This window comes from Nocardia sp. NPDC004654 (assembly GCF_040609595.1).
Lineage (GTDB): Bacteria > Actinomycetota > Actinomycetes > Mycobacteriales > Mycobacteriaceae > Nocardia.
The window spans coordinates 474,559-935,931 of the sequence record NZ_JBEXKI010000003.1 but is presented as its reverse complement, the minus strand read 5'-3'; the positions used below and the strand labels follow the sequence as shown (position 1 = coordinate 935,931).

General features: G+C 68.8%; 403 protein-coding genes, 8 tRNA genes, 4 pseudogenes and 2 riboswitches (2 of these 417 cut by a window edge). Of the genes and pseudogenes, 243 read left to right on the top strand and 172 right to left on the bottom strand.

Annotated elements, in window-relative coordinates; genetic code table 11:
* The 3 genes from ABZV58_RS14170 to ABZV58_RS14160 all read left to right on the top strand — a co-directional run.
* On the top strand, positions 1-1,106 hold the 3' portion of the coding sequence (locus tag ABZV58_RS14170) for a DNA polymerase III subunit delta' (RefSeq protein WP_355000505.1). The gene continues 100 nt to the left of window position 1, outside the view; 1,106 of the gene's 1,206 nt are visible here — the last part of the coding sequence; its start codon lies off the left edge, out of view; the stop codon is at positions 1,104-1,106.
* A 73-nt stretch (positions 1,107-1,179) separates the two neighbouring features.
* Positions 1,180-1,255: transfer RNA gene (locus ABZV58_RS14165), tRNA-Thr, on the top strand.
* 225 nt (positions 1,256-1,480) lie between these two features.
* Positions 1,481-2,170, top strand: a complete 690-nt coding sequence (locus tag ABZV58_RS14160) for a triacylglycerol lipase (protein WP_355000504.1) — start codon at positions 1,481-1,483, stop codon at positions 2,168-2,170.
* Between the two features lie 116 nt (positions 2,171-2,286).
* Here ABZV58_RS14160 and ABZV58_RS14155 read toward each other — a convergent pair whose 3' ends face one another.
* Positions 2,287-2,640 carry a DoxX family protein gene (locus tag ABZV58_RS14155; RefSeq protein ID WP_355000503.1) on the bottom strand — a complete coding sequence of 118 codons (354 nt, stop codon included), beginning with the start codon at positions 2,638-2,640 and terminating at the stop codon, positions 2,287-2,289.
* Positions 2,641-2,731: 91 nt separating this feature from the next.
* Between ABZV58_RS14155 and ABZV58_RS14150 the strand changes: the two genes are divergently transcribed.
* Positions 2,732-3,625, top strand: coding sequence for a LysR family transcriptional regulator (locus tag ABZV58_RS14150; protein WP_355000502.1), 894 nt, complete (start codon positions 2,732-2,734; stop codon positions 3,623-3,625).
* Between the two features lie 51 nt (positions 3,626-3,676).
* On the opposite strand, the gene ABZV58_RS14145 is transcribed toward ABZV58_RS14150, so the two are convergent.
* Positions 3,677-4,732: an alpha/beta hydrolase gene (locus ABZV58_RS14145; RefSeq protein WP_355000501.1), complete on the bottom strand. Its 1,056-nt coding sequence runs from the start codon at positions 4,730-4,732 to the stop codon at positions 3,677-3,679.
* Between the two features lie 444 nt (positions 4,733-5,176).
* Between ABZV58_RS14145 and ABZV58_RS14140 the strand changes: the two genes are divergently transcribed.
* From ABZV58_RS14140 to ABZV58_RS14130, 3 genes are all read left to right on the top strand, one after another.
* The gene (locus tag ABZV58_RS14140) at positions 5,177-5,554 is read left to right on the top strand and encodes a glyoxalase superfamily protein (RefSeq protein WP_355000500.1); all 378 of its coding nucleotides are present in this window, start codon (positions 5,177-5,179) and stop codon (positions 5,552-5,554) included.
* Positions 5,555-5,663: 109 nt separating this feature from the next.
* Positions 5,664-6,125, top strand: a complete 462-nt coding sequence (locus tag ABZV58_RS14135; RefSeq protein ID WP_355000499.1) for a DUF2752 domain-containing protein — start codon at positions 5,664-5,666, stop codon at positions 6,123-6,125.
* Between the two features lie 65 nt (positions 6,126-6,190).
* Complete coding sequence (locus tag ABZV58_RS14130; RefSeq protein ID WP_355000498.1) at positions 6,191-6,376, top strand: hypothetical protein; 186 nt, start codon at positions 6,191-6,193, stop codon at positions 6,374-6,376.
* Between the two features lie 6 nt (positions 6,377-6,382).
* Here the strand turns inward: ABZV58_RS14130 and ABZV58_RS14125 are convergent, their stop codons facing one another.
* The 3 genes from ABZV58_RS14125 to ABZV58_RS14115 all read right to left on the bottom strand — a co-directional run bounded on the left by ABZV58_RS14125 (position 6,383) and on the right by ABZV58_RS14115 (position 12,522).
* Positions 6,383-7,732 (bottom strand): M1 family metallopeptidase, encoded by a 1,350-nt coding sequence (locus ABZV58_RS14125; RefSeq protein ID WP_355000497.1) that lies wholly within the window; start codon positions 7,730-7,732, stop codon positions 6,383-6,385.
* Positions 7,732-11,670, bottom strand: coding sequence for a Pls/PosA family non-ribosomal peptide synthetase (locus ABZV58_RS14120; protein WP_355000496.1), 3,939 nt, complete (start codon positions 11,668-11,670; stop codon positions 7,732-7,734). Before ABZV58_RS14120 ends, ABZV58_RS14125 begins: the two co-directional genes overlap by 1 nt.
* A 222-nt stretch (positions 11,671-11,892) precedes the next feature.
* Positions 11,893-12,522: a LysE family translocator gene (locus ABZV58_RS14115; protein WP_355000495.1), complete on the bottom strand. Its 630-nt coding sequence runs from the start codon at positions 12,520-12,522 to the stop codon at positions 11,893-11,895.
* Positions 12,523-12,622: 100 nt separating this feature from the next.
* Positions 12,623-12,736: riboswitch (SAM riboswitch) on the top strand.
* 46 nt (positions 12,737-12,782) lie between these two features.
* Between ABZV58_RS14115 and ABZV58_RS14110 the strand changes: the two genes are divergently transcribed.
* Positions 12,783-14,102, top strand: coding sequence for an aminotransferase class V-fold PLP-dependent enzyme (locus ABZV58_RS14110; protein WP_355000494.1), 1,320 nt, complete (start codon positions 12,783-12,785; stop codon positions 14,100-14,102).
* Between the two features lie 189 nt (positions 14,103-14,291).
* Positions 14,292-14,585: a helix-turn-helix transcriptional regulator gene (locus ABZV58_RS14105; protein ID WP_355000493.1), complete on the top strand. Its 294-nt coding sequence runs from the start codon at positions 14,292-14,294 to the stop codon at positions 14,583-14,585.
* Positions 14,586-14,591: 6 nt separating this feature from the next.
* Here ABZV58_RS14105 and ABZV58_RS14100 read toward each other — a convergent pair whose 3' ends face one another.
* Both ABZV58_RS14100 and ABZV58_RS14095 read right to left on the bottom strand, forming a co-directional pair.
* Positions 14,592-15,143: a flavin reductase family protein gene (locus tag ABZV58_RS14100; RefSeq protein ID WP_355000492.1), complete on the bottom strand. Its 552-nt coding sequence runs from the start codon at positions 15,141-15,143 to the stop codon at positions 14,592-14,594.
* Between the two features lie 99 nt (positions 15,144-15,242).
* Positions 15,243-15,719 carry a YbaK/EbsC family protein gene (locus ABZV58_RS14095; RefSeq protein ID WP_355000491.1) on the bottom strand — a complete coding sequence of 159 codons (477 nt, stop codon included), beginning with the start codon at positions 15,717-15,719 and terminating at the stop codon, positions 15,243-15,245.
* Between the two features lie 110 nt (positions 15,720-15,829).
* On the opposite strand from ABZV58_RS14095, the gene ABZV58_RS14090 reads away from it, so the two are divergent.
* From ABZV58_RS14090 to ABZV58_RS14075, 4 genes are all read left to right on the top strand, one after another.
* Positions 15,830-16,651 (top strand): crotonase/enoyl-CoA hydratase family protein, encoded by an 822-nt coding sequence (locus ABZV58_RS14090; protein ID WP_355000490.1) that lies wholly within the window; start codon positions 15,830-15,832, stop codon positions 16,649-16,651.
* A 78-nt stretch (positions 16,652-16,729) separates the two neighbouring features.
* Positions 16,730-17,227 carry a MarR family transcriptional regulator gene (locus ABZV58_RS14085; RefSeq protein ID WP_355000489.1) on the top strand — a complete coding sequence of 166 codons (498 nt, stop codon included), beginning with the start codon at positions 16,730-16,732 and terminating at the stop codon, positions 17,225-17,227.
* Complete coding sequence (locus ABZV58_RS14080) at positions 17,224-19,017, top strand: MDR family MFS transporter (protein ID WP_355000488.1); 1,794 nt, start codon at positions 17,224-17,226, stop codon at positions 19,015-19,017. Before ABZV58_RS14085 ends, ABZV58_RS14080 begins: the two co-directional genes overlap by 4 nt.
* Before the next feature lie 221 nt (positions 19,018-19,238).
* A complete protein-coding gene (locus ABZV58_RS14075) occupies positions 19,239-19,481 on the top strand; it encodes a hypothetical protein (protein WP_067789945.1) in 243 nt (80 codons plus the stop codon).
* 158 nt (positions 19,482-19,639) lie between these two features.
* Here the strand turns inward: ABZV58_RS14075 and ABZV58_RS14070 are convergent, their stop codons facing one another.
* Positions 19,640-20,131 (bottom strand): inorganic diphosphatase, encoded by a 492-nt coding sequence (locus ABZV58_RS14070; RefSeq protein WP_067789948.1) that lies wholly within the window; start codon positions 20,129-20,131, stop codon positions 19,640-19,642.
* Between the two features lie 231 nt (positions 20,132-20,362).
* On the opposite strand from ABZV58_RS14070, the gene ABZV58_RS14065 reads away from it, so the two are divergent.
* From ABZV58_RS14065 to hpt, 4 genes are all read left to right on the top strand, one after another.
* Positions 20,363-21,769 (top strand): D-alanyl-D-alanine carboxypeptidase, encoded by a 1,407-nt coding sequence (locus ABZV58_RS14065; RefSeq protein WP_355000572.1) that lies wholly within the window; start codon positions 20,363-20,365, stop codon positions 21,767-21,769.
* 13 nt (positions 21,770-21,782) lie between these two features.
* Positions 21,783-22,898 (top strand): zinc-dependent metalloprotease, encoded by a 1,116-nt coding sequence (locus ABZV58_RS14060; protein WP_355000487.1) that lies wholly within the window; start codon positions 21,783-21,785, stop codon positions 22,896-22,898.
* Between the two features lie 475 nt (positions 22,899-23,373).
* A complete protein-coding gene (gene tilS, locus ABZV58_RS14055) occupies positions 23,374-24,375 on the top strand; it encodes a tRNA lysidine(34) synthetase TilS (RefSeq protein ID WP_355000486.1) in 1,002 nt (333 codons plus the stop codon).
* A gap of 54 nt (positions 24,376-24,429) precedes the next feature.
* Complete coding sequence (gene hpt, locus ABZV58_RS14050; protein ID WP_355000485.1) at positions 24,430-24,987, top strand: hypoxanthine phosphoribosyltransferase; 558 nt, start codon at positions 24,430-24,432, stop codon at positions 24,985-24,987.
* A 65-nt stretch (positions 24,988-25,052) separates the two neighbouring features.
* Here hpt and ABZV58_RS14045 read toward each other — a convergent pair whose 3' ends face one another.
* From ABZV58_RS14045 to ABZV58_RS14035, 3 genes are read right to left on the bottom strand one after another with little or no spacing between them, the layout of a single operon-like run.
* Entirely contained in the window at positions 25,053-25,760 is a 708-nt protein-coding gene (locus ABZV58_RS14045) for a cyclase family protein (protein ID WP_355000484.1), read from the bottom strand.
* 54 nt (positions 25,761-25,814) lie between these two features.
* A complete protein-coding gene (locus ABZV58_RS14040; RefSeq protein WP_355000483.1) occupies positions 25,815-28,004 on the bottom strand; it encodes a serine/threonine-protein kinase in 2,190 nt (729 codons plus the stop codon).
* The gene (locus tag ABZV58_RS14035; protein ID WP_355000482.1) at positions 28,001-30,700 is read right to left on the bottom strand and encodes a protein kinase; all 2,700 of its coding nucleotides are present in this window, start codon (positions 30,698-30,700) and stop codon (positions 28,001-28,003) included. The genes ABZV58_RS14040 and ABZV58_RS14035 overlap by 4 nt, the downstream gene beginning before the upstream one ends.
* A gap of 337 nt (positions 30,701-31,037) precedes the next feature.
* Here ABZV58_RS14035 and ABZV58_RS14030 point away from each other — a divergent pair, with 337 nt between their 5' ends.
* Positions 31,038-32,357, top strand: coding sequence for an amidase family protein (locus ABZV58_RS14030; RefSeq protein WP_355000481.1), 1,320 nt, complete (start codon positions 31,038-31,040; stop codon positions 32,355-32,357).
* A 19-nt stretch (positions 32,358-32,376) separates the two neighbouring features.
* Here ABZV58_RS14030 and ABZV58_RS14025 read toward each other — a convergent pair whose 3' ends face one another.
* Positions 32,377-33,267: a LysR substrate-binding domain-containing protein gene (locus tag ABZV58_RS14025; protein WP_355000480.1), complete on the bottom strand. Its 891-nt coding sequence runs from the start codon at positions 33,265-33,267 to the stop codon at positions 32,377-32,379.
* A gap of 784 nt (positions 33,268-34,051) precedes the next feature.
* Between ABZV58_RS14025 and ABZV58_RS14020 the strand changes: the two genes are divergently transcribed.
* The 3 genes and pseudogenes from ABZV58_RS14020 (at position 34,052) to ABZV58_RS14010 (ending at position 36,323) form a co-directional block, all read left to right on the top strand.
* Entirely contained in the window at positions 34,052-34,933 is an 882-nt protein-coding gene (locus tag ABZV58_RS14020; protein WP_355000479.1) for a diiron oxygenase, read from the top strand.
* A 13-nt stretch (positions 34,934-34,946) separates the two neighbouring features.
* A pseudogene (locus ABZV58_RS14015) lies at positions 34,947-35,126 on the top strand (ferredoxin family protein); the annotation flags it as partial.
* A gap of 153 nt (positions 35,127-35,279) precedes the next feature.
* Complete coding sequence (locus tag ABZV58_RS14010) at positions 35,280-36,323, top strand: FAD-dependent oxidoreductase (protein ID WP_355000571.1); 1,044 nt, start codon at positions 35,280-35,282, stop codon at positions 36,321-36,323.
* Between the two features lies 1 nt (position 36,324).
* Here the strand turns inward: ABZV58_RS14010 and ABZV58_RS14005 are convergent, their stop codons facing one another.
* Positions 36,325-37,158, bottom strand: coding sequence for an SDR family oxidoreductase (locus ABZV58_RS14005; RefSeq protein ID WP_355000478.1), 834 nt, complete (start codon positions 37,156-37,158; stop codon positions 36,325-36,327).
* Positions 37,155-38,762, bottom strand: a complete 1,608-nt coding sequence (locus ABZV58_RS14000) for an aldehyde dehydrogenase family protein (protein ID WP_355000477.1) — start codon at positions 38,760-38,762, stop codon at positions 37,155-37,157. Before ABZV58_RS14000 ends, ABZV58_RS14005 begins: the two co-directional genes overlap by 4 nt.
* A gap of 145 nt (positions 38,763-38,907) precedes the next feature.
* Here ABZV58_RS14000 and ABZV58_RS13995 point away from each other — a divergent pair, with 145 nt between their 5' ends.
* A complete protein-coding gene (locus ABZV58_RS13995; RefSeq protein ID WP_355000476.1) occupies positions 38,908-40,206 on the top strand; it encodes a helix-turn-helix domain-containing protein in 1,299 nt (432 codons plus the stop codon).
* Positions 40,207-40,212: 6 nt separating this feature from the next.
* Here the strand turns inward: ABZV58_RS13995 and ABZV58_RS13990 are convergent, their stop codons facing one another.
* Positions 40,213-40,461, bottom strand: a complete 249-nt coding sequence (locus tag ABZV58_RS13990; RefSeq protein WP_355000475.1) for a DUF2277 domain-containing protein — start codon at positions 40,459-40,461, stop codon at positions 40,213-40,215.
* A 132-nt stretch (positions 40,462-40,593) separates the two neighbouring features.
* On the opposite strand from ABZV58_RS13990, the gene ABZV58_RS13985 reads away from it, so the two are divergent.
* The gene (locus ABZV58_RS13985) at positions 40,594-41,430 is read left to right on the top strand and encodes a DUF1266 domain-containing protein (RefSeq protein WP_355000474.1); all 837 of its coding nucleotides are present in this window, start codon (positions 40,594-40,596) and stop codon (positions 41,428-41,430) included.
* A gap of 37 nt (positions 41,431-41,467) precedes the next feature.
* Here the strand turns inward: ABZV58_RS13985 and ABZV58_RS13980 are convergent, their stop codons facing one another.
* Complete coding sequence (locus ABZV58_RS13980) at positions 41,468-42,385, bottom strand: hypothetical protein (protein ID WP_355000473.1); 918 nt, start codon at positions 42,383-42,385, stop codon at positions 41,468-41,470.
* A gap of 556 nt (positions 42,386-42,941) precedes the next feature.
* Between ABZV58_RS13980 and ftsH the strand changes: the two genes are divergently transcribed.
* The 19 genes from ftsH to ABZV58_RS13885 all read left to right on the top strand — a co-directional run bounded on the left by ftsH (position 42,942) and on the right by ABZV58_RS13885 (position 62,246).
* Positions 42,942-45,350 carry an ATP-dependent zinc metalloprotease FtsH gene (gene ftsH, locus ABZV58_RS13975; RefSeq protein WP_355000472.1) on the top strand — a complete coding sequence of 803 codons (2,409 nt, stop codon included), beginning with the start codon at positions 42,942-42,944 and terminating at the stop codon, positions 45,348-45,350.
* A gap of 143 nt (positions 45,351-45,493) precedes the next feature.
* Entirely contained in the window at positions 45,494-46,108 is a 615-nt protein-coding gene (folE, locus tag ABZV58_RS13970) for a GTP cyclohydrolase I FolE (RefSeq protein ID WP_355000570.1), read from the top strand.
* A gap of 56 nt (positions 46,109-46,164) precedes the next feature.
* On the top strand, positions 46,165-46,992 hold the full coding sequence (gene folP, locus ABZV58_RS13965; RefSeq protein ID WP_355000569.1) for a dihydropteroate synthase: 828 nt from the start codon (positions 46,165-46,167) through the stop codon (positions 46,990-46,992).
* Positions 46,989-47,426 (top strand): dihydroneopterin aldolase, encoded by a 438-nt coding sequence (folB, locus tag ABZV58_RS13960; RefSeq protein WP_355000471.1) that lies wholly within the window; start codon positions 46,989-46,991, stop codon positions 47,424-47,426. Before folP ends, folB begins: the two co-directional genes overlap by 4 nt.
* Positions 47,423-47,971 (top strand): 2-amino-4-hydroxy-6-hydroxymethyldihydropteridine diphosphokinase, encoded by a 549-nt coding sequence (folK, locus tag ABZV58_RS13955; RefSeq protein WP_355000470.1) that lies wholly within the window; start codon positions 47,423-47,425, stop codon positions 47,969-47,971. Before folB ends, folK begins: the two co-directional genes overlap by 4 nt.
* A gap of 17 nt (positions 47,972-47,988) precedes the next feature.
* The gene (locus ABZV58_RS13950; RefSeq protein ID WP_355000568.1) at positions 47,989-48,444 is read left to right on the top strand and encodes a DUF3180 domain-containing protein; all 456 of its coding nucleotides are present in this window, start codon (positions 47,989-47,991) and stop codon (positions 48,442-48,444) included.
* A 70-nt stretch (positions 48,445-48,514) separates the two neighbouring features.
* Positions 48,515-49,540, top strand: coding sequence for a DUF6779 domain-containing protein (locus ABZV58_RS13945; RefSeq protein ID WP_355000469.1), 1,026 nt, complete (start codon positions 48,515-48,517; stop codon positions 49,538-49,540).
* Between the two features lie 309 nt (positions 49,541-49,849).
* Positions 49,850-50,782, top strand: coding sequence for a DUF2520 domain-containing protein (locus tag ABZV58_RS13940; protein WP_355000468.1), 933 nt, complete (start codon positions 49,850-49,852; stop codon positions 50,780-50,782).
* A complete protein-coding gene (panC, locus tag ABZV58_RS13935; protein WP_355000467.1) occupies positions 50,782-51,708 on the top strand; it encodes a pantoate--beta-alanine ligase in 927 nt (308 codons plus the stop codon). Before ABZV58_RS13940 ends, panC begins: the two co-directional genes overlap by 1 nt.
* A 16-nt stretch (positions 51,709-51,724) precedes the next feature.
* Entirely contained in the window at positions 51,725-52,144 is a 420-nt protein-coding gene (panD, locus tag ABZV58_RS13930) for an aspartate 1-decarboxylase (RefSeq protein WP_355000466.1), read from the top strand.
* A 29-nt stretch (positions 52,145-52,173) separates the two neighbouring features.
* Positions 52,174-52,968, top strand: a complete 795-nt coding sequence (locus ABZV58_RS13925; RefSeq protein ID WP_067790002.1) for a type III pantothenate kinase — start codon at positions 52,174-52,176, stop codon at positions 52,966-52,968.
* A 189-nt stretch (positions 52,969-53,157) separates the two neighbouring features.
* Positions 53,158-53,754: a cysteine dioxygenase family protein gene (locus tag ABZV58_RS13920; protein ID WP_355000465.1), complete on the top strand. Its 597-nt coding sequence runs from the start codon at positions 53,158-53,160 to the stop codon at positions 53,752-53,754.
* 8 nt (positions 53,755-53,762) lie between these two features.
* Positions 53,763-54,185 (top strand): rhodanese-like domain-containing protein, encoded by a 423-nt coding sequence (locus ABZV58_RS13915; RefSeq protein ID WP_141811520.1) that lies wholly within the window; start codon positions 53,763-53,765, stop codon positions 54,183-54,185.
* Positions 54,186-54,600: 415 nt separating this feature from the next.
* A complete protein-coding gene (lysS, locus tag ABZV58_RS13910; RefSeq protein ID WP_355000567.1) occupies positions 54,601-56,106 on the top strand; it encodes a lysine--tRNA ligase in 1,506 nt (501 codons plus the stop codon).
* A 155-nt stretch (positions 56,107-56,261) separates the two neighbouring features.
* Entirely contained in the window at positions 56,262-56,621 is a 360-nt protein-coding gene (locus ABZV58_RS13905) for an Lsr2 family protein (protein ID WP_355000464.1), read from the top strand.
* Between the two features lie 316 nt (positions 56,622-56,937).
* On the top strand, positions 56,938-57,498 hold the full coding sequence (locus tag ABZV58_RS13900; protein ID WP_245910550.1) for an FHA domain-containing protein: 561 nt from the start codon (positions 56,938-56,940) through the stop codon (positions 57,496-57,498).
* A gap of 130 nt (positions 57,499-57,628) precedes the next feature.
* A complete protein-coding gene (locus tag ABZV58_RS13895) occupies positions 57,629-58,243 on the top strand; it encodes an anthrone oxygenase family protein (protein WP_355000463.1) in 615 nt (204 codons plus the stop codon).
* Positions 58,244-58,350: 107 nt separating this feature from the next.
* A complete protein-coding gene (locus ABZV58_RS13890) occupies positions 58,351-59,295 on the top strand; it encodes an alpha/beta fold hydrolase (protein ID WP_355000462.1) in 945 nt (314 codons plus the stop codon).
* 392 nt (positions 59,296-59,687) lie between these two features.
* On the top strand, positions 59,688-62,246 hold the full coding sequence (locus ABZV58_RS13885) for an ATP-dependent Clp protease ATP-binding subunit (RefSeq protein WP_355000461.1): 2,559 nt from the start codon (positions 59,688-59,690) through the stop codon (positions 62,244-62,246).
* Between the two features lie 61 nt (positions 62,247-62,307).
* Here ABZV58_RS13885 and ABZV58_RS13880 read toward each other — a convergent pair whose 3' ends face one another.
* The 3 genes from ABZV58_RS13880 to ABZV58_RS13870 all read right to left on the bottom strand — a co-directional run bounded on the left by ABZV58_RS13880 (position 62,308) and on the right by ABZV58_RS13870 (position 65,967).
* The gene (locus ABZV58_RS13880) at positions 62,308-62,769 is read right to left on the bottom strand and encodes a YfbM family protein (protein WP_355000460.1); all 462 of its coding nucleotides are present in this window, start codon (positions 62,767-62,769) and stop codon (positions 62,308-62,310) included.
* A 197-nt stretch (positions 62,770-62,966) separates the two neighbouring features.
* Positions 62,967-64,973 (bottom strand): histidine kinase, encoded by a 2,007-nt coding sequence (locus ABZV58_RS13875; protein ID WP_355000459.1) that lies wholly within the window; start codon positions 64,971-64,973, stop codon positions 62,967-62,969.
* 385 nt (positions 64,974-65,358) lie between these two features.
* On the bottom strand, positions 65,359-65,967 hold the full coding sequence (locus tag ABZV58_RS13870; protein ID WP_355000458.1) for a helix-turn-helix domain-containing protein: 609 nt from the start codon (positions 65,965-65,967) through the stop codon (positions 65,359-65,361).
* Positions 65,968-66,144: 177 nt separating this feature from the next.
* On the opposite strand from ABZV58_RS13870, the gene ABZV58_RS13865 reads away from it, so the two are divergent.
* From ABZV58_RS13865 to ABZV58_RS13850, 4 genes are all read left to right on the top strand, one after another.
* On the top strand, positions 66,145-66,792 hold the full coding sequence (locus ABZV58_RS13865; RefSeq protein WP_355000457.1) for an NAD(P)H-dependent oxidoreductase: 648 nt from the start codon (positions 66,145-66,147) through the stop codon (positions 66,790-66,792).
* A gap of 258 nt (positions 66,793-67,050) precedes the next feature.
* Positions 67,051-67,371 carry a multidrug efflux SMR transporter gene (locus ABZV58_RS13860; protein ID WP_355000456.1) on the top strand — a complete coding sequence of 107 codons (321 nt, stop codon included), beginning with the start codon at positions 67,051-67,053 and terminating at the stop codon, positions 67,369-67,371.
* 60 nt (positions 67,372-67,431) lie between these two features.
* The gene (locus ABZV58_RS13855; protein WP_355000455.1) at positions 67,432-67,887 is read left to right on the top strand and encodes an SRPBCC domain-containing protein; all 456 of its coding nucleotides are present in this window, start codon (positions 67,432-67,434) and stop codon (positions 67,885-67,887) included.
* A gap of 90 nt (positions 67,888-67,977) precedes the next feature.
* Positions 67,978-68,418, top strand: coding sequence for an OsmC family peroxiredoxin (locus ABZV58_RS13850; RefSeq protein ID WP_355000454.1), 441 nt, complete (start codon positions 67,978-67,980; stop codon positions 68,416-68,418).
* Between the two features lie 67 nt (positions 68,419-68,485).
* Here ABZV58_RS13850 and ABZV58_RS13845 read toward each other — a convergent pair whose 3' ends face one another.
* The 3 genes from ABZV58_RS13845 to mhuD form a co-directional block, all read right to left on the bottom strand.
* Entirely contained in the window at positions 68,486-69,298 is an 813-nt protein-coding gene (locus tag ABZV58_RS13845; RefSeq protein WP_355000566.1) for a CbtA family protein, read from the bottom strand.
* A gap of 38 nt (positions 69,299-69,336) precedes the next feature.
* Positions 69,337-69,531 (bottom strand): CbtB-domain containing protein, encoded by a 195-nt coding sequence (locus ABZV58_RS13840; RefSeq protein WP_067790036.1) that lies wholly within the window; start codon positions 69,529-69,531, stop codon positions 69,337-69,339.
* A 68-nt stretch (positions 69,532-69,599) separates the two neighbouring features.
* A riboswitch (cobalamin riboswitch) is annotated at positions 69,600-69,783 on the bottom strand.
* A gap of 55 nt (positions 69,784-69,838) precedes the next feature.
* Positions 69,839-70,156, bottom strand: coding sequence for a mycobilin-forming heme oxygenase MhuD (gene mhuD / locus ABZV58_RS13835; protein ID WP_141807677.1), 318 nt, complete (start codon positions 70,154-70,156; stop codon positions 69,839-69,841).
* A 71-nt stretch (positions 70,157-70,227) separates the two neighbouring features.
* On the opposite strand from mhuD, the gene ABZV58_RS13830 reads away from it, so the two are divergent.
* Positions 70,228-70,971, top strand: coding sequence for an alpha/beta hydrolase (locus tag ABZV58_RS13830; RefSeq protein ID WP_355000453.1), 744 nt, complete (start codon positions 70,228-70,230; stop codon positions 70,969-70,971).
* Positions 70,972-70,999: 28 nt separating this feature from the next.
* On the opposite strand, the gene ABZV58_RS13825 is transcribed toward ABZV58_RS13830, so the two are convergent.
* A complete protein-coding gene (locus ABZV58_RS13825; protein ID WP_355000452.1) occupies positions 71,000-71,926 on the bottom strand; it encodes an A/G-specific adenine glycosylase in 927 nt (308 codons plus the stop codon).
* Between the two features lie 99 nt (positions 71,927-72,025).
* Here ABZV58_RS13825 and ABZV58_RS13820 point away from each other — a divergent pair, with 99 nt between their 5' ends.
* Both ABZV58_RS13820 and ABZV58_RS13815 read left to right on the top strand, forming a co-directional pair.
* Positions 72,026-72,649, top strand: a complete 624-nt coding sequence (locus ABZV58_RS13820) for a carbonic anhydrase (RefSeq protein ID WP_355000451.1) — start codon at positions 72,026-72,028, stop codon at positions 72,647-72,649.
* Between the two features lie 124 nt (positions 72,650-72,773).
* Positions 72,774-73,436: a hypothetical protein gene (locus ABZV58_RS13815; RefSeq protein ID WP_355000450.1), complete on the top strand. Its 663-nt coding sequence runs from the start codon at positions 72,774-72,776 to the stop codon at positions 73,434-73,436.
* Between the two features lie 9 nt (positions 73,437-73,445).
* Here ABZV58_RS13815 and disA read toward each other — a convergent pair whose 3' ends face one another.
* From disA to ABZV58_RS13800, 3 genes are all read right to left on the bottom strand, one after another.
* Positions 73,446-74,720, bottom strand: coding sequence for a DNA integrity scanning diadenylate cyclase DisA (gene disA, locus ABZV58_RS13810; protein ID WP_355000565.1), 1,275 nt, complete (start codon positions 74,718-74,720; stop codon positions 73,446-73,448).
* 89 nt (positions 74,721-74,809) lie between these two features.
* A complete protein-coding gene (gene radA, locus ABZV58_RS13805; RefSeq protein ID WP_355000449.1) occupies positions 74,810-76,210 on the bottom strand; it encodes a DNA repair protein RadA in 1,401 nt (466 codons plus the stop codon).
* A 101-nt stretch (positions 76,211-76,311) separates the two neighbouring features.
* Complete coding sequence (locus ABZV58_RS13800) at positions 76,312-76,953, bottom strand: hypothetical protein (RefSeq protein WP_355000448.1); 642 nt, start codon at positions 76,951-76,953, stop codon at positions 76,312-76,314.
* A gap of 421 nt (positions 76,954-77,374) precedes the next feature.
* Between ABZV58_RS13800 and carD the strand changes: the two genes are divergently transcribed.
* The 6 genes from carD to ABZV58_RS13770 all read left to right on the top strand — a co-directional run bounded on the left by carD (position 77,375) and on the right by ABZV58_RS13770 (position 81,989).
* The gene (gene carD, locus ABZV58_RS13795; RefSeq protein WP_011206964.1) at positions 77,375-77,863 is read left to right on the top strand and encodes an RNA polymerase-binding transcription factor CarD; all 489 of its coding nucleotides are present in this window, start codon (positions 77,375-77,377) and stop codon (positions 77,861-77,863) included.
* Between the two features lie 2 nt (positions 77,864-77,865).
* Complete coding sequence (ispD, locus tag ABZV58_RS13790; RefSeq protein WP_355000447.1) at positions 77,866-78,558, top strand: 2-C-methyl-D-erythritol 4-phosphate cytidylyltransferase; 693 nt, start codon at positions 77,866-77,868, stop codon at positions 78,556-78,558.
* Between the two features lie 13 nt (positions 78,559-78,571).
* On the top strand, positions 78,572-79,039 hold the full coding sequence (ispF, locus tag ABZV58_RS13785) for a 2-C-methyl-D-erythritol 2,4-cyclodiphosphate synthase (RefSeq protein WP_355000564.1): 468 nt from the start codon (positions 78,572-78,574) through the stop codon (positions 79,037-79,039).
* A gap of 134 nt (positions 79,040-79,173) precedes the next feature.
* Entirely contained in the window at positions 79,174-80,577 is a 1,404-nt protein-coding gene (cysS, locus tag ABZV58_RS13780; protein ID WP_355000446.1) for a cysteine--tRNA ligase, read from the top strand.
* Positions 80,577-81,557 (top strand): 23S rRNA (guanosine(2251)-2'-O)-methyltransferase RlmB, encoded by a 981-nt coding sequence (gene rlmB / locus ABZV58_RS13775; protein ID WP_355000445.1) that lies wholly within the window; start codon positions 80,577-80,579, stop codon positions 81,555-81,557. Before cysS ends, rlmB begins: the two co-directional genes overlap by 1 nt.
* Positions 81,558-81,710: 153 nt before the next feature.
* Positions 81,711-81,989 (top strand): DUF4190 domain-containing protein, encoded by a 279-nt coding sequence (locus ABZV58_RS13770; protein WP_067790064.1) that lies wholly within the window; start codon positions 81,711-81,713, stop codon positions 81,987-81,989.
* Between the two features lie 11 nt (positions 81,990-82,000).
* Here ABZV58_RS13770 and ABZV58_RS13765 read toward each other — a convergent pair whose 3' ends face one another.
* Both ABZV58_RS13765 and ABZV58_RS13760 read right to left on the bottom strand, forming a co-directional pair.
* A complete protein-coding gene (locus tag ABZV58_RS13765) occupies positions 82,001-82,810 on the bottom strand; it encodes an enoyl-CoA hydratase-related protein (protein WP_355000444.1) in 810 nt (269 codons plus the stop codon).
* Positions 82,811-82,829: 19 nt separating this feature from the next.
* Complete coding sequence (locus ABZV58_RS13760) at positions 82,830-83,999, bottom strand: acyl-CoA dehydrogenase family protein (protein WP_141807664.1); 1,170 nt, start codon at positions 83,997-83,999, stop codon at positions 82,830-82,832.
* Positions 84,000-84,241: 242 nt separating this feature from the next.
* Between ABZV58_RS13760 and ABZV58_RS13755 the strand changes: the two genes are divergently transcribed.
* Positions 84,242-84,760 carry a hypothetical protein gene (locus ABZV58_RS13755; RefSeq protein WP_355000443.1) on the top strand — a complete coding sequence of 173 codons (519 nt, stop codon included), beginning with the start codon at positions 84,242-84,244 and terminating at the stop codon, positions 84,758-84,760.
* 200 nt (positions 84,761-84,960) lie between these two features.
* Positions 84,961-88,125, top strand: a complete 3,165-nt coding sequence (locus ABZV58_RS13750; protein WP_355000442.1) for a BTAD domain-containing putative transcriptional regulator — start codon at positions 84,961-84,963, stop codon at positions 88,123-88,125.
* A gap of 217 nt (positions 88,126-88,342) precedes the next feature.
* Here the strand turns inward: ABZV58_RS13750 and ABZV58_RS13745 are convergent, their stop codons facing one another.
* The 5 genes from ABZV58_RS13745 to kstR all read right to left on the bottom strand — a co-directional run bounded on the left by ABZV58_RS13745 (position 88,343) and on the right by kstR (position 94,824).
* Positions 88,343-89,212 (bottom strand): metal ABC transporter permease, encoded by an 870-nt coding sequence (locus tag ABZV58_RS13745; RefSeq protein ID WP_355000441.1) that lies wholly within the window; start codon positions 89,210-89,212, stop codon positions 88,343-88,345.
* The gene (locus ABZV58_RS13740) at positions 89,209-90,102 is read right to left on the bottom strand and encodes an ATP-binding cassette domain-containing protein (protein WP_355000440.1); all 894 of its coding nucleotides are present in this window, start codon (positions 90,100-90,102) and stop codon (positions 89,209-89,211) included. Before ABZV58_RS13740 ends, ABZV58_RS13745 begins: the two co-directional genes overlap by 4 nt.
* A 26-nt stretch (positions 90,103-90,128) precedes the next feature.
* Positions 90,129-90,965 (bottom strand): zinc ABC transporter substrate-binding protein, encoded by an 837-nt coding sequence (locus ABZV58_RS13735; RefSeq protein WP_355000563.1) that lies wholly within the window; start codon positions 90,963-90,965, stop codon positions 90,129-90,131.
* Between the two features lie 245 nt (positions 90,966-91,210).
* On the bottom strand, positions 91,211-93,781 hold the full coding sequence (gene otsB, locus ABZV58_RS13730; RefSeq protein WP_355000439.1) for a trehalose-phosphatase: 2,571 nt from the start codon (positions 93,779-93,781) through the stop codon (positions 91,211-91,213).
* 392 nt (positions 93,782-94,173) lie between these two features.
* Positions 94,174-94,824 (bottom strand): cholesterol catabolism transcriptional regulator KstR, encoded by a 651-nt coding sequence (gene kstR / locus ABZV58_RS13725; protein ID WP_067790127.1) that lies wholly within the window; start codon positions 94,822-94,824, stop codon positions 94,174-94,176.
* 147 nt (positions 94,825-94,971) lie between these two features.
* Between kstR and ABZV58_RS13720 the strand changes: the two genes are divergently transcribed.
* The 6 genes from ABZV58_RS13720 to ABZV58_RS13695 all read left to right on the top strand — a co-directional run bounded on the left by ABZV58_RS13720 (position 94,972) and on the right by ABZV58_RS13695 (position 101,995).
* Positions 94,972-97,140, top strand: coding sequence for an acyl-CoA dehydrogenase (locus ABZV58_RS13720; RefSeq protein ID WP_355000438.1), 2,169 nt, complete (start codon positions 94,972-94,974; stop codon positions 97,138-97,140).
* A 58-nt stretch (positions 97,141-97,198) separates the two neighbouring features.
* Positions 97,199-98,263: an acyl-CoA dehydrogenase family protein gene (locus ABZV58_RS13715; RefSeq protein ID WP_355000437.1), complete on the top strand. Its 1,065-nt coding sequence runs from the start codon at positions 97,199-97,201 to the stop codon at positions 98,261-98,263.
* Entirely contained in the window at positions 98,248-99,408 is a 1,161-nt protein-coding gene (locus tag ABZV58_RS13710) for an acyl-CoA dehydrogenase family protein (protein ID WP_355000436.1), read from the top strand. Before ABZV58_RS13715 ends, ABZV58_RS13710 begins: the two co-directional genes overlap by 16 nt.
* A 16-nt stretch (positions 99,409-99,424) precedes the next feature.
* The gene (locus tag ABZV58_RS13705) at positions 99,425-100,363 is read left to right on the top strand and encodes an OB-fold domain-containing protein (protein WP_355000435.1); all 939 of its coding nucleotides are present in this window, start codon (positions 99,425-99,427) and stop codon (positions 100,361-100,363) included.
* 68 nt (positions 100,364-100,431) lie between these two features.
* Complete coding sequence (locus ABZV58_RS13700; RefSeq protein WP_355000562.1) at positions 100,432-100,824, top strand: MaoC family dehydratase; 393 nt, start codon at positions 100,432-100,434, stop codon at positions 100,822-100,824.
* Positions 100,817-101,995 (top strand): lipid-transfer protein, encoded by a 1,179-nt coding sequence (locus tag ABZV58_RS13695; RefSeq protein WP_355000434.1) that lies wholly within the window; start codon positions 100,817-100,819, stop codon positions 101,993-101,995. The genes ABZV58_RS13700 and ABZV58_RS13695 overlap by 8 nt, the downstream gene beginning before the upstream one ends.
* 104 nt (positions 101,996-102,099) lie before the next feature.
* Here ABZV58_RS13695 and ABZV58_RS13690 read toward each other — a convergent pair whose 3' ends face one another.
* Positions 102,100-102,882, bottom strand: a complete 783-nt coding sequence (locus ABZV58_RS13690) for an alpha/beta hydrolase (protein WP_355000433.1) — start codon at positions 102,880-102,882, stop codon at positions 102,100-102,102.
* A 317-nt stretch (positions 102,883-103,199) separates the two neighbouring features.
* Between ABZV58_RS13690 and ABZV58_RS13685 the strand changes: the two genes are divergently transcribed.
* On the top strand, positions 103,200-104,537 hold the full coding sequence (locus ABZV58_RS13685) for an alpha/beta fold hydrolase (RefSeq protein WP_355000432.1): 1,338 nt from the start codon (positions 103,200-103,202) through the stop codon (positions 104,535-104,537).
* A 32-nt stretch (positions 104,538-104,569) separates the two neighbouring features.
* Here ABZV58_RS13685 and ABZV58_RS13680 read toward each other — a convergent pair whose 3' ends face one another.
* Complete coding sequence (locus tag ABZV58_RS13680; protein WP_355000431.1) at positions 104,570-105,148, bottom strand: TetR family transcriptional regulator; 579 nt, start codon at positions 105,146-105,148, stop codon at positions 104,570-104,572.
* 78 nt (positions 105,149-105,226) lie between these two features.
* On the opposite strand from ABZV58_RS13680, the gene zapE reads away from it, so the two are divergent.
* The 6 genes from zapE to ABZV58_RS13650 all read left to right on the top strand — a co-directional run bounded on the left by zapE (position 105,227) and on the right by ABZV58_RS13650 (position 110,626).
* Positions 105,227-106,303 carry a cell division protein ZapE gene (gene zapE, locus ABZV58_RS13675; protein WP_355000430.1) on the top strand — a complete coding sequence of 359 codons (1,077 nt, stop codon included), beginning with the start codon at positions 105,227-105,229 and terminating at the stop codon, positions 106,301-106,303.
* Positions 106,304-106,455: 152 nt separating this feature from the next.
* The gene (locus ABZV58_RS13670) at positions 106,456-107,406 is read left to right on the top strand and encodes a DUF4129 domain-containing protein (RefSeq protein ID WP_355000429.1); all 951 of its coding nucleotides are present in this window, start codon (positions 106,456-106,458) and stop codon (positions 107,404-107,406) included.
* Complete coding sequence (locus tag ABZV58_RS13665) at positions 107,403-107,900, top strand: hypothetical protein (RefSeq protein ID WP_355000428.1); 498 nt, start codon at positions 107,403-107,405, stop codon at positions 107,898-107,900. The genes ABZV58_RS13670 and ABZV58_RS13665 overlap by 4 nt, the downstream gene beginning before the upstream one ends.
* 28 nt (positions 107,901-107,928) lie before the next feature.
* Positions 107,929-108,891 carry a MoxR family ATPase gene (locus ABZV58_RS13660; protein WP_355000427.1) on the top strand — a complete coding sequence of 321 codons (963 nt, stop codon included), beginning with the start codon at positions 107,929-107,931 and terminating at the stop codon, positions 108,889-108,891.
* Complete coding sequence (locus ABZV58_RS13655) at positions 108,888-110,171, top strand: DUF58 domain-containing protein (RefSeq protein ID WP_355000426.1); 1,284 nt, start codon at positions 108,888-108,890, stop codon at positions 110,169-110,171. The genes ABZV58_RS13660 and ABZV58_RS13655 overlap by 4 nt, the downstream gene beginning before the upstream one ends.
* A complete protein-coding gene (locus ABZV58_RS13650) occupies positions 110,168-110,626 on the top strand; it encodes a hypothetical protein (protein WP_355000425.1) in 459 nt (152 codons plus the stop codon). Before ABZV58_RS13655 ends, ABZV58_RS13650 begins: the two co-directional genes overlap by 4 nt.
* Before the next feature lie 346 nt (positions 110,627-110,972).
* Here ABZV58_RS13650 and ABZV58_RS13645 read toward each other — a convergent pair whose 3' ends face one another.
* Together ABZV58_RS13645 and kstD are read right to left on the bottom strand one after the other, a co-directional pair.
* Complete coding sequence (locus ABZV58_RS13645; protein WP_355000424.1) at positions 110,973-111,833, bottom strand: MaoC/PaaZ C-terminal domain-containing protein; 861 nt, start codon at positions 111,831-111,833, stop codon at positions 110,973-110,975.
* A gap of 188 nt (positions 111,834-112,021) precedes the next feature.
* Positions 112,022-113,737: a 3-oxosteroid 1-dehydrogenase gene (kstD, locus tag ABZV58_RS13640; protein WP_355000423.1), complete on the bottom strand. Its 1,716-nt coding sequence runs from the start codon at positions 113,735-113,737 to the stop codon at positions 112,022-112,024.
* Positions 113,738-113,851: 114 nt separating this feature from the next.
* Here kstD and ABZV58_RS13635 point away from each other — a divergent pair, with 114 nt between their 5' ends.
* From ABZV58_RS13635 to ABZV58_RS13605, 7 genes are all read left to right on the top strand, one after another.
* Complete coding sequence (locus tag ABZV58_RS13635) at positions 113,852-115,516, top strand: FAD-binding protein (RefSeq protein ID WP_355000561.1); 1,665 nt, start codon at positions 113,852-113,854, stop codon at positions 115,514-115,516.
* Between the two features lie 39 nt (positions 115,517-115,555).
* Positions 115,556-116,341 (top strand): 2-keto-4-pentenoate hydratase, encoded by a 786-nt coding sequence (locus ABZV58_RS13630; RefSeq protein ID WP_355000422.1) that lies wholly within the window; start codon positions 115,556-115,558, stop codon positions 116,339-116,341.
* Between the two features lie 10 nt (positions 116,342-116,351).
* Positions 116,352-117,260, top strand: a complete 909-nt coding sequence (locus ABZV58_RS13625; RefSeq protein WP_355000421.1) for an acetaldehyde dehydrogenase (acetylating) — start codon at positions 116,352-116,354, stop codon at positions 117,258-117,260.
* Between the two features lie 12 nt (positions 117,261-117,272).
* A complete protein-coding gene (gene dmpG / locus ABZV58_RS13620; protein ID WP_141807640.1) occupies positions 117,273-118,310 on the top strand; it encodes a 4-hydroxy-2-oxovalerate aldolase in 1,038 nt (345 codons plus the stop codon).
* Positions 118,311-118,480: 170 nt separating this feature from the next.
* Complete coding sequence (locus ABZV58_RS13615) at positions 118,481-119,287, top strand: SAM-dependent methyltransferase (RefSeq protein ID WP_355000420.1); 807 nt, start codon at positions 118,481-118,483, stop codon at positions 119,285-119,287.
* A 51-nt stretch (positions 119,288-119,338) separates the two neighbouring features.
* Positions 119,339-119,485: a DUF1059 domain-containing protein gene (locus ABZV58_RS13610; protein ID WP_141807638.1), complete on the top strand. Its 147-nt coding sequence runs from the start codon at positions 119,339-119,341 to the stop codon at positions 119,483-119,485.
* 51 nt (positions 119,486-119,536) lie between these two features.
* Positions 119,537-119,923: a hypothetical protein gene (locus tag ABZV58_RS13605; protein WP_355000419.1), complete on the top strand. Its 387-nt coding sequence runs from the start codon at positions 119,537-119,539 to the stop codon at positions 119,921-119,923.
* A gap of 111 nt (positions 119,924-120,034) precedes the next feature.
* Here the strand turns inward: ABZV58_RS13605 and ABZV58_RS13600 are convergent, their stop codons facing one another.
* The 4 genes from ABZV58_RS13600 to ABZV58_RS13585 all read right to left on the bottom strand — a co-directional run bounded on the left by ABZV58_RS13600 (position 120,035) and on the right by ABZV58_RS13585 (position 122,713).
* A complete protein-coding gene (locus tag ABZV58_RS13600; protein ID WP_355000418.1) occupies positions 120,035-120,433 on the bottom strand; it encodes a metalloregulator ArsR/SmtB family transcription factor in 399 nt (132 codons plus the stop codon).
* Positions 120,433-121,089 carry an SRPBCC family protein gene (locus tag ABZV58_RS13595; protein WP_355000417.1) on the bottom strand — a complete coding sequence of 219 codons (657 nt, stop codon included), beginning with the start codon at positions 121,087-121,089 and terminating at the stop codon, positions 120,433-120,435. The genes ABZV58_RS13600 and ABZV58_RS13595 overlap by 1 nt, the downstream gene beginning before the upstream one ends.
* A gap of 117 nt (positions 121,090-121,206) precedes the next feature.
* Positions 121,207-121,977 carry a glucose 1-dehydrogenase gene (locus ABZV58_RS13590; RefSeq protein ID WP_355000416.1) on the bottom strand — a complete coding sequence of 257 codons (771 nt, stop codon included), beginning with the start codon at positions 121,975-121,977 and terminating at the stop codon, positions 121,207-121,209.
* Positions 121,978-122,095: 118 nt separating this feature from the next.
* The gene (locus ABZV58_RS13585; RefSeq protein WP_355000415.1) at positions 122,096-122,713 is read right to left on the bottom strand and encodes a DUF2867 domain-containing protein; all 618 of its coding nucleotides are present in this window, start codon (positions 122,711-122,713) and stop codon (positions 122,096-122,098) included.
* A gap of 133 nt (positions 122,714-122,846) precedes the next feature.
* On the opposite strand from ABZV58_RS13585, the gene ABZV58_RS13580 reads away from it, so the two are divergent.
* Positions 122,847-123,407 (top strand): TetR/AcrR family transcriptional regulator, encoded by a 561-nt coding sequence (locus tag ABZV58_RS13580; RefSeq protein WP_355000414.1) that lies wholly within the window; start codon positions 122,847-122,849, stop codon positions 123,405-123,407.
* A gap of 51 nt (positions 123,408-123,458) precedes the next feature.
* Here ABZV58_RS13580 and ABZV58_RS13575 read toward each other — a convergent pair whose 3' ends face one another.
* Positions 123,459-124,031: a YdeI/OmpD-associated family protein gene (locus ABZV58_RS13575; RefSeq protein ID WP_355000413.1), complete on the bottom strand. Its 573-nt coding sequence runs from the start codon at positions 124,029-124,031 to the stop codon at positions 123,459-123,461.
* 138 nt (positions 124,032-124,169) lie between these two features.
* On the opposite strand from ABZV58_RS13575, the gene ABZV58_RS13570 reads away from it, so the two are divergent.
* A complete protein-coding gene (locus ABZV58_RS13570; protein WP_355000412.1) occupies positions 124,170-124,928 on the top strand; it encodes an NAD(P)H-binding protein in 759 nt (252 codons plus the stop codon).
* A gap of 59 nt (positions 124,929-124,987) precedes the next feature.
* Here ABZV58_RS13570 and hsaB read toward each other — a convergent pair whose 3' ends face one another.
* The 4 genes from hsaB to hsaA are packed head-to-tail and all read right to left on the bottom strand — an operon-like array spanning position 124,988 to position 128,551.
* On the bottom strand, positions 124,988-125,575 hold the full coding sequence (gene hsaB, locus ABZV58_RS13565) for a 3-hydroxy-9,10-secoandrosta-1,3,5(10)-triene-9,17-dione monooxygenase reductase subunit (RefSeq protein WP_355000411.1): 588 nt from the start codon (positions 125,573-125,575) through the stop codon (positions 124,988-124,990).
* A 23-nt stretch (positions 125,576-125,598) separates the two neighbouring features.
* Complete coding sequence (gene hsaC, locus ABZV58_RS13560) at positions 125,599-126,504, bottom strand: iron-dependent extradiol dioxygenase HsaC (RefSeq protein ID WP_355000410.1); 906 nt, start codon at positions 126,502-126,504, stop codon at positions 125,599-125,601.
* A 2-nt stretch (positions 126,505-126,506) separates the two neighbouring features.
* Positions 126,507-127,388: a 4,5:9,10-diseco-3-hydroxy-5,9,17-trioxoandrosta-1(10),2-diene-4-oate hydrolase gene (hsaD, locus tag ABZV58_RS13555; protein WP_355000409.1), complete on the bottom strand. Its 882-nt coding sequence runs from the start codon at positions 127,386-127,388 to the stop codon at positions 126,507-126,509.
* Positions 127,388-128,551 carry a 3-hydroxy-9,10-secoandrosta-1,3,5(10)-triene-9,17-dione monooxygenase oxygenase subunit gene (gene hsaA, locus ABZV58_RS13550; RefSeq protein WP_355000408.1) on the bottom strand — a complete coding sequence of 388 codons (1,164 nt, stop codon included), beginning with the start codon at positions 128,549-128,551 and terminating at the stop codon, positions 127,388-127,390. The genes hsaD and hsaA overlap by 1 nt, the downstream gene beginning before the upstream one ends.
* 263 nt (positions 128,552-128,814) lie before the next feature.
* Here hsaA and ABZV58_RS13545 point away from each other — a divergent pair, with 263 nt between their 5' ends.
* Both ABZV58_RS13545 and ABZV58_RS13540 read left to right on the top strand, forming a co-directional pair.
* On the top strand, positions 128,815-130,011 hold the full coding sequence (locus tag ABZV58_RS13545; protein ID WP_355000407.1) for a Rieske 2Fe-2S domain-containing protein: 1,197 nt from the start codon (positions 128,815-128,817) through the stop codon (positions 130,009-130,011).
* The gene (locus ABZV58_RS13540) at positions 130,011-130,343 is read left to right on the top strand and encodes a hypothetical protein (protein ID WP_355000406.1); all 333 of its coding nucleotides are present in this window, start codon (positions 130,011-130,013) and stop codon (positions 130,341-130,343) included. The genes ABZV58_RS13545 and ABZV58_RS13540 overlap by 1 nt, the downstream gene beginning before the upstream one ends.
* 44 nt (positions 130,344-130,387) lie before the next feature.
* Here ABZV58_RS13540 and ABZV58_RS13535 read toward each other — a convergent pair whose 3' ends face one another.
* Both ABZV58_RS13535 and ABZV58_RS13530 read right to left on the bottom strand, forming a co-directional pair.
* Positions 130,388-130,798, bottom strand: a complete 411-nt coding sequence (locus tag ABZV58_RS13535; RefSeq protein WP_355000405.1) for a cupin domain-containing protein — start codon at positions 130,796-130,798, stop codon at positions 130,388-130,390.
* Positions 130,799-131,002: 204 nt separating this feature from the next.
* On the bottom strand, positions 131,003-132,046 hold the full coding sequence (locus ABZV58_RS13530) for a saccharopine dehydrogenase NADP-binding domain-containing protein (RefSeq protein ID WP_355000404.1): 1,044 nt from the start codon (positions 132,044-132,046) through the stop codon (positions 131,003-131,005).
* A 96-nt stretch (positions 132,047-132,142) separates the two neighbouring features.
* Between ABZV58_RS13530 and ABZV58_RS13525 the strand changes: the two genes are divergently transcribed.
* Together ABZV58_RS13525 and ABZV58_RS13520 are read left to right on the top strand one after the other, a co-directional pair.
* Complete coding sequence (locus tag ABZV58_RS13525) at positions 132,143-133,057, top strand: AraC family transcriptional regulator (RefSeq protein ID WP_355000403.1); 915 nt, start codon at positions 132,143-132,145, stop codon at positions 133,055-133,057.
* A gap of 235 nt (positions 133,058-133,292) precedes the next feature.
* The gene (locus tag ABZV58_RS13520) at positions 133,293-133,847 is read left to right on the top strand and encodes a hypothetical protein (RefSeq protein ID WP_355000402.1); all 555 of its coding nucleotides are present in this window, start codon (positions 133,293-133,295) and stop codon (positions 133,845-133,847) included.
* 24 nt (positions 133,848-133,871) lie between these two features.
* On the opposite strand, the gene ABZV58_RS13515 is transcribed toward ABZV58_RS13520, so the two are convergent.
* From ABZV58_RS13515 to ABZV58_RS13470, 10 genes are all read right to left on the bottom strand, one after another.
* Complete coding sequence (locus ABZV58_RS13515) at positions 133,872-134,300, bottom strand: PIN domain nuclease (protein ID WP_355000401.1); 429 nt, start codon at positions 134,298-134,300, stop codon at positions 133,872-133,874.
* Complete coding sequence (locus ABZV58_RS13510; protein WP_355000400.1) at positions 134,297-134,512, bottom strand: type II toxin-antitoxin system VapB family antitoxin; 216 nt, start codon at positions 134,510-134,512, stop codon at positions 134,297-134,299. Before ABZV58_RS13510 ends, ABZV58_RS13515 begins: the two co-directional genes overlap by 4 nt.
* 67 nt (positions 134,513-134,579) lie before the next feature.
* Positions 134,580-135,332: a DUF427 domain-containing protein gene (locus tag ABZV58_RS13505; protein WP_355000399.1), complete on the bottom strand. Its 753-nt coding sequence runs from the start codon at positions 135,330-135,332 to the stop codon at positions 134,580-134,582.
* 82 nt (positions 135,333-135,414) lie between these two features.
* Positions 135,415-136,656, bottom strand: coding sequence for an MFS transporter (locus ABZV58_RS13500; protein ID WP_355000398.1), 1,242 nt, complete (start codon positions 136,654-136,656; stop codon positions 135,415-135,417).
* 26 nt (positions 136,657-136,682) lie between these two features.
* Complete coding sequence (locus tag ABZV58_RS13495) at positions 136,683-137,135, bottom strand: MarR family transcriptional regulator (protein WP_355000397.1); 453 nt, start codon at positions 137,133-137,135, stop codon at positions 136,683-136,685.
* Between the two features lie 223 nt (positions 137,136-137,358).
* Positions 137,359-138,405 (bottom strand): acyl-CoA dehydrogenase family protein, encoded by a 1,047-nt coding sequence (locus tag ABZV58_RS13490; RefSeq protein ID WP_355000396.1) that lies wholly within the window; start codon positions 138,403-138,405, stop codon positions 137,359-137,361.
* A 73-nt stretch (positions 138,406-138,478) separates the two neighbouring features.
* On the bottom strand, positions 138,479-139,510 hold the full coding sequence (locus tag ABZV58_RS13485; RefSeq protein ID WP_355000395.1) for an acyl-CoA dehydrogenase family protein: 1,032 nt from the start codon (positions 139,508-139,510) through the stop codon (positions 138,479-138,481).
* Complete coding sequence (locus tag ABZV58_RS13480) at positions 139,507-140,649, bottom strand: acyl-CoA dehydrogenase family protein (RefSeq protein WP_355000394.1); 1,143 nt, start codon at positions 140,647-140,649, stop codon at positions 139,507-139,509. The genes ABZV58_RS13485 and ABZV58_RS13480 overlap by 4 nt, the downstream gene beginning before the upstream one ends.
* Entirely contained in the window at positions 140,649-141,569 is a 921-nt protein-coding gene (locus ABZV58_RS13475; RefSeq protein ID WP_355000393.1) for an enoyl-CoA hydratase, read from the bottom strand. The genes ABZV58_RS13480 and ABZV58_RS13475 overlap by 1 nt, the downstream gene beginning before the upstream one ends.
* Positions 141,569-143,128, bottom strand: a complete 1,560-nt coding sequence (locus tag ABZV58_RS13470; RefSeq protein ID WP_355000392.1) for a FadD3 family acyl-CoA ligase — start codon at positions 143,126-143,128, stop codon at positions 141,569-141,571. Before ABZV58_RS13470 ends, ABZV58_RS13475 begins: the two co-directional genes overlap by 1 nt.
* Before the next feature lie 77 nt (positions 143,129-143,205).
* On the opposite strand from ABZV58_RS13470, the gene ABZV58_RS13465 reads away from it, so the two are divergent.
* The 3 genes from ABZV58_RS13465 (at position 143,206) to ABZV58_RS13455 (ending at position 146,074) form a co-directional block, all read left to right on the top strand.
* The gene (locus ABZV58_RS13465) at positions 143,206-144,399 is read left to right on the top strand and encodes an acyl-CoA dehydrogenase family protein (RefSeq protein ID WP_355000391.1); all 1,194 of its coding nucleotides are present in this window, start codon (positions 143,206-143,208) and stop codon (positions 144,397-144,399) included.
* Positions 144,396-145,196, top strand: coding sequence for an SDR family oxidoreductase (locus ABZV58_RS13460; protein ID WP_068055666.1), 801 nt, complete (start codon positions 144,396-144,398; stop codon positions 145,194-145,196). Before ABZV58_RS13465 ends, ABZV58_RS13460 begins: the two co-directional genes overlap by 4 nt.
* A 146-nt stretch (positions 145,197-145,342) precedes the next feature.
* Positions 145,343-146,074 (top strand): hypothetical protein, encoded by a 732-nt coding sequence (locus ABZV58_RS13455; protein WP_355000390.1) that lies wholly within the window; start codon positions 145,343-145,345, stop codon positions 146,072-146,074.
* A gap of 151 nt (positions 146,075-146,225) precedes the next feature.
* Here ABZV58_RS13455 and ABZV58_RS13450 read toward each other — a convergent pair whose 3' ends face one another.
* From ABZV58_RS13450 to ABZV58_RS13435, 4 genes are read right to left on the bottom strand one after another with little or no spacing between them, the layout of a single operon-like run.
* On the bottom strand, positions 146,226-146,813 hold the full coding sequence (locus tag ABZV58_RS13450) for a hypothetical protein (protein WP_355000389.1): 588 nt from the start codon (positions 146,811-146,813) through the stop codon (positions 146,226-146,228).
* A 41-nt stretch (positions 146,814-146,854) separates the two neighbouring features.
* Entirely contained in the window at positions 146,855-147,394 is a 540-nt protein-coding gene (locus ABZV58_RS13445; protein WP_355000388.1) for a hypothetical protein, read from the bottom strand.
* Positions 147,394-148,137: a hypothetical protein gene (locus tag ABZV58_RS13440; RefSeq protein ID WP_355000387.1), complete on the bottom strand. Its 744-nt coding sequence runs from the start codon at positions 148,135-148,137 to the stop codon at positions 147,394-147,396. Before ABZV58_RS13440 ends, ABZV58_RS13445 begins: the two co-directional genes overlap by 1 nt.
* Positions 148,134-148,454, bottom strand: a complete 321-nt coding sequence (locus tag ABZV58_RS13435) for a type VII secretion target (RefSeq protein ID WP_355000386.1) — start codon at positions 148,452-148,454, stop codon at positions 148,134-148,136. The genes ABZV58_RS13440 and ABZV58_RS13435 overlap by 4 nt, the downstream gene beginning before the upstream one ends.
* A 310-nt stretch (positions 148,455-148,764) precedes the next feature.
* On the opposite strand from ABZV58_RS13435, the gene ABZV58_RS13430 reads away from it, so the two are divergent.
* Both ABZV58_RS13430 and ABZV58_RS13425 read left to right on the top strand, forming a co-directional pair.
* A complete protein-coding gene (locus ABZV58_RS13430; RefSeq protein WP_355000385.1) occupies positions 148,765-149,382 on the top strand; it encodes a TetR/AcrR family transcriptional regulator in 618 nt (205 codons plus the stop codon).
* 86 nt (positions 149,383-149,468) lie between these two features.
* Entirely contained in the window at positions 149,469-150,617 is a 1,149-nt protein-coding gene (locus tag ABZV58_RS13425; RefSeq protein ID WP_355000560.1) for an acetyl-CoA C-acetyltransferase, read from the top strand.
* A 166-nt stretch (positions 150,618-150,783) separates the two neighbouring features.
* Here ABZV58_RS13425 and ABZV58_RS13420 read toward each other — a convergent pair whose 3' ends face one another.
* The 6 genes from ABZV58_RS13420 to ABZV58_RS13395 form a co-directional block, all read right to left on the bottom strand.
* Complete coding sequence (locus tag ABZV58_RS13420; RefSeq protein ID WP_355000384.1) at positions 150,784-151,179, bottom strand: type II toxin-antitoxin system VapC family toxin; 396 nt, start codon at positions 151,177-151,179, stop codon at positions 150,784-150,786.
* Positions 151,176-151,430 carry a type II toxin-antitoxin system prevent-host-death family antitoxin gene (locus tag ABZV58_RS13415; RefSeq protein WP_355000383.1) on the bottom strand — a complete coding sequence of 85 codons (255 nt, stop codon included), beginning with the start codon at positions 151,428-151,430 and terminating at the stop codon, positions 151,176-151,178. Before ABZV58_RS13415 ends, ABZV58_RS13420 begins: the two co-directional genes overlap by 4 nt.
* A gap of 286 nt (positions 151,431-151,716) precedes the next feature.
* Positions 151,717-152,802 (bottom strand): nitronate monooxygenase, encoded by a 1,086-nt coding sequence (locus ABZV58_RS13410; protein ID WP_355000382.1) that lies wholly within the window; start codon positions 152,800-152,802, stop codon positions 151,717-151,719.
* Positions 152,803-152,860: 58 nt separating this feature from the next.
* Positions 152,861-153,619 (bottom strand): CoA-transferase, encoded by a 759-nt coding sequence (locus tag ABZV58_RS13405; protein WP_355000381.1) that lies wholly within the window; start codon positions 153,617-153,619, stop codon positions 152,861-152,863.
* Between the two features lie 4 nt (positions 153,620-153,623).
* The gene (locus ABZV58_RS13400) at positions 153,624-154,502 is read right to left on the bottom strand and encodes a CoA-transferase (protein WP_355000380.1); all 879 of its coding nucleotides are present in this window, start codon (positions 154,500-154,502) and stop codon (positions 153,624-153,626) included.
* Between the two features lie 26 nt (positions 154,503-154,528).
* Positions 154,529-155,293, bottom strand: coding sequence for an enoyl-CoA hydratase family protein (locus ABZV58_RS13395; protein ID WP_067792642.1), 765 nt, complete (start codon positions 155,291-155,293; stop codon positions 154,529-154,531).
* An 86-nt stretch (positions 155,294-155,379) separates the two neighbouring features.
* On the opposite strand from ABZV58_RS13395, the gene ABZV58_RS13390 reads away from it, so the two are divergent.
* The 5 genes from ABZV58_RS13390 (at position 155,380) to ABZV58_RS13370 (ending at position 160,895) form a co-directional block, all read left to right on the top strand.
* Positions 155,380-156,171 (top strand): SDR family oxidoreductase, encoded by a 792-nt coding sequence (locus tag ABZV58_RS13390; protein ID WP_355000379.1) that lies wholly within the window; start codon positions 155,380-155,382, stop codon positions 156,169-156,171.
* A 106-nt stretch (positions 156,172-156,277) separates the two neighbouring features.
* Positions 156,278-157,186: an SDR family oxidoreductase gene (locus ABZV58_RS13385; protein WP_355000378.1), complete on the top strand. Its 909-nt coding sequence runs from the start codon at positions 156,278-156,280 to the stop codon at positions 157,184-157,186.
* A 420-nt stretch (positions 157,187-157,606) separates the two neighbouring features.
* Complete coding sequence (locus ABZV58_RS13380; RefSeq protein WP_355000559.1) at positions 157,607-159,364, top strand: pentapeptide repeat-containing protein; 1,758 nt, start codon at positions 157,607-157,609, stop codon at positions 159,362-159,364.
* Positions 159,361-159,876: an ImmA/IrrE family metallo-endopeptidase gene (locus tag ABZV58_RS13375; RefSeq protein ID WP_355000377.1), complete on the top strand. Its 516-nt coding sequence runs from the start codon at positions 159,361-159,363 to the stop codon at positions 159,874-159,876. The genes ABZV58_RS13380 and ABZV58_RS13375 overlap by 4 nt, the downstream gene beginning before the upstream one ends.
* Positions 159,873-160,895, top strand: a complete 1,023-nt coding sequence (locus ABZV58_RS13370; protein ID WP_355000376.1) for a hypothetical protein — start codon at positions 159,873-159,875, stop codon at positions 160,893-160,895. The genes ABZV58_RS13375 and ABZV58_RS13370 overlap by 4 nt, the downstream gene beginning before the upstream one ends.
* Positions 160,896-161,323: 428 nt before the next feature.
* Here ABZV58_RS13370 and ABZV58_RS13365 read toward each other — a convergent pair whose 3' ends face one another.
* Complete coding sequence (locus ABZV58_RS13365; protein ID WP_011207048.1) at positions 161,324-161,740, bottom strand: helix-turn-helix domain-containing protein; 417 nt, start codon at positions 161,738-161,740, stop codon at positions 161,324-161,326.
* A gap of 363 nt (positions 161,741-162,103) precedes the next feature.
* Positions 162,104-163,267 carry a steroid 3-ketoacyl-CoA thiolase gene (locus ABZV58_RS13360; protein ID WP_355000375.1) on the bottom strand — a complete coding sequence of 388 codons (1,164 nt, stop codon included), beginning with the start codon at positions 163,265-163,267 and terminating at the stop codon, positions 162,104-162,106.
* Positions 163,268-163,398: 131 nt separating this feature from the next.
* On the opposite strand from ABZV58_RS13360, the gene ABZV58_RS13355 reads away from it, so the two are divergent.
* The gene (locus tag ABZV58_RS13355) at positions 163,399-164,664 is read left to right on the top strand and encodes a cytochrome P450 (RefSeq protein ID WP_355000374.1); all 1,266 of its coding nucleotides are present in this window, start codon (positions 163,399-163,401) and stop codon (positions 164,662-164,664) included.
* 79 nt (positions 164,665-164,743) lie between these two features.
* Here the strand turns inward: ABZV58_RS13355 and ABZV58_RS13350 are convergent, their stop codons facing one another.
* From ABZV58_RS13350 to ABZV58_RS13335, 4 genes are read right to left on the bottom strand one after another with little or no spacing between them, the layout of a single operon-like run.
* Complete coding sequence (locus ABZV58_RS13350) at positions 164,744-165,160, bottom strand: nuclear transport factor 2 family protein (protein ID WP_355000373.1); 417 nt, start codon at positions 165,158-165,160, stop codon at positions 164,744-164,746.
* On the bottom strand, positions 165,157-166,326 hold the full coding sequence (locus ABZV58_RS13345; protein WP_355000372.1) for a thiolase domain-containing protein: 1,170 nt from the start codon (positions 166,324-166,326) through the stop codon (positions 165,157-165,159). Before ABZV58_RS13345 ends, ABZV58_RS13350 begins: the two co-directional genes overlap by 4 nt.
* On the bottom strand, positions 166,323-167,357 hold the full coding sequence (locus tag ABZV58_RS13340) for a thiolase domain-containing protein (protein WP_355000371.1): 1,035 nt from the start codon (positions 167,355-167,357) through the stop codon (positions 166,323-166,325). The genes ABZV58_RS13345 and ABZV58_RS13340 overlap by 4 nt, the downstream gene beginning before the upstream one ends.
* 12 nt (positions 167,358-167,369) lie before the next feature.
* Entirely contained in the window at positions 167,370-168,335 is a 966-nt protein-coding gene (locus ABZV58_RS13335; protein ID WP_355000370.1) for an OB-fold domain-containing protein, read from the bottom strand.
* 219 nt (positions 168,336-168,554) lie between these two features.
* On the opposite strand from ABZV58_RS13335, the gene ABZV58_RS13330 reads away from it, so the two are divergent.
* Both ABZV58_RS13330 and ABZV58_RS13325 read left to right on the top strand, forming a co-directional pair.
* Positions 168,555-169,592 (top strand): LLM class F420-dependent oxidoreductase, encoded by a 1,038-nt coding sequence (locus ABZV58_RS13330; protein ID WP_355000369.1) that lies wholly within the window; start codon positions 168,555-168,557, stop codon positions 169,590-169,592.
* A gap of 70 nt (positions 169,593-169,662) precedes the next feature.
* Complete coding sequence (locus ABZV58_RS13325; RefSeq protein WP_355000368.1) at positions 169,663-171,213, top strand: acyl-CoA synthetase; 1,551 nt, start codon at positions 169,663-169,665, stop codon at positions 171,211-171,213.
* Between the two features lie 243 nt (positions 171,214-171,456).
* Here ABZV58_RS13325 and ABZV58_RS13320 read toward each other — a convergent pair whose 3' ends face one another.
* A complete protein-coding gene (locus ABZV58_RS13320; protein ID WP_355000367.1) occupies positions 171,457-172,449 on the bottom strand; it encodes a sigma-70 family RNA polymerase sigma factor in 993 nt (330 codons plus the stop codon).
* Between the two features lie 178 nt (positions 172,450-172,627).
* Here ABZV58_RS13320 and ABZV58_RS13315 point away from each other — a divergent pair, with 178 nt between their 5' ends.
* Positions 172,628-173,047, top strand: a complete 420-nt coding sequence (locus tag ABZV58_RS13315; RefSeq protein WP_355000366.1) for a VOC family protein — start codon at positions 172,628-172,630, stop codon at positions 173,045-173,047.
* Between the two features lie 61 nt (positions 173,048-173,108).
* Here the strand turns inward: ABZV58_RS13315 and ABZV58_RS13310 are convergent, their stop codons facing one another.
* Positions 173,109-173,891 carry a crotonase/enoyl-CoA hydratase family protein gene (locus ABZV58_RS13310; protein WP_355000365.1) on the bottom strand — a complete coding sequence of 261 codons (783 nt, stop codon included), beginning with the start codon at positions 173,889-173,891 and terminating at the stop codon, positions 173,109-173,111.
* Positions 173,892-173,951: 60 nt separating this feature from the next.
* On the opposite strand from ABZV58_RS13310, the gene ABZV58_RS13305 reads away from it, so the two are divergent.
* Positions 173,952-175,601 carry an acyl-CoA synthetase gene (locus ABZV58_RS13305; RefSeq protein ID WP_355000364.1) on the top strand — a complete coding sequence of 550 codons (1,650 nt, stop codon included), beginning with the start codon at positions 173,952-173,954 and terminating at the stop codon, positions 175,599-175,601.
* A gap of 118 nt (positions 175,602-175,719) precedes the next feature.
* Here the strand turns inward: ABZV58_RS13305 and ABZV58_RS13300 are convergent, their stop codons facing one another.
* Positions 175,720-176,901 (bottom strand): FAD-dependent monooxygenase, encoded by a 1,182-nt coding sequence (locus ABZV58_RS13300; RefSeq protein ID WP_355000363.1) that lies wholly within the window; start codon positions 176,899-176,901, stop codon positions 175,720-175,722.
* A 101-nt stretch (positions 176,902-177,002) separates the two neighbouring features.
* On the opposite strand from ABZV58_RS13300, the gene ABZV58_RS13295 reads away from it, so the two are divergent.
* Positions 177,003-177,590: a TetR family transcriptional regulator gene (locus tag ABZV58_RS13295; RefSeq protein WP_355000362.1), complete on the top strand. Its 588-nt coding sequence runs from the start codon at positions 177,003-177,005 to the stop codon at positions 177,588-177,590.
* A 30-nt stretch (positions 177,591-177,620) separates the two neighbouring features.
* Here ABZV58_RS13295 and ABZV58_RS13290 read toward each other — a convergent pair whose 3' ends face one another.
* From ABZV58_RS13290 to ABZV58_RS13280, 3 genes are all read right to left on the bottom strand, one after another.
* Positions 177,621-177,764: a hypothetical protein gene (locus ABZV58_RS13290; protein WP_355000361.1), complete on the bottom strand. Its 144-nt coding sequence runs from the start codon at positions 177,762-177,764 to the stop codon at positions 177,621-177,623.
* An 88-nt stretch (positions 177,765-177,852) separates the two neighbouring features.
* Positions 177,853-178,956: an acyl-CoA dehydrogenase family protein gene (locus ABZV58_RS13285; RefSeq protein ID WP_355000360.1), complete on the bottom strand. Its 1,104-nt coding sequence runs from the start codon at positions 178,954-178,956 to the stop codon at positions 177,853-177,855.
* A 19-nt stretch (positions 178,957-178,975) separates the two neighbouring features.
* The gene (locus ABZV58_RS13280; RefSeq protein WP_355000359.1) at positions 178,976-180,169 is read right to left on the bottom strand and encodes an acyl-CoA dehydrogenase family protein; all 1,194 of its coding nucleotides are present in this window, start codon (positions 180,167-180,169) and stop codon (positions 178,976-178,978) included.
* Positions 180,170-180,320: 151 nt separating this feature from the next.
* Between ABZV58_RS13280 and ABZV58_RS13275 the strand changes: the two genes are divergently transcribed.
* The 12 genes from ABZV58_RS13275 to ABZV58_RS13220 all read left to right on the top strand — a co-directional run bounded on the left by ABZV58_RS13275 (position 180,321) and on the right by ABZV58_RS13220 (position 191,930).
* Entirely contained in the window at positions 180,321-180,509 is a 189-nt protein-coding gene (locus tag ABZV58_RS13275) for a ferredoxin (RefSeq protein ID WP_141807579.1), read from the top strand.
* Between the two features lie 44 nt (positions 180,510-180,553).
* Complete coding sequence (locus tag ABZV58_RS13270; RefSeq protein ID WP_355000358.1) at positions 180,554-181,459, top strand: 3-oxoacyl-ACP reductase; 906 nt, start codon at positions 180,554-180,556, stop codon at positions 181,457-181,459.
* A 296-nt stretch (positions 181,460-181,755) separates the two neighbouring features.
* Complete coding sequence (locus ABZV58_RS13265; protein WP_067791272.1) at positions 181,756-182,520, top strand: ABC transporter permease; 765 nt, start codon at positions 181,756-181,758, stop codon at positions 182,518-182,520.
* A 4-nt stretch (positions 182,521-182,524) separates the two neighbouring features.
* Positions 182,525-183,376, top strand: coding sequence for an ABC transporter permease (locus tag ABZV58_RS13260; RefSeq protein ID WP_355000357.1), 852 nt, complete (start codon positions 182,525-182,527; stop codon positions 183,374-183,376).
* Positions 183,377-183,381: 5 nt separating this feature from the next.
* Positions 183,382-184,551: an MCE family protein gene (locus ABZV58_RS13255; RefSeq protein ID WP_355000356.1), complete on the top strand. Its 1,170-nt coding sequence runs from the start codon at positions 183,382-183,384 to the stop codon at positions 184,549-184,551.
* Complete coding sequence (locus ABZV58_RS13250) at positions 184,548-185,573, top strand: MCE family protein (RefSeq protein ID WP_355000355.1); 1,026 nt, start codon at positions 184,548-184,550, stop codon at positions 185,571-185,573. Before ABZV58_RS13255 ends, ABZV58_RS13250 begins: the two co-directional genes overlap by 4 nt.
* Complete coding sequence (locus tag ABZV58_RS13245; RefSeq protein WP_355000354.1) at positions 185,570-186,634, top strand: MCE family protein; 1,065 nt, start codon at positions 185,570-185,572, stop codon at positions 186,632-186,634. The genes ABZV58_RS13250 and ABZV58_RS13245 overlap by 4 nt, the downstream gene beginning before the upstream one ends.
* A complete protein-coding gene (locus tag ABZV58_RS13240; RefSeq protein ID WP_355000353.1) occupies positions 186,631-187,893 on the top strand; it encodes an MCE family protein in 1,263 nt (420 codons plus the stop codon). The genes ABZV58_RS13245 and ABZV58_RS13240 overlap by 4 nt, the downstream gene beginning before the upstream one ends.
* Positions 187,893-189,137, top strand: a complete 1,245-nt coding sequence (locus ABZV58_RS13235) for an MCE family protein (protein WP_355000352.1) — start codon at positions 187,893-187,895, stop codon at positions 189,135-189,137. The genes ABZV58_RS13240 and ABZV58_RS13235 overlap by 1 nt, the downstream gene beginning before the upstream one ends.
* Positions 189,134-190,552 (top strand): MlaD family protein, encoded by a 1,419-nt coding sequence (locus tag ABZV58_RS13230; RefSeq protein WP_355000351.1) that lies wholly within the window; start codon positions 189,134-189,136, stop codon positions 190,550-190,552. Before ABZV58_RS13235 ends, ABZV58_RS13230 begins: the two co-directional genes overlap by 4 nt.
* An 80-nt stretch (positions 190,553-190,632) precedes the next feature.
* Complete coding sequence (locus ABZV58_RS13225) at positions 190,633-191,445, top strand: hypothetical protein (protein ID WP_355000350.1); 813 nt, start codon at positions 190,633-190,635, stop codon at positions 191,443-191,445.
* Positions 191,442-191,930 (top strand): h domain protein, encoded by a 489-nt coding sequence (locus tag ABZV58_RS13220; RefSeq protein WP_355000349.1) that lies wholly within the window; start codon positions 191,442-191,444, stop codon positions 191,928-191,930. Before ABZV58_RS13225 ends, ABZV58_RS13220 begins: the two co-directional genes overlap by 4 nt.
* On the opposite strand, the gene ABZV58_RS13215 is transcribed toward ABZV58_RS13220, so the two are convergent.
* The 4 genes from ABZV58_RS13215 to ABZV58_RS13200 all read right to left on the bottom strand — a co-directional run bounded on the left by ABZV58_RS13215 (position 191,927) and on the right by ABZV58_RS13200 (position 196,246).
* On the bottom strand, positions 191,927-193,363 hold the full coding sequence (locus tag ABZV58_RS13215) for a HAMP domain-containing sensor histidine kinase (RefSeq protein WP_355000558.1): 1,437 nt from the start codon (positions 193,361-193,363) through the stop codon (positions 191,927-191,929). The two genes, ABZV58_RS13220 and ABZV58_RS13215, sit on opposite strands and share 4 nt — an antisense overlap.
* A 140-nt stretch (positions 193,364-193,503) precedes the next feature.
* Positions 193,504-194,238 (bottom strand): response regulator transcription factor, encoded by a 735-nt coding sequence (locus tag ABZV58_RS13210; RefSeq protein WP_355000348.1) that lies wholly within the window; start codon positions 194,236-194,238, stop codon positions 193,504-193,506.
* Positions 194,239-194,302: 64 nt separating this feature from the next.
* Positions 194,303-195,892, bottom strand: a complete 1,590-nt coding sequence (locus ABZV58_RS13205; protein WP_355000347.1) for a trehalose-6-phosphate synthase — start codon at positions 195,890-195,892, stop codon at positions 194,303-194,305.
* 162 nt (positions 195,893-196,054) lie between these two features.
* Positions 196,055-196,246, bottom strand: coding sequence for a hypothetical protein (locus ABZV58_RS13200; protein ID WP_067791289.1), 192 nt, complete (start codon positions 196,244-196,246; stop codon positions 196,055-196,057).
* A 183-nt stretch (positions 196,247-196,429) separates the two neighbouring features.
* Here ABZV58_RS13200 and ABZV58_RS13195 point away from each other — a divergent pair, with 183 nt between their 5' ends.
* From ABZV58_RS13195 to ABZV58_RS13185, 3 genes are all read left to right on the top strand, one after another.
* The gene (locus tag ABZV58_RS13195; protein ID WP_355000346.1) at positions 196,430-197,263 is read left to right on the top strand and encodes an alpha/beta hydrolase; all 834 of its coding nucleotides are present in this window, start codon (positions 196,430-196,432) and stop codon (positions 197,261-197,263) included.
* Between the two features lie 152 nt (positions 197,264-197,415).
* Positions 197,416-197,658, top strand: a complete 243-nt coding sequence (locus tag ABZV58_RS13190; RefSeq protein ID WP_011207082.1) for an MbtH family protein — start codon at positions 197,416-197,418, stop codon at positions 197,656-197,658.
* Positions 197,659-197,769: 111 nt separating this feature from the next.
* Positions 197,770-197,841: transfer RNA gene (locus ABZV58_RS13185), tRNA-Thr, on the top strand.
* A gap of 270 nt (positions 197,842-198,111) precedes the next feature.
* Here ABZV58_RS13185 and ABZV58_RS13180 read toward each other — a convergent pair.
* From ABZV58_RS13180 to ABZV58_RS13170, 3 genes are all read right to left on the bottom strand, one after another.
* Positions 198,112-199,863, bottom strand: a complete 1,752-nt coding sequence (locus ABZV58_RS13180) for a glycoside hydrolase domain-containing protein (protein WP_355000345.1) — start codon at positions 199,861-199,863, stop codon at positions 198,112-198,114.
* Positions 199,864-200,549: 686 nt separating this feature from the next.
* A complete protein-coding gene (locus ABZV58_RS13175) occupies positions 200,550-200,975 on the bottom strand; it encodes an HIT family protein (RefSeq protein ID WP_097247837.1) in 426 nt (141 codons plus the stop codon).
* A gap of 31 nt (positions 200,976-201,006) precedes the next feature.
* Positions 201,007-201,384 (bottom strand): PH domain-containing protein, encoded by a 378-nt coding sequence (locus tag ABZV58_RS13170; protein ID WP_355000557.1) that lies wholly within the window; start codon positions 201,382-201,384, stop codon positions 201,007-201,009.
* A 224-nt stretch (positions 201,385-201,608) separates the two neighbouring features.
* On the opposite strand from ABZV58_RS13170, the gene purD reads away from it, so the two are divergent.
* Positions 201,609-202,889: a phosphoribosylamine--glycine ligase gene (gene purD / locus ABZV58_RS13165; RefSeq protein ID WP_355000344.1), complete on the top strand. Its 1,281-nt coding sequence runs from the start codon at positions 201,609-201,611 to the stop codon at positions 202,887-202,889.
* 34 nt (positions 202,890-202,923) lie between these two features.
* On the opposite strand, the gene ABZV58_RS13160 is transcribed toward purD, so the two are convergent.
* Positions 202,924-203,883, bottom strand: coding sequence for a M23 family metallopeptidase (locus ABZV58_RS13160; protein WP_355000343.1), 960 nt, complete (start codon positions 203,881-203,883; stop codon positions 202,924-202,926).
* A 128-nt stretch (positions 203,884-204,011) separates the two neighbouring features.
* Here ABZV58_RS13160 and ABZV58_RS13155 point away from each other — a divergent pair, with 128 nt between their 5' ends.
* From ABZV58_RS13155 to ABZV58_RS13130, 6 genes are all read left to right on the top strand, one after another.
* Positions 204,012-205,181 (top strand): pyridoxal phosphate-dependent aminotransferase, encoded by a 1,170-nt coding sequence (locus ABZV58_RS13155; protein ID WP_355000342.1) that lies wholly within the window; start codon positions 204,012-204,014, stop codon positions 205,179-205,181.
* 129 nt (positions 205,182-205,310) lie between these two features.
* Complete coding sequence (locus ABZV58_RS13150; RefSeq protein ID WP_355000341.1) at positions 205,311-205,949, top strand: TetR family transcriptional regulator; 639 nt, start codon at positions 205,311-205,313, stop codon at positions 205,947-205,949.
* A 6-nt stretch (positions 205,950-205,955) separates the two neighbouring features.
* Positions 205,956-207,377 (top strand): adenylosuccinate lyase, encoded by a 1,422-nt coding sequence (gene purB, locus ABZV58_RS13145; RefSeq protein ID WP_355000340.1) that lies wholly within the window; start codon positions 205,956-205,958, stop codon positions 207,375-207,377.
* 254 nt (positions 207,378-207,631) lie between these two features.
* Entirely contained in the window at positions 207,632-208,168 is a 537-nt protein-coding gene (locus tag ABZV58_RS13140) for a hypothetical protein (protein ID WP_355000339.1), read from the top strand.
* 209 nt (positions 208,169-208,377) lie between these two features.
* Entirely contained in the window at positions 208,378-208,812 is a 435-nt protein-coding gene (locus ABZV58_RS13135) for an HIT domain-containing protein (protein WP_355000338.1), read from the top strand.
* A gap of 135 nt (positions 208,813-208,947) precedes the next feature.
* Entirely contained in the window at positions 208,948-209,904 is a 957-nt protein-coding gene (locus tag ABZV58_RS13130) for an alpha/beta hydrolase family protein (RefSeq protein WP_355000337.1), read from the top strand.
* Between the two features lie 15 nt (positions 209,905-209,919).
* On the opposite strand, the gene ABZV58_RS13125 is transcribed toward ABZV58_RS13130, so the two are convergent.
* Complete coding sequence (locus ABZV58_RS13125; RefSeq protein ID WP_355000336.1) at positions 209,920-211,008, bottom strand: alkene reductase; 1,089 nt, start codon at positions 211,006-211,008, stop codon at positions 209,920-209,922.
* 54 nt (positions 211,009-211,062) lie between these two features.
* Between ABZV58_RS13125 and ABZV58_RS13120 the strand changes: the two genes are divergently transcribed.
* From ABZV58_RS13120 to ABZV58_RS13110, 3 genes are all read left to right on the top strand, one after another.
* Entirely contained in the window at positions 211,063-211,470 is a 408-nt protein-coding gene (locus ABZV58_RS13120; protein WP_355000335.1) for a MerR family transcriptional regulator, read from the top strand.
* Positions 211,471-211,480: 10 nt separating this feature from the next.
* Positions 211,481-213,634, top strand: a complete 2,154-nt coding sequence (locus tag ABZV58_RS13115) for a S9 family peptidase (RefSeq protein WP_355000334.1) — start codon at positions 211,481-211,483, stop codon at positions 213,632-213,634.
* 108 nt (positions 213,635-213,742) lie between these two features.
* Positions 213,743-214,444 (top strand): DUF2334 domain-containing protein, encoded by a 702-nt coding sequence (locus tag ABZV58_RS13110; protein ID WP_355000333.1) that lies wholly within the window; start codon positions 213,743-213,745, stop codon positions 214,442-214,444.
* Between the two features lie 81 nt (positions 214,445-214,525).
* On the opposite strand, the gene ABZV58_RS13105 is transcribed toward ABZV58_RS13110, so the two are convergent.
* Positions 214,526-215,935 carry a glutamate decarboxylase gene (locus tag ABZV58_RS13105; protein ID WP_355000332.1) on the bottom strand — a complete coding sequence of 470 codons (1,410 nt, stop codon included), beginning with the start codon at positions 215,933-215,935 and terminating at the stop codon, positions 214,526-214,528.
* Between the two features lie 332 nt (positions 215,936-216,267).
* Between ABZV58_RS13105 and ABZV58_RS13100 the strand changes: the two genes are divergently transcribed.
* Positions 216,268-217,629 (top strand): dipeptidase, encoded by a 1,362-nt coding sequence (locus ABZV58_RS13100; protein WP_355000331.1) that lies wholly within the window; start codon positions 216,268-216,270, stop codon positions 217,627-217,629.
* Positions 217,630-217,668: 39 nt separating this feature from the next.
* Here ABZV58_RS13100 and ABZV58_RS13095 read toward each other — a convergent pair whose 3' ends face one another.
* Positions 217,669-218,313, bottom strand: a complete 645-nt coding sequence (locus tag ABZV58_RS13095) for an MBL fold metallo-hydrolase (RefSeq protein ID WP_355000330.1) — start codon at positions 218,311-218,313, stop codon at positions 217,669-217,671.
* 112 nt (positions 218,314-218,425) lie between these two features.
* Here ABZV58_RS13095 and purS point away from each other — a divergent pair, with 112 nt between their 5' ends.
* Positions 218,426-218,662, top strand: a complete 237-nt coding sequence (gene purS, locus ABZV58_RS13090) for a phosphoribosylformylglycinamidine synthase subunit PurS (RefSeq protein WP_067791321.1) — start codon at positions 218,426-218,428, stop codon at positions 218,660-218,662.
* The gene (purQ, locus tag ABZV58_RS13085; protein WP_355000329.1) at positions 218,659-219,336 is read left to right on the top strand and encodes a phosphoribosylformylglycinamidine synthase subunit PurQ; all 678 of its coding nucleotides are present in this window, start codon (positions 218,659-218,661) and stop codon (positions 219,334-219,336) included. The genes purS and purQ overlap by 4 nt, the downstream gene beginning before the upstream one ends.
* 76 nt (positions 219,337-219,412) lie before the next feature.
* On the opposite strand, the gene ABZV58_RS13080 is transcribed toward purQ, so the two are convergent.
* Positions 219,413-220,489 (bottom strand): substrate-binding domain-containing protein, encoded by a 1,077-nt coding sequence (locus ABZV58_RS13080; RefSeq protein WP_355000328.1) that lies wholly within the window; start codon positions 220,487-220,489, stop codon positions 219,413-219,415.
* Positions 220,490-220,542: 53 nt separating this feature from the next.
* On the opposite strand from ABZV58_RS13080, the gene ABZV58_RS13075 reads away from it, so the two are divergent.
* Positions 220,543-220,968, top strand: a complete 426-nt coding sequence (locus ABZV58_RS13075; protein ID WP_355000327.1) for a MarR family transcriptional regulator — start codon at positions 220,543-220,545, stop codon at positions 220,966-220,968.
* A 62-nt stretch (positions 220,969-221,030) separates the two neighbouring features.
* On the opposite strand, the gene ABZV58_RS13070 is transcribed toward ABZV58_RS13075, so the two are convergent.
* A complete protein-coding gene (locus ABZV58_RS13070; RefSeq protein WP_355000326.1) occupies positions 221,031-222,104 on the bottom strand; it encodes an ABC transporter substrate-binding protein in 1,074 nt (357 codons plus the stop codon).
* A gap of 133 nt (positions 222,105-222,237) precedes the next feature.
* Here ABZV58_RS13070 and ABZV58_RS13065 point away from each other — a divergent pair, with 133 nt between their 5' ends.
* Positions 222,238-223,521 (top strand): M18 family aminopeptidase, encoded by a 1,284-nt coding sequence (locus tag ABZV58_RS13065; RefSeq protein WP_355000325.1) that lies wholly within the window; start codon positions 222,238-222,240, stop codon positions 223,519-223,521.
* Positions 223,522-223,561: 40 nt separating this feature from the next.
* Here ABZV58_RS13065 and ABZV58_RS13060 read toward each other — a convergent pair whose 3' ends face one another.
* Complete coding sequence (locus tag ABZV58_RS13060; protein WP_355000324.1) at positions 223,562-224,890, bottom strand: glycosyltransferase 87 family protein; 1,329 nt, start codon at positions 224,888-224,890, stop codon at positions 223,562-223,564.
* A gap of 359 nt (positions 224,891-225,249) precedes the next feature.
* Here ABZV58_RS13060 and purL point away from each other — a divergent pair, with 359 nt between their 5' ends.
* Together purL and ABZV58_RS13050 are read left to right on the top strand one after the other, a co-directional pair.
* A complete protein-coding gene (purL, locus tag ABZV58_RS13055; protein WP_355000323.1) occupies positions 225,250-227,544 on the top strand; it encodes a phosphoribosylformylglycinamidine synthase subunit PurL in 2,295 nt (764 codons plus the stop codon).
* An 18-nt stretch (positions 227,545-227,562) separates the two neighbouring features.
* The gene (locus ABZV58_RS13050; RefSeq protein ID WP_355000322.1) at positions 227,563-229,290 is read left to right on the top strand and encodes an alpha/beta-hydrolase family protein; all 1,728 of its coding nucleotides are present in this window, start codon (positions 227,563-227,565) and stop codon (positions 229,288-229,290) included.
* 72 nt (positions 229,291-229,362) lie between these two features.
* On the opposite strand, the gene ABZV58_RS13045 is transcribed toward ABZV58_RS13050, so the two are convergent.
* Positions 229,363-229,650, bottom strand: coding sequence for a YiaA/YiaB family inner membrane protein (locus ABZV58_RS13045; RefSeq protein WP_355000321.1), 288 nt, complete (start codon positions 229,648-229,650; stop codon positions 229,363-229,365).
* A 160-nt stretch (positions 229,651-229,810) separates the two neighbouring features.
* On the opposite strand from ABZV58_RS13045, the gene ABZV58_RS13040 reads away from it, so the two are divergent.
* The 3 genes from ABZV58_RS13040 to ABZV58_RS13030 all read left to right on the top strand — a co-directional run bounded on the left by ABZV58_RS13040 (position 229,811) and on the right by ABZV58_RS13030 (position 232,714).
* Entirely contained in the window at positions 229,811-231,544 is a 1,734-nt protein-coding gene (locus tag ABZV58_RS13040) for an alpha/beta hydrolase (RefSeq protein ID WP_355000320.1), read from the top strand.
* The gene (locus ABZV58_RS13035) at positions 231,541-232,224 is read left to right on the top strand and encodes a CPBP family intramembrane glutamic endopeptidase (RefSeq protein WP_355000319.1); all 684 of its coding nucleotides are present in this window, start codon (positions 231,541-231,543) and stop codon (positions 232,222-232,224) included. Before ABZV58_RS13040 ends, ABZV58_RS13035 begins: the two co-directional genes overlap by 4 nt.
* A 91-nt stretch (positions 232,225-232,315) precedes the next feature.
* Positions 232,316-232,714 carry a sterol carrier family protein gene (locus tag ABZV58_RS13030; RefSeq protein WP_355000318.1) on the top strand — a complete coding sequence of 133 codons (399 nt, stop codon included), beginning with the start codon at positions 232,316-232,318 and terminating at the stop codon, positions 232,712-232,714.
* A 121-nt stretch (positions 232,715-232,835) separates the two neighbouring features.
* On the opposite strand, the gene ABZV58_RS13025 is transcribed toward ABZV58_RS13030, so the two are convergent.
* Entirely contained in the window at positions 232,836-234,107 is a 1,272-nt protein-coding gene (locus tag ABZV58_RS13025; protein ID WP_355000556.1) for an ABC transporter permease, read from the bottom strand.
* Between the two features lie 213 nt (positions 234,108-234,320).
* Here ABZV58_RS13025 and purF point away from each other — a divergent pair, with 213 nt between their 5' ends.
* Positions 234,321-235,901 carry an amidophosphoribosyltransferase gene (gene purF, locus ABZV58_RS13020; RefSeq protein WP_355000317.1) on the top strand — a complete coding sequence of 527 codons (1,581 nt, stop codon included), beginning with the start codon at positions 234,321-234,323 and terminating at the stop codon, positions 235,899-235,901.
* Here purF and ABZV58_RS13015 read toward each other — a convergent pair.
* The gene (locus ABZV58_RS13015) at positions 235,841-235,993 is read right to left on the bottom strand and encodes a hypothetical protein (protein ID WP_355000316.1); all 153 of its coding nucleotides are present in this window, start codon (positions 235,991-235,993) and stop codon (positions 235,841-235,843) included. The two genes, purF and ABZV58_RS13015, sit on opposite strands and share 61 nt — an antisense overlap.
* Positions 235,994-236,706: 713 nt before the next feature.
* On the opposite strand from ABZV58_RS13015, the gene ABZV58_RS13010 reads away from it, so the two are divergent.
* The 5 genes from ABZV58_RS13010 (at position 236,707) to purM (ending at position 243,629) form a co-directional block, all read left to right on the top strand.
* Positions 236,707-238,260, top strand: coding sequence for an ABC transporter substrate-binding protein (locus tag ABZV58_RS13010; RefSeq protein WP_355000315.1), 1,554 nt, complete (start codon positions 236,707-236,709; stop codon positions 238,258-238,260).
* 95 nt (positions 238,261-238,355) lie between these two features.
* A complete protein-coding gene (locus ABZV58_RS13005; protein WP_355000555.1) occupies positions 238,356-239,366 on the top strand; it encodes an ABC transporter permease in 1,011 nt (336 codons plus the stop codon).
* An 83-nt stretch (positions 239,367-239,449) separates the two neighbouring features.
* Positions 239,450-240,448 carry an ABC transporter permease gene (locus tag ABZV58_RS13000; RefSeq protein WP_355000554.1) on the top strand — a complete coding sequence of 333 codons (999 nt, stop codon included), beginning with the start codon at positions 239,450-239,452 and terminating at the stop codon, positions 240,446-240,448.
* On the top strand, positions 240,441-242,123 hold the full coding sequence (locus ABZV58_RS12995) for an ABC transporter ATP-binding protein (RefSeq protein WP_355000314.1): 1,683 nt from the start codon (positions 240,441-240,443) through the stop codon (positions 242,121-242,123). The genes ABZV58_RS13000 and ABZV58_RS12995 overlap by 8 nt, the downstream gene beginning before the upstream one ends.
* 429 nt (positions 242,124-242,552) lie before the next feature.
* Positions 242,553-243,629 carry a phosphoribosylformylglycinamidine cyclo-ligase gene (gene purM, locus ABZV58_RS12990; protein WP_355000313.1) on the top strand — a complete coding sequence of 359 codons (1,077 nt, stop codon included), beginning with the start codon at positions 242,553-242,555 and terminating at the stop codon, positions 243,627-243,629.
* 287 nt (positions 243,630-243,916) lie between these two features.
* Here the strand turns inward: purM and ABZV58_RS12985 are convergent, their stop codons facing one another.
* From ABZV58_RS12985 to ABZV58_RS12970, 4 genes are all read right to left on the bottom strand, one after another.
* A complete protein-coding gene (locus ABZV58_RS12985; RefSeq protein ID WP_068055885.1) occupies positions 243,917-244,129 on the bottom strand; it encodes a DUF3073 domain-containing protein in 213 nt (70 codons plus the stop codon).
* A 175-nt stretch (positions 244,130-244,304) separates the two neighbouring features.
* A complete protein-coding gene (locus tag ABZV58_RS12980; protein WP_355000312.1) occupies positions 244,305-245,255 on the bottom strand; it encodes an asparaginase in 951 nt (316 codons plus the stop codon).
* A 150-nt stretch (positions 245,256-245,405) separates the two neighbouring features.
* Positions 245,406-246,104, bottom strand: a complete 699-nt coding sequence (locus ABZV58_RS12975; RefSeq protein ID WP_355000311.1) for an MOSC domain-containing protein — start codon at positions 246,102-246,104, stop codon at positions 245,406-245,408.
* 66 nt (positions 246,105-246,170) lie between these two features.
* Positions 246,171-247,286 (bottom strand): folate-binding protein, encoded by a 1,116-nt coding sequence (locus tag ABZV58_RS12970; protein ID WP_355000310.1) that lies wholly within the window; start codon positions 247,284-247,286, stop codon positions 246,171-246,173.
* Positions 247,287-247,443: 157 nt separating this feature from the next.
* Between ABZV58_RS12970 and ABZV58_RS12965 the strand changes: the two genes are divergently transcribed.
* From ABZV58_RS12965 to ABZV58_RS12940, 6 genes are all read left to right on the top strand, one after another.
* Positions 247,444-248,364 (top strand): aminodeoxychorismate lyase, encoded by a 921-nt coding sequence (locus ABZV58_RS12965; protein ID WP_355000309.1) that lies wholly within the window; start codon positions 247,444-247,446, stop codon positions 248,362-248,364.
* Positions 248,365-248,494: 130 nt separating this feature from the next.
* Positions 248,495-249,991: a cytochrome ubiquinol oxidase subunit I gene (locus tag ABZV58_RS12960; RefSeq protein WP_355000308.1), complete on the top strand. Its 1,497-nt coding sequence runs from the start codon at positions 248,495-248,497 to the stop codon at positions 249,989-249,991.
* A gap of 11 nt (positions 249,992-250,002) precedes the next feature.
* Positions 250,003-251,034, top strand: a complete 1,032-nt coding sequence (gene cydB, locus ABZV58_RS12955) for a cytochrome d ubiquinol oxidase subunit II (protein WP_355000307.1) — start codon at positions 250,003-250,005, stop codon at positions 251,032-251,034.
* Positions 251,035-251,039: 5 nt separating this feature from the next.
* Positions 251,040-253,061 carry an ATP-binding cassette domain-containing protein gene (locus tag ABZV58_RS12950; RefSeq protein WP_355000306.1) on the top strand — a complete coding sequence of 674 codons (2,022 nt, stop codon included), beginning with the start codon at positions 251,040-251,042 and terminating at the stop codon, positions 253,059-253,061.
* A gap of 101 nt (positions 253,062-253,162) precedes the next feature.
* Entirely contained in the window at positions 253,163-254,827 is a 1,665-nt protein-coding gene (locus tag ABZV58_RS12945) for an ATP-binding cassette domain-containing protein (protein WP_355000553.1), read from the top strand.
* A 216-nt stretch (positions 254,828-255,043) separates the two neighbouring features.
* Entirely contained in the window at positions 255,044-255,628 is a 585-nt protein-coding gene (locus ABZV58_RS12940; RefSeq protein ID WP_355000305.1) for a Uma2 family endonuclease, read from the top strand.
* A 137-nt stretch (positions 255,629-255,765) separates the two neighbouring features.
* Here the strand turns inward: ABZV58_RS12940 and ABZV58_RS12935 are convergent, their stop codons facing one another.
* From ABZV58_RS12935 to ABZV58_RS12910, 6 genes are all read right to left on the bottom strand, one after another.
* Positions 255,766-256,491, bottom strand: a complete 726-nt coding sequence (locus ABZV58_RS12935; protein ID WP_355000304.1) for an FABP family protein — start codon at positions 256,489-256,491, stop codon at positions 255,766-255,768.
* A gap of 186 nt (positions 256,492-256,677) precedes the next feature.
* Positions 256,678-256,983, bottom strand: coding sequence for a DUF1416 domain-containing protein (locus tag ABZV58_RS12930; protein ID WP_063023277.1), 306 nt, complete (start codon positions 256,981-256,983; stop codon positions 256,678-256,680).
* A 5-nt stretch (positions 256,984-256,988) separates the two neighbouring features.
* A complete protein-coding gene (locus tag ABZV58_RS12925; RefSeq protein ID WP_355000303.1) occupies positions 256,989-257,822 on the bottom strand; it encodes a sulfurtransferase in 834 nt (277 codons plus the stop codon).
* 29 nt (positions 257,823-257,851) lie between these two features.
* Positions 257,852-258,424: a DUF4395 domain-containing protein gene (locus ABZV58_RS12920; protein WP_355000302.1), complete on the bottom strand. Its 573-nt coding sequence runs from the start codon at positions 258,422-258,424 to the stop codon at positions 257,852-257,854.
* 278 nt (positions 258,425-258,702) lie between these two features.
* The gene (locus ABZV58_RS12915) at positions 258,703-259,152 is read right to left on the bottom strand and encodes a thioredoxin family protein (protein ID WP_355000301.1); all 450 of its coding nucleotides are present in this window, start codon (positions 259,150-259,152) and stop codon (positions 258,703-258,705) included.
* Entirely contained in the window at positions 259,149-259,961 is an 813-nt protein-coding gene (locus ABZV58_RS12910; RefSeq protein ID WP_355000300.1) for an LmeA family phospholipid-binding protein, read from the bottom strand. Before ABZV58_RS12910 ends, ABZV58_RS12915 begins: the two co-directional genes overlap by 4 nt.
* 175 nt (positions 259,962-260,136) lie before the next feature.
* Here ABZV58_RS12910 and ABZV58_RS12905 point away from each other — a divergent pair, with 175 nt between their 5' ends.
* From ABZV58_RS12905 to pstB, 6 genes are all read left to right on the top strand, one after another.
* On the top strand, positions 260,137-260,898 hold the full coding sequence (locus ABZV58_RS12905) for a response regulator transcription factor (RefSeq protein ID WP_355000299.1): 762 nt from the start codon (positions 260,137-260,139) through the stop codon (positions 260,896-260,898).
* Between the two features lie 90 nt (positions 260,899-260,988).
* Positions 260,989-261,942, top strand: a complete 954-nt coding sequence (mshD, locus tag ABZV58_RS12900; RefSeq protein ID WP_355000552.1) for a mycothiol synthase — start codon at positions 260,989-260,991, stop codon at positions 261,940-261,942.
* A 325-nt stretch (positions 261,943-262,267) separates the two neighbouring features.
* Positions 262,268-263,380, top strand: coding sequence for a phosphate ABC transporter substrate-binding protein PstS (pstS, locus tag ABZV58_RS12895; protein WP_355000298.1), 1,113 nt, complete (start codon positions 262,268-262,270; stop codon positions 263,378-263,380).
* A gap of 88 nt (positions 263,381-263,468) precedes the next feature.
* Positions 263,469-264,443 (top strand): phosphate ABC transporter permease subunit PstC, encoded by a 975-nt coding sequence (gene pstC, locus ABZV58_RS12890; protein WP_355000297.1) that lies wholly within the window; start codon positions 263,469-263,471, stop codon positions 264,441-264,443.
* The gene (gene pstA, locus ABZV58_RS12885) at positions 264,443-265,348 is read left to right on the top strand and encodes a phosphate ABC transporter permease PstA (protein ID WP_355000296.1); all 906 of its coding nucleotides are present in this window, start codon (positions 264,443-264,445) and stop codon (positions 265,346-265,348) included. Before pstC ends, pstA begins: the two co-directional genes overlap by 1 nt.
* An 18-nt stretch (positions 265,349-265,366) precedes the next feature.
* A complete protein-coding gene (gene pstB / locus ABZV58_RS12880; protein ID WP_067790438.1) occupies positions 265,367-266,143 on the top strand; it encodes a phosphate ABC transporter ATP-binding protein PstB in 777 nt (258 codons plus the stop codon).
* Positions 266,144-266,446: 303 nt separating this feature from the next.
* Here pstB and phoU read toward each other — a convergent pair whose 3' ends face one another.
* From phoU to ABZV58_RS12860, 4 genes are all read right to left on the bottom strand, one after another.
* Positions 266,447-267,109 (bottom strand): phosphate signaling complex protein PhoU, encoded by a 663-nt coding sequence (gene phoU / locus ABZV58_RS12875; RefSeq protein ID WP_355000295.1) that lies wholly within the window; start codon positions 267,107-267,109, stop codon positions 266,447-266,449.
* Positions 267,110-267,274: 165 nt separating this feature from the next.
* The gene (locus ABZV58_RS12870; protein WP_355000294.1) at positions 267,275-269,839 is read right to left on the bottom strand and encodes an LCP family protein; all 2,565 of its coding nucleotides are present in this window, start codon (positions 269,837-269,839) and stop codon (positions 267,275-267,277) included.
* Positions 269,840-270,091: 252 nt separating this feature from the next.
* The gene (gene dusB / locus ABZV58_RS12865; RefSeq protein ID WP_067790445.1) at positions 270,092-271,234 is read right to left on the bottom strand and encodes a tRNA dihydrouridine synthase DusB; all 1,143 of its coding nucleotides are present in this window, start codon (positions 271,232-271,234) and stop codon (positions 270,092-270,094) included.
* A gap of 69 nt (positions 271,235-271,303) precedes the next feature.
* On the bottom strand, positions 271,304-272,146 hold the full coding sequence (locus ABZV58_RS12860; protein ID WP_355000551.1) for an SDR family oxidoreductase: 843 nt from the start codon (positions 272,144-272,146) through the stop codon (positions 271,304-271,306).
* 286 nt (positions 272,147-272,432) lie between these two features.
* Between ABZV58_RS12860 and ABZV58_RS12855 the strand changes: the two genes are divergently transcribed.
* Positions 272,433-273,002, top strand: coding sequence for a hypothetical protein (locus ABZV58_RS12855; protein ID WP_355000550.1), 570 nt, complete (start codon positions 272,433-272,435; stop codon positions 273,000-273,002).
* A gap of 69 nt (positions 273,003-273,071) precedes the next feature.
* Here the strand turns inward: ABZV58_RS12855 and ABZV58_RS12850 are convergent, their stop codons facing one another.
* Entirely contained in the window at positions 273,072-274,037 is a 966-nt protein-coding gene (locus tag ABZV58_RS12850) for an acyl-ACP desaturase (protein WP_355000293.1), read from the bottom strand.
* A gap of 535 nt (positions 274,038-274,572) precedes the next feature.
* On the opposite strand from ABZV58_RS12850, the gene ABZV58_RS12845 reads away from it, so the two are divergent.
* Positions 274,573-274,977 carry a hypothetical protein gene (locus ABZV58_RS12845; protein ID WP_355000292.1) on the top strand — a complete coding sequence of 135 codons (405 nt, stop codon included), beginning with the start codon at positions 274,573-274,575 and terminating at the stop codon, positions 274,975-274,977.
* 126 nt (positions 274,978-275,103) lie between these two features.
* On the opposite strand, the gene ABZV58_RS12840 is transcribed toward ABZV58_RS12845, so the two are convergent.
* Positions 275,104-275,176, bottom strand: a tRNA-Lys gene (locus ABZV58_RS12840).
* An 838-nt stretch (positions 275,177-276,014) separates the two neighbouring features.
* On the opposite strand from ABZV58_RS12840, the gene ABZV58_RS12835 reads away from it, so the two are divergent.
* The 6 genes from ABZV58_RS12835 to ABZV58_RS12810 all read left to right on the top strand — a co-directional run bounded on the left by ABZV58_RS12835 (position 276,015) and on the right by ABZV58_RS12810 (position 278,341).
* Positions 276,015-276,680, top strand: coding sequence for a TetR/AcrR family transcriptional regulator (locus ABZV58_RS12835; protein ID WP_355000291.1), 666 nt, complete (start codon positions 276,015-276,017; stop codon positions 276,678-276,680).
* Positions 276,681-276,775: 95 nt separating this feature from the next.
* Positions 276,776-276,848 (top strand) — tRNA-Glu (locus tag ABZV58_RS12830).
* A gap of 29 nt (positions 276,849-276,877) precedes the next feature.
* A tRNA-Asp gene (locus ABZV58_RS12825) sits at positions 276,878-276,951 on the top strand.
* Between the two features lie 58 nt (positions 276,952-277,009).
* Positions 277,010-277,086: transfer RNA gene (locus ABZV58_RS12820), tRNA-Phe, on the top strand.
* Between the two features lie 111 nt (positions 277,087-277,197).
* A complete protein-coding gene (locus ABZV58_RS12815; protein ID WP_355000290.1) occupies positions 277,198-277,380 on the top strand; it encodes a hypothetical protein in 183 nt (60 codons plus the stop codon).
* Positions 277,381-277,621: 241 nt separating this feature from the next.
* The gene (locus ABZV58_RS12810; protein ID WP_355000289.1) at positions 277,622-278,341 is read left to right on the top strand and encodes a polyprenol monophosphomannose synthase; all 720 of its coding nucleotides are present in this window, start codon (positions 277,622-277,624) and stop codon (positions 278,339-278,341) included.
* 72 nt (positions 278,342-278,413) lie between these two features.
* Here the strand turns inward: ABZV58_RS12810 and ABZV58_RS12805 are convergent, their stop codons facing one another.
* The 3 genes from ABZV58_RS12805 to ABZV58_RS12795 form a co-directional block, all read right to left on the bottom strand.
* Positions 278,414-278,854: a DUF6069 family protein gene (locus tag ABZV58_RS12805; RefSeq protein WP_355000288.1), complete on the bottom strand. Its 441-nt coding sequence runs from the start codon at positions 278,852-278,854 to the stop codon at positions 278,414-278,416.
* 72 nt (positions 278,855-278,926) lie between these two features.
* A complete protein-coding gene (locus tag ABZV58_RS12800) occupies positions 278,927-280,450 on the bottom strand; it encodes an HAD-IB family hydrolase (protein WP_355000287.1) in 1,524 nt (507 codons plus the stop codon).
* Entirely contained in the window at positions 280,447-282,897 is a 2,451-nt protein-coding gene (locus ABZV58_RS12795) for a glycerol-3-phosphate 1-O-acyltransferase (protein WP_355000286.1), read from the bottom strand. The genes ABZV58_RS12800 and ABZV58_RS12795 overlap by 4 nt, the downstream gene beginning before the upstream one ends.
* A 332-nt stretch (positions 282,898-283,229) precedes the next feature.
* On the opposite strand from ABZV58_RS12795, the gene nbtS reads away from it, so the two are divergent.
* Positions 283,230-284,543: a nocobactin biosynthesis salicylate synthase NbtS gene (nbtS, locus tag ABZV58_RS12790; RefSeq protein WP_355000285.1), complete on the top strand. Its 1,314-nt coding sequence runs from the start codon at positions 283,230-283,232 to the stop codon at positions 284,541-284,543.
* A 124-nt stretch (positions 284,544-284,667) separates the two neighbouring features.
* Here the strand turns inward: nbtS and ABZV58_RS12785 are convergent, their stop codons facing one another.
* Positions 284,668-286,296, bottom strand: coding sequence for an AMP-binding protein (locus ABZV58_RS12785; RefSeq protein WP_355000284.1), 1,629 nt, complete (start codon positions 286,294-286,296; stop codon positions 284,668-284,670).
* A 152-nt stretch (positions 286,297-286,448) separates the two neighbouring features.
* Between ABZV58_RS12785 and ABZV58_RS12780 the strand changes: the two genes are divergently transcribed.
* From ABZV58_RS12780 to ABZV58_RS12765, 4 genes are all read left to right on the top strand, one after another.
* Positions 286,449-290,039, top strand: coding sequence for an amino acid adenylation domain-containing protein (locus tag ABZV58_RS12780; protein ID WP_355000283.1), 3,591 nt, complete (start codon positions 286,449-286,451; stop codon positions 290,037-290,039).
* A 67-nt stretch (positions 290,040-290,106) separates the two neighbouring features.
* The gene (locus tag ABZV58_RS12775) at positions 290,107-290,985 is read left to right on the top strand and encodes an oxidoreductase (RefSeq protein ID WP_355000282.1); all 879 of its coding nucleotides are present in this window, start codon (positions 290,107-290,109) and stop codon (positions 290,983-290,985) included.
* 152 nt (positions 290,986-291,137) lie between these two features.
* Positions 291,138-291,287, top strand: a complete 150-nt coding sequence (locus tag ABZV58_RS12770) for a hypothetical protein (RefSeq protein WP_355000281.1) — start codon at positions 291,138-291,140, stop codon at positions 291,285-291,287.
* Between the two features lie 85 nt (positions 291,288-291,372).
* Positions 291,373-292,464, top strand: coding sequence for a 3-deoxy-7-phosphoheptulonate synthase (locus ABZV58_RS12765; protein WP_355000280.1), 1,092 nt, complete (start codon positions 291,373-291,375; stop codon positions 292,462-292,464).
* A gap of 122 nt (positions 292,465-292,586) precedes the next feature.
* Here the strand turns inward: ABZV58_RS12765 and ABZV58_RS12760 are convergent, their stop codons facing one another.
* Together ABZV58_RS12760 and ABZV58_RS12755 are read right to left on the bottom strand one after the other, a co-directional pair.
* The gene (locus ABZV58_RS12760; RefSeq protein ID WP_355000279.1) at positions 292,587-293,222 is read right to left on the bottom strand and encodes a class I SAM-dependent methyltransferase; all 636 of its coding nucleotides are present in this window, start codon (positions 293,220-293,222) and stop codon (positions 292,587-292,589) included.
* Between the two features lie 86 nt (positions 293,223-293,308).
* Positions 293,309-293,909 (bottom strand): annotated as a pseudogene (locus ABZV58_RS12755) (GNAT family N-acetyltransferase).
* A gap of 104 nt (positions 293,910-294,013) precedes the next feature.
* On the opposite strand from ABZV58_RS12755, the gene ABZV58_RS12750 reads away from it, so the two are divergent.
* A complete protein-coding gene (locus ABZV58_RS12750) occupies positions 294,014-294,934 on the top strand; it encodes a sigma-70 family RNA polymerase sigma factor (protein WP_355000278.1) in 921 nt (306 codons plus the stop codon).
* Positions 294,935-294,980: 46 nt separating this feature from the next.
* On the opposite strand, the gene ABZV58_RS12745 is transcribed toward ABZV58_RS12750, so the two are convergent.
* Entirely contained in the window at positions 294,981-295,199 is a 219-nt protein-coding gene (locus ABZV58_RS12745; protein ID WP_355000277.1) for a hypothetical protein, read from the bottom strand.
* 177 nt (positions 295,200-295,376) lie between these two features.
* Between ABZV58_RS12745 and ABZV58_RS12740 the strand changes: the two genes are divergently transcribed.
* Positions 295,377-296,564, top strand: a complete 1,188-nt coding sequence (locus ABZV58_RS12740; RefSeq protein ID WP_355000276.1) for a pyridoxal phosphate-dependent aminotransferase — start codon at positions 295,377-295,379, stop codon at positions 296,562-296,564.
* A 21-nt stretch (positions 296,565-296,585) separates the two neighbouring features.
* Positions 296,586-297,143 (top strand): dihydrofolate reductase family protein, encoded by a 558-nt coding sequence (locus ABZV58_RS12735; RefSeq protein WP_355000275.1) that lies wholly within the window; start codon positions 296,586-296,588, stop codon positions 297,141-297,143.
* 11 nt (positions 297,144-297,154) lie between these two features.
* Here the strand turns inward: ABZV58_RS12735 and ABZV58_RS12730 are convergent, their stop codons facing one another.
* Both ABZV58_RS12730 and ABZV58_RS12725 read right to left on the bottom strand, forming a co-directional pair.
* A complete protein-coding gene (locus ABZV58_RS12730; RefSeq protein ID WP_355000274.1) occupies positions 297,155-297,832 on the bottom strand; it encodes a CPBP family intramembrane glutamic endopeptidase in 678 nt (225 codons plus the stop codon).
* A 173-nt stretch (positions 297,833-298,005) separates the two neighbouring features.
* Entirely contained in the window at positions 298,006-298,692 is a 687-nt protein-coding gene (locus tag ABZV58_RS12725; RefSeq protein ID WP_355000273.1) for a trimeric intracellular cation channel family protein, read from the bottom strand.
* A gap of 111 nt (positions 298,693-298,803) precedes the next feature.
* Between ABZV58_RS12725 and ABZV58_RS12720 the strand changes: the two are divergent.
* A pseudogene (locus tag ABZV58_RS12720) lies at positions 298,804-298,911 on the top strand (SAM-dependent methyltransferase); the annotation flags it as partial.
* A 260-nt stretch (positions 298,912-299,171) separates the two neighbouring features.
* Here ABZV58_RS12720 and ABZV58_RS12715 read toward each other — a convergent pair.
* On the bottom strand, positions 299,172-299,816 hold the full coding sequence (locus ABZV58_RS12715; RefSeq protein ID WP_355000272.1) for a LysE family translocator: 645 nt from the start codon (positions 299,814-299,816) through the stop codon (positions 299,172-299,174).
* A 351-nt stretch (positions 299,817-300,167) separates the two neighbouring features.
* On the opposite strand from ABZV58_RS12715, the gene ABZV58_RS12710 reads away from it, so the two are divergent.
* From ABZV58_RS12710 to ABZV58_RS12695, 4 genes are all read left to right on the top strand, one after another.
* Positions 300,168-301,826, top strand: a complete 1,659-nt coding sequence (locus ABZV58_RS12710) for a DNA repair helicase XPB (protein ID WP_355000271.1) — start codon at positions 300,168-300,170, stop codon at positions 301,824-301,826.
* A gap of 40 nt (positions 301,827-301,866) precedes the next feature.
* Positions 301,867-302,535 carry a DUF3239 domain-containing protein gene (locus ABZV58_RS12705; protein ID WP_355000270.1) on the top strand — a complete coding sequence of 223 codons (669 nt, stop codon included), beginning with the start codon at positions 301,867-301,869 and terminating at the stop codon, positions 302,533-302,535.
* Between the two features lie 57 nt (positions 302,536-302,592).
* Positions 302,593-303,231 (top strand): LysE family translocator, encoded by a 639-nt coding sequence (locus ABZV58_RS12700; protein ID WP_355000269.1) that lies wholly within the window; start codon positions 302,593-302,595, stop codon positions 303,229-303,231.
* Positions 303,232-303,300: 69 nt separating this feature from the next.
* Entirely contained in the window at positions 303,301-304,692 is a 1,392-nt protein-coding gene (locus ABZV58_RS12695; protein WP_355000268.1) for a M1 family metallopeptidase, read from the top strand.
* Positions 304,693-304,694: 2 nt separating this feature from the next.
* Here the strand turns inward: ABZV58_RS12695 and ABZV58_RS12690 are convergent, their stop codons facing one another.
* Complete coding sequence (locus tag ABZV58_RS12690) at positions 304,695-305,546, bottom strand: hypothetical protein (protein ID WP_355000267.1); 852 nt, start codon at positions 305,544-305,546, stop codon at positions 304,695-304,697.
* Positions 305,547-305,838: 292 nt separating this feature from the next.
* On the opposite strand from ABZV58_RS12690, the gene ABZV58_RS12685 reads away from it, so the two are divergent.
* The gene (locus ABZV58_RS12685) at positions 305,839-306,366 is read left to right on the top strand and encodes a hypothetical protein (RefSeq protein WP_355000266.1); all 528 of its coding nucleotides are present in this window, start codon (positions 305,839-305,841) and stop codon (positions 306,364-306,366) included.
* On the opposite strand, the gene ABZV58_RS12680 is transcribed toward ABZV58_RS12685, so the two are convergent.
* Positions 306,367-308,664 carry a helicase-associated domain-containing protein gene (locus ABZV58_RS12680; RefSeq protein WP_355000265.1) on the bottom strand — a complete coding sequence of 766 codons (2,298 nt, stop codon included), beginning with the start codon at positions 308,662-308,664 and terminating at the stop codon, positions 306,367-306,369.
* A 226-nt stretch (positions 308,665-308,890) separates the two neighbouring features.
* Here ABZV58_RS12680 and ABZV58_RS12675 point away from each other — a divergent pair, with 226 nt between their 5' ends.
* Positions 308,891-309,079: a hypothetical protein gene (locus ABZV58_RS12675; RefSeq protein WP_067840224.1), complete on the top strand. Its 189-nt coding sequence runs from the start codon at positions 308,891-308,893 to the stop codon at positions 309,077-309,079.
* Positions 309,080-309,159: 80 nt separating this feature from the next.
* On the opposite strand, the gene ABZV58_RS12670 is transcribed toward ABZV58_RS12675, so the two are convergent.
* Together ABZV58_RS12670 and ABZV58_RS12665 are read right to left on the bottom strand one after the other, a co-directional pair.
* Entirely contained in the window at positions 309,160-309,789 is a 630-nt protein-coding gene (locus ABZV58_RS12670) for a resuscitation-promoting factor Rpf1 domain-containing protein (protein ID WP_355000264.1), read from the bottom strand.
* A 378-nt stretch (positions 309,790-310,167) separates the two neighbouring features.
* Positions 310,168-310,410 carry a hypothetical protein gene (locus ABZV58_RS12665; RefSeq protein ID WP_355000263.1) on the bottom strand — a complete coding sequence of 81 codons (243 nt, stop codon included), beginning with the start codon at positions 310,408-310,410 and terminating at the stop codon, positions 310,168-310,170.
* A 202-nt stretch (positions 310,411-310,612) separates the two neighbouring features.
* Between ABZV58_RS12665 and ABZV58_RS12660 the strand changes: the two genes are divergently transcribed.
* The gene (locus ABZV58_RS12660) at positions 310,613-311,038 is read left to right on the top strand and encodes a cold-shock protein (RefSeq protein WP_355000549.1); all 426 of its coding nucleotides are present in this window, start codon (positions 310,613-310,615) and stop codon (positions 311,036-311,038) included.
* 101 nt (positions 311,039-311,139) lie between these two features.
* On the opposite strand, the gene ABZV58_RS12655 is transcribed toward ABZV58_RS12660, so the two are convergent.
* The 3 genes from ABZV58_RS12655 to ABZV58_RS12645 form a co-directional block, all read right to left on the bottom strand.
* The gene (locus ABZV58_RS12655) at positions 311,140-311,670 is read right to left on the bottom strand and encodes a DUF2771 domain-containing protein (protein ID WP_355000262.1); all 531 of its coding nucleotides are present in this window, start codon (positions 311,668-311,670) and stop codon (positions 311,140-311,142) included.
* Positions 311,667-313,496, bottom strand: a complete 1,830-nt coding sequence (locus tag ABZV58_RS12650; RefSeq protein ID WP_355000261.1) for an MFS transporter — start codon at positions 313,494-313,496, stop codon at positions 311,667-311,669. Before ABZV58_RS12650 ends, ABZV58_RS12655 begins: the two co-directional genes overlap by 4 nt.
* An 89-nt stretch (positions 313,497-313,585) precedes the next feature.
* Positions 313,586-314,359 (bottom strand): glutaminyl-peptide cyclotransferase, encoded by a 774-nt coding sequence (locus ABZV58_RS12645; protein WP_355000260.1) that lies wholly within the window; start codon positions 314,357-314,359, stop codon positions 313,586-313,588.
* Positions 314,360-314,376: 17 nt separating this feature from the next.
* Here ABZV58_RS12645 and ABZV58_RS12640 point away from each other — a divergent pair.
* A pseudogene (locus tag ABZV58_RS12640) lies at positions 314,377-315,093 on the top strand (DUF3027 domain-containing protein); the annotation flags it as partial.
* Between the two features lie 1,205 nt (positions 315,094-316,298).
* Positions 316,299-319,637 carry an ATP-binding protein gene (locus ABZV58_RS12635; RefSeq protein ID WP_355000548.1) on the top strand — a complete coding sequence of 1,113 codons (3,339 nt, stop codon included), beginning with the start codon at positions 316,299-316,301 and terminating at the stop codon, positions 319,635-319,637.
* Between the two features lie 21 nt (positions 319,638-319,658).
* Here the strand turns inward: ABZV58_RS12635 and ABZV58_RS12630 are convergent, their stop codons facing one another.
* On the bottom strand, positions 319,659-320,273 hold the full coding sequence (locus tag ABZV58_RS12630) for a TetR/AcrR family transcriptional regulator (protein ID WP_355000259.1): 615 nt from the start codon (positions 320,271-320,273) through the stop codon (positions 319,659-319,661).
* A 126-nt stretch (positions 320,274-320,399) separates the two neighbouring features.
* Between ABZV58_RS12630 and ABZV58_RS12625 the strand changes: the two genes are divergently transcribed.
* Positions 320,400-322,442, top strand: a complete 2,043-nt coding sequence (locus tag ABZV58_RS12625) for a neutral/alkaline ceramidase (protein ID WP_355000258.1) — start codon at positions 320,400-320,402, stop codon at positions 322,440-322,442.
* Here ABZV58_RS12625 and ABZV58_RS12620 read toward each other — a convergent pair whose 3' ends face one another.
* Entirely contained in the window at positions 322,443-322,685 is a 243-nt protein-coding gene (locus tag ABZV58_RS12620) for a DUF2530 domain-containing protein (protein ID WP_355000257.1), read from the bottom strand. It lies immediately after the preceding gene.
* A 27-nt stretch (positions 322,686-322,712) separates the two neighbouring features.
* On the opposite strand from ABZV58_RS12620, the gene ABZV58_RS12615 reads away from it, so the two are divergent.
* Positions 322,713-323,186 (top strand): MarR family transcriptional regulator, encoded by a 474-nt coding sequence (locus ABZV58_RS12615; RefSeq protein WP_355000256.1) that lies wholly within the window; start codon positions 322,713-322,715, stop codon positions 323,184-323,186.
* A gap of 33 nt (positions 323,187-323,219) precedes the next feature.
* On the opposite strand, the gene ABZV58_RS12610 is transcribed toward ABZV58_RS12615, so the two are convergent.
* Positions 323,220-323,621 carry a YccF domain-containing protein gene (locus tag ABZV58_RS12610; RefSeq protein WP_355000255.1) on the bottom strand — a complete coding sequence of 134 codons (402 nt, stop codon included), beginning with the start codon at positions 323,619-323,621 and terminating at the stop codon, positions 323,220-323,222.
* Between the two features lie 79 nt (positions 323,622-323,700).
* Positions 323,701-324,906 carry a GNAT family N-acetyltransferase gene (locus tag ABZV58_RS12605; RefSeq protein ID WP_355000254.1) on the bottom strand — a complete coding sequence of 402 codons (1,206 nt, stop codon included), beginning with the start codon at positions 324,904-324,906 and terminating at the stop codon, positions 323,701-323,703.
* Between the two features lie 142 nt (positions 324,907-325,048).
* Here ABZV58_RS12605 and ABZV58_RS12600 point away from each other — a divergent pair, with 142 nt between their 5' ends.
* Together ABZV58_RS12600 and ABZV58_RS12595 are read left to right on the top strand one after the other, a co-directional pair.
* Positions 325,049-325,852 (top strand): RNA methyltransferase, encoded by an 804-nt coding sequence (locus ABZV58_RS12600; protein ID WP_355000253.1) that lies wholly within the window; start codon positions 325,049-325,051, stop codon positions 325,850-325,852.
* 11 nt (positions 325,853-325,863) lie between these two features.
* Positions 325,864-326,181 (top strand): DUF2537 domain-containing protein, encoded by a 318-nt coding sequence (locus ABZV58_RS12595; protein WP_355000547.1) that lies wholly within the window; start codon positions 325,864-325,866, stop codon positions 326,179-326,181.
* A gap of 85 nt (positions 326,182-326,266) precedes the next feature.
* Here ABZV58_RS12595 and ABZV58_RS12590 read toward each other — a convergent pair whose 3' ends face one another.
* The 3 genes from ABZV58_RS12590 to serC all read right to left on the bottom strand — a co-directional run bounded on the left by ABZV58_RS12590 (position 326,267) and on the right by serC (position 329,866).
* Entirely contained in the window at positions 326,267-327,010 is a 744-nt protein-coding gene (locus ABZV58_RS12590; RefSeq protein ID WP_355000252.1) for a hypothetical protein, read from the bottom strand.
* A 264-nt stretch (positions 327,011-327,274) separates the two neighbouring features.
* Positions 327,275-328,390: a septation protein SepH gene (gene sepH / locus ABZV58_RS12585; protein WP_355000251.1), complete on the bottom strand. Its 1,116-nt coding sequence runs from the start codon at positions 328,388-328,390 to the stop codon at positions 327,275-327,277.
* Between the two features lie 351 nt (positions 328,391-328,741).
* Positions 328,742-329,866 carry a phosphoserine transaminase gene (gene serC, locus ABZV58_RS12580; protein WP_355000250.1) on the bottom strand — a complete coding sequence of 375 codons (1,125 nt, stop codon included), beginning with the start codon at positions 329,864-329,866 and terminating at the stop codon, positions 328,742-328,744.
* 155 nt (positions 329,867-330,021) lie between these two features.
* Between serC and ABZV58_RS12575 the strand changes: the two genes are divergently transcribed.
* The 3 genes from ABZV58_RS12575 to ABZV58_RS12565 all read left to right on the top strand — a co-directional run bounded on the left by ABZV58_RS12575 (position 330,022) and on the right by ABZV58_RS12565 (position 332,963).
* Positions 330,022-330,711, top strand: a complete 690-nt coding sequence (locus ABZV58_RS12575) for a hypothetical protein (RefSeq protein WP_355000249.1) — start codon at positions 330,022-330,024, stop codon at positions 330,709-330,711.
* Between the two features lie 76 nt (positions 330,712-330,787).
* A complete protein-coding gene (locus ABZV58_RS12570; protein ID WP_355000248.1) occupies positions 330,788-331,429 on the top strand; it encodes a TetR/AcrR family transcriptional regulator in 642 nt (213 codons plus the stop codon).
* Between the two features lie 85 nt (positions 331,430-331,514).
* On the top strand, positions 331,515-332,963 hold the full coding sequence (locus tag ABZV58_RS12565; protein WP_355000247.1) for a lipase family protein: 1,449 nt from the start codon (positions 331,515-331,517) through the stop codon (positions 332,961-332,963).
* Between the two features lie 109 nt (positions 332,964-333,072).
* On the opposite strand, the gene ABZV58_RS12560 is transcribed toward ABZV58_RS12565, so the two are convergent.
* Positions 333,073-334,221, bottom strand: a complete 1,149-nt coding sequence (locus ABZV58_RS12560) for a citrate synthase 2 (protein WP_355000246.1) — start codon at positions 334,219-334,221, stop codon at positions 333,073-333,075.
* 257 nt (positions 334,222-334,478) lie between these two features.
* Between ABZV58_RS12560 and pdxH the strand changes: the two genes are divergently transcribed.
* From pdxH to ABZV58_RS12520, 8 genes are all read left to right on the top strand, one after another.
* On the top strand, positions 334,479-335,168 hold the full coding sequence (gene pdxH / locus ABZV58_RS12555) for a pyridoxamine 5'-phosphate oxidase (protein ID WP_355000546.1): 690 nt from the start codon (positions 334,479-334,481) through the stop codon (positions 335,166-335,168).
* 67 nt (positions 335,169-335,235) lie between these two features.
* Complete coding sequence (locus ABZV58_RS12550) at positions 335,236-336,519, top strand: MFS transporter (protein ID WP_355000245.1); 1,284 nt, start codon at positions 335,236-335,238, stop codon at positions 336,517-336,519.
* Positions 336,520-336,676: 157 nt separating this feature from the next.
* On the top strand, positions 336,677-337,978 hold the full coding sequence (locus tag ABZV58_RS12545) for a citrate synthase (protein ID WP_355000244.1): 1,302 nt from the start codon (positions 336,677-336,679) through the stop codon (positions 337,976-337,978).
* 33 nt (positions 337,979-338,011) lie between these two features.
* Positions 338,012-338,374: an FKBP-type peptidyl-prolyl cis-trans isomerase gene (locus tag ABZV58_RS12540; RefSeq protein WP_355000243.1), complete on the top strand. Its 363-nt coding sequence runs from the start codon at positions 338,012-338,014 to the stop codon at positions 338,372-338,374.
* A gap of 251 nt (positions 338,375-338,625) precedes the next feature.
* The gene (locus ABZV58_RS12535) at positions 338,626-339,204 is read left to right on the top strand and encodes a DUF3558 domain-containing protein (protein WP_355000242.1); all 579 of its coding nucleotides are present in this window, start codon (positions 338,626-338,628) and stop codon (positions 339,202-339,204) included.
* A gap of 31 nt (positions 339,205-339,235) precedes the next feature.
* Positions 339,236-339,733, top strand: a complete 498-nt coding sequence (locus tag ABZV58_RS12530; RefSeq protein WP_355000241.1) for a hypothetical protein — start codon at positions 339,236-339,238, stop codon at positions 339,731-339,733.
* On the top strand, positions 339,730-340,896 hold the full coding sequence (locus ABZV58_RS12525; protein WP_355000240.1) for a WXG100 family type VII secretion target: 1,167 nt from the start codon (positions 339,730-339,732) through the stop codon (positions 340,894-340,896). Before ABZV58_RS12530 ends, ABZV58_RS12525 begins: the two co-directional genes overlap by 4 nt.
* A gap of 181 nt (positions 340,897-341,077) precedes the next feature.
* Complete coding sequence (locus tag ABZV58_RS12520; RefSeq protein WP_355000239.1) at positions 341,078-341,872, top strand: ESX secretion-associated protein EspG; 795 nt, start codon at positions 341,078-341,080, stop codon at positions 341,870-341,872.
* 36 nt (positions 341,873-341,908) lie between these two features.
* On the opposite strand, the gene ABZV58_RS12515 is transcribed toward ABZV58_RS12520, so the two are convergent.
* The 5 genes from ABZV58_RS12515 to ABZV58_RS12495 form a co-directional block, all read right to left on the bottom strand.
* Entirely contained in the window at positions 341,909-343,081 is a 1,173-nt protein-coding gene (locus ABZV58_RS12515; RefSeq protein ID WP_355000238.1) for a hypothetical protein, read from the bottom strand.
* Between the two features lie 173 nt (positions 343,082-343,254).
* The gene (locus ABZV58_RS12510) at positions 343,255-344,640 is read right to left on the bottom strand and encodes a HAMP domain-containing sensor histidine kinase (RefSeq protein ID WP_355000237.1); all 1,386 of its coding nucleotides are present in this window, start codon (positions 344,638-344,640) and stop codon (positions 343,255-343,257) included.
* A gap of 13 nt (positions 344,641-344,653) precedes the next feature.
* Positions 344,654-345,364 (bottom strand): response regulator transcription factor, encoded by a 711-nt coding sequence (locus ABZV58_RS12505; protein WP_355000236.1) that lies wholly within the window; start codon positions 345,362-345,364, stop codon positions 344,654-344,656.
* 38 nt (positions 345,365-345,402) lie between these two features.
* The gene (locus ABZV58_RS12500; RefSeq protein ID WP_355000235.1) at positions 345,403-345,789 is read right to left on the bottom strand and encodes a hemophore-related protein; all 387 of its coding nucleotides are present in this window, start codon (positions 345,787-345,789) and stop codon (positions 345,403-345,405) included.
* Positions 345,790-345,988: 199 nt separating this feature from the next.
* Positions 345,989-348,064 (bottom strand): AMP-binding protein, encoded by a 2,076-nt coding sequence (locus ABZV58_RS12495; RefSeq protein ID WP_355000545.1) that lies wholly within the window; start codon positions 348,062-348,064, stop codon positions 345,989-345,991.
* Between the two features lie 344 nt (positions 348,065-348,408).
* Here ABZV58_RS12495 and ABZV58_RS12490 point away from each other — a divergent pair, with 344 nt between their 5' ends.
* The 6 genes from ABZV58_RS12490 to ABZV58_RS12465 all read left to right on the top strand — a co-directional run bounded on the left by ABZV58_RS12490 (position 348,409) and on the right by ABZV58_RS12465 (position 356,219).
* Entirely contained in the window at positions 348,409-352,227 is a 3,819-nt protein-coding gene (locus ABZV58_RS12490) for an ATP-binding protein (RefSeq protein WP_355000234.1), read from the top strand.
* Entirely contained in the window at positions 352,224-352,637 is a 414-nt protein-coding gene (locus ABZV58_RS12485) for a roadblock/LC7 domain-containing protein (protein ID WP_011207200.1), read from the top strand. Before ABZV58_RS12490 ends, ABZV58_RS12485 begins: the two co-directional genes overlap by 4 nt.
* Before the next feature lie 7 nt (positions 352,638-352,644).
* Positions 352,645-353,019, top strand: a complete 375-nt coding sequence (locus ABZV58_RS12480; RefSeq protein WP_067785475.1) for a DUF742 domain-containing protein — start codon at positions 352,645-352,647, stop codon at positions 353,017-353,019.
* Positions 353,000-353,602 carry an ATP/GTP-binding protein gene (locus ABZV58_RS12475; protein WP_174414979.1) on the top strand — a complete coding sequence of 201 codons (603 nt, stop codon included), beginning with the start codon at positions 353,000-353,002 and terminating at the stop codon, positions 353,600-353,602. Before ABZV58_RS12480 ends, ABZV58_RS12475 begins: the two co-directional genes overlap by 20 nt.
* Positions 353,603-353,696: 94 nt before the next feature.
* Positions 353,697-355,226, top strand: a complete 1,530-nt coding sequence (locus ABZV58_RS12470; RefSeq protein WP_355000233.1) for a carboxyl transferase domain-containing protein — start codon at positions 353,697-353,699, stop codon at positions 355,224-355,226.
* Between the two features lie 141 nt (positions 355,227-355,367).
* Entirely contained in the window at positions 355,368-356,219 is an 852-nt protein-coding gene (locus ABZV58_RS12465; RefSeq protein WP_355000232.1) for an aldo/keto reductase, read from the top strand.
* Here the strand turns inward: ABZV58_RS12465 and ABZV58_RS12460 are convergent.
* Positions 356,203-357,315, bottom strand: a complete 1,113-nt coding sequence (locus ABZV58_RS12460) for an NAD(P)-binding domain-containing protein (protein WP_355000231.1) — start codon at positions 357,313-357,315, stop codon at positions 356,203-356,205. The genes ABZV58_RS12465 and ABZV58_RS12460 overlap by 17 nt on opposite strands.
* A 90-nt stretch (positions 357,316-357,405) precedes the next feature.
* Here ABZV58_RS12460 and ABZV58_RS12455 point away from each other — a divergent pair, with 90 nt between their 5' ends.
* Genes ABZV58_RS12455 through ABZV58_RS12440 form a run of 4 tightly spaced genes read left to right on the top strand, consistent with a single transcriptional unit; the run spans position 357,406 to position 361,991 of the window.
* Positions 357,406-358,134, top strand: coding sequence for an enoyl-CoA hydratase (locus tag ABZV58_RS12455; protein ID WP_355000230.1), 729 nt, complete (start codon positions 357,406-357,408; stop codon positions 358,132-358,134).
* Positions 358,134-359,276 (top strand): MBL fold metallo-hydrolase, encoded by a 1,143-nt coding sequence (locus ABZV58_RS12450; protein WP_355000229.1) that lies wholly within the window; start codon positions 358,134-358,136, stop codon positions 359,274-359,276. Before ABZV58_RS12455 ends, ABZV58_RS12450 begins: the two co-directional genes overlap by 1 nt.
* 51 nt (positions 359,277-359,327) lie before the next feature.
* A complete protein-coding gene (locus ABZV58_RS12445) occupies positions 359,328-359,567 on the top strand; it encodes an antitoxin (RefSeq protein ID WP_355000228.1) in 240 nt (79 codons plus the stop codon).
* A 54-nt stretch (positions 359,568-359,621) separates the two neighbouring features.
* On the top strand, positions 359,622-361,991 hold the full coding sequence (locus ABZV58_RS12440) for an ATP-dependent DNA ligase (protein ID WP_355000227.1): 2,370 nt from the start codon (positions 359,622-359,624) through the stop codon (positions 361,989-361,991).
* 139 nt (positions 361,992-362,130) lie between these two features.
* Here the strand turns inward: ABZV58_RS12440 and ABZV58_RS12435 are convergent, their stop codons facing one another.
* The gene (locus tag ABZV58_RS12435; protein WP_355000226.1) at positions 362,131-362,778 is read right to left on the bottom strand and encodes an isochorismatase family cysteine hydrolase; all 648 of its coding nucleotides are present in this window, start codon (positions 362,776-362,778) and stop codon (positions 362,131-362,133) included.
* 186 nt (positions 362,779-362,964) lie between these two features.
* Between ABZV58_RS12435 and ABZV58_RS12430 the strand changes: the two genes are divergently transcribed.
* Positions 362,965-364,209 carry a lipase family protein gene (locus ABZV58_RS12430; protein WP_355000225.1) on the top strand — a complete coding sequence of 415 codons (1,245 nt, stop codon included), beginning with the start codon at positions 362,965-362,967 and terminating at the stop codon, positions 364,207-364,209.
* Positions 364,210-364,281: 72 nt separating this feature from the next.
* Here the strand turns inward: ABZV58_RS12430 and ABZV58_RS12425 are convergent, their stop codons facing one another.
* From ABZV58_RS12425 to ABZV58_RS12400, 6 genes are all read right to left on the bottom strand, one after another.
* Entirely contained in the window at positions 364,282-364,959 is a 678-nt protein-coding gene (locus tag ABZV58_RS12425; RefSeq protein ID WP_355000224.1) for an ammonium transporter, read from the bottom strand.
* Between the two features lie 357 nt (positions 364,960-365,316).
* Positions 365,317-365,640: a hypothetical protein gene (locus tag ABZV58_RS12420; protein ID WP_355000223.1), complete on the bottom strand. Its 324-nt coding sequence runs from the start codon at positions 365,638-365,640 to the stop codon at positions 365,317-365,319.
* Complete coding sequence (locus tag ABZV58_RS12415) at positions 365,637-366,152, bottom strand: YbaB/EbfC family nucleoid-associated protein (RefSeq protein ID WP_355000222.1); 516 nt, start codon at positions 366,150-366,152, stop codon at positions 365,637-365,639. Before ABZV58_RS12415 ends, ABZV58_RS12420 begins: the two co-directional genes overlap by 4 nt.
* 121 nt (positions 366,153-366,273) lie before the next feature.
* Entirely contained in the window at positions 366,274-367,011 is a 738-nt protein-coding gene (locus ABZV58_RS12410; protein ID WP_355000221.1) for an energy-coupling factor transporter transmembrane protein EcfT, read from the bottom strand.
* Positions 367,012-367,084: 73 nt separating this feature from the next.
* A complete protein-coding gene (locus ABZV58_RS12405; protein WP_355000220.1) occupies positions 367,085-369,211 on the bottom strand; it encodes an ATP-binding cassette domain-containing protein in 2,127 nt (708 codons plus the stop codon).
* A gap of 45 nt (positions 369,212-369,256) precedes the next feature.
* Positions 369,257-370,723, bottom strand: coding sequence for an NAD(P)/FAD-dependent oxidoreductase (locus ABZV58_RS12400; protein ID WP_355000219.1), 1,467 nt, complete (start codon positions 370,721-370,723; stop codon positions 369,257-369,259).
* A gap of 85 nt (positions 370,724-370,808) precedes the next feature.
* Here ABZV58_RS12400 and ABZV58_RS12395 point away from each other — a divergent pair, with 85 nt between their 5' ends.
* Positions 370,809-371,864, top strand: coding sequence for an AraC family transcriptional regulator (locus ABZV58_RS12395; protein ID WP_355000218.1), 1,056 nt, complete (start codon positions 370,809-370,811; stop codon positions 371,862-371,864).
* A 21-nt stretch (positions 371,865-371,885) separates the two neighbouring features.
* Here the strand turns inward: ABZV58_RS12395 and ABZV58_RS12390 are convergent, their stop codons facing one another.
* A complete protein-coding gene (locus ABZV58_RS12390) occupies positions 371,886-372,665 on the bottom strand; it encodes a metallophosphoesterase (protein ID WP_355000217.1) in 780 nt (259 codons plus the stop codon).
* A gap of 302 nt (positions 372,666-372,967) precedes the next feature.
* Complete coding sequence (locus ABZV58_RS12385) at positions 372,968-373,408, bottom strand: MarR family winged helix-turn-helix transcriptional regulator (RefSeq protein WP_355000216.1); 441 nt, start codon at positions 373,406-373,408, stop codon at positions 372,968-372,970.
* 51 nt (positions 373,409-373,459) lie between these two features.
* Between ABZV58_RS12385 and ABZV58_RS12380 the strand changes: the two genes are divergently transcribed.
* On the top strand, positions 373,460-374,104 hold the full coding sequence (locus ABZV58_RS12380; protein ID WP_355000215.1) for a TIGR03086 family metal-binding protein: 645 nt from the start codon (positions 373,460-373,462) through the stop codon (positions 374,102-374,104).
* 167 nt (positions 374,105-374,271) lie between these two features.
* On the opposite strand, the gene ABZV58_RS12375 is transcribed toward ABZV58_RS12380, so the two are convergent.
* From ABZV58_RS12375 to ABZV58_RS12365, 3 genes are all read right to left on the bottom strand, one after another.
* A complete protein-coding gene (locus ABZV58_RS12375) occupies positions 374,272-375,039 on the bottom strand; it encodes an RNA pseudouridine synthase (RefSeq protein WP_355000214.1) in 768 nt (255 codons plus the stop codon).
* A 693-nt stretch (positions 375,040-375,732) separates the two neighbouring features.
* Positions 375,733-376,734 carry an adenylate/guanylate cyclase domain-containing protein gene (locus ABZV58_RS12370; protein WP_355000544.1) on the bottom strand — a complete coding sequence of 334 codons (1,002 nt, stop codon included), beginning with the start codon at positions 376,732-376,734 and terminating at the stop codon, positions 375,733-375,735.
* A gap of 136 nt (positions 376,735-376,870) precedes the next feature.
* Complete coding sequence (locus ABZV58_RS12365) at positions 376,871-378,331, bottom strand: ornithine decarboxylase (RefSeq protein ID WP_355000213.1); 1,461 nt, start codon at positions 378,329-378,331, stop codon at positions 376,871-376,873.
* A gap of 269 nt (positions 378,332-378,600) precedes the next feature.
* Between ABZV58_RS12365 and ABZV58_RS12360 the strand changes: the two genes are divergently transcribed.
* From ABZV58_RS12360 to ABZV58_RS12325, 8 genes are all read left to right on the top strand, one after another.
* Positions 378,601-379,326, top strand: coding sequence for a ParA family protein (locus ABZV58_RS12360; protein WP_355000212.1), 726 nt, complete (start codon positions 378,601-378,603; stop codon positions 379,324-379,326).
* Positions 379,326-380,345 (top strand): hypothetical protein, encoded by a 1,020-nt coding sequence (locus ABZV58_RS12355; RefSeq protein WP_355000211.1) that lies wholly within the window; start codon positions 379,326-379,328, stop codon positions 380,343-380,345. Before ABZV58_RS12360 ends, ABZV58_RS12355 begins: the two co-directional genes overlap by 1 nt.
* Before the next feature lie 706 nt (positions 380,346-381,051).
* On the top strand, positions 381,052-381,573 hold the full coding sequence (locus tag ABZV58_RS12350; protein WP_355000543.1) for a C40 family peptidase: 522 nt from the start codon (positions 381,052-381,054) through the stop codon (positions 381,571-381,573).
* Between the two features lie 117 nt (positions 381,574-381,690).
* Positions 381,691-382,497, top strand: coding sequence for a DUF1542 domain-containing protein (locus ABZV58_RS12345; protein WP_355000210.1), 807 nt, complete (start codon positions 381,691-381,693; stop codon positions 382,495-382,497).
* 69 nt (positions 382,498-382,566) lie between these two features.
* Positions 382,567-382,639, top strand: a tRNA-Arg gene (locus ABZV58_RS12340).
* Positions 382,640-383,092: 453 nt separating this feature from the next.
* Positions 383,093-398,509: an amino acid adenylation domain-containing protein gene (locus ABZV58_RS12335; RefSeq protein WP_355000209.1), complete on the top strand. Its 15,417-nt coding sequence runs from the start codon at positions 383,093-383,095 to the stop codon at positions 398,507-398,509.
* A gap of 187 nt (positions 398,510-398,696) precedes the next feature.
* A tRNA-Arg gene (locus tag ABZV58_RS12330) sits at positions 398,697-398,769 on the top strand.
* Between the two features lie 252 nt (positions 398,770-399,021).
* Positions 399,022-399,375, top strand: coding sequence for a DUF6086 family protein (locus ABZV58_RS12325; protein WP_355000208.1), 354 nt, complete (start codon positions 399,022-399,024; stop codon positions 399,373-399,375).
* Positions 399,376-399,836: 461 nt separating this feature from the next.
* On the opposite strand, the gene ABZV58_RS12320 is transcribed toward ABZV58_RS12325, so the two are convergent.
* A complete protein-coding gene (locus tag ABZV58_RS12320; protein ID WP_355000207.1) occupies positions 399,837-400,448 on the bottom strand; it encodes a TetR/AcrR family transcriptional regulator in 612 nt (203 codons plus the stop codon).
* 53 nt (positions 400,449-400,501) lie between these two features.
* On the opposite strand from ABZV58_RS12320, the gene ABZV58_RS12315 reads away from it, so the two are divergent.
* Positions 400,502-401,347 carry an alpha/beta hydrolase gene (locus ABZV58_RS12315; RefSeq protein WP_355000206.1) on the top strand — a complete coding sequence of 282 codons (846 nt, stop codon included), beginning with the start codon at positions 400,502-400,504 and terminating at the stop codon, positions 401,345-401,347.
* Between the two features lie 89 nt (positions 401,348-401,436).
* A complete protein-coding gene (locus ABZV58_RS12310; protein WP_355000205.1) occupies positions 401,437-402,660 on the top strand; it encodes an AI-2E family transporter in 1,224 nt (407 codons plus the stop codon).
* 346 nt (positions 402,661-403,006) lie between these two features.
* Here the strand turns inward: ABZV58_RS12310 and ABZV58_RS12305 are convergent, their stop codons facing one another.
* From ABZV58_RS12305 to ABZV58_RS12295, 3 genes are all read right to left on the bottom strand, one after another.
* Positions 403,007-404,644, bottom strand: a complete 1,638-nt coding sequence (locus tag ABZV58_RS12305; protein ID WP_355000204.1) for a long-chain fatty acid--CoA ligase — start codon at positions 404,642-404,644, stop codon at positions 403,007-403,009.
* A gap of 157 nt (positions 404,645-404,801) precedes the next feature.
* A complete protein-coding gene (locus tag ABZV58_RS12300; RefSeq protein WP_355000203.1) occupies positions 404,802-406,037 on the bottom strand; it encodes a cation diffusion facilitator family transporter in 1,236 nt (411 codons plus the stop codon).
* Positions 406,034-406,426, bottom strand: coding sequence for a metalloregulator ArsR/SmtB family transcription factor (locus tag ABZV58_RS12295; protein WP_355000202.1), 393 nt, complete (start codon positions 406,424-406,426; stop codon positions 406,034-406,036). The genes ABZV58_RS12300 and ABZV58_RS12295 overlap by 4 nt, the downstream gene beginning before the upstream one ends.
* 114 nt (positions 406,427-406,540) lie before the next feature.
* On the opposite strand from ABZV58_RS12295, the gene ABZV58_RS12290 reads away from it, so the two are divergent.
* The gene (locus ABZV58_RS12290) at positions 406,541-408,004 is read left to right on the top strand and encodes an NAD(P)/FAD-dependent oxidoreductase (RefSeq protein WP_355000201.1); all 1,464 of its coding nucleotides are present in this window, start codon (positions 406,541-406,543) and stop codon (positions 408,002-408,004) included.
* A 164-nt stretch (positions 408,005-408,168) separates the two neighbouring features.
* Here the strand turns inward: ABZV58_RS12290 and ABZV58_RS12285 are convergent, their stop codons facing one another.
* Together ABZV58_RS12285 and ABZV58_RS12280 are read right to left on the bottom strand one after the other, a co-directional pair.
* A complete protein-coding gene (locus ABZV58_RS12285) occupies positions 408,169-408,561 on the bottom strand; it encodes an SCO5389 family protein (RefSeq protein WP_355000200.1) in 393 nt (130 codons plus the stop codon).
* A 68-nt stretch (positions 408,562-408,629) separates the two neighbouring features.
* A complete protein-coding gene (locus ABZV58_RS12280) occupies positions 408,630-409,694 on the bottom strand; it encodes a nitronate monooxygenase (protein WP_355000199.1) in 1,065 nt (354 codons plus the stop codon).
* A 274-nt stretch (positions 409,695-409,968) separates the two neighbouring features.
* On the opposite strand from ABZV58_RS12280, the gene ABZV58_RS12275 reads away from it, so the two are divergent.
* From ABZV58_RS12275 to ABZV58_RS12260, 4 genes are all read left to right on the top strand, one after another.
* On the top strand, positions 409,969-410,772 hold the full coding sequence (locus ABZV58_RS12275) for a M23 family metallopeptidase (protein ID WP_355000198.1): 804 nt from the start codon (positions 409,969-409,971) through the stop codon (positions 410,770-410,772).
* A 236-nt stretch (positions 410,773-411,008) separates the two neighbouring features.
* Positions 411,009-411,992, top strand: coding sequence for a LuxR C-terminal-related transcriptional regulator (locus tag ABZV58_RS12270; protein ID WP_355000197.1), 984 nt, complete (start codon positions 411,009-411,011; stop codon positions 411,990-411,992).
* A 297-nt stretch (positions 411,993-412,289) separates the two neighbouring features.
* Positions 412,290-428,981, top strand: a complete 16,692-nt coding sequence (locus ABZV58_RS12265) for an amino acid adenylation domain-containing protein (RefSeq protein ID WP_355000196.1) — start codon at positions 412,290-412,292, stop codon at positions 428,979-428,981.
* A gap of 184 nt (positions 428,982-429,165) precedes the next feature.
* On the top strand, positions 429,166-430,188 hold the full coding sequence (locus tag ABZV58_RS12260; RefSeq protein WP_355000195.1) for an alpha/beta hydrolase family protein: 1,023 nt from the start codon (positions 429,166-429,168) through the stop codon (positions 430,186-430,188).
* A gap of 67 nt (positions 430,189-430,255) precedes the next feature.
* Here ABZV58_RS12260 and ABZV58_RS12255 read toward each other — a convergent pair whose 3' ends face one another.
* Positions 430,256-431,281 carry an SDR family oxidoreductase gene (locus ABZV58_RS12255; protein ID WP_355000194.1) on the bottom strand — a complete coding sequence of 342 codons (1,026 nt, stop codon included), beginning with the start codon at positions 431,279-431,281 and terminating at the stop codon, positions 430,256-430,258.
* A gap of 337 nt (positions 431,282-431,618) precedes the next feature.
* Positions 431,619-432,431 carry an enoyl-CoA hydratase-related protein gene (locus tag ABZV58_RS12250; protein WP_355000193.1) on the bottom strand — a complete coding sequence of 271 codons (813 nt, stop codon included), beginning with the start codon at positions 432,429-432,431 and terminating at the stop codon, positions 431,619-431,621.
* Between the two features lie 132 nt (positions 432,432-432,563).
* On the opposite strand from ABZV58_RS12250, the gene ABZV58_RS12245 reads away from it, so the two are divergent.
* Positions 432,564-433,802 carry a TetR family transcriptional regulator gene (locus ABZV58_RS12245; protein ID WP_355000192.1) on the top strand — a complete coding sequence of 413 codons (1,239 nt, stop codon included), beginning with the start codon at positions 432,564-432,566 and terminating at the stop codon, positions 433,800-433,802.
* Between the two features lie 111 nt (positions 433,803-433,913).
* Here the strand turns inward: ABZV58_RS12245 and ABZV58_RS12240 are convergent, their stop codons facing one another.
* On the bottom strand, positions 433,914-435,380 hold the full coding sequence (locus ABZV58_RS12240; protein WP_355000191.1) for an aldehyde dehydrogenase family protein: 1,467 nt from the start codon (positions 435,378-435,380) through the stop codon (positions 433,914-433,916).
* A 459-nt stretch (positions 435,381-435,839) separates the two neighbouring features.
* Between ABZV58_RS12240 and ABZV58_RS12235 the strand changes: the two genes are divergently transcribed.
* The 4 genes from ABZV58_RS12235 to ABZV58_RS12220 all read left to right on the top strand — a co-directional run bounded on the left by ABZV58_RS12235 (position 435,840) and on the right by ABZV58_RS12220 (position 439,172).
* Positions 435,840-436,844 carry an ATP-binding cassette domain-containing protein gene (locus tag ABZV58_RS12235; RefSeq protein WP_355000190.1) on the top strand — a complete coding sequence of 335 codons (1,005 nt, stop codon included), beginning with the start codon at positions 435,840-435,842 and terminating at the stop codon, positions 436,842-436,844.
* A gap of 53 nt (positions 436,845-436,897) precedes the next feature.
* Entirely contained in the window at positions 436,898-437,659 is a 762-nt protein-coding gene (locus ABZV58_RS12230) for an ABC transporter permease (RefSeq protein WP_355000542.1), read from the top strand.
* Positions 437,656-438,507: an ABC transporter permease gene (locus tag ABZV58_RS12225; protein ID WP_355000189.1), complete on the top strand. Its 852-nt coding sequence runs from the start codon at positions 437,656-437,658 to the stop codon at positions 438,505-438,507. Before ABZV58_RS12230 ends, ABZV58_RS12225 begins: the two co-directional genes overlap by 4 nt.
* 74 nt (positions 438,508-438,581) lie before the next feature.
* Positions 438,582-439,172 carry a Uma2 family endonuclease gene (locus ABZV58_RS12220; protein WP_355000188.1) on the top strand — a complete coding sequence of 197 codons (591 nt, stop codon included), beginning with the start codon at positions 438,582-438,584 and terminating at the stop codon, positions 439,170-439,172.
* A 1-nt stretch (position 439,173) separates the two neighbouring features.
* Here ABZV58_RS12220 and ABZV58_RS12215 read toward each other — a convergent pair whose 3' ends face one another.
* Together ABZV58_RS12215 and ABZV58_RS12210 are read right to left on the bottom strand one after the other, a co-directional pair.
* Positions 439,174-440,370 carry a lycopene cyclase family protein gene (locus tag ABZV58_RS12215; RefSeq protein ID WP_355000187.1) on the bottom strand — a complete coding sequence of 399 codons (1,197 nt, stop codon included), beginning with the start codon at positions 440,368-440,370 and terminating at the stop codon, positions 439,174-439,176.
* Positions 440,371-440,524: 154 nt separating this feature from the next.
* Positions 440,525-441,001 (bottom strand): hotdog fold domain-containing protein, encoded by a 477-nt coding sequence (locus ABZV58_RS12210; protein ID WP_355000186.1) that lies wholly within the window; start codon positions 440,999-441,001, stop codon positions 440,525-440,527.
* A 536-nt stretch (positions 441,002-441,537) separates the two neighbouring features.
* Between ABZV58_RS12210 and rpsJ the strand changes: the two genes are divergently transcribed.
* The 15 genes from rpsJ (at position 441,538) to ABZV58_RS12135 (ending at position 454,377) form a co-directional block, all read left to right on the top strand.
* Positions 441,538-441,843, top strand: a complete 306-nt coding sequence (gene rpsJ, locus ABZV58_RS12205; protein ID WP_003938093.1) for a 30S ribosomal protein S10 — start codon at positions 441,538-441,540, stop codon at positions 441,841-441,843.
* Positions 441,844-441,857: 14 nt separating this feature from the next.
* A complete protein-coding gene (gene rplC, locus ABZV58_RS12200; protein WP_355000185.1) occupies positions 441,858-442,523 on the top strand; it encodes a 50S ribosomal protein L3 in 666 nt (221 codons plus the stop codon).
* Positions 442,520-443,194: a 50S ribosomal protein L4 gene (rplD, locus tag ABZV58_RS12195; RefSeq protein WP_355000184.1), complete on the top strand. Its 675-nt coding sequence runs from the start codon at positions 442,520-442,522 to the stop codon at positions 443,192-443,194. Before rplC ends, rplD begins: the two co-directional genes overlap by 4 nt.
* Positions 443,191-443,496, top strand: a complete 306-nt coding sequence (gene rplW / locus ABZV58_RS12190; protein WP_014981657.1) for a 50S ribosomal protein L23 — start codon at positions 443,191-443,193, stop codon at positions 443,494-443,496. The genes rplD and rplW overlap by 4 nt, the downstream gene beginning before the upstream one ends.
* A 33-nt stretch (positions 443,497-443,529) precedes the next feature.
* Positions 443,530-444,366: a 50S ribosomal protein L2 gene (rplB, locus tag ABZV58_RS12185; protein ID WP_067785345.1), complete on the top strand. Its 837-nt coding sequence runs from the start codon at positions 443,530-443,532 to the stop codon at positions 444,364-444,366.
* A 15-nt stretch (positions 444,367-444,381) separates the two neighbouring features.
* Complete coding sequence (gene rpsS / locus ABZV58_RS12180) at positions 444,382-444,663, top strand: 30S ribosomal protein S19 (protein ID WP_067785343.1); 282 nt, start codon at positions 444,382-444,384, stop codon at positions 444,661-444,663.
* Positions 444,660-445,061, top strand: coding sequence for a 50S ribosomal protein L22 (gene rplV / locus ABZV58_RS12175; protein ID WP_141807402.1), 402 nt, complete (start codon positions 444,660-444,662; stop codon positions 445,059-445,061). Before rpsS ends, rplV begins: the two co-directional genes overlap by 4 nt.
* Complete coding sequence (gene rpsC / locus ABZV58_RS12170; protein WP_355000183.1) at positions 445,062-445,868, top strand: 30S ribosomal protein S3; 807 nt, start codon at positions 445,062-445,064, stop codon at positions 445,866-445,868.
* Positions 445,869-445,871: 3 nt separating this feature from the next.
* Positions 445,872-446,288, top strand: coding sequence for a 50S ribosomal protein L16 (gene rplP / locus ABZV58_RS12165; protein ID WP_355000182.1), 417 nt, complete (start codon positions 445,872-445,874; stop codon positions 446,286-446,288).
* Positions 446,288-446,527 carry a 50S ribosomal protein L29 gene (gene rpmC / locus ABZV58_RS12160; RefSeq protein ID WP_011207272.1) on the top strand — a complete coding sequence of 80 codons (240 nt, stop codon included), beginning with the start codon at positions 446,288-446,290 and terminating at the stop codon, positions 446,525-446,527. The genes rplP and rpmC overlap by 1 nt, the downstream gene beginning before the upstream one ends.
* Complete coding sequence (gene rpsQ, locus ABZV58_RS12155; protein ID WP_355000181.1) at positions 446,524-446,793, top strand: 30S ribosomal protein S17; 270 nt, start codon at positions 446,524-446,526, stop codon at positions 446,791-446,793. Before rpmC ends, rpsQ begins: the two co-directional genes overlap by 4 nt.
* A gap of 634 nt (positions 446,794-447,427) precedes the next feature.
* The gene (locus tag ABZV58_RS12150) at positions 447,428-450,166 is read left to right on the top strand and encodes an AAA family ATPase (protein ID WP_355000180.1); all 2,739 of its coding nucleotides are present in this window, start codon (positions 447,428-447,430) and stop codon (positions 450,164-450,166) included.
* A gap of 467 nt (positions 450,167-450,633) precedes the next feature.
* On the top strand, positions 450,634-451,428 hold the full coding sequence (locus ABZV58_RS12145; RefSeq protein WP_355000179.1) for a phosphatase: 795 nt from the start codon (positions 450,634-450,636) through the stop codon (positions 451,426-451,428).
* Positions 451,429-451,667: 239 nt separating this feature from the next.
* On the top strand, positions 451,668-452,156 hold the full coding sequence (locus tag ABZV58_RS12140) for an EXLDI protein (RefSeq protein WP_355000178.1): 489 nt from the start codon (positions 451,668-451,670) through the stop codon (positions 452,154-452,156).
* A 31-nt stretch (positions 452,157-452,187) separates the two neighbouring features.
* Positions 452,188-454,377 (top strand): MMPL family transporter, encoded by a 2,190-nt coding sequence (locus ABZV58_RS12135; RefSeq protein ID WP_355000177.1) that lies wholly within the window; start codon positions 452,188-452,190, stop codon positions 454,375-454,377.
* Between the two features lie 108 nt (positions 454,378-454,485).
* On the opposite strand, the gene ABZV58_RS12130 is transcribed toward ABZV58_RS12135, so the two are convergent.
* The 3 genes from ABZV58_RS12130 to ABZV58_RS12120 form a co-directional block, all read right to left on the bottom strand.
* Positions 454,486-456,552: a hypothetical protein gene (locus ABZV58_RS12130; protein WP_355000176.1), complete on the bottom strand. Its 2,067-nt coding sequence runs from the start codon at positions 456,550-456,552 to the stop codon at positions 454,486-454,488.
* Positions 456,553-456,965: 413 nt separating this feature from the next.
* Positions 456,966-457,295: a DUF6247 family protein gene (locus tag ABZV58_RS12125; protein ID WP_355000175.1), complete on the bottom strand. Its 330-nt coding sequence runs from the start codon at positions 457,293-457,295 to the stop codon at positions 456,966-456,968.
* A 42-nt stretch (positions 457,296-457,337) separates the two neighbouring features.
* Positions 457,338-458,081, bottom strand: a complete 744-nt coding sequence (locus ABZV58_RS12120) for a type II CAAX endopeptidase family protein (RefSeq protein WP_355000174.1) — start codon at positions 458,079-458,081, stop codon at positions 457,338-457,340.
* 214 nt (positions 458,082-458,295) lie between these two features.
* On the opposite strand from ABZV58_RS12120, the gene ABZV58_RS12115 reads away from it, so the two are divergent.
* Positions 458,296-458,703, top strand: a complete 408-nt coding sequence (locus ABZV58_RS12115) for a hypothetical protein (protein ID WP_355000173.1) — start codon at positions 458,296-458,298, stop codon at positions 458,701-458,703.
* 88 nt (positions 458,704-458,791) lie between these two features.
* Here ABZV58_RS12115 and ABZV58_RS12110 read toward each other — a convergent pair whose 3' ends face one another.
* Both ABZV58_RS12110 and ABZV58_RS12105 read right to left on the bottom strand, forming a co-directional pair.
* Positions 458,792-459,721: an RluA family pseudouridine synthase gene (locus ABZV58_RS12110; RefSeq protein ID WP_355000172.1), complete on the bottom strand. Its 930-nt coding sequence runs from the start codon at positions 459,719-459,721 to the stop codon at positions 458,792-458,794.
* 193 nt (positions 459,722-459,914) lie between these two features.
* Positions 459,915-460,367: a TIGR03667 family PPOX class F420-dependent oxidoreductase gene (locus ABZV58_RS12105; RefSeq protein WP_355000171.1), complete on the bottom strand. Its 453-nt coding sequence runs from the start codon at positions 460,365-460,367 to the stop codon at positions 459,915-459,917.
* A gap of 355 nt (positions 460,368-460,722) precedes the next feature.
* Here ABZV58_RS12105 and ABZV58_RS12100 point away from each other — a divergent pair, with 355 nt between their 5' ends.
* On the top strand, positions 460,723-461,373 hold the 5' end (the start) of the coding sequence (locus ABZV58_RS12100) for an ABC transporter ATP-binding protein (protein WP_355000170.1). 1,203 nt of this gene lie beyond the right edge of the window; 651 of the gene's 1,854 nt are visible here — the first part of the coding sequence; it begins with the start codon at positions 460,723-460,725; the stop codon falls past the right edge of the window.

Below are 461,373 nucleotides of genomic sequence, written 5' to 3'. Positions count from 1 at the left end.
TGACGCACTCCTGGTTGTTCACCGGTCCGCCCGGATCGGGGAGATCCATTGCGGCGCTGTGCTTCGCGGCGGCATTGCAGTGCACCGATCCCGGCGTGCCCGGCTGCGGAAAGTGTCACGCCTGCACCACGACCATGGCGGGCACCCACGGCGACGTGCGGCGGGTCGTGCCCGAGGGACTGAGCATCAGCACCAAGGAGATGCGCGAGATCGTCCAGATCGCCGCGCGCCGTCCGAGCACCGGACGCTGGCAGGTGGTGGTCATCGAGGATGCCGATCGTTTGACAGAGGCGGCGGGAAACGTGCTGCTCAAGGTGGTCGAGGAGCCGCCGGACCGCACGGTGTTCCTGCTGTGCGCCCCTTCGGTGGATCCTGAGGACATCTCGATCACGCTGCGCTCGCGGTGCAGGCACGTGCACCTGGTGACCCCGTCGGTGCCGGCCATCGCCAAGGTGCTGAAGGAGCGGGACCAGCTCGACGAGAAGACCGCGAACTGGGCGGCCTCGATCAGCGGCGGCCACGTCGGGCGGGCCCGGCGGCTGGCCACCGACGAAGAGGCGAGGGCGCGCAGGCAGCGGGCGCTCGCCCTGGTGACGGCCGTCGGACGTCCCGGCGCGGCCTACGCCGCCGCCGACGAACTGGTGAAGGCCGCCGACGACGAGGCCAAGCAGATGAGCGCGGCCCGCGACGAACGCGAACGCGAGGAGCTGGCCACCGCGCTCGGTGCGGGCGGCACCGGCAAGGGGGCGGCGAGTGCGACCCGCGGTTCCGCGGGCGTGCTCAAGGATCTCGAGCGCCGCCAGAAGTCCCGCGCCACCCGCACCGGTCGCGACGCACTGGACCGCGCGTTGATCGACGTGGCCGGTGTGTACCGCGACGCGCTCGCCGTCCGCTTCGGCGCGGCGCGCAACGGCTCGGGCGTGGCCCTCACCCACCCCGACCTGTCCGACCAGATCCACGACCTCGCCGATCGCGTGCGCCCCGAAGGCCTGCTGCGCTCCATCGAGGCCGTCCTCGACTGCCGCGAAGCCCTCGACCTCAACGTCAAGCCCCGCTTCGCCCTCGCCGCCATGGTCGCGGCGATCATGGCCGCCCAATCCGCCTGACGTTCACCCTGCTGAACCACCCGTTTTCGCGATCAGGGGGCGGAGACGATAGACTCGCGTGGCCGAGAGGCACGCCGCCTTAGCTCAGTCGGTAGAGCGCTTCACTCGTAATGAAAAGGTCGGGGGTTCGATTCCCCCAGGCGGCTCCAGGTCAGAGGCCCTTTCCGGTTCGCCGGGGAGGGCTTTTCTCGTTCCAGCGTGCCAACAGTGTGTGAACCGGCGGGAAGACCGCCCCCGCAGCGCGGCGGCCAATCGCGATATCCAGGGACTCTACGGCAAGTTGAAATAGCCAAGTTCCACAGTGAGCGAGATTAACCTTGCGGCGCTAGTTTCTGTCTGCTCGCAATGAAGCGAGCGGATCGGAGTCGACACCCATGCACATCACATCGACCGCGCGCCGCCTCGGGATGGCCGCAATCACCCTGGTCGCGACGGCCACCGCTGCACTCGGCATCGCCACGCCGCAGGCCGCTGCGGCGCCGGCGCGAGATCCGATACTTTTCGTCCACGGTTGGCAGGGATCGGCGTCGAACTGGGATTACATGTGGGGCCGATTCTTGGGCGCGGGGTACTCCGTGAGAGAGATCGCACGATTCAGCTACGACAGCTCCCAGTCGAACGAGGACATCGCGCTGGAGATGAAGTCGCAGGTCGATGCGCTGCGCGCGAAAACCGGCGCCGCCAAGGTCGACATCATCACTCACTCGATGGGCGGCCTCAACAGTCGCTGGTACCTGAAGAACCTCGGCGGCCTGGGTTCCGTCGACGACTGGGTCTCCATCGGCGGCCCCAACCACGGCACCGAAGTCGCCAACGGATGCCTCGACGTCTCCTGTGTGGAGATGCGGCCCGGCTCGGCCTTCTTGACCGACCTGAACAGCACCGACGAAACCCCCGGTCAAGTGAACTACGGCACCTGGTGGTCACCGTGCGACGAGATCATCAACCCCGATGAGAGCACTATTCTCAGCGGTGCCGCCAACACCCGGACGCTGTGCCTCGGCCATCTGTCGCTGCTGGCGTCGGCGACGGTTTTCGAGGGTGTGCGCAACTTCGTGAAGTAGGCTGCTGAGCCCCAGCCCGGCCCGTCTCGCACCCGCGAGGCGGGCCGAGTCTCTTGGTCCGGTTCTCGGCGACGGCACCTACCTCGATTGCCATACCTCGTGAAAAGCGCGGTGGCTCAGCCGATTTGGTAGAGCAGGGTGATGGTGAGGGTGGCTGCGGTAAGGGTGAGGGCTGTGGATACTCGAGCGAGATGGAAGTCCGCGACTCGTAAGTGAGCGATTACCGCGCCGACGAAGTACAGGACCAAGCCCGTCGCCGCGGCTATGCCGATGATCGGTATGGCGAAACCTGCCACGAGGCCGAGCGCTCCGGCGGCGAGCAGCGAGCCCAGCGGGAGCATCCACGATTGCGGGACCCGCACCTCTTTCGCGGCGGCTACGGGGATGGGGTGGCGGACGAAGTTCATCCACGCCCCGGTCGCGGCGCCGAGCGCGGTGAGTGTGGTCAGGGTGGCGTAGAGGGCGAACACAATCAGGCCTTCCGATGGTGACTAGCGTGCGCAACCAGTCTCAATTCGGTGGTCGTTGTGGCACCAATACCTGTATCCATAACCTGGGGGCATGGATGTCGACACTCGGCTGCTGCGCTACTTCGCCGCCGTGGCCGAGGAAGGGAATCTGACCCGCGCGGCCGAGCGGTTGTACGTCTCGCAACCGGCGCTCACGAAGCAGATCAAGCAGCTCGAAACCCTGCTGGGGGCGACGCTTTTCACTCGTTCACGAGCGGGAATGGGGCTCACCGAGGCGGGGCGCGCGCTAGCGCGGCGGGCACCCGCTTTGCTCGACGACTGGAATCGCGCGGTGGCCGAGACCAACGCAGCGGCCGCGCGGGAGACGCGCGTCCTGCGGGTGGGTTTCCTGGCCAGCGCCGCCAACGAGGCCACCACGGAGATCATCGCCGAATTCACTGCGCGCAGGCCGGGCTGGCGGGTGGATATGCGCCAGAGTGCCTGGTCGGATCCGACCGCGGGATTGGCCGACGGCCAGGTCGACGTAGCGATACTGCGGCTGCCGATCCCCGGTCAGGAGAAGTGGCGAGTGGAGGTGCTGCTCACTGAGCCGCGCTGCGTCGTCCTGCCGAGTACGCACCGGTTCGCCGATCGCGACGAGATCCCGTTCGCGGAGTTGTACGACGAGCCGTTCGTGGCCGCACCGCAGGCGACCGGTCCGTGGCGCGACTATTGGCTCGCGGTCGACGAGCGGGGAGGCGTGCCGCCGCGCATCGGCGCCGTCACCCAGCACCCGGACGACTGGCTGAACGCCATCGCGAACGGGTACGGGATCGCCTTGGCACCGGAATCCGCGGCTCGCTTCTATCAGCGGCCCGGTGTCGTTTTCCGGTCGGTGGTCGGCATCGCCGCCAGCCGGGTCGGTGTCGCGTGGAATCCGATCGATGACGCCAACGCGCCGGTCCAGGACTTCGTCCGCAGTTGTCTGCGCTTCGAGCAGGCGTGAACGTCGCTCCCGGGCCGAGCGTCGTCGACCGGCCCGGGAGAACGATCGGGGTCAGACCGCGGTGGCGCGCTGGTCGCTCGCGCCCTGGGCGATCCGATCGATTTCGGCGTTGAAGCGGTCGGCCGCCTCGATGTTGCCGAGGTGGCCGGTGGGCCAGACCTGGTAGTCGGCGAGGGAGCCCGCGGCGCCGAGGGCGTCGACGATGGGGCGGTTCATCCTGGCGGGCAGCAGGTAGTCGTGCGCGCCCGCGATGACGGTGGTGGGGACGGTCAGGTGCTTGGCCGCGTCGCCCAGGTCGAGGATGGCGAGCGCCGCGGCGTGCAGGCCGCGGGTGAGCGGGCGGCAGGACCGGACGATGCCGAGCGAGAAGGCGACCTCGTCGGCGGTCGCGTTCTTCGTCATCAGCCGGGCTTTGATGATGGCGGTCACCAGCGGGCCGCCGGGCAGCGGCACCGGTGCGCTCAGCAGCGTCTCGGCGAAGACCAGCGGCATGCGCACACCCGCGCCGAAGAAGGTGACCGGACGTCGCGCCATCGTCAGCGGCTTGTTCAGCAGCGGAAGGAGGTCGGTCTCGTGGCGGATCTCGCGGGAGGCGGTGTTGGCGAGCACCACCGCGTTGGCGCGGGCGGGCACCTGCTCGGGATAGCGGGCGGCCCATGCCTGCAAGGTGATGCCGCCCATGCTGTGGCCGACGAGGGTGGCGCGCTTGCCGCGCGGGAGGGTGGCGTCGAGGACGGTGGCCAAGTCGTCGGCGAGAGTTTCGCCGGACGGGGTGGTGCGGCCCAATGTGCTCTCGCCGTGTCCGCGCTGGTCGTAAGCGATCACACGGTAGCGGTCCGCGAGTGCGTTGATCTGCGGGTTCCAGTACTCGATGCAGCAGCTCCAGCCGTGGATGAGCACGATGACGTCACCGTCGGCGGGTCCGTACGCGTGGACTCGGAGCTGGGCGCCGTCGACGGTCGTGACCGGGATGATCTCGCAGGGTGCGGTCGGCTTGTTCAGCGAAGCTGTCGCGAAAGTGCGGGACCGAAGTCCGGCACGGTAAGCCGCGGTGAGCGGCTCGGCGCCGCGCACCCCCGCCAGTGTCTTCATCGACGTCACCAGCATTGTGCACTCCTTTGTGTCATCCGCCACAGTACGATGCGAACAAAGTGCTTGCAACTGCAAGCGGTCGATGGCGGAAATCCTGGCGCATATCTGTGGTACCCAATATTCGGTCCGGTGAACTCTGCCCGGAAGGAGAAACATCGCGCACGAGCGAAGTTCCCCTGGAGTGCAGACGGCTCGAACAGTCACATCCGGTACATCGCCGCCTGAGCCCGCGCCGCTATCGGAGGTACCCGATCGTTATCAGCCCGAGAGTCACGGACCCGCTCGCTCTCGGCGATATCAGGCCGCTGACCTGGCCGGGACCTCCCGATAGGCTGCGCGACGCCAACGTATTCGTCGATCGGACGGTCGGCAGCTTCTCTTCGGGGTGCTGGCGTAAGTCGCGCGCCTTCCGCGTCTCGAGCGAAGAGCGCTGTCGGTGCGTGGTGCGATGATCGGCCGATGACCTCCGAGGACATCCGTTTCGCCGCGCCGATCCCCGTGCTGCGCATGTTCGACACCGCGAAGGCCTATGAATTCTATTGTGATTACCTGGGATTCACCGTCGACTGGGAGCACCGGTTCGGTGCGGACTTCCCGCTCTACGCCCAGGTGTCCCGGTCGGACGCGAAACTGCATCTGAGCGAACACCACGGGGACGGCACCCCCGGATCGGTGGTGTGGATCGCGGTGGGCGACATCCACGCGCTGCACGCCGAGCTCGCCGCCAAGGACTATCGGTACGCCAAGCCGGGCTGCCCCGAGGACGGTCCCGGCGGTCCCGGTTTCGACCTGACCGATCCCTCGGGCAACGTCCTGCGCCTCGCACAACCGGATTAGCCCCATCCGCAGGCACTTTCGAGCCGGGAGCAGCACGGCCGGACAGTCGCGCGCCAACCGCCCGACGGCTGTAGCGCCGACCGGCTCGCCCCCGCTACCGTGGTTTCTCGTGGAGACCACGCACCTCGCAGGCCAGCCCCCGTTCCCGCCACCGCAGCGGGTACGGCGTACCGGTTGGCGCGCGCTCGGTCTGCCCGCGCTCGCGGCGGGCGCCGCGGTCGGGGCCGTGGTCCTGCTGCACTTCCGCGACCCGCACGTGGAGGGCTCCTACGGGATCTGCCCGATCTACGGCCTGACCGGGTTGTACTGCCCCGGCTGCGGCGGCATGCGCGCCGTGCACAACCTCACCGACGGCCGCCTGCTGGACTCGCTGCACAGCAACCTGCTGGCGATTCCGCTGCTCCTCGCCTTCGCGTTGTTCCTCGGCGACTGGGCGGTGCGCGCCTGGCGCGGCGAACGCCCCCGCGTCCCCGACCTCCCGCGCCCGTTCATGTGGACGGTGCTCGCGCTGTTCGTCGTCTACTCGGTGCTGCGCAACACGCCTTGGGGTACGTGGCTGGCGCCGGTCTAGGTGAGCCGCCGCCTCCGCTCCGGCCATGGGAGATTCCCGCGCCCCGAACCGGGCAAGCTCTCGGTATGACGGATTCACTCAAGGCGCGGGTGCGTGAAAAGCTGCTGCGCCAGCTGGCCGAGGACGCGCCCGACAACGAACACGACGACCCGAGGCAGATCTCGGTGGCCGCCGACCTGGACACCCTGGACAGCGTCGCCGAGGACGACCCGATCGTCGAGGAACTCGCCACCCGCTATCTGGTGTTCTGAGCGAACTCAGCGCGCGCCGGCCTGCCCGCCGTAGGGTGGCAGCTGCGGCAGCGGCTCGTCGCGCAGCCAGCTGTCCCACAGCGGACGCAGCGGAACCAGGCTGTAGTGCCCGGCCAGATCGGTGAACTCCTCGGTGCTCACCGAGGAATGCCGGTAGCGCAGCACCCATTCGCGCAGCAGGTCGAAGAAGCCGGGCTCGCCGAGTTCGAGGCGCAGCGCGTGCAGGGTGAGCGCGCCGCGTTTGTACACCCGATCGTCGAACATGCGCTTGGGACCGGGGTCCCCGATGACGATGTCCTGCGGCTGTCGCGCCAGGTTGTGCCGGACGGCGCGGGCCAGCTGATCGGCGGTCGGCCCGCCCGAGGCCTCGGACCAGATCCACTCCGCGTAGCAGGCGAAGCCCTCGTGCAGCCAGATGTCGCGCCACTGGCGCAGGGTCAGGCTGTTGCCGAACCACTGGTGCGCGAGTTCGTGCGCGACGAGCCGTTCGGAGCCGCGGCGACCGTCGCAGTGGTTGGCGCCGAACACCGAGATGCCCTGGGCCTCGATCGGGATCTCCAGGTCGTCGTCGGTGACCACCACCGTGTACCCGCCGAATGGATAGGGGCCGAACCGTTCGGTGAAGACCTCCATCATCCGCGGCTGGCGCGCGAAGTCGTGTTCGAACTCGGCCCGCAGCCGTGGCGGCACGACCGCCTGCATGGGCACCGATCCGTGCGCCGGGCCGACGCGATGCTTGCGGTAGTGCCCGATCTGGATGGTGGCCAGGTAGCTGGACATCGGCTCCGGCTGCTCGTACACCCAGGTGGTCTGGCTCGCCTTGGTCTGCTTGCGCATCAGGGTGCCGTTCGCGACGGCGTAGTAGGGGCTGTCGGTGGTGATCGAGATCCGGTAGCTCGCTTTGGAACTCGGGTGGTCGTCGCAGGGAAACCAGGACGCGGCCCCGTTGGGCTGGCTGGCGACCAGTGCGCCCTCGGACAGCTCCTCCCAGCCGACCTCGCCCCACTGCCCGCGCACCGGCTTCGGCACGCCCGCGTACTGGATCACCATCGAGAGCACGCCGCCCGCCGGAATCCGCTGCTGCGGCGTGACGACCAATTTGCCGTGCTGGTGACCGTACTTCGCGGCCTTGGCGCCGTTCACGAACACCTTCGACACCGTCAGCGCCTGCGCGAGGTCGAGGCTGAACCGGGGCTGGACGGCGGTGGTGACCGCGGTGATCTCCGCGCGCCCGCTCAGCCGGTTGCTCGCCACCCGGTAGACCAGGTCGAGCTCGTACCGCGAGACCCGATAGCCGCGATTGCCGTTCTGCGGCAGGTAGTCATCGATGGGTTTCTCGTAGAACTTCTCACCCATCAGCCCTCCTCGCCCGGTTCGTGCCACGGTGCGATGGGGTTGCCCCACCACCTGGTCGACGGCGGCACGGTGTCGCCGCGCATGACGAGCGAGGCAGGCCCGACGGTCGCGCCCGCGCCCAGACCCGCCGCGGGCAGGGCGACGCAGTGCGGGCCGAGGGTGGCGCCCGCGCCGAGGGTGACGGTGTCCATGGCCATGATCCGATCGTGGAACAGATGGGTCTGCACCACGCAGCCTCGCTCCACCGTCGCGCCGTCGCCGAGTGTCACCAGATCCGCCTCCGGTAGCCAGTAGGACTCGCACCATACCCCGCGGCCGATGCGCGCGCCGAGCGCGCGAAGCCACAGATTCAGCACCGGTGTTCCGGTCGCGGCGCGGGCGAACCAGGGCGCGGCGACGGTCTCGACGAAGGTGTCCGAGACCTCGTTGCGCCAGACGAACGAGCTCCACAACGGATGCTCCTCGGCCCGGATCCGGCCGACCAGCAACCACTTCGCGGCCACTGCGCTGCCGCACGCGATCGCGCCCGCGACCAACAGCACGACGCCGCTGAGCAGGGCGGTCGGCAGGTGACCGATCCGCTGGGCCAGCCAGGCCAGCGCGAAGAGCACGCCGAGGCCGATGGCGAAGGTGACCAGCACCGGAATCAGCCTGCACGTCTCCACGATCGCCCGCGCGACGCGCAGCCGCCGCGGCGGATCGAAAGTGCGACTGGCGTCGGCGGTTTCGGAGGCGCGGCGCAGGCGCACGGGCGGGCTGCCGAGCCACGAGGACCCCGCCTTGGCCTTGGACGGCGCGGCCGAGAGCACGGCGACCAGCCCGTTCTTCGGTACCCGGCGGCCGGGCGCGGTCATCCCCGAGTTGCCGAGGAACGCTCGCTTGCCGACCTTGGCCTCGCCGATGCGCAGCCAGCCGCCGCCGAGTTCGTAACCGGCGACCATGGTGTCGTCGGCCAGGAAGGCGCCGTCGGCGACGGTGGTGAACTTCGGCAGCAGCAGCACGGTCGACGCCTCGACGTGCTTGCCGACCTTCGCGCCGAGCAGGCGTAGCCACAACGGCGTCAACAGGCTGGCGTAGAGCGGGAACAGGAAGGTGCGCGCCGAGTCGAGCAGGCGTTCGGTGGCCCAGGCCTGCCAGCCGACGCGGCTGCGCACCGGATGGTGGCCCTCCGTCAGCCCGATGGCGAACAGACGCACGAGGACGACGGTCGCCGCGGCGTACACGCCGAGCACGAGCAGCACGGCCACCGGCAGCACGGCGAAGGCGCGGCCGAGCGCGGCGGTGAGCGTCGTGGTGTCCCGGACCCACCAGGCCAGGAACGCGCCGCCCGCGCCGAGGCCGAGGATCGGGAGGGCGGCGAGCGCCATCGAGGTGATGCCGAAGATCGGAACCCAATGCCGGGCGCGCGGCGGCGTGTGCGCGGGCCACCGGTGCCGGGCGCGGCCGACCTTCACGGCGGGCGAGCCCGCCCATTCCTGTTCGGCCTTGACCTTCCCAGAAACGGCGGAACCTGGAGCGATCTCGGCGTTCTTCCCGATCCTCGTGCCAGGCAGCAGGATCGAGCGAGCGCCGACCACCGCGCCGGGGCCGATGCTGATCGGGCCGATGTGCACGAGGTCGCCGTCGATCCAGTAGCCGGACAGATCGACCTCGGGTTCCACGCTGCACCCGTCGCCCAGTTCGAGCATCCCGGTCACCGGCGGCAGTGTGTGCAGGTCGACACCCTTGCCTATGCGCGCGCCGAGCGCCCGCGCGAAGGGCACCATCCAGGGTGCGCCGGAGAGGTTCTCGGCGCCGCTCGCCTCGGACAATCGCACCGCGGCCCACAGGCGCAGGTGCACCGAGCCGCCGCGCGGATAGCTGCCGGGCGCGATGCCGCGCAACAGCACGCGCGAACCGGCCACGCACAGCGCCATCCGGCCGGGCGGGGAGATGAAGAGCAGGAACGCGATCAGCGCCCACCACCAGGACAGCCGAGGCAGCCAGGGCAGCGATCCCGACCACGCCGCGATATTGCCGACGATGGCCAGCCAGGTGAGCCACTGCAATCCGGTCAGGGTGGTCAGCGGCACCGTGGCGAGTACCTGCACCCACTGCGCGGTGCGGGGAGTGGGACGCACGGCGCGTTCCGCGACCGCGGCGGCGGGGGCGCTGGCGTCGAGCAGGTCGGCGAGCGCGCCGAGGCGCGGATGGTCGTAGAGATCGGCGACGGCGACCCGCGGATAGCGTTCGCGCAGCGCGGTGACCAGCTGGGCGGCGGCGAGCGAGCCGCCGCCGAGGTCGAAGAAGTCGGCGTCGGGGCCGGTCGCCTCGGCGCCGAGGATGGCGTCCCAGAGTCCGGCGACCCAGCGCGCGGTGGGGGACATGTCGGCGTCGGCGGGCTTGGCCTTGGACAGCGGCCAGGGCAGCGCGTCGCGATCGACCTTGCCCGAGGTGCGGGTGGGTAGCTCGTCGACCACCGCGAGGCGCGGCACCAGCGGTGCGGGCAGTTGGTCGGCGAGCAGTTCGCGCGCCGCGCGCGCGTCGAAGTCGCCGTCGGGGCCGGTGAGGTAGCCGACCAGGATCTTGTTGCCAGCCTTGGTCGTTCGGATCGCGGCGGCCGCTCCCGTGACGCCGGGCAGATGCTGGAGCGCGTTGTCGATCTCGCCGAGCTCGATGCGACGGCCGCCGAGTTTGATCTGATCGTCGGCGCGGCCGAGGAAGACGAGCCCGGCGCTCTCGTTGCGGACCAGATCGCCGCTGCGATAGGCGCGTTCCCAGCCGAGCCCGGGCAGTGGAGCGTACTTCTCGGCGTCCTTGGCCGGATCGAGGTAGCGGCCGAGTCCGACACCGCCGATGACGAGTTCGCCCGATTCGCCCTCGCCGACCGGGTTGCCCTGCGCGTCGACCACGGCCAGATCCCAGCCGTCCAAAGGCAATCCGATGCGAATCGGCGGCTCCCCGGTGAGCAGGGCCGCGCACGCCACAACGGTGGCCTCGGTGGGGCCGTAAGTGTTCCACAGCTCGCGTCCCGAATCCTCGTCCCCAGCAAGGCGTTCGGCGAGTTCGGGCGGCACGGCCTCGCCGCCGAAGATCAGCAGCCGGACCGGTTCCAGCGCCTCGGCGGGCCAGGTCGCGGCCAGCGTCGGCACCGTCGAGACGATGCTGATCTCGCGGCGGACGAGCCAGGGGCCGAGGTCCGCGCCGGTGCGCACCAGCGCGCGCGGCGCGGGCACCAGGCAGGCGCCGTGCCGCCAGGCCAACCACATCTCCTCGCAGGAGGCGTCGAAGGCGACCGAGAGACCGGCGAGGACACGGTCACCGGGGCCGATGGGCGCGTCCCGCAGGAACAGTCGCGCCTCGGCGTCGACGAAGGCGGCGGCGTTGCGGTGGGTGACCGCGACGCCCTTCGGGGTGCCGGTGGAGCCGGAGGTGAAGATGATCCAGGCGTCGTCGTCGGGTGCGGGGAACGTGTGGTCCGTGTCCTCACCGGCCGTGAGAGAGGTTGGGGCGGTGGATGTTTCGACGGCACGGATGCCCTCGGCGGTGACGACGGCGCTCACCCGCGCCTCACCGAAGACCAGCCGGGCCCGCTCGTCGGGATCGTCGGCGTCGACCGGGACGTACGCGGCGCCCGCCCACAGCACGGCGAGGATCGTGACGTACAGATCGCCGCTGCCGGAGGGCATTCGGACGCCGACCCGGTCGCCAGCGCGGACTCCGGCCTCGACCAGCTCGGCCGCTCGTGCCTCGACCGCGATGAGCAGCTCGCGGTATGTGATCAGAATCTCGCCGTCATCGATGGCGTGCGCGTCCGGACGGGCACGCGCGGTGGCGGTCAGGATGTCGACGAGGGTGCGCGGCGGAGGCGCCGCAGCGCCGCGTAGCAGGGGGTCGGACAACGACTGCCCGGTCGTCGGGCTAGTGCCCACCGCGGTGTCGACCTGCGGCTGGAGCATCACGTCCGGCCCACCTCTCATAGACCTGCCTTGCGTTTCCCGATGGTTGTTTCACATGAGGGTTACCGATTGGCAAACGCCACGGTGACCAACTGACCACGGTACCCGCGGTACCAGCGATATCTCCGGGGCTGCGGTGTGACGTCGATCGGCGAGCCGAGGCGGGTGGATGGGGCCGTCAGGCGCACTTCCGCATTCGCTCCGTTTGGGTGGCGGCGCCTATCAGGTCGCCGAGGCCGCGGTACCTAGACCCAGCGCGGTGAGAATCCCGGCGCTCGCTTGCTCGAGCCGATCGCGGACCCTCGGGCTGCGCAGGAACGCCACCGCGCGGGCGGCGAGCAGGGCGAGCAGGATCATCTCGACGGCGGCGACGGTGCATTCGATCGCGCCGAGCGCGAGGGTGTTCAGGAAGGTGACCTCGGTCAGGAACTGGGGAAGCACGGCGAGGTAGAACAGGCCGACCTTCGGGTTGAACAGACACGAGACGACGCCCGCCGTGAACGCCGAGCGAACCGAGGGCGCTTTCCCGCTGCCGGAATGGAACTCGGCATCGGCCTGGGACCGCCGCTTGCGCAACTCGATGAGCGTACGAATTCCCAGGTACACCAAATAGATTCCGCCGACGATCTTCAGCGCGCGATACGCGGTCGCGGATTGCTCCAGCAGCGCGGCGACGCCAGCGGCCACCACCACCGCCCACACCAGGCCGCCGAGCGCCGAGCCCACCGCCGCGGCGATGCCGGGACGGGCGTCCACGATCGAAAAGCGCAGCACCAGAAACGAATCCGGCCCCGGCGTCAGGGAGAGCAGGACGCACAGTCCGACGAAGCTGAGCAGCAGCGAGGGCGTCACCCAACGAGTGCAGCGCAGTTCCCGCGGCGGCGCAACCGACTTTCGGCCGCGCGAATCCAGAGGTTGACAGAGCCGCGTGCGGTCTGCCAATCTCGGGACAGGTCACGAGTACCAGCGCTAAGCCCCGGCTAGCTGGTCGGCAACCCTCCTCCGCGGTGGGGTGCTCCGGGTGACGACCGGGCCGCCGTCCGACCGGGCGCGGCAAGCGCGGACTCGACGAATCCCTCGATCGCGGGTCCCAGAGCCGACGGGATTACGTGATGACCGCTGTTGTGGACCAGACCTGTGCCGCCTTCGCCCGCGTTTCGGGTGACGATCTGCCGGTGCCGCTCGTGCAGGGCGGAACCCGCACCTACGCCAACTTCGACTACGCCGCGAGCGCGCCGGCGCTGGCCCAGGTCACCGACCGGATCCAGCGGCTGCTGCCGTACTACGCCAGCGTGCACCGCGGCGCGGGCTACGCCTCGCGCATCTCCACCGAGTGCTACGAGGCCGCGCGCGGTTCGGTCGCCCGTTTCCTCGACGCCGCCGACGACCAGGTGGTGGCGTTCACCCGCAATACCACCGATTCGCTGAACCTGCTGGCGTCCTGTGTGCCGGGCGACACCGTGGTGCTCGACATCGAGCATCACGCCAATTTCCTGCCGTGGACGCGGCACGGACGCCGCGTGGTGCGCGCCGCCGACACCGTCGCCGAGACCATCCGGTTGCTGGTGGCGGAGCTGTGCAGCAAGCCCGCCGCACTGCTGGCGGTGACGGGGGCGTCGAATGTCACGGGGGAGGTGCTGCCGTTGGAGCGGCTCGCCGACATCGCGCACCAATGCGGGGCGCGCATTCTGGTCGACGCGGCCCAGCTCGCTCCGCACCGGCGAATCAGCCTGCGGGAGAGTGGGATCGACTACCTCGCCTTCTCGGGTCACAAGCTGTACGCGCCGTTCGGTGCGGGTGTGCTTGTCGGCCGCCGCGACTGGCTGGATCAGGCCGAGCCCTATCTCGCGGGCGGCGGTGCGGTGCGCGCGGTGAGCACCGAGCGCGCCGAATGGGCGCCCGCGCCGCAGCGGCACGAGGCAGGGTCGCCGAACGTGCTGGGCGCGGCCGCGATCGCCGCCGCCTGTGACGCGCTCGCCGCCATCGATCCGGACGCGTTGGCCACGCACGAGCGCCTGCTCGCCGACCGCCTGCGCGACGGGCTCTGCGCCATCCCGGGCGTCGAGACGCTGCGCATCTGGTCCGACAGTCCCGATTTCGTCGGCATCGTGGCGTTCACCGTCGCGGGCTTCGCGCCCGGCCACGTCGCCGCCTACCTCTCCGCCGAACACGCCATCGGTGTGCGCGACGGCCGCTTCTGCGCCCACCCGCTGCTCGCCCGCCTCGGCCTCGACGGCGCACTGCGCGCCAGCATCGGCCTCGGCACCACCTCCGCCGACATCGACCGCCTCGTCGACGCCGTCGCCACCCTGGTCCACCGCGGCCCCTCCTGGAACTACGCCGAAACCGACGGCCTCTGGAACCCCACCCCCGAAACCCGCCCCTTCACCGCCGACCCGTCCACCGGCGCCACCCCCTGCCTGATCGCATAAGCCGCTGCAAGATCCGTCGAAAAGCGACGACATAGCGACGGCGCTATATAGCATCTGCGCTATGGGATGGGGTGCAGTCGAGTTGGTTTGCCAAGAAGCGAATGCGGGAGCGGGCTGAGATCGAGCGAGCACGGCGCGCTATGGAGCGCTGTATGGCCGAGCGGCATACGGCCGAGGAGGTTGAGATCCATGGGTGAGCGATCGGACTGGGCGGAGATCAGGGACCGGCGCATGCGAGAGCCGGGGGCGGAAGAGGCTTACGCCGCTGCGAAATTGGCCTATCAGCTCGGTCGCACCATCCGGCAGATGCGGGAGGGCAGGGGCTGGAGCCAGACCACGCTCGCTCAGGCCGCCGGGATGACCCAGTCGGCGGTAGCTCGTTTCGAGGCGGGCGGGACGATTCCGAGCCTGCCCGTGCTGGAGCGCTTGGCGGGCGCGCTGGACGCGGATCTCGTCGTCGAGGTGAAGCCGCGAGTCGCCTGAACTCGCTCAGCCCTCCAGGGAGGACGGGCGGTGGTAGCGGCCGTTGTAGTACAACAGCGGTGCGGCGGCCGGCTTTTCGTCGGTGTTGTCGTGGACGCGGGTGACCAGGCCGACGACGAAGGTGTGGTCGCCGATGGGGATGAGTTGCTGGACGACGGCGCGGACCCAGATGGGGGTGCCGTGCAGGACGGGTTCGCCGGTGTCCAGCGTGGTCCACAGGGAGCGGTCGGTGAAGCGTTCCTCGGCGGAGCGGGAGAAGCGCTTGGCGATGTGCTGTTGGTGTTCGCCGAGAAAGTGGATGACCACGGAATCGGCGTCGAGCATCGCGGCCATGCTGGACGAGGTGTGCGCGATGTTGAACGACACCAGCGGCGGTTCCAGCGAGAGCGAGGCGAAGGAGGTCGCGGTGAAGCCGACCGGTCCCTTCGGGCAGGAGAGCGTGACCACGGTGACGCCCGCCGGATAGTGACGCATGGACGCGCGGTACTGCTCGGCGGTGATGCCGCTCAGGTCGTCGGGGATCCGGACGCCGGTGTGCGGCTGCGGTGCTTCGGTCACATGACGAACGTACGCCCGATTCGCCCGCTCCGGGCCGGGCGATTGTTGTTCGATTGCCGTTCGCCCCGGAAACCCGCAGCTCATGCGGCGGTGTGAGATTCAGTCCACATCGATCGGAAGCCCGGCGGTGATCCGCACCAACTCCCGGAAGGACGTACGGAACAGCGTGTTCGGGTGCCCGCCCGCCGCCCACAGCTCCTGGTGCCTGGCCAGCGCGTTGTCCACCCAGGTCGGCAGGTTGGTGGGGTGTCCGACCGGCGCGACCCCGCCGATCGGCTGACCGGTCACCTCGCGCACCAGCGCCGCGGGCGCGCGGGTGAGCGTGCCTTCCAATCGTGCGCCGGTCTGCGTCAGGTCCACGTTGTGCGCGCCGGAGACCAGCAGCAGCACCGGGTCCTGATCGAGCAGGAACACAAGCGATTTGGTGATCGCTCCCACCTCGACGCCGAGGGCGCGTGCCGCGTCGGCGGCAGTGCGGGTGGGTGTGGGTTGGCGGAGGATGACACCGTGATGGCCGCGCGCGATCAGCGTGTCGGCGACCCGGCAGGCGACCGGAGGTAGCTGGGCCCTGCTCATGGATCCAGGGTAAGCAAAACCGCGCATTTGCTCCTGCCGAGAACAGACCGCGTTCCTGCCTCGGTGCCTTCCCCCTGCCGGCCCGCGCAAGCGGCGTATACGCTGTACAAATGACTGACTGGCAGGCTTTCACCGTCGAGACAAAGGACCACGTCGCGCAGGTGACGTTGACCGGCCCCGGCAAGGGCAACGCGATGGGCCCGGACTTCTGGCGCGAACTTCCCGAGATCTTCCGCGGTCTCGACGCCGATCCCGAGGTGCGCGCCATCGTGCTCACCGGCGCGGGCAAGCACTTCTCCTACGGCCTCGACCTCCCGGCCATGGCGGGCACCTTCGGTCCGCTGCTCGCCGACAAGGCGCTGGCCGCGCCGCGCACCGACTTCCTCAAGGAGATCCGGCGGATGCAGGACTCGGTCACCGCGGTGGCCGAGTGCACCAAGCCGGTGATCGCGGCCATCTCCGGCTGGTGCATCGGCGGCGGCCTCGACCTGATCGCGGCCGTCGACGTGCGGCTGGCCAGCGCGGAAGCCAAGTTCAGCCTGCGCGAGGCCAAGGTCGCGATCGTCGCCGACATCGGTTCGCTGCACCGGCTGCCCGGCATCATCGGCGAGGGCCACCTGCGCGAGCTCGCCTACACCGGCAAGGACATCGACGCCGCGCGCGCCGAGAGGATCGGCCTGGTCAACGACGTGTATCCGGACCAGGAAGCGGTGCTGGACGCGGCGCACGCGATGGCGCGCGAGATCGCCGCGAACCCGCCGCTGGTGGTGCAGGGCGTGAAGGACGTGCTGGACCAGAAGCGCGCGTCGGAGGTGGCCGAGGGGCTGCGCTACGTCTCGGCGTGGAACGCGGCCTTCCTGCCGTCGGAGGACCTGACCGAGGCCATCCAGGCCGTCTTCGAGAAGCGCGAGCCGCAGTTCAAGGGTCGATAGGCGTTTGCTCCGGCGTCCACGCACCGACATACTTGCGACGAACAACTAATTGATTGGCGCAAGTAAAGGTGGCGGGGCGTGGACGCGGACGACCTTTCGATCGACACCATCGCGGTGCAACTGACCCGGCTCCAGCGCATCCGCGACCGGACCGCCTTGCAGATCCGCACCACGGACGGCGTGGACCCGGCTGTGTTCGCCGTGCTGTTCCGGCTGCTGTGCGACGGCCCGATGCGCTCGGGCGCGCTGGCCGAGGCGGTGTTCTCCGACGCGTCGACGGTCAGCCGTCAGGTCGCCCAGCTGGTCGAGCGTGAGCTGGTCCGGCGGACGGCCGACCCCGCCGACGGACGCGCGACGGTGCTCGAGGTGACCAAGCGGGGGCGGGAGGTGGCCGAGCGTATCCGCAGGCGCCGCCACGACAACCTCACCCTGGTGATGGCCGACTGGACGCCGGACGACCGCGCGCTCTTCGCGGACCTGCTGCGCCAGTTCGTCGACGATTTCGAACGCGCGCGACCCGCGATGGTCGCCGGGCCGCGGCTCACGAATCCGGATGAAGCGGAGCGGCGTTCGTGACCACTCCGACCGCTGTGACGCCGCAGGCGGGATTCACCCACCGGCAGATCCTGACCATCCTCAGCGGGCTCATGCTCGGCATGCTGCTCTCCTCGCTGGACCAGACCATCGTCTCGACGGCGATCCGCACCATCGCCGACGATCTCGACGGCTACGCGCTGCAAGCCTGGGCCACCACCGCCTACCTGATCACCGCCACTCTCACCACGCCGCTCTACGGCAAGTTGTCGGACATGTTCGGCCGCAAGCCGTTCTTCATGGCGGCCATCAGCATCTTCGTCGTCGGCTCGCTGCTGTGCACGCTCGCCCAGTCGATGTACCAGCTGGCCGCCTTCCGCGCCGTCCAGGGCATGGGCGCGGGCGGGCTGATGTCGCTGGCCCTCGCCATCCTCGGCGACATCGTCGGCCCCCGCGAACGCGCCCGCTACCAGGGCTATTTCCTCGCGGTGTTCGGCACGTCCAGCGTGATCGGCCCGGTGCTCGGCGGCATTCTCGCCGGGCAGGACACCATCCTCGGCGTCAGCGGCTGGCGCTGGGTCTTCCTGGTCAACGTGCCGGTGGGGCTGGTGGCGCTCGCGGTGGTCTCGCGGGTGCTGCGCCTGCCGAAGAAGCCGCACTCCACCGATCGGGTCGACTGGTGGGGTGTGCTCGTGCTGGCCGTCGGACTGGTGCCGCTGCTCGTCGTCGCCGAACAGGGCCGCGAATGGGGTTGGGGCAGCGTGCCTTCGGTGGTCTGCTACGTGATCGGCGCGCTCGGCGTCGCCGGGTTCGTCGTGGTCGAGAAGGGGCTGAAGGACGCGGCGCTGATCCCGCTGCGAATCTTCGGCAACCGGACATTCGCGCTCGGCGTCGTCATCTCGTTCGTGGTCGGCGCGGCCATGTTCGGCGGCATCTCGCTGCTGCCGCAGTACCTCCAGGTCGTTCGCGGGGCGAGCCCGACGATGGCCGGTCTGCAAATGCTGCCGATGGTGCTGGGGTTGATGCTCGGCTCGATCCTGTCCGGCCAGTTGATCTCGCGAACCGGCCGCTACCGGATCTTCCCGATCATCGGCGCGACCACGCTGACGCTCGGCCTGTTCCTGCTGCATTTCCTGGACGCGGACAGCCCGCTGTGGCTGGCCATGCTCTTCATGGCCTGCACCGGTTTCGGTCTCGGCAACCTCATGCAGCCGCTCACCCTCGCCTTGCAGAACGCGTTGCCGCCCAAGGACATGGGCGTTTCCACCGCGGCCGCCACCTTCTTCCGGCAGATCGGCGGCACGCTGGGCGTCGCGGTGTTCCTGTCCATCCTGTTCGCGCGAATGACGCCGAACATCACCGACGAACTGCGCGCCGCCGCACGCGATCCGGAGTTCGCACAGGCCGTCCTCGCCGGTGCGCAGAGCGGCAAGCCCGCCGACGCCGCATTGGCCAAAGGTTTGCTCGCCCAAGACACTTCGGCCGCGGGCGAGGTGCTGAAGGACAGCTCGATCGTCCAGCAGCTGAGCCCGGAGCTGGCCAGGCCCTTCCAGGTCGGTTTCGCCGACTCCATGTCGACGGTGTTCCTCGCCGTCACCTGCCTCGCGCTGCTCGCGCTGGTGCTCGTGCTGTTCTGGAAGGAAGTGCCGCTGCGCATGGTCAGCGGCATCCAGGCGGCGAACGACAAAGCCGAATCGGTGGTGGATGTCGAGGCGCGGGTCATCGAGCAGACCGGCCTGCCGCTGCCGGGCGGTGCGACGGTGGAGCCGCCGCTGGACAAGAGCGCGGATCGGGAGAGCGCGCGGCGCGGTGCGGACGGCCCCGGTTCCTGACTCGCGGCACAAAACCTCCGATCGCCGTGTGGCTTTCGACGTCGAGTCGGGGCCGAGTCTTGCGAATTGCGAGTGTGCGATTCGAATGCCGCTGCCGTGGTGGAGAAGGTGGAATCTCCTGAGGGCTTGGGTGTTCGAGCCCTAGGGGTGGCTGTTTCGCGGCGTTTCGCTCCCTACCTTGAGAGAGGTCAACATCAACCTCGCTTTCCAGGAGCAGTGAAATGCGAATCAAGTCCTTCCTCGCCGCGGGCCTTCTTGCCACCGCAGCCGTCGCCGGGGTGTCGACGGCTGCGACGGCCAACGCCGCGCCGACCTACCAGGCCACCGGCTACGGGGCCACCTACATCGGCACCTACGCCACCTTCGAGGCCTGCCGCGCCGACGGCGTCTCGCCCAGCACCGGCGGCTACTACTGGGAGTGCGTCGAGGCCTGGGACGGCTGGGACCTCTACATCTACTACTGATCCCGCGAAACCACCCGTAATCGGCGCTCTCGCACCGTGATCGGATCCCCAGGGACGTCCGGCGCAGGCCGGGCGTCCCTTTCGCGTACGGGGACAACCCATTCGGGAAACGAAAAAGGCGGGAGGTCCGTACGGACCTCCCGCCTTCGTCGGGTGACTCAGTGGCCGCCCTTCTCCTGCAGACGCTTGAAGGAGGCTTCCACCTCGGCCTCGGCCTCGGCGCGACCGACCCACTCCGAGCCCTTGACGTACTTGCCCGGCTCCAGGTCCTTGTAGCGCTCGAAGAAGTGCTTGATCGCGGCGAGCTCGAACTCCGGCACGTCGGCCAGGTCCTGGATGTGGTCCCAGCGCGGATCGCCCGCGGGCACGCACAGCACCTTGGCGTCGCCGCCCGCCTCGTCCTCCATCTTGTACATCGCGACCGGGCGCGCCTCGACGATCACGCCGGGGAACACCGAGTCGGGCAGCAGGACCAGCGCGTCCAGCGGGTCGCCGTCCTCGCCGAGCGAGTTCTCGATGAAGCCGTAGTCGGCCGGGTAGGCCATGGAGGTGTAGAGGAAGCGATCGAGCCGAACACGGCCGGTCTCGTGATCGACCTCGTACTTGTTGCGGGAACCCTTGGGGATCTCGATGGTGACGTCGAACTCCACGCCATCTCCTTCTGTGCTGCATCCGGTGGCTCGAGCGGGCACGACCGCCGACTCGCCAGGTTGTTCGGGGGAACGGTAGCGGAACGAGGATAGTGTGATCGGTGGGGCCGAGGTTCAAAAGGGCATGGGTGCGCCGGTGGTGCGTGGCAGCCGAGTCAGGGAGACGACGGGTACGTGGTTGGTGGGAAGAAGAGAAATATCGGTGACTTGGCCGCGCGGCGGCGGCGCAGGATGTGGATCGGATTCGGGGCGACCTTCGGGGTGCTGCTGATCGCCGCCGGCGGTGCGTTGGTCGTCGTCCAGCCGTGGACCCCGGAATTCCGGCACGGCGGGCTCACCATCGCCGCGCCGCCCGCCCTGGTCAAACCTTTTCCGCAGGTGGCTCCCGCGCCGTCGAACGCGCCCGCGCCGAGCCCGGCCGGTGTCGCGGCGGCGCTCGGCGGGGCGCTTGCCAATCCGGATCTCGGCACGTTCGCCGGTGTGGTCACCGACGCCGAGAGCGGAACCACGCTGTGGAGCCAGGATCCGGGCACGCCGATGATCCCGTCGTCCACCGCCAAGATCCTCACCACCGCGGCCGCGCTGCTCGCGCTGCCGCCGGACCAGCGGGTCGTCACCAAGGTGGTCGCCGGGGCGGCGCCGAACGAACTGGTGCTGGTCGGCGGCGGAGATCCGACGCTCACCGCGCAGGCCGACGGCAAGGGCTACTACCCGAAGGGCCCGCGCCTCGCGGACCTGGTCGCGCAGATCAGGCTGGCCGGGAGCGCGGCGGACACCATCGTGGTCGACACCACCGCCTTCGCCGGGCCGACCATGGCGAAGGGCTGGGAGGACGCCGACATCCCCGGCGGCTCGATCGCGCCGATCGAAGCAGTGATGATCGACGGCGGACGCGTCGAACCGCTCATCGAATACTCCCCGCGCAGCTCGACCCCCGCGCTGGACGCTGGACGCAGGCTGGCCATCGAACTCGGGCTCGACCCGTCTCGGGTGCGCGCGGGCAAGGCGGCGCCGGGTGCGGCCGAGGTGGCGAGCGTGCAGTCCGCGCCGCTGCGCGACCGGCTGCGCGACATGATGGTCTACTCCGACAACGTGCTCGCCGAGACCATCGGCCGGGAGATCGCGGTGGCGACCGGACACGAACCGTCGTTCGCCGGCGCGGTGGCCGCCGTGGCCGCCACACTGGAGAAGACGGGTTTCGATCTGAACGGGGTGGTGATGCACGACACCAGCGGACTCTCCACCGACGACCGCATCCCCGCGCGCCTGCTGGACAAGATCGTCGCCACCGCCGCCCAGTCGACCGACGACTCGCTGACCCGGCCGACCGGCACCAAGGCTCGGCCCGCGGGCGGGAAGCTGGCGGCCACCCTCGCGCCGATGCTGGACGATCTGCCGGTCGCGGGCGCGACGGGCTCGCTGGCCAGCCGGTATGTCACCCAGAACCGCGGTGGCGCCGGATGGGTGCGCGCCAAGACCGGAACTCTCTCGGTGGCCAGCACGTTGGTCGGATATGTGCTCGACCGGGATGGCCGGGTGCTGACCTTCGCGTTGATGTCGAACGATCGGCCGCCGGAGGTGAGCAGGCCCGCGTTGGACGCCATCGCAGGCACGCTGCGCAACTGTGGATGCTCGTGACGGGTGGTTGACCATGATCGAAGGCGCTGACAAGACACGCGAATCCGCCGTCGCCGATTCGGCATCGAACGGCAAGGCGCGACGTCGCTCCGGCCTGTCCGGCGCCGTCGACTGGCGTTTGGCCGCGCGTACCGGATCGGCGTTGGTGCCGCCGGGTCCGCGCACCTCGCGGTACTCGGCCGAGCAGGTGGTCGCCGAGCTGGCCGAGGCGTCGGTGCGGGCCGAGGGACCGGTTCGCGAGGTGAGCGGACTGCTCGACGATCAGCCCGTGCCCGCGGCGCGCATCGTCGACCGGCCCGGCTGGATCGGCGCGGCCGCCGACTCCATGGCCCAGCTCACCGGTACCGGCGGCGATCCGCACGGCCGCGGCACGTTCGCGGGCAAGCCCGCGGGTGTGCAGGCGGGCGCCATGCTGGCGTTCCTCTCCACCGCCATCCTCGGCCAGTACGACCCGTTCACCGGGCCGGACGGCACACTGCTGCTCGTCGCGCCGAACATCATGGCCGTCGAGCGCGCGCTCGGCGTCCCGGCCGGTGACTTCCGGTTCTGGGTGTGCCTGCACGAGGTGACCCACCGGGTGCAGTTCTCCTCCGCGCCCTGGCTGGCCGACTACATGCGCAACAACGTCGACATCCTTTCCGAGGTCGGCGACGAACCGCTGACCGACATGCTCACCCGTTTGGTCGACGAACTGCGCGACCGCCGCCGCGGCACCGCATCCGACGATCCGGCCACCCGCGGCGTCGTCGGTCTGCTGCGCGCCACCCAGGCGCCGCCGCAACGCGAGGCCCTGGACCGGCTGCTCATGCTCGGCACCCTGCTCGAAGGCCACGCCGACCACGTGATGGACGCCGTCGGCCCCACTGTCATCCCGACGGTGGAGCAGATCCGCGCGGCCTTCGACAAGCGCCGCAAGCGCCCGACCAACCCGCTACAGCGCATTCTGCGGGCCCTGCTCGGCGTGGACGCGAAGGTCGCGCAGTACGTCCGCGGCAAGGCGTTCGTCGACCACGTCGTCGGCCGCGTCGGCATGGAGCGGTTCAACGTGGTGTGGTCGAATCCCGAGACGCTGCCCCGGCCGGACGAGATCGAGAACCCGGACCGCTGGATCGCCCGCGTACTGGGCTGAGCGAACTTCGGCGACGGGCCGCGGATCGCCGCGCGGCCCCGGCATGTGGACGATCCGCACCGACGGAGCGGCGAGACACGAAGCGTCCGGTGCGGCCGACGGCTCGGCTCGCGGCGCTGCCCGAGCACGGTGGTCGTCGGCTCGCCGAGCGGCGCGCCGAATCCGCGATTTCCGTGAACCCGTCACGGCCTCGGAGGCGGCGGGACTCGGTAGTGTCCTCCCCATGGGCCGTGCGGTACGAGTGACGCCCGGGCAGCTCGAGGCGACCGGGTCGACCGCTGGCAGCGCTGGTTCGAGTGTGGGCCGTGCTGGTTCGGTTGCGGGCAGCGCTGGTTCGAGTGCGGGCCGTGCTGGTTCGACTCCGGGCAGCGTTGGTTCGGCTGCGGGCCGTACTGGTTCGAGTGCGGGTAGCGCTGGCTCGGGCGCGGGCGGCGCTGGTTCGAGTGGCCCGCGCAAATTGCCGGAGACTGCGGCGGTGCTCGAGGTCCGGCGCGCGGTGCGGTCCTGGGCCGGGGAGTATCTGGCGCAGGGCGCTTCCGTCGCGGTCGGGCTGTCCGGCGGGGCGGATTCACTGGCTCTGACGGCCGCGGCGGTCGTCGAGATCCGGCACGTCGACGCGCTGATCGTCGACCATCGCCTGCAAGAAGGCTCGGGACAGGTGGCGGCGGACGCGGCCGCCGCGGCCCTCGCGCTCGGCTGCCGATCGGCCCGCGTGCTCGCGGTGGAGGTCGGCGCCGAAGGCGGCTTGGAAGCGGCGGCGCGCACGGCCAGATACGGCGCGATGGACGCCGCCCGCCACGGCGCGCCCGTTCTGCTCGGCCACACCCTCGACGATCAGGCCGAGACCGTGCTGCTCGGACTCGCCCGCGGTTCCGGCGGACGCTCGATCCAGGGCATGGCCGCCTACGCCGAACCGTGGGGCAGGCCTCTGCTCGGTGTCCGGCGGGCCACGACCCGCCAGATGTGCGCCGACCTCGGCCGCACCCCGCACGAGGACCCGCACAACCTGTCGCCCGAATTCACCAGGGTCCGGCTGCGCACCGAGGCGTTGCCGCTGCTCGAGGACGTACTAGGCGGCGGCGTCGCGGCCGCGCTGGCCCGCACCGCCGAACAGCTGCGCGAGGACGGCGCGCTGCTCGACGTGCTTGCCGACGAGTTGCTGGAGGCCGCGAAGGTACCCGGCCCCGCCGTCGAGGGTTCCGGCGCCGCCGATGATGAGGTGGCGCTGTCGATCGAGACGCTCGCCACTGCGCCCGCCGCGCTGCGCCGCAGGGCGATCCGCTCCTGGCTGCTGCACGGCGGAGCGAAAGCGCTGACCGACAAGCATTTACGGGCGGTGGACGCCCTGGTCACGGCGTGGCGCGGGCAGGGAGGGGTGGCAGTCGGCGGCGGGTCACCGGACACGAGGTTGGTTGCCGCGCGCGAACATGGCAGGCTGACACTGCGCGAACAAGACCGATGTCTGCGCAGTGACTGATGCCGAGCGGGATCGATCGAAACCAGCGGCGCACAGGAAGGGAAACCAACTGACGTGTACGGGGACGACATCGCGTCGGTGCTGATCACCGAGGAACAGATCGCCGCCAAGACGCAGGAGCTTGCCGAGCTGATCGCCAAGCGCTACCCGGCCGACGCTCCCGAGGGCGACCTGCTGCTGGTCGGCGTGCTCAAGGGCGCGATCTTCTTCATGACCGATCTGGCCAAGGCGCTGCCCATCCCGACCCAGATGGAATTCATGGCCGTCTCCTCCTACGGCTCGTCCACCTCCTCCTCGGGCGTGGTGCGGATCATGAAGGACCTGGACAAGGACATCGCGGGCCGCAACGTGCTGATCGTCGAGGACATCATCGACTCCGGTCTGACCCTGTCCTGGCTCAAGCGCAACCTGTCCACCCGCAACCCGGCCTCGCTCGAGGTGGTCACCCTGCTGCGCAAGCCGGACGCGCTGCGCACCCACGTCGACGTGGCCCACGTGGGCTTCGACATCCCGAACGAGTTCGTCGTCGGCTACGGCCTCGACTACGCCGAGCGCTACCGCGACCTGCCCTACATCGGCACCCTCGACCCGAAGGTCTACGGCGGGGCCTAGGACACCCAGCCCGAACAGCTCGGGGCACTCGCCCACAACAGCCCAGGGCAGCAGCCCACGACGACTCAGGGCAGCAACGCGAAAATCGTTGCGGGCGAGCCCGACCCACCGCGATAGAGCGGCCCGCCGACCAGGATCCACGCGCCGGTCGCGGGTAGCTCACCGAGATTCGCCAGGCACTCCAGGCTGATCCGGTGCTCACGGTAGAGCAGCTTGGACACCGCGTAGGTGTCGTCGGTGCCCACATCGGGTCCGAAGGTGTCGATGCCCAGCGCGCCGCGCCTGCCGAGCCGTCCCGTCCGCAACAGCCACTCCACCGTCTCCACCGCGAATCCGGGCTGGCGACCGGCCGATTCATCGACGCCGATGAAGTCGGGGCCGCCCCACTTGGCGTCCCACCCGGTCCACGCGATCACGGCCGCGCCGTCCGGGATGCGGCCGTGCCGCGACTCCCAGCGCCGCAGATCGTCCACGGTAACGGCGTAATCGCGGTCCGCCGCGCACCGCTCGCGGACGTCGATCTTCACCGCGGGCAGCAGCAGATCGGCCAGGTCCAGTTCGTCGGCCGCCAGCCCGTCGGCGTGGAAGTGGATCGGTGCGCCCCAATGCGTTCCGGTGTGCTCGCCCTGCTGGATGTACCGCAGGTAGTACCCGTCGTTGGCGACGGTGGCGACGATATCGGTGCGGAATTCCGGGTCGCCGGGAAAGATCGGCGTCGTCGCCGGATCGTGCACATGCGACAGGCTCACCAGCCTGCCGAACGGTGGCTTCATCGTGCTCCTGGGTTGATGCCTACGAACCCGCCACTCACGCGGAGAGCTACGCCATCATGGGTACACCTGCCTCCGCCGCAGCGCGTACAGATCCTGTTCCATGGCCCGGAACAGCAGATAGACCGCGACGAAGGCGACGATGCTCGCGATGCACATTATCCGCAGTGCGACGATGATTTTGGCCAGGTCCGGGGGATGCAACAGGGTCGATCCTGCGACCGCGATGAGCGGAATGGACGCGGCGAGCACCAGATACACGCCGCTGCGGCGGCGCAGCGCGCGTAGGTCGTTCGCCTCGGAGCGCTCGATTCCGCCCTGTCCCAAGAACATCGGGTAAATGCACCGGATGAGGTAGAAGTTCGTCAGCAGGAACGGATACGTCATCGCGATGACGCCGGAGACGGTGTGCAGGATCATGAAATGCGCGTAGTCGCTGGCGGATACGACGTCGGGGGTGCCGCGCAGCGCGAGCGGATAGACCAGACCGGAGACCAGCCACATGGTGAAGATGATCAGCGCGGCCCAGTCGCCGAGCCGCACGGCCGAGGCACGCGCCTTGTGCAGCACGTCTTCGTCGTAGCGGACGCCCGCGGCCAATCCGTGCGGCACCGTGATCAGGTATCTGGCCAGGTAGACCAGCAGCACCGTGCCGATGGCGAAGCCGAAGCCGTTGACGATGATCGAGTAGATCTCGAACTGCCGCTGCGTCTGCGCGGACTGCCTGCTGTGCATCAGCATGTTGTTGTGGTCGATGTTGTAGATCGAGGCCAAGATGTTGGGCACCCCGATGGCCAGGGCGATCAGCACCACCCGCCAGGGGCGCAGTCGCACCCGCCAGCTGTGCTCGGGCGGGTCGACCAGGTCGCGGGCGCGCGGGTCGAGACACAGGTCCAATTGCTCGGCCAGCACCGCGCCGTTCCGCCAGCGCCGCAGCGGGTCGGGCTCCAGGCAGGTCAACAGGACGCGGCGCAGCGCGGGCGGGCAGTCGGCGGGCAGCGTCGCGAGCGCCGCCGCGGGCACGCCCGCTCGGCGGGCCCGCAGCGCCGCCTCGACGGTGGGCGGGTCGTCGGCGAATGGCCTCGTCCCGGTCAGCAATTCCCACAGCAGGATGCCGAGCGCGTAGAGATCGCTGCGGCTGTCCGGGGCCGGTGTGTCGGAGTCGAGCGCGGCGGCGAGCTGTTCGGGGGAGCGGTAGGCGAGCCACTCGCGAAGCGCCGCGGGTGAATCGGGTGGCGTTGTCGTGCCGTCGCCGGGCGCGAAGTCGGCCAGCTTGGGGGTGCCTTCGCTGGTGAACAACACGTTGGCGGGGTCGATGGCGTGGTGGGCGATGCCGTGGCGATCCGCGTAACCGAGTGCGTCGGCGAGGCGGCGGCCGATCCACGCCACCGTCTCCGGCCAGCTGAGCTCGGCGAGCTCGGCGCGCACCAGGGAGTCCGCGGGCCGGATCTCGCCCTTGGCCTCGATGGCGGCGTCCAGCGCGTCGAGTAGGAGCGCTCCGCCCATGGCCTCGTCCTGGCCGCGGCGGCGTTGTGCCGATTCCGCCGCGCGGCGACGCTCGAGCACCTCCGCCGCGGTGCCGCCCGGCAGGTACTGCATGTAGACCAGCCTGCCGATCTCACCGTCGAACGCGAGCACCCGCTGGTCGAAGACGCGGACGATGTTCGGGTGGTCGAGCTGGACCATCGGTTGCGGGTCCGCACCGCCCGCCGCCGCGATCCGTACCGCGACCACCCGCTGCATGGACAACTGCTTGGCCAGGAACACCCGCCCGGCGCGGCCGCTGCCGAGTTCGGTCCGCAGGTCGAAGTCGTCGACCCGCTGGCCGGGGGCGAGGTCGGCGGGATCGCGGTCGACGTGCACAACCCCGGCGTGGCCCTGCTCGCCGGTGAGCCGGGCGCGCACGGTGTCGGCCAGTTCGGGGTACTCCGCGAGGAATTCCTCCAGCGGCAGTGGGCCGCGTCCGCGCCGGGCGGTGAACTCCTCGCAGATCAGGTCGGCCAGCTGCGGGCTGGCGTCGACCTCGGGAAACTCCTCGCGATACTCCGCGATGCGCTTGACCGGCCCGCGTCCGCTCCAGCGGTGCCGCAGGTCGATGCGGACCAGGTCGGTGAGCACGGCGGTCCGTACCTCGGTGCCGTCGGGCACGTAGTCGGCCAGGTGCGGCGGGCTTTCGCTGGCGGCATGCAGGCAGTGCCGCCAAGCGGCGGTGAAGCGTCCGACCGGATCGACGTGCGTGACGGTCATGGACGCTCCGCGGCCGCGCGCGGGCGGTTGTCGTGCCGGGCGGAGCCGCCTTGCGCGGTCGCCGCGCCGGGCTCCCCGCTCGGCGCCACCACTCGCTCCAGCGCGCGCAGGTCGGCCTCGAGCGCGCGGAACAGCAAATACGACCCGACGAACGCGATGATGGCGCCCACGCAGAGCACGCGAACCGCGACGATCACCATGGGGATGTCCTCGGGCGGGAGGAAGGTTACCCCGGCTACCGCGAGTAGTGGCACCGAGGCCGCGATCGCGAGGTACAGGTTGCAGCGCCGGTCGAGCGCGCGCAATCTGCCAGCGTCCTCGGCGCTGATGTTCCCGTGCCGCAAGAAGATCGGATAGATGCAGCGGATCAGGTAGAAGGTCGCCAGGAAGAACGGATACGACCCGGCGATGGCGCCGCAGACCACAAGCGAGGCCATGAAGTGCACGACGTCGCGCCCGGTGACGTCGCCGGTGGACAGCTGCATCACGGCGGGGAAGGTCAGCGCGGCGAGCACCCACAACATGAACGGGATGGCCACCGCCCGCTCGCCGAGCAGCAGCGTGTCGGTTCTGGCGCGGGTCAGCGTGTCAGGGTCGTACCGTCTGCCCTTGCGCAGTCCCTTGGTCACCCGCAGCATGTAGCGCATCGAGTAGATGATCGTGAAGAACCCGATCGGGAAGAACACCGCGTTCACCGCGCCGGTGAGGATCAGGAACGTGTGTTGTGCGTCCTCGGGCATTCGGTCGACGATGAGGTTCTGGTTGTGCTGGATGTTGTAGAGCGAGGCGAGCATGTTCGGCACGGCGATGGCCACCACCATCACCGGGAGGATGTAGGGCTGCAGCCGCTCCCGCCAGCTGCCCGGTGTCGGGTCGACCAACCCGCGCGCTCGCTCGTCCAGGCAGAGGTCGAGCTGTTTGGCCAGCGTCGCGCCGTTGGACCAGCGCTCGTCGCGCTCCGGTCGCAGGCAGGTCAGCAGCACGCGGCGCAGCGCGGCGGGGCAGTCCTTCGGTACCCGGGCCAGCGCAGCGGCGTCGACGCCGACGCAGCGCCGCTCCAGCATGGCTTCCAGCGTGGTGTCGTCGCCGCGCTGGCCCGCGCCCGCGGTGCTGTCGTCGTAGGGCTTCGCGCCGGTGAGCAGCTCCCACAGCACCACGCCGAGCGAGAAGATGTCCGAGCGGGTGTCGAGGTCGGCGGCGGAGCGGGTGCGGCCGGGGTGGCAGGCCTCCAGCTGTTCGGGCGACATGTAGGCCAGCGAGCCGCCGAAGTAGGCGACCGGGCTCGTGCCCTCGACATTGCGGCTGAAGCTGATGTTGAAATCGGCCAGCTTCGGCACGGCCTCCGCGGTGAGCAGCACGTTGGCTGGTTTCACGTCGCGGTGCAGCACGCCGTGCGCGGAGGCGTAGTCGAGCGCCTCGGCCAGCCTGCGGCCCAGCCAGGCGACGGTCTCCGGCCAGCTCAGCGCGGCGATCTCGGCGCGCACGCTGGAATCGGTCGGCCGGATCTCGCCCTTCTCCTCCATCGCCGCGTCCACCGCGTCGAGCAGCAGCTGGCCGCTGCGTTCCTCCGGCGGGGTGGCGCGCACCCAACGCAGCACGCCGAGCAGCGTGCCGCCGGGCAGGAACTGCATGTAGAGCAGGCGCAACCGCCGCGCGGTCTCGCCCGCCTCGCCCGCGTCGAGCAGGCGCTGATCGAAGACCCGCACGATGTAGTCGTGATCCAGCTGGGCCAAGGTCTGCGGCTCGGTGCCGTGGTCGGCGGAGATCTTCACCGCGACCAGTCGCTGCATGGACCGCTGCCTGGCCAGGAAGACCCGGGCGAAGGCGCCGCTGCCGAGACCGGTCAGCAGGTCGAAGTCGTCGACGCGCTGACCGACCTCGATGCGGTCCAGCGGGTCGAGACGACCCGGTCCGGTACCCATCGTGGTGCCGATCGCGGTTTCTGTTCCGCCCAGATCGGCGGCCCTCGTAGCCTCCGCCGTGTGGTTCACCCCCGTACCACGAACGGACGTGGTGGTTCGGTTCAGCGCGGAGCTCTGGTCGGGGCCGGTCGCGGGCATGGTTCCGTCGAACGCGGCGCGGGTGGATTCGTCGATCGGGGACTGGCGCGTCTCGTCGAGTGCGGCCGTGTCGGTCTCGTCGATCGGCGGTCGGGTGGAGTCGTCGAGGGCCTCCGGCGGGGTTCGGCGGGTGCTCTGGTCGACGTCGTCGGCATTCAGCAGACCGCGTAACTCGGCCGCCTGGTTCGGATATTCGCGCAAGCATTCCCGCGGGTCGACGCGCTCGCCGCTCTGGCGCCGGACGACGAATTCCTCGTACACCAAACTGGCCGGTATGTTCTTGCGTTCGAGCTCGGGGAAATCGGCGCAGTATTCGGCCAGTCGTTTGCGCCGCGGCGCGGGCGGCGGCGTTTCCTGGCGGCGCGCTCCGAGCGCGGGCTTTCGCAGCCACCGGTGCCGCATATCCACCCGGATCAGTGCGATGAGCGCCTCACGGCGCAGGGTGCGCGCGTCGGGCAGGAACGCGGTGATCTCCGGTAGTGGTCCGGGGCCCTCATCTGGGGCGATGTTGATCGCGGCGGCCCACGCCGCGGTGAAGGCCTGCACCGCGACGAGCTCGGATCGGAGCAACTGGCCGCCGGACTCGGAGTCGGAAGCCGTATCCGGACGGGTATTTCTATCGGAGTCGGCACTCATTCTCGGACCTACTAGCTGTGGCGGAGTTCGGGAAATCCGCACTGGTCGGTGGGTGGCTGCACCGGATAAAATCCGCCACACCCGACGTCATCGTCCCCCGAGCAGTATCGGGAATGATAACTTGCGCCACAACAGCGGATCACCCGATTTCGACAACGATGCGACGGGGGCGAATCAGCACATGCACAACAAGGCTACGGCGGTGGCCGAAGGCTTGGCCGCGATCACCGAAACCACGAGCACCGAACCATTGTCCGCCCGGGAGGCACCCGTGGGCGATAGCGAGCGAGGGGGGCCGTACGCCGAGGGGCAAAGGGAGTCGCCGCGGGGTCCCGCGGTGACCATCGCCGCAGGCGTCCGCGAGGGCTCGCTGACACCGACCGAGGTCGTCGACGCGACCCTCGCACTCATCGCCGCCGAGGACGCGACGACCAACGCGTTCAGCGTGGTGCGCGTCGAGCGCGCGGTCGCCGAGGCCATCGCGCTGGAACAGCGGTCGGATCTGGACGTGCTGCCGATGGCGGGTGTGCCGGTGGCGATCAAGCACAACATCCCGGTGACCGGCGAGACCGTGCTGTGCGGTTCGGCGGCGACCGACACCGGCCAGGCCACGGCCGACCACCCGGTGGTGCGCAGGCTGCGCGACGCGGGCGCGGTCGTCGTCGGGCTCACCACCGTGCCGGAGCTGGGACTCTGGGCGATGACCGACGATCAGCACCGCATCACCAGGAATCCGTGGAACGTCAAGCGCAGCGCGGGCGGCTCCTCCGGCGGCGCCGCCGCGGCGGTCGCGGCCGGGTTGGTCCCCGTGGCGCACGGCAACGACGGACTCGGCTCGGTGCGCATTCCGGCGGCCGCCTGCGGCGTCTACGGCATCAAACCCGGCAGGCACACCGTGCCCTCGGAGGTCGGCCTGGACTCCTGGGGCGGCATGGTGGAGAACGGCGTGCTGGCGACGACCGTCGGCGACGCCGCGCTCGCGCTATCGGTCATGGCCGCCCGCCCCGACCTAGCCGAGCTGGAACCGCCGGGCCGACTACGCATCGCGGTGGCCATCGCCCCGCCTTCCCGGTTCGTCCGCGTCGACCCGCACTGGGCCGAAGCCGCGAACAAGGCGGCGGCCGTCGCCGCCGCGGCCGGTCACCAGGTGGAGACGACCGCGCTGCCCTACGGCAACGCCGTCCTCGCACTCCTGCTCCGTTGGCTGACGGTGGCGCTGCCCGAGGCCGCCACCCTCGCTCGTCCCGAACGTCTGCAACCGCGTACCCGCCGTCATCTGGCGCTGGGCCGCTTCGTCCAGCGGCTCGAGCTGGTCCGCGCCGCACAGGTCGACCGGATCGAAGCCCGGTTGCTCGAATTCTTCGAAAGCTACGACGTGGTGATCACGCCCACGTTGGCCACTCCGCCGCCGCGGGCGCGCGCCTGGCACCGCAGGGGCTGGTTCGCCAATGTGCTGACCGGCTTCCGGTTCTCCCCGTTCACGCCGATCTGGAACCTGGTCGGCTGGCCCGCCGCCTCCGTGCCGATGGGCACGCACCCCCACTCCGGCACTCCGGTCGCCGCTCAGCTGGCAGGCCTGCCCGGCAGCGAAACCACCCTGCTGCGGCTTTCCGCGCAACTCGAACAGCTGCACCCCTGGCGGCGCACCGTGCGCTGACGGTGCGCCGGGAAACCGCTCAGCTGGCCAGCGGCTGCTGCTGGGTGGAGGAGAAGCCACCCTCGACGGCGCGGGCCGCGAACTCCAGGATTGTCGGTCGGGTGTCGTCGGCCCGCCACGCGACGGCGAGCTCGCACGGCGCGAGTCCGGTCAGTGGCCGCGCGGTGAGACCGGGCCAGCGGTACATCGGCACATTGTTCTCGGCGAGCAGGCAGACACCGAGGCCGAGGCTCACGGCCTCCAGCTTGTCCTCGGGCGTCGCCGCTTCCGCGCCGATCTTGGGCTGACGGCCGTTGCGCGCGTCGTTGCCGAGCCAGAAGTCGCGCACCGCGCCCGCTTCCGAGGGCAGCGCGATGAACGGCTCGTCGAGCAGATCGGCGAAATCGATGCTGTCCTGATCGGCCAGCGGGTGGTTCTCGGGTAGCAGCACCCAGCGCGGCTCGGTGCGCAGGACCTCCCAGCGGTACCGGTTCGGGTCCGGCAGCGGCAGCCACACCAGCGCCAGATCGGCCTGCCTGCCCGCGAGACCGCTGGACGGGTCGGTCCAGGAGGCGGCGTGCAGAGCCAAGCGGTGGCCGCTCGCGCTCTCCAGATCGTTGAGCAGTCCGCGGCCGAGCGCGGACTGGATGCCGACGCGCAGCACCTCGCCCGCCTCCTGCAGGGAGACGTTGGTGACCTCCCAGAGCTCCAGGATCTTGCGGGCGCCTTCGAGCAACTCCTTGCCCGCGACGGTCAGCGCGACGCTGCGCTGGTTGCGGTCGAACAGGACCACGTCGAGCTGGCGTTCCAGCTGGCGGATCTGACGCGACAGGGTGGGTTGTGCGATGTGCAGCCGCTGAGCGGCGTTGGTGAAATGCAGTTCCTCAGCGACGGCGACGAAATACCGCAGGTCGCGCAAATGCGGGTCCATAGCCCCTTGCTATCAGAATCAGTCTTCAATTTCCAGCCTTATCAGGCCGAAAAGTTTGGATACGGGCACCGAAACAGTCGGCAGGTTTGTTAGGGACAGCATATTGCCTGACATGGTCATCTGCACCACCGGCTCGGCGAATTTCCGGCACGCGCCGCGGCTAGGCTGCGTCGCACATTCTTTGGTCGTTTGACCAGCGCTTATGTTACAGACTCGTGATCTGCGGACCGGGCTCGCGGTGTGCTCCGCGAACTCAGTGACCGGACAGAAACCCCTCGCTGAGCGGCCGGACCCTGTTACGGCCGAAAAGAGTGATATTGATCACAAATTGCTGGGTTGTTGGTATAGCCGGAGTGACGGCGGTTGCCACCAGGCGCTCGCGCGGTGCGACATCCGGCACATACGGCGGAGGCGCTGTGATCGACGGCAAACCGCGATCACAGCGCGTCTCCGGACCGCCCGGGGGTTCCGGAGCAGTGGGAGTGTGCCCGTGGAGTCGACGGTGACTAACGCGGCATCGCCGTCCAGCGATGCGGTGTAGTGAGCCTCCGAGTGATCGGACATCACGGATCGGCGGAGCCGGTCCCGCTTTGCTGGCGGCCGCGGTGAAAGCGGCCGTCAGCACACGTTTTTTGGAGCTTGCGCCCGGCGGGCGCGGGCTCGAGCGATCCGGAGGCCCCCCGTGCCGCGAATTCTCTGACAAGCAACATGATTCGAGGAGAACAATGAAGTGCATCCTCTCCAGGGCGCAACAGTCGCTGCGACGGCGACTGGCACCGACCGCATGACCGGTCCCGACCATCCTGCCGCCGTCTACGACCGCCTTCTCGACTCGGCGCGACGTCTGTCGTTCGATCTGCGGGAGGCCGAAGTCGATGCCGCCGATCAGGATCGCTACGGGATGAGTCCGGAGTGGTCTCCGCTCTTCGGTACGCCGTCCTGGACGGACCTGACCGAATCGGCCAGAAAACATCTGACCAGGTGCGAGGCCTCGCACTTTCTCGGCGTCGCGATCTGGCTGGAGGTCGCGTTGCAGATCGTGCTGCTGCGGCGCGTCCACAACGTGGACCCGACAAGAGCCGATGTGAAATTCCTGTTCAACGAATGCGCCGACGAGAACCTGCACTCGCTGATGTTCGCCGAGGCCATCGAGCGGCTGGGGACCGGCCACTATCGCCTGGACCGTTCGATGGTCCTCGCCGGGTGGCTGTTTCGCACCTTCGCCTGGGACGAGATCGCCTATGCGATCGTGCTGGCGGGTGAGGAGGTCTTCGATGTCATGCAGCGTGATTGGATGCGCGACGACAGAGTCGCCGATACGGTGCGCCGGACGTCGTACGTGCACGTCGTCGAAGAGTCACGGCATATGTCGTTCGCGCGTCAGAAGATTCGCGACCATCTGGTGCGGGTGTCGCGGCCGAGACGCTTTGTCGGCACGATCGTCATCGCGATCGGCGCCCACGTCATCGCCAAAGGCATGATCAACAAGCGGATCTACCGCAGTGTCGGCCTGGACTGGTCGACCGTGCGCGCCGAGATCAGCCGGAACGAACACCACCGGATGATGTTCCGCCGCGCGGCGTCGCCACTGGTCGCGTTCCTCGACCGAGAGAAGTTGCTGAACGGACCCGCGCGATGGATCTATCGCAAATCCCACCTCCTGTGATCGGCGGGCACGGATGAGCCATGTCATTCTGGGACACTGTTGCAAGGACGCGTCCTGCGTCGAGGTGTGCCCTCGCGACTGCATCCGTCCCGTACCGGGGGACCCGCAGTTCGAATCGGTCGAACACCTCTATATCGACCCGAACAGCTGCATCGACTGTTCGGCGTGCGTCCCGGCCTGTCCGGCGGGGGCGATCAAAAGCGAAGGCGCGCTGAGTGATTCGGAACGCCGCTACGCCCGTCTGGCAGCCGAGTCCTTCGCGGCGATCGGCCCCGCGGGGCGCTTCGCAGGGCTCGGACTCCCGCAGGCTTTCCCGCGAACCGCGACGCCGTTGCGGATCGCCGTCGTGGGTGCCGGTGCCGCCGCCATGTACACCGTGCGTGAGCTGCTGCAACGATCCAGCACAATACGGATCACCGTCTTCGAGCAACGTGCGGAGATCGGCGGGTTGTTGCGTACCGCGGTGTCGCGGCAGCACGACGGGATCCGAGACATGGTCCGACTCTTCGACATCCCGTTCGGCGACGACAGGGTGACCGTACGGTTGAACGTCCGTGTGGGTGTCGACATCTCGATTCCCACGCTTCGACGCCAGTTCGACGCGGTGGTCCTGGCCGTCGGGGCGTCGCGGCCGCGGGAGATCGGAGCCGGGCGAATCCCGGACGTACACCAGGCGCTGTCGCTGCTGTCGGCGGTCAACAGCGCCCGGCCAGGCACACCGGTGTTGCCGCTCCGCGGTCCGGCGACGGTTGTCGTAGGTGGCGGCAACGTCGCGTTGGACGTCGTGGCGGCCATCGCGAGGGGGCGCGTTCTCACTCGTTCCGGCGGGCCGGTCACCCAGGTAACGGTCGTCGCGCGGTCCCCGGTCGGACGCCCGTCGTTCACGTTGTCCGCGCTCTACGAACTGGCCGAGCTGGACGCCACCATGACCGTCGCGCCCGCCTCGGAACTCGGCGACGCCTCCGACCCGGTCCAGCGCCTGCTGGCCGATCTGGCGCACCGTCCCGCCAGGTCGGCGGAGGGGCGACGGGCACGGTCGATCGTCCTGTCGTTCGGTCACGAGGTCACCTCCGTTCGCGCCGACGGTGACCGCATTCGGGTGGCGACCAGGGCGGGACGAACCTTCACCGCCGACTCGGTCGTGTGCGCCACCGGCTTCACCGTCGACCCGCCCGCCGGTATCCGGCTCGGTGATGGCGGCGTGGTCGCCAACCGGCACGGCAGAGTCGTCGCACCCGATACCGATGCGCCGATCGAGGGTTTGTACGTAGTCGGCTGGGCGAAACGTGGCGCCCGCGGCGGTGTCGGGGACAACCGGCGATGTGCCGCCGAGACCGTCGACCGGCTCGTCGCCGACTTGCTCGGCGCGGAAGCTGCGCAGGCCCCGTGATCTACACGCTTCTGGCGCGCTCCTCGTAGGCCTTGCGCTTCTCCGCGTCGACGTCGTCGAGGAACGCGTGGCTCGCGCCCAGCGCCCGCGCGATGCCGTCGCCGATCGCCTGCGGAAGCAGGCCGACGACCTGGGAGACGATCCCGGCCACCGCGGTGACCCTGACCTTCGAGCGCGGCGTCTCGATCAGCCCGACGATCGCGTCGGCGATCTCCTCCGGCTCGGCGGGACGCAGCAGCTTCGGCGCCGTCACGCCGGAGCCGAGCTCGGTGTTGGTCAGCGTCGGCAGCACCGAGGAGAAGCGCACGCCGGAGTCGCGGTACTCCTCGCGCAGGGTGTCGGTGAAGCCGAGCACCGCGTGCTTGCTCGCGTTGTAGGTGGCCAGCCCGGGGATGTGCGTCTCACCGGCGAGCGAGGCGATGTTGATGACGTGCCCGCTGCGGCGCGGCAGCATCCTGGCCAGTGCCAGCTTGGAGCCGAGGATCACGCCGTAGACGTTGATGTCCAGGATCCGGCGGGTGATCTGATCCGGCTCGTCGACCAGCCTGCCGGTCGGCATGATGCCCGCGTTGTTGATCAGCACGTCGATCGGGCCGACGGTGCGCTCGACCTCGTCGAGGAAGGACTCGAACGAGGTCGCGTCGGTGACGTCGAGCTTGCCGTACAGCTCGAAGTCGCGGGCCGATCCGGACTCCTTGACGGTGGTCTCGTCGACATCGCCGATCGCGATCTTGGCGCCGAGCGCCTGCAACGCGGTGGCGGTGGCCAGGCCGATGCCGCGGGCGCCGCCGGTGATGACGACGACTTTGCCTCGGATCTTCGCCGGGTCGGTCACTTGTTGTCTCCCTTGAGTTTCAGCAGTGCGGGGATGTCGATACGACGCAGGCCGCGCGCACCCGCGGCGCGCATGGCGCCGAGCGCGGTGAGCAGTTTGGAGTTCTGGTACGGGTACCAGAACAGTTCCTTCTGCAGGGTCGGCACCATCGGCTTGGTGATCGCCTGCTGGCGGCAGTACTTGCGCACGCCGTTGGCGCCGCCCCAGCGCGCGCCGACACCGGAAAGGCCCCAGCCGCCCATCGGCAGCGCGTAGCTGAACAGGTTGGCGAAGACGTCGTTGATGTTGACCGCGCCCGCGTTCAACTGGCGGGCGATGCGCTCGCCGCGGTCCTTGTCGCCGGTCCACACCGAGGCCGAGAGACCGTATACGGAGTCGTTGGCCAGCCGGATCGCCTCGGCCTCGTCGGCCACCTTCATCACGGGCAGCGTCGGGCCGAAGGTCTCCTCGGCGACGCACGACATGCTGTGGTCCACGTCGACGAGCACCGTCGGCTCGAAGAACGTGCCCTGGCCGGTGCGCTTGCCGCCGGTGAGCACCTTGGCGCCCGCCGCGACCGCCTCCTCGACGTGGCGCTGCACGATGTTGACCTGGTTCTCGTTGGCCAGCGCGCCCACGTCGTGCTTCAGCTCGCGGCCGTCGATGCCCTGGCGCAGCGCCTTGACATTGGCCGTGAGCTTGGCGACGAACTCGTCGTAGACCGGCGCCTCGACGTACACCCGCTCCACCGAGATGCAGACCTGACCCGCGTTGAACATGCCGCCGAACGCGATGCCGTGCGCCGCGCGATCGATGTCGGCGTCGGCGAGCACGATGGCCGGATCCTTGCCGCCGAGCTCGAGGCTGTACGGGATCATCCGCTCCACGCACGCCGCCGCGATCTTGCGGCCGGTGGCGGTGGACCCGGTGAACTGGATGTAATCGGCATTGCCGACCACCGCCGCGCCGGTCTCACCCGCGCCGGTGACGACGGCGAACACCGGCGGCGCGCCGATTTCCCGCCAGCCCCTTGCCAATTCGAGCGCGGACAACGGGGTCACCTCGGACGGCTTGAGAACCACCGCCGCGCCCGCGGCCAGCGCCGGGATCACGTCCATCACCGGCATGGCCAGCGGGAAGTTCCACGGGGTGATCACGCCGACCACCGGGTACGGGCGGTACGCCGTCGTGAGCTTCTTGACCCGAGCCAGCGGGCTGTGCGGCGAGGGGTGGTCGTCGGCGAGGAACTTGGCCGCGCGGCGGGCGTAGTAGCCGATCAGGTCGGCGCCGAAGGACGGATCGATGAGGGCGTCGGCGCGCGGCTTGGAGGTCTCCGACTGGAGCACGTCGGCGAGGTGCTCGGTGTTGTCGATCAGCCAGTCCTGCAGTTTCAGCAGCCATTCCTTACGGCCGTCGGGGCCGATGGCCTCCCACTCCGGCTGGTAGAGCCGCAATTCGCGCACCGTGGCCGCGACCTCGTCGGCGCTCTGCCCCGGCACCGTGCCGACGATCTGGCCGGTGCCGGGATTGCGCACCTCGATGACGGTCGGCGCGTCCTTCTTGGCGGCTGGTTTGCGCGCGGACGCCTTCTTCGCCGCGCTCGGCGCGGACTCGGTGTTGGTCACTGCTGTTCTCCCACTGCCCTCGTGCGCGTCGCGGTGCTCGCTGCCGAGTCGCGTCGGCGCTGTGAATCAGCTCACTGAACTATGATCGTGACACAATGACCGGGGAGTTTCTTGGCCAATTTTGTCAACTGGATCGGGTCTGATTGTGTCGAAAGTACAAAGCGGCGCGGCCGAATCGGCGGTCCGCATCGGACCGAACAGCGCGGTGGTGCGCGACTGGCTGGCCGACTACGTCTTCGAGACGATGCGCACCGAGACGCTGGAGCAGGTGGTGGAGCGGCTCGACAACGCGATCGTCGCGCGCGTGCCCGAATTGGCCGATCGCGACATGAGCCGCGACCTCGCCGCCAGCACCCGCGCCCACGCCAGGACCATGCTGAGCGGATTGACCAGCGACACCTTCGAACTGGCGCTACCCGAGGAGGCGCACGCCTTCGCGCGCACCATCGCGCGCCGCGGCTTCGACCTGCGCCTGCTGCTGCGCACCTACCACGTGGGCATGGAGGCGGTGCTCGACTACATGACCGACGCCGTCGAGCAGCGCGACGTGCCGCAGGAGATCGAGCGCGCCGTCATGCTCCGGCTGTTCGATCGGTCGACGAAATGGGTCAGCATGTCGGTGGAACTGCTCACCGACACCTATATGGAAGAGCGCGAGCGAGTGCTGCGCGCCGCGCTGAACCGCCGCACCGAGACGGTGCACGCGCTGCTGTCCGGCGAGGAGATGGACGGCGACCAGGCCTCGATCCGGCTCGGCTACCGGCTCGCGCAGCAGCACCTCGCCTTCGTGCTGTGGACCGACGCGTCCGAACCCGGCGGCGACGGCGAGTCGACCGGGCTGCTCGACCGCGCGGCCGCGCGGGTGGCCGCCGAACTCGGCGGCGCCAGGCTGCTCACCGTGCCGTCCGGAGCGAGCGGGATGTGGGCGTGGCTCGGCCTCGAGGACGCGGCGCAGGCCGCCGACCTCGCCGTGCCCGGCAGGCTGGAGCGATTGCTCGCCGCGCACGTCGACGCGCCGGTGCGGGTCGCTTTCGGGGTGCCCGCGGCGCGGGCGGGCGGCTTTCGCGCGAGCCACCGCGAGGCGGTCGCGGCGCGGCACGTCGCCGAGCTCGCCCCCGGCGGCGGTTCGCGCGTCACCGCCTATCGCGATGTCGAGATCGCCTATCTCGCCGGAACCGACGAGACGGCCATGCGCGGCCTGATCCGCCGCGAACTGCGCGAGCTGGCCGGCGCCGACGCCAACGCCGTCCGATTACGCCGGACTCTGCACGCCTACCTGGCAAGCCACCGCAGCCCGGAGGCCACGGCGAAACTGCTCGGCGTGCACAAGAACACCGTCCGCTACCGGATCCAGCGGATCGAGGAACTGCTCGGCCATCCGATCGAGCAGCGCAGTCTGCCGCTGGAGGTGGCCCTGGCCTGCGTCGAGGCCTACGGGGTCTGAATCCGCTCAGTCCACCTCGGCGCGCCGCACCGCGGGTTCGGTGGACGGCGCGATCGTGGTGTCCGGCAGCTCGTCGAGCAGGGTCGTCGTCGCCGCCGCGATGGTCGCCACGGCCTTGTCGACGGCCGCTTTGGTCGTGCTGCTGAGGCCGGACACCCCACCGACCTTGCGCACGTACTGCAGTGCGGCAGCATAGATTTCCTGCTCGGTAGCGGCAGGCTCCAGGCCACGCAGGACGGTGATGCTCTTACACATGCGTGCACATTAGCCCTCCACCCGCCGATGCGGCAGGCCAAGAAACAAGGGAACTGAAAATCGCCCGTCTACTCGTGGGCGCGTCGGCGATAAGCACGGCCGCGGGTCGCTCCATGGGGAACAATCGGAGGCATGCCTGCCCGCGGTATACCAACGTTGACGACCTTCCCCTACGAAGAGCTCGACAAGCGGGAAGAGGACCACTGGTCCGGGGCCGCGATATCCGACGACGAGCTGCGCGCTCTCGCGCTCGGCGGCTTCTACTCGGCCCGCTGGGACGCTTTCCACGACGCCCTGCTGCTCGGGCCCGAGCGGGAACATCCGCTCGGCGACCGCAGGGAGCTGGCCATCGACACCCTGACCGGAGCGTGGGGCATCACCGACGGCACCGAGGCGCAGGCCTCGATGGAGCAGTTGCTAAACGGCATGCACGCCCCCCTCTACGCGATGGTGCACCCGCTCGTCATGGCCTCGATCAACGCCAGCGAGCGCGACCGCTTCGGCGAGCGCGCCGACCGGCACCGCGCGTTCCTGCGCCAGGTCGGCGCGTTCCGCGGCATGGACAACCCGGAGGCGCTGGTCCGCGACTACGACATCTGGTCGCAGGCCATCAAGATCGGCTTCACCGACCACCTGGCCCGCCCGCTGCCGACCGATATCCACGCCTGGGACCTGGCCCGCGTCGTCGCGGTCGCCAGGATGGCCTTCACTGCCGGTTATCTGGAAGCCGAAGTGGCCTGGGGTTATCTCATGCGCGCGCTGCCGCTGGCCCAGCGCAAGTACCGGAACTGGCGTCAGTTCGGCGACGCCTACCTCGCCGGCTGGACCTACTGGCAGGCCTGCGAAGACCTCGCCGAACTCAAGAACGGCGGCGTCGACCGGCGCATGGAACTGCTCCGCCTCTGGACCCGTCCCACCAGCCCGTGGCGCCGCATCGCGCTGAACGAGAAGGCCCCGGATCAGGGCTGACCGATCCGACTCCTCGGCCTCCCGCCGCCGCGCGAGGCTAGGGAGTCGCGACGGAATCCGGCAGCGAGCGCAGAATCCCGCGCCCGTAGCGCTGGAACTGGCCGTCGTCGACCATGCCGAGCGAATGTCGCTCGACGAGCAGCTCCCACTCCGAATACAGCTGTGCCACACCGGGATCCGCGGGTCCGGCCGCGCCGTCCGCGGAATCGCGGCGGACCGCGAAGTTCACCGCGCAGGCGACCCGCTCGATGTCGGCGCGATCGGTGCCGGTGAAACGCAGGGTGATGTTGCCGTCGTGCACTTCCACGCTGGTCTCGCCGCGCGCGCCGATCTCGCCGGGCGCGGTCGGCGCGCCCTCGGTGGACCTGGCCCACAGCACCGCGGGGATCGGCAGCTCGTGCGCGTACCGCTCGCCGGGGCCGATCGAGACGAACAGCAGGCGACCGGTGGTGACGGCGAGCAGTCCGGGCCCGGTGCCCGCGGGCGGGTGCGCCACGGTGACCGCGGTCTCCAGGACGTATTCGTCGGCCGTCACGTAACGATGCAGAGCGGCTATCGCCGACCTGGCCTCGCGGCGCGGCGCCATCCTGCGCACCGCTCGCTCCACGTCCGCGCGCGTCGGGCCGGTCTTCGTCCAGGTCGGCGCGGGCGGGTTCAGATCGGGCGCCGCGACATCGATGCGCTGGGCCGCCATGATCTGGTCGTTGATCCGCTCCACGATCTCGCTCGCCGCGGGCACGTCGTGCTCGGCGATCAGCACCGGAAGCGGGGTGCGGTCGGCGGGCACGCCGGTCAGCACCGGGGTGGGATAACGCAAGTAGATCTCGATGACGACGGCGTCGTCCGCTCGCCGGCTGAGCCGGACCTTGAGCAGATCGGTGACCGGCACGTCGAGAACGCGCTCGCCCTCGCTGCCCGGACGCAAGACGATCAGCCGTCCGCGACCGTGGCGCACAATCGCTGTGGGTGTCCGTAGCTCGACTATGTCCATACCCCCTGCGCTCTGTCCGATGTGCGGGTTACCCACGGGTCCGAAGTGCGGCTTTCCCGTGATCCTTCTCGGTTTCGCGAGCCGTCACCTCGGTGCCGTGAGCTCGCGCGCCGCGTTCGTGTCGTGGTGACGCGAGCCACTGCCTCGTTGCCTGTCGGCTCGCGTTGTCTTGCCCAGTTGTCCGGTGCTCGCGAGGGCTCGCCTCCGCGGCCTCTCGTTCGCGCCGGATGTTGTGTCGTCGCTCACGATAGGCCGAACATGCCATGATTGTGACCACTCGAGGGAAACCGGAGCGAGGAATCGGGAACCACCGTGGTCCTCCGACCGTTTACTTGTCGAACTGCACCAACTGCCGAACTGCGCGATGTATCGAGTAGACCGTACGCGGTAACGTGGCTTGTCCGCATCCGAACCCTCCCGGAATCGGGTAGGACCGGGCGGAATGCAACACGACGCGCCCGACGTTTCGCTAGGCAGAACCGGAGACACCGGAAAGGACTGGCCGCCCGGCCTACGCTCTATGAACCGCAAGACAGTGTTCCGCACCCTGGCCATAGTCTCGGGCATCTTGCTCGTGATCTATGCGTTCAGCTATTTCGGCAATGACACGCGCGGCTGGAAGAGCGTCGACACCTCGGTGGCGTTGAGCCAGCTGGACGACAAGGGCAACGTCAAGAACGTCCAGATCGACGACCGCGAGCAGCAGCTGCGGATCGAGCTGAACAACGGTAACGACGCGACCGACGGCCAGAACAAGATCCTCGCGAAGTACCCGGGCGGCAGTGAGACCTCGGCGCAGATCTTCGCCGCCGTGCAGAAGTCGGGCGCTCCGTACAACACGGTGGTCAAGCAGGAGAGCTGGTTCACCCAGATCCTGCTGTTCGTGCTGCCGATGGTGATCCTGCTCGGCCTGTTCATCTTCGTGATGGCCCGTATGCAGGGCGGTGGCCGCGGCGGCATGATGGGCTTCGGCAAATCGAAGGCCAAGCAGCTGTCCAAGGACATGCCCAAGACCACGTTCGCGGACGTCGCGGGCGCCGACGAGGCCGTCGAAGAGCTCTACGAGATCAAGGACTTCCTGCAGAACCCGGTGCGCTACCAGACGCTGGGCGCGAAGATCCCCAAGGGCGTTCTGCTCTACGGTCCGCCCGGCACCGGTAAGACGCTGCTCGCGCGCGCAGTCGCGGGCGAGGCGGGTGTGCCCTTCTTCACCATTTCCGGCTCGGACTTCGTCGAGATGTTCGTCGGCGTCGGCGCCTCCCGCGTGCGCGACCTGTTCGAGCAGGCCAAGCAGAACAGCCCCTGCATCATCTTCGTCGACGAGATCGACGCGGTCGGCCGCCAGCGCGGCGCGGGCCTCGGCGGCGGTCACGACGAGCGCGAGCAGACGCTGAACCAGCTGCTCGTCGAGATGGACGGCTTCGGCGACCGCACCGGCATCATCCTGATCGCCGCGACCAACCGCCCCGACATCCTCGACCCCGCGCTGCTGCGCCCCGGCCGCTTCGACCGGCAGATCCCGGTCGGCAACCCCGACCTGGCGGGCCGCCGCGCGATCCTGCGGGTGCACTCGCAGGGCAAGCCGATCTCCACCGAGGCCGATCTGGACGGTCTCGCCAAGCGCACCGTCGGCATGTCCGGCGCGGATCTGGCGAACGTCATCAACGAGGCCGCGCTGCTCACCGCGCGCGAGAACGGCGCGGTCATCACGGGTGAGGCGCTGGAAGAGTCGGTCGATCGCGTGATCGGCGGCCCGCGCCGCAAGAGCCGCGTCATCAGCGAGCACGAGAAGAAGATCACCGCCTACCACGAGGGCGGCCACACCCTCGCGGCCTGGGCGATGCCCGACATCGAGCCGGTCTACAAGGTCACCATCTTGGCCCGCGGTCGCACCGGCGGCCACGCCATGACGGTGCCCGAGGACGACAAGGGCCTGATGACCCGCTCGGAGATGATCGCCCGCCTGGTCATGGCGATGGGCGGCCGCGCGGCCGAGGAGCTGGTTTTCCACGAGCCGACCACCGGCGCGTCCTCCGATATCGACCAGGCCACCAAGATCGCTCGCGCGATGGTCACCGAGTACGGCATGAGCGCGCGCCTCGGCGCGGTCCGCTACGGCCAGGAGCAGGGCGACCCGTTCCTCGGCCGGTCCATGGGCATGGGCTCGGACTACTCGCACGAGGTCGCCCGCGAGATCGACGAGGAGGTGCGCAACCTCATCGAGGCCGCGCACACCGAGGCGTGGGCGATTCTGAACGAGTACCGCGACGTGCTCGACGTGCTGGCCACCGCGCTCCTGGAGCGCGAGACCCTGCACCGCAAGGATCTCGAGGAGCTCCTGGCCGCGGTGGAGAAGCGCCCGAGGATCACCGCGTTCAACGACTTCGGCGAGCGCGTCCCCTCGGACAAGCCACCGGTGAAGACGCCGGGCGAGCTGGCCGCCGAGCGCGGCGAGGCCTGGCCGCCGGAGCCGGTGCAGCCCTCGCTGGCCGCCGCCACGCGAGAGGCCGTGCCCGCCAACGGTTATCCGCAACAGGGTGACCGCCAGGCCGAGCCGCAGTACGGCTACCCCAGCCAGCCCGCGACCGGCGGCTACCCGAGTCCGCACGCGCCGACCCAGGCGTACCCGCGCCAGGGCGGCACGCACGGCTCGCGCCCGGACTACGGCGCCCCGGCCGGTTGGTCGGCGCCGGGCTGGCCGCCGCGGGAGGAACCGCAGCAGCCCGCCGGACAGTCCGGCTACGGCGGCGGTTGGAGCGGCCAGGGTGAGTCCCGGCACGGCTACCAGCCGTGGAGCAGCCCGCAGCAGGGCGGTTCCGGCCAGGAGCACGGCGGCTACGACAACGGCGGCTACGAGGAGCCGGGTCGTCCGAGCCAGCGCGGCGAGGGCGAGAACCACGAGTGGGATGGACCGAACGGACGGCGCTGAGCGGGCGCCGATTACGCTCGACCATCGGGGTGCCGAGTGATTGCCGGCGCCCGAGATTTTGGAGGTGTCCTCGATTGTCGGCCAATCATCATGCCGTCGGCTCGGCGCTCAATGGTCGCGACGAGGTCGAGCGCAACGGTTCCGTGCCTGCGTCGACTCGGCCTGAACTGCGCGCGCTGGAGACGGGTCGGCCGTTCGACCAGGATCGGGCCGAAGCCGCGGTCCGGGAATTGCTGATAGCGATCGGCGAGGACCCGGACCGCCCCGGCCTGATCGAGACGCCCGCCCGCGTGGCCCGGGCCTACCGGGAGACCTTCGCCGGGCTCTACCAGGAGCCGGACGCGGTGCTGAACACCACGTTCGACGAGGGGCACCAGGAACTCGTGCTGGTGCGCGACATCCCGATGTACTCCACCTGCGAGCATCACCTGGTGTCCTTCCACGGCGTCGCCCACGTCGGGTACATCCCCGGCGAGCACGGCCGGGTCACCGGGTTGTCCAAGCTAGCCAGACTGGTCGACCTCTACGCCAAGCGCCCGCAGGTACAGGAGCGACTGACCAGCCAGATCGCCGACGCGATCATGCGCAAACTGGAACCGCGCGGCGCGATCGTCGTGGTGGAGGCCGAGCACCTGTGCATGGCGATGCGCGGCATCCGCAAGCCGGGCGCGAGCACCACCACCTCGGCCGTGCGCGGACTGTTGCAGACCAACGCCGCCTCGCGCGCCGAGGCACTCGATCTGATCCTGCGCGGGTGAGGGAGGACGCGGTGTCCGGTCACGTCATCGCACGCGACGGTCGTCGCTGCGTGGTGATGGGCGTCGTGAACGTCACCAGCGATTCGTTCTCCGACGGCGGCCGCTACCTCGATCCCGGGCTTGCCATCGAGCACGGGGTCCAGCTGTACCGGGCCGGCGCCGACATCATCGACGTCGGCGGCGAGTCGACCAGGCCCGGCGCGGATCGCGTCGATCCGGAGACCGAGGCGGCCAGGGTCGCGCCGGTCATCCGCGGGCTGGTCGCGGCCGGCGTGCCGACCAGCGTGGACACCATGCGAGCGAGCGTCGCCGAGGCCGCGCTCGGCGCCGGCGTGTCGGTGATCAACGACGTATCCGGCGGGCGTGCCGATCCCGATATGGTGAAAGTCGTTGCCGCAGCGCAAGTTCCGTGGATTCTCATGCACTGGCGGGCGGGCGCCGACTACCGGCACACCGGTCCGGCCGATCACTACGACGACGTCGTCACCGAGGTGCGCGCCGAACTGAACGCGCAAGTCGAGACCGCCGTCGCCGCGGGCGTCGACCCGTCCCGGCTGATCCTGGACCCCGGCCTCGGCTTCGCCAAGAACGCCGACCACAACTGGGCGCTGCTCGCCGCGCTGCCCGACTTCGTCGCCGACGGCCTTCCGGTGCTGATCGGCGCCTCGCGCAAACGCTTCCTCGGCGCCCTGCTCGCCGACACCGACGGTCCGCGGCCGCCGGACGGCAGGGAGGTCGCCACCGCCACGGTCTCCGCGTTGGCCGCATTGCACGGCGCCTGGGGTGTTCGCGTGCACGACGTGCGCGCCTCCTTGGACGCGATCGCCGTCACCGACGCCTGGCAGCGCGCCGCCCGGCCGAATTCGCGAGGAGCGCAGGAATGAATCCGTCCACGGCGCCGGTGACCCACGAGGGCCGACCGGGGGAGCACCGCGGCCTGCCGTCCGGTCCCGACCGGATCGAACTACGCGGGCTGCGCGCCTTCGGGAACCACGGGGTCTTCGAGCACGAGCGCCGCGACGGCCAGGAGTTCGTCGTCGATCTCACTGTCTGGGTGGATTTCGCGACGGCCGCGGCCTCCGACGACTTGGCCGCGACGGTGGACTACGGCGCGCTGGCCGAACGCGCGGTGCGGATCGTGCAGGGCCCGCCGCGCAATCTGATCGAGACGGTGGTCTCCGAGATCGCCGACGACGTGATGACCGATCCGCGCATCCGCGCTGTGGAAGTGGTGGTGCACAAGCCGTCCGCGCCGATTCCGCACACCTTCGCCGATGTCCGCGTGGTGACCGCACGCGTGCGCGAGGGCGCCGAATGAGTCGCGCCGTCCTGTCGATCGGCTCGAACATCGGGGATCGTCTGGCGCACCTGCGCAGCGTCGTGGACGGGCTCGAGCAGCGGGTCGTCGCGGTGTCGGCGGTGTACTCGACCGCGCCGTGGGGCGGTGTCGATCAGGACGATTTCCTCAATGCCGTTGTGCTGGTGGACGATCCGGAGCTGGATTGTCGCGGCTGGTTGCGCACGGGCCAGGAATTCGAGCGGGCCGCGCACCGGGTCCGCGAAGTGCGCTGGGGCGCACGAACACTCGATGTGGACGTGGTGTGGTGCGCCGAACCCGGTCCGTCGGGGCTCGTCCCGTGCGTCAGCGCTGATCCGGAGCTGACGCTGCCGCACCCGCAGGCGCACAACCGGGCCTTCGTGCTGATCCCGTGGCTGGACGTGGAACCCGAGGCGCGACTGTCGGTCGCGGGGGACGACCGGCCGATCCGGGAATGGCTCGCCGCGCTCGACGCCGACGAGCGGGCCGGTGTGCACCGGACCGAGCTGTCGCTGCACCGGACCGCAGGGGGAGCCACATCGTGAAGCTCAAACCGACCCGGATGCTCGACCTCGGGGCCAACGTGCTGATCGCGGCGGTCGTCGCGTGGATCGCCACCAGGATCGCCTACGCGAATTTTCCCCCGATCTCGATCTACGCGGGCGCCTCCCTGTATCCGGTGGCCGCCATCGAGGTGGTGCTCGCCTTCCTCATCCGGGCCAGGGTCAGCGACCACCAGATCGGCGACGGAAGCAATCAGCTGCATCCGATCACCGCCGCCCGCGCGGTCGCTTTGGCGAAGGCCTCGCTGCAAGTGGGCTCGATCGCCGCCGGCGTCTGGCTCGGCTTCCTGTGCTGGGTCTTCCCACAGCGCGGCACCCTGCGGGCGGCCGCCGCCGATTCGCCGGGCGCGGTCGTCGGCATGTTCGCGGGGGTGGCGCTGGTCGCCGCCGCGCTGTGGCTCGAGTATTGCTGCAGGGCTCCCGAGGAGCCGCCGGACGAATCAGCTACTACATAGCAAATCTTCTGAATGGAAGCAGCGGACCGTTTTCTGGGCGTACCGCGCCAACCCCGCTACCCTGGCGTGCATGGTTTCACCCTCCCGTAGCAGCACTTCCCGTCCACGGCGGGATCAGGCGGGAAAATTGTTCGTCGGCGCTTTGATTCTGCTCGGTCTGATTGCCAGTGTTTTCCTGGTCTTCAGCAACAGCTTGCAGTTCACCAGGATCGGTCTGATCGCCGCACTGTGGGCCGCCGCGATCGGCGCGCTCGCCGCGACGAAGTACCGCAAAGACGCCGATGTCGACAAAGCGAAGGTGCGTGACCTGCAAACGGTCTACGAACTTCAGCTCGAGCGGGAGATCACCGCGCGCCGCGAATACGAGCTCGGCGTCGAGTCGAGGGTGCGCGAGGAAGTCGGCGCCGACGCCGCGGAACTGGCCGCGCTGCGCGCCGAGCTGACGGTGTTGCGGCAGAGTCTGCAGCGCCTCTTCGACGGCGATCTGCCGATGGATCGGCCCGCGCTGCGCGCCGACGCCACCCGAATCCAGGAGTTGCCGAGCGCGTACGGCGATCCGGCGAACGATAGCTCCGCGAATGCCGACGGGTGGGTCGGTCCGCTTGGACAGCAACCGCGCAGCGCGGTCACCCCGGTCTTCGTTCCCGATCATCCGGAGCCCCCGGTCTTCGCGAGCCCGTTCGACGAGCCCGTCACCGCGGAGACCGCGATCGTCTCGCCCGACGACTTCCCCGAGGACGACGACTACGCGGACGCCGAGTACGCGAACTCCGGGTACGCCGACGGCGACTACCCGACCGACCCGCCGACCGCCCCCGCGGGCTGGTCGGACGCCTTCACCGACCCCGCCGAACGTGAAGAACCGCAAGCCGAGCCGTCCGTCCCGCTCCGCCTTCCGCCGTTGGAAGAGGACGCCGCCCCGCGCCCGATGATCCCGCCCCTACCCACCCCGCACGCGACACCGACCGTCGGCACCGCCAGCTCCCGCCGTCGCCGCCGCGTCGATCCCGACACCGACTCCGTCAATGCCTCCCGCCGACTATCGGTCGCCGAGATCATGGCCAACCTGCAATCCGAACAGAACGGCCGCGGCTAGCCCGGCCCAAACGCACGTCTCAGACGCTAGCCACCACCTCCAGGCGAGTCTTACGAGCCGTTCGCGGCCGTCTCGCTTCCGAGCGGTCGAGACGCATGCGCCCCGCGCGAGTCTCGACCGCTCGGAAGCGAGACATAAGGGGCCGCGAACCCCGCGCGCGCCAGCGCGCCGAAAACACTGTTCGTTAAATCACGTCCCGGGGCCATGGCATCGGCAAACTTCGGGCCGATATCCTCGACCTCGTAACGTCTGGTACCCGCGGTGCGGGACTGGAACGACATCGAGAGGACAGTGTTGACCTCGAGAAGCGTGACTTCTGACAACGCGGCTTCGGGCTTCGACCCTGCGCCCGCACGCCTGACGGTGGGAATCGTCTCGGCGGGACGCGTGGGTTCCGCGCTCGGCGCCGCGCTCGAGCGAGCCGGGCACGTGGTGTTCGGCGTCGCCGCCATTTCCGACGCCTCCAAGCATCGGGCTCGGCTCCGGCTGCCCGATTCCGAGATCCTGCCGACCGAGGAGGTCGCAGCGCGCAGCGAGTTGTTGCTGCTCGCGGTGCCCGACAGCGAGTTGGCCGGACTGGTGCGCGGCTTGGCGAGCGCGGGCGTGGTCCGCCCGGGCACCATCGTGGTGCACACCTCGGGCGCCAACGGCGTCGGCGTGCTCGCGCCGCTGGTCGAGGTCGGCGCGCTGCCGCTGGCCATCCACCCCGCGATGACCTTCACCGGCCACGACGAGGACGTCAGCAGGCTGGGCAACGCCTGCTTCGGCATCACCGCCGCCGACGACATCGGCTACGCGATCGCGCAGTCGCTGGTGATCGAGATGGGCGGCGAACCGGTGCGGGTCTCCGAGGAGAACCGCGCGCTGTACCACGCGGCGCTCGCGCACGGCAGCAACCATCTGGTGACCGTGGTTCTGGACGCGGTGGAAGCGTTGCGCGAGGCGCTGTCCGGTCCGGGGCTGCTCGGTCAGCAGATCGTGGACGACCAGCCCAACGGACTCGCCGAGCGCCTGCTCGCCCCGCTCGCGTCGGCCGCGCTGGACAACGCGCTGCGCCGCGGCCAGTCCGCGCTGACCGGCCCCGTCGCCCGCGGCGACGCCGACGCCGTCGCGACGCATCTCGCGGCGCTCGAGGCCACCGACGAGCGGCTCGCCGCCGGCTATCGAGCCATGTCGCTGCGCACCGCCGAGCGCGCCAAGACCAACCCCGCCCTGATCGAGCTTCTGGAAGGACGCCGTTGATGGATCCGAAATTGCGCGGCGCCTACAAGCCGGGCGAACTCACCGTGCACCACGATCCGACCGTGGTCGCCGCCGTCGCGAAGGCCTTGCGCGGCGTCGGCCGCACCATCGGCCTGGTGCCGACCATGGGCGCGCTGCACGAGGGTCACCTGGAGATCGTGCGCCGCGCGAAGCGGACCAACCAGGTGGTCGTCGTCTCGATCTTCGTGAACCCGCTGCAGTTCGGCGCGAACGAGGATCTGGACAAGTACCCGCGCACCTTGGACGCCGACGTGGAGCTGCTGCGCGCCGAGGGCGTCGACCTGGTGTTCGCCCCGAGCGTGTCCGACATGTACCCCGACGGTCCGCGCACCACGGTGCATCCCGGGCCGATCGGCGCGGAGCTGGAGGGCGCGAGCCGTCCGACGCATTTCGCGGGCATGCTGACCGTGGTGGCCAAGCTGCTCCAGATCGCCCGTCCCAGCGAGGCGTTCTTCGGCGAGAAGGACTACCAGCAGCTCACGCTGATCCGGCAGATGGTGCGCGACTTGAACTTCGACGTGAAGATCGTCGCGGTGCCGACCGTGCGCGAGCAGGATGGTCTCGCGCTCTCCTCGCGCAACCGCTACCTGGATCCGGCGCAGCGGGAGGCCGCGCTCGCCCTCTCCGCGGCGCTGTCGGCGGGCAGGCATGCGGGCGGTCTCGGCGCCGATGGCGTGCTCGCCGCCGCCCGCGCCGTGCTCGATGCCGCGACCGGCGTCGATGTCGATTACCTCGAACTGCGCTCCTCGACCCTCGGCCCGGTCCCGGCCTCCGGCAACGCCCGGTTGCTCGTGGCCGCGAAGGTCGGCGCCACCCGGCTCATCGACAACATCGCCGTCACCCTCGGCGCTCCGATCGACGGCCACCCGAATCTCGAATCCCAGCCGGCACCGGCAGCTTTCTAGAAAGGCGACGACGAAGATGTTGCGCACCATGATGAAGTCCAAGATCCACCGCGCCACCGTGACCCACGCCGACCTGCACTACGTCGGTTCGGTGACGGTGGACCAGGATCTGCTGGACGCGGCCGATCTGCTCGAGGGCGAGCAGGTCTGCATCGTCGACATCGACAACGGCGCCCGCCTGGAGACCTACGTGATCGCGGGCGAGCGGGGTTCCGGCGTCATCGGCATCAACGGCGCCGCCGCGCACCTGGTGCATCCCGGCGACCTGGTCATCCTGATCGCCTACGGGATGATGAACGAGCAGGAAATCGCCGAATACGACCCCAAGGTCGTCTTCGTCGACGAGCGCAACCGCCCGATCGAGCTCGGCTCCGACCCGGCGCACGCCCCCGAGGGTTCCGGCCTGACCTCCCCGCGCTCGCTCACTTTCGCCTGACGGCCACTGATTCGAAAGTCGGGTGAGCAATGCTGCTGACCATCGACGTCCGCAACACCAGCATCGAGCTCGGCCTGTTCTCCGGCAGCGGCTCGCACGCCAAGCTGGTGCGGCACTGGCGGATGCACACCAATCCGCTGCTGACCGCCGACGAGTTCGCCATGCAGGTGCGCGGCCTCGTCGGGGCCCAGCTGGACGAGGTGATGGGCGTCGCGGCCCTGTCCACGGTGCCGCCGGTGCTGCACGAGCTGCGCGCCATGCTGGAGCGGTACTGGTCGCACGTGCCGCACGTGGTGGTGGAACCCGGTGTGCGGACCGGCATTCCGCTGCTCGTCGACAATCCGAAGGAGATCGGCGCGGACCGGATCGTGAACGCGCTCGCCGCCCAGCAGCGCTTCGGCTCGGCCGCGATCGTCGTCGACTTCGGCACCGCGACCACCGTGGACCTGGTCTCGTCCAAGGGCGAGTTCCTCGGCGGCGTCATCGCGCCGGGCGTCGCCATCTCCAGTGAGGCGCTCATCGAGCGAGCGGCGCTGCGCCGCGTCGAGCTGGCGCGCCCGCGTTCGGTGGTCGGCAAGAACACCGTCGAGGCGATTCAGTCCGGGGCTGTCTTCGGTTTCGCCGGGCTGGTGGACGGTCTGATCGACCGCATCCGCGACGAGTTCGACGCGTTCGCGGGCGACGACGTCGCCGTGGTCGCCACCGGCATCAGCGCGCCGCTGATCGTGCCGGAGTCGGAGACCATCGACCATCACGAGCCGCACCTGACCCTGACCGGCCTGCGCCTGGTCTACGAACGCAACCAGCAGCGCCGCAAATCCTGACCGTGCGCCCGGGGTGGGGCGTGAATCACCCCGGGTGGGTCTGTTCTTCTGTCGAAGAGCGCTGCTAGACTCGCCGACGTGTCTTTCCGCGTGAGCACCCAGGAGTGTTGTCGAGGCTGATTCCGGCCTCGACCGATCGAGGCCGACCGCGAGTCCCTCGACCGATCCCCACCTCCTGGAGTTTCGCTCATGCGTTCCTCTGTTCTTTCCCTTTCCTCCGCACGTGACAGCCTGTCGGCCAAGCCGCCGGTGGACCGTGCCGTCGCGCCCGCGCTCCCGACCAGGCTGCGTCCCGCCGATCTGCTGCGGCTGACCGACGAAGGCGCCGAGGACGTGCTCGCGGGACGCTACGACCACCTGCTTCCCGCGGGCGGCGTCTGGCCCGTCGAGGAGCGCTGGGCTACCCGGCTGCTCTCCGACGACGAGGTCGACGTCTGGCTGATCAGCTGGACGCCGGGCAAAGCCACCGAGCTGCACGACCACGCCGGATCGCTGGGCGCGCTCACCGTGCTCAGCGGGGCGCTCTCGGAATTCCGTTGGAACGGCACGGAATTGCGCAGGCGGACGCTGACCGCGGGCGATCAGGCTTCCTTCCCCATCGGCTGGGTGCACGACGTGATGCGCGCACCGGCCGCCGCCGAATCCGCGGGCCCGCTCGATCCGACGTTGAGCGTGCACGCCTATTCACCGCCGCTGACCGCCATGTCCTACTACGAGGTGACCGGCCACGGCACCCTGCGGCGTACCCGAACCGTTCTCACCGACCAGCCCGAAGGTGATATGTGATGGCCCCCTTGACCATCGACCAGATGCTCGACAACGCGCGCGAGCAACTCGACCGGATCTACGCGTTCGAATTGCCCGCCGCGCTCGCCAGGGGCGCCATTCTGGTGGACATCCGCCCGCAGGCGCAGCGCGATCGGGAGGGCACATTGCCGGGCGCCCTGGTGATCGAGCGGAATGTGCTGGAATGGCGGCTCGACCCGACCAGTTCCGCGCGTTTGGCGCTGGCCGCCGATCACGACGTGGAATGGATCGTCGTCTGCTCCGAGGGCTACACCTCCAGCTTGGCCGCCGCCTCGTTGCAACAACTCGGGCTGCACCGGGCCACCGATCTGATCGGTGGTTACCAAGCGCTCAAGGCGGCGGGCCTGCTCACCATCGCGAGCCGGGCGCCGCACTTCGCCCGCGAGGTCACCGCGCTCGCCTCGTTGTAATTCGGTACGAGATGCTTCTATCTCGAAATAGTAGGTAGGGCAATCGATTTCGGTATTCCAGCGGGGGCGGGTGTACCTGCTGGTGGTGCGGTTCTCCGGGTGAGTACCTGCCAACGGAAAAGGCAGGGCCTGGTCGTGTGCCGTCTCCGCACAAGAACACCTGTCAGGGGCGGTGAAACCCGCTCGCGTTTCGGCAGACGGCCTTCGGAACGAAAGACCATCAGGCGCCGGAAGCCGATGCCGATTCGTTACTATCGGGCGGAGCCCGGGCGGCCCGCAAAAGGATTTCCGGTGCACGCTAGGGTTGTCCGATGTGAGCACCCCGAACACGCCCTCGTCCGGTCGCTCCGCGGGTTCGGTTCCTGCGGCGCAATCCCGCCGACCCGCCCCGGAAGTCGACGACGTCCCGGAGCAGATGCGGATTCGCCGGGAGAAGCGTGAGCGGCTGCTAGCGCAGGGCGCCGAGGCGTATCCCGTTGTGGTGCCGCGCACGCACTCGCTGGCCGAAATCCGGGCCGCCTTTCCGGATCTTGCCGCCGATACCCAGACCGGGCAACTGGCCGGCGTCGTCGGCCGCGTCATTTTTCTGCGCAATACCGGCAAGCTCTGCTTCGCCACGCTCCAGGAGGGCGATGGCACCAAGCTGCAGGCCATGATCAGCCTCAACGGCGTCGGAGCGGACGCGCTGGCGGCCTGGAAGTCCGACGTGGACCTCGGTGACTTCGTTTTCGTGCACGGTGAGGTCATCGCCTCGCGCACCGGGGAATTGAGCGTCATGGCCGATTCCTGGTCCATGTCGGCCAAGGCGCTGCGGCCGCTTCCGGTGGCGCACAAGGAGATGAACGAGGAGTCCAGGGTCCGGCAGCGCTATGTCGACCTGATCGTGCGTCCCGAGGCCAGGGAAATGGCGCGGACCAGGGTCGCGGTGGTTCGTGCGCTGCGCGCCGCGCTGGAGCGCCGCGGCTTCCTCGAGGTGGAGACGCCGATGCTGCAGACGCTGCACGGCGGCGCGGCGGCCCGGCCGTTCGTCACCCGTTCCAACGCCCTCGATATGGACCTCTACCTGCGCATTGCGCCGGAACTGTTCCTGAAGCGGTGCGTGGTCGGCGGTTTGGAGAAGGTCTTCGAGATCAACCGGAACTTCCGGAACGAAGGCGCCGACTCGACCCATTCGCCCGAGTTCGCAATGTTGGAAACGTATGAGGCCTATGGCACGTACGACGACTCCGCGAAGATGATCCGGGAATTGGTGCAGGAAGTCGCGCAAGAGGCTTTCGGCACCCAGGTGGTGACCCTCGCGGACGGTACCGAATACGATCTTCGGGGCGAGTGGGCAACCGTCGAGATGTACCCTTCGTTGTCCGATGCGCTCGGTGTCTCGGTCACCCCGGAAACATCGGTCGAGGAATTGCTGGCACTCGCCGATCGGGTCGGACTGGAAATTCCGGAGGGCAAGGGCTACGGCCACGGCAAACTGGTCGAAGAACTGTGGGAGCACGAGTACGGCGACAAGCTCTATGCGCCGACATTCGTGCGCGACTTCCCGATCGAGACCTCACCGCTGACTCGTCAGCACCGCAGCAAGCCCGGAGTTACCGAGAAGTGGGATCTGTATGTCCGCGGCTTCGAGTTGGCCACCGGCTATTCGGAGTTGGTGGATCCGGTGATCCAGCGCGAGCGTTTCGTGGACCAGGCTCGGCTCGCCGCGCAGGGCGATGACGAGGCAATGGCGCTGGACGAGGACTTCCTTGCCGCGATGGAGCACGGCATGCCGCCGACAACTGGAACCGGTATGGGAATCGATCGGTTGTTGATGGCACTCACGGGATTGGGAATCCGCGAAACGATACTGTTCCCAATTGTGCGTCCGGTCACTCAGCGAGCCTCGGGCGACCGGTCCGCAGGCGGCGCCGGAGCGTAACCAGACACCGGTCGGCGAACATCGCAAATCAAACAGAGTCGGGTGCGTTTCGATAGCCGAAGTCTCGTCTTGGAATTTTCTGAATTCGAGGTATTCTTGCCTCGGGTAATCGGCCTAGTATGCGGGTCGCACGATTTCGAGAGGACGTTCATCTCATGGCAAAGAAGGTCACCGTTAGCCTGATCGACGATGTCGACGGTGAGTCCATCGCGGACGAGACCATCGAGTTTGCGATCGACGGTGTGTCGTACGAGATCGACCTGTCGTCGGCAAATGCCGCGAAGCTGCGTGACGGGCTGGAGCAGTGGGTTTCCAGTGCGCGCCGGGTGAGCGGCCGTCGCCGCGTGAAGGCCGCCGCCGGTGCCGCCGCCACCCCGAAGAGCCGGGTCTCCATCGACCGGGAACAAAGTGCGGCAATTCGCGAGTGGGCACGGCGGAATGGCCACAAGGTCTCCGCTCGCGGACGTATCTCCGCCGACATCACCGACGCGTACAACAAGGCCGCGAAGGGCTAGTACTTTTCCACCGCTGCCGCCTGGGCGAATCGTGCGACGCCCGGGCGGCAGCAGCATTTGTGACCTGTGCACGTTCGCCTCCACTTCGGGCGTGCGGGACATGGAAGGACTTCGTTCGACCGCGTCGGGCTTCGGACTCGACGCCGACCATCGACCGGACCGGCACGATCTTGCTCGTGGTACCCCGAAGCGGCACCATGGAAACTGTGCGAAGGTCGTCACTGGCGGTATGGAGAGATGAGGTATCGGCGCAGTGACTGGATTCGTCGGATCATTGTTGCGATTCACCGATGACTCGGGCCGCCAGCAGGAGCTGATGCTGAGCCCGGATCAGCAGCGAGTCACGATCGGCCGTTCGCCCCATGCCGATCTCGCGTTGCGCTGGGACGCGGAGGTCTCGCGCCTGCACGCGGCCGTCGAATATCTGGGCGCGCACTGGACGATCGTCGACGACGGACTCTCCCGCAACGGCACCTTCGTCAACGGCGAGCGACTGGTCGGCAGGCGCCGCCTGATGGCGGGGGACAAGATCCGGGTCGGCACCTCGCTGGTCTCCTTCCACGATTTCGGCGCGGTCGCCGATGACGCCACCCGCACCTCCACCGGCTCGATTCCCACCCTGCGTTCGCTCACCGAGACCCAGCGCGCGGTGCTCGTCGCGCTGTGCCGCCCGTACAAGAACGGCGCGGGCTTCGCGACCCCGGCCTCCAACCAGCAGATCGCGGAGGAGCTGTTCCTCAGCGTCGACGCCATCAAGACCCACCTGCGCGCGCTGTTCGCCAAGTTCGGCGTGGAAAGCCTGCCGCAGAACCAGAAGCGGGTGCGCCTGGCGGCACTGGCCATGCAGAGCGGCATCATCTCCGACCGGGATCTCTGACCCGCGTGTGGACGCCCGCTTAAGCGGGCGAGCGTCTCGACCATGGAAGCGCGGGCCCGTTCACGATTGACTTGTACTCGTCGCCGGACCGAGACGATTCGGACCGGGACTGTGAGGCAGGAGAAATCGAATGTTCGCGCTGAGAATCGCCGCGCTGGTGGCGGCCGTGCTGGCTACGGGTCTGACCGCCGGTGTGTTCTACGCCTACGCCATCTCGGTGATGCCCGCGCTGAACCGCAGCGACGACCGGACCATCGTCGACGTGATGCAGAAGATCAACGTGGTCATCATCAATCCCTGGTTCATGATCGCCTTCATGGGCACCGTCGCGTTCGGCATTCTCGCCGCGGTGCTGCACCTGGGCAGGGAGCACCGCGCGACGCTGGTCTGGATCGCGATCGCCGTGGCGCTCAACGTGATCGCGTTCGCGGTGACCGCGGGATTCAACGTCCCGCTCAACGATCAACTGGCCGCCGCGGGCGATCCAGGGCAGATCGCGGATATGGCGGCGGTTCGCGCGAACTACGAGGCCGACTGGGTGCGCTACAACGTGATCCGCGCGGTGGTGCACACCCTGGCCTTCCTGGTGCTGTGCGGCGCGCTGTTCGCGGCGGGCGTCCAGCAGGGCAAGAGCGAAGCCGCGGGTCCCGCCCAGGGCGCCACGGGTTCCGCGCAGGGCGTGACGGCCTACGCCGCGCCCGCCGGATACGGTCCGCAGTACCCGGCAGCGCCCCGGCTCGGCTGATTCGCCGACGGTAGAACGGGTTACATAAGTTACTCGCCGGTATCGGCACTATCTGGGACACGTCCTCGGTAGCTTCTTCTGGAACAAGTTCCAGAATTGGAGGCTCCATGCGACGTGTCCCAGTTCCGTTCGTGGTGGCCTTCGTGCTCGCCGCGCTGTGGATCGGCGCGGCGGGTTCCGCGCACGCGCAGCGCTACCCGGTCGTCTACAACTTCTTCTCCGGCATCCCGTCCGAGCTGGTCGAGCCCGGCGGCTCGCTGCCAGGCTCCAACGACTGGTCCTGCCGGCCGAGCGCGGAGCATCCCAACCCGGTGGTCCTCGCGCACGGCACCGGCGGTGGCGCACAGACCAATTGGGGCGTGTACGTGCCGCTGCTGGCCAACGAGGGCTACTGCGTCTACGCGCTGACCTACGGCGCCCACGCGCTGCCCTGGCCGCTGTCCGCGATCGGCGGCATGCGGCCGATGGAGCAGAGCGGCTCGGAGCTCGCCGCCTTCGTCGACCGCGTGCTCGCCGCGACCGGCGCCGCGAAGGTGGACATCGTCGGGCACTCGCAGGGCAATTTCATCGGCAACTACTACGTCAAGCGGCTCGGCGGCGCGGACAAGGTGGACAAGCTCGTCGGCATCGCCCCGCCCTGGCTCGGCACCAACGCGGGGGGCCTCGGCGCCGCCGCCGCCTTCGCCGCTCGCCTCGGCGCGGGACCCGCCTTCGACATGGCGGTCGGCGCCACGATGTGCCACGCCTGCCGCCAGCTCATCGCGGGCTCGCCGTTCCTCGAGGCGCTCAACGCCGACGGCGTCTATCACCCCGACATCACCTATACGAACATCGCCACCCGGCTCGACGAGGCCGTCATCCCGTATACCGCGGGCCTGGTGCCCGGCCCGAACGTCACCAATGTCGTGGTTCAGGACGGTTGCGCGCAGGATTACTCCGAGCACGCGGGCATCGCGGGCACCGCGCGGGCGGCGGGATTCGTCATGAACGCACTGGACCCGGCCCATCCGCGGCCGGTACCGTGCCAGTTCGCCGCACCGTTCACGGGCTGAGCGCGGGAGTGGCGGCCGCCCGGCCGCCGCAACGATTCGAAAATCGGGGGTTGCCGGGAACACCGGGAGCGATTCGGTCGTTTGCACTGGCAGGGGCGTCAACGGGGCGACGATGGCCCGTGGATCGGGGCGAGATCGCCCGATCAGAGGGTGTTCGCTGTCGGCAAAACCGCATCGGAAACGAAACCCGAAACGCTCACGTTATGAGTGAATGACCGTGCTGTCGCTGGTCCCCAATAGGGTGGACTGGAGGCGGCCCGGACCCCCGCCAACTAGAGTGGATGGCGGGGGCCGCAACCCCCGGGCTTCATGGCAGGCTGACGACCGAAGGTTGACCACAGCACTGAAGCGTCGGACGCCTATGAAGGTCTGAGCAGGAGAGTGAGGGAGCGATGTTCGAGAGGTTCACCGACCGCGCGAGGCGTGTCGTTGTCCTGGCCCAGGAAGAGGCCCGGATGCTCAACCACAACTACATCGGCACCGAGCACATCCTGCTTGGCCTCATCCACGAGGGTGAGGGTGTAGCGGCGAAGTCGCTGGAGTCTCTTGGCATTTCGCTGGAGGGTGTGCGCAGCCAGGTGGAGGAGATCATCGGCCAGGGCCAGCAGGCCCCGTCCGGGCACATCCCGTTCACCCCGCGCGCCAAGAAGGTGCTGGAGCTGAGCTTGCGCGAGGCGCTGCAGCTCGGCCACAACTACATCGGCACCGAGCACATCCTGCTCGGCCTCATTCGCGAGGGCGAGGGCGTTGCGGCGCAGGTGTTGGTCAAGCTCGGCGCCGACCTCAACCGGGTCCGCCAGCAGGTCATCCAGCTGCTGTCCGGGTACCAGGGCAAGGAGCCGGTGGAATCCGGCGCCCGCGGCGAGGCCGGGACCCCGTCCACCTCGCTGGTGCTCGACCAGTTCGGTCGCAATCTGACCCAGGCCGCGCTCGAGGGCAAGCTCGACCCGGTCATCGGCCGCTCGAAGGAGATCGAGCGGGTCATGCAGGTGCTCAGCCGCCGCACCAAGAACAACCCGGTGCTGATCGGCGAGCCCGGTGTCGGTAAGACCGCCGTCGTCGAGGGTCTGGCGCAGGCCATCGTCAACGGCGAGGTCCCCGAGACGCTGAAGGACAAGCAGCTCTACACCCTCGACCTCGGTTCGCTGGTCGCGGGCAGCCGCTACCGCGGTGACTTCGAAGAGCGCCTGAAGAAGGTGCTCAAGGAGATCAACACCCGCGGCGACATCATCCTGTTCATCGACGAGCTGCACACGCTGGTCGGTGCGGGCGCGGCCGAAGGCGCCATCGACGCGGCCTCGATCCTGAAGCCGAAGCTGGCCCGCGGCGAGCTGCAGACCATCGGCGCGACCACCCTCGACGAGTACCGCAAGTACATCGAGAAGGACGCCGCCCTGGAGCGCCGCTTCCAGCCGGTCCAGGTGGGCGAGCCGACCGTCGAGCACACCATCAACATCCTCAAGGGGCTGCGCGACCGCTACGAGGCGCACCACCGGGTGTCCATCACCGACGGCGCGCTGGTCGCCGCCGCGACGCTGGCCGACCGCTACATCAACGACCGGTTCCTGCCGGACAAGGCGATCGACCTGATCGACGAGGCGGGCGCGCGCATGCGCATCCGTCGCATGACGGCTCCGCCGGACCTGCGCGAATTCGACGACAAGATCGCCGACGCGCGCCGGGAGAAGGAGTCCGCGATCGACGCGCAGGACTTCGAGAAGGCCGCGCGGCTGCGCGACAAGGAGAAGCAGCTCGTCGCCAAGCGCGCCGAGCGGGAGAAGCAGTGGCGGTCCGGTGATCTGGACGTCGTGGCCGAGGTCGACGACGAGCAGATCGCGGAGGTGCTGGCCAACTGGACCGGTATCCCGGTGTTCAAGCTCACCGAGGAGGAGACCACCCGTCTGCTCCGCATGGAGGACGAGCTGCACAAGCGGATCATCGGCCAGGAGGACGCGGTCAAGGCCGTCTCCAAGGCGATCCGCCGTACTCGCGCCGGTCTGAAGGATCCGAAGCGTCCGTCCGGTTCGTTCATCTTCGCCGGTCCGTCCGGCGTCGGTAAGACCGAGCTGTCCAAGGCGCTGGCGAACTTCCTGTTCGGCGACGACGACGCGCTCATCCAGATCGACATGGGCGAGTTCCACGACCGCTTCACCGCCTCGCGGCTCTTCGGCGCCCCTCCGGGCTACGTCGGCTACGAGGAGGGCGGCCAGCTCACCGAGAAGGTGCGCCGCAAGCCGTTCTCGGTCGTGCTGTTCGACGAGATCGAGAAGGCCCACCAGGAGATCTACAACACCCTGTTGCAGGTTCTCGAGGACGGCCGCCTGACCGACGGCCAGGGCCGGACCGTGGACTTCAAGAACACGGTGCTGATCTTCACCTCGAACCTCGGCACCTCGGACATCTCGAAGGCCGTCGGCCTGGGCTTCTCGCAGTCCAACAGCGAGGGCTCGAACTACGAGCGGATGAAGCTCAAGGTCAACGACGAGCTGAAGAAGCACTTCCGGCCCGAGTTCCTCAACCGCATCGACGACGTGATCGTCTTCCACCAGCTCACGACCGAACAGATCGTGCAGATGGTGGACCTGATGATCGGCCGCGTCGCCAAGCAGCTGAAGAACAAGGACATGGAGATCGAGCTGTCCGAGCAGGGCAAGGCGCTGCTGGCCAAGCGCGGCTTCGACCCGGTGCTCGGCGCCCGGCCGCTGCGCCGCACCATCCAGCGCGAGATCGAGGACCAGCTGTCGGAGAAGATCCTCTTCGGCGAGATCGGCCCCGGCCAGACGATCTTCGTGGATGTGGAAGGCTGGGACGGCGAGGGCTCCGGCGAGGACGCCAAGTTCACCTTCACCGGCAAGGCGAAGCTGACCAAGACGCCCGTCGAGGAGAAGCCCGAGGTCGTGCTGACCGGCGCGGGCGAGGGCTCCACCACGGAGGCCGCGTCCGGCGAGTAAGCCGCAACGAAAGGGCCCGCCCCCAACAGATCCGTTGGGGGCGGGCCTTTTTCGTATGCGCTCAGCCGAAGTGCATGACCGCCGCGGAGCCGGTCTTCGCGGCGTCGGCGAAGAACGCCACGAGGATCTCGTAGTGGTAGCGCAGGTAGTCGAGTGCTTGGTCGCCGTTCCTGGTCCAAATGCCCGGATAGACGTTCGCCTCGTCCATGGCGCCGGGGTCGTAGTGGGCGGCGAGCGCGGCGAACGGTGTGGCGCGCAGCTGCTCCGCCGTCGTCTGGACGAGATCGACCGGCCACGCGTAGTACTCGTCGTCGATGAGCTCGCCGCCGAAGAACAGGTCCACACCCGACCGGGCCGCTTCGAGCAGATAGCGCAGCCCGTCCCACGACTTGTCGAGGTAACCCTCGGGATCGCCCTTCGCGCGCTCGATATTCCAAAGGTCTTCTTGCGCTTGCGCTCCGGCGGCCACCAACCCCGCCAACCGCTCGCTCGTGACCTTTTTGAACGACAGGATCACGCCCATTGGTTTCCCCGCTCCCTCGAAATCCGGATGTCGGCGCCGAATTCCGATCCGACTGTGTGCCTTTGTTGATCGAGACGGAATGTAGCCGGGCCTACTGACAGAGTCGTGACCGTGGCTCGGTGATCTCGCTGCCTACGAAACGTCGGCGCCGGGCGTGGAGTCGGTGGGTTGACGGAAGTGGTTGCGATCCAGACCAATTACGGCGACGAAGGCGAGCCGGAGGCGGTGCCGTTGCGGACTTGGTGATCACCGGTCGCGGGAACCAGGCCGTTGGTGTCGGACGAGGCACCGCTGTGCGTTTTCGAGTCGGCTGTCGTGGTGCTGGAGTCGCCGGGTGGTGCGGCCGCGGAGCTGTCGTTTGGGCCGACGGTGTCCGGGCTGCCGGTGGATGTCGACGCGCTCCCGTTGCGGGGCTGACGATCGCCGGTCTCGGCGTCCGAGCTGCCGGTGTTGGGCGGGATGTCGCCGTGCGTATTCCGGTTGGCTGTCGCGGCGTCCGAGTCGCCGGAAGGTGTGGATGCGGAGCTGTCGTGCGAGCTGACGGTGTCCGGGCCGCCGTTAGATGTCGACGCGGTGCCTTTGCGATCGTCGCTCGCGGCGTCCGGGGTAGTGGTGAACGCCGACACCGTGCCGCTGTGTGCGTTCGGCTCGGCCGACTCGGTCGCCAGGGCGGTGTGCGTTCCCGGTGCGGTCGAGTTGACGGAGAGATCCGCTGCGGACCCGTTTCGCCCCTCCGTCACATCGTTCGGCTCGGCGCCGACCTCCTTCCCGACCTCGTTGCCGTTCTTCGGCGCGGGTTCGGTGGGACGGGCCGCCGGGCGTTGTCGCACCGGGACTATCTCGCTGGGTAGCCGGGCCGCGACGCGGAACCCGCCGCTCGGTCGTGGACCGGCGGTCAGGGCTCCGCCGAGGGCGTGTGCCCGCTCGCGCATCCCGATGATGCCGTTGCGGGCGCCGGAACCGGACCGGGCCGCGGGGGCGGTGGGGCGGGAGTTGTCGATGGTCAGGTCGACGGAGCCGGTCGCGTAGCGGACGGTGATCGTGGCGCTCGCGCCAGGAGCGTGGCGCGCCACGTTGGTCAGGGATTCGTGGATGATCCGGGCCGCCGCCGCGTCGATCTCGCCGGGCAGTTTCCGCGGTTCGCCGATGACGCGTGTCTCGACAGTCAGTCCCGCCTCGCGCGGCCGCTGCAACAGCGAGTCCAGATCGCCGATGCTCGGCGCGGGCGCGCGCGGCGCCTCCTGCTTCTTCGGCGGCTCGGCCGGGCGCGGTTCGGTGCGCGGCTCCCGATCGGCGCGCAACTCCTCCGGCCGCTTGTCCGGCTCGGCCGCACCGGATGCCCGCCGCTGGCTCGGTGTGGCCCGCCGCAGACCACGGAGGCCGCGGGTGGGGCGAGACCTCTCGGTCGAATCACGCTGCACCGGCGCGGTTTCGGGGTCGGCCAGGGTCGCGCCCATGCGGATGGTCTGGAGCAGGGTGTGCACCTCGGCCAGTGATTCCTTGCTCGCCGCCTTGATCGCGGCGAGCGCCGTCCTGGCCTGCTGCGGCCGCTTGTCGAACAGCTCCAGCGCTACCGAGGACTGCACGTTGATCAGCGAAAGACTGTGGGCGAGAACGTCGTGCAGCTCCCTGGCGATGGCCAGCCGCTCCTCGGTCGCGCGGCGTTCCCGCTGCGCCTGCTCATCGCGGCGGGCAGCCTCCGCGCGCTGCTCGCGGGCCTCCAGCGTCGCCTGGCGCTGGCGCAACCCTTCGGCCGCGCAGATGAGCACGGCCGACCACGCCATCAGCGCGACGATCTGCCAGCCATTCACCGATTCACCGAGCAACGCGGGCAGCGGCCACACGAAGAGCAGGTAGCCGATCGGCACGAGTGGGTATGTCCACCAGCGAGATCCGATCGTCCCCGCGGTGAGGAAGGCGATCACCAGCGAGAGGAAGATGGGGCCGTACCCGTAGTCGAGCGCCAGGTAGATGCCGCACGCGGCGAGCGCGATCACCAGCACCGGCAGCGGCTGAACGCGCCGGAAAGCCAGCGCGACCGGCCCCGCGAGCAGCAGCAGATAACCGAGCACATCCAGTGACTGCGTGCCGGTCTGGTGCATATCGGCGCCGCGACCCCCGGCCACCTGGACTACCGCGACGATCAACGCGAGGCCCCAGTCCCATACGACCGAGCCACGATTCGCTATGCCTGGCGCACTCACCCTTGCAGCCTAAGGCGTACCTCCGCCTTCGCTCCGGCCATGCGCGGTTTTCGGGCGGACTGCGTCCGGCTGTGTCTCTGGTGCGTACCTTCGCCTTCGCTCCGGCCAGCGCGGACTTTGGGCGGATTGCGCCCGGCAGTGCCCCACGAGGCCGACCGTCGATCGACCTTCGTAAGCGCAGGTATTCGGCGGCCGACCAAACGCCGATGCCGAGCCCGGCCCGCGTCTTCGACGGATTCATCACCGGCACAGTCATTCTCGGCATCTGGACGCGCGCGAGCTCGTTGGTGGGCGCCGCTCGCGGTCCGGCGCTCGCATGGGGCCTCGGCATGGTCTGCTTCGTCAGGCGTGTGAACGGCGTGTGGAACGGTGATAGGGCGGGTGCCTATCGGGGTTTGCCGAGCAGGGCGTGGGCGATCCGATCCAGTCCTCGGGTGATGGTCGATGGGCTGAGCCCGCGTTCGCGTTGTGCGGTGTAGACCTCCGCGGCCAACGGTGCGAGCAGGGAATCGACCAGCGCGTCCGGGTCACGGATGTCCGCCGCCACCAGCAACGCTCGGACGTGGGCGTACCAGAACCCGTATGCCCCGGTCGTGAAGCGGGCGCCGCCGGTCTCCGCGCCGAGTGCCAGGTGCGCGTGGCTGTCGAGGAGTTCGACCATCGCCTCGTAGAAGGCGGCCAGCCGGTCTGCCGGGGACGCGCCTGGGCCGAGGGGTGGTTCGCCGTGCAGCAGGCGCTCTTGGAGGGCGCGTTCGTGCTCGTCGAGGAGCGCGACGGCGATCGAATTCGTGTCCGGGTAGCGGCGGTACAGCGTGCCGCGGCCGACGCCCGCTGCCTTGGCGATGTCGTCCATGGTCACCGCGCGTGGATCCCGCTCGGCGAAGAGTTCCGCCGCGGCCGCGAGGACCTTGGCGCGGTTGCGTGCCGCGTCCGCGCGTTCGCTCGGCGGTCGATCGAGCGGTGCGCCGGTGAGCAGATCCGAGCGGGCATCCATGACAGCGACTCTAGCGGAGTTCGGGATAAGTGGACAGAGTGTCCGATTTGCTGTTAACGTCGAACCGGACAATATGTCCGCTTAATTGAAGGGTTGAATCATGAGCGAACGCAGTGAGCGAATCACTTGCCAGCGCGCGGTGCGCGTGCTGGAGCCGAGCATTGGCGAGGCGCAGGCATGAGCACCTTGTTGCACCTCGACGCGAGCGCCCGGCGCCGCTCCATCAGCCGGGAACTGAGCGCGGAGTTCGCCGCCGCCTGGCGCGCCGGGAATCCGAACGGCGAGTACCTGTACCGAGACCTTGCGACGCGGCCCGTGCCCTTCGTGGGCGAGCCGTGGACCGAGCTGTGCGACGCGGTCCTCGCGCGCGGCGCCTTCGACCCGGCTGACCTCGACGGCCTGGCGACGACTCCGGCCCAGACCGCGGCGCTGGCCGTCCTGCGCCCCCTGTTGGACGAGGTGCTCGCCGCCGACGTGATCCTGATCGGCACCCCGATGTACAACTACTCGATTCCGGCCGTGCTGAAGGCCTGGCTGGACCAGATCACCTTTCCCCGAATGTCGTTGGGGCACCGCCGTTTCGTCGTCGCCTCCGCGCGGGGCGGCAGCTATTCGCCCGGCGCGCCCAAGGCGGCCTTCGACTACCAGGAGCGCTACCTGCGCGACTTCTTCGCGGGCCACTTCGCCGTCACCGACACGGTTTTCGTGCACGCCGAACTGGCCAACTCCCGCCAGGATCCGGCGCTCGCCGATCGCCGAGCCGAACACGACGACTCCTACGCCAAGGCCATCGAAACCGCCCGCTCCCTCGCGGCGCAGTACTGAACGAGAACGGACGAACCCGAACGACTCGGGCACGCGAATGCCCCGAGCACCCGAACGACTCGAGCGCGAACGGCTAGGCCCTGTCTCGAAGTCCGGGCTGAGGCGCCGGATGGAACTTCGAGACAGGGCCTAGGGCACGTGAACGGCTCGAGCACCCAACGAACGCGCACGCAAACGACTCTCGCCCCTGAACGACTCGCGCTCCTGAATGAGCGGAGCCCCTGAACGAGTGGAGCCCTGAATGAGCGGAGCACCGAAATGAACTGGCTCGTACTAGGTCTCGCGGGCCTCGTCGAGATCGTCTGGTCGCAGAGCATCAAACCGACCGAGAACTTCACCCGCCCGCTGCCCACCCTCGTGTGCTTCGTGCTGGGCAGCCTCGCGGTATACCTGCTGTCCAGAGCCATGCAGACGCTGCCCGTCGGCACCGCCTACGCCGTCTTCACCGGCATCGGCGCGGTGGGCGCGATCGCCCTCGGGATCGTGGTGCACCGGGATCCGTTCAGCGCGGGGCGGTTGCTCGCGCTCGCGCTGATCCTCGGCGGCATCGTGCTCGCCCGGGTGACCAATCCCGAGTGACAGCCGATCACGTCGGGGCAAATGCTGTGGGGGCTTCGGGCGCGCGGGTATGGTCCGGTGATGGTCGACCAGTCAGTTCGTCTCCCGGATCTGTCCGCACGGCCCTACGACCTCACCGTGGAGCGGGTGATGAAAGCACCGCCCAGCTTGCTCTACGCCGCATGGACACAGGGGTTCGACATCTGGTTAGCCGCCCCGGATTCGGTGCGGATGAAGCCCGCGGTGAACGAGCCGTTCTTCTTCGAGACCGAGTTCGAGGGCAAGCGCAACCCGCACTACGGCCGGTTCCTGCGGCTGGAGCCGGAGCGCCTCGTCGAGCTCACCTGGGTCACCGGCGAGAGCGGCACCGAGGGCGCCGAGACGGTGGTGAGCGTGCAGTTCGTCAAACAGCCGCGCGGCATCCGGCTTCGCCTGCGGCACTCGGGGTTCGCGAGCGAGGCGGCCAGAGACCGGCACCGTGCGGCGTGGCCCCGGATACTCGAGCAGCTCGACGGGAAGCTCGGCGCGGCGAGCTGACGGCTCGCCCGCGGAAGCGGTGCGCACGGTTCGGCTGTGCGGGTAGGTTCTAGCCTGCACGAGTTCGGCTCACTTCGTGAAAGGACAATGATGCCAACACGTACCGCGCGCACCGCTTGGACCGGAGGTCTGCAGGACGGCTCCGGCCAGGTCGAGCTGACCAGTTCGGGCGTCGGCAAGTACGACGTGTCGTTCCCCAAGCGTTCCGCGGAGGAAGCCGACGGCACCACCAGTCCCGAGGAACTGATCGCGGCCGCGCACTCCTCCTGCTACGCCATGGCGCTCTCGGCGCAGATCGGCAACGCGGGCGCCACACCCGAAAGCCTGGACGTCACCGCCGACGTCACCCTCGGCCCGGACCCGGCGGGCGGCTTCCGCATCACTGCGGTCGCACTGACCGTCCGCGGCCGGGTGTCCGGCATGGACGCCGACGGCTTCCTCGCCGCCGCCGAGGCCGCCAAGGCCGGCTGCCCGGTCTCCAAGGCGCTGGCCGGTGTCGACATCATCAGCCTGGACGCCGCGCTGGCCTGACCGCTCGACCGAAAAGGGGCAGTGCCGGTCATGAGACCGACACTGCCCCTGATCTTTCGAACGCGAGTCACCCCGCGGTAGCGACCTCGCTCCGCGCCTGGGTGTTACGCCCCGCGAACTCGGTGAGCGCCGCGAAGCCGAGACCGAGCGCCGCCCACAGCGTGGCGGAGACGGCGAGCGACGCGACACGGAACTGCCACAGCAGGCTCGGCGGGAAGTCGGCGGACACCTCGTCGACGCCGGGCAGCAGGACGTAGCCCAGCGTGGTGATCAGCACGAACACCGCGACGCCCGCGATCAGCCGGACGGTGTCCAGCTGCCCGCGCAGCAGTTTGTACACGTACACCCCCGCGCCGACGGCCGCGAGGCCGAGCAGCACCGAGGCCACCCAGAGCAGGGTGCGATCGTTGATGGTCTCCGGATCACCCACCGCCGGTGGGTTCGCCGGGTACTTGAAGAACGGCACCGCGACTATCGCGGCCCACCCTGCGACACCGAGCCCGATCGCCAGCTTGGGACCGGACAGTGCGGTGTGGCGCCGCGCGAAATGCGCGACCGAGGCGAAGATCGCGCCGAAGGCGAGACCGCTGAGGCCGAGAGCCAGGAACTGCCCGAACTTCTGTCCGGGCCTGCTGACCAGCGGCTCTTCCTCGTCGCCGTGGGAGTGACCCGTGGCGGGTTCCTCCGGCGTGTGGTGCGACTCTTCGGTGGCCGCGTTCGCCTCTTCGATGGCGATCGCCGCGTCGACCTTCGGTTCGCCGACGAAATAGCCCACCGTGGCGGCCAGCAGACCGGCGATCAAACCGGCGAGCAGGCCGCGCAACAGCAGGGTTTTCAAGGTTCCGGCCAGGGGGACCGGAGTCGTCGTGGGTGGGTTCAGGGGGACGGCAGCCGACGGAGTCGGCGGGGTGGGTGGGTTCAGTGGCACGGAACACCCAGCAGATGACGTCCGTCATGCATGAGCTCGTGCATGAACATCCCGCTGCGCGAGATGGCGCCCTGATCGAAGCCGACCAGGTACAGCGTGAGCAGTGCGAGAAGAACGACACCTACCGTGACGAGCACGGTCGCCAGGGAATCGGTCGCCTGGCTCGGTGAATGCGCGATGGCCATTCGAGTCCTCCTAGGGATACGTCCCGACCGGATTCTCGGTCCCGGCAGGGCGTTGTCGCGTCCCGTGAGATGGGTGGTGCGGAGGGTGCCGGTGTCTGGCTTTCCGGCACCTCGCCTGGCCCCCGCCTGCTCGGCGGAGATCGGACTCGATGCTTGGAACACAGTGGCGCGACCGCTCCGGAATCACACCGGAATTACCGCATCACCCTCGCTTGGTCACCTCGAACTGTGACACCACGGCGCGCCCGTCGTCAACACGGTCGACACCTGTTGACCACGGTGTGGGCGAGTCGTTACCCGCCGGATGCTAGGACGCGGGCTTGGCCGCGACGTCGAGCACGACCTCGAATTCGAGCAGCGACGCCCCGGTCGAGACCGGCTTCTTGTCCCCGCTGCCGGCGTGCGCGGCACGGGCGGGACCGTCCCGCCAAGCGGCGAAGGATTCCTCGGAATCCCATTGGGTCACCACGAAGTAGCGGTTCTCGCCCGCGACCGGACGCAGCAGCTGGAAGCCGAGGAAGCCGGGCGAGTTCTCCACCGCGTGCGCGCGGTGCGCGAACCGCTTCTCCAGCTCGGGCCCTGCGCCCTCGGGGACCTCGATCGCGTTGATCTTCACGACAGCCATGAACTCGACAATACGTCGCCCGCGCGCGGGCGGGCGCGCGCCCGGACGAGCCCGGGGGCACAATCGTCCCGATGTGGTACGACGAAGGCGGAGCAGGCGTGCCGATCCTGCTGCTGCACGGTTTGATGGGCAGCGCGCGCACCTGGGGCGACCAGCTGGACTGGCTGCGGGCGCACGGGCACGTCTACACCTACGACGCCGCGGGCCACGGCCGCCCGGCCCCGCCGGAGTTGACCACCGAGGCCTTCGTCGCCGATCTCGCCGAGGCCACCGCGCACCTCACCGAGCCGATGGTCGTGATCGGCCATTCCATGGGGGCGCTGCACGGCTGGGTCTTCGCCGCGCAGTATCCGGAGCGGGTGCGCGCGCTGGTGGTGGAGGACATCGCCCCCGACTTCACCGGACGCACCGCCGCGGACTGGGCGGCCATGATCGAGTCGTGGCCGCAGCCGTTCCCCGACGCCGACTCGGTGCTCGAGTACTTCGGCCCCGTCGCGGGTCGCTACTTCCTGAACTCCTTCGAGCACGGCCCGGACGGCTATCGGCTGCACGGCTCGGTCGCGACCTTCCGCGACATCTCCGAGGAGTGGGGCACCCGCCATTTCTGGGAGCAGTGGCGGGCGGTGCGCGTCCCGGTGCTGCTCATCGAGGGCGAGCACACCATCACCCCGGCCGGGCAGATGCGGGAAATGGCCGAGACCAACGCGAATGCGGAGTACGTGCTGATCCCGGACGCGGGACATCTGGTGCACGACGATCAGCCCGAGCGCTATCGCGCCGAAGTGGAACGATTTCTGCACCGGGTCCTCGCCTGACCGACTGAAGGCCCCCTTCATCCGGCTGTCAGCGATCGCCCTCACCCGCGAGGGCGAACAATCCGTCCGCCGTCTGCTCGATCAGCCCGTCGACCAGCAGCGAGTCCAGCGCCCGATCGCGCTGGCCGGGATCGCGGGTCCAGGCCAGGTCCAGGCGCACCCGCTCCACCGGCCCGGTCGCGGCGCGCAGCACGTCGAGCAGGCGGCCGCGGGCCTGGCGGTCGGTGCCCTCGTACTTCTGGGTGCGGCGCACCACCTCGGACACCGGACGACCCGCGGTCACCCAGGCGCAGGCGGGCAGCGGGCAGCGCGCGCAGTCGGGCGTGCGCGCGGTGCAGACCGTCGCGCCGAGCTCCATCAGCGCGGCGGAAAACCGCGCCGCGCGGTCGATCTTCGCGGGCAGTAGCGCCTCGGTCTCGGCGAGGTCGCGCGCGGCCGGATTGCCCGCTTCGGCGCGACCGTGCACGGCGCGCGCGACGACCCGGCGCACGTTGGTGTCCACCACCGGCACGCGTTGGCCGTAGGCGAAGCAGGCGACCGCACGCGCGGTGTAAGCGCCGATGCCGGGCAGGCCGAGCAGCACGTCCACGTCGGTGGGGACCTCGTCGCCGTGCTCCTCGGCGAGCACCCGCGCGCACTCGTGCAGCCGCAGCGCGCGCCGCGGATAGCCGAGTTTGCCCCACGCCCGCAGCACCTCGGCCTGGGAGGACGCGGCCATCGCCGAGGGCACCGGCCAGCGCGCCACCCACTCCAGCCAGACAGGCTGCACCCGAACGACAGGGGTCTGCTGGAGCATGATCTCGCTCATCAGGATCTGCCACGCGGTCACGCCGGGGTGCCGCCACGGCAGGTCGCGGGCGGTCTCGGCGTACCAGTCCAGCAACACATCGGCGTCGATGCCGCGATCACCGATCTGTGGCAGGGCCGGTGTGATCCGACCTGTCCCGCTACGCATTACCCTCACCGTCCCCGCCACCCGGCGGCCAGTCGATATTTGCCGACACGTAACGAACCTGACTCGCTGGTAGCGAATGCCTTGTGCACAATGGTCGGTATGTCTGATTCCAACCCGATCAGCGCGTGGAAATCTCTCCGCCAAGGCAACGAGCGTTTCGTCAACGGCACCCTCATGCATCCTAATCAGGGCGCCGCCGACCGGGCGAAGCTCGTCGGCGGTCAGCATCCTTCGGCCATCCTCTTCGGCTGCGGCGACTCGCGCGTGGCCGCGGAGTTGATCTTCGATCAGGGTCTCGGCGACATGTTCGTCGTGCGCACCGCGGGCCACGTGGTGGACAGCTCGGTGCTCGGTTCGATCGAGTACGGCGTGCACGTGCTGAACGTGCCGCTGATCGTGGTGCTCGGACACGACAGCTGCGGCGCGGTGAAGGCCACCGTCGACGCGCTCGACGGCGGCGAGGTGCCCGGCGGATTCATCCGCAGCGTGGTGGAGAAGGTGTCGCCGTCCATCCTGATCGGCCGCAGGGAGGGCCTGTCCGACGTGGACGAGCTGGAGGCCAGGCACGTGGTCGAGACCAGCAAGCTGCTCATGGAGCGTTCGTCGATCATCGCCGAGCGGGTGAAGGCGGGCGAACTCGCCATCGCGTGCGTCACCTACAAGCTGGCCGAGGGCCAGATGAAACTGCACAGTGCCATCGGCAACATCGGCGAGGTCGCCTGACCCGTTCTCGGAGCGGAGTTTCCCCAGCGTGCCGGGTGCGATGCACCCGGCACCATGGCGTCGTCCAGTTCGACACGCCGAGGTCCTGAGACACCGCGCCCGGTGCTGCCCGTAAGTTTGAATCGTGCTGGAACCGACTGGACCGCTGCCTCCGGAGATCTACTGGCGTCGTCGCGTTTTCGCCGTCGGAATCCTGGTCTTGGCGCTCGCGCTGGTGATTTGGCTCGTGGTGATGGTCGTGCGCGGTGGCGGCTCGCCCGGTGACGCCAAGGTGGCCGCGTCGAGTTCGACCTCGTCGGTGAAGAAGTCGGGTGACACACCGAAGTCCTCTGCCAGCTCAGACGCGCCCAAACCGTCGGTGACCCCGGCGGCAAGTCCGGCTCCGGTGGCGTCCGGGCAGTGCCCCGATCAGTCGCTGGCGGTGAAGGTGACCGTCGAGCAACCCACCTACAAGGCGGGCGAGCAGCCGGTGTTCGGCATCGTGATCACCAACATCTCCTCGGTGACCTGCGCCCGCGACGTCGGCTCCGGATTGCAGCAGATCTCGGTCTACACCCTCGACGGCACCCGCAAGCTGTGGTCGAGCACCGACTGCTATCCGGACGGTCAGCCCGATGTGCGCAATCTGAATCGCGGTGAGCAGGCCGCTTTCCAGGTCACCTGGTCCGGCTCGACATCTCAGCCGAATTGCGCGGGCGAGCGCGTCCCGGTCCCGCCCGGCGCGTATTCGGTTGTCGCGCAACTCGGTTCGGTGCGCAGCGCGGCCGAGCCGTTCAACATCGCCTGAGCCGCCGCTTCATCGATCCCGTTCGAACGGGTTGTCCGCGCCCGCTTCGGCGAGGCGGGTCAGCCCGTCGCGGATCTGCCGTGCCGTCGGCACGCCGATCCCGTCGACGGCCTGTAGCTCGCTCGTTGTCGCGACCAGCAGTCCTTGTAGCGAGCCGAACGAGTCGACCAGCGATTCGATGTGGGTGAAGCGCAGCCGGGGTATCCGGGTGAGCACCCGGTAGCCGCGCGGGCGCATCGGCAGGTCCAGCGCCTCGATGGTGCCCGGATAACCGAGCGGCGCGGCCAGATTGGTGAGGTCGAGCAGTTCGGCATCGGTGACCAGGTCCAGCCCCGCCATAGCGCGCTCGACCTCTGAACCATCCACATGTCGGCGGTCGGCGCACGAGCAGGCCGTGTTCTCCCGTTGCCTGGTACCCGTGCGGAGAACCACCCCATGATCAGCCACACCCGCCCCCGCCGCCTCTGACCCATTCACATGTCGGCGGTCGGCGCACGAGCAGGCCGTGTTCTCCCGTTGCCTGGTACCCGTGCGGAGAACCACACCATGACCAGGCACACCTGCCTCCGCCCCCGCCGGCTCGCAGGCGAGGTAGTCGCGGACGAGCAACTCGCGCAGCCAGGCGCTGTCGCCGACCAGATCCTCCAGTTGCAGCGCGAGCTGGCGACCGTCGGCGCCGAGTTCCAGCACGCTCTGCTCGATCTCCTTGGCCAGACGCCGCACCAGCTCCAGGCGCTGGGCCGCCGATAAAGCGTCACGCAGGGTGACGACGCCCTCGAGCTCGCTCTCCGACAACTGCTCGCACACCTGATCCAACCGCGCCTTGTAGCGTTCCAACGTGCCCAGCGCCTGGTTCGCCCTGGCCAGGATGGTGGCCGACGGCTCGACCAGGTGGCGGACCTCATCGATGTACAGCGTCATCGTGCGCATCGACTTGCTCACCGCGATCACCGGGTAGCCGGTCTGGGCGGCGGTCCGTTCGGCGGCGCGGTGCCTGGTGCCGGATTCCGCGCTGGGCAGGTTCGGATCGGGCACCAGGTGCACGTTGGCGCGCAGGATGCGGGCGCCGTCGGTGGAGAGCACCACCGCGCCGTCCATCTTCGACAGCTCGCGCAGCCGGGTCGGCGCGAATTCGACGTCCAGCTCGAATCCACCGTCGCAGATCCGCTCGACGTCCGCGTCGTAGCCGAGCACGATCAGGCCGCCGGTGCGACCGCGCTGGATGCGTTCCAGCCCGTCTCGTAGCGGCGTGCCGGGAGCCAGCCGGGTGACGATCTCGGGCAGCCTGTTCCGCGCGGTCGTCGACGGGGCGGGCGTACTCGGCGCGACGGGGGCCGGTCTGCCTAGCAGATACGCCGCCCACCGCCCGGGTATCACTCGGCCGCCTCGCTCCGCGCCGCCCGCCGCGCGCGCAGGCCGCTGATCCGCAGCGCGGAACCGACGTCGGTCACCTCGTGAATCTTCATGCCCCCGCCCTTCACTCGATCCAGCCCCGGCGGCACCAGCGCGGTGGTGAAGCCGAGCCGCTGCGCTTCGGCCAGCCTACGTGCCACGCCGGTCACCTTCCGCACTTCGCCCGCGAGGCCGACCTCGCCGAGGATCACCCAGCCCGGCGGCAGCGCGGTATCGGATTCGGCGCTGGCGATGGCGAGCGCGATGGCCAGGTCCGCCGCGGGTTCGACGAGGCGCATGCCGCCGACCGTCGCCGCGTAGACGTCGTGCTTGCCGAGGAAGACGCGGCCGCGGCTCTGCAACACCGCGAGCACCATGGCGACCCGGTTGTAGTCGAGCCCGCTGACCGCGCGGCGCGGCGCGGGGATCTCGGTCTTCACCGTCAGGCCCTGCACCTCGCCGACCAGCGGCCGTTTGCCGTCCATCGCGACGGTGACCGCGGTGCCGGGCACCGAATCGGTGCGGTGGTGCAGGAACAGCCCGGACGGGTCGTCGACGCCCGCGATGCCTTCCTCGTGCAGCTCGAAACAGCCCACCTCGTCGGCACTGCCGAACCGGTTCTTGATGCCGCGCACCATGCGCAGCGTGGAGTTCTTGTCGCCCTCGAACTGCAGCACCACGTCCACCAAGTGTTCGAGGGTGCGCGGCCCCGCCACGTTGCCGTCCTTGGTGACATGGCCGACCAGCAGCACGGCGATCCCGCTCGCCTTGGCCAGCGAGGTGAGCGCCGCCGTCACCGCGCGGACTTGGGTGACGCCGCCGATCACGCCGTCCACGTCCGGCGCGAGCATGGTCTGCACCGAGTCGACGACGAGCAGCGTCGGCCGCACCTGCTCGACGTGCCCGAGCACGATCGACAGATCCGACTCCGCCGCCAGGTACACCCGCTCGTGCACCGCGCCGGTGCGGTCCGCGCGCAGCCGGACCTGACCCGCCGACTCCTCGGCGGTCACATAGAGCGCTTTCTCGTCGCGCTGCTTGGCCCACCGGTGCGCGACCTCGAGCAGCAGCGTCGACTTGCCAACGCCCGGCTCACCGGAGAGCAGCACCACCGAGCCCGCGACCACGCCGCCGCCCAGCACCCGGTCCAGCTCGCCGACACCGGTCGGCCTGGCCTTGGTGACCTGCGAATCGATCGTGGAGATCGGGGCCGCCGCCGTGCTCGGCAGCATCGCGCGCCTACCCGGCGCGGCGGCCGACACGGCCGAGACGGCCACCTCGTCGACCGTGCCCCACGCCCCGCAGTCCGGGCACTTGCCCACCCACTTCGCGACCTCGTGCGAGCAGGCGGAGCACCGGAAGATCGGCTTGTTCTTTGCCACAGGCGCACCTTACGTACCGGGCCCGACAGAACCCCGCATATGGAAAAGGCTGCCGCACCGAGTGCGACAGCCTTCGTTCTCGGTCCGCGACGGACTCGGGCTCAGTGGCCGCCGCCGTGACCGCCACCGGCGGCCGGGCCCGACAGATCGGACTCGTGGCGCTCGGCCTCGGTGCCCGCGTCGACCGGCACCTGGACCTGCACGGTGCCGTTCTCCTTGAAGTTGAACGAGACGGTGTAGGTCAGGCCGGGGGTGATGTCCTTGGTGAGGCCGGTGATCTCGAGGGTGGCCGGCTTTGCCTCCGGATCGGCGGTCTGCTGCTTGGTCGGCTGTGAGCTGTGGCTGTCGTCGCCGTGGCTGTCGCCGCCGTGCGAGTCGGTCGAGCCGCCGCCCTGCTTGCCCGCCGCGACGACGGTCTGCTGCGGCGCGAGCTTCACCGAGGACGCGCCGGACGGCGGGGTGATCTTCACCTGGCCGAGGTCGGTGGTGACGCTGGTGAGCTCGTCGGTGACGGTCTCGCTGTTGTTCACGATGGACAGCGCGATCAGCGCCTTGCCGCCCTGCACATTGGTGTAGCCCTCGGACGGGTACACGATGTGCACGTTGCGCAGCGAGATGTCCTCGACCTCGGCGTTGTTGCCGTTGATGGCCGGAGCCTGGTTCGCGGTCTGGGAGACCTGCCCCGCGCTGCAGCCGGACAGCGCGAGCGCGGCGCCCGCGGCGAGTGCGGCAACAGTCACCATGAGACGTGGCTTCCGCGCCCCCGACGAGGCGGTCACAGCATTCAGGGCAGTCACGGGTTGTCCTCCATGTCGACCGGGATCACTCCGCTACGGAGAGTAGTAACTAGGCAGCGTAGTAGTCGACACCGGGGACCCGTCGGTCGGGCCGGGGTGTCCGCCCCGCGACACCGCTGTCGGTCGGCAACCGTTGCATAACGGTTCGGTGGCCCCGGGGTGCGGTTGCGGGCCGAGTGCCGCGGTACCTCGCGGGACACGGGCGAGGTGGCGCCGTCGGATAACTCGTTCTGGCACAACGTAATGCACACCGTCCGGGTTCTGTCAACCCCCTCGGTCCGCTCGTTGTGGCCCTGACCTGCACAGTTGATCGCGCCGTTACCGAGTCGCATGTTAAACTGTGAACATCGAAAGGGGCACGGGACACATGATTTTTAAGGTCGGAGACACCGTCGTTTACCCCCACCACGGAGCGGCGCTGATCGAAGCAATCGAGACTCGCACCATCAAGGGTGAGCAAAAAGAGTATCTGGTCCTGAAGGTCGCCCAAGGCGATCTGACCGTTCGCGTACCCGCGGAAAACGCCGAATACGTCGGCGTGCGCGACGTCGTGGGCCAGGAGGGTCTCGACCGGGTCTTTCAGGTGCTGCGCGCGCCGCACACCGAGGAGCCGACCAACTGGTCTCGCCGCTACAAGGCCAACCTGGAGAAGCTCGCCTCCGGCGATGTGAACAAGGTTGCCGAGGTCGTCCGCGACCTGTGGCGTCGGGAGCAGGATCGTGGGCTGTCCGCCGGTGAGAAGCGCATGCTGGCCAAGGCTCGCCAGATCCTGGTCGGTGAACTCGCGCTCGCCGAGGGTACCGACGACGGCAAGGCCGAGACGCTGCTCGACGAGGTCCTCGCAGCGGCTTCCTGACCGTGAACAACTCTGACAGCGACAGTCCTGTCGTTGCCTTGGTTCCTGCCGCCGGTCGCGGCGTCCGTTTGGGTGAGAACACGCCCAAGGCGTTCGTCGCGGTCGGCGGCACACCCATGGTCCGGCTGGCCGTGGACGGCCTGCTGGCCTCCGGGGCGGTCGACCGCATCATCGTGATGGTCCCCGTCGAACTGGTCGAGAGCGCAGTCGCCCTGCTGCCGCCCTCGGACGCGGTGCGCGTGGTCGTCGGCGGCGCCGAACGCACCGATTCGGTGCGCGCGGGTATCGCCGCCGCGCCGGACGCGGGCTATTACCTGGTGCACGACGCCGCCCGCGCGCTCACCCCGCCCGCGTTGATCGCCCGGGTCGCGGCCGAGTTGCGGGCAGGTCATCGCGCGGTGGTTCCCGCCCTCCCGGTGGTCGACACCGTCAAGTCCGTCGACGCGCACGGCGTGGTGACCGGCACCCCAGACCGGGCGGCGCTTCGCGCGATCCAGACACCGCAAGGCTTCGCGGCCGATCTCCTGCGCGCCGCCTACGAGACGAACGTGCTCGCCACCGACGACGCCGGACTCGTCGAGCGGCTCGGCGCCGAGGTGCACACCATTCCCGGCGACCCGATGGCCTTCAAGATCACCACTCCGCTGGACCTGATGCTCGCCGAGACGGTGTGCAACGCGGCGCGGAGCGTATGAGAACGTCGTGACCATGCGAGTTGGTATCGGCAGCGACGTGCATCCCATCGAACCCGGTCGTCCGTGCTGGATGGCGGGACTGCTGTTCGACGGTGACGACGGCTGCTCCGGCCACTCCGACGGCGACGTGGCCGCGCACGCACTGTGCGACGCGCTGCTGTCGGCGGCCGGGCTCGGCGATGTCGGCGCGGTGTTCGGCACCGGCCGCCCCGAGTGGAAGGACGTCTCGGGCGCCGCGATGCTGACCGAGGTCCGCCGGTTGCTCGACGAGGCCGGATTCGACATCGTCAACGCCGCGGTGCAGGTCATCGGCAATCGACCCAAGATCGGACCGCGCCGCGCGGAGGCGCAGAAGGTGCTCGGCGAGCTGCTCGGAGCGCCGGTCTCGGTGTCCGGAACCACCACCGACGGACTGGGTCTCACGGGTCGCGGGGAGGGCGTCGCGTCGATCGCCACCGCGTTGCTGCAAGCCCGCACATAGCACCCGGGCGCCCCTCGGTCGAGCCGAGGTGCGAACGCCCTGCTCCGACCGGCCGGACCAACCTCAGAGTTCCCGCCGGTCGTGTGTGAGCCTGGACGGAAGTCCCTCGACGGCGCCGACTAGGATCGACTGCCGTGACACTGCGCCTCTTTGACACCGAACGCCGAACCATGCGCGATTTCGCGCCGCTGGTTCCCGGCCGCGCTTCGGTGTACCTCTGTGGCGCCACCGTCCAGGGGGAACCCCATATCGGTCACGTCCGCAGCGGCGTCGCGTTCGACGTGCTGCGCCGCTGGTTGCAGGCGCACGACTACGACGTGCACTTCATCCGCAACGTCACCGACATCGACGACAAGATTCTGAACAAGGCCGCCGAGGCGGGCCGCCCGTGGTGGGAGTGGGCGGCCACCTACGAGCGGGCCTTCGACCGCGCCTACGAAGCGCTCGGTGTGCAGCCGCCTTCCGCGGAGCCGCGGGCCACCGGCCACATCACCCAGATGGTCGATCTGATGCGGCGGCTCATCGACCGCGGGCACGCCTACGCCTCCGAGGGCAACGTCTACTTCGACGTGCAGAGCTACCCGGATTACGGAAACCTGTCCGGCCACAAGCTCGACGACGTGCACCAAGGCGAGAGCGCGGGCGAGGGCAAGCGCGACCCGCGCGATTTCACGCTGTGGAAGGCGGCAAAGCCCGGCGAGCCGAACTGGCCGTCGCCGTGGGGTCCCGGCCGCCCCGGCTGGCATTTGGAATGCTCCGCGATGGCCGAGTTCTATCTGGGTGCGGAATTCGATATCCATTGCGGCGGTATGGATCTGGTGTTCCCGCACCACGAGAACGAGATCGCCCAGTCCAAGGCCGCCGGCGACGGGTTCGCGCAGTACTGGCTGCACAACGGCTGGGTGACCATGGGCGGCGAGAAGATGTCCAAGTCGCTCGGCAACGTGCTGTCGGTGCCCAACGTGCTGAAAAAGGTTCGCGCCGTGGAGCTTCGGTTCTATCTCGGCAGCGCGCACTACGGATCGATGCTGGAGTACTCGGACAAGGCGCTCTACGACGCCGCGGCCTCCTATCAGCGGATCGAGGCGTTCATCCACCGGGTCGCCGAGCGGGCCGGTGAGATCCCGGTCGGCAAGTGGACCGACGCGTTCGCCGAGGCGATGGACGACAACCTGGCCGTGCCGCGCGCGCTCGCCGAGGTGCACCGCGTGGTGCACGAAGGCAACAAGGCGCTGGAATCGGGCGCGGTGGACACCGCGCGGGAGCTGGCCGGGCAGGTGCGGGCCATGCTGAACATCCTCGGCGTCTGCCCGTACGACCCGAAGTGGTACGCGCCGGAGGACACCTCCGCGGCGCAGGATGCGCTCGACGTGCTGGTGCGCGCCGAACTCGACCGCCGCCAGCAGGCCCGCGCCGACAAGGACTGGGGCACCGCAGACGCCGTGCGCGACCGTTTGGCCGCCGCGGGCATCGAGGTGACCGACACCGCCCGAGGACCCGAGTGGTCGTTGGGCGCCGCGCGCGGAAAGGCGAACTGATGGCAGGGAATTCGCAGCGTCGCGGCGCTGTGCGCAAGACGGGTAGTAAGAAGGGCGCGGTCGTCGGTTCCGGCGGCAAGCGCAGGCGCGCACTCGAGGGGCGCGGCGCGACGCCGCCCGCCGAGATGCGGACCAAGCACCCCGCGGCCAAGCGCGCCGCGGCCAAGGCCAAGGCGGAGGCGAAGGGTCGTCCGACCGGCCGCGCCGCCGGTGGCCGCCCCGCGGGTCGCAAGACCGAGGACGGTCCCGAATTGGTGCTCGGCCGCAACCCGGTCGTCGAGTGTCTGCGCGCGGGCGTCCCGGCCACCGCGCTCTACGTCGCGGTCGGCACCGAGAACGACGACCGGCTCACCGAGAGCGTGCAGACCGCGGCCGACGCGGGCATCTCCATCCTCGAGGTGCCGCGCACCGATCTGGACCGGATGAGCAACAACGGTCTGCACCAGGGTCTCGCGCTCCAGGTGCCGCCGTACCGCTACGCACACCCGGACGATCTGCTCGACCGGCTGCGCGGTACGGCCGAACCCGCGCTGCTCGTCGCGCTGGACAACATCTCCGATCCGCGCAACCTCGGCGCGGTGATCCGCTCCGTCGCGGCGTTCGGCGGCCACGGCGTGCTCATCCCGCAACGGCGCAGCGCGAGCGTCACCGCCGTCGCGTGGCGGACCAGCGCGGGCGCCGCGGCCCGGCTTCCGGTCGCGCGCGCCACGAATCTGACTCGCACGCTGAAGGATTGGGCCAACCAGGGCTTCCAGATCGTCGGCCTGGACATGGACGGCGACACCACGCTGGACGAGTTCGACGGCACCGCACCGACGGTCATCGTGGTCGGCTCGGAGGGCAAGGGTCTCTCGCGCCTGGTCCGGGAGAATTGCGACAGCATCCTCAGCATCCCGATGGCCGGTCCGGTGGAGTCGCTGAACGCGTCGGTGGCGGCGGGCGTGGTGCTCGCCGAGATCGCCCGTCAGCGCCGGGTCTGACGGATTCGACCGCCGGGCCGAATGTTCGTACGCGCCAACCGTTTCGGCGACGGCGCAGGTGAACGGCGTTTCCCGGCCGACACGAAACGCCCCGAGTCACGCGCGATCCGCAAAATACGCGGAGTTCCCCGGTAGCCCCGTAGAATTCGGCTGGTGGTGATACCCAACCAGCCCATCGGTGCGACGGTCGAGCATCCGAATGCCACGGCCGTGTTGTTTCTCGGCGCGGCGAGCATCTTCTGCTGCGGAGCGCTCGGCCCGGTGGCGTGGGCGTTGGGCAAGCGCGCCCTCGACCAGATCGAGGACTCCGGCGGCGCCCTCGGCGGCCGAGCACAGGTACTGGTCGGCTACATCCTCGGTGTCATCGGAACCGTCCTCATGGTTCTGATGGCGATCCTCTTTCTGCTCATCGTGCTGGGCGGCAACGCGTAAGAGGTCGCGATTCAGTCGAGCACCGGTCGGTCGGCGTCGGCCTTGTTGTCCCACGCGGGCCATTCGGAGCTGATGCTGCCGGTCCAGTTGGGCTGCCTGCGGTCACGGAACGCCGCCATCGCCTCGCCGCCGTCGACGCTCTTGGCGACGTGGGCGTTGAGTTCGGACTCCAGCTGACCAACCATGGACGGGCTCATGCCGAGGCCCTCCCAGAGCAGTCGCTTGGACAGCGCCACCGGTAGCGGCGCGGAACCGTTGACCAGATCGTGCGCCACCGAGAGCGCGGTCGGCAGCACTTCGCCGCCCGCGAGGCAGGCGTTGGCCAGGCCCATCGCCTTGGCCTCCTCGCCGTCGAAGGTGCGGCCGGTGAGCATGATGTCGGCGGCGTTGGCCATGCCGACCAGCCGGGGCAGCGTCCAGTGCGCGTAGCCGTCGGCGAGCACGCCGCGGCGCACCTGGGTCAGTCCGTAGACCGCGTCGCGCGCCATGTACCGCAGGTCGCATTGCAGGGCCAGCGCCAGCCCCATGCCGACCGCGTGCCCGTTGACCGCGGCGATCACCGGCTTGCGCACCCGCCACGGGGCGGGCTCGATGGTGGCGCTGACCTCGCCCACCCGGCTGGACAGATCCGCGCCCGCGCAGAACGCGGGCGGCGTCCCGGTGATCACCACCGCGCGGATGGCGTCCTCGCTGTCACAGCGTTGCAGCGCTGCGCCGAGTTCCGCGGCCATAGCCGGGGTGAACGCGTTCTGCTGGGCGGGCCGGTTGAGCGTGAGCACGGCGATGCCCGCGGAGACATCGACGAGCAGTTCCGAACTCATGCCACAGGATCGTAGTGGCTCAGCGCAGAATCTTGCGTCCGATGGCGTACTTGTGGACCTCGGTGGGGCCGTCGTAGAGGCGGAAGGCGCGCATGTCGCGGAAGATCATCTCGACTACCGTCTCGTCGCTGATGCCGATCCCGCCGAGCACCTGCACGCAGCGGTCGGCGACCTTGAACAGCTCCTCGGAGACGTAGGACTTGGCGATCGAGCTCTCGTGCCTCGCCTTCTCGCCCTGGTCCATCAGCCAGCAGGCGTGCCAGATGGTCAGTCGGCACTGGTGCAGCGCGATCTCGTTGTCCGCCAACATGAACGACACGCCCTCGTGTTCGCCGATCGGCTTGCCGAACGCGGTGCGGGTCTTGGCGTGCTGCACCGCGATGCTCTGGGCCCGTTCGGCCGCGCCGAGCCAGCGCATGCAGTGCGTGAGCCGGGCCGGGGCCAGCCGCAGCTGGGCGTAGCGCAGCGCCTGCCCGGCCTCCCCGAGCAGCGCCGACTTCGGCAGCACCAGGTTGTCGAAGCGGACGACGCCGTGCCCGGCGACGTAGTTGCGGTCCATCGTGTTCATGGTCCGCTCGATGACGATGCCCGGCTGGTCGCCGTCGGTCAGGAACAGGGTCGGTCCCTCGGGCAGGTGCGGGTTGGCGGCGAGGCGGGCCATGATGATCCAGGTCTTGGCGCCGTTCGCGCCGGTGATCAGCCATTTGCGTCCGTTGACGGTGAAGTTCTCGCCGTCGAAGACCGCCTCGGTGGCCAGCTGCGCCGGGTCCGAGCCCGCGCCGTCGGGTTCGGTCATCGCGAAGACCGAGCGCTGGTGTCCGTTGATCACCGGCATCAGGTAGCGGTCGGTCTGCTCCTGGTTCGCGACCTTGGACAGCAGGAACATGTTGCCCTCGTCGGGCGCCGCGCAGTTCATCGCGATCGGGCCGAGGGTGGACCATCCCGCCGCCTCGTAGATGACGGCCTGCTCGACGTGGCTGAGCCCGCGCCCGCCGAGCGCCTCGGGCGCCTGCACCGTCAGCAGCTTCTCGGCGCGCGCGAGTTCCACCAGTTCCTGGCGCAGTTCGTCGGTCGGACCGTGCGCGGTCAGGCGCGGGTCGCGCTCGAACGGAACGATTTTGTCGATGACGAACTGGCGGACGCGGTCGCGTTCGGCGGCGAGTTCGGCGGGAATCGAGAAGTCGATCATCGTTGGTCACCATTCGTTCGGCGGCGGGTGAGTCCGAGCATACGAAACCCGCCAGGACAGACTGAAGGCGGCTGCCATCACTGAGCCTCCAGCGGGGTGTCGATACCGTCGAATGATGCTTCTACCTGCACTGACAGGCGCTGTCAGCGCACTGTGACCGGCCTGTCAGCGCGGCCGGACATCTTTGGTTCATCGAGAGCGGGCCACACCGGCCCCGCCAGACCAAGGATTCGGAGAAGACCATGACCGTCGCCGCCATCGCCCAGCTGCTCATCGCCCTCGCCTTCGTGAGCATCCCGCTGGTTCGCCACCGCTACGGCGCCGCGGCCAAGGCCGCCGCCGAGGCGGAACTGAACCGCCAGGGCGTCCGGCCCGGTGTGCTCGCCGAGCACGGCATGCGGTTCGACGCGGGCGGCCACGAGACCTGGGCGCCGCTGTCCATCGCCCTGGCCATGACCGGCCTGGCCGTCCTCAACCTGGCGGGCAACCTGTGGGGTCAGACGCTGACCTGGATCGGTCAGGTGCTGGTCGTGCTCGTCAACATCGTCATCCTCTACAGCAACCTGACCGCCGCCAAGGGTGTCGAGGCGGCCTTCGCCAAGACCGGCGACCCTGAGCTCGCCCGCATCGACGCCGGCCGCTTCCTGGCCGCGGCCGAGGGCGCCTTCCCCCGCTGGGTCATGCCCTACCTGCAGAACTCCCGCCACGCGATCGTCTTCGGCGGCTCGATCCTGGTCTTCATCGCCCTGCTCGCCGCCTGACACCTCAAAGCCTGAAACCCGGTTTCGCACTGCGAAACCGGGTTCTTCGCGCTCGAGCAGCCCCACTCCGCGCGCACCGCCACCGCGTGCACACCCCGGGAAGGCGGCGTGGTCGACATCCATCCCGCACGCCCAACCGAACCTGGGCGGACTCAGCTCCCCACGCACGCGACTCCCACCCCTTCTGACAGGCTGAACCAGTGCGTGTTGCTCTACTCGGCCCGGTCGCCGCCTACACCGACGACGGCGCCCCTCTCGATCTCGGCGGTGTCCGGCTCCGAATGCTCCTGGCCAGGCTCGCATTGGAGGCAGGCCGACCGGTCTCGGTCGACGCGCTCGTCGACGGACTGTGGGGCGAGCAGCCGCCCGCCGAAGCGGCCGGAGCATTGCAGGCGCTGGTCTCCCGCCTGCGCAAGGTGATACGCGGCGCGGGCACCCTCGAACTCGGCCCCGGCGGCTACCGGCTCTCGGTGCGCCCCGAGGACGTGGACACCCACCGCTTCGAAACAGCGGCCGCCGAAGGACGCCGCGAACTGGCCGCGGGCAAGGTCGACGCGGCGGCGGCCACCCTCGCGGACGCCCTCGCGCTGTGGCGCGGCCCCGCACTCGCCGACGTGCGGGACGCCCCGTTCGCCGATCTCTCGGTCGCGCGGCTGGAGGAACTGAAAGCCGCTGTCGCCGAGGACAATTACGATGTCGAGCTGCGGCTCGGCAGGCATGCCGAGGTTCTCGCCGATCTGGAAACCGCCGCCGCCGAACGCCCGCTCGCCGAGCGGCTCGCCGGTCTACGCATGCGCGCCTTGTCCGCCGCTGGTCGCCAATCCGACGCGCTCGCCGTCTACGAACAGATCCGCGAGCGCCTCGGCGACGAACTGGGCGTCGACCCCTCCGCCGAACTCCGGGATACCCACCTGGCACTGCTGCGCGGTGAACTGGATAGACCCGCCCCGCGCCAGGAGCCTTCCGCGAGCCGAATTCCGCTGCCGCTCACCAACTTCGTCGGTCGCGACCGCGAGCTGGCCCGCGTCTCGGAGCTGCTCGCCGCGGGTCGTCTGGTCACGCTGGTCGGTCCGGGTGGTGCCGGCAAGTCCCGGCTGGCGGTTGAAACCGTCACCCGCCATCGGGCTTACGAACGCGGCAGGGTCTGGTTCGTGCCGCTGGCCGGGGTGAGCACCGCGGAACAGCTCACCGACGCCGTGCTCGGCGCGCTGGCCTCCTGGGACATGAGCGTCTCCGACACTCGCCAGCCGCTCACCGGCCACGACCGCATCGCCGAACTGCTCGACGTCGGCCCCGTCGTCCTCGTGCTCGACAACTGTGAGCACCTGATCGAATCCGCCGCCGAACTGGCCGACGGTCTACTCGAAAGACTGCCGCAGCTACGGATTCTCGCGACCAGCAGGGAGCCCCTCGCCATCGCCGGGGAGACCCTGTACCAGCTCGGCCCGCTCGAATTGCCCGGGGAGGCAGCCGAATTCACCGATGCGGTCGATGCTCCCGCCGTACGGCTCTTCTTGGATCGCGCGGTCGCGGCACGCCCCGATTTCGTCCTCGACGCCGAGACCGTCGGCCCGGTCGTGGACATCTGCCGACAGCTCGACGGCCTGCCGCTCGCGCTCGAATTGGCCGCCGCCAAGCTGCGTTCGATGAGCGTCGAGCAGATCGCGCGCCGACTCGACGACCGCTTCCGTCTGCTGACCTCCGGCAGCCGAACCGCACTGCCGCGCCAGCGCACGCTGCTGGCCCTGGTGGCGTGGAGCTGGGACCTGCTCACCGAACCGGAAAGGGTACTGGCCCGCAGGCTTTCGCTGTTCCCCGGCGGCGCGACACTCGACGCGCTGGAGGCCATCTGCTCCGACGCGGCACTGCCCGCCGCGGACGTGCTGTACGTGGCGGACGCGCTCGTGGAGAAGTCCGTCGTCACGGTTTCCGACGAGCGCTACAGCATGCTGGCGACGATCCGCGCCTACGCGGCCGACAGGCTGGCGGAATCCGGCGACGATGTGGCCGACCGCTTCGCCGAGCACTACCTGGCGCTGGCCGAACACAACGAACCACTGCTGCGCACGCGAGAACAACTGCGCGCCATCGGTGTCTTCGACGCCGAACACGAAAACTTCGTAACCGCACTACGTTCGACACTCGACGCGGGCGACGCCGTGCGCGCCGCACGCTTCGTCGGCGCGCTGTTCTGGTACTGGGGCATCCGCGGCATGGGCACCCAGTTCGACACCTTCCTCGCCGCCGTGCTGCGCCTGGACGCCGCCCTGCCCGCCCGCGAGCGGTCCGCGCTGCGACTCGTGCAGTTGCTCGCGGGCGCGCCGATCGCGGAAGACGTTCCGGTGCGGACGCTCATCGAGGACTGCGCGGCCGCCGACGCACTCGACTTCCACCCCACGCTGATGCTGTGGATTCCGCTGCTCGCCGTCTCGGTGGGGGCCGACGAACTCGGCGACCGCGTCCTCGATCAGGCGCGGACGAACCCAGATCCCTGGGTCCGGGCCAGCGCGCACTGGGCGCGGGATTACGTGTGGACGGAACGGGGCGACCGTGCCGCGGGCGCCGAGGCCCGTGCCGCGGCGTTGCACGGTTTCGAGGAGGTCGGCGACCGCTGGGGTCTCGGCATGGCGCTACTCGCCGTCGGCCGCGATCACTCGCTGCGCGGCGAACACGACCGCGCCATCGCCGTATTCGAACGCGGCGTCGCGGTCAGCAGCGAGCTGGGCGGCCAGGACGACCTGTTCCACTGCCGCGCCCGGCTCACCGTCGAACGCATGCGCGCTGGCGATCTCGTCGGCGCGCTCCGCGATATCGAGGCCATGCGTCGACAGGCCACCGCACGGGGCCACCGCCGCAGCGCCGCCGAGACCCTCTTCGAACTCGCCGAATGGCACCGGCGCGCGGGCGACGTGCCCGCCGCCGACCAGACCATCGACGAACTCGACACGATCGCGGACCGTCTCGGCCTCCCGGAGAGCATGGCCGCCGATCTCATCGCCGCCGCCCGCCTGGCCAACCGCCTCGCCGACGGCGCACCGGTCGAGGCCCGCGCCCACCTCCCGCGCGCCGCCGCGGGCCTGTTCTCGCTGGGAGACGCCGCGAACACCGCCCACGTCGCCGAACTCCTCGCCGAACTGCGCACCCTCGAGGACGCCCCTGAATCCGCCGCCGAAGCCCTCGGCCTCAGCGAAGCCATCCGCGGCGACTTCGACGCGGGCGAACCCCGCCTCACCGCGTTGGTAACCACCCTCACCGACCGCCTTGGCGCCGAAACCTACAAGGCCGCCTACCACCGCACCGCGACCTTGCCGAGGTCGGAAGCCCTGACGCGCCTCCGCACCGCGGTAGGCCTCGCCGACCAGTGACGCACACCCGCGCTCCCCAGCGTGCCGAGGGCGAACGGCTTGCGCCACACACCTTTCGCACGGTCTACATAGGCACCGGCTGTGTGGGGCGTGCGGAAACTGTGTGGGACTAGACGGACCAGGCGCGGTGGCGCGGTGGAGGCGGGGATGTTTGTCGGGCTCGCGGTTGACCGGCTCGTCGGACCGATTACGTCCGCGAGGACTCCCGCGAATCCACTCAGCGCACGCGCGCGAGTTGGCGGCGGCGGTTGCCGATGACCCGGCATACCACGTAGATCACGAACGAGATCGCCGTGACGAACGTCGACACCGGAACGCCCGGAGCCAGCGACAGCAGGATTCCGCCCACCGCGGCGAGTTCCGCGAAGACGATCGCCAACACCGTCGCGCGGGCCGGATTGGCGGTGAGCTGGGCGGCCGCGGCGGCGGGGGTGATGAGCAGGGCGAGGACGAGCAGCGCGCCGACGATCTGGACGCCGAACGCCGCCGTGATGCCGAGCAGCACGGCGAAGACCACCGCGAGGGCGCGCACCGGAACACCGCGCGCGACCGCGACCTCCGGGTCCGAGCTGGCGAACAGCAGCGGCCGGTAGATCACCGCGAGCACGGCGAGCACAAGCACGGTGCAGGTGATGAGCAGCGCCAGTCCGCTGTAGCCGACGCTGACCACCTGGCCGGTCAGCAGCGAGAACTTGGAGCCGGCGCGCTCCGGCCCGAGCCAGAGGAAGAGCACGGAGAGCCCGAGGCCGAACGAGAGCACCACCGCGATCACGGAATCGCGCTCCCGCGCACGGGTCCCGAGCACGCCGAAGAGCACGGCGGCCACCACCGACCCGATGATCGCCCCGAGCCCGACACCGATTCCGGCGAGCAGCGCCGCGGCCGCGCCGGTCAACGAGAGTTCGCTGGTGCCGTGCACCGCGAACGACATCTGCCTGCTGATGATCAGCGGCCCGATCGCCCCGGCGAGCAGGCCGAGCAGGGCGGCGGCGAGCACCGCCTGCTGCACGAAGTCGTAGGAGAGCAGGTCGACCGTGGTGGACAGGTCGAACATCTTGGAGAACACATCGGCGAGCTTGTCGTTCACGCGCGGACCCCGCTCGTGTCCGGCTCGGCGTGGCAGTGCTGCGCCCCCGCCGCGCCGAGCGCGTCCATGGTGTCACCGGTGCCGACCACCACCAGTCGCCCGCGCACGCGCAGCACGTCGACCTCGGTCTGGTACAGCTCGGAAAGCACCTCGGAGGTCATCACCTCGTCGGGCGTGCCGATCCGGAACTTGCCGTCCACCAGGTACAGCACCCGATCCACCAGCGGCAGAATCGGATTGATCTCGTGGGTCACGAAGAGCACCGCGGTGTCGTGGCCGCGCCTGCGCCGGTCGATGAGCTCGGCGACCAGCCGCTGGTTGGCCAGGTCCAGGCTGAGCAGCGGTTCGTCGCAGAGCAGCACTTTCGGATCGCCGACCAGCGCCTGGGCCACCCGCAGCCGCTGCTGTTCGCCGCCGGACATGGATTCCAGCGGCGCGTGCGCGAACTTCTCCGCGCCGACGGCCGCGATGGCGGCGGCCACCTTCCGGTTGCGTTCGGCCCGCCCGCGCAGCCCGAGGCCCCACCGGTGCCCGTCCACGCCGAGACCGACCAGGTCGACACCGCGCAGCTGCACGCCCGTGTCGATCGTCTTCTGTTGCGGCACATAGCCGATATCCGGATTGCCCGCCCGCGCGGGCGAACCGGCTACGAACGCCCGCCCGGAACCCAGCGTGAGCTGGCCGAGCAGCACCTTCAACAGCGAGGTCTTGCCGGAGCCGTTGGGCCCGAGCACGGCGATGAACTCGCCGGGCGCCACGTCGAGATCGAGGCCCTGCCAGAGGGTGCGGTCGCCGAACGAGAGCCGGGCGTCATCGAGCCGAACGGCGGCCGCGCCGTCGGTGTCCGCGCGTCGCCGCACCTGTTCGGTAAGCGGAACTCTCTCGCTCATGACCATCTCGACCAACTGCTCTTCGATCAGCCCAGCGCCTTGGCCAGCGCTTCGGTGTTCTGGGTCTGCCACTGGACGTAATCCATTCCCTCGGGCAGGGTTTCGGTCACCTCGACGACGGCGACGCCGTTGGTTTCGGCGAGGCCGCGCAGGTCTCGGGTGATCTTGTCCTGTGTCTGCACGTTGTAGACGAGCGCGCGAACCTGCTTGCCGGTCAGCAGATCCCGGGTCTGCGCGACGGCCGCGGGCGCGGGATCGGTCTCCTGCTCGATCGCTTCCTGGAACTCGTGCGGAGTGCGATCTTCCGCGCCAGCGGCGCGCAGCAGGTAGTGCGCGAGCGGTTCGGTCTGCAGCACAGGCGCTTTCGGGTGCGCGGCGGCGATCGTGCCGGTGGCCGCGGTGATTCCGGCCAGCTGCGTCTTGAAGGTCGCGGCGCGGGCGGTGTAGTCCGCGGCGTGCGCCGAATCGATCTCGCCGAGCGCGGCGGCGATCTGTTCGGCGACCGCGCCGACGGTGCTCACGTCGTACCAGACGTGCTCGTTCTCGTCGGCCTTGTCGGTCCGGGACTCGAAGGCGTCGATCGTGCGCTTGTCCCTGCCGGAGACGGCCTTCTCGATGAACTCGTCGTAGCCGCCACCGTTGTAGACGACCAGATCGGCGTCGCTGATCTTCGCCGATTCCACCGCGGAGGTCTCGTGCGAGTGCGGGTCGGCGGCCGGATCGGTGATGATCGAGGTCACGGTCGCGTCCGGCCCGGCGACGGCGGCGGCGATATTGCCCCACACGTTGGTGGAGGCGACCACCTCGGGCTTGTCCGAGGCGTCGGAGCTGCCGCACGCGGTCAGCGCGAGAAGGGTCGCCATCCCCACGGCGGCGCCGACGAACTTCAGGGCTATACGACTACTCACGCGGGGAAACTCCTGGCAATGCGGACAGAGCAGGGTGAGTGCTCCAAATCATAATGGAAACCGTTACCGTTTTACTTTATCAGCAACCCGCAACCCGACCACCGCCCGGCCACCGCCACACCGCTGCCGAATCCGGCCCGGACACGCGAAGGCCCGCGAACCACCCGGTCCGCGGGCCTCGAAGGCCGGTCAGCGACCGCTCAGACGAGCACTTCCACCGGCTGCGCGAGCAGCTGCGCGCACCGCAGCAGACCGAGGTGGCTGTAGGCCTGCGGGTGGTTGCCCAGCGACCGCTCGGCCACCGGGTCGTACTCCTCGCTGAGCAGCCCCGTCGGACCGGCCACGTCCACCAGCTGGGCGAACAGCGCCTCGGCGTCCGAACGCTTGCCGATCAACAGGTACGCCTCGACCAGCCAGGCCGCGCACAGGTGGAACCCGCCCTCGCCGCCGGGCAGGCCGTCGTCGTGGTGGTACCGGTACACGGTCGAACCGCTGCGCAGCTCGGCCTCGGTGGCCACCACCGTCGCGGCGAAGCGCGGGTCGGAGGGGTCGATCAGCCCGCTCAGGCCGATGTGCAGGGTGGCCGCGTCCAGGTCGGTGCCGTCGTAGGCCGCGGTGAACGACTGGACCTCGTCGTTCCAGCCCTTGGTCTTGACCTCCTCGGCGATGGTCTCGCGCAGTTCGAGCCATTCCGGGTCGATCTCACGGTCGAACTTCTGCGCCAGCGTCAGCGCCCGGTCGACCGTCAGCCAACCCATCACCTTCGAGTACACGTGGTGACGCGGGTTGCCGCGGATCTCCCAGATGCCGTGGTCCGGCTCGGTCCAGCGCCGCTGCACCGCGGAGACCATGGCGTGCACGAGCTGCCAGTCGGCGTCCGGCAGCGCACGGGCCGGATCGGTGATGCCCTTGCGCTCGCGTGCGTGCGCGAGGGTCGCGATCAGGTCGACGATCGGGCCGAAGACGTCCAGCTGCACCTGCATGTTCGCCGCGTTGCCGACGCGCACCGGCCGCGATCCGGCGTAGCCGGGCAGCTGGTCGATGACGGCCTCGGGCGGCAGCGTCTCGCCGTAGATGGTGTACAGCGGGTGCAGGCGCTCCGGTCCGGGCAGGGTCTCCAGCACGCGGTGCACCCAGCCGAGGAACTCGTCCGCCTCGGTGAGCGAACCGAGGTTGACCAGCGCCTGCGCGGTGAGCGCGGCGTCGCGCAGCCAGCAGTAGCGGTAGTCCCAGTTGCGCACGCCGCCGATGTCCTCGGGCAGCGAGGTGGTCGCCGCGGCGAGGATCGAGCCGGACGGCGCGTGCACCAGTCCGCGCAGGGTGAGCGCCGAGCGCTTCATCAGGTCGGGCTTCAGCGGCGGCAGCTCCAGCGCGCTCGACCACTCCGACCAGTACCGCTGCGCCTCCCTGCGGCGCTCCGGCTCGCCGGTCATGGCGGGCGCGAGATCCTGTGTGCCGCAGCGCAGTTCCAGCACGATCGGGCCACTCGACGGATCCACCACGGCGCGCGCGACATCGTGCGTGCCGTCGCTCTCGATCGTCCAGTGGACGCCGGGGGAGCGCAGCACCATCGGGTCGTTCGTGCCGAGCACCCGCAGACCGGACGGCTCCGATTCGAGGGTGACCGGCACCTGGCCGAACTCCGGTCGCGGCGCGAAGGTGACGACCGCCTTGGCCACACCGGTGATCACCCGGGTCAGATCGGTGCGGTTGGGCGCCACGTCGTGCGGCAGGTAGTCGACGACCTGCAAGCTGGCCCAACGGGTTTCGACGGTCATGGTGCCGTCCACGTAGCGCTGCGAGAGCGGCAGCCCCGGCCGCTCCGGCGCGATCGTGAAGTGGCCCGCCTGCGGCCCGCCGAGCAGGTGCGCGAACACCGCGGCCGAGTCCGGCTCCGGGTGGCAGAACCAGGTGACCGTGGCGTCGGGGGTGAGCAGCGCCACCGAGCGCGGGCTGGCCAGCATGGTCAGTCGCTCGATGCGCGGCGCGCTCGCGCCCGCCAGCCAGGTGCGTCGTTCCTCCAGCAGGAAGGCCAGCGCGCAGGAGACCTCCTCGGTGGTGCCCACGCGATACTTGGCCAGGCTGTCGCCCTCGCCGACCTTGATGCCGACATCCGGGCCGGAGAGCACGCGGAAGGCCTTCTCGTCGGTGACGTCGTCGCCGAAGAACACCGCCGCCGTCGCGCCCTCCTGGTGACGGATGGTGTCCAGCGCGGTGCCCTTGTCGGTGGGGACGACGGCGAGCTCGATGACGGCCTTGCCCTCGGTGACCTGAACGCCGACCCAGCAGGCGGGCCCCTGGCGCACCGAGGTCAGCGCCCGTCGCCCGATCTCGGGGCTGGCGTTACGGACGTGCAGTGCGACGCTCGCCGGTTTGATCTCGACGGCGACGCCGGGATTGCCCGCGGCGATCTGCGTCAGCGCGGTCTGTACTTCTTGCAGTAGCTGCTTGGCGTCGTTGTCGATCGCGTGCACGAAACCGACGTCGAACTCCGAGCCGTGGCTACCGATCAGTTGCACCTCGACCGGAAGCCGGGAGAGTGCCGCGAGATCGCGCAGCGCGCGGCCGGAGATGACGGCCGCCGTAGTTCCGGTGAGACCGGCGAGGGCGCGTAGCGCGCTCACCGATTCTCGGTGCGGATACGCCTTAGCCGGGTCGGAGACGATCGGGGCCAAAGTCCCGTCGTAGTCCGACGCGACCAAGAGTCTCGGCTCGCGCGCGACCGTCGACAAAGCTCGTCGAAGTTCTTGTGGCAGATCCTGTGCGCTCACGCATCCAACCTAGTGATCGGAGGAGTTGTTTCAGGGGCGGGCAAAACAATACTGTGTTGAATTCATCGCACCGCAGCGCGCCGGTATGCGTGCGCACGATTGCAACCCGGTTATCGGGATTTGCCCAGTTAACGCACAGGTAACCAGCAAGTAACTTTCCGCGGACGCGAGCGAAGTCGGGTCGCGCGGCGATCGCGAGAATCGGCACGCCAGTACCGATTCGCTCCGGCGGGCGAGCCGGATGCGAGTCGCTTTGTCGGACATGGCGGTTCGCGGTCTGCTCCGCGTGCAGTGGCAAGCGCGGCATAACACCACGGTAGCCCGGTCGCGGGCGGTGTGCCCGTCGACCGGGCTCGCCGATCCGTTTCAGTTGGGGCGGTAATCGCCTCCGGCTATTTCGCCGCTTGATCTCCGAGGAGGAGATCCACGGTCAGTTCGAGACGATCTGTGACATCCGTCGCGGAAGCCCGTCGAGTGAGCCACGCCACCAGATTGGAAAGCCACACGTCACTGATGACGCGCGCAATCGCGAGTTGCCGTTCGGTCGGTTCTCCGTCGTTCATGGCGCGGGCGAAAACCCGGTCCATCACCTTGCCGACTCGGTCCACCTCGGCGGCCGCCGAGGCGTCGGCGAACATGAACGCGCGCGTCATGGCCTCGGTGAGCAGCGGGTCGCGCTGCATCATCCTGGTGATCTGAGTGAGCAGCAGGTGCATACGTTCGCGCGGCGTCGTACCGGCAAGCGGCTTGCGTTTGCCCTCGATCTGCTCGAATTCCCTGGCCAGCGCCGAGACGAGCAGGTGCACCTTGGACGGGAAGTACCGGTAGAGAGTGCCGACGGCCACATCCGCGCGCTCCGCGACGGCGCGCATCTGCACCGCGTCGTATCCGCCCTTGGAGGCGAGCGCCAGCGTCGCGTCCAGGATGCGCTTACGCCGCTCGCGCTGCGCGGCCGAGCTCAGATCGTCCTCGCTGAGCGTCGTCACGGTCGCTGGGCGGGCAGCGCTCGTGTCGGCGGGCTGCGATCGGGAGGGGCTGGCCATCGAAAAGGGTCCTTTCCTCGAACGTCGTACGGCGGCCTGGCGCGCGGTGCTCACCGATGCGGACTGGCCGTCTCTTGACTTCCGCCCGGCCATGATATTAGAACATGTTCTAGGTGTGGGAGTCACGCCGGAAAGGCGGGTTGGAGTGTGACCATCGCCACCACTGACGAGCATAAAGCCGTTCAGGAGTCGATGCGGGGCTGGGCGGGATCGGTCCGGCCGATTGCAACAATGCGAGCCGAGCCGGTCGGCTTCTGGCACGCGTACTGGCCCGCGCTGGCCGAACTCGGGATCTTCCGTGTCGCGGTGGCCGAGGACGCGGGTGGCGACGGCGGGTCGGTCGCCGATCTCGCCGTCCTGCTGGAGCAGGCGGCGCACGACCTGGTGGGCGGCCCGGTGCTCAGCACCGCCCTCGCCAACCTGGTCACCGCGGGCGCTCTTGCCGATGACCTCCCGTGCGGTGTCGCGCTCGACGTCGTTGTCGGTCCGGATGTTTCGTCCGAGACGGGTGTGAGCGTACCCGCCGCCGACGGGGACGTGTTGCTCACCGGTGTCTGGGACCTCGTGCTCGGGGCCGCTTCCGGCACCGCCGTGCTACTTCCCGTGACCAGCCCGGACGGACCGCGCTGGTGCCTGGTGCCGCCGGACGCCGCCGGTCTGCGCGTCGAGGAGCTGACCTCGGCCGACCCGAGCACCCCGCTGGCCCGCGTGCACTGCGCCGATGTCGCGGTGCCCGCCGAGCGGGTGTTCACCGCCGCGCACCGCGTCGAAGACGTGCTCGTCGCGCTCGTGGCCGCCGAGCTCGCCGGTCTCGCGGGCTGGTGTCTGGAGACCGCGGTCGAATACGCGAAGGTGCGTGAGCAATTCGGCCGCAAGATCGGTTCGTTCCAGGCGGTGAAGCACATCTGCGCGTGGATGCTGTGCCGCACCGAGCTGATCCGCTCGGTCGCGCTGGACGCCGCCGCCGCCGTCGACGAGGGCGGCGCCGAGCTGCCGATCGCGGCCGCCATCGCCGCGGCCATCTCGCTGGACGCCGCGGTGGAGACCGCCAAGGACTGCATCCAGGTGCTCGGCGGCATCGGCTTCACCTGGGAACACGACGCCCACTTCTACCTGCGCAGGGCGACGGCGCTGCGCCAGCTGCTCGGCGGCTCGGCGCGCTGGCGGGCCAGGGTCACCGAACTGACCCGCGACGGAATGCGCCGGACCACCGGCGCGGACCGGGTCTTCGCCGCCGAGGGCGTCGACGTGGACGGCGCTGCCCCCAACGACTTGGCCGCCGAGGTGGCCGCGATCGCCGCGCTGCCCGCGGACCGGCAGCGCGACGCGCTGGTGGACGCGGGCCTGGCCATGCCGCACTGGCCGGCGCCTTACGGCCGCGGCGCCGACCCCATGACCGGACTGGTGATCTCCGAGGAGTTGCGCCGCGCGGGCGTGACCGCACCCGACCTGGCCATCGGCGGGTGGGCGATCCCGACCCTGTTGCAGCACGGCACCCCCGAGCAGATCGACCGGTTCGCCTGGCCGACCCTGCGCGGCGAGGTGGTGTGGTGCCAGCTGTTCAGCGAGCCCGGCGCGGGTTCCGATCTCGCCGCGCTGCGCACCACCGCCAAACGGGTCGAGGGCGGTTGGGTGCTGAACGGCCAGAAGGTCTGGACTTCGTTGGGCGACAAGGCGAACTGGGGCATCTGCCTGGCGCGCACCGATGCCGACGCGCCCAAGCACCGCGGCATCTCCTACTTCCTCGTCGACATGCGCGGCAAGGGTGTGGAGATCCGCCCGCTGGTGCAGATCACCGGCGAGGCGCGGTTCAGCGAGGTGTTCCTCGACGACGTCTTCGTCCCCGACGACTGCCTGGTGGGTGCGCTGAACAACGGCTGGAAGATCGCCCGCTCCACGCTGTCCACCGAGCGAGTCGCCATGGGCGGCAACGGAATCGGGCCGGTGCTGGAGGAGCTGATCGCCAAGCTGCCCGCCACCGGTCCCGGCGCGGAGCTGCGCAACGACCGGCTCGGCGGCTTCGTCGCCGAGGCCATCGCCGGGTTGCTGCTCGAACAGCGGGCCGCGGTCGCGATGCTGGCGGGCGCCGACTCCGGCGCGCAGAGCAGCGTGCGCAAGCTGGTCGGTGTGCGGCACCGCCAGGCGGTCGCGGAGTTCGCCGTCGAGGCGGCGGGACCGAACGGTGCGCAGGAGTCGGACGAGGTGACCGAATTCCTGCTCACGCGCTGTCTTTCCATCGCGGGCGGCACCGAGCAGATCCTGCTCACCGTGGCGGGTGAGCGGATTCTCGGGCTGCCGCGCGACGCGGACAGCTGAGCCCACCCGTCGCCCGGCCAATCGCTGCGCGATACGAAGCTATAACTGGGAGAACAGCGTGGACTTCACCAGGGACGAGCGCCAAGACGCCGTCGCCGAAGTAGTAGTGAGTTTGCTGGAGCGCGAATCCGCGCGGGATATGGAGCTGTGGCCGGCGCTCGTCGATTCGGGTCTGCTCTCGGTCGCGCTACCGGAGCAGTTCGGCGGCGACGGCATGGGCCTGCCGGAGATCTCGGTGCTGCTCACCGAGCTGGCCACCGACGCGGTCGCCGTGCCCGCCCTGCCGACACTGGGTATCGGCCTGCTAGCGCTGCTACCCGTCCTGCCCGACGCGCTCGCGGAAAGCATCTGTCCCGAGCTGGCCAAGGGCGCGGTGCTCACCGCGGCGCTCAGCGAGCCGGGTGCGCCCTTCGCCGCGACGCCGAAGACGACCGCGGTCGCCGAGGGGGCCGTCGTGCGCGTCAGCGGGCACAAGGTCGCGGTGCCCTACGCCGAGCAGGCGCGCTGGCTGCTGATCCCGACCGATTCCGGCATCGCGCTCGTCGAGGGCGACGCCGCGGGCCTGACCGTCACGCCGTCACCGACCTCGGGCGGTCTGCCCGAGGGCAGCGTCCTGCTGGACAACGTGGAGATCCCCGCCGAGCGGCTGCTTCCCGGTGATCTGGCGCAGCTGCACCGGCTGGCCGTCGCGAGCATCGGCTCGGTCGCCGACGGACTGCTGAAAGGCGCGCTCGTGCTCACCGCCGAGCACCTGCGGGTGCGCAAGCAGTTCGGCAGGCCGCTCGCCGAATTCCAAGCGGTGGCCCAGCAGATCGCCGATCTGTACGTGGTATCCCGCACCCTGCACGCCGCGGCGGTCTCGGCGAACTGGGCGCTCTCGCTGTCCGACGCCGATTCCGCGCACCTCGAGCGCGTCGACGACGACCTCGACGTACTCGCCTATACCGTGACCTCCGAGCTGCCCGCCGCCATGCAGAAGTGTCACCACCTGCACGGAGGCCTCGGCGTCGACGTGACCCATCCGATGCACCGCTACTACTCCCAGGCCAAGGACATCGCCCGCTGGCTCGGCGGCGCGTCGTTCCGCCTGGATCGTCTAGGAGCAAGATGTTCATCGATCTGACCGCCGAGCAGCGCGCGCTGCGCGACGAACTCCGCGCCTACTTCGCCGATCTCGTCACTCCCGAAGAGGAGGCCGAGATGGCGGTGAACCGGCACGGCGACGCCTACCGCGCCGTCGTGCGGCGCATGGGCCGCGACGGCCGGCTCGGGGTCGGCTGGCCGAAGGAATACGGCGGGCAGGGTTTCGGGCCCGTCGAACAGCAGATCTTCTTCAACGAGGCGGTGCGGGCCGATGTGCCGCTGCCGCTGGTGACGCTGCTGACCGTCGGCCCGACCTTGCAGTCCTTCGGCACCGAGGCGCAGAAGAAGAAGTTCCTGCCCGGAATCCTCTCCGGCGACATCCATTTCGCGATCGGCTACTCCGAGCCGGAGGCTGGCACCGACCTGGCCTCGCTGCGCACCAGCGCGGTCCGCGACGCCTCCGGCGACTGGATCGTCAACGGGCAGAAGATCTTCACCACCGGCGCGCACGAGGCCGACTACGTCTGGCTGGCGTGCCGCACCGGTTCCGTGGAATCGCGCCATCGCGGCATCACGATCCTGATCGTGGACACCAAGGACCCCGGCTATTCGTGGACGCCGATCATCACCTGCGACGGCGCCCACCACACCAACGCCACCTATTTCGACAACGTCCGGGTCCCCGCCGACATGCTGGTCGGCGAGGAGAACCGGGGCTGGCGCCTGATCACCACCCAGCTCAATCACGAGCGGGTCAGCCTCGGGCCGTCGGGCAAGATCGAACAGCTCTACGACCGGGTGCGTGACTGGGCGCGTCCGCGCGGGCTGCTCGTCGAGCCCGACGTGCGGCGCTCACTGGGGCGCATGCACGCCATGGTCCGGCTCAACGAACTGCTGAACTGGCAGGTCGCCGCGACCGTAGACGGCGATCAGTCGCAGGTCATCGCCGACGCCTCGGCCACCAAGGTGTTCTCCACCGAATCGCTCCAGGAAGCGGGCCGTCTCGCCGAGGAGCTCGTCGGCCGCCACGGCGATCCGGCCGAGCCCGCCACCGCCGAACTGCTCACCTGGCTGGACCGGCGCACCAAACAGAACCTCGTGGTGACCTTCGGCGGTGGCGTCAACGAGATCATGCGCGAGCTCGTCGCCACCGCCGGATTGAACCTGCCGCGAGTACCCCGATAAAAGAAGGAGCCGCGTCGTGCCGGACACGTCAACGCCGGAAGCGATCGTCGCCGCCGCCGAGAAGATCATCGCGGCGGGCGAGTGCGCGCCGCGCCTCGCGCGCGACCCGGTGAACCAGCCGATGATCAACAACTGGGTCGAGGCCATCGGCGACACCAACCCGATCTACGTCGACGAGGCCGCCGCCCGCGCCGCGGGCCACCCTGGCGTCGTCGCACCGCCCGCCATGGCGCAGGTGTGGACCATGTTCGGGCTCAACGGTGTTCGCCCGTCCGACGACCCGATGGGCGCCACCACCGAACTGCTCGACGAGGCGGGCTTCACCTCGGTGGTCGGCACCAACTGCGAGCAGATATACCACCGCTACCTGGTGCCCGGGGAACAGGTGAGCGTCACCAGTCGCCTGGAGAGCATCACCGGACCCAAGCGAACCGGTCTCGGCGACGGCTGGTTCGTCACCTTCCGCACTTCGTGGCGGGTGGGTGACGAGCTCGTCACCGAAATGCTGTTCCGCATACTGAAGTTCGCGCCGGGCACGGCCGCCGCCCCGGCGAAGCCGGCGGGGGACCGGGTCAAGCCGCTGGTCTCGTGGGACACCGAATTCTTCTGGGAGGGCACGAAACTCGGCGAACTGCGGATCCAGAAGCTGCCGGACGGCACGCTGCGGCACCCGCCGATCCCCGCCCTGTGGAAGGACAAATCCGAGCCGACCGACTACTTGGTCGCCTCGGGTCACGGCACGGTGTTCAGCTACGTCGTGCATCACGCGCCGAAAGTGCCTGGGCGGCAACTGCCGTTCGTGGTCGCGCTGGTCGAATTGGAGGAGGGCGTGCGCATGCTCGGTGAACTGCGCGGCATCGACCCGGCCGAGGTCGAGGTCGGCCTGCCGGTGCGGGTGGAGTTCGAGAAGCTCGACGACGAGGCCGTGCTGCCGTATTGGACGGTGAACAAATGACAACCGCATCGCGGAGCGATTCAGTGAGGGGTGGTGGCCGGGCGGCGGGTGGACCCGAGCCCACCTCCGTGCAGGTCGGCACGACGCTGCCGGAGTTGGCCGTGCACGCCGACCCGACCTTCGTCATCAGCACGGCCCTCGCCACCCGCGATTTCCAGGACGTGCACCACGACAGGGACAAGGCCGTCGCGCGCGGGTCGAAGGACATCTTCGTCAACATCCTCACCGACACCGGCCTGGTGCAGCGCTTCGTCACCGACTGGGCGGGCCCGCGCGCCATCGTGAAGTCGATCGCGCTGCGCCTCGGCGTGCCGCTGTACGCGGGCGACACGCTCATCCTCACCGGCACGGTGAGCGCGGTCGACGGCGACGACATCCACATCGACGTCGTCGGGCGCGACAGCCTGGGCGACCACATCACGGCGAAAGTCGTCATCGCGCTGCGGGGTACCAATGACTGAGCAGAAACTGTCGGGCCGCGCCGCCATCGTCGGCATCGGCGCCACCGACTTCTCCAAGGACTCCGGCCGCAGCGAGCTGCGCTTGGCGGCCGAGGCGGTGACGGCCGCGCTGGCCGACGCGGGCCTCACGCCCGCCGACGTGGACGGCCTGACCACCTTCACCATGGACACCAACACCCAGGCCGCGGTCGCCAGGGCGACGGGGATACCGCAGCTGAAGTTCTTCAGCCACATCGGTTACGGCGGCGGCGCGGCCTGCGCGACCGTGCAGCAGGCGGCCATGGCGGTGGCCACCGGCGTCGCCGACGTGGTTGTCGCCTACCGCGCGTTCAACGAGCGCTCGGTGTCGCGGTTCGGCCAGTTCTCCACGGCGCTGGCCACCGCGCCGACCTCCTCGGGCATCGACGCGGGCTGGTCCTATCCGCACGGGCTCGGCACGCCAGCCGCGCAGGTCGCCATGGTGGCGCGACGCTACATGCACGTCTACGGCGCGACCAGCGAGGACTTCGGCCGAATCGCCGTCGCCGACCGCAAGCACGCCGCGGTGAACCCGGACGCCTTCTTCTACGGCAAGCCGATCACCTTGGAGGACCACCAGAATTCACGCTGGATCGCCGAGCCGCTGCACCTGCTCGACTGCTGCCAGGAGTCCGACGGCGGTGTCGCCCTCGTGGTGACCAGCGTCGAGCGGGCCCGCGACCTCCCGCAGCGGCCCGCGGTGATCGTCGGCGCCGCACAGGGTTCCGGCGCGGACCAGTACGTGATGACCAGCTACTACCGCGACGCCATGACCGGGCTGCCGGAAATGGGTCTCGTCGGCGAACAGCTCTGGGCGCAAAGCGGTTTGGGTCCGCAGGACATGCAGGCCGCGATCCTCTACGACCACTTCACCCCGTTCGTGCTGATGCAGCTCGAGGAGCTCGGGTTCTGCGGTCGCGGCGAGGCCAAGGAGTTCATCGAGGACGGCGCGATCGAACTCGGCGGCAGGCTTCCGCTCAACACGCACGGCGGCCAGCTCGGCGAGGCGTACATCCACGGCATGAACGGCATCGCCGAAGCGGTGCGCCAGATTCGCGGGACCTCGGTCAACCAGGTCGACTCGCTGCGCAACGTGCTGGTCACCGCGGGGACCGGCGTGCCGACCTCCGGTCTGGTATTGAGCGTCAACTGATTTCCGCCGAAAGTGCCCGCGGGCGTCGGCCGTTCGGTCGGCGCCCGCCTCGGCCGGTGCGCGCGGGTGTCGCCCGCCGAGATACCGGTCCCGGGGCGCGTCGATCAGCTGTGGTCGGCGCGTTCCTGTTCGGTGAGCCCGGCAGCCGTGCGGATGGTCGCCGCGCACAGGGCCGGGTCATCGATCATCGGGACGTGCCCGACGGCGGGAAGTTCCACATACCGCGCTGCGGGAATTCGGCGCCGTGCGACCGCTCCGTTCACCGAGGGCGGGAAGATGCGGTCCTTCGCCGACCAGGCGAGTGTGATGGGGCATGGCAGCGTGCCCAGGGGCGTGACGCTTTCGGTGGTGCTCAGAATGTCGTAGGCGGCGGAGCAGTCGACGAGATCCTGTACCGCGCCGAGCGCTTGGGTCGCGGTGAGGCGATCACCGTGTACGGCAACATCATTGAAGATCAGTCGGCGGACGACAGCCGAGCGCAGCGGCAGCGGGGCGATCCGGTGTACGGCGTCGGCGAGTCGTTTCGTGCGGCGGAGCTTGCCGGTGGGCGCGGTTTCGTCGGCGGCGCCGGTTGTCCAGAATCCCGCCGGGGAGAGTGCGCAGACCGAGCGGGCGCGTCCACGGCGGGCGAGTTCGATGCCCATCCACCCGCCCAGCGAGTTTCCGGCGATGTGCGCCGTGCGTATGCCGCGTTCGTCGAGCAGTTGTTCGGTGACGTCGACGAGATGCTCGATCGTCGCCACGCCCTCGATGCGCGGACCGCCGCGGTGCCCGGCAGCGGTCGGCACGATGAGATCGAACTCGTCGGCGAGCAGCGGAACGATGCTGTCCCAGGCGGCGGCCGACATAGTCACGCCGTGCAACAGCAGCAAGGGATCTTTGTTCACAGGCAGTTTCTCCGACCGCATCGAGGACTCCGGAAAGAGGCCGACACAGCTCTTCGATGCCAGACCACCCGCGAAGTCTGCGGACTGGCAGCGTTCGCTGTCAACAGGTCGGAGCTACCGGTGCGCCTCGTTCGCCGCGGCGCTCGGGCGAGTGCGGGTGCGGCAGTCGTCGGCGCTCGCGCCGGCGTTCGTCTGGGTTGCCGCGGGCCGCGGCGTCGGTGTCCTGCACGCGGTGTCCGGTTGTGCCGCCGCGGTATCGAGCGGCGGTGGCCGCGCGTAGGTTGGAGCGGCATCGTCGCCGCGACGGGAGGAGTCTCATGACCGACCGGCACCTTGTCGACGTCCACATCATGCTCGTCCGCGGCGGCGAGGTGCTGTTGAGCAGGCGACGCAGCGCCGACGAATTCGACGGGCGCTGGCACCTACCGGCGGGGAAGCTGGAAGCGGGCGAGTCGGCCACGGCGGGCGCGGCCCGCGAGGCGCTGGAGGAGATCGGCGTGGTCGTCGATCCCGCCGACCTCCGCCACATCCACACAGCGCACGTCGTCGGCTCCGGGCGCGAAGCCCGTCTCGGGCTCTTCTTCGAGGCCGTGAATTGGTCCGGCGAACCGGTCAACCGCGAGCCCGACAAGTGCTACGAGCTGGCCTGGTTCGCCTTGACGGCGTTGCCGGGGGATGTCATCGAGTACCCCGCCGCAGGCATCCGCGCCTACTTCACCGGCGCGACTTACTCCCAGCGCGGTTGGCCGGTCTCTCGGCCCTCCGGTCAGCGCGTCGAGCGGACGTCCGCGATCGACGGATTCCGGTTGGCCTACGACCGAGCCGGGGCCGGGACCCCGGTCGTCTTGCTGCACGGGTGGCCGAGCGACAGGACCGAATACCGCGACGTGGTTTCGCTGTTGCCGACGCTGGATGTCGTCGTGCCGGACCTTCGCGGCTTCGGTGCGTCCGACAAGCATCTCGCGGACCCTTCGACCCAGTACAGCGTCGACGCGCAAGCACGCAGCGTCATCGGACTGATCCAAGAACTACAGCTGGACCGGCCGGTGCTGGGCGGGCACGATATCGGCAGCAGGATCGCGGTCGCGGTGGCGCGCTTACGACCGGATCTGATCCGGGAATTGGTGCTGACGCCGCCTCTGCCGGGCATCGGGGAACGGATCCTCTCGGCCGAAGCGCAACGAGAGTTCTGGTACGTGCCGTTCAACCAACTCCGGCTCCCCGACGAACTCATCGATGGCAAGCCCGAGGCCGTACGTGCCTTTCTGCGCCACTTCTGGTCGCACTGGTCCGGACCTGGCTTCGCGCTCGCCGACGATCATCTCGATCACCTCGTCTCGGTGTACTCCCCGCCGGGTGCGTTCACGGCATCGCTGGCTTGGTACCGGGTCGGCACGGGCGGAGTCGCCCGCATCGCCGCCGAACGGGCGCCCGCCCCCGACGAGCGCCTTGCGGTTCCCACCACGGTGCTCTGGCCGGACGACGACGTGTTGTTCCCCAGCGGTTGGGCCGACCGGCTGCCCGATTACTTCGCCGAGCTACAGGTCCGCCACGTGCACGCGGGGCACTTCATTCCACTGGAGAATCCCCGAGCCTTCGCCACTGCCATCACCGACGCCGCGAATCGAGGCACCGCCGCTCGACATTCGCCGTGAAGAACTACCGAGTGGCCCCTTCGAGGAGGGCTTCAGCGGCGGAGGTAGGCCGACAGGAGAGTGGTCAGCTGGGTGAGGCTGGCGGGCGTGCCCGCGGGCAGAGTGCTGCGGTTGCCCGCGAAGCGATCGAAGACCGCGCCTTCCAGGACCGCGACGAAGTCGGCGGCGGCGGTATTCGGGTCGGGGAAGCCGTTGGCGCGGAACAGTTCTCGGGCACGTTCGACCGAGAAGAGGCTGTTGGCCAGCCGGGCGTGCAGCTCCGGGTCGCCGATGAGGTCGACGATCAGTGCGTGCCGGGCTATCAGGTGGTCGCGGCGTTCGAGAAGCAGCCGGTCCAACCAGATCGCGATGCCGCGTGCGATGGATGAAAGGTCGGCCGTCTCGGGCGCGTCGAACTTCGCCGAGACGAAATCGCTTCGGGAACGGGCGGATATCCGGTCGGCGATCGCCTCGATCAGCGCGCGCTTGGTGCGGAAGTAGTAAGAGGACGACCCCGGCGGCAGTTCCAGCTCTGTGTCCAGCGCGCGGTGTGTCAGCCCGCGCAGGCCGCGCCGGGCAATGAGCTCGATGGCCGCGTCGACGATCAGAGTGCGCCGGTCGGTTGTGGACATCATCACCTTCTCTGGTCGCCTGCCGGGCTGTGCTCTACAACTGTAGAGGACTCTACATCTGTAGAGCGAGGAGGCTGGATGACGATCGAACTCGCTCGAGATCAGCGCGCGGCGGCCGAGCGGCTGGCGCGTCTGGTGGACCGGCGTGGACGCCCGGTCAAGGGTGCGCGCGGCGTCTACCTGCACGGTCGACCCGGCCGCGGCAAGACCATGCTGATGGACCGCTTCCTCGCCACCGTCGACGCCGACCGCGCGAAGCGATACCACTTCCATTGGTTCTTCGCCGAATTGCACAGCACCGCACACGAAACCGGCTCGATCCACACCGCCATCGAGCGTCTGCTCGGCGCCGCGCGGCTGGTCTGCTTCGACGAGTTCCACGTGCACGACATCGGCGACGCCATGCTCGTCGCCCGCATGCTCGATGCCCTCTTCGCCCGCCGCATCGCGCTGGTGCTCACCTCGAACTACCCGCCCGAGCTGCTGCTGCCGAATCCGCTGTTCCACGACCGGTTCGTGCCGACCATCGCGCGCGTCGTCGAGCACCTGGACGTGATCTCGGTGGACGGACCCACCGACTACCGCACACTGCGCAAGCGCGACGCCACAAGTGGTTTCGCGGCGGGCCGCTATCTGGTCGTGCCGGCCGAGACCGAAGAAGAGAGTCTCGGCGGCCCCGCAAGCGGCGCGGCCGCCGATGCGATCACGGTCTCGGTCGACCATTGCGCTGCCCGCACGGCCGACGCGATTTCGGTTCCGGTCGGTGACCGCACCGCCCCTGCAGCCGACGCCGTCACCGTACCCATCGGCGACCGCGCACTTCGAGCCCGCGCCGTCGACGGCGACGCGATCACCCTCGACTTCACGGCACTTTGCGGCACCCCCACCTCGGCCGCCGACTACGTAAACCTGACCCGGCGCTTCCGGTGCTGGACGATCCGAAACGTCCCCCGGTTGCGCGAGGTTCCGCAGGACTGGGCAGTGCGTCTGGTGAACCTTGTCGACGTCCTCTACGACGCGAATCTGGAACTCACGCTCTTCGCCGCGGCGCCGCTTCCGGAGCTGGTCGACGGCGTGGTCGGCGTTCCGGATATTTCGCGCACCGCCAGCCGCCTCTGTGAGATCTCACAAGCGGTGAACGCCGCGGCTGGGTAGCCGCACTTTGCCCGCCCTACCTGCGACGACTCGTCGGTGACCCGAGTTAAAACGGACATGATCCGAAGTATTCGATTCCCTCCCGAGCGGACCGTTCGGCATGTAACTATGTGGCTGATTCGAGCAGTTCTCAGGTTTGGTGGTAAACGCTGGTGGTCAGGGCGCGAGCGGCGATATCGCGCGTGATCGTGCTGATCACGCTGCTGGCCGTTGCCGCCATCGCGTTGCGCGGGCACATTCCCGGCGCGGTCGAGACCGCCGATCGTCGCTCCGGTCCCTCCGCGCTCGCCTTGGCGCTGATGCCGGTGCTGCTCACGGTCTCGGTGGTGATCCTGCTCGCGGGCGTGATCGCCAGTCAGCACCGGCTGCCGCTCGCCATGCCCGAACCCGATCGCGAGGAGGAGCGCCGCCAATGGCGACTCGGCCGGGTCGGTCTGCTGGTGCTCGCGGCGCTGGCCGGGCTCGCGCTGGTCTTGGCCGCGGCCTCCGCCGTGTTCTTCGTCGGCGTCGGCAGGGAAGTGCAGCCGTCCGAGCCGACGCCCGCCACCGGCGAGGGCGCGCCGCCCGAATATCTCCCGACCACGCCGCCGCCTCAGCCGGGCGGAGCCGAGAGCCTGACCGGAACCAGCTTGGTTCTGACGATCGTGGGCGCGGGCGCCCTGGTCGGTGTCGCGTTGGTCGGTCTGGTGGTGGTGGCCGCGACAGCCCGCCGCAAGCCGGTCGCCGCGCCGCCGCCGGAGACGCCCGCGCCGCCGACCGTCGTCGACTCGCTCGCCAGGGCCGCCGAAATGGGTTTGGCCGCGATGAACGCGCCGGGCCAGGAGCCGCGCACGGCGATCATCGCCTGCTATGTCGCCATGGAGCGTGGCCTCGCCGTCGACCGCGCGGCCGCGCCGCTGGCCTCCGACACCCCGATGGAAGTGCTGGCCCGCGCGTTCGAGCGCGGCGCGCTGCACGACGCGTCCGCCCGCGAGCTGGTCGCGCTCTTCGAGGAGGCCAGGTTCAGCCCGCACTCGATGCTGGAGTGGCAGCGCATGCGCGCCGAGCAGCTGCTGCGCATCGTGCTCGCCGACCTGCAAGGAGAGGTGGTGGTGGCCGGATGAACAGGGCCGGGATCGTGGCCGCCGCGATCGTCGCGGTGGTGGTGCTGGAGCTGGTCGCGTTCGGCAGGGCGCGCGGTGCGATGCTGCTGCTCGCTGCCGTCCCGGTCGCCCTCGCGCTGTTCCAGTTGATTTTGACGTTGCGCGAGCGCGGGAACTCCGACGACGACGACCGCGCCGACGACATCGAGAACGGCCCGCTGGAAATGCTGAACCGCTGGCAGGCGCGGGCCCAGATGCTGGCCGAGCGCGCCGACGGCAGCCGGGCCGACTGGGATCGGCACCTGCGACCGTTGCTCGCCAAAGAATTCGAGTTGTCCACGGGCATGCGGGTAGCCAAGAACCGCAGGGCGACCGAAGCGGCCGGGATTCTGCAGTTCGGACCGGAACTGTGGCGCTGGGTGGATCCGGCGAACTCGGCACTGCGCGATCAGACGACGCGCGCACCGGGCCGGGCGGCGCTGGACGAGATCCTGCGCCGCCTGCAGAGAATGTGAAATGGGTTGAGCGAGTGCGAGTAGACAAATGACGATGCCACTGGACGCGACCGTCCAGCGAACCGAGGCGGTGCTGCGGGAGCTGGGCCGCGTCGTCGTGGGCAAGCGCGACGAATTGCAGCTGATCATGATCGCCGTGCTGTCCGGTGGGCACGTCCTCATCGAGGACCTGCCGGGACTCGGCAAGACGCTGATCGCCAGATCCTTCGCCGCCGCGCTCGGCCTGGACTTCACCCGGGTGCAGTTCACCCCCGACCTGCTGCCCGCCGACCTGCTCGGCTCCACCATCTACGACATGAACTCGGGCCGGTTCAACTTCCGGCGCGGCCCGGTCTTCACCAATGTGCTGCTGGCCGACGAGGTGAACCGCACCCCGCCGAAGACCCAGGCCGCGCTGCTGGAGGCGATGGCGGAGGGACAGGTCAGCATCGACGGCGAGACCTTCCCGCTGCCGCAGCCGTTCATCGTGCTCGCCACCGACAACCCCATCGAATACGAGGGCACCTACCCGCTGCCCGAGGCCCAGCTGGACCGCTTCGCCATCCAGCTGCGACTGGGCTACCTCTCCGAGCACGACGAGACCCAGATGATCCGCAGACGCCTCGAGCGCGGCGCGACGCCGCCGCAGATCAGTCAGGTGGTGGACGCCAACGGGCTGCTGGAGATGCGGCAGTCGGTCGAGTACGTGACGGTGCATCCCGACGTGGTGGGTTACGTCGTGGCACTGGCGGGCGCGACCCGCGGCCACCCGCAGGTCGAGGTCGGCGCGAGTCCGCGCGCCGAACTGGATCTGGTGCAGATGTCGCGCGCCCGCGCGCTCCTGCTCGGCCGGGACTACGTCATCCCGGAAGACGTGAAGGCGCTGGCGATTCCGGCCATGGCGCACCGGATCACGCTGCGCCCGGAGATGTGGGTGCGCCGGATCCGCGGCGAGGACGTCATCGCCGAACTGCTGCGCCGCCTGCCGGTCCCGCGCGCCACCGTGACATGACCCGGTCAAGGCACCGCGACGCCAGCGCCACCGTCGAGGCCGAATTGCGGTGGCGTCCAGCGCCGTTGGTGTACATGCTGGCCTGCTGCGCGGCGGTGGCGTTGGTGGTCGCGGTCGTCTTCGCGCGGTGGCAGTTGGTGGTCTTCGCCGCGCCGCTGCTCGGCGTGCTCGCGACGGCGCCGTGGCAGCAGTCGCGGACCAGGATCCAGGTCGACGGTGGCGGCACGCTGCGCTGCTTCGAGACCGAGGAGGTGGTGCTCACCGTCGCCGCCTTCGTGGAGGCGGGGCACGCGCTGCTGCGCCTGAAGCCGCAGACGGTGCACGGACTCGGGGTCGAGATCGAGGAGGCGAGCGACTCCGGGGCGGCGCCCGCCGGGCTGCGGCTGGCGCTCTCGGCCGGGCGCTGGGGTCGCTACCCGGTGTCGGTGCGGGTGTCCGCGCTCAGCCCGGCGGGGCTCGCCGTCGCGACGGCGACGCTGCCCGCGGGACAGTTGTTCGTCTACCCGGTGACCGATCCGCAGCGAATGCGCTTGCCGCGCACCGACCTTCCGGAACGGCTCGGCACCCACCTGACCCGCAGGCACGGCCCCGGCGTGGAATACGCCGACATCCGCGCCTACGCGCCGGGCGATCAGCTGCGGATCGTGAACTGGCCGGTCAGCGCGCGGCGCGGGCGGCTCTACGTCACCGAGCGGCTGACCAACCGGTCCGCCGACGTCGTCGTACTCGTCGACACCTCGCAGCAAGCGCCGGGCCCGGCGACCGATTCGCTCGAGCTGTCGGTGCGCGGCGCGGCCCAGGTCGTGCAGTCGACATTGCAGGCGGGCGACCGGACCGCGGTGGTCTGCCTCGGCCAGGGCCCGCGCTGGTTGCGGCCCGACATCGGGCGGCGCCAGTTCTACCGGATCGTCGACACCGTGCTCGACGTGGGCGACGAACACATCCCCACCACCGGCACCCTGGCGCCGCACGCCGCGGTGCCGCTCGGCGCGATCGTGGTGGCGTTCTCCACGCTGCTCGACACCCAGTTCGCGCTGGCGCTGATCGATCTGCGCAAGCGCGGGCACGTCGTCGTGGTGGTGGACGTGTTGCGCGGCACGCCGTTTCGGGACGGACTCGACCAGACGCTCGCGCGCATGTGGCAGCTGGAACGCGCCTCCATGTACCGCGACATGGGCACCGTCGGCGTCGACATCGTGCCGTGGGCGCAGGACGCCAGGCTCGACCAGATCATGCGCCTGCTGCCCGAGCACCGCAGGACAGTGCGGGTGCGCCGATGACCAGATTCCTCGCCGTCCTCGCCGGCGTCCTGCTCGTCACGTCGGTTCTGCTGATGTCGCCGCTCGCGGCCCTGCCCGCGCTGATCTTGACGGCGGCGGGCTGGTGGTTCCGTCCCGCCGCGGTCGCCGCCGTGCTCGTCGCGATCGGCGCGCTCGCCTGGGCCGACACCGGTGTACTCGCCGCGGCCGCAACGGGTTTGGTGGCCACCACCTACCTGCTGAACGCCGCGACCGTGACCGCGCCGATCGGCGTCGTGCCGACCACGCTGCCCTCGGTCGTCGGCGCGGTCGGTTTCGCGGCCTGCGCGGTAGGCGCGGCGCTGCTGCCGCTACGTCTGGCCTGGGCTCCCGCGATCGCGCCGGTCGTCGTAATCGTGTTGTACGCCTTGGTGATCCAAGGACTCGGCCCGCGCCGCAGCCGCCAGGAGGCAATGGTCGGGCCACCGTCTGGCTAGACCACACCGGTAACCGCGCGGTCGTCGGCAGGCCGCATGCGGCTCGATCGACGGACTCGGTGGCCGCGGCAGGTACGGGCTGGCAGCGGTCCTGAGCGGTGGCGCGCGTAGCCACCGTGCGTGGGCGGGGTCGGAGTGCCGTGAGTTGGCGGGGCCAGAATGCCGCGAGTGGGCGGGGTTGGGGTTCCGCCCGGCCGCCGTCCTACTGGGTCGTGCGCACCCGGTGCGACGGCAGCCGGGAGATCCGGCCCGAACCGATGGCGGCCCGAATCGGAGAAGATGACCGTCTCCCTCCGAACGAGCGACGGTCACCTCCGGTCTAGCTGAACTCCAGGCTTACGTCCGCCTAGCTGAACTTCAGGCTGACGTCCGCGAGCACCGGCGCGTCCTCGCGCTCGACCACGGTCGCGGCGATGACGAGTTCGCCGTCGGTGCGCCAGATCCGGGTGCGGATGGTCTCGCCCGGGTAGAGCACCCCCGCGAAGCGCGCGCGGAAACCGGTGACGCGGCTCGCGTCGGCGTCCAGCGCGGTGTCCGTCGCGGTCTTGCAGACGATTCCGTATGTGCACAGGCCGTGCAGGATCGGGTTGGGGAAGCCTGCGGCGCGGGCGAATTCGGGGTCGGAGTGCAGCGGATTGCGGTCGCCGAGCATCCGGTACAGCAGCGCCTGCTGCGGCAGCGTGCGCGTGGTGACGTCGAAATCCGGTGCGCGGTCGGGCAGCTCCGACTGCGTGCTCGGGCCGCGCTCACCGCCGAAGCCGCCCTCGCCCTTGGCGAAGATGGACGAGCGGGTGGTCCACAGCGGCGCGCCGTCGGAGCCGGTGATGGTGTGCTCCTGCACGACCACCGCGGCCGAGCCCTTGTCCCAGAGCTCGCTGATCCGACCGGTGCTGGTCGCCTTGCCCGCGGCGGGGATCGGGCGGTGCACCTCCACTTCCTGGTGTCCGTGCACCACCTTCGCCAGGTCGATGTCGATCCCCGGGAAGCTCACCTTGGGCGGCTCCGTCTCGTGCAGAGTCTGCGCGACGGTCGCGAAGGTCGGCAGCACCTGTGGCTCCCGATCGTCGAGGTAGCGCAGCTCTGCGGCGTCGGTCCACCGCGCCCCCGCGCCGAGCCCGAGCTGATAGAGCTGCACATCCGACGGCGTCCACGCGAACTCCCTGCTCGGCAGTTCCGCGCCGAGCGCGATCTTCGGGTCGATGGGCATCAGTTCTCCTTGTGCATGGTTGTGGACGGATTCGATCGCGGCCCACGAATCGATCCTGCGGGCGAGCGCGCCCCGCTGACAACGCCGTACCCACTCGCCGGGACAGCGGTTGCCACACACTTTTCACACGGTTCACATAGGCATCGCCTGTGCGAACCGTGTGGTGGCTCTGTGGCAACGGCATGCGGTCACGCCTCGGAGGCGGCCGCCTCGGGCTGCTCCTGCTTGCGCTTGGCGATGTCGAGGACCGCCAGGTAGCCGAAGGTGATGGCGGGTCCGATGGTCGCGCCGGGCCCGGCGTAGGTGTGGCCCATGACCGGCGTCGAGCAGTTGCCCGAGGCGTAGAGGCCCTCGACGGTGCTGCCGTCTTCGCGCAGCACCCGGCCCGCCGAATCGGCGACCAGACCGCCCTTGGTGCCGAGATCGCCGGGCACGATCTTGGCCGCGTAGAACGGGCCCTGCACCAGTCCGGCGAGGCAGGGATTCGGCTTCACCGTGGGGTCGCCGTAGTAGCGGTCGTAGTGACTGTTGCCGCGGCCGAAGTCCTCGTCGGTGCCGGTCTCGGCGAACTTGTTGAACCGCTCGACGGTCGCGGCCAGATTTTCCGCGGGCACGCCGATCGCGGTCGCCAGCTCTTCCAGGCTGTCGGCCTTGACGATGTTGTCGTTTTCCATCCAGCGGGACGGAAAGCGCAGACCAGGCTGCAATCCGGCGAAGATGTAGCGGTTGCGATAGCGCTGGTCGAACACCAGCCACGCCGGGATGTTCTCGCCCGGACCCTCGCCCTGCCCGTATTCGCCGCCGTACATGGTGTGCCCAGCCTCGACGTAAGGAGCGGACTCATTACCGAATCGCTTGCCGTCGCGGTTGACGATGACGCAGCCGGGCAGATTGCGCTCGGCGAGGGCGAACCACGGGCGACCGCCTTTGAAGACGGTCGGCCCCCACCAGGCGTCTTCCATGAAGTCGACCGCGCCGCCCGCCTCGATGCCCGCGCGGATGCCGTCGCCGGTGTTGGCCGCCGCGCCCGTCGTCCACTCGGTGGTGATGGGCTGGCGCTGGTACTTCGCGCGCATCTCCGCGTTGTGCTCGAAACCGCCGCTGCCCAGCACGACGCCGTGGCGCGCGGTGAACACGACGGGCTTGCCGTCCACCAGCGCCCGCACGCCCGTGACCACGCCGTTCTCCACGACGAGTTCCGTCATCGGCGTGTTCAGCAGCACCGGCACGTTCGCGTCCAGCAGCCCCTTGCGCATGGCGGCGATGATGGCCTGACCCATGCCGACGATGTGCTTGCCGGTGAACTTCGCCCAGTAGGTGCGCGCGCCGACGCGCATGGCGCGCATCATGCCCTTGGGGTGGCGGCGGATGAGGTTGAGGCGAACGAAATCCGCCTGCATGACGACCACGTTCAGCGGCGCCTTCGCATACGGAGGCTCCAGCTTGTCCTTCTCCGCACCCAGCACTTTGATGTCGAACGGCTTGGGCTCGCAGGAGCGTCCCTCGCCGAGACCGCCGGGCGCCTCCGGGTAGTAGTCCGAGTACCCGGGCACCCACTTCATCTTCAGCGGGGTGTGGTCGAGGACGAAGTCGAAGGCCTCGGCGCCGCGGTCGATGTAGGTGTCGATCCGGTCCTTGGGCACCACGTCGCCGACGATGCTGTGCAGGTAGGTGCGCGCGTCTTCCCGGTCGTCGGGACGACCCGACGCGCGCAGCGCCTTGTTGCCGGGGATCCACACGCCGCCACCGGAGCGCGCGGTCGACCCGCCGTAGTGCGCGGCCTTTTCGATGATGACCGCGCTGAGGCCGTGGTGAGCCGCGGTGAGGGCGGCGGTCATGCCCGCGGCGCCGCTGCCGACCACCACCACGTCGTAGCTGTGTGGCTCGAGAACCGGATCTGTCATGTAGAACACGTTATAGAATGGACGCGCCATTGGTCTATGTTGTGTGGCAGAAGACTTGCTCGGCGTTCCATTTGTCGAGGAAACTTGTTTCAGTTTCGGACCGGAGTGAAGTACATGGGCCTCGAATGGGACCTCACCGCTGACGTGGTCGTCGTCGGCTACGGCGCCGCGGGTGCGTCCGCCGCGTTGGCAGCGACGGAGGCGGGCGCGCAGGTAGTGGTGTTGGAGCGGTTCAACGGAGGCGGCGCGTCGGCGCTGTCCGGCGGCATCATCTACGCCGGTGGCGGCACGTCGGTGCAGCGCGAGGCGGGGGTGCGCGATACGCCGGAGCAGATGCTCGCCTATCTGGAACGCGAGGTCGGCACGGCCGTCACACCGGCGACGCTGCGCCGTTTCGTGGACGAGAGCCCGGCCATGATCGAGTGGCTGAAGGGGCACGGCGTGCCGTTCGAGGCCTCGCTCTGCCCGTACAAGACCTCGTACCCGAACGACAGCTACTACCTGTACTACTCCGGCAGCGAGGTCTCCGGTTACGGCCGCGAGGTCGCCGAGCCCGCGCAGCGCGGCCACCGCGTCAAGGGCAAGGGCACCTCGGGCAAGCAGCTCACCGGTCCGCTCGCCGCCTCCGCCGCGCGTCGCGGTGTGCGCGTCGAAACCCTCACCACCGCAACGCGATTGATCACCGACGACAACGGCGAGGTGATCGGCGTCGAGTGCCGATCGCTGCGCGACGCCCCCGGCCGGGTCCGCGACCGCTACAGCCGCATGGCCAAGGCCGCCGCCAAACCGGGCATCTACTATCCGCCGCTGCGCAAGTCGCTGGAGAAGCGCCTCGACCTGCTCGATCGCCGCTACGGCACGACGATCCGGGTGCGGGCCAGTCGCGGCGTCGTGGTCAGCGCGGGCGGCTTCATCGCCAATCGCGCCATGCTCGCGGAGTACGGTCCGCAGTACCGCGCCGGTCTCGCGCTCGGCACCACCGGCGACGATGGCAGCGGCATCCTGATGGCGCGGCAGGTCGGCGCGGCGACCGACCACATGGGCAACGTCTCGGCCTGGCGATTCATCCTGCCGCCCAGCGCTTTCACCGGCTCGGTGCTGGTCGACGCGCACGGCCGCCGCGTCATCGACGAGACCCGCTACGGAGCCGCGGTCGGCAACAAGCTGATCAACGAGCACGAAGGCAAAGGCTGGCTGCTCGCCGACGCGCGACTGATGCGCACCGCGATCGAGCAGATCCGCACCCAGGCGACCTGGTTCCAACGCGCCCAGTTCGAGGTGATGCGCCGCAACGCGGTGCGCGGCGCGACGCTGGAAGCCGTTGCGGCCAAAGCGGGTATCGATCCGGCCGGACTGCGCGCGACCGTCGACGCGCACAACGCCGCCATCGAGCACGGCACGCCCGACCCGGTCGGCAAGCCCGCCGAATTCACCGAACCCGTGCGCAGCGGCCCGTACTGGTTGTTGGATGTGGGGATCAAGCCGAGCCTGACCAACCCGTGCCCGATGCTCACCCTCGGCGGCGTTGTCGTCGACGAGCAGACCGGTGCGGTGAAGAACGCCGAGGGCGACGACATTCCGGGCCTGTTCGCCGCGGGACGGACCGCGGTCGGCATCTGCTCGGATTCCTACGTCAGCGGTCTGTCGCTGGCCGACTGCGTCTTCTCCGGTCGACGCGCGGGACGGTCCGCGGCGGGCGAACAGGTGGCGGCGCGAGCGACGGCCACGGAGGCGGTAGCCAGCGTGACCACGAAGGGGACCGGGAGCGGCGCGAGTTGAACACAGTCCTCGAAAAAGCAACAGCGGAAGGAAATTAGCGTGCTGTCCGACGCGGTACGAACCGAACTCGCCGACGAACTCGCGCGGGCCGAGAACGATCGGGTCGCCATCGACCCGCTGGTCGCGCGATACCCCGACATCGACGTGGTCGACGCCTACGAGATCCAGCTGATCAACATCCGCCGCCGCCTCGACAGCGGCGCGCGCGTGGTCGGCCACAAGGTCGGCCTCTCGTCCAAGGCCATGCAGCAGATGATGGGCGTGGACGAGCCCGACTACGGGCACCTGCTCGCGGAAATGCAAGTGTTCGAAGATATTCCGGTAGAGGCGAACCGCTACCTCTTCCCGCGCGTCGAGGTCGAGGTCGGGTTCGTGCTCGGCGCCGACCTGCCCGGCGCGGACTGCACCGAGGAGGACGTGCTCGCCGCGACCGTCGCTTTCGCGCCGTCGATCGAGCTGATCGATTCCAGGATCAAGGACTGGAACATCGGCCTGTGCGACACCATCTCGGACAATGCGTCCTCGGCCGGTTACGTGCTCGGACCCGAACGGGTCGCGCCGAAGGACATCGACATCAAGGCCATCGACGCGGTGCTCACCCGCAACGACGAGGTGGTCGCCGAGGGCCGCAGCGACGCGGTGCTCGGCGATCCGGTCATCGCGGTGGCCTGGCTGGCGCGCAAGGTCGCCTCGTTCGGCGTGCGGCTGAAGAAGGGCGACGTCGTGCTGCCAGGCTCCTGCACCCGCGCCATCGACGCCCGTCCTGGCGACAAGTTCCACGCCGAGTTCGCCGGACTCGGTTCCGTCCGTTTGCAATTCATTTAGGAGGCCTGTCGTGTCCAACGGGACCGTCACCGCCGCGATCGTCGGGTCCGGCAACATCAGCACCGATCTGCTCTACAAGCTGCTGCGCTCGGAGGTCATCGAGCCGCGCTGGATGATCGGCATCGATCCGGAGAGCGAGGGCCTGAAGCGGGCCCGCGGGCTCGGGCTGGAGACCTCGCACGAGGGCGTCGACTGGTTGCTCGGCCAGTCCGAGCTGCCGGACCTGGTCTTCGAGGCCACCTCGGCCTACGTGCACCGCGCCGCCGCGCCGAAGTACGCCGAGGCGGGTATCCGCGCGGTGGACCTCACCCCGGCCGCGGTGGGTCCCGCCGTGGTGCCGCCGGTGAACCTCGGCGCCAACCTGGACGCGCCGAACGTCAACATGATCACCTGCGGCGGCCAGGCCACCATCCCGATCGTCGCGGCGGTGTCGCGCGTCGTGCCGGTGCCGTACGCCGAGATCGTCGCCTCGGTGTCGTCGGTGTCCGCCGGTCCGGGCACCCGCGCCAACATCGACGAGTTCACCAAGACCACCAGCCGCGGCGTGGAGACCATCGGCGGCGCCGAGCGCGGCAAGGCGATCATCATCCTGAACCCGGCCGAGCCGCCGATGATCATGCGCGACACCATTTTCTGCGCCATCCCGGAGGACGCCGACACCGACGCGATCGCGGACTCCGTCCACCGGATGGTCGCCGACATCCAGCAGTACGTGCCCGGCTACCGCCTGCTCAACGAACCGCAGTTCGACGAGCCGTCGGTGGTTTCCGGTGGCCTGGCGAAGGTTTCGGTCTTCGTCGAGGTCGAGGGCGCGGGCGACTTCCTGCCCCCGTACGCGGGCAACCTCGACATCATGACCGCCGCGGCCACGAAGGTCGGCGAGGTCATGGCACAGCAAATCGCTACGAGCCGGGTGTAAGGAGCAGTCCCCATGGCTTACTCAGCAGAACTCGACATCCGCGTCACCGACACCTCGCTGCGCGACGGCTCGCACCACAAGCGCCACCAGTTCACCGCCACCGAGGTGCGCGACATCGTCGCCGCACTCGACGGCGCGGGCGTTCCGGTCATCGAGGTGACCCACGGCGACGGACTCGGCGGTTCCTCGTTCAACTACGGTTTTTCCAAAACTCCTGAGCAGGAATTGGTCACGATCGCCGCGCAGACGGCCAAGCAGGCCAAGATCGCGGTGCTCATGCTGCCCGGCGTCGGCGTCAAGGAAGACATCAAGGTCTCCCAGGACAACGGCGCGTCCATCTGCCGCATCGCCACCCACTGCACCGAGGCCGACGTCTCCATCCAGCACTTCGGACTGGCTCGCGAGCTCGGGCTGGAAACCGTTGGCTTCCTGATGATGTCGCACACCCAGCCGCCGGAGGTGCTCGCCAAGCAGGCACGCATCATGGCCGACGCCGGATGCCAGTGTGTCTACATCGTCGACTCGGCGGGTGCGCTTGTCCTGGAACAGGTTTCCGATCGCGTCGCGGCCGTGGTCGCCGAGCTCGGCAACGACGCGCAGGTGGGGTTCCACGGTCACGAGAACCTCGATCTCGCGGTGGCCAACTCCATCTACGCCATTCGCGCGGGCGCGACCCAGATCGACGGCAGCGCACGCCGTTTCGGCGCCGGCGCGGGTAACACGCCGGTCGAGGCACTGGTCGGCGTCTGCGACAAGCTGGGCATCAAGACCGGCATCGATTTCTTCGCCATCGCCGACGCCGCGGAAGACGTCGTCCGCCCGGCCATGCCGCAGGAGTGCCTGCTGGACCGCCAGGCCCTGATGATGGGCTACGCGGGCGTGTACTCGAGCTTCCTCAAGCACGCCGAGCGCCAGGCCGAACGCTACGGCGTCTCCGCCGCCGAGATGCTCGTCCGCGCGGGCAAGCGCAAGCTCGTCGGCGGTCAAGAGGACCAGCTCATCGACATCGCGCTGGAGTTGCAGCGGGAGCAGGCCGCGGTTTCCGCCTGAAACGGGGTTTCGAGAATCCCGGTCCGCGAGCGGATTGCCACCGCTCGCGGGCCGGTGCCGAGGCGAATTCGGCTGCGGTCGTTGACAGTCGGAGGCCGACGGCCTGCCGCGGCCGAGCGTGATCTCCTACTATTGGCGGGGACAATGTCCGGCGAGTCGGGGGTGCGAATGTGTCCGATAGCTCGAACGTGATAGATCAGTCCAAGCCGAGCATCGCTCGGGTTTACGACTACCTGCTCGGCGGTAAGGACTATTACCCCGTCGATCAGGAGATCGGCGACCACTTCAAGAACAACCTTCCCGGTTCGGTGGTCATCGCGACCTCCAATCGCGAGGTGCTGGTTCGCGCCGTCGGCGAGCTCGCCAAGGCGGGCCTGCGGCAGTTCATCGACCTCGGCAGCGGCCTGCCGACCGCCGACAACGTGCACCAGGTCGCGCAGCGGCACGTGCCGGACGCCAAAGTCGTTTACGTCGACAACGATCCGATCGTCCTCGCGCACGGGCGCGCGCTGCTGGAGGCCGACGATCGGACGGTCGTCATCCAGGCCGACGTCCGCGACGCGAAGGGAATTCGCGAGCATCCCGACGTCATCCGGCTGATCGATTTCGAGCAGCCGGTCGCCGTCGTCTTCAGCGCGATCCTGCACCACCTCAACGACGACGAGAACCCGGCGGAGATCGTCCGCTTCTGGACCGACCAGATCCCCTCCGGCAGCGCGGTCTTCATCTCGCACTTCCGCTCCGGGAACAACGCCGAGACCGAAGCGGTAGAGCAGAAGTTGCAGTCCACCTTCGGCCGCGGCCGGTGGCGCACCGACGAGGAGATCGCCGAACTCTTCGGTGATCTCGAGATCGTGGAACCGGGTATCGTCCCGGTCCCGCACTGGCGGCCCGGCCCCGTCACCGGCCCGACCCCCGTTCGCGAGCTCACCGTGTGGGAGCAGCTGATCGTCGCCGGTCTGGCCCGAAAGCCCTGATATCACTTTCCATTCGGTCGGCGACCCGCCGACCGCGACCTAGGACGAACAATGAAGCGAAACCTGAACTGCCCCTGCGGTGAGTCCATCGTCGGCGCCGACGAAGACGATCTCGTCGCCAAGACCCAGGCGCATCTCGCGGAGAAGCACCCCGGGCACGAGTACTCGCGCGACGAGATCCTTTTCATCGCTTTCTGATTAGGAGCATTTCTTAAGGAGCCCGCGAGCCGTGGCAGCCATGGTCTGTTCATGAGAACTTTCGTGGCACTGGCGGCTCTGGGACTCGCGCTCTGCGGCGGCGCAGGTACGGCGTCGGCCGGAGCGGGAGCGCACGCCGACTCTTGCGCGGGCGCGGTCGCCGGATGGGGAACCTTCACCGCCGTCATCAACCAGACGGCCATCGTGCAGAACGGTGTCGTCACCAGCGAGACGCACACCATGGTCTACAGCGGGTTCCTTGCGGGCATGGAAGACGCGCCCATCGTCGCAGCCGATGACCTCCACATCATCTACCGGAGCGGGAAGATCGACCTCGCGGTGCCCTACAAGGATGGCGCGAATCTGTACTTCCGCAACAACTCCGCCGTCGCGACTCCCGGGCGTTCCGGTGGTTGGTACCGGCTGTGTGAAATGTGAGCGCCGCGCGAAGAGGCTCGGCTCGGCGGCCGGCGCGCCTGTCGCTCACGCGGCGCTCCGTAGCCCGCGGCTGATTCGGGCGCTGCCTGGTTCCCGGCGGTGCGGCTCCGTTCACGCCTGCCGCGCGCTCCTGCTCGCCTCCTCGACGGGCGGCTCGGCGGTGCGGCGGGCCCGTTTGCCACGGGCGATTTCGGTGGCGAGGGCGTCGAGGGGCTGGCTGAACCGGTGCAGCGGTTCGGTCAATTCGGTGAGCCAGGCGCGGGCCGCGTCCAGACCGGCGGGGTCGAGCGCGTACAGGCGGCGCGTGCCCTCGGCGCGCACGCTCACCAACCCGGCGTCGCGCAGCACCTTGAGATGCTGGGAGACGCCGGGCTGGGAGATGGAGGCGCGCTGCTGCACGGCCGCGACAAGCGCGCCCGCGGGCTGCTCCTCGGCCGCCACCAGCTCGAGGATGTAGCGGCGGATCGGATCGCCGAGCGCCTCGAAGATCTTCGCCGGAGACGCGACCATCAGGACTCGGCGCCGTCCTCGGGCTCGGTGGTGTAGAAGGTCACCGTCTGGTCCGCCGCCGTGATCGCCTCGGTCGGGTCGTCGCCGTCGGCGACCGCCGCGTCCGCCCACCCGTTGGCGGCCCTCCTGATGAACTCCACACCCTCGGGAGTGGTGTGGAAAGTCAGCACCTCGGCGGCGTCCAACGCCGCCGCGGACTCTACGTGCAGACCGAGTCCCAGCAGCGCGAGATCCCAGCCGACGCCCACAGCCCCCGGACCGTACTGCGCCCAGAACTCCGGATCGACCGGCGCTTCGTGCTCGAGCTCCAGAACGGTCCCGTCCTCGCTCGCGCTCAGCGTCACCGTCAGCCACGACACCTGCGGGCCCATCTCCCACGTCACCGCGAACCGCCGCGGCGCCTCGCACTCCTCGATCACCCCGTTCGCGTTCCCCTCGAGCTGGTACTTCCCACCCAGCTCCAGATCCCCGCTCACCGGCAGAAACCACCGCGGAATCCGCTCCCCATTCGTCAACGCGTCCCACAGATCCGCCTGATCCGTCGGATAACTCCGCCGAGCCACCGCGATCCGCGTAACCTCCCCACCCCGCTCCCCGGTCCGAACCTCCCGAGCCACCAGCCCGGCGATCCCCACGGGATCCGTCAACAAGGCCATACCAACCTCCTTCAATAAGTTGATACTTATATTAACCCACGCGCGAACCCCTGACCACTGATCCAGCTGGACTGCACGCCAACGCCCGGCCCGCACCGGGCGCTGACCCATCTGCTGCTACAGCATGCGGTCGGGGATGGCGGTGATGAGGCCGCCGTCGACGAGGAGGTCTTGGCCGTTGATGTAGGAGGCTTCGGGGGAGGCGAGGAAGGCTACGGCGTCGGCGATGTCCTCGGGGGTGCCGAGGCGGCCCGCGGCGACGGCGGCGATGGCGGCGGCTTTGGCTTCGGCGGAGACGTTCTCGCGGTAGGAGGGGGTTTCGATGTAGCCGGGGCTGACGGAGTTGACTCGGATACTCCTCGGGGCCAGTTCGGCGGCGAGGGTGCGGGTGAGGCTGTGCACGGCGGCTTTGGTGGCGGAGTAGAGGGAGGCGCCGGGGACGCCGCGGTGCAAAGCCCAGGAGGCGTTGACGACGATGGCCGCCTCGTCGGCGAGCAGGGGGAGGGTCTTCTGGATGGTGAAGAAGACGCCCTTGAAATTGATGTCGATGACGCGGTCGAACTCGGCTTCGGTGATGTCGGCGGTCGGCAGGAAGGCGGCGATGCCCGCATTGGCGAAGAGTACGTCGAGGCGACCGTGGCGCTCGCGGATCGTGTCCGCCAGCGCGTCGATGTCGCCGAGTTCCGCTACATCGCTGCGGATTCCGAGCAGCCGCTCGCCGCCGCCCAGTTCTTCGACGGCCGCGTCCAGTCGGCTCTTGTCGCGGCCGGTGACGATCACCCGCGCGCCCTCGTCGAGGAGGCGGCGTGCGGCCGCGAGTCCTATCCCGCTGGTGCCGCCCGTGACGAGGGCGATCTTGTCGTCGAAACGAGAGCTGTTGGCGCGCATGGCCAGAACCTCCGAAGTGCTGTTTGCCGGTACAAACCATCACGAACAGCAGACGGTGCGCCGCGATTCCGTCGGGGCCGCAGAGACCGCCGGTTCTCGGCCGACGTCGACGCGCGCGCTACGTGCCCTGCCGCTGCCAGCCGCGCTCGAAGATGCGCATCAACGCGGGGTACACGAGCACGTACCGAAACGGTTTGATCGCCGCCATGTACATCTTGCCGAACAACCCGTTCGGCTTGACGAGCACAGCCATCTGCCCTCGGTAACCCCCGGATCCGTCGGGCACCCAGCCGATGTGCATCACCCCGTGCATGGTGCGGTTGGCCATCTCCGCCGCCCATTCGGTGTCCGTGAGGTAGACCGACGTGAACGGATGATTCTCGGTATCGGGGCCGCGTGGTCCCGCGCGCAGATCGTCGGGCAACCGCTCGCGCAACGAGGTGACTCGGGTGCCTACTTTCGTGTCCGCGTCGTCCCAGCCGAGCAGCGCGCCGAGTTTCCAGCGAATATCGAACAGGACACGGAAGATCAGGGGTTGTGGTGTGTCGTCGTCCTTCGCGATGAACCGCACCAAGCGGGGCAGATCGTCGGGACCGCCGGGCGTCGGCAGCGCCCAGACATCCTCTAGCACGAAATCGTGGGCGATCTCGTGGATTCGCCACGGACGTTCGGTGTGCTCGGTGTCGGGGAGTCTCGTCTCGGCTCGTGTGCTCGGCACCGGGAACGGAGTCGTCACGTCGGCCTCCTCTGTCGTCCAATGGAACATGAACATCCTTATGCAGCAACAGCTTTCAAATATACGTCGCCGTATAACATCGATCGTAGACCGCTCCACCCCCGCTGTCGACACCCTCGGCGATACTGGTGGCATGGTCGCCGTCACACGCACACCCCGCAGCCGGTGGGTCGAGCAGGGACTTGTCGCCTTGGCCGCGGGCGGCCCCGACGCCGTGCGCGTCGAGAGCATCGCCGCGGCGCTCGGCGTCACCAAGGGCGGGTTCTACGGGCACTTCGCCGACCGCAACGCCCTGCTGGAGGAAATGCTCGACACCTGGGAGCAGGAGAGCACCCGCGCGGTGGTCGAGCGGGTCGAGCAGGAGGGCGGCGACGCGCGCACCAAGATCCAGCGCGCCGGTCTGCTCACCTTTTCCGACGATCGCCTCCGGCCGATCGACCTGGCCGTACGCGACTGGGCGCGCCGCGACGAGGCGGTCGCCGAGCGACTGCGCCGGGTGGACAACGAGCGCATGGCGTATCTGCGCGAACTGTTCGGCACCTACTGCACCGACCCCGACGAGATCGAGGCCCGCAGCATGCTGGCCTTCAGCCTCGCGGTCGGCAAACATCTGCTCGCCGCCGACCACGGCCATCGCACCCGTCGCGAGGTGGTCGCCCTGGCGTCGGCGTTCCTGCTCGAACCCAGGCGATGAGGGCTGAGTATTGGGCGTAGCCGCGTGTAGCAATGGAGCTACGTTGGTGGATCAGCTTGCGCTGCGATCGAGTTCTTCGACGATCTGCCGCAGTCGCGCGGCGCGTTCGCTCTCGCCACGAGTCTTCATCAACCGCAGGAACAGCGCGTACTGCCCGGTGCGGTCGAGTTGATCGAATCGCCCGCGCGCCCGCAGGTTCCCTTCCAGCGCCGCCCTCAAATCGTCCGGGATGGTCGCGGTGCGCTGCCGTTCGTAGGCCGCGTCCCAGCGCCCGTCCGCTCGCGCCGCGCGAACGGCGGCCAAGCCGGGTTCGCGCATCCGCCCCGCGGCGGTCAACGCCTCCACCTTGTCGACATTGACCTGCGACCACGGGCTTTTCGGGCGGCGCGGCGAGTAGCGCTGTAGGTAGTGGTCGTCGTCGAGGGCCCGGCGGTGGCTGTCGATCCAGCCGTAGCACAGTGCGCCGTCGAGCGCCTCGGCGATGCTGAGCGTCGCGCTCGTCGCGTTCTTCTTGGCGATCTTCAACCAGACGCCGGTCGACCGGTCGTGGTTGGCCGCGAGCCACGCCTCCCAGTGCGCGGAGTCCGCGAAGGTGTGGACATCGGTGCCGTCGAGCTGGTTCATGGTGGTCTCCGAGGTGCTGGGATGGTCTCTCCCTCTGATTCTCCGCAGATAAGTGCTCACCAATTGAGCAGTTTTGTCATCCGACTCGCGGGCACGCCGCACTTGTGGTGCGGGACGACGGAGGAGTACTAGTTACTCATGGGTAACATTCTTGTCGCCGGAGGAACCGGAGCGCTGGGCAGGCACATCGTCGCGCTGCTTCGCCGGGAGGGGCATGCGGTGCGAGTCCTCTCGCGCCGACCGGGCGCGGGCACGCACGTGGGCGATCTGCGGACGGGCGAAGGCGTCGCGGAAGCGGTGGAAGGCGTGGACGCCGTCGTGCACGCGGCCTCGGACTTCCGTAAGTTCGGCGGGCCCGACATCGAGCAGACCCGCAATCTGCTCGCCGCCGCGACGGGTGTCGATCACCTGCTGTACGTCTCGATCGTCGGCATCGACCGCATCCCGTTCCGTTACTACCGCAACAAGCTCGCCTGCGAACAACTCGTCACTGAAAGCGGTGTGCCGCATACGATTCTGCGCGCGACGCAATTCCACGAGCTGATCGCGTCGATCCTATACGGCGTGGAACGGCTGCCGATCGCGCCGCTGCCCACCGACTTTCGGTTCCAGCCGGTCGCCGCGACGGACGTGGCGGCACGCGCCGCCGAACTGATCCAGGGCCCGCCCCTCGGCCGCGCGCCGGATTTCGGCGGTCCCGAAGTGCTGAGCCTGGGCGAACTCGCCGAAACATGGCGCACGATCAGATCGCGACCGCGCCGGGTCGTCCGCGTGCCCGCGCCGGGCGAGGTGGCGCGAGCGTTCCGCGAAGGTCGGAACACCTGCCCCGACCACACCGACGGCACGCAGAAGTGGGCGCAGTTCGTCAGCGCCGACCAGGGGAACGCTTACTTCTGACGCTGCGGAAGCGGTGCGTCTCCAGCCCGCGCCCGGAGCGAAGGCGGAGGTACGGTCTCCTACAACCAGGTGTCCAGCGTCGTCGTGGTCAGGAAGTGGTCGAGATCGGCCCGCCACGGCGCGGGCACCGTCTTCTCCGGCTCGATGGCGGTGTACTGACCGCGATAGAACAGCAGGGGCCTGCCGGAGTCCGTGGACTCCGACAGGACCTGCACGCGGCCGATCACGATGTAGTGATCGCCGCCGTCGACGACGCTGTCCACCGTGCACTGGATCGTGGCCAGCGCGTCGTCCAATACCGGGAGATCCAGATCCGAAGTGTGCCAATCGGTTCCGGCGAACTTGTCGGGTTCGCGGGAACCGAATCGGGCACACAGCTGCTGTTGATCCTCGGCGAGGATGTTGACGCAGAAGCGTCCGGTCTTCTCGATCGCCGCCCAGGAGCGTGACGCCTTGGTGGGGCAGAACAGCACAAGCGGCGGTTCGAGGGACAGGGCGGCGAACGATTGACAGGCGAAGCCGATCGGCGCCGCGTCGTCACCGAAGGCGGTGATGACGGTGATACCGGTACAGAACTGCCCCAACACGTTTCGGAATTGGCGCGGATCGATCACCGGTTGTCCGTCGGTGGTCGGTTTCGTCTCCATCACAGGCTCGCTCACCCCGTCGGTCATTGCTGGCGCTGGCCCACCGTGAAGTCGTGGCCCCACAGGCTCACGGCGGTGGACTCCCTGGCGATCCAGTCGTGGTCGTCGACTTCCAGTCCCTCGCAGCCGAATTCGACGTCGAAGCCGCCGGGCGTCTTCATGTAGAAGGACAGCATCTTGTCGTTGACGTGCCTGCCGAGGGTGGCCGACATCTTGACCTTCTTGCGCAGCGCGCGATCGAGGGCCAGTCCGACGTCGTCGGCGTTCTCCACCTCGAGCATGAGGTGGACGATGCCGCTCGGGGTCGGCATCGGCAGGAAGGCCAGCGAGTGGTGGCGCGGATTGCAGCCGAAGAACCGCAGCCAGGCCGGTTCGCCGTCGGCGGGACGGCCGACCATCTGCGGTGGCAGCCGCATCGAGTCGCGCAGGCGGAAGCCGAGCACGTCGCGGTAGAACTCCAGCGCGGCCTTGTCGTCGGAGGTGCTGAGCACCACGTGGCCGAGACCCTGCTCCTCGGTGACGAACCGGTGCCCGTACGGGCTGACGACCCGCCGGTGCTCCAACGCGACGCCGTGGAACGCCTCGAGCACGTTGCCGGACGGGTCCTCGAAACTGATCAGCTCGTAGACGCGCCGGTCGGCCTTCTCCGCCGCGGTGCCCTCCTTGTAGGGCACGCCAGCGGCCTCCAACCGATTCCGGATGTCTTGCAGCTCTTCGGCATTGGCCGTCTCCCAGCCGGAGACCTGCAGCCGGTCCTTCTCGCCGGGGACGATGACCAGCCGGGCCGGGAATTCGTCCATTCGCAGGTAGAGCGCGTCCGGGACGCTGCCCTTGCCCTCCACCATGCCGAGCACCTTGAGGCCGTATTCGCGCCAGGCCGCCATGTCGGTGGCCTCGATGCGCAGATAGCCGAGCGATCGAATGCCCATGTCTACTTCTCCTTGCCGGATCCGGACAGGAAGTCCGTTGCCAGCCGGTTGAATTCGTGGAACTTCTCCAGTTGCGCCCAGTGGCCGCAGCCGCCGAACACGTGCAACTGCACCCGCGGGATCATCTTGGTCGCGATGATGGCGCCGTCGAGCGGGTTGACCCGATCCTCGCGGCCCCAGATCAGCAGCACCGGTTGGCGCAGCTTGTAGGCGTCGCGCCAGAGCATGCCGAGCTCGAAATCGGGTCCGGAGAACGACTTGCCCATGGCGCGGGTCGCGGCCAGCGCCTCGGGAGTCTTGGCCGATTCGAAGCGCTCGTCGATCAGTTCCTCGGTGATCAGCTTCTGGTCGAAGACCATGATCCGCAGGAACGCTTCGAGATTCGCCCTCGTCGGCTCGAAGTTGAAGCGGGAGAGCAGCTTCACGCCCTCGGTCGGGTCCGGCGCGAAGGCGTTGAGGCTGAGTCCGCCGGGGCCCATCAGCACCAGCTTGCCCGCGCGCTCGGGGTAGTCCAGCGCGAACCGGACCGCCGCGCCGCCGCCGAGCGAATTGCCGAGGATGTGCACCCGGTCGGTGATCTCCAGGTGGTCGAGCAGATCCTTCAGCGCCGACGCGGAGTGCGCGAAGTACTGCGGATGCTCGACCGGCTTGTCCGACTTGCCGAAACCCGGCTGATCCACCGCGAGCACATGGAAATTCTGCGCCAGCACCGGGATGTTGCGTGCGAAATTCGACCAGGACGACGCACCGGGGCCGCCGCCGTGCAGCAGCACGATCGTCGGACCGTTGCCGGTGCCCGCCTCGTGGTAGTGCAGCCGCAGATCCGGCCGCACCTGCGCGTAGCGCGAGGTCGATTCGTAGGTGAGCTCCACCGTCGAGGTCATCACACCATCCCGTCGGTCACCGGAAGGCCGAACTCGTGGGTGCCGTACATGACGTACGCGCGCTCGGGATCGTTGGCCGCGTGCACCCGGCCCGCGTGCGCGTCGCGCCAGAAGCGCTGCAGCGGAGTGCCATTGGCCAGCGCCGTGGCGCCCGAGGCCTCGAAGAGCTTGTCGATCGAGGCGATCGCCCGCCCGGTCGCGCGCACCTGGTCGCGGCGGGCCCGGACCCGCAGGTCGAACGGAATCTCCTTGCCCGCCACCAGCAGTGCGTATTCGTCGGCGACGTTGCCGGAGAGCTGGCGCCACGCCGCGTCGATATCGCTGGACGCCTCGGCGACGCGGACCTTGGTGAACGGGTCGTCCTTGGCCTTCTCGCCGGCGAAGGCCGCGCGCACCCGCTTGCCCTGGTGCTCGACGTGCGCGGCGTAGGCGCCGTAGGCCATGCCGACGATCGGCGCGGAGATCGTGGTGGGATGGATGGTGCCCCACGGCATCTTGTAGACCGGGTCCGGGTTCTGCGCCAGGCCGGGCGATTTCAGCTCGCTCATGGCGCGGAAGCTCAGGAACCGGTGCTTGGGCACGAAAACGTCCTCCACCACAACGGTGTTGGAGCCGGTGCCGCGCAGGCCGACCACGTTCCACACGTCGTCGATGCGGTAGTCGGTGCGCGGGATGAGGAAGCTGCCGAAGTCGACCGGCTTGCCGTCCTTGATGACCGGACCACCGAGCACCGCCCAGGTGGCGTGGTCGGAGCCGGAGGACCAGGCCCACGCGCCCTTGACGATGTAGCCGCCGTCCACCACGGTGCCCGCGCCCATCGGGGCGTAGGACGAGGAGATCCGCACCTCGGTGTCCTCGCCCCATACGTCCTCTTGCGCCTGCTGGTCGAACAGCGCGAGGTGCCAGTTGTGCACGCCGACGATGCCCGCCACCCAACCGGTGGAACCGCACGCGCTGGCCAGCTTGCGGACGGTGTCGTAGAAGACGACCGGGTCGGCGGCGTGTCCGCCCCACTGCTTGGGCTGCAGCAGTCGGAAGAAGCCGGTCTCTTGGAGCGCCTTGATCGATTCGTCGGGGATGCGCCGCAGGTCCTCGGCCTCCTGCGCGCGCTCACGCAGTGTCGGCAACAGCGCTTCGACCCGCTCGGTCACTTCTTGCGTCATCTCGGGACCTGCTCCTGCCTGGTCGGATTGGTAACCGGTACTCATTTGCCTCTGAGACTAGAACAGGTTCTTATTTCTGTCGAGAACCGGCGTTCATCGCAGGTCGTGAATGCACATGCGCAGGAAGTGAGCCGAATCGCTGGCATGAAGCGGGACATTTTTGTAACGTGTTCTAGTACAGAAGGAGGAGAATCGCGATGGCAGTTACCCCCAAGGGGAGCGGTGCAAGGGCCTCGGGGTCGGCAGCCGGCGGAGCCGGCGGGGTGGGTAAGCACAGGGAGCTGGATGTCGGCTCGGCGCCTACCCGCTATGCGCGGGGATGGCATTGCCTCGGCCTGGCCAAGACGTTCCGGGACGGTAAGCCGCACGCGGTGAACGTGTTCGGTACCAAGCTGGTGGTCTGGGTCGACAGCGCGGGCGAACTGCGGGTGCTCGACGCCTACTGCAGGCACATGGGCGGCGACCTGAGCATGGGCGAGGTCAAGGGCGACGACATCGCCTGCCCGTTCCACGACTGGCGCTGGTCCGGTGTCAACGGCAAGTGCAGCTCCATCCCTTACGCGCGGCGCGTGCCGCCGCTGGCGCGCACCAGGAAGTGGACGACGCTGGAGCGCAACGGTCAGCTGTTCGTCTGGCACGACCACGAGGGCAACGAGCCGCCGCCGGAGATCACCATCCCGCACATCGAGGGGCCGTACACCGACGCGGACGGCAACCCGACCGACCAGCTCGACAGCGGCTGGACGGACTGGACGTGGAACTCGATGCTCATCGAGGGCGCGAACTGCCGCGAGATCATCGACAACGTGGTCGACATGGCCCACTTCTTCTACATCCACTTCGCCTTCCCGACGTACTTCAAGAACGTCTTCGAGGGACACATCGCCACCCAGTTCCTGGAGACCAAGGGCAGGCCCGACATCGGTATGGCCTCCAAGTACGGCGGCGACACGTTGCTGAAGTCCGAGGCCTCGTACTTCGGCCCCTCGTACATGATCAACCCGCTGATCAACATCTACAGCGGTTACGAGGTCAAGAGCGTCCTGATCAACTGCCACTACCCGGTCACGCAGGACTCGTTCATGCTGCAGTGGGGCATCACGCTGGAGAAGCCGAAGGGCGTCGACGGCGAGATGGCCGACAAGCTGGCCGAGAAGATGACCGAGGGCATCAGCGTCGGCTTCCTGCAGGATGTCGAGATCTGGAAGCACAAGTCCAAGGTCGAGAACCCGCTGCTGTGCGAGGAGGACGGCCCGGTGTACCAGCTGCGCCGCTGGTACGACCAGTTCTACGTGGACGCCGCCGACGTCACCGAGAAGATGACCCAGCGCTTCGAGTTCGAGGTGGACACCACCAAGGCGAACGAGGCGTGGGAAGCCGAGGTCGCGGAGAACCTGCGTCGCAAGCGCGAAGCCGAAGAGGCCGAGCAGGCGACGAAGGAAGCAGAGGCCGGGGTCTGATGGCCGCCACCTGGGCCAAGGCGCCGGACTTCGCCGATCAGCCCGCGCGGCGGGCGGCGGTGCAGGCCCAGACCGTGGTCGACAAACAGCGCTACCTGGAGGAGGGCCTGACGCCGTTGCGGTGTCAGGCCTGCCGGAGCGAGGTGCTGGTGCGCAAATCCAGCTCGCACCAGACCTCCGTGCAGTGGACGGAGCCGCCCGAAACGCACTGCCCGGTCTTCGCCGAGCTCGCCGCGTCGGGCGGCCGCCCGGGTCGTCCCGAGAGCTGCCCGCAGTTGGAGAAGACCATCAAGTGGGCGGTCGACGAGGGTGTGATCGAGGTTCCGAAGTAGGCCTACCTTTGCGTTCGCCCCGGCCGTGCGCGGCGGGCGACGGCTCAGTCGAGCCGGAAGTCGTCGAAATCGAAGCCCGGAGCGACGATGCAGCTCACCAGCACGTACTCGTCGCCGAGCGGCCGCGCGGCCTGGCTGACACCGCCGGGAACCACGGCGTGCAACAGCTGACCGCGCTCGACATCGGGACCGAGGACGATTTCCTCGCCGCCGATGTCGAGCGCGAGCGGTCCGCCGCGGTGCCAGAGCCACAGCTCGTCGGAGCGCACCGTGTGCGGGGCCGAGCGCTCACCCGGCATCAGCAGGAAATGGATCGCCGTCGCCGCGGCGCGCGATCCCGGATAGCCGTCGGGCGTGAATTCCACCGGGCTGCGCCATGTTTGGCGATACCAGCCGCCCTCGGGGTGCGGCGTCAAGTCGAGTGCGATGGCCAGCGCGGGCCGGTCGTCGGTCATCTCTCGACTCTATGCCTCGTCGCCGTGCTCGACCGGCTCGGCGCGGAGGAGGAGGTCGCGCGCGGTCCTCACCCGATGCCGGGCTCGGCTGGCTAGTTCCGCTCGGGGCCGGCCTGGTGGCGGAGGACTCGCAGCGCGCTGACTTCGTCCAGCTTGTTCCACTCGGGGCGACCCAGTGGCGGCGAAACTCGCCACTCGCTGAGCTCAGGACTCCTCGATGCGCCACGTGATACCGAAACGGGCGAGGGCGTCGAGGAATTCGGCGGGCTCGAACGCTTCGGCCGGTGCCAGCGCGCCCGGCTTGGCGGACCCGGCGGCCAATCGGGTCGCGATCTCGACGGCCAGCAGGGCGGAATCACGGTAGGAGTCCACACCGTCGACCACGCCGCGCACCACCTGGCCGTCGCTGTGCGCGTCCACGATCACCTGGTAGCGCAGGTCCGAACTCGGCTCGTCGGGAATCTGCTCGATGAGCTCCTCGGTGAAAGAGCCCAGCGTGCTGAGGATCTCGGCGGCGAGGACGCCCTCCACCGACGCGACCTCGGTGTGCCGCGGGACGGTGAGCACCGGCGGCTGCGGGAACTTCCCGACGGCGGTGGGCGCGGAGTCTCCCGGGAAGGTCACCTCCGGATGCCGCGCGGGACCGGTGCGCAGCTCGCCGTCCGCGAAATGCCAACCGCCGCTGCTGAACCAGTCGAGGCTGGCGAACACCGTCTTGGCGCTGCCCTTCGAGCCGTTGCCCCCGCTCTTGCTCAGGTGGCTGATGACGATCTCCGCCGGGCCGTTCACCCGGCGCGCGACGAGATTGGCGAGCAGGTCGCCCGCGATATTGTTGTCCGTGATACCGGAAACGACTGTGACACCCGCTGTTTCGGCCTCGGTGGCGTAATCGTCGAAGACCTTCTTCAGGAACAGCTGTTCGCCGGAGATGTCGGTGTAGTGCGCGCCCGCGGCGATGGCGGCGGCCAGGACCGGTTCGCCGTTGCGCACGTAGGCGGAGAGGCTGCTGATCACCGCGTCGGCGCCGGTGAACGCGGCGACAAGGGCGGCGTGGTCGGTGAGGTCGGCGACACGGATCTCGGCGTTCGTCAGGTCCGCGGCTTCGGCGGCGGCACGCATGCGATCGGCGTTGCGGCCCACCAGGATCGGGGTGAGGCCGCGGCGGTGGAGTTCGGCGAGCAGGTGGCCGCCGGTGTGGCCGGTGGCACCGTAGACGGCGATGGTGGGGGAGGTCGTCCGCTGTGTCATGCAAATGACCTTATGGGCACGATGCGAGCAAATGAATGGCTTACAAGCTCACATTCATGTCTGAAACGCTCAACGACTGAGCGTATTGTTGCTGCCGTGGACATCCTCAGCGAGACCATAGCGGCCATTCGCACCGGCTATCCGGCGTCCGGCTTGTTCATCAGGCACGCGCCGTGGGGTCGCCGCTATCCGGTGGTGCCCGGCGCGGGGTTCCATGTCGTGCTGCGCGGATCCTGCTGGGCGGTCCCGCCCGGCGGTGAACCGATCGCGCTCGGTGTCGGCGACGTGCTGTTCATGCCGCGCGGCGCCGATCACGATCTGGTCGACGATCTCGAGAGCCCGGTCACCGAAACCGCTCGGCCTGGCGAGCCGCGCGAGATCCCCGGGCCGGGGTTGCGGGCCGAACTACTCTGCGGCGCATACGAACTCGGTAGAGCCCGGTCGCACCCGCTGCTCGACGAACTGCCCGAGTTCATCCACCTGCCCGCCCGCCCCGGCCGTCATCCCGCGCTGCGCGGTGCGGTGGATCTGCTCGCCGCCGAGATCGCCGAACCGCGCCAGGGCAGCGATGCCGCGGTGCCCGCACTGCTGGAGACCATGCTGCTGTTCATCCTGCGCGCTTGGTTCGACGAACAGGCCGACGCCCACCCCACCGGTTGGGCGGCCGCCTTCGCCGACCCCGCCGTCGCCGCCGCCCTGCGCGCCGTCCATGAAGACCCGGCCCGCGCCTGGACCGTCCCCGACCTCAGCGACATCGCCGGTGTCTCCCGCGCCACCCTGGCCCGCCGCTTCACCGCCACCGTCGGCGAACCCCCACTCTCCTACGTCACCCGCTGGCGCCTCCTCACCGCCGCCCGCCTCCTCCGCGACACCGACGCCCCCTTGCACACCATCGCCCGAAAAGTCGGCTACACCTCCGAATTCGCCTTCGCCAAGGCCTTCAAACGCGCCTACGGCGAGGCCCCAGGCCACTACCGCCGCACCCCCACCCAAACCCCGATCGCCGTGTGACGCCCAGCCGCGCGCTGCCGAGGCGCTGCGGCCGGTCCGACCTCGCCGACTGGGTCGGGTGTCCGGTGAAGTTCCGGTGCGGGCGGCGGAAAGAGGCAGTCTCGTCTTGGAAGGTGAACGTAGGGGAATCTGGAAGTTTCGTCTAGAAACCGACGTTCGGCGGGGGAGCCATCCGGCATCATGAATATCAGCGGTGCGCATGAGCTATCGCCGTTCGCTCGGGAGGGGAGGTCCCGTGAGCACGACCGCTGACGAGTCGGCGCGGCGGGTATTGGACGCGGCCTTGGCGGAGTTCGTCGCGTTGCGCAACGAGCTGGACGAGATCGGCCGTGGGCAGCGGACCGTCATGAATCTGAACATCTCGGTCACCACAGCGATCGCCGCTTTCGTGCTGTCGCAGCGGGTGGCGCCCCAACTGCTCCTCGTAATCCCCTACGTCTCGGTGGCTCTCGGCCTGCTCTATCAGACCTACACGATCCACGCCCAGCACATGGGTGAGTACATCAACGGCCGCCTGCGCCCGGTGATCACCGAAAAATGCGAAGACGCCCGCGTTTTCGGCTGGGAGAACTACATCCGGACGACCGTCTACCAGACCGGATGGAGCCAAGCGCCGATGCGCATGGCCTTCGCATTGATCATCCCCATCGTGCCGTTGGTAGGCCTCATCTGGGCGATTCCATCCATGAATTTCGCCTGGCACTGGTTGGCCTGGTCGGGCGGCGCCCTCCTGTACCTCGGGCAACTGGTCAGCTGGGTTTTGCTGTCGCGCAAGTTCTTGTGGGTTTAGACCCCAAAAGCGAGGCGCCGCCGACTAATCCAAGTCGTTGTCGCCTTTGCCGAGCCAGCGGTGGGGCTGGCCGGTGATGGCGACGATCTGGTCGAAGTCGTGGTCGCGGTGGAGGAGGCTGAGGCCGCGGAGTTCGGCGGTGGCGGCGAGGACGAGGTCGACCGGGCCCGCGCTGCGGTGCTTGCCGCGTTTCGTCAGTTCGCCCTGGACTTCCCAGGCTCGGGCGTAGGCGCGGTCGTCGATCGGTTCCCAGCCGAATAGCACGCGCATGTCGTCGATAGTGCGTTCGCGGTCGGCGGCGGAGCGGGCGGTGTAGAAGAACTCGAGTTCCACGATCGGGCAGATCGCGACCAGTCCCGCGGCGACCGCGCGTTGCCAAGCAAAGGAATCCGGATCCTGGCGCATGATCGGAACCAGCGCGCTGGTGTCGATCAGGAACCGCGCCGCACTCACCGCCGGTAGTCCCGCTTGTTCTCGAGGATGTCCAGGTCGAAAGCGCCCTCGGCGACGGCATCCTGCAAACGGGTGAGCGCCAGCGCCCGGCGGCGGGTCTCCAGGACTTCCCGCAGCGCCGCGTTGACGGTGTCCTTCTTGGTGCCGGTGCCGAGTTCCTTGGCGACATCGGCGACGAGTTCGTCATCGAGGTCGATCACCGTCCGAGCCATGGCGCACCTCCTGATATCTCCGCGTATATCGAAGATATCAGCGCGTATATCCGGCGTCGAGGGGTTTTCAGCTGAAGGGAGAGCGGGGGCGTTCCTCGAGCACGCCGTCGATCCAGACGTCGACCTTCTCGTTGTAGAAGCACGCCATGCCCGCGATCTTCTGGCTCTCGGGTAGCGGGGTGCGGTAGACCCAGGCGATGTCGGGGTATTCCTTGTCGCCGATGCGGACGGTCCAGTAGTCGGCGGTGCCCTTGTAGGGGCAGCGGGAGTGGGTGTCGGAGGGATGTAGGAGGTCGAGGCGCACGTCGGTGAGGGGGAGGTAATAGCGTGCGGGAAGGCCGGTTTCGAAGAGGATGCGCGGGCTGTGGGAGTCCGCGACGGCGACGCCGCCGATCTCGATCCGGATGTGCCGGGAGCTGCCGAGGATGTCGACGCGTGAATACGGATCGCGCGGATGGACGTAGACCGGCTCGTCCTCCTCGAACCAGTCGCCCATGGCGTCCCAGTCCAGCCGGACCAGCTCGTTCAGTTCCGGCAGCGGGGAATCGTGGTAGCGCAGCGCGCCTCCCGGCGCGGTGACGCCGTCGACGATCACGTCGTACACCGTGGCCTCGCCACGGCTGGGGGAATGGGTGGTCTCGCCGTTCGGCTCGATTTTGGCGCGCAGATCGGCGACGGGGATGTAGTAGGTCGGGTAGTAGGGGATCTCCCATACCAGCACCGGGCGGTCCGTATCGGCCACCAGGTGCCCGCCGAGATAAACCCGGACTCGCTTCTGGCTGGTCGCGACCTTGACGCGGCCTCGCTGCTCTTCGGTCATATTCTCGACGGTACGCCGAACGGGTGACAGGTTCCGGACCCCGAAACGGGCCCCGCCGCGACAGCGGGGCCCGCGAAAAATCTCAGTCGCCGACGGTGATCGCCTGCGCCTCTTCCACCGAATGCGGCGCGGGATCGTGCTCGTCGATGTGGGCGAGCGCGGCACGTCCCACCACCAGGACGAGCACGGCGGCGGCGGTGCAAGCCGCGCCCACCCAGAACGGCAGCGCGATGCTGTGCTCGCCGAGCTTGCCCGCCAGCCACGGCGCGGCGGCGCCACCGGCGAATCGGACGAAGCTGTAGGCCGCCGACGCGGTGGAACGCTCCACCGGCGCGGAGATCATCACGGCCTCGGTGATGAGGGTGTTGTTCACGCCGAGGAACAGACCGGCGAGCACCGTGCCGACGATCAGCACCGTCTTGTGCTCCGCGAACAGCGCCATCACCGCGAGGTCCGCGGCGAACAACCCGAGCGCGAGACCCATCATCGGCAGCGTTCCGAACCGGCGCTGCAAGCCGGGAGCCAGGAAGACCGAGGCGATCGCGAGCAGAATGCCCCAGCCGCAGAAGATGAAGCCGATCGCGTAGGTGCCCATGTCCAGCGGGAACGGGGTGTAGGCGAGCAGGGTGAAGAAGCCGAAGTTGTAGAGCAGCGCGGTGATGCTGACGGTGAGCAGTCCGCGGTGGCGCAGCGCCTGGAACGGTGCGGCGAGCGAGGTGCGATGTTCCGGCTTCGGGCCCTCGGGCAGCAGCACGACGATGCAGACGAACGCGATCGCCATCAGCACCGAGACGCCGAAGAACGGTCCGCGCCAACTGATTCCGCCGAGCACGCCGCCGACCAGCGGGCCGGTCGCGATGCCGATGCCGAGCGCCGCCTCGTACAGGATGATGGCGCGCGCGACGCCGCCGCTCGCCGCGCCGACGATGGTGGCCAACGCGGTCGCGATGAACAGCGCGTTGCCGAGACCCCAGCCCGCGCGGAAACCGACGATCTCCCCGACGGTGCCGGACATGCCCGCCAGCGCCGCGAACACGACGATGATGGCCAAACCGGCGAGCAACGTCTTCTTCGCGCCGAAGCGGCTGGACACCACGCCCGTTACCAGCATCGCAACGCCCGTCACCAGCATGTAGCTGGTGAACAGCAGCGAGACCTGCGACGGCGAGGCGTGCAGTTGCTCGCCGATCGGCTTCAGGATCGGGTCGACCAAGCCGATGCCCATGAAGGCGATGACGCTGGCGAAGGCAACCGCCCAGACCGCCTTCGGCTGTTTGGTCGACGTGGGCGCGCTGGTATCGGCGCGGGTGATCACGGTGCTCATGCCTGCGCCTCGCTCACTTCGTTCGCTCATAGGTGTTCCCTCGACGGATCGTGCTGGGGAGCCGCCTTTTTCAGCGCTTCCAGCAGTTCATTCAGATCGGTTTCCATTCGCTCGAGTCGTTCGACGTCGAATTCGGCGAGCCGGGCGGCCATGGCCGTGCCGTAGGCGGCGCGGGCTCGGGCCAGTCGCTCGCGTCCGGCCGGGGTGAGGTCGACGACGACCGCCCGCGAGTCCTCGGGGTCCTTGGTCCTCGTCGCGAATCCGTCTTCGACGAGCCGCCCGAGCAGCGCCGTTGCCGCCGGTTGGGAGCATCGATCGATCCTGGCGAATTCGCTGACCCGCACCGCGCCGTGCTCGTCCAGGACGGCAAGGGCCCGCAGCACGGCTCGCGGCAGATCGTCGTCGCCGATCGCCCCGGCCAGCCGGGTAAGCCTGCCCGCGATGACGAGGAGATCGACCACGATGTCTGCTGTCGTCAAGGGAGCACGCTGCACCCAAATATTATTACATAAGCTAACTATCTATTTACCGTGAGACAGCCCACCACAGATCGCCGTGCACTGCGCACCGCCAACTCGCTTCCACACACCTTTCACACTCCTCACATAGGCGGTGCCTATGTGAACCGTGTGGAAGGTGTGTGGAAGAACGGCGAAGGCCCCGGCGAGTCGAGGACTCACCGGGGCCCGCGAAGCGCTGGCGCTAGGTATGCGCCAGCGGCCGGTGCGGCGTGCCGAAGAGCTGGGCGTCGCCGTGCGCGCGCTTGAAGAACAGGTGCGCGTCGTGCTCCCAGGTGATCGCGATGCCACCGTGCAGCTGCACGGTCTCGGAGACGATCTCGGTCAGCGCCTCGGAGCACTGCGTCCGCGCGACCCACACGTCCTCGGCGGCCGACGGAAGCCCCTCGGCGACCGCGGCGGTGGCGGCGTAGGACGCCGACTTGGCCGACTCCAGCAGCACGTACATATCGGCCATCCGATGCTTGAGCGCTTGGAAACTGCCGATCACGCGCCCGAACTGCACCCGGGACTTGGCGTATTCGACCGTCATCTCCAGGCACTGCTCGGCCGCCCCGACCTGCTCGGCGGCCACTGCGGCCCAAGCGATCTCGCGCAGCCGCGTGGTCAGCGCGACCGGATCGCCGGTGCCGAGCTTGCGCGCGGCGACGCCGTCGAAGCCGATCTCGGCGAGCTTGCGCGTCGGGTCCATGGTCGCGACCGGACGCCGGGTGATCCCGGCGGCGCCCGCCTCTACCTCGAACAGCCCGCTCGCGGTGACCACGAGCAACGTATCGGCCTGCACGCCGTCCAGCACGTAATGAGCTGTGCCGCAGAGCTTCTCGCCATCGGCGTGCACACCGGGCACGTCCCAGCCGGTCGCGCTCGCCCAGCACACCGCGAGCGTCGTCGTGCCTTCCGCGACGCCGGGCAGCAGTCGCGCGCAGGCGTCCTCGTCGCCGGAGAGCAAAACGGCCTGCGCGCCGAGCACGGCCGAACCGAGCATCGGCACACCCGCCAGCGTCCGGCCCAGTTCGGTTACCACCAGCAGGGATTCGACCAGCGAAGCGCCGAAGCCGCCGTACTCCTCGGGCACGGCGAGCGCCGCGACGCCGATCTGCTCGCAGAGCAGCCGCCACAGCTTCGGGTCGTAGCCGAGTTCGGTGTCCATCGCGGCGCGCACGGCGTCGCGGCCCGCGTGCTTGGTGAGCAGCGCGCGTACCGAGGCGGCGAATTCCTCGTGCTCACTCATGCCTGCACCTCGCTGACGGTCGGCTCCGACATGCGCGAGGCGCGCTGGCGCATGATTCGCTCACTGCCTTCACTCATGCGGTACCCCTGATCGCTCGGTCCCGGACGGCCTCGTCGCGCAATGCGCGGGCGATCCTGGCGCGGTGCAGATCCGGCGTACCCCATGCGGCGCGCAGCGCGGTGACCTTGGTCAGCCACAGCGACAGGTCGTACTCGGCGGTGTAGCCGATCGCGCCGTGCACCTGCAACGCGGCTCGCGCGGCGGTGTGCGCGGCGTCGCCGCAGGCCAGCACCGCGGCCGACACGTCGCGGCTGCGGGTCGGCTCGCCCATGGTGAGCGCGGCGCGGTAGAGCAGCGGCTCGGCCAGATCGAGCGCGATGAGCACGTCGGCGAGTTTCTGCTTCACGGCCTGGAATTCACCGATCGGCTTGCCGAACTGCTTGCGCTGCTTGGCGTATTCGGTGGCGGCGTGCAGCAGCGCCCGACCGGCGCCGAGCAGCTGGGCGGCGGCGGCCAGCGCGCCGGTGTCGAACGCGACCGCGCCCGCCTCCAGCACCCGGTCGTCGTTGGCGACGAGTTCGGCGGCCGTCACCGCGAACAGCTTCCGCGCGGGGTCCACCGAGCGGATCGCCGCGCCACGCTCGGCCGAGAACACCTGTGCGCCGTCGACGAGCAGCGTCACGTCGGCGACATCGGCGTCCAGCGCGACCGGATCGGTGCCAGGGGTGGCGAAGGCGACAGTGCCGAGCGCGGTGCCCTCGGCGAGCCCGGGCAGCCAGCGCTCGGCCGCCGCGGAATCCGAGAGCGATTGCAGCAGAACGGGAATCGCGGCGGCGGTCTCGACCAACGGTCCCGGGGCTGCGGACCGGCCGATCTCGACGAACGCGACGACGAGGTCGATCGGATCCGCGCCGACGCCACCGTGCGCCTCGTCGACCGCGAGGCCGAGCACGCCCGCACCGGCCAGCTGCCGGATCAGCGCACGGCCCGGCCGCTGGTCACCGGTTGCCCAGGCGCGGACCGTGGTCGGCGTGCGTCCGGCGTCCAGCAGCTTGCGCACACTGGCGGCGAAATCGATCTGTTCCGGACTCAGCGCGAATCTCATCGGCCGTTCCCTCTCGGTAGGCCGAGGATGCGCTCGGCGATGATATTGCGCTGGATCTCGTTGGTACCGGCGTAGATCGGGCCGGACAGCGAGAACAGGTAGCCGTCGGTCCACGGCCCGGACCGTTCGCCCGCCGCGCCGAGCACGTCCAGCGCGGTCTCGTGCATGGCGATGTCGAGTTCGGACCAGAACACCTTGGTGATCGAGGATTCCGCGCCGAGCTTGCCGCCCTCGTTCAACCGGGTGACGGTGCCGAAGGTGTGCAGGCGGTAGGCCTCGCTGCCGATCCACGCGTCGACGACGGCGTCGCGCTGGGCGGTGTTGGTGCGGTCGCCACTGTCCAGCCACAGGTCGACCAGCCGTCGCGCGGTGGCGCTGAACCGGCCGGGGCTGCGCAGCGAGAGACCGCGCTCGTTGCTCGAGGTGCTCATGGCGACCCGCCAGCCCTCGCCCGGCGCGCCGATGACGTCGCGGTCCGGCACGAAGACGTCGTCGAGGAAGATCTCGGCGAAGCCGGGTTCACCGTCCAGCTGCGGGATCGGCCGCACCGAGACGCCGTCGGCGGTGAGCGGGAACATCACATAGGTGAGTCCCTTGTGCCGCTCCGCCTCCGGATCGCTGCGGAACAGGCCGAAGGCCCAGTCCGCGAACGCCGCCCGCGAGCTCCACGTCTTCTGACCGCTGAGCAGCCAGCCGCCCTCGGTGCGCCGCGCCGTCGACCGGATGCCCGCCAGGTCGCTGCCCGCCTCGGGCTCCGACCATGCCTGCGCCCAGATGTCGTCGCCGCGCGCCATGCGCGGCATGATGCGGTCGAGCTGCTCGGGGGTGCCGTGCTCGAACAATGTCGGCGCGAGCAGGAAGATGCCGTTCTGGCTGACCCGCCCCGGCGCGCCCGCGGCGTAGTACTCCTGCTCGAACAGCACCCATTCCAGCAGCGAGGCGTCGCGCCCGCCGTACTCCTTCGGCCAGGAGACCACCGACAACCGCGCGTCGGCCAGTGTGCGCTCCCAGTCGCGGTGCGCCTCGAAACCGGCCTTCGTGTCCATCGAAGGCAATGGCGTCGAGGGTTTTTCGGCGGCGAGGAATTCGCGGACTTCCCGCTGGAATTCCTGCGTCGCCTGGTCCAGATCCAGATCCACTACGTCGTCCCGTTCTGTTCGGCCGTGCTCGCACTGGCCTTCATCGTCTTGGCGTTCATGCCGCCCAGTGAGTCCGCGCCGACCTCGGCGTTGTGCGCGTGCGCGAAGTGATGCAGCCCGAAGACCGAATCCATGCCGGTGCGCATGCCCATCAGGTCCTCGGCCTGGTTGACCGCCTTCTTGGTGAGCGCGAGGCCGAAACGCGGCATGGCGGCGATCTTCTCGGCCAGCGCCATGGTCTCGGCCTCCAGTTCGGCGCGCGGGACCACCCGGTTGACCATGCCCCATTCCTTGGCCTGCGCCGCGCCGAAGCGGTCGCCGGTGAACAGGAACTCCTTGGCCGCGCGCGGTCCCATCACCCACGGGTGGGCGAAGTACTCCACACCCGGAATGCCCATGCGCACCACGGGATCGGAGAAGAACGCGTCCTCGGAGGCGACGATCAGATCGCAGACCCAGGCCAGCATGAGCCCGCCCGCGATGCAGGCGCCCTGCACCATCGCGATGGTCGGCTTGGGCATCTCCCGCCAGCGGCGGCACATGCCGAGGTAGACCTCGGACTCCCTGGCGAATCTCTGGTCGCCGCCCTGCTTGTCGACGTGGTCCCACCAGAGCGTCGCCTTGTTCTCGTAGTGCACGTGGTGGTCGCGGCCCGGCGTGCCGATGTCGTGCCCGGCGCTGAAGTGTTTGCCGTTGCCCGCCAACACGATCACGCCGACCTCGTCGTCCTCGACGGCCCGTTGGAAGGCGGCGTCGAGCGCGTAGGTCATCACCGAGTTCTGCGCGTTGCGGTAGTCGGGCCGGTTCATCGTGACGATCGCGACCCGGCCGCGCCGCTCGTAGGTGACGACCTCGCCTTCGTCCGGCACCGAGCCGTGCGGTGGTTCGTCCGAGCGCTCCGCAGCGGGTTGGTCTGACATTACGACTTCTCCTCACGTAATTGACGCTTGAGCACTTTCCCGGCGGCGCTGTAGGGCAGCTGGTCGCGGAATTCGATGAAGCGCGGCACCTTGAAATTCGCCAGCACGGTGGTGGCGTGCGAGAGCACCTGGTCCTCGGTCAGCGCCGAGCCGGGCTTGCGCACCACGTAGGCCTTGCCGACTTCGCCCATCCTGGTATCGGGCACGCCGACGACCGCCGATTCGGCCACACCGTCGAGCCGCGCCAGCGCCTGCTCGATCTCGGCCGGATAGACGTTGAAGCCGCCGGAGATGTACATGTCCTTGAGCCGGTCGGTGATCCGGAGGTAGCCGCGCTCGTCGAGCGTGCCGATGTCGCCGGTGTGCAGCCAGCCGTCCGCGTCGATCGTCTCGGCGGTGCTCTTCGGATCGTCCAGGTAGCCGAGCATGACGTTGGGGCCGCGCAGCAGCACCTCGCCCGCGTCGCTGAGCTTCAGCTCGAAGTCGGCGATCGGCCTGCCGCAGGTGGTCGCGATGGTCTCGGCGTCGTCGTCGGCGCGGCACATGGTGCCGAACCCGGCCGCCTCGGAGAGGCCGTAACCCGTGATGACGACGCCGAATTCGAGCTCCGACCGCATCCGCTCGACCAGCACCACCGGCACCGTCGCCGCACCGGTGACCGCCACCCGCAGGGTGCTCAGGTCGTAGGAGTCGCGGTCCGGGAAGTCCAGGATCGTCTGGTAGATCGTCGGCGGCCCGGGCAGCACGGTGATCTTCTCCTGGCCGACCAGTCGCATCGTCTGCGGCACGTCGAAGGTGGCCTGCGGGATGATCGTCGCGCCGGTGACCAGGCAGGACAGGATGCCCGCCTTGTAACCGAAATTGTGGAAGAACGGGCTGACGACGAGATAGCGGTCGTCGCTGTTCAGCGTGGTGCACTCGGCCCAGGCCCGGACCACCGACAGCGCCTGCCGGTGCGCGACCAGCGTGCCCTTGCTGCGGCCGGTGGTGCCGGAGGTGAACAGGATGTCGGAGATGTCCTCGGCGTCCACCGCGACGGCGCGCTTCTCGGCGTCCTCGACCGGGACGGTCTCGGCGATCACCGCGAGATCGGACCAGTTCAGCACGGCCGGATCGGTGCTCGTTGTCTCGCCGCCCGGCTCGACGGGAATCACCACGATGGTGGGGATGGCCAATTCGGGTGCGGCGGCCTGTAGTTCCGCGAGGCGGTCCCGGCCGAGGAAGGTCCCCGCGATGAACAGCGCCTTCGCCTCGACCCTGGACAGCACGTCCGCGGCCTCGTCGGCGACGTAGCGGGTGTTCAGCGGCACCAAGGCGGCGCCGGCGTAGTGCGCGGCCAGCGCGGCGACCACCCAGTGATAGGTGTTCGGCGCCCACATCGCCACCCGGTCGCCGGACTGCACGCCGCGCGCGATGAGCGCGCGCGCCGCCTCCTGGACCGCGGCGAGTAGCTGGGTCCAGTCGAGACGGACGTCGCCGTCGGCCAGTGCGGGGGCGGCGCCGAAGGTCCGCGCGGCGTCTTGCAGGGCCAGCGGTGTCGTTTGTGCAGGGGTTGTCACGGGTGTTCCTCACCGTTCACGCGAGTACTTATGCACGCACTCTACAAAGCAAGTGCTTGGTAGGTTATCCTACCGGCGTGGTTGCGATCCAGACCTCAGATTCCGACACTGCCGCGCAGGACGCGCGGTTTTCCGCCGAAGTGCGGGAATGGCTTGCCGAGAATCTCAACGGAGAATTCCGCGAACTGCGCGGACTAGGCGGTCCAGGCCGCGAACACGAGGCGTTCGACGAGCGCCTGGCCTGGGACCGGCATCTGGCCGCGTCGGGGTGGACCTGCCTCGGCTGGCCCAAGGAGTACGGCGGTCGCGAGGCCAGCGTGCGCCAGCAGGTGATCTTCCACGAGGAGTACGCCAAGGCCAACGCGCCCGCGCGGGTCTCGCACGTGGGTGAGGAACTGCTCGGTCCGACCGTGCTGGCATTCGGCACCCAGGCGCAGAAAGACCGCTTCCTGCCCGGCATCCGCAATGTCACCGAACTGTGGTGCCAGGGCTACTCGGAACCGGGCGCAGGCTCGGACCTCGCGGCGATCAGCACGGCCGCGCACCTCGACGGCGACGAGTGGTCGATCAACGGCCAGAAGATCTGGACCTCGCTGGCCCACGTGGCCGACTGGTGCTTCGTCGTCGCCCGCACCGAGAAGGGCTCGTCCCGGCACAAGGGCCTGTCCTACCTGCTCGTTCCCATGAAGCAGCCCGGTATCGAGGTGCGCCCGATCATCCAGCTCACCGGGACCTCGGAATTCAACGAGGTCTTCTTCGACAACGCCCGCACCGCGGCAGACCTGGTCGTCGGCGCGCCGGGCGACGGCTGGCGCATCGCGATGGGCACACTGACCTTCGAGCGCGGCATCTCGACCCTCGGCCAGCAGATCCGCTTCGCGCGTGAGTTAGCCGACGTCGAAGCGCTGGCCCGCCGCATCGGCGCGGCCGACGACCCGCTCATCGCCGACCGGATCGACCGGGCCTGGGTCGGCCTGCGCGTGTTGCGCGCGCACGCGCTGCGCACCATGGAAGGCACCGGCGTGGACGACGGCGGTCAGGCGTCGGTCGCCAAACTGCTCTGGGCCAATTGGCACCGCGGCCTCGGTGAGCTGGCCATGGCCGTGCTCGGCGCGCGCGGCTTGGTGGCCGACGAGGACGACGATCTCAACGAATGGCAGCGGCTGTATCTGTTCACCCGCGCCGACACCATCTACGGAGGTTCGAACGAAGTGCAGCGCAACATCATCTCCGAGCGCGTGCTCGGTCTTCCGCGCGAGGCACGGCCGTGACCGCGCGGCCCCTTTCGGTCGCCCCCGAGCCCGTCGCCGGGCACGGCCTGCTGACCGGACGCGTCGCCGTGGTCACCGCGGCCGCGGGGACGGGCATCGGCTCGGCCACCGCGCGCAGACTGCTCGCCGAGGGCGCCGACGTGGTCGTCTCCGACTGGCACGAGCGTCGGCTCGCGGAGACCGAGGTCGAGCTGAAGGGCGAGTTCCCGGATCGCCGGGTCGCCGCGATCGCCTGCGACGTGCAGAGCACCGAACAGGTGGACGCGCTGGTCCGCGGCGCGGCCGAAGCGCTCGGCCGCATCGACATCATGGTCAACAACGCGGGCCTCGGCGGCGAGACGCCGGTCGTCGACATGACCGACGAGCAGTGGGACCGCGTCCTCGACATCACCCTCAACGGCACCTTCCGCTGCACCCGCGCCGCGCTGGCCTACTTCCGTTCGGCAGGGCACGGCGGCGTCATCGTGAACAACGCCAGCGTCCTCGGCTGGCGCGCGCAGTACGGTCAGGCGCACTACGCGGCCGCCAAGGCGGGCGTGATGGCGCTGACCAGGTGCAGCGCGATCGAGGCCGCCGAGCTCGGCGTGCGGATCAACGCGGTCGCGCCGAGCATCGCCAGGCACGCCTTCCTCGACAAGGTCAGCTCGACGGAACTGCTCGATCAGCTCTCCGAGCGGGAGGCCTTCGGCCGCGCGGCCGAGCCGTGGGAGGTCGCCGCGACCATCGCGATGCTGGCCAGCGATTACACCAGCTACCTCACCGGCGAGGTGGTTTCGGTGAGCAGCCAGCGGGCCTGAGGCGCCTGATTGAGATCGCCTTCGGGCGTCCGCTTCCCTCCGTGGAAATGGGCGCCCGATCAGGTGAAAAAGGGTGGCGCGCAGCTGGCCGGGGTGTGCCATGCTGGGGATGGACGGATCCCGCAATTTCGTAAGGGGCGTTGGCTATGGGCCTGGATCGCCCACCTGCCCGCGAACAACTGGAACTCGACGTCGTGCGCGAGGTCGTGCTTGCCAGACGACGGCTCGACAGTATGGTTCTAGCCGCCTTGACACTCGGCGCCGAACTCATGAACCACGAATCCGCGCGGGCGACAGCGTGCCGCGCCGCCCAGATCCTCGAGATGTACGCGGTCGACGAGAACGAGGTCGAGCGCGATCCGAGGGCCGCGTTGCGCGCCGACATGCTCCGCGACAACGCCCGCGCCCGGCGAATCGGCTTGAAGTCTCCGGCCGGGGTTCCCTCCGAGCAGGACCGGCGGCGACAGCGCCAGACCGCCCTGTTGCGCGAGGTCCGCGCCGACCTGATCGAGGTGCTACGCCGCTGCCGCAGACACCACTACGACCGCGGCGCCGTCGCCGACGAGATCGCCCAGGGTCTGTGCGCCGCCACCGATAAGCTGGTGGTCGGCGCCGACATGGACGCCTACCACGCTTGGCAGCGCGGGATGGTCCTCAAGCTGATCGAAGAACCCGTCCCGTACGGTCCGCCCCGAGTGATGGCGACCGTCGACGCGGGCCCGGGCCGCGGGCCGCTGACAGTCGAATGGGATACGCCCGAACGAAGATTGGCGCTCGTCGCCCGCATGGCGCGGGCGGGCGTCTCCCCGGTCATCATCTGCGACCGCCTCCTCGCCGACCTCTCCGTGTCCTCCCCGATCCGCTACTCCCTGCGTTAGTACGCCGACGTCTCTCTGCGACGAACACGGAGGGTTTAACGGTGTGCCTGTGATGCCACTGGCTATGTGGCACGAACCAGCCGTGCCAGAGGCGATTGCCGATCCCGACCTCAGCAGCACGGCGGCCACGGTCGATCTCGGCGTTGGGACGTTAGGCGATACCACCATTCGTCGAACCGGCCATCGCAGCGGCAAATCTCGGGTGCGCCTCGACCACAACAGTATCCTCGGCAATTATCGGACGACACCGAAGGAAGGTATTTGCTCGACGATGGAGCATAGAGGCCACCAAGAGCCCTGCGGGAAACCAGATCGGAAATAGCCCGACCGCCAAGAATGCAATAACTACTTGATGCACCTGTAGGATTTTTGCAATCACCAGTCCGGCGATGCAAAATAGCCCGAAGAAGACAATGCTTCGACCAAGCCGCTTATATCTGCGCGACGACTGGAGGCAACGGTGGCATACCGGCCACTCGCCGCGGAATCTGGTATCGATCTCGAGGGCGTTGAACCCGAAGCTGAGTATCTTGTATGCCAAGGCGCGAAACATCGATCCCGGCGTGAGTTGTTCCCGTCCGCGGGTACCTTCGTGGAAAGCAATCGTCTCGGAGCGACGATCGACCGCGGGGAGACCATGCTCGCTGCATATATCCGGCAGGGGCTCGCGAAGCTCGATCTCGAATCGGATTCCCGTATCTCGCGTCCACTTCGATGGAGGTCGAACTGTGGTAACCACGGGAACTTCTACAGGCACCACAGCATCCGGATATCGCGCCATCATTCCAACCAGCCCCGCTGTCGACGCTCACCGAAGTACAGATCGTCGTCATCGGGTTCTTCCGGGATGACGACCCGTTCACGGTTGGGCTTTCGGGTGCCTGGGTATACCGTTGCGGAAGAGACCGAAGCAGAGTTATTCGTCGATTGCTCAGCCGATGATGTTTTCGGTTCGTGGCCGGGGGGAGTTACTTCCGCGCGAATTTCTTGTGTACTCTCGTCGGATGCCTGAGTGCGTAGGTCGTCGAGGAATGTTTCCCCGTCTGCGGCCAGCCTCTCTCGTTCCTCATCCGAGACGGACGAAATAAGCTTGTCGATTCGATCCATCGAGCCCTGATCGAGTAGTTTGGCAAACATCTCGGATCTGCCGAATTCTCGCATGCCCATCCGACCGGCGAGTACGTCGTCCAGACTGCTTCTGATCTGCTGGTCCGAAATCGATGACCTGATTGTTTCGAGTGATTTGCGCAGTGCGCGTGATATGCCGACGTCACCTTTCGCAACATCGAGGATCAGCTCCTGCCGCGGCCAGTTGCTCATCACGCTCCCGGGTGATCGTATGCCTCGATAGGGGTTCCGTACCGCTTGCTGTCTTCGGTCCTGCTTACGACGACTCCAAGTTCGGGGAAGGCAGACGGATCTGTGTCCGCATTCAGGCTGCGAATGGCGGCACTGCCAGTTGTGAAGGTTGTCCAGGCCAAACCCAGCCATGAGAACGCCTGGTTCACCTTGACCAGCATCCTCACGACGACTGCCCATAAAGCCGGATTCTCCGGTGCGGTCCACGACATCGCAAGTGCGACGACAGCCAGGTCTATGATCTCCTGAAGTAGATCACCCAGCCCTCGACACAAATCGGCCATCGCGTCAGCCAGGTTGTTCAGTTCCTGTGCGATTCCTTTGAGCTGCCCAACTTGGCCATCCAGTGCCCATGCCAACTTATCGAAATACTGCTTGGCACTTTCTGCGGCATTTCCATCCCAGGACTGGTCCAACCGCTTGTTCCAGTCGGTTTTGATCGACTGGCTGAACGCGGAATTGAACTCCGCTAGATTTTGAACCGCTATCGACGCTCGTTTTACTGCTTGCCAATCGCCGGCAACCTGTGATGCCACCCACTCGAGGATGTCGACGCCGGTGAATTTCTGTATCACCCATTTGACCCCATATGCTGGTGAGACGAAGTTCGCTCCCAGCCAGAATGCTACATCGTTGGAGATGTGATCTTCGGCGTTCGGCTCTCGCAACGCGTCTTGGGGCCGCCCAAGGTCTTGGTTCGTCATCGCTCAGCGCCTGGGTAAAGGGCATCTTGACGCTTGGCTGCATCGAGATCTGTTGTGCGGTACATCTGCGCGCTCTTTGTCAATTCCAAGGCAGCCGAATCGCAAAGCGTTGCCAACTTTTCGTAGTTGGCTGTCAGATTTGCTTGAATTTCGTCGACCAGTTCGTTTGTGCTGAGATATATTCGCCCTTGTTCGGCGTCGATGTTCAGATAGCTGCTGGCGTAGCTTCTCGCCCTGCTCGCTTGGGCGGACAAATCTTTCATCGTGCCGGCGAAATTGTCCAGGTCATCCGGCGTTACCTTGAATTCTTCGGACACCTGCCCCCCTTCTGGTCATAACTCAGACACTTCTGTGATGGCCACGGCCGTAGCCCGGTGTAGGCGACCGACCGAATCCCGAGGCTACATCGCGGATCAGACGACATCAACGGCTGACGAATCCGACGGGACGATCGGCATCCCTTCGCGGCGAAGCAATTTGGAGGCTCTCGAGGTCGATGGAGTGCCTTGGCCGAGCCGGTGGCCGCATACGTGACGGGAACCTGGCCGACGGACAGCGCCGATGACGAGCGGTGAGCTCGCCCGTTCGTACGCGCCCACTACCACCAAGCAAACGCTTGGTTGTATTATGTCCCTCGTGACCGCACCAGACGCCTCGAAATCCGCCCGGCGCAACGAACTGCTCGCGCTGGCGGCCGAACTGTTCGCCGAGCGCGGCTTGCGCGCGACCACGGTGCGCGATATCGCCGACGCGGCCGGAATCCTATCGGGCAGCCTCTACCACCACTTCGATTCCAAGGAGTCGATGGTGGACGAGATCCTGCGCGGCTTCCTCGACGACCTGTTCGGACGCTACCGCGAGATCGTCGGCTCAGGCCTCAGTTCGCGAGACACCTTGGAAGCCTTGGTGATCGCGTCCTACGAGTCGTTCGACCGCTTCCACGCCGCCGTCGCGATCTACCAGGCCGAGGCCAAGCGGCTGCGCGACGCCGAGCGGTTCGCCTACATCGAGGAATACAACCGCGAGTTCCGCGAGCTCTGGCACCAGGTGCTGACCAACGGTGTCGAGGACGGCAGCTTCCGTCCCGAGCTCGACGTCGAACTGGCCTACCGATTCCTGCGCGACACCGTGTGGGTCGCCGTGCGCTGGTACCAGCCGGGCGGACCCATCACCGTCCAAAACCTCGCCAAGCAGTACCTCACCATCGTTCTCGACGGTCTCACCGTCTCGCGGCACACCGACTAGGAGTCTTCATGTCTGCACCTTCCGCCCGCCGCGCTGGGTCTACCCGCCCCGCCGTCTCCGCCGGCGACCGTCCCCCTTACACTCCCCTGCGGGACGCCTACGTTGTCGACGCGGTGCGCACCCCGGTCGGCAAGCGCGGCGGCGCGCTGGCCGGTGTGCACCCGGCCGATCTGGGTGCGGCCGCGCTGAAAGGTCTGCTGGACCGCAACCCGATCGACCCGATCAACGTCGACGACGTGATCGTCGGCTGTGTCGACAATGTCGGTCCGCAGGCGGGCAATATCGGCCGCACCATGTGGTTGGCCGCGGGCTACCCGGAGGAAGTCCCCGGCGTCACCGTCGACCGGCAGTGCGGATCCTCTCAGCAGGCCATCAATTTCGGCGCGCAGGCCATCATGAGCGGCACCGCCGAGGTGATCGTCGCCGGCGGCGTGCAGAACATGAGCGCCATCCCGATCTCGGCGGCCATGCTGGCGGGCAAGGAGTACGGCTTCGAGTCGCCGTTCGTCGGCGCGCAGGGCTGGGACCACCGGTACGGCACCGACGAGGTCTCGCAGTTCCGCGGCGCGCAGCTGATCGCCGAGAAGTGGGGCATCACCCGTCAGGACATGGAGCAATGGGCGCTGCGCAGCCACGAGCGCGCCCGCCAGGCCATCAAGGAAGGCAAGTTCGACAACGAGATCGTCCCCGTCGGCGACTTCTGGATCGACCAGGGCCCGCGCGAGACCTCGCTGGAGAAGATGGCCTCGCTGCCCGCCCTTGCCGAGGGCAGCCCGCTGACCGCCGCGGTGGCCAGCCAGATCTCCGACGGTGCCAGCGCCACCCTGCTCGCCTCCGAGTGGGCGGTGCAGGAATACGGCCTGAAGCCGCGCGCCCGCATCCACCACGTCAGCGCCCGCGGCGCCGACCCGATCTTCATGCTCACCGCCCCCATCCCGGCGACCAAGTGGGCGCTGGCGAAGACCGGCCTCACCATCGATGACATCGACGTGGTCGAAATCAACGAGGCCTTCGCGCCCGTGGTCCTCGCCTGGCTGAAGGAGACCGGCGCCGACCCGGAGAAGGTCAACGTCAACGGCGGCGCCATCGCCCTCGGCCACCCCCTCGGCGCCACCGGAGCCAAGCTCTTCGCCACCCTGCTCAACGAGCTGGAGCGTCGCAACGGGCGCTACGGTCTGCTGACCATCTGCGAAGGCGGCGGCACCGCCAACGCCACCATCATCGAGCGGTTGTAAACGCTAGCGGAGTCCGCGCCGGGTGAATGTCGTTCGCCCGGCGCGGTTTTCGTTGTCCGCACCTGTCCGCCGCACGCTCCGTTCGCCCGCGCGTACCCAGTTCCGCCGCGCACGTGGACCGCTCTTCGAGTGCAGGAAGAACACACGCACAGGTGCGCGGGTGAAGTCAGAGCCTGATGACCTGCAAGTCCTGCATCGGGGTGTAGTCGCCGTCCTGTGTCACGATCGGGATGCCGTGGGCTATCGCGGTGGCGGCGATCCAGCTGTCGTTGATCGGCACTTTCCGTCCGGCAGCCCGCAGCCGGGACACCAGCAGCGCCCATGCGTCGGCAACAGCGCTGTCGATATCGAGAGGCTCGAATCGTTGCGCGAGCTGATAAGTCGACAGCCGTCGAGACGCGGACTCGGGCCCAGCCGCGTGCAGGACGCCCAGTCGTAGTTCGCCCAGTGTCACGACCGACACGCCCCACTCGAAGCCCTCGAACTCGCTCGGGTCGAATCGCTGCGCCTCCAAGCCGATGAAGATGGAGGTGTCAGCCAGCGCCCGTCGGGTTTCTTTCACCACGGCAGGTCGTCCGTCGTCTCGCTGAGCGTCTGCCGCAATTCGGCGCGCAATCCGGTGGGATCCGGCCCTAGGCGTGCCAGCTCGGCGAGTATCTCACCGGCCGGAATCCACTGGCGACGCGTCGGAAAGGGGATGATCTTCGCGACGGGACGGTTGTCCCGCAGAATATCGATCTCCTCGCCTGTCTCGACACGCCGGAGGATCTCGGCTGCGTGATTGCGCAGGTCGCGGGCGGGTATCGCGGTCATGCTACGAGCGTAGCAGTGTGCTACATGCGTTGCATTGCTTCGCGCCAAGGGGCTCGACTGAACCATTGCAAGGCGCGCCCGGTCGGATCGTCCTGCGCGGGCCGGAGGCCACACGTACGGGTTGATCGACGGTAGTCATATGGTGGCGTTTCAAGATCGAAAAGCGACCATATGACTACCGTGGAAACCATTTCTCTGTCGACGGTAGAGAAATGGTGGTTGGAGGGTTGACAGGCCGCTCGACCCGGGCGGATCGAGCGGCCTTTGCGTCAGTGAAGACAGGGGATCAGGGCTTGGTGGCAGTCGACTGACCGGCGAGCGCCGACATCGCCTCGATCCGCTCCACCGCGTCGGTGACCACCCGCTCGATCAACTCCTTGCAGGTCGGCAGGTCCTCGATGATCCCCGTGACCTGCCCCGCGGCCAGCACGCCCGCCTGGGTGTTGCCCTCGACGAGCCCGGCGCGCAACAGCATCGGGGTGTTGGCGGCCATGACGACCTGGGACCAGCTGAGGTCTTTGGTCTTTCGCATGGTGAGCCCGTCGCGGACCATGGTCGACCACTTCATGCCGGTCATGCTCTTGAACCGCGCCGCGTTCGACACCGCCGCGGCGAATCCGCGCCAACGGCCCGAATTCTCCAGCTTCTGAACGAGTTCGGTGTTCAGCACTCGGTGCGGCATGCCGTCGACCTTCAGCGAGACCACGGTGTCCTGCAACTGCCTGCGCAGGTACTCCTGCTTCACCGCGTCGGGCACCGAGCTTTCTCGGGTGAGCAGGAAGCGGGTGCCCATCGCGACGCCCGCAGCGCCGTAGGCGAGGGCGGCGGCCAGGCCGCGTCCGTCGAAGAAGCCGCCAGCCGCGACGACCGGGATGTCGACCGCGTCCAGCACCGAGGGGAGCAGCAGGGTGGTCGCCACCGGACCGGTGTGCCCGCCGCCTTCGCCGCCCTGCACGATGACGGCGTCGGCGCCCCAGGAGGCCACCTTGACCGCGTGCTTGGCCGCGCCGATCGACGGAATCACCACCACGCCAGCGTCTTTCAACTTGGCGATGAGGTCCTGCTTGGGCGCGAGCGCGAACGACGCGACCTTCACCTTTTCGCGGATCAGCAGGTCGATGCGCTCGTTGGCGTCGCTGGCGTCGGCGCGGATGTTCACGCCGAACGGCTTGTCGGTCTGCGCCTTGGTCTTCGCGATCGCCGCTTCCAGCTCCGCGAAGGTCATGGTCGCCGAGGCGAGAATGCCGAGACCGCCCGCGTTGGCGGTGGCCGAGACCAGGCTCGGGCCCGCCACCCAGCCCATGCCGGTCTGCACGACGGGATGCTCGATGCCGACCAGTTCGGTCAGCGGGGTGTGCAGGCGCGTGGTCATGCCGTGTCCTTTCTCGCATGTCCGAGGGGCAAGCTGCCTCCTCCGGGCCCTGGCCCGGTCATGCGGCTACCTCCTTGTCGCGAATGCCCTTGGGATCCAGCACGGTTCGAATGATCCGCAGCTCCTCCTCGGTCGGCAGGCGGGTCTCGCGCGCCTCGGCGAGCCCGGCGATCTCGAACGCGGTGTTCTCCGCGACCTCGTCCCCGTCGACGCCCGGGTGCAGCGAGAGTGCCCGCATCGTGTGGCCTGGCCCGCCGAAATCGAAGACGCCCAGATTGCTCACGACACGATGCAGGTGGTGGAAGCGGAAAGCCGGGTTGGTGCGATCGATCTTGTCGTAGCCGATGCCCGAGACGATGTCGACCTGCTCGCAGAACACCCGCTTGTTGTGCTTGGGCACCCAGTAGCTGGTGGCGTGGTTGATGGTGTTGCCCGGCGCGCCGCGGACACCGAACATCTGCCTGGTCGGCTGCTGCAACGGGCCGAAGGCGGACAGGTTCTGGTTGCCGTACTTGTCGATCTGGTTGGCGCCCATGACCACGTGCCGCCGTCCGGAGGCGACGACATCGAACACCTTGGAGAACGGAATCCAGCCCTCGATAGGCGCTTTCGCGCCGAGCGCGGGAGTCTCGGCCAGGTACAGCGCCTCGCCGTCGGAGAGCAGCAGGTCCGGTTCGAAGGTCAGCCGGGCCAGGCGCGCGCCGATCGTGGTGACCGGCGACATCGGGCTCGCCATGATCTCGCCCGCGCCGCGGAAGATCTCCGCGCAGGCGACGACGCAGACTTCGGCGCGTGTGCTGGTGGTGGTCTCGGTCATCGAATCAGCCCTCCTGCGTGGCGAAAGCGCGGACGGCCGCCTGGTATTCGTCCTCGGAGACGTCCAAATAAGTGGCCTTGAACTCGGCCCACGACTCGGGCGTCTTGGCGGCCGCCACGTAGTGGCGCTGGAATTTCTCGTCCCGGCCGTAGCTGCCGGAGAAGGTGAAGTGCGCGCCGTCGGGGGCCTCGACGACGCCGTCGACCATCATGCGGTTGAGGATGATCGCCTGCTGCGGAACGGCTTTCACCAGTTCCTCGGTCTCGACCAGTCGATCCACCGACAGGTAGCGGCGCTCGGCGGACAGGCAGTACAGATCGTCGAAGTAGGGGTCGACGCCGGTGTAGGCGGCGTTGCCGTGCCGGTCGCCGAGATCCAGATGCACAAGCGCCGCATCGAGATTCAGCGCGGGCATGGCGACGAGCGTTTCGGTGCGGCCGTCGGCGGCGGGGTAGGGGGAGGCGACGGTCTTCAGCTCGCCCTCCCAGAAGTCCATGACCGCGGAACCGAGCCCAGCGCGGATCGGCAGGAACGGCAGCCGCGCGGCAGCGGCCTGCAGACCGCACTTGACCATGCCCTCGTCCATCTCGCGGACCGTGATCGCGCCCTCGGTGCGCGCCTTGGCGAACCACGGATCGTAGAACGGCGCCGAATCCAGCGACACGAAGCCGTAGTACGCCTTGCGCACCTTGCCCGCCGAGCAGAGCAGACCCAGATCCGGTCCGCCGTAGCTGACCACCGTCAGATCGGTGATATCCGAGCGCAGGATGGCGCGCACCAGCGCCATCGGCTTGCGCCGGGAACCCCAGCCGCCGATGCCGATGGTCATTCCGCTGCGCAGCTCGCCGACCACGTCGTCGAGCGACATTCGCTTGTCCCGCATGTGTTCTCCTGTTTCCGGTGGGCGGGCTACTTGTCGGCCTTGCGCGCCGCGAGGTCGTCGTCGAACCTGGCGCGGATCTCGTCGGCGACGCCCGCGAGGTTCAGTTCGAAGGTGAAACCCTGCTCGTAGCGGTAGCTGCGGTGCACGTCCTGCACGTCGATGCCGTTGAGCGCGCGCTTGGCGGCCCGGATCACCCGGCCGTCCTTGGCCGCGATGTTCTTGGCGACTTCCATTGCGGCGGCGTCGAGTTCGGCGCGCGGCACCACCTGGTACACCGAGCCGTAGTGCTGCAACTGCTGGGCGGTGATGGTGCTCGCGGTGTAGAACAGCGCGCGCATCAGGTGCTGGGGGACGAGTCGCGAGAGGTGGGTGGCCGCGCCGAGCGCGCCGCGATCCACCTCGGGCAGGCCGAAGGTGGCGTCGTCGGAGGCGACGACGACATCGGCGTTGCCGACCAGGCCGATCCCGCCGCCGAGGCAGAAGCCCTGCACCACCGCGATGACCGGCACCGGGCAGTCGTAGACCGCGGCGAACGCCTCGAAGCACCCGTGGTTGGCGTCGATCAGCGCCTGGTGGCCTGGCTTGCTCTGGATCTCCTTGATGTCGACGCCCGCGTTGAAGCCGCGGTTCTCCGCCCGCAGCACCACGACCTTGGTCTCCGGGTCGCGCCCCGCCGCGCGCACGGCGTCGGCGATGGCGAACCAGCCGTCGGTCGGGATGGCGTTGACCGGCGGGTAGTCGACCGTGACCACGGTGATGCCGGTTGATTCGGAGTGACGGTTGATCCCCATCGCATGTCCTTCGTTTCTGAGCTCGTGGTGCGTGCCGAAGTATGTCGGCATTGGCAAAGCAAGCAGTTGCTTGGTAGGTTAGCACGGTGGGACTCGAAATCGATCTGGCCGATCGCGTCGTTCTGGTCACCGGCGGCGTGCGCGGCGTCGGCGCGGGCATCAGCAAGACCTTTCTTGCCGCGGGCGCGACCGTGATCGCCTGCGCGCGGCGTCCGGCCGACGCCCCGGTGGCGTACGACGGCCGGGAGATCGAATACCTGCCCTGCGACGTCCGCGACGGCGACGCGGTCCAAGGCATGATCGACGCCGTGCTCGCGCGGCACGGTCGGCTGGACACGTTGGTGAACAATGCGGGCGGCGCCCCCTTCGCACTCGCCGCGGAGGCGAGCAAGAACTTCCACGCCAAGATCGTGGAGCTCAACCTGCTTGCGCCGCTGCTGGTTTCGCAGGCCGCGAACGCGGTGATGCAGAAGCAGGCTGACGGCGGATCGATCGTGATGATCTCCAGCGTCAGCGGCCACCGACCCTCGCCCGGCACCGCGGCCTACGGCGCGGCCAAGGCGGGCATCGACAACCTGACGCAGTCGCTCGCCGTCGAGTGGGCGCCGAAGGTCCGGGTGAACTCGCTGGTGGTCGGCTTGGTCGAGACCGAGCTGAGCGAGATGCACTACGGCGATCGCGACGGTGTCGACGCCGTGGCCGCGACGGTTCCGCTCGGCCGCATGGCCCGCCCCGAGGACATCGGCCGCGCGGCCGCCTTCCTCGCCTCGCCGCTGGCCGCCTATGTCACCGGCGCCTCGCTGCCGGTGCACGGCGGCGGCGAGCGCCCCGCCTTCCTCGCCGCGTCCACCGCGGCGCACGACCAGCAGCGGGCCTGATCCCGAACAACGAAAGAGGACAACAAGTAATGAGCGAACGGAGTCAGCGAATCATGGGCACAGCGCCCTCGGGCATGCCGGAGCCGAGCGCTAACGAGGTGCAGGCATGAGTGAGCAGATCTGCGCCGGGCGCACCGTCATCGTCACCGGTGCGGGCCGCGGCATCGGCCGGGCGCACGCGCTGGCCTTCGCGGCCGCGGGCGCGCGCGTGGTGGTCAACGACCTCGGCTCCGCACTCGACGGCGAGGCCACCGCCGAAACCCCGGCCCAGCAGGTGGTCGGCGAGATCGAGGCAATGGGCGGGCAGGCCGTCGCCAACGGTGACGATGTCGCGGACTGGGACGGCGCGCGCAACCTGATCCGCCAAGCGGTCGACACCTTCGGCGGCCTCGACGTGCTCGTCAACAACGCCGGATTCGTGCGCGACCGGATGCTGGTCAACCTGAGCGAGGACGAGTGGGACGCGGTGGTGCGCGTCCACCTCAAGGGCCATTTCGCCACCATGCGCCACGCCATCGAGTACTGGCGCGGCGAGAGCAAGGCGGGCCGCCCGGTCGACGCCCGCATCATCAACACCAGCTCCGGCGCGGGCCTCCAGGGCAGCGTCGGCCAGGGCAACTACGGCGCCGCGAAGGCGGGTATCGCCGGTCTGACCCTCACCGCGGCCGCCGAGTTCGCCCGCTACGGCGTGACCGTCAACGCGATCGCGCCCGCCGCGCGCACCAGGATGACCGAGACCGTGTTCGCCGAGACGATGGCCGCGCCGGAGAACGGGTTCGACGCCATGGCGCCGGAGAACATCTCGCCGCTGGTGGTCTGGCTCGGCAGCCCGCAGTCCGCCGGGGTCACCGGCCGCATGTTCGAGGTGGAGGGTGGCAAGGTCGCGCTCGCCGAAGGCTGGCGGCACGGTGTCGCGGTGGATCGCGGTGCGCGGTGGGAACCGGCCGAACTCGGGCCGGTCGTCGCCGATCTCATCGCGAAAGGCGCTGCGCCGGAGCCGGTCTACGGTGCCTGAGGTGTAGCTCCGCCGTCGCTCCAGCGGGGCGCGGGCTGCGGGCGGACTCCGTCGGTCCCGCCCGCCGGGCATATCTGGCTTTCGCTTCGGCCGTGCCGGGCTGAGGGCGGACCGCGTCCGTCCCGGGCCTGCCGGGCGCCCCCCGCTGTCGCTTCAGCCCTGCGCGAGCGATCGACGCAGTTGTCCGGCAGTGCCGTCGGGCGTCCCCGCCGTCGCCCCGGCCGTACGCCACTGCCGACGGCCGTGTCCGCTGGCATCGGCTGGCGTCCTTTCGTCTTCACTTCGGCCGTGTTCGGCTGAGGAGACTCCATCCGTCGCGTCTGCTGGGCGTACCTCCGCTCTGGCTCCGGTCGACCACGAGCTGAGGGCGGACGCCGCCCAGAGGCGTCATATGGACTTACTTTCACCGTCGCGGCCCGCGTGGCGGTTGTCGGTGAATACCGTCTGGCTGCGTGCGCTGGGCCTACTTCGCCGTCGCTCCAGCCACGCGCGGGTGGTCGAGAAGCTCTCTCCGGCGGCGTTGGTCGTCCCTTCGTCGTTGCTCCGGCCCTGCGCGGACTATCGACGGGATTGTTCCGGCGATGTCGGTTGGGCCTCCCCCTGGCGCTCCGGCCGCCTTGCCGTGGTCGACGGATTCCCTCCTTCTGTTTGCTGGGCGGCCCTCGACGTCATCCAGTGAAGTTGTGGCTAACCCGAGTGATTCGCGCCGCGAGTCGCTCGGGGTGTCGCTGTGCGCGCCGATCCTTTTCCTGCGAGGTTCGGAACGGGGGTTTACTATGGGCACCCGTCCGTCAAAAAGTCCCGGATGAGGTGTTGCGACCGGGCACAGATCTGCGCTGTACGAAGAGGGGAAGGCTGGCGCATGGCCGTTGGTCGCACTGCCCGTGCGTTGGCTCTAGCCGGAGCTGTGGCCGGTTTCGCGCTACTCGGCTCCGTCGCGGCGATCGCGCAACCGGGTGGCATACCGCTCGAGGGACCGGCACAACCGAGCATCCCCGCGGGCCCTGGATTGCCCCTCCTCCCTATGGTTCCCGAACCCGCCGCCGGGGAAATCGGTTCGTCCGGCGCGGGTTCGATTGGTGCCGCAGGTTCCACCGGATTGGGTTCGGCTGGTGCCGCTGGCTCCGCCGGGTTGGGTTCGGCTGGTGCTGCGGGCTCGGCTGGGTTGGGTTCGGCTGGCGCTGCGGGTTCGGTCGGATTGGGTTCGGCTGGGCTGGGTTCGGCTGGTGCTGCGGGCTCGGCTGGGCTGGGTTCGGCTGGTGCTGCGGGTTCCGCTGGGCTGGGTTCGGCTGGCGCTGCGGGTTCGGCCGGGCTGGGTTCGGCTGGCGCTGCGGGTTCCGCCGCGCTGGGTTCGGCCGGTGCCGCCGGTTCCGCTGGTTTGGGTGCTGTCCTTGGAACGGGTTCGGCCGGATTGGGCGCGCTGCTCGGTACCGGTTCTGCCGGGTTGGGCGCTGTGCTCGGTACAGGGTCGGCTGGGTTGGGCGCGCTGGTCGGCACCGGCTCCGCCGGGTTGGGCGCACTTGTCGGTACTGGGTCGGCTGGACTGGGCGTCGTGCTCGGAACCGGTTCGGCCGCTATCGGTTCCGCGGCCGTGGGTTCGGCGGGCGTCGGCTCGGCGGGAGTTGGCTCCGCCGCCGTCGGTTCGGCGGGAGTCGGTTCCGCCGGTGTCGGTTCGGCGGGTGTCGGTTCGGCGGGTGTCGGTTCGGCGGGTGTCGGTTCGGCGGGAGTTGGCTCGGCGGGAGTTGGCTCCGCCGCCGTCGGTTCGGCCGCGGTCGGTTCCGCCTCGCCCTTGTTGCTTTTGCTGATCCCCACCCCGCCCGCACCCACGATTCCTCCAGCGCCCCTGGTCATTCCGCCAGTGCCCGCCATCCCGACTCCGCCACTCGCGCCCGTTCCCGTCGCCGCGCCGCACGCTCCCGAGGCCGTCCCCGAACAGGCGCCCCCGCCGCCCGCGCCGCAAGCGCCCGCCAAGCCGGACCACGACGTGCGCCCGACGAGCGCCGACGACGGACTGCCCGAACCGAACATGCTCTCGGTCGTCGGCGGCCTCATCGCGCTCGCGCTGGCCGGAACCGGTTCCGGCGCGGTGAGTTTCCAGAGCGCCGCCGCCGCGCAGGCCAGGGTGGACGCCGCCCGCGCACAGTTCTTCGGCCCGAGGTCGTGAGGGAGCGGCGATGAGTGAGAGCAGGACCCAGAGCAGCTCCCGTTCCTACCGCAGGGTGGCGGCGGCGGTCGACGCGGTGTGCGCCGTCGCGGCCGACTTCGACGCGACCACGCTGGACGAAGTCGTCGCCGCCGTCGCCGACGAGCGCCAGCGGGCGATCGAAATCGCCAGTGCCCAACTGGGTCCCGGCGTCTGCGGCCAGCGCAGGTTCTATCCCGATCGCGACGTCATCGTGCTGGCGACCGCGCTGCCCAGCCGCGAGCACACGCTGGCCCACGAACTCGGTCACATCGTCTTCGATCACGAGGGTGCGCCCGCGCCCGAGGTGACGCTGGAGGCGAGCGACGACCTGATCGCCTACATGCTGAGTCAGCGGGCCCACCAGCAGATCGTCGACGACGGCGCCGACGAACTCGCCGAGTGGGAGGCCGAGACCTTCGCCGCCATGCTGATGACCCGGTTGCGCGTCTTCAACAGTCGAGGCGCAGGCGTCTCGGTCCTACGATTCGATGAGGCACTCGGATGACGCTCTGGTTGACGGCCATGCTGGTGTGGGTCGCCGCGGGCGCGCGCGTGGGACGCGTGCTGGTGAAGCCCGCGACGACGGCACGCGTGGCGATCGTCGTCGCGGTGGCCGCGGTCGCGCTGGGCGCGACGGTCGCGGTACCCGAGATCGCCCTCGCCATAGACAATCTGCGCCCGCACGGCTTGCGCTCAGGACTGGTCTCCGACGGTGTCGTGGTGTCGGCCTGGCTCGCGTTCGTCACCGCCACCTCGGTGGTGGCGGCCGCGGCGTGGCCGGTGGTCTCCCGGCGTAACCTGCGCCAGATCGCCATGGTGATCTACGCGGCGGGCGCCACCGCGGTGGCCGTCGCGCTGGCCCTGTCGTACACGTTCGGCTGGGTGCTCGTGGTGCTCGGCGCGATCTTCATCGTCGTGACCGGTCTGCGGAATCTGGATTGGACGACGCTCGGCCGCGGCATCGCCATCTACACCGCGGGCACCGCGCTGGTCGGCGTGCTCGCGGCCCTTCATGTTCAGCGCGCCTCGGCCGACGAACCGCGTGCGCCCGCGGGTGAACCGACGTGGGGCTGGCCCGCGTGGGAAATCGCCGCTCTGCTCATCGCTTTCGGCGCGGTGTGGATCGTGGTGGAACTGTGGGTGCGAGCGCGGATGCTGCTGCACCGGATTCGGCCGCTGCACCGTTTGATGGTCGGCCGGTTCCCCGAGGTGATCGCACACGACCAGACCGGAACCTCCACGCAGCTGCGGGCTTCGGACCAGGTCGCCCAGATCATGGACGCGCTCTACCTGCAATCGGGCGGCGGTGTCGAGCTGGCCGCCGCGGGCGCACCGCCCGCGGCCGTGCACGAGCGCGCCGATCGGGTGGCGCATTGGGCGCGAAATCCCTTGGGCGACACAGTGATAGACGCGCGCTGGATCGCTCCGCCGGCGGGCGTCAGCCCGCGTGGCTGGGTGCAGGCGATCGCCCGCGCCTACGAATCCACAGCGGACGCGCACGCGGAGCGCCCCGCCCCCCGATGACCTTGCCCAACCGCTCACAGCGCTGACGCCCGGACGGTGATGGCATCGTCACCGTGACGACAGCGATGCGTACTCTGAGTTGGACCGGTGTCCATGGAGGGAAAGGGAATGCCCCTGGAAATAGGGGCGACCGAAAAGAGACAGAACTGTCTCGGCTCCGATGACGTTGCGTGGCACGCGTTTGCGCAATGACGATCCCGCCCGCCGCAGTATCGATCGCGGATGCACTTTCAAACGTTCTTGCGCAGCGCGGATTGCGAATCGTTGCGAACGCAATCGGCAGAACTACGGAATGCGACTACGCCGCCGAATTGACTTCGGCGGAAACGTCTGCGCCGCGAACGGTCTCGGCGCGGTCACAGGCTGGCTCGCGCACAACGCAGCACAGTGCGACCGAGGGCCGCACTGTGCTGCGCTGTGGGAGAACCCTATTCGGTTCCATCCGGAGGAATTTCGGGCAAGCCCTCACTCGCCCGCAACTTCTCCGCCATGGAGGTGAGGAGGTTCTGCGATTCTTCGGAAAGATCGAACGCCCTACTCGACAGCCGACGCAGTCCGTAGCCCTGCAGCTGGGACAGCAGCTCTAGATCGTGATCGATCTTGGCGGCATAGATGTCGTTGAAGAAGTAGTCCGGCTTGACCTTGAAGAACTTGGCCAGTGCAGCCACCGTTTCGTCCGACGGGTTGGTCCGCTGGCCCGACCGCAACTGCGAGAGATACGGTTTCGAGATCGGATGCCCGGAGGCCGTCAGCGCAGCCGCAACCTCCGCGTTGGTGTGCGGCTTGCGCCCCGGGGGATGCACGGTTTCGAACAGCTTGTTCAGCCGCGCCGCGAAATCAGCCATTGTGAGCCGCCCAATTCCCTTCGCTGTACTAACAGTCGTTATCTCGGATACGTATCATTGATATTAGCGGCTCAGTAACTGAAAACCTACGCCTGATTCAGGATTTCCTTGAAGCTTCTAGGCGCGCCGTCGGCGAAGTCACTGAGACGGTTGCGTTTGCGGGTCGCGCCAACGTCTCTAGTCCAAGGGCGGTACGACCCGGTTCTGGCCCGTCGCGGGGTTCTTCCCGGACCAGGCGATGATAGCGAAAAGATAGCTGACATCTCATCTAGTCGGCTGTACTGGCCATTGTGTGGCGTACGACACGTTTTGCGGCTTCTGGGATGAACGTTCAACAAATGGGTGCGAAATTAGTTGAAGTTGCTACAACCTCTCGATGATCGTACCTGTCGCCAGTGCGCCACCGGCACACATGAGCACCATCGCGGTGCTGCCACCGGTGCGTTCCAGTTCGTGCAAAGCCGTTGTGATGAGCCGGGATCCGGTCGACCCGACGGGGTGGCCGATCGCAATAGCCCCGCCGTTGACATTCACCCGGTCCATGTCCGGCTGATGTACAGAAGCCCAAGAAAGTGCGACCGAAGCGAATGCCTCGTTGATCTCGAAAAGGTCGATGTCGCCGATATTCATCCCGGAGCGCTCGAGCAGGCGGGTGCAAGCCTGCACCGGACCGTCCAGGTGGAACTCCGGTTCGGCGCCGACGAGCACCTGCGTCACGATCCGCGCCCGCGGACGCAAACCCGCTCGCTGCGCGGCCTTTTCGTCCATCAGCAGCACTGCGGCCGCGCCGTCGGAGATCTGCGACGAGCTGCCCGCCGTGTGAACTCCGCCCTCCAGCACCGGCTTCAGTTTGGCGAGGCCCTCCACTGTCGTCTCGCGCAGCCCCTGATCCCGCGTGACGTCCAGTTTCTCGCCGGTGAGGTTGCCTTCTTTGTCCACCGCGGGCGCGGTGATCGGCAGCACCTCGCGGTCGAAGCGACCCTCGGCCCACGCCTGAGCGGCCAGCCGCTGCGAGCGCGCGCCGAACGCGTCGACGTCGTCGCGAGAGATGCCGCGCCGCTTGGCAATACGCTCCGCGGCTTCGAACTGGTTGGGCAAGTCGATGCTCCATGACGCGGGCCTGCGCGGCCCCGCGTGCTCGCCGACGTTGGCGCCCAATGGAACTCGGCTCATCGCCTCGACGCCACATGCCATGCCGATGTCGATAGCGCCCGCGGCGATCAGGCCGGCCACCAGGTGATTGGCCTGCTGGGCCGAACCGCACTGCGCGTCGATCGTGGTCGCGCCCGCCTGCCATGGCAGCCCGGCGTGCAGCCACGCGACCCGGGTGACGTTGTTGGACTGCTCGCCCGCCTGGGTGACGCAGCCGCCGATCACCTGTTCCACCTGGGCCGGGTCCAGGTGGGCGCGCTCGAGCAGTCCGCGCTGGGTCAGGCCGAGGAGTTCGGCGGCGTGCAGACCGGAAAGCCAGCCGCCGCGCTTGCCGATCGGGGTGCGAGCGGCCTCGACGATGACGGGTGTGCCCATCTTTGAACCTTCCACTAGGGGACAAAACTGAAACGTGTGCCAGCCGGATGGGCCGCGCTTATTTACTAGTCCTTCCGGCTGTGCTGCAATTGATTGTAGAACGTGTTTCAGTTTGTCGAAGGAGACATCTGGTGGTTGAGACTCGGAACGCCCGCCCGAATCTGCCGGAAGGGTTCGACGTCACGGACCCGGACATCTACGCCGAGCGAATTCCGGTCGAAGAGTTCGCCGAGCTGCGCAAGACCGCGCCGATCTGGTGGAACCCGCAGTCACCCGAAACCGGTGGCTTCCACGACGACGGCTTCTGGGTGGTGAGCAAGCACGCCGACGTCAAGGAGATCTCGCGGCGCAGCGATGTGTTCTCCAGCTTCGAGAACACCGCGATCCCACGCTTCAACGACGACATCACCCGCGAGCAGATCGAGCTGCAGCGCATCGTGCTGCTCAACATGGACGCGCCCGAGCACACCAAGCTCCGCAAGATCATCTCGCGCGGCTTCACCCCGCGCGCCATCAACGGCCTGCGCGCCGAGCTCTCGGCCCGGGCCGAGGACATCGTGAAGAGGGCGGCCGCGTCGGGGGCGGGCGACTTCGTCACCCAGGTCGCGTGCGAGCTGCCGCTGCAGGCGATCGCCGAGCTGATCGGCGTGCCGCAGGAAGACCGGATGAAGGTGTTCGCCTGGTCGAACCAGATGACGGGCTACGACGACCCGGACAACGACGCCGACCCGGTGGCCGCCTCCGCCGAGGTGCTCGGCTACGCCTATCAGATGGCCCTCGCGCGCAAGGCCTGCCCCGCCGACGACATCGTCACCACGCTGATCGAGGCCGATGTCGACGGCGACAAGCTCAGCGAGGAGGAGTTCGGCTTCTTCGTCATCCTGCTGGCCGTCGCGGGCAACGAGACCACCCGCAACGCGATCACCCAGGGCATGATGGCCTTCCTGGACAACCCCGATCAGTGGGAGCTTTTCAAGAAGGAGCGCCCGGCGACCGCCGCCGACGAGATCATCCGGTGGGCCAGCCCGATCACCTCCTTCCAGCGCACCGCGTTGGAGGACACCGAACTCAGCGGCGTGCAGATCAAGAAGGGCCAGCGGCTGGTGATGCTCTACCGGTCGGCCAACTTCGACGAGGACGTCTTCGAGAACCCGATGAAGTTCGACATCACCCGCAAGGACAACCAGCACCTGTCCTTCGGCGGCACCGGCGCGCACTTCTGCATCGGCGCGAACCTGGCCCGCCTGGAGATCGACCTGATCTTCAACGCCATCGCCGACCACCTGCCCGACATCACCAAGCTCGGCGACCCGAAGCGGCTGCGTTCCGGCTGGCTGAACGGAATCAAGGAATTCCAGGTCGACTACAAGACGGGCGGCTGTCCCGTCGCGCACTGACGGACGAGAAAGCCCTCGAACCGGAGTACCCAGCCGGTTCGAGGGCCTTTTCGTGTGCTGCCGGGGAGGGCAGCAGGTATCAGTCGACGCGCCGGGTGGTCGACATGGCCCGGTCGACTTCCCAGAACGCGCGCAGAGCGGCGATCTTGCCCGCGTCGTCGACCTTGTAGGTGAACACGCCCTCGGCGTCGATCTCATGACCGCCGATGCGGGTGCGGATGGTGCCCGTGAAGGCCACTTCCTTGCCGCAGGCGAAGGAATCGTCGAACAGGAACTCGATCGATTCGGTCTGCGCGATCGCCTTGTCCCAGAACGCCGCGATCGCGTCGCGCCCGCGGTGCCCCTTGCCCTCCGGATCGAAACCCGAAGGGCCGATGGGGTCTTCGACGATCCCGTCGGCCGCGAAGAGATCGAGCCAGGCGTCTTTGTCTCGCGCCCGCACCGCCGTCTGCGAGGCGAGTCCGGCGGCGCGCGCGGGGTGCTCGGTGGCGGTCATTCCGGCTTCTCCGAACCGACAACCCACATCGAGAAGTATTGCGACCCACCGCCGTACGCGTGACCCATGGCCTTGCGCGCGCCATCGACCTGGTAGTCGCCCGCCCGTTCCATCACCTGCTTGGCGGCCTCAGCGAACCGGATGAGGCCGGACGCGCCGATCGGGTTGGAGGAGAGCACGCCGCCCGAGGGGTTCACCGGGATGCGTCCGCCGATCTCGGTCTCGCCCTTCTCGGTGAGCTTCCAGCCGTCGCCCTGCGCCGCGAAACCGAGGTTCTCCAGCCACATCGGTTCGAACCAGGAGAACGGAACGTAGATCTCGGCCGCGTCGATCTCCTCGAGCGGATCGGTGATGCCCGCCGCCTTCCAGAGCGCGGCGGCCGCGTCCCGGCCCGCCTGCGGGTTGACCTGGTCGCGCCCGGCGTAGGTGGTCGGCTCGGTGCGCATCGCCGTGCCGTGCACCCAGGCGACCTTCTTGCCTTCGGCCTCGACCGCCGCGGCCGCCTCCGCGTCGCCGATGACGATCGCGCAGGCGCCGTCCGAGGACGGGCAGGTCTCGTCGAAGCGGATCGGATCCCACAGCATCTGCGAGGCGAGCACCGATTCCAGCGTGATGTCGGGCTGCCGGAGGTGGGCCAGCGGGTTCTTGGCGCCGTTGCGCCGGTCCTTCACCGCGACCATCGCGCCGATGTGGGTCGGGGCGTTCGACCTGCGGATGTAGGAACGCACGTGCGGCGCGAAGTAGCCGCCCGCGCCCGCGCCGACCGGCATGGTGAACGGCACCGGAATCGACAACGCCCACATGGCATTCGACTCCGACTGCTTCTCCCAGGCCACCGCGAGCACCCGCTTGTGCACACCCGCCTGCACCAGGTTGGCGGCCACCACACCCGTGGAACCGCCGACCGAACCGGCGGTGTGCACGCGCAGCAGCGGCTTTCCTGAAGCGCCCAGCGCATCGGCCATGTGCAGTTCGGGCATCATGACGCCCTCGAACAGGTCCGGCGCCTTGCCGACCACGACCGCGTCGATATCGGCGATGGTGAGCCCGGCGTCGGCGAGCGCGCGATCGATTGCCTCGCGGCACATGCCCGCCATCGACACGTCGGTTCGTTTCGTCACGTGATGGGTCTGTCCGGTGCCGAGCACCGCGGCCGGAACGGTCATGCCTGCGCCTCCAAAACGGTCACAAGATTCTGCTGCAGCGCGGGGCCGCTGGTGGCGTGGGCGAGTGCGCGGTTGGCGTTGCCCGCCATGATGGCTTCGGCCGCGAAACCGATGCGCTCCAGTCCCGCCGCGAACATCGGGTTGGCGGCCAGCGCGCCGCCCGACGGATTCACCGTGGTCTCCGGCTTCAATCCGATTGCCTCGGTGAGGATCAGCTGCTGGTGGCTGAACTGCGCGTGCAATTCGGCGATATCGAAGCCGCTCAGGTCGCCGCCGGTAACCGCCTGCGCCGCAGCCGAAGTCGAGGGGGAGACGGTGAGATCGCGGGCGCCGAGCACGGGGGTGTCGATGCGGTGGGCCATGCCGGTGATCCAGGCGGGCCGTTCGCACAATTCGCGGGCGCGATCGCCGACCGCGAGCACGACGGCGGCCGCGCCGTCGGTGATCGGCGCGCAGTCGTGCGCGCGCAGTGGATCGGCCACATACGGTGTGGCGAGCAGGCTTTCGACGTCACCCGAGTCGCCCGCCGCGACCGCGGCCATGTCGCGCTCGGTCCAGCGGCCCGCGTCGAGACCGGCCCGGGCCTGGAGGCCCGCGATGGACAGCGCGTCCGGCCACAGGGGAGTGACCAGGTACGGATCGAGCTGCATGGTGAGCACCTGGCGCAGCGTGCCCGCCGAGGACTTGCCGAAGCCGTAGACCAGCGCGGTGCGGGCCTGCCCGGACTTCAGCTTCACGAACGCCTCGTACAGCGCCCACGCGGCATCCATCTCGACGTGCGACTCGTTGATCGGCGGGACGGCGCCGATGGCGTCGACGGCCGAGATGAACGAGAAGGCGCGTCCGGCAAGGTAATCGGAGGAGCCCGAGCACCAGAAGTCGATGTCGGACTTGGTGATGCCCAGGTCGGCGTAGAGCTGCTGGAAGCAGGGCACCAGCATCTCGACACCGTTGGTGGTGCCGAAGGTCTCCGGCACGTGCGGCGCGTGGGCGAAGCCCACGACCGCGATGTCGGTGGCGTTGTCAGTCAACGTAAGCGCCTCTCACAGGTGGTGCTTGTAGGTCTCGTAATCGGCGTCCGGCTCGCCGCTCGGCTCGAAGTGGTCGACGTTCTCCAGACCGTGACCCCACTCCTCGCGCGGCTTCCACACCGCCTTCACGCGCATGCCCATCCGTACTTCGCTTGCCTCGCAACCGAGTACGAGGTGCAGAACCGGGATGTCGGCGCCGTCCAGCAGCACGTAGGCCGCGACGTACGGCGGTTTGATGCGCTGCCCGAGGAACGGCACGTTCACGATGCAGAACGTGGTGATCGTGCCGTGATCGGACAGCTCGATGAAGTCGTCGGTCGGCCTGCCGTCGGTCGGGTTGGCCCCGCGCGGCGGGAAGTACACCTTGCCATCGGCGTCGGTGCGCGCGCCGATCAGCTTGCCTTCGGCGAGTCCGCGCAGGTAGACGGTCTCCTGCGGGGAAGCGGTGTGCTTGTAGGAAAGGTCGACCGGCGTGACGATCATCGTCACCGGTTCGCCGCTCTCGGTGACGGGCTCGGCGGTGGACTGCTCGCCCGGCTCGAAGCAGACGATGTCCTTGATGGTGCCCTCGGTCTGTTCGGCCCACCGCGCGCGCACCCGCATGCCGGTCCGCATCTGGTCTGGTCCGGCGACATCGACGGCATGCAGCATGCTGCTGTCCGCGCCGTCCAGCTGGATCAGCGCCCAGGCGAAGGGCCCGTCGAAGGGCTGGCCGGGGAGCGGCTCGCGCACCCAGGTCCAGGAGGTGACGACGCCGGTGTCGGCGACGTCGACGAACTCCGTCAGCGGCAGGCTGGTGACCGGGTCGTATTCGGGCGGCGGCACCAGAACCCGGCCGTCCGTCCCGCGCACGCCGACCACCTTGCGGCTCCGCAGACCGGTCAGGAATCGGCCGATGGTCGGTCCCACCGACCGTGTGTAGTCGAATCGCGCCCGCAGCGGGGCGCTCAGCACATCGGGTGCCGTGCTGGTGTCCAATTCCGACCCTCTCTCAGCTGTTCATCACCCGCCGCTGTTCCGGCGGCCGTCGTCGCGCCGCGCGCCAGGGCGGGTTCGTCCCGCCAGCTCGCGGCGGTGCTCATCCCGTCGGGCCCCCACCCGTGAATACGCTGGACGCGGTATTCCCCTTGGTCACGCTATCGAGTAGAACAGGTTCTTATTCTGGTGGCAAGGGACGTTGCTCGGAAAGGGACGATCATGAAGTTCGGATTGCAGCTCGGCTATTGGATGGCGCAGCCGCCGCAGAATGCGGGGGAGTTGGTCGTCGCGGCCGAGAAAGCCGGATTCGACGCTGTGTTCGCCGCGGAATCGTGGGGCTCGGACGCCTTCGGTCCGCTCACCTGGTGGGGGTCGTCCACCGAACGGGTGCGGCTGGGCACCTCGGTGGTGCAGATGTCGGCACGCACGCCCGCGGCGACCGCGATGCACGCGCTGACCCTCGACCATCTCAGCGGCGGCCGGGCGATCCTCGGGCTCGGGGTTTCCGGTCCGCAGGTGGTGGAGGGGTGGTACGGGCAGCCGTTCGCCAAGCCCTTGCAGCGCACCCGCGAGTACGTCGGCATCATCCGCCGCATCCTCGCCAGGGAGGCGCCGGTGACCAGCGACGGCCCGCACTACCCGCTGCCCTACACCGGGCCGGGTTCGGTCGGGCTCGGTAAGCCGCTCAAGCCGATCGTGCACCCGCTACGTGCGGATTTGCCGATCTGGCTCGGCGCGGAGGGGCCGAAGAACGTGGCGCTCACCGCCGAGATCGCCGACGGCTGGCTGGCGATCTACTACGCGCCGCGCCTGGCGAACATGTACAACGACTGGCTCGACGAGGGGTTTGCCAGGGCGGGCGCTCGCCGGTCGCGCGAGGACTTCGAGATCGCGGCCAGCTGCCAGGTGGTGATCACCGACGACCCCGCCGCGGAGCTGGAGAAGATGCGCTGGATCATGGCGCTCTACATCGGCGGCATGGGCGCGCCGGAGCTGAACTTCCACGCCCAGGTCTACCGCCGGATGGGCTACGACCGCGAGGTCGACGAGATCGGCAAGCTGTTCCAGGCGGGCAAGAAGGCCGAGGCGGCGGCCGTCGTCCCGGACGAGCTGATTCTGGACACCGCCATCATCGGCGACGAGGAGCATGTGCGGAAGCAATTGAAGGTCTGGGAGGCCGCGGGCGTCACCATGATGCTGGTGTCGGTTCCGGATCTGGCGCAATTGGACCGACTCGCACCCCTTGTCGATCAGTAGAACGCGTTCTAGATTCAATGAGGTGACTGCCTCACCCACCCCCTCGGCTCCGCCTCCGCACCGTCCCCCTGTGCAAGAGTCAGTGCAAATTCTCGGTCTGTGGAACATCGCGAACGCCGAACCCGACCGGATCGCCATGGTCGATCCCTCGGGCCGGGAGGTGACCTATCGCGAACTGGCCACACTCGCCAACCGTTACGCCAACGGGCTGCGCGCCCTCGGCCTGCGGACCGGCGACGTGCTGGTCGGCATGGTGCACAACTGCGTCGAGGCGGTCGCCGCCTACTTCGCGGCCTACCAGTCGGGCCTGTACATCGTGGCGGTGAACTGGCACCTCACCGGTCCCGAGGTGGCCTACATCCTGCAGGACAGCGAGGCCAAGGCGTTCATCGCGAGCGACCGGTTCGCCGCCGCGGCCAAGGCGGCGGCCGACGAGGCCGGTTTGCCTGCGTCGGCGCGCTTTTCGGTCGGCGAGATCGAGGGCTTCAAGTCGGTGGCCTGGCTCGGCGCGGCCGACACCGGTCGTCCGTCCGAGCGCGCCACCGGCGCGCCGATGCTCTACACCTCGGGAACCACGGGCCGGCCCAAGGGAGTTCGGCGTCCGCTCACCGGCGCCGACCCCGACGTCGTCCCGCCGCACACCGCCGCCTTCTTCGGCCTGTTCGAGCTCGCGCCCTACGACGATCACGTGCACATCTGCGGTTCGCCGCTGTACCACACCGCGGTGCTGAACTTCGCGACAATCTCGATCCAGTTGGGGCACACGCTCGTTCTCATGGACAAGTGGGAACCCGAGGAGATGCTGCGCCTGATCGACAAGTACCGGGTCACCCACAGCCACATGGTGCCCACCCAGTTCCACCGGCTGCTCGCGCTGCCCGCGCAGGTGCGCGCGAAGTACGACGTCACCTCGCTGCGCAGCATGGTGCACGGCGCGGCGCCGTGCCCGCAGGAGACCAAGCGCCAGATGCTGGAGTGGTGGGGACCGACGGTCACCGAGTACTACGCGGCGACCGAAGGCGGCGGCACGGTGATCAACGGCGCCGACTGGCTGCGCAAGCCCGGCTCGGTCGGCAAGGCGTGGCCGTGGTCGGTGATCAAGGTGCTCAGCGAGGAGGACGGCAGCGAGGTCGCCGCCGGCGAAACGGGCTTGGTGTACATGAAGATGGGCGCCTCCAGCTTCGAATACCACCACGACAAGGCCAAGACCGAGGACGCGCGAGTCGGCGACCTGTTCACCGTCGGCGACATCGGCTACCTCGACGAGGACGGCTACCTCTACCTCTGCGACCGGCGCTCGGATCTGATCCTCTCCGGCGGGGTGAACATCTACCCGGCCGAGATCGAGAGCGTCCTCGTCACGCATCCGAAGGTCGCGGACGTGGCGGTTTTCGGTATCCCGCATCCCGATTGGGGGCAGGAGGTGAAGGCGGTGGTCCAGCCCGCGGACGGGGTGGAGGTCGGCGACGGGCTTACCGAGGAACTACTCGCTTTCGCCGCAACGCAGTTGGCGAAGTACAAGATGCCGCGGTCGATCGACTACCTCGCGGAGCTCCCCCGGGACCCCAACGGGAAGTTGTACAAGCGCAAACTCCGAGAGCGCTACGTGCCCGCGTCGTGAATTGCGGAGCCGCCGCTGATTCGCGTCGGCGGCGACAGTCCTTGCGCTGAAGCCTTCCCCATGCGCCTGCATCCGGGTTGTTCGGAGTCTGGCTGGTCCCACACACCTTGTACACGCGTCGCATAGGCGGTGCCTATGTGAGGCGTTCGGCGGGTGTGTGGGAGCGTCGGGGCCCTGGGTCGCGGTTCTCGGGTGCGGGGCCTGTGGTTGGGGAGACAGTTGCAATGTTGCGGGGGTCGATAGTCAGTCCCGCAACTCCATCGGCAGCCCGAACAGCGGGAACAACCGCTCCGTATCCAAGAAGAAGTTCAGCCCCGCGATGGTCTCCCCATCCAACTCCAACACCGTGATCGACCACGGCACGAAGACCCCCGGCTCCTCGCTCGGCTTGTAATGCCCGAACGCGGGATGACCGTTCGCCCCTTCCAACCGCACCATTCGCGAGCCCGCGCAAGCGCTACCGGTGCCGAGCATGAACTCGGCCACGTTCTCCGGCCCGGAGATCCAGAGATCGAAGGGCGGCATGGACAGTGCCACATCGGCTTTCAGCAGTGTGGTCAGCGCGTCCATGTCGTAGGCCTCGAACGCGGCGACGAAGTCGTCGACGAGTTTGCGCTGGTCGTCGTCGGATTCGTCGTAGCCGTCGGTGCTGGTGGGCTGCACCTTGGACATGGTGGCGCGGGCGCGCTGGAGGGCGCTGTTCACCGAGGCGGGCGACATGGTCAGCGCCTCGGCGGTCTCGCTCGCCGAGAAGCGCAGCACCTCGCGCATGATCAGGATGGCGCGCTGGGTCGCGGGCAGATGCTGACAGGCCGCGACGAAAGCGAGGCGCAGGGTGTCCTTGGTCGCCGCGTGTTCGGCCGGATCCGCCCCGAAGGCAAGGGCGTTGGGGATCGGCTCGATCCAGACGTAGTCGGGCTGCGGCGGGGGCAGCGGCGAATCCGGCGTGCCGGGGCCGGAGAGGTCCATCGGCCTGGCGCGGCGCTGCGGGCCGTCGAGCATGTCGAGGCAGACGTTGGTGGCGATGCGGTACAGCCAGGATCGCAGGCTGGCCCGGCCCTCGAAGGAGGCGTAGGACTTCCACGCCCGCGTGAAGGTCTCCTGCACCGCGTCCTCGGCCTCGAAGGACGAGCCGAGCATGCGGTACGCGTAGGCGCACAGCTCCCGCCGGTGACCCTCGAACGACGCGAGAACGTCGGGGGAGAGGGTGGTGGACGGGCTGGACGAGTCGCTCATGGGTGCCACCATGCCACAGCCCACCGACACAAAACAGGCCCGAAAACCCGCTGGTACCCGGACCAAGATCGGCCGAAAACGGCGTGACCGCGATCACAGGCGCTCGTAGCGATTAGTTCCTGCCGCGGGCTCCGTCTCTACCTGTGAACACGCCGACGCGCCCCGAGAGGACGAGAACATGAGCAGCAAGATGATCTTCATCAACCTTCCGGTCACCGATCTGGACCGGTCGAAGGCCTTCTACGAGGCACTGGGCTGGAAGGTCAACCAGGACTTCACCGACGAGAACGCCTCCTGCATCGTCGTCGACGACAACATCTGCCTGATGCTGCTGACCAGAGGATACTTCACCACCTTCAGCAAGCGCCCGATCGCCGACACCGTCTCGGCCACGGCCGCCGCCTACGCGCTCTCGCTGTCCAGCGCGCAGGAGGTCGACCAGCTGACCGACGCCGCCGTCGCCGCGGGCGCCACCGAGGAAGTGAACGAGGAGAAGCGCGCGCAGGAGGCTCAGGTCGGCATGCACGGCCGTACCTTCATCGACCCCGACGGCCACCAGTGGGAGCCGTTCTGGATGGACTACCCCGGCGCCAACTGACGCCCGGACGCGACGCGGCCCCCGAGCGCGAACGCGCCGGGGGCCGAGTCGTATTCGGCGCTCAGTTGCCGGTGAAAGTGGGCTTGCGCTTCTCCGCGAACGCCTTCGGCCCCTCCTTGGCGTCCGCCGACTTGAAGACCGCTGTCCCGAGTTCGGCGTCGATCTTGAAGGCCTCTTCCTCGTGCATGCCCTCGGTGTCGCGGATGGTGCGCAGAATGGCCTGCACCGCGAGCGGGCCGTTGGCCGCGATCAGGTCGGCCAGTTCGAGCGCCTTGTCCAGCGCGGTGCCGTCCGGGACGACGTGCCCGATCAGACCGATCTCCTTGGCCTCCGCCGCGGTGACGTGCCTGCCGGTGAGCAGGATGTCGGCCGCGACGGTGTAGGGAATCTGGCGCACCAGGCGCACCGCGGAGCCGCCGAGCGGGAACAGGCCCCAGCGCGCCTCGGACACACCGAACTTCGCGCTCTCGCCGGCCACGCGGATGTCGGTGCCCTGCAGGATCTCGGTGCCGCCCGCGATGGCCGGGCCCTCGACCGCCGCGATCAGCGGCTTGGTGAGCCTGCGGCCCTTGAGCAGCGCCTCGATCTTGGACAGATCCCAGCCGCCGCCCTTGAACGAATCGCCGGGGTGCTGTGCGGTCATCGCCTTGAGGTCCGCGCCCGCGCAGAAGGCGCCGCCCGCGCCGGTCAGGATCGCCACCCGGATCTCCGGATCGCTGTCCACCTGGTCCCAGGCGTCGCGCATGATCGCCATCATTTCGGCCGACAGCGCGTTGCGGGCCTCGGGCCGGTTCATGGTGACGATGAGAACGTGATCGCGCTTCTCGACGAGGCAGTGCGGCATTGCTGATTCTCCTGACTTTCGAGCCTTGTCAAGAACAGTAACACGTTCTATTTTTAGCGTGTGAGCCACAACATAGCCGACCTCGTCGAACATGCCATCGACCTCATGCCCGATCGCGTCGCGCTGGCCGACGACGGCCGTGAGGTGACCTACGCCCAGCTGGAGGAGCGCGCCAACAAACTGGCCCACTACCTGCTGGAACACGGTGTTCAGCCGGGCGACAAGGTGGGCATCTACTCGCGCAACACCATCGAGGCCGTCGAGGCCATGGTCGCGGTGTTCAAAGCCCGCGCCGTGATGATCAACGTGAACTACCGATACGTCGAGAACGAGTTGCAATACATCTTCGACAATTCGGACATGGTCGCGTTGATTCACGAGCGCCGCTACAGCGACAAAGTGGCCGCGGTTCGGGCCGCGTCCTCGCAGCTGCGCACCGTCATCGTCGTGGACGACGATACGACCGGCACGATCCCCACCGCAGCGGATTCGGTGGAATACGAGGCGGCCCTCGCGCAGTCCTCCGGCGCGCGCGACTTCGGCGAACGTTCCCCCGACGACCTGTACATGCTCTACACCGGCGGCACCACCGGCATGCCCAAGGGCGTGATGTGGCGGCAGGAGGACGTGTGGCGCGTGCTCGGTGGCGGCATCAACTTCCTCACCGGTGAATACGTCCCCGACGAATGGGATCTCGCCAAGCTCGGCGCGGCCAACCCGCCGATGACCCGGTTCCCGATTCCGCCGATGATCCACGGCGGCTCGCAGTGGGCCACCTTCCAGAGCCTGTTCGGCGGCGGCAAGACCGTGATGATCCCGGAGTTCACCGGGCACGGCGTGTGGCAGCACATCGACCGCCACGGCATCAACCTCATCTTCATCACCGGCGACGCCATGGCGCGGCCGATGCTGGACGCGCTGATCGAGGGCAACCCGGAAACCGGAAAGCCGTACGACCTTTCGACGCTGTTCGCGATCGCCAGCAGCGCGGCGCTCTTCTCGCCCGCCATCAAGGAGAAGCTGCTCGATCTGCTGCCGAACCGGATGATCACCGACTCGATCGGGTCCTCCGAGACCGGGTTCGGCGGGCTCAGCATGGTCACGAAGGGCGAGGCGCACACCGGCGGCCCGCGGGTCAAGATCGACGCTTCCACCGAGGTGCTCGACGAGGCGGGCAATCCGGTGGTGCCGGGATCCGGCCAGATCGGCATCCTCGCGCGCAAGGGGCACATTCCGCTCGGCTACTACAAGGACGAGGCGAAGACCGCCGCGACCTTCAAGGAGTTCAACGGGATTCGCTACTCGATCCCCGGTGATTACGCGCGGGTCGAGGAGGACGGCACCGTCACGATGCTCGGCCGCGGTTCGGTCAGCATCAACAGCGGCGGCGAGAAGATCTTCCCCGAGGAGGTCGAGGGCGCGCTCAAGTCGCACCCCGAGATCTTCGACGCCCTGGTGGTCGGCGTCGACGACGATCGCTGGGGCCAGCGCGTCGTCGCGGTCGTCCAGTGTCGCGGCGACAACCGCCCGACCCTGGAGGATCTGCGCCCCGTGCTGACCAAGGAGATCGCCCCCTACAAACTCCCGCGCAGCCTCTGGTACGTCGAGGAGATCAAGCGTTCCCCCGCGGGCAAGCCGGACTACCGGTGGGCCAAGGCTCAAACCGAGGCGCGTCCGGCGGACGAGCACGCCGAGGCGAGCGCCAAGTAGTCGGTAATACGGGAAGGGCCGCCGCGTAGAAGATCGCGGCGGCCCTTCGTCGTGTCCGGTTGTTCCGCTGCCCGATCCCGGCAGCCCATCGAAGTCGCTGATCGACAGTTTCTTTCGATCAGCGGGTCGTCAGCTCGGCCAAGCGGAAGGCGAGGTGATCGCGGAACGCGGGAATTCGAGTCAGCGCCGCGAGCGCGGTGTTGCGCGCGAGCCGCGCGACGCGCGGGCGCAGGGTGGCCATCTTCGTCATGCGGTCGGTGAACGCCACCACCTCCACGGCGACCGGGCGGCGGGTGGCTTCGTACTCGTCCAGGAGCGCCTGCGGCTCACCCGCCAGTACCCGCGCGAGCAACGGACCGAGGGCGGCCGCGTCCTGGATGCCGGTGTTCATGCCCTGACCGCCCGCCGGGCTGTGCACGTGAGCGGCGTCGCCCACCAGCAGGATCCGGTCCGCGCGGTAACGGTCGGCCACCCGGTGGTGCACACGGAAGCGCGACGACCACAGCACTTCCCGCACTCGAATGTCGCCACCGGGGCCGCGCGCGTCCAGGATCGCCTGAATGTCGTCGGCGGTGGAGTGTTCGGGCGCCTCGTCCAGCGTGGCGACCACCCGGTAGCGGTCGGGTTCCGCGGCGTCGGGCAGCGGCGCTACGACAGTCACGCCCTCCGGCGAAAGGTGCAGCGCTACTTCGTCTCTGGCGATCGGCCACGTCATCCGCACGTCGGCAAGGACGAACGACGCCGGGTAGGTGTCGCCGGTGAAGCCGATGCCCGCGTGCTCGCGCACGGTGCTGTGCATGCCGTCGGCGCCGATGACGTAGTCGGCGCGAATGACACCCGCGTCGCCCGCCGCATCGGTGTATTCGACCGTGACACCGTCCTTTTCGTTCACGACACGGGTGACCACGTACGGCCGGTGCACCCGGCCGCCCGCCTTGTGCAGGCGCTCGAGCAGTACCGCCTCCGTGGTGTCCTGCGGGGTCATCAGGGTGTACGGGTACGGGGTCGGGAGGTCGCCGAACGCGATGGTCGCGAGGGTGTGCGCGCCGTCGCGCACGGTGAAACGCGGAACCTGGATTCCGCGCAGGATCAGTTCGTCGGCGATACCGAGTTCGGCGAGGACCTCGAGGGTGCGCGCGTGCACCACGGCCGCGCGAGAAGTGTTGGCGCCCTCGGTGAGCCGGTCCAGGACGACGACGTCGACGCCCGCGTCCGCGAGGGTGATGGCGGCGGTGAGTCCGGCGGGTCCGGCGCCGACGACGAGTACCGAGGTGGTGCTGGGGAGCGGGGTGGCGTTCATGACTGGCTCCTATGTCAACAACTGTAGGCCAACGCTTGTTGGCATAACGATAGAGCCAGGCTCGCATGGAAGTCAACAGTTGTTGGCCTACAATCGTTGGCATGACAGAGTCGTCCGATCAGCCCCCCGCCCGTCGCTCCGACGCGACCCGCGCCGCGATTCTCGAGGCGGCGCGGGCGCGTTTCGCCGCCGAAGGATTCCGCAAAGCCACGATCCGCGCCATCGCTGCCGACGCCGCCATCGATCCGTCCATGGTGATGCGCTATTTCGGCAGCAAGGACGGGCTGTTCGCGGCGGCCGTCGACATCGATCTCGAACTGCCGGATCTGGCCGCCGCCGAGCCGGACACGTTGGGCGAGTTGCTGATCCGTCGCTTTCTCGCGATCTGGGAGGATCAGCAGAACACCGTCCTGCTGATTCTGCTGCGCTCGTCCATCACCGACGACGCAGTCTCCGACCGCTTCCGCGCGGTCTTCGCCGAACAGGTGCTCCCCGCGGTCCTCCGCTTCGGCGATCCGGCCGACGCTCCCCGCCGCAGCGGCCTCGTCGTCACCCAACTACTCGGCCTGGCCCTGTGCCGCTACGTCCTCCAGCTTCCCCCGGTCGTCGCCATGACCCCACCCCAACTCATCGCCGACATCGCCCCCACCCTCCAGCGCTACCTGACCTCCACCCCACCCACCGCCTAGCGATGGGTCAGTGGCTGAAGCTCCTGAGCTTCATTCCGCGGATCCGGGTCGGGGCACCTCACCGAAGTCCGACAGCTCGAAGGGACCTGCGAGTTGCCGCGCCAATTCCGGCTGCGCGTAGATCTCGGCCGTGTGCTGCCAGGCGATCAAGTCGCGTGCGAACGGTGTGAACAATCCGGTGTCTCCGGGGGTCCCCGGAACGACGATCGGCCCGTCGGTTGTGCCGACGGGCCGATGTCCGGGAGCGGTTGTGCCGCTGGGATCAGGAAGGGGTGGCGAGGAGGGCGCCGAGGGCGCGGAGGTGGTCGGTGGCGGCGCCGAGGGCGAATTCGTTGTGCTTGGCGGCGGTGAAGTAGTTGTGCACGATGTGGTCGCGGTCGATGCCGACGCCGCCGTGCACGTGCACGACGGTGTGGGCGACGCGGTGGCCCGCGTCGGCGGCCCAGAACTTGGCGGTGTGCACGGCCTCGGCGGCGGGCAGGTCCTCGGCGAGTCGCCATGCGGCCTGGGTGACCGCGAGGCGCAAGCCCTGCACGTCGATGTAGGCGTCGGCCAAACGCTGCGCGACCGCCTGGAAGCTGCCGACGGCCTTGCCGAACTGCTCGCGTTCGCGCGCGTAGTCGGCGACCAGTTCCAGCGCCTTCTCGACGGTGCCCAACTGCTGGGCGCTGAGCCCGAGCCAGGCGCGGGTGAGGATCCAGTCGAGCAGCTCCGCGCCGCCGTCCACGGTGCCGACCAATTCGGCAGGGGTGTCGGTGAATTCGACGCCGAACTCCGCGCTGAGATCCACTACGTGCTGCGCGGTGACCGACACCGAAGCGTCGGCGGGATCGACGAGGAAGACCGCGGGCACGCCGGAAACCGTGGCGGGCACCAGGATTCGGGCCGCGCGATCGGCGTGGGGCACCGTGGTCTTGGCGCCGGTCAGCCGCCACCCGCCGTCGCTCTCCCGCGCGACGGTGGTCGGCTTGGCCGGTTCGTAGTTGTGCTCTTCGGCCAGCGCCGCGGTCAAGATCGCCGAACCCTCGCCCGCCTGAGCGGCAAGCGCCTGCTGGCTCTCGGACCCGAACCGCGCCAGCGCGCCCGCGCCGACCACGATCGACCAGAGGTAGGGAACGGCGGCGACCGACTTGCCGAGTTCGCGAAGCACCGCGGTCTGCTCCAGCGCGCCGAGTCCGCTGCCACCGACGTTCTCCGGCAGCGCCGCGGCCAGAATCCCGGTCTCGGCCAACGACTTCCACAGCGGCTCGTCGAACCGGCCCGCCACGTCGAGCGCGCGCAGCCGGTCGGCGGTGACGAGCTTGCCGCACACCTCGCCGGTCAGACGGGCCAGGTCGAGCTGAGCTTCGGTGGGGGTGAAATCCATGGTGGTCTCTGCTTTCTGCTCAGCGCGCGGCGGCGGGCTGGCGGAGGGCGGTCATGGCGATGATGTCGCGTTGCACCTCGTTGGTGCCGCCGCCGAAGGTCAGGATCAGCGCGGCACGGTGGAAGCGCTCGAGGCGTCCGCGCAGTTCGGCGCCGGGGGAGTCCTGGCGCAGGTAGGCCTGCGGGCCGAGGACCTCCATCAGCAGCCGGTACGCCTCGGTGGCCAGCTCGGTGCCGTATACCTTGCAGGTCGAGGCGTCCCACGGGCGCGGCGCCGCGTCGCCGCCCGCGTCGGCGCGGCTGGCGATCTCCCAGTTGAGCAGCTTCAGGTACTCGACCTTGGCGTGCACCTTGGCCAGGTTCAGCTGCACCCATTCCTGGTCGATGACGCGCGAGCCGTCGCCCGCCTTGGTGTTGCGCGCCCATTCGAGGGTCTGGTTCAGCGCGACGGTCAGCGGCCCCGCCGAGGTGAGCGCGACGCGTTCGTGGTTGAGCTGGTTGGTGATCAGCGCCCAGCCGCCGTTCTCCTGGCCGACCAGCGAGCTGACCGGAACGCGCACGTCCTGGTAGTAGGTGGCGCTGGTGTCGGGGCCCGCCATGGTGTGCACTGGCGTCCAGGAGAAGCCCTCGGCCGTGGTCGGCACGATGAGCATGCTGATGCCCTTGTGCTTCTTGGCGCTCGGATCGGTGCGCACCGCGAGCCAGACATAGTCGGCGTAGGCGATCAGGCTCGTCCACATCTTCTGGCCGTTGATCACGTACTCGTCGCCGTCGCGCACCGCCGAGGTGCGCAGGCTGGCCAAGTCGGTGCCCGCGCCCGGCTCGGAGTAGCCGATGGAGAAGTGCAGCTCGCCCGCGGCGATCTTGGGCAGGAAGAACTTCTTCTGTTCCTCGCTGCCGTAGTGCATGATCGTGGGCGCCACCGAGTTGATGGTGAGGAACGGAACCGGGGCGCCCGCGATGGCGGCCTCGTCGGTGAAGATCAGCTGGTCCATGGTCGGCCGGTCCTGGCCGCCGTATTCTTTGGGCCAGGCCAGCGTCAGCCAGCCGTCGCGGCCCATCTCCTGGACGACCTCGCGGTAGACATTGCCGTGCCCGTACTCACCGGTCGTCGCGCTCAGCGCGGCCCGGCGCTCCGGTGTGATCAGCCGCGCGAAGTAGTCGCGCAACTCGGCGCGGAGCTCTTCTTGCTGCGGCGTGTACGCAATGCGCATGGCAAAACCTCGTGTCCTTCGATTCGCTTGTCCCGATGATTGCATATCGACTGAAACATGTTCCAGTATTGCCGAGGAATCCGGCAGATGGCGGCGCGCGTGGCAGCGCGGGCTTGTAGGCTTCGAGAAGAGTCGCAGTAAAGGAGTTTCCATGAAGGTCAGCGTCGATCTGGATCTGTGCGAGGCGAACGGAATCTGTGTTGGAATCGCCCCCGACGTGTTCGAACTCGATGACGAGGACCAGCTGCACATCCTGACGGCCGACGTGGCGGAGGACCGCCTCGGCGATGTCGAGGACGCGGTGGCGCAGTGCCCGAAAGCCGCGCTGAAACTTCAGTGAAAGTTTCTTGCCAGTAGGTTGGAACACGTTCTAAAGTCGGGCCGGTGAACGAAACTGATCTGAGTTTGGCGGGCCGTGTGGCGATCGTGACCGGCGCGGGCGCGGGACTCGGCAAGGCCGAGGCGCTCGCACTGGCGGGCGCGGGCGCGTCGGTGGTGGTCAACGACCTCGCGGAATCCGAGGCGGTCGCCGAGACGCTCGCCGAGATCCGGGCGCTCGGCGCCAAGGCGGAGTTCGTCGCGGGCAGCATCGCGGAACGCTCGACGGCCGACGCGTTGATCGGCACCGCGAACGAGGCGTTCGGCAGCGTGGACATCGTGGTCAACAACGCGGGCATCACTCGTGACCGGATGCTGTTCAACATGTCCGACGAGGACTTCGACGCCGTGCTCGCGGTCCACCTGCGCGGCCATTTCCTCTTGTCCCGCAACGCCGCCGCCTACTGGCGCGCGAAGTCGAAGGAGGCGGGCGCGCCGGTCTACGGCCGCCTGATCAACACCTCCTCCGAGGCGGGCCTGCTCGGCCCCGAGGGTCAGGCCAACTACGGCGCGGCCAAGGCGGGCATCACCGCCCTCACTCTCTCGGCCGCCCGGGCGCTGTCGCGCTACGGCGTGCGAGCCAACGCGATCGCGCCCCGCGCGCGCACGGCGATGACCGAGGCGGTGTTCAGCGCGGCTCCCGAGGCCGGTGTCGATCCGCTCTCGCCCGATCACGTCGCGCGGCTCGTCGCCTATCTCGCCTCGCCCGCGGCCGATTCGGTCAACGGGCAGTTGTTCGTGGTCTACGGACCGATGGTGGCGCTGATGGCCGCGCCCGTCGTGGAGCGGCGCTTCGATGCCGCGGGCGACGCTTGGGACTCCGGCGATCTCGCCGACACGCTCTCCGGCTACTTCGCCGAGCGACCGGCGGGCCAGACCTTCTCGGCCTCTTCGCTGACCGAACTCGGCTGAGCGCCTGGGCGATCGCCGCGATCGGCGAGGAAACAACTGATCAACTGTCCAGCTGTTGATCATGAGTCCGGCACTTGGTAGACATGGTGATGGTGTGTGACTCCTCACAACGGGGTCACCGCCTTCGTATGACACACGTTTCATATTCGAGGGCCGTCATCTAGAAAACGTGCAGTTCAAATGTGAAGAAAACGCACGACGACCATGTGAACATGTTCTAATCAATCCGGCGACGCGGCCATGGTGCCGTGTCGCGCCATGCAGCAGTACGTGCAGTTGAGCTAGGAGGATCGCGGATGAACGAGGTCCTTGCTGTCCCGTTGCGGGCCGTCGGTGGGTTCTTCGAACTCACCGCGGAAGTCGCCCGCGCGAGCGTCCGCAGGCCCTTTCAAGCGCGTGAGTTCATCGATCAGTCCTGGTTCATCGCGCGCGTGTCCATCGTGCCGACCCTGCTGGTCGCGATCCCGTTCACCGTCCTGGTGAGCTTCACGCTGAACATTCTTTTGCGCGAGATCGGCGCGGCCGACCTGAGCGGGGCGGGCGCGGCGTTCGGCACGGTCACCCAGGTCGGACCGATCGTCACCGTGCTCATCGTGGCGGGCGCGGGCGCCACCGCGATCTGCGCGGATCTCGGCGCTCGAACCATCAGGGAAGAGATCGACGCGATGCGCGTTCTCGGCATCGACCCGGTCCAGCGGCTGGTGGTGCCGAGAGTGCTGGCCTCGATGTTCGTCGCGCTCTTGCTCAACGCCCTGGTGTGCACGATCGGCATCGTCGGCGGATTCTTGTTCTCCGTCTATCTGCAGGACGTGAACCCCGGCGCGTTCGTCAACGGCATCACGCTGCTCACCAAATTGCCCGAGCTGATCATCTCCGAAGTGAAGGCCGGATTGTTCGGGCTGATCGCCGGACTGGTGGCCTGTTACCTCGGCCTGAACGTCAAAGGCGGTCCCAAGAGTGTCGGTGATGCGGTGAATCAGACCGTCGTCTTCGCCTTCATGGCCCTGTTCGTGGTGAACGTGGTGGTCACCGCCGTCGGCATCAAGTTCACGGTGCGGTGACGCGATGGCCTTCGTGATCCAGTCCCGCTTCCCCCGAGCGGTGCGGCGGGTGCGCCGGATATCGGATTCGCTGGACTCGGTGGGCAAGCACGCCGTGTTCTACGGGCAGGCGCTGGCCTCCATGCCGCGCGCCCTCATCCACTACCGAACCGAGACGATCCGGCTGATCGCCGAGATCAGCATGGGCACCGGCGCGCTCGCCGTCATCGGCGGCACGGTGGTGATCGTCGGGTTCCTGACACTGTTCGCGGGCGGCACCATCGCGGTGCAGGGCTACAGCTCGCTGGGCAATATCGGCGTCGAGGCGCTGACCGGCTTCTTCTCCGCGTTCATCAACGTGCGCATCGCCGCGCCGGTGATCTCGGGCATCGGCCTCGCGGCCACCATCGGCGCGGGTTCGACCGCGCAGCTCGGCGCCATGCGGGTCTCCGAGGAGATCGACGCACTGGAAGTCATGGCGATCCGTCCGGTGCCGTATCTGGTGGGGACGCGGGTGCTGGCCGGGATGATCGCGATCGTGCCGCTCTACGCGCTGGCGGTGATCGCCTCGTTCGTGGCGGCCCGGTTCGCCACGGTGGTGATCTACGGGCAGTCGGCGGGCGTCTACGACCACTACTTCTCGACGTTCCTCATCCCGAGCGACATCCTCTGGTCCTTCGCCCAGGCGATCTTCATGGCACTGGCGGTCATGATGATCCACACCTACTACGGCTATTACGCCGCGGGCGGCCCGGTCGGCGTGGGTGTGGCGGTCGGCAACGCGGTGCGGGCCTCGCTGGTCGCGGTGGTCACGGTGACCCTGCTGATCTCGCTGGCCATCTACGGCACCTCCGGCAACTTCCATCTTTCCGGGTAGGCGGTATGGAGAAGTTCAAGTACAAACTCGCCGGCCTCGCCATGGTGCTCGTGCTGGTCGCGGTGGTCGCGATCGCGCTGACCATGTTCGTCGGCGGGTTCACCAAGACCGCCACGGTGCTGGTCGAAGCGCCGCGCAGCGGCCTGGTGCTCGACCCCGACGCCAAAGTGAAGGTGCGTGGCGTCGAGATCGGCCGGGTCGCCGATGTCACCCAGCAGGCCGACGGCGCGCGGCTGAAGCTGGCGCTCGATCCCGAGATGCTGAAGCTGGTGCCCGCCAACGCGGGCGTCGACATCAGGTCGACCACCGTGTTCGGCGCGAAGTACGTCAACTTCGTTGTGCCGGAAGAGCCTTCGTCGAGTTCGCTGAAGCCCGGCGCGACCGTCGTCGCCGAGAAGGTGACCGTCGAGTTCAACACGCTGTTCCAGCACCTGTCCGACGTGCTGGCCAAGGTGGAGCCGGAGAAGCTGAACGCGACACTCTCCGCGCTGGGCACCGCGCTGCAGGGCCGCGGCGAGACGCTCGGCGAGCTGCTGGTGAATCTCGACGTCTACCTGCGCGAGATGAACCCGACGCTGCCGACGTTGCAGCAGGATTTCGCGGCCACCGCCGAAGTGTCGAACATCTACGCGGACACCGTTGGTGATTTGCTGCGAACCGTGGACAACGCGGTCACCACCAGCCAGACGCTGGTCGACGAGCGGCAGGGCCTCGACGACGTGCTCGCCAACGTGGTCGGCCTCGCCGACACGACGGGTTCGGTGCTGCGCGAGAACGAGAACAACCTCGGCACCGCGCTCGATCTGCTGCGCCCGACCACCGGGCTGCTCGAGGAGTACGTCCCCGGTCTGCACTGCATGATCAACGCGATCGGACGGCTGATGCCGGTCGCCGACGCGATGTTCGGCGGCATGCAACCCGGCGTCACGATGAACACCAACTTCATGTTCGGCGCCGAGCCGTACAAGTATCCGGAGGACCTGCCGAAGGTGAACGCGACCGGCGGCCCGCGCTGCGAGGGGCTCGAAGACCGGGTGCCGGGCAGCCACGCGAACTACGTCGTCACCGACACCAACGAGGGCGCACCCTACGTGCCGTCGATGAAGATCGAATTCAACGGCCCCAAGGTGTTCCAGCTGCTGTTCGCCGGGCTGCCGGGGGTGAGCGCGCCGTGAGAAATACCGCGACGACGGTGAAGCTGACCATCTTCACCCTGGTGATGACGCTGGTCTTCGCCGGACTTGTCATCGTGTTCAGCCAGATGCGTTTCGCGCGGGAGTACGGGTACCACGCCGTATTCACCAGCTCCTCGGGCATGCTGCCCGGCGCCAAAGTGCGCATCGCCGGCGTGCCGGTCGGCTCGGTCACCTCGGTGAAGGTGGGCAAGGACAACCTGGCGCACGTCGAGTTCGACGTCGACCGCAAGTACCAGCTGCTGACCAGCACCCGCGCGACGATCAAGTACGAGAACCTGGTCGGCGACCGGTACATGGAACTCCTCGACGGGCCGGGCTCGGCCCAAAAGCTGCACGAGGGCGGCACCATCGGCAAGGACAAGACCTCGCCCGCGCTGGATCTGGACATGCTGCTCGGCGGCTTCAAACCGCTGCTGCGCGGGCTGGACCCCGGTCAGGTGAACGATCTCACCAACGCGCTCTTGCAGATCTTCCAGGGCCAGGGCGGCACGCTGGTCTCCTTGCTCAACAGCGGCGGCTCGTTCGCCAAGACGCTCGGCGAGCGCGACGCGCTGATCGGCAGCGTCATCGACAACCTGAACGCGGTGCTGGCCACCATCGACGAGCGCGGCGAGCAGTTCGACACCACGCTCACCGAATTGCAGCGGTTGGTCAGCGGGCTGGCCGCCGACCGGGATCCGATCGGTGACGCGCTGCCGAGGATCGCGGGCGCCACCGGCGATCTCACCGACCTGCTCGCGCAGGCCCGGCCGGATCTGCGCGGCACCATCGAGCAGACCGGTCGACTGGCCACCAACCTGGACAACGGTTCCGACACCGTCCAGTGGGTGCTGGAACGGTTGCCGGAGACCTACCGGAAGTTGATCCGCATCGGTTCCTACGGTTCGTTCCTCGCGCTCTACGTATGCAGCACGAACTTCATCATCGACGGGCCGAACGGACAGCCGCTGCACATCAACATGCCGGGCGGGCAGGAGACGGGAAGGTGTGCCCCCGAATGAACGAGCAGCGATCTCCGGCCGTGACGATCGGCATCGTCGGCATCGTCGTCGCGATAGCGGTGGCGCTCTCGGCGCTGCAATTCGACCGGCTGCCGTTCATCCGCGGCGGCGCCCTCTACACCGCCTACTTCGCCGACGCGGGCGGGCTGGTGCCCGGCGACCCGGTTCAGGTCGCTGGCGTGCGCTCGGGCCGGGTCGACGATGTCGAGCTGGACGGCGCGAAGGTGCTGGTGAAGTTCACCCTCGACGAGTCGATCATCCTGGGCGACAAGACTTCCGCGGCCATCAAGACCAACACCGTGCTCGGCCGCAAGTCGCTGGAGCTGCTGCCGCAAGGTGGGGGCGCGCTGCGCCGCGACGACACCATCCCGCTGGACCGCACCACTTCGCCGTACTCGCTCAACGAGGCGCTCGGTGATCTGGCGGGCACGGTGCAGGGCCTGGATATGCAGAAAGTCGACGAGACCCTGGACGCTCTCTCGGCCACCTTCGCCGACACCCCGGCCCCGCTGCGCTCCGCACTGGACGGCGTCACCCAGCTCTCGCGGACCATCAACGCCAGGGACGAGGCGCTGTCCGAGTTGCTGCGGCGGGCGCAGAACGTCACCAAGATCCTGTCCGACCGCAGCGGCCAGATCAACGCGCTGCTGCTGGACGGCAACGAACTGCTCGGCGAGCTGGACCGCCGCCGCACCGCGATCTCGCAGCTGATCGTGCACGTGAACGGGCTCGCCCAGCAGCTGTCCGGCCTCGTCGCCGACAACGAGGCGCAGCTGAAACCCGCACTGGACCGGCTGAATTCGGTGCTCGGTCTGCTGCAGCGCAACCGCGACAACCTCACCAAGGCCCTCGACGGTCTCGGCCCGTTCGCCGCCGCACTCGGCGAGCAGGTCGGCAACGGCCCGTGGTTCAACGCCTACGTGGTGAACGCGACCTCCGTCGGTCTTCAGCCTCTGGTCGACGCGCTGGTGTGGCCGCAGCACCTGCCCGACGACCTGCGCAACTTCTTCTTGAATCCGCCCCCGTCGATCGGGCCTGCGGTCCAGGAGCCGCCGCGATGAAAATGCCGAAAGTAGTTCAGAAGGCCCCTCGTTGGGTGTGGATACTCACGGGCGTGTTGGTCGCCGCGCTGGTGCTCGCTGGCACGTACCGCGGCATCACCAAGATCGGGACCACGACAGTCACCGCGTTCTTCCCGTCCACCACGGGCCTCTACGTCGGCGACGACGTGCGGGTGCTCGGCGTCGACGTCGGCAGGATCGACAAGGTCGAGCCCGGCCGCGAACAGGTCAGGGTCGAGTTCACCATAGATCGCGGCATCGACATCCCCGCCGACGCGCGCGCGGTGATCATCTCGCCCTCGCTGGTCTCGGCGCGCTTCATCCAGCTGGCCCCGGCCTACACCGGCGGACCCAAGCTGACCGACGGTGCGACCATTCCGATCGAGCGCACCGCGGTCCCGGTGGAGTGGGACGACATCAAGGCCGAGTTGTCCAAGCTGGCAACGACTCTCGGCCCGGTCGGCGACGACGAGCAGGGCTCGTTCGGACGCTTCGTCAACACCGCGGCGGACAACCTGGACGGCAACGGCGACCGGATGCGCGAGACCCTGCGGGAACTCTCGGCCACCCTGACCACCCTCTCCGACGGGCGCACCGACCTGTTCGGCACCATCCGCAACCTGCAGCAGTTCGTCGAGGTGCTCTCGGCGAGCAACGAGCAGATCGTTCAGTTCGGCGGCAGGCTCGCCTCGGTGTCTTCGGTGCTGGCCGGCGTCTCGTCGGATCTCGGTGCGGGACTGGACAATCTGGATATCGCGATGGCCGACGTCAAGCGCTTCCTCGACGGCGGCGGAGCCGAGCTCACCGAGGGCGTGCAGCGACTGGCCGAGGTCACCCAGATCCTGGTGGACAAGCGCCCCGAGCTGGAACGGGTGCTGCACTCGGGCCCGACGGCGCTGGTGAATTTCTACCAGCTCTACAAGCCTGCCCAGGGCACTGTCACCGGCGCGATCGCGCTGAACAACCCGGCCGACCCGCTGAGCTTCCTGTGCGGCTCGGTGCGCGCGCTGGAGGAGAACGATTCCGATCGCTCCGCCGATCTGTGCGCCACCTATCTCGCGCCGGTCATCGACTCGCTGGCCATGAACTACGTGCCGATCATGGCGAACCCGGCCACCGGCGTGCACGCCTTCCCCAACCAGCTGACGTACAGCCCGCCGAGCCTGGAGGAGCGCGCACCCGCGCCGACACCGCAGCCCGCGCCGATCAGCGTGCCGAGTGGCCTTGCGGGCCTGGCCATTCCGGGAGGAGGGCGATGATGCGACCGCTGCGGAAGACGGCCGTCCTCGCGATGGGTGTCGCGCTGACCCTCGGCGCCACCGGCTGCCAGTGGGACGGACTGAACTCGCTGCCGATGCCGGGCGCCGAAGGCACCGGCGAAGGCTCCTACCAAATCCGCATCCAGATGCCGAATGTCACCACGCTGACTCAGAATTCGCCGGTGCGCGTGCACGACGTCCCGGTGGGCACGGTGTCCGGCATCGAGGTGGAGAACTGGCACGCGCTGGTCACCGTCTCGCTGAACCCCGACGTGAAACTGCCCGCCAACGCGGTCGCCAAGATCGGCCAGACCAGTCTGCTCGGCAGCAACCACATCGAACTCGGTCCGCCGACCGACGTGCCCGCGGAAGGCGAGCTGAAGGCGGGCGACGTCATCCCGCTGGATCGGGCCGGTGCGTTCCCGACCACCGAGCAGGTGCTCTCCTCGCTGTCAGTGGTGCTCAACGGCGGTGGCGTCGCGCAGCTCGAGACCATCACTCGCGAGCTGAACGCCGCGCTGAGCGGACGCGAGGACGCTATCCGCGACCTGCTTCCGCAGCTGAACGAGCTCACCACCAACCTGCAGGCGCAGACCGGCGACATCATCGCCGCGCTGGAGGGCCTCGACCGCCTCGGCGGGCAGCTCGCGCAGCAGCGCGACGTCCTCGGCAGCGCGATCGAGCGCATCCACCCGGCGCTGACCGTGCTCGCCGACCGGCGGGCGAACATCACCCACGCCATCACCGCGCTCGGTGAGCTGAGCGACGTGACCCAGCGGGTCGTCAGCATGAGCGGGGAGAACCTGAAGGCGAACCTCGCTAACCTCGAGCCGGTGCTCCAGCAGCTGTCCGACACGGGAAACAACCTCATCGAGTCGCTGAAGATCCTGCTCACCTTCCCGTTCCCGATGAAGAACCTCGACAAGGCGATCAAGGGTGACTACCTGAATCTGTTCATGACGGTGGACATGACGGCCAAGCGCCTCGACTCCAACTGGCTCACCGGTACCCCGCTCGGCGGCCGGTTCGGAGGTGTCGAGGGCGTGGTCGGCAGCTTCGCCCCGCCCACCGCGAGCGACAGCGGCAACCCGGCGACCGGCCCGCTGCAGACGCCCGCCCCGGGCCAGCCGACGCCGACCATCCCCGGTTTGCCGCCGATACCCGGTCTGCCCGCCATTCCAGGTTTGACCGTGCCGCTGCCGGGAGCGGGAAACATTGCGCCGCAAGGGAGTCCGGGCCGATGAAGCTGACCCGATTCGTCCGCGTGCAGCTCGGCATCTTCGCCGTGCTGACCGTGATCGGCCTGACCATCATGGCGGGCACCTACGTACAGCTGCCCGCCATGTTCGGCATCGGGCGCTACGACGTCACCGTGCAGCTCGCCGCGACCGGCGGCCTCTACCCGACCGCCAACGTGGCCTATCGCGGCACCAATGTGGGCAAGGTGCAAGAGGTCCGGCTCACGCCGGACGGCGTCGAGGCGAAGCTGTCCATCGACAGCGACTACAAGATCCCCTCCGACGTCGACGCCTGGGTGCGCAGTGTCTCGGCGATCGGCGAACAGTACGTCGACCTGATTCCCGCGGAGAGCCCCAAGGGCGGCAATCTGGCGGCGGGCGCGGTGATTCCGCAGGATCGCACCAAGCTGCCGCAGGACGTCGGCACGCTGCTCGACCAGACCGATCGCCTGCTCTCCAGCGTCGCCGACACGCGGTTGCGTCAGGTCATCGACGAGGCCTTCCGCGCCTTCAACGGCGCGGGACCGGATCTGCAGCGCTTCATCGACTCGGCCTCGCTGCTCGTGCAGGAGGCGCAGAACAGCAGCGAGCCGACCAAGAAACTGATCGAGCAGATCGGTCCGCTGCTGGACACCCAGATCCGCTCGGACGCGGCGATCCGGTCGTGGACCGCCGACCTGGCCACCGTCACCGATCAGCTGCGCGCGCACGACCCGGCGCTCACCAACATCCTGCGCGAAGGCCCGGCCGCCGTGCGGCGGGTGACCGCGCAGTTCCAGGATCTGGAACCGACACTGCCGCTGCTGCTTTCGAACCTGGTCAGCGTCGGTCAGGTGACCAACATCTACCACGCGGGACTCGAACAGATCCTGGTCGTGTACCCGCCACTGGTGGCAGCGCTGATGACCGCGGTGCGCGGCCCGGTCGAATACGGCGTGCTCGTCGACTTCATGGCGACGGTCAACGACCCGCCCGCCTGCACCACCGGCTTCCTGCCCGAAGACGAGCGCCGCTCGCCGAGCGAACTGGATATCGTCGACACGCCGCCCGGCCTCTACTGCAAGATCCCGCAGGACTCGCCCATCGAGGTGCGCGGCATCCGCAACACGCCATGTATGGAGTACCCCGGCGTGCGCGCGCCGACGCCGGAGCTGTGCCGTACCGGTTACGTGCCGGTGGGCGACAACCCGCCGTTCGGCCCGCCGCAGCCGGTGGCGCCCGCGAGCGGGTCCGAGCCCGAAGGGACCGAGGTCGCGCCCGCGTCGTACAGCACGCCCGCGGCGGCGAAGTCCTACGATCCGGCTACCGGTGTCTACATCGGCCCCGACGGCCGGACCTACCGACAGGGAGATATCGGACCCGGTGGTTCCGGCACGGTACCGTCCAGCTGGCAGGCGATGTTCGAGGAGCAGCAACGATGAGTGAAATCAACGGAGATGCACATCGCACGCGCAGGCGGGCCAGTCGGTCGGCGGGGCCGCCAGTGGAGGACGCGTCCGCGGTGACGGAGAAGGTCATCGCCGCGGCGGCGACGGGCGCGGGTGCGGGAAGTGCCGGGGCGGCGAAGAGCGTGAGCGCCAGTGCGGCGCCGCTGCACGGGGCCGATTCCGTCGGCCGGGACGTCAGTGCCAAGGGTGCCGATTCGGTCGAGTCGGCGACGAGCGTGAGCGCTGAGAGTGCCGATTCCGTCGAGCTGCCGAAGGGCGGCGATTCCGCCGGTTCGACCTCGATCGACCTCGACAAGCCGGAGTCCGCGAAATCGGCGACCGCCGAGGGGACCTCCGACGACTCCGGCGACACCGAGACCCCAGGCTCGCTCCGCGATCAGCTCGGCCTCGGCCGCATCCTGGCGATGGCCGCTTCGGCGGTCCTGGTCCTCGCCCTGGTGGCCGGTGCCGTCGTCTCGACGATCGTCACGCGGTCGGCCGATATGCGCGAGCAGCGCCGCACCGAATACGTGCAGACCGCGCGGCAGGCGATCCTGAACCTGACCACCATCCGGGCCGACTCCGCCAAGGAGGACATCGACCGGATTCTCTCGCTGGCCTCGGGCCAGTTCAAGACCGAATTCGACGGCCGGGTCGACCCGTTCCTGAGCATCGTGCAGCAGGCCAAGGTCGTGTCCAACGGCGAGATCGTCGAGGCGGCTTTGGAAAGCGACGCCGACGATTCGGCGAAGGTGCTCGTCGCCGCCAAGCAGACCCTGACCAACGCGGGCCAAGCCGAGCCGCAGACGCGGTTCTACCGCTTCCGGGTCACCGTGACCCGCGGTGATTCCGGCCTGTCCGCTTCGAATGTGGAGTTCGTGCCATGAGAGAAACACGGGGTTTGATCGTGGCGGGCGCCGCCGGTGCGGTGGCGCTGGCGGCGGTGATCGTGATGGCCATCAACGGGTTCGGGTACTGGTCGGACCGGCAGGACGAGCAGGCGCGGCAGGACGCGGTTACCGCGGCCGACCGAGCCGTCTCGGCGATGTTCAGCTACAACTTCACCAGCGTGGACACCGAGTTGCCGAAGGCCGCGGACAACCTGTCCGCCGACTTCCGCGAGGACTACCTGAAGCTGATCACCGAGGCCATCGCGCCGGGCGCCAAGGAGAAGCAGCTCACCGTGCAGGCCACCACGCAGGCGAGCGGTGTGGTCTCCGCCGACCGCGACCACGCGGTGGTGCTGCTGTACCTGAACCAGGTGACCACCAGCAAGGAATCGCCGCAAGGAACCACCACCGGTAGCCGCGTGCGAGTCACGCTGGACAAGACCGACGACCGCTGGCTCGTCGATGCGGTGACGCCGATCTAGAGCCTCGTGTGATGGCTGTCGCGGGTACCGTCCCCGCGCGGCAACCGCACGGTGAAGGTGGCGCCTTCGCCGGGAACACTCGTGACGCGGACCGTGCCGCCGTGCGCGACGACCAGCGCCTGCACGATGGACAGACCCAGACCGGTTCCGCCGCTGGCGCGGGCGCGTGAGGTGTCGGTGCGGTAGAAGCGTTCGAAGATCCGGTCGGCTTCCTCCTGCGGCAGGCCCGGACCGGTGTCGGACACCTCGAGCAGCACCTCGTCGTCGGCGGGGGTGAGGCGGACCGTCACCGAGGCGTCCGGCGGAGTGTGCGTGAGCGCGTTGTTCAGCAGGTTCGCCAGCACCTGGCGCAATCTGGTCTCGTCGCCCTGGATTTCCAAAGTGCCTGAACCGGAACTCACTTCGAGCGCGATCGGGCGGCGCGGACCATCCGGGTCGGCGGCCGCGGCGACGGCGCGCGCGTTGTGCACCGCGTCGCTGGCGACCGCGAGGAGATCCACCGTGCCGGTTTCCAGCGGGCGCTGCGCGTCCAGCCTGGCCAGCATCAGCAGGTCTTCCACGAGCAGACCCATCCGCTGCGCCTCGCGTTCGATCCGGTCCATGAACATCGCGGGATCGGTGTTCGCGCCCTGCCGGTAGAGCTCGGCGAAACCGCGAATGGTGGTGAGCGGGGTGCGCAGTTCGTGGCTCGCGTCGGCGACGAAGCGGCGCATCTTCGCCTCGGAACGCTTGGCCGCCGCCTCCGATGCCTCGGTCGCGGCGAACGCGGACTGGATCTGCGCCAGCATGCCGTTCAACGAGCGGGACAGCCGGTCCACCTCGGTATTGGTGCCGCGCACCGGAACTCGGCGGTGCAGGTCGCCCCTGGCGATGGCCGCCGCGATGTTCTCCACCCGGCGTAGCGGGCGCAGGCTGCGCCGGATCACGAAATAGGCGGCCAGCGCCAGGGCGGCGAGCACGGCGGCGCCGATCACCAGTTGCAGCATCACCAGTCGCCGCACGGTCTCCTGGTTCTGGGTGAGCGGCAGCGCGATGGTCGTGGTCGTTTCGTGGCTGTGCACGGTTATCACGCGCCACTGGACGTCGGCGTCGCCCGCCGAGCCCACCGTCACCGGACGCGGGGACGGCGGATCCGGCAGCGCGGGGGCCGCTTCGACGTCGAAGGGCTGCAACACGAAAGAGCCGGTGCCGTCGTGGTTCTCGGTGAAGATGTAGAACGAGCTCGGCGCGCTGCGCTGATCCGACGGCGGACTCGGCGGCGGCAGCGGCGGGCGGGTCATCCGGACACGAGTCATCGCGGCGTCGCGCAGCTGCTGATCGGTGCGGTTCAGCAGCGACATCTCCAGCGACGACGTGACCGCCATCCCGGAAGCCACCAGGCCGAGCCCAGCCAGCGCCACGAGTGCGAGTACCAGCGTGACCCGCAGCGGAATCGCGGCAAGCCGCTGCCCAAGAGCTTCCCGTGCCCGTTTCGCGCGGTCTGCCTCACGGGCGGCGCGGCGCTGCTCCGACGGCCGAGTTCGGCTGGCGGCTGGCGCTTTCCGATCGTCCTCGGTGTGCACCGAATCCGCGCTCACTGCCCCGGACGCCCGCGCTGCGGCGTCCGCATGACGTAGCCGACGCCGCGCAACGTGTGGATCAGGCGCTGCTCGCCGGTGTCCACCTTCTTGCGCAGATACGACACGTAGGTCTCCACCACGCCGACCTCACCGCCGAAGTCGTAGCGCCACACGTGATCCAGGATGCGCGGCTTGCTCAGCACGGTTCCGGCATTGACCATGAAGTACCGCAGCAAGGTGAACTCGGTGGGGGACAAGGCGACCGGCTCGCCCGCCTTCCACACCTCGTGGGTGTCGTCGTCGAGCTCGATGTCCTCGAAGCGCAGGCGCGAACTCTCCTTCGCAGGCGCGCTGTGCCCGGCGCGGCGCAACACCACCCGCAGCCGGGCCACCACCTCCTCCAAGCTGAACGGCTTGGTGATGTAGTCGTCGGCCCCGAGTGTCAGCCCCGCCACCTTGTCCTGCACGTCGTCGCGGGCGGTGAGGAACAGGACCGGCGCATCGATGCCGTCGGCGCGCAGCCGCGGCAGCAGACCGAAGCCGTCGATGCCCGGCATCATCACGTCGACGATCATCGCCTGCGGCCGGAAGCTCCGCGCCCGGTCCAGCGCCTGCGCGCCATCGATCGCCGTCTCCACCTCGAAGCCTTGGTAGCGCAGGCTCACCGACAGCAGCTCGAGGATCATCGGCTCGTCGTCCACCACCAGCACCCTGGCCTCGGGGGACCGCTCCGCGGGCGCACCAGTCATGGGTTCATGGTGCGCCACGTGTCTGCGAGGACGCTGGAGGATTCCTGGGAACTAGCTGTGGGCGTCAGCGCGTGGGGTTGTCCGACTCCGGGTAGACGTCCTCGTCGGTCAGCAGAGCGCTGCCCGCCACCTGGTCCTGGGCGAGGGCGTCCAGGAAGGCACGGGCCCAGCGGTCCACGTCGTGGGCCAGGACCTGGCGGCGCAGGGAGCGCATGCGGCGACGTTTGGTGTCGCGGTTGTCTTCCAGTGCGGAGACGATGGCGTCCTTCACGCTGTCCAGGTCGTGCGGGTTGCACAGGTAGGACTGCCGAAGTTCGGCGGCCGCGCCGGTGAACTCGCTGAGCACCAGGGCGCCGTTGAGTCCGCTGTGACAGGCCACGTACTCCTTCGCGACCAGGTTCATGCCGTCGCGCAGCGGCGTCACCAGCATGACGTCCGCGGCCACGAAGAAGGCGATCAGCTCGTCGCGCGGGATGGGACGGTGCAGGTAGTGCACCACCGGATAGCCGACCCTGGCGAACTCGCCGTTGATCCGGCCCACCTGGCGCTCGATGTCGCCGCGCATCTGGATGTAGCTCTCGACGCGCTCACGGCTCGGGGTCGCCAGCTGAACCATCACGGTCTCGGTGGGATCGACCCGGCCGTCGATCAGCAGCTCCTCCAGCGCGTTGAGCCGGATGTCGATGCCCTTGGTGTAGTCGAGGCGGTCGACGCCGAGCAGGATGTTCTTCGGATTGCCCAGCTCGGCGCGGATCTTGGCCGCCCGCTCCCGGATCGAGCGGCGACGCGAGTGCTCGTCCAGCTCGGCCGAGGCGATCGAGATCGGGAACGCGCCGACCCGCACGGTGCGGAAACCGACCTGCACCACGCCGAGCTTCGAGCGCACGCCGACGGTGCCGCGCGAGGTCGGCTGCCCGGCGAGCCGCCGCGCCAGATACAGGAAGTTCTGCGCACCGCCCGGCAGGTGGAATCCGATCAGATCGGCGCCGAGCAGACCCTCGATGATCTCGGTCCGCCACGGCATCTGCATGAACAGCTCGACCGGCGGGAACGGGATGTGCAGGAAGAAGCCGATGGTCAGGTCCGGCCGCAGCATGCGCAGCATCTTGGGCACCAGCTGGAGCTGGTAGTCCTGCACCCAGACGGTCGCGCCCTCGGCGGCGACCTTGGCGGTCTCCTCGGCGAACCGGCGGTTCACGTTGACGTAGGCGGCCCACCACCTGCGGTCGTAGGTGGGCCGGACGATCACGTCGTGGTACAGCGGCCACAGCGTGCCGTTGGAGAAGCCCTCGTAGTAGTCGGTCACCTCCTGCGCCGACAGCGGCACCGGATGCAGTTCCAGTCCGTCCTCGATGATCGGCTCGACCTCGACGTCGGGCACACCCGCCCAGCCGACCCACGCGCCCTTGTTGTTGCGCAACACCGGCTCCAGCGCGGTCACCAGGCCGCCGGGGCTGCGCTTCCAGCGGGTGCTGCCGTCGGGCAGTTTCTCCAGATCGACGGGCAGACGGTTGGCCACAACGACAAAACCCGAACCGGCGCCCTCCGGAGCGATCGATACGGCGCGCGGGGCGCCGGACTCCTGTGGTTCGGGTTCGGGTAGTTCGGGGGCGTGTTCGGAGTCGTCGGACAGCTGTTCGGTCATCTGGTCCACTCACGCATCCTTATTTGGTTGGCGGCGTTCGCGGTGTCTTCGCGGTCACGCGGTTCCCGGTCGGGGCCCGTCGCTCTCGCCGCGGTCACGCGTCGCTGATTCGGCGTTGGAGTTGATCTGTCGAGTCGACGGCGCCGTTGTCGTCGAGCGAGGGGTCGGGCGTTACTCGCCGCGGCCGCTGGGTCCGATGCCGAGCATCGACAGCAGCATCCGGCATTCGTCGGCGTCCTCTGCGTAGGCCGCGACGACCCGCTGCGCCTGACGTGCGGTCTCGTCGGCGAGTGGTTCCAGTTCGTCGTCCGCGATATCGTTCGCGCTGCCCTTCGCGGCCATCTTCTTGTCCTCCCGGCTCATTACGCTCGTGCGTACGAATAGTCAATGGTAAGCGACGCTGGACCCCCAAGGCCTCGGAGCCACTTCACGGTATGGAATCGGCGCCGCCGCACCAGTATGTCGCTTATCCCGAGTGCCTGGTGCACCCTCACCCCCATGCCTATACCGTGGGGCGCAGCATAAACCACACGAAAGGGTCCACAAATGCCGCTGGCGACGGTGAACGGAATCTCCCTCAATTACCAGGTCAAGGGCGACCGGGCGAAGGGCACCGACGTCAAGGGCGGCGGCCCGCTCGTCGTGATGATCATGGGCACCGGCAGCCCCGGCCGGGTCTGGGAACTGCACCAGGTGCCCGCGTTGGTCGCCGCCGGATACCGGGTCTGCACGTTCGACAACCGCGGCATCGCGCCGTCCTTCGAGGCGGCTTCGGGCATGACCATCGATGACTTGGTCGCCGACACCGCCGGTCTCATCGAACTGCTGGACGAGGGACCCGCGCTGGTCGTCGGCACCTCGATGGGCGCGCGCGTCGCCCAGGAGCTGGCCCTCGCCCGTCCCGACCTGGTGCGCAAGGCCGTCTTCATGGCCGGGCACGGGCGGCTCGACCAGTTCCAGAAGACGCTCTCGCTCGGCGAACACGATCTCGACGCCAGCGGCGTCAAACTGCCCGCGAAGTACGAGGCCGCGGTGACCGCCGTGATGAACCTTTCGCCCGCCACCATGGCCAACACCAACTCCGCGCGCGACTGGCTCGACCTGTTCGAATTCACCGGCGGACCGGTCACCCCTGGCATCCGCGCCCAGCGCAAGATGGACCACGATTTCGACCGGGTGCAGGCCTACCGCGCGATCTCGGTGCCGTGCCTCGGCGTCGGATTCGCCGACGACCGGATGATCCCCCCGTACCTCACGAGGGAGGTGGCCGACGCCATCCCCGGCGCCCGCTACCAGGAGATCCCCGACGCGGGGCATTTCGGCTACCTGGAGCGGCCGGAGGCGGTCAACAAGATCCTCCTGGATTTCTTCGCCGCCTGAGGTAACCACCTACACGTAACGTCTCCCTTGCTAGGGTCGACACAACGCTCGGGGAGTTCTTCCGGTGTACGACTCGTGATCAGCACGGTCGCCGCGCCGGACGGACCCTGGAGCAGATCCCGTACACAGCGCCAGTATCCAGTGAGGTGAAATTGAGCACCAACCCCTTCGATGACGAAGACGGCCGCTTCTTCGTCCTGGTCAACGACGAGGAACAGCATTCCCTGTGGCCCGCGTTCGCCGAGGTTCCGGCCGGATGGCGAGTCGTGTTCGGTGAGGACAGCCGCGCTGCCTGCGTCGAGTACGTAGAGAAGAACTGGACGGATATGCGTCCGAAGAGTCTGCGCGATGCGATGGCCGCCGATGACGCGGCCCGGCAGGGCGCCCAGTCCTGACCCGCGGTATCCGATACTGCGCCGGGACATCTCGTTGAGCCGCCACCGCGTGACACCGTAAAGCCGGTGTCACGCGGCGGGCGAGCCCGGCTATGATGGGCACCGCTTCTCGCCTCCTTAGCTCAGTGGTAGAGCACTCGCCTTGTAAGCGAAAGGTCGTCAGTTCAATCCTGACAGGGGGCTCGTCGAACAGAGGGCGCTCGGTTTCGGACCGGGCGCCCTTTTTGCAGCCGCTGCGCGGCTGAGCTCAGTGGTAGAGGCTCGGTCGTTGTTGTAAGCGAAAGGTCGTCAGTTCAATCCTGACCAGGGCTCGTTGAGCAGTGGGCGCTCGGTCTCCGGACCGGGCGCCCATTTGCAGCCGCTGCGCGGCTGGGCTCAGTGGTAGAGGCTCGGTCGTTGTTGTAAGCGAAAGGTCGTCAGTTCAATCCTGTGCGGCGCGTGCCCTGCGCTCTCTCAATCGCGGTCGGGGAGAGGGGTGTCCGGTCCGTCGTTGCCGAGCAGGGCGAGGGTGTCGCGGCGGCCGGGCCAGTAGATGGTTCCGTGCTCGAAGCGCTGGTAGGCGCCGCGGTCGAAGGACTGCTCGTCGGCGAGGGGCCAGCCGAGAGCGCCCTTTTCGAAACCGGAGCGATTCCAGCGGTCGCGGATCGCGCCGTGCACCCAGACCGGCGGGCGGTCGGCGCCGTAGCGCAGGTAGAGGGCGCCGCCCTGGAAGCCCTGGACTTCGCCGAGGCGCGCGCCCGCGGCGTCGGTCAGGATGGTCAGGTCGGTGATCGGCCAGCCGAGCGGGCCCGTCTCCCAGCCGAGTTCGGCGAACTTGTCGAACAACCGTGTGGGAATGGCGTGCGCGCCGGTGTTCGGGTGCCAATACACCTGGCCGTTCTCGAATTCGGCGCGGCGGCCGACGCCGTCCGGGGTCGGGATCTCGCCCGGGGTGAGCCGCCTGCCGAGCCACGGTGCGGCAGCGGCCGCGTCGTTGATGGCGTTGGCTTGGCCGGGCGGGGGTCCGCCGCCCGCGTACTCGTTGACGAAGGTTTCCAGCCGGTCCCAGATGAAGTTGTAGCCGACGTCGGTGTGCGTGCCGATCCCCAATTCCTCGGTGACGTACTTGTGGTCCGAGATGCCCTCGCCGCGCCAGTACGGCGGCGGGATGACGATCGGCTCGAAGTCGTACTTGCGTGCGTCCTGGACGGCGAGCCACGCCGCGATCCGGACATCGTCCTCGCGTTCCAGCCACTGCGCCCTGCTCCACCCGGCGCGGGATCCGGCGAAGCACAGGTTGATCGTGAACGGGTTGGCGTCGAGCACGCTCCAGCTGGCGTAGTCGGTGTCGACGACGTCGCACACGATGCCGTCGCGCACGGTGTAGTGGTAGGAGACGCCGTTCGCGGTGTTGTTCAGGTAGTTCGCCAGCGACTCCGCGGTGCCGTTGCCCTCCTGCGTGTGCAGCAGGAAGTTCGTGACGCGTGCGCCGTGGCGGCTGCTGCGCGAGTTGCCCATCCGATCGAGCTCGACGTACTCGGGTTTGGCCACCGGCCTCGGTGCACGGTCGATCGACCACTGCCCGTAGTCCGCGGCGTAGATGTCGTTCACGTCGACGGAGGTGCCGTCGATCTTGGGACCGGGTGTCGACGGGGTGTCGACGATGCGCTGATACAGCGAAATCCCCTCGGCGATATCGCCTTCCGACCACGCTTTGGTCTGCCAGGCCCAATACCGGCCCGGCGTGGCCGACCGCCCGACGACGCCGTCGCGAATCGCCCACAGGCACACCTCGTCGTGACCGTAGACTCCGGTCCACTCCTGGCCGATGGCGTTGTTCACGCCGCGAAAGAAGTGCACCGCCTTGGTGTTCCAGGTGTGCTCGTCGATGTCCTCGTCGACGGCGAAGTAGATCGGGCAGTAGCCGGGCCCGCCCGCGGCGAAGTGCCGTTCCCTCGCCTCGTGGCCCATCCGCGCGCCGCCCTCGAAGCCGAGGGTGTAGTCGGAAGGAGCCTCGGGATTGCCGGGTTTGCCGTACTGCCAGATCGAGACGATGTCGAGTCCCGCGGCGCGGATGCGGTCGGCGTACTCGCGGGTGAGCGGTTTGGCCCCGAAGTTCGAGCCGGGGCGCGAGGTGGAGACGTAGGAGAGCACCGCGACGTGTCCGGCGTCCCGGATGGCTCGCGGGTCGATCTGTCGTGCTGCGAAATCCACTGCTGTGACCATCGTTGCCCTCCACGGCGGTTGGGAAATCCGGAACTCGAGAAGTGCGCGGCGGACCCTGCGGTTCGGCAAGTCGACATACTGCGACGTGCGTCGATCGTCCGGGCGCGGACGGTGGATCGCCGTTTCGGTGCGGAGCCGAGCGTGCCTGTGTCACGGAGGGCTACCGCTGAGCGGCCGGGCGGCGTGCGGAGATTCGAAAGTGCGGGGAGTGGAGGCACCTTCGGCGCTGGATCAACAGCGCTCCGCGCGGTGCGTTTCGCCGACGGGCGATAGTCGGTCGGCGACGAGGGGTCTTCTGCGACCGGGAAGGATCCTATGGAGAAGACGCGAAGGTGTTGCCGGAGAGGGGAACTGCCCGTGGTTATCGGCCATGACACCACTCGTTTCGTGCGGACCTGCAAAGTCTGAACGCCGTCTGCGAGCAACGGAACGGTTACCCATAGAAGTGTAGAGCAGTGCGCCTGCGGGACAGAGCAGTTCGTTGAACAGTCATGAAAATGGAAAGGGCGCTCGGTTTCGAAAACCGAGCGCCCTGTGTCGGTGTGGGCGAGCCGCCCTGTGTCGTTGTGAACGAGCCGCCCTGTGTGGTTGTGGGCGAGCCGTCGCCCTGTGCCGTTGCGGCCCAGCCGTCCAGCTGCTCGTCGGCCGACTGCCCGCATCGCCGCGCGTGCCTCGCGCCGACCCGTTCAGTCCGGCACGTTGGCCCCGTGACCCAGATCCCGCAGCGCCTGCTTGATCTTGGCCTGCGCCTCGTCCAGCGACTCGGGCGACGGGTTGGGGTCCGCTCCGGAGATGTCGAAATCGCCGAGGCTGTAGGCCGGGAAGACGTGCACGTGCAGGTGCGGCACCTCGAGGCCCGCGATGAGCAGACCGGCGCGCGGCGCGTCGAACGCGGCGCGCACCGCCTTGCCGATCTGCTGCGCGACACCGTTGAGCCGCGCGAAGGTCTCGGCGTCGATGTCCTGCCAGTGGTCGATTTCCTTGCGCGGCACCACCAGCGTGTGGCCTTGGGTGACCGGCGCGATGGTCAGGAAGGCGACGAATTCGTCGTCCTGCCATACGAATCGACCAGGGATCTGACCTGCGATGATCGCACTGAAGACGGAAGCCATATCCGCAGCGTAGTCCGCGGACGGCCGCGCGCTACACAGCGACGAAGTGGGAAAGGATGCCCTGCACCTCGTAGATGTCGACCTGCCGGTTGAACCGCTTCTGCACCGGCTCGTGCGTGCCCGCGATCCAGATGACGAGCTCGGCGTCCAGATCGAAGGTGCCCGCCGTCTCCACCGCGAAGTGCGTGATCGAGCGGTAGGGGATGCTGTGGTAACTCACCTTCCTGCCGGACAGGCCCTGCTTGTCCACCAAGATCAGGCGGCGGTTGGTGAACAGGAGGGCATCGCGCACCAGCAGGTAGGCGGAGTAGATCTGCTCGCCGTTGCCGAGCAGCTTCCCGTACTCCTGCTGTGCCTGGCCGGGATCTATGCGCCCGGCGTTGCCCATCAGTCCGTCGATCAGACCCATGATCTGTACGTCCTTCGCGGTGGGGGAGACGGTTCGGCGGATGGTCCGAACCCTCCCCACCCATGATCCACGGGGCGAGGCCGCGAGGGGCGAAAGGCGACAATCGAATTCGTGCGGGGACGGCGAGCGGTCGCCGAACGCTGGGCGAACGGATGCCGAACGCGAGCCGACCAGAAGGCCGATGCCCGACGAGGCGGGTAGTCGCTTCACCTAAGCTGTTGGCCGTGCGCGTACTCGTCATCGGTTCCGGAGCCCGTGAACATGCCCTCGTCCTCAGCCTGCGCCGCGATCCCGCGGTGAGCGCGCTCTACGCCGCGCCGGGCAACGCGGGCATCGCGCAGCACGCGCAGGTGCGTCCGGTGGACCCGTCCTCGGCCGAGGCGGTCGTCGCGCTGGCCACCGAGCTGGCCGCCGACCTCGTGGTGATCGGCCCCGAGGTGCCGCTGGTGCTCGGTGTGGCCGACGCGGTGCGCGCCGCGGGCATCGCCTGCTTCGGCCCGTCGGCCGCCGCCGCCAGGATCGAGGGTTCGAAGGCCTTCGCCAAGGACGTGATGACGGCCGCCGGTGTGCGGACCGCGCACAGCGAGGTCGTCGACAACCCCGCCGAGCTGGACGCGGCGCTGGATCGTTTCGGCCCCACCTGGGTGGTCAAGGACGACGGTCTCGCCGCGGGCAAGGGCGTCGTGGTGACCGCCGACCGGCTCGCGGCCCGCGATCACGGCGCCGAACTGCTCGAACAGGGTCACCCGGTGCTGTTGGAGTCGTTCCTCGACGGGCCGGAGGTCTCGCTGTTCTGCCTGGTCGACGGTGAGACCGTGGTGCCGCTGCTGCCCGCGCAGGATCACAAGCGCGTCGGCGACGGCGACACCGGCCCGAACACCGGCGGCATGGGCGCGTACACGCCGCTGCCCTGGCTGCCCGAGGAGACCCGCACCGCCATCGTCGAGGACGTGGTGAAGCCGGTCGCCGCCGAGATGGTGCGCCGCGGCTGCCCGTTCTCCGGTCTGCTCTACGCCGGTCTCGCGATCGGCGCGGACGGACCCGCGGTGGTCGAATTCAATTGCCGCTTCGGCGATCCCGAGACGCAGGCGGTGCTCGCCCTGCTGGAGAGCCCGCTCGGCGAGCTGCTGAACGCCACCGCGACCGGCACCCTCGCCGAGGTCGCCGCGCCGCGCTGGCGGGACGGTTCGGCCATCACCGTGGTGGTCGCCGCCGAGAACTACCCTGGCCGTCCGCGCCTCGGCGACGTGATCACCGGTGCGGGCGAAGGCGCTCCGGACGACGCCGCCGCCGTGCTGCACGCCGGGACAGCGCAGCGTGAGGACGGTGCGCTGGTCTCCTCGGGTGGACGCGTGCTGAGTGTCGTCGGCGTCGGCGCCGATCTGGCCGAGGCCCGCGCCAAGGCCTACGACCGCATCGCCTCGATCAAGCTGCCCGGCAGCCACTACCGCACCGACATCGGCCTCGCCGCCGTCGAGGACCGGATCGCCGTCCCGACGAAGTGACCGCCCGCTTCGCGGGGTGATTCTGGACGCAGCACTAGAAGCTGAGGCCGTGCAGCGCCAGCCAGGCGCGCGGGTCGACGTGGCGACCGCCGACGATCACCTCGAAGTGCAGGTGCGGGCCGGTGGAATCGCCGCGGTTGCCCATGCGGGCGATCTGCATGCCCGCCGGGACGCGTTCGCCGACGGAGACGAAGAAGTCGTACATGTGCCCGTAGACGGTGATCGAGCCGTCGTCGTGGCGGATGCGCACCCACAGGCCGAAACCCTGGGCGGGGCCCGCGTCGATCACGGTGCCGTTGGCGACGGCGTAGATCGGGGTGCCGATGGGCGCGGCGATGTCGATGCCGTTGTGGAAAGTGCCCCAGCGCGAACCGAATCCGGAGGTGAAGGTGCCACGGGTCGGTAGGACGAATCCGCCGACGCCCGGCAGGATCGAGCCGGGCGGCAGCGGTGCGGTGCCGCCCATCCAGGGTTGCCATTCGCCCGCGGCGGCCGCGGCGGCTTCGGCCTTGGCCCGCTCCAGAGTCGCTCGTGCCGCGGCGGCGACCACGGCCTGTTCGCGGCGCCGTTCGCCGCTCGCGATGGCGTTGAGGTAGCGGCGCACCGAGGGCGGGGTCGATTGCATTTCCTGGGGATGGGCGAAGAACACCCGCATGGCCTCGTTCGGGCCGGGATCGCGGTGGCCGACGCCCCAGTCGAACGGTGAATCGGCCCCGGCCACCAGCAGTGTCACCGCCAGCCCCGCGATCAGCACCCGATGTTTGCGCAGCAGCGCTCGGTAGTCCTGCCGTTTCTGTTCGGTCCACAGGTCCCGCGGGTCGGGCAGGGGGCGGCGGCGCAGTTCGGCGAATTCGGCGCGGGCGCGGTGTAGCAGGCGGCGCGGGTCGCGATCGGACCGCTCCCGCACCTTGGCACGCCAATCCGGCGGAATGACGCCGATGCCTCCCACTCCGCGTACCCGCTCGAGCCCCGCGCGGCGAGCCTTTTCCAGCATTACGCCGACCTTAGCCGTGCGCGCGGGACGCAAGCACGGATGTGGGCAGGTGTCGGCCGAGAAAGCTCTTCGAGGAAAGCCGAGCGTTGGCGACCTGCCGCCGGGTCCGAGGGTCTACCGTCTGTCGGGTGTCAGGAGAATCTCGCCGGTCGACCATTCCACCTTTCTACGTGATGGATGTCTGGAAAGCCGCCGCGGAGCGCGCCCGAACCCACGGCGACGTGCTGGTGCTCGCGGCCGGTCAGCCCTCGACGCCCGCTCCCGCTCCGGTGCTGCGCGCCACGAAGACCGCGATCGACGCCGAATTGCTCGGTTACACAGAGACTTTCGGCATTCTGCAGCTGCGCGAGGCGATCGCCGAGCACCACAGGGACACCTACGGCTACCACGTGGCCCCCGACGAGGTGGTGGTGACGACCGGGTCGTCCGGCGCGTTCACCCTGATCTTCCTGGCCGCCTTCGACGCGGGCGACACCGTCGTGGTGGCTCGGCCCGGTTACCCGGCCTACCGCAACACCCTCACCGCGCTGGGTTGCCGAGTGGTCGAACTGGATTGCGGCCCCGAGACCCGCTTCCAGCCGACCGTGGCCATGCTCGAATCGCTGCCCGAGCCGCCCGCCGGTCTGGTGGTCGCCAGCCCGGCCAACCCCACCGGCACCATGATCACCCCGGCCGAGCTCGCCGCGCTCGCCCGCTGGTGCGACACGCACGGGACGTTGCTGATCTCCGATGAGATCTATCACGGCATCACCTACGAGACCCCGGGCTCGGCGGCGCAGACCTCTTCGGCGTGGGAGACCTCTCGCGAATCCGTGGTTATCGGCTCGGTGTCCAAGTACTTCTCCATGACCGGCTGGCGGCTCGGCTGGATGCTCGCGCCGAGCAGGCTGCGACCCGCGCTGCAGCGACTGGCCTCCAACATGACGGTGTGCCCGCCCGCCGTCTCCCAATACGCGGCGCTGCACGCCTTCGGCGCCGAGGCCAAGACCGAGCTGGACGGCCACGTCCAGCGTTACGCGGTGAACCGGCGGCTGCTGCTGGACGGCCTGCCGAAGCTGGGCATCACCGACCTGGCCCCCGCCGACGGCGCATTCTACGCCTACGCCGACATCGGCCACCTGACCGACGATTCGCGCAAGTGGTGCGCCGAGGTGCTCGAGCACACCGGGGTGGCCTTGGCGCCCGGCATCGACTTCGACACCGTGGCCGGGCACCGCACCGTTCGCTTCTCGTTTGCGGGCGCCACCGCGGATATCGAGGCGGCGTTGCTGCGGCTCGGCTACTATCTGGGCGCCTGAACCTCATGTCCGACAACAAGTTTCCACAGTTCGACACCGGGAACGCCCAGATGGGGTAAAACAACGATTGCTGGCTTTCGACTCTCGATTTCGCACGGATGAACTGATGACGACTGGCACGATGGCACGGTGATAACCGCGACGACCCCGAAAGGCGAACGGCGTCGCCAGGCTCTGGTAGCGGCCGCCGCCGAGTTGTTACTCGAAGGCGGATTCGATGCGGTGCGGCATCGCTCGGTTGCCACGCGCGCGGATCTACCGCTCGCCTCGACCACGTACTACTTCGAGTCCCTGGAAGACCTGATCGCCCGCGCGGTCGAGTTCAGTGGGAACGCGGAGCTGGACGCGATGCGCCGCAGGGTCGGCGAGGTGAGTCACCGCCGCCGCGGCGCCGAGGCGACCGTCGACCTGGTGCTGGACCTGTTGGTCGGCGCCGACGGGCCCGACGAAGGCGCGCGTGGTCAGCTGATCGCCCGATACGAGCGTTCGGTGGCCTCGGCGCGACATCCAGAGCTACGCGAGGTCCAGCTACGGCTGCGCGCCCAGCTCGACGAGCTGCTCGCCGACGTGCTGCGGCGTTCGGACCGGATGGTGCGGCCCGAACAGCTACGCAGGGTGGTCGCGGTGGTGGACGGCGCGGTGGTCGCGGCGCTGAGCGAAAGCAACCCGGAACCCCGTCGGATGGCGCGCGGCGCGCTGCTCGAGGTGATCGATATCGTCGCCCCGGCGACGCCGCAGCAAGCGGACAGGTTCCGAGCACTAGACTGACCAGACGTGAGTCTCGTCCCGAATGTCCTCGCCACCCGTTACGCCAGCCCCGAGCTGGTGCACCTGTGGTCGCCGGAGCACAAGATCGTGCTGGAACGGCGGCTGTGGCTGGAGGTGCTGCGGGCACAGTCGGAGCTCGGCATCGACATCCCGGCGGGAGTGATCGCCGACTACGAGCGGGTGATCGACCACGTCGATCTCGCCTCCATCGCCGAGCGCGAGCGGGTCACCCGCCACGACGTGAAGGCGCGCATCGAGGAATTCAACGCGCTGGCCGGGCACGAGCACGTGCACAAGGGCATGACCAGCCGCGACCTCACCGAGAACGTCGAGCAGCTGCAGATCCGGCTCTCGCTCGAGCACGTGCACGCGCACGGCGTCGCCATCGCGGCGCGGCTGGCCGAGCGGGCTGCCGAGTACCAGACGCTGGTGATGGCCGGCCGCTCGCACAACGTGGCGGCGCAGGCCACCACCCTCGGCAAGCGCTTCGCCTCGGCCGCCGACGAACTGCTGATCGCGCTGACCCGGCTGCGCGAGCTCATCGACCGCTACCCGCTGCGCGGCATCAAGGGTCCGATGGGCACCGCGCAGGACATGCTCGACCTGCTCGGCGGCGATTCGGCCAAGCTGGCCACGCTGGAACAGCAGGTCGCCCGGCATCTCGGCTTCGCGACGGTGTTCACCAGCGTCGGTCAGGTGTATCCGCGCTCGCTGGATCACGACGTGCTCTCCGCCCTGGTACAGGTGGGCGCGGGTCCGTCCTCGTTCGCGCACACCATTCGCCTGATGGCGGGGCACGAGCTGGTCACCGAGGGCTTCCAGCCCGGGCAGGTGGGCAGTTCGGCCATGCCGCACAAGATGAACACCCGTTCCTGCGAGCGCGTCAACGGTCTGCAGGTGGTGCTGCGCGGGTACGCCTCGATGGCCGCCGAGCTGTCGGGCGCGCAGTGGAACGAGGGCGATGTGTTCTGTTCGGTGGTGCGCCGGGTCGCGCTGCCGGACGCCTTCTTCGCCATCGACGGCATGATGGAAACCTTCCTCACCGTGCTCGCCGAGTTCGGCGCCTACCCGGCCGTCATCTCCCGCGAGCTCGACCGCTACCTGCCGTTCCTCGCCACCACCCGCATCCTGATGGCGGCGGTGCGCGCGGGCATCGGCCGGGAGACCGCGCACGAGGTCATCAAGGAGCACGCCGTCGCCGTCGCCCTCGCCATGCGCGAACAGGGCCGCGAGCCCGACCTGCTCGACCGCCTCGCCGCCGACCACCGCCTCCCCCTGGACCGCCCGGCCCTCGACACCGCCCTCGCCGACAAGTCCGCCTTCATCGGCGCCGCGGGCGCCCAGGCCGCCGACGTCATCGCCCAGGTCCAAAAACTCGTCGACACCTACCCCGAAGCCGCCCGCTACACCCCGTCGCCAATCCTCTGACGGCGCAAACGCGAAACCCGGTTGCCCACCCGTCCGGAGAGGAGCCGGGTTCACGCGGAACCCGGCTGCTGGTCGTCCGGCCAGGACCTGCGCCCACTTCCTCCGGCTAGTGCCAGAAGCTGAAGGAGTGTACGGACCGCTGGTAGTGGTCTGCGACCATCTTTTTCGCTGAAACTTCCTCTCACCGGGCAACTTCGGTGGAGCTCGGGGCTGATTCGACTACCTGTTCGATAGCGGAACGGTATCGTCCATCGGTGCCCATTCACGCCTTCGTCGACGAATCGGTCCGTCGAGATCGGTACCTGCTGTGCGCCGCGCTGATTCGCTGCGATCAACTGGCCGGAGCACGTGGTCTCGGCCGAGGATTCCTGCTGCCAGGGCAGCGGCGGTGGCACTTCAATCACGAGCCGGATCAGCGGCGACGCCAAATCTTGACGGCTATGGCGCGATTCCCGGGTGTCGAAGTATCGATCTACGAAGGCAGAGGCGCCGAGGTTCCTACCCGTCGTGAATGCCTGGCCGCCTTGGTGTCCGATCTCATCGTGGCCAATGCTGGCCGACTGGTCATCGAGTCGCGTGAGAGCCAAGATCACCGTGATCGGCACTGCATCGCGGAAGTCTTGCGCAAAGCGTCGGTTGAGATCCCGTATGTCCATGTAGCTCCGCACAGTGAGCCTGCACTGTGGTGGCCCGACGCGGTCGCCTGGGCGTTCGGAGCGGGAGGCCGGTGGAAGGAGATCGTGATGCCGCTCGTACGTGTCGTCATCGATGTCGACAAGCGGCCCCAATAGCGCGAAACCCGACTGCCCACCGTCCGGTGAAGAGTCGGGTCCACTTCCCCCAGCTAGTGCCAGGGGCTGAGAACAGCTTACTGCCTTACTGCACGCATGCAACGCAATTTCACCTATCGAATCTGCCTGTTCTCGAACCGACGCGGCGCGTCTCGAGCGCGCGAGCCTGCATCGGTTCGATCGTGGCCGCTGGCCGGTTAAGGTGCGGTGTGGATCCGTACTCGATTTTCGCCGACATCATTGCCGGGCGGGCGCCGGCTTCCAAGGTGTACGAGGACGACGACGTGGTCGCGTTCATGGACATTCGGCCGATGACGCCGGGGCATTTGCTGGTGGTGCCGCGGGTGGCGGCGCGGTGTTTGGCGGAGCTGGATCCGGTGATCGGGGGGAAGCTGTTTCAGGTGGGGCAGCGGCTGGCGGGGGCGTTGCGGGCGAGTGAGGTGGGGTGTGACGGGGTCAATTTCTTTCTCGCCGATGGCATGACGGCGGGGCAAGAGGTGTTTCACGTGCACCTGCACGTCATCCCGCGGACGCCGGGTGACGGGTTCGGGCTGCGTGGCCGTCCGACGACCCCGCCCCGTGCCGATCTGGACTATCTCGCCGGATCCATTCGTGGGGCGTTGGAGCGCGCCGAAGGTCGGTGACCGGTGGGGTCAGCGTGAAACCCATTACGTACTGGGCAGTTTGCTGTAGAAGAGCCGTGACCTCGGATCCCTTCCGCAACTCCATGGAGTGAGTTACGTTGGAGCCCACTCTCATGCGGTGATGGAGGGCGAGACGTGCGGCGTACCGGAGTTGCTGTGGCAGTGCTTGCGGTCGCGATCGCCATGCTCGGCCCGCTGATCGCACGAGCCCAGGCCTCCGCCGCGCAGATCGTGCGGATCGATCCGTTGAGCCCGACCCGATCCTCGGTCTTCATCGATTCCCCGGCGATGGGCCGAACGGTTCAGGTTGAAGTGCTGCACCCGACGGGCGGCGGCGCCCGGCCGTCCTATTACCTGCTGGACGGACTCGACCCCGGCGTAGGCCAGAGCACCTGGACCAACGCGACCGACGCCGAGGCGTTCTTCCGGAGCAAGAACGTCAATGTGGTGTTGCCCGTCGGCGGCCAGGCCAGCTACTACACGGACTGGCAGCAGGACGACCCGCGCTTCGGCCGCTACAAGTGGGAGACCTTCCTGACCAGGGAACTGCCGCTGCTGATCGACGCGAACTTCGACGGCAACGGCGTCAACGCGATCGGCGGACTCTCCATGGGCGGCACCGCCGCGTTCGTCCTGTCCGCGCGCAACCCGCAGCTGTACACGGCGATCGCGGGCTACAGCGCCTGCCCGGATACCGGCCTGGCCACGGGTGGCGTGATGTTCTCGATCGCCAACCGCGGCGGCAACCCGATCAATATGTGGGGCGCGCCGGGCACCCACGCCTGGGCCGAGCACGACCCCTCGTTGCTGGCGGAACGCCTGCGCGGCAAGACGATCTACCTGTCCACCGGCACCGGCGTCCCCGGCCCACACGAGACGGAGATCAAGCCGCAGCTCGCCGAGAACATCGTCCTCGGCGGCCCGGTCGAGGTGGGTATCAACACCTGCGTGATCGCCTTCGAGCGGCGCCTGCGCAGCCTGGCCATTCCGGCCCGCATCGACTACAGCCCGGTCGGCACCCACTCCTGGTCCTACTGGCAGGACACCCTGCACGCCTCGTGGCCGACCATCGGCTCGGCCATCGGCGCCTGACCCGGCGCAACACACCTACGATCGGGACAACGCGCTCTCCGACCAAGCCGGATAGTCGGTGTAGCCCTTCGCGTCTCGTCCGTACAGCCCGTCCTCGCGGATCGAGTTCAGCGGCAGATCGCGCGCGATCCGTTCCACCAGATCGGGATTGGCGATGAACGCACGCCCGAACGAGACGAGATCCGCTGTGCCCGCGCGCAATACCGCTTCCGCACCCGCGGCGGTGGTCGGTTCGCGGTTCTCGCCGATGTTGGCGATCAGAGTGCCGCGCCAGCGCGGACGCAGATCGGTCAACGCCGGATAGTCGTCGTTGTCGACGAGGTGCAGATAGGCCAGCTCGCGACGATCCAGCTCGGACACCAGCTTTCGGTACAGCGGCGCCGGATCGGCCTCGTACATGTTGAACTGCGGATTGCCCGGCGAGAGCCGGATGGCGGTGCGGCGCGATCCGATCGCCTCGGCCACGGCGTCCACGATGGCCAGCGGCGCCCGCATCCGGTTGTCGATCGAACCGCCGTATTCGTCCGTGCGCAGGTTGGTGTTGTCGGCGAGGAACTGGTGGGGCAAATAGCTGTTGGCGCCGTGGATTTCGACGCCGTCGAAGCCCGCGGCCATCGCATTGCGGGCGGAGGCGGCGTAGTGACCGATCACCGCCGCGATGTCGGCGCGGCTCAGCTCGCCCGGCGTGATCGGATCGGCCTTGCCGCCCTCGATCAGGTGCACGCGATCGGGATCGACCACCGCGGAAGGACCGGCGGGCCAGGTTCCGTCGATGCGGCCGAGCGGATGGTTCTTGCGGCCGCCGTGCATCAGCTGCGCGAAGATCCGCCCGCCCTTCGCGTGCACCGCTTCGGTGACCCGGCGCCAAGCGTCGACGTGGGCTTTGGTCTGCAGGCCGGGCACCCACGCCTCGCTCTGACCGGTCGAATGCGGCCAGATGCCCTCGGTGATGATCAATCCGGCGGTGGCGCGTTGCGCGTAATAGTCGACGACGTCGGGGGTCGGGGAGCCGTCCGGGAGCGAACGCAAGCGGGTCATGGGAGACATGACGATGCGGTTCGGCAGGGCGAGTTCGTGGTCGCGGTAGGGCGTCAGAAGTTCCATGAGGCGTACGCTAGAAGCTGACATCAATGTCAGGTCAAGGGCTCGAGGAGTGACGTGCGCATCGGTGAACTTGCCGAGCGAACCGGCGTGAGCGTCCGGTCGCTGCGGTACTACGAGGACAAGGGCATGCTCGCCGCCGCCCGCAGCTCCGGCGGGCAGCGTGAGTATCCGGAGGCGGCCGTCGAGCGGGTGCGCCGGATCCAGGAGATGTTCGCGGCCGGACTGACCAGCGACACCATCGCCGAACTGCTCCCGTGCGTCCACGACACCGACGGCTCACCCAGCGCCGAGGCCACCCCGTTCCTGGTGGAGAAACTGACCGAGGAGCGGGCCAGGATCGACCGCGCGCTGCGCGATCTGCACCGCACCTGCGAGGTGCTCGACGACGTCATCCGCGCGGCGGGCGGCGAGGCGCCGCCCGCGGAGTTCCAACGCGCGGGGGATTCGACGACCCGCAAGTAGGGTGGACCGCATGTCTGTCGAAAGTGCGGTGGCGGCCCCGATCGCCAAGACGGTGCCGACCGAGCGGGTGCATCACGGCGACGTCTTCGTCGACGAGTACGAGTGGCTGCGGGACAAGGAGGATCCCGAGGTCATCTCCCACCTCCAGGCGGAGAACGCCTACACCGAGGCGCAGACCGCGCACCTGCAGGGCCTGCGCGAAAAGATCTTCGAGGAGATCAAGTCGCGCACCCAGGAGACCGACCTCTCGGTGCCGACCCGGATGGGCGAGTTCTGGTACTACTCGCGCAGCTACGAGGGCAAGCAGTACGGCGTGCACTGCCGCTGCCCGATCGCCAGCGGCGCCGCCGAGGGCATCGACGCGTGGACTCCGCCGCGGCTCGAGGTCGACAGCGAGATCCCCGGTGAACAGGTGCTGCTCGACAGCAACGAGCTGGCCGCGGGCCACGCCTACTTCGCCCTCGGCGCGTTCTCGGTGAGCCATGACGGCAATCTGCTGGCCTACTCGGTCGACACCGTCGGCGATGAGCGCTACACCCTGCGCTTCAAGGACCTGCGCACCGGCGAACCGCTCGCCGACGAGATCGCGGGCACCGCACCGGGCGCGACCTGGTCGCTGGACGGCAGCCACGTCTTCTATCAGACGGTCGACGAGTCCTGGCGCCCCGACACCGTGTGGCGGCACCGGCTCGGCACCGCCACCGAAGCCGACGTGAAGGTCTTCCACGAGCCCGACGAGCGCTACTGGGTGAGCATCGGCTCCACCCGCTCGGAGAAGTACCTGATGATCTGGGTCGGCTCCAAGATCACCACCGAGGGCTGGGTGCTGGAATCCGACAACCCCGAGGGCGATTTCCGGATCATCATGCCGCGGCGCGAGGGCGTCGAATACTCGGCCGAGCACGCGGTGATCGGCGGCGAGGATCGCTTCCTCATCCTGCACAACGACGTCGTGGACGGGGTGAAGGCGGAGAACTTCGTGCTCGCCGAGGCGCCCGTCGCCGATCCGTCCAACCTGACGCTGCTGATCGGCCACCGCGACGACGTGCGGCTCGAGGACGTCGACGCGTTCGCCGATCACCTGGTGCTCAGCTACCGGCGCGAGGCGCTGACCAGGGTCGCGGTCTGGTCGCTGACCGACTCCGGCTACGGCGAGCGGCGCGAACTCGAGTTCGATCTGGAGCTCTTCGCGGTCGGCTCCGGCGCGAACCCGGAATGGACCCAGCCGACCCTGCGCATCGGCCTGACCTCGTTCATCACCCCGATGCAGGTCTTCGACTACGTTCCGGCCACCGGCGCGCTGCTGCTGCGCAAGGAGCAGCCGGTGCTCGGCGGCTACGATGCGAACGACTATGCGCAGCACCGGGATTGGGCGATCGCGGAGGACGGCACCCGGATCCCGATCTCGCTGGTGTGGAAGAAGGGCGCGGTGGCCGAGGGCCAGCCCAACCCGCTGCTGCTCTACGGGTACGGCTCGTACGAGGCGAGCATGGATCCGTCGTTCTCGGTCGCGCGGCTGTCGCTGCTCGATCGCGGCATGGTGTTCGCGGTCGCGCACGTGCGCGGCGGCGGCGAGATGGGCAGGCTCTGGTACGAGAACGGCAAGACGCTCACCAAGAAGAACACCTTCACCGACTTCGTCGCCTGCGCGCGGCACCTGATCGACACCGGAAGGACCGCGCCCGATCGGCTGGTCGCCGACGGCGGCAGCGCGGGCGGGCTGCTCATGGGCGCCGTGGCGAACCTGGCGCCGGAGCTGTTCCAGGGCATTCTCGCCAACGTGCCGTTCGTCGACCCGCTGACCTCGATCCTCGACCCGTCGCTGCCGCTCACCGTCATCGAGTGGGACGAGTGGGGTAATCCGTTGGCGGACAAGGACGTCTACCAGTACATGAAGTCCTATTCGCCGTACGAGAACGTCGAGGCCAAGGACTACCCGGCGATCCTCGCCGTCACCAGCTTGAACGACACCAGGGTGCTCTACGTCGAGCCCGCCAAGTGGGTCGCCAAGCTGCGCGCGACCAAGACCGGTGACGCGCCGCTGCTGCTCAAGACGGAGATGAGCGCGGGCCACGGCGGCGTCAGCGGGCGCTACGAGAAGTGGAAGGAAGTGGCGTTCGAACACGCCTGGGTGCTCGACACCGTCGGCCTGGCCGACGAATAAGGACCGACCGTCGGCGGCCCGGCCTGGTCGCCGACGGTGCTTCGGTTGTTCGTCCCCTGGTCATGCTCGCTGCACATGAATGACACCTGCGTCCGGCACCGTTGATTCATGAACGCTGAGCTGATCGTGTCCGTGTCGGGTATCCGGGACACCACTCGAGACGCCGCGATCGAATTCGCCGCGGAGATGGATCGCCGCGACGTGCGGTTGTCGCTGCTGGTGGCGCCGCGGTTGAAGGGCAAGTACCGGCTGGTCGACGACCTGGCGACGCAGGCATGGCTGCGCGGCAGGCGGGCCCGCGGCGACGCCATCGTGCTGCACGGCTACGACCAGGCGGCGACCAAGCGGCGCAGGGCCGAGTTCGCGACGCTGCCCAAGCACGAGGCCAAGCTGCGGCTCACCGCGGCCGACCGGGTGCTGGAGCAGGTGGAACTGCGCACCCGGCTGTTCGCCGCGCCGCGCTGGGACGCCTCGGCGGGGGCCATCGCCGCGCTGCCCGAGACGGGTTTCCGGCTGGCGCTCGGGCTCACCTCGATCCTCGATCTGGAGCGCAACGCGGCGCAGAAGTCGCGCGTCTACGGCATCGGCGAAGGTTTCCGCGCCGAGCCGTGGTGGTGCCGCGCCTTGGTGATGGGTGCGGCGCGGACCGCGCGGCGCGGCGGCGTGCTGCGCTTGGCGATCTCCGCGGCGCAGTTACAGCGTTCGGGTCCGCGCCAGGCGATGCTGGACGCGGTGGATCTGGCGCTGTTCCACGGCGCGGTCAGCGATGTGTATCGGTGGGAGCCGATCGACCTGATGCGCGCGGCCTGAGGGTCGCGGGCGGAGGTACGCCCGCCGCCGGGAATGGCGATCGGTGGCGGCGGGCGCACCTTCGCGTACTCGGCCGCGGGACTAGGCTTGTTCGGCGGTGGTCTTCGGTTGCGCGGTGGGAACTTTCGGCGTCGCGTTGTGCGTGAAGCCGCCCGCTTCCGCCCTGGTCAGCGAGACCGTCAGCGGATGGTCGGCCAGCTGCCGCACGCTGCGTTCGATGTCGGCGAGCAACAGGTCCACCATGTCGTGGGTGAAGCCGTGCCGGATCACCGCGCGCATGATCGTCTCCGATCCGCGATCGGGCGGCAGTGGGTACGCGGCGATCAGCCAGCCGCGGGTGCGTAGCCGATCGGACAGGTCGTAGAGGTTGAAACCGGGCGAGCCGGTCAGCCGCCAGCACACCGCGGCGATGCCGCGACCCGGATCGCCGTCGTGGATCAGCTCGAACCCGTCGAACTTCCGCAACCCGTCCGCCAGATGTCCCGCGACCCGGTAGATCGCCTCCTGCAACCGCGTGTAGCCGAGCCTGCCGAGCCGGATGAAGTCGTAGTACTGCGTGATCACCTGCCCGCCGGGCCGGGAGAAGTTCAGGTTGAAGGTGGCCATGCTGCCGCCGAGATAGTCGACGTCGAAGATCAGCTCCGCGGGCAGGTCGTCGGCCGTGCGCCAAATGGCCCAACCCGCGCCGAGCGGGGCGAGACCGGTCTTGTGGCCGGAGGAGTTGATCGATTTCACCCGCTCCAGGCGGAAGTCCCACACCACGTCGGGGGCGGTGAACGGGGCGAGGAAACCGCCGCTCGCCGCGTCCACGTGCAGCGGGATGTTCAAGCCCTTCGCGGACTGGAGATCGTCGAGCGCACGCGCCATGCCCGCGACGTCCTCGAAAAGTCCCGTGTAGGTCTGCCCGAAATTGGCGACCACCATGATGGTGTTCTCGTCGCAGTGCGCGGCGACGTCGTCGGGGTGCATGGTGAGCCGGTCGCCGCGCAACGGCACCTGGCGAATCTCGACGTCGAAGTAGCGGGCGAACTTCTCCCAGCAGACCTGCACGGGTCCGCAGACGAAGTTCGGCGTGCCCGAGCCGCCCCGCTTGCGCCAGCGGAACTTGGCGGCGAGCCCACCCAGCATCGCGGCCTCGCTGGACCCGGTGGTCGAGGTGCCGAGCGTGGTCGCGGGATCCGGGGCGTGCCAGAGGTCGGCGAGCATCCGCGCGCAGCGGCGCTCCAGTTCCGCGGTCTGCGGGTATTCGTCCTTGTCGACGATGTTCTTGTCCAGCGACTCGTTCATCAGCCTGCGCGCTTGGTCGTCGACCCAGGTGGTGCAGAAGGTGGCGAGGTTCATCCGGGAGACGCCGTCGAGCAGCAGCTCGTCGTGCACGATCTGGTAGGCGACCTGCGGAAGGACTTCCTTGTCCGGGAAACTCTCTTTCGGCGCGGGATGGTCGATCGCAGGCAGTGCGAACAGATCGTCGAAATCCGGTGCGGCGGGCATCGGGGCCTCCCAGCAATGCTGCTCAAAGATTGCCACGGATTGGTTTCTGCCCTCATTCTGCAATGAATTGCTTGTACAAGCGGTAGTTTCGCCCCGAGAGGGTGGATGCTGAGCGGCTACTGGTGCTCGGTCCGGCGTTCCGTCGACGACATCACGACCGACGCGGCCCGGCCCCGGCAACCGCTCGGCGACCGGCGATCGCGATACGGTGATCGCCGTCGAATCGGCGCCAGCACTGTGCGCGAATTGCTTCAGCGCCGTGTGGACCGGCTCGGCATCCACCTCGACGAGGTGCGAATCGACGCTCGACGACACGACGAAGTGAGCTGCCCATGACTTCCGACGATCCGCATACCGCCGAGCTGCGCTCGCGCGTCGCGGGGCTGATGCCGCAAGCCGAACGCGATCTCGCGCAACTGGTTTCGTTCAAGTCCGTGGCCGACGCGCGGCAGTTCCCCGCCGAGGAGTGCGAGCGCGCCGCGCAGTGGGTGGCCGACGCGTTCGCCGCGGTCGGGCTGACCAAGGTCGGGTTGCACGAGACGCCGGACGGCAGCAAAGCCGTCATCGCCTCGCGTCCCGCGCCTCCCGGGGCGCCGACTGTGCTGCTCTACTGCCACTACGACGTGCAGCCGCCGCTGGACGAGGCCGCGTGGCGGACGCCCGCCTGGGAGCTCACCGAGAAGGACGGTCGCTGGTACGGGCGCGGCGCGGCGGACTGCAAGGGCAACATCGTCATGCACCTGACGGCCCTGCGCGCTGTCGGATCCGAGCTACCGGTGGGCGTCACGCTGGTCGCCGAGGGCTCGGAGGAGCAGGGGACCGGGGGGCTGGAGAAGTTCGTCGTCGCCAACCCGGATCTGCTGCGCGCCGACGCCATCGTGATCGGCGACTGCGGCAACTTCGCCGCGGGCGTGCCGACCTTCACCGAAACCCTGCGCGGCAACGTCAACGTGCTCGTCACCGTGGAAACCCTTGCCGGACCGCTGCATTCGGGCATGTTCGGCGGTGCGGCGCCGGACGCGCTCGCCGCGCTGATCCAGGTGCTCGCCACGCTGCGCGACGCCGACGGCAACACCACCGTCGCGGGGCTGGACAACCGGCAGACCTGGGACGGTGTGCAATACGACCCCGACCGCTTCCGCAACGACGCGGGCGTGCTCGGTGGAGTCGCGCTCGCCGGCGACGGTACGGTCGCCGAAATGCTCTGGGCCCGACCGGCTCTCACCGTGCTCGGCATCGATGCGCCGCGGGTGGTCGGCTCGACGGCGTCGATTCAGCCCGCCGCCCGCGCCCGGCTGAACCTGCGCATTCCCCCGGGCATCACGCCGGAACACGCGCACCGCGCCCTCGTCGCCCACTTGGAGGCGAACACCCCGCTGCACGCGAAGCTCACCATCGAGCTGGAGGGCGAGGGAGCGCCGTTCCGCTCCGCCAGCGGCGGCCCCGCGCGCGCGGCCATGGACGCCGCGCTGGTCGCCTCCTACGGCTGGCCGACCACCACCCAGGGCCAGGGCGGTTCCATCCCGCTGTGCAACGTCTTCGCCGACACCTATCCCGACGCCGAGATCATGCTGATCGGCGTCGAGGAGCCGAAGTGCCTCATCCACGCGCCCAACGAAAGCGTGGACCCGTCCGAAATCGAACACATGGCACTGGCTGAGGCGCTTTTCCTGACCAGCTACGGTCGCGGCTGAAGGTCGCATTCACCCCTGAAGCCGGTCGACGGCGATCGTTCAGAATTCGCGCTGGTTCTCCGGTTCCAGCACGGTGAATTCGGTTCCGTCCGGACCCATTTCGGCGAGCCTGCCGAAGTAGATGCCGCGGGCCTCCTCTTGGATGATGCCGAAGTGGATGGGCAGCGCGGTGCGCGGGGCGACGGCGCGCAAGTAGTCGACCGCCTCGCTGATCCGCATCCACGGCGCGGCGGCGGGGATGGCGAGCACGCCGACCGGGACCGGCGGGACCCAGAGCGAGTCGCCGGGGTGCACGAGCTGGGCGGGGTCGTCGGCGGTGCCGAGCTGGAAGACCGTGTTGTCGATGACCGGAATGTCCGGGTGGATCACCGCGTGCCTGCCGCCGCCACCGGTGATCTGGAGGTCGCCGAGCCGCAGCACGTTGCCCGCGTGCACGGCCTCCCACCGTCCGCCGCGCTGGGCCGCGGTCTGCGGATCGGACAGCACCCTGGCCTGCGGGTTGGCCTCGAGCAGCGCGTCGATGCGGTTCGGGTCGATGTGATCGGGGTGCTGGTGGGTGACGGCGATGGCGTCCAGGCCGGTGATGCCCTCGAAGCCGTGCGAGAACGTGCCCGGATCGAAGAGCACCTTCGTGCCGTGCAGCTCGACGAGGATGCAGGAGTGGCCGAAATGGGCTATGCGCATTCCGCCATGCTATTGGCAGGGTGTCGATTTTCACCCGACCCCGCAGGTAGCTCGCGCGACCGGAACAACTAGGCTGCTCAGGTAACCCCCCACACCACCTGAGGAGCAACGCGTGGCACGAGTCGTGGTCGAGGTGATGCCGAAGGCCGAAATCCTGGATCCGCAGGGGCAGGCCATTGTCGGCGCGCTCCCGCGCCTGGGATTCGCCGGGATCGGTGATGTGCGGCAGGGCAAGCGATTCGAGCTCGAAGTGGACGAGAGCGTCAGCGACGCCGAGCTCGAGCAGATCGCCGAAGGCCTGCTCGCCAACACCGTGATCGAGGAGTGGAAGGTGGTTCGCCTCCCATGACGGCGCGCATCGGGGTCATCACCTTTCCCGGCACGCTCGACGACGTCGACGCCGCGCGCGCGGTGCGCCTCGCGGGCGCCGAGGCGGTCAGCCTGTGGCACGCCGACGCCGATCTGAAGCAGGTCGACGCGGTCGTCGTGCCGGGCGGCTTCTCCTACGGCGACTACCTGCGCGCGGGCGCCATCGCCCGGTTCGCGCCGGTGATGGGCAAGGTCGTGCAGGCCGCGGGCCAGGGCATGCCGGTGCTCGGCATCTGCAACGGCTTCCAGGTGCTGTGCGAGGCCGGTCTGCTGCCCGGCGCGCTCACCCGCAACGAGGGTCTGCACTTCATCTGCCGCGACGAGTGGCTGACCGTCGATTCGGTCTCCACCGCGTGGACGTCTCGGTACGAGCCGGGCGCGCAGATTCTGGTCCCGCTGAAGTCGGGCGAGGGCCGCTACCAGGCCTCGGCCGCCGTGCTCGACGAGCTCGAAGGCGAGGGCCGGGTGGTCTTCCGCTACTCGGGCGACAACCCGAACGGCTCGCAGCGCGGCATCGCGGGCATCGCCTCGGCCAACGGACGGGTGGTCGGTCTGATGCCGCACCCCGAGCACGCCACCGAGCCGCTGACCGGCCCGAGCGACGACGGTCTCGGACTGTTCCTCTCGGTGCTGGACACCCTGGTCTCGGCCTGACGCGACACCCCGGCCCGGATCGTTCCGCGCTCCCGCATCGGGAGCCGGTCGGTCCGGGCCGTTTCGCGTTCGTGGGTCACCAGATGCGGTCGATGATGTCGAATTCGACGCCATCGGCCCGCGCCAGATAGCCGGGCTGGATCGCCTGATTGCCGACGAATCCCCGTGGCCCGCCCGGGGTTTGGAAGTGCACGCCGTCGGCGAGCGCGCATTGCAGGCTCGGCACGTCCAGCGAGCCGACGGTCTCGGCCAACCCGCGCAGCGCGTGGATGGCCTCGTAGGTGGCGTTGCTGAAGGTGGTGAGCGCGGGCGCGAAGCTGCCGTGCATCCTGCGATATCGGGCCTTGCGATCTCGGCCGTCGGTGAGCTTCTCGTTCAGGAAGAAGCTGGACGGCACGTAGAGATTGTGATTGGCCTCGGCGCCGCCCGCGAGCAGCACGTTCTCGTCGGCGGCCGGGCTGACCCGCACCTGGTCGGCGGCCTGTCCCATGGCGCAGAACTGGCGGTTGAACCGCGCGACGTCCGCGCCGACCATCAGGATGATGACGCCCTCGGCCCGATCCAGATCGGGGTGCAGCAGGAACTCGCCGAAGCTCGGCGTGCCGAGCGGGACGAAGCGTTCCAGCACGATGGCGTCCGGGTCGATCAGGCTGCGCCGCACCGCTTTCGCCGTCTCGCGCGGCCAGATGTAGTCGTTGCCGATGATGGCCCAGCGGCGCACGCCGAGTTCCCTGCCGAGCCAGCGCACCGCGGCGACGGTGTGGCCCGCCGGGTGCTCGCCGACCAACAGCACACCGGGCAGTTCGTCGGGCAGGCCCTCGTGACTGACCGCGAACAGATACGGCACGCGACCGTCGTTCGCCTTCGCCACGGCTCGCCGCACCGCGGAGGTGTGCCAGCCGGTGATCGCGTGCACCATGCCGGTGGCCAGCAGCGCGGCCACCTCGGTCGCGACCTCGGCGGGCGGCCTGCCGCCATCGATATTCGTGGTACGAATTTCGCGCCCCAGAATTCCGGCGCCTCGGTTGATTTCGGACGCCGCGAGCGAAATGGCAGCGTCGCAGGAAGGCGCGAAGATCCCGCCAGGTCCCTGCATGGGAACTATGTTCAGGATCTCTATCGTGCCGTCTGGGCTCTCGCCGACCGCTGACATTCGGTACTCTTCTTCTGGTTCGAACGAAATACAAAAGCAGGCGGGGAAAATCAATGACGACCATTCTAAGCGGATATGTCACGCTGCATGGGGCGCTGCGTGCCGCGGAACGACGGTGGCTGCGTAACCTCGATGCCGCTTTGTGCGCGAGGCAGCTTTCGCCGGATCAGTGGTCGATGCTGTGCAATCTGTCGACCGAAAACGGCATCACGATGAGCGAATTGGCCAACCGCTCGCAATTGGCGCCGTCCTCGGCGACCAGGCACGCCGACTTCCTCGCCGAGCGCGGACTGATCTTCCGGGTGGCCGCGGAGGAGGACCGGCGGCGCATTCTGATCGGGCTGAGCAGGCTGGGGGCCGAGCTGGTCGCTTCGGTGCGGGCCGAGGAGGAAATCGCCGAGCGTCAGTTGCAGAACAAGATCGGCGCGCGGCGCTACGCCGAGCTGAAGCGGCTGCTGGAGCTGGTCGCCGAGGCGTAGTCGGCGCTGTCGTTGGCCGTGCGCGGGCGTCGCGGCGGCGGAGAAACGTCAAGGGGGGTTGCTCACACCACGGTGAGCGTCTCGAAGTCGACGCCCGTCGCGCGCGCGACCAACGTCGGCTGGACGATCTGATCGCCGCGGAAGGTGAACTCGCCGGACGGGCCTTCGAGCACCGGACGGTCGGCCAGCGCGCCGTGGATGCGCGCCGTCTCGAACGAGCCCGCGGTGTCGACCACGGTGCGCAACGCGTGCAGCGCGCGGTAGGCGCCGTTGGCGAATCGGCTGAAGGCGGGGGCGAATCCGTGGTGCAGCCGCAGGTATCGGTCGAGCAGATCGCGGTGATCCGCGCTGCGCCGATCGGGAATCACGCTGGAGGGCACGTAGATATCGCGGTTGGCGTCGAGTCCGCCTGCCAGCAAGACGTTTTCGTCGATGGTCGGGCCGGTGCGGAACTGGCGGCCAGCGCGTCCCGCCGCGGTGAACGCCCGGTTGAAGCGGGCCGCGTCGGCGCCGATCAGCAGCAGGATCACCCCGTCGGCCGCGTCCAGCCGGGGATCGTCGAGCACGGCGTCGAAATTCTCGGCGCCGATCGGCACGAAGTGTTCGGCGACCACCGTGTGCCGCGGCGCGAGGACCTCGCGCAGCGTGGGCGCGATCCGGCGCGACCAGAGATAGTCGCTGGCCACCACGGCCCAGCGCCGGGCGCCGAACTCCCGGTGGAGCCAGTCCACCGCGACCAGCGTCTGGATGCCTGGATGCTCGCCGATCATGAAGACGCCCGGTTCTTCGCCCGCGAGTCCGTCGTGGCCGACGCCGAACAGGCACGGCGCGCGACCGGCCGCCGCGCGCATGATCGCGACGCGGTTCTCCGGCATCGGGATGCCGGTGACGGCGTGCACCATGCCGGTCGCCAGCAGGGCCGAGACCTCGTCGTAGACGCGCTGCGGCGGACCGCCGCCGTCGATCGTGGTCACGCATACCTCGCGACCGAGAATGCCGGTGCCGCTGTTGATCTCGGCCACGGCCAGATTCGCGGCCGCGACGCAGGACGGCCCGATGATGGCGCCCGCGCCGTGCAGGGGTGCGATGTTGACGATCTCGACGGCGTCGTGGTGCCGCCCGCTCGGCAGTGTCATGCGAACCCCTGCCCTTCACGCGAGATTGCTGAATGTTCTCGTTCGCAGCCTGGGCGTCAGTTTAGCGGCGGTGGCGGAAGTTGCCACGCGCCTCGGACGGCCGCGGCGGTGGTCGGCCCCTAGGATCGCTCCCATGCCCGTTTCCGCGACCGCCGCCACGGCCGATGGTCTGTGCGCGTTCATCGATGATTCGCCCTCGCCGTTCCACGTGGTCCGCACGGTCGCGCGGGAGCTGGACGCGCACGGCTTCACCCGGCTCGAGGAGGCGTCGGTCTGGCCCGGCGAGGCGATCGGACGCCGTTACGTGGTGCGCGGTGGTTCCCTGGTCGCCTGGTCGGGGACGGGCCCGGACGCCCCGTTCCGCGTCGTCGGCGCGCACACCGACAGCCCGAACCTGCGGGTGAAGCAGCACCCGGATCTGGCCTCCGCCGGGTGGCAGCTGGTCGGGCTCGAGCCCTACGGCGGCGCGTGGCTGAACTCGTGGCTGGACCGCGAGCTCGGCATTTCGGGCAGGCTGACGGTGCGCGTCGGAAACAAGGTGCGCGAGCAGCTGATTCGCATCGATGAGCCGATCCTGCGGGTGCCGCAGCTGGCCATCCATCTCTCCGAGGACCGGCGCGGCGTCACGCTCGACCCGCAGCGCCACGTGAACGCGGTGTGGGGTGTCGGCGACCTGCCGCGCTCGTTCCTGGCCTTCGTCGCCGAGACCGTGGAGGTGGATCCGGCCGCGGTGCTCGGCTGGGAGCTGATGACGCACGATCTCGAGCCGAGCAGGCTGGTCGGACGGGACCGCGATCTGGTCAGCGCGCCCCGGCTGGACAATCAGGGCACCTGCTACGCCGGACTGCACGCGTTCCTCGCCGCGGTGGAGGATCCGGGCGCGTCGACGCCGGTGCTCGCCATGTTCGATCACGAAGAGGTCGGCAGCCAGTCCGATCGCGGCGCCCAGTCCGACCTGCTGCCCGCCGTGCTGGAGCGGATCGTGCTGGCGCGCGGTGGCGGTCGCGCCGAATACCTTGCGGCCCTTGCCGGTTCGATCTGCGCGTCCGGCGACATGGCGCACGCCACCCACCCCAACTACCCCGAGCGGCACGAGCCCGCGCACCGCATCGAGATCAACGGCGGACCGGTGCTCAAGGTCAACCAGAACCTGCGCTACGCCACCGACGCCACCGGCGCGGGCGCCTTCGCCCTCGCCTGCGACCAGGCGGCGGTCCCGTTGCAGCGCTACGTCCACCGCGCCGACCTGCCCTGCGGTTCCACCATCGGCCCGATGACCGCCGCCCGCACCGGCATGCCCACCGTCGACGTCGGCGCCCCTCAACTCGCGATGCACTCGGCCCGAGAACTGATGGGCGCCAACGACGTTCCCGCCTACGCGGCGGCTCTCGCGGCGTTCCTCACGCCGGTGGAGTAGGGCGCTCGGGCTACCGGCCGCCCGAGGACTTCTTCGGCGGTCACGTCACGTTGGCCGGGGCGGCTTCGGTGGTGCGGGTCACGACGGGGCGGTAGGTGATCACCGCGAAGACGAAGATGGTGAAGGTCACGAGGACGTAGCTGCTGCCGAGGAGTTGTTGCCACCAAGCCCAGTCCAGTTCGCGGTCTTTGGAATGGGGGAGCAACCAGTGGGGGCCGATGAGGAACAGGATGGTCAGGGCGGCGACGGTGGTGGTGAACCAGCGTCCGCGCGGGGTTCGGGCGCGGCCTTCGCGGGTTCGGGCGATGGCGTCGGCGGCGACGACGAGGGCGGGCGCTACCCAGACCCAGTGGTGTGACCAGGAGACCGGCGAGACGAGCAGAACCGCGGCGGCGTTCACCAGTAGCGCGGCCACGGTGTTGCCCGCGGCGATGAGCCGGTGCATCCAGATCGCGGCCAGCGCGACCGCGACCACCGAGAGGGTGATCCAGATCAAGGTGGCCGCCGAATCGGAGACGCCGAGCCGGAAGGCCATGCCCTTGAGCGACTGGTTGCCCGCGAAGTACGGCGGGCCGATGCGGCCGGTGTCGGAGAGCGTGTGGAACCAGTAGTCCACCGAATCGCTTGGGAAAAGCAGGAATCCGATTCCGACCGCGCCGATCGCCGAGACGACCAGGGTCCCCGCGGCTTTCCAGTCTCTGCGCAGCAGGAAGTACAGCAGATAGCCCGCGGGAATCAGCTTGATCGACACCGCGATCCCGATGAGCATGCCGCGCGGCCAGAAGGGCTTGCGCACCAGGCAGTCCAGCGCGACCGCGGCCATCAGCACCAGGTTGATCTGGCCGAAGCCGTAGGTCTGGCGCACCGGTTCCAGGAACCCCGCCGCCGCGACCGCGGCGATCACCAAGGGCAGCATGGCCGTCCGGTCGAGTTCCGGCCGAATCCTGGCAAGCACCAGCCACAGCGTGATGCCCAGGCTGCCGATCGAGGTGGCCAGCACGAGCACCTCGGCCAGCGGCAGCGGCATCAGCGCGAGCGGAGCGAAGAACAGCGCGGCCAGCGGGGGATAGGTGAACGGAAGGCCGATGCCGAACACCGGCGGCATCGGGCCGTACAGCTCGCCGCCGTCCAGCCAGACGCGCGCGCCGTTGCGATAGACCCGCAGATCGATGTACCCGCCCCACCAGTGCACCAGCAGCGAGACCACCGCGGAGACCAGGAACAACGCGAGCGCGGCGCCGAGCCAGCGCAACTGCTTCGATGCCAACGGCGAACGCGGCGACGAGTCGGCAGTGGATTCGGCGTCACCCGGTTGCGCATCCGCTCTGGCAACCTCGGCCGAATTCGCAACCCCCGATCGTTCGCTCACCCGGACAGAGTAATAAACACCCCCGACCCCGGTCCGGTCGCTAGGCCTGTCTCGACGTCCCCTCCGTCGCCGCTACGCCCGAGACCGTCGCCGAGACAACCCGGTGTCGGCTCCGCCTCGACGGGCGACCGATCTCCGTCCGCGGCGGCATCCGGCCGGACTCCGGGACCGGCACGGCCGGAAGAAGGCGGAGGTACGCGCGGCGCCGGACGCGGCCGTGCCCCTCACCTGCGGGCCCACACCACCCGCCCTCTAAACTGACCCCAGGCATCTCGCCGCAATTTCAGTGCCGACGTTCGCCGCTGCACCGCGCGCGTTCGCCCACCCCGATGGCCCGGCCGAAAGGACCCTGGTACTCCGTGACTCCGCAGGTCGACACCGTCAGCGCAGCCGCAGCGACCCCAGATGTCGCGCAACCCTACAAAGAGCTGGGTCTCAAGGACGACGAGTACGCCCGCATCAAGGAGATCCTCGGTCGTCGGCCCACCGACGCCGAGCTGGCGATGTACTCGGTGATGTGGAGCGAGCACTGCTCCTACAAGTCCTCCAAGGTGCACCTGCGCTACTTCGGGCAGACCACCACCGACGAGATGCGCGAGTCCATGCTCGCGGGCATCGGCGAGAACGCCGGCGTGGTCGACGTTGGCGACGGCTGGGCGGTCACCTTCAAGGTGGAGAGCCACAACCACCCGTCCTACGTCGAGCCGTACCAGGGCGCGGCCACCGGCGTCGGCGGCATCGTGCGCGACATCATGGCGATGGGCGCGCGCCCGATCGCGGTGATGGACCAGCTGCGCTTCGGCGCGGCGGACGCGGCCGACACCCGCCGCGTCGTCGACGGCGTGGTGCGCGGCGTCGGCGGCTACGGCAACTCGCTCGGCCTGCCGAACGTCGGCGGCGAAACCGTGTTCGACGCCTCCTACCAGGGCAACCCGCTGGTCAACGCGCTGTGCGCGGGCGTGATGCGGGTCGAGGACCTGCACCTGGCCTTCGCCTCCGGCACCGGCAACAAGATCATCCTGTTCGGCGCGCGCACCGGCCTCGACGGCATCGGCGGCGTCTCCGTGCTCGCCTCGGACACCTTCTCCGGCGACGAGTCCGGCACCGGACGCAAGAAGCTGCCCAGCGTCCAGGTGGGCGACCCGTTCACCGAGAAGGTGCTCATCGAGTGCTGTCTCGAGCTGTACGCGGCCAAGCTGGTCGTCGGCATCCAGGACCTCGGCGGCGCCGGACTGTCCTGCGCCACCTCCGAACTCGCGGCGGCGGGCGACGGCGGCATGCACATCGATCTGACCAAGGTCCCGCTGCGCGCGGCCAACATGACGCCCGCGGAGATCCTCTCCAGCGAATCCCAGGAGCGCATGTGCGCCGTGGTCACCCCCGAGAACGTCGAGGCGTTCATGGCGGTGTGCCACAAGTGGGACGTGCTCGCCACCGTCATCGGTGAGGTCACCGACGGCGACCGCCTGGTCGTCACCTGGCACGGCGAGACCGTGGTGGACGTGCCGCCGCGCACCGTCGCGCACGAGGGCCCGGTGTACGAGCGCCCGGTGCAGCGCCCGGACTACCAGGACGCGCTGATCGCCGACACCCCGGACAAGCTTTCGCGTCCGAAGACCCCGGAGGAGCTGCGCGCGACGCTGCTCCAGATGATCTCCAGCCCGCAGCTGTGCAGCCGCAAGTGGATCACCGAGCAGTACGACCGCTACGTGCGCGGCAACACCGTGCTCGCCGAGCACGCCGACGCTGGCGTCATCCGGATCGACGAGCAGACCGGCCGCGGCATCGCGCTGGCCACCGACGCCTCCGGCCGCTACACCAAGCTGGACCCGTACACCGGCGCGCAGCTCGCGCTCGCCGAGGCCTTCCGCAACGTCGCCACCACCGGCGCCACCCCGAAGGCCGTCACCAACTGCCTGAACTTCGGCTCGCCGGAGGACCCCGGCGTGATGTGGCAGTTCCAGCAGGCCGTGCGCGGTCTCGCGGACGGCTGTGTGGCCCTTGGCATTCCGGTCACCGGCGGCAACGTCAGCTTCTACAACCAGACCGGCCAGGACGCCATCCTCCCGACGCCGGTCGTCGGCGTGCTCGGCGTCATCGACGACGTGCACCGCCGCATCCCCACCGGCCTCGGCCTCGAGCCGGGCGAGACGCTGATCCTGCTCGGCGAGACCCGCGACGAGTTCGGCGGTTCCATCTGGTCGCAGGTCGCCCACGATCACCTCGGCGGCGAACCGCCCAAGGTCGACTTCGCGCGCGAACAGCTGCTTGCCGAGATCCTGACCTCGGGCTCGCGCGACGGCATGATCAGCGCCGCGCACGACCTGTCGGAGGGCGGCCTCGCGCAGGCCGTGGTGGAGGCCGCGCTGGCGGGCGAGACCGGTTGCCGCATCTTGCTTCCCGAGGGCGCCGACCCGTTCGTCACGCTGTTCTCCGAATCGGCGGGCCGGGTGCTCGTCGCGGTGCCGCGCTCGGAGGAGACCCGGTTCACCAAGATGTGCGACGCGCGTGAGCTGCCGTGGGTGCGCATCGGCGTGGTCGACCAGGGGTCGGATTCCGTCGAGGTGCAGGGCCAATTCTCGGTTACCATGGCCGAATTGCGCGACGCCTACGAGGGCACGCTGCCGAAACTCTTCGGAGCCAGCGCGATCTGACCCCACCGGGAGGCTCGGATGGTTACCGCTGAGCTACGCGACGGGGCCGGCCGAGTGGTCGGTCTCGTCGAGCGTTTCTTCCATCCGAACTACGTCGGTCTCGTCGTCGCCACCCTGTTCTTCTGCTGGTCGCTGACGCCGTCGCTGCTGCCGCGCGACTGGTTGTTCCAGGGCTTGGTCAGCGGCGTCAACGCCGCGATCGGCTACGGCGTCGGCTGTCTGCTCGACCTGGCCTACGGCAAGTGGATCGCGCCGCGGGTGCAGTTGCCCGCGGCGCTGGCACTGCCGGGATGGCTCGCCGGTGTTGTCAAGACGCTCGTCGTGCTCGCGTGCGTGGTGGTCGCGATCGTCATGTTGGTGCAGTCGGCGCGCTGGCAGCGCGAGATCACCGCGCTGATGGGCATGGATCAGACCACCACCTCCGGCTATCTGCGCACGGGCGCGTTGAGCGCGGCGGTGGTCGCCGTAGTGATCGGGCTGTTCCGCGCGGCGCGCCGGTTGGTCCGCTGGGTGGCAGGCGAATTGGTGAAGTGGGTGCGCGTCCCGCGCCGGATCGCGCTGCCGATCGGCTTCGTCACCGTGGCCGTGGTCGCCGTGCTGCTCGGCAACGGCGTGCTGGTGCGCGTCTTCTTCGACGCGGCGAATTCGGCGTTCAGCGTGCGCAACAGCAACACCTCGCCGAACGCCACCCAGCCGCAACAGCCCGAAAGGTCCGGCAGCCCAGCATCGTTGGCGGCGTGGGACACACTGGGCTCGGAGGGACGCTGGTTCGTGTCCTACGGACCCGACGCCGCGGCGATCGAGCGGGTCACGGAGAAGCCTGCGCGCGAACCGATTCGCGTCTACACCGGCCTGGAGTCGGCCGAGGATCCCGAGGCGCAGGCGGAATTGGCGATCGACGAACTCGAGCGCACCAAGGCGTTCGAACGCAAGGTGCTCGTCGTGGTGACAACCACCGGCACCGGCTGGGTCGACTCCACCAGCGTGGAATCGATCGAGATGATGTTCGGCGGCGACACCGCCGTGGTCGCGACGCAGTATTCCTATCTGCCGAGCGTGCTTTCGTTCCTCTCGGACCGGGCCAAGGCCACCGAGGCCGGAAAGCTGTTGTTCGACAAGGTCTACGAGCACTGGTCGGCGCGTCCAGCGGAATTGCGCCCGAAGCTGTTGGTCTACGGCGAGAGTCTGGGCTCGCAGGGTTCGGAGGGCGCCTTCAGCGGTCTCGCCGACCTGCGGACGCGCACCGACGGCGTGCTCTGGGTCGGACCGCCCAATTCCAACCGGATCTGGCGCGAGTTCGTCACCCGGCGCGATCCGGGTTCGCCGGAGATCCTGCCCACCTACGCCGATGGTCTCGTCGTCCGATTCGCCGACGAACGCGCCAACCTGTGGCAGGCGGGCGCGACCTGGCTCGACCCGCGCGTGCTCTACCTCCAGCACGCCACGGACCCGGTGGTGTGGTGGTCGCCGGATCTGCTGTTCGACGAACCGGATTGGCTGCGCGAGCCGCCCGGACCGGACGTGTCGCCGCGCATGGGCTGGTATCCGATCGTCACGTTCTGGCAGGTCGCCGCCGACCTGCCGAACGCGCAGCGGGTCAGCGACGGCCACGGCCACCGCTACGGCACGCTGGTGCTCGACGCCTGGGTAGCCATCGCCCAACCGCCGGACTGGACGGCGGAACTCTCCGACCGGGTCCGCCGGTATCTGGAGGAATCCGCCGATCGGGAACGCGGGCTGAAATAGCGAACGCCCACCCGGTGCGGGCCCGAACCCCTCGTCGCCGGGCTCGCCCGAGTGGGCGCCGTCCGTCGCCGGTCAGAGTGGTTTGAACGGATCGTGTTCGGCCATCAGCTTTTCCATCCGTGCCGCGTCGATGCGGTTGGTGGTCGAGTTGGCCTCGTGCTGGTCGCGCACCACCTTGGCCAGGGTGAAGGTGCTGGTCACCAGGAACAGCACGGTCATGCCGAGGAAGCCGCGCTGCCAGACGTCCAGTGGAAGGTAGAAGATGCCGACGCCCGCCCCGAACAAGCTGATGCCGAACGCGATCGCGGCCTGCGCGACGTAGGCCGAGGTGGCTTTCGGCGCTGCGTTTGGAGTGCTCATGGGTAACGAGTCTGCGGGTTGGGAGGCCCGCGCGGCCCCGTACAACTACTCGAGCACGGTGGGTAATTGCCGCGCGACCCGGCTGTGATGTGCGCCCGCGCCGCAGGGGGCGGCACGGGCAACCCGCCCGGCCGTCGGTGCGGAGCGCCATACTGTTCGAGTGCTCGAGAAGGCAGACACCCTGACGAAGCTGCGTGCCCGCGGCGTCGTCGCGGTGCGCCGGGCCGAGGACATCATCGACCTCAACTACGTCGGGCTGGTCGTCGCGACCATCTTCTTCGCGCTGTCGGTGACGCCGTCGCTGGTGCCGAGGGACTGGCTGTTCCAGGGCCTGATCTCGGGCATCAACGCGGCGCTCGGCTACGGCCTCGGCTGCGTGCTCGAATGGCTGTTCCGGATCTGGGTGCGGCCGCGGCTGAAGATTCCCGGACCGCCCACCTGGGTGCGCTACGCGCTCAAGACCGCGATACTGCTCACCTCCGCACTGGCCGCCGCCCTGATGCTGGTGCAGTCGGCGCGCTGGCAGCGCGAGATCACCGCGCTGATGGGCATGGAGGGCACGACGACGCCCGCCTACCTGCGCACCGGATTGTTGAGTGTGGCGGTGGGCGCCGCGGTGGTCGCGGGTTATCGGACCGTGCGCGAGATCATCCTGTTTCTGGCCCGCCAGCTCAACCGGTGGGTCCGGGTACCGCGCGAGCTGGCGCCCGCCGCGGGAGCACTGGTGCTCGTGGTGCTGGTGGTGACGCTGTTCAACGGCGTCGCCTACCGCGCGTTCTTCGCCGCCGCGAACTCGGCGTTCAGCGTGCGCAACGACCACACCTCGCCCAACGCGGTGCAGCCGCAGCTGCCCGAGCGCTCGGGCAGCCCGGCGTCGCTGGCGAAATGGGAGACGCTCGGCTTCGAGGGTCGCTGGTTCGTCTCGCACGGACCGTCGGCGAGCCGCATCGCGGCGGTCACCGGGAAACCGGCGCGCGAACCGATCCGGGCCTACGTCGGGCTGGAGTCGGCCGACGGCGGCGCGGAGCAGGCCGCGCTCGCGGTCGAGGAGTTGGAGCGCACCGGAGCCTTCGACCGGAAGGTGCTCGTCGTGGTCACCACCACGGGCACCGGCTGGGTCAATTCCCTGGCGGTGGGCGCGATCGAGTACATGTACGGCGGCGACAGCGCCATAGTCGCGACGCAGTACTCGTATCTGCCGAGTGTGCTCTCGTTCCTCGCGGACCGCGGCAAAGCGGCCGCGGCGAGCGAGCGGCTCTTCGACGCGGTGTACGAGCACTGGTCGGCGCGCCCGCCGGAGTCGCGGCCGAAGCTGCTGGTGTACGGCGAGAGCCTCGGCTCGCAGGGTTCGGAGGCCGCCTTCGACGGCCTCGCCGATCTGCGCGCCAAGGTGGACGGCGCGCTGTGGGTCGGTCCGCCGAATTCCAACCGGCTGTGGCAGCAATTCGTACAGCGGCGCGACCCCGGTTCCCGGGAGGTGGAGCCGGTGTACGCCGACGGGCTTGTGGTCCGATTCGCGGACGACGCCGCCGATCTCGCGCGTCCCGACAGCGAATGGCGGGCGCCGCGCATCGCCTATCTCATGCACGCCTCCGACCCGATCGTCTGGTGGTCGACGGATCTGATCTTCTCCCAACCGGATTGGTTGTCGGAGCCGCGCGGCTCGGACGTGTCCTCGCAGATGCGGTGGGCGCCGTTCGTCACGTTCTGGCAGGTCGCCGCGGATCTCACCAACGCGCAGGGTGTTTCGGACGGGCACGGGCACCGCTACGGCAGCCTGGTGCTGGACGGTTGGGCCGCCATCGCGGCACCGCCCGGTTGGAACGCCGAACTGGCGGAGCGGGTTCGGTTCCAGCTGGAAGCGGCGGAGGAGTTCGAGCGGGAGACCAAGTGAGTGCCGGGCCGGTTCTGAAGGCGCTCGCGGGAACCGGCCTCGCCTTGGTGTGGAGCAACCTGGTCCTGCCGGGGCTCGAACTGGATCAGCGTGGGCGAACGGCGGTAAACGCCTGCTTCGCTACCGGTTACGGGCTCGCGCTCGGCGGGCGATCCCACTGGTGGTCGGGCAAAGGTGCGCGGGTTGGTGCTGCGGCCGGTTCGCTGGTCCTGGCCGGTTACGGTGCGGCCGTGGCGATTCCGGCGCTGCGCGAGAGTCTGCGTGAGTTCGCCGCACCGGAACAAGAGGTTTCGGATGTCGAGTGGGTCGCCGTGCACATCCCGATCGGCACCGTCTACAGCGAGGAGCTGATCTTCCGCTCCACGCTGGAACCGCTGCTGGACAACGCTTTCGGCGCGCGCCTCGGCAGACTGCTCGGCGCCGCTACTTTCGGTCTGTGGCACATCCATCCCGCCCGCGCGGGTTCCGAACCCGTTGTGCCGACAGTGCTGCTCACCGCGGTCGGCGGCGCGCTCTTCGGTCAGCTGCGCCGCAGCACCGGAAGCACGACCGCGCCGGCCCTCGTGCACTACGCGATCAATGCGGGCGGCGTAGTCGCGCGCCGGACCGCTCTGAAGTCGCTGTTCCGGGAGCGAGTACCGCGCTTGGCGTCCCACACATCCTCTATGCGCCTCACATAGCCACCGCCTATGTGAGGCGTGCGAAAGGTGTGTGCCAGGCGGCGTAGCTTCGGTGTCTCGTCGGTCGGGGCCGCTGGGTAACCTCGGCCGGGTGGGACGACGAGCGACGGTGGACCCGGCGGAGACCCGGGCGGCGGTGGCGGCGGTGAGTGCTTGGTTGCGTGATGAAGCCGCGGAGCAGCCCGCGCGGCCCGAGCTGGCGGCGGCGGTCAAGACGACCGTGCGCACGCTGGCCGCGAACGCGCCCGGCCATTCCGTCGAGGTGCGGGTGCCGCCGTTCGTCGCGGTGCAGTGCATCGAAGGGCCCCGCCACACTCGCGGCACCCCGCCCAACGTCGTCGAGACCGACCCGCGCACCTGGCTGCTGCTCGCCACCGGACTGCTCGATTTCGACACCGCCGTCCGCTCGGGAGCTCTCACCGCCTCCGGCAGCCGCGCCGCCGAGGTCGCGCATTGGCTGCCGATCCTGCGTCCGGCCGATGAGATGTGACGGGACCCAGGCGGCTCGTCCTGGTCGGCGTCGCTGCGTGTGGACACCGAATTCGCCTCGGCGCGCGGGGTAGGCCGTCGACCATCCGCCGGGCGAATGCCGCCCCGTCACCGCGGGAGGATCAGGCCGCCGCGGGCGCGGGCCGACCGCGATGCAGACCCTTGTAGTCGTAGTAGCGGGTGATGACCGCCCCGAGCACGAGCCCGATGACGAGCCCGGCCAGCGTCATCCAGAAGCCCCGCGTCAACCCCGCCGGTCCGCTGGCGTCGAAGTACAGGATCGACCGAACGGCCAGGAACACCTGGTGCATCGGCTCGAAATGGGCCAGCCAGCCGAAGTATTTGGGCGTCGCCTCGATCGGCACCGTGCCGCCCGACGAAGGCAAGCCGAGCACGATGAACAGGATCAGGTTCACCAGCAATCCCGCCGAGCCGATGGCCGCGAGGATCGACAGGCCGGTGATGCCGACCGCGATGATCGCGAACGCGCCGTAGAGGAACAGTGCCAGCGGATTGTCGAGCGGCATGCCGAGCGCCTTGGCCACCAGCATGTAGATCAGCGAGACGACGGTGCCCATGAGAATCATCACGCCCCACTTGAGCAGCAGGGTCTTGAACCGGGAGATCGGAGTGGGCGGGAAATGCACGTACCACGGGCCGTACTCGGTGGGCACGAAGCCGAGGTTGGCGTCCACCATGGTGTGGATCGTCATCGAGCCGATCACGCCCGCGAGCAGCAACAACAGGGCGTAGAAGAACGCGGTGAGACCCTGCCCGGTGTTGCTCGGCAGCGGGCGGTACTGCTCGACGATCAGTTGCAGCGGACTGGCCAGCGCGATACGGGTGGCTCCGCTGAGCTCGGGCGCCTGTCCGCCTTCGGGCGGTGTGAGCTGAGCCTCCACCTGCCGGGTCAGCTCCTGGCCTACCTGCTTGTTCACCTGGGGGAACGCCGTGTCGCCGACGCGGACGACGATCGAGGAGGCGTAGGTGCCCGCGCGCGGGTTGGTCTGGAGCGTGATGATGGGCTGCTCGATATCGCCCGGCACCACGCTGCCGACGCCCAGGATGCCGAGCCGCTTGCTGAAGTCGCTGGGGATGATGATCGCGCCGTAGATTTTGCCGGACTGCATCTGCCGCTCGGCCTCGCTGATCCCGATGACCCGCAGATCGATCTGATCGGCGGGCACGGACTTGCGCAGCCCGTCGGCCACCTGGTCGCCGAAGTTCACCCGCCGTTCCTGACCCGGCGAGCCGAACGTCTCGCCGACATCCTGGTTGACCAGCGCGATCGGGAAGTCGTGCAGATTCTCTTCGGGATCGACCACGTAGGCCAGGTACATGATCCCGAGCAGCGTGGTCAGCAAGGTGAGCACGATCATGGGTGCGCCGACCATGCGCAGTAGCGAACGGCGGTCGAGCCGCCGAGCGTTCGGATCCGTCCCGCGGGTGCTGTCCGTAGTCGCCACTAATGGACGGTACCGCCGCGGCCGCGCGATTTCGGTGAATCGACACGGGATTGCTCCGGGGATGCGGTGGCCGTGATCGCGATCGAATTTTCACCCGTAGAATGACTGGTGCCCCCAGCCCGCCCGAACAGGGAGCAAACGGTGACCAACGCCGAAGTATCGGTCGACAACCTCGCAGCCACCCCCGATGAGGACGAGAACGAGCCACGCGAGGAGTGTGGTGTCTTCGGTGTCTGGGCGCCGAGCGAGGACGTGGCGAAGCTCACGTACTACGGCCTCTATGCGCTGCAACACCGCGGTCAGGAGGCGGCGGGCATCGCGGTCTCGGACGGTCAGCAGATCTTGGTCTTCAAGGATCTCGGGCTGGTCTCGCAGGTGTTCGACGAGCAGACGCTGGCCGCCATGCCGGGCCATATCGCCGTCGGCCACTGTCGCTACTCCACCACCGGCGGTGTGACGTGGGAGAACGCGCAGCCGATCTTCCGCACCACCGCGGTCGGCTCCGGACTCGCGCTGGGACACAACGGCAATCTGGTCAACACCGCCGAATTGGCAAGCCGGGCACGGGAACTCGGACTGATCGGTAACCCGGTCTCCGGCGGCCGCCCGCAGCCGGTCGGCGCGACCTCGGACTCCGACGTGATGACCGCGCTGCTGGCGCACGCCGCCGCGGATTCCAGCATCGAGCAGGCCGCCATGAAGCTGCTTCCGACGCTGAAGGGCGCCTTCTGCTTGACCTTCATGGACGAGCACACCCTGTACGCGGCGCGCGACCCGCACGGCGTCCGACCGCTGTGTCTGGGCAGGCTCGAGCGTGGCTGGGTCGTTGCCAGTGAGACGGCCGCCCTGGACATCGTCGGCGCGGCCTTCGTGCGCGAGATCGAACCGGGCGAACTGCTGGCGATCGACGCCGAGGGCGTTCGCTCCATGCGCTTCGCCAACCCCGAGCCCAAGGGCTGCGTCTTCGAGTACGTGTACCTGGCCAGGCCCGACTCCACCATCGCGGGCCGCTCGGTGCACGCCACCCGCGTCGAGATCGGCCGCAGGCTGGCCAAGGAGCGTCCGGTCGACGCCGACCTGGTGATCCCGGTGCCGGAATCGGGCACGCCCGCCGCCGTCGGTTACGCGCAGGGTTCCGGTGTGCCCTACGGGCAGGGCCTGATGAAGAACGCCTACGTGGGCCGCACCTTCATCCAGCCGAGTCAGACGATTCGTCAGCTGGGCATCCGGCTCAAGCTGAACCCGCTGCGCGAGGTGATCCGCGGCAAGCGGCTGATCGTGGTGGACGACTCGATCGTGCGCGGCAACACCCAGCGCGCCCTTGTGCGGATGCTGCGCGAGGCGGGCGCGCTGGAGATCCACGTGCGGATCGCCTCGCCGCCGGTGAAGTGGCCCTGCTTCTACGGCATCGACTTCGCCTCGCGCGCGGAGCTGATCGCCAACGGCGCGGGCGCCGACGACAGCTACGACGACATGGTCGAGAACGTGCGCCGCTCGATCGGCGCCGACAGCCTCGGTTACATCTCCACCGAGGGCATGATCGCCGCCACCGAGCAGCCGCGCACCCGCCTGTGCTCCGCGTGCTTCGACGGCAGCTACCCGATCCCGCTGCCGCAGGAGGCATCGATCGGCAAGAACCTGCTGGAGGGCATGCTGACGGGTCAGCCGGAGTCGGTGCTGCTGGGCGAGAACGCCAACGCGAGCGCGCTGAGCAGGCCGTAAGTCCGCTCGGCGCGGGAGGCGAGCCACCGCGCGAACGCGGCGTCCAGCTCCGCTTCGGTGGGGACCGCGGTGAAGACCGGTTCCCGGTCCACCTTCGGGATGCCACCTGTGCCAAGTGGTCGTAGACGTAGCGGATGAACTGCCAGGTGCCGTTCTTTCGCACCTTCAGTGCGGCGGGCATCGTGGACGCCAGTCGTAGCTCGACCGCCCAGTGCCGGTCGAACATCGCTGCCTCGGTACCGATTCCGAGTTCGGTTGCGGCGGCGACTCATCGGGGACGCGGGCGTCGATCGTGGTGGCGAGGTTTTCGGCGAACTCGCGCTGATCGGTTCGCGGCCCGCACTGCTTCGGTGCGAGGTACCTCCCGTGCGTCGTGTTCGACTCCCACGCGGGGCGCGTCGTGACGGGGACCCGGTATACCGGGTGGTTTGGCGCTCGGTGGTTTGGCGCAGCGCCGAAATGGGTAGCGCCGCAACGGTGTCCGTGGGCGTGACTTGGCCTGCTCGAGACGCCACGACCTCGATCTTTCCGCGCACCTGGACATTTGACCGGGCGACGCCGGTGCGGCCGTGCATGGTTCGCGACGGGCGATGACAGCCCGGTGATTTTTCTTTGAAAACGCAATGTGCCGGAAATGGTTCGTGGGTACGGTCGCCAGCTATATCGAAAGTTCACCGCGTCCGGACCGGGCCTGTGATCCAGGTATCGCGGTGCGGCGCGCTCGAAGAAGTGGGGCCTGACGATGAGGGTTTCGAGGACGCCGGGCGGGCGTAGACGAGCGAAAGGCATTGCGGCGGTCGGGCTCATGGCGCTGGTCGCGTCGGTGCTCGCGGGTTGCGGTTCCGGACGGACGGGCGAGGGCGGTGACGGCGACGGGTTGATCGTCGGCACCACCGACAAGATCTTCTCGCTGGATCCGGCCGCCGCCTACGACAACGGATCGCTGGTCGCCGAGACGCAGATCTACCAGTACCTGCTGAATTTCGCGCCCGGCGACCCGACCCCGAAACCGGACGCCGCCGAGAAGTGCGAGTTCACCTCGCCGACGGTCTACACCTGCACCTTGCAGGCGGGATTGAAGTTCGCCAACGGAAACCCGTTGACCGCCAAGAGTGTCAAGTTCTCCTTCGACCGCATGCTCGGTATCAACGACCCGAACGGTCCGGCCTCGCTGCTCGGCAATCTGGAGAAGACCGATGTGGTCGACGATCGCACCGTCGCCTTCACGCTGAAGGTCGCCAACGACCAGACCTTCCCGGCCATCCTGCCCACGCAGGCGGGGCCGATCGTGGACGAGCGGGTGTTCCCCGCCGACAAGGTGATGGCCGACGAGGACGTGGTGCGCGCCAAGGGCTACTCCGGCCCGTACACGATCACCAGCTACGACAAGAACAAGCTCGTCGAGTACCAGGCGTATCCGGACTATCGCGGCATCCTCGGCACCCCGAAGACGCCCCGCATCTCGGCGAAGTACTACGCCACCACCGACAACCTGAAGCTGGATCTGCAGAGCGGCGCGATCGACGCGGGCTACCGCTCGCTGACGCCGACCGATATCGAGGGGCTGCGCGCCAGCGACAAGGTCAAGGTGCTCGACGGTCCCGGCGGCGAGTTGCGCTACATCGTCTTCAACTTGAACACCATGCCCGGCGGTACGCCGGAGCAGAAGCTGGCGGTGCGCAAGGCGTTCGCGTCGTCGCTGGACCGGGCCGCGCTCGCCCGCGACGTCTACAAGGACACCTACGTTCCGGCGTATTCGTCCGTCCCGCAGGGTATTCCGGGCGCGGCGGAACCGTTCAAGGACATCTATGGCGCGGGTCCGAACAAGGACGCGGCCGCGAAGTTCCTCGCCGACGCGGGCGTCGCGACGCCGGTGGAACTCAATCTTCAGTACAACCCCGACCACTACGGCTCCAGCAGCGCCGAGGAATACAAGGCGATCAAGACGCAACTGGAAAGCACGGGTCTGTTCCGGGTGAATCTGCAGTCCACCGAATGGGTGAGCTACCAGAGGGAACGGGCGCGCGACGCCTACCCGCTGTACCAGTTCGGCTGGTTCCCCGACTTCCCGGACCCGGACAACTACCTCTCGCCGTTCTTCGGCCCGAACAACTTCCTTCAGTCGCACTTCGAGGATCCCGGCATCACCGCGCAACTCGTCGGTGAGTCGACCCAGCCGGACAAGGACCGCAGGCTCCAGCAGATCCAGCAGGTGCAGCGCGACCTGGCGCAGAACTTCCTGCCGATCGTTCCGCTGTTGTCCGGCAAGCAGATCGGCGTCGCGGGCACGGACGTCCAGGGCATGGAGCAGACGCTGGACCTGTCGTTCAAGTTCCGCTACACGGTCCTGAGCAAGTGAAGTCGGAGGGGACCGGGCCCGCGGCGATCGCGCCGCGGGCCCGGCGGTTCGCGCTGCCCCGGCGGGCGGCGGGCGGGGATTCGCGCGGGCTCGCCCTGGCCAGGTATCTGGGGGTGCGGCTGCTGCTCATCCCGGTGACGGCTTGGATTCTGGTGACCGCGGTGTTCTTCATGATGCGGGTGATCGGTGATCCGATCGAAGCCGCGCTGGGCGGGCGGCTGCCACCGGATCAGATCGAGCAGCGTCGGGAGGCCGCCGGACTGAACCGGCCGATCCTGGTGCAGTACTGGGAGTACCTGTCCGGCCTCGCGCGCGGCGACTTCGGGCAGACCCAGGACCACCGGTTGGTCGCCGACATCATCGCCACCCGCGGCGCGGCCACCCTGGAACTGGTGTGCTGGGCGCTGCTCGTCGCCTTCGCGATCGGCGTACCGCTCGGCAGATACGCTGCCACCCACCGTGATTCGGGCACCGACGCCGCGCTGCGCCTGTTCGCCATCCTGGCCTACGCGGCGCCGGTGTTCTTCGTGGGACTGCTGCTCAAGCTGTTGTTCGCGGTGCGGCTCGGCTGGTTGCCGGTCTCCGGACGGGCCAGCGCCGACGTGGAATTGCGGCTACAGCACGTCTCGCCGAAGACCAACGTCATGGTGGTCGACGCGATCCTCTACGGCGACAACGCCTATCTGCTCGACGTGCTGAAACACGCTGTGCTGCCCGCGATCGCGCTCGGCCTGCTGACCGCGGGGGTGTTCCTGCGACTGGTGCGGATCAACCTCATCCAGACCCTGCGCAGCGACTACGTCGACGCGGCGCGGGCCCGCGGACTGTCCGCGCGGGTGGTGACCGGCCGACATGCCGTGCGCAACGCCATGATTCCGATCGTCACGGTGATGGGCATGTACATCGCCATGATGCTCGGCGGCGCGGTGCTCACCGAGATGACCTTCGAGTGGAAGGGTCTCGGCTTCGAACTCGCGGAGTACCTCAAGGCCCGCGACTTCATGGCGGTGCAGGGCATCGTCGCGTTCATCGCGCTGGTCGTCGCCGTGATGAGTTTCGTGGTGGATGCCCTTGTCGCACTGATCGATCCGAGGGTGAGGTTCTGATGACCGCACCGGAATTGGTGACCGAACCCACCGCGGCGCTGGTACCGAGTCGACGGGGTCGGTTCGGCCTGCGGCTGTTCTCGATGACCGCCGGAATGCAGCGCGTCACGCTGATCCTCGGACTGGTGTTGATCGCGGGGTTCCTCTTCGTCGCGCTGTTCGCGCCTTTCCTCGCGCCCTACGGGCTGGCCCAGACCACCGAGAACGGCGTGGGTTTCGGCCAGTACCAACCGCCTTCGGCACAGCACTGGTTCGGTACGACCGTCGCGCAGGAGGACGTGTTCTCCCGGGTGCTCTACGGAGCGCGGACGGCGCTGTGGGTGATCGTGGTGTCGCTGGTGCTCTCGCTCTTCGTCGGCGTGCCGCTCGGGCTGGTCTCCGGGTACGTGGGGCGCTGGCTGGACCGGGTGCTGGTGACCGTCATGGACGCGCTGTACGCGTTCCCGACCCTGCTGCTCGCGATCGTGGTGTCGATCGTGGTCTCCGGCGGCGAGTCCAGCGGGTTCGGTGGTGTGCTCTCCGCGGCCGTGGCGATCACGACCATTTTCGTGCCGCAGTACTTCCGGGTGGTGCGCAATGCCACCGTCGCGGTGAAGCAGGAGCCGTACGTGGACGCCGCCCGGGTCACCGGCGCGTCGACGGTGCGAATTCTGTTCCGGCACATCCTCGCCAACGTCACCCAGTCGCTGCCGGTGATCATCACGCTCAACGGCGCCGAGGCGATTCTGACGCTGGCCGGGCTCGGCTTCCTCGGCTTCGGTGTCGAGTCCACCCAGGCGGCGGAATGGGGATTCGACCTGAACAAGTCGCTGGCGGCGGTATCCAACGGCATCTGGTGGACGGCGGTCTTTCCCGGCACCGCCATCGTGCTCGTCGTTCTCGGGATGACGCTGGTCGGCGAGAGCTTGAACGAGGTGCTCAACCCGCTGCTGCGCACCCGGCGCACCGCGGCGCCGGTCGCGGTGGGCAGTGATGTGGTGGTCGGCGCGACGGGGGAGCCGGAGATGCCCGTGGCGGAGGACAGCGCCGAACCGGGTGCGGGAGAGAGTGATTCGAGTAGACGGGAGGGCGATCATGTCTGACGTGACCGAGGAGCGGCGGCCCGCGCTGTCCATCGAGGCACTGTCGGTCACCTTCGCCACCGACGCGGGCGCGGTGCACGCGGTGACCGACGTGTCCTACGAGGTGTTCCCCGGCGAGGTGCTCGCCATCGTGGGGGAGTCCGGCTCGGGCAAATCGGTGAGTTCGCGGACGGCGATGGGACTGCTGCCGTCGACCGCGCAGGTCCGCGGCCTGGTGACGCTCGGCACGCGGCAGGTCACGGGGATGTCCGAACGCCAGCTCACCGCGCTGCGCGGCGGGGCTATCTCGATGGTGTTCCAGGAACCGGGGCTCGCGCTGGACCCGCTGTTCACGGTCGGCTTCCAGATCGCCGAGGCGCTGCGGGCGCACACCGACCTGTCGCGCAAGGCTGCCAAGGCGCGTGCCGTGGAACTGCTGCGGTTGGTGGGTCTGCCCGACCCCGAACACCGCGTCGACTACTACCCGCACCAGCTCTCCGGCGGGCAGAAGCAGCGCGTGGTGATCGCCATCGCCATCGCCTGCGAGCCCAAGGTGATCATCGCCGACGAGCCGACCACCGCACTCGACGTCACCGTCCAGGCCGAGATCCTGAACCTGCTGCGCGACCTACGCGACCGCATCGGCAGCGCGATCGTCCTCATCACCCACAACATGGGCGTGGTCGCGGACCTCGCGGACCGCGTCGTGGTGATGCGCGAGGGCCGGGTCGTCGAACAGGCGCCCGTCGAGGACCTCTTCGCCCGACCGAAGGCGGACTACACCCGCGCGCTCCTCGCGGCGGTCCCGCACCTGGGCGCGCGTGGCGAGAAAAGTGGTGGGAGCGTCGAGTTCGGGGAGCGTGCGCCGGTGCTCGAGGTGCGCGATTTGGTTGTGGAGTTCCCCGGACCCATCGGACGTCCGCGGTTCCGAGCGGTGGACGGGGTGAGCCTGTCCATCGCCGCGGGCGAGACACTGGGGTTGGTGGGGGAGTCGGGGTCCGGCAAGTCCACCATCGGGCGATGCGTCGCGGCGTTGCAGCGGCCGACGTTCGGGGCGGTGCGGGTGCGCGGCCAGGACATCGCGGGTCTCTCGCAGCGGCGGCTGCGGCCGATCCGGCGGCGGTTCGGTTTCGTGTTCCAGGATCCGGCCAGCTCGCTGAATCCCCGGATGACCGTGGGCGATTGCGTCGCCGAACCCATGATCGTGCACAAGGTCGGCAAATCCGAGGCGATCCGCGCCAAGGTGCGCTCGCTGCTCGACGACGTCCGCCTGCCCGCAGGGGTCGAACGCCGCTACCCACACGAGCTGTCCGGCGGCCAACGCCAGCGTGCCAGCCTGGCCCGAGCGCTCGCGCTGGACCCGGACCTGCTCGTCGCCGACGAACCGACCAGCGCGCTGGACGTCTCGGTGCAAGCCGCCGTCCTGGAACTGTTCGCCCAACTCCAACGCGAATGCGGCTGGGCCTGCCTGTTCATCAGCCACGACCTCGCCGTCGTCGACCAGCTCGCCGACCGCATCGTGGTCCTGCGCGACGGCGCGGTGGTCGAGCAGGGCGACCGCGACGCGATCCTGCGGAACCCGAGAGAGGAGTACACCCGCCGCTTGGTCGCCGCCGTCCCGGTACCGGACCCGGTCGAACAACGCCGACGCCGCGCCGAAGCCGCGACCCTGTTCGCCTCGGAGGCGGCGGAGTGAGCCATCGGCCATCGAAGCCGCACCGCTCGTCACCCCAGCTGTTCGACGGAGCCGCGCGTTGTCGAGGCGAGGGAGCCCGTTCGTCTCTCGACCTCGCCGGAGCGCACCGCGCCAACTCGGCGCCGCGTGAAGGGAGCTGTTCGCACCGAAGCCAACGGAGCGAGCCGCCTCATCTCGATGCCTCGAACACCCGCCCGTTGCCCGCGAACCGGGCAGAATGATCAGCGGAACAGAATCGAAACGTGACGACTGATTTCGCAAGGATCCGGGTAACTCGTCGGGTACGCCCAGAATCCGACCACCCATTCAACCGCCGGCCCGGCGTCCGAAGTACCACGGCACCGACGACCGGCAAGAGGCTCGGAGAGGCGGATAGGCTAGCGTGAGCAGGCATCTATCCGCCGATTCGGTTTGGAGCTTTCCCCGAAAATGACTGAACAGACCCCCACTGGTGGTGCCTCGTACGCCGCGGCAGGCGTGGACATCGAGGCAGGTGACCGCGCAGTCGAGTTGTTCGGGCCATTGGCGAAGAAGGCCACCCGTCCCGAGGTCCAGGGTGGGCTGGGCGGCTTCGCCGGATTGTTCGCGCTCAAGGGCGGCTATCGTGAGCCGCTGCTCGCCGCCTCGACCGACGGCGTCGGCACCAAGATCGCGGTCGCGCAGGCTATGGACAAGCACGACACCGTCGGTCTCGACCTGGTCGCGATGGTCGTCGACGACTTGGTCGTCTGCGGCGCCGAGCCGCTGTTCCTGCAGGACTACATCGCCATCGGCAAGGTCGTCCCGGAGAAGGTCGCCGAGCTGGTCTCCGGCATCGCCGAGGGCTGCGTGCGCGCGGGCTGCGCGCTGCTCGGTGGCGAGACCGCGGAGCACCCGGGTCTGATGGATCCCGACGACTACGACCTGTCCGCGACCGGCGTCGGCGTGGTCGAGGCCGACTCGGTGCTCGGCCCGGATCGCGTGCGTCCCGGCGACGTGGTGATCGCCATGGGTTCGTCGGGTCTGCACTCCAACGGCTACAGCCTCGCGCGCAAGGTGCTGCTCGACATCGACCGGATGTCGCTGACCGGGCACGTGGAGGAATTCGGCCGCACTCTCGGCGAGGAGCTGCTCGAGCCGACCCGCATCTACGCCAAGGACTGCCTCGCGCTGGTCGCCGAGACCGACGTGCGCACCTTCGCGCACGTCACCGGTGGTGGACTCGCGGCTAACCTGGCCCGCGTCATCCCGGCGGGCATGGTGGCCGAGCTGGACCGCGGCACCTGGAATCCGGCGCCGGTGTTCAAGATGATCGCCCAGCGCGGCCGGGTGGAGCGGGCCGAGATGGAGAAGACGTTCAACATGGGCGTCGGCATGGTCGCCGTCGTCGCTCCGGAGGACGTCGACCGCGCCCTCGCGGTGCTCACCGCCCGGCACATCGAGTGCTGGACCCTCGGCACCGTGAAGAAGGCCAAGGAGTCCGACGCCGCCCGCGCCGTGTTGCTCGGCGAGCACCCGCGGTTCTGATCACTGTCGGGGTGCACCCCGACTCGAGTCCCGGCCTGGGAAAACCGTGCTGCCACATATCCCGTGTACGCCTCACATAGCCACCGCCTGTGTGAGGCGAATACGGGATGTGTGGGAGCTGGGTGAGGGATCGGGGCTGGCTCACACGAGATCAGCGTCCCGCATCCATGGATGCGGGACGCTGATCTCGTTGTATGGCAAGCCTCTAAGGCGATGTCCGTGTCTCGATGGCAACGATCGAAGGGGGAGGCCCGGACGGCCTCCCCCTTCGTCACGCCTGATCCGAGTCAGCGGCGCCAGTCGTCGTAGTCGTCGTCCTCGTCCCAACGGGACGAGGGTACGTCCGCGTCGTGCTCATCGGACAGCACACCGCCACTGCGTTGGGTGGTAGGGCTTCCCGAGAGCTCACGCTGAAGGCTCGCGAAGTCGGTCGGCGCTGAGCTGTACTTCAGCTCGCGTGCGACCTTGGTCTGCTTTGCCTTAGCCCGGCCACGGCCCATGGCTGACCCCCTCGCGTCACTGCGGGGCGGCCTGGGGTTTGTTGGCGGCCCCGTTCGAATTAATACTCTTCCTGACAGACACTTTAGCGTGTGTCCGGCGGTCGCGCTTCCAGGAGTGGGGGAAGAGCTGCCGAACGAACCCCGTTTGCCCGGTTGTCGCCGTGTGTCCTGGCTCTTAGAGTACGCCGGGAATTGTCCGGATCACCCCGACTTGAGCGCCGCCGCCGAGCACCGGTTGGGCCGCCAATTCGGTGTGCGCCTCGGTCCAGTCGACGCCCATCCGTTGCAGAATCGCCAGCGTCAGGGGCATCCGCGCGCGGTCGTGCCCGTCGTCGATCTTGTACGCGAAAGCCCTGCCGTCGGACAACGCGCCCGCGTGCACCCCGTCGGCCCCGATCTTGCAGACCAGGCCAGGGGTAGCCGCCATGGCCAGCAAATCGGGCGCGTTCGTGCCCGAAATCACTCGCGGATGGGCGCGGATGGCGTCGGCGACCCGGCGCGGCGGGGTGCCGGGCTCGGCGGTGGCCATGGTCGCGAAGGCGCGGGCCAGGTTCATCAGCGAGACCGGGATGATGGGCAGGCCGCAGCCATCGATACCGAGATCGGTCTCCGGTTCGCCGGTGAGCTCGGTGATGTTCGCGATCACCGCCCGCTGCAAGGGGTGGGTCTCGTCGAGGTAGCCCTCGGTCGGCCAGCCGTTGATCGCGCAGGTCGCCAGCATCGCGGCGTGCTTGCCGGAGCAGTTCATGTAGATCCGGCGCGGTTCGTCAGCGGTCAGCGCGGCGGCGCGGGCCCGCTCCTCGAACGGCAGGTCGGGCGGGCACTCCAGCGCCTTCTCGGGAAAGCCGAACCGGTCGAGCAGCCGCTGGACCAAGGCGACGTGGTCGGGCTCACCGAAGTGCGAGGCGGTGGCGATGGCCAGCTCGGCCTCGTCGACCGGCTCGAAACCATTGCGCAGCAAGGTGATCGCCTGCATCGGCTTGTTGGTCGAGCGCGGGAAGATCGGCACGTGCACCTCGCCGAGCTGGTGCGTGGGCTCGCCGTGGGCGTCGAGGATCACCAGGGATCCGCGGTGCACGCATTCGCGGAACCCGGAGCGGACGACCTCGACGAGTTCGACACTCATGCCTGCGCCTCGCTGGCGCTCGGCTCCGGCATGCGTGTCGCACGCTGGCACATGATTCGCTCACTCCGTTCGCTCATGCCTGCGCCTCGCTGGCGCTCGGCTCCGGCATGCGCGAAGCGCGCTGGCACATGATTCGCTCACTCCGTTCGCTCATCGCGCCCCCTCGGTCGACAGTTCGCCGCGCCGTTCGGCGGCGCGGGCGGCGTTGGCGGATCGACGGGCGTGCCGGTCGATCTGCATCCGGATGTCGTCGGAGACGGTGGTCTCGTGCTCGAGCAGGGTGGCGAGCCGCTCCATATCGTTGCCGGTGAACACGTCGCGCACGGTGATGCCGTGCTCCGGGACGTGCACCACCTCGACCGGATCACCGGCGCCGATCGTGCCCTCGGTGAGAACGCGCAGATAGGCGCCGGTGTCGCTGCGCAGCGTGAAGCGCTTGACCCACTGCGCCTCGCCGGACCAGTGCTGGAAAGTGGCACACGGGACGCGGGGCGCGCTCACTTCGAGCAGGGTGTCGCCGATCGCCCAGCGGGCGCCGATCACCGCGTCGCTCACGGCCAGTCCGCTGATGCGCAGGTTCTCGCCGAACCAGCCCGCGGGCAGCTCCCTGCCGAGTTCGTCCCCCCAGCGCCGCGCGTCGTGCTCGGCGTAGGCGTAGACCGCCTGGTGCACGCCGCCGTGATGCTTGGTGTCGCAGACGTGATCGCCGTCCAGGCCGAGAGCGCGCACGCCGACGCGGCCCGCGACGGGTCGCTTGTCGATGGCGGTGCGGCCGACCCTGGTCGGCACCTCCAGATCGGCGTGCACCACGCAGACCGCGAGCACGCGGGCGGTGTCATCGCTGCGCATCGGCGCCGCTCCCTTCGTCGTGTGGATGGGGATCGCGAGGCTCGGCGTCGAGCGAGTTCGGGCGGATCACCGTCCGCGCAGCCGGTCGACGGCGAGACGACCGGCCTGCGGCGTGTCGTCGTGCGGGACCGAATCGGGATCGATGGAGGCGGCGGACGGACCAGCGACCAGCGCGGTGTCGGCGGGGATCGCGCGCTTGATCAAGGCCAGCGCGATCGGGCCGAACTCGTAGTGGTCGACGACGGTGCCGAGCCTGCCGACGGCGCGGCCGCCCGCGGTGACGTCGGTGCCGGGTGTGGGCCGCTCGTCGGCGGACCCGTCCAGGTGCAGCAGAACCAGGTGGCGCGGCGGTTTGCCGAGGTTGTGCACCCGGGCCACGGTTTCCTGGCCGCGGTAGCAGCCCTTGTCCAGGTGCACGGCGCCGTGTTCGTCGGGACCGCCGATCCAGCGCGCCTCGTGCGGGATAGTGCGGTCGTCGGTGTCGAGGCCGATGCGCGGACGCAGCGCGGTCACCCGCAGCGCCTCGAAGGCCCACATGCCCGCCGGTTCGGCGCCCGCTTCGGTGAGCTTGCCCCACCATTCGGTCAGCCGCTCGCGGGGGATCACCAGGTCGAAGGAGTCGGCGGTCGGCCACGGCATACGGCGCAGGAAACCGCCGCCGGGCAGCGGAACGGCCGCGTAGGTGTCGGGCAGCTCGGCCACGCCGAGGGCGGCGGTCAGTTCGCGCACGCGCGGACCGAGCAGGCTCAGCACCGCGTGGTCGGTGGCCTCGCGCGGTTGGGCGTCGGCCCAGAACACCATCTTGCGCAGGAAGTCGAGCAGGGCCGGGCCGTGGTCGGCCTCGGTATCGATCCAGACCGTGCCGTCCAGATCGGTGAGCACGAAGTGGTGCTGCACGCGACCGTTGAGATCGAGATCCAGATTCTCCGCCGAGTGCCCGTCGGCCAGGTTCGCCACGTGCTGGCTGGAAATGGTGTGCAGCCAGGTCAGGCGCTCGGCGCCGGTGATGGACAGGACGAAACGGTGCGAGCGATCGATGACCGCGACGCGTTCGGCGGCGGCCCGTTGTTCACCGAAGGGATTGCCGTAGTGCCACGCCACGGCGGCGTCCTGGGTGCCGGGCGGACCCGCGACGGCGCCCGGAACGGATAGGACAGGGCTGGGTGCATCGACCACGGACACGTCTCCACTGTAGTGGCACGGCCGGACGGCGGTCCGGGCACTGCCGAAGCCAGCAGGTCCGCGACGCGCGCGCCCGCGGGTTTCGACGCGCGCGCCCGCGGGTTTCACGGCGTGGCAAACATAGGCAAGGGCAGCGCATACCGCCTACGCTCGACGCATGGTAGATCGGGTTCTTGTCACACTGGACGGCGTCGTCCAGGATCCGGACGCGCCGTTGCTGTTCGCCGACGACATCGGGGTGCTGCGCGGCGACGGCGTCTTCGAAACGGTGCTGGTGCGCGGTGGAAACGCGTGCGCGCTCGATTTCCACCTCGGCAGGCTACGGCGCTCGGCGCAGGCGCTGGAACTGCCGGAACCCGAACTGAGCCGCTGGCGCGAGGCCGCCGAAACCGCCGCCAAGGAGTGGGGCACCGAGGACGAGGGCATCATGCGGCTGGTGCTGACCCGCGGTCGCGACAGCGAGCTGTCCGGCGCGCGCTCCAGCGTCAAGTCGGGCGATCTCGCCGCGGCGGTTCCGGTGCCGACCTCCTACGTGCTGGTGATGCCGGTGCCCGAGCGGGTGGCGAAGGCGCGCACGGAGGGCGTCTCGGTGGTGACGCTGCCGCGCGGTATCTCCATCGATCTGGCCCAGGCCGCGCCGTGGCAGCTGCTCGGCGCGAAAACCCTGTCCTACGCGACGAATATGGCCGCGCTGCGGTTCGCGCACCGGATGGGCGCCGACGACGTGATCTTCACCAGCACCGAGAACCGGGTGCTGGAGGGTCCGCGCTCCACGGTGGTGATCGCGCGCGACAAGAAGCTGATCACCCCGCCCGCGAAGAACGGTGTGCTGCCCGGCGTCACCCAACGCGCGCTGTTCGCGGAGGCGGAGAAGGCGGGCTGGACGTGCACCTACGAATTGCTCTTCACCGCGGATCTGCTGACCTGCGACAGCGTCTGGATGATGTCCAGCATCAGCCTTGCCGCGCGGGTGAATTCGCTGGACGGTTTGCGGATGTCCGCGCCGGACAACGCGCAGGAGATCATCGACCTGGTCGATCGCGGTATCGATCGGGCGGGTGCCGTCGGGGATTGGTGAGGTGACGTCCGCCTCTTCGGGGCGGACGACCTTCGCTTTGTCGAGGGCCGTGTCCTAACGCACGTTGATTGCCGAACCCCGGCACGTAGCATTTACTACGACATGTCGTAGACGGTTGCTGGAGGGTCGGATGAGTGTGCTGGACATCTCGCGTTGGCAGTTCGGTATCACGACCGTCTACCACTTCGTGTTCGTCCCGCTGACCATCGGGCTCGCCCCGCTCGTCGCGGGTATGCAGACCGCCTGGGTGATCACGGGCAAGGAACACTGGTACCGGCTGACGAAATTCTTCGGCAAGCTGTTCCTGATCAACTTCGCGCTCGGCGTCGCCACCGGCATCGTGCAGGAATTCCAGTTCGGCATGAACTGGAGCGAGTACTCCCGCTTCGTCGGCGACGTGTTCGGCGCGCCGCTCGCGCTCGAGGCGCTGGTCGCCTTCTTCCTCGAGTCGACCTTCATCGGTCTGTGGATCTTCGGCTGGACACGACTGCCGAAACTGTTGCACCTCGGCGCGATCTGGATGGTCGCGATCGGCGTGAACGCCTCGGCGTATTTCATCGTCGCCGCCAACTCGTTCATGCAGCACCCTGTCGGCGCCCGATACAACCCGGAACGCGGGCGCGCGGAGCTGACCAGCATCTGGGAGGTGCTCACCAACAACACGACGCTGGCGGCCTTCCCGCACGTGGTCGCGGGCTCGTTCCTCACCGCGGGCACCTTCGTCGCGGGCATCGCTGGCTGGTGGATGGTGCGCAACGCGCGCAGCGGCGACCCGGAGAAGGCGGCCGAGGCGCGCACCATGTGGCGCTCGGGCGGGCGCGCGGGCATGTGGGTGATCGTGGTCTCGGGTCTCGCGCTGGTGCTCAGCGGCGACGTCCAGGGCAAGCTGATGTTCGAGCAGCAGCCGATGAAGATGGCCTCGGCGGAATCGTTGTGCCACACCGCGACCGATCCGCACTTCTCGGTGCTCACCGTCGGCACGCACAACAACTGCGACAGCGTCACCCACGTCATCGAGGTGCCGTACGTGCTGCCGTACCTGGCCAAGGGCGAGTTCAGCGACGTCACGCTCGACGGTGTGCAAGATCTGCAGAAGGCTTACATCGAGAAGTTCGGTCCCGGCGACTACCGGCCCAACCTCTTCGTCACCTACTGGTCCTTCCGCGCGATGATCGGCCTCGCCGCGGGCTCGATGCTGCTCGTTCTCGCCGGGCTGTGGCTCACCAGGCGCGGCCGGGTGCCGGACCAGCGCTGGTACTCGTGGCTGAGTTTGCTGGCCATCCCGACGCCGTTCCTCGCGAACAGCGCGGGCTGGGTGTTCACCGAGATGGGCCGGCAGCCGTGGGTCGTGGTGCCGAATCCGACCGGCGACCCCGCCCTGCGGATGACCGTTCAGCAGGGTGTCTCGGACCATTCGGCGGGCACCGTGATCACCTCGCTGGTGGTGTTCACCCTGCTCTACGGCGTGCTCGCGGTGGTGTGGTTCTACCTGATGCGGCGGTACGTGATCGCCGGGCCGGAACAACCGCACGCGCACGAACCGGAGGGCCCGGACGACGCGGGCGGCCCCGGTGAGCGCAAGCGCGCCGAAGAACCTGCCGTCGAACAGCTTTCGTTCGCGTACTGAGGAGCCCGACGATGAGTCTGCAAGAGTTCTGGTTCGTCCTGATCGGCGTCCTGTTCACCGGCTACTTCGTGCTGGAGGGTTTCGACTTCGGCGTCGGCATGCTGATGCCGATCCTCGGCAAGGGCAGCGACACCCGGCGGCGCGTGGTGCTCAACACCATCGGCCCGGTGTGGGACGGCAACGAGGTGTGGCTGATCACCGCGGCGGGCGCGATGTTCGCGGCGTTCCCCGAGTGGTACGCGAGCCTGTTCTCCGGTTTCTACTTCGTGCTGCTGCTGATCCTGATCGCGCTGATCCTGCGCATCTGCGCCATCGAATACCGCGCCAAGATCGACGATCCGGTCTGGCGGGCGCGCTGCGACATCGGTATCGGTATCGGCTCCTGGCTACCGGCGTTCGCGTGGGGCTGGGTGTTCGCCAACATCGTGCGCGGTGTGCCGCTGGACGAGGAGAAGCAGATCGTCGGCACAGTGGCGGACCTGTTCAGCCCGTACGCGCTGCTCGGCGCGCTGACCACCGGCCTGCTGTTCCTGCTGCACGGCGCGATCTTCGTCAACCTCAAGACCGGCGGCGAGGTGCGGGCCGACTCGGTGCGCATCGCGCGGCTGCTGCTCGCCCCGACCGCGCTCGTCGTCGGCGGGTTCGGCCTCTGGACGCAGCTGGCCTACGGGGCCGGGTGGACCTGGATCGCGTTGGGCGTCGCGGCTTTCGGGCTCGTGGTCGCGGCGGTCGCGGTATTCGCCGAACGCGACGGGTGGGCGTTCACCGGAACCACCTTCGCCATCGCGGCCGCGACGGTGCTGCTGTTCGGCTCGCTGTTCCCGAACGTATTGCCCTCCACCATCAGCGACGCCTTCCACCTCACCATCGACAACGCGTCGTCGACGCCGTACACGCTGAAGGTGATGAGCTGGGCGGCGGTGATCGTCACGCCGGTGGTGCTCGGCTACCAAGGCTGGACCTACTGGGTCTTCCGCAAACGCCTGACGGTGGACCACATTCCGGGGCACATCGGCCTGCCGCTGAGGCCGGGCAAGGACTGACGGCCATGGCACGTCCGCCCGTCGACCCGCGCCTGTGGCGGTATGCCCGCTCGGCACGCCGGTATCTGGTGCTGAGCGTCGGGCTCTCCGTGGTGATCACCGCGTCGATCGTGGTCACCGCGGTGACGCTGGCTCGGGTGCTGGCCGGAGTCATCACCGATCCTGGCGCGCGCGGGTTCGGCTCGTGGACAACCGAACTCGCGGTGCTGGCCGCGTCCGTTGCCGCACGAGTGGCGGCGAGCTGGGTGCAAGCCAGGGTGGCGCATCGGGCCGGGGCGGGTGTGGTCGCGGAGCTGGAGGCGGCGGTGCTCGCGGCCGGTGCACGGCTGTCGCCGCGCGAATTGGAGAGCCGGAGAACCGAACTCGCGGTGGTGGTCGGGACCGGTCTGTCGGGGTTGCGCGGCTATCTGAGCGGTTACCTGCCCGCGCTGTTGCTGGCGGTGCTCGTGCCGCCGATCGTGTTGGCGGTCATCGCGATGCACGATCCGGTGTCCGGGGGGATCGCGGTGGTGACGTTGCCGCTCATTCCGATCTTCATGGTGCTGATCGGGTGGCTGACGCAGGGACGTGCGGCGGCGACGCTGGAGGCGACGACTCGGCTGTCGGATCAGTTGCTGGATTTGTTCGCGGGCATGCCGACGTTGCGCGCGTTGGGGAGGGAAGGAAGCGCTGCCGAGCGGTCCGGTTTCGAGCAGGGCGCGAATGCCGCCCGGTCCGGCTCCGTACGGGAGCGAGGTGCTGGTGCCGCTCGGGTGGGAAGTGGCTCGGCCGCCCAGGCGCCTCAGGGCGCAGGATCGGCGACGGCACGGGATGCGGACGTCGCCGTGGGCCAAGGCGGGCAAGGCACGGGATCGGCGGCGAATACGGATCGTGCGGGCGGTGATGCGGCGCGGGCTCGCACTATGGCGCACCGGGTGCGCGATCTCGGTGACGCGTTGCGTTCGCGCACGATGCGCGCTTTGCGGATCGCGTTCCTGTCCTCGATGGTGCTGGAGTTGCTCGCGACGCTCAGCGTGGCGCTGATCGCGGTGTCGATCGGGTTGCGGTTGGTCTACGGCGGGATGGATTTGTACGCCGGGCTTGTCGCGCTGATTCTCGCGCCGGAGGTGTACCTGCCGCTACGGATGGTGGGGGAGCGGTTCCACGCGGCGCAGGACGGGATGGCGGCGGCGGACAAGGCATTCGCGATTCTCGAGCCGGGGGAGGTGCCCGACCGGTCGGAGGCGGCTGTCGGTGCGGACGAAAGCGCTGAGATGGCGGGATCCGAGAGCGGATCGCCCGGCGCGGTCGAGGGTGCCGGAGCCGAAGGGGCCGGACGCGGTGCGGCGCGACCGGAGCCGCTCGGCCGCATCGAGATTCGCGAACTCGGTGTGCGGGCGCGGGACGGTTTGGCGCCGCATGGGCTCTCGGCCGCGCTGCGTCCGGGGACCGTGACCGTGCTGACCGGGCCCAATGGGAGCGGCAAATCGACGGCGTTCCTCGCGATGCTCGGTCTCGTGCGGCCGGAGGACGGGTGCGTGCTGGTCGACGGAACCGATGTGCGCGAGCTGGACCCCGAAGCGTGGTGGGCGCGGGTTGCTTGGCTGCCGCAGCGGCCGGTGCTCGTGCCAGGCACGTTGCGGGAGAACCTGGAACTGCTGGGCGCGCGGGCCGCCGACGATTCGGATCGCGGGGCGGTCCTCGAAGCGTCCTGCGCCGCTACCGGATTCGACGCTGTGCTGGACGAGTTGCCACAGCGCTGGGACACCGTCGTCGGCGCGGGCGGCACCGGCTTGTCCCTCGGCCAACGCCAGCGCCTCGCGCTGACCAGGGTGCTCGCCGCCGACCGCCCCGTACTCCTGCTCGACGAGCCGACCGCCCACCTCGACTCCGCGAGCGAGTCCGCGGTCCTCGCCGCCCTCCGCGCCAAAGCCCGCGACGGCGCCACGGTCGTCGTCATCGGCCACCGCCCCGCGATCCTGGCCGCCGCCGACCACGTTGTGTCCGTGCGAGCCTCGGTCTTCGATCGGACGGTGAGCGGATCATGAGCGCTGCGGATGTGCACGCCGGGGCCGCATTCACCGATCCCGGCGTGAGCAAAGAAGACCAACGTCCTGCGGGCGGGTCGATCAGCGGCGACTTTCGCCGGATGTGGGGCCTGCTGGAACTCTCCCCGTGGCGGGTCGCGGTGGCGGTCGGGTGGGGCGTGCTGGCGCTCGGCAGTGGGCTCGGGCTGGCGGCGCTGGCGGCGTGGTTGATCGCGCGGGCGTGGCAGATGCCGCCGGTGCTGGATTTGAGCGTCGCGGTGGTCTCGGTGCGGGCGCTCGGTATTTCGCGCGGACTGTGCCGGTATCTGGAACGGCTTGCGACGCACGACGTCGCGCTGCGGTCGATGACCATCGCGCGCACGAGCGTCTACCGCACCCTGGCGGGCTCGGACGTGTGGTTGCGCCGGGCGCGCGATACCGAGACCGAGCCGCGGAGCGCGGCGCGGTTGCGACGCGGTGATCTGCTGGTCCGGATCGGCAGCGATATCGACGATCTCGGTGCGGTCGTGGTGCGGGCGCTGGTGCCGATCGTGGTCGCCATCGTGCTGGCGTTCGCCGCGATCGGACTGCTGGCCACGATCTCCGTCGCGGCGGCGGTGATTCTCGCCGTGGCGCTCGGGGTTTCGGGCATTCTCGCGCCCTGGCTCTCGGCGCGCGCCGCGCGGGAGGCCGAGACCGCGGTGCGCGCCGACCGCGCCGAATTCACCGCGCAGGCGCTCACCGTGCTGGACCACGCGGCCGAACTGCGCGTCGCCGGACGACTCGACGCGGCGCTGGCCGCGGCGAAGAAGGCGGGTGACCGCGCGGTCGCCGCCGAGGACAAGGCCGCGTCCCACACCGCTTCGGCCGCCGCTGCGACGCCGCTCGCCATCGGGGCCAGCGTGCTCGGCGCCCTGCTCATCGGCATCGCGATCTACGGCCCGAACGGCGGCGCGCCCGGCGCCATGACGCCCATGGCGCTCACCATCCTCGTGCTGCTGCCGCTCTCCGCCTTCGAAGCGGTCGGACCCCTACCGGCCGCCGCGCAGGCCATCACCACCGCGCGGGCCGCGCTGCGCAGGCTCTCGGCCGCCGAAGCCGCCGACCCGCGCCGGGAGTCCGGCCTGCCGCACCAGCTGCCCGAGCTGCCCGCCGGACGCCGCATCGCGGTCGTCGGTCCGAGCGGTGCGGGCAAGACCACGCTGCTCATGTCGTGGGCCGGGCTGTTCGACACCCCTCGGCCCGACACCACCTTCTTCGCCGAGGACGCGCATCTGTTCGGCACAAGCGTTCTGGAGAACCTGCGGGTCGCTCGCGGCGATATCACCGAAGCCGAGGCCGAGAAGGTACTGCGCGCGGTCGGTCTGGGCGACTGGCTGGATTCACTCGCGGACGGTATTCATACCGAGCTGGTCGGCGGGGCGGCCGCGGTCTCCGGCGGACAGCGCCGCCGCCTCCTGCTGGCCCGCGCGCTGCTCGCACCGGCCCGTGTCCTGCTGCTCGACGAGCCCACCGAACACCTCGAGGCCCAGGACGGCGCCGACCTGCTCCGGGCCCTGCTCGACCCCGCGAGCGGACTGGTCGACTCGGACCGGACAGTGGTGGTCGTCACACATCAGCTGCCGGACGGGCACCGCGCCGACGCGGTCGTCCACGTCGACGTATCAGCCCAGGTCACGGTCGAATATCCGGCCGATTCCGCCCCGCGCGAAAATCCATTGCCGACCTGCCGATCCTTCGCTAATTTCGTCAGTACACAGGAAGGAGGTGGTTCGAAGAATGAGTAATTCCAGGACACGTGAGGTGGCTGTCCGCTAGCGCCACCGCTGCAGGTGGTATCCGCCCGCGCGAGGCGCCGAGCGAATACCAGGCAGTCACCCGACCCCCGAGCCCCCGGTCTTGTCCGACCGGGACCCGCGCAGGTTCTCGAACCCGCCGGGTACGGCTCGGGGGTCGTTCCGTTTATGGTGACGATTGTTGCCTCGGGACTCTACGCTGGGCGAATGACCGTTGAGCCGCTTCCCGATTGGGTGATTCCGCCTGCCAACGGTTTCACTGTCGAGGAGTTCCTGCGGATGCGCGGCCTCCCGAAGCACACCGAGCTGATTGATGGGAGTCTCATCTTCGTTAGCCCGCAGCGGAAGTGGCACCGGCAGGTAGTCGACCTCTTCCGGACGGAACTGGCTCTACAGGCACCTCCGCATCTCCGGGCCGACCGTGAGATGGCAGTCAAGCTCGGGAAACGCCAGATGCCGGAGCCGGACGTCATCGTGGTGACGCTCGAAGCAATGAACCGAGCGGACCCGGACACCTATTACTTCGCCGAGGACCTTGTCTTGGCTATCGAAGTGGTCTCACCGGACTCTGAAGAGCGTGACCGCGAAACAAAGCCGATGAAGTACGCCAACGCTGGGATTCCGCACTACTGGCGGACCGAGCAGGGAGACGGCACTGTTGTTGTGTACGTCTACGAGATCGACCCAGCCACGCGTCGTTATGTCCCCACCGGGATCTTCCATGACCGGCTGAAGATCAGCGTGCCGTTCCCGATCGACATCGACCTGACGACGATCGGGCAACGGGGCTGAGCCCGCCGCCTCGGTGACGTCTCGGACGCCGAGTATCGCGTCCATACGCCGCGTGGATCGCCGCAGATCGGCGGCTCCGACCTCTGACGACGACCGGCGGGCCGCCGACCACGGCCGGGGAGATCGTCCGGGCCGGTTCAGCCGATGTAACGCTGGAGGCGGGCGGAGAGGCGGGGTTCGAGGGGGCCGTCGGCGACGACGCGTTCTTCGACGTAGGCGAGGTCGCCGCCCTCGATGATGCCGTAGAGGCGCTTGGCTCCGCCGACGACGACGCCGGACTGGCTGCGGATCACCACGTCGGTGGCCAACTCCCAGGAGGACTGGGTGAGCGCGGTGCCGTAGAAGAGTTCGACGATGCCGGAGCTGTGCGTGAGCAGGAGCTCGATGACCTCGTCGTTGCCGTCGATGCCGACTCGCCAGAATCCGCTTTCGCGGAGATCGGGTCCGCCGTAGCCGCCGTCGTCCTCGATGATCCAGGAACGGGAGTCCCAGGAGAGGTAGTCGCCGCCGTCGTGCGAGACGACGATCTGCTGACCGAAGCGGTAGTCCCCGCGCTCGGGGTCGTTGCCCTCGCCTTCACCGCGCCACACGCCGACCATGGGCAGCAGGGCCAGCATGGAGGCGCTCAGATCGGGACCGAGCCGCAGGTTCGCGGTGTCCTCGGGCAGCGGCAGGTCCGGCAGCACCGGAATGTTGCGGGCGCCGGTCGATTTCGCGCGCTCGGCGGCCTCGGCCACGGCCTGGTCGCCGCTGCGGCGGACCACGTCGTCACCCCGCTCGGGGTTCCCGGCGGGAGCGCTGCCGTTCATCTGTTCACTCGCTCGCTCGGCCGAATTGGAACCTTCGCTCGCGAGGTCGCTCATGATTCCGTGAACAGCCGGTAGAAGACGTACAGACCGAACCAGCCGATCAGCACGGACACCAGGACCAGCAGAATTTCGAAGAAGAGGACCACGTCTCGGAGTCTAACGAGCGCCACTTCCGGGCAACACAACGGCCCCGGAGCTTCCGCGAAGGGAAGCGCCGGGGCCGTTGGTGTTCGACGTGCCTTACTTGGCGACCGCGACGTCCACGGCGTGGATGCCGGCGCCCTCGGGGCGGACCTCCGCCGAGCCGTTGCCCGCGGACGACAGCGCACGCACGGTCCACGAGCCCGGAGCCGCGAAGAAGCGGAAGTCACCGGTGCCGGAGGCGACGACCTCGGCGGTGAAGTCACCGTTGCCGTCGAGCAGCCGCACGAACGCGCCGCCGACCGGCTGACCGTCGGTGCTCAGGACGCGGCCGGTGATGACCGTCTCCTTCTCCACGTCGACGCCTGCGGGGATGGCCTGACCCTGGGTAGGTGCTGCACACATGTTGATTACGCTCCCAACTCGATCGGTGCACCGACGAGGGAGCCGTACTCGGTCCAGCTCCCGTCGTAGTTCTTGACGTTCTGGTGGCCGAGCAGCTCCTGCAGCACGAACCAGGTGTGCGAGGAACGCTCGCCGATGCGGCAGTAGGCGATGGTGTCCTTCTCGCCGTCCAGACCGGCTTCCTTGTAGATCTCGGTGAGCTCGGCGTCGGACTTGAAGGTGCCGTCCTCGTTGGCCGCCTTGCTCCACGGCACGTTGATGGCGCCCGGGATGTGGCCGGGACGCTGGCTCTGCTCCTGCGGCAGGTGCGCGGGAGCGAGGATCTTGCCGGAGAACTCGTCAGGCGAACGCACGTCGACCAGGTTCTTGGTGCCGATGGCGGCGATGACCTCGTCGCGGAACGCGCGGATCGTCAGGTCCGGCGCGGCGGCCTTGTACTGGGTGGCGGGACGGTTCACGGCCTCGGTGGACAGCGGACGACCGTCCAGCTCCCACTTCTTGCGGCCGCCGTCGAGCAGCTTGACGTTGTTGTGGCCGTACAGCTTGAAGTACCAGTAGGCGTAGGCGGCGAACCAGTTGTTGTTGCCGCCGTAGAGGACAACCTCGTCGTCGTTCGAGATGCCGCGCGCCGAGAGCAGATCGGAGAACTGCTCCTGGTTCACGAAGTCACGACGAACCTGATCCTGCAGGTCCTTCTTCCAATCGAGCCGGACGGCGCCCTCGATGTGTCCGCCGTCGTAGGCGGAGGTGTCCTCATCGACCTCGACGAAGACGACGCCGGGGGCGTTGAGGTTCTCTTCGGCCCAGTCAACGGAGACCAGGACATCGGAGCGAGCCATTGTGTTCCTTTCAGATATGACTTGCAGGGTCAGTTCGGTGCCGAGACCGCGGTGGGAGCGTCAGGCCCGGAGGCGGAAGCCTGCGTGACCACGGAGGGCCCGCGGACGGCGCCGTGGACTCTGTTCCGGCGGAGGCGGGCAACCAGCGGATAGATCTGGCAGCCCAGGCAGATCCCGAACGCCGCGTTCAGGAACGCCGCGAACAGGGCAAAGCCGGCGAACACCGCGCCGACGACTGTGGAGCCGAGCGCGAAGCCCAGCAGGCTGACGGCCGCGAACACGAAGCCGAGCAGCTGCGCGAATCGCATCGGCGGCGTCGGCTCGGTCTCGCTGGTGGGAGCGAGGCGCGGCGCGAGGAAGGCGGCGAAGATCCGGCCGTACGGGTGCTTGCGCGGACCGGCGGCCGCGCCGATCGCGAAGACGACCGCCTGCAGCGCGATCAGGACGCCAGCGGCGACGGGCGAGACGGCCGCGGCAACCAGAACCAGGACGAGAACGGCGGTGGTGACCCAGGCGGCGAAACGCGGGCCGCGCACGTCGACGCGGTCGATCGCTGGGGGAATGGCTCGGGATCCGGAAGTGTTCCGGGTTTCGGTGGACATTGTGCGTACTCCTGCGCTGAATGCGTTGATTGGCTGGAAAGTTGCCAGTTCGCCGGGGGATCGTGAGATCACTCGCGCGGCGGGCAGCGGTCGGCGTCAGGAAAGACTGGAAAGCCGACCGATCAGCGGCACAGGCAGCAACAACCACCGAGGCGACACAGATCAACTGTGCGGCGTCGGGTGAGCATCAGCTCGTGGTTGGCTTGCACGAGAGGCAGTTTACCCAATTGGGACGGAGAATTGGACCCGGGGTACGTCACAGTCGCCATCCGGCGGCGTCAGGACTGGTTTTGCCCCGTCAAGGGGGCCAACGCGGAGCGGAGATCGCCCGCCTTCGGCACGCCCGAAATACGGAAGCGCTCCTTGCCCTCGATATCGAAGACGAACGTCGTCGGCAGCGACAGTACGTTCAGCTCCTTGGCCAGCGCGGGCTCGGCGTCGATGTCGACCTCGATGTCCTGCGGCGGGCGCGGGGTCTCCGCCAGATCCGTAGCGACTCCAGCAACCACCCGGCGAACCGCGGCGCACGGTCCGCACCAGTCGGCGGAGAAGTGCAGCACCGCCGGACCCGAACCGGTTACTCCCACCGCGGCGAGCAGATCGGCGCGCGCGGAGTCGGCATCGGCGGCGGGAGTGGCGGCCCGCAGCTTGCCGTGGCGGCCGCGCAGCGCCAGCCCGACGGCGAGCGCGGTGATCAGAACGAGTGCGAGCAGTGTGATTTCGGTCATGGTCTCTGCAGTCGGTCCAGGTCGATCGTCACGTTCTCTCCTTTGCCCTCGACCAGGATCTGCCCGCCCAGCGCGAACACCTTCGTCGGGCGCACGCCGAAGGGCAGGTCCTTCGTATCGATAGTGCGCGTGAAGCGCGCGAGGACGGCGGGGCGATCGGCTTCGGGGACGATGGCCGTGGTGGTGAGGTCGGTGTCGCTGCTGCGATAGAAGCCGGTGGCGACGATCTTGACCTGGTCGTCGTCGAGCGTCAGCTCGGCCTGCACCGCGACCTTGTCACCGTTCTGCGCGCCGGACTTGCCGGGCTGCGCGGTGCTGCCGGGCAGCGTGCCGGTGAGCACCAGCGCGCCCTCGGTCGTCATGCCGGTGCCACCGGAGCCGCCCGTTCCGTCCGATTTGTCCGCTGGGCGCGAATGCACTTGCAGGTCGGGGATATTGAAGAGGCGACCGAGTTCGACCGGTTCGATGCGCATCGCCGCCTGGACCTTCTCCACCGGCACCTTGCGCACGTTGCCGTCGTCCAGGTCGCTCATGCTCACATGCACGCCGGTGAGCGTCGCGTCCACCGAGATCTCGCCGGGAATGTCGGGGCGGACGACGGCCGCGCGGATCACGATGTTCTGGTACCGACCGTCGAGGGCTTGGCCGAGGAACGGGAAGCCGTGAATGGTCACCTCGGGGTCGGCGCTGAGATCGGCTCCCTCGCGCAGGGTGCGCGAGACGCGGTACTCGGTGTAGGCGGCGGCGCCGAAATCGACGACGACCGCCAAACCCGCGAGACACAGCAGTCCGATGATCAGCTTGCGCATGCCATGAACAGTAATGCGGTGGCGCCGCGCGGGTCGCGACGGTCTCACCGGTCACCCGGATGGCGAGGTCATCGGGGTCGACGCGCTAATCTTGCACTCGATTACCTATGGATTAGCGATGTGGCTTTCGGCAACGCTGCTGTTGCCCCGGCGCTACGAGATGGGAGGAGGGCTTGTGGAGCTGCTCCTGCTGACCTCCGACCCCAACCCCGAGTCGGTGTTGCCGTCGCTCGCGCTGCTCGCGCACAACGTACGGCCCGCCCCGACCGAGGTGGCGTCGCTGTTGGAGGCGGGTACCGCCGATGTCGCGCTGGTCGACGCCCGCACCGACCTCGCCGCCGCGCGCGGACTCTGCCGCCTGCTCGGCAGCACCGGCTCGTCGGTGCCGGTCGTCGCGGTGCTCACCGAGGGCGGCCTGGTCGCGGTGAACGCGGACTGGGGTCTGGACGACATCTTGCTGCCCGGCACCGGCCCCGCCGAACTGGACGCCCGGCTGCGCCTGCTCGTCGGCCGCAACGGCGGTGTGGCGAGCCCCGAGAACACCGGCAAGATCACCCTCGGCGAGCTCGTCATCGATGAGGGCACCTACACGGCCCGGTTGCGCGGGCGCCCGCTCGACCTCACCTACAAGGAGTTCGAACTCCTCAAGTACCTCGCCCAGCACGCGGGCCGGGTGTTCACCCGCGCCCAGCTGCTGCAAGAGGTGTGGGGCTACGACTTCTTCGGCGGCACCCGCACCGTCGACGTGCACGTCCGCCGCCTGCGCGCCAAGCTCGGCAGCGAATACGAATCGCTCATCGGCACGGTCCGCAATGTCGGCTACAAGGCGGTCCGCCCTGCCCGCACCGCCGCCAAGGGCGAGCCCGTCACGTTCCCCGACGACGACAGCGAGGGCGACGACTCCGCCCTGACGCCGGTCAACGGTTCGGTGCAGTAGTCCACGCGGTGGACCGAATGTCACCCTCAGTGGGTGAGACCGGCTCGGGGCGCCTTCGGTCGACGCGGGGTCGAGCTGGCTCCGCGCGCGATGGCATCCTGGGTGGCGTCGGATCGGAGAGGGGTAGTTGTGGTCGACGTGCGATGGGCCGACGAGCTGGATGACGGCACCGCGCTGGCGGTGCGCGAATTGCTCGGGCGGGCGACCTCCGCAGACGGTGTCGCCCCCGTCTCCGAGCAGGCCGTGCTCTCGCTGCACGAAAAGGGTGCTGCGCGACATCTGCTCGCCGAGCGGGCGGGCGCGATCGTCGGATACGCCAATCTCGTTGCGGCGCACGGTCAGCACCCTGCGATGGCGGAAGCGGCCGTGGATACGGAGGCACGGGGGAGCGGTGTCGGAACCGAACTCGTGCGGGCCGCGCTGGCGGCAGGCGGGGCGGGGGCGCGGGTGTGGGCGCACGGCGATCGGCCCGCGGCCAAGGCGGTCGCGGCGCGGCTGGGCCTGGTGACCGCGCGCGAGTTGTGGCAGATGCGCCGCCCGCTGGCAACGCCCGAGCTACCCGAATTGACGGTGCCGGACGACATCGTGCTGCGCACCTACTCCGGCCCCGCCGACGACGCCGAACTGCTGCGTGTCAACAATGCCGCCTTCCACTGGCATCCCGAGCAGGGCGGCTGGACCGAGCGCGATATCGAAATGCGCCGCGCCGAACCGTGGTTCGACCCGAAAGGCCTGTTCATCGCCACCGCCGCCGACGATCCCTCGCGCGTTCTCGGCTTCCACTGGACCAAGGTGCACCACGAGGAGAATCCGCCGGTCGGCGAGGTCTACATCGTCGGCATCGATCCCGCCGCCCAAGGCCGCGGCCTCGGCCGCCTCCTCACCCTCGCGGGCCTGCACCACTTGCGCGACCGCGGCCTCCCGGAGGTCCTGCTGTACACGGAAGCCGACAACACCGCCGCCGTCCACACCTACACCCGCCTCGGCTTCACCACCGCCCACGTCGACGTCGCCTACGCGGTGCCGGCATCCGACCGGACCTGATGGATCGAACGGCTCGTCGCCGATCGCGAAGCGGGTCGGGCGCCTGACGCAATTCGGCCGAATCCCGAACGGCGCATGGCGCGAAAGTGACCTGTCGGGGCTGTCCAGTAAAGCTGCGGCAAATGTCACACAAAACAGACGCAATCGCGCCGGTGTGTTCACCTCGCGTTCACTCAGCTTGGTCCAACTGTCAACCGGGCGACTTTACGTTACTTAAGGGCAGTGCAGCCGCTGCCTGGTGCGCGAGTTCCCCGCGAACAGCACCACAACACCCGCCCGGGCCGGTGAGGGACCGGGCGTGTCGGACGCGATTCCCGGAGGAATAGTGAATCTCAAGCGCAGCAGCGCCCTGGTCGGTGTGCTGGCCGCCGTCGCCATGCCCCTTGCCGCCTGTGGCAGCGACGACAACACCACCGGCGACCCGAGCAACGCCGCCAACACCAGCGTCGCCTGCGGCGGCAAGAAGTCGCTGAAGGCCAGTGGCGCGTCCTCGCAGAAGAACGCGATGGAGCGCTTCATCGCCGCCTACGAGGCGAACTGCGACGGCTACACCCTGAACTACACCTCCAGCGGCTCCGGCGCGGGCGTCAACGAGTTCATCGGCGGCCAGACCGATTTCGGCGGCTCCGACTCCCCGCTCAGCTCGAAGAAGGAAGAGCCGGCCAAGGCTCAGGAGCGCTGCGGCGCCCCGGCATGGAACCTGCCGACCGTCTTCGGCCCGATCGCGATCACCTACAACATCGACGGCGTGACCGACCTGGTGCTCGACGGCCCGACCGCCGCCAAGGTGTTCAACGGCTCCGTCACCACCTGGGACGCGCCTGAGATCAAGGCGCTCAACCCGAACGCCAAGCTCCCCTCGGAGAAGATCGCCGTGATCTTCCGCTCCGACGAGTCGGGCACCACCGACAACTTCCAGCTCTACCTGGACGCCGCCTCCGACGGCGCGTGGGGCAAGGGCGCGGGCAAGACCTTCAACGGCGGCGTCGGTGAGGGCGCCAAGGGCAACGAGGGCACCTCGGCCGCGATCAAGAGCACCAAGAACTCGATCACCTACAACGAGTGGTCCTTCGCCAAGTCGCAGAACCTCTCCGTCGCGCAGATCGTCACCTCCGCCGGTAAGGACCCGGTGAAGCTGTCGGTCGAGACCGCGGGCAAGGCCATCGACGGCGTGAAGATCAAGGGCGAGGGCAACGACCTGGTCCTCGACACCAGCTCGTTCTACAAGCCGACCGCCGCGGGCTCGTACCCGATCATGATGGCGACCTACGAGATCGTCTGCTCGAAGTACAGCGACGCCGCCGTCGGCGAGGCTGTCAAGGCGTTCCTGACCTCGGCCGTCACCAACGGCCAGAAGGGCCTGGACGAGGGCGGGTACATCCCGATCCCCGAGCAGTTCAAGACCCGCCTGACCACCGCGATCAACGCCATCTCCTGATCGCACAACCATGACCGTGCACCCTGAGGTGACCGCCCCGGGCTCGTCGGATTCGACGGGCCCGTCGGCGGCTGGAGATACTGCGCAGATGCCGAGTGATACGAACACCGAGCCGGCCCCGGTGAAGAGCCGTCCGCCCCACAGCCAACGCGCCGAGGTCGTATTCCGCTCGCTCGCGACGGCCGCGGGCGCGATCATCGTCGCTTCCATCGCGTTGATCGCGCTGTTCCTACTGATTCGCGCGGTACCTTCGCTCAGGGCCGACCAGGTGAACTTCTTCACCAGCACGGAGTTCAGCACCAGCAACGCGGACAACCTGCGGTTCGGCATCCGTGACCTGCTCATGGTCACGGTGCTGAGCTCGGTCTTCGCGCTGGTGATCGCGGTGCCGATCGGCGTCGGCATCGCGCTGTTCCTGACCCACTACGCGCCGAAAGGGTTGGCCCGCCCGTTCGCGATGCTGGTCGACCTGCTCGCCGCGGTGCCGTCGATCGTCTTCGGTCTGTGGGGTTTCCTGGTGCTCGCGCCGGAGCTGGAGCCGGTGCAGCGCTTCCTGAACGAGAACCTCGGCTGGTTCTTCCTTTTCGACGACGGCAACGTCTCGATCTCCGGCGGCGGCACGATCTTCACCGCGGGCGTGGTGCTCGCGGTGATGATCCTGCCGATCATCACGTCGGTCTCGCGTGAGGTCTTCAACCTCACCCCGGTCTCGCACATCGAGGCCGCCCAGGCGCTCGGCGCGACCAAGTGGGAAGTCGTGCGGATGACCGTGCTGCCCTACGGGCGCAGTGGTGTGATCGCGGGCTCGATGCTCGGCCTCGGCCGCGCGCTCGGCGAGACCATCGCGGTACTGGTCGTGCTGCGCACCTCGGCACAGGCGGGTGGCTGGTCGCTGTTCGACGGCGGCTACACCTTCGCCTCCAAGATCGCTTCGGCGGCATCGGAATTCAGTTCGCCGCTGCCGACCGGCGCCTACATCGCCGCGGGCTTCGTGCTGTTCGCCTTGACCTTCGTGGTCAACGCGCTGGCCCGGCTCGCGGCAGGCGGAAAGGTGAACGGCTGATGACAACGCTGACGAAGTTCGACCAGCCGGTCAAGGCCCCGACCTTCCGGCACGTGAGCCCGGCGCGGCGGGTGAAGAACCACCTCGCCACCGGCCTGGTCACCGCCTGCTTCGCCATCGCGCTCGTGCCGCTCGGCTGGGTGCTGTGGATGGTGATCAGCAAGGGCATCGGCGCGATCGCCTCCGTCGACTGGTGGCAGAAGTCCCAGAAGGGCATCCTGCCCGATCAGTTCGGCGGCGGTGTCTACCACGCGATCTACGGCACCATCGTCCAGTCGGCGGTCGCGGCGATCATCGCCGTGCCGCTGGGCATCATGGCCGCGGTCTACCTGGTCGAGTACGGACGAGGCAGGCTCGCCAAGGTCACCACATTCATGGTCGACATCCTGGCCGGCGTGCCGTCGATCGTCGCGGCGCTGTTCATCTTCGCGCTGTGGATCGCCACGCTCGGCGCGCCGCAGAGCGCCTTCGCGGTGTCGCTGGCGCTGGTGCTGCTGATGTTGCCCGTGGTGGTGCGCAGCACCGAGGAAATGCTGAAGCTGGTGCCGGACGAGTTGCGCGAGGCCTCCTACGCCCTCGGCATCCCCAAGTGGAAGACGATCGTGCGGATCGTCATCCCGACCGCCGCGCCCGGCATGATCAGCGGCACCCTGCTCGCTCTCGCCCGCGTCATGGGCGAGACCGCGCCGGTGCTCGTGCTGGTCGGCTACGCGAAGTCGATCAACACCAACCTCTTCGACGGCAACATGGCCTCGCTGCCGCTGCTGATCTACCAAGAGCTGGCCAACCCCGAAGCGGCGGGCCGCGAACGAGTCTGGGGCGCGGCGCTCACGCTGATTCTGCTCATCGCGCTGCTGTACCTGGCGGCGGCGGGCGTCAACAAGCTGCTCACGCGGAACCGATAGAAGCGAACGGATATTCAGATGGCCAAGCGCATCGACGTCAAAGACCTGAACATCTACTACGGCAAGTTCCACGCGGTCGCCGATGTCTCGCTCACCGTGTTGCCGCGCAGCGTGACCGCTTTCATCGGCCCGTCCGGCTGCGGTAAGTCCACCGTGCTTCGTTCGCTGAACCGCATGCACGAGGTGACCCCGAGCGCCCGCGTCGAGGGCGCCGTGCTGCTCGACGGCGAGGACATCTACGGCGCCACCGTCGACCCGGTCGGCGTGCGCCGCACCATCGGCATGGTGTTCCAGCGGCCGAACCCGTTCCCCACCATGTCGATTCGCGACAACGTGGTGGCCGGGCTGAAGCTGCAGGGCGTGCGCAACAAGAAGGAGCTCGACGAGGTCGCCGAGCGCTCGCTGCGCGGCGCCAACCTCTGGAACGAGGTCAAGGACCGCCTCGACAAGCCGGGCGGCGGCCTGTCCGGCGGTCAGCAGCAGCGTCTGTGCATCGCCCGCGCCATCGCGGTCTCGCCCGACGTGCTGCTGATGGACGAGCCGTGTTCGGCGCTGGACCCGATCTCCACGCTCGCGATCGAGGACCTGATCACCGAGCTGAAGAAGGAATTCACGATCGTCATCGTCACGCACAACATGCAGCAGGCCGCGCGCGTGAGCGACCAGACCGGCTTCTTCAACCTGGAGGCGCAGGGCAAGCCGGGCAAGCTGATCGAGATCGACGACACCGAGAAGATCTTCTCCAACCCCGGCCAGAAGGCGACGGAGGACTACATCTCCGGTCGCTTCGGGTAACCACTTCCTGATCACGCCTCGCCTAATTTTGGCGATTGGCATCGCAAGGCCTGCTCAACTCGTTGGGCAGGCCTTGCGGCCGTTCTCCGAAGCGGTGTTCGCGCGGCTGTGCGGCGTCGCACCTATCCCGGCCGAGGATCCCTTGTCTGTCCCGGTCGGCACGCCCCGCCGACCGTCGGCGGTAGGCGTCCTCGTGCTGCATACAACTCGGCCCCGGCGTGTTTCGCCGGGGCCGAGAAGTGCTCGCGATCCGCGCGTGCCCTCTGCTGTTGCCCGGCAGCAGTGCGCGTCGGGCGGCGCGTTCTACGCTTCGGTGTCGGGGTCCGCGGGGAGCACGCCGGTGACGAGGAAGATGACCCGGCGGCCGATCTCCACCGCGTGGTCGGCGAAACGCTCGTAGTAGCGGCCCAGCAGGGTGACGTCCACCGCCGCGGCGACGCCGTACTTCCAGTCCCGGTCCATCAACAGGGTGAACAGGTGGCGATGCAGGTCGTCCATCGCCTCGTCGTCCTGGTTGAGCTGCGCGGCGCGCTCGGGGTCACGCGTCTCCAGCACCTCTTTGGCTCCCGCGCCCATGTTCACCGCGATGCGGCCCATCTCGGCGAAATAGCCGTTCACCGATTCCGGCAGCGCGTGGTTCGGGTGACGCCTGCGGGTGACCTTGGCGACGTGCAGGGCCAGCGCGCCCATCCGGTTCACGTCTTGCACGATCTGGATGGCGCTGACCACCTGGCGTAGGTCGCCCGCGACCGGAGCCTGCAGCGCGAGGAGCGCGAACGCCTTCTCCTCGGCGTCGGTGATCATTTCTGCGATCCGGTCGGACTCGGTGATCACCTGCTCCGCGAGCGCCAGATCGGCCTGTAGCAGCGACTGGGTGGCCCGGTCCATGGCCGTACCCGCGAGACCGGCCATCTCGCCCAGCAGGTGGGCGAGCTCGGCCATTTGCTCGTTGTAGATGACACGCATAAAACCAGACACTAGTTCCCGGCGCTGTCCAAGTCACCAACGGAGGGTGAATGGCCGGTGCCTCGGCGTCCGCGCAGCTACACCGAACGCGCCGGCGGACGATGTCGATGTGCTTCAGACCCGAGCGAGAGTGACTCGTGTCACCGCTGCGCTGCGCTGCATTACCTACTTGCAGATCTCGTCGGCCGCGTTGACGTGTTCCAGGTCCGAGGGCAGTTCGGCAGGCGTCGAATCCGTCGAGGCGCTCGTCACGACGTTGGTGATCTGGTCACCGACCGGCGTCGGCGCCTTGACGGTCACGCCGTTCGCCGAGTCGGCTCCGATGACGACCTCGACGATGCCGCCCAGGTCCTCGGTGGCTTCGATGGTCGCGCCGGGGATCGCGGTGGCCACGGTAGCCGCCGCGGCCTCGAGGCCGGCGCCGTAGCGGACCTTCGTGGTCGCGGAGGTGCCGTTGACGTAGTTGGTGACGTTGTAGATCGAAAAGCCCTGGTTGTCCAGCTTGGTGGCCGCTGTGCGGGCGAGACCGTCGTACCCAGAGCCGTTGGACACCAGCAGCGAGACGGTACCGGGGTCGACTGCCACGTACTTGGGCGGCTCCGGCGCGGCGGAGGTGCTGGCCGGCGCATCGTCGTGCACGGTCGGCTTCTCGCCCGGCAACGGCTGATCGTCGCGGATGGCTTTGAAGATGGCCTTGATGTCGGACTCGCGGGGGATCTCGTTGCCGTAGGCCGTGGTGCCCGCGGTCGGGACGGTGATGAAGGTGACCGCGCCCGCGTCGACCTTCTGCAGCGAACGTCCCAGCATCAGCAGGTCGTTGGGTTCGACCGCGTCTACCCACGTGTGCTTGCTGAACGCGTCGATGAAGTCCTTCAGCCTGCCCGGATCGAAGAGGACCTTGCTGGACAGTGCGCCGCGCAGCAGCGAGGCCAGGAAGCGCTGCTGCCGGTTGATGCGGTCGTAGTCGCTGCGTTCCTCACCGTAGACGTGCCTGGCGCGCACGTAGTTCAGCGCCGTCTCACCGTCGATGCGCTGTTTGCCAGGCTTCTCCAGGATGGTGCCGAGGACATCGTCGACGAGTGGTTTGGTCGCGCAGACCTCGACGCCATCGATCGTGTCGACCATGGTCTCGAAGCCGGCGAAGTCGATGCCGATGAAGTGATTGATCGAGGCGCCGGTCAGTCGCTGGATCGTGGTGAGGAGGCACTTCGGTCCGCCGAGGTTGTAGACGGCGTTGAGCTTGTCGCCCATCGCGGAGGGGAAGGTCTCGCTGGTGTACGCCTCCTTCTCGTTGTCCCACCCCTTGCACTGCGGCCTTGTCACATCCAGGTCGCGCGGAAAGGACACGACGACAACTCGGTTTCGGGCCTTCGGGATGTGCACGAGCATGGTGGTGTCCGCGCGGGATCCCTCGGCGTCGTCCAGGGTGCCCGCGCCTAGTTGACCGTTGACGCCCGCGCGGGTGTCGCTGCCGACGAGCAGATAGTTCTCGTCGCCGAGCTGGGCGTTGGAATCGACGATGTCCTCGGAGTTCTCGTCGAGGGCGGAGACCTGAGTGAAGTTGTTGGTGGTCGAACGCACGTAGCTCCAGCCACCGCCGGTGATCAGCAGCACCAGCACCGCGACCAGGGTGGCGGCCGCCCGGCCCGCGGTCTTCATCCGGCGGTTGCGCCGCTGCTTCGAGGCGGCGAGCCGGGACAGCGGCGGGCTGCCGACGGCTTTGGGCGGCGCCGCGATCTTGGAGGCCGACTTGGCGGCGGGGGCCGCGGCGGACTCGGTCGTCGGCCATTTCGTGGTGGCGGTCTCGGGCTTCTCCGGCTCGTCGAGCGGCGGTAGGACGTCCGTGACCTCTTCGGGCTCGGCCGGTTCGGCGACGCGCCGCGGCGGGGCGGCGGGTGTGGCGCCGGTGATGTCGTCGACGACGGCGGACGGAGCGCGGCGCTGCGTCGCTTGCCGGGCCGGTGTGGCCGCCGCGCGGCGCTTCTCGTCGGGGCTGGCGCCTGGCGCGGACCGCGTGGGCGCGGCTTCGGGGGCCCGGCGGGCGGGTGCCTGCGTGGCATTGCGCAGCGAAGCGTCAGGAGCGCCGCGCTGGGCACCTTCTACGGCACGGGGAGCTCGAGGGGTACCGCGCTGGGTTCCCTCCGGTGCTTTGCGTTGCGGAGCCTTGGCCGCGCCGCGCTGCGGTCCTTCCGGCGCGCCGCGCTGAGGACCTTCGGGAGCTTTGTGTTGTGGAGCCCCACCGCGCTGTGTCCCATCGACCGCGCCCCGCTGCGGACCTTCGAGCGCGCCACGCTGTGTACCTTCCGGCACGCCGCGCTGGGGACCTGCCGGTGCTTTGTGCTGCGGAGCCTGGTGTGTGCCGCGGTGCGGAGCCTCCGGCGCGCGGCGTTGATGTGGGGCGGGGCTCTCGGGCGCGCGGCGCGGGGGCTCGGCGGGATGGGCCGGTGCGGCGGCGCGGGCCGGGTGCTCCGGCGCGGTCTCGGCGCGGCGGCTCGGGTGCCCGCCGGCGTTGTCGGCGCGGCGCCTGCGGCCGGTGCGCTCGTTGTCGACCTTCTCGACCAGATCCTGGACCGTCAGCGGCGCGGAGCCGGAGTCGGCCGCGGCATCGGCGTGCCGGGAGCGGCGGGACGTGCGTGCGCCATCTCGTTCGGTGTTCTCACCCGTGGAATGGTGCTCCCACGGGGCGCGACCTCCGGGCCGTGGCGCGCGCCCGTGCCGATCGTCACCCACCAACGAACCTCGCTTTTCGTCTTTGCTGCCCGCCGGCGCCGAGCTCGACCAGCATGACCGATTTCGCCAATGATAACGATTCCGCCACGGCGGGCCAGCCCGGAGCGAAATCGAATTGCCGCAAAGCCGTATCCCAATTCGCTGTTGATCGGTAACCGGATAGTAGCGAAAAGACTGGTGAAACAGCTGGTCCTCGGACGATTCCGACGTGTGTCGGTTTGCCCGTGACCGCGACGGCGGAGCCGCCTCCGATCAGCCTCCGCTGTGCATCACATCGGCCGCCGTCGGCACCGCCGGGTCGTCGGGATCGTCGAGCCAGCCGTGCGGCAGCGCGACCTTGCCCGGCGAACCCTGCCGTCCGCGCGGTCCTTCGGCGTCTTTCGGGAACGGCGCGGTCGGGTCGAGCTTGCCGATCAGGTCGCCGAGTTCGGTGAGACTGGACACGGTGGCGAAGGCGCGGCGCAGATCCGCGCCGACCGGGAAGCCCATGAGGTACCAGGCCATGTGCTTGCGCAGATCGCGCATGGCCTTCTCTTCGCCGAGATGGTCCGACAGCAGCGCGCCGTGCCGGTGCAGCACCTCGCCGACGCGTCCGAGATTCGGCGGCTCAGGCAGTGCCTCGCCGCGCAGCGCCGCTTGCAGTTCGGCGAACAGCCACGGCCTGCCGAGGCAGCCGCGTCCGACGACGACGCCGTCGCAGCCCGTCTCGGCCATCATGCGGACCGCGTCGTCGGCGGAGAAGATGTCGCCGTTGCCGAGCACCGGAATGGTGGTCACCGCCTCCTTGAGCCGGGCGATGGCCGACCAGTCGGCCTGGCCGGAGTAGCGCTGAGCCGCGGTGCGCGCGTGCAGCGCTACCGCCTTGGCGCCCTCGGCCTCGGCGATGCGACCCGCGTCCAGGTAGGTGAGGTGCTCGTCGTCGATGCCGATGCGGAACTTGACCGTCACCGGCACACCCGCTGGTTCGGCGGCGGCGACCATGGCGCGCACGATCTTGCTGAACAACGCTCGCTTGTACGGCAGTGCCGCCCCGCCGCCCAGCCGGGTGACCTTCGGCACCGGGCAGCCGAGATTCATGTCGATGTGATCGGCCCAGCCCTCGCCGACGATGATGCGCACCGCCTCGCCCAGCGTGGCCGGGTCGACGCCGTACAGCTGCATCGAGCGCGGGTGCTCGTCCTCGTCGAAGGACATCATGTGCAGCGTCTTCTCGTTGCGCTCCACCACCGCGCGCGCGGTGATCATCTCGCACACGTAGATGGAGGTGGAGCTGCCGAACTCGCGGCACAGCTTGCGGAAGGCGAGGTTGGTGATGCCCGCCATCGGCGCGAGCACCACCGGCGGGTCGACCGGATACGGCCCGATCCGCAGCGTCGTCGGCGCCTCGGTAGTCATCGTCACGCGTTCCAGTGTCTCATCAGGGCATGCCCGACCCGGCGGCACCGTGGCGTGACGTGCGCCGATTCACTCCCCGCGCAGTCGCCGGTGGTAGATCTCCCGTATCGCCGGGTCCGGTTCCGTATACGCCGTGGTCGCGCCGGTGAGCTTGGCCACGGCCAGCTGCACCCGGTAGGGCATCAGCTGGGTGGACTTGATGACGGCCGCCAGCCTGCGCGGCACCGTCACCAGCGGACGGGCCCGCCGCACGGTGTCCACGATCGCCGCGGCCACCTGTTCCGGGTCGACGGTGGTGAGCGGCTCGATCCAGTTCGGCATGTTCGCGCCCGCCGAGAGTTCGGTGCGCACGATGCCGGGCAGTACCGCGCTCACCTGCACGCCCTGCTCCTTCAACTCCAGGTGCAGCGCCGAGGTGAAGCCGACCACCGCGTGCTTGGTCGCGCTGTAGGTGGCGAGGCCGGGGAAGCCCTGTGTCCCGGCGAGCGAGGCGATGTTGATCAGGTGGCCGTGGCCGCGCGCCAGGAATCGGTCGGTGGCCAGCCGACTGCCGTGGATGACGCCGCGCAGGTTGACGTCGATGATCCGTTCGGTCATCACCTCGTCCTCGTCGGCGAACAGCCCCGTCGGCATGATCCCCGCGTTGTTCACCAAGACGTCGAGCGGCCCGAGCTGAGCTTCCACCGCGTCGAGGAAGGCGGCGAAGGAGTTGCGATCGGTGACGTTCAGCGGCAGACCGACGACCTTGGCGTCCGGGTCGGCGCCCAGCTCGGCCGCGGTCTTCTCGACCAGCTCGACGTCGACGTCCCCGATCGCCACGGCGGCCTTCGCCGCCAGGAACGCCTCGGCGGTGGCCCGCCCGATCCCGCGGGCGCCACCCGTGATCGCCACGACCTTGCCAGCGAGAACCACGCCCGCAGCCATGATGGCCTCCCTCGATGAACTCCAACCCCACGGTAACTTCGGCGGCACCTCGCGCGCGGCCGAATGCGCTCGACGCCTTAGTCTGGGACAGTGGGATCGCGGGGGCCGTACCACGGCCGCTCGCACTCCCGATCAGCGGCGATATCGGCGACCTTGCTGTGACGCCTACCGTGACCGGCGGTTATAGCGCGAACGCATCATCAATACGACATCGGAGTATCCATTGCCTGCCGACGACAAGGCCACCCCGGAACAGAGTGCGAGCACGTCGGACGTGCGTCTCGACAAGAAGGACGATCCCGCCCCCGCCCCGAAGTCCGGCGCCACGCTCTCCATCCCGGTGACGTCGGTGCTGTGGGGTGCGGCCGTCGGCGTCCTCGCCGTGCTGACCGTGCTGTTCGGCGTGCTGTGGTGGTCGGCCAAGAGCGATCTCGACGAACAAGCTCAGCGCGCCGCCGAGGACCGCCGCGCCGAACAGGTCGCCACCGATTACGCGGTCGGCGCGGCGACGGTGAATTATCAGGACATCAACGCGTGGATCGGAAAGCTGAAGGCCAACACCACTCCGCAGCTGGCGAACAAATTCGACGCCACAGCGCCCAAGCTGGAGCAGATTCTGGTCCCGCTGAAGTGGACGTCCACCGCCTCGCCCATTTCGGCGAAGGTCGTTTCCGAGGACAACGGCGTCTACAAGGTGAATGTCTTCGTGAACGTGAGTTCGACGAATGCGCAGAGCCCGGAAGGCGCGCAAACCACGGTGACTTACAACGTCACGCTGGATGAGAACTCCGATTGGAAGATCACCGATGTCGGCGGCACCGACGGCGCATTGCCGCTGAACTGAATACGGTTCGGACAAAAGCGCGCCGCCGCCGGAATGATTCCGGCGGCGGCGCTTGCTTTTACCGTGCGATCAGATCGCGGCGGCGCCTGCGAGTTCGCGCTTCTTGGCTTCGCGAGCCAGCATGCGGTCGCGCTGCTCCTCGAACTTCACGACGTCCTTGCCGAGCTTTTCCAGGAAGTTGCCGAGCCGCTCGCGGACGGCCTCGCCGCGCGGGGTGAAGTCGTCGCGCTCGAAAATGTTCCACTTCTTCAGCACCGGCTCCACGACGTCCTCGAGGTGCTGGCGCAGGTCGTAGATGCCGTGCTTGGCCATCAGCACGCCGTTGCGGCGGAAGTTGGGCATGCCCGCGCCGGGCATCTGGAAGTTCTCCAGGATCAGCGTGATGGCCTCGAGGGTCTGGTCGGGCGCCAGGTCGAGGGCCGCACCGCACATGTTGCGGTAGAAGATCATGTGCAGGTTCTCGTCGGCGGCGACGCGCTGCAGCATGCGGTCGGCGATCGGGTCGTCGCAGACCTTGCCGGTGTTGCGGTGCGAGACGCGGGTGGCGAGTTCCTGGAAGGTCACGTAGGCCACCGAGTGCAGGAAGCCGGCGTCGGCCTCGGTGGGAGAGGCGAAGCCGTTGGTCATGTGGACCATGCGGGCCTCTTCGAGTGCGACCGGGTCGACGCCGCGGGTGACCACCAGGTAGTCACGCATGACGATGCCGTGCCGGTTCTCCTCGGCGGTCCAGCGCCCCACCCAGGTGCCCCACGCGCCGTCCTGCGAGAAGTTCTCGGCGATCTCGCGGTGGTAGGAGGGGAGGTTGTCCTCGGTCAGCAGGTTCGTGATCATGGCCGCCTTGGCGACCTCGCTCAATCGGGACTGCTCCGGGTCCCAGTCGACACCCCCGAGTGCCGCGAAGTTGCGGCCCTCGTCCCACGGGACGTAGTCGTGGGGATGCCATTCCTTTGCCAAGGAGAGGTGCCGGTTGACGTTTTGTTCGGCAACCGGCTCCAACTCCGTGAGCAGCTCGAGTTGAGTCAGATCCCTTGCCATGTAATAGCCCTTCATTGAGTGCGTGCACGCTTGCAGGTCGTCCCCCCGGGTAGACCGTGCTGATGCGGCCATACCTTACGGCACCGTAGGTGTGATGCGAAACGCATCCAGCTGAGAATCGGCGCCCGGTGATGCACTTCATACGTCGTCGTTGACGCTCGGCGCACCCCCCGAGTGTAAGCCGCGTCGAGCCTGGCGTCCGGTGACAGAAGACACGTCGGCCCGCAGCGTCTGGTCTATCGTCGCGAGGCCTTCGGCGTTAGCGCCGGGTGGCGATGTCCTCCTGCGTCGCCGCGCTGGGAGGCGCTATGCGACCGCTCGACGCTGTGCCGCAACCGATCTGCTCAGGCACCGCCGCGCCGAGCAACCGGTCTCGGCCGCCGCCTGCCCTAGGTGATTTCGGCACCGGAATCCGGTCCTGATGCGATGCTGATTACTGAACTCGGAGATTCGCCTACGACTACGACAGCAGCGCGGCGTCACCGGGAAGTTCGAAGCTCAGTGGCGGTGCGCTCACACAGTGAGGACGCAGACCATGGCCGAGATTTTCAGCGGGATATACCTGATATTCAACTGCGCGGACCCAGGATCCGTGATGGCGGTCACCAGCGACGACGGGGCGAGCGTGGGAATGGTCGACTTCGCCGACGGCGGCCCGCGGCAGCAGTGGCGGTTCGATGGGCTCGGCGACGGGGTCTACGTGGTCTTCAACCAGGGCTCGAACATGCCGCTCGTGCTGGACAAACCGTCGGAGGGCGGGCAGGCCGAGTGCGGGTTCAGTGACCTCCTGTGGACCATCGACGGTGACTCCGAGCGATCGCCGATCGTCTACGACGGCATGGCCCTCACCCCTACCAACGGGCAGGGGGGATGGAAGCTCACGCTGCTTCCCCAAAACGGGGCCGACATACAGCAGTGGCGTTTCCTTTCCGTCGGTTGAGGCAGCACCGCGCCCCACGCCGGGGCGGATCTGCCCCACGTGCCGACGAGAGCCGAGGCATCCTCGGCCTTCTCCGGACAGAAAGAACCGCAGGCGCCCGGATGGATCCGGGCGCCTGCGGCGGTGTGCCCCCAGTAGGGCTCGAACCTACGACCTGCGGATTAAAAGTCCGTAGCTCTACCAACTGAGCTATAGGGGCGCGAAGGGAAAGTGTAGTGCGCGGGGTCCGTATCGCCCAACCCGGGCGGGGGTGGGTCGGGGGGCGTGGGGCCGGGCGGTCGGCGGCGCGGTTCGAGTGGTGGCGGCGCGTGCGGTAACAAGGGAGGCGGGCGAGGCGATGCTGCCGGTAAACATTTGGCACCCAGCTTTGTTCATTCCGCGTAGAACTGGATATCATCCAATCATGTTGGCTTCCAGGGACTTTGGATTTGCAGAGGGCGGGAGACCGAAGCTCGGGGGAGCGCGTGGACGGCGCGGGCGATGGTCGCGCGGATGGCGGACGGGTGTCGAGCCTGCCGGTCGGGTCGGGTGAACAGCCCTGCGACGCTGCCGAATTCGGTAATCGGGGCGATGCCCGATTCTGATTGCGAGATGTTTGCTGTAACAGATATCCGAGTCCGGCGGCTATCTGACTCTTCGGTTTGCCGCGTGTCGCAAGGAGTTTCCGGGTACGGTGACGCCTTGGTGAATTCCGGAAGAATCGCCGCCACACCCGGCGAACTGGAATTCGGCTTATCGTTGTTGTGCCCGAACGTGTCACGAACGGTACGGCCGATCGTGGCGAACAAGGAGTCGATGCCGCAGGAGGCTGATCCGAGACGATGTTTGCCCGGGTGCGCACCCCCTGCGGCGCACCCGGGCAGGCAAACTATACCAGCTGGTGTGTTTCAGGTTTTTCGCAAGTTTTCGTACCGAAAGTTTGAAACTGGGCGAAAACCCGGTTTGAAGTATTGATAAAACTCATAACTTCGCGCCAAGGGTTCGTTCCTATGGGGGGCACCGATTGGCGGCGAGTAGGCTTCGGAGGCGTTTCGAGCATGGCACGGCAGCAAGAGCGGGCCCGCCGGACACGTGCGGCGATTATCAGGTCCGCCGCCGTTGAGTTCGGGAAGAGCGGCTATGCCGCTGCATCGCTCAACCGCATATTGGAGGGATCGCGCGCGACCAAGGGGGCGATGTACTTCCATTTCGATTCCAAGGAAGATCTGGCACGCGCGGTACTGGAGACGGCGGTGGAGCGGTATCGGTCCTCGGCCGAACGCTGGCTCGCCAGAACGGATCTCGGCCCGCTGGACACCTTGCACGGGATGATCGACGAGATGGCGCTCCGGCTCGAGCACGACATCATCGTGCAGGCGGAGTACCGCTTGATCATCGAGCCGGACTTCTATCGCGACGTGCAAACCGGCGGCGGTCGCATCCTCGGCCGTGCGACCAGGGTGCTGGCCGTGCGCGCCATCGAGCACGGACAGCTGCGCGCCGACGCCGATCCGGACCGGTTCACCAGGACGCTGGCGGCCGGTCTCGCGGGGCAGCGCTACATGCTCGATCTGCTGGGCGGCGCGACCGATCTGCGCTCGCGCTTCCAGGAGGTGCTCGAGGTCGTGGTCGATGCGATGTCCACCCCGGAGTGGGGCGCGAAGTTCCGGGTCGACGGATGGCGCGCGTCCGCACGGCTGGAAGAGCTCGGTCTGGGCCTCTGACCAGCCGATTTGGGAAACTCGGCGAGACTGTCATAAGCTATGCGAGCTCCCAACGGATACCCGTTGAAAAGCCGGTCCGGAGAAATCCGGGACGAGCCCCCTTCGTCTAGCGGCCTAGGACGCCGCCCTTTCAAGGCGGTAGCGCGGGTTCGAATCCCGTAGGGGGTACGGTCTTCGGACCGTTGGTAGCAGAGCAAGGCCCTGTGGCGCAGTTGGTTAGCGCGCCGCCCTGTCACGGCGGAGGTCGCGGGTTCGAGTCCCGTCAGGGTCGCAAATAAGCGCCGGAGCAATCCGGCGTTTAGCGTATGGCATTCGGAACGGGTGCCTGCGGCCAGGTAGCTCAGTTGGTACGAGCGTCCGCCTGAAAAGCGGAAGGTCGCCGGTTCGATCCCGGCCCTGGCCACCACAATCCCCTCGCCGGTCCGGCGGGGGGATTTTTCGTTTCGCGGGCGTTGGCGTATCCCGGTCCCGTCCGGAAACGTGGGCCGGGTGGTCGGCGAGGTGGGATGCTGGGGGCATGGCTGAACGGTGGTACTACTGCTTGAAGCACCAGCGTGCCGAGAAGGGCCGCCAGTGCTGGTTCCGGGACCGGATGGGCCCGTATCCGGACCAGGCCACGGCCGAACGCGCGCTGGAGATCGTCCGGGCGCGCAACGAGCGCGAGGACGCGCGCGACCGATCCTGGCGCGACAGCGACTGAAACCCTTCCTGCGCGACAACAGATTTCGCTCGTGCGGCGCGGGAACGCGCGGCGGCGCGACCGTCGCCGCAGGTCCGCGACTTGATCTTGGTCCGGATCACGGCGCGTAATACCCTCGACGCCGCGTCCGGCCGCTCAGGTGCCCATCAGGTCGATCGAGTACGGTTTCTCAGAATCGAACGAGTGCTCGGCGGTCCGGCGTGGGCTGCGGGCCGGACCAGGTGAGCAGGGAGGGCGACCCTTGAGGGTTACCGTTGTTGTGCCGACCTACAACGAGCGGGAGAATCTGCCGGTGGCGGTGGAGCGGCTGACGGCGCTGCCGGTGGCCGACCTGCACGTCCTCGTCGTCGACGACAACTCGCCGGACGGCACCGGGGAGGTCGCCGACAAGCTGGCCGCCGAGCTGCCGAACGTGGTCGGCGTGCTGCACCGCACCGAGAAGGACGGACTCGGCCGCGCCTACGTCGCCGGTATCACCCGGGCGCTGGACGAAGGCGCCGACGTGGTGATTCAGATGGACGCCGATCTCTCGCACCCGGCCGAGGTGATTCCGGCCATGCTGGAGAAGCTGCGCGACACCGAGGCGGGCGTCGTGCTCGGCTCGCGGTACGTCCCGGGCGGTTCCACCGCCGAGGAGTGGAAGTGGTACCGCAAGGCGCTCTCGGCGTGGGCGAACTTCTACGTGAACCTGATCCTGCGCTTGGGCGTCAAGGACGCCACCGCGGGCTTCAAGGCATGGAAGGCCGACACGCTGCGCGCCATCGACGTGGCCTCGATCCGGAGCAACGGCTACTCGTTCCAGGTCGAGATGAACTACCGGACGGTCAAGCGGGGCATCGCGATCGCCGAGGTGCCGATCCGGTTCGAGGAGCGCACCCTGGGCGCCTCGAAGATGAGTCTGAAGGTGCAGCTGGAGTCGGCGCTGATGCCGTGGAAGCTGCTGTTCGGCCGCTCGGTCTGACCACACCGCAGAGCCCCGCGTCCGGGAAACGGAGGCGGGGCTCTGTTGTGTTCGGTGCCCACTCGGCCGGGCTCAGCGCTCGATCAGGTGCTTGCGCAGGCCCTCCATGCTGACAACGATGACCGGCACCAGCAGCACGTGCATGATCGACAGTGCCATGGTGGACGCGGTGTCGAAGTTGGCGGCGACGGTGCCCACGATGGTGGCGAGGCTCAACACCGAGCCGACCACCGCGGCGATCCGCAGCACGCCCACCCAGCGGTAGGACAGCAGGGCGGCGGCGGTCAGCCCGACCGCCAGCGGGACGGCGGACATGACGATCACGCCGCCGGGCGCGACGTCCTGGGTGGTCGTGCCGTCGACAATGACGAAGGAGCCGCCCGCGGCGGCGCCGATCAGCCAGACGACGAGGTTGGCCAGCACGCCGGCGGCGACCGCGCCGAGGACGGCGACCCGGCGGTTCACGGCGGGGATCTGGATGGTGGGTGCGGTGGTGGCGTGTGCGACAGACATGGTTCCGGTCTCCTGAGGCGAAGCTGTGAATTCGTTGTGAGACCCATCTTGAAACCTCAAGAATTGTTTAGGTCAATCGCGTTGCGGCGCAGTGTGTTCCATATCACTCGATCCGGTGTTCGGCCAGTCGAGCAACGTCGCAAGAAACAGCTGCCGTACCGTCTCGACCTGCTCGTTCATCGCCGCCGGATCCCAGTCGCGCACATCGATGGGCGCCAGGATCGCGACGTCCACCGTCCCGCGCCGCGCGATCATCGAATTGCGCCAGGAGATCTCGCCCGCGTTGCGGATCACCACCGGGATCACCGGAACGCCCGCCTGGTGCGCGATGTGGAAGGCGCCCTTCTTGAACGGCCCGACTTCCGGTGTGTACGAACGGGTTCCCTCCGGCGAGACGGCGATCGACAGCCCCCCGCGCAGCGTCTCGACCACGGGCGCCAGCGCCGCTCTGGCGCGATGGGTGTCCGATCGGTCGATGAAGGTCACGCCGACGAAGCGCATCAGCGGACCGAACAGGGGGTTGCGGGTCAACTCCTTCTTGCCGATGCCGGTGACACCGCCGCCGATCACGTTCGGCACGATGATCACGTCGAACTGGCTCTGGTGGTTGAACAGGAAGACGGCGGGGCGCGGCCCTCGCGCGTGCTCGGCGCCGGTCACCCGGACGCGCACGCCGAGCGCGCGCAGCGTCGCGCCGGTGCCGTACGCCATCAGCGCGTCGGCCATCTTCCTGCGCTGCCCGGTGTACGACTTGGCGAGCACGCCGAACACCGCGCCGCCGATCAGCGCCGCGAAACCGGCGATCGTGCGCAGGTAGTCCAGCGGCCGAGGCGCTTTGCGCGGCCGGAAGGCCAGCGACGGCCAGGCGTTGTCGGTCGCCATCGCGCCCAGCTTGCGTTCGGGGTTGACGGCGACCGGGTGGCCCACGAGCGCGAGCACCGGTAGGTCCGCGACACCGTCGGCGTAGGCGTAACTGCGGCTCAGGTCGATGCCGTTGGCCGAGGCGAACGTGCGCACGGCGTCGGCTTTGCCGTGCCGCCACAGGGTCTTCCCCGCGGTGTAGCCGGTGAGCAGGCCGTCGCTGGTGGCCATCTCGGTGCAGAGCACGTGCCGGACGCCGAGCGCGGCGGCGGCGGGCGCGACCTGGAACCTGGTCAGCGAACTGGTCAGCACCACGGTGTGCCCGGCCGCCTCGTGCGTCCGGATCAATTGCCACGCTTCGGGATACAGGTGCCCGTAGACGGCGCGGCGGAACAGCTGGACGCCTAGTTCGTCGAGCTCGTCCTCGGTCCGCCCGGCCAGCACCTGGGCGGCCTGCTGGAGGAAGCGGCTGTACTCGCCGTCGGTCAGCCCGTTGCGGATGCTGCCGAGCAGCGTCGCGGACAGGCCGCGCGCGCCGCCGCCCAACGCCCTGCGATACAGCGGCGGCCGGGGGAACCCGTCCACGACAGTGCCGCCGAAGTCGAACACCGCGGCGATCTCGGGTCCCTGCGGCCCGGATCGGATGGCGGACAACATCGCGCCGAGATCGGCGGGCGCCTCGCCCGATCCGCCTCGATCATCGGCGGCCGGGCGCGGGGCTGCGGCCTGGCTCATCGCGCCCCCAGCCCCGGGATGTTGGACGGGTCGAGGGCCGCGGCCTGCGCGATGCGGGCCCCGATACCGCGCAGCCGATCGGCGAATTCGGCACGGCGCGCGATCAATTCGGTGCGGTCCTTGGCCGAGGTCCCCGATACCGGCCGCAGCAGCCCGTGGTTGTCGGCCAGTTTCAGCGCACTGCCGAACAGTTCGGTGGACACCGATTCCGGGCTGTGCAGGCGCTGCTGGAGCAGCATCTGCCTGCCCACCGACACACATTCGTCGAGGAATTCCTTGCGGTCGATCGCGGCGCCGGGATCGCGCGCGGCCAACCGCTCGGCGACGACGAGCTGCGCGTCGAAGAACGAGCGCAGCACGCGGTGGGCCATCATGAATCCGGAGGCGGTGAGCTTCCCGAGGATGTCGGTGCCGAGGGTGTCCTTGCGGCTGCGTCCGTTCCACTCCGGATCGACGAGCAGCATCTCGGCGGTGATCTGGGTGGTGAATTCCGCGCGGTCCGGGAAGAAGAACTCGAACTTCAACAGGTCGCGCAGCCGGAACGCCTCGTCCCATCCGGTCCGAAGCTGGTCGGGCGCACCGGAATCCACCGCGGCGAGGATCGACAATTCCAGGATCGCCCGGTTCACGAACCAGTGCACGGCGCTGTTGCGGTAGAACGCGGCCTCCAGGTGCGCGCCGCTCTCGATCGAATACACCGGCTCCAGGCCGCCGCGATAGACGGTCACCACCTTGGCCAGCGAAAGCTGTTCCAGCACAACGGCCAGGTTCGGTTCGTCGCGCAGCGCGTCGAGTTCACCGCTGGGCAGCTCGCGCTTCTCGATGTAGCCGAGCACCGGCGCGAGCAGCGAGCGGACCTCGCCGAGGGTGAGCGCGCGCTCGTCCACGCCGAGCAGGGCCAGTGTGACCAGCGAGTTGACGGTGATGGGCGTGACCGTGTTGATCCCGACGGCGATCTCGAAAGCCAGGCGCTGCACGGCCTTTCGCTCCCGCTCCATGGTTTCCGGATCGGTGTCGGCGACCGGCTCGGCGACCGATTCGGTGTGGTGCAAGGGAATCGAGATCCGCGGCGGAGCGAGCGGGTCGCCGTGCGCGGCCAGCCGGTCGCGGGCCGAGAGCGGCGCGCCGAAGCGGACGTAGACGCGGCCCGCCGAATGCTGCTGGCTGCGGATGTAGCGCGCCATCCAGGCCAGCCCCTCCGGTTTCTTGGTGCCGCCCGCCTGTTCGGTGGCGATGGCGCCGAGTTCGTTGAGTCGCTCGTAGGTGATCGATACCGGGACCAGCATGACGTCGTCGACGCGGTCGGCGCGCACCGCGGCGGCGAGGTAGTTGAGCAGGCCGTAACGCGGCGGGCGCAGCTTGCCGGTGCGGGTGCGGCCGCCCTCGAAGTACCACTCCAGGTTGAAGCGTTTGGCGACCAGGTAGGCGAAGTACTCCTCGACCACCGCCTTGTAGACCTCGTCGTCGCCGAAGCTACGCCGGATGAACACCGTGCCGGTGCGCCGCGCGATCGGGCCGAGCGGCCAGAACCGCAGATTGGCGCCGCCGATCACGTGGTTGGGCGGGAAGTCGTTGCGGGCCAGCACGTCACCGAGCACGAACGCGTCCACGTAGGAACGGTGCGAGGGCAGGAAGACCAGCGGATAGCGGCGGTTGAGCGCGCGCAGCGCGGCAAGGCCGGAGTCGTCGGTGTCGACCTTCCACGTCGAGGCGTGCACCGGGCGCATGGCCTGGGTGAACAGATCCGAGACCGTCCGGCTCTGCGCGGCGACCAGTTCGTTGAGCGCCCGCTCCGCGCGGCGATACACCTCCTGGGGATCCGCGCCGATCCGGTCGGCGATCAGCTCCAGCCTGCGCAAGAAGTCGGGGGAGTCGAGGATCTCCTCGGCCACCAGCCGGGGCACCTTGTATCGGTCGCCGATGATGGACCGCTCCGCGCGTTCCAGCGCGACCACCGCGGCGCGCAGGATGGCGCGGGCGAACGGCTCGGCGGTTCCCGCCGCGTGCAGCGCGGAGGCCTCGGGATTGTTGACGCGCAGCTCGCTCAGCAGAGCGGGTTGCCCGGTCAGGATCACGTGCCGGTCCGGCGATTTGCGCACCAGCTTGCGCTGCGCGAGCCAGTGTGGTTTGCGGGGATTGGTCAGCATCGCCAGATCGGCGAAGGTCATCCGGCGCACGCCGTCGCGCTCGGGCGGCAGCCAGAGCACCCGGATCGGCACCACCAGCGGGTCGTCGCGGCGACCGACCAGCCTGTCCGCGATCGCGTCCGAGTCCAGGTCGAGCTGGGTGATCGGCGCGTCGGTGCCGATCTCCTTGGCGATGCCGCCGTCGCCGAGCCAGGCGCCGACCAGTTCGCGCTCGACCCCGGAGGTGGCGTCCACCAGCGCCACCACCGACCGGGGCGCGGTAGCTGACTTCGTCGGCGAGCCGCCGCGGTGATCGATCATCGATGTTCTTCCCTCCGCAGGTGACGCTTCCTTCATTCAAGCCTGCCGCGCCGCTGTGCGCAGGCACTCCGCGCGGCGAGTTCGATTCCGGTGCGGTGAACGCGCGCAGCGGGCTGCCCCCGAACGCGGGCGCGGCAGGCGGGGAGCGGCGGTCGCGGGAAGCGCGCGGCGGAGTGTCCGACAGTGCGCGGCGGCCGTTGCGGCCGGATAACCGGTGTCGCCCAGGGCGTTTGCCGCAATAAACATCCTGTGGTCGCGAGCACACTTTCGCGGTGCCGAGGTAATGCTAACCTTACCTCTCGAAGTTAGGTCAGGGTTACCTTGGAGGATCGTTGTCGACCACGGACGAGCGCTTGCGCGTAGAGTATGTAACCGATCCGGCGGCAGCGATGTCACGGCTGGCTGCGGCGGATAGTTTCGGCGAGTACGTGATGTACGAACGTCCGGGGGAGTGGGTGTTCGCGGCCGATCCGATCGGCAGCATCGAACTCGACGTGCGCGAACTGCGCGTCACCTGGGAGGGGAAGACCACCACCACGAGCTGGACGGGCACGCCCGCGCGAGCTCTGGACGAGGCCCTCGGCCTGCTGCCGCTGGACGGCCGTCGCGCCTACGGCTGGATCGGATTCGAGTTCTGCGCGTGGGCGCTGGACGCGACCGCGCACCTGGACGAGCGGACGCCCTTGGCGCACCTGATGATTCCGCGCATCGAGGTCCGTGTGGACGAATCCGGTATTCGCATCTCGGGCGCCACGCCGAGCGAGACCGGTGACATCCACGATCTCATCGCCGAGGCGCAGGGCAGCGAGCTGCCGACGCCGCACCCGGCCGACATCCGGGTGGATCCGACCGGTTACCGCGACCGGGTCGCCGAGGCTGTCGCGGAAATCCGTTCCGGCCGTTACCAGAAGGTCATCCTCTCCAGGAAGGTCGAGCTGCCGTTCGCGGTCGACGTGCCCGCCACCTACCGGCTCGGCCGGGCGAACAACACGCCCGCCCGCTCCTTCCTGCTGCGGCTCGGCGGTCTCGAAGCCGCGGGCTTCAGCCCGGAGCTGGTCGCCTCCGTCGACGAGGACCGGGTGGTCACCACCGAGCCGCTGGCGGGCACCCGCGCCTTCGGCCTCGGCGCGGAGGTCGACATGGCGGCCCGCGCCGACCTGGTCAGCGATCCGAAAGAGATCGTGGAGCACGCCATTTCGGTGCAGACCTCGTTCGCCGAGATCAGCGCGGTCGCCGATCCCGGTACGCCCGCGGTGTCCGATTTCATGGCGGTGCGCGAGCGCGGCAGCGTGCAGCACCTCGCCTCCACCGTGCGCGGCAGGCTGGCCGCCGATCGCTCCAGCTGGGACGCGCTCGAGGTGCTCTTCCCGTCGGTCACCGCGTCCGGCATCCCCAAGCGCGAGGGCGTCGACTCGGTCTTCCGCCTCGACGGTGCGCCGCGCGGGCTGTACTCCGGTGCGGTGGTGACGATCTCGCCGACCGGCGCGATGGAGGCCACGCTGGTGCTGCGCGCGGTCTACCAGACCACCGAGGGCGCCTGGCTGCGCGCGGGCGCGGGCATCGTCGGACAGTCCCGTCCCGAGCGGGAATTCGAGGAGACCTGCGAAAAGCTCGGTAGCGTCGCGCCGTACGTCGTCAAGGCGTAGCGGACGCCGAGAGTCGAGCGCACGTCGAAAGACCAACGGGCCGCCCACCATTCGGTGGGCGGCCCGTGTCGTCGGATCGGTGCCGGGACGAGTCGCGACCGGCATGTCGAGTCGCGTGACCGTACTACTGGGCGCGCAGCGCCTTCTTATCGATCTTGCCGACCGCGGTGATCGGCAGCTTGTCCGCCTGGCGCAGCACGTCGGGCAGCTTGTAGGTGGCGAGGCCACGGTCGGTGAGGAAGGTCTTGATTTCGGCCAGGGTCGGCATCGCGCCGTCGACGACCAGTACCGCGCAGACCTTTTCGCCGAGCGCCGCGTCCGGCAGCCCGACCGCGGCGGCGTGCCGGACGGCCGGATGGGCGAGCAGGTGCTCCTCGAGCTCGTCGCAGGAGATGTTCTCGCCGCCGCGGTTGATCACGTCCTTGATCCGGCCGGAGACCACGAGGTGGCCGGACGGGAGGCGACGGACCAGGTCGCCGCTGCGGTAGTAGCCGTCGGGAGTGAAGGCGCGGGCGTTGTGCTCGGGCGCGCGGTAGTAGCCGCGAATCGTATAGGGGCCCTTGGTGAGCAGCTCACCCTCCTCGCCCGGCGCGACGTCGTTGCCTTCGCCGTCCACCACCCGCACCTCGTCGGCGGGGGAGAGCGGTCTGCCCTGGGTGGTGTGCAGCAGCTCGGCCGGATCGTCGAGCCGGGTGTAGTTGAGCAGACCCTCGGCCATGCCGAACACCTGCTGCAAGGTGGCGCCGAGAGCGGGGGTGACCTCGACGGCGTTCACCTCGGCCAGACGCGCGCCGCCGACTTGGAGCAGGCGCAGCGAGGCGAGGTCGGCGTCCTCCCATTCGGTTGCCGCGCACCACAACTGGGCCAGCGGCGGTACCACGGCGGTGACCGTGACCCGGTGCTTCTCGATGGCGGCGAAGGCGCTCTCGGGGCTCGGATCGGTGACGAACGCGACCGCGCCGCCGACGCTCACGGTGCCGAGGATGCCGGGGCAGGCGAGCGGGAAGTTGTGCGCGGCGGGCAGCGTCGCCAGGTAGACGTCATCGGCGGTGAGCTCGCACACCGCGGCGCTCGCGGTGGCGTTGTATGCGTAATCGTCGTGCGTGCGGGCGATCAGCTTGGGCAGGCCGGTGGTGCCGCCCGAGACCAGCATCAGCGCGATGTCGCTCGGGTCGACCTCGGGGAGCGACAACACAGCGCCGTCGAGCCCAGCGCCGTCGCGGGGTACCGAATTCAGGTCGGTGAACGCGCCCGGCTCGCCGAGCACGAGCACGTGGCGCAAGCTCGGCACCGACTCGCGCACCGTCGCGGCCAGTTCCCGGTAGTCGAAATCGCCGTGCCGGTCGACGATGACGTAACCCACCGCCTCGGAAAGCGCGGCCAGATGCTCGATTTCGGCCCTGCGGTGCGCGGGCAGCGTCAGCACCGGGATGATGCCCGCCCGCAGCAGACCGAACAGCACCGTCAGGAACTCGGGCACGTTGGGCAACTGCACGACGACGCGGTCGCCCGGCACGATGCCCAGCGCGAGCAGACCGTGCGCCATCCGATCGGCCTCGGCGTCCACTTCCGCGTAACTGCGCTCCCCCGCGTCGGTGATCAGCGCGGTGCGCCCCGGCTCCTTGCGCGCGGTCTCGCGCAGCAGGTCGCCGAGCGCGCGGCCGGTCCAGTAGCCGGCGGCCCGATAGTTCTCGGCCGCGTCGGCGGGGAAGGGGACGTAGCCCTCTCGGTGGGTGCTGGATGTGGTGGTCACGGGCCGCCTCACAAAGTCGGAACGGGTAGTTCTCGGATCTAGTAATTAGGGTCTCTTTATGTAGGTTAGGCAACCCTATCCCAGTGCGATACGCTATCGCCGAGCAGTCTCGATCCGCCGGATGCGGCGGCGAACAAGGAGTACAGCGGCACATGGAGCCAGCACAGCGACCGGGAGGCGGAGCGGGGAGCGCCGCGCACGCGGTGATCGGCCGGGACGAGATCCGCGCCGCGATCGCCGGGCAACTCGGCATCGATATCGACGCGATCGCCGACGAGGACGATCTGATCCAGCTGGGCCTGGATTCCATCCGGACCATGAAACTGGCCGGTGGTTGGCGCAAGCGCGGCGCGGACGTCAACTTCGCCCAGCTGGCCGCCACGCCGACCGTCGCGGAATGGTCCCGGTTGCTCGGCGCGGGCGCCGCACCCGCAGAAGCCGCAGCCGCGGAGTCGGACGCCGAGACGGGCGAATCTGCCGTGGCACTCGCCGAATCCGGTACAGCGCCCGTCGAGTCGGCCACCGCACTGGTCGAATCCGCCGAGGCAGGGGACGAATCCGAGCCCTTCCCGCTGGCGACCATGCAGCACGCGTACTGGATCGGCCGCTCCGACGAACAGGATCTGGGCGGCGTCGCCGCCCACCTGTACGTCGAATTCGACGGTTCCGCCGTCGATCCCGAGCGGCTCGAGCGCGCCGTCGCGGCCCTGGTCGCCGCGCACCCGATGCTGCGCACCCGGGTGCTGCCGGATGGAACGCAGCAGACGATGCCCGCGCCCGGCCGTCCGGTGTTCTCCGTCGTCGACCTGCGCGCGGAGTCCGCCGAAGCCGCGGCCGCCGAGCTGGAACGCCTGCGCGACAGCAAGACCCACCAGCGTCTCGACATCGAGGCCGCGCAGGTCCTCGACGTGACGCTCAGCCTGCTGGCCGACGACCGCACCCGCCTGCACCTCGACGTCGACATGCTCGCGGGCGACGCCATGAGCTACCGCGTCCTGATCTCCGACCTCGCGGAGCTCTACCACGGGGGGTCGCTGCCCGCCGAGACCTACAGCTACCGCCGCTACCGCACCGAACGCCAGATCGACGCGGCCGCGCGGGAGCGCGACAAGCAGTGGTGGCAGGAACGGCTGTCGCGGCTGCCCGGTTCGCCCGAGCTGCCGACCATTCCGGTCAGCGAGCGCGCCGACCCGCACCGGACCGTCCGCTACAACCACTGGCTCGAGCCGGAGGCCAAGCAGCGGCTGCTGGACGCCGCGCACGCGCGCGGCATCACCCCGGCCATGGCGCTGGCCGCGGTGTTCGCGGAAACCATCGGCGGCTGGTCCGCGCAGAGCCGATTCCTGTTGAACGTGCCGCTGTTCCACCGTGAGCCGGTGCATCCCGACATCGATCGCGTGATCGGCGATTTCACGTCGTCGATCATGCTCGAGGTGGATGTCAGCGCGGACTTGACGGTCGCCGACCGTGCTCGGGCGTTGCAGCGCTCGATGCACGAAAGCGGCGCGCACACCGCCTATTCCGGCCTCGAGGTGCTGCGCGACCTCGGCCGCCACCGCGGCGAGCCGGTGCTCGCGCCGATCGTCTACACCAGTGCGCTCAATCTCGGCGAGCTGTTCGCCGATTCGGTGACCGAGACCTTCGGCGAGCCGGTCTGGATCATCTCGCAGGGCCCGCAGGTGCTGCTCGACGCGCAGGTCACCGAGGTGCGCGGCGGCCTGCTGCTGAACTGGGACGTGCGCGAATCCGCCTTCCCCGAAGGCGTGATCGACGCGATGTTCACCAGCTACACCGACGCCATCGCGCGGCTCGGCGCGGGCGAGGCCGGGTGGAATGCCGAGGCGGCGGTACGTCTTCCGCTCGCGCAGGCCACCGTGCGCACGCAGGTCAACGCGACCGACGGACCGGTGACCGGCCGCGCGCTGCACGAGGGCTTCTTCCAGCACGCCGCGGCGACGCCTGACGCGCCCGCGGTGCTGTGGCAGACCGACGGCGTCGACGGCGGATGGAGCTACGGCGAATTGGCCGCGCAGGCACTGGCCGTTGCCGGTGCGCTGCGGGATCAGGGGGTGCGGCAAGGCGATACCGTCGCGGTGCAGTTGCCGAAGGGCCCGGATCAGATCCTCGCGGTGCTCGGCGTGCTCGCGGCGGGCGCGACCTACGTGCCGATCGGCTTCGACCAGCCGGTGGGCAGGCGCGCGGAAATCCTGCGCACTGGCGAGGTGGTGGCCGCGCTCACCGTCGACGGTGCGGACATGGGAAGTCCCGAGATCGCCTGCGTGCCGGTCTCGCAGGCCGCACAGCACCCGAATCCGCTTGCCGCGCCCGTGATCCCGGATACCTCGGCCATCGCATACGTGCTGTTCACCTCCGGTTCGACCGGCGTGCCCAAGGGCGTCGACCTACCGCACAGCGGCCCGATGAACACCATCGACGCCGTGAACGACTGGTTCGGGGTCGGTCCCGGCGACCGGGTACTCGGGCTGTCCGCCCTGGAGTTCGACGCCTCGGTCTACGACATCTTCGGCATGTTCTCGGTCGGCGGCTCCGTCGTCGCGCTGAACCCGAGGCAGCGCGAGGAGGCGACCACCTGGGTCGAGCTGTTGCGGCACTTCCGGGTGACCATCCTCAACTGCGTGCCGAGCATGCTCGACATGATCCTCGAGATCGGCGGCGACGAACTGGGCGACTCGCTGCGCGCGGTGACCCTCGGCGGCGACTGGGTCGGCGCCGATCTCGCGCGCAGGCTCGCCGCGCAGGTGCCCGGCTGCCGCTTCTCCGGCCTGGGCGGCGCGACCGAAACGTCCATCCACAACACCATTTGCGAGGTCAGCGATCCGCCCGCGCACTGGACGACGGTGCCGTTCGGCGTTCCGCTGCGCAATGTGCGCTGCCGCGTGGTCAATTCGGCGGGCCGCGACTGCCCGGACTGGGTGCCGGGCGAATTCTGGGTGGGCGGCGCGAACGTCGCCGCGGGTTACCGCAACGATCCCGAGCGCACCGCCGAACGGTTCGTGACGCACGACGACATCCGCTGGTACCGCACCGGCGACATGGCCCGCTACTGGCCGGACGGCACGATCGAATTCCTCGGCCGCGCCGACCACCAGGTGCAGATCCGTGGCTACCGCGTGGAACTCGGTGAGGTGGAGAGCGCGCTGCGCACCGCGCCGGGCGTCCGGCACGCGGTCGCGGCCGTGGTCGGAACGGGTGCGCCGAAGCTGGTCGCGGCTGTGGCCGGGTTCCCGGGCAGCACTGTGGATCTGGTCGGCGCGATCTCGGATCTGTTGCCCGGCTACATGATTCCGACTCGCATCGAACTCCTGGAGGACATGCCGCTCACCGACAACGGCAAGCTAGACCGCCGCGCGGTCGTCGCGCTGCTCGAGCCCTCGGCGCAGGACACCGCGGACCTCGCGCCGCGCACGCCGCTGGAGTCGGCGCTCGCGGCCATCATCGCCGAGGTGCTCGGTGTGCCGCGGCTCGGCGTGCACGACGACTTCTTCGGGCTCGGCGGCGACTCGGTGCTCGCGACGACGGCGATCGCCCGGGTCCGCGAATGGCTCGACGCGGAGCACGCGCTGGTCGCGGACATCCTCGTCGGCCGGACGGTGGCGGGGCTGGCCGAGCGCTTGCTCGCGAAGGAGGCCGAGGCGGGCACGCCGGACCGGCTGGACGAGGTCGCCGAGCTGTATCTGGAGGTCGCGGCCATGACCGACGAGGAGATCCTCGCCCAGGCCTGACGCGGTTTCCCGTCGCCTCGATTCGATCGGGGCGACGGGTCGCGCTTCCGGGACTAAACTTCCCGGCATGACCCGTTGGGACGCCTCGAACATCCCCGATCAGACCGGCCGGACGTTCATCGTCACCGGCGCGAACAGCGGCTTGGGCGCGGTGGCGGCGCGTGCGCTCGCCGGGGCGGGGGCCGATGTGGTGCTGGCCTGCCGCAACGTCGCCAAGGGGGAGAAGGTCGCCGCCGAGCTCGGCGAGCGCGCCACGGTGCGCGCGCTCGATCTGGCCGATCTCTCCTCGGTGCGCGAGTTCGCCGAATCGGTGGACCGAGTCGACGTGCTGATCAACAACGCGGGCGTCATGGCGGTGCCCGAGGGGCGCACCAAAGACGGCTTCGAAATGCAGGTCGGCACCAACCATCTCGGCCACTTCGCGCTGACCGGCCTACTGCTGGACAAGGTCTCGGACCGGGTGGTCACGGTGTCCAGCGGCGCGCACGCCATCGGCAGGATCGACCTGGACGACTTGAACTGGGAGCGCAGGAAATACCAGCGCTGGGCCGCCTACGGGCAGGCCAAGCTGGCCAACCTGATGTTCGCCTACGAGTTGCAGCGCAAGCTGACCGCCGCCGGTTCCGGCAAGATCTCGGTGGCCGCGCACCCCGGCTACGCCGCGACCGAATTGCAGTCGCACACCGAGTCGCTGCTCGACCCGATCATGTCGGTCGGCAACCGGCTGTTCGCGCAGAGCGCCGAAATGGGCGCGCTGCCAGAGCTTTACGCCGCCACCGTCACGCCGATCGAGCCGGGCGCGTTCTACGGCCCCACCGGACTCGGCGGCATGCGCGGCTACCCGGGCATCTCGGGTTCGACCAGGCAGTCCCGCGACGAGGCCGTCGCCAGGGGGCTGTGGGAGTTGTCGGAGAAGCTCACGGGCGTCACCTACTCCTTCTCCTGACGGTGGACGCGCTACGCCGAGCAGATCGCGCCGCGCTCATCGCACTGATCGACGTCGACAACCGGATGAACGTCGTCGCGGGCGGGTAGCAGCCGGATCAGTGGAGCTGATCACGTTCCTGGCCTCGGGGCCGGTAGCCGACGAGTATCGATGTGACGACCGACGCCGTCTCGATCATGGAAATTGGCCCCTGCGTCACCCGGCTGCCAACGCCTGGTACAGTGACCGACGTGCAGCGCGCGTATTTCTGGTTTAGCAAGCCGGCCCTGGGTGGGTCGGTCTGCGGCAACCACATGCGCTGACTTCTTCCACCCCGAGCCGGATGATGGACCGGCTCGACGGTATTCATGTCCGTGGGTCGGCCTTGACGAAAAGGAACCCACACAGATGACAACCGCAGCCGACGTCGACGCGCGGCATTCCGATCTCGACGACCAGCGCACCCTCTCCGTGAGCCCGTTACGCTCGCCGGCCGAGGTGCGCATGGTGCACCCGATCAGCGATGCGCTGGCCGACACCGTCCGCGCGGGCCGCAAGGCCACGGTGGACGTGCTCGACGGCGCCGACGACCGCCTGATGGTCATCGTCGGCCCGTGTTCCGTGCACGATCCCGCGGCGGCGCTGGACTACGCGCGGCGGCTGGCCGAGAAGGCCGCCGAGCTGAGCGACCGGCTGCACGTGGTGATGCGCGTCTACTTCGAGAAGCCGCGCACCAGCCTCGGCTGGAAGGGCCTGATCAACGACCCGCACCTGGACGGCTCGTTCGACGTCAACACCGGTCTCGGCATCGGTCGCAAGGTGCTCGTCGACATCACCGCCCTCGGTCTGCCGGTGGCCTGTGAGTTCCTCGACCCGATCACCCCGCAGTACATCGCGGACCTGGTCTCCTACGGCGCGATCGGCGCGCGCACCGCGGCCAGCCAGGTGCACCGTCAGCTGAGCAGCGCGCTGTCCATGCCGGTCGGCATCAAGAACGGCACGGACGGCGACGTGCAGGTGGCCGTGGACGGCGTGCGCGCCGCGGCGGCCAGCCACGTCTTCCCCGGCACCGATCTCGACGGCCGCTCGGCGCTGATCCGCACCACCGGCAACCCCGACTGCCACGTGATTCTGCGCGGCGGCAGCACCGGCCCGAACTTCGACGCGGCCTCCGTCGCCGAGGCCTGCCTGCGCCTGGAGAAGGCGAGCCTGCCGCAGCGCATCGTGGTGGACGCCAGCCACGGCAACAGCAACAAGGACCACAACAAGCAGGTCGACGTGGTCACCGACATCGCGGAGCGCATCGCCGGTGGCGAGCGCAGCGTCGTCGGCGTGATGCTGGAGAGCTTCCTGGTCGCGGGGCGTCAGGATCTCACCCTCGGCCGCGCCGCGGACCTCACCTACGGCCAGTCCATCACCGACGCCTGCATCGACTGGTCCACCACCGCGGCCCAGCTGGACCGCCTCGCCGACGCCGTCGCTCAGCGCCGCGCGGGCTGACCATCCTTTCGACGCCTCACAGCGCCAGCGAGCCTGTGAGGCGTGTGAAAGGGGGTGACGAGCCAATGCCGGATGTAGGTGGCCTTCGGTCGGCTACCGCGCCGAGCATTCCGGACGCGGCACTAATCCAGCTCGCCGATCACGCAGAGCAGATCGCCGGAGGCGACGGTGCGCTCGGTGAACCCGGCCTGGGCCAAGTGTTCACCGAGCCGCCCCGGCGGCGGCTTCGGCGATGCCGCCGCACCATCCGGATCGCCGTATCCGTAGCAGAGGTAGAGCACGCCGCCCTGCGCGAGCAGGCGCCGGATCAGTGCGAGTTCGGCGGTGGGCCGTTTGGTCCAGAACAGGTTGACGTTGACCGCGAGGATCTTGTCGAAGGCGTCGATCCCGAAATCGTCGAGCACCTGTTCCGGTCGCAGTCCAGTCAGCTCGGCGTGCACCAGACCGACGCGGCCCGGATCACCATGCGACGCTTCGCCTTCGCGCGGCTCGGTGCCGCCTGTGCGCGAACTTCGGGCGCGGGTGCTCTCGCCGGGCGGTGCGCCGTGGACCGATGGATCGAGCCCGGCGGCGCGCAACCGTTCCGCCGCGCGAGTGATCGCCGTCGCGGAGCGCTCGACGCCGATGACGCGCCCCTCGGGCACTCGGTCGGCCAGCAGCGACAGCGACGGGCTCGCGCCGGGGCCGATCTCCAGGACCCGATCCGCGCGCCCGAGCGTCATCGTGTCGGCGAACCAGTGGAAGCGTGCGTCACCCACGGCCGACCGTCCTTTTACCCCCGGTTCGCGCGTTGTCGTCTGCGGGTCCGAGCGCCGGGGCGTTCACGAACCAGCGATTCCCGTCATCACCCATGGGGGACAGTGTCGCGGAGCGCCGGGAACTCCGCGGGCCAATCGGCGACCTGGCCCGGCGGATCGCTGTGCAGGCGCGCCGCCAGCCACTCGTCGCGCCGGACGCCGCGCTGCCACCCCCCCGAGCCGCGCCAGACCCTCGTAGCGAAACCCGTTGCGGCGCACCGCGGCCGCCGACGCGTAGTTGCCGACGAACGCGCGCCAGCTGATCCGAGCCAGTCCCATGCCGTCGGCGGCGAAGCCGAATGCGCAGACCACCGCCACCGCGCGCGACATGTGGCCACGGCCGCGGTGCTCGGGGCCGAGCCAGAAACCGATCTCGCACGCGGTCGGGTCTTTTTGCTCGAGGCCGATCATGCCGATGACGGGTCCGTCCGCCGCGAGGCGCAGCGCCCAGGTCGGGCTGCGCGCGGCCCAGCCCGGTACGACGAAGTCGGCGAAGAATTTCTCGGCGTCCGCCGGGCCGTACGGCACCGGGATCGTCGTCCACTCGCCGATGGACGGGTGCTGGCAGCGGGCGATGATGACATCGGTATCGGCCGCGGTGGGCGGGGAAAGCCAGACCGCGCCGTCCGAGAGCGTGCGGATCTCCATCGAGCCATCGTGACACGGACGGGTCGACGGGGGCATCCGGTTATCGGATGACCGGATGGATACCGCGGTGATCGCCCGACCAAGCGGACCGTAGAATCGGCCCGATGGTTGCCGCTCTTCTCGCCGACTTGTTCGAATCGCATCGGGCTCATTTGCTTTCCGTCGCCTACCGGCTGACGGGCAGCGTCGGCGACGCCGAGGACGCGGTGCAGGAGAGTTTTCTGCGGTTGGCGGGGACCCACCAGTCCGAGATCGACGATCTGCGGGCTTGGTTGACCACCGTGGTGAGCCGAATCTGCTTGGACCACTTGCGCAGTGCGGCGTCGCGCCGGGAAACCTATGTGGGGCAATGGTTGCCGGAGCCGATCGTCACGGGCGTCACGCCGTCGAGTACGCCGGATCCGCTGGAATCGGTGGTGCGCAGGCAGGAATACCGCATGGCCGCGATGGTCGTGCTGGATACCCTCACCCCGCCGCAGCGGGTGGCGTTCGTGCTGCACGACGGGTTGGCGGTGCCGTTCGACGAAATCGCCGAAGTTCTCGGCGTCTCCGCGGATGCCGCGCGGCAGTTGGCCGTTCGGGCGCGCAAGGCGGTCGATGGCGTGCCCGCCCCGGTATCGGACGACGAGCACGAGGCGGCCGTTCGTCGCTTGCTCGCGGCGCTGGCGACCGGCGACGTCGCCGCGGTCGCTCGTGCGCTGCACCCGGATTCGGTGCTGATCGGCGACGCCAACGGCACCACCTCCACGGCGGTGAACATCGTCGGCGGCGCGGAGAAGATCGCCCGCTTCATGCTGGGTCTGGTTCGCAAGTACGGCATCGGCGACACCGATCAGGCCGCGACTCGCTACGAATTCGCCACGGTGAACGGGCAATTGGGGCTCGTGATGAATCTGGACTCGGAGACCGAGGAGCAGGATTGGCATCCGGCGCGGGTCGTCGGTTTCACGGTGCGCGACGGATTGGTCTGGGGCACTTACGATCACGCCAACCCCGCCAAGCTGACCGGCGTGCGGCTGGCCTGAACCGCCGGGCCGGACCCTCATCGCCCGACCCGGCGGATCGGACGGGTCAGGGGGTCGTCGAACCGGTGAACCAGTCGCCCGTCGAGGATCCGGTGCCGCCGTTGCCGGTGGTGGATCCGGTGAACCAGTCGCCGGTCGACGATCCGGTGAACCAATCACCGGTGCCGGCGATCAGATCGTGCGCCACTTCGCGAATCAGACCGAGTACGGTTCCGGCGACCTCCGACGCGGCCGGATGCAGTACGAGGTCGAGATACGAGGCCATGAGCGCCCCTTTCGAGACACCGCCGCGGGGCGGCGGCTTGTGAGATAGAACACGGCGAGGCTAGCTGCCCATGGGAGAACGCACAACAGCGCAGGTAGGGGCATCAAAAAGAAAGTGAAACATAGCCTTTCGCTATCTGATGGCAACAATGGCGATCGCTCCGCTACTCTCCGGGGTATGCCCGCACGCCCCGCGACCGTCGCTCGCCTCCGCCCCTTCGCCGCCACGATCTTCGCCGAGATGACCGAGCTCGCCGTACGGCACGAGGCGGTGAACCTCGGTCAGGGCTTCCCCGACACGGACGGGCCCGCGGGCATGTTGGAGGTGGCCAGGCAGGCCATCGCCGACGGCGTCAACCAGTACCCCCCCGGGCGCGGCATGCCGGTGCTGCGCCGCGCCATCGCGGCCGACCGGGCCCGCCGCTACGGCACCGAATACGACCCGGACACCGAGGTGCTCGTCACCGTCGGCGCGACCGAGGCGGTCAGCGCCGCCATGCTCGGGCTGGTCGAGCCGGGTGAGGAGGTGGTGCTGATCGAGCCGTACTACGACTCCTACGCGGCGGCGATCGCGCTGGCGGGCACGCAGCGGCGCACGGCTCGGCTGGTGGCCGACGGCGATCGTTTCGTCTTGGATCTGGACAGCCTGCGCGCCGCGATCACCTCGCGGACGCGGATGCTGGTGGTCAACTCGCCGCACAACCCGACCGGCACCGTCCTCGACCGCGCCGATCTGACCGCGATCGCCGAACTGGCCTGCGAGCACGACCTGATCGTGCTCACCGACGAGGTCTACGAGCACCTCGTCTACGACGACAACGAGCACATCAGCCTGGCGACGCTGCCCGGCATGGCCGAGCGGACCGTCGTGGTGTCCAGCGCCGCAAAGACTTTCAGCGTCACCGGCTGGAAGATCGGCTGGGCGTGCGGCCCCGCCTACCTCATCGACGGCGTGCTCGCCGCCAAGCAGTTCCTCACCTTCGTCGGCGGCGGGCCGTTCCAGCCCGCTGTCGCGCACGCGCTGACCAACGAGCTCGACTGGGTCGCCTGGTTGCGAGATGTTCTCTCCGACAAGCGCCTTCGCCTCTCCGCCGCCCTCGCCGACGCGGGTTTCGACGTGAAGGTCAGTGGCGGAGGCTATTTCGTCTGCGCCGACCTCAGGCCGACCGGCCGCGCCGACGGACTCGAGTTCTGCCGGGAGATCCCGGAACTGATCGGCGTCGCCGCGGTGCCCGTCAGCGTCTTCGCCGACGACAAGCCCGCGTGGAATCACCTGGTGCGGTTCACCTTCTGCAAGCGCGACGAAACCCTCGACGAGGGCGTGCGGCGTCTGCGCGCCGCCGTCACGATGACCGGCAAACGCTGACCGAAGGTGTCAGGTTTCGGTGTGAGGATCGAGACCATGACGACCCAGTACTACACCGCGGCCAGTCTCGACGGCTACCTCGCCGACCGGGACAACTCGCTGAGCTGGCTGTTCGCCGTCGCCGACGCGGACTCCGCCACCGATGACATCGGCGTGTTCCTCAGCGGCGTCGGCGCCATGTGCATGGGCGCGACGACCTACGAGTGGATCACGGCCAACGAATCGCCGCAGTACTGGCACGACAACTACGGTGACCGGCCCTGCTGGGTGTTCACCCACCGCGAGCTGCCCGCCGTTCCCGGCGCGAATCTGCGTTTCGTCTCGGGTGCCGTCGAGCCGGTGCACGAGCTGATGGCCGAGGCGGCGGGCGAGCGGAATATCTGGATCGTCGGGGGTGGCGAGCTGGCCGGGCTGTTCGCCGACGCGGGTCTGCTCGACGAGGTGATCGTCGGCATCACGCCGGTGACGCTGGGAGGCGGAGCGCCGCTGCTGCCGCGCCGCATCCTGTCCGATCGGATGACGCTGTTCGACGTCCAGCGAATGGGGCAGTTCGCGCGGCTCACCTACCGCCTGAGCTGAACTCGGTCGAATCAGCTCGCGCCGTGGTAGAGGAAACCGCCGAGGCCGATGGTGAAGGCGAGGCAGCCGTACAGCGCGTGCTCGACCGACACCACCAGCAGCGAGCCGGTCCGCCGGTACCGGTAGCCGAAGAGCACGCCGCCGACCAAGGTCAGCGCCACAGCGATCCAGTTGCCGAAGATGATGTGCGCGAAGCCGAATGCGGCGGCGTTCGCCGCGACCAACGCCCACCCGGTGCCGAAGGCGGGCGCGTACCGCTGGAACAGGAACTTCCGGAAGATCAGTTCCTGCGGATACACCGAGAACAGCGGATAGAACACCATGACCATCGCCCACAGCAGCGGTTCGGTGCGCGGCAGCTCGAAAAGCCGGTCCGGGCTGAGCACGGCGAGCGCGACACCGATGGCGACGGCGGCGGCGACCCACAGGGCGAGCATCGACGGCAGCACGGCGCGCAGCGAGCGGAAGTGATCGCGGAGCCCGTAGGTGGGCACCCGCTGTTCGCGCAGCCAGAAATGCGCGCCGACGGCGAGCACGATCAGGAACGGAATGGGGCTGCCCGGACTGCCCAGCGCGGCGTAGCCGCCGACCAGCCCGAAGTAGAGCGCGGCGAATTCGACGGCGAGCCAAGTCATTCGGCGGCGATCGCGCGCCGGGGGAAGGTCCTGCCGCAGCTCGGTGGCCGTCACGTTTCCGAGATTACGGGTGGGCGCAGGAGGTCGCCATGTCTCTTTCGGTCCAGCGGCGCTGGGTTGGTTGGGCGCGAGGCGCTGAGTTCATCGGCCGTGGGGCGCTGGGTTCGTTGGGCGCGGGCGCGCGTCGGTTCGGCCCGGGTCGGCGTGGCCTTTCGGCTGCGCGTCGTTCAGTCGGGAGAGCGATCGAGGCGGCCAGTGTTGCGCCGGGCCTGCGGCGCGTGCCAGCCGTAGCGGCGAGCCAGCAGGCGGAAGGCGATGGCGAGGAAGGCGGCGAGCAGACCGGTCCACGCCCAGTAGGCGTCGAAGTGCAGCAGCGTCGCGGTGGCGGCCGCGCCGAGCAGCGCGGGCACCGCGTACAGCTCTTGGTCCGGGCGCAGCACCCGCGGCACCTCGCCGCCGAGCACGTCGCGGATGACACCGCCGCCGATCGCGGTGACCATGCCGAGCAGCGCGGCCGTCGGCGCGCCGACGCCCTGGGCATAGGCGACCGCGGTACCGGTCACGCAGAACAGGCCGAGCCCGACGGCGTCGAAGACCTCGAGCGGGCCGGTGAGCCGGTGCGACGGGTGCTTGAAGAAGATCACCAGCGCCGTCAGCAGGGACGCGCACAGGTAGGTCAGGTCGGTGAAGGCGGCGGGCGGCGTGCGCCCGATGAGCAGGTCGCGGATGACGCCGCCGCCGAGCGCGGTGCTACAGGCCAGCACCGCCATGCCGAAGACATCCATGTTCTTGCGGACGGCGAGCAGCGCGCCCGAGGCCGCGAACGAGACCACCCCGAGCAACTCGCCCATGCGCTGGGCGGCGTTCACGGCGGAATCCAGCTGCGTGGCCATGACGTCCAACCCGGCGACCATGGAACCGCTCCTTTCACCCCTTCTTCGCTCAGCAGGTTTGCACGTCGGTTGCGCTGTGAGTTCCGCGACACCCGATTGCCGATCGGCGAGCGGTCGCAAACGCGTGGCGATTCGTCCGCCGAATCGTGGCCGCCCAACGTCGCCAAGGCCACCGGCCTGCCGCACCCGATGGGCGTCGTGGTGGTCGCCGACTCGGACGAACCACCGTTGCCCTTCGCCGCCGAGTATCGGGACCGGCTGCTCGAGCTGCATCGGGAGATCGAAACCGAAGGACTGCTCGTCGCCCACTCGGCGCGCGTACTGATCGAGGCCCGCAAACCGGCCTGAGATCAGGCCCGTCGATGCCGTCGGGACGGAGCGGACGAGCGGTGTGCCCGCCGAGCCGACTCGGGTAAGGCCCGCGCCGAGCGGAACCGGGGACCGCGACGAGCCTGGCCCCGCGCCGGGATGGGACGCGCCGGGATAGGACGAGCCGCGCCTCAGGCCGGTGCCGGGCGGGCGCGGTCGGTCGCGAGCAGCACCGCGACCGAACCGAGCATCGTGCCCATCACATACCGCTGCGCGCGCAACCACAGTGGCCGACCGGTCAGGAAGCCGGAGATGGAGCTCGCGCCGAGCACGATCAGTCCGTTCACGGTGAGCGCGACGGCGATCTGGATCGAGCCGAGGGACAAGCTCTGGAGCCAGACCAGACCCCGGTCGGGCGCGACGAACTGCGGGATCAGCGCGAGATACATGATCGCGATCTTCGGATTGAGCAGGTTGGTGACCAGGCCCATGGTGAACAGCCGCCGGGCCGGATCGGCGGGCAGCTCCGAGGGCGCGAACACCGAGACGCCGCCAGGTCGCAGCGCCTGCCAGGCCAGCCACAACAGATACGCCGCCCCGGCCAGCTTCACCGCGAGATACAACCCGGGCACCACCGCGAACACCGCGGTGATACCGGCCGTCGCCGCGGCGAGATACACGCCGAAACCGGCCGCCACCCCGGCCAGCGACACCAGCCCGGCCCGCCGCCCTTGGGATACCGTCCGAGAAACCAGATACATCATGTTGGGCCCGGGTGTGAGCACCATGCCGAGCGCGGCCGCCGCCACCCCGACAATCGCCGCCGTCTCGATCATGCCCCCGATCGTCGCCGACCGCGCCCCACCCCGTCTCGGTCCACTTCGACTCCGCTGGACCCTCACCGTGACCGGCGCAACGGAACAAAACGCCCGTGCCGGACGCTGGTAGATCAGGAGCCGAAGCCGCCGCGCGCACCCACCGCGGCCTGCGGGTTGTCGGTGGCCTCGGGAAGAATGGGCCGAGCAGGCGCACGACCGTGCATGAATGGAATGAGCGCACGTCCGTATTCGGCAGGTGTACTTGTGCGGAGACGGCGCCCAAGCAGACCCTGTCTTCCCGTTGCCAGGCACTCACGCGGAGAAGCACCCTATGTGCGGGTTCACCTGCCCCCGATACGAGGAGAGACTGTGACCGACGGTCCGTTGATCGTTCAGAGTGACAAGACGCTGCTGCTGGAGGTCGACCACGAGTTGGCCGACACGGCGCGTCAGGCCATCGCGCCGTTCGCCGAGCTGGAACGCGCGCCCGAGCACGTGCACACCTACCGGGTGACGCCGCTCGCGCTGTGGAACGCGCGTGCGGCCGGGCACGACGCCGAGCAGGTGGTCGACGCTCTGGTCAGCTACTCCAGGTACGCGGTGCCGCAGCCGCTGCTCGTCGACGTGGTCGACACCATGGCCAGGTACGGCAGGTTGCAGCTGGTGAAGCATCCCGCGCACGGCCTCACGCTGGTCAGCCTGGACCGCGCGGTGCTGGAAGAGGTGCTTCGGCACAAGAAGATCGCCCCGATGCTCGGCGCGCGCATCGATGACGACACCGTGGTGGTGCACCCGTCCGAGCGTGGGCGGATCAAGCAGATGCTGCTCAAGATCGGCTGGCCCGCCGAGGATCTGGCCGGGTACGTCGACGGCGAGGCCCATCCGATCGAGCTGGACTACGCCGGCGGCCACTGGCACCTACGCGACTACCAGCAAATGGCGGCGGACTCGTTCTGGGCGGGCGGCTCGGGCGTCGTGGTGTTGCCATGCGGCGCGGGCAAGACGATGGTCGGCGCCGCGGCGATGGCCAAGGCCAAGGCGACGACGCTGATCCTGGTGACCAACACCGTCGCGGGCAGGCAGTGGCGGCGCGAGCTGCTGGCCCGCACCTCGCTGACCGAAGACGAGATCGGCGAGTACTCCGGCGAGCGCAAGGAGATCCGGCCGATCACCATCGCGACCTACCAGGTGATCACCCGCCGGACGAAGGGTGAGTACAAGCACCTCGAGCTGTTCGACAGCCGCGACTGGGGCCTGGTCATCTACGACGAGGTGCACCTGCTGCCCGCGCCGGTCTTCCGGATGACCGCGGATCTGCAGTCCCGGCGCAGGCTCGGCCTCACCGCCACCCTGGTGCGTGAGGACGGCCGCGAGGGCGACGTGTTCTCGCTGATCGGCCCGAAGCGCTACGACGCACCGTGGAAGGACATCGAGGCGCAGGGCTGGATCGCCCCGGCCGACTGCATCGAGGTGCGGGTGACGCTCACCGACGCCGAGCGGATGTCATACGCGACCGCCGAGCCGGAGGAGCGCTACAAGCTGTGCTCGACCGCGCGCACCAAAATCGCGGTGGTCGAATCGATTCTGGCCAAGCACAAGGATTCGCCGAGCCTGGTGATCGGCGCGTACCTGGAACAGCTCGACGAATTGGGCGAGCACTTGAACGCGCCGGTGATCCAGGGTTCGACGAAAACCAAAGAGCGCGAAGAGCTTTTCGACGCGTTCCGGCGCGGTGAGATTCCGGTGCTGGTGGTGAGCAAGGTCGCGAATTTCTCCATCGATTTGCCGGAAGCTTCGGTGGCGGTGCAGGTTTCGGGAACTTTCGGTTCGCGCCAGGAGGAGGCGCAGCGGCTGGGCAGGCTGTTGCGTCCCAAGCACGACGGCGGTCAGGCGCATTTCTATTCGGTGGTCGCCCGGGACACGCTGGACGCCGAATACGCCGCGCACCGGCAGCGTTTTCTGGCCGAGCAGGGGTATGCGTATCGCATTACGGATGCCGACGACTTGCTGGGTCCTGCCATCGGATAAGTGGAGGCAAATCCTCCGCAACGTGTGCTAGGAAAGAGACGTGCGACGCTTCGAATTCGCGGTGGACCGCAGGCACGCCCATGCGGTGAACGAAGTGTTCGCCGACCTACGCCGGTTGCGCATCGCCGCGATCGCGGCCGCCGTCATCGCCGCCACCGTGACGGCCTATCTGATCTGGCTGAACCACCCGTGGTCCTATCTGCTGGCGGTCGCCTTCGCGCTCGGCACGGTGACCGCGCTGTGGGTGGCGCTGTGGTCGCCGCACCGGTCGAGCATCGATCGCCTCTACGCCGACGGTGAACTCGTGCCCGCCGTCGTCTCGGAGACCTATCCGACCGGCGTCGTGCTGCTCGCGCTCGTCGACGTGTCGACGCCCGAGGCGACCGATCCGCGCTACGCCTTGGTGATCCGCAAGGTGCGTGATCTGCCAGGGCACGAGAAGCGCGCGGGCGAGCGGGTGCCGTCGGTGGCGATCCGCACCGACCGCGCGCCGCGCCAGGTGGGGGAGCGCTGGCAGTCGGTGAGCGCCATGCCGATCGCCTGGGGGACCAGGGACGACCGGGTCATCGCCAAGGCGCGCGCCGCCATCAGCGAGGTCGAATGGCGGCTGCTCACCGACAATCTCGCGCTCGCCGCGCAGGTGCGCCGCACCTCGGCCAAGCGCCTCCTGCTCGATCCGCAGCAGCTGCCGGACGATCTCGGCAACTGAGCGCGCCGCCTTCGCGCGACACGCCGTGTGCCGTCCGCGGCGAAATACACTGCCGTGATGGTTCCCATGACCAACCTGTTGGCGTTCATGGCCGCAGCCACCCTCATCGTCGTGATCCCCGGCCCCGGTGTGCTGTTCACCGTCGGGCGGGCGCTCGCCCTCGGCAGGCGGGCCGCGCTGATCTCGGCCGTCGGCCACTGCGCGGGCGTGCTGATCTGCCTGGTCTTCGTCGCGATCGGGCTCGGCACCTTGCTCGCCGCCTCGTCGCTCGCGCTCACCGTGGTGAAGTTCGCGGGCGCGCTGTATCTGGTCTACCTGGGCGTGCAGGCGATCCGCGAACGCAAGGCTTTGCGCGACGCGCTCGGCGCGAGCGTGGACACCGGCGCCGACGGCCGCGTCTTCCGGCAGAGCGTGCTCGTCGGCGTGACCAACCCGAAGGGGATCGTGTTCTTCTCCGCCGTGCTGCCGCATTTCGTCGATCCGGCGACCGGTTCGCTGCCTTTGCAGTTCGTCGTTCTCGGGACGGTGTTCCTTGCCATCGCGCTGGTGTCCGACAGCGCGTGGGCGTTGCTGGCCGCCTCGGCCCGCAGCTGGTTCGCCCAGTCGCCGCGTAGGCTCGAAGCCGTCGGCGGAGCGGGCGGCGCGATGATCGTCGGACTCGGCGCGTCGGTGGCACTCAGCGGCACCGCGGACTGAACCGGCTACCATCCACCTGCGCGGTACGCCGGTACCGGTATGGGGTGCGGTGAGAGGGGCGGTTGTCGAATGAGGTTGTCCGGCTTGGTAAGTGCCGCGGTCGCCGCGGTCGTGCTGACGGCGGCGGGACCGGCGAACGCCGACCCGTTCGTCGGTGCGCCAGGGCTCGGCGATCCGTACTACCCCATGGACGGCAACGGCGGCTACGACGTCCGCCACTACGACGTCACCATCGATTACGACCCGCCGAGTCGCCTGCTCGACGGCAGCACCCGCATCGACGCCGTCGCGACGCAGGCGTTGCGCGCGTTCAATCTCGACTTCGCCGGGCCGCCCGTGCGGATGGTCTCGGTGAACAACCAGCCCGCCTCCTTCGACCGCAACGGCGAGCACGAACTCACGGTCACCCCGCTGCTGCCGATCCTGCCCGGCTTGCCGTTCACCGTGACCGTCGATTACGCGGGCGAGATGACCAGCACCGTGGGCGAGGGCTGGACCTTCGCGCCGAGCGGTGGCGCGTTCGTCGCCGGTGAGCCGCACTCCGCGACCACCTGGTACCCGCTCAACGACACCCCCTTGGACAAAGCCACCTTCGCGCTGCACGCGACCGTGCCCGCGGAGTGGGAGGTCATGTCCAACGGATACCGCACCCGGAACTCGGTGCATGCCGACAAGCGCACGGTCAGTTGGGAATCGCGCTCTCCGGTCCTCGGCTACCTGACCACCGTCGCGATCGACCACTTCTCCTACCTCGAGCAGCAGCGCGCCAACGGCATGCCGCTGCTGAGCGCCTTCGCCCCCGACGCCGAGCACAACCGCGAGCTCGAGGCGCGGCTGCCCGAGATCCTCGATTTCACCGAGCACCTCTTCGGCCCGTACCCGTTCGACGCGGCGGGCGGCATCTACGTCGACGCCGACATCGTGTTCTCCTTGGAGACCCAGACCCGCCCGATCTACGCGCCGTGGACCGATCTGCAGACCGTGGTGCACGAGATCGCGCACCAGTGGTGGGGTGACGCGGTATCGGTGCGGCAGTGGTCCGACATCTGTCTCAACGAGTGCTTCGCCAGTTACACCGCCGACTACCTGTGGCCGGAGCGGATGGAGGGCAAGGACGTCGACGCCCAGTACCGCGAGACCATCGCGAAGTGGTACGACGAACAGACCTTCTGGGATATCCCGCTGGAAAACCCCGGCGCCGGTTTCGAGTTCACCTCGGTCTACTACCGCGGCCCGCTCTTCCTGCACGCCCTGCGCAAGCAAATCGGCGACGACGTATTCTTCGGCGCGTTGCGGGAATTCCTCGCCCGACACGCCTACGGCAACGCCTCGATGCCCGAGTTCCGCGCGTTCGTGCAGTCGAAGACCGGGACGGATCTGCGCGGATTCTTCGACGCGTGGCTGAACCAGACCGCACCGCCCGCCGACGAGTACCTCTTCCCTGGCGACCTGCGGCTCTGAGCTCAGCCCTCCACGCGCGCCCGCGCCCGTTCCACCCAGCGCCGCACCCGATCGAGTTGCCGCTGCGCCGAACGCAACTCGTCCTGCGCGCCGCGTTCTGCGGTGCGGGCGAACTGTTTCTCCTGTTCGGCGTGCTCGAGCTCGGCGCGCAGCGCGGTGATCCGCTCCTCGATCTCGGTGCGCCGCGCGGCCGTCTCGTCGGCCTCCCGCTGCGCCGAATCCATGGCGGCGTCAGCTGATTCGAGCGCGGCGCGGGCGTCTTCCAGTTCCTGGCGAGCCTCCGCGTCGGGTTCCTCGGTCTTCGGTTCCTTGCCCTTCTGTTCTTTGCGCGCCTGCTTCTTCGCGGAGCCCTTGCCGTCGATCGCGACCAGCTCCGGCCCGGCCGGACCGAATCCCTCGTAGCTCGCGGCGGTGGCCAGCGTGCCGGTGCGCACCTGATCGGCCACCTCCGGGTCGGCGAGGGCCGCGGTCAGAGTCTGGCCTACCTCGCGCAGCACGCCTTCGTTCACCGGCTTGCCCGCCTCGGCGGCCAGCGCCCCCGCCCGCCGGGACAGCGCGTTGACGACCTGCTGCCGCTGGGTGGTCAGCGTGCGCAGCTGGTCGCCGGACAGTTGGCGCTGCGCCGTGCGCAGGGCGTCGCCGAGCCGAAGCAGGGCGTCCACTTCGTCGGGTACCGAGCGGGCGAGCAGGTTCACCGTCCACGCGGTGACGGTCGGTTTGCGCAGCTTGCCGATGGCGGACGCGAGCTCCTTGTCGCCGGACTCCTTGGCCTCGGCGACCCGTGCGGCGCGCGCCGCGACGAACTCGGAGGGCTCCACTGCGTACAGGTCGCCTGCGACGTCCTCGAGCGTCATACCTGCCAAGCGTAACGACTCGCCGTGCGCCGACGACACAGTCGACGTATTGGACGAACGTCCACCAAGTGGGCGATCTGTGGAAGGCATTGCCAGTGAACTACTTTGGTCTGCAAATGCTCGGTCAACTGCTCCCACGCGTGCTGGGATTCGCCATCCTCGGGATGTACGGCACCATTCTCTGAACCCGCCCCGGCCGCGCGCTGGACCGAGTTGATGCGGTCACCGCGATCGTGCGGGTATCCTCACCGCGTTCACGCCCGTGAACGTATTCGGTGAGAGAGGTTTTCCCGTGAAGTTCCCAGGAACGAGGCTGCTGGCACGTGTCGTGCTCGCCCTCCTGGCGGTGGCCGCCCTCGCGGTCGCGGTGACCGGCTGTTCGACGATCGACAACGCAACCAAGTCCGACGTGGCCAAGACGAAGGTCGGTGACTGCATCAACATCACCGACAACTCGCCCACCGCCACCAAGGGCGAGCCGGTCGAGTGCTCCTCGCCCAAGGCTGTGTACAAGGTGCACCAGAGCTTCGACCAGAAGACCGAATGCGCGTCGAAGGAGTACACCAGCTACACCGAAGAGCTGGCCAGCGGCGGCACCGCGTTCCTGTGCCTGGCGCCGAACTTCGCGCAGGGCGCCTGCTACAACGACGTCGCGACCTCGCCGTACAAGTGGGTCGACTGCACCTCGACCGAGGCGACCTTCAAGGTCCTGCAGCGCGTCGACGGCCAGACCGACGAACTGCTCTGCGAGAGCGCCACGGAGTTCATCACCGTCTCCGACCCGAAGACCCTGTTCTGCGTGGGCAAGCCCAACAGCTGATCACTCGAGCAGTGCGACCGACGCGATCCGGTGCAACGTGAAGTGCCGGACCGCGCCCGTCACCGGGTCCAGCGCGTCGAGTTGCCCGTTGCCGACTTTCAACGGCTCGACGACGCGCTGGGACGCGACGCCCGAGGCGTCGACGTAGCCGATGTTCACCGGCCGCCGCACCCGTGCCGCCAATTGCAGCAGCGCGAGTGTGGCGGCCGTGCTCGTTCTGGTGCCGTCCGTGCGCACCGACTGACCCGAGCGCGCGCTCGCCGCGCGCTCGCCCGCCCTGAGCTCGGCGACGAGCAGCTCGAGCTGTTCGGTACTCGGCGGCGACGGCCGGTAGGCCTGACGCGCGTTCGGCCGCACCGAGATGCGCGCGCCGCGGGTGCGCAGATCCACGATCGCGCCCGCCGAATCCTCGCCCGCGGGCGCGAACCCGGCCGCACGCAGCTGTTCGAGCACCTCGCCGAGCGGCGCCTGCGAGATCGCCACCGTCGGCGCCACCGCACGCAACGCGAGCGCGCCCGCGACCGGCGCCGCCAGCACCTGCGCGAGCAGCGTCGGATCGTCGCTGCGCACGAACGACTGCGCCATGCCCGCGCGCAGCCTGCCGTGCCTGCGGGCCACGTCATCGATGAGATAGGTCAGCGCCTGCGGGATCGGCGTGCGGGAGTGCGTGGTGAACAGCGTGTGCAGCTCGGCGGCCGTCAGCCCGGCGTCGAGCGCGCGCCGCACCGAGTCCTCGCCGATCCGATAGACCGTTGCCGCGCCAGCTGATTCGACGTCGGCGACGAGCGCGACCCGCTGTTGCAGCTCGGCCGTCAGCGGGCCGGGGGCGATCACCGTCAGGTCGGCCTGCACCAGGACGTGGTCGACCGGGGCGGGCAGCGCCTCCTCCATGGCGGCCTCGGCGTCGGCCGCGCTGGTCACCGCGCCGTGCAGCAGCGCGCGGCCGGGCGAGCCGAGCGCGCCGCGTCCGATCAGACCGACCTCGGCCGCCTCGCGCACGGTGTTCTCGATCGCCTCGCGCCGGAAGTGCCTGCGCCAGCGCGGCTGTCGCCAGGCCAGGATGCGGCCGATGTCGGTGGGGTCGAGCGCGCTGCCGGACGGGAATTCGGCGAGCAGTTCCAGAATGGCGCGCCGGTCCCGTGGCGCGGTCGGGGTGCGCAGCTCCAGGGAGAGTGCGGCCAGCGGCTTGTCGTTGGCGTCGCGCATACCGATCATCCACGGCATCCGGTCCAGATCGAGCCACACCATCGCGAGCACGGTCCAGCGCCGCGCGGCGGGCCCTTCCAGCCAGGCGTCGGCGGCGGGCGTCGGCGCCCAGTAGTCGTCCACCGAGTCGAAATCCGGCGGCGGGTCCGGCTGGCCCTTCTCGATGAGCTTCGCGGCCGCCAGCAGTTCGACGAGCAGGCCTGCTCGCGTCTCGTCGATGCCGGTCTGCTTGGCGACTCGGCGCAGCTCCCGTACGCCGAGTCCGCCCGCGCGCAGTGCTGGTGCGGGCGTCTGCCCGAGCGCCTCCAGGATGTCGGTGCAATGGCGCAGCAGCTCGCCCACCTCGCCCGCCGCGACGGCGTTGACGTCGGCGGGCGCGTACTTGGCCGGCTCCGGCTTCGGGGGCGTCAGCGCATGCGGATGGGTGACCGGCTCGCGGCGCAACACCTGGCCGACCGTGATCGGCAGTTCCACGGTCTCGTCGTCGATCCGGTGCAACAGCCTGCGCGCGAGCAGCTGCTGAACCGGACGGTCGGCGGGGGTGCCCGGCGCGGCGTCCTTGGTGCGACCGCGCGGACCGGTGCTCGCCAGTTTCTCCAGCAGGGCGCGTTCGGCGGGGGATACCGCGGCAAGCGCCGTGACGACCTCGGCTTCGGTGAGCGCGTCGGGCAACTCGGTGGTGCTGCCGATCGGCCACGGCAGGGCTTCGGCCGCCGCGGCGCTCGAGTGCAGATCGTCACCGTCGAGCCAGACCAGGGCGCGGGCGGTCAGACGGTCGAGCGACTCCTCGATCGCGGCCTTGGTCGCGCGTCCTTTCAATTGCGCGTGCAGCGCTTTTCGGGTCAGCGGCGTGCCGTCGCCCGGCGCCCTCGAGGCGCCGTGCACGGCAAGCGTTTCCACGATGGCGAAGTCGAGGGTGTTCAGATCGTCGGTGGCGCGCAGCACCGACGCGCGCTGTTCGGCCCTGGCCGCCAGCACCGCCATCGAGGAGGGCAGCGGCACAGCGAGATCGGGCCGCAGCTGCAGCAGCCGCACCAGCTGGTCGTCGCTGCGCGCCCCGAGCCACGCGGCAAGGGCACTGGTCAGAGTCATCCGATCCAGCCTAGTGCGATGCCAGCCCGCTCGCCGGACCAGGACACTTTGTTCCATCGCAGATGCCGATATGCCTGACGCGACGACAGATTTCGCACGGCCCGGGTAACTCACCGGGGACGGGCTGACGTCACCCTCGTCTCAACCGCCGGTCGCCAACACTGCTCGGCCGCGCACCTAGGTCTGGCCTGAAACGCGGAGAGGCGGGGGAGCTAGCATGAGGGGCGTGGTGAACAAATCTAAGAAGCCCTATGTCGACAACGGTTGGCCCCAGGTGGCCGATGGTGATCACGCGGTCACCGAGCTCTCCTCGACCCGGTCCGGTGGCCTGTCGCCCTACGGCGAGGACACCGAGTTTCCGGTTCCGGCCGAGCAGCTGGCCTACGTGCACCCGCACACGGTGATCAACCGCTGATCTCGGCCGACCGCGGCCGCAGGTACGAACAAGGCCCCCGCATCCTCGTTGATGCGGGGGCCTTGTTCGTGAAACGAGACTCAGGAGGGCAGCAGGCCCTTGTTCGCCTCGTAGAAGTTCACGACGGCGGGATCCAACGTGACCCCGTTCGCCTTGGCGGCGTTGAAGAAATCGAGTGCGGGCTGCGGAATCTGCACGCCCTGCTGCTGCACCGCGGCGATCGCGCGGTCGACGGCCTGGAAGATCTCTTGGTTGGCGTCGGCGGCCTGGGCCTGCGGTGCGGACGGCTCGGGGTTCCAGCGCGGAGCCTCCGCGCTGGCCGGAGCGCTGCGCTCGGTCGGGGCGCTCTTCAGCCCCAGCTTGGCCGAGCACGACGGCCAAGCGCCCCAGCCTTGCGAGGCCAGGACCTTTTCGGCGACGACGATCTGCTCTTCGCGGGAGGCCTGGTTGGCGGTGGCCGCGAACTCCTGGCCGCCGTGCGAGTTCCAGGTGCTCGGGGAGAATTGCAGGCCGCCCTGGAAACCGTTGCCGGTGTTGATGCCCCAGTTGCCGCCGGCTTCACACTGTGCGAGGCGATCCCAGTCGGAGTCGGGAGCCGCGCTGGCGTTTCCAGCGAGGGCCACACCTGCGGTGCCGAAGATCGCGCCGGTGACGGCGACCTTGGCTACGGTGCGCCCGGTGGAGGTCGGCTTGCGATGGCGTCCACTCATATCGGGTGTCTTCCTCTCGTCCGCACCTGCGAGGTTTCGCTCGGGTTCGGACTGAGAGGTCGTCCGTCCCGCCCTCGCCCCTGTTATCCGTCGGGGTCCGGTACCCGCGGGGCGAGGTTCGGTGCGGCGGGCCGGTGGTGCCGGGTGTCCCGGCTGGGATAGACCGTACGTCGATCCGCGCGAAAAATCACTATTTGGTAACCGGCGTGTACGCGCGGGTCTCGATGTGGTCTCGGTGGGTGCGTGACCGCTTCCGCGCAGCTAGGAGGCGCGACACGCCGCTGCTCTAGCACTGTTGCCCCTCCGTGACCTTCCCGTGATGTGACGAGGATCACACCTTGGAGTGGGTAACGAACCGGTCGGGTACTCAGTTCGCGGTCATCTGGACCGGCGGCCGGACCACAGCGCGAACACCAGCGCGCAGAGGAAGCCGACGGGCGCGAGCATCGCGAGCAGGTACAGCCACAGTCCCGGCAGGCCGTCGGTGAGGATCGGCGTCAGGAAGATCGCGATGACCGCCAGCAATCCGATCGCGAACAGAGCGAGCGCGAGCTTCAACAACCAATCTCCGGAGCGGCGCGGCGAGTCGCTCGGCGGCGGCGGCGCGGAAGGGTTCGTCACCTCTCGACCGTAAAACTGATGTGCTTCGGTTATTGCCACCGGGGTAGACTCGATGACAATCGCGTCCTACAGGCTTGTGGGGCGCGTTCTTTTCGCAAACTGACAGGAGCTGCTCCCGGCGGGAATTCGCCGCGCAGTTTCGAGCAGACGGATGTGCTCGGACCGTCCGGGTCCGGGTGTCGATGATGAACGGGTGAGCGCAGTGCCGACCGGCAGGGTGAAGTGGTACGACGTCGAAAAGGGCTTCGGCTTCCTTTCCCAGGACGAGGGTGAGGACGTCTACGTCCGCTCGTCCGCGCTGCCCGACGGTGTCGAAGGCCTGAAGCCCGGGCAGCGCGTCGAATTCGGCATGGCGGCGGGCCGTCGCGGTCCGCAGGCGCTGAGCCTGAAGCTGCTCGAGGCGCCGCCGTCGGTGCGGCAGGGCCAGGAACGCGATCGCGGCAACCGCAAGGAACCCGCCGGTCCGCGCCGCACCCCCGACGAACTGCACGGGATGGTCGAGGACATGATCACCCTGCTGGAGACCAAGGTGCAGCCGGACCTGCGCAAGGGCCGGTACCCGGATCGCAAGTCCGCGCGCACCATTTCCGAGGTCGTCCGGGCCGTCGCGCGGGAACTCGACCACTGATCGACACAGGTCGATAGCCCCGCGCACGGCCGGAGCGAAGGCGGCGATACGCATTTCGACCGATCCGCCGGGATGCCGTGCGCGCCCGGCGGATCGAGCGGTCAGGCCGTGCGGATCGACCAGGCGGCGTGCGGAACGGTTGTCTCCCTGCCGCTCTCGTCGATCGCGGGCACCGGCAGCTGCAATTCCACTCCGATGAGGCGGAGTTCGGGCAGCGGACGCGAATCGATGGTCAGCGCCAGCGTGCCGTCGGGGTAGTCGTTGTGGCTGATGACCCGATCCACGATGTCGCCGTTCGGCAGCGCGTAGACCAGCTGCGCCAGCCACGGTGCCTCCGCGATCGAATGCGGCAGCGACAGTTGCAGCGGGTAGCCCGCGGGCACCTCGAGATCGACGGATTCGCCCTGGCGGCAATTGGATAGGTCGAGCTGGTCGTCGCCGACGATCCGGATGTCGCAGTACTGGTACGGCGGCACGGTGACCGACTTGCCGTACGCGTAGGCGGTGATCTCGGGGTCGTGCTCGGGCGCGTTGCGCACCGCCACGATCACCACGACGGCGGTAACCGCGACTACGAGCGTCAGCGCGACACCGACCAGCGCGGCGACGGTGCGGCCAGAGAGCTTGTTCACCAGATCGGATCTCCCGTTTCTCGTTGGATGCCGTCGCCGTGCGGTTTCCGCGCCGCGGGCACTTCCTGTTCCGCGTGCTGCGGCCGGTTCCCGCCGAAGCCGGGCAACAGCGAATGGCCGCGGTAGCTGACGAAGGTCTGGATCAGTCCGAGCACGAGTATTCCGGAAACGACCGCGAAGCCCTTCCAGTAGTCGGTCGGCAGCAGCACGCCCGCCGCGCCGCCGACCACCCAGCTCAGTTGCAGCACGGTCTCCGAGCGGCCGAAGCCGGAGGCGATCGACTCCGGTGGCAGATCGTCCTGGATCGAGGCGTCCAGCGACACCTTCGCCAGCGCGCTCGCGCCCGCCGCGACCAGGGTCGCGACCGCCGCGCCGAGCAGGTTGTCGGCGAAGATCGCGAACACCGCGACCCCGGTGCACGCGGCGGTGCAGCCGAGCACGATCAGCGAGGGCCTGCCGAGCGCCAGGCGGGCGCCGGTGGCGTTGCCGGTGAAGTTGCCGATCGCGGCGGCCGCGCCGACCAAGCCGAGCATCGCCGCCTGTTGCACCGGCCGGTGCTCGGTCGCCTTGGCGACGAACGCCACGTAGAAGGTGAGGAAGCCGGTCAGCACGCGGATGGCGCTGTTGCCCCACAGTCCGGTGACGACGGCGCGCCCGAGCGGCTGCCTGCGTTTGCGCGCGGGCACAGCGGACTGCGCGCCCTCGCGCAGCACCTCGGTGTTCGCGTCGTCGCCGTGATAGCTCAGGGTCGCGGGCACTTCGCCCTCGGTCACCTCCACCCACCGCGGGATGCGCAGACTCAGATAGGCGCCCGCGCCCGCGATGAGAACGGCGAGCACGAGCGCGCCCGTGGAACCCGTGATCGCCGCGACGAGCGCCGCGATGCCGCCCGCGCCGATGGTGCCGCCGACCAGACCGAAGACGGTGAGCCGGGAGTTGGTGCGCACCAAGTCGATATCCGGCGGTAGCACGCGCGGTGTCACGGCGCTCTTGAGCACCGAGAACGACTTGCTGCCGATCATCATGCACAGCGCGAGCGGATAGAGCGCCCACGTGTCGAACTGCAAGATCAGCACCACGGCGAGCACGGCGCGCGCGCCGAACGAGGTGGCGAGTGCCAGCCTGCGGCCGCGCTGCAATCGGTCCAGCAGCGGGCCGATCAGCGGCGCGATCACCGCGAACGGCGCGATGGTGATCAACAGGTACAGCGCGACCTTGGACTTGCTCTCCGCGGTGGCGCTGGCGAAGAACAGCGTGTTGGCCAGCGCCACCGCGATCGCGGCGTCCAGCGCGAAGTTCGCCATGGTGGCGTAGGTCAGCGCGGTGAGGCCGGACTTGTCCGCGCCGTCGGCCTTGGCCGCGCGCTGGAAGGTGGCAATGCCCTTCTCGGTCAGCTCCCGGCCGCGCAGCGCGGCGACCCTGGTGACGGTCAGCTTGCGCGGTGTGCGCTGTTCGGGCGGCGGTGCGGCCGGTTCCGGCTGCGCCGGTTCGGGCGGCAGGTCCGGCGCCTCGAAGCGCTTGGTGTCGGCGGGCTGCCGTCGGAAGACGCGGCGCGAGGTCTTCCGTGTCGGCTCGTCGTCCTGCCCTCGGCGGCCGAGCTCGCGTGTTCGAGCGTGCGGGTCGGGCTCCTGCGGCGTTTTGCGCAATGGACCGAGCGGACCGCGCTGGGGTGCGTTGCGGCCGGGATCCAGCGGCGGCAGCGGCCTGCGCCGGGCGGGCGCGTTGGGCGGGGGATATCGGTCGTAGCCGGGATGCCGTTCGATCGGCGGCTCCTCGCCATCCCATGGACCACGCTCGGGACCGAAGGGATCGCGCGGAGTAGTCACCACTCAATTCTGTCGTACTACGGCGAGAGGAACGCACCGGCGCTCCTCGTTGTCGGGCAGAAGTGACGTTCCTCGCGTCCCGCCGCGATTCAGGCGGGCACGAAACGGACCTCGAACACGGTCGGCCAGTATTTCCCGGTGATCAGGAAGCGGTCGGTGCCCGGGAGCTGGGCGATGCCGTTGAGCACGTCGGCCTGGGCGCGCTGCTCGCGGGTGAGCAGGTCGGCGGCGTCGGCGACGCCGAGCACTTCGCCGGTGTCCGGGTCGATGCGCAGGATCCGGTTCGTCGGGTAGTCGTTGGCGTAGACGGAACCGTCCGCTGCGCAATCGAGTTCGTTCAGGTGCGCGCCGCTGCGGTTCTTCAAGGTCACCGAACCGGTGGGGGCGAAGGTGGCCGGGTCGCGGAAGGTCAGCGTGTTCGAGCCGTCGCTCATGACCAACCGGCCGTTCCGCGCGCACAGCCCCCAGCCCTCGCCCTGGTAGGCGGCCTCGGCCCGGGTCGCGAGGGTGACCGGGTCGCGCGCGAAAGCGACGCCGTCCTGCCAGGTGAGCTGCCACAGCGTGTCGCCCGCTCTGGCGATGCCCTCGCCGAAATACGGGGCGGGGACTTCGGCGCGGGCCAGTTCGGCGCCGGTCCGCAGATCCGTCGCGCGCACGGTGGAGCGACCACGCAGTCCGGTGCCTTCGTAGAGGACGTCGCCGTGCACCTCGAGGCCCTGGGTGAAGGCTTTCGGATCGTGCGGCCGGGCGCCGACGACCTCTATCCGCAGCCGCGGCGGCTCGGGCTCCTCGGCGCCGCAACCGCACGTCGCGAGCAGACCGACCAGCACACCGATGGCCAACGCACGCCGATTCCGCTCCATACGGCAAAATGTAGGCCGTGAGCGCAGCATCTGTTTCGGAGTCCGACGTCCGGCCGGTCCTTGCCGAAGCCGCGGACCTGGCCCGCCGTGCGCTCCTGGAGTTGGAGCCCTCCGCCGTCGGCGCGCACCTCGGCGTCAGCGTCGAGGACGAGAGCGCGGCGACCCACCGTTTCGAGGCCACCCTGCCCGGCTATCGCGGCTGGCAGTGGGCCGTCGTCGTGGCGGCCCCGCCCGGCGCCGATCGCGCGACGGTCAGCGAGTCCGCGCTGCTGCCCGGTCCGGACGCCTTGGTCGCGCCCGAATTCGTGCCGTGGGACCAGCGGATCCGGCCGGGCGATCTCGCGCCCGGCGACCTGCTCGCCCCGCCGCAGGACGACCCCCGGCTGGTGCCCGGCTACGTGCGCAGCGGCGACCCGGAGGTCGACGAGGTCGCGCTGGAGATCGGCCTCGGCCGCACCAAGGTGCTCAGCGAGGAAGGCCGTATCGAGGCCGCCGAACGCTGGTACTCCGAATACGGCCCCGACACCGAGATGGCCAAGGCCGCGCCGTCCACCTGCGGCAAGTGCGGCTTCTACGTCCCGCTCGCCGGTGCCCTGCGCGCCGCTTTCGGCGTCTGCGGCAACGCGATGGGCGCGGACGGACACGTGGTGCACGTCGAATACGGGTGCGGCGCGCACTCCGACGTCGTCGCACCGACGGGCAACGGTTCGCCGCTGTACGAGGCCTACGACGACGCGGCGTTCGATGTGATCGCGCCGGAGGAGTTGGGCAAAGACGCCGAGCGGTCCGTTGCCGAAGAGGTTGCGGACGAAGAGGTTTCCGCTGAAGTGGAGACGGCCGATGCGTCGGTTCCCGCTGGCGAGTCGAGCGCTGAAAGCGTCTCGTCGGTAGGAGAGACGGCCGCCGTGACCGAGGACGGTGCCGGGAGCACTGCTCCATCCGTGTCGGAAGCGGCCGATGCGTCCGAGGCGGCCGCTGTCGACCTGAGCGCCGAAAGCGCCCAGTCGGTGCCGGAAGCCGCCGTCGCGATCGAGGACGGCGCTGCCGACGCGAGCGCTGTTAGCGCCCCGTCGGTGCCAGAGGCTGCCGTCACCCCGGAGAACGGCGCTGCCGCCGTGAGTGCTGAGACCGTCCGGTCCGAGCCGGAGGCCGTCGCCGCTGAGGCGGACGCTGCCGAGACGAGCGCCGAGGTACACCCGTCGGTGCCCTCGGAGACGGCCGCCGATGCGGATGCGAGCGCTGAGACAGCGCCGTCGGCCGATGCGGGCGAGTCGGGAGTCGAGACCGCGGACGCTGGGCAGGCGGAAGCGACCGGTGCCGAGGCCGCTCTGGCCGAAACGGCTTCGACCGCAACCGAGCTGAGCGCCGATGATGCCGCCGTGAGCGGTGATGCTCAGGTCGATGCCGTGGTCGACGAACAGACGGCTGTCGAGAGCGAAGCCACGACCGGCGCTGTGGGCGTCGAACGGGCGGAGTCGGAGGCGGTCACCGATGCCGTGGCCAGCAGCGACGAGCGAATCGCTGTCGAGGGTGAAGCCGCGACCGGCGTCGAGGGCGTCGAGCAGGCGGAAGTGGTCGCCGAAGCTGCCGCGGCCGAGGCCCAGCCGGAGGCGATCGCCGACGCGACGGCGGCCGAGTCGGCCGTTGCCGATGCGGCGGAACCGTCGACGCCGCACGACCTCCTCGCCGCGGATGTCGCCGCGGCCGAGGACGAGGCCGAAGGTGCCGCGAACGATGTCGCCGCCGAGTTCGGTTCGAAGACCGACGCGGAGCAGCCGTCGGGTGACATCGCCGCGGTTGACGATGCGGCGGAGGGTGAGACCGACGCGGCTGCGACTGACGTTGCCGCCGAGCCGGGTTCGGCGACCGACGCGGGACCGGAGTCCGGGTCATCGCCGCGGAACTGACGGGCTCGGCCGACCCGTTCGGCACCGAGGGGCTGCGCGCCGCCGTCCTCGCTTCCTGGCGTGATTCGCCGACCCGGCTTCGGGAGGATGCCGCCACCGAGGCGGATCTGGTCCGGGCCGGTTACCGCGATCGCCTGCTGACCGAGCTGGCGCAGAATGCCGCCGACGCTGCGGCCAAAGCGGGTGTCGCGGGTCGGATCTCCGTTCGGCTGGACGGTCGCACGCTGTACATCGCGAACACCGGTGCGCCCTTGGAGCTCTCCGGCGTCCACGCGCTCACCGCCCTGCGCGCTTCCGGAAAGGCCGAACCGACCTCCGTCGGCCGGTTCGGCGTCGGCTTCACCGCCGTGCTCGCGGTGAGCGACGACATCGAATTCCGTTCCACCACCGGGTCACTGCACTTCTCCCGCGCCAGGACGCGAGAGGCCCTGCGCGAGTATGGGATAGCTACACCGGGCCTGGTCGCCGATCACCATCGTCAGGCCGACGCGCCGCGCAACCATCCGGCCGTTGCGTCGGGCGACGGTACTGCCGTTGCGTCGCGCGATGATTCGGCCGTTGCGTCGGGCGATGATTCGGCCGTTGTGTCGGGCGACCGTTCGGCCGTTGCGTCGGGCGACGGTACTGCCGTTGCGCCGAGCGACGACACCGCCGTTGCGCCGAGCGACGGTGCGGCCGGTTCGGCGGGCAACACGGTTCCGAACGACGCCGCGCAAGCTTTCCAACCTCCGGCCCTCCGGTTGACCTGGCCGCTGGAGGCAGGTCCCACACCGGGGTTCGACACCGAAGTCGTATTGCGCCTGCACGCCGACATCGACGCCGACGCATTGCTCGCCGCCCTGCGCGACGAGGCCGCGGATCTGCTCCTGGAACTGCCCGCCCTGCAATCCATTCGGATCGGCGACGACGAGTTCACCTCCGCGGTGCGCGAACTCGGCGGCGGCCTCCAGGAACTACAGGTGTCGGGTCCGGATGATCGTCGCCGAACGTGGTGGCAGTTCCGCACCGCCCGCGCGAGATGGCTGCTGCCGCTGCGCGAGGGCAAACCCCACGCCGCACCGCACGACGTCCTTCGCGCGCCCACGCGCTCCGACGAGGAACTGTCCCTCCCGGCCCTGCTGATCGCCGACATTCCGATGCAACCGGACCGGCGCCGCCTGCTACCCGGCGCCCGCATCACCGAACTGGCCTCCGGCTACGCCGATTTCGCACGCGCCCTCCCCGCGACCGACCGCCTCGTCCTGGTCCCCACACCAGGGTTCGCCCGCAGCGAGACCGACGGCCTGCTCCGTGAGGCCCTCATCCGCGAACTGCAAACGCACCCCTGGCTGCCGGTGGTCGGCGCACCCTCGAAGCCTGGTCCCGCCGCCGAGCCGGGCCGCGTCACCGAAGCTGGCCCTGCCGCTGAGCTGAATCTCGACGCCGCGCCGAACTCCGCCGCCCGGTTGGGCTCCGTCGCAGGGTCGAGCTTCGAAGCGGCTGCCGACTCCGCCGCTGGGCCCACCCCTGCCGAGCTGGACCTCTACGCCGACCCGAACGTCGGCGCCGAGTCCAGTTCCGGTGCTGCGTCCACCGTCGCAGCGGGGACTTACTCCGGCCCGGCATCTGGTCTTGCCGTGGAGTCCGGGCCCGGCGCGCACCCTGCCGTCGGGCCAGCCGCAAATGAAATCCCCGCGGCCGTACCCGCCCGCGCGAGCGTCTTCCCCGACCTCACACCGGAATTGGCCGACCTCCTCGACGACATCGTCGGCCCCTTGGTCATCCCCGAGCTCTCGGGCCGCGCCCACACCGAGGCCCTCGCGGTCCTGGACGTGCACCGCCTCGGCCTCGCCCGGCTCGCCGAACTCTCCGCCGGTGTGGAGCGCCCGCCCGCTTGGTGGCGGGATTGGTACGCGGCGCTGGAGCCGTTCGTGGTCGACCCGCTGTCCGCCGAAGAGCTCGGCGCGCTGGCTGTTCCGCTGGCCGACGGCCGCCTGGTGACCGGTCCGCGCACGGTCGTCCTCGACGACATGCTCGAGGTCGCCATCCCGCTGCACTGGGCGCGCCTGGTCCATCCGGAGGCCGCGCACCCACTGCTGTCCAGGCTCGGTGCGCGCTCGGCCACCGCGGCGGACCTGCTCGCCGATCCGGCGCTGCACGCGGACCTGGAAGACCACCCCGACGATCCCGACCTGGTCGACGCGGTGCTCCGTTTGGCCGCGTACGCCGATCCGGACGCGCTGCCGCCCTGGCTCGGCTCGATCGAATTGCCGGACACCGCAGGCGAATTGCTGCCCGCCGACGAGCTGCTGCTGCCCGAGGCGCCGCTGTACGCGCTGCTCGTCGAGGACGCGCCGCTGGGCACCGTCGCCAAGGAAATCGTGGACGAGTACGGCGCGCAGGCGCTGCGGGCCGTGGGCGTCGGCTGGGATTTCGGCGTCGTCTCCGAGTCCGACCCGACCGGGCCCGATCATCATCTGGACGACGAAGAGTCCTGGTGGGCGAGCCTGCCCGAGGAGCCCGCCGAGTTCGCGGCCGTCCGCGACCTGGACCTGATCGATGACATCGCCTGGCCGGACGCCCTGCACCAGCTGCTCGCCGAACCGAAGACCAGGCGTCTGCTCGCCGACCCGGACGGCTACACCGCGTGGTGGCTGCGCAGGCATGCCCGCCTCGACGGCATCCCGCTCGGCCACCACCTGCATCCCGACGACACCGAATTCACCGGGCTGCTCCCACGGTTCGCGGTTCCCGGCCTGAGCCACGCCGACTTGGCGGTACTGCGCTCGGTCCTCGCGGATCCGGAGCGAATCACCCCGGAGCTCGCCGAGGCGCTGCTCGCGGCGCTGGCCGATCCGGCGAACAACCCTGAGCCGCAGATCGTTTCGCGCGCGCACCGCCACCTGGCCGCCGCGGCGTCCCGTCTCGACCTCACCGAGCTGGTGCTGCCGGAACGGGTGCGCGTACTGTCCGGCGACGCGGTGCAAGCCGCCGACGCGATGGTGCTCGACCTGCCGTGGTTCGGCCTCGCGCTGCCCCCGGATCGCCTGGTGCTCGGCGACCAGGAGACCGCACCGAGCCTGGCGACCCTGCTCGACCTGCCGCTGGTCTCGGAGTCGGTGACAGCCGAGGTACTCGGCGCGGGCCGACGCACCTCGTGGTCCGCCGACCCGCTGGGAGTGGTTCTGCGCGAACTGTTCTCACTCGCACCGCAGGACGGCGAGCTGGTGCTGCACGACGACCTGCGCGTGCGGCTGTCCGGCGCGGTGACCGGGACGGTGTCGGTGCCTTGGTGGCGCGTGGGGACCGAGACGCACATCCGCGTCCCGAGCCTCATCGACACGACGACGCCCGAAAGCATCATCGACGGAACGACGTTCGAGAGCCCTTAGACGCTACGAACAGCGGAGGGCCTAGGTCGCGTACCCCGCGAGCATCTCGCTCAGCAGATCGAGCTGCGCCCGCACCGCTTCGCTGTCGTTGTCGACCAGCCAGCGCAGCACGACGCCGTCGATCACGTTGAGGGTGAACCGGCTCAGTGTCTGCACCGGCACCGACCACGAGGTGGCCGTGGCGTCGCGCGCGTGATCGAGGATGTCGGCGACCGTGGAGTCGTTGAAGGCGTACTGTTCGCGCGCGATCGCGAGTTTCTTCGGGGTCTGTTCCCCTTCGCGCAACGCATATGTGGTTGTTTCGTAAGTGAGCAGTTGTCGTTCCGGTGTGGCTTCGATGTTCAGCCACATCAGTTCGAGTCCGGCGCGCACCAATTTTTGAAGCGCTTCTTTTCCACTTTCGACGTCTTGCCAAACTGTTTCATTGGCGTCGACGGAATCGCGTAATTCCATCGACAACGCCTTGACCAGCTCGGTCATCAGCGCGTCCTTATTTTCGAAACAGTAATGCACCACACCGAGTGAGACACCGGCTGCTTGAGCCACATCGCGCGTGGTCACACCGGCCACGCCCTTTTTTTCGGCAAGGCCGATAGCGGCCTCGATAAGGTGGGCCCGTCGTTCTTCGACGCTCAATCGGGAGGACACCTCAGCGAGTTAAGCGCTCGCGGCGCGTGCAGTCAATTCGCGCCGCCGAAAAATCTGGACTGGACGCGCGTCCAGTTGTGTGGTTCGCTGCCAAACGGACGAAGGGAGGCTCGGATGCCGGTGTCACGCAGAACGGTTCTCGCCCGAACCGCGGCGGGGTCGGCGGCGCTCGCGGCCGCCACGACGATCGGATCGGGGCCGACCGCGGGTCCCGCCGCCGCCGCGCCGGACTCGGGCTATCAGGTGGGCGTCGGCATCTCCGACATCACCGGCCCGGCCGCCGAGTGCGGAATGATGGGTTACTCCCAGCTGGAGCAGACCACCGCGGGCATCCACCTGCGCCCGCGGGCGCGCGTGTACGTGATCGCCGCGGGCGGGCGGCGCGTCGTGTTCGTCGTCGCGGAGAACGGCATGATCTTCCAGTCGGTGCACCGCGGCGTGCTGCTCGAGCTGGCCCGTCGCTTCGGCGATCTCTACACCGAGCAGAACGTGCTGCTCACCTCCACTCACTCGCACGCGACCTGCGGCGGCTCCAGCCACGACTACGCCTACAACCTGTCCATCCTCGGCTTCCAACAGCAGGTGTACGACGCCGAGGTGAACGGGATCGTGGAGGCCGTCGCGGCCGCCCACGCCGATCTCGGGCCCGCGTCGCTCGCGCTCGGCCGCGCGGAACTGCACGATGCCAGCGTCAACCGCTCGCGCGTCGCCTTCGACCGCAACCCGGCCGCCGATCGCGCCTACTTCCCCGACGCCATCGACCCGGCGGTGACCGCGCTCTCGATTGCCAAGGGCGGCAAGCGGATCGGCGCGATCACCTGGTTCGCGACGCACAACACGTCGATGACCAACGCCAACCGGTTGATCAGCGGTGACAACAAGGGTTACGCCTCCTTCGCCCACGAACACACCGACCACGGCGTCCGATACCTCGACGGCGCACCGGATTTCGTGTCGGCCTTCGCCCAGACCAACGCGGGCGACATGTCGCCGAACCTGAATCTGCGCCCTGGATCGGGACCGACCGAGGACGAGTTAGAGAACACCCGGATCATCGGTGAACGCCAACACGACGCCGCCGAGAACGCGCTCAACACGGCACGCTCGCTGAGCGGACCCGTCGACTCCCTGCTCTGCTACATCGACCTGGCGAACATCGCGGTAGACGGGCGATTCACCCCGGACGGTCGACCGCGGCACACCGCTCCGGCCGCCGCGGGCGTCTCGCTGATCGCGGGCAGCGTCGAGGACGGCCCCGGTCTGCCCGGCGGCCCGATCCCGGAAGGCGTGCGCAACCCGTTCCTCGGCGCGCTCGGCGATCCGAACCAGCCCGCACCGGCCTGGCTATCGGATGCCCAGGCACCCAAGGCGATTGCCGCGCCGCTGGGTCTGCTTCCACCGGTGCCGTGGGTGCCGAGCGTGGTGCCGATCCAGCTGATGCGGATCGGCGAGTTGTACCTGGCCGCCGCGGGCGGTGAGTTCACCATCGTGTCCGGGCTGCGGGTGCGCAGGGCCGTGGCGGAGGCGCTGGGCGTCGACGTGGAACAGGTGCTGCTCCAGGGCTACGCCAACGCCTACCACGAATACGTCACCACCCCAGAGGAATACGACGCCCAGCAGTACGAGGGCGCCTCGACGCTCTACGGCCGCTACACGTTGCCCGCCTACCAGCAGGAATTCCACCGCCTGGCAACGGCTTTGGCGGCCGGGGCGACGGTCGCGCGCGGACCCGCGCCGCGTGACGTTTCGAACCTCCAGCCGAACTTCGTGCCCGCGCCGGGTCCCGACGCCACCCCGCCGGGCCGTGGCTTCGGCGACGTGCTGACCCAGCCCGCCTCCTGCGCGCGCGGCGAACGCGTTGTCGCCGAGTTCGTTTCGGCCCACCCGAAGCACAACCCGCGACGCAACGGCACCTTCCTCGAGGTGCAGCGCAGCACCGGAACCGGCTGGGTGCGCGTTGCCAACGAGGGGGAGTGGGCGGTGCGGTATCACTGGAGCAAGCGCGGGTCCGCCGAATCGGTGGCCCGGTTCACCTGGGACGTTCCCGCCGACGCGGAGCCGGGGCAGTACCGTTTCGTGCACTTCGCCGACAGCCTCGGCGCCGACGGCGTGCTGCGCCCCTTCACCGGGGTGAGCGCGGAATTCCAGGTGAGCTGATCACTCCAAACCGGTCTGCGCGCCCTTGTCGCCGCGCCGGGCGCCGCGGCGCTGGATCAGGAAGATGGTCGAGCCGATGAGGCCGACCACCAGGCCCATCAGACAGACGGGAAGCGCCGGTTCCCAGCTCTCGGGTCCGGCCCACACGACGATGGTGGCGACCACCCACAGCGCGCTGCCGACGACGAGCACCGGCCGCGGATCGGTCAGCCGCGGCGGGATCTCCGGCACTTTCTGGGTCACGGGCTCAGCGTAGCTGCGGGAACCGGCATGCCGCACCCAGCGGGTCCCGTATCGTTTGCCACTGTGACAACGTCATCGGATGTTAGAGCCCTCGCCGGTGAACTCTCGCTGGCGGTGGTTCGGCTGACGCGACATCTGCGGGGGCGACGCGCCGACTCACAGATCTCGCTGACCCAGCTCTCCGCCCTCGCCACCTTGGCGCGCGAGGGCGCGATGACGCCCGGCGCGCTGGCCGCCAAGGAGCGGGTGCAGCCGCCGTCGATGACCAGGGTCATCGCGTCGCTGACCGATCTGAAGTTGGTGGAGCGCAAGCCGCACCCGACAGACGGCCGCCAAATCATCGTCTCTCTCTCGGAATCCGGCCGGGCGCTGATCGCCGACGAGGCCAGCGCCCGCGAAGCCTGGATGACCGAACAGCTCTCCACCCTCACCGGCGACCAGCTCGAGATCCTCACCCGAGCCGTCGCCATCATGAAGCAGATCGTCTCCGAATCGGAGTAGTCCGCTTCGCGCGGGATCGCGAGTGGTGCTTCCCTACCTGGCGGCGAACGGCTGGTCGCTGTCGACGATCTCGCGTCCGAGCGGGAACAACGAGAGCGGAATGAACTTCAGGTTCGCCCAGCCGAACGGGATGCCGATGATCGACAGGAACAGCGGGATGCTGGTCAGCAGGTGGCCGAGCGCGAGCCACCAGCCCGCCACGATGAACCAGATGATGTTGCCGATCAGCGAGCCCGCCCCCGCGCCGGGCTTCTCCACCGTCGTGCGGCCGAACGGCCACAGCACGTAGGCCGCGATGCGGAACGAGGCGATGCCGAACGGGATCGTGATGATCAGGATGCAGCAGATGATCCCGGCCAGGATGTAGCCGAGCGCCATCCAGAACCCGGCGAAGATGAGCCAGATGATGTTGAGGACCAGCTGAAGCGGCTTCATATCTCCAGGATGCCAGCCAGCGCCCGGCCGCGGGGAAGTTACCGGCCGGGCGCGTCGGCCGGGAGAACCGGCCCCTTCGTCAGAAGAACCAACCCAGCACCGCGTCGCGATCGGCGCCGAACGCCTCCTCCAGCGCGCGCAGCTTGGCGGAATCCTTGGCCTGCAACCGATTCGCCGCCGCGAACGCGCGCGCCGGGTACGCGCCGAGGTACATGCTGCCGAGCACGTCGATGCCCAGTTCGATGTCGGCGGCCCGGTCGGTGCGCACGCACTCGGCGCGTCCGTCGCGCACGGTGAGCGCGAAAACGCCGCCCGCGTCGCGGAAGGGATCGGTGACGGAGAGGACGACATCGAGATCGGTCCGGTAGTCGCGGGCCGTGAGCGCCGCGGGGACGTCCATGAGACGCAGCCAGAGGCCGTCGTAGCGGGCGGTCGTGCGAACCAGCCGCGGGTTCTTCAGCAGGTAGGGGAGCGGGTCGTTGTCGCTGAGCTCCGCCTTGATCCGGGTGACCAGGTCCAGACCGAACAGCGCGCGCCAGAGCGCCGCGTGCGCGTCGGCGGTGACCGCCCGCATCTCGTCGATCTCGACGGTCATCTCCCTGGCTTCGTGGTGGTAGCGATACAGCGCGTAGCCGTCCGGATGCAGCAGCGTGAAAAGGTCGGAGCCGCCGCGGCGGAACCGCTCCGGATCGGCGAACAGGTTGCCCCACGACGCGTCCGGCCGCACCTGCGCGCCCGGCGTCAGCCTGCGCCAGCGGTCGTAGATCTCGCGAACCCGGTCGGTGACACTCGCGAGCATCACGAGCTCGACGCCACCCGGATCCGGTGTGGTCGGCAGGAATTCGGCGAACCTGCGGTCGATGGTGACCGCGTTCTGGCGCACCGCGGGGCCGTAGCCGAACCGACCGTAGATGCCGCCCTCGCTGGCCGTGAAGATGGTCAGCGGCAGGCCCTGCGCCTCGGTGCGCCGGTGCTGTTCGACGTACATCGCCCGCAGAATGCCGCGCCTGCGGTGCGTCGGCGCAACACTGACCCCCGCGATGCCGCGGGCCGAGACCGTTCGCTCGCCCGGCACGGTCAGGATCATCTCTCGCGAGTGAACCTGCCCGACTACGCGATCACCGTCCACCGCCACGATCGTGTCCAGCGGCGCGAACAATCGCACCGCCCGTTCCAGCCACGCATCGTCCTGCCGGACCCCGAACGAGGTCTCGGACAGCAACCTGATCGCCGCGGCATCCGCCTCGGTCGCCGATCGAATGGTGATGCCGGGCACGAGCGTCATGGGCAGATCGTCCCATGTATGAACACCGCCGCGCACCGGAATTTCGCTGCGTCACCGCGCCGGTCGGCAGCCTGGGACCGGGAGGGAACGATTCGCGGGTGGCGGTTTCTGGTCGGGGTCCGGGGGCGGGCAGGATATGGCGGTGGCCGAAGTGATCGATATCGATGATCCCAGCGATTCCCGGGTCGACGATTTTCGCGACCTGGCGTCGGCGGATCGGCGGCCCGACCTGCCGGGGCGCAAGGGGCTGGTGATCGCCGAGGGCGTGGTTGTCGTGCAACGGATGCTGGACTCGCGCTTCCGGCCCAGCGCGCTGATGGGGGTCGCGCGCAGGTACGAGCAGTTGGCCGAGGATCTGGCCGGGGTGGATGTGCCGTTCTACCGGGCTACGGCCGAGGTCATGGCCGAGATCGTGGGGTTCCATCTCAATCGCGGGGTGCTCGCGGTGGCGCGGCGGCCCGCCGAGCTGACGCTCGACGAGGTGACCGAGGGCGCGCGAACCGTCGCCGTCTTGGAGGGCGTGAACGATCACGAGAATCTAGGGTCGATGTTCCGCAATGCGGCGGGGCTGGGGGCCGAGGCGATCCTGTTCGGGGACCGGTGCGCCGATCCGCTGTACCGGCGCGCGGTCCGGGTGTCGATGGGGCATGTCCTGCGGGTGCCGTTCGCGTCGGTGCCGGACTGGCCGAACGGCCTGGAACTACTGCGGCGCAAAGGATTTCAGATCATCGCGCTCACCCCGAACCCCACGGCGCCGAATCTGGCCGCCGCGATGACGGGCAAGCGGGTCGCGCTGCTGCTCGGCGCGGAGGGGCCCGGACTCACCGAGGAAGCGATGCGGGCGACCGACATCCGCGCGCGCATCCCGATGTCGCCGGGCACCGATTCGCTGAATGTGGCCACGGCCGCGGCCATGGCGTTCTATGAACGAGTGAGAACGTCGTGAGGGACGAGGACATGGTGGATCACCCGACGAACGGCGCGTACCGCGGCTATCCGCCCGTGCAGGACCCGACGCCGTGGGCCGCGGGTATCACCGTGGTGGTGATGGTGGCGCTGCTGGCGGCGGTGGCCGTCTACGCGTTCGGGATCGCGCTCGCCCAGGTGCATCCGCTGCTGGCCGTCGCGGTGAACCTGGTCGCCGCCGGTGGCGCGGCGCCGACCGCGTGGCGCTCGCGGTTCACGCCGGTGACCAGGTGGGTGCTGCTCGGCTGCGGTGTCGGCGTTGTGCTCGGGTGGTTCGCGCTGATCGTCGACGGTTTGTCGGCGCTGTGATGCCGCGGCGCTGAACGATCCGGCGCTGTGACTCCGGCGGCGAGTGATCCGGCGCCGGGACATTCGGCGGCCGAGACGATCGCCCTCAGCCGACGCGATCTCCGCCGCGCAGCCAACCGAACAGCCCACGCCTCGGCTTGATCGCGGGCTCGATCACTTCCGGGCCGATCGACTTCGAGCGATCCGGCGCCTCGCCTTTCGGGTACAGCGTGAATCCGCACACCGCGATATCGCCCGGCGCCAGCGCGCCCTGCGGCGAGGGAGCCCGGTAGTGGAAGCCGAGCCATTCGTTGTTGGCGGCGTCGGCGAAATCGGGCGGGTCGAAGGGCAGCGTCTGCGGGTCCGGCAATTCTCCGGCATGCCAGCGAACGGGATGCTCGCCCGCCCAGTACGACCGCTCCCAGACCAGCGGAAGTCCCTCGTCCTCCAGGATGTTCACCCTGGTCGAACTGAACGCACGGCGGAATTCCCCGCGCTCCCAGTGCGCGAACGCGCCCCAGCCGATGAGGGTGTCGAAGGAGATCAGATAGGTGTGGTCGGAGGCGAGCGGGCGAACAAGCAGCTCCGGCAATCGTGTCGGCCTCGGTAGCGCGGCCTGTGCCGAACACACAACTGTGACACCGGGATAGCAGCCGATGTACACCTCGTCGGTGTCCGGGCCCGCGCAGCCGCCGAGCGTGCCGACCATCTTCGGCACCACGTCGTGGTCGCCGTAGAGCTGTTTGGCGAGCGCCAGCGCGGCCTCGGGCTCCGGGTCGTGATCGGCGCGCAGTACCGCCAACGGGTCGGGGGCGTCGACATACCAGAGAGACGAGGCTTTGGACAGCATTTCCGGCACCTCCCGATGGTCGCACGAAACTACTCCGCGAACTTCCAGCTACCGCCCGTGTCGGATGACGGCGCACGTCGTCTTCGACACATCGGAAAATCTACTCGCCTCGGACGACCCGCGACGCAGCTTCGGCAACGGAACACGCCAGCGCGAAGAGAATTTCGGGGCGCAATCGAGTTTTCGGGGTGGAACTGTGATCCAGCAACCTCGACTAGCGATTCAGCAAACTTCCGGGTGCGCCGAAAACCGCGGCGCGGCCGGTCAGTGACCCGAGCTGCGCACGCCGAGCAGCACGTCCTCCCAGGACGGCATGGGCGCCTTGCCGCGCTTGGTGCGGTTCGGCTTGGCGGGCGCGGACTTTGCGTTGCCGGGCTTGGTGTTCTCCTCGGCGGGCGCGGCGTTCGCGGCCGGAGCCGAGGTGTTCGCGGCGGCGGCCGGTGCGCTGGTGGTGGGAGCGCTCGCCGCCGGGGTGGCGGTCGTGCTCGTCGCGGGAGTGGTCTTGGCGCTCGCCGCGGGAGTGGTCTTGGCGCTCGGCGCGGGCGCCGTGTTGGTGCTCGCCGCCGGTGTCGCGGTGCTGGTGCTCGCGGCCGGGATCGTCGCCGCGCTACCGCCCGCGGCCACTGCCCGCTGCTCGAAGTACTCGTCCAGGGTCGGCTGCGGCTGCCGGGCCGTCGCGGGACGCGCGGTGGGCGCCGGGGGAGTTTCCTTGCGCGGCTCGACGACAGGTTCGGCCGGCGCGGGCGCCTCCAGCTCGGCTTGCGGCGGCAGGACGGTCGCCAGACCGCGCAGCGCACGGCCGAAATCGGGATCGATCAGATCCGCGGCGGGATCGTCGAGCGGCGAGACCGAACCGCCGTGCGCGTCGGGCTGGTAGCGCCAGTGCGCGGCGATCTCGGAACGCCCGTTCTGCCACTGCAACTGGGCGACCCAGAAGCCCTTCTCGTCCTTCCACGCATCCCACTCGGCGTTCTCGAGCGTGTGCCCGCGCTCGGTGAACGCGGCGGTGACGATATCGATCAGGGTTTCCACGGCGGGGCCGTCGGGGCGCACGGGGTGCGCCTTCTGGGCGAGCTCGGCGGCGCGGGCGCGCTCCAACAGCACGGGATACGCGAAACGCTCGACCCGGCTGGCGGGCATGCCGGATTCTTCGGTGACCTGTTCGACGGAGGCTCCGGCGCGGATACGAGCCTGGATATCGCGAGGACGCATAGAAGCTTCCATTTCGATCTCGATCTGGCCGAATCGGGCAAGGTCTCCGCGCGCGGCGGCTCGTAGCTTGTCGTCTGCGGGCAGCCGGAACTTCTGGCCGGACTCGGTGTCGATGCACACGATGTGCGTGGAGTCGGGCGTCACCCCGATCACTCGAAGTTCACGCACCGTTACCTCCTTATCGCGTCGGCTCGCGACACCGCCCACTTTCCGAAACAGTAGTGCACACTCGATGATCTCGAGGCAAGACACGCTGCACCAAAATCTGCCGCCCCCAGACGGAAAACGCTAATGTGTCCTCTTTGTGCGCGGGTGCGCGACCTGTCGTGTCGCGTTTTCGAGCGGTCGAGACTCGCGCCCGTCGCGCATGCGCCTGGACCGCTCGATAATCTGATCGTTCACGAATCCAGGCTGGTAGCGCGGGTGTTCAGTGGTCTTTACGAGGGTGCGGCTCTCGGTGGGTGATCAGAGCACGATGCCCGTGGTCTCGGTGAAACCACGGGCATCGAAAGAATTCGCTCAGGACAGCTTTTCGACGACCCAGTCGATGCTGCGGGTGAGCTGACTCACGTCGTCCGGATCGATCGCCGGGAACATGCCGACGCGCAGCTGGTTACGGCCCAGCTTGCGGTAGGGCTCGGTGTCGACGATTCCGTTGGCCCGCAGCACCTTCGCGACCTGCGCCGCGTCCACCGAGTCGGCGAAGTCGATGGTGCCGACGACCTGCGAGCGGTGCGCCGGATCGGTGACGTACGGGGTGGCGTATTCGCTCGACTCGGCCCACGAGTACAGCCGCGAGGAGGAATCCAGCGTCCGCTTGACCGCCCAGTCCAGGCCGCCGTTGCCGTTCAGCCACTCGATCTGGTTGGCGAACAGCAGCAGGGTGCCCAGCGCCGGGGTGTTGTAGGTCTGGTCCTTGGTGCTGTTGTCGATCGCGACCGGCAGCGAGAGGAACTCGGGGGTCCAGCGGCCGCTGTTCTTGATCTCCTCGACCCGGGCCAGCGCAGCGGGGCTCATCAGCGCGACCCACAGGCCGCCGTCGGCGGCGAAGCACTTCTGCGGAGCGAAGTAGTAGACGTCGGCGTCGGTGATGTTCACCGGGAGGCCGCCCGCGCCGGAGGTGGCGTCGATGGCGATCAGCGCGTGCTCCGAACCGGCCGGACGCTGCACCGGAATGGCCACGCCCGTGGAGGTCTCGTTGTGCGCCCAGCCGATGAGGTCGGCCGACGGATCGGCCACCGGCTCAGGGGCGCTGCCCGGCTCGGACGAGACGACGATCGGGTCGCCGATGAACGGGTTGCCCTTGGCGACGGCGGCGAACTTGCTCGAGAACTCGCCGTTGGTCAGGTGCAGCGAACGCTCGCGGATCAGGCCGAACGCGGCGGCGTCCCAGAACGCGGTGGTGCCGCCGTTGCCGAGGACGACCTCGTAACCATCCGGCAGGCCGAAGAGCTCGCGCAGGCCGTTGCGCACGCGCGCGACCACGTCCTTGACCGGCTTCTGCCGGTGCGAGGTTCCGAACACCGAGGCCCCCACCTTTACCAGGGACTCCAGCTGTTCCGGGCGCACCTTGGAGGGGCCGCAGCCGAACCGTCCGTCGGCGGGCTTGAGGTCGTCGGGAATGGTCGGGAACGCAGTGGTCATGGCCAATAGGGTAAAGCGTGTCCGACCTGCTCGGTTCGTGCGGGTGGGTGCCGCAGGGCCGTCACGTCCTGCAAATCGGCGAAGGTGTGATCAATTACTCATAGGGAAGCCGTATTGCTGTGGCGTACGACACAGTACGGCTACCCTTTTCGGCCATGGGCATGGCGTCGGCTAACTCGGGGTGGCGGTTGCGGGCACGGCGATCACGGAATTTCGGCCTGCGGGCGGGCGCGCTGTCGGGCGCGGCGCGGCGCGAACTGCTGATCCACGGCACGGCGGGATCGGCGACCATCCTCGGGCGCAAGATCTCGTCGCCGTCGTTCGCCAGGACGTTCGGTGGCCCAGGACCGCAGCCGCGGCGGGAGCCCGGCCACGTTTTCTGGGTTCGGGTGCAGATCGACGGTGCGGTCCCGTACGAGACCCGGGTTCGGCAGCGCACGCGCGAGGAAGACCTGGAGTGGATGCAACCCGGCGACGTCGTCGCCTGCCGCGTCGATCCGGGAGACCGGGACCGGCTGGTGCTCTACCTCCCCGACGCGGACGAGGCGACGAGGGTGAGCATCGCCAAGATTCTCGCCGACGGCCGCAGGGCCGACGCCACCGTGCTCGCCGCCGCTCCGGTGGCGGCCGATTACGCGGGCCACGACGATCCGGTGCTTCGCCTCGATCTCGAGCTGCGGGCCTGGGACGAACCGCGGCCGTGGCGGGTCCGCCTGATCCAGCCGCTGCCGCTGGCCGCGATCGGCCTCGTCGATCTCGGTCAGCATCTCGAGGTGGCGTTCTTCGCCGTCGATCACGGCGAGTCCGTGGCGGTGGACTGGGCCGCCTCGCTCGGCGAGGAGTAGCCCGCCGCTGCGGAGGATTCCGGCGTGCGGTGGCTGAGACGCCTCGGTTGTAATGGCCCGCACTAGGGTCGCCGGTGTGAGTGCGGCGCGGTCCAGACACAGTTACTCCGGGCAGTCGGTCGCGGAGCGGCAGGTGGAGCGCAGGGCGCTGTTCGTCGAGGCGGCGCTCACCGTCTTCGCGGAGAAGACGTACGCGCAGAGCTCGATCACCGATCTGTGCGCCGCCGCGGGTCTGTCGCGGCGGCAGTTCTACGAGCAGTACTCCGGGCGGGAGGAACTGCTCGTCGAGGTCTACGACCGGATCCACGCGCAGGCGCGCGCGGCCGTCGCCGAGGCGCTCGCCGCGGCCGGGACCACCGACACGCGCACGCTGCTCGACGCGGGCATTCGGGCCTATGTCGGAGCGGTCGTCGGCGACATCCGCAAGGCGAAAGTGGCCTTCGTAGAGATCGTCGGCGTCAGCGAGGCGGTCGAGCTGCATCGCGCGCGGGTCAGGGACGAATGGGGCGCGGTGGTCGAGGTGGCGGCGGCGGCGCTGCCGGATGTGCGCACCCCGCCGGGCGGCTGGCGCGTCGCGATGGCCGCGTTCATCGGCGCGGTCAACGGCGTGGTGCACCAGTGGAGCCTGGACGATCCGCGTCCGCCGGTGGACGTCCTCGTCGACGTGCTGACCACCCTGCTCAGAGCACTCGCGTTGCCAGAGGGCGCGGCCAACTGATTGCGATCGACACCACATTCGTGCCATAGTGTGGCCCACGTTGAGACGCGGGAGTCTCAATCGTGAAGCCGAAGGATGTGGGTCGATGAGGACCGTCACCGGATCGCGCTGGACGCGCCGGTTCCACACTGTGTTGATGAACGCCGGGGCGGTGTCGATGCGCGCCGGGGCGGTGTTGACGATGGCCGCGGCGGTCGCGGGGGTTGGGGCGCAGGCAGGCGCCGAGCCCGGCGCGCCCGAGGCTCCGCCCATCGAGGCCGCGCGGGTGCTGCCGCTGCCGCCCGAGCTGGATCCGGGCTTCTATCGCCAACCACCGGAGGTGCTCGCCGCCACCGCACCGGGCGAGGTGATCGCGGTACGCCAGGTCAACGTCGCAAACTTCGGTTTGATCCCGCTCAACGTCGACGCCTGGCAGGTGTCCTACCGCTCCAACGACAGTCGCGACCAACCGATTTCGGCGGTCGCCACGCTCATCAAGCCGCGCGGCGTCGCGCCGGAACCGCGCAAGCTGCTTTCGGTGCAGATCGCCGAGGACTCGACGGCGGGCTACTGCACCCCGTCGTACGCGTTGCAGCACCTATCGATCGCGCCGCTGGTCGGCCAGATCGTCGCGCCCGGCGAGTTCGTCTTCGCGCAGGCCGCGTTGCAGCAGGGCTGGGCGGTCGTCATCCCCGATCACCAGGGCCCGAACTCGGCGTACGCCGCGGGGCCGCTCGGCGGCCGGATCACCCTGGACGGCATCCGCGCCGCGACGGCCTTCGAGCCGCTCGGCGTCGGACCGGACGCGCCGGTGGGGATGTACGGCTACTCCGGCGGGTCGATGCCGACCGGACACGCCGCCGAGCTGCACAAGACCTACGCGCCCGAATTGAACATCGTCGCCGCGGCGCAGGGCGGCGTCGGCGCCGATCTCGGCGCGACGCTGAACATGGCGAACAACCAGGCGACGTCCGGACTGGTCTTCGCGGCGGTGATGGGCCTCGCGCGGGAGTACCCCGACTTCGCGGCGTTCCTGGACCGCAACATCGACCCCCTGGGTCGTGCGCTGATGGCCTTGAAGGCGCCGCTGTGCGTGCAATACCAGTCGGCGCTGTTCCCGTTCCTGAACATGAAGGGCCTGCTGCGGACGCAGGGGGACCCGTTGCACGACCCCGTGGTCCAAGCCATGCTCGAGGACACCAAGCTCGGCAAGACCGTGCCGGACATGCCGATGTTCCTCTGGCATTCGGCGTGGGACGAGATCCTGCCGCTCGGCTCGACCGACCAGTTGGTGAACACCTACTGCCAGAACCCGGACGCGCGGGTTCAGTACACCCGCGACCACGCCAGCGAACACATCCTCGCCGAGGTCACCGGCGGACCGGCGGCGCTGCTGTGGCTGCGGGACCGGCTGAACGGCGTGCCCGCGGCGTCCGGTTGCGCCACCACCGACATGCCGACCATGCTCGCGACCCCGGGGGAGCTGCCCTTCCTGGCCTCGGTCTTCGGTGAGACCGTCGCGTCGTTCTTCGGCAAGCCGATCGGCGCGCGCTAGACCGCGTCACAACAGCCGTTCTCCAGCGTCGCCGGATACGACACGAGCCGGAAGCCTTGACGGGCAAGTCAACCCGTCGAGGCGTCCGGCTCGCGAACGTGTTCGATGCTCAGAGGTGGGCGATGGCGGACCAGCCCGCGACCTCTTCCGGCTTGCGCGCGGCGGGGCCGGTGTAGATGGCAGCCGGACGCACCAGCTTGCCGAGCTGCTTCTGCTCCAGGATGTGCGCGCACCAACCCGCGGTCCGGCCACAGGTGAACATGGCGGGCATCATGTGCGCGGGGACCTCGGCGAAGTCGAGGATGACCGCGGCCCAGAACTCCACGTTGGTCTCGATGGCGCGGTCGGGACGACGCTCACGCAGCTCGGCGAGCGCGGCCTGCTCCAGCGCCGCCGCCACCTCGTAGCGCGGGGCGCCCAGACGCTTGGCGGTGGCGCGCAGCACGCGGGCGCGCGGGTCCTCGGCCCGGTACACCCGGTGGCCGAAGCCCATCAGCTTCTCCTTGCGGTCGAGGATGCCCTTGACCAAGGCGCGGGCGTCGCCCGTCTTCTCGACCTCTTCGATCATCGGCAGCACGCGGGCCGGTGCGCCGCCGTGCAGCGGGCCGGACATCGCGCCGATCGCGCCGGAGAGCGAGGCCGCCACGTCCGCGCCGGTCGACGCGATGACGCGGGCGGTGAAGGTGGAGGCGTTCATGCCGTGCTCGGCGGCGGAGACCCAGTAGGCGTCGATGGCCTCGGTGTGCCGCGGGTCCGGGTCGCCCTTCCAGCGGGTCATGAAGCGCTCGGTGACCGTGGTGCACTCGTCGATCTTCTTCTGCGGCACCGCGGGCTGGTAGATGCCGCGCGCCGACTGCGCGACGTAGGACAGCGCCATCACCGAGGCGCGGGCCAGGTTCTCGCGGGCTTCCTGGTCGTCGATGTCGAGCAGCGGCTGGTAGCCCCAGATCGGCGCGAGCATGGCCAGACCGGCCTGCACGTCGACGCGCACGTCGCCGGTGTGCACCGGCAGCGGGAACGGCTCGGCCGGCGGCAGACCGTGGCCGAACTCCCCGTCGACCAGCAGCGCCCACACGTCACCGAAGGTCACCCGGCCGCCGACCAGGTCCTCGATGTCGACGCCGCGGTAGCGCAGCGCGCCGCCGTCCTTGTCCGGTTCGGCGATATCGGTGGTGAAGGCCACCACGCCCTCGAGGCCGCTGACGAAATCGCTCGGTACGGTGGCCTGGCCACCGGGAACAGCGGGGCTGGTAGTCATGTTGTGACTCTCCTTGCACTTCGGGTCGCACGAGTTCTCGCCGCTTGCGACTGCTTGCAGGCCGCTCGAAGCAACGCCGCTAGCGACTGCTTGCAGGTCGCTGGAAACAACAGCCGAGGGTGTCGCTCCGCCGAGCACATGCCGATCACCAAAACCTTAGCTCCCTGCTACCGCGGAGTAACGTCTGGCCCATGCGTGACCTGGACAATTCAGCGTCGAATCCCGCCCTGTTCCCGCCGGACGCGAACGGGGACGCGATGGAGCTCCCGGTGAGCTCCGATCTGTCCGCGATGCGAGTGGAATACGGCGGCGCGCCGTTCGGCTCCGGCGAGGACATCGACCTGGACGAAACCTGGCTGGCAGGGGGCTGGGAGCCGCTGCTCCGGCACTGGATCGAGCAGGCCACCGCGGTCGGCATCGCCGAACCCAACGCGATGGTTCTCGCCACGGTGTCGCTCGTCGACGGCACGCCGCGACCGGTCGCCAGAACGGTGCTGTGTAAAGGACTCTCGCCGGAGGGTGTGACTTTTTACACGAATTACGACTCCGCCAAGGGCGCGCAACTGGCCGCGGTCCCGTTCGCCGCGGCGACGTTCCTATGGCCCGCGCTCGGCAGGCAGGTGCACCTGCGCGGACCGGTCGAGAAGTCCTCCGTCGAGCAGACCGAGGTGTACTGGCGCTCGCGTCCGCGCGACTCGCAGCTCGGCGCCTGGGCCTCGCAGCAGTCCCGCCCGATCGGCTCGCGGGCCGAGCTGGACCGCGCGCTGGCCGAGACCACCGCGCGCTTCGCCGACGTCGACGTGATCCCGGTGCCCCCGCACTGGGGCGGCTATCTGCTGCGTCCCGACGAGGTGGAGTTCTGGCAGGGCCGAAGGGGTCGGCTGCACAACCGGATCCGGGTGCGGGTCGCCGAGGGACGCATGCGCGTCGACCGGCTGCAACCGTGACAACAGATGAATCATGTGATGAATCTCGCGTCGTCTCGCCGACCGGGAACTCGCTAACCTCCGGCCGGTGAAGCTGCTCGCCGACACCACCCCGCTGCGCAACCCCGACTACCGCAGGCTGTGGACGACCAACATCGTCACCGTCATCGGGGCCCAGCTCTCGGTGGTCGCGGTGCCGCAGCAGATCTTCCAGATCACCGGCAGCTCCGGATATGTCGGCCTCGCCGGACTTTTCGGCCTGGTGCCGCTGATCGTGTTCGGGCTGTGGGGCGGCGCGCTCGCCGACGTCATGGACCGGCGCAAGCTGATGGTGATCACCACCGCGGGCACCGGCGTGACCGCCGTGCTGTTCTGGGCGCAGGCCGCGGCAGGGCTCGACAACGTCTGGGTGGTGCTGATCCTGTTCGCGCTGCAACAGGCGTTCTTCGCGGTGAACCAGCCGACCCGCAGCGCGGCCATCTCCCGCATCCTGCCGCCCGAGCAACTCGCCGCCGCGAGCTCGCTGAGCATGACCGTGCAGCAGGTCGGCGCCATCGCGGGGCCGGTGCTCGCCGGTGCGCTCATCCCGCTGATCGGGCTGTCCACTTTGTATCTCGTCGACGCCATCGCACTGCTCGTCACGCTGTGGGCGGTCTGGCGGCTGCCCGCGTTCCCGCCGACCGGCGACGCGCGCCGGGCCGGATTCCGCACGGTCCTGGATGGTTTCACCTACCTGGCCACTCAGCGCATTCTGCTCGCCTCGTTCCTCGTCGACGTCATCGCGATGGTGTTCGGCATGCCGCGGGCGCTGTTCCCGCAGATCGCGCACGAGACCTTCGGCGACCCGGCCACCGGCGGCGTCGCGCTCGGCCTGCTGTTCGCGGCCATGTCGGCGGGCGCGGTGCTCGGCGGCGTGTTCTCCGGCTGGATTCCGCGCCTCCGCCGCCAAGGGCTCGCCGTCGTCGTCTGCATCGCGCTGTGGGGCGTCGCGATGGTCGGCTTCGGGCTCGCGGTCGGGTTGGCCGGTCACCTGTTCGGTCTCGGCGTCTGGCTGTGGATCGCGGTGGCGTTCCTCGCCTTCGGCGGCGCGGTCGACATGGTCTCCGCCGCGCTGCGCACCACGATGTTGCTGACCGTCGCCACCGACGAGATGCGCGGCAGGCTGCAAGGCGTGTTCATCGTGGTGGTCGCGGGCGGCCCGCGGATCGGTGATGTTGCCCACGGTTTTGCCGCGGCGAGCCTGGGTACCGCGGTGGCCGCGGCGGGTGGCGGAGTTCTCGTGGTGATCGGGGTCCTGCTGGCCGCCTTGGCCTTCCCGGCTTTCGTTCGCTACCGGGTCGCCCGCGCGCACACCGAATCGCTGCCCGCCTGACCGACGAAACCTCACGTGACGACACGGCGTTTGTGAGGTCGTCAGGTGGGCACCCTCGTGGTCGGGCCGCGTGGACAGCGACTAGCGTCTAGGTAATCGCACCGCCGTGCCGACCGCACTCCGATGCCGACGGTCCTAGCCTGAGAGGGATCCTTCCGTGCCCGAGAACGACATCAACGACGCCAAACCGGTGCTGAGCTACCCGGGTGGCGAATACGCCATGACGATCACCGAAGCCTCCGAAGGCAACGACGGTGTCGACCTCGGCAAATTGCTGGCCAGCACCGGGTACGTCACATACGACCCCGGCTTCATGAACACCGCCCCGACCAAGTCGGCGATCACCTACATCGATGGCGAAGCGGGCATCCTGCGCTACCGCGGCTACCCGATCGACCAGCTGGCCGGTTCCTCGACCTTCATCGAGGTCAGCTACCTGCTCATCTACGGCGAGCTGCCGACCCAGGCCCAGCTCGACGAGTTCACCGACCGGATCCGCCGCCACACGCTGCTGCACGAGGATCTGAAGCGGTTCTTCGACGGCTTCCCGCGCAACGCGCACCCGATGCCGGTGCTCTCCTCCGCGGTCAACGCGCTGTCGGCCTACTACCAGGACTCGCTGGACCCGCGCGACCCCGAGCAGGTCGAGCTGTCCACCATCCGGCTGCTCGCCAAGCTGCCGACCATCGCGGCCTACTCGTACAAGAAGTCGGTCGGCCAGCCGTTCCTCTACCCGGACAACTCGCTGAGCCTGGTGGAGAACTTCCTGCGGATGACCTTCGGCTTCCCGGCCGAGCCCTACGAGGTCGACCCCGAAGTGGCCGCCGCGCTGGACATGTTGCTGATCCTGCACGCCGATCACGAGCAGAACTGTTCCACCTCGACGGTGCGCCTGGTCGGCTCCTCGGACGCCAACCTGTTCACTTCGGTGTCCGGCGGCATCAACGCGCTGTGGGGCCCGCTGCACGGCGGCGCCAACCAGGCCGTCCTGGAAATGCTCGACGACATCAAGGCTCAGGGCGGCAACGTCAAGGAGTTCATCCGCAAGGTCAAGGCCAAGGAAGACGGCGTGAAGCTCATGGGCTTCGGGCACCGCGTCTACCGCAACTACGACCCGCGCGCCTCCATCGCCAAGAAGCACGCCGACGCGATCCTGCGCAAGCTCGGCGGGGACGACGAACTCTTCGACATCGCGCAGGCGCTCGAAGAGGCCGCGCTGACCGACGACTACTTCATCTCGCGTCAGCTCTACCCGAACGTCGACTTCTACACCGGCGTCATCTACAAGGCCATGGGCTTCCCGACCCGCATGTTCACCGTGCTGTTCGCGATGGGCCGGCTGCCCGGCTGGATCGCGCACTGGCGCGAAATGCACAGCGAGCCGCTGAAGATCGGTCGTCCGCGCCAGATCTACACCGGTTACGGCGCGCGCGACTACCGCGAGATCACCAACCGCTGACAATCCAACCCACCTATCGAAGGGGATAGCCGAATGACCAAGCCGGTTGTCGAATTCCAAGCGGGCCCCGCGCCCACCGAGCTCGTGATCAAGGACCTCACCGTGGGCGAGGGCAAGGAAGCCGTGCCCGGTGGCACCGTCGAGGTGCACTACGTCGGAGTCGAATTCGACAGCGGCGAGGAATTCGACTCGTCGTGGAAGCGTGGCGAATCCATCAGCTTCCCGCTGCGCGGCCTGATCCAGGGCTGGCAGGACGGCATCCCCGGCATGAAGGTCGGCGGCCGCCGCCAGCTCACCATCCCGCCGGAGCTCGCCTACGGCCCGGCCGGCGCGGGTCACCATCTTTCCGGCAAGACCCTGGTCTTCGTGATCGACCTGATCGACGTCTTGTCGTAAGCGACGAAATCGTGGCCCGTACTCCCCGGAGTGCGGGCCACAGTCGTATCCGGCTCGAGTCGGTGGAACCAGAACGCGTTTCGATGCGTCGAAGAGGGTGTGGGCATTGTTCGGCGCCGTCGCTTCTCGGACGAGGGCGGCCGCCGCCTGCGCTCCGAGCCGCCGTCATCGGACCGACTCGCGGTGTGGGCGTTGGTTATAGTCGCCGGAAGACCTACGCGCGGAGGGGAAGCAGGGTGAGCATGCGAGCGATGGACAAGGCCGTGCTGATGGTGGGGGTGCTCGCCGCGGGAGTTGGGTTGGCGGGGTGTGGGGGGTCGACCGAGGGGGAGGCGCGGCCGAGTTCCGCGTCTACCAGCGCGACGACGGCGTCGGGGTTGGCGGTGGATGTGCCGCAGAGTTACAACCCGTGTACGGATGTGCCGGAGAGTGTTTTGAAGTCGGAGCGGTTGGTAAAAGGCGTCGCGGACAACAAGGCGAACGCGGATGGGCCTAACGGCACAAAGTGGCGAGGCTGCCGTTGGGTCGCCGGTGGCAGCGGCTACTCAGTCGCGATTCAGGCATCAAATCTCACCATTCCGTACGTTCGCGAGCACTACACGAATGGGGTGCAGGAGCTCACCGTCGCCGGTCGGCCAGCAATCGCTACACGACGCAACGAGACCCGTCCCAGCGAAGTTTGCAACGTCAACGTGGAGATCAAGGGCGGGTCCTTGGAATTCCAGTTGGACAACCCGCGGTCGAATCGCGACACCGGACACATCGATACATGTCAGTTGGGCTTGGCCCTAGCGGAGAAAGTAGTACCAACGCTACCTGCGGGTGCCTGACACGCGGGCAGAACCAAAGGGAGGGAACAGGATGGCGGAGGATACCGCGCCGCGGCCGATCGCAAATCTGATAACGGAAGCCAGAGAAGGACGACTCCAGCTCCGAATCGAGCCTGAGGATTTCGTCTATATCGACCGTGACTGTGAGCGATTCAAACGGTTGATTCGCACCATGCAGGGTGAGGCGGAAGCGATCTCGCAGATCGAAAAACAACAGTGGGGTATCGGCGCAGACAACGCGATTCTTACCTCAGCGCAAACCCTGGTCGACCGGTTCCGCACCAAGGGAAAAGGTTCCGACAACAGCATCCACGCGATCCTCGAGGACCACTTCCGGATCGTCGAGGACATCCAAACTCTCCACCGGGAGATCCGCCAGCGCTACGTGGACGCCGACGCCACCTTCGCGGCGCGCGTGAACAACCTCTTGGCCCAGCTCCCCGAGCAGCCGACCCCCATCGATCCCGCGCAGAGTCAGCCCGGTGTCGGTCAGCCCGAAGTACTTTCGCCACAGGGAACCGCGTCGTGAACGAGAACGAACCGGCCCGCATCACCGGTGGTGGCGAACTACCGAAGAAGTACAAGCACGTCGAAATCAGCGGCGCGTTCAACCCGCTCCAGCCGACCCTGGCGCACGGCATCGCGGACCGCTACAAAACCCTTGCCACGCAGTGGGAAGCGGGCGTCGAAGTCTTCTACTCGAGCATCAAGAAATCGATCGATGGCGCTTGGGATGGCAACGCCGCCGACAAGGCCCTGGACGCGATCAAGCGCTACACCAAGTCCGCGCAAGATCTGACCACTCCGCTCACCAACCTCGGCACTCGAGTAGGCGAAGCCGCCCAAGCCATCGCCGACACCAACAGCCGCCTCCCCGAACCTGTCGAGGAAAAGGCCTGGTGGCACAAGGATTCCTGGCCCTGGGTCGGCACCAATCGCGACGGTGTGATCGAGGACCGCCAAGAGGAAGCCCAGGCGGTGATGAAGGACTACTACGTCACGCCATTCGTCGGTCTCGACGGCAAGATCCCGGTCCTTCCGCAGCCGATCGATCCGACCAACCCGCTCGATATCTCGGCGCCCACCAAGAACGGCGACGGCAACGGCGATGGGAACGGCAACGGCAACGGCAATGGAAACGGGACGAACAAGGGCGTGAACCCAGGGGACGACCCGGCGACCACCGAGGACACCACGGACGACCCGGGCGCCGAGGACGAGCCGACCGACGAGTCGACCACCGACGACACCTCCACCGACCCGAGTTCCACGGACACCACGCCGAGTTCGACGACCCCGGCCGGTACCGACCCGACCAAGCCCGGCGCCAATCAGCCCACCGTGCCCGCGGGCACCAACCCCGCCGGAACACCGGGCGGCCCGGGCCCCGGCATCCCCGGCCCCGGACCCGGTACCGGGACGCCATCTCCTGGTCGCGGTATCCCCGGCGCCCCGGGCGCTCCCGGAACGAATCCGGCCGGAGCAGCGGCGGCGGCCACCACCCCCGGCCGCGGTATGGCCGGTATGCCCGGAATGGGTGGACTCGGCGCGCGCCCCGGCGGCAAGTCCGAGGACGACGGCGACCACAAGATCCCGGAGTACTTGATCACCATGGAGAACACCGAGGAGTTGCTCGGCGAGCTGCCGAAGACGTTGCCGGGCGGCGTGATCGGGGAGCATCCGCCCGAGTAGTAGTGACCCGCGTGGCCAACCGTCGCCGGGCGCGCACAGCCCCTGCGTGTGCGGCCAACCTTCGCGGCGCACGGCCCTCCGCGCCCGAACCTCGCGCACGATCGGCCCGCCACCCCTCGTCCCCGACCCCATGGTCGACCGCCAAGCTTCCGATCACTCGCACGAACGAACGGACCCGACAATGCCCGATTGGAACTGGGACCCAGAGGATTTCGCGGCGCTCTGGTACAGCGACGCCAACGACCGGTTCCCGCGCCCGCTCAAGTACCTCAGCCGTTTCGCCGTGCAGAACGATTTCGACCAGCACCGCCTTCGGGTGCGCGCGAGCTACTCCGGCGGCGAGCTCGAGGAGATCGAACTCGCCATGCACACGCTGTCCACCTCGGATATGCGCATCGAGATCCTGGGTGGCTCGCGCAAGCACAAGAACAGCACGGGTGACGTCAAGCAGTACCGAATCATCGGCGCCCGCAACCATTCTCACGCGGTGGTCGCGTTCCAGACCGTCCGCGCCGAGGAGAACGGTCCGATCCGGCTGCGCACCTGCGGTCCGGAATCGCTGGCCGTCCAAATCGTGAGAACACTTCCGCCCTGCCCGCCGGGCAAGCGGCCGCCCGCCACCTTCCACCCCGACGACTTGCGTCCGAACCGGGATACCTACCTGCGGGACAACGCCCGCAATACCCCGCGCGAGCAGTACCAGCGGCTGCTCGGACGGCCCGCCGACGGCGGCGGTTCGGCCGGGCTGCGCGTCGGCCCGCTGCACACCCGCCCGGAAGCGGAGGACACGGTGCAGTGGTACGACATCGCCGAGGACGGCCGCTACACGGAGATCCGCGCCCAGCACGTCAGCGTGCGACCGACCACGCCCGCCGACCTCGCGACCACGTTCGCGACCTGGCTCGACCGCGCCGCGCAACGACTGCGGGACGCCGAGGACGAGCAACTCGGCGCACCACGCCGGAACGGCTGGTAGGCATCCGGATCGGCTGACAAGCAAAGCGCGCCAGCCTCATTCGCGGACGATTTCCACCGGGTCGGTCAGAGCCAGCGCGATCGCGGACTGCTGGGTGGTGCTGCGGACGGGGAGCGCGTCCATGGCCTTGTTGGTCTGGGTGTTCAGGTTGGTCACGATCTGCTGGAGCTGGGTGACACCGCCGGTGAGCTGGCCGATCGCGTCGACCAGCTGCGCGCCGCCCTGCTCGGCGAGCTGGGGGAGGCCTTCGGCGAGTTTGGCGCCTTCGTTGAGCTGGGCGCTCGCGGATCGCAGACGACCGACAACGGTGCGCAGCAGGGCGCCGAGATCGGTGTTGGGGTCGACGGCGCCGCCGACCAGCAGGTCGAGGCCGTCCAGCTGGGACCCCGCCTGACCCGAAACGGCCCGCAGCGCTTCTAGTTTGCCGATGATGTCGGCCAGCGCCGGATCGTTGGCGAAGGGCAGCGCACGTAGCAGCGGCAGGATCTGGTCCAGGCCGGAGCTGACGGTGCCTGCCGTCTGCTGCACCTGCGCGATCGTGATGCCGGTCGAATCCAGCGCGTCGGCAAGCTGATTCGCCTGCACGGCCGCGCCGTCGACGGTGTCGTTGAGCATGGCGATGGCCGAAGTCAGCTGGGCGGAGCCTTCTTTCGCGAAATCCAGGAAGCCGAGCAGTTGGTCGGCGCCCGCGCTGAACTGGTCCGCGCCCGAGGCCGCGGCGTTCACGCCCGCGCCGAGCAGCTGGGCGGTGAACTGCACCCCGGTGAGCTGGCTGCGGGCTTGGGCGACGGCGGCGAGCGCCGCGTCTACCCCGGTCGCGCCGATGCGGTGCGTCACCGCCTGGATCGCCCCGTTCACCAGGTCGCCGTCGGCGTCGTCGTTGGCGGCGACGGTGACGATGGCGCGCTGCGGCACCGGACCGGCCAGCGTGCCCATGGACTCGGTGAGGTCGGCGGGCAGCGTGATGACGGCCGCGTAGTCGTCGGTGTTCGCCTCCCCCGGTTTCGCCATCGTCCACTCGTAGCCCGCGCCGTCTTGCTCGAGCGCCTGCACGATCCGCGCGCCCGTCGGTCCGGTGTCGGCGTTGACCAGGGCGATCCCCGACGGCGCTGAGCCCGAGCCCGCGCAGGCGGTGACACCACCCCCGATCGCTCCCGCGGTGACGATGCCAATGGCGAGCAAGCCCCAGCGGGCGCGATGTCCGATCACGATCACCGACCCTAAGGACCGCCGCTAACGGCCCCATTGGCGTTTCTCTGAGAGTTCGGTAAGGGCACGAGGACTTCCGTTGCGCGGGGCGCGTCCCTCGCGATGTGTGTCGCTCCTGGCACGAATACGCGCGGCCCGCGGCTCCGGCGGTATGCCGGGATCCGGCAGCGAATTCAGCGGGCGCGGGACCCGGTCGAGGGAGACTGATCCATACGGTGCCGCTCCGGCAAATCCAGGACCAACCGGGCGCCGCCCAGCGGGCTGTCTTGGAAATACGCCCGCCCCCCGTGCAATTGGGCCTGCTGAGCGACCAACGCGAGCCCTAGTCCGGAGCCGCCTTTGCTCGCTTGGCTACCCCGGTAGAACCGCTCGAAGACCGCGGCCCGCTCCTCGACCGGGATGCCGTGCCCGTTGTCGTCGACGGCGATCACGATGTGCCCGTGCGGTGTCCGGTGCGCCGAGACCAGCGCCTCGGTGGCACGGCCGTGCTTCACCGAGTTGGCCAGCGCGTTGTCCACCGCGAGGCGCAGACCCGCGGGCAGGCCGCGGGTCACCAATTCCGCGTCGGTCTCGATGCGCACGGTGAGGCCGGGGAAGTGGCGCATGGCGTCGTGCGCGGCTTGGTCGCACAGGTCGCCGACGTCGGTGTCCACGTGGTCGCGTTCGTTGGTGAGATCGCCGGTGGCGAGCCGCTCCAGCGCGGCGAGCGTGGTCTCCACCCGGCCTTGGCTGCGTTGCAGGTCGGCGAGGATCTCGGCGCGCTGCGCCTCGTCCAGGTCGAGGGTGCGCAACACCTCGAGGTCGGTGCGCATTGCCGTGAGCGGGGTGCGCAGTTCGTGCGCGGACACGGCGGCGAAATCGCGCGCGGTCTCCAGCGCGGCCGCGGTCTCCTCCTGCGCCTGGTCGACCCGCTGCAGCATGCGGTTCACCGCGTCGGCGAGTTTCTCGGCCTCGCGCATGCCTTTTCCGTCGACCGGGGCTTGCGGATTGTCGGGGTCGGGGAAGGCGCTGCGCGTGCCGACCTGATGGGTGAGGTCGACGATGGGGCGCACCGCGCGGCCCGCGAGCAACCAGCCGAGCGCGCCCGCCGCGGCCACCGCGAGCAGCGCGCCGCCCATCACCCAGCGCTGCTGCTCGGCGGTGGCACGGGCCGCTTCGTCGGCCGGAATACCAAGGGAGACAGTGCGATCCGGCGGCTGGTTCTCCGTCGTGGTGAGCACCCGGTACGGGACGCCGCCCACCGTGACGGTGCGCGATCCGGTGGCCAGGTCCGGTAGCTGGACCGGGCTGCTCGCCACCACGGACCCGCTGTCGCGCACCGTGATCGCCATGTCGTCGTTGAGCCCGGTCAACCCGAGCACACCCACCGCGATCACCGGGTCGAGCAGGACGAGGCGGGACGCGACCGAGAGTTGCTGATCGCTCTGTTGCAGGTTGGTGCGCTCGATCGCCTGCACGGTGATGGCGCTCAGCGCGGTCACGATGATGACGGCGCCGGCCGCTGCCGCACCCGCCACCCGGGTGCGCAGCGAAAAGGTCCTGCGCCCTTGTGTTTTCATGGCAGCTTCGGATTCATTTCGGCGCTCGCAGCACGAATCCGACGCCGCGGATGGTGTGCAGCAGCCGCGGAGTGTCGCCGATCTCCAGCTTGCGGCGCAGGTAGCCGACGAAGACGTCGACCACGTTGGTGTCGGCGGCGAAGTCGTAGCCCCACACCAGCTCCAGCAGACGTTCCCGGCTCAGCACCACGCCCGCGTTGCGCGCCAGCGTGGAAAGCAGCTCGAATTCCCGCTTGGTGAGCTCGATCTCGGTGCCGTGCAGCAGCGCGCGATAGCCGGCGACGTCGACCTCGAGCGGTCCGACGGTGATCGCACCGGGCGTTGCCGGGGCGGGCGCGTCGGTGCGGCGGCGCAGTAGCGCGCGGATGCGGGCCACCAGTTCGGCGAGCACGAACGGCTTCACCAGGTAGTCGTCGGCGCCGGATTCCAGGCCGGAGATCCGGTCGTCCACCGAGGCGCGGGCGCTGAGCACGCAGATCGGCACTTCGTTGCCCATGGCGCGCAGCGCGGTCACCACACCGGCGCCGTCCAGCACCGGCATGTTCATGTCCAGCACGATGGCGTCGGGAGCGTGCTCGCCGACGCTGCGCAGCGCCGCGGCGCCGTCCCGGGCGACCAGCACCCGGAAGCCGGACAGCCGCAGCCCGCGTTCGACAGAGGCGAGCACGTCCTCGTCGTCGTCGACAACGAGGACGGTCGGCGTCGAGGGGGTCACGTCGTTCATTCTGCCGTTCGCGGGTGCGGTCGTCGGTCAGGAGTCGATCAGTAGTTGTGGCAGGTCGCCGCGACGGACTCGATCGTCTGGCGCAGTCCGGCGGCGCGCGGATCGTTCTCCGCCTCGCGCGCGGCCTCCGGGTTCTCGGCGAGCAGGCGCTGGAACTCGGCGCGGCGTTGCTCGACCGGCTGGTCGAAACGGCGCTGCAATTCCGCCTTCTGGGTCGGGTTCGCGTCGAGCATCGCGGCCAGCTGCGGCGCCTGGTCGTGCAGGGCGGCGTCGACCTGGGCGAAGGTGCAGTCCGAGTTCAGCAGCGGACCGGCGAGTTCCGTCGGGTCTGCGGACGCGACGGCCGGGGAGAGCAGCACGGCCACCGTGGCCATGCTGCCCGCGGCCAGTGCGGCGAGACCGGTGCGGCGACGGAAAGAGTGCATCGGGAATGCCTCCAGTTCTTCGAGGGATAGAAGCGCATCCGACGCTATTGCGAAGCGCTGGCACGGGTGTGAACGATCCCTGAGAAAGCTCTGAGGGGTGTTGCGCCGGGACGGCACGATGCGATGCGTCGCGGACGGGCACGACGGGATGCGTCTGGACGGCACAGCGCGACGGGTCCGGACAGCACAGCGCGATTCGTCAGGACGGCGCGACGGGATCGGAGTCCGGCACGGTCGCGTCGCCGTTGTCCGCCGCCGCGTTCGCCTCCTCGTCGGCTCGCGTGGTGATGATCTGATCCTCCAGCGCCGCGAGCACGGCGGGGTCCTCGATGGTGGAGGGCATGTCGTAGGTGTCGCCCGCCGTGATCTGCCGGATGGTCTTGCGCAGGATCTTGCCCGACCGGGTCTTCGGCAGCCCCGCCACGATCACCGCGTCGTGCAGCGTGGCGATCGCGCCGATCTGCTCGCGCACCCGCTCGACCAGTTCCTCGCGCAACCGGGTCGGGTCGACCTCGACGCCTTCCTTGAGCACGACGTAGGCGATCGGGCGCTGACCCTTGAGCTCGTCGGGCAGGCCGATCACCGCGCACTCGGCCACCGCCTCGTGCCCGGAGATGGCGGCTTCGATGCTGCCCGCGGACAGCCGGTGCCCGGCCATGTTGATCACGTCGTCGCTGCGGCCGAGGACGTAGAGGTAGCCGTCCTCGTCGAAGTAGCCGGAGTCGCCGGTCAGGTAGTGACCGGGGAAGGCCGACATGTAGGACCGGATGAACCGCGGCTCGTCCTGCCACAGCCCGGTCAGCGTGCCGGGCGGCATCGGAAGCCCGATCACGATGTTGCCTTCGGTGCCGACGGGGACCGGATTGCCCTCGGCGTCCAGCACTCGAAGGCGGTAGCCGGGCACCGGAACCGAGGCCGAGCCGGGTTTGATCGGCAGTTCCTGCAAGCCGAGCAGGTTGGCGCAGATCGGCCAGCCGGTCTCGGTCTGCCACCAGTGGTCGACGACTGGGCAGTCGGGCCGGTCGGCGAGCAGCGTCTCGGTGGCCCACTCGTAGGTGGCCGGGTCGAGCCGCTCGCCCGCGCAGAACAGCGCGCGCAGCGAGGACAGGTCGTAGTTGCGTGCCAGCTTCGCCGTGGCGTCGGCCTTGCGGATGGCGCGCAGCGCGGTCGGCGCGGTGAACAGTGCGCGCACGCCGTATTCGGCGATGACACGCCAGTAGGCGCCCGCGTCGGGAGTGCCGATCGGCTTGCCCTCGTAGAGCAGCGTCGTCGCGCCGACGAGCAGCGGCGCGTAGACGATGTAGGAGTGGCCGACCACCCAGCCGACGTCGGATGCGGCCCACATCACCTGGCCGGGGCCGACGTCGTAGATGTTGCGCATCGACCAGGCCAGCGCGACCGCGTGCCCGCCGTTGTCGCGCACCACGCCCTTCGGCTTCCCGGTGGTGCCCGAGGTGTACAGGATGTAGAGCGGATCGGTGGCCGCGACCGGCACCGGGTCGGCGGGTTCCGCGTCGCGCACCGCGTCTTCCCAGTCCAGCCATTGCGCCGCGACGGTCGCCGCCGAACTCGGCAGCGTCTCGGTGGCGTCCTGCGGCGCGGCGAAGGTGATCGGGGTGAACTGATCGGGGCGCTGCTTGACGATCACGTGCCGCGGCGCGGTGGTCTCGGCGATGTCGAGCGCCTGCAGGACGATCGGCGGGTATTCGATCTTGCGGCCGGGCTCGATGCCGCCGGAGGCGGTGATGACGAGCACAGGTTGGGCGTCATCGATGCGCGCGGCGAGCTCCGGCGCGGCGAAGCCGCCGAACACCACCGAGTGCACCGCGCCGATCCGCGCGCAGGCGAGCATCGCGATCACGGCTTCCGGGATCATCGGCAGGTAGATGACCACGCGATCGCCCTTGCGGACGCCGAGTCTGGTCATCGCGCCCGCGAAGGTCGCCACCTCGGCGAGCAGTTCGGCGTAGCTGAAAACGACCTTGGCACCGGTCATAGCGGAGTCGTATATTAGGGCGGGCTGATCGGCCAGACCTCCCTCGTCCGCGGTGCCACCGCGCACATGGCGGTCGAGTGCATTGAAGGAGGTATTGAGGCTCGCATCGGGAAACCACCTGGCCACAGGGCGGGCGGTGGTGTCGACGATCTGGCCGGGGGACACCTCCCAGTCGATCGATTCGGCCGCTTCGGCCCAGAACACGGCGGGATCGACAAGGCTGGTCTGATAGACCGGTCGGTAGTCGTGCTTCGCGTGTCCCCGGCCACCGCCCCCCACCGAATCACCCTGTGATGCTGTGCTCAAACCCGTGACTCCCTAGCTTGCCTCGATGCCCGCCTCGATAGATCTGCATGATTGTGGCAGACTTCACGCGACGCCCGGGTGGGTGCCGCGACCTCTGGTTTTGCCTGGAACGGGCAGGTCAAGGCCCGTAGCTATACTCGATGTCACCCAAGCTGTTATTGATCCGTTAGAATCTGATGTCACTTATTTGGGCCGTCGTAGACGCAATTTCTCGGCCAGCCGCAGTTCTCGGCCAGCTCCACCCGTCGAGCCAGCATGCGATTGTGGAGGTTCGCTGATGGCGCGTGGATGGGGCCAGTTTGGAAAGTGAGTGGGAGATGCGTGACGCCGCTAGGTCCGGCAAGAAGCGCTGGGCGCTCGGCAATTGGGACCTGCGCTGGAAGGTTACGGCGGTTTTGGCCGTGCCGCTGGCGGTCGCGGTGGGGCTCGGCGTGTCGAGGATTACCTCGGAGTTCACCGAAGCGAACCGCTTGGAAGGGGTCGCCTCGAACATCGAGGCGATCCCGGCCGTCACCGGCTTGAGTGCGAACTCGGCCACGGTGGCGGGTTCGCAGATGGTCTCGCTGTTGCCAGGCCAGAGCGTGGTGACCGACCAGAACCTCAGCGACCTCGACAAGGCGATCAGTGCTGCGCAGAGCGCGGTGAGCAAGCTGTCGGGTCAGCCGAAGGCCGAGTCCGCGCTGCAGAACATGATCACCGAGGCCAAGGCGATCCTGTCCAGAGGCAAGGCCGCCGCCGACCCGGCGGAGGCGCTGGGCGGGATCGACCGGATCCGTAACGACAGCGTGAGCATCGTGGAGAGCACGGTCTCGCAGGTCTCGGACCCGGCGCTGGACGCGGCGAAGCTGCGTCTGGTCGACTCGCTCAACACCCGAGCCACCCTGGTCAGCGAGCTGGCCGCGTTCAACGACGTGCTGCACAGCACCGAGTCGGGCATCCAGTCCTTCCTGATCGCGGCGAACTCCGAGCGCCAGCTGCTCAACGTGCTCGCGCACCGCTTCCCCGACGGCGACGCCTCGATCGCGGATCTGCGCGCGGGCATCGACAACCGCGTCTCGCTGCTGAACAGCCCGGAGGCGCAGGCGGGCAAGATCCCGATCGGTGAGTTGAAGAACTCCCTGACCGGCAGCGTCGACGTCTACGAGCTCGTGGTCGCCAAGGCGACCAAGGACATCGACAGCGCGATGGACTCGCTGGCCGCCACGGCCAACCGGGACGCGTGGAGCTACACCGCGATCGTCATCGCGACCATCCTCGCGGCGCTGTTGCTCGCGGTGTTCGTCGCGCGCTCGATGATCGTGCCGCTGCACCGCCTTCGCCTCGCCGCGCTGCGCGTCGCCGAGAGCGATCTGCCGCACGAGGTCGCCCAGCTGCGTAACGGCGCGAAGCCGGAGGACGTGCCGCTGGAGCCGATGCCGGTGCGAAGCACCGAGGAAATCGGCCAGCTGGCCCGCGCCGTCGACGACATCCACGGCCAGGCGCTGCGCCTCGCGAGCGACCAGGCGCAGATGCGTCGCCAGGTGAACGATATGTTCGAGACCCTGGCCAGACGCTCCAAGTCGCTGGTCGACCATCAGCTCAGCCTCATCGAGGCGATGGAGTACGACGAGAAGGACCCCCGCCTGTTGGAGAACCTCTTCCGGCTGGACCACCTCGCCGCCCGTATGCGCCGTAACGGCGACAACCTGCTGATTCTGGCGGGCACCAAGCAGCGCCGCGGCAAGTCCGCGCCCGTCGAGATCGCCGACGTCCTGCGCGCCGCGATCTCCGAGGTCGAGGACTACGAGCGAGTCAAGCTCGGCGCCACGCCGCGCGGCTCGCTCAAGGAACCGGCCGCCTCCGACCTCGCGCACCTGTTCGCCGAGCTCTTGGACAACGCGCTGCGGGCCTCGCCGCCCGAGACCGACGTGAAGTTCACCTTCGCGCAGGCGCACGACCAGGGCATGCTCATCGAGGTCGCCGACCGCGGCATCGGTATGCCGCCGTCGGAGATGGCCGAGATCAACAAGAAGCTCGAGCAGACCGCCGAGCCGGGTCCCGACACCGCGCGGCACATGGGTCTGTTCGTGGTCGGCCGCCTGGCCGAGCGCCACGGCCTGACCGTGCGACTGCGCCCGACCTTCGACACCGCGCGCGATCCCGGCGTGACCGTGACCGTGCACGTGCCGGTGGGACTGATCGTCGCAGGGCAGACGATCACGGCGCAGCCCGTGACGCCGACGCCCTCGCCCGCCGCGCCGCAGCGCCAGTCGTCGCAGTCGTCGATGCAGATGCGTTCGATCACCCGTACGCCAGGCGGCAACATGATGGTCACCGTCGATCCCGGCGTGAGCGGACCGATCCCGGCCGCGACGCCCGCCGACCCGAGCGGCGACGCGGGACTTCCGCAGCGGCAGCCGGGCAACTCGATGGCGACCGGATTGCGCCAGGACTCGGCCCAGTCGAGTCCGACCCTGCGCCCACAGCCCGGCCAGGCACCGAGCGGCCCGCAGCGCGGCAAGCTCGCCGCGGCGAGCCTGCCCAAGCGCAGCCTAGGCCCGGGCGGCCCGCAGCGGCCGCCCACGCCGCCGACCGGCACCAACGCGAACACCGGCAGCGGGTCGCTGCCGCAGCGCGAGACGCCGAACTCCGGCGATCTCCCGCAGCGTCAGGCCGGCGCCAACGGTGCGCCGAAGCCGAGCGCGACGGGTCTGCCGCAGCGCCAGCCGGGCACGAACGGTGCGCCCGCACGGGATGCTTCGTCGAGCCTGGCGCCGCGTGATTCCGGTGCCGTCAAACCGCCGCAGCGGGATGCCGCGCCCGGTGGCTTGCCGCAGCGTGAGTCCGCCTCGGGCGGTCTGCCGCCGCGCGATCAGGCCGCGGGTGGCCTGCCGCAGCGCCAGCCCGGCGCCAACGGGATGCCGCCGCGTCAGTCCCCGGGTCTGCCGCAGCGCGAGAGCGCCTCGAACGGTCTGTCGCAGCGCGACGCGGCACCGAACGGTTTGCCGCAGCGGGAGCCCGGTACGAACGGTGCGCCGTCGCGCGATTCGGCAACGGGTCGGCCGCAACGCGATCCGTTCGCCGGTCTGTCGCAGCGTGAGTCCGCCTCCGGTGGTCTGCCGCAGCGTGATTCGGCCGCGGGTGGCTTGCCGCAGCGTGATTCGGCCGCGGGTGGCTTGCCGCAGCGTGATTCGGCCGCGGGTGGCTTGCCGCAGCGTGATTCGGCCGCGGGTGGTCTGCCGCAGCGTGATTCGGCCGCGGGTGGTCTCCCGCAGCGTGAGTCCGCCTCGAATGGCCTCCCGCAGCGTGATTCGGCCGCTGGTGGCTTGCCGCAGCGTGATTTCGCTTCCGGTGGTCTGCCGCAGCGCGATCCCGCCGCGAACCGTCTGTCGCAGCGTCCGCAGACCGGCAACGGACTGCCCCTGCGCGAACCGGGCGCCAGTGGCGCTCCGCGCCGGGAACAGGCGCCTGGTGGTCTGTCGCAGCGGCCCGCCGCGTCGACCGGCCTGCCGCAGCGCGAGGCGCCGAGCGGTCTGCCGCAGCGTCCGTCGGCCGCGCCGTCGCCCGGCGGTCTGCCGCAGCGCGATCCCGGCGCGACGGTGATGCCGCAGCGCGAGGTGCCGCCGGGAGTCGGCCTGCCGCAACGGGAACGCACCGTGCAGCCCGCCGCGACCAGCTCGGACCAGAAAGAAGCCGAGTCGAGCACGCCGCAGGGCGGTCGCGATCCCGGCAAGCACAGCTACAAATCCAACCCGTCCAAGACGGCGTCGTTCTTCCAGACTCGCCTGCAGCCCGCGGTCGAGACCGGGTCGCCGATGGACAGCCCGATCTTCGCCGAGATGATGTCGGCGTGGCTGGCCGATCCGAACCCGGATCGGTCCCAGATCGCGGCCTCCTTCGAGTCGCCGGGCGACGAGGGTTGGCAGGCCGCACGACGGGCCAGTGAGGCGCAAGCCGAAACAAAAACGGCTGCGGGCTTGCCTCAACGCAATCCGGGCGGGAGGCTGGTCCCCGGCGCCGTCAGCGGCTCCGCGGATCGAGCGCCTAGCCGAGATCCGGAATCGATCAGGTCCAGCTTGAGCCGTCACCAGCAGGGCGTCCGGGATGGCCGTGCGATGAGAGAAATGAACCTAACCGGAGACAAAGGAGACCGATGAACCCCGATCTAGGTGGTACGAATCGTCAGCTGGATTGGCTGGTTTCGAACTTCGCCAACGAGGTTCCTGGCGTAGCTCATGCCGTACTGGTCTCGGCTGACGGCCTACTCATGGCCGCGAGTGCCCAGCTGCCCGTCGACCGCGCTGAACAGCTCTCGGCGGTCACCGCCGGCCTCGCCAGCCTTTCCGTCGGCGTCTCGAACCTGTTCGAGGGCGGTACGGTGCTGCAGTCGGTCGTCGAGATGGAACACGGATACCTACTGCTGATGGCGGTGGGCGACGGCTCCTATCTCGCGGTACTGACCAACACGTCCTGCGACATCGGACAGGTCGGATACGAGATGGCTCTGTTGGTCGAGCGTGTTGGCCAGACTGTGCAGGCCACGCCACGCGTCACGATGGGTTCCTGATGGTGGGATGGACATAGAAGATCACCGCGTGGGGAGCGCCGAGCCGAGCCTCGTTCGCCCATACTCGTTGACCGCGGGCCGTACCAGGCCCACGGTCGAGTTGGCGTTGGAGGCGCTCGTCGCATCGCATCCGGTCGCCCTGGAGCGGCAGTTCGAACTGACCAACATCGAAACGTCAATCGTGGAGTTGTGCAGAGAATCGCCGTCCGTTGCCGAAGTAGCGGCTCGACTGGGAATTCCGATAGGTGTGGCACGAGTACTCGTTGCCGACCTGATCGAGGCCGGTCATGTACGCGTTTCCGCGACTTTGAAAGACGATTCCAGCGACGATGAACGTCGCGAGCTGATCGAAAGGGTTCTCAGTGGACTCCGGCGTATTTGATTCGACGGCACAGGTCGATACCCGCACCAGCAAGCCCACGTCGGCGAAGATCGTGGTCGCTGGTGGCTTCGGTGTCGGCAAGACCACGTTGGTCGGTGCTGTCTCGGAGATCGTTCCGCTGCGTACCGAGGCATTGGTGACCAATGCCAGTACCGGAATCGATAACCTGACCGGCATTCCGATGAAGTCCACCACCACGGTGGCCATGGACTTCGGCCGGATCAGCCTCGCGGACGATCTGGTGCTCTATCTGTTCGGTACGCCGGGCCAGTACCGGTTCTGGTTCATGTGGGACGACCTGATCCGCGGCGCCATCGGCGCCGTGGTCCTCGTCGACACCCGCAGGCTGGAGGACAGCTTCGCGGCCGTCGACTACTTCGAAGCGCGCAACCTACCGTTCCTGGTGGCGCTCAACGAGTTCGACGACGCACCGCGATACCCGATCGAGGACATCCGTCAGGCACTCGCGGTGCCCGCGGATGTGCCGATCCTGTCCATCGACGCGCGTCGGCGCGAGCCCGCCAAGCAGGCGCTGGTGTCGCTCACCGAATACGCCCTGCGCAAGGTGATGCAGGGCTACTGATCGCGGGGGCGGCCGCGGCTCACCGCGGCTGTCTCTCACCGACCGTTCCGCAGCGGGCGGCTACGCCGTCCGATCGTGCCGATATGCTCGCGCGATGCGGATTTCGGCGCGTGAGTGGCTCGGGCAACTGCTCGACGCGGAGTCCTTCGTCAGCTGGGATCGGCCACCGCTCGAGGTGGCCGCGTCCCCGCGTTACCGCGAGGATCTGCGCAAGGCGACCGCCGCGGCGGGCACCGACGAGTCGGTGCTCACCGGGGAAGGACTGTTGCGCGGCCGCCGGGTGGCCGTGATCGCCTGCGAGTTCGGCTTTCTCGCGGGCTCGATCGGCGTTGCGGCGGCCGAACGCATCGTCGACGCCGTCGAACGGGCGACCGAGCTGGGGCTGCCCCTCGTCGCGTCACCGACCTCCGGCGGCACCCGCATGCAGGAGGGCACCGTCGCCTTCGTGCAGATGGTGAAGATCGCGGGCGCGGTCGCCGCGCACAAATCCGCCGGGCACCCCTACCTCGTGTACCTGCGCGACCCCACCATGGGCGGTGTGTTCGCGTCGTGGGGTTCGCTCGGCCACATGACCTTCGCTCAGCCGGGCGCGCTGATCGGGTTCCTCGGTCCGCGCGTCTACAAGGCGCTGTACGGCAAGGACTTCCCGGAGGGCGTGCAGATCGCGGAGAACCTGTACCACCGCGGCGTCATCGACGGCGTGGTGCCGGTGCACGTCTTCCGCAGGATCGCCCATCGCGCGCTGAGCGTGCTCAGCGGAGAAGTGCGGGCGGACGACGCGATCGCGAACAATCCTCGGCAAGCGGAACCGACCGTGACGATCGGGCGGCCCGACGCATTGCTGTCCTCCGCCGACGCCGCCTGGCAGTCGGTGCGGGCATCCCGCCGCCCCGCCCGTCCCGGCCTCCGCGATCTGCTGCGCCATGTCACGCAACGGGTTCCGCTCAGCGGCACCGGACAGGGTGAGACCGATCGCAGCGTGGTGCACGCGCTCGCCAGGTTCCGCGGACAGCCGTGCGTGGTCTTCGGGCACGATCGCGCCGGACGTCTCGGCGAGACGATGGGACCGGCCGCGTTGCGCGAGGCGCGGCGCAGCATGGCGTTGGCCGAAGAGTTGCGGATACCGCTGGTGCTGGTGATCGACACCGTCGGCGCTGCGCTGTCCAAGGAGGCCGAGGAGCGCGGACTCGCCCCGGAAATCGCCCGCTGCATCGCCGATCTGGTGACCTTGGACACTCCGACCGTCTCGGTGCTGCTCGGCCAGGGCACCGGCGGCGGCGCGCTCGCGCTGCTGCCCGCCGACCGCGTGCTGGCCGCCACGCATGCCTGGCTGGCCCCGCTGCCCCCGGAAGGCGCCAGCGCGATCGTCTTCCGCGACACCGAACACGCGCCGGAACTCGCCGCCGCCCAACGCATCAGCGCCCCCGCGCTGCTCGCCGACGGCATCGTCGACCGCATCGTTGCGGAACATCCCGACGCCGCCGACGAACCCGTCGACTTCGCCCGCCGCATGGTCGCCGCCATCGGCGAAGAGCTGAGCCTCCTGCGCGGCCTGCCCCTGCACGATCTCGAACGCGCACGGCACCAGCGCTACCGCAGACTCGGCCTTCCGGCGGGCCGCTGAACCACCCCCGGACCGACGCCCAGACGACCCATTCGACCCGAACCGTCGAGCGAAATGGCTGGTGCACGCGTTTTGAACCGGGTGTCAACACGCGCATAAGCGTCGTTGACGGTTCGCCCCCGCACTTCTACGGTCGATCGGGTGAGCTTCCGAAGCGAGACCTCCGCCGTGCCGTCGATCGTGTTGAACGACGGCAACGTCATCCCGCAACTCGGATTCGGCGTGTTCCAAGTGCCGCCCGAGGATGTGTCCGATGTCGTGACCGCCGCGCTCGAGGCGGGCTACCGCAGCATCGATACCGCCGCCGCCTACAACAACGAGCAGGGGACGGGGCAGGCGATTCGCGCGTTCGGGCTGCCGCGCGACGAGGTCTACGTCACCACCAAGCTATGGAACTCGGATCAGGGCTACGACGCCACGCTGCGCGCCTTCGACGCGAGCATGGACAAGCTCGGCTTGGACTACCTGGATCTCTACCTGATCCACTGGCCGGTGGCGATCGCCGGCAAGTTCGTCGACAGCTTCCGCGCCTTCCAGGAGCTCAAGCGGCAGGGCCGGGTCCGGTCGATCGGTGTGTCCAATTTCACCGTGGCGAACCTGCGCCGGGTGATCGAGGAGACCGGCGAGATCCCGGCCGTCAACCAGATCGAGCTGCATCCGGGTCTCGCCCAGCGCGAGCTGCGTGACTTCCACGCCGAGAACGCGATCGCCACCGAGGCGTGGAGCCCGCTCGGCCAGGGCACCCTGCTGGAAGACCGGACCATCACCGCGATCGCCGCCGAGCTGGGCCGCATGCCCGCTCAGGTGATCATCCGGTGGCACTTGCAGCTCGGCAACATCGTCATTCCGAAGTCGGTCACCCCTTCGCGGATGGCCGCCAACTTCGACGTGTTCGGCTTCGAGCTCACACCCGAGCAGATGGACGCGATCAACGAACTCGACCGCGGCGGCCGCATCGGTCCGAACCCGGACACCTTCACCGCCGGTCTCTGAAAAGAAACTCCGTCAGCTCGACGGCGGCGGCGCGACCAGCGCGGTTCGCGCCGATGGTGCTCGCCGACGGGCCGTAGCCGATCAGGTGGACGCGCGGATCGACGGCGACCTGCGTCGCGAGCCGCCCGGTCATGGTGATCCCGCCGCCCGGCCCGCGCAGCCGCAGCGGGGCCAGATGGTCCAGCGCGCTGCGGAAACCGGTGGCCCACAGGATGACATCGGCCCGCTGGAAAGTTCCGTCCGCCCAGCGCACGCCGTCGGGTTCGATGTGGTCGAACATCGGCCGCCTGCGCAGCACGCCGCGCGCGTCGGCGGCGCGCAGGCGATCGTCCCAGCGCAGCCCGGTCACCGAGACCACCGAGCCGGGCGGGAGCCCGTCGCGCACGCGGTCCTCCACCATCGCCACCGCGGTTCGGCCCGCCTCGTCGGTGAACTCCGCGTCGCGGAACACCGGTTCGGTCCGCGTGACCCAGGTGGTCGCGGTGACCTTCGAGATCTCGTCGAGCAACTGCACCGCCGAGATACCGCCGCCGACGATCACGACGTGCTTCCCGGCGAACTCTTCGGCGGTCCGATAGTCGCGGGTGTGCAGCTGACGTCCCGCGAAGCTCTCCTGACCGCGGTAGCGCGGGACGAACGGCCGCTCCCACGTTCCGGTGCCGTTGATCAGCCCGCGCACCCGGAGCGTGCCCGCGCTGTCGGTCTCCGCGTTGAGCACGGCGCCGCGCCCGTCGCAGCGCTGCCCGTCCTCGGTGCGGTCGCAGACCACGTCGACCGACACCTGCCTGCGCACCCGAAGATCGAAGCGCTTCTCGTACAGCTCGTAATAGTGCGGAACGGCCGTGGCGGCGGGCGCGCTTTCCGAGCCGGGCGGCAAGGTCTCGGCGAATGACATGCCGGGCAGGTCGTGCACCCGGTTGACGGTGGTGAGCGTCAGCGATGGCCAGCGGAATTGCCAGGCGCCGCCGGGTCCCGGCGCGTGGTCGACGATGAGAAAGTCCCGTTCGGGGCGCAACCCGAGGCGGCGGAGGTGGTAGCCGGCCGACAGCCCCGCCTGACCAGCGCCGATCACCAGGATGTCGAAGTCGGTCGGCACAGCCGCCGATCGTATCGCCTTCGGCGTCTCCCGCGGCCGCCTGTGGCAGAGTGAGAGTAACCAAACGACACGTTCAGTTGGGGAGGATGCATGCTCGGTGTTAGCCGAGATGGTGATGTCGTCACCATCGAATTACAACGCGAGGAGCGACGCAACGCGCTCAACAGCGAACTCGTGACCCGGCTACGCGAGGCCGTCCTAGCCGCCGTCGCCGATGGCGCACGGGTGATCGTGCTGACCGGGCGCGGCCCCATCTTCAGCGCGGGCGCCGATCTGTCCGGCGTCTACTCCGACGATTTCCTCTCCGGCCTGCTCGACATGCTGCACACGATCGAGTCGGCTCCGGTGCCGATCATCTCCGCCATCAACGGCGGCGCGCTCGGCGCGGGCGTGCAAATCGCGCTCGCCTCGGACCTGCGGGTGATCTCGCCGGACGCCTACATCGCCATCCCGGCCGCCAAGCTCGGCATCACCGTGGACCGCTGGACCGTGCGGCGGCTGGTCTCGCTGATCGGCGGCGGCCCAGCGCGCACCATTCTCATTGGCGCCGAACCGATTCAGGCCGCCGACTGCTACTCGTTCGGTTTCGCCAACAAGATCGGCACCCTGGCCGACGCGCAGGCGTGGGCCAAGTCGATCGCGGATCTGGCGCCGCTCTCGCTGCGGCACCTGAAGTTGGTGTTCAACGACGATGGCACCCGCGATCCGGAGTCCGCGCAGCAGCGCGCCGCCCTGGAGGCCGCGTGGACCAGCGCCGATGCTGAGGAAGGGCGCGTGGCACGGCAGGAGAAGCGCGCGGCGAAGTTCGTGGGGCGATGATGCGGATCAAACGACTGCTCGGTTACGCGGCGGGCGCGGTCGGGCTCACCTGGGTGGTGCGTGCCGCGTGGGACATACCGTCAGCGATCGGCGCCTCCATGTCGGCCATCCAGCCATACGCGGCCGGATCGGTGAGTTACCGCGATCGCCAATTCCACAACAGGGAGCCGAGCACCCAGATCGTCGCGGGTTCGGTTCCCTCCCTGCTGTATTCGGCGTTCACCAAGCGCAATATCGGCCGCCCGCGCGGGGTGGTTCCGCTGCAGAAGCCGCAGCCGCCCGCCGAGGCCGCCGATCTGGCGGTGACCTGGTACGGCCACGCGTCGGCGCTGATCGAGGTGGACGGATACCGGATTCTCACCGATCCCGTGTGGAGCGAACGGGTTTCGCCCTCCCCGCTGATCGGGCCCGTGCGGCTGCATCCGGTTCCGGTGCCGCTCGCGGACCTGCCGCAGGTCGACGCGGTGATCATCTCGCACGATCACTACGACCACCTCGACAAGGAGACCATCCGGGCGCTGGTGGTCGGCCAGTCCACGCCGTTCCTGGTGCCGATGGGTATCGGCGCGCACCTGCGGCACTGGGGCGTTCCCGAGCATCGCATCGTCGAATTGGACTGGGGCGGTTCGGTTTCCCTCGCCGCCCTGGGCCGGGAACGGGACGGGACCGATCTGGTGCTCACCTGCACCGAGGCCAGGCACTTCTCCGGCCGCGGACTGGTCAGGAACACCACGCTGTGGGCGTCCTGGTCCATCGTGGGTCCGACCCGGCGGGTCTACTTCGGCGGCGACACCGGCTACACCAAGGCGTTCGCCGAGGCGGGCGCGGCGCTGGGGCCGTTCGATCTGACGCTGCTGCCCATCGGCGCGTACGACGAGCGCTGGGCCGACGTGCACATGAACCCAGAGGAGGCGGTGCGCGCGCACGCCGACCTGTGCGTCGATGATCCGGGCCACGGCTTGCTCGTGCCGATCCACTGGGCGACGTTCAATCTGGCCTTCCACGGATGGTCGGAGCCGGTGCACCGGATGGTCGACGCGGCGCAGCGGGCGGGCACCTCGGTCGCGGTGCCGATGCCGGGACAGCGTTTGTTGCCGCATGCCCTCCCTCCCCGCGATTCGTGGTGGGAAAATGTAGGTTGACCTGTCGGTATCTCCGACATCCCGATTGGCGACAGGAAAGGAACGACGGCGATGAGCCTGGCGGACACTTTGAAAGGCCTGGTCGGTAAGGGAAAGGACGCGGCGGCCAAGAACGCCGACAAGATCAACCAGGCGGTCGACAAGGCCGGTGACTTCATCGACCAGAAGACGCACGGGAAGTACACGGACAAGATCGAGAAGGGCAAGGAGGCCGCCAAGAAGGTGGTGCCGCCCGAACACCCCGGCCAGCCCGGGCAGCCCGGCCAGCCGGGTCCGACACCGAAGGCCTGAGGACGCACGGCCGGGGACCGCCCACCTGTCGGTCCCCGGCCGTAGTATCGAGTCATGGTGTCCCGCCGTGCATTCGGTGGTGGTCCTGGCCGACCGAGTATCGAGGTCGAACTCAGCAACCTCGACAAGGTGCTGTATCCGGCGACCGGGACCACCAAAGGCGAGGTGATCGCCTACTACTCGGCCATCGCCCCGGCGATGCTGCCGCATATCGCCGGGCGTCCGGTGACCCGAAAGCGCTGGCCCAACGGGGTCGACGAACCCTCCTTCTTCGAGAAGAACCTCGCCGAACACGCACCGTCCTGGATCGAACGCCGCACGCTCGCGCACTCCGATCGGCGGGTGGCTTATCCGCTGATCGACTCCGAGGCCGGCCTGGCCTGGATCGGGCAGCAGGCTTCGCTGGAAGTCCATGTGCCGCAATGGCGCTTCGACGGCGACGAGATGGGTCCGGCGACCCGGATCGTCTTCGACCTCGATCCGGGACCCGGAGCCGGTCTGCCGGAATGCGCGACGGTCGCGCTCGCCGTGCGGGAGATGGTCGAGGGGATCGGACTGCACGCGTTCCCGGTCACCAGCGGCAGCAAGGGCATTCACCTCTACGTCCCGCTGGACCGGGTGCTGAGTTCCGGTGGCGCGTCGACGGTGGCCAAACAGGTGGCCACCAATCTGGCGAAGCTGCACCCGGAACTGGTCACGGCGACGATGGCCAAATCCGTCCGGCGCGGCAAGGTCTTCCTGGACTGGAGCCAGAACAACCCGGCCAAGACCACCATCGCGCCCTATTCGCTGCGCGGCCGCGCCGAGCCCAACGCCGCGGCGCCACGCACCTGGGCCGAGATCGAGAACCGGAAGAAACTGCGGCACTTGCGTTTCGAGGAAGTGCTCGCGCGCTGGCGGGACGACGGGGATCTGCTCGCCGAGATGGACCCGCCGGATTCCCGAGGCGGCACCGACGCGCTGAGCAAGTACCGCTCGATGCGCGATCCGGCGCGCACACCGGAGCCGGTGCCGTCCGCGCCGCCCGCACCGGGCGCGGGAGACCGGTTCGTGGTGCAGGAGCATCACGCGCGCAGGCTGCACTGGGACGTCCGGCTGGAGCGCGACGGCGTGCTGGTGTCCTGGGCGGTGCCGAAGGGTCCGCCGACCTCGTCGCGGCAGAACCGGCTCGCGGTGCACACCGAGGACCACCCGCTGGAGTACCTGCACTTTCACGGCGAGATCCCGAAGGGGGAGTACGGCGCGGGGGAGATGACCATCTGGGATACCGGCACCTACGAGACCGAGAAGTGGCGCGACGACGAGGTGATCGTCCGCTTCCACGGCGAACGGCTCACCGGCCGTTACGCGCTCATCCAGACCAACGGCAACCAGTGGCTGATGCACCTCATGCGCGATCAGCAGCAGGGCGCGGAAGCCGTTGCGGACCAGCCGGATTCGGCTGCCGAGTCGGCCGACGGAGCGCGCGGCGAGCCCGGCCCCGCGGACGAATCGGCCGACAGGGCACCGATCGAAACGGCCGTACCTGCGGGCGGTTCCGCGCCCTTTCCCCGCGGTCTCGCGCCGATGCTCGCGGTCTCCGGTGACGTCGCCGAGCTGGACGAGGTCGAATGGTGCTTCGAGACGAAGTGGGACGGCTTCCGGCTCATCGCCGAGATCGACTCCGGCGCGGTGCTTTTGCGCAGCCGCGCGGGCAACGTGGTGACCTCCCGTTACCCCGGCATCGGGGTGCTGGCCGAGGAACTGGACGGTCACCGCGTCGTCCTGGACGGCGAGGCGGTGGTGTTCGACGATCACGGCGTCGCGAATCTGGGCCTGCTGCAAGCGGATGCCGCCCGGGCCGTCTTCGTCGCGTTCGACGTGCTGTATCTGGACGGCACCTCGCTGGTCCGCAAACGCTATTCGGATCGTCGGCGGGTGCTGGAGGCGCTGGCCGCGAACGCGCCGTCGCTGCGCGTGCCGCCCCGGCTGGACGGTCCGGGCGCCACCGCCCTGCGCTACAGCCAGCAGCACGGCATGGAAGGCGTCGTCGCCAAGCGCAAGGACTCGGTGTATCTGCCGGGCAAGCGCGGACATTCGTGGGTCAAGCAGCGCAACTGGCGCACCCAGCGAGTTGTGGTCGGCGGTTGGCGGCGCAGCGAGGCGCGCGAGTTCAAGTCGCTGCTCGTCGGCATTCCGTACCAGGACCGGCTGATCTACGTGGGCCGGGTCGGCACCGGTTTCGACGACGCGGGGATGCGGGACTTGGCCGCACGGCTGCGCAAGCTGGAACGCAAGACCAGTCCGTTCGACAATCCGCTGACCGCCGAGGAACGCAAGGAAGCGGTGTGGGTGTCGCCGAAGATCGTGGGCACCGTGCGCTTCATGAACTGGACCGAGACCGGACGGCTGTGGCATCCGGGCTGGGCCGGTGAATCCGAATGACGGTGTGACGCCGTTCGCTAAGGGTTTGCCAAGGCCTGGCCAGGTCGACTCGGCCCAGGATGCCGCGAAGAAGGCCGTTCGGAAAGAAGGCTGACCGATACCTGTCGGCCCGGCGCGCGCCGGGCCGACAGGTATCGGTTCACTCCTTCTCGCCCGCCAGCAGCGGCGTGATGGTCGCGGAATCCGTCACGATCGCGTGCCCCTGGAACTCGAAATCCGCGTAGGCGCGCGCGATCGCGTCCTGATCCCGGCCGCCGCACGCGTCGCTGATCACCACCGGGACGAACCCGAGATCGGTGGAGTGGGTGATGGTCGGCGCGATGCCGATCTCCATCGCGACGCCCATGATGGCGTACGCCCCGATGCCGAGGTCGCGCAGCGTGCTGGCCAGCGGTGTGCCCTCGAAGGCCGACATCGAGGTCTTGTCGAAGACCACCTCGTCGGGCCGTGGCCGCAGCTCCGGCACCAGCTCGAAGGGCGGGGTATCGCGCTGGAGAATGGATTTCACCTCGTCGGCCGAGTCGACCCCCTGCCAGCTCATCGCCATCCGCAGCGCGAACTTGCCGCTGAGCCGGTGCGGCAGGAAGAAGTGCCGCAGGAAGATGACCGGGTAGCCGCCGCGCCGCGCCGCCTCGACCACGGGCACCACCCGCTGGATGATCTCGGGGCCGTCCGGCAGCTGCGACAGCACACCCACCTGCATGTCGTAGACGATCACCGCCATCCGGTCCGGACCGCACACATCGGCGAGCCCCTCGGGAATGTCCAGTCCGTTGCCGTACCGCATGGTCAGCTCTCCTTCTCGATGACCGCGTCGCCGGGCCGTGTTGAGCGGCGATTCGGTTGCGCTGAGGGCACTTTCGCACCACTGTAACCACGCGCGCCAAGAATGTTGCCGGGCGGCCGCCACGGCAGTACCGTCGATTGACTCGAGGCGAGGTCGGGTGCGCCTCGGTGAAACCTGGAGCTCGAGATGAGGACGAAGAACGGCCGTTCGGTCCTGGCATTCGGCGCGCTTCTGCGGGGATTCGCGGTCGCCGCGATGGTGTCGCTCAGTCTGCTCGCGCATGTCGCCCCGAGCGCGGCGATTCCACGGCCCGACGCCGACCCGTTCTACGCCGCGCCCGCCGACCTCGCCGAGTATCCCGCGGGCGCCGTCATCAGATCCCGGCCGATCGCGCCGCTCGGTCTGCCGCTGCCGATTTCGGCCTGGCAGGTGCAGTACCGGACCAACGACGCGAACGACGAGCCCATCCCCGGCATGGCCACGGTGCTGGCCCCGATTCTGCCGTGGTGGGGCCAGGGCGAGCGACCGCTGCTGTCCTATCAGGTGCCCGAGGACAGTCTCGGCAGCCACTGCGCGCCCTCCTACGCGCTGCGCGGCGGGTGGGAACTGAGCGGCGTGACCACCTATATCGACACGCCCTTCCTCGCGGACGCGCTGCGCCGCGGCTGGGCGGTGGTGGTCAGTGACTACGAGGGGCCGTGGTCCCGCTTCCTCGACGGGGTGAACTCAGGGCGTGGCGTGCTCGACGGCATCCGGGCGGCAAGGGCGTTCGGCGCGGGCGGCGTCGGGCCGACGAGTCCGATCGGCGCGTACGGGTATTCGGGCGGCGCCTACGCGACGCTGTGGGCCGCGCAGCTGCAACCGGACTACGCACCGGACGTCGCGTTCGCCGGGATCACCTCCGGCGGAGTGCCCGCCGACTGGCCCGCCATCGCCCGCGGCGTGGACGGCGGCGTGCAGGCCGGGCTGGCGTTGCTGATCGTGCTCGCGATCGCCCGCGACCATCCGGGATACGGCGTGACGGAGCTGCTCAACGAGCGCGGGCACGCGATGCTGGCCGAGGACGGCTCGGCCTGCGGGCTGGACCTGATACTGAAGTACAACGGCACGCGCGTCGACGACTTCACGATCGAGCCGGACCTCTTGGCGCACCCGGCCTTCCGCGCGGCGACGGACGCGCAGGAGCTGGGCGCGAGCCCGCCGCGGGTACCGACCTACCTCTACCACAGCACCACCGACGACGTGATTCCCGTCGCGGGCTTCACCGCGCTGCTGGACCGCTACTGCGCGCTCGGCGCGGACATCACCTTCACGCATTCGACGCTGCCCGGCCACAATCCGACCGCGATCGTCGAGGCGATCGGGGCGATGAACTATCTCGCCGATCGGTTCGCGGGGGTGCCGGTAGCGGCGGGGTGCCACCCTCGCTGAGGACGCTGGACGAAGAGCGGCGCGCACCGACTCGAGGGGTCGTCGGTGCGCGCCGCGTTCGGGAAGGGTGGCTCAGTTGGCCGGGGATCCGGCCTGTTCCGCCCACTTGGTGGTGCCCGACGGGGCGTTCAGGGTGTTGATCAGGTCGATGCCCGCGACGAGCAAGGTCGGTCCGCCGACCGCGATGGTGCCGATGATCGCGCCGATGGCGGCGGCGACGGGAACCGTGGCAATGCCGAGCACACCGCCCGCGAAGCCGATCAGTCCAACGGCGCCGCCGATGACCAACCCGATGAAGCTGCCGATCGCGGTCGCGATGCTGAACTGGGAGAGGAACGAGTCCATGGCGCGCTGGTTCTCGATAGGCGAAGCGACGGGCAACACCTGGGCCGGACGCGCCTGCGCGACGTTCTCGACCGCCGTCAGCTCCAACACCCGGCCGCCGTCGCGGATCTCGTGCGGCAGCGGGAATTCCAGCCCGTCCTGCCGGACCGAGAGCGGCAGGGTGAGGACCGCGTTTCCGGCGGAGTCGTTGATCTCCACGGAGTTGCCGGTCAGTTCGAAAGAACCGTCCGTGAGGGTGGTGATGATCTTGTCGCCGACCAGCTTCGCCTCGTACCCGATGTTCGGGACGGGGGCGGCGGCCGGTTGTGCGTGCACAGTGCCCGCGCCGACGGCGACGGCGGCGACGAGCGGTACGGCTGCCGCGGTGATCTTGCGGAGAATCATTTCCAGAGTTCCAATCTGCATCAGGTTTTCATGCCCTACGAACGCCCCGCACGTCGAAAAACCTTCCCCCTCAACGCGTGCGAAGCCTTGATGTGATCCAGAGAACAGCTGCGCCGTCTGCCACACTACTGGGCGATTGCCCGTTTGGGCCCTGAAATTGGGGGGTATTCCCGTTTCTTATCGCTATCGGTTGTCGCGCCATTGCCGAAGGCGTTATGCCACTTGGCTATACGGGCACGTCAAAGCGTCATCCCTGGCCCAGTGGGCCTTTACGAACGAAGTCCGTCGAAGGCGCACGCGGCCGGAGCCGCGTGAAGGTATGTCGCACTGGAGGTTTGCTACAACCGGCGGTACGTGACTCGCCGATGCGGAGAGCTCCTATTCGACGGAACTCTTGATCTTCTCGATCGCCTTCGCGTTCAGCTCGTCCTGCTGCTGGAAGGCCGACGCGATCGCGTCGACGCCGCCGCTGAGCGCCTCGATCGACTTGCCGAGGCCCTCGATGCCTTTCATGCCGTCCTCGGCGCCCGGCGTGTACTCCTTGGCGAAGTTCTGGCCGATCTCGTCGCCGCCCCAGCACTCGCCCTCGGCCGCGACCGTGGTCTGCACGTTCTTTACCGCCTCGAGCACCTTTTCCGCGGCCGCGGCGAAGCCGGGCTTGGTGGAGCGAAGGGCATCGGGGTCGACCTGCAAGCTACTCATCTACCGCCCTCCAGATACCCGCGGCTCCGGTAGTACTCGTCCTCGGCTTCGTCGTCCAGCTCGGCGGGCTGGACCGTCGCCTCGACCGAGACCGGTTCGGGGAACAGGGAATTCACCAGGTCCTTGATGCTCGGCGCACCGGGCACCAAGTCCGGCAGATCGGGAATGTCGGCGCCCACCTGCTCGAACGCGCCGAAGGTGCGCTGCGCTTCCTCGCTGGCCAAGCGGGCGGCGGCCTGGGTCGCCTCGGTCATCGCCGCGCCGAGCTTCTGCGGCGTCGAGCGTTTGAAGGCGTCCGGCTCGACGTGCACCTCGACCGGCACGCCCGCGGAATTGCTGGTGACCCGGACAAGATTGTCCGAGGACCACGCGGTCACCGTGGCCGCGGCCAGCCGCGCGCTCGCCTCGGCCAGCTCCCTGCGCTGCTGCTCGAATACCTCCATCAGGTCGTCGATCTCGCCGCGCAGCGCCTCGTTGCGCGCCAGCTGCGCCGCGCGTTCACTGTCGGCCATCGGCCACCCCCGCTCGTTCGAGTTCCGGTCCGTCATGGATTTCGACGCGCCGCGCCGATGATCGGTTCCCCTCAGTCTGCCGTGTCGCGGTTCGCGCTGTCGTCCCAGCCTCCGAGGCCGCTCAGATCAGCACGTCGAGCAGCACCGAGCCCGCGCACACGAGCACGACGAGGCTCAGCGCGACCGCGTCGCGGCGGCCCGGCGCGCTCGGCCGGGCGGTCAGCTGCCCGGTGCCGCCGCGGGCGGTGATGGCCTCGCCGAGCTCGGTGGCGCGGCGGGTGGCGACGGCCATGGCCGCGGTGAGGATGTCGATGATCGGGCTGTCGGACGCGCGGTCCAGCAACCGGTCCTTGGGCCGCAGTTTGCGGGCCGCGCGCAGCACCCGGATCTCCTCGAGCAGCAGCGGCAGTCCGCGCAGCGTCAGCGCCACCACGACGGCCCATTCGTCCACCGGGATTTTCAGTTTGCGCAGCGGTGCGCCCAATTTGGCCAGTGCGGGGGCGATCTCGCCCATGGGCGTCGTCCACGCGATCAAGAACGAGGCGGCCACCAGAATCAGGCCGAAGATCATCACCTGGGTGTAGCGGAGCACCGCGGCGCCGCCCACTGGCAGATTGATCAGCGCGCCCGCGCCGAGCAGCGCCCAGAACCACCACGGCAGCCTGGGCAGAGTGCCGAGCGGCAGCCGGGCGAGCAGACCGATCGCGAGCAGGAAGACGACCATCGCGCCGAGCACCGGCCAGGTCGGCCAGAACATCAGCAGCAGGCTGATCAGGAACGCGGCGATCATCTTGGTGCCAGCCCACAGGTTGTGCACCGGGCTGGACACCGGCACCTGGCGAAGCAGGACGGTACTCATGCCTGCGCCTCGCTGACGCTCGGCTCCGGCGTGCGCACGGCGCGCTGGCACATGATTCGCTCACTCCGTTCGCTCATTCCGCACCCCCGTGTCCGAAGCGCCACGCCGCGTCGCCCGGCCGTGGCGGTGCGGCCGACCGCGGATCGAAGCGATGCGCCGCGGGCGCGGCGTCGGAGACCGGCTGCGTCTCCAGGATGCGACCCGAACTGAGGTGCACGGTGCGATCGCACACGGCGGCCATGTCCGCCACGTCGTGTGAGATGACGATCAGCGTCAGCCCGGAATCACGCAGCCGGGCAAGTAGTTCCACGATGTCGGCGCGACCCTCCGGATCCAGACCGGCCAGCGGTTCGTCGAGCACGACGACCTGCGGGTGACTCGCCACGATGGCGGCGAGGACGACGCGCTTGGCCTGCCCGCCGCTGAGTTCCTCGATGGAGCGGGCGGCCAGCGCGCGGTCCAGGCCGACCGCGTCCAGAGCACGGCCGACCGCGCCGGACCCGGTGGCGCGCCCGCCCCAATCGGAGATCTCCGCGCCGACCGTCTGCTTCTGCAATTGCAGCCTGGAGTGCTGGAAGGCCAGCTCCACCCGGCCGATCTGGCGCGTCACCGGGCGGCCGCCGAGATCGCAGCGTCCCGAGGTCGGGTGGATCAGGCCCGCGATGATCCAAGCCAGCGTCGATTTGCCGGACCCGTTGCCGCCGACGACCAGCAGCGCCTCGCCGCGGCGCACCACCAGGTCGACACCGTGCAGGGCGGGCGCCTCCCACGGCGTGCCCCGGTTGTAGGTGTGCCGGACGTCGCGCAGTTCGAGGATCGTCTGCCCGACGGGCCTGCGGCGGGCGTCGCGCACCGGTTGCGGCCAGCGGGGCAAGTGCTCTACGGTGCGGCCGCCCGCCAGGTGCACCACGCGATCCGCGGCCGCGGCATCGGCCTCGTGGTGGGTCACCAGCACCACGGCCATCGGATGGCGGCGCGGCAGTTCGCCGAGCAGGGCGACGAGTTCGCGGCGGCCCTCGGGATCGATCATCGAGGTGGCCTCGTCGGCGATGAGCAGCGCGGGACGGCGGGCCAGCGCCGCCGCCACGGCGAGGCGCTGCTGTTGCCCGCCGGAGAGAGTGGCGGTCTCGCGGTCGCCCATCCCCGCCAGACCGACCTCGCCCAGCAGCGCCTCGGTGTCGACTTCGGCTGCCAGGTCCGGCGGCAGTCCCCAGACCACGTCGTCGGCGACCAGGACGCCGAGGGTCTGGCTCTCGGGTCGTTGCAGCACAAGGGCCGTCCCGCCGAGGTGGCCGAGACCCGCGGAGCCGGGACGCTCGACCGTTCCCGAGGTGGGCGGCAGACCCGCGAGCAGCCGGGTGAGGGTGGATTTGCCGGAGCCGTTGTGGCCGACGATCGCGACGAACTCGCCGACCCGCACGCTCAGGTCGATGTCGCGCAGCGCGTCGGTGTGCGCGCCCGGATAGCGGAAACCCGCCGAGTGCAGCGTCACCGGAAGCGGCGCGATCGGTCGATCGTCCACCGGCGCGTCGAGACGGTCCCGAGTGGGCAGCCAGGCCAGTCGGTCCAGCACCGAGCCCAGCACGAACCAGGAGAACAGTGCGCTCACCACCACGCCGAGCAGGACGCCGCCGCCGACATAGACCCACCACCAGGCGAGCACGGCGTCGGTGGCATCCGCCGCGGCCCGCCCGAGCGGCTCCAGCGCGGGTTGTCTCGCGGCGATCCGCTGCACACCGTTCGCGGTGTTGCGGATGGCGTCGAAGAGCAGCTCGCGGGTCCGCCCGGCCACCAGCAGCGAGCCGACGCTGAACGCGCCCCACAGCGCGCCCGCCAGCGACGCGAGCAGGAAGACCGAGAACAGCCCGCCGCCGCGGCGCTTGACCCCGCCGATGATGCCGCCGATCGTCGCCGACGCGACCACACCGAGCGCGGGCATGACGCCCGCCGCGACGAAGGTGACCAGGGTGGCGGAGGCGGTCGCCGCGACGAGCGCGCGCGGCCGGTAGCGGTGCGCGAGCATGCCCATCGGCACGGCCGCGACGATTTGCAGGGCGGCTGCCAGCGGGACAACAGACCCGACGGTGACCAGCCCGACCGTCACGCCGCCCAGTACCGCGCCGGTGGCCAGTTCGATCGGGCGCAGCGGCCCGCGCTCTTCGAAACCGGTCCGGCCGTCGGCCGTGGGCAGATCACTCACGTGACAAGTCTGCCAGGGGTGACGGCGGAGGGCGGGTTCGCCGGATCAGGCGGCCCTGGTGAGGGTGTAGTGCTCGCGGTTCAGTCTGCGGGTGCGGCGGCGGTAGCTGGAGACGGTGCCCGGCCAGTTGTTGGTGATGCGTCCCGAGGCGGTGCGGTACCAGCTGGTGCAGAAGTTCCACGGCGTGCGGGCCAGGCGCCGTTGGAGCGCGTCGTTGAATTCGCGCTCCTGCTCGCCGCGCACCTCGAGGCAGTGGCCGGGGTGCTCGGCGAGCAGCCGAACGGCCTGCCGGATGTAGCGGGCCTGGGATTCGATCATGTAGATGATCGAGCCCGCGGCGAGGTTGGTGTTCGGACCGTAGACCAGGAAGAGGTTCGGGAAATCGGGCACGGCGATGCCGAGGTAGGCGTGCGCGCCGTCGGCCCACGCGTCGGCGAGTTTGCGACCGCCGCGACCGTAGATCTGCATCGGCCAGAGGAATTCGGTGCCCTTGAAACCGGTGCCGTAGATGATCACGTCGGCCTCGTGCAGTCGTCCGTCCGCGGTGCGCGCGCCCTCGGGCACGATCTCGCTGATCGCGGTGGTCTCGACCGCGACATTGGGCTGGCTGAGCGCGGGGTAGTAGTCGTTGGAGAAGAGCCCGCGCTTGCAGCCGATGGGGTAGTCGGGGGTCAGCTTGGCCCGCAGCTCCGGATCGGGGACCTGCATGCGCAGGTGTTTCTCGGCAATCCTGGCGACGCCGCGCGCGATCGCGGGGAACTCGACGAGCCCGAGCGAGACGAACTCCCCGGTCGACCACCAGCCGAACCGCTCCACCAGGAGCGCACCGGGCACCTTGGCGAACAGCTTGTGCTGGAGCGGGCTGTAGTCGGTGTCGAATTTGGGGATGACCCAGGCCGCGGTGCGCTGGAACAGCGTCAGGTGCTCGACCTTCGGCTGGATCTCCGGGATGTACTGGATGGCGCTCGCCCCGGTGCCGACGCAGAGGACCCGCTTGCCCTCCAGTTCCACGTCGTGATTCCACTCGGCGGAGTGGAAGGACGCGCCCGCGAAGGTGTCGATGCCGGGAATGTCCGGCAGCGCGGGCCGGGAGAGCTGGCCGACCGCGGAGATCAGCACGTCGGCGGTCCGCGCGGCGCCGTCGGCGGTGCGGACCGTCCACCGGCCGGTTCGCTCGTCGAATTCGGCGTCGGTCACCTCGGCGCCGAAGACGATGTCCGCGAGCAGCCCGTGCCTGCGCGCGACGCCGCGCAGATAGTCGTGGATGGCTTCGCGGCCGGAGTAGCGCTGCGGCCAGTCCGGCTTCGGTTCGAAGGAGAAGGAGTAGAGCGGCGATGGCACGTCGCAGGCCGCGCCGGGGTAGGTGTTCTCCCGCCATACCCCGCCGAGATCGGCGGCCCGCTCCAGGATCGTGATGTCGCGGACCCCGTTGCGCCGCAGTTCGATCGCCATGCCGATGCCGCCGAAACCCGCGCCGATGATGAGAACCGATGGCCGGTCACCAGCTGTCATGTGACACTCCTCACCACGTCCGATGAACTCCACTCTAGAACCGGTGCCACCGGGCGCATCGAGACTTTCGGCCATAATGTGCGCTGTGGAGCGGGTACTGGCTACCGGAATCCGCGACTGGAACTTCCCGCGCGGCATCGCCAGCGTGGCCCTGATGGTGGGGTACGCGGGCGAGCACGGGGTGCCCGCGGCGCGGATGCTGGCCGGTACCGGGCTGACCGAGCCCCTGCTGCGCGATCCCGACGCCCAGATCGACGCGCACACCGAACTCGCGGTGATCCGCAATCTGGTCCGCGAGGTCGACGCGCCCGCGCTGGGCGTCGAGCTGGGCAGGCGATACCGGATCACCACCTTCGGCATCTTCGGCTTCGCCTGTGTGAGCAGCCCGACCCTCGGCGAGGCGATCTCCTTCGCGCTGCGCTTCTTGGATCTGAGCTTCACCTTCTGCCTGCCGGTCGCGCACTGGGAGGCGGGTGAGTTCGTCGCGCGGGTGCACGACGAGTCGGTGCCCGCCGACGTGCGTCAGTTCCTCGTCGAGCGCGACGTGACGGCCATGTACCAGGTGATGAGCGATCTGCTCGGACGCCAGGTGCCGCTGCTGCGCGCCGAATTCCGTTTCGCCGAACCGGAATACGCCGATCGGATGACCGAGGTGTTCGGCGTCCGCCCCGGTTTCGGCCGCGCGCACAACGTGTTCACCATCGACCCGGAGATGCTGGAACAGCCGCTGCCCCAGGCCAACGAGCACACCTGGGCCATGTGCCTCGCGCAGTGCCGTCAGCTGGTCGACCGCCGCCGCGCCCGCACCGGCATCGCGGCGGAGGTGCGCGAACTGCTGGTGCCCGGCGGCGCCGACGGTTTCGCCGCGCCACCCGGTATCGATCTGGTGGCGCGCGAATTGAACATGAGCACCAGGACTTTGCGCAGGCACCTCGACGCCGCGGGGACCAGCTATCGCGCCCTGCTGGACGAGGTACGTCGCGCGCTCGCCGAGGAAATGCTTACCGCCACACCGCTTTCGGTGAGCGACGTGGCGATCCGACTCGGCTATGCCGAGTCCTCGACCTTCATCTACGCCTTCAAGCGCTGGACCGGGGTGACACCCGCCGCGTATCGGCGCGAACGGATTTCGCTGCGCTGAGCAATCCGGCGGAACGCCGAGTCAGTCCGGCTGAACGCCGAGATAGCCGCCCATCGGGACCGGGCGGAAATGTGTTGTCAGATTGCGGTTCTCGTCGATGATGTGCAGCGCGACGGCCGGGTCGGGCGCGTAATCCATGACGTGATGCGGCAATTCGAGCTCCCATTCGCCGCCGAGCACCGAGGCCGTGCTCGGCGCGACCAGCAGCGGGCGGCCGCCGAACGTCGTGGTCGCCGCGGAATGGGCATGCCCGGTGAGCACGCCGAGGATGCGGTCGTCCCCGGCCACCAGCGCGGCGAGGCGCTCGGGGTCGGCGAGGGTGATGCCGTCGATGATCGGACTGTGCAGGTGCACCGGCGGATGGTGCATGGCGAGCAGGATCGGTCCGTCGGCGGGCGCGTCCGCGAGCACGCCGCCCAGCCAGTCGTAGGTCTCCTCGCTCAACGCGCCGCCCGCCTCCCCGGGAACGCTCGAATCCAGCAGGGCGACAGTCAATTCGCCGATCCGGTGGGCGTTGTTGATCGGGGTGGTCGCGGCCGGTTCGCCGAGCAGCGCGGTGCGGAAGTGGGCGCGGTCGTCGTGGTTGCCCGGCATCGGAAAGACCGGGATGTCGGCGGCCAGCGCGGCGCGCGCCTCGGCGTACTGCTCGGCCTTACCGGAGTCGGTGATGTCGCCGGTCACCAGGATGGCGTCGGGCTTGCGGCGCAGGTCGGCGAGGAAGGTCATCACCCGCTCGACGCGTTCGGCGTTGCGGGTGCCGAGATCGAAGTGTGTATCGCTGACCTGAGCCACCAGGATCATCGGCGTTCGCTTTCTCTGAGGGATCGCTCCGTTGCGTCAGAGGGTGCCCGCATCGTGTGCCCGGCACTTTCTCAGGCTAGATGACCTGCGCATTGTCCGTCTCCATGAGGCTCGCCACCGCATGGGAGGACCCCGTTCCGCAGTGGTGACGGTCACAATTGGTACGCCTGAATGGATGCTTCCGGGCCGGTCGGACCTCGGCTGCTCATGGCCAGCGCGAAGGCGAAGGTACGCCCGACCGGTGCGGGCGGGCGACAGCCGCCATCGAACTGCGCATTGCCGGAGCGAGGGCGGAGATACGCCTATGAGCCGCGCTCGGCGGTGGTATTCGACCACAGGGTGTGCAGGGCGCGGAGAAAAGCTTTGCGGTCGGCCTGGGGGAGTGCCGCCAGCAGCTCGTCCTCCTGTTCGCGGATCTCGTGCCGAGCGCGGGCGAGGGCCGCCTTGCCTTCCTCGGTGAGCGAGACGAGGTTGACGCGCCGATCGGCGGGGTCGGGCGAGCGTTCGATGAGGCCGCGGCGTTGCAGGTCGTCGAGGACGCCGATGATCCGGGTCTTGTCCGCGCCGATGGCCTTGGCAAGCGCGGCCTGGGTGTACACCGGCTCCGGTTCCAGGCCGAGCAGCACTCCGTAGGCCCACATGGTGAGGCCGTTGCGTTCCAGGACGGGTAGTTCCGCGGCGACGAGGGCGCGGCCGAGCGGAACAACCATTGCCGCGAGATCGGGTCGGTCGGGGTCTGGCATGCCTAGAAAATAGTGCTTGGCAGATAATAGGTAGATGCTTACGATAAGCGCATGAGTACGATATTCGAACAAGATGCCAACACGACCGAATCGAACGAGCGGCTCCGCCGACTGCACGCCAGTGCCGTCCGGCTGTGCGCGGAAGCCGTCTCGCACGTGAAACCCGACCATCTCTCGGTCGAAACGCCATGCTCGGAATGGGATTTGCGCGCCCTGCTGGCGCACATGGCGACTCAGGACCGCGGATTCGCGGGGGCGGCGCGCGGTTCGGAGGACCCTGGCGCGTGGGAGGTGCGGGTCGCGGCGGATCCGGTCGCCGACTACCTCGCGGCCGCGGACGAGGTAGTCGCCGCATTCGCCGAGCCCGACGTCTTCGAGCGCACCGTGCTGCTGGCGGAACTGTCGAGCGAGCACCGCTTTCCCGCCGCAACCGTCATCGGGTTCCACTTGGTCGACAGCGTCGTGCACGCGTGGGACGTCGCGCGATCGATCGGCGAGACGATCGACCCGGACCCGGAGGTGGCGCTGATGGCGCTGGAGATCGCGGAGGCGGTTCCGGACGGGCCTTCCCGATCGGAGCCGGGCGCGGCGTTCGCGCCGGTGGTCGCGGGGGCCGACTCGGGTTCGCCCATGGATCGGGTGCTGCGACAGCTCGGCCGCTCGCCCGAGTGGACGCCGACTTCAGCGCGCGCGTAAATCAGCGAGCTTCCGTCGAGAATGCACGCGGGGCAGGTTGCATGCGCGGTGGAGGAGTTCGCTGGGATCGGTGGGGGAGACGGAGGCCAGGGGCCGCCTCGGGCGTCTGAGCCCGTGCTGGCGCGACCTTCGGTCGGCTGCGAAGGTCTGCCCAGTTTGTGCGGGGGTCAGGAATTCACGCGGAGTAATTCCGTTGCGCGGGCGAGGAGTTCGCCGGGATCGGTCGGGGACACCGGGGCCCAGAAGTCCTCGCCGGGCGGAGCGTCCAAATTCAGTTCCGGCGGGGTGCGCCAGGACGCGGCAAGTCCGAGTCGCCAGGAATGCAGATGGGCGCGTGGATAGGCGCCGGACTTGTCGAAGAGCGGATCGCCGAGGATCGGGTGGCCGATCCAGGCCAGGTGCACGCGGATCTGGTGGCGGCGGCCGGTCACCGGGCGCAGCGCGAGGAAGGTGCGCCGCTCCGTGCGCAACACGGTCGCGAAGCGGGTCAGCGACGGATAGTTCTTGGTGTCGAGCAGGTCGGCGTCGTCGACGAACCAGCGGTCGTCTTCAGCTTTGATGCTTTCGCGTGGCGCGGCGATCCGCACCCGGTTCTTCCGGCCGACGCTCAACGGCAGATCGATGACACCGTGCTCGGGCAACCCGGTCGAATCGACGACCGCCAAGTACGTCTTCTCCGCCGTCTGCTTGTTGAATTGCCTGGTCAGCTGGCCGTGCGCGCCCAGCTCCTTGGCCAGCAGCACCAACCCGGAGGTCACCTTGTCGATCCGGTGCACCGGGTACAGCGTCTCGCCGGTCGCCGCCGCCAGCTCCACGATGTCGGTGTCGTGCCGCTCCCCGGTGACCGAGATCCCCGCGGGCTTGTTCAGCGCGAGGATCGCCTCGTCCTCCGCGATCGAGCAGCGCTCCCGCAACCGCAACCAATCGATCTCCACCCGCACGACCTTACGTCGCCCCGCCGCCCCCCACCCGTCGCGCATACGCGGCATTCAGGCTTCGGCGGTGTGCCGCGATAGGGAAAGGTAGCGACGCCCAGCCGCGACACGGTGCTGAACCGCGGTGCCTCGCTCGGCGTTCGCGGGTCTCGGCCGCGGTGCCTCGCTCGGCCGCGGCAGTGCCCGATCGCTGTGCGGTGCACACGACTGCCGTGCTGTGTCCCGTGGGCTCAGCTCGGCGGCGGCGCCGGGTAGTGCTCGGCTGCCGCGCTGTGTCCGACCGCGGGCTCAGCTCGGCGGCGCCGGGTAGTGCTTGGCTGCGGGGCTGTGCTCGACCGCGGTCCTGGGTTCGGCCCGGTGCCGGAGTGGTGCTTGGCTGCGGGGCTGTGCCGGATTTGCCGCGCTGTGTCCGACCGCGGGCTGAGCCCGGCGGCGGTGCCGGAGTCGTGCTTGGCTGCGGCGCTGTGCCGGACTGCCGCACTGTGTCCGACCCGCGGCCTAGCCGACTGCCGCGCGGCACCCAGCCGCAGGCTGAGCGGCTGCGGCGCCAGGTGTGCTCAGCCGCATCGCAGTGCTCGGCGGCGGCGCAGTGCTCGGCCGGGTACGCGGTGCTCGGGCCGCCGCGACGCGCAGCCGCCGGGCGGTATCCGGCCGCAGGCAGTGCTCCGAGGTGGGGCTCGGCCGGGCGCGGGCTCAGGGGCGGCGTAGGGCGTGGGGGCGGAGGCGGTTGAAGCCGCGGACTCGGACGCTGCGGAGGTGGCGCACGGCGAATTCCGGGTCGTCGGCCAGTTGCGCCGCCGCCGAGTCGTCGATGAGGACGGTGCCGGGGCGGGCGACGCCGGTGAGGCGCGACGCGATGTTCACCACCGAGCCGTACAAGTCGCCGAAGCGTTGCAGCACCGGGCCGTAAGCCAGCGCGACGCGTAAATCCGGGGTGCCGCCGACCATCATGGTCGACTCCTGGATGGCCAGCGCGATGCGCGCGCCCGCCTGCGCCGTCTCCGCCGCGAACATCACTTCGTCACCGACGTGCTTGATCACCCAGCCGCCGTTCTCGCTGATGGCCTCGGTCGTCGTCGACTCGAAGGCCTCGAGCAGCGTGGACAGCTCGTCGGGGTGCAGGTGCCTGGTCAGCCTGGTGTAGCCGACCATGTCGGCGAAGCCGACCGCGAGCTCCCGGGTGGAATCCTCGGCGGGGCTCTCGTTGTCGAAGGAGCGGGCCAGCGCGGCGGCCAGGTGCCTGCGCCAGGCGTAGGTCTGCAACTCCTCGAGCACCGAGACCGTCTCCTGGGTGGCGATCCTGGCGATCTCGGCCGGGTCGGTCGCGCCGTCGCGGGAGGCGTCGGCGACCTTGGCCGCGATCTCGGCCAGCACCAGGTCGGCCTGCCATTCCGCGAGCCGGGCCATGGACTGACCGAGGGTGCGCGCCGCAGCGGCCTGCTGGCGTACATCGGAGGCGGCGACCACCTTCAGCCCGCGGAAGTGCTGCACCGCGTCGACGTCGGCATCGGTGTAATCGACTGCGTTATCGGGATTCTCGGGAAAGCCGAGCGCCGTCCACAACCGCTTGGAGATCGACGGCGACACCCCGGACCGCTCGGCCACCTCGGCGCGGTTGTACTTGCGCTCGCCGTCGAGTAGGTACGCCTCCACGACGGACTGGACGAGCTCGGAAATCTCGGTCGTCGACATGATCGCCACCTTACGGCCACGCCGCGCGCAGGTGGAGGCCATAGTCAGAGCGTTGGGGGACGTCACAGGAGCGCGCGGAGGGCGTCGTGCCAACCGTGCGTGGGCACCCGATGCGGCAAATCCCTCCTGGCGCGGCGTCTCACTCGCGAACGACGCGCACCGTGTCGAGGCTGCCGTCGGCGGCGTCCGGGACGTTCATACCGGCTTCGTGACCGGACCGCAGATAGTCCATCACCGCCTCGTTGATCCGCTCGCCGGGCACCACCGCCGGAATACCGGGCGGATACGGCGTGAGCTGCTCGGCCGCGATCCGGCCCGGCGCCTTCTCGATCGGGACGACCTCGACCTCACCGAAGAACGCGTCGCGCGGCAGTTCGACGGTTTCGAGCTGCAACTCTTCGGGGGAGGGCAGCCGGATCTGCGGCGGCCGCGGGTCTTTCAGCTGGTCGCGCCACGCGGTCATGCCCTCGACCAGCGCGGTGATGGTGTCCTTGTCGTCGGCCATCGACAGCGTCGCGAGGACCCGGCGATGATCGGCGAGTCCCATATCGATGTTCCGGTGTTCGCGCAGCCAGTCGGCGGCGTCGTAACCCATTGCGCCCGTGCCGGATACATCCATCAGCACCTGGAGCCGATCCAAATCGTGCGAGGCCTCCACGCCGAGCAGTTCGTCTTCCATCACCTCGATGCCCGGTATCCGGTCCAGCTCGACGCGGGCCTGGTCGGCGACGCGCAGCGCGGCGTCGAGCAATTCGCGCCCGTGCTGCACCATCTGCCTGCGCCAGCCGTCGAGCGCGGTGTAGACGAGCACGCTCGGACTGGTGGTCATCAGCAGGTCGGCGCAGGCGCTGAGCCGTGCCGAGTCGACCAGGTCGCCTTGGAGGTGGAACACCGAACCCTGTTCGAAGCCCGCGCCCATCTTGTGCACGCTCACCACGCACAGATCCGCGCCGACGTCCATGGCCCAGGTGGGCAGCTCCGGATGGAACGGCAGGTGGGCGCCCCACGCCTCGTCGACGATCAGCGGCTTGCCGCGTTCGTGGCAGACCGCGGCGATGCCCGCGATGTCGGCGCAGGTGCCGTACGGGCTCGGGCTGACGATCAACGCGCCCGCCGCGTCGGGATTGCGCTCCCACGCCTCGCGCACCTGCTGGGGCGACGGTGGATGCGAGAAGTGCCGCTCGGCGTCCCAGCGCGGCGTGATCCAGTGCGGCCGCACGCCCGCGAAGATCAGCCCGGCGACGATGGACTTGTGGCTGTCGCGGGCCACCAGCAAACCGCCGCCCTGGCCGCCCGCCACGGCCATCATCGCGGCCTTCACGGACAGCGAGCTGCCGCACGTGGAGAAGAAGGCGGTGTCGGCGCCCACCGCGTCGGCCATCAGTTCCTCGGCCTTGCTCAGATAGCCGCCGCGGGCCAGTCGGTCGTCCAGACCGGGCCCGACCAGCACATCGGAGCGGAACGCGTCGCGCCCGATCGCGTCGAGCACACGCTCGTCGACGCCGCGTCCCTGCCGGTGAGCCGGCGGGGTGAACCCGTACCGGCCCACGCGGTGATACGCGGCGAGTGCGTCCACCAGGGGAGCTTGTGAGTGGTCCATGATCGGGAGCTACCCGCTGCGTAGCGGGCTAATCGCTGGCTGACCTGGGGATAGACCGATATTATTAGCTTTGCTAATTAAATCCCCTCGACGGTGTCCGCCGGGCAGTTTCCGGCCACACCGATCGCCGACCGGCCGCCGGGGCCGCTGTGTCCAATTGGACACGGTCTCCGAAAAAGAAGTGCCTCAAATCAACGGTACTTCGCTCGAACTGTGTAAGACTCGTTCCGCCAGAGTTTCTTGCACTCCTCACACTCGGAGGACTGTCCATGACGAATTCTGTTGCGCCGTTAGAACTGCCCAAACCCCTGGTGATCACATTGGGGAATCTCAAGGGCGGTGTCGGAAAAACGACCTCGGCCTTCTTCTTGGCGTGCTATTTCGCCAGAGTGCACGAGCTGCGGGTGCTGGTCATCGACGCGGACCCGCTCAGCCAGACCGGCTATTCCTGGTATCGCAGGCTGCTCAAGGGGCGGGTCGCAGTGCCGTTCGAATTGATCGCCTTTCCGTCCCGGCACGTCGACGACTGCATTCACGACAACGCGAACAAATACGACGTCGTGATCGTCGACGCGGGCGGTGAATCGGCCGAGATATTCAAGGCGGCCATTCCGGCCAGCGACGAATTGGTATTGCTGACCAGTGTGAGTCCGTCGGAGGTGAAGCGCGTGCCCAGTACCTATCGGGCCGCCGCGGAGGCCGCCGCCGGGACCGACCGGGAGATCCGGGTGCGAGTGCTGATGACGAAGGTGCCGGTCACCATGAAGAACGGCGTCAACGTCTCCACCGAATACCGCACGCAGCGCGGCAATTTGGAAGACGCCGGGTACGACGTCTTCGCGTCCTACCTGAGCGCGTGGAAGTGGTATCGCGAGGCCGCCGACGGTGAGGTCGGCGACGGCGCCGAGAACCCGATCGCGGATCTCGGCGAGTACCGGCAGGTCGGAGACGAACTCGTCGCTCCGTACCGGGTCGCGGTGGAGGTGCCGGCCTGATGCCTCCGCAACGTAGGAAGGGTTCCATCGGCGGGTCCGCTAATCCACTGTCCGACAACGCCGAACACACACCGCCCGTCTCGCCGCTGCGCGACGCCGAATGGCGGTCCGAGCGGCTCCGGCCGGTCGCGGAGGTGCTCACGGAATCGCGCGGCACGGAAACACCGCCGGTTGTCCCGGATTCGCCGTCCCGCGGGCCGGAGGCGCAGCGGCCCGGCACGGCGCAATCGCTCCGGCAGGCCGCGCCCATACCCAACAGTCCTGCGCCGCAACCGCATGTGGTCGGGACCGCGAATTCGTCGTCGGCGCAACCGGTCGTCGCGAATCCGACGTCGACGGCGACGGAGCAGCTGGCCGACGTGCTCACCATGCCGCTACCCGCCGCGGGCGACGGTCCGCTGAACCGGCGCGAACAGGAGCAGCTCAGCGCGTGTGAGTCCTCGATCGACTCGCTGCGCATCGCGTTCTGGGCGGCGGGCCGCGCGTTGCAGATCGTGCGGGACGGGCGTCTCTACCGCGCTCGGTACTCCAGTTTCGACGATTACGTCGAGCAGCGCTGGGATATGCAGCGGTCGTACGCGCACAAGCTGATTCGCGCGTGGCCGCTGGCCGCCCGGCTGCACCCGGTCGCGCCGACGATCAACGAGGGGCAGGTTCGCGAGCTGCTCCCGGTGGCCGCGGAGCACGGCGAGGACGCGGCGGTCACCGTGTACACGACGATCGCGGGCGGCCCGGGCGGAAAGGTCACGGCGGGCAAGCTGCGCGAGGCGATCGCGTTGCTGCCGGAGCGTTTCGACGAGGCCGAGGTGGTCGAGCGATTGCAGGCCTGGCTGCGCGGCGAAGTGATCGAAACGGGCGGCGATCGGTCGGTCGATCTGTTCTCCACGATGGAATCGCGGCTGGTCGCGCTGAGCAGGCGGGTCGTGAAGGGTTCCAGCGGCGATCCGGCCGCGGCCCGCGAATTCGCGGCCCGATTGCGCACGCTCGCCGAACAAATCGAGGAGCAGATCACCGCCTGATTCCTCGCGAAACGGCGCCCCGCTACGGATTACCAATTCCGCGCGGGGCGCCGTCGTATTTCGGTGGCGAAGAAATTGTTTCTCTTGGTTATTGTTTTGTTATCATCAATTTGCGTGTTGGGGTTTACGAACACCGTTTATCTGTGAAAGATGGACGCTCGGATCCGCTGGACTGAACACCGTGATGTTTTTCGAATCGAATTCGAAGGTCTGGGTGATGTCCTGCCCCGCCGGAGCACCGGCGCCGCACGGCCTGAGCCGAAGGTCTTCGATATGAGCATCGGAGGACCGCATCATGGCATCAACCGCTGAGGGTCGATATTCGCGCTTCATGCGACGCGCGATTTTCTGGAGCCTGGCTGCCGCCGCGGCGGCGATCGGCGCCCTGTTCCTGGGCGCCGGACAGGCATCGGCCAAACCGATCGAAATTCCCGGCATCGGAGCTTTCGAAGTTCCGGATGTCATTCCGGTACCACCGAATTTCTCCCAAATCGATTACCCAGATATTCAGGTAGACCCGGCCGTCGTCGTTCCGGCCGTTGTGGATCGCTCCACCGATATTCCGACGCTGATCGAGATCCCGGCCGCCGACCTCCCGGGCGCGGTGGTCATGCCGGACATCATCTACGTGGCGGAACCGCCAGCCCTGCCGGTGACACCGGCGCCCGCCCTCGTCGAACCCGCCGAGGTCGTCTACACCACGCCGATCGCGGTGATCGAATTCGCGGCCACCCCGGGGTCCCCCGCGAAACCGGCGAAACCGGAGACCGCGCCGACGACGCCCGTCGATCTGTTGCGCACCCATCTCCCGTACCTCGCCGAACTGCTCGAACCGGTGCTGCCCGCGCCGTTCGCCCCATTCGCGCCGCAGGTCGTCGATGAGCCGTCGCCCGGCGAGGTCGCCGTCGAGGCCGCGCGCAGCAAGATCGGCTCGAACTACAGCATGGGTGCGACAGGCCCCGACGCCTTCGACTGCTCCGGCCTCGTGCAGTGGTCGTATGAGCAGGCAGGCGTTGACGTCCCGCGCACCAGCTATCAACAGTTGTCCTCCGGCACGCCGGTGTCGCGAGACGAACTCGAACCGGGTGACATGGTGTCCTTCTACGGCGGCGGCCACTCGGGCCTGTACGCCGGGGACGGTCAAGTGATCCACGCGTCGACGTACGGCACGGGTGTCGTGATGTCGCCGATCTCCTCGATGCCCTACGCGGGCGCCCGCCGATACTGATGGTCGCCTGGTGGCTCGGCTTGTGGGCAGTGCGGGGCGTGGACGCCAACCCCCCAATCGGCAAGCCGTCAGTAAACTCGATTTCGGGGCCATCCGTATACGGAAGGCGGGCGAACGATGGAGTGGCTGCTGGTTCTGATAGTGGTCGTGGCCGTGGCGATCTTGCTGCTCATGCGTGGGCGCGAGGGGAAGCAACGGACGGCGACCGAGCTGGCCGACGCGCTCGCCGACGCCCGTCAGGTGAACGAGCGGCTCGGGGGTCAGATCTACCACCTGAGCGCCAGCAACGATGCGGCGAAGCAAGCTCTCGTGGACGCCTCGGAGCGATACGCCGCCGCGGGTTCGCAGCTGGACCAGGCCGCAACGCCCGCCCAGGCCAGACTCGCGAAACAGACTGCACTCGAAGGCCTCTACTACATCCGGGCCGCCCGCTCCGCGATGGGAATGGACCCGGGCCCGTCGATTCCCGAGCTCGACGGCCAGGCCGTGGCCGGGCGGGTGAGCGAGGATCGGGTCATCGCCTACGAGGGCAGAGAGATCGCCGCATCACCCAATCCGTCCTCGGCCACGCCGAACTACTATCCCGGCGGCCGCGTCGCCGGGCGGCCGGTGCCCGCGGGCTGGTACTCCGAACCCTGGTGGAAGCCCGCGCTCATCGGCGGCGCGTGGGGAATCGGCTCCGTGCTCTTGTTCACCTCGCTGTTCGCGGGAATGTCGGGCGTGGGATACGGCGCGCAGGGATTCGAGAGCGGTTACGGGGAGGGCTACCAGGATGGCGTCGCGGCGGGTGACGAGTGGGGATCGGATACCGCGCCGTACGACGGGGGCGGATACGACGCCGGGTATGAGGGTGGCGGCTACGACGGTGGCGGCTATGACGGCGGGGGCTTCGACGGAGGCGGCGGCTTCGACGGCGGATTCTGAGCGGCGCGAGCGGCGCGATGCTGTTCCCGAGCGTCCGACCCGGTAGACTGCGACCGTCCCGCCTAATCGGCCTTCGTAGCTCAGGGGATAGAGCACCGCTCTCCTAAAGCGGGTGTCGCAGGTTCGAATCCTGCCGAGGGCACCCTGGATCGTGTCGCCGTCCGCTGCGGTAGCGGCGCCGGTCGGGGCCCCGCTGAACGTGTTGGGCGAAATCTGTTGCTACACAAGTGTTCTCGTGAGTAGCGCCGCCAAAGGCCGTGTTACCGGCGCATCCTCGTCGGGTGGGCCGATTCGAAAACCCGATGCTCGTGGCCGAGAGTGATCGACGGCGAGCCGGAGTGTCGAGTCGCACACCGGTGCGTCTCTCGCTAACCTGCTCGAAAGCACGCCGCCGGTACGAGGTTCCATACGGCGCATGCGGTTCGCTCAGCGTGTGATGCATGTCATATCAACATCGTTTCCCCAGCGTATGTGTACCTACCGGCGACGGCCCGGACGCGCTGGTCGCGTCGTCAAGTGTCCTGGATAGGATTTGTGGGTACCCCGTGGCTTTGCGCCATTGGCGGGGGATGGGGAAATCAAGGAGTGACACCTGATGAGTACTGTTCGCCGTTCCGCGCGTGGAGCCAGGCGTCGCCGTTCCGGCACCCTGTCTTTCGGGCAATTGCTCACCGCGGCGGTGGACTCGGCGGCGGACTCGATCGCGGTCCGGTACAACCCCACGGGGGACCCGGCCGACCAACGCGAACTCACCTACCGGGAACTCGACGAGCGGTCCTCGCAGCTGGCGCGCGAGCTGATCGAGCGGGGAGTCGGCCCGGGTGACCTGGTCGCCATGGGCATCGCGCGCTCCGTGGAATTCGTGCTCTCGGTGTGGGCCATCGCCAAGACCGGCGCGGCCTACCTGCCGGTGGATCCGAACTATCCGGCCGACCGCATCGAGCACATCCTCACCGATTCGGGCGCGACCCTCGGTCTGACCACCTCCGCGTACCGCGGCTCGCTCGGCTCCTCGATCGACTGGATCGAACTGGACGATCCAGTGCGACGGGAGAGCATCGCGGCGCGGCCCGCGCATCCCATCTCCTACGCCGACCGGGTGCGGCCGCTGCACGAGCAGCACCTCGCCTACGTCATCTACACCTCGGGCTCCACAGGTAAGCCCAAGGGCGTGGCGATCACCCATGCCGGTGTCGGCGCGCTGGCGGCGCAGCGCGAGAGCCGTCAGGTGACCGGTGAGTCGCGGCTGACGAACCTGACCACGCCGAGCTTCGACTTCTCCATCGTGGAACTGCTGTACACCTTCTCGGCGGGTGCGACGCTGGTCGTGGTGCCGCCCACCGTCTTCGGCGGTGAGGAACTCGCCGAGCTGCTGCGGCGGGAGCGGATCACGCACCTGTGCATCACCCCGGCCGCGCTCGAATCGCTCGATCCGGCCGGGCTCGACGACCTGCGGGTCGTGATGAGCGGTGGCGAGCGCGTCAGCCCCACGCTGGTGGACCGCTGGGCGGTGCACGGCCGTGCCTTCCACATCGAGTACGGCCCCTCCGAGGCCACCGTCATCGCTACCGGTACCGACGCGCTGCGGCCCGGCGAGGGCACGCACATCGGCGCCGCGCTGCCGGGAATCGGCGCGTTCGTGCTGGATTCGCATCTGCGTCCGGTGCCGACGGGCGTGGTCGGCGAGCTCTATCTGACGGGTGCGGCGCTGGGACGCGGCTACCTGAACCGTCCCGACCTGACGGCAGAACGGTTCGTGGCCAACCCCTTCGGCGCGGAGCTCGAGCAGCCGGGCTCGCGGCTGTATCGCACCGGTGACCTGGTGCGACGTACCGAGGACGGCGTCTTCGAATACCAGGGCCGCACCGACTTCCAGGTCAAGATTCGCGGTCTGCGCATCGAACTCGGTGAGATCGACTCCGCGCTGACCGCGCATCCGGATGTGGATTTCGCTGTGACACTGGGCGTTACCCTGCCCACGGGCGCCGCCGCGCTGGTGGCGTACGTGCTGCCGCGATCCGGCGGCGAGGTCGATCCGGCGGCGCTCGCCTCCTTCGTCGGAGAATCCTTGCCCGCCTACATGGTTCCGGCCTCGATCATCGTGCTCGACGAGATCCCGCTGTCCCCGGCGGGCAAGCTGGACCGTGCTCGCCTGCCGGAACCGGTGTTCGCGGCACGCGAGTTCCGTGCGCCGTCCACCCCGGCCGAGACGGTCGTCGCGGAGATCTTCGCGGCGCTGCTCACCCCGCCCGGCGCGGACCCGCTCCGGGTCGGCGCGGACGACGACTTCTTCGAACTGGGCGGCAACTCGCTGCTCGCGACCCGGGCCGTGTCCCGGATCGGGACGGCGCTGGGCGTCCAGGTGCCGGTCCATGCCCTGTTCGACGTGTCCACGGTGGCGGCGCTGGCGCGCTACGCCGAGGCGCAGGAGACCTCCTCGGGTCCGGCGCTGCGACCCATGCCGCGCCCCGAACGCATTCCGCTGTCGTTCGCGCAGCAGCGCATGTGGTTCCTCAACCGCTTCGACCCGGCCAGCGCGATCAACAACATCCCGCTGGCCGTGCGGCTTTCCGGCGCGGTCGATCTGGCGGCGCTGCGTGCCGCCGCCGCGGATCTCGTCGAGCGGCACGAGGTGCTGCGCACCCGCTACCCCGAGGTAGACGGCGAGGGGCTCCAGGAGGTCCTGGCTGCCTCGGATCCCCTTGCGGGGCCGGATATCTCGGTCATCGATTGCGCCGAGAACGAGTTGGGGGCACGGATAGCCGCCGCCGTCGTCGCGGGCTTCGACGTCACGGCCGCGCCGCCCGTCCGGCTGCGCGTCCTGCGTCTTGACGACACCGAATACGTCCTCGTGTGCGTGGTGCACCACATCGCCGGTGACGGCGCTTCCCTGGTCCCGCTGACCCGCGATCTCATGACGGCGTATGCGTCGCGCACGAATGATGTTGCGCCGCAATGGAATACGCTCGAGATCCAGTACGCGGATTTCGCGCTGTGGCAGCGCGAGGCGCTCGGGTCCGAATCCGACGAGAGCTCGCTGCTCGCCCGTCAGATCGCGTACTGGCGCGATGAGCTGGCCGGTGTCCCGGAGCAGTTGGATCTGCCGTCGGACCGTCCGAGGCCCGCGACGGCGTCCGGGCGCGGTGCGACCTTCGACTTCGAGATCGACGCCGATCTGCACGCCTCGCTGTCCGCTGTGGCGCAGCAGCACAATTCGACGCTGTTCATGGTGGTGCACGCGGCGCTGTCGGTGCTGCTCGCTCGGTTGTCGGGTACCGACGACATCGCCATCGGCACCCCGGTGGCCGGTCGCGGCGAAGCCGAACTGGACGATCTCATCGGCATGTTCGTCAATACCCTCGTGCTGCGCACCAGGGTGGATCTGGCGCTCGGCTTCGACGAACTGCTGCGCGAGGTGCGCCGCGCGGACATCGCCGCCTTCGCCCATGCCGACGTGCCGTTCGAGCGACTGGTGGAACTGCTCGAGCCCGCCCGTTCGGCGGCTCGGCACCCGTTGTTCCAGGTGATGCTGAGCTTCCAGAACCTCGCACCCACCGAACTGGAGCTACCCGGACTGACCGTCACGGGTGTGGACATGGACGTGCCGCTGGCGAAGTTCGATCTGGACTTCACGGTGGCGCCGCGCGAGACCGACGGCAAGCCCGAGGGCATGTCGGCGTCCATCACCTACGCGGTGGACCTGTTCGACGAAACCACCGTGGCCCTGCTGGCGCGGCGGCTGCGGGACCTGCTCGTCGCCGTGGCGGCCACGCCGGAGCGTCCGATCGGCGACCTGGAACTTCTCGCCGACTCCGAACGCGAGCGAATGCTGGTGGGCTGGAACGACACTGGTCATCCGGTCGTCCCGGAACTGCTGTTGGACGGCTACCGCAGGGCGGTGGCGGCTCATCCGGACCGTATCGCGGTGGCCTATGAGGGCAGTGAGTTCACCTACCGGGAATTCGACGAGCGGGTCAATCGCCTGGCTCGGGTGCTCATCGCCCAGGGCGTCGGCGCCGAATCGCTGGTCGGTCTGGCCGTTCGGCGTTCGCTGGATTTGGTCGTCGGGATATACGCGATCGTGACGGCCGGTGGTGCGTACGTACCGCTGGATCCGGATCATCCGGCCGAGCGCATCGCGCACATCCTCGATACCGCGCGGCCCGCCTGCGTCCTGACCACGACCGCCGACGCCGTCGCGATGCCGGACGAAACGCCGGTGCTCTACCTGGACACCCTCGATACGGCCGTCGTCGACGCCGCTCCGGTACGGGCGGAGGAATTGCTGCGCCTCGTCCGCCCCGAGAACCCCGCGTACGTGATCTTCACGTCGGGCTCGACCGGTCGCCCCAAGGGCGTGGCGGTATCGCATGCCGCCATCCACAATCAGACCGAATGGATGCTGGCGCAGTACCCGATCGGTCCTTCGGATGTGTACTTCCAGAAGACCGCCACCACCTTCGACGTCTCGCTGTGGGGCTATTTCATGCCGCTGCGGGCGGGCGCGAAACTGGTCGTCGCCACCCACGACGGTCACCGCGATCCGGCCTACATCGCTGAAACGATTGCCGCGCAAGGTGTTACTGTCACCGACTTCGTGCCGTCGATGTTGACGGTCTTCGCCGCGCACGTTCCGGCGGACAGTGTGCCGACGCTGCGCGACATCTTCGTCATCGGTGAGGCGTTGCCGCCGGAGACGGTGGCTGCGGTGCATGCCATGTCTCAGGCTCGTGTGCACAACTTGTACGGGCCCACCGAGGCCGCGGTGTCGATCACCTATTGGCTCGCCGACGGCCGCGACGCCCGTACCGTGCCGATCGGCCTGCCGCAGTGGAACAGCCGGGTGTACGTGCTGGATGCGCGCTTGCGCCCGGTTCCGGCTGGTGTGCCGGGTGAGTTGTATCTGGCCGGTGATCAGCTGGCGCGCGGCTATGTGCGCCGCCCGGATCTGACCGCGGATCGCTTCGTGGCCGACCCGTTCGGCGACGGCGCGCGCATGTACCGCACCGGCGACCTTGTGGTGTGGCGGGCGCCGAGCGGCGACCAGTCTCCGCGGCTGGAGTACATCGGCCGCACCGATTTCCAGGTGAAGTTCCGCGGCCAGCGGATCGAGCTCGGCGAGATCGAAACCGCGTTGCTGGCACAGCCTTCGGTTTCCCAGGCCGCCGCGCTCGTGGTGGCCACGCCGCTGGGCGAGCAGCTGGTGGCGTATGCGGTGCCGACGCCGGGACAGGTCATCGATCAGGCCGAGCTGAGCGCCGGTATCGCGACAGTCCTTCCCGCCTATATGGTTCCGGCCGCCATCGTGGCACTCGCCGCGTTCCCCCTGAACGCGAGCGGCAAACTGGATCGCAAAGCGCTGCCCGCACCGACCTTCGCGGCCCGTGCGTTCCGTGCTCCCGCGACACCGGTCGAGGAGGCCGTGGCAACGGTCTTTGCCGAGCTGCTCGGTGTGGAGCAGGTCGGCGCGGACGACGACTTCTTCGCTCTCGGCGGCAACTCGCTGCTGGCCACCCGCGTGGTGGCGCGCATCGGTGAGGCGCTCGGCGCGCGGGTCGCCGTGCGCGAGCTGTTCGAAGCCTCCACCGTGACCGCGCTCGCGGCCCGAATCGTGCCCGGCGCGGGTGACGACGCCCGGCCGCCCCTGCTCGCGGCGCCGCGCCCCGACCGTCTGCCGCTGTCGCTGGCCCAGCAGCGCATGTGGGTGATCAACCGCATCGACCCCGAATCGCCCGCCTACAACTTGCCTTTCGCCATTCGGCTCACCGGCGCGCTCGACGCCGCCGCGATGCGCGCGGCGGTCGCCGATGTGCTGGAACGACACGAGGCGCTGCGCACCCGCTTCCCCGCGGGTGACTCGGGCTCGCCGCACCAGGAGATCCTGTCGGTTGCCGACGCGCTGCCCGGCGGACTGCCGGTGCACGACGGCGTCGCGAACGTCATGGAGGCCGTGGCCGTCATGATGGCGAGCGGTTTCGACGTCACCACCGCACCGCCGCTGCGCGTCGCGCTGTTCACCGATCCGGCCGTGGGCGACCACCTGCTGGTGCTCGTGGTGCACCACATCGCCGCCGACGGGTCCTCGCTGGCTCCGCTGGCGCGGGATCTGGTCACCGCCTACATCGCTCGCACCGCGGCCACCGCTCCGGCCTGGCAGCCGCTTTCGGTGCAGTACGCCGACTTCGCGCTGTGGCAGCACGCGGTGCTCGGCTCCTACGACGATGAGAACTCCGTCGCCGCACAGCAATTGGCGTACTGGCGGGAACAGCTGTCCGGGATCCCGGAGTTGCTTCCGCTGCCGCAGGACCGGCCGCGCCCCGCCGTCGCCTCGATGCGCGGCGCCGCGGTGGAATTCACGGTGCCCGCGCCGGTGCACTCGGGACTGGCCGATATCGCCCGCGAGCACAACTCGACCCTCTTCATGGTCGTGCACACCGCGCTGGCGGTGCTGCTGGCGCGCCTCTCGGCGACTTCCGACATCACCATCGGAACCCCGATCGCGGGTCGTGGTGAGCGGGCGTTGGACGAGCTCGTCGGCATGTTCGTCAACACACTCGCCCTGCGGACCGAGGTGGACCGCGCTGCCTCCTTCGACGCACTGGTGGAGCAGGTTCGCGATATCGACCTCAACGCCTTCGCGAACGCCGACGTTCCGTTCGAGAGGGTCGTGGAGGCGGTAGCTCCCGATCGCGCAAGCGCCCAACTGCTCCGGGTGATGCTGGCCTTCCAGAACACCGAACAGGCGAGCCTGGAACTGCCGGGCCTGACCGTCGCCGCCCTCGACACGGGCGAGGTCGCGGCCAAGTTCGACCTTCAGGTGAATGTCGAGCCCCGTCTCGGCGCCAACGGTGCTACGGGCGAGTTGGCTGTCGTCTTCGCCTACGCCACCGACCTTTTCGACGAATCGACGGTCGGCGCTTTCGCCCGCCGCTTCGAACGCATCCTCACGGCCGTCGTCGCCGACCCGCGAATCGCGGTGGGCGACATCGACATTCTCGACGCCGAGGAGCGCCGTCCGGCTTTGGCCGCCGTCGCACCGAGCGTCCCGGTCGAATCCGCGCCGGTACGGCTGTTGCCGGAGCTGCTCGAGGCGGCCGTAGAGGAGAACCCGGACGGCGTGGCCGTGATCCTCGCCGACGCCACCGAAACCCTGGCCGAGATCGACTATGTCGAACTCGACGAGCAGTCGACCCGTTTGGCCCGACTGCTGATCGACCGCGGTGTCGGCCCGGAGACCACGGTGGCGGTGGGAATTCCGCGCTCGATCGAATCGGTGCTCGCGGTGTGGGCGGTCGCCAAGGCCGGAGCGGCCTTCGTACCGGTGGACCCGAACTACCCGGCCGACCGCGTCGCGCACATGGTGGGGGATTCCGGTGCGGTACTGGGGCTCACCGTCGGCGCGGTGCGCGCCGACTTGCCCGAGGGCATCGACTGGATCGATATCGTTGCCGCCGACACCGGCGGCTATCCGGCCACACCGGTGACCGACGCCGATCGGGTGCGCCCGCTGCGCGCCGCGCACCCGGCCTACGTCATCTACACCTCCGGTTCCACCGGTAAGCCCAAGGGCGTAGTGGTCACCCAGTCCGGTCTGAGTAGCTTCTGCGCCGAGCAGCGGGAGCGCTACCGCGTCACCACCGGTTCGCGCACACTGCATTTCGCGTCGCCGTCTTTCGACGCCTCCGTGCTGGAACTGCTGCTCGCCGTGGGCGGCGCGGCCACCATGGTCGTCGTCGCGCCCACCGTCTACGGCGGCGCGGATCTGGCCGCGCTGCTGCGCAGGGAGCGGGTGACGCACGCCTTCATCACGCCCGCTGCGCTGGCCTCGGTCGACCCGGAGGGGCTGGACCGGCTGCGCGTGGTGATCGCCGGTGGCGAGGCGTGCCCGCCGGAACTGGTGCGGCGCTGGGCGATTCCCGCAGGTCGCCGTACCAGGGAGTTCTTCAACGGGTACGGGCCCACCGAGACCACCATCATGACCAACATCAGCGCGCCGCTGACGCCGGGTGAACCGGTGACCATCGGCGCGCCGATCCGCGCGATCACCGAGTACGTGCTCGACGACCGGCTGCATCCGGTGCCCGACCGGATCGCGGGTGAGCTCTACATCTCCGGCGCGCAGCTGGCGCGCGGATACCACGAGCGGCCCGGCCTGACCGCCGCGCGCTTCGTCGCCGATCCGTTCGGACCGCCCGGCTCCCGTCTGTACCGCACCGGAGATCTGGTCCGTCGGCTCGTGGGTGGGGAGATCGATTACCTGGGGCGCAACGACTTCCAGGTGAAGATTCGCGGCTTCCGTATCGAACTCGGCGAGATCGACGCGGTGCTGGCCGGACATGACAGCGTCGACTTCGCGGTCACCATCGGGCACACCCTGGAGACCGGCGCGACCATTCTGGCGTCCTACGTCCATGCCGCACCGGGTGCGCGGGCCGATGCCGACGAGCTCACCGAGCATGCCGCTGGCCGCCTGCCCGCCCATATGGTTCCGACCGTCGTCACGGTGCTGGACGAGATCCCGTTGACCCCCGTCGGCAAGCTGGATCGCGCCGCGCTGCCCGCACCTGTGCTGCGCGCCAAGGAATTCCGCGCTCCCAGCGGGGCGATGGAGGAACGGGTCGCGGCGGTCTTCACCGAAGCGCTGGGTCGCACCGAGCCGGTCGGCGCGGACGACGACTTCTTCGAACTCGGCGGCAATTCGCTCATCGCCACCCAGGTGATGGCGCGACTCGGCGCGGAGCTCGACGCCCGGGTGCCGGTGCGCCTGCTGTTCGAGGCCGCCACGGTGGCCGAGCTCGCGGCTCGCCTCGGTGAGCTGGCCGGCGCCGGCGATCGCAAGGCCTTGGTGGCCGGGCCGCGCCCGGAGCGCATTCCGCTGTCGCTGGCGCAGCAGCGCATGTGGTTCCTGAGCCAGTTCGACACCGACACCTCGGCCGCCTACAACGTGCCCGTCGCGGTGCGCCTGACCGGTGCGCTCGATATCGGCGCGTTGCGCGGCGCACTCGCGGATCTGATCGCCCGCCACGAGATCCTGCGGACCGTCTACCCGCAGACCGAGGACGGGCCGGTGCAGGTGATCCTGCCGGTCGGCGAGGTGGCCATCGAACTTCCGCTGCACACCGTGGCCGCCGCGGACCTGGAATCGGCTGTGCTGGAGTTGTTCTCCACCACCTTCGACGTCACCGCCGAAGTGCCGCTGCGCGTCGCGATCTTCCGAATCGAGGACGCCGCCGACGAATACGTGCTCGCCATGGTGATCCACCACATCGCGGGCGACGGCTCTTCCTCGGGGCCGATGACCCGCGACCTCATGGTCGCCTACTCCGCGCGGGCCGCCGGACAGGAACCCGCGTGGGAGCCGCTGCCCGTGCAGTACGCCGACTACAGCATCTGGCAGCGCGAGCTGCTGGGCGACGAGAGTGATCCGGAGTCGCTGTCTGCCACGCAGATCGGCTACTGGAAGCAGGCGCTGGCCGGACTTCCGGATCAGCTCGAACTGCCCACCGACCGTCCGCGCCCGGCCGCGCAATCCTTCCACGGCGGCAGTGTCGAGGTGCGGGTACCTGCCGAAATCCACGGTGCCCTCGCGGATTTGGCACGCAAGCACAACGCCACCATGTTCATGGTCGTGCACGCCGCGCTGTCGGTGCTGCTTGCCCGGCTCTCGGGCACCGATGACATCGCCGTCGGCACCCCGATCGCCGGACGCGGCGAACGCGAAATCGACGACCTCATCGGCATGTTCGTCAACACGGTCGTCTTCCGCACCCAGGTCGACGCGGGGGCGAGTTTCACCGCTCTGCTGACGCGGGTGCGCGAACAGGACCTCGAGGCTTTCGCCAACGCCGACGTGCCGTTCGAGCGTCTGGTGGAGGTGCTCAACCCGGTGCGCTCCACCGCGCGGCATCCGCTGTTCCAGGTGGGTCTGTCCTTCCAGAACCTGGCCGAGTCCAGCTTGGAACTGCCGGAGCTCGCGGTGTCCGGGCTCGATATCTTCCCGGACATCTCGCAGTTCGATCTGCACTGGGTCGTCTCGGACGGCTACGACGAGTCCGGCGCGCCGCGCGGTATCGGCGGCGCCGTCACCTACGCGTCCGCGCTGTTCGACCGGGATACGGTGCAGGGCTTCGTGGGTCGGTTCACGCGGCTGCTGGAGGCCATTGTCGCGGCGCCCGACGCGCCGGTGGGTGAGCTGGAACTGCTTGCTCCGGACGAGCGTGTGCGCATTCTCGACCACTGGAACGACACGGCACAGGCCGTGGACACCTCCGCGACTCTGGCGTCGCTGCTGGCGGCGAGCGCCGCGGCCACACCGCACGCGGTGGCCTTGGCGGCGGACACGTCCGAGGGGACGCTCGCGCTGAGCTACGGCGAACTCGGGAATCGCGTCAACCGCCTGGCGCGGTATCTGATTTCGGTGGGCGTGGGGCCGGAGACGCGCGTGGCGTTGGCGTTGCGGCGTTCGGTGGATCTCGTGGTGGCCATGTACGCGGTGTCGGTCGCCGGTGGTGCGTACGTGCCGGTGGATCCGGATCAGCCCGCCGAGCGGACCGGGTACATCCTCGAGACCGCCGCGCCCGTGTGCGTGGTCACCGATACCGCGTCCGGCTTCGCGACCGATCTCGCGCCGGTCGTGCGCCTGGACGAGTTGTATCTGGGATCCTTTGCCGCTGAGTCGGTTACGGATTCCGACCGGATCGCGCCGTTGCGTCCCTCGGATACCGCGTATGTGATCTTCACGTCGGGTTCGACGGGGCGGCCGAAGGGTGTGGCGGTGCCGCATTCGGCGGTCGTCAACCAGTTGCTGTGGAAGACCGCGGAGTTCGGTTTGAGTTCTAATGACGCGGTGTTGCTGAAGACCGCGGCGACGTTCGACTTGTCGGTGTGGGAGTTCTGGTCGGCGGCGGTATCCGGTGGTCGTCTGGTGATCGCGTCCGTCGATGGGCATCGCGATCCCGGTTACCTGAACGAGTTGATGGCTCGTGAGCGGGTGACGACGTTGCATGTGGTGCCGTCGATGCTGGATGCGCTGTTGGTCGAATCCGATGGGGTGCTGGCTGGTTCGTTGCGTCGTGTGCTGGCGATCGGTGAGGCGTTGCCGTCGTCGGTGGCGCAGCGGTTCCGTGCGGCGAACCCGGACGCTCAGCTGTTCAACCTGTACGGCCCCACCGAGGCGGCAGTGTCGATCACCTCGCATCTGGTCTCGGACGCGGATCAAGGTTCGGTGTCCATCGGTGCTCCCGAATGGAACAGTCGGGTGTACGTCCTCGATGCCCGGCTTCGGCCGGTGCCGGTAGGGGTATCCGGCGAGTTGTACCTCGCGGGTGCGCAGTTGGCGCGCGGCTATTTCGCCCGCCCGGACCTCAGCGCGGATCGTTTCGTCGCGAATCCCTTCGAGGGCGACGGTTCCCGTATGTACCGCACGGGTGACCTCGTGGCCTGGACCGGTGACGGTGAGCTGGAATATCGGGGCCGTACGGACTTCCAGGTGAAGATTCGTGGTTTCCGTATCGAGTTGGGTGAGATCGAGGCGGCGTTGTTGGCGTTGCCGGAGGTCGCGCAGACGGCGGTGTTGGCGAAGTCGGATCAGCGCACGGGTGATCGTCTGGTGGCCTACTTGGTGCCTGCTGTGGCGGATATCGATGTGGCGCAGGTGAAGTCGGCGTTGTCGGCGGCGTTGCCGTCGTACATGGTGCCGTCGGCGTTCGTGGTGTTGGACGCGCTGCCGTTGAACGTCAATGGCAAGCTGGATCGTAAGGCTTTGCCGGAGCCGGAGTTCGAGTCGACGGCTTTCCGCGCACCGTCGACTCCGATCGAGGAGATCGTGGCGGGCGTGTTCGCGGACGTGCTCGGCGGCGACCGGGTCGGCGCGGACGACGATTTCTTCGGTCTCGGCGGCAACTCGCTGCTGGCCACCCAGGTGGCCGCGCGCATCGGTGCGGCGCTGGATACGCGGGTGCCGGTGCGGGCGCTGTTCGAGGCCTCCACCGTGGCCGGGCTCGCCGTGCTGGTCGGCAAGCTGGCCGGTGCGGGTGGACGTCGCGCGTTGACGTCGGTCACTCGTCCGGAGTTCATTCCGTTGTCGCCCGCGCAGCAGCGCATGTGGTTCCTGAACCGGCTCGATGGTCATTCCGCGGCCTACAACGTCCCGGTGGCGGTGCGGTTGTCGGGTGCGCTCGATGTCGACGCCCTGCGTGCCGCGGTCGCGGATCTGATCGCCCGGCACGAGATCCTGCGCACCGTGTACCCGCAGACCGACCGTGGGCCCGTGCAGTCGATTCTGTCTCCGGGGCACTCGGTCCCCGAGTTGGCGGTACGTGTGGTGCCCGCCGACCAGATCGAGCGTGCGGTGCGGGAGCTGGGCGCCACCGTCTTCGACGTCACCGCCGAGGTGCCGCTGCGGGTCGAGTTGTTCCAGATCGACGGCGCGGCGGACGAATACGTGTTGGCGATGGTGGTCCACCACATCTCCGCCGACGGTTCGTCGGTGGCTCCGCTGACCCGCGATCTGATGGTCGCGTACGCGGCGCGGTCGGCGGGTGCGCAGCCGGGATGGGCTCCGTTGCCGGTGCAGTACGCGGATTACAGCGTCTGGCATCGCGAGCTGCTCGGCGACGAGCGCGATCCGGAATCGTTGTCGGCCAAGCAGTTCGGCTACTGGAAGCAGGCTCTGGCCGGACTGCCGGACCAGTTGGAGCTGCCGTCGGATCGGCCGCGTCCCGCGGTGCAGTCCTTCGCGGGCGAGCGCGTCGAGGTGCGAGTCGACGCCGAAACACACGCCGCGCTCACAGAATTGGCGCGCGCGCACAACGCGACCATCTTCATGGTGGTGCACGCCGCGCTGTCGGTGCTGTTGGCTCGGTTGTCGGGCACCGACGACATCGCCGTCGGCACACCGATCGCCGGGCGTGGTGAGCGTGAGCTCGACGATCTGATCGGCATGTTCGCCAACACGTTGGTGCTGCGCACGCGGGTCGACGCGGCCGAGAGTTTCGTCGATCTGGTGGCACGGGTGCGGGAAGGCGACCTCCAGGCGTTCACCCACGCCGATGTGTCGTTCGAGCGGTTGGTGGAGGTGCTCAACCCCGCGCGTTCGATGGCGCGGCACCCGCTGTTCCAGGTGGGGTTGTCGTTCCAGAACCTCGTGCGGTCCAGCCTGGAGCTGCCCGGCCTGACCGTGTCCGGTGTGGACGCGCTGGCCGATGTGTCGCAGTTCGATCTGCACTGGATCGTGGCCGATCACTATGACGAGCCGGGCGCGCCGTGCGGCATCGATGGCTCGGTCACCTACGCGACGGCCCTGTTCGAGCGCGAGACGGTGCAGGGCTTCGTGGATCGGTTCGTGCGACTGCTCGGCGAGATCGTCGCCGCGCCGACGGCGCCGGTCGGCGACATCGAGCTGCTGGCCGCGGCCGAGCGGGCCGAGCTGCTCACGGCTCGCAATGCGACCGCGCACCGGACCGACGCCGGGGCGACGTTGGCGTCGATGTTGGCGGCGACCGTCGCGGCCGAGCCGACCGCGGTGGCGCTGGTCGGGCCCTATGGCCCGTCCTTGACCTACGACGAGCTCGGTCGGCGGGTGAATCGCCTGGCGCGGCACCTGATTTCGCTGGGTGTGGGTCCGGAGCAGCGGGTCGCGCTCGCGTTGCGGCGTTCGGTGGACCTGGTAGTGGCCATGTACGCGGTCTCCGTCGCGGGCGGTGCGTATGTGCCGGTGGATCCGGATCAGCCCGCCGAGCGTACGGCCTATATTCTCGAGACGGCCGAGCCGGTGTGTGTGCTCACCAATGCCGCAGCGGACTTCGCCACCGAGGTAGCGCCGCTGATCTCGCTCGATGAGCTGGATCTGTCCGGTGTGTACGGCGGCGCGGTCACCGACTTCGAGCGGGTCGCGCGGTTGCGTTCGTCGAATACCGCGTATGTGATCTTCACGTCGGGTTCGACGGGGCGCCCGAAGGGCGTGGCGGTGCCGCATTCGGCGATCGTCAACCAGTTGCTCTGGAAGGCAGCGGAATTCGATCTCGACGTGGACGACGCGGTGTTGCTGAAGACCGCGGCGACGTTCGATCTGTCGGTGTGGGAGTTCTGGTCGGCCGCGGTGTCGGGTGGTCGTTTGGTGATCGCTTCGGCTGAGGGTCATCGTGATCCGAGCTATCTGAACGAGTTGATGGCTCGTGAGCGGGTGACGACGTTGCACGTGGTGCCGTCGATGCTGGATGCGTTGTTGGTCGAATCCGGTGGGGTGCTGGCTGATTCGTTGCGGCGTGTGCTGGCGATCGGTGAGGCGTTGCCGTCGTCGGTGGCGCAGCGATTCCGCGCGGCCAACCCGGACGTGCAGCTGTTCAATCTGTACGGTCCGACCGAGGCGGCCGTGTCGATCACGTCCCATCTGGTGACCGAGGCCGACACCAGTTCGGTGTCCATCGGCGCGCCCGAATGGAACAGCCGGGTCTATGTTCTCGATGGTCGGTTGCGACCGGTGCCGGACGGGGTTTCGGGTGAGCTCTATCTCGCGGGTGCTCAGCTGGCGCGCGGTTATTTCGGTCGCGCGGAGCTGACCGCGGATCGGTTCGTGGCAGACCCGTTCGCGGCGGGTGAGCGGATGTATCGCACCGGTGATCTGGTGGCCTGGCGCGGCGATGGAGAGCTGGAGTATCGGGGTCGTACGGACTTCCAGGTGAAGATTCGTGGTTTCCGTATCGAGTTGGGTGAGATCGAGGCGGCGTTGTTGGCGTTGCCGGAGGTCGCCCAGACGGCGGTGTTGGCGAAGTCGGACCAGCGCATGGGTGATCGGTTGGTTGCCTATCTGGTACCGGGTGTGGCGGATGTCGATGTGGCGCAGGTGAAGTCGGCGTTGTCGGCGGCGTTGCCGTCGTACATGGTGCCGTCGGCGTTCGTGGTGTTGGACGCGCTGCCGTTGAACGTCAACGGCAAGCTGGACCGTAAAGCGTTGCCGGAGCCGGAGTTCGCCGCTCGCGAATACCGCGCCCCGAGTACGCCGGTCGAGCACGCCGTCGTGGCCGCCTTCGCGGAAGTCCTCGGCATTGCGGAGGGTCTCGGCCTGGACGACAACTTCTTCGAGTCCGGCGGCAACTCGCTGTCCGCGACGACTCTCGTCGCTCGCCTCCGTGCGGACCTGGACCGGCCGGTCACGGTGATGGACATCTTCCTCGCACCAACCCCGGCCGCCCTGGTCGACCGGTTGCGCCCCGCCGGTGGGATCGACACCACCACTGCGTTCGACATGCTGTTGCCGCTGCGCGGCGCCGGGACGCGCGAACCGCTGTTCTGCATCCACCCGGTCGGCGGCATCTCGTGGTCGTTCGCCGGGCTCGCGGCCCACATCCACCCCGACCGCCCGATCTTCGGTTTGCAGTCGCCCGCCTTGACGGACGAGGACATGCCGGAGTCGGTGGAGGAGTGGGCGCGCCTGTACGTGAAGGAGATGCGCTCGGTCCAACCCGAGGGGCCGTACCACCTGCTCGGCTGGTCGCTCGGCGGCGTGCTCGCCCACGCCATCGCGGTGCAACTGCGCGACGAGGGGGAGTCGGTGGCGCTGCTCGTCATGCTGGACAGCCACCTGCCCGCCGCGACAGAGGCCCAGCCGATCGGCGACACAGAGACGACCGTCACCGAATTGCTGGGTGGACTGCTCGGCGAGCACGCGGCCGACTTCGACGCGACCCTCGATGGGGACGGGCTCGGCGAAAGGCTGGCCGAACTGGGCGAACCATTCGCCTCCTTCGGCGCGGCCCGCCTCGACCGAGTCATCGACGCCGCGGTGCGATCCCTCGAGCTGAGCAGCGCCTACCGCCCCCGTCCCTATCGCGGTGAAGTCCTGTACTTCAACGCGGCCCAGGACGACCCGACCGCCACCCGCGGCCCCGCCAGCTGGCGCGACGCGGTGGACGGCCCGGTCCGCGTCGAACAGGTCCCCGTCACCCACTGGCGAATGACGGCACCGGAAGCGCTGGCCGTCATCGGCCCGCGCCTCGCCGAACTCCTGAACTGACCCGAAGGTAGTCGCGCGGCGCCACCGCGCGACTACCGGAACGGGACCAATCCGAACCGGCGGTCATCGGGCCAGAGTTCGAACACATGATCGCCACGCGCGTCGCGCCCCAAACGTCCATGCTGTTCCTCAGCCCGCCACCCGGTAGACTCCCCGCCGTCCGGGTCGGCACACCACCACCAGGTCAGCCCTCGTAGCTCAGGGGATAGAGCACCGCTCTCCTAAAGCGGGTGTCGCAGGTTCGAATCCTGCCGAGGGCATAAACCTGTGACAACGATTTCCGCAGGTCAACGGCTTCTACTTCGTGATTCCGAGGAAGTCTCATCACGAAAGCCCGGTCAGTCGCGTTCACCCCTGTGGAGTGGTAGGGCACAGCGAACATGGAAACGCATCGGTCAACGGGACATCCGTACCCGATCGTCTCCAGGACGCCCACCGCCGCCCCTTGCGGCTTCGCCAATGGCCTGGGGTGTGATGCACTCTTCGCGGTCGGGCTAGTCAGCTAGGGAATTATGAGCTACGTATTCGACGTCGATGACCAAACAGTATGGAGCCCGGCATTGCGGGTGGGCGAACTGTTCGTACGTATACACACCGATATTTGTTCGGTTTTGAACGTGGCAACTGGTCTAACGGCGATCGCCAGCGATATGTACGAGATAGACCTCGAAGTCTTCGAGAAGACCACGCTGGTCATCTTCAACGAATACTTCTCATCCCAAAACGCTGCTTTCAAGGCAATGCTGGGCGCGACACTTGGCCCGGCTGTGAACATCCTCAACTACTGCAAACGCCCGCTGACGCCAAAATCTAATGAAGAAGGTGCTTTCATCTCATGGGCAACCAGCCTTGGGATGCCGAGGTAGCGCTGGCCCGCCCAGATCGTCGACGCCCTGCGCGGGGCTGATCCACCACGCCAACCTTGCCCGGGCCACGAAAGCCGACCCGATCGGACCCAAGGTCGCTGAAGCGATCGCTCGTTCCCCTCATCATCGCTGGCCAACCGTCACACCGAACGGTTCATTCTGCGGGCGAACAGCGTCGATCTCACAAGGTAGTCGAGCGTGTCAGCTTCAGCGCGGAACCCGGAACAGATGTGCACGCCTCTGTCGTCCGAGTCCACGACTGAGGACCCGCGGAACGGAGCCACCGCCGCCGATTCGCGCGCTGCCCGAGGCCCGGCGGAAAGTGGGGTGGGACGTCTCGCGCTCCACCGCATCGATGTTGGTGGTATCGCGGCCGTCGCCGACTGCATCAATTTCGGCCCGAGGGCTGCGCGGCCTACCGGCCGGCATGAACGACGTCGCAAACCGCCGCCGACGTGCTCCTACTGTGGCCGGGCCGCCGCACCTGCTTGGGTCAACACGTCCTCCACCCGCGCCCCCATCGCCCGCCCGGCCGAATGCAACGGCTCCGCCGATCGCAGGGTCCGGCTCAGCACGAAAGCGCCCTCCAGCGCGCTGAGGATCGCAAGGATCAGGTCGCGGGCCGCGCCGGTGTCGACGCCGCGGCGGACGAAGTAGTCCGTCCCTTCCTCGATCCAGAATCCGATGACCTCCGCCGCGACCTCGCGCAATTCCGGCTCGCTGTCGGCGATCTCGCCCGCGACGGTGCCGACGGGGCACATGTTGATCCAGTCGGTCTGTTCGATCTGTTCGGCGGCGGCGGTGAAGGCGGCGGGCACTGCTACGCGTAGGTCGTCGTAGGGGTCCATGAGCAGGGGGAGTAGCTGGATGTAGGCAGCGCCGGAGGTGCGCAGGGCGGCGGCGGCGATTTGCGGCTTGCCCGCGGGGAAGTGGTGGTAGAGCGAGCCCATCGGCGCGGCTGCTGCCACGGTGATCTGCTTGACGCTGGTCGCGCTGTAGCCGCGCGTGCGCATCAGTTCCGCCATGGCCGTGACCAGGCGGTCGCGAGTGCCTGTTGACATCTTCTCGGTCACCGTTCCAGACTAGAGCAAATACTCTAGAGCGATCGCTCGAATGGAGGAAACCGATGCCGACGGTCGATCTTCCCGCTGGTCAACTGCACTATGTGGAGCGCGGCGACGGGCCGCCGGTGGTGCTGCTGCACGGGCTGCTGATGAACCACACGGTCTGGGACTCGGTGCTCGACCGGCTGCCCGCGGGGTTCCGGTACGTGCTGCCGGACCTGCCGCTCGGCGCGCATCCGATTCCGCTGAAGCCGGGCGTCGACCTGAGTCTGCGCGGATTGAATCAGCTCATCGCGGACTTCCTCGCCGCGCTCGACCTGCGCGATGTGACCCTCGTGCACAGCGACTGGGGCGGCGGCCTGTTCCTCACCGCCTACGGCCTGGACGAGCGGGTCGGCAGGTTGATCGTGCTGCCGTGCGAGGCGTTCGACAACTTCCCGCCCGGCCTGCCCGGCAAGATGGCCGCCCTCGCGACCGCTGTTCCCGGCGGAATAACGCTGGCGCTGCGGCAATTACGCGTACCGTGGCTTCGCGCCTCGCCGCTGCTGTTCGGCTGGATGGCGCGCACTCCACTCTCCGACGAACTGATGCGCGGCTGGACCGAGCCCGGCCTGCGCGACAAGCGGATCCGTCGAGACCTGCTCGCCTACACCAAATCTGGCTTCCCGAAGCCCGAGCTCATCGCGAACGCCGAAGCGCTGCGCGATTTTTCGGGCGACGCGCTCATCCTGTGGTCCTCGGCGGGCAAGGTGATGCCGCGCGAGCACGGGCACCGACTGGCCGAATTGATCCCGCGCGCCCGGCTGATCGAGATCGAGGACGCCTACGTGCTGTCGATGCTCGACCAACCCGATGCGGTCGGCGCGGCCATCTCCGCATTCCTGACGGGCGACAGAGCCCAGCGCTGAACCACACCGCATAGCGGCCAAGGGACACAGCACAGCTAAAGCGAACGGCCCGAATCCGGCGCGGGTCGCAACCCGGGATTCAGGGCGGGATGGACAACACTGGGCTCGTGGCCGCCCACCCGCCCGACGCCGAGCCGGGTCCCGAGGCATCGGAGCCCACGGGCTCCGAGGTCGCGGCGCGCAAGGAGCCGGTTTCCACGCGAGACCGTGCCCGGATGCCCGCCTGGCTGCCGAGGGCGCTGGTGCTGGCCTTCCTCTTACTAGGGGCCTTCCAGCTGCTCGACTGGGCGGCGCACCGGCTGATCGGCTTGTTCCTCGTGCTGTTCGTGGCGTTCTTCGTCTCGCTGGCGATGGAACCCGCGGTGGACAGTCTGGACGCGCGCGGCATGTCCCGTGGACTCGGCACCGCGGTGGTGTTCGTGCTGGTGTTCCTGTTCGTCGCGGGGTTCGTCTTCGCGCTCGGAATCCTGTTGGTGGAGACCGTCCACGACCTGGTGATCGAGCTGCCGCGGCTGGTGGACGACCTGGTCGACTGGGTGAACCGCACCTTCGACCAGGACTTCACCCTCGACCAGCTCCGCGAACAGCTGACCAAGGACACCGACACCCTCGCCGGTTACGCCGAGCGCGCGGCCAACCATGCCTGGGGCCTGTCCGCCACGATCGTCGGCGGGCTGGCCAAGCTGCTGCTGATCGCTCTGTTCAGCATCTATCTCACCGCGGGAGGGCCGAGGCTGCGGCGGTCGCTGTGCTCGCTGCTGCCGCCGACCAGGCAGGACGCGGTGCTGCGCGCCTGGGATCTCGCCATCCAGAAGACGGGCGGCTATCTCTACTCACGCGCGCTGCTCGCGGTGATCTCCGCGATCGCGCACGGCGTCTTCCTCGCGGTGCTCGGCGTGCCCAACGCGATCGCCATGGGCGTCTGGTTCGGCGTGGTCGCCTCGTTCGTGCCGACCGTCGGCACCTATCTCGCCGGCGTGCTTCCGGTGCTGGTCGCGCTCACGATCCGGCCGCTGGACGCGGTCTGGGTGATTCTGTTCGTCATCGTCTACCAGCAGTTCCAGGACTACGTGCTGCAACCGAAGCTCACCGCGCGCACCGTCGACGTCAACCCGGCCGTCGCCCTGCTGGCTGTGCTCGCGGGTGGCGCGCTGCTCGGCGCGGTGGGTGCGCTGCTCGCCATCCCGGCCACCGCCACCGTGCAGTCCTTCGTGAGCCTGTACCTGAAACGCTATGAGGTCACGGAAGATCCGCGCATCGACCGCGCCCAGGCCAAACGCGCCCGTCGAGCCGGAGCCGATCCAGCGCCCTGACAGCCTTTTGCCCGCTTTCAGCGACTTGCACAGGCTCCGGTTACGGCGGTGAAGGTCGCCCTCGGCCAGTTCGTGGGGCGCGCAGGTCGGGTGAATGAAGGTCACTCCAGTCGGTTTGGCGGGATGAAGGGGCCTTCGGTCGGCTACGCGCCCATTCTCGACGCGGCACTAGCGCAAGGCTCGACCCGGTGGCGCGCAGCGAGACCAGGGTTCCTGACCGCGCGAGGCCTGGTATGTGGCACGCAGCGAAGCCGGAATCCGATCGCGCGCGGGGGGCGGAACCTGTCGCTGTCAGCACGAAGCCCGGCTCCGTTGGCGCACAACGGAACCGGGCTTCGCGATCAACTCAGGACAGCGTGGTGACGGTCAGATCACCATCCGCGTACTGGGCCCGCAGGCGCTTCTTGTCGAACTTGCCGACGCTGGTCTTGGGCACCTCCGCGATGAACGTCCACCGCTCGGGCAGCTGCCACTTGGCGAACTTGTCGGCGAGGAAGTCGCGCAGCTCCTCGGCCTTGGCCTCGGTGCCTTCCTTCAGCACGATCGCGACCAGCGGCCGCTCGTCCCACTTCTCGTCCGGCACGCCGATGACGGCGGCCTCGGCGACGGACGGGTGGCCCATGACGGCGTTCTCCAAGTCCACCGAGGAGATCCACTCACCGCCGGACTTGATCACGTCCTTGGAGCGGTCCACCAGCGTGAGGTAGCCGTTCGGGCTGATCTTGCCGACGTCGCCGGTGCGCAGCCAGCCGTCGTCGAACTTGTCCGGGTCGATCACCCCGCCGTCGGGGGAGTAGTAGGAGGCGGTGATCCACGGCCCGCGAACCTCCAACTCGCCCAGCGATTCTCCGTCGTTGGGCACCACGCTGCCGTCGTCGCCGACCAGCCGGGCCTGCACGCTGGCGGGGAAACGGCCCTGCGTGTAACGGAATTCCCACTCCTGCTCGCCGGTGACGCCCGCGGGCGGGTGCGCGACGCTACCCAGCGGCGAGGTCTCGGTCATGCCCCAGGCGTGCAGGATGCGCATGCCGTGCTGCTCCTGGAAGGCGCGCATCATCGACGGCGGCACCGCCGAACCGCCGACCACCGCGGTGCGCAGGTGCGAGATGTCCTGCGGCTTGGCGGCCAGACCCGCCAGCACGCCGCCCCAGATGGTCGGGACGGCCGCGGCGAAGGTCGGCTGCTGGTCGGCCATCATCTCCAGCAGCGGTCCCGGCTGCAGGAAACGGTCCGGCATCAGCACGTTCGCGCCCGACATCAGCGCCGCGTAGGGCAGGCCCCAGGCGTTGGCGTGGAACAGCGGCACGATGGCGAGCACGTAGTCGGCTCCGGTGAAGCCCATGCCCATCGGGGAGCAGACCTGCATGGCGTGCAGCCAGTTGGAGCGGTGCGAATACACGACGCCCTTCGGATCACCGGTGGTGCCCGAGGTGTAACACATTGCGGCGGCGGACTTCTCGTCGATCACCGGGAAGTCGAAGGTGTCGGGCTGGGCGGCGAGCAGCTCGGCGTAGGAGTGCACCTGCACGCCTTCGGGAGCCTGCAACGCGGACGCGTCGCCGTTGGCGACGATGACGTGGCGCACCGTCTTCAGGTTCGGCAGAAGCTGGGCGAACATCGGCACCAGGGTGCCGTCCACGATGACGACCTGGTCCTCGGCATGATTGGCCACGTAGACCACCTGCTCGGGGAACAGCCGGATGTTGAGCGCGTGCAGCACCGCGCCCATGGCGGGGACGGCGATGTAGGCGACCATGTGCTCGTTGTTGTTCCACATGAAGGTGCCGACCCGATCACCGACGCCGATGCCGAACCCGCGCAGCGCGTTCGCCAGCCGAGCCGCCTCGGCGCCCATCTCGCGGTAGGTCATCGTGCGCACGCCCGTGCCGGTCCAGGTGGACACGGTGCTGTCGCCTTGGAAGGTAGCGGCGTACTTCAGCAGCGTCGCGAGCGAGAGCGGCTCGTCCTGCATGGTGCTCAACATCGGGTACTCCTTATCCTCGTGGCCGGCATGAGCCACGTCACATCGGCGATGCTACCGAACCGTCGTCACACCGCGACCGGCCGTGACCGAAATCAAAAGCCGGGGCATATGCCCTCAGTTTTCCCAGGTCAGCGCGGCCGTCGAAAAGCGTGAGCTGTCAATGGATATGGGCCGGATACGCGTGTACCAAGGCGGTGTCGAGCTTCGGCACGGCGTGCGTGAGGGTATGCTCGGCCTCGTGCGCGAGACGGTGCGCGTCGGCCAGGGTGATGGTCGGCTCGATGTCCAGTTCGACGTCCGCGTGCAGCCGGTGCCCGATCCAGCGCATGCGCAGGCTGCGGATGCCCTCGACGCCGGGCTCGGCCGCGAGCGCCCGCTCCGCGCTCGCCACCAGGCTCGGTTCGACCCCGTCCATGAGCCGGTGGAAGACGTCGCGCGCCGCGGTGCGCAGCACGGCCAGGATGGCCAGCGTGATCAGCAGGCCGACGATCGGATCGGCGAGCGGGAAGCCCAGTGCCACACCGCCCGCGCCGAGTAGCACCGCCAGCGAGGTGAAACCGTCTGTGCGCGCGTGCAATCCGTCCGCGACGAGGGCCGCCGACCCGATGCGCCGCCCGACCCGGATGCGGTAGAGCGCCACGGTCTCGTTGCCGAGGAACCCGATCAGCCCGGCCAGCGCGACCCAGCCGAGGTGGTCGATCGGCACCGGATTGATCAGCCTGCGCACCGCCTCGTACCCGGCGATCAGCGCCGAGAGCGCGATCATCGCGACGACGAAGAGCCCGGCGAGGTCCTCGGCCCGGCCGAAGCCGTAGGTGTAGCGGCGTGTGGCCGCGCGCCTGCCGAGTGCGAACGCGATCCACAGCGGCACCGCGGTGAGCGCGTCGGAGAAGTTGTGAATGGTGTCGGCGGCCAGCGCCACCGACCCCGAGGCCGCGACGACGACCGCCTGGAGTGCGGCGGTGAGTCCGAGGACCGCGAGGCTGAGCTTGACCGCGCGGATGCCGACCGCGCTGGCCTCGAGCGCGTCGTCGATGCTGTCGGCGGCGTCGTGGCGGTGCGGGACGAAGATCTCCCGGAGCGCGCCCCGAAGGCCGCCTACATGCCCATGGCCGTCCTCGTGCGTGTGGCCGTGCGCGTGCGTGTGGCCGCGCCGATGCCCGTGGCCTTGCTTGTGCCCGTGCTCGTCACCGTGGTCGTAACCGTTCTCGTTGCCGTGCCCGTGCCCGTGCTCGCGGTCGTGCTCATGCGCGCGCCAGTGCTCGGGGCCGCCGTCGTGCTCGTGCTCATGGCCGTGCCCGTGCCCGTGTTCGTGCCCGTGGCGCTCGGCCTCACGGTTCTCGCCGGTGGCCGCCGACGAGCTCTGTCCCGCTTGCCGTTTCGTATGAGTCACCGCGCCGCTCGATTCCGATTCGGCAGTTCGACCACCGCGCCGTCGCCGCGGTGGTGCGGCGGGATGCCGGGTCCGGCGTGCTCGGCGTTGTACACAGCGTCCACCACCAGCTGGCGGACGTGCTCGTTCTCCAAGCTGTAGAAGATCGTGGTGCCCGCCCGCCTCGGCCGCACCAGCCGGGCCATCCGCAGCTTCGCCAGGTGCTGCGAGACCGACGGCGCGGGCTTGCCGACCGCGCCCGCCAGGTCGTTCACCGACAGCTCGCGATCGACCAGCGCCCACAGCAGCTGCACGCGGGTCGGCTCGGCCAGCATCCGGAACACCTCGACGACCAGCCCGACCTGGTCCTCGGCGAGCGGCAACCGCGGTTGGTCGCTATCTGCATTCATACGCAGATAATAGAACAGCATGTCCCCAGTGGCCATGGACAACGTGGCCGAAAATGTCGATTAGGTGACCGCTGATGCCTCGGTGGCGGACGTCGCCCGCTTTACCCTCGAAGCATGTCAACGCCGTCCATCATCATCATCGGGGCCGGGTTCGCGGGGCTCGGCATGGCGCTCGAGCTGCGGCGCGCCGGGCTGGAGAACTTCACCATCCTGGAACGGGCCGCCGATCTCGGTGGGGTCTGGCGGGAGAACACCTATCCGGGCGCGGCCTGCGATGTGCCCTCACCGCTGTATTCGTGGTCCTCCGAGCCCAAATCCGATTGGCCGCGGCGCTTTTCCGAACAGCGCGACATCCACGACTACATGCGCGGCGTCGCGCGCAAGCACGACCTGGCCCGCTACATCCGTTTCGGCACCGAGGTCACCGACGCCGAATTCGACGAGGGCACCGCCCGTTGGCGGGTCACCACCGCGGACGGCGCGGAGCTGAGTGCCGACGTCCTGATTCCCGCGGTCGGCCAGCTGTCCCGGCCCGCGCTGCCGAACCTGCCCGGCATCGACACCTTCACCGGCGTGGCCTTCCACTCCGCCGAGTGGAACCATGAGGTCGACCTGACCGGCAAGCGGGTGGCCTGCATCGGCACCGGAGCCAGTGCGATTCAATACATTCCGCGCATCCAGCCGAAGGTCGAGCACCTCACGCTCTTTCAGCGTTCCGCGGCCTGGGTGCTGCCCAAGCCGGATGTCGAGTACAACGGGCTGCACCACGCGCTGTTCAAGTACTTTCCGCCGAGCCGGTGGGCCGAGCGGTTCGCGATCTGGTCGTTCTTCGAGGTGCTCGCACTCGCGCTGACCGACATCCCGGCCATCAAGTCCCCGGTGATCGCGCTGGCCGACCGGCACCGCGAAAAGCAGGTCCCCGACCCGGAATTGCGCGCGAAGCTGACCCCCGATTACGCGGCGGGCTGCAAGCGCGGCCTGTTCTCCAACGAGTACTTTCCCGCGCTCGCGCAGCCGAATGTCACGGTGGAGACGACGGCGATCGAAGCCGTCACGCCGACCGGCATCCGCACCGCCGACGGCGTCGAGCACCCGGTCGACGTGATCGTCTACGGCACCGGTTTCAAGGGCACCGAGTTCCTTGCCCCCATGAACATCTACGGCCTCGGCGGCCGTAAGCTCGCCGATGTCTGGGGTGACGCGGGAGCCCGTGCGTACCTGGGCCTTTCGGTCCCGAATTTCCCGAACATGTTCATGATGTACGGGCCGAACACCAATGTCGGCTCCGGCTCGATCATCTACATGCTGGAGTCGCAGGCCCGCTACATCCGGCAGGTGGTGGAGTATCTGGCCGAGCACCCTGGCCGCTTCCTCGCCGCCCGCGCGCAGGTCGAACAGCGGTGGGACGACTGGCTGCAGCGGCGGCTGAAGGACACCCCGTGGAACTTCTGCTCCAGCTGGTACCGCAACGCGGCGGGGCGCATCACCAACAACTGGCCCGGGGCCACGGTCCTGTATCGCTGGAAGACAAGGACTTTCGAGCCGTCCGACTACGACGAGGCTCGGGTCGGCGTCTGAACGCGAAACGCCCCCGTTCGGTCGTCCTCCTGCACCGACCGAGCGGGGGCGAATCCCCTTGTCCGACGGGCGCTGTCGGCCCCAACCGCCGACAGCGCCACGTCTCCAGGCGTACCTCCGATCCCGCCGTGCGCGCGTCACGGAGGACTGCCCCGAGCGACACCTCAGCAGTTGCGCAGCTCCGGGCTCTGGTTGAGTAGCTGCGCCCTGGTGCCGATGAAGGTGCGGTAGGTCTCGCCGCCCACCGCCGCGATCGGGAAGGCCGCGACCCGGTGGCAGTTCTGGAAGGCGAGTTTCACGCCGAAGTGCCGCTCCAGGCCGCCGCGGATGGCGTCCGAGGCCAGGGCGCGCAGCAGCTGACCCCGGGCCACCTCGTCCGGCGGCGGGACCACGTTGTCGGCGAATTCGGCCGTGCCCGACTTCAGTTCACCGGCCACCCGGCTCACGACTTCCCAGGCGTAGGGCAGCGAGTTCCGGACACATTCGACGAATTCGGCGTCGTCGACTTCGCCACGCTCGGCGCGTTCGAGCAGTGCGGCGGGAACATCGAGGGACATAGCGCTCTCCTCCTTGGGAAGGGGTGGATGGCGGTGCGATGCCCCTGAAGTCTAATCGAAAGTGGTTGTCAACAATCCTGGATTCGCCGCGAAAGTGCCGAGTTCAGTGCGGTTTTCGTCGCGGCGGCCAGCTCGGCGATCAGTTCGCGGGCGGGTAGCTCCGGCGTCAGCGCTTGGGTTTGGCCAGCCCACAGGTTCACTTCCTCGGGGTTGCCCGCGGCGCGAGCGGCGGCCCGCAACGGCCCTGTCGCATAGTGGATTTCCGGATACGCGGCGGGCGCCGTCGCGCTGTGCGAGTCCATGAACTCGTTGCGCAGGCCGCGGGCGCGCCGTCCGGTGAACGCGCGGGTCAGCATGGTCGCGGCGGTGCTCGGCAGTGCGGCGCGATGCACCGGGTTGGTGCCCGCCTCGGGGCAGCGCAGGAAGACGGTGCCGAGCTGCGCGGCCGACGCGCCCGCGGCGAGCGCGGCGGCGATGCCCGCGCCGGTCGCGATGCCGCCCGCGGCGACGATCGGCAGGTCCACCGCGGCGGTGAGCAGTTGCAGCAGGGCGAGCAGGCCGAGCGGATCGGCGGCGTCGTCGGCCACCCGGTCGACGAAGGTGGCGCGGTGTCCGCCCGCCTCGGCGCCCTGGGCGATCAGCACGTCGGCGCCCGCGGCCACCGCGGTCTCGGCCTCGGCGACCGAGGTGACGGTCACCCAGACCTCCGAGCCCACCGCGTGCAGCCGGTTCACCTCGGCGGCGGTGGGGCAGCCGAAGGTGCAGGTGACGGCCGCGACCGGTGACTCGACGAGCAGATCCAGCTTGGCGTCCCAGTCGTCGGTGTCGTGCTTCGCCGCGCCGAGCTCGTGGCCGGCGCCGAGTTCGGCGAGGTAGTCCGCGTACTCGGCGGGCGGGGTCGGCGGTCCCGGCGCGAAAAGGTTCACGCCGAGCGGCGCGTCGGTCAGGGTGCGAGTGGCGGCGATCCGGGCGGCGGTGTCGGCCGCGCTCAGGTAACCGGCGGCCAGCACGCCGAGTCCGCCCGCTTCCGCGACCGCGGCGGTCAGCTCGGGGGTGGACGGGCCGCCCGCCATCGGGGCGAGCACGATCGGGACGCGCAATTCGTCGATGATCACGGTCCAAGTCTCGCCCATCGAGACCTGTGATCCAGCCCTCACCTGCGACTTCGCGATCGAAGGTTGCGGAATGGTCACGACAGGGTAGAGTTCCCGTCACAACGGATGCCGAAACGTTACAAACTTCGGTCACCGGGAAACCTGAGCCCTCGGGCCTCACGACTTCACCGGTATCTCGTTCGCGACGCGGCGGCCTTCGTTCCGAAATGTAGTCGGACGCTAGGACGAAGCATTGTCGCAGCACCGGGTAGGCCCCAGTTCCATTACGGTCGAGAGCCTCATCGGCGATGGCGTGACGGGTCGGCCGACGCGGCACCGCGCCGAGTCGTCGCAGGTCGAGCGGGTTCGTGCGGCCGCGGGTGCGGCCGTCGCCGCCGGTGCGCTGATCGGCGGTGTCGCCCAGGTCGCCCCGGCCATCGCCAACGCCTCCCCGCTGGCGCCGTCGCGTGACGCCGACCAGGCCGCGGACGAGATCACCTTCAAGGGCACCGCCGACATCCAGAACGTCGCGGCGGCCAAGCAGGTCGCGGCGCCGGTCGCCGAGGTCGCTGCCCCCGCGCCGGAGGCGACCCAGGTGGCCGCGCCCGTCGCCGCCCCGTTCGGCTTCAACAACCTGCCGCCCGAGATCGCTGGCCCGCTGGCCCAGGTCGAGGACATCCTCAAGGGCGTGCACCAGCAGGTCGCTCCCGCGCCCGCGGTGCGCCCGGTCGCCGGCGCGATCAGCTCCGGCTACGGCACCCGCTGGGGCCAGTTCCACTACGGCATCGACTTCGCCGACCAGCTCGGCGCGCCGATCCACTCGGTCAGCAACGGCACCGTCATCGAGGCGGGTCCCGCCTCCGGCTTCGGCCTGTGGGTGCGGGTACTGCAAGACGACGGCACCACCGCCGTCTACGGCCACGTCAACGACATGTACGTCGCGGAGGGCCAGCGGGTCCGCGCGGGCGACGTGATCGCCTCCGTTGGCAACCGCGGCCAGTCCACCGGCCCGCACCTGCACCTGGAGATCTGGGACCAGAGCGGCGCGAAGATCGACCCGCTGCCGTACCTCGCTTCCAAGGGCGTCCCGATGCACTGGGGCCCCTCCGCCCACTGATTCCGCTGTCCACCAGTGCGATTCAGGCGTAGCTCCGCCTCCGCCGCGGCCATCCGCGGTCTGATCCCGCCGTCGGCAGCGCCGGTCGGGCGTACTTCCGCCTTCGCTGCGGCCATGTTCGGGTTGACGACGGATCGGCGTTCGGCAGTACCGATTCGGCGTATCTCCGCCTTCGCTCTGGCCGTGCGCCGGTTGACGTCGGACTGGCGTCCGACAGCGCCCGTTAGGCTCGCTTCGTGACCGATCTGGGCGATATCTTCGAGCCGGGATCACCGCACGGGCGCGCCTACGCCGTGCTGGTGCACCACCCCCGATCCGGCCTCGCCGATATCGCGCGCTACCTCGACGTGACGCCGGAAGAGGCCGCCGCCACCCTCGAACTTCTCTGTGCGTTGCAGGCCGCGGTCCGGCTCGAAGATGCCGAAGGTGAACCGGTTTGGGACGCGCACGCCCCGGAATCGTTGTCCGAGACCGAGGCTCGGCGCCGCCAGCACGAGATCAACCAGATGCACGCCGCGGCAGCGCGTCTCAGCGAGACGTTCCGCTCGGTGCGACGTTCGCCGCGCGGCAACGGATCTGTGGTCCCGGTCTTCGAACGCCTGGAGATGCTGGCCGACTTCGAGGAGATGCAGACCTCGGCGCGCACCTCGGTCAAGATCATCGAACGCGGCCCCTACCTCAGCGACATCGAGCGCGAGAACCAGCAATACCTGCTGAAGCGGGCCAGGCTCGGCGAGGGCATCCGCTATCAGACCCTCTACCAGGACACGATCTACCAGGACGCGGAACGACTACGGCATGCGCTGTCCACCAACGCAAGCGGCGCTCAAGCGCGCACGCTGCCCGAACCGCCGTTCAAACTGATCATCGTCGACGACGAGCGGGCGAACCTGGTGCTGCACGCCGACGAACGCCGTCCCGACCCGATGGGTCTGCGTTTCACCGGATCTCCCGCGCTGCGCCTGCTGGTGCGCACCTTCGACGTGCTGTGGTCGCTGGCCGCGCCGATCTCGGTGAACCCGAGCGCCGACGAACTCGACGACCGCGACAAAGCGATCCTCACCCTCATGGGCCTCGGCGCCACCGACGACACGATCGCCCGCAGGCTCGGCATGTCCCGCCGCACGGTGGTCCGCCGCACCGCCCGCCTGTTGGAACGCCTCGGTGCGAGTACTCGCTTCCAGGCCGGTGTACAAGCCACCCGCCGAGGGTGGCTGTGAGCTGCCACAAAAGGGTGAAGGTAGCCTCGACCAGGGTGTAACGCGGCGCAAGCGTCAACGATTGGTCTGGTAACCGAGTAGATCAGACCGGTCGGCCTGTTGCGGCCGCCCGCCTACACTGATGTGATTGCTCGGACCGCGCCGACCCACGGCAGTTCAGGATGGGCGGGGACTGATCTGCTTTCGGTCGTGCGGTGATAGCTCGACGCGAGAGGTGAATACGCTCGAATGGAAACTGCCCGTCGCTCTACGCGTGGTAGTCGTCGCCGCAGGCCAGGTAGTCTCCTGTTCGGGCAGTTGCTCACTGCCGCGGTGGAGTCCGCGGCCGATGAGGTGGCGGTGCGTTTCGACCCCGCCAACAACCCCGAGACCGCAGTCGAGTTGACCTACCGCCAGCTGGACGAGGACTCGTCTCGGCTGGCCAGGGAACTGATCGAGCGGGGCATCGGCCCCGGCGACGTGGTGGCCATCGGTATCGCGCGGTCCGTCGCGTCGGTGCTCTCGGTCTGGGCCATCGCCAAGACCGGCGCGGCCTACGTTCCGGTGGATCCGAGCTTCCCGCCGGACCGCATCGCGCACATCGTCTCCGACTCCGGGGCCGCGCTCGGCCTGACCACCTCGGCGCACCGACGGGCGCTAGGCACCGGCGTCTACTGGATCGAGCTGGACGACCCGGTGGTGGCCGAGCGCATCCTGCACCGGGAAGAGCGGCCCATCACCTACGCCGACCGGGTTCGCGCGCTGGACGAGCGCCACCCGGCCTACATCATCTATACCTCCGGATCGACCGGTAAGCCGAAGGGCGTCGTCGTCACCCACACCGGTCTCGCGGGTCTGGTGGCCGCCGAACGCGACCACTTCGGGTTCGACGGCGACTCGCGGATGCTGCACGTCGCGTCGCCGAACTTCGACGCGTCCGTGTTCGAAATGCTGCTGACCTTCGCGGCGGGCGCGACCCTGGTGATCGCGCCGCCGAAGGTGTACGGCGGCGACGAACTCACGGATCTGCTGCGCCGCGAGGGTGTCACGCACATGCTGATGACCCCCGGTGCGTTGCAGTCGGTGGACCCCACCGGACTCGACGACCTGCGCGTCGTGATCGCCGGCGGCGAGAAGATCGGCCCGGAACTGGTCGCCCGCTGGGCCGACGGCACGCGCGAGGTCTACAACGCCTACGGCCCGACCGAGGCCACCATCGTCGCCACCAGCACCGCGCCGCTGCACGCCGACGCGCCGATCACCATCGGCTCGGCCATCTCCGGGATGGGCGCGTTCGTGCTGGACAGCGGGATGCGTTTGGTGCCCGCCGGTGTCGTCGGCGAGCTGTACCTATCCGGCCCCGCGCTGGCGCAGGGCTACCTGAACCGTCCCGGCCTCACCGCGGAACGCTTCGTGGCCAGCCCGTTCGGCGGGGAGTCCGATCCGGCGGGCTCGCGGTTGTATCGCACCGGTGACCTGGTGCGCCGCAGCGAGATCGACGGCACCATCGAGTACCTGGGCCGCTCGGACTTCCAGGTGAAGATCCGCGGCCTGCGCATCGAGCTCGGCGAGATCGACAACGCGCTGACCGCCCACCCGGACATCGACTTCGCCGCGACGCTCGGCCGGACGCTGCCCTCGGGCGCGACCGCGCTGGTGTCGTACGTGCTGGCGCGGCCCGGCGCGAGCGTGGACACCGACGCGCTCACGGAGTTCGTCGGCCGGTCGCTGCCCGGCTACATGGTGCCCGCGGTGATCATGGTGCTCGACGAGATCCCGCTCACGCCGGTCGGCAAGCTGGATCGGAACGCGTTGCCCGAGCCCGTCTTCGCGGTCAAGGAGTACCGCGCGCCCGCGACCCCGACCGAAGAGATCGTCGCCGAGGTGTTCGCGGCCCTGCTGCTGACGGACGACCCGGACGCCCGCGTCGGCGCGGACGACGACTTCTTCGACCTGGGCGGTAACTCGTTGCTCGCCGTCCAGGCCATCGCGCGGATCGGCACGGCCCTCGGGACGCGGGTGCCGATGCAGCTGCTCTTCGACGCCTCCACGGTGGCCGGGCTTGCCGCGCTGCTGGAGCAGCATGCCGGGTCGGCGCTCGGCCGCGCGCTGGAGCCGCAGCCGCGTCCGGAGCGGATCCCGCTGTCGTACGCCCAGCAGCGCATGTGGTTCCTGAACCGCTTCGATCCGGCCAGCGGGGTCAACAACATCCCGGTCGCCGTGCGGCTTTCGGGTGCGCTCGATGTGACCGCGCTCGGCGCGGCGGTGCGTGACCTCGTGCAGCGGCACGAGGTGCTGCGCACCGTCTACCCCGAATTCGACGGCGCCGGTTACCAGCTCGTGCTGCCCGCCGACGACCCGCGCGCGCTGCCCGAGCTGGTCGCCGAGACCGCCACGGAGGCCGAGGTGTTCGACCTGGTGGCGGCGGCCGTGACCGAGGGCTTCGACGTGACCGCGGCGGCGCCGATCCGGCTGCGCCTGCTCGCGTTGAGCGAGACCGAGCACGTGCTGGTCTGCGTGGTGCACCACATCGCGGGCGACGGTTTCTCGATGGGCCCGCTGACCCGCGACTTGATGGCCGCCTACGCGGACCGCGTCGCCGGGCGCGCGCCCCAGCTCGCGCCGCTCGCGGTGCAGTACGCCGACTTCACGCTGTGGCAGCGCGAGGTGCTCGGCGCGGAGGACGACCCGGAATCGGTGCTCGCCGAGCAGGTCGCGTTCTGGCGCGCGGAATTGGCCGGGCTGCCCGAGCAATTGGAGCTGCCCGCGGACCGTCCGCGTCCGTCGGTCGCCTCCTACCGCGGCGATGTGCTGCGCTTCGAGATCGACGCCGAACTGCACACCGCGCTCGCCGGGGTGGCCCAACGCCATCACGCGACGCTGTTCATGGTGGTGCACAGCGCGTTGGCGGTGCTGCTGGCGCGGCTGTCGGGCACCAGGGACATCGCCATCGGCACGCCGGTCGCCGGCCGCGGTGACGCCGCGCTCGACGATCTGATCGGCATGTTCGTCAACACGCTCGTGCTGCGCAACGATGTCGACCCGGCCGCGACGGTCGATCAGCTGCTCGCTGCGGTCCGGCAGGGCGATCTCGCCGCCTTCGGGCACGCCGACCTGCCGTTCGAGCGGCTCGTCGAGCTGCTCGACCCGGTGCGCTCGGCGGCGCGGCACCCGCTGTTCCAGGTGATGCTGACCTTACAGAATCTGGCACGCACCGAACTGGAATTGCCCGGACTGACCGTGTCCGGCGTGGACATGACGGTGCCGTTGGCCAAGTTCGATCTGCAACTCTCGATGGCCGAGCGGGTCGATTCCAGTGGTGCCCCCGCGGGCATCTCGGCCGAGATCACCTACGCCACAGATCTTTTCGATCCCGCGACGGTGCGCGGGTTCGCCGACCGATTCGCGCTGGTCCTCGCGGCGATCGCGGGCGATCCCACCGCCGTGATCGGCGACATCGACCTGCTCGCGCCGGAGGAGCGCGCCGCGGTGCTCACCGGCTGGAACGACACCGCGTACCCGGTGCCCGCCGCCACCCTGGTCTCGCTGTTCGAGCGCCGCCGGGCCGCGACGTCGTACGCGACCGCGCTGGTGTTCGAGGACGAGCGGCTTACCTACGCGGAGTTCGGCGCCCGGGTGCATCGCATGGCCCGGCTGCTGCTCGCCGCCGGTGTCGGCCCCGGTTCGCTTGTGGCGCTGGCTATTCGACGCTCGACCGAGCTGGTCGTCGCGATGTACGCGGTGCTGGAGGCGGGCGCGGGCTACGTTCCGCTCGACCCGGACCAGCCCGCCGAGCGCGTGGACTACGTCCTGGAGACGGCCCGTCCCGCCCTGGTCCTCACCACCCAGCGGGACGGTTTCGACACCTCCGCCGCGCCCGTCCTCGCGGTGGACGCGCTCGAACTCGACGGCTACGAATCCGCGCCGATCTCGGATTTCGAACGGGCGCGCCCGATTCGGCCGGGCGACACCGCGTACGTCATCTTCACCTCGGGTTCCACCGGCCGCCCGAAGGGCGTGGCGGTCAGCCATGCCGCGATCGTGAACCGCCTGCTGTGGATGCAGTACGAGTACCCGCTCGGCGCCGACGACGTGGTGTTGCAGAAGACTCCGGCCACCTTCGACGTGTCGGTGTGGGAGTTCTTCTGGCCCTTGCAGGTCGGTGCGCGGTTGGTCGTGGCGAAGCCGGACGGTCACCGCGACCCGCTGTACCTGGCCACGGTGATGCTCGAACAGAACGTCACCACGGCGCATTTCGTGCCCTCCATGCTTTCGGTGTTCGTCTCGACGCTGGCCGACGGTGCGCCGGTGCCGCCGCTGCGTCAGGTGTTCGCCTCCGGTGAAGCCCTGCCCGCGCCGACCGCACAGCGCCTGCGTGAGCTGACCGGTGCGCGCCTGCACAACCTGTACGGCCCGACCGAGGCCGCGGTCGACGTCACCTACCACGAGGTGATCGACGCCGACGAGACCTCGGTGCCGATCGGCCGTCCGGTGTGGAACACCCAGCTGTACGTGCTGGATTCGCGTTTGCACCCCGTCGCCCCGGGTGTCGCGGGTGAGCTGTATCTGGCGGGCGATCAGCTGGCGCTGGGCTACCTCAGCCGCAGCGACCTGACCTCGGATCGCTTCGTCGCCAATCCTTACGGCGCCGCTGGTTCGCGCATGTACCGCACCGGTGACCTGGTGACCTGGAACGCGAACGGTGAGCTGGAGTACTTGGGCCGCACCGACTTCCAGGTGAAGCTGCGTGGTCTGCGTATCGAGCTGGGCGAGATCGAGGCGGCGCTGCTGGCGCAGCCGGGTGTCGCGCAGTCGGTGGTGGTGCTGCGCACCGATCCGCACGCCGGTGATCAGCTGGTGGGTTACGTTGTCGCCGAGCCGGATTCGTCGCTCGAAGCCGAGGCCGTGCGCAAGGAGCTCGCGGCCGTGCTGCCCGGGTACATGGTGCCCGCGGCGCTGGTCGTGCTGGACGCCTTCCCGCTGAACCCCTCCGGCAAGCTGGACCGCAAGGCACTGCCCGCGCCCGTCTTCGGCGGCGGCTCGGAGTTCCGCGCGCCCAGCACGCCCATCGAGCAGACCGTCGCCGAGGTGTTCGCGGCCCTGCTCGGCGCGAACGAGATCGGCCTCGACGACGACTTCTTCGCGCTCGGCGGCAACTCGCTGCTCGCCACCAGGGTGGTGGCCAGGCTGAACGCGGCACTGGACGCGAACATCGAGGTCCGCGAACTGTTCGAGGCTCCCACGGTGGCCGCGCTCGCCGCGCGCGTCGTGCCTGGCGAGCCCGGCGACGCCCGGCCGCCGCTCGTGGCCGCTGTCCGTCCGGACCTGGTGCCGCTCTCGCTCGCCCAGCAGCGCATGTGGGTGATCAACCAGATCGACCCGGATTCGGCCGCCTACAACATCCCGTTCGCCATCCAGCTCGCGGGCAGGCTCGACGTGGCCGCGCTGCAACAGGCCGTGCTCGACGTGCTGGAGCGGCACGAGGCGCTGCGCACCAGCTACCCCGTGTCCGCCGCGGGCGAGCTTCCGCACCAAGAGATCTCGACCGTCGCCGACACGCTGCCCGGCGGGCTCGCGGTGGAGCAGCCGACCGACATCATGGGCCGCGTCGTCGAACTCATGTCGGGCGGCTTCGACGTCACCGAGCGGCCGCCGGTGCGGATCGCGCTGCTCAACGGTGGCGTTCCGGACAAGCACCTGCTCGTCCTCGTCACGCACCACATCGCCGCCGACGGCGCCTCGCTCGCGCCGCTCGCCCGCGACCTCATGACCGCCTACATCGCCCGCACCGAGGGCGAGGCGCCGGGCTGGGCGCCGCTGACCGTGCAGTACGCCGACTACGCGCTGTGGCAGCGCGAAGTCGTCGGCGTGGTGGAGGACGAGAACTCCGTCGCCGCACGGCAATTGGCGTACTGGTCGGAACAGCTCGCCGGTCTCACCGGCGCCGCGGCGCTGCCGCAGGACCGCCCGCACCCGCCGGTGCCGTCGATGCGCGGCGCCTCGGTCGGCTTCCGGCTGCCCGCGGACGTGCACGGCGAACTCGCCCGCCTCGCCCGGGAGCAGAACTCGTCGCTGTTCATGGTGCTGCACGCCGTGCTCGCCGTGCTGCTCGCGCGCCTCACCGGCGACTCGGACGTCGCCATCGGCACTCCGATCGCCGGCCGCGGCGACCGCGCGCTCGACGACCTGGTCGGCATGTTCGTCAACACCCTGACGCTGCGCACCGCCGTCGATCCCGACGCCACTTTCGCCGAACTGGTCCAGGCGGCGCGGGAGACGGATCTGACGGCCTTCGCCAACGCCGACATCCCGTTCGAGCGCGTCGTCGAGACCGTCGCACCCGGTCGCGCGGGCACGAACAATCCGCTGTTCCAAGCGGTTCTGGCATTCCAGAACCTGGAGCGGCCGACTTTGGAGCTGCCCGGCCTGACCGTCGGCGTGCTGGACTCGGAGTCGATCGCGGCGAAGTTCGACCTGCTGCTGAACGTCGAGCCGCGCCACCGCGAGGACGGTTCGCCCGCCGAGCTCGCCGCCGTCTTCACCTACGCCATCGACATCTTCGACGAGGCGACCGTGCGTTCGTTCGCGCGCCGCCTCGCCATGGTGGCCAGCGCGGTCGCCGCCGATCCGCACCAGCGCGTCGGCGCGATCGACCTGCTCGAGCCGGTCGAGCGGGACCGGTTGCGCCCCAACCGTATTCCGGTGTCGCGCGACATCACGCTGCCGCAGCTGCTGCGCACCGCGGTGCAGACCAACCCGGACGGCATCGCCGTCGTGGTCGCCGACGCCGCCGAGCATTACGCCCAACTCCGTTACGCCGACCTGGATCTGCGCTCGACGCTGCTGGCCCGGTTGCTCATCGATCGCGGCATCGGCCCGGACGACGTGGTGGCCGTTGGCATTCCGCGTTCGGTCGAGTCGGTGCTCGCGGTCTGGGCGGTGGCCAAGACCGGCGCCGCCTTCGTGCCGGTGGACACCAACTACCCGGCCGAGCGCATCGGCCACATGGTCAAGGATTCGGGCGCGGTGCTCGGTCTGACGGTCTCCGACGCCCAGCGGGCGCTGCCGGGGCTCGTCGAATGGCTGCTGCTCGACGACATCGAATTCGTCAGCGGGCTCGCGGTGTACTCGGCCAAGCCGATCGCCGACGCCGACCGGGTGCGTCCGCTGCGGCCCCAGCACCCGGCCTACGTCATCTACACCTCCGGCTCGACCGGCACGCCCAAGGGTGTCGTCGTCACACACGCCGGTCTCTCGGGCTTCTGCGACGAACAGCGCGAGCGCTACCGGGTGACGCCCGGTTCGCGGACGCTGCACTTCGCCTCCCCGTCCTTCGACGCCTCGGTGCTCGAGCTGCTGCTCGCGGTGGGCGGCGCCGCGACGATGGTGGTCGCCGCGCCGGAGGTCTACGGCGGCGCCGGTCTCGCGGAGCTGTTGCGCCGCGAGCGGGTGACGCACGCGTTCGTCACGCCCGCGGCGCTGGCGTCCATGGACCCGGCCGGTCTGGACGAACTGCGCGTGCTGATCACCGGCGGCGAGGCGTGTCCGCCGGAACTGGTGCGGCGCTGGGTGATTCCGGTCGCGCACGGCATGCGGCAGTTCTTCAACGCCTACGGTCCGACCGAGGCGACGGTCATGACCAACGTGACGTCGTCGATGATGCCGGACTTGCCGGTGACGATCGGCGCGCCGATCCGCGGCATCGCCGCGTACGTGCTCGACGAGCGGCTGCGCCCGGTGCCGACCGGCGTGGCGGGCGAGCTGTACGTCTCGGGCGCGCAGCTGGCGCGCGGCTATGGCGGCCAGTCCGGCCTGACGGCGAGCCGCTTCGTCGCGGATCCGTTCGCCGCGGGCGGCTCGCGCATGTACCGCACCGGCGACCTGGTCCGCTGGACCCCGCGCGGCGATCTGGAGTACCTGGGTCGCAACGACTTCCAGGTCAAGGTCCGCGGCTTCCGCATCGAGCTCGGTGAGATCGACGCGGTGCTCGCGGCGCACGACAGCGTGGACTTCGTGGTCACCGTCGGACACGAACTCGACAGCGGCAGCACGATTCTCGCCTCCTACGTGCACGCGGCGCCCGGCGCGCTGGTGGACGTCGCGACGCTGACCGCGTTCGCGGAGGAGACGCTGCCGCGCCACATGGTGCCCACCGCCATCACCGTCCTCGACGAGATCCCGCTGACACCGGCGGGCAAGCTGGACCGTCGCGCGTTGCCCGCACCGCAGTTGCAGATCAAGGAGTTCCGCGCCCCCAGCGGGCCGCTGGAGCAGCTCATCGCCGAATTGTTCGGCGAGGCTCTTGGTTCCGAGGAGCCGATCGGCGCGGACGACGACTTCTTCGCGCTCGGTGGAAACTCGCTCATCGCGACCCAGGTGATGGCCCGCCTCGGCAGCGCGCTCGGCGGTCGCCTCGAGGTGCGCGAACTGTTCAACGCCTCGACCGTGGCCGGTCTGGCCGCGCGGCTGGCGCAGAGCCCAGGAGCCGCACCCGCTCGACCGGCGCTGGTCGCCGGTCCGCGCCCGGAGCGGATTCCGCTCTCGCCCGCGCAGCGGCGCTACTGGTTCCTCAACCAGTTCGACACCGCCGCGTCGGCCGTCGACAACATCCCGCTCGCGGTCCGGCTGACCGGTGCGCTCGACGTCGACGCGCTCGGCCAAGCGATCGCCGACGTGGTGGCGCGGCACGAGGTGCTGCGCACCACCTACCCCGGCTCGGACGAGGCGCCGCGCCAGCTCGTCCATCCCGCGTCGGAGCAGCCCGCCGAATTGGTCCCGATCGACATCACCGAGGGCGATCTGCAGTCCGCGGTGGTCGATTTCGCGTTGACCACCTTCGACGTGACGACCGAGGTGCCGTTCGCCGTGACGCTGTTCCGGCTGGCCCCCACCGAGCACGTCCTCGCGATCGTGGTGCACCACGTCGCGGCCGACGGCGCCTCGATGAACCCGCTGGCCCGCGACGTCATGACGGCCTACGCGGCCCGAGCGGCGGGCGCGGCGCCGAGCTTCGCGCCGCTGCCCCTGCAATACGCCGACTACGCGCTGTGGCACGACGCGGTGCTCGGTTCCGAGAGCGATCCGGAATCCATTGCCGCTCAGCAGATCTCCTACTGGCGCACGGCGCTGGCCGGGCTGCCCGATCAGCTGGAGCTGCCCGCCGACCGTCCGCGGCCGCCAGTGCAGTCCTTCCGCGGCGCCACGCTGCGCACGGTGATCCCGGCGGACCGGCACGCCGCGCTGCACGAGCTGGCGCGTGCCAACCACGCCTCGCTGTTCATGGTGGTGCACGCGGCGCTGGCGGTGCTGCTGGCGCGGCTCTCGGGCACCGACGACATCGCCGTCGGCACCCCGCTCGCGGGTCGCGGCGAGCGCGAACTCGACGACCTGATCGGCATGTTCGTCAACACCGTGGTGTTCCGCACCAAGGTGCGCCCCGGCGAGCGGTTCGCCGACCTGCTCACCGAGGTCCGCGAACGCGACCTCGAGGCGTTCGCCAACGCGGACGTGCCGTTCGAGCGTCTCGTCGAGGTGCTCAACCCGGCGCGGTCGACGGCGCGCAATCCGCTGTTCCAGATCGGTCTTTCGTTCCAGAACCTCGCCGAGTCCACCTTCGAGCTGCCCGGAATGACGGTCGGCGCGGTGGATTTCGACGCCAGGCTGGCCAAGACCGATCTGCAGCTGACGGTGACCGACCGCTACGCCGTGGACGGCGCGCCCGCGGAGCTGGTCGCCGACTTCAGCTACGCCACCGACCTGTTCGACGAGGCCACCGTGCGCGGCTTCGCGGAGCGGTTCGAGCGCGTGCTGGATGCCGTGATCGCCGACGCCACGGTGTCGGTGGGCGAGATCGATCTGCTCTCCGCCGAGGAGAGCGAGCGAATCCTGCGGTCCTGGAACGACACCGGACACCCGGTGGATTCCGCGGCGACCCTGGTGTCGCTGCTCGACGCGACCGTGGCCGGTTCGCCGCATGCCCCCGCGCTCGTCGCCGACACCGGCGCGGGCCTGCTCGAGCTGACCTACGCCGAGCTGGACGCTCGGGTCAACCGGTTGGCGCGGTATCTGATCGGTCGTGGTGTGGGTCCGGAGGATCGGGTGGCGTTGGCCATTCGCCGGTCGGCGGATCTGGTGATCGCGATGTACGCGGTGGCCAAGGCCGGTGCGGCGTACGTGCCGATCGATCCGGGTCAGCCCGCCGAGCGTGTCGACTACATCCTGGACACCGCGGCCCCGCGCTGCGTGCTGACCACCGCGGCCGACGGCTTCGCCAGCACCGCCGCGGCGACCGTGTCGCTGGAGACGCTGGACCTGACGGCCTTCTCACCCGCGCCGATCGCGGCGAACGAGCGCAATGGTGTTCTGGTTGCGGCGAATACGGCGTATGTGATCTTCACGTCGGGTTCGACGGGTCAGCCCAAGGGTGTGGCGGTGCCGCACGCGGCGATCGTGAACCAGTTGTTGTGGAAGTCGGACGAATTCGGTCTCGACAGCGAGAATGTGGTGCTGCTGAAGACGGCGGCGACGTTCGACTTGTCGGTGTGGGAGTTCTGGTCCGCGGCCGTCAGCGGTGGTCGCCTCGTCGTCGCCTCCGCCGATGGCCATCGGGATCCGTCGTACTTGAACGCGTTGATGCGTTCGACGGGTGTGACCACGTTGCATGTGGTTCCGTCGATGCTCGACGCGCTGCTCACCGACTCCGAAGGGCGGCTGCCCGAGTCGCTGCGGCGGGTGCTGGCGATCGGTGAGGCGCTGCCCGCCGCGCTGGCCCAGCGGGTCCGCGCGGGCGGCACCGAGCTGTTCAACCTGTACGGTCCGACCGAGGCGGCGGTGTCCATCACCAACCACCCGGTCACCGATGCCGATGCGGGCTCCGTCCCGATCGGCGTGCCGGAGTGGAACAGCCGCGTCTACGTGCTCGACGCCATGCTGCGCCCCGTCCCCGCGGGCGTGCCCGGCGAGTTGTACTTGGCCGGTGCGCAATTGGCGCGCGGCTACTTCGCGCGTCCCGGTCTCACCGCCGACCGCTTCGTCGCCGATCCGATCGCCGCGGCGGTCTCCGGCGACGCGGGCGCGCGGATGTACCGCACCGGCGACTTGGTGGTCTGGAACGCCGACGGCGAGCTGGAGTACCGGGGCCGCACCGACTTCCAGGTGAAGGTCCGCGGTTTCCGCATCGAGCTCGGCGAGATCGACGCCGCGCTCACCGCGCAGCCCGGCGTCGACTTCGCGATCACCGTCGGCCGCGAAACCGGCGGGCGCGCGACGACGACTCTCGTCTCCTACGTGGTGCCGCTCCAGGGCGCGCGGCTCGACCCCGACGCGCTCGTCGCGCAGCTGGGCCACCAGCTGCCGGATTACATGGTGCCCGCGGCGGTCGTGGTGCTCGACGAGCTGCCGCTGACCTCGGTCGGCAAGGTGGACCGGTCGGCGCTGCCCGAGCCGGTGCTGCCGACCCGCGAGTACCGCGCGCCGCGCACGGCGGAGGAAGAGGTCATCGCGTCGGTCATCGGCGAGGTGCTCGGCATCGAGCGCGTCGGCGTCGACGACGACTTCTTCGCCCTCGGCGGCGACAGCGTCGTCTCCATCCAGGTGGTGGCGCGGGCGCGGGCCAAGGGCGTGCTGTTCACCCCACGCCACGTCTTCGAGGCGCGCACCGTCGCGGCGCTCGCCACGGTCGCCACCTCGGCCGCAGCCGCCGTCGCCGAGCAGACCGGCGAGCTGCCGCTGACCCCGGAGGCCGCCCGCCTGCTCGCGGCGCGTCCGGACGGTGTCGAGGTGCGGGCGATCGTGCTCGATGTGCCCGCCGACCGCCCGGTGCCGATGGTGCGGGCCGCGATCGACGCGGTGCTGCAGCAGAATCCGATGCTCTGGGTGCGGCTGCGCCCGGCGGCCGACGGCGTTCCCGCGGCCTTCGACCTGCCCGCCGCGCCGACGCCGGACGACCAGCCGTTCTACCTGCTGGAGGACACCGCGGCCGCCGCCGTCCCGCTGGACGACGTGGTGCAGGCCGCCGCCGCGGCGCTCGACCCGACGCAGGGGCGCAACATCCGGTTCGTCCGCATGGGTCCGGACACGGCCGCCCAACTGGTCGTCGTCGCCAACGGGCTCGTGCTGGACGACCACTCGTGGCGCACCGTCATCGATCAGCTCACCGCGGGCTGGTCGCGGCACCGCCACGCCGCGCCCGAGGCGACCGAATCCGGTCTCGGCACGGTGCTGCGCGCCCTCGCCGCGAAGGCCGAGGACCCGGCGACGCTCGCCGAATTGCCCTGGTGGCAGCAGACCTTGGCGGATGTGACGGCGGAACCGCCTGCGGGAGCCGATCTCTCGATTCGCTCGCGCGTCTCGCTCACCATCACCTCCGAGGGTGCGGCCGCGGTGACGACGATGGCGCAGGCCTACCACGCCACCGTCGACGAGGTGCTGCTCACCGCGCTGGCCATCGCCATGCGCACGGCAGGGAAGGAAACCCTCGCGCGCGCCGCGGGTCCGGTGGTCCGGCTCACCGCCGACGCACGCGATCGGGCGCACTCGGACCTGGTCGGCGGCTTCACCACCGACTACCCGCTGCCGCTGGTGCTGTCCGGCGTCGACATCGCCGACGCACTGGTGGGCGGCCCGGCCGCGGGCGTCGCGCTCGGGCAGATCAAAGAGCTGCGCCGCTCGGTGCCTTCGGGCGGTGTCGGCTACGGCCTGCTGCGCTACCTCAACGGCGCGGCCGAACTGCCCGCCGCGGGCCTGATTCGGTTGCGTTACCGGGACGTGCGCCCGGCGAAGATGCACACCGACGCCGCGGCCGAGGATCTGCTGCTCGACATCGTCGTGGAGGCCACCCGCGAGGGCCTGCGCGCCAGGTTCGACTTCGCCGCAGCCGTTTTCGCCGGTGACGACGTGAAAACCTTTGCCGAGCACTGGGTCAGGGCCCTCGGCGGTCTCGCCGAGCACGCCCTGCGCCCCGGCGCGGGCGGCTACACGCCGTCGGACTTCCCGCTGGTGCGGCTCACCCAGTCCGATCTGGACCGGTTCGGCGGCGCGTACCCCGAACTGGGCGACGTCTGGCCGATGACGCCGTTGCAGTCGGGCATGCTGTTCCACGCGCAGCTCGCCGACGCCTCCATCGACGCGTACATGCTGCAGTTCGTGCTCGACCTCGACGGCAGGGTGGACGCGGCGCGGTTGCACGCCGCGGCCCAGGCGCTGCTCGATCGGCACGCCAACCTGCGGGTCGCCTTCGCCGACACCGGCGACGGCCGCGCGGTGCAGGTGGTGCCGGATTCGGTCCAGGCGCCGTGGCGTCAGATCGCGCTCGACCACCTCGATCCGGCCGTCGCCGCGAGCGAGGCGGAGCGGATCAAGGCCGCCGACATGGCGCAGCACTTCGACATGCGAACCGCGCCGCTGCTGCGCTTCACGCTGCTGCGCACGGCCACCGAGCGGTTCCACCTGATCGTGACCAGCCACCACATCCTGCTCGACGGCTGGTCGGTGCCGCTGCTGATGCGTGAGCTGCTGACCGTCTACGCGCTCGGCGTCCGCTCTCGTCATCTGCCGAAGATCCGGCCGTACCGCGACTACCTGGAGTGGCTGGTCGCACAGGATCCGGACGCGGCGCGCCAGGCGTGGCGCTCGGCGCTGGCGGGCGTCACCGAGCCGACCCCGCTGGTCGGCGCGGCGAACCGCGAGATCGCCGCGGGCATCGGCGAAGTCGACTTCGTCTTCTCGCCTGAGCAGACCGCGGCACTGACCGGCGCGGCCGCGCGCGCGGGCGTCACGGTGAACACCGTGGTGCAGGCCGCGTGGGCGCTGCTCATCGGCCGTGTCACCGACCGTGACGACGTGGTCTTCGGCGCGACCGTCTCCGGCAGACCCGCCGAGCTGGACGGCGTGGAGACCATGGTCGGCCTGTTCCTCAACGCCATTCCGGTGCGGGTGCGCCTCTACGCGACGCAGACGCTCGCCGAGCTGCTTCGCACGCTGCAGGACGAGCAGGCGGCCCTGCTCGACTACCACTACCTTGGCCTGAGCGAGATCCAGAACACCATCGGTGTGGACGGCCTCTTCGATTCGCTCGTGGTGTTCGAGTCCTACCCGGTGGACCGGGAGGGATTGCGCCGCGCCAGTGCGATCGACGGCATGAGCGTCAGCGGCGTGCACGTCGCCGACGGCACGCACTATCCGGTGTCGGTGATCGTCGCGCTCGGCGAGCAGCTGCACGTCGGGATCAAGTACCTGCGCGACCTGTTCGACGAGGCCGCCGCGCGGACCCTCGCCGACCGGCTCGCCGCGCTGATCGGCGCGTTCGTCGCCGAGCCGCGCGCGCGGGTCGCCGAGGTCGACGCGCTGCTCGGTCAGGAACGAGCCGCGCTGACCGCCCGCAATGCCACCGAAGTGCCCGAGCTGCTGGACGATTCGACGCTGCTCTCGCTGTTCGACGCCCAGCTCGCCAAGACACCGAACGCGACAGCGCTGATCTTCGGCAACACCAAGGTCAGCTACGCCGAACTCGACGCTAGGTCGCGGCGGCTCGCGCGGGAGCTGTCCGCGCGCGGCGTCGGCCCGGAATCGCTGGTGGCCGTGGCCATGCGGCGCAGCGTCGACCTGGTCGTCGCCATCTACGCCGTGCTGCGCGCGGGCGGCGCGTACGTGCCGGTCGACCCGGACCATCCGGTGGAGCGCAGCGAGTATGTGCTGGCGGGCGCGTCGCCGGTGTGCGTATTGACCACGGCGCGAACCGGTTTCGGCACGGCCACCGGTGTGCCGGTGGTCGCGGTGGACGCGCTCGAGTACGCCCCGAGCATTGTCGCGACCGCCGATGCGCCGGTGCGGGCCGACAACGTCGCCTACGTCATCTACACCTCCGGCTCGACCGGCCGCCCGAAGGGCGTGGCGATCACGCACCGGCAGATGGCCAACCAGTTCCGCTGGGCCCAGCGCGCGTACCCGCACGACGGCTCCGACGTGGTGCTGCACAAGACGCCGATCACCTTCGACATCTCGACGTGGGAGTTGTTCTGGCCGTTGCAGACCGGCGCCGCGGTGCTGATCGCCGAGCCCGACGGGCACCGCGATCCGGCCTACCTGGCACGGGTCATCGCCGAACATCGCGTCAGCACGGTGCATTTCGTGCCCTCGATGCTCGACGCGTTCCTGGACGGTGCGGACGAGGACGCCCATCTCCCCGCGCTGCGCCGGGTCTTCGCGGCCGGTGAGGCGCTCTCGGCGGAGACGGCCGAGGCCTTCGCCGCCGCGCTGCCCGACGCCGAGCTGGTGAACTGGTACGGCCCCGCCGAGGCGACGGTCGTCACCGCGCACCCCGGCCACGCGGACGGCGGTTCGGCCGTGCCGATCGGTACGCCGGTGGCCAACACCAAGGTGCACGTGCTCGACCGCCAGCTGCGCCCGGTGCCGCTCGGCGCGGCGGGCGAACTGTACGTCGCGGGTGTGCAATTGGCCCGCGGCTACCACGGCGCGCCCGCACTCACCGCGGAACGCTTCGTCGCGCACGAGGACGGCGAGCGGCTCTACCGCACCGGCGACGTGGTGCGCTGGCGTCCGGTCGGCGACGGCGCGGCGCTGGAATACCTGGGCCGCAGCGACTTCCAGGTCAAGCTGCGCGGTCAGCGTGTCGAGCTCGGCGAGATCGAGGCCGTGCTCGCCGATCACGACGAGGTGCGCCACGTCGCGGTCTCGCTGGTCCGGCTCGCCACCGGCGATCGGCTGGTCGCCTACGTCGTTCCGGTGCCCGGCTCGGCCGTGGACATCGATGACCTCCTCGCGTACGCACGCGCCGCGCTGCCCGCGTACATGGTCCCCTCGGCGATCGTGCCGCTCACGGCGATGCCGCTGAACGCGAGCGGCAAACTGGATCGCCGGGCGCTGCCCGAGCCGCAGCTGGCGTCCCGCGACTACCGCGCACCGGCGACGCCGATGGAGCAGGCCGTCGCCGCGGTCTTCGCCGAGGTGCTCGGCGTGGACCGGGTCGGCGCCGACGACGACTTCTTCGATCTCGGCGGCAACTCGCTGGTCGCGACCCGCGTGGTCGGCAGGCTGCGCGGGCTGACCGGCGCCGAGGTGCGGGTGCAGTGGTTCTTCACCGACTCCACGGTCGCCGCGCTCGCCGCCAAGATCAGCACCGCGCAGGAGAACGGCGTCGACTACTCGGCCGATTCGGCCGCCGCCCTCGGCCCGCTGCTGCCGATCCGCGGCACCGGTTCGGCGGAGCCGCTGTTCTGCTTCTACCCGATGGCCGGACTCTCGTGGAGCTACGCGGGCCTGGTGCCGTACGTGGATCGGTCGCGTCCGATCATCGGTCTCCAGTCGCCCGCGCTCTCCGAGGACGACTACCTGCCCGAGTCGCTCGACGCGATGGCGGCGCGCTGCCTGGCCGAGATCCGCTCGGTCCAGCCGCAGGGTCCGTACCACCTGCTCGGCTGGTCGCTCGGCGGCATCCTGGCGCACGCGGTCGCGGTGCGGTTGCAGGCGGCGGGGGAGCGGGTCGCGCTGCTCGCCATGCTGGACAGCCACCACGACATCGGCGCCGGTGATTTCCGCGACGCGCTGCGCGGTGCGCTCGCCGAGATCGGCATCGGCGCCGACGACCTGCTCGGCGGCGATGACGTGCACGATCTCAGCGATGCCTCGCTCGCCGCGCTGCACGCCACCATCCCGCCGGAGCTGGCCGTGCTGACGCCGGAACGGCTGCGCCGCATCTACCGCAGCGCGGTCCGTTCGGCGGAGCTGATCGCCGAGCATCGGCCCGGCGTGTTCCGGGGCAGGCTGGAGTACTTCAGCGCCCGGATCCTCGGGGCGAACCTGGTGCACGGCATCGACCCGGAGACCTCGGCGAACAAGTGGCAACCGTTCGTCGACGGCGTTGTCGCCGATCACCCGATTCAGACGACGCACGACGAGATGACCTCGCAGATGGCGCTAGCCGAGATCGGACCGAGACTGTCGTCATTGATTCCCGGGGCCGGAGAAGATCACAATCCGGCTGGTCAGGCATGATGGGGCAACGGGTAGGTAACAATGCCCCCTGTTCTGACGACTACATAGGCCGTATGGTCTGGGCGTGGCGCCAACGCGTGGACGTCCGGCGGCCAGGGGAAGCCCATCCGTGATCCCGATACGAAGTGAAGGTGCGAAATTGATACGTCGACAGACCCGGCGCCGTGGCACGCGTGCCGCGGCGATGATCGCGACTACTGCGGTGTTCGCGGGACTCATGTCCGGATTCGGCGCATCCTCGGCCACTGCTGACCCGATCGTCGAGTCGAAGGCGCTGCTGGCCAACCCGGTCTCCTCCGACGGCTCGAAGATCGTCAAGGCGGAAATCAAGGACTCCCGCAACATCCGGCTGCACGTGTACTCGGCCGCGATGGACGAGAACGTCATCATCGACGTGCAGCGTCCGGCCGACGCCTCGGAGCCGCGGCCGACCCTGTACCTGCTCAACGGTGCGGGCGGCGGCGAGGACGACGCGTCCTGGGTGGCCCGTTCCGAAGCGCTGGACTTCTTGAAGGACAAGAACGTCAATGTGATCCAGCCGATCGGTGGCAAGTGGAGCTACTACACCGACTGGATCAAGGACGACCCGACGCTGGGCCGCAACAAGTGGACGACCTTCTTCACCGAGGAGCTGCCGCCGCTGGTCGACGGCGCGCTCGGCACCAACGGCGTGAACGCCATCGCGGGCCTGTCCACCTCGGGCACCACCGTGCTGGCGCTGCCGATCGCCAAGCCCGGCCTGTACAAGGCGGCCGCCGCCTACAGCGGTTGCGCCCAGACCAGTGACCCGGTCGGCTCGGAGTTCGTGAAGCTCACCGTCGAGACCTGGGGCGGCGGCGACACCGAGAACATGTGGGGTCCACAGGGCTCGGAGGGATGGGTCAAGAACGACCCGTACGTGAACGCCGAGGGCCTGCGCGGTCTCGAGCTCTACATCTCCACCGGCACCGGTATTCCCGGCGAGCACGACGTGCTGAACGGTGAGTACGCCCTGCCCGGCGCCTACGGTCTGGCCAACCAGGTCCTGATCGGCGGCGTGATCGAGGCGGGCACCAACTACTGCACGCACAACCTGCAGACCAAGCTGAACGAGCTGGGTATCCCGGCGACCTTCAACTTCCGTCCGACCGGCACCCACTCGTGGGGCTACTGGAACGACGAGTTCCCCCGCTCCTGGCCGGTGCTGGCCAAGGGCCTCGGTCTCTGAGACCACCCGCTTCGCATCGACCGCCCTGGTCACACCCCTCGTGTGACCAGGGCGGTCGTGTTTACGGCTACACCCAGTTCTCGATCCAGTACTTCCAGATCAGCGGGGCGTACGCGGCGAGCGGCGGCACCTTGATGTCGGTGCCCGCCAGCGTGTCGGTGGCGCGCTTGGCGTCGAACCAGCAGGTGAACTCACTGTGCTCGAGCACGTCGAGCGGGACGCCGACGCGCGGCAACATCCAGTTGGCGCCCGGCACCCGCAGCAGCATGTTCATCGCGCGCTTGGGCATCACCTCGACCAGATGCGGCGCCCCCGCCTCGTCGGCGAACAGGTTCAGCGCCTCGACCGCGCTCATCCGGCGCGGGTCGACCAGATGGTAGGTGCTCGACGCCGGGCCCGGCTGGTGCGCGATGTGGTCGAGGGCCCGCGCCACGAAATCGACCGGGACCATGTTGGTTTCGCCGAGTTTGGGCACCAGCACCGGGAGAATGCGCGGCAGCTGCGCCGCCATCCGCAGCAGACGGAAGAAGTAGTAGGGACCGTCGATGCGGTCGATCTCGCCGGTCCTGGAGTGGCCGATGACGATCGAGGGCCGGTAGATCCGCCAGGCGAGATTCGAGTCCCGCACGATGCGTTCCGCCTCGAACTTGGCCTGCTGCAACGGAGTTGTCAGCGCCTGTCCCTTGTCGAACATCTCCTCGGTGAACAGGCCCTCGTACGAGCCCGCCACCTCGACGGTCGAAACATGGTGCAGCAGACCGGCTCCCAGTTCCTCGGCGGCGTCGACCACATTGCGAGTGCCCGCTCCGCGCTCGGTCAGGTCGTAGCCCGCCGCCAGATGGAAGACGTGGTCGATGGCGCCGCGGTGTTGCGCCAGCCAGTTGCTGTCGATGCCCAGGCTCGGCGCGCCGAGGTCGCCCCGGACCGGACGCACCCGATCGCCCGCGTCCCATTCCCTGGCGCAGCAGGCGTACCGGTCGGCCGATTGCTGACCGGGCCGGACCAGCACGTGGATGTCCGTATCGCGCTCGAGCAGCTGGGGGATCAGAAAACGACCGATGAACCCAGTTGCTCCGGTAACCAGGTAAGTCATAGCGGATCAACATAGTGGGGGCAGGTGTGCCTGCTCATGGCGGGGTTCTCCGTGTGAGCACCTGCCAACGGATATGACCGGGTTGCTCGTGGGCCGTCTACGCATATGGGGACCTGCTGGGAGCGGGTGCCTGGGGTTGTCCGTGTGAGCACCTGCCAACGGAAAATGCGGTGCCTGCTTGTGCGCCGTCTACGCACATGGGGACCTGCCGGAGGAGGGTGGTGTTCGCGGGCCCGAGCTACCGGTTTGCCACCCGCGAACGACCGTTCCCGCGCACCCAGCTGTGTCCGGGATTTCCGTCGGCGCCGCGGGATCGCCGCGGCGCCGAGAGGCATTTTCAGTCGGCGAAGACCGGCTTGCGCTTGGTCAGCATCGCGGTGGCCCCCTCGCGGAAGTCGGGGGAGGCGAGCAGCTCGCTCTGGCCGGTCTTCTCGGCCGCGAGCGCCGCGTCCAGTGCGGTCAGTGTGGCCTGGTTGAGCGCCTTCTTGGTGAGTTCCAGCGCGCGGCGCGGGCCTGCGGCGAGCTTGGCGACCGCGGCCTCCACCGCCGCGTCGAGCTCGTCGTCGGGCAGCACGGCGGTGAACAGTCCGGCTTGCTTCCCGGCGGGCGCGGGCAGGCGCTCGCCGAGCAGTGCCATCTCCGCGGCCAGCGGGCGTCCCGCGGCCGCCGCCACCAGCGCGGCCGCGCCGCCATCGGGCATCAGGCCGATGTTGATGAACGCCAGCAGCAGGTAGGAGTCCTCGCTCGCGTAGACCAGGTCGGCGGCCAGCGCGATGCCGACGCCGACACCGGCCGCCGCGCCCTTGATCCGCCCGACTACCGGAACCGGCACGTCCACGATGGCCCGCACCAACCGGTTGGCGGCGTCCATCACCATGTCGGAGGTGATGCCGCGCTGCGCCTCGCCGGGGCCCGCGGCCAAGTCCGCGCCGGTGCAGAAGTCGTCGCCCGCGCCGGTCAGCACGATCGCGCGCACCGAGCGGTTCTCGGCCGCGGCCACGAAGGTGTCGCCGAGCGCGACCATCGTGTCGTAATCGATGGCGTTCTTGCGCTTGGGCTTGGTGAGGGTGATACGCAGTACCTTGCCGTCCTGCACCGCCGTGAAACCGGCGGGAGCCGTCGCGGCGGATGCGGAATCGGTAATGCTCATTTTTCGCTCCTGGTCAGCGATTCGGCGGACGCCGGGCTGTGAATGGTGGTTAACTTTGCGAATTGTGGTTAACTTATGTGGACTTGTCCGGCGCTGTCAACCAGGCGGCGCCGTCCCAGAACGGAGAGGTGCATGGTCGCGGAACACGGCGAGGTAGACCTCGCGCCCGCGCGGCCCGAACCAAACGGGGGAAGGGCCGGAGCGGAGAACGCCGGTGTTCGCCGCCGCCCCAAGGACCGCAAGGCGCAGATCATCCGGGCCGCCGCGCGCGCCTTCAGCGAGCGCGGGTACTACCCGGTCGGCGTCGACGAGATCGCCGCCGACGTCGGCATTTCCGGCCCCGCCCTGTACCGGCATTTCGCGAACAAGTACGCGCTGCTCGTCGCCGCCGCCGAGGAGGGCGCACGACACCTGCTCACCGTCGCGCGCAATGCCGACGATCCCGAGCTGGACCCGGAACCGCGGCTCGACGGACTGATCAAGGCGATCGCCGAACACACCATCGACATCCGGCGCGAGGCGGGCCTGTACCGGTGGGAGCGCCGCTACCTGGAGCGTGAAGATCGGATCCGGATCCGCAAGATCTACGACGATCTGAACGACACCATCGCCGCGCCCATCGCCGAACTCCGGCCGGACGCTCCCGAGGCCGACCTGCGGATGCTCGCCGCCTCGGTGCTCAGCGTGGTGGCCAGCATCTCCGCGCACCGCTCGGCGCTGTCCGGTGCGCGGCTGCTTCCGCTGTTGCGCGACATGTGCTGGTCGGTCCTGCGCGCCGAGCTGCCGCCCGCGCCGACGCAACCGGACCAGGGGCCCGTCGCGCGCGGCCTGCCGGTCACCTCCAAGCGCGAACAGCTGCTCGCCGAGGCCATCCGGATCTTCGGTCGCCAGGGCTATCACGAGGCGAGCATCGAGGAGATCGGCGCCGCGGTCGGTATCAACGCGTCCAGCGTCTACCGGTACTTCAGCAGCAAGTCCGATCTGCTCGCCGCCGCGTTCCATCGGACCGGCGACCGTGTCTCGGTCGCCATGACCGAAGCGCTGGCCGAGGCGACCAGCAGGCCCGAAGCCGTGCGCCTGATCGCCGCGCGCTACGCCAAGCTGACCTTCTCCACCCCGGAGATCATGCCGGTCTACTACGCGGAGTTCAGCAACCTGCCGCAGGCCGAGCAACACAAGCTGCGCGCCATCCAGCGCCAGAACGTCCTGGAGTGGGCCAACCTGCTCGACGGCGACGCGGTCGAGGCCCGCTTCCGCGTGCACGCCGCCATCGGCCAGGTCATCGACATCGGCAGGCTCATCCGCTTCGACGCCCGCCCGGCCCAGCTGGCCAGGGTGACGGCGCTGATGGACGCGGTTCTCCTCGGCTGAGGTCGCCGCCGTCCGCGCAGACGCCGCGGATGGACCGGCGGGCGAGGCTCTTCCACACCGCCTCATCCCTGTCCGTGGCCTGTCTGCGCGAACTCGAGGCGCGAATCTCGCTCAGCCGGGGCGTCCGTGGCGTAGTCGGAACAGCGCCTTGGCCATCCGCAGATGGCGCGGGTGCCGGTCGAAGGTGGCCAGGTTCATCGGCGCGCGATAGCGCTTGCGGGCGACGGCCAGCGTTCTGCTGAACTCGCGCAGCCCGTGGTCGCCGTGGCTGTGGCCCTGGCCGTATTCGCCGACGCCGCCGATGGGCAGCGCGGGAATGCCGAGGTGAGCGGTGGTCGAATTGATCGTCACCACGCCGACGCGCAGCGTCTCCGCGAAGGACTCCACGCTGTGCACGTCCCTGGTGAACACCGAGACCGCCACACCGTTGCCGGTGGCGTTGATGCGCTTGGCGGCCTCCTCGATATTCGGCACCCGGTTCACGATCAGCACGGGTCCGATCGCCTCGCCGGTGACCGCGATGCTCTCCTCCGGCACCTCGGCGAGCACGATCGGCTCGACGTACGGCTCGCGGATCGATTCCAGCCCACCGACCACCGCGCGACCACCCCTGGCGAGCGCATCGCGCACTTGTCTGCGCACCACGTCGACCTGGGCTTCCAGAATCATCGGACCGTAGGACGCGCGCTTGTCCGCGCCGGGACGCAGCCGCTCGGCGTGCTCGACGACCAGCCCGAGGAAGTTGTCGTACACCGAATCCGCCACGTAGGCCCGCTGCAAGCCGGAGGGATTCTGACCCGCGTTGGCCATCGCCCCGAACACCGCGGCCTCGGCGGCCTCGTCGAGCTTGGCGTCGACGTGCACCACCATCGCGCCCTTGCCGCCGCGCTCGACGACGACCGGCGTCATGGTCTGCGCGCACAGCGAGATCACTTCCCGCGCACCCGCTTCCGAGCCCGCGTAGGCGATCTTGTCCAGCTTGGCCCGGCACAGCGCGGTCCGCGTGCCGCCGTCGCCGGTCACCACCTGGAGCACCGGTTGGTTCGGGGCCAGGTCGGCCCAGCTCTCGGCAAGCCACACCCCGACGCCGGTGGTCAGCTCGTGCGGCTTGAACACCACCGCGTTGCCCGCCGCCATGGCGTAGGCGATCGAGCTCATCGGCGTGAAGACCGGGTTGTTCCACGGCCCTAGCACCCCGACCACGCCGAGCGGCAGATAACCCACCGAACCCTGTTGATTGCGGCTGAGCCAGCTCGAACCGATCCTGCGCCGCCGCAGCGCGCGAGAAGCGTTGCGCGCGGCCCAATCCAGATTCTCGATCGCGAGCATCACCTCGATCGCGGCGTCCGCCGCGGGTTTTCCGGTCTCCTCGGAGACCAGCTCCACCAATTCGCTTGCCCGCCTTGCGATGCTGCGTTTCCAGTCCAGCAGCCAGCGTTTGCGGCCGCTGAAACCCAAATCGGCCCACCATTTTTCGGCGGCGCGTGCGGCGCGGACGGTGCGATTGAGCTCGCCGCCGCCCATCACGGCGTAATTCCCGACTACCTCCCCGGTGCGCGGATCATGGGATATCAGCACGTTCGATCGGCCCGTTCCTCCCGGATGCGCTGCCAAACGTGGCTGCGCGGACTCGGCCATGGTCACCTCTTCGCAGTCTCGACCCGCGTTGCTCCCACCCGAATCGAGCCGACCCCTGACGGACCGGCTCCCAGCGCGGTCCCGCCACAGACGAGTGAGTGCGTGTATGCCCCCGTTCAGCAGACTATGGTCGGTCGCCCCCGGCCGACAAGACTGCGTCACCGCCCTTGCACTGCCCTTGCCACGCCTCGACCAGCGCCGATCGGGCGTGGCGTGCGCACGAGGCTCGGAATGTGATGAAGCACACACTTATCCGGGTTCGCTAGTGGGTCTGAGCAGTCGTCGTTCCGGGACGCGCGATGCCGGTAACATCACGCCAGGCGGCAGGGATCACCACCCCGACGCATTCGTGTGCGTTCGGCGATCGGATCGCCGCCCCCGGCCGATAGTGGAGAGTTGATGCCGAGCTTGAACCAAGCAGAATCGCCGGCACGTCAATCGAAAGCGACGGAGCACGAGCCTGCCGTCCGCGTCGAGGACGTCCGCAAGTCGTTCGGCGACGTGCACGCACTGCAAGGGATCAGCTTCACCGCCGAGAAGGCGAGTGTGCTCGGCATCCTCGGCCCCAACGGCGCGGGCAAGACCACCACGGTCAAGATCCTTTCCACGCTGCTGCGCCCCGACTCGGGCACCGCCGTCGTCGCGGGCCACGATGTCCGCGAGGATCCGGCGGGCGTGCGGCGCTCGATCATGATGACCGGGCAGTACGCCGCGCTGGACGAGAACCTCTCCGGCCGCGAGAACCTCGAACTGTTCGGCAGGCTGATGGGTCTGGGCAGGTCCGCCGCCCGCAAGCGCGCCGACACCCTGCTCGAGGAGTTCGACCTGGTGAGCGCGGGCAAGCGCGCGGTGCGCCAGTACTCCGGCGGCATGCGGCGCAGGGTGGACATCGCCTGCGGCCTCGTCGTGCGTCCCGAGGTGGTGTTCCTCGACGAGCCGACCACCGGTCTGGATCCGCGCAGCCGCCAAGGCGTCTGGGATCTGGTGAACGTGCTCAAGGAGCAGGGCATCACGGTGCTGCTGACCACGCAGTACCTCGAGGAAGCCGACGTGCTCAGCGACAACATCATCGTCATCGACAAGGGCACGGTGATCGCCGAGGGCACCGCCGAGGAACTCAAGGAGAAGACCGGCGGCAGCTACTGCGAGGTGGTCCCGCTCGATCCGAAGCAGGTGCTCACCGCCGGGTACGCGCTCGGCGACCTGGTGCCCGCCGCCGTCATGGCCGAACTCGACGGCAGCGACCGGCTCTCGTTCCCCGCCCCGCACGGCGCGACCACCCTGTCCGAGGCGCTGCGCAGGCTCGACAGCGCGGGAGTCACGCTGGCCGACATCGCGTTGCGCAGGCCCTCGCTCGACGACGTCTTCCTCTCCCTCACCGGCCATTCGGGCGGCCACTCGTGACCGCGAGCGCCACCGAACCGGACACCCGGGCCGCACTCTTCGCCGAGCTACCCGTGGCCCGGCCGTCCTCCTTCGCGCAGTGGCAGGCGCTGACCGGTCGCGTGGTGAAGACCATGGCCACCAAGGGCGAGCTGATCGTCGCCTTCGTGACGCCGCTGGTGTTCACCCTCGGCTTCTATCTGCCGCTGCGCTTCGTGATGAAGCTTCAGGGCATCGACTACGCGCAGTTCGTCATGCCGATCATCGTGCTGCAGACCATGGCGTTCACCATGCTGTCCAACGCGCAGCTCGCCGCGTTCGAGGCGATGACCGGCCTGAGCAGCCGCCTGCAGACCATGCCGATCGGCACGCTCGTGCCGTTCACCTCACGGATCTGCGCGGGTCTGGTCCGCTCGGTGACCTCGCTGACCGGCGCCGTGCTGTTCGGGTACCTGATCGGCTTCGAATTCAGCGCCGGATTCGGCCAAGCCGTGCTGTTCTGCGCGTTCTCCCTGGCCATCGGCACCGTGCTCGCCATCGGCGCGGACGGTCTCGGCAGCCTCACCAAGAGTCCGGAGCAACTCAGTCAGGCGCTGACCCTGCCGACGCTGATCTTCGGCATGCTGTCCTGCGGCTTCGTGCCGGAGAAGAGCTTCCCCGAGTGGATCCAGCCGTTCGTGCGCAACCAGCCCATCTCGCAGTTCTCCTTCGCGCTGCGCGACATGGCGGGCGACGGGGTGAGCTGGGGCGTGCTGTGGGTGCCGCTGCTGTGGCTGATCGGGTTGACGGTGGTGTTCACGCCGTTCGCGGTGTGGGCGAGTGTGAGGCGGTCATGACTGTGACGACGGAGTCCGAGGAGAAGGGCACGGAGTTCGCGCCGCTGCCGACGGTGACGCCGCGCTCGGAGCAGGCGATCGGCACCTGGGCGCAGCACAGCCTGTTGCAGTGTAAGCGACTGCTGATGGGGTGGCTGCGCGATCCCGCGACCACCATCCAGACGCTGGTCTATCCGGCGCTGACCCTGCTGATGTTCGACGTCGTGCTCGGCGGGACCATCACCAGGAACACCGGTATGGACGCCATCTACGGTCAGGTGCCGCTGATCACCTTGGTGGCGGCCATGTCCGGCGCGGTGGTGAGCGCGCTCGGTTTCAAGGTGGAGAAGGCCACCGGCCTGCTGAGCCGGTTCTGGACCATGCCGATGAACCGGGCGGCGAGCCTGACGGGACGGCTGCTCGCCGAGGCGGTGCGGGTGCTGATCACCACGCTGTTCGTCATCGCGGTGGGCATGGCGCTCGGCTTCCGGTTCGGCCAGGGGCCGCTCGCGGCGGTGGCGCTGATCTGCATCCCGGTGCTGTTCGGCATCGGCTTCGCGGTGCTGTGCACGGCGCTCGCGACGCTCACCGAGGGCGTGCTGCTGGTCAGCCTGATCACGATCGTCAACACGCTGCTGATGTTCTTCAACACCGGTTTCGTTCCGGTGTTCGCCTACCCGACTTGGTTGCAGGACGTGGTCGGCAATCAGCCGATGAGCACGGCCATCGATGCCATGCGCGGTCTGTCCTACGGCGGGCCGGTCGCGGAACCGCTGCTGAAGACGATCGCGTGGACCGTCGGGATGGTCGCAGTGTTCGCGTACCCGGCGATCCGCGGTTACCGCCGCGCCGCCGAAACCGGGGCGTGAGGCGGGCTTCGATCCGCGATTCCGGTCGCCCCTGGTCCGTATGCTGTGTGACAGGAGCAGAGGAGGTGTCATCAGTGACCGCAGCAGCCGCGCACGAGCCGCCGAGGGACCCTGCGGATGTGCTGCTCGAGGGCTTCCAAGCGCTGGAGCTTCCTGAAGGATTCCGAGCCGAGCTGATCGAGGGGGAGATCGTCGTGTCACCGCCGCCCGAGGGGAATCATGAGGGCAATATCTCCGCGATCGTTCGTCAGATAATCCGAAAATCAGCGGAGGATTTGGACTTCTCGGGTAACAAGGGGCTACTGCTGGATCGTGGCGGACTCTGCCCGAAGAACCGTCTGATCCCGGATGTCGTCGTCGCCTATGCGGACTCGTTTTGGGATGAGCCGTCGTGGATGGCGGTGGACAAGGTCGTGATGGTGGTGGAGGTCACCAGTTCGAAGCCGGACCGCGATCGCAAGGCCAAGAGGTATTGCTACGCGCGCGGCGGGGTGCCCTTCTACCTGTTGATCGATCGAGTAGAGAAAACCGTCACGCTTTTCGCCGAGCCTGGTGGCGCCGCCGACCTGATCGACTACCGGCAGGACGTCCGCGTGCCGTTCGGAAAGCCGATTGATCTCCCTGGCCCTTTCTCGTTCACGCTCGAGACCGGCGACCTGCGATGAATCAATGGGCGCGATGTTGCTCGCGATCGGCGGTCGCAGCAAATCCGTAACTTACCCAGCGGTCGCGGTTCGTCCAGCCCACCAGGTCGTAGCGCCAGCGGAACGGCCAGGTGTGCGCCACGGTGTTGAACAGCACCGCGCCGAGTGCGGCGTAGTCGTCGTGCGCGGTGAGCAGCGCGCGCTGGCCGCGTTCGGATTCGGTGAAGAACGCCTCGAACATGGCGATCGATTGCTCGGTGGTCAGCCTGCCAAGGCCCCACAGCCCGCGCATGCGCATCCAGTAGACCAGCCGGGCCCGCCACGGCCACAGCGCCTCGATCGGGTCGCGACCGTCTCGCAACGCCGTGACCGCGGTGTCGACCAGGGCGAGCGAATCGGCGACGCTGTAGCCGGTGCAGGGGTGCATCATGCCGCCGCGCGCTCCGAACGGAACCGCCCGCGCGACGCCCTTCTTCGGCGGCGGTTGGTCGAGCGGATAGTGCGCGGCCTCGGTCGGTTCCGCGCCGGTGAGCCGAATGCCGTGCGCGGCGAGCCGGTTCAGCGTCCGTGCGCGCAGCTCGTGCTGCGGCATGCCGCCGCGCAGGCCGAGGCTGGTCTCCTCGAAGATCACCGTGCCGTCGCCGATCGGCACCGCGTAGAGGAACGACGGTGGCGCGTCCTGGCCCGCGCCGTTCTCCGGACGCCAGTCCAGCAGCAGCCCTTCGCCCTCGGCGACCATCGGCGCGGCCGTCTCCGCGTCGACGAAGATGCCGTGCGCGCTGGCCGCCCTGCGCTGTCCGAGCGCGGGCAGGCCGCGGGTGTCGAAGACGGTGTCGGCCCGCAGCACCGTGCCGTCGGCCAGTTCCACCTCGTGCGCGTCGACGCGGGTGGCGCGTCCGGCGATCACCTCGGCGTCGTCCAGCGGCAGCGCGTCGTACAGACCCTGCTTGGACAGCACGCAGTACGGCCGCGGAATGCGGTGCTCGGTCTTCGTCCACACCGTCGGTGTTTCGATGCGGGACCCAATGGCGCTGGGCGGCAACCACTTCGGCAGTTCATCGATCCAGCAGGAATAGGTGGGCGGCCACAGCCGCTCCGGTCGCGGGTCGATCGCGATGACCCGCAGCCCGGCCCGCATCGCCCGGTGGGCGAGCGCCCGCCCGGTCGGACCGAGCCCGACGACGCACAGATCGGCCGCCTGGACCGCACCGCCACTCATATCCGCATTCAATCCGCTGCCCTGACCCCGGTGCAACCAATCAGGGGTTCGCCAGTGTCCAACTCCACCGTGCTAGCCCTGCGGGCATCGAAGGTCGAACCGCCCCGCGCTCCCAGCCACCCCGAGGCGAGTCTTACGAACACGCGCGCGCCAACTAACGGGGCGTGACCCAAGTCGTGATATCCGCGTGCACGACCTCGAGTCCCTGCTTGTCGTAGATCGACACCGGCACCACCAGGTCGCGCCCCTCGGTGATCTTCGTGAAGTCCGGAACCTCCGGCAGCTTCGCCACCGCGCGCAGACCCGTCTCGGCCTTGGCCAGGTACTGCACGTTCATCGCCTTGGGAATCCAGCGGTGCGTGGTCGGCACCGTGGCCTCGCTCAGCATGCCCATGGCCACCTCGGCCAGGTTGCACGCCGCGATGGCGTGGAAGGTGCCCAGGTGATTGTGGATGCCGAACCACTTCGGCGAGGTCACCTCGCACAGTCCCGGCTCCAGCCGCACGACGTTGGGCAGCACCGTGCCGAAGTACGGCACCCTTGCCACCATTCCCAGCGAGAACAGCGCGTGCCCCAGCCGGTTGTCCGGCAGCTTCTTCCACCCGCGCAGAGTCGCGGTCTCTTTGCTCATGCCGCTATCTTACTCAAAAGTAAGTTCTGTGCTGCTCGGGTTTCTCGCAGAGTTTTCGGGACGCCTGGCAGGGCCGGTAACCTCTGCGCGGCGTCCGGGCGACCTGCGAAGTCGCGGCCCGCGCCGGGGTGACGCGGACGACAGCGGGGGCGATTTGAAGTGGCTCGGGGGTCTCGGGCATACTGTTCGGGTTGCCTTGCACGGGGTCGTGCCTGTTTCGGACGAAACGGGGCGTGACCGGCGAGGCGAGCAGTACCCAATCGAGTGCTTCACCGGTTCCCGGTGTGAGTACGTCCGGGACGTTGTTCCGAGCCTGAGATGAAGTTCTAGATCCGGGCCGAGGAATAAGCGGGAAGGCGACACGCCCGACCGCGTGGACCGGAGAACCATGACAGATGAACAGCGGCGAGGATCGGGCGTGCCCGGTCGTGGTCTCCAACTGAGACGTCTTCGTGTGTTCGGGCTGTGCAAATTGAGGGTGGTGCGGAAGCCCGGCTTCCGGATCACGAAGGAAAGCGGAGAAAAGGACACTTAGCGTGGCGGGACAAAAGATCCGCATCAGGCTCAAGGCCTATGACCACGAGGCGATCGATGCGTCTGCGCGCAAGATCGTGGAGACGGTGACCCGCACTGGGGCCCGCGTGGTCGGGCCGGTGCCGTTGCCGACCGAGAAGAACGTGTACTGCGTCATCCGTTCGCCGCACAAGTACAAGGACTCGCGCGAACACTTCGAGATGCGTACGCACAAGCGCCTCATCGACATCCTCGACCCGACGCCGAAGACGGTCGACGCGCTCATGCGCATCGACCTGCCGGCCAGCGTCGACGTCAACATTCAGTGACGGGGACTCGAGACATGACTGACAACAAGAACCGGCCCGCGGCCGGCATCCTGGGCACCAAGCTCGGCATGACCCAGGTCTTCGACGAGAAGAACCGCGTCGTCCCGGTCACCGTCGTCAAGGCGGGCCCGAACGTGGTCACCCAGATTCGCACCGTGGAGCGCGACGGCTACAGCGCCGTCCAGGTCGCCTTCGGCGCCATCGACCCGCGCAAGGTGAACAAGCCGACCTCCGGCCAGTTCGCCAAGGCCGGCGTCACCCCGCGCCGCCACGTCGCCGAGATCCGCGTCGCGGACGCTTCCACCTTCGAGGTCGGCCAGGAGATCAGCGCCGACGTGTTCGAAGAGGGCGCCTACGTCGACGTCACCGGCACCAGCAAGGGCAAGGGCTTCGCCGGCACCATGAAGCGTCACGGCTTCGCCGGTCAGGGCGCCTCGCACGGTGCGCAGGCCGTGCACCGTCGCCCGGGTTCCATCGGTGGCTGCGCCACCCCCGGCCGCGTGTTCAAGGGCATGCGCATGTCGGGTCGGATGGGTAACGACCGCGTCACCACTCAGAACCTGTCGGTTCACAAGGTGGACGCCGAGAACGGCCTGCTCCTGATCAAGGGTGCGATCCCGGGTCGCAAGGGCGGCGTCGTGATCGTCAAGAGCGCCGTGAAGGGTGGTGCGCACGCATGACCAGCCTCGAGAAGAAGGCCAACCTGACGCTGCCGGTCAAGGAGATCGGTGGCAAGACCAACCGCACCGTCGACCTCCCCGCGGAGATCTTCGACGTGACCGCCAACATCGCGCTGATGCACCAGGTCGTCGTCGCGCAGCTGGCCGCGGCCCGTCAGGGCACCCACGCGACCAAGACTCGCGGCGAGGTCTCCGGCGGTGGCAAGAAGCCGTACCGCCAGAAGGGCACCGGTCGCGCCCGCCAGGGTTCGACCCGCGCGCCGCAGTTCGCCGGCGGTGGCACCGTGCACGGCCCGCAGCCGCGCGACTACAGCCAGCGCACCCCGAAGAAGATGAAGGCCGCCGCCCTGCGTGGCGCCCTCTCGGACCGGGCCCGTAACGAGCGCATCCACGTGGTCACCGAACTGGTCGCGGGTCAGACCCCGTCGACCAAGACCGCCAAGACCTTCCTGGCCGAGCTGTCGGACCGCAAGAAGTTCCTGGTCGTCGTCGGCCGCGAGGACATCGCCGCGTGGAAGAGCGTGGCGAACCTGCAGAACGTGCAGCCGATCGCCCCGGATCAGCTCAACACCTACGACGTCCTCAACAGCGACGACGTGGTGTTCAGCGTCGAGGCCCTGAACGCCTTCGTTCACGGTCCCGCCGAGGCGGCACAGGAGGAGAGCAAGTGACCACCATCGCCGACCCCCGCGACATCCTGCTGGCGCCGGTCATCTCGGAGAAGTCCTACGGTCTGATCGAGGAAGGCACCTACACCTTCCTGGTGCACCCGGACTCCAACAAGACGCAGATCAAGATCGCCGTCGAGAAGGTCTTCGGTGTGAAGGTCACCAGCGTCAACACCGCCAACCGTCAGGGCAAGCGCAAGCGGACCCGCTTCGGTTACGGCAAGCGCAAGGACACCAAGCGTGCGCTCGTGACCATCTCGGCCGACAGCAAGCCCATCGAGATCTTCGGAGGCCCGGTCGCGTAAGCGAGCGGGAATCCAGAAAGCAGAGAAGAACTCATGGCAATTCGCAAGTACAAGCCGACAACGCCGGGCCGCCGTGGCTCCAGCGTCTCGGACTTCGCCGAGATCACCCGGTCCACCCCGGAGAAGTCGCTGCTTCGTCCGCTGACCAAGACCGGTGGTCGTAACGCGCACGGCCGCATCACGACTCGTCACCGCGGTGGCGGTCACAAGCGTGCCTACCGTCTGATCGACTTCCGTCGCCTGGACAAGGACGGCATCCCCGCCAAGGTCGCGCACATCGAGTACGACCCGAACCGGACCGCCAACATCGCGCTGCTCCACTACGTGGACGGCGAGAAGCGCTACATCATCGCGCCGAAGGGTATCCAGCAGGGCACCCCGATCGAGTCCGGTCCGACGGCCGACATCAAGCCGGGCAACAACCTGCCGCTGCGCAACATCCCGACCGGTACCACCATCCACGCGGTGGAGCTGCGTCCGGGCGGCGGCGCCAAGCTGGCCCGTTCCGCGGGCATGAGCATCCAGCTGCTCGGTAAGGAAGGCCCCTACGCCACGCTGCGTATGCCCTCCGGTGAGATCCGTCGCGTCGACGTGCGCTGCCGCGCCACCGTCGGCGAGGTCGGCAACGCCGAGCAGTCGAACATCAACTGGGGCAAGGCCGGCCGCATGCGCTGGAAGGGTCGTCGTCCCACGGTCCGTGGTGTCGTCATGAACCCCGTCGACCACCCGCACGGTGGTGGTGAGGGCAAGACCTCCGGTGGTCGCCACCCGGTCTCGCCGTGGGGTCAGCCGGAAGGCCGCACCCGTAAGCCCAACCGTCCGAGCGACAAGCTCATCGTCCGCCGTCGCAAGACCGGCAAGAAGCGCTGAAGGAGGAGGTAAGAAATGCCACGCAGCCTCAAGAAGGGCCCGTTCGTCGACGACCACCTCCTCGCGAAGGTGGACGTGCAGAACGAGAAGGGCACGAAGCAGGTCATCAAGACCTGGTCGCGTCGTTCGACCATCATCCCGGATTTCATCGGACACACCTTCGCGGTGCACGACGGCCGCAAGCACGTCCCGGTGTTCGTCTCGGAGTCCATGGTCGGACACAAGCTCGGTGAGTTCGCGCCGACCAGGACGTTCAAGAGCCACGTCAAGGAAGACCGGAAGAGCAAGCGGCGATGACGACGACTGAGACTCAGAACCCCACTGCCCGGGCGACCGCCAAGCACGTGCGCGTCACCCCGATGAAGGCTCGCCGCGTCGTGGACCTGGTCCGCGGCAAGCGAGTCGAGGACGCTCTCGCGATCCTGAAGTTCGCGCCGCAGGCCGCGAGCGAGCCGGTCGCGAAGGTCGTCGCCAGCGCCGCGGCGAACGCCGAGAACAACCTCGGTCTGAACCCGGCCACGCTGGTGATCTCGACGGCCTACGTCGACGAGGGCGCCACCATGAAGCGTTTCCAGCCGCGTGCCCAGGGCCGCGCGTTCCGGATCCGCAAGCGCACCAGCCACATCACCATCGAGGTCGAGAGCGTGCCCACCGCCGGTGCTGCTCGCAGCCGCCGGAAGGGAGGGGCAAAGTAAATGGGACAGAAGATCAACCCCCATGGCTTCCGCCTCGGTATCACCACCGACTGGAAGTCGCGTTGGTACGCGGACAAGCAGTACGCGGACTACGTGAAGGAAGACGTCGCCATCCGTCGGCTGCTGGCCAACGGCATGGAGCGGGCGGGCATCTCGAAGGTCGAGATCGAGCGCACCCGTGACCGCGTGCGGGTGGACATCCACACCGCGCGTCCGGGCATCGTGATCGGCCGCCGCGGCGCGGAAGCCGATCGCATCCGCGCCGAGCTGGAGAAGCTCACCAAGAAGCAGGTTCAGCTGAACATCCTCGAGGTCAAGAACCCCGAGTCGGATGCGCAGCTGGTTGCCCAGGGTGTGGCCGAGCAGCTGTCCAACCGTGTGGCGTTCCGTCGCGCGATGCGCAAGGCCATCCAGTCGGCCATGCGTTCGCCGAACGTCAAGGGCATCCGTGTGCAGTGCTCGGGCCGCCTCGGCGGCGCCGAAATGTCGCGCTCGGAGTTCTACCGTGAGGGTCGGGTGCCGCTGCACACGCTGCGCGCCGACATCGATTACGGCCTCTACGAGGCCAAGACCACCTTCGGTCGCATCGGCGTGAAGGTCTGGATCTACAAGGGCGACATCGTCGGTGGCAAGCGTGAGCTGACCGCCGCGAGCGCTCCGGCCGGCGATCGCGATCGCCCGCGCCGGGAGCGGCCGAGCCGCCCGCGTCGTTCCGGTTCCGCCGGCACCACCGCGACCGGTGTCGAGGCCGGGCGCTCCGCCGCTACCGCGGTGGCGGACGCTCCGGCAGAGAATCAGGAGGGCTGACGCATGCTGATGCCTCGCAAGGTCAAGCACCGCAAGCAGCACCACCCGAGCCGTTCGGGCATAGCCAAGGGCGGCACCTCGGTGGCCTTCGGTGACTTCGGTATCCAGGCGCTCGAGCCTGCCTACGTCACCAACCGGCAGATCGAGTCGGCGCGTATCGCGATGACTCGCCACATCCGCCGTGGCGGCAAGATCTGGATCAACATCTACCCGGATCGCCCGCTGACCAAGAAGCCCGCCGAGACCCGCATGGGTTCCGGTAAGGGTTCGCCGGAGTGGTGGGTCGCGAACGTCAAGCCCGGCCGCGTGATGTTCGAAATGTCTTACCCGAACGAGGAGATCGCTCGCGAGGCGCTGCGCCGCGCGATGCACAAGCTCCCGATGAAGTGCAGGATCGTGACCAGGGAGGAGCAGTTCTGATGGCTACCGGTACACCGGCCGCAGAGCTCCGCGAGCTCACCGAAGAGGAACTCGTCTCCCGCCTGCGTGAGTCGAAGGAAGAGCTGTTCAACCTGCGCTTCCAGATGGCGACGGGTCAGCTGGACAACAACCGTCGTCTGCGCGTCGTCCGTCACGAGATCGCGCGCATCTACACGGTCATGCGTGAGCGCGAGCTCGGTCTGGCCACCGGACCCGCTGGCAAGGGAGATGCGGCATGAGCGAGAACGTTGAGGTGCGCGGCCGCCGCAAGGTGCGGATCGGCTACGTCGTCTCGGACAAGATGAACAAGACCATCGTGGTGGAGCTGGAGGACCGGGTGAAGCACCCGCTCTACGGCAAGATCATCCGCACCACCTCGAAGGTCAAGGCCCACGACGAGAACGAGATCGCCGGCATCGGCGACCGCGTTCAGCTGATGGAGACCCGCCCGCTGTCGGCCACCAAGCGCTGGCGTCTGGTCGAGGTCCTGGAGAAGGCGAAGTAATTCCCCGCTCCGCGGCTCGAGTCACGAAGGCCCGCTTCCCCCTGGGAAGCGGGCCTTCGCCGTATTGGGGGTAACGCTTCACCTCGGTCGGGTCAAACCCCCTTGCGGCATGCACTTTGCCGGCCATGCTGTCGACTATTGGACAAAGCTAGAATTCGCTCGCCGCCAATGGGTGATGGAGTGGCAAGATAGCGGCATGGTGCTTCAGGTGGGGGTCAGAGCGTTGCGACAGAGACGCACAGAGATGAGTTCATCTGCCGAAATTCTCAGTAAGCACGGGAGTTCCGATGATGTGGCAACTATAGGCCTGCTACTCTTCTATGCCGCTGAATGCGGGTTGAAGGAGCGGTTGCTATCGCGGCGAAGCCAGAAAGACACTGGTGCGTTAGAGCCTTCACATGACCTTAGGATGCTCGCGAAGGAGTTGCGTCTTCCAAAAGCACTGGGCGGGCGGCTTGAAAAGTTGCAGAACTGCCGCCTACGTGGAGGAAGTCCCCAAAAGGTCTGCTTGTCGGATTTGCACCAAGCTTGGCGATATGGTGCGAAGGTTCATTCGACAGATGAGGTTGAGGCTCAGGACGTGCTGCGGGCTCTGATTCGCTGGTGTGAACAAGACGGACGGTAGGAGCAACTTGTGGCGCAATTCGCTGGTGCGGAGACGACGGCTCCCCCAAAGCACCTCTTTACTTGGGTGGACATCGATGAACACCTCGCATTGCTCGCGGAGATCGGTCAATGGCCCGGATGGCTCCGCTCAGCTGAGGCGTGGTGGGATGGCCTGGACTTGGCCGTCACAGAAGGAACCACGATTCCAACAGTACGGTCGTGGCTCGATCAGGCGTTCGGGACCGGTTCGACCGAACTGCGTGATGGTTCTCTCGCGCTACGTTTAGACGATCCCACGACGCCAGCGTTTGTCGGCCTGCGGGTCGAAGTGCGGTACGAGGAACAAGAAGCTTACTCAGCAGAGCGCCGCTTACCGCTCTTGCGGGACAAGCGGATCACTGCGTCGCTCGCGAAGCCCCTCGCTCGGCCTGTCAATGAGCGGTTCGACAACGACGTCCAATTCATCGCCTTTCATTCGTTCAAAGGCGGAGTCGGTCGTACGATACATGCGGTTGCTTTTGCGGATGCCATAGCCCGACAGGGTCGTCGTGTCCTGCTAATAGATGCCGATCTAGAGGCGCCAGGCATCACCTGGATGTACCGGGCGCAGGGCGGGCGTATGGACTTTTCCTATGAGGATCTAATTGCCCTTTTGCACGGAACGGACGGCGAAAGTTGCGAGGCGGCAGTGAAAGTTGCGAGCGCCTATCTCCCGAATCAACAAGTGGGACGGTATCCTGAGCCGGGCAGTGTGACGGTCGTCCCCTCCACCCGGCGGGTGATGTTGGGCCCACCCCGGATCGAGCCAGCGGATTTGCTGACTGCCGACAGGTCTCCATACTTTTTGACAGAAGCGATCGCTATGTTGGGTGCAAGGATGGGAGCTCACGTCATAGTCGCCGACCTCCGCGCAGGCGCCTCTGAACTCTCGGCACCAATACTTCTCGACCCTCGAGTGCAGCGAATCTTCGTCACATCGCTGAGTCATCAGTCGCTGACCGGGACGAAGTGTTTAATCAAGCAGCTGGGGCATCGTGCACCGACTATTCAAGGGATCGATCCGGCTGCATCGGTTATTGTAACTCAGTTCCGGTCGGACATCCATTCGACGCATGTCGAGATGGAATGTCGTGAGATAAGCAACACTCTATTTGAGACGTTACGGTTGCCGAATCTCCCTTTGGGGGACAGTGACGTATCTGAAACCATCGATGCCGAAGTCTTGTCTCGACCTCTTTTAAGTCCGTTCCGCGAAGAGCTGCTTGCATTGCCCTCTACCTGGGATTCGGTATTGCGGGTGGTCGAGAGCGCTCGAGTCTCCGAATCTATGGATTCTATTCTGCCGATTATATCTCACGGTCCGGCATTGCAGTCGAAAAACGCTGAGAAAATCGTGGACTATGCTATATTGCGCCGAAGGCTCGAAAATACCGCCAGGCCATTGATATACGCAGAAAAGGAGGGGATGTCCTCCGCTAGTGGGTTCCTGGTTACTGAGCCGTTGGTCAGGTTGCTTGGGGATCATCGCACTGAACCGCCTCTTGCGCTCGTGGTAGGGGCTAAGGGTGCTGGAAAAACATTTTTATATGCTAAGACCTGTGTTGCTCAATCTTGGGACAAATTTGCTGAAGAGTCTGGAATAAGAGATGTGAGATTAAAAGCTCCAATAGTTCCAGTGCTAGAGTCTGAGAATCTGGAGTCCAAGGATGTAACCACGCAGGGCCTCCGTGATGACTTTGCAGCGCGGAACAATCTAATTCCATCGATTCCTAACTCGGCGCTGGAAATAAAGGGTAGATTGCAGCAAGGGTTAGCGAATCTGGGTGAAAATGAGCAAGGTTGGCGAGAACTATGGCTTGAATGTCTGGCAATAGCTGCGGGAATCCATAGAGATTCTGCCTCACCTGAAATTGCCCTGACTGAACTGGCGAAGACCGCAAATGCGGTGTTCGTAATAGATGGCCTCGAAGATCTGCTCCAGAGTATCGATAAAGAATCGAAGCGAACGGCGCTGCGCGTGCTGCTCACGGATGTCCTCGCTTGGCTTCGTTCGCTCCGTGGACGTTCACTGGGTCTTGTAGTATTCGTCCGACAAGATTTGGTTACCAGGGCGGTTAAGCAGAACAGCGGGCAACTCCTCGCCCGATACGAGCCTTATGCGTTGCGTTGGGATAAGGAAGAAGCTCTCCGCCTAGCCTTGTGGGTGACGGCGCGCGCAGATGCTCTTCCGGAGTCCCGGCTTGAATCCGAAATTAGCTCCTTGACCTACGACGACCTAGTGGAAGCGCTAATTCCAGTGTGGGGATGGAAGATGGGAACTGAGAAGTCAAAGGAAGCGAGATCGCATCTTTGGGTGCCAGCCGCCCTTGGAGACTTTCGAGATCAAGTGCAAGCTCGCGACGTTGTCGTCTTTCTGGCGGAAGCGGCGAAGGAATCGATCTCGCAACCGGCCTGGGAGGACCGTGTTTTGGCGCCGAGTGCGATGCGTAAAGCCCTACTGGCGTGCAGCACGAATAAGATCGATTCAATAAAGCAGGAGAATCAGGAGGTTGGGGATCTCCTCGGTAGGCTTCAACAAGTCCGGCAGCCTGTTACAGTGCCTTTTGAACTTGAAGAAGTGGGGCTAGACGTGAAGGAGGCGGACTTCCTAGTCGATTCCGGCGTCTTTGCTAGAGGAAGCGATGGCCGCTATTGGGTGGCGGAAATCTATCGACACGGCTTGGGATTTGGAAGCGAGCGTCGAGCGAAGGTGCTTTGGCGCCGATAGGTTCTTAGGCTGTACACTAGGCGGTTGCCCCGAATTGCTTCCTTGCGATTCGGTGCGCGCCGAGTGGCGGCTTTATATCAAAGACTTCCTATCCAGCTTAAGCGCAATAATGGTCTACGTCTTACGCCGTAGCTTACGATTGTAGGAGAAAGGGGCAGTCGAGGGGACGAAGCGGAGTTTAGTTCGGCCGGTGCGCCCTTCCATGTCTTCCGTCGTCGGTCCCGCGACACCGCACAATTGCGAACCACTTCCGCGGTTCTGGGATAGGTGAAGCCCGAAATTTTTCGACGGCTGAACCCCCTGCTGGGTGTTCGCCGCAGTAGCGCTACTTGGCGTGGAGTCATCGAAAATGTTAGGCCGGGGTTGAGGCGGTAGCGTCGGGGGCGAGATTTCGTAGTCGGCCGCGATAGGCCCGGGCCGCTGTGTGCGGTGGGGCGTCGAGGACTGCGCTGGTTCGAAGGGGTGCCATGGGATTCGAGCGGGTGTCGCGGGCGGAGCTGCGAGAGCATTTGGTGCGCAGTGCGATTGCGGGGGAGGTCGCGACGCCGCGGGAGGGGAATCTGCGGCATTACGGGCGGATGGTGGCAAAGGATCCGGGGTTTCAGTTCGGGTTGCGGCTGCGAAGTTGGTCGTTCGACGAAACGTTGGCGATGATGGCGCGGCTGTGTGGGGTGAATCCGAACCCGGACCACACCTGGGGCGTCGACACCATCGATCCGGACCTCACGCTCGACGCGCTCGACGCGATGGGGGAGCGCATCGGCGCCGCGGCCGCCGAGCGCGCGACCGTGCTGCTGGCGACCGGCCATCCGGACACGCTGCTCGGCGTGTACCGAGCGATCGAGGATGCGCTGCGCGCCGCCGGTTGCACCGTGCTCACGCCCGCAGCCGGGTGGTCGTACGAGCCGCCGCTCTGGGAGCCCTCCCGGTATCGCGAAATCGCTTACGCCTCCGGCGTCGCCGCACTCGTCGGCGCGGACGGACGGTGGCGGCACACGCACGATCCCGACCCGATGCGCGCAGCGCTCGCGGAACTGGACGGCGAACTTCCGCGGCTGGTCGTCGCCGATCACGGCTGGGCGGGGGCCGCGGGTGAGGCGGGTATCGAGACCGTCGGATTCGCGGACTGCAACGATCCGGCGCTCTTCGCCGGACACGACGAAGGCAAGATCGCGGTCACGGTACCGCTCGACGATGGCCTCGATCCCATTGTCTACCAGCCGCTTACGGCGTACCTCTTGCAGCGCGCCGCCCTCGGGTAGCCCGTTGGTGAGAATCGAGCCGAGTCGAATGGTGGTCGACACGCCGGGCTGAACCGCCATATGACTCCGCTCGATTGGCGGGAAGGTGCCCGGCGGAGCGGAGCAGGCGGGCAGGTCTTGCGCTATACGTATACATCTACTTATAGTGTGTCGGTACCAAGTGCCGAGGAACGCGCACGACGTCATCCACAACCGCACAGCATCCGACCACGACGGACCGAACGAGGGTCCGTCGCTGGTTGAACTATGGCTGCATGCGCATTCAAGAATGGAAACGGGAACATCATGACCCACGAGCAGCAACCCGGCGACATACCCGCCGAGCCTGCCCCATCGTCGCGGACAAATTCGATGATCTGGAGGAGATCGTGCTGAAGGCCGGGCCGGGTGGCGGGCGCCTCCAGCGCTTCCACGGTCGGCGGCTCGCGGAGGCGCGGCAGATCACCAAGGACGGCGCCGAAGTAGTGCGGGTCTATCGCAGCCGCAAGGGCAAATACGTTGTGCAGCGCCAGTTCACGGATTGGTCCGACTTCGCGATGTTCACCGACTGGGGCCGGGACTGGAAGAAGTGGCGCACCATGTTCGGCCTCGGCGAGCAGAGCCGCGGCGATTTCACTGTCTCCGTGGTCGATGCCGGGGCGGAAGTGCGAGAACTGGTGCCGGACAAGGTCTACCGCACCATTACCGACATCGACCAGCACGGCCGTCTCCAAGACCTCGACATCTGAGCCGATCCCGGCCTACGAAAGGAACACTCGCATGTTCGGCCGTCTCGGGCGTCTCGTCGTCCACCACCCGTGGAAGGTGATCGGCTTGTGGCTGATCGCCGCCATCGCGGTGGTGGCTTCCGCCCCCGAATTCACCTCGACCACCGATCAATCCAGCTTCCTGCCTTCGCATTACGAGTCCATCAAGGCGATGGAGTTGCAGGAGAAGGCGTTTCCGCAGAACTCGGCGCCGGCGGCGCTGATCGTCTTCGCCCGCGCGGACGGCGCGCCGCTCACCGAGCAGAACTCGGCGGCGGTGGCGGCCGCGGCGACGGAACTCAGCGGTGCGAACATCAAGGGCGTCACCGGGATTCAGGCGGCGCCGCCCTCGGACAATCGCCTGATCCAGGTCATCGCCGTGCAGATGACCAAGGTCACCAACGCCTCCGACAAGACCCAGGGCGACGCGGTGAAGAGCCTGCGCGACAGCCTGAAAGAGCAGGTGCGCGACACCGATCTGAAGGCCGGCATCACGGGAGCCGCGGCGCAGACCCTGGACCAGACCGAGTCCGGTGAAAAGGGCATGGCCATCATCGGCGTGGCGACCATCCTGCTGATTCTGGTGTTGCTGCTGATCATCTTCCGCAGTCCGGTGATCGCGCTGCTTCCGGTGATCGTGATCGGCGGTATCTCCAGCATGGTCGGCAGCCTGATCGCCATGGTGAGCAAGGCATTCGACCTGGAGATGGACACCTCGGTCAACTCGATGCTGGTGGTCGTGCTGTTCGGCGTCGGCACCGATTACATCCTGTTCCTGATGTTCCGGTACCGGGAGCGGCTGCGCGCTGGCGAGGATCCCAAGACCGCGATGGTCAGCGCGGTCGCCAGGGTCGGCGAAGCCATCACCTCGGCGGCGGGCGCGGTGATCATCGCCTTCATGGCGCTGACCCTCTCCACCCTCGGCCTGTTCCGTTCGCTCGGCCCCGCGCTGGCTATCGCGGTCGCTGTGGCGCTGGTGGCGGGACTCACCCTGGTGCCCGCGATCGTGTCGCTGCTCGGGACGAAGGTGTTCTGGCCGTCGAAGGCGTGGCAGGTGGAGCCGAAGGGCGCGCGGTTCACCGCGATCGGCGCGGCCATGGGGCGCCGGCCCGGTGTGTTCGCCGTCGTCTCCGGCGGTGTGCTGGTGGCGCTGAGCGTCTTCGCCATCGGGTTCAATCCGACCTTCGACCTCGGCTCGGGCTCGACCTCGGACGCATCCGAATCCGTCGTCTACAACAAGGAATTGCTGAAGGGCATGCCCGCGGGCGCTACCCAGCCCTCGGATGTGCTGCTGCACGCGCCGGACGGACAGCTGAGCCAGGATCAGCTGCGGGGATACCGCGCGGCGCTGGCCGAGGTGCCCGGCGTGGGCATGGTCGGCGAGCCGCTGCTGTCGGCCGACGGAGCCATCGCGAACTTCCAGGTGACTCTGGCCGACGCGCCGGAATCCGATGCCGCGCTGGACACCGTCCGCGGACCGCTGCGCACGGCGGCGCACGACGCGGCGCCCGCGGGCACGACGGCGGCGGTCGGCGGAATCACCGCGGTGTTCGTGGACTTCCAGGACGCGATGAACCGCGACTACGCCATCGTGTTCCCGGTGGCGGCGATCCTGATCATGATCGTGCTGGCACTGCTGCTGCGCAGCCTGGTCGCCCCGTGGTATCTGATGGCCTCGGTCTTCCTCGGTTTCGCCGCGACGCTCGGCGCCACGGTGCTGGTCTTCCAGAACATCCAGGGCGATTCCGGGTTGATCTTCACGCTGCCGGTGATCATGTATCTGTTCGTCGTCGCGCTCGGCACCGACTACAACATCCTGATGATCGCCCGGCTCCGCGAGGAGACCCGCGAGGGTCGCGAGCCGCGCGAGGCGGCGGCGCTGAGCCTGCGGCACACGGGTCCGACGGTCGCCGCGGCGGGCGTCATCCTGGCGGGCACCTTCGCCGCGATGATGTTGGCGGGCAACAGCATGCTCTCCCAGATGGGCTTCGCGATCTCGGTCGGCATCGCCATCGCCGCCTTCGTCATGGCGATGTTCTTCACGCCCGCGATCACCGCGCTGCTCGGCCACCGCGCCTGGTGGCCGGGACACGGTGACCGCGGCGGGAAGTCGGGCGGCTTGGAGAGCGCCGATCACGGATCCGGGTCGTACTACACGACCTCCGCCGATGCCACGCGGGTGGAAGCGGTCTTCGATCGGTAGCGAGCTGTGGACCGAAGGGCTGTTCGTCGAAAGTGTTCGGCGAACAGCCCTTTCGGCTTGGGCGGTGTGGCGGACGTCTTCGCGGGTCGATCCGCCGGGGGACAGGCCTCAGCCGTTGGTCGCGTAGGGGCGGCGGACCTTGTGGGCGGAGTCGATGACGCGGGCGACCGCGGAGCTGGAAACGCCCACTTCCTTGGCGATGCCGGTGCCGGACCAGGATTGGTCGGCGAGGGTGAGGATGTCAGCGATCTGCTCGACCGGCAGCTTCGACAGGCCCTGGTCGGCGATGCTCCTGGCGACCATGCGGACCTCGTCCTCGGCGCTGTCCGGTTCCTGGTCGAAGTCGTCCTCGGTGTCCTCCTCGGCGATGGCGCGCTGGGTGGAGAGGATGATCTCGGTGCTGCGTGGGCGGTGGGGTTCCGGCTCGGGCTCCAAGGTGAGTTGCTCGGCGAGATCGACCGCATCCGCGGTGCTCAGGGCATCCGTTGCTTCGGGAGCGTCCGGTTGGGGATACGCGATGGTGTTCAGGGCGTGGGATCCGGCCCACATCGACGTGGTGTGGCCGCTGCCGTTGGTGCGACCGGTGCCGTTGATCGGTCGAAGTCGCGGTTGGGACAGGGGGACCGCTTGGGCGGCAGCGTGATTGGTGCGTCCGTTGCTGGAACCGTTGCGGCGGTGGGAAGGTGGTGTGACGTCGTCCTCTTCGGTGAGTCCGCCGGTCAGCAGGGAGAGCGGGACGGCGTACGAGATGCTTCGTCCACGAGCGTGGGTGTCGGAATCCTCGCTCGCGTTGGGGCTCTCGTCGGCTTCCAACTCGGCATCGGGTGCCGAGGGTTGGGGAGCATTGTCAGTGGCAGGCTCGCCGCCAGCGCGGTCGCTCGCGGACATCGGGCCGGTTTCGCTTGTCGGCGAGAAGACTCTCCGGTTCGCATCCGGCAAGTCGTCGTCGGCCGAAGTGCTTATGGTGCTTTCGGCAGGCTGATCGGTTCGGCCGCTCGACAGATCGGGGTGGCTGTCCGTCGAGGCCGGTATGGGCGCGTCGCTCTCGGCGGGTCGACCGGTTGGGCGGCTCGACGGGCCGTTGCCGTCCGCCGAGGTCGGTACGGTCGCGTCGTTCTCGGAAGGACGGTCGGCTCGACCAAGTGTGGATGCCGGTTCACTGCCCGAAGACGGCGCGGTAGCGCTACTCGAGGATGTCAGCCGGGTCTCGCCGCGCACACCGAGCGGATCGTTTCCGCCTCTCGCCGTGGCAGTTTCGGCGCCGACAGCACTTTCCGACTCGACGGAGTGGCCCACCGGGAACAGGTCACCCGCACCGAATCCATTGGAGCCGAGCGCAAATCCCTCCCGCTCCGCGACAGCCCTCCGGTACTCCTCGGCCTGATAAGACCCGAGCAATTTCGGCACCGCGGTGTCGTCGACGATCGGCACGCTATCGATGAGCTGCGCGTATCGGGCCGCGACCCACGCGTGCAACCAGATCACCACGCCGACCATCGCGGGCGCGATCGCGTACTCGGCGGCCCTGCCGAGATCGCCTGCGGCCAAGTGCGGCCCGGTGTTGAGTGCGATGGTGGTGCCGAGCAGTGCCGCCTCGAAGACGATCACCTTGCCGCGCGGCAGTTCCCGTCCCCAGCGGGCGGCGGTCGTCGCGACCACCATGATGGTGATGATCGGAATGGAGATCATCGCCTCGATGCCGTAGCTGAGCCAGTACAGCGGATCGGACATGTCGCCGCTGGGCACGAGGTTGTGCTGCACGTTGACGCCCGCCCACACCATGCCGAGGATGACGACGCCGATCAACGCTCGCGAGGACCATTCGGCGCGGCGGTACAGCTGGGCAAGTCGCGCATCCTGATTGGCGACGCGGCGGCGAGCCGCCAGGGCGCGGCGGTGCCAGCGCGCGTCGTCCTCGTCGGCGCGACGGATGGCGGCCGAGGTGCGCCGATCGCGCTTTTCGGCGGCGAGCTCGTCCTCGACGGCGCGGCGTCGCTGGCCGCGCCGCTGGGCCCGGATCCACTCGGCGAGTTCACGTTCCGCGGCGATCTCGGCATCGGAGAGCACCTCGACCAAGGCGGTGTCGTGCTGCAGCGGCAGTTTCCCGCGCGCCGTCGCGACCCGTTGTGCCAGTGCCGCTATCTCGGAATTGCCGGTCGACGGTTCGTCGGGCATCGCGAGCCTTCCCTGGAGCCGATATCGGGCCGATCACTCGGCGTCGACAAGTGTGCTCGAACATATGTGTGAACGCGATGAGACTAAACCGACGGCCGTCCGCGGTCAACGCGAAGCGTCATGCGCCGAGGTCGAACGGCCGAGCGAAAGTGTCAGCTGCCGCCGACCCACTGGACCATCAGCACGTGAACTTCCCGGCGCTCCTCCACGATCAGGTAAGTGATCAGACCGTCGTTCTCCGTGCCGAAAACCATGTTGCGAACCGGTGCGTCCGGATTTCCGGCATTGACCGAATCGCCGTTCCATGGACTGAGTTCTAGGAAGGTGCACGCCTCCGCGTAGTTGGGTAGGGCGCTTGGGGGAAGGGCTTCAATTTGCTGGTGAACGTCTGAATCCGTGTGGACTCGGTACACCTACATCCCGGCTTTCGTCCGGGTGACCGACAATGGCTCGTCGGTCGGGCTCTCTTCGCCCGTGGCCAATTTCGCCGCCCGGCGCACCGCTCGGCGGTATGCGTCGCGGTCGCTCTGCATCAAGGCGACGCGACGCCAATGCTCCAGAACTCGGAACAGTCCCGTGAGGTCGAGCGTCTCGCGAGCTTCCGTCAGCGCGTGTTCGTACGCTTCGTCGAAACTCGGGCGGTCGTCCGGCAGTAGTCCGGCTCGGATGGCATGCGGCGAGGCGCCCGGACGCAGGGGGTGGCCGCTGCTCGGCTGATCGTCGTAGGCGTACGTCGCGGTCATGGTCACTACGATATTCCGTGGTCGGCCGACACGCCCGTGGCGCTAGGCCAGGGTTGTGTGCCAGACGAGGGCGGCGGCGAGGGCGCCCGCGCCGTTGACGGACCAGTGCAGGGCGATGGGGGCGAGGAGGCTGCCGCTGCGGCGGCGCAGCCAGGTGAAGACGACGCCCGCGGCGGCGGTGGCGACGACGGCGAGCAGGATGCCGACGATCTGGCCTAGGAGACCGCCGCCGAGGAATCCGGTGAGTCCGCGGTTGCTGGTGGTGAGGCCGAAGGACGAGGCGATGTGCCAGAGGCCGAAGAGCAGCGAACCGGCCGCGAACACTCCGCGCGCGCCGTAGACGCGGTCGAGGGTGCCGTGCAGCACGCCGCGGAAGGCGAGTTCCTCGGGGATGACGGTCTGTAGCGGGATGACGATCATCGACGCGATGAGTGCGCCGGAGATGGTGGCGTACCGGTCGGCGAGGAAGAACGGGCGCGTCACCGGCAGTAGCGCGCCGATGGCCACGGCCGTGAGGACGATGCCGACGGCGGCCAGCGCGTACAGCGACCCGCGCCGCCAATGCCTGGGGGAGAGTCCGAGTTCGGCCCAGCCGAGCCCGCGCCTGCGGACCAGGACGAGCAGCACGATCGCGGCGATCGGAACGGTGACGATGTTGGCCCACGCGGTGGTGAAGTGCGCGATCAGGTTGGTGCCCGCCAGGACGACGATCACGACCGCTACATCGATATAGGCATGCAGTTTGCCGCGGGCCTGGGCCGCTTCCTCGAGGTCCGTTCGAAACACCCGGCCCAGTGTAGGGGCAGGTCATGCGGCTCGCCGCCGGTTGAGCGCCTGATCACAGCCGCCGAATACCCGGCGAAGATCGACTCGGCGGCGCTGTTCTGCATCTGAATGAAACATGTTTCAGTCTTTTCCGGAAACCGGCCCGTAGGGAACTGGGCGGTCGATACAGTCCGCTCATTCGCACCGATGTGCATTTCGAAGAGGAGTTATCCGAATGAGTAGATCCCAGAACCGGGCCGGTCGTCGCCTGGGCGTCGGCCTCACGACGCTGGCCGCGGCGACCTGTGCGGCGGTGCTGACCGCGCCCTACGCGTCCGCGACGGTCGACAACCTCACCGTCTCGTCCAACAACCTCCAAGCGGGATGCACCTACCAGATCACCGCGAAGGTGAATCACTGGTTCGAGGTCTGGTTCTACGACAACGCGCTCGTCATCGCGGGCAGCCCGGTCAAGCCGGTGAACGGCGAGGCCACCATCCAGTGGAAGCCGAAGAAGTCCGGGACCCACACCCTGGCCGCGCTGCAGGGCCTCGCCTACGAGATCAAGGTGAACGTGGCCGAACCGACCCTCACCGGCAGCGCCACCTGCGGCGCCGGACCCCTGGCCTGGATGGGTTCCTGAGAGCCGCGCTCGCGGTGCCGTAGCCACCACCGCGGGCGCTCGGGCCGGTCGACATCCCCTGTTCCGTCGACCGGCCCCCTTTCTTTTGTCAGCCCGACCACGAGGCGTGGTCGGTCCACGCCTGCAGACTGCGGGTCGTCTCGAACCGTCGCGGTTCCCCGGTGACCGGATCGGTGAACTCGAGCGACGCGGCGAGCAGTTGCAGCGGGCGGGTGAAATCGTGCACCGGCTTGTCGGTGAGGACCGGATAGAAATCGTCGCCGAGAATCGGCACGCCGAGGCCGTTCATGTGCAGGCGCAGCTGGTGGGTCCGCCCGGTCAGCGGCCGCAGTCGGTAGCGGCCGAGTCCGTCGCGGTGCTCGACCAGGTCGACAACGGTCTCCGCGTTGGGCTCGCCCTCGACCTCCTGGGCCGCGAGCACCTGCTTCTCCTTGACGATGCGGCTGCGCACCGTGCGCGGCAGTTCGAGGTCGGGCCGGTAGGGGGCGATCGCCTCGTACTCCTTGCGTACCGCGCGGCGGTGGAACATGGTCTGGTACGCCCCGCGGCGAGCCGGGTTGACGATGAACAGCAGCAGCCCGGCAGTCACCCGATCGAGCCGGTGCGCGGGCACCAGATCGGGCAGGCCCAACTCCTCGCGCAGCCGGACCAGCGCCGTCTGCCGGATGTGCTGTCCGCGCGGAATGGTGGCGAGGAAGTGCGGCTTGTCCACCACGAGCAGGTTCTCGTCGCGGTGTACGACGGTGATGTCGAACGGGACGTCGGTCTCGTCCGGCAGGTCGCGGTGGAACCACACCGCGCCGCCGGGGGCATAAGGCGCGTCCGGCGCGATGGGCCCTTCGAGATCGACGATGTCGCCCGCGTGCAGGAGTTCATCGATGCGTTCCGGCGCGACACGGGGAAGTCGCTCGACCAGGTGGTCGCGAATCGTCGCCCACTCGCCCGTCTCCGGCAGTCGCAGCCGGGCCGGATCCAAGCCGTACCGCTTGGGCAGCGGCGGCTGCTGCCTTCGTCTCATCGGCGACAACTCTAATCGCCGCTGCTCACCGGGCCCGCGTCGCCCCAGATCTCCGAGCCGCCGGATCCGACGGTAGTCATATGGCCACCTTGCGATGCGACCGTATGACTCCCGTCGATTCCCTGTTCCGGCCAGCCGAGGTCGCCGGGCTCGAGTCACCCGGCCCGGCGCGACGGACGGCGGGTGGTCTCCTTTAGAAGCCGCGCAACCGGTCCGGCGTGATCCGCACGGGCACCGAGTATTCGGCGTAGAACTCCTCGGCCGTCATCCCGATTTCGACGTACCCCCCGGCGTACTTCTCGTTGTATGCGGCGATTTCGTCGTCGGACGGCCACTCCTCGACGATCCGCGCGGTCCCGGTGAACACCATGACGTCGCCGCCGGACTCGGTGCTGTTGAGATTCAGCGAGACGCGCGGGTTGCGGGCGATGTTGCGCACTTTCGCCTTGTCCCGCTGGCTGAACAGCAGGAATTCGCCGTCGCGCCACTGGAACCACACGGGGTTGGGCTGCGGCGTGCCGGACGGGCCGACTGTGGTGAGCCAGATGACGGATTCGCGGCCGAGCCGTTCGGCGACTTTGGCGCCGAATTCGGTGCCGGTGTCGAGGACGGGTGCGGTGGGACGATCGGATGCTGTTGTGGTCATGTCCGGCACAACACCGCCACAGGCGCCGCGATTCCGGTCGGCTGGAAACCGGTCGGGAGATCAGGGCTCGGCGCGTTCGCCGAGCGCCATGCAACTCGGGAGACGGGTAGATGACGAGCAAACCTAGTTTCCGCGTTGGTGTTTCGGAGTCGAGACGAAGCGGTGTGCACGCAAGCTTCCACGCCGCGTCGAACAGCGGAAGGCCAGGTCTCGTGCCGCCACCGGCGGTCGACCGCCGTTCGCCTGGCGTCCGTTCGTCCTAGGGTCGGGGAAAGTTAGCCTTACCTATTTTCCTGTGTGATGATGGGGCGGATTTCCGGCGAGATGCGCCAGGGATGTCGAAAGGCGAGGACATATGACGGTGGAGGTCACGCCGCACGCAGCGGCGGAGACGGGGAACCGGCCGCCGCGGGCGGTGGCGAAACAGCGCAAGCAACAGCAGGCCACGGCGCGCAAGGAGATTCTCGCGCCAGTGCGGGGAGCGCTGACGCTCGCCAGCGTCGTGATGGCGATCGCCTCGGTCTGCACCGTCGTGCCGTTCGTGCTGATCGTCGAGGCATGTCGCGAACTGCTCGACGATCCGGTGGACACCGATCGGGTGTGGCGGCTGTTCGGCCTGGCGATGCTGGTGCTTCTGGTGCGCGCGCTGTTGCAGGCGGTGGCCTTGACCTGGACGCACCTGGTGGACGGCGGCTACCAGCTCGCCGTGCGCCGCGCGCTCGCGGCCAAGCTCACCAGGGTGCCGCTCGGCTGGTTCGGTGAGCACGGCTCCGGCGAGGTGAAGAAGTACCTCCAGGACGACGTCGAGGCGCTGCACTACCTGGTGGCGCACGCGCGGCTCGAGTTCGTCGGGGCGCTGCTGGTGCCGCTGGTCTCGCTCGGCTATCTGTTCACCGTGGACTGGCGGCTGACGCTGGTCCTGCTGCTGCCGTTGATCGCTTACGCCTTGGCTTTCCGCAAGATGATGGACCGCGAGAACATGGATCGCCTCGCGGTCTACACCCGC

Excerpts from the sequence above, each read along its gene's own strand:
- ABZV58_RS14160 (WP_355000504.1), top strand. The coding sequence starts at position 1,481 with ATGCACATCACATCGACCGCGCGCCGCCTCGGGATGGCCGCAATCACC.
- ABZV58_RS14150 (WP_355000502.1), top strand. The coding sequence starts at position 2,732 with ATGGATGTCGACACTCGGCTGCTGCGCTACTTCGCCGCCGTGGCCGAG.
- ABZV58_RS14145 (WP_355000501.1), bottom strand. The coding sequence starts at position 4,732 with ATGCTGGTGACGTCGATGAAGACACTGGCGGGGGTGCGCGGCGCCGAG.
- ABZV58_RS14140 (WP_355000500.1), top strand. The coding sequence starts at position 5,177 with ATGACCTCCGAGGACATCCGTTTCGCCGCGCCGATCCCCGTGCTGCGC.
- ABZV58_RS14130 (WP_355000498.1), top strand. The coding sequence starts at position 6,191 with ATGACGGATTCACTCAAGGCGCGGGTGCGTGAAAAGCTGCTGCGCCAG.
- ABZV58_RS14125 (WP_355000497.1), bottom strand. The coding sequence starts at position 7,732 with ATGGGTGAGAAGTTCTACGAGAAACCCATCGATGACTACCTGCCGCAG.
- ABZV58_RS14120 (WP_355000496.1), bottom strand. The coding sequence starts at position 11,670 with ATGCTCCAGCCGCAGGTCGACACCGCGGTGGGCACTAGCCCGACGACC.
- ABZV58_RS14110 (WP_355000494.1), top strand. The coding sequence starts at position 12,783 with ATGACCGCTGTTGTGGACCAGACCTGTGCCGCCTTCGCCCGCGTTTCG.
- ABZV58_RS14105 (WP_355000493.1), top strand. The coding sequence starts at position 14,292 with ATGGGTGAGCGATCGGACTGGGCGGAGATCAGGGACCGGCGCATGCGA.
- ABZV58_RS14095 (WP_355000491.1), bottom strand. The coding sequence starts at position 15,719 with ATGAGCAGGGCCCAGCTACCTCCGGTCGCCTGCCGGGTCGCCGACACG.
- ABZV58_RS14090 (WP_355000490.1), top strand. The coding sequence starts at position 15,830 with ATGACTGACTGGCAGGCTTTCACCGTCGAGACAAAGGACCACGTCGCG.
- ABZV58_RS14075 (WP_067789945.1), top strand. The coding sequence starts at position 19,239 with ATGCGAATCAAGTCCTTCCTCGCCGCGGGCCTTCTTGCCACCGCAGCC.
- ABZV58_RS14065 (WP_355000572.1), top strand. The coding sequence starts at position 20,363 with ATGTGGATCGGATTCGGGGCGACCTTCGGGGTGCTGCTGATCGCCGCC.
- ABZV58_RS14060 (WP_355000487.1), top strand. The coding sequence starts at position 21,783 with ATGATCGAAGGCGCTGACAAGACACGCGAATCCGCCGTCGCCGATTCG.
- ABZV58_RS14045 (WP_355000484.1), bottom strand. The coding sequence starts at position 25,760 with ATGAAGCCACCGTTCGGCAGGCTGGTGAGCCTGTCGCATGTGCACGAT.
- ABZV58_RS14040 (WP_355000483.1), bottom strand. The coding sequence starts at position 28,004 with ATGACCGTCACGCACGTCGATCCGGTCGGACGCTTCACCGCCGCTTGG.
- ABZV58_RS14035 (WP_355000482.1), bottom strand. The coding sequence starts at position 30,700 with ATGAGTGCCGACTCCGATAGAAATACCCGTCCGGATACGGCTTCCGAC.
- ABZV58_RS14025 (WP_355000480.1), bottom strand. The coding sequence starts at position 33,267 with ATGGACCCGCATTTGCGCGACCTGCGGTATTTCGTCGCCGTCGCTGAG.
- ABZV58_RS14020 (WP_355000479.1), top strand. The coding sequence starts at position 34,052 with ATGACCGGTCCCGACCATCCTGCCGCCGTCTACGACCGCCTTCTCGAC.
- ABZV58_RS13990 (WP_355000475.1), bottom strand. The coding sequence starts at position 40,461 with ATGTGTAAGAGCATCACCGTCCTGCGTGGCCTGGAGCCTGCCGCTACC.
- ABZV58_RS13985 (WP_355000474.1), top strand. The coding sequence starts at position 40,594 with ATGCCTGCCCGCGGTATACCAACGTTGACGACCTTCCCCTACGAAGAG.
- ftsH (WP_355000472.1), top strand. The coding sequence starts at position 42,942 with ATGAACCGCAAGACAGTGTTCCGCACCCTGGCCATAGTCTCGGGCATC.
- folP (WP_355000569.1), top strand. The coding sequence starts at position 46,165 with ATGGGCGTCGTGAACGTCACCAGCGATTCGTTCTCCGACGGCGGCCGC.
- folB (WP_355000471.1), top strand. The coding sequence starts at position 46,989 with ATGAATCCGTCCACGGCGCCGGTGACCCACGAGGGCCGACCGGGGGAG.
- folK (WP_355000470.1), top strand. The coding sequence starts at position 47,423 with ATGAGTCGCGCCGTCCTGTCGATCGGCTCGAACATCGGGGATCGTCTG.
- ABZV58_RS13950 (WP_355000568.1), top strand. The coding sequence starts at position 47,989 with ATGCTCGACCTCGGGGCCAACGTGCTGATCGCGGCGGTCGTCGCGTGG.
- ABZV58_RS13945 (WP_355000469.1), top strand. The coding sequence starts at position 48,515 with ATGGTTTCACCCTCCCGTAGCAGCACTTCCCGTCCACGGCGGGATCAG.
- panC (WP_355000467.1), top strand. The coding sequence starts at position 50,782 with ATGGATCCGAAATTGCGCGGCGCCTACAAGCCGGGCGAACTCACCGTG.
- panD (WP_355000466.1), top strand. The coding sequence starts at position 51,725 with ATGTTGCGCACCATGATGAAGTCCAAGATCCACCGCGCCACCGTGACC.
- ABZV58_RS13925 (WP_067790002.1), top strand. The coding sequence starts at position 52,174 with ATGCTGCTGACCATCGACGTCCGCAACACCAGCATCGAGCTCGGCCTG.
- ABZV58_RS13920 (WP_355000465.1), top strand. The coding sequence starts at position 53,158 with ATGCGTTCCTCTGTTCTTTCCCTTTCCTCCGCACGTGACAGCCTGTCG.
- lysS (WP_355000567.1), top strand. The coding sequence starts at position 54,601 with ATGCGGATTCGCCGGGAGAAGCGTGAGCGGCTGCTAGCGCAGGGCGCC.
- ABZV58_RS13905 (WP_355000464.1), top strand. The coding sequence starts at position 56,262 with ATGGCAAAGAAGGTCACCGTTAGCCTGATCGACGATGTCGACGGTGAG.
- ABZV58_RS13900 (WP_245910550.1), top strand. The coding sequence starts at position 56,938 with ATGCTGAGCCCGGATCAGCAGCGAGTCACGATCGGCCGTTCGCCCCAT.
- ABZV58_RS13895 (WP_355000463.1), top strand. The coding sequence starts at position 57,629 with ATGTTCGCGCTGAGAATCGCCGCGCTGGTGGCGGCCGTGCTGGCTACG.
- ABZV58_RS13890 (WP_355000462.1), top strand. The coding sequence starts at position 58,351 with ATGCGACGTGTCCCAGTTCCGTTCGTGGTGGCCTTCGTGCTCGCCGCG.
- ABZV58_RS13885 (WP_355000461.1), top strand. The coding sequence starts at position 59,688 with ATGTTCGAGAGGTTCACCGACCGCGCGAGGCGTGTCGTTGTCCTGGCC.
- ABZV58_RS13880 (WP_355000460.1), bottom strand. The coding sequence starts at position 62,769 with ATGGGCGTGATCCTGTCGTTCAAAAAGGTCACGAGCGAGCGGTTGGCG.
- ABZV58_RS13870 (WP_355000458.1), bottom strand. The coding sequence starts at position 65,967 with ATGGATGCCCGCTCGGATCTGCTCACCGGCGCACCGCTCGATCGACCG.
- ABZV58_RS13865 (WP_355000457.1), top strand. The coding sequence starts at position 66,145 with ATGAGCACCTTGTTGCACCTCGACGCGAGCGCCCGGCGCCGCTCCATC.
- ABZV58_RS13860 (WP_355000456.1), top strand. The coding sequence starts at position 67,051 with ATGAACTGGCTCGTACTAGGTCTCGCGGGCCTCGTCGAGATCGTCTGG.
- ABZV58_RS13855 (WP_355000455.1), top strand. The coding sequence starts at position 67,432 with ATGGTCGACCAGTCAGTTCGTCTCCCGGATCTGTCCGCACGGCCCTAC.
- ABZV58_RS13850 (WP_355000454.1), top strand. The coding sequence starts at position 67,978 with ATGCCAACACGTACCGCGCGCACCGCTTGGACCGGAGGTCTGCAGGAC.
- ABZV58_RS13840 (WP_067790036.1), bottom strand. The coding sequence starts at position 69,531 with ATGGCCATCGCGCATTCACCGAGCCAGGCGACCGATTCCCTGGCGACC.
- mhuD (WP_141807677.1), bottom strand. The coding sequence starts at position 70,156 with ATGGCTGTCGTGAAGATCAACGCGATCGAGGTCCCCGAGGGCGCAGGG.
- ABZV58_RS13830 (WP_355000453.1), top strand. The coding sequence starts at position 70,228 with ATGTGGTACGACGAAGGCGGAGCAGGCGTGCCGATCCTGCTGCTGCAC.
- ABZV58_RS13825 (WP_355000452.1), bottom strand. The coding sequence starts at position 71,926 with ATGCGTAGCGGGACAGGTCGGATCACACCGGCCCTGCCACAGATCGGT.
- ABZV58_RS13820 (WP_355000451.1), top strand. The coding sequence starts at position 72,026 with ATGTCTGATTCCAACCCGATCAGCGCGTGGAAATCTCTCCGCCAAGGC.
- ABZV58_RS13800 (WP_355000448.1), bottom strand. The coding sequence starts at position 76,953 with ATGGTGACTGTTGCCGCACTCGCCGCGGGCGCCGCGCTCGCGCTGTCC.
- carD (WP_011206964.1), top strand. The coding sequence starts at position 77,375 with ATGATTTTTAAGGTCGGAGACACCGTCGTTTACCCCCACCACGGAGCG.
- ispF (WP_355000564.1), top strand. The coding sequence starts at position 78,572 with ATGCGAGTTGGTATCGGCAGCGACGTGCATCCCATCGAACCCGGTCGT.
- rlmB (WP_355000445.1), top strand. The coding sequence starts at position 80,577 with ATGGCAGGGAATTCGCAGCGTCGCGGCGCTGTGCGCAAGACGGGTAGT.
- ABZV58_RS13765 (WP_355000444.1), bottom strand. The coding sequence starts at position 82,810 with ATGAGTTCGGAACTGCTCGTCGATGTCTCCGCGGGCATCGCCGTGCTC.
- ABZV58_RS13760 (WP_141807664.1), bottom strand. The coding sequence starts at position 83,999 with ATGATCGACTTCTCGATTCCCGCCGAACTCGCCGCCGAACGCGACCGC.
- ABZV58_RS13755 (WP_355000443.1), top strand. The coding sequence starts at position 84,242 with ATGACCGTCGCCGCCATCGCCCAGCTGCTCATCGCCCTCGCCTTCGTG.
- ABZV58_RS13740 (WP_355000440.1), bottom strand. The coding sequence starts at position 90,102 with ATGAGCGAGAGAGTTCCGCTTACCGAACAGGTGCGGCGACGCGCGGAC.
- ABZV58_RS13735 (WP_355000563.1), bottom strand. The coding sequence starts at position 90,965 with ATGGCGACCCTTCTCGCGCTGACCGCGTGCGGCAGCTCCGACGCCTCG.
- kstR (WP_067790127.1), bottom strand. The coding sequence starts at position 94,824 with ATGGCCAGCCCCTCCCGATCGCAGCCCGCCGACACGAGCGCTGCCCGC.
- ABZV58_RS13710 (WP_355000436.1), top strand. The coding sequence starts at position 98,248 with ATGTTCATCGATCTGACCGCCGAGCAGCGCGCGCTGCGCGACGAACTC.
- ABZV58_RS13695 (WP_355000434.1), top strand. The coding sequence starts at position 100,817 with ATGACTGAGCAGAAACTGTCGGGCCGCGCCGCCATCGTCGGCATCGGC.
- ABZV58_RS13685 (WP_355000432.1), top strand. The coding sequence starts at position 103,200 with ATGACCGACCGGCACCTTGTCGACGTCCACATCATGCTCGTCCGCGGC.
- ABZV58_RS13680 (WP_355000431.1), bottom strand. The coding sequence starts at position 105,148 with ATGTCCACAACCGACCGGCGCACTCTGATCGTCGACGCGGCCATCGAG.
- zapE (WP_355000430.1), top strand. The coding sequence starts at position 105,227 with ATGACGATCGAACTCGCTCGAGATCAGCGCGCGGCGGCCGAGCGGCTG.
- ABZV58_RS13665 (WP_355000428.1), top strand. The coding sequence starts at position 107,403 with ATGAACAGGGCCGGGATCGTGGCCGCCGCGATCGTCGCGGTGGTGGTG.
- ABZV58_RS13660 (WP_355000427.1), top strand. The coding sequence starts at position 107,929 with ATGACGATGCCACTGGACGCGACCGTCCAGCGAACCGAGGCGGTGCTG.
- ABZV58_RS13655 (WP_355000426.1), top strand. The coding sequence starts at position 108,888 with ATGACCCGGTCAAGGCACCGCGACGCCAGCGCCACCGTCGAGGCCGAA.
- ABZV58_RS13650 (WP_355000425.1), top strand. The coding sequence starts at position 110,168 with ATGACCAGATTCCTCGCCGTCCTCGCCGGCGTCCTGCTCGTCACGTCG.
- ABZV58_RS13645 (WP_355000424.1), bottom strand. The coding sequence starts at position 111,833 with ATGCCCATCGACCCGAAGATCGCGCTCGGCGCGGAACTGCCGAGCAGG.
- kstD (WP_355000423.1), bottom strand. The coding sequence starts at position 113,737 with ATGACAGATCCGGTTCTCGAGCCACACAGCTACGACGTGGTGGTGGTC.
- ABZV58_RS13635 (WP_355000561.1), top strand. The coding sequence starts at position 113,852 with ATGGGCCTCGAATGGGACCTCACCGCTGACGTGGTCGTCGTCGGCTAC.
- dmpG (WP_141807640.1), top strand. The coding sequence starts at position 117,273 with ATGGCTTACTCAGCAGAACTCGACATCCGCGTCACCGACACCTCGCTG.
- ABZV58_RS13610 (WP_141807638.1), top strand. The coding sequence starts at position 119,339 with ATGAAGCGAAACCTGAACTGCCCCTGCGGTGAGTCCATCGTCGGCGCC.
- ABZV58_RS13605 (WP_355000419.1), top strand. The coding sequence starts at position 119,537 with ATGAGAACTTTCGTGGCACTGGCGGCTCTGGGACTCGCGCTCTGCGGC.
- ABZV58_RS13600 (WP_355000418.1), bottom strand. The coding sequence starts at position 120,433 with ATGGTCGCGTCTCCGGCGAAGATCTTCGAGGCGCTCGGCGATCCGATC.
- ABZV58_RS13595 (WP_355000417.1), bottom strand. The coding sequence starts at position 121,089 with ATGGCCTTGTTGACGGATCCCGTGGGGATCGCCGGGCTGGTGGCTCGG.
- ABZV58_RS13590 (WP_355000416.1), bottom strand. The coding sequence starts at position 121,977 with ATGCGCGCCAACAGCTCTCGTTTCGACGACAAGATCGCCCTCGTCACG.
- ABZV58_RS13580 (WP_355000414.1), top strand. The coding sequence starts at position 122,847 with ATGGTCGCCGTCACACGCACACCCCGCAGCCGGTGGGTCGAGCAGGGA.
- ABZV58_RS13575 (WP_355000413.1), bottom strand. The coding sequence starts at position 124,031 with ATGAACCAGCTCGACGGCACCGATGTCCACACCTTCGCGGACTCCGCG.
- ABZV58_RS13570 (WP_355000412.1), top strand. The coding sequence starts at position 124,170 with ATGGGTAACATTCTTGTCGCCGGAGGAACCGGAGCGCTGGGCAGGCAC.
- hsaB (WP_355000411.1), bottom strand. The coding sequence starts at position 125,575 with ATGGAGACGAAACCGACCACCGACGGACAACCGGTGATCGATCCGCGC.
- hsaC (WP_355000410.1), bottom strand. The coding sequence starts at position 126,504 with ATGGGCATTCGATCGCTCGGCTATCTGCGCATCGAGGCCACCGACATG.
- hsaD (WP_355000409.1), bottom strand. The coding sequence starts at position 127,388 with ATGACCTCGACGGTGGAGCTCACCTACGAATCGACCTCGCGCTACGCG.
- hsaA (WP_355000408.1), bottom strand. The coding sequence starts at position 128,551 with ATGACGCAAGAAGTGACCGAGCGGGTCGAAGCGCTGTTGCCGACACTG.
- ABZV58_RS13540 (WP_355000406.1), top strand. The coding sequence starts at position 130,011 with ATGGCCGCCACCTGGGCCAAGGCGCCGGACTTCGCCGATCAGCCCGCG.
- ABZV58_RS13535 (WP_355000405.1), bottom strand. The coding sequence starts at position 130,798 with ATGACCGACGACCGGCCCGCGCTGGCCATCGCACTCGACTTGACGCCG.
- ABZV58_RS13530 (WP_355000404.1), bottom strand. The coding sequence starts at position 132,046 with ATGACACAGCGGACGACCTCCCCCACCATCGCCGTCTACGGTGCCACC.
- ABZV58_RS13510 (WP_355000400.1), bottom strand. The coding sequence starts at position 134,512 with ATGGCTCGGACGGTGATCGACCTCGATGACGAACTCGTCGCCGATGTC.
- ABZV58_RS13505 (WP_355000399.1), bottom strand. The coding sequence starts at position 135,332 with ATGACCGAAGAGCAGCGAGGCCGCGTCAAGGTCGCGACCAGCCAGAAG.
- ABZV58_RS13500 (WP_355000398.1), bottom strand. The coding sequence starts at position 136,656 with ATGAGCACCGTGATCACCCGCGCCGATACCAGCGCGCCCACGTCGACC.
- ABZV58_RS13490 (WP_355000396.1), bottom strand. The coding sequence starts at position 138,405 with ATGAGTGAGCACGAGGAATTCGCCGCCTCGGTACGCGCGCTGCTCACC.
- ABZV58_RS13485 (WP_355000395.1), bottom strand. The coding sequence starts at position 139,510 with ATGAGATTCGCGCTGAGTCCGGAACAGATCGATTTCGCCGCCAGTGTG.
- ABZV58_RS13475 (WP_355000393.1), bottom strand. The coding sequence starts at position 141,569 with ATGTCAGACCAACCCGCTGCGGAGCGCTCGGACGAACCACCGCACGGC.
- ABZV58_RS13455 (WP_355000390.1), top strand. The coding sequence starts at position 145,343 with ATGGGCCTGGATCGCCCACCTGCCCGCGAACAACTGGAACTCGACGTC.
- ABZV58_RS13445 (WP_355000388.1), bottom strand. The coding sequence starts at position 147,394 with ATGAGCAACTGGCCGCGGCAGGAGCTGATCCTCGATGTTGCGAAAGGT.
- ABZV58_RS13440 (WP_355000387.1), bottom strand. The coding sequence starts at position 148,137 with ATGACGAACCAAGACCTTGGGCGGCCCCAAGACGCGTTGCGAGAGCCG.
- ABZV58_RS13430 (WP_355000385.1), top strand. The coding sequence starts at position 148,765 with ATGTCCCTCGTGACCGCACCAGACGCCTCGAAATCCGCCCGGCGCAAC.
- ABZV58_RS13415 (WP_355000383.1), bottom strand. The coding sequence starts at position 151,430 with ATGACCGCGATACCCGCCCGCGACCTGCGCAATCACGCAGCCGAGATC.
- ABZV58_RS13410 (WP_355000382.1), bottom strand. The coding sequence starts at position 152,802 with ATGACCACGCGCCTGCACACCCCGCTGACCGAACTGGTCGGCATCGAG.
- ABZV58_RS13405 (WP_355000381.1), bottom strand. The coding sequence starts at position 153,619 with ATGACCGAGACCACCACCAGCACACGCGCCGAAGTCTGCGTCGTCGCC.
- ABZV58_RS13400 (WP_355000380.1), bottom strand. The coding sequence starts at position 154,502 with ATGCGGGACAAGCGAATGTCGCTCGACGACGTGGTCGGCGAGCTGCGC.
- ABZV58_RS13395 (WP_067792642.1), bottom strand. The coding sequence starts at position 155,293 with ATGGGGATCAACCGTCACTCCGAATCAACCGGCATCACCGTGGTCACG.
- ABZV58_RS13385 (WP_355000378.1), top strand. The coding sequence starts at position 156,278 with ATGAGTGAGCAGATCTGCGCCGGGCGCACCGTCATCGTCACCGGTGCG.
- ABZV58_RS13375 (WP_355000377.1), top strand. The coding sequence starts at position 159,361 with ATGAGTGAGAGCAGGACCCAGAGCAGCTCCCGTTCCTACCGCAGGGTG.
- ABZV58_RS13370 (WP_355000376.1), top strand. The coding sequence starts at position 159,873 with ATGACGCTCTGGTTGACGGCCATGCTGGTGTGGGTCGCCGCGGGCGCG.
- ABZV58_RS13365 (WP_011207048.1), bottom strand. The coding sequence starts at position 161,740 with ATGGCTGATTTCGCGGCGCGGCTGAACAAGCTGTTCGAAACCGTGCAT.
- ABZV58_RS13360 (WP_355000375.1), bottom strand. The coding sequence starts at position 163,267 with ATGGGCACACCCGTCATCGTCGAGGCCGCTCGCACCCCGATCGGCAAG.
- ABZV58_RS13350 (WP_355000373.1), bottom strand. The coding sequence starts at position 165,160 with ATGACCGCCACCGAGCACCCCGCGCGCGCCGCCGGACTCGCCTCGCAG.
- ABZV58_RS13345 (WP_355000372.1), bottom strand. The coding sequence starts at position 166,326 with ATGACCGTTCCGGCCGCGGTGCTCGGCACCGGACAGACCCATCACGTG.
- ABZV58_RS13330 (WP_355000369.1), top strand. The coding sequence starts at position 168,555 with ATGAAGTTCGGATTGCAGCTCGGCTATTGGATGGCGCAGCCGCCGCAG.
- ABZV58_RS13320 (WP_355000367.1), bottom strand. The coding sequence starts at position 172,449 with ATGAGCGACTCGTCCAGCCCGTCCACCACCCTCTCCCCCGACGTTCTC.
- ABZV58_RS13315 (WP_355000366.1), top strand. The coding sequence starts at position 172,628 with ATGAGCAGCAAGATGATCTTCATCAACCTTCCGGTCACCGATCTGGAC.
- ABZV58_RS13310 (WP_355000365.1), bottom strand. The coding sequence starts at position 173,891 with ATGCCGCACTGCCTCGTCGAGAAGCGCGATCACGTTCTCATCGTCACC.
- ABZV58_RS13300 (WP_355000363.1), bottom strand. The coding sequence starts at position 176,901 with ATGAACGCCACCCCGCTCCCCAGCACCACCTCGGTACTCGTCGTCGGC.
- ABZV58_RS13295 (WP_355000362.1), top strand. The coding sequence starts at position 177,003 with ATGACAGAGTCGTCCGATCAGCCCCCCGCCCGTCGCTCCGACGCGACC.
- ABZV58_RS13285 (WP_355000360.1), bottom strand. The coding sequence starts at position 178,956 with ATGGATTTCACCCCCACCGAAGCTCAGCTCGACCTGGCCCGTCTGACC.
- ABZV58_RS13280 (WP_355000359.1), bottom strand. The coding sequence starts at position 180,169 with ATGCGCATTGCGTACACGCCGCAGCAAGAAGAGCTCCGCGCCGAGTTG.
- ABZV58_RS13275 (WP_141807579.1), top strand. The coding sequence starts at position 180,321 with ATGAAGGTCAGCGTCGATCTGGATCTGTGCGAGGCGAACGGAATCTGT.
- ABZV58_RS13265 (WP_067791272.1), top strand. The coding sequence starts at position 181,756 with ATGAACGAGGTCCTTGCTGTCCCGTTGCGGGCCGTCGGTGGGTTCTTC.
- ABZV58_RS13260 (WP_355000357.1), top strand. The coding sequence starts at position 182,525 with ATGGCCTTCGTGATCCAGTCCCGCTTCCCCCGAGCGGTGCGGCGGGTG.
- ABZV58_RS13255 (WP_355000356.1), top strand. The coding sequence starts at position 183,382 with ATGGAGAAGTTCAAGTACAAACTCGCCGGCCTCGCCATGGTGCTCGTG.
- ABZV58_RS13245 (WP_355000354.1), top strand. The coding sequence starts at position 185,570 with ATGAACGAGCAGCGATCTCCGGCCGTGACGATCGGCATCGTCGGCATC.
- ABZV58_RS13240 (WP_355000353.1), top strand. The coding sequence starts at position 186,631 with ATGAAAATGCCGAAAGTAGTTCAGAAGGCCCCTCGTTGGGTGTGGATA.
- ABZV58_RS13235 (WP_355000352.1), top strand. The coding sequence starts at position 187,893 with ATGCGACCGCTGCGGAAGACGGCCGTCCTCGCGATGGGTGTCGCGCTG.
- ABZV58_RS13230 (WP_355000351.1), top strand. The coding sequence starts at position 189,134 with ATGAAGCTGACCCGATTCGTCCGCGTGCAGCTCGGCATCTTCGCCGTG.
- ABZV58_RS13220 (WP_355000349.1), top strand. The coding sequence starts at position 191,442 with ATGAGAGAAACACGGGGTTTGATCGTGGCGGGCGCCGCCGGTGCGGTG.
- ABZV58_RS13210 (WP_355000348.1), bottom strand. The coding sequence starts at position 194,238 with ATGACTGGTGCGCCCGCGGAGCGGTCCCCCGAGGCCAGGGTGCTGGTG.
- ABZV58_RS13200 (WP_067791289.1), bottom strand. The coding sequence starts at position 196,246 with ATGAGCCGGGAGGACAAGAAGATGGCCGCGAAGGGCAGCGCGAACGAT.
- ABZV58_RS13195 (WP_355000346.1), top strand. The coding sequence starts at position 196,430 with ATGCCGCTGGCGACGGTGAACGGAATCTCCCTCAATTACCAGGTCAAG.
- ABZV58_RS13180 (WP_355000345.1), bottom strand. The coding sequence starts at position 199,863 with ATGGTCACAGCAGTGGATTTCGCAGCACGACAGATCGACCCGCGAGCC.
- ABZV58_RS13175 (WP_097247837.1), bottom strand. The coding sequence starts at position 200,975 with ATGGCTTCCGTCTTCAGTGCGATCATCGCAGGTCAGATCCCTGGTCGA.
- ABZV58_RS13170 (WP_355000557.1), bottom strand. The coding sequence starts at position 201,384 with ATGGGTCTGATCGACGGACTGATGGGCAACGCCGGGCGCATAGATCCC.
- ABZV58_RS13160 (WP_355000343.1), bottom strand. The coding sequence starts at position 203,883 with ATGCTGGAAAAGGCTCGCCGCGCGGGGCTCGAGCGGGTACGCGGAGTG.
- ABZV58_RS13125 (WP_355000336.1), bottom strand. The coding sequence starts at position 211,008 with ATGGAACTTCTGACGCCCTACCGCGACCACGAACTCGCCCTGCCGAAC.
- ABZV58_RS13115 (WP_355000334.1), top strand. The coding sequence starts at position 211,481 with ATGTCTGTCGAAAGTGCGGTGGCGGCCCCGATCGCCAAGACGGTGCCG.
- ABZV58_RS13110 (WP_355000333.1), top strand. The coding sequence starts at position 213,743 with ATGAACGCTGAGCTGATCGTGTCCGTGTCGGGTATCCGGGACACCACT.
- ABZV58_RS13105 (WP_355000332.1), bottom strand. The coding sequence starts at position 215,935 with ATGCCCGCCGCACCGGATTTCGACGATCTGTTCGCACTGCCTGCGATC.
- ABZV58_RS13100 (WP_355000331.1), top strand. The coding sequence starts at position 216,268 with ATGACTTCCGACGATCCGCATACCGCCGAGCTGCGCTCGCGCGTCGCG.
- ABZV58_RS13095 (WP_355000330.1), bottom strand. The coding sequence starts at position 218,313 with ATGCGCATAGCCCATTTCGGCCACTCCTGCATCCTCGTCGAGCTGCAC.
- purQ (WP_355000329.1), top strand. The coding sequence starts at position 218,659 with ATGACGGCGCGCATCGGGGTCATCACCTTTCCCGGCACGCTCGACGAC.
- ABZV58_RS13080 (WP_355000328.1), bottom strand. The coding sequence starts at position 220,489 with ATGTCAGCGGTCGGCGAGAGCCCAGACGGCACGATAGAGATCCTGAAC.
- ABZV58_RS13075 (WP_355000327.1), top strand. The coding sequence starts at position 220,543 with ATGACGACCATTCTAAGCGGATATGTCACGCTGCATGGGGCGCTGCGT.
- ABZV58_RS13070 (WP_355000326.1), bottom strand. The coding sequence starts at position 222,104 with ATGACACTGCCGAGCGGGCGGCACCACGACGCCGTCGAGATCGTCAAC.
- ABZV58_RS13065 (WP_355000325.1), top strand. The coding sequence starts at position 222,238 with ATGCCCGTTTCCGCGACCGCCGCCACGGCCGATGGTCTGTGCGCGTTC.
- ABZV58_RS13050 (WP_355000322.1), top strand. The coding sequence starts at position 227,563 with ATGGTTACCGCTGAGCTACGCGACGGGGCCGGCCGAGTGGTCGGTCTC.
- ABZV58_RS13045 (WP_355000321.1), bottom strand. The coding sequence starts at position 229,650 with ATGAGCACTCCAAACGCAGCGCCGAAAGCCACCTCGGCCTACGTCGCG.
- ABZV58_RS13025 (WP_355000556.1), bottom strand. The coding sequence starts at position 234,107 with ATGGTCGGCGCACCCATGATCGTGCTCACCTTGCTGACCACGCTGCTC.
- ABZV58_RS13010 (WP_355000315.1), top strand. The coding sequence starts at position 236,707 with ATGGCGCTGGTCGCGTCGGTGCTCGCGGGTTGCGGTTCCGGACGGACG.
- ABZV58_RS13000 (WP_355000554.1), top strand. The coding sequence starts at position 239,450 with ATGACCGCCGGAATGCAGCGCGTCACGCTGATCCTCGGACTGGTGTTG.
- ABZV58_RS12995 (WP_355000314.1), top strand. The coding sequence starts at position 240,441 with ATGTCTGACGTGACCGAGGAGCGGCGGCCCGCGCTGTCCATCGAGGCA.
- purM (WP_355000313.1), top strand. The coding sequence starts at position 242,553 with ATGACTGAACAGACCCCCACTGGTGGTGCCTCGTACGCCGCGGCAGGC.
- ABZV58_RS12985 (WP_068055885.1), bottom strand. The coding sequence starts at position 244,129 with ATGGGCCGTGGCCGGGCTAAGGCAAAGCAGACCAAGGTCGCACGCGAG.
- ABZV58_RS12980 (WP_355000312.1), bottom strand. The coding sequence starts at position 245,255 with ATGAGTGTCGAACTCGTCGAGGTCGTCCGCTCCGGGTTCCGCGAATGC.
- ABZV58_RS12975 (WP_355000311.1), bottom strand. The coding sequence starts at position 246,104 with ATGCGCAGCGATGACACCGCCCGCGTGCTCGCGGTCTGCGTGGTGCAC.
- ABZV58_RS12965 (WP_355000309.1), top strand. The coding sequence starts at position 247,444 with ATGGTAGATCGGGTTCTTGTCACACTGGACGGCGTCGTCCAGGATCCG.
- ABZV58_RS12960 (WP_355000308.1), top strand. The coding sequence starts at position 248,495 with ATGAGTGTGCTGGACATCTCGCGTTGGCAGTTCGGTATCACGACCGTC.
- cydB (WP_355000307.1), top strand. The coding sequence starts at position 250,003 with ATGAGTCTGCAAGAGTTCTGGTTCGTCCTGATCGGCGTCCTGTTCACC.
- ABZV58_RS12950 (WP_355000306.1), top strand. The coding sequence starts at position 251,040 with ATGGCACGTCCGCCCGTCGACCCGCGCCTGTGGCGGTATGCCCGCTCG.
- ABZV58_RS12945 (WP_355000553.1), top strand. The coding sequence starts at position 253,163 with ATGTGGGGCCTGCTGGAACTCTCCCCGTGGCGGGTCGCGGTGGCGGTC.
- ABZV58_RS12940 (WP_355000305.1), top strand. The coding sequence starts at position 255,044 with ATGACCGTTGAGCCGCTTCCCGATTGGGTGATTCCGCCTGCCAACGGT.
- ABZV58_RS12935 (WP_355000304.1), bottom strand. The coding sequence starts at position 256,491 with ATGAGCGACCTCGCGAGCGAAGGTTCCAATTCGGCCGAGCGAGCGAGT.
- ABZV58_RS12930 (WP_063023277.1), bottom strand. The coding sequence starts at position 256,983 with ATGTGTGCAGCACCTACCCAGGGTCAGGCCATCCCCGCAGGCGTCGAC.
- ABZV58_RS12925 (WP_355000303.1), bottom strand. The coding sequence starts at position 257,822 with ATGGCTCGCTCCGATGTCCTGGTCTCCGTTGACTGGGCCGAAGAGAAC.
- ABZV58_RS12920 (WP_355000302.1), bottom strand. The coding sequence starts at position 258,424 with ATGTCCACCGAAACCCGGAACACTTCCGGATCCCGAGCCATTCCCCCA.
- ABZV58_RS12915 (WP_355000301.1), bottom strand. The coding sequence starts at position 259,152 with ATGACCGAAATCACACTGCTCGCACTCGTTCTGATCACCGCGCTCGCC.
- ABZV58_RS12910 (WP_355000300.1), bottom strand. The coding sequence starts at position 259,961 with ATGCGCAAGCTGATCATCGGACTGCTGTGTCTCGCGGGTTTGGCGGTC.
- mshD (WP_355000552.1), top strand. The coding sequence starts at position 260,989 with ATGGCATCCTGGGTGGCGTCGGATCGGAGAGGGGTAGTTGTGGTCGAC.
- pstC (WP_355000297.1), top strand. The coding sequence starts at position 263,469 with ATGCCGAGTGATACGAACACCGAGCCGGCCCCGGTGAAGAGCCGTCCG.
- pstA (WP_355000296.1), top strand. The coding sequence starts at position 264,443 with ATGACAACGCTGACGAAGTTCGACCAGCCGGTCAAGGCCCCGACCTTC.
- pstB (WP_067790438.1), top strand. The coding sequence starts at position 265,367 with ATGGCCAAGCGCATCGACGTCAAAGACCTGAACATCTACTACGGCAAG.
- phoU (WP_355000295.1), bottom strand. The coding sequence starts at position 267,109 with ATGCGTGTCATCTACAACGAGCAAATGGCCGAGCTCGCCCACCTGCTG.
- dusB (WP_067790445.1), bottom strand. The coding sequence starts at position 271,234 with ATGACTACCGAGGCGCCGACGACGCTGCGGATCGGGCCGTATCCGGTC.
- ABZV58_RS12850 (WP_355000293.1), bottom strand. The coding sequence starts at position 274,037 with ATGGCAAGGGATCTGACTCAACTCGAGCTGCTCACGGAGTTGGAGCCG.
- ABZV58_RS12845 (WP_355000292.1), top strand. The coding sequence starts at position 274,573 with ATGGCCGAGATTTTCAGCGGGATATACCTGATATTCAACTGCGCGGAC.
- ABZV58_RS12835 (WP_355000291.1), top strand. The coding sequence starts at position 276,015 with ATGGCACGGCAGCAAGAGCGGGCCCGCCGGACACGTGCGGCGATTATC.
- ABZV58_RS12815 (WP_355000290.1), top strand. The coding sequence starts at position 277,198 with ATGGCTGAACGGTGGTACTACTGCTTGAAGCACCAGCGTGCCGAGAAG.
- ABZV58_RS12805 (WP_355000288.1), bottom strand. The coding sequence starts at position 278,854 with ATGTCTGTCGCACACGCCACCACCGCACCCACCATCCAGATCCCCGCC.
- ABZV58_RS12800 (WP_355000287.1), bottom strand. The coding sequence starts at position 280,450 with ATGAGCCAGGCCGCAGCCCCGCGCCCGGCCGCCGATGATCGAGGCGGA.
- ABZV58_RS12795 (WP_355000286.1), bottom strand. The coding sequence starts at position 282,897 with ATGATCGATCACCGCGGCGGCTCGCCGACGAAGTCAGCTACCGCGCCC.
- ABZV58_RS12780 (WP_355000283.1), top strand. The coding sequence starts at position 286,449 with ATGGAGCCAGCACAGCGACCGGGAGGCGGAGCGGGGAGCGCCGCGCAC.
- ABZV58_RS12775 (WP_355000282.1), top strand. The coding sequence starts at position 290,107 with ATGACCCGTTGGGACGCCTCGAACATCCCCGATCAGACCGGCCGGACG.
- ABZV58_RS12765 (WP_355000280.1), top strand. The coding sequence starts at position 291,373 with ATGACAACCGCAGCCGACGTCGACGCGCGGCATTCCGATCTCGACGAC.
- ABZV58_RS12750 (WP_355000278.1), top strand. The coding sequence starts at position 294,014 with ATGGTTGCCGCTCTTCTCGCCGACTTGTTCGAATCGCATCGGGCTCAT.
- ABZV58_RS12745 (WP_355000277.1), bottom strand. The coding sequence starts at position 295,199 with ATGGCCTCGTATCTCGACCTCGTACTGCATCCGGCCGCGTCGGAGGTC.
- ABZV58_RS12740 (WP_355000276.1), top strand. The coding sequence starts at position 295,377 with ATGCCCGCACGCCCCGCGACCGTCGCTCGCCTCCGCCCCTTCGCCGCC.
- ABZV58_RS12725 (WP_355000273.1), bottom strand. The coding sequence starts at position 298,692 with ATGGTCGCCGGGTTGGACGTCATGGCCACGCAGCTGGATTCCGCCGTG.
- ABZV58_RS12715 (WP_355000272.1), bottom strand. The coding sequence starts at position 299,816 with ATGATCGAGACGGCGGCGATTGTCGGGGTGGCGGCGGCCGCGCTCGGC.
- ABZV58_RS12700 (WP_355000269.1), top strand. The coding sequence starts at position 302,593 with ATGGTTCCCATGACCAACCTGTTGGCGTTCATGGCCGCAGCCACCCTC.
- ABZV58_RS12695 (WP_355000268.1), top strand. The coding sequence starts at position 303,301 with ATGAGGTTGTCCGGCTTGGTAAGTGCCGCGGTCGCCGCGGTCGTGCTG.
- ABZV58_RS12690 (WP_355000267.1), bottom strand. The coding sequence starts at position 305,546 with ATGACGCTCGAGGACGTCGCAGGCGACCTGTACGCAGTGGAGCCCTCC.
- ABZV58_RS12680 (WP_355000265.1), bottom strand. The coding sequence starts at position 308,664 with ATGACTCTGACCAGTGCCCTTGCCGCGTGGCTCGGGGCGCGCAGCGAC.
- ABZV58_RS12670 (WP_355000264.1), bottom strand. The coding sequence starts at position 309,789 with ATGAGTGGACGCCATCGCAAGCCGACCTCCACCGGGCGCACCGTAGCC.
- ABZV58_RS12645 (WP_355000260.1), bottom strand. The coding sequence starts at position 314,359 with ATGGAGCGGAATCGGCGTGCGTTGGCCATCGGTGTGCTGGTCGGTCTG.
- ABZV58_RS12625 (WP_355000258.1), top strand. The coding sequence starts at position 320,400 with ATGCCGGTGTCACGCAGAACGGTTCTCGCCCGAACCGCGGCGGGGTCG.
- ABZV58_RS12615 (WP_355000256.1), top strand. The coding sequence starts at position 322,713 with ATGCCGCACCCAGCGGGTCCCGTATCGTTTGCCACTGTGACAACGTCA.
- ABZV58_RS12610 (WP_355000255.1), bottom strand. The coding sequence starts at position 323,621 with ATGAAGCCGCTTCAGCTGGTCCTCAACATCATCTGGCTCATCTTCGCC.
- ABZV58_RS12605 (WP_355000254.1), bottom strand. The coding sequence starts at position 324,906 with ATGACGCTCGTGCCCGGCATCACCATTCGATCGGCGACCGAGGCGGAT.
- ABZV58_RS12595 (WP_355000547.1), top strand. The coding sequence starts at position 325,864 with ATGGTGGATCACCCGACGAACGGCGCGTACCGCGGCTATCCGCCCGTG.
- ABZV58_RS12590 (WP_355000252.1), bottom strand. The coding sequence starts at position 327,010 with ATGCTGTCCAAAGCCTCGTCTCTCTGGTATGTCGACGCCCCCGACCCG.
- serC (WP_355000250.1), bottom strand. The coding sequence starts at position 329,866 with ATGACCACTGCGTTCCCGACCATTCCCGACGACCTCAAGCCCGCCGAC.
- ABZV58_RS12575 (WP_355000249.1), top strand. The coding sequence starts at position 330,022 with ATGGGCATGGCGTCGGCTAACTCGGGGTGGCGGTTGCGGGCACGGCGA.
- ABZV58_RS12565 (WP_355000247.1), top strand. The coding sequence starts at position 331,515 with ATGAGGACCGTCACCGGATCGCGCTGGACGCGCCGGTTCCACACTGTG.
- ABZV58_RS12560 (WP_355000246.1), bottom strand. The coding sequence starts at position 334,221 with ATGACTACCAGCCCCGCTGTTCCCGGTGGCCAGGCCACCGTACCGAGC.
- pdxH (WP_355000546.1), top strand. The coding sequence starts at position 334,479 with ATGGAGCTCCCGGTGAGCTCCGATCTGTCCGCGATGCGAGTGGAATAC.
- ABZV58_RS12540 (WP_355000243.1), top strand. The coding sequence starts at position 338,012 with ATGACCAAGCCGGTTGTCGAATTCCAAGCGGGCCCCGCGCCCACCGAG.
- ABZV58_RS12535 (WP_355000242.1), top strand. The coding sequence starts at position 338,626 with ATGGACAAGGCCGTGCTGATGGTGGGGGTGCTCGCCGCGGGAGTTGGG.
- ABZV58_RS12530 (WP_355000241.1), top strand. The coding sequence starts at position 339,236 with ATGGCGGAGGATACCGCGCCGCGGCCGATCGCAAATCTGATAACGGAA.
- ABZV58_RS12520 (WP_355000239.1), top strand. The coding sequence starts at position 341,078 with ATGCCCGATTGGAACTGGGACCCAGAGGATTTCGCGGCGCTCTGGTAC.
- ABZV58_RS12510 (WP_355000237.1), bottom strand. The coding sequence starts at position 344,640 with ATGAAAACACAAGGGCGCAGGACCTTTTCGCTGCGCACCCGGGTGGCG.
- ABZV58_RS12505 (WP_355000236.1), bottom strand. The coding sequence starts at position 345,364 with ATGAACGACGTGACCCCCTCGACGCCGACCGTCCTCGTTGTCGACGAC.
- ABZV58_RS12500 (WP_355000235.1), bottom strand. The coding sequence starts at position 345,789 with ATGCACTCTTTCCGTCGCCGCACCGGTCTCGCCGCACTGGCCGCGGGC.
- ABZV58_RS12490 (WP_355000234.1), top strand. The coding sequence starts at position 348,409 with ATGCGTGACGCCGCTAGGTCCGGCAAGAAGCGCTGGGCGCTCGGCAAT.
- ABZV58_RS12485 (WP_011207200.1), top strand. The coding sequence starts at position 352,224 with ATGAACCCCGATCTAGGTGGTACGAATCGTCAGCTGGATTGGCTGGTT.
- ABZV58_RS12480 (WP_067785475.1), top strand. The coding sequence starts at position 352,645 with ATGGACATAGAAGATCACCGCGTGGGGAGCGCCGAGCCGAGCCTCGTT.
- ABZV58_RS12470 (WP_355000233.1), top strand. The coding sequence starts at position 353,697 with ATGCGGATTTCGGCGCGTGAGTGGCTCGGGCAACTGCTCGACGCGGAG.
- ABZV58_RS12455 (WP_355000230.1), top strand. The coding sequence starts at position 357,406 with ATGCTCGGTGTTAGCCGAGATGGTGATGTCGTCACCATCGAATTACAA.
- ABZV58_RS12450 (WP_355000229.1), top strand. The coding sequence starts at position 358,134 with ATGCGGATCAAACGACTGCTCGGTTACGCGGCGGGCGCGGTCGGGCTC.
- ABZV58_RS12445 (WP_355000228.1), top strand. The coding sequence starts at position 359,328 with ATGAGCCTGGCGGACACTTTGAAAGGCCTGGTCGGTAAGGGAAAGGAC.
- ABZV58_RS12440 (WP_355000227.1), top strand. The coding sequence starts at position 359,622 with ATGGTGTCCCGCCGTGCATTCGGTGGTGGTCCTGGCCGACCGAGTATC.
- ABZV58_RS12435 (WP_355000226.1), bottom strand. The coding sequence starts at position 362,778 with ATGCGGTACGGCAACGGACTGGACATTCCCGAGGGGCTCGCCGATGTG.
- ABZV58_RS12430 (WP_355000225.1), top strand. The coding sequence starts at position 362,965 with ATGAGGACGAAGAACGGCCGTTCGGTCCTGGCATTCGGCGCGCTTCTG.
- ABZV58_RS12425 (WP_355000224.1), bottom strand. The coding sequence starts at position 364,959 with ATGCAGATTGGAACTCTGGAAATGATTCTCCGCAAGATCACCGCGGCA.
- ABZV58_RS12420 (WP_355000223.1), bottom strand. The coding sequence starts at position 365,640 with ATGAGTAGCTTGCAGGTCGACCCCGATGCCCTTCGCTCCACCAAGCCC.
- ABZV58_RS12415 (WP_355000222.1), bottom strand. The coding sequence starts at position 366,152 with ATGGCCGACAGTGAACGCGCGGCGCAGCTGGCGCGCAACGAGGCGCTG.
- ABZV58_RS12410 (WP_355000221.1), bottom strand. The coding sequence starts at position 367,011 with ATGAGTACCGTCCTGCTTCGCCAGGTGCCGGTGTCCAGCCCGGTGCAC.
- ABZV58_RS12400 (WP_355000219.1), bottom strand. The coding sequence starts at position 370,723 with ATGACAGCTGGTGACCGGCCATCGGTTCTCATCATCGGCGCGGGTTTC.
- ABZV58_RS12390 (WP_355000217.1), bottom strand. The coding sequence starts at position 372,665 with ATGATCCTGGTGGCTCAGGTCAGCGATACACACTTCGATCTCGGCACC.
- ABZV58_RS12385 (WP_355000216.1), bottom strand. The coding sequence starts at position 373,408 with ATGCCAGACCCCGACCGACCCGATCTCGCGGCAATGGTTGTTCCGCTC.
- ABZV58_RS12380 (WP_355000215.1), top strand. The coding sequence starts at position 373,460 with ATGAGTACGATATTCGAACAAGATGCCAACACGACCGAATCGAACGAG.
- ABZV58_RS12365 (WP_355000213.1), bottom strand. The coding sequence starts at position 378,331 with ATGGACCACTCACAAGCTCCCCTGGTGGACGCACTCGCCGCGTATCAC.
- ABZV58_RS12360 (WP_355000212.1), top strand. The coding sequence starts at position 378,601 with ATGACGAATTCTGTTGCGCCGTTAGAACTGCCCAAACCCCTGGTGATC.
- ABZV58_RS12355 (WP_355000211.1), top strand. The coding sequence starts at position 379,326 with ATGCCTCCGCAACGTAGGAAGGGTTCCATCGGCGGGTCCGCTAATCCA.
- ABZV58_RS12345 (WP_355000210.1), top strand. The coding sequence starts at position 381,691 with ATGGAGTGGCTGCTGGTTCTGATAGTGGTCGTGGCCGTGGCGATCTTG.
- ABZV58_RS12335 (WP_355000209.1), top strand. The coding sequence starts at position 383,093 with ATGAGTACTGTTCGCCGTTCCGCGCGTGGAGCCAGGCGTCGCCGTTCC.
- ABZV58_RS12325 (WP_355000208.1), top strand. The coding sequence starts at position 399,022 with ATGAGCTACGTATTCGACGTCGATGACCAAACAGTATGGAGCCCGGCA.
- ABZV58_RS12315 (WP_355000206.1), top strand. The coding sequence starts at position 400,502 with ATGCCGACGGTCGATCTTCCCGCTGGTCAACTGCACTATGTGGAGCGC.
- ABZV58_RS12310 (WP_355000205.1), top strand. The coding sequence starts at position 401,437 with ATGGACAACACTGGGCTCGTGGCCGCCCACCCGCCCGACGCCGAGCCG.
- ABZV58_RS12305 (WP_355000204.1), bottom strand. The coding sequence starts at position 404,644 with ATGTTGAGCACCATGCAGGACGAGCCGCTCTCGCTCGCGACGCTGCTG.
- ABZV58_RS12295 (WP_355000202.1), bottom strand. The coding sequence starts at position 406,426 with ATGAATGCAGATAGCGACCAACCGCGGTTGCCGCTCGCCGAGGACCAG.
- ABZV58_RS12290 (WP_355000201.1), top strand. The coding sequence starts at position 406,541 with ATGTCAACGCCGTCCATCATCATCATCGGGGCCGGGTTCGCGGGGCTC.
- ABZV58_RS12285 (WP_355000200.1), bottom strand. The coding sequence starts at position 408,561 with ATGTCCCTCGATGTTCCCGCCGCACTGCTCGAACGCGCCGAGCGTGGC.
- ABZV58_RS12280 (WP_355000199.1), bottom strand. The coding sequence starts at position 409,694 with ATGGGCGAGACTTGGACCGTGATCATCGACGAATTGCGCGTCCCGATC.
- ABZV58_RS12260 (WP_355000195.1), top strand. The coding sequence starts at position 429,166 with ATGATCGCGACTACTGCGGTGTTCGCGGGACTCATGTCCGGATTCGGC.
- ABZV58_RS12255 (WP_355000194.1), bottom strand. The coding sequence starts at position 431,281 with ATGACTTACCTGGTTACCGGAGCAACTGGGTTCATCGGTCGTTTTCTG.
- ABZV58_RS12250 (WP_355000193.1), bottom strand. The coding sequence starts at position 432,431 with ATGAGCATTACCGATTCCGCATCCGCCGCGACGGCTCCCGCCGGTTTC.
- ABZV58_RS12245 (WP_355000192.1), top strand. The coding sequence starts at position 432,564 with ATGGTCGCGGAACACGGCGAGGTAGACCTCGCGCCCGCGCGGCCCGAA.
- ABZV58_RS12235 (WP_355000190.1), top strand. The coding sequence starts at position 435,840 with ATGCCGAGCTTGAACCAAGCAGAATCGCCGGCACGTCAATCGAAAGCG.
- ABZV58_RS12225 (WP_355000189.1), top strand. The coding sequence starts at position 437,656 with ATGACTGTGACGACGGAGTCCGAGGAGAAGGGCACGGAGTTCGCGCCG.
- ABZV58_RS12215 (WP_355000187.1), bottom strand. The coding sequence starts at position 440,370 with ATGAGTGGCGGTGCGGTCCAGGCGGCCGATCTGTGCGTCGTCGGGCTC.
- ABZV58_RS12210 (WP_355000186.1), bottom strand. The coding sequence starts at position 441,001 with ATGAGCAAAGAGACCGCGACTCTGCGCGGGTGGAAGAAGCTGCCGGAC.
- rplC (WP_355000185.1), top strand. The coding sequence starts at position 441,858 with ATGACTGACAACAAGAACCGGCCCGCGGCCGGCATCCTGGGCACCAAG.
- rplD (WP_355000184.1), top strand. The coding sequence starts at position 442,520 with ATGACCAGCCTCGAGAAGAAGGCCAACCTGACGCTGCCGGTCAAGGAG.
- rplB (WP_067785345.1), top strand. The coding sequence starts at position 443,530 with ATGGCAATTCGCAAGTACAAGCCGACAACGCCGGGCCGCCGTGGCTCC.
- rpsS (WP_067785343.1), top strand. The coding sequence starts at position 444,382 with ATGCCACGCAGCCTCAAGAAGGGCCCGTTCGTCGACGACCACCTCCTC.
- rplV (WP_141807402.1), top strand. The coding sequence starts at position 444,660 with ATGACGACGACTGAGACTCAGAACCCCACTGCCCGGGCGACCGCCAAG.
- rpsC (WP_355000183.1), top strand. The coding sequence starts at position 445,062 with ATGGGACAGAAGATCAACCCCCATGGCTTCCGCCTCGGTATCACCACC.
- rplP (WP_355000182.1), top strand. The coding sequence starts at position 445,872 with ATGCTGATGCCTCGCAAGGTCAAGCACCGCAAGCAGCACCACCCGAGC.
- rpmC (WP_011207272.1), top strand. The coding sequence starts at position 446,288 with ATGGCTACCGGTACACCGGCCGCAGAGCTCCGCGAGCTCACCGAAGAG.
- rpsQ (WP_355000181.1), top strand. The coding sequence starts at position 446,524 with ATGAGCGAGAACGTTGAGGTGCGCGGCCGCCGCAAGGTGCGGATCGGC.
- ABZV58_RS12145 (WP_355000179.1), top strand. The coding sequence starts at position 450,634 with ATGGGATTCGAGCGGGTGTCGCGGGCGGAGCTGCGAGAGCATTTGGTG.
- ABZV58_RS12135 (WP_355000177.1), top strand. The coding sequence starts at position 452,188 with ATGTTCGGCCGTCTCGGGCGTCTCGTCGTCCACCACCCGTGGAAGGTG.
- ABZV58_RS12130 (WP_355000176.1), bottom strand. The coding sequence starts at position 456,552 with ATGCCCGACGAACCGTCGACCGGCAATTCCGAGATAGCGGCACTGGCA.
- ABZV58_RS12125 (WP_355000175.1), bottom strand. The coding sequence starts at position 457,295 with ATGACCGCGACGTACGCCTACGACGATCAGCCGAGCAGCGGCCACCCC.
- ABZV58_RS12115 (WP_355000173.1), top strand. The coding sequence starts at position 458,296 with ATGAGTAGATCCCAGAACCGGGCCGGTCGTCGCCTGGGCGTCGGCCTC.
- ABZV58_RS12110 (WP_355000172.1), bottom strand. The coding sequence starts at position 459,721 with ATGAGACGAAGGCAGCAGCCGCCGCTGCCCAAGCGGTACGGCTTGGAT.
- ABZV58_RS12105 (WP_355000171.1), bottom strand. The coding sequence starts at position 460,367 with ATGACCACAACAGCATCCGATCGTCCCACCGCACCCGTCCTCGACACC.